The organism is Paenibacillus vulneris (assembly GCF_039543185.1).
GTDB lineage: Bacteria > Bacillota > Bacilli > Paenibacillales > NBRC-103111 > Paenibacillus_S > Paenibacillus_S vulneris.
Map to the genome: position 1 here is coordinate 1 of NZ_BAABJG010000055.1, position 461373 is coordinate 461373.

The following is a 461373-nucleotide window of genomic DNA, read 5'->3' on the forward strand; positions in this document are numbered from 1 at the left end:
CCTTCTCGTTCAGCTACCACCTTGTAGCTCGATGAGCCTCCCAAATAAGCCATGACTGCCTTCAATTTGAAATCTTCTGTATACGTCTGGAATGTTTGTCCCTTTTTAGCCATAAAAAAATCCCCTCCAAGTGGCACTTGAACCTCCATGATAACATGAAGGTTTTTTTGAGTGTCTACTTGAAGGGGATAATACCAGATGTGATGTAAGCTTTTTTATTATGGACTATCGGCACATCTTATAGCGCCTCGTGCTCTTGGATATAGCTTAGCAAACGGTCGCAACCCTCGCTAACCATATCATATACTTCATCAAAGTTCCCCGTATAGTAAGGATCGGGTACATCTTCGACCGAACGGTCAGGGACAAACTCCAGCAGCTTCTTCAGTACCGTCTTGGAGCCGGACGGCATCATCGCCTTGAGGTTGCTCATATTGCTGGAGTCCATGGCAATGATGTAATCGAATCGGCCGAAATCGGCCGGTCCTGTTTGCCGTGCCTGAATTCCGCTATAGTCAATGCGATGCCGGTCCAGTATCCCGCGGGTGCCTTGATGCGGCGGATGACCGACATGCCAGTCTCCCGTTCCGGCCGAGTCCACCTCGATCTTATGGCCCAAACCGGCCGATTTGACTTTAGCGCGAAAAACAGCCTCCGCCATCGGTGAACGGCATATATTTCCTAAACATACGAACAGAACGCGAATCATGGAATGATCCTCCGCTTTAGGATTGAAGTGCTTGCTGCTTCACTTCAAGCATCCAGCCGAACGGATCTTGTACTTTCCCTTGTTGAATGGAAGTCAATGTATCATACAGCTTCTGGGACAGCTCTCCCGTTTGACCGTTATTAATGATCATTTGGTGTCCGTTGTAATACAGGTCGCCGACAGGCGAGATTACCGCAGCCGTTCCTGTACCGAACGCTTCCTCCAAGGTTCCGTTCTTATGAGCTTCGACGATTTCATCGATGCTGATTTGACGCTCTTCGATAGGAACATTCCAATGCTTAAGCAGCTGGATCATCGAATTCCGGGTAATCCCGTCCAAAATACTGCCGCTAAGCTCCGGAGTAACGACCGTGCCGTTAATTTTGAAGAACACGTTCATACTGCCCACTTCTTCGATATACTTCTTGTGAACGCCGTCAAGCCATAGTACTTGGGAGTACCCTTTGGCTGTAGCTTCTTCCTGCGCTCTCAAGCCGCTTGCATAGTTACCTGCAGTCTTCGCATTACCTGTACCGCCTTTTACGGCACGAACATAGTCGGATTCGACATAGATTTTTACCGGATGGATGCCTTCCGCATAGTAAGCGCCAACCGGAGACATGATGATCATAAATTTATAGTTCAACGACGGGGATACCCCCAAGGTAGCTTGGTCGGCAATGATGAACGGACGAATATATAACGAATTGCCTTCCAGAGAAGGAATCCAGTCTTGGTCCACCTGGATAAGCTGCTTCAGCGCTTCGAGGCAAACCTCGCCGTCGATGGCCGGGATGCTCATGCGTTCGTTGGAACGGTTCAGTCTTTTGAAGTTTTGATCCGGACGGAACAAAAGAATTTTACCGTCGGAGCCTTTATATGCCTTAAGCCCTTCAAATACGGTCTGGCCGTAATGAAACACTTTTGCAGCAGGGTCCATCATAATAGGCTGATATGGAATGATGCGAGGGTCGTACCAGCCGCGGCCTTCTTCATAATCCATAATGAACATATGGTCCGTAAAATATTTACCGAAAGGAAGCTTCGCCTCATCCGGCTTTTGCTTTGGTGTTGTTGTACGTTCGATTCTGATAGAAACATTCGACATAGATAACATCCCCTTACCATAATTATCTTACTTATTAGTTGAATCGTATCACTTGATTAGGTATATTAAAAATATCTGTTTTATGGGGTTCCCATACCTATTAGGTATTGAGAAAGAAAGGAAGAGCTCATTGGATATCCGACAATTACGCTATTTTCTCGCTATCGCCCGCGAAGGCCAAATTACCCGCGCCGCCAAGGCTCTGAACATGGAGCAGCCGCCTTTAAGCCGGCAGTTAAAGCTTATGGAGCAGGAGCTCAATGTCACCTTGTTCGACCGAAATGGCAATAAGCTGAGTCTGACGCATGCCGGTGAGCTGCTTCAGCGCAAAGCCGAAAGCCTGCTGCAGCAATTCAACGAAACCATTCAAGAGGTCAAAGAGCTCGAAGAAGGCATGAGCGGCATGCTGGCTATAGGCTCCGTCGTGTCCTGCATATCGCTTATTCCCCCTCGAATCGAGAGGTTTCGCCAGTTAAATCCCCGGGTCACTTTCAAAATACTGGAGGGGGATCATTATTTGCTGGGCTACCATCTGGAAAAAAGACAGATCGAGCTGGTTGTGGCCCGCTTGCCGTTCGAATCCGCTTCCGAATCTCAGCCTTATTCCGTCCTGCCGCTTCCTTCAGACCCGTTCGTAACGGTTCTGCCAAGCAGCTGGTGTACGGACCCCGGCAAAGATTCGATGGACATGCTTGAGCTGGCCAATTATCCCTTCCTGACGCTCAAAACGGATAAAACGACCGGCTTGCACGAGAAAGTAATGAATGAGTGCCGCCGTCACGGCTTCGAGCCCACCGTCATATGCGAATGCTCCAGCGTAGCCATCATTATGGCGCTTGTCGAAGCAGGCATCGGAGCTACGGTATTCCCGAAATCGGTCATGGCGTCCTTCCCGCTTCCCAATGTCAAGGTTCTGACCATCCGGGATGCGGCGTTTCAATCGGATGTCGGCTTATTATGGCTGAAGGACCGCTATTTGTCTAAAACCGCCCAGCGTTTCATCGACATTTTCTCGGACAATCAGCCGCAGGAGGATTAACCCCTTGGAGCCCACAGCATAATAGATACCCCGACGATGCAGACGGCTGCGCCGATCCAGTCGTATAGATCGGGGATTTTTTTATCGACCATCCATCCCCATAACACCGCCATAACGACAAAGACGCCACCGTAAGCGGCATATACACGTCCAAAGCTGGGAAAGCTTTGAAGGGTCGGCAGGATTCCGTACACAACCAGAATCAGGCTTCCGGCGATTCCGTAACTAAGCGGCCTGGATTCGCGAAGCCAGAGCCATACCAGGTAACCCCCTCCGATTTCGGCCAACCCGGCAAGAACAAATAAGACGATGGCAAACATCATGACTCTACTCCTTATTATGCATTCTATCTCATTTTGGTCATCACTTGTATTTCGCCAGCAAGGCTTATCTCCAAGTATAAAAGCTGCTGATTTGCCTACTCTAGGTACAGGAAGGAGGATGACAAGTGAATAATGAGCAGCTTCAGAAGCTCGAGCATGAATTCGACCGAAAGCTGACGGAAGGCGAGGCTGAAGAAATCAAGCACGCCCCTATCACGCGTACAGAGATTGAAAACCCGGATGCGCTTCCCATTGAAAACATTACGACCAGCGCAGCTCTTGGACTAATGCCTCAGGAGCATAGATACTGACTTTCGCCAAAGGCGCTATATATTTATTTTACACCATGATTCGACATCTTGCCTATGAAAATAACGATCTTCTATGTATTTTTCAAGCGATCCGAGCTGCCGTTTCACATCCGATGATCTCGGTACGCTGCCAAGTCTAGTGAAAATAAAAAAGCTGCCCGATAATAACTATCATCGGGGCAGCTTTTGACTGCTTGGAAAGCAAGCTTCGGCTGAGTTACTTGCCAAGGAAGGAGTTCAGCATCCATACGTGCTTCTCCAGTCCGGCATGAATGCCCAACAGCAGATCTCCTGTTGTTTCATCCTGCTGCTCTGACGCAGCCTTCATACCGGCCTTCAGCTCCTCAATCAGGACACGGAAGTCCTGAACAAGCTTCTCTACCATTTGTTCCGCATCCTCTCCCCCTTCGGCATCCTGGACAGAGGCTAATTTCAATGCGCCTTGGAGCGTCGCCACCGGGCTGCCTCCGAGTGACAGCAGCCGTTCAGCCAATACATCGATATGCAGAGCAGCTTCCGTATACAGCTCCTCAAACTTGGTATGGAGCGTAAAGAATTGATGGCCTTTTACATACCAATGAAAGTTATGCAGCTTGATATGCAGCACAGTCCAGTTAGCAATTTGACGGTTTAAGATCTCGTTCAGGTTCGTACTCATGATGATATCCCTCCTAAATGATTAATGTTGTACGGCTTGAAGTCCGGACTCTGCGTTCTCCAAAAAACGTTCGCAATCCAGGGCTGCCATACATCCTGTCCCTGCCGCGCTTATAGCTTGGCGGTAGCGGCTGTCTTGTACGTCTCCGCAGGCAAATACGCCTGGAATGTTCGTCTCGGTTGTGCCTGGCTTCACCAGCAAATAACCATGATCATCCATAGTCAGCTGACCATCGAGGAACTTGGTATTCGGTGTGTGGCCGATGGCAATGAAGATCCCGTTCGTCTCGATAATTTCCTCTAAGCCTGTCTCGTTATTTCTGACCTTCAGACCCGTTACCCCTTGCTCTCCACTAACGACTTCCAATGGGGTCCGGTTTAGGCTCCAGCTGATTTTAGGGTTTTGTTTGGCGCGGTCCTGCATAATTTTCGATGCGCGCAGCTCGTTCCGACGATTAACCACGATCACTTCCGATGCGAATCGGGTCAGGAAGTTCGCCTCTTCCATCGCGGAATCTCCGCCGCCGACCACGATGATTTTTTTATTGCGGAAGAAAAAGCCGTCACAGGTTGCGCAGGTGCTGACACCGCGGCCGACATTATCTCTCTCGCCCGGAATGCCCAAATATTTGGCGGAAGCCCCGGTTGATACAATAACCGACTCGGCTTGAATTTCCCCCATGCCTTCCACCCAAAGGGTGAACGGACGTTTGGAGAAATCGACTTTGTTTACCCAGCCGGTTTTGAATTGAGCGCCAAATCGTTCTGCCTGCTTACGCATATTCGCCATCAATTCCGGTCCCATGATTCCTTCAGGAAATCCCGGGAAGTTCTCGACCTCTGTCGTCGTCGTTAATTGACCGCCTGGCTCCGGTCCTTCGATCACCAACGGGTTCAGATTGGCTCTTGCCAAATAGATTGCAGAAGTTAATCCCCCTGGGCCTGTTCCAATTATCACTGTTTTGTACATAAAGAGCGCCTCCTTAAGCTGTTCTTTGTTTATATTTAAACTATGTCTAAAATTGATTTGGTAAATGTATCTTAACACTCTGCTGAGTAAGTTTCATGAAGATCTGATGAAGACACTATGAATATTTCATGAAGAGATTTCCAGAAGGATTCCAGATCCATTTTCATAAAAAAAAGGTGAGCATTAGACTTGCGTAAAAAATAAAAAACCGTACCTTGTAAGATACGGTTGAAGTATTCCTGTTAAGATCGTTCTCTCGCCAGCTTCGGCTGCACCGGCACGTTGGATTCCAGTCCATCCTGCTGCCGGGACAGCTGAAACAGCATGAACCAGATGAGCACGAAGCCTGCGATTTGTGCCATTGTAATGGCTTGATGAAAGACGAGCCAGTTGACAAAAACGCCGATAGCCGGGAAAAACAGCTCTGCCAATGTCGCAAAAGATGCCTTCGTATTGGATAACCCCCGATAATACAGCAGTAGGCTGAACAAACCGGGCAAGAAGGCTTGCAGCACCAGGTTAATCGATACGCCCGCCCAATCGCCGGCCTGAGTCGGGAAGTGCCATGCTTCTCCGCCTAACCAGGTTGTGAAGAACAGCAGCGGCAGCGCAAGAATGAACCGAAGTGCAGTTACTGATTCGAATGGCAGCTTATCCAGCAGCAGCCGTCCCATGACGGTCGAGCCGCCCCATAATGCAGCTGCTCCTATAGATAGCAGGCCTCCTACGACCCCGAATTCCGATAGTCCATTGAACGGAAACGATACACCGAAGGTTAGCAGATAGGTTCCCACAAGAGCCATCACAATAAAGATGGAGAACTTCGCGGGCAATTTCTCCTTCAAGATCCATCTAGCCATCAGAATTGCGAATAACGGCTGAAGCTTCTGCAACAGCAGGACACCGTTCAGGTTGCCATGAGCAAAAGCGGAGGTAAACATGATCGTTGCAATGGCGGAACCGCCCCAAGAGATAAATATAAGCGCGACAATGTGCTTGAGTGTCAAGCCATGGATTTTGCTTCGATATATCCATAACACCGGTACGGAATATAAAAGCAGGATGAGATGCTCCATTAATACGATTTGCGATGATGTGAAAAATTTCAGAAGCAATATTCGGAACAAGGGGTCTACTCCCCATAAAGCGGCTCCTAGCGCTACGAGCCATACCCCGCTCCGGCTGCCAGGCTTAGATCGTTCCGGACTTTCCGGTGATGCTGTCAATGTGTGTTCCATCCCCATAACCTCCTGTTATTATAAAAGGAAGCTTCGAAAGAAAGACAGCCCCGTTATCAGCAATGTGACAACGGGGCGTACTTAAACAGGCATGGATCTGGAAAAATTTTCATACGAAAATAAACGTACCAGAAATACACGCTTGTTCTGACCTTCTCCCATCCGGACTGTACCGTCGGCTTTGGAATTTCACCAAATCAGTCGTTAATTGCCAATTTAAGCAGATTAACGAGTCGCGGGCTGCAGGCAATAATCTTGCCTTTCACCGCCGGTTGGGAATTTCACCCTACCCCGAAGATCGACCAATATTCTATTTTTTCCATTCCTCATATGTCTTATGGTGCTTCATTAATCAACACGGTTCAGGCAAAAGAGGCTTTGTATTACAAATTGGGTCGATACGAACTTCCTTAAACGAATTATATAGCAACTATATAAATAAAAGCAATACCCTAATAAAGATTGCCGTGTCCTTTGTCCTCCTAGCTGAACTCATCCCTCAGAGCCTATCGCTCGATGCCCCGGAATAATCAAGAGCACCGATGCAGATTCTAAGAAAGCAGGAGCAATAATGAAAACGGAGGAAGCTATGGACAACAATCGACAAGACGACCTGATTGAAAAAGAAATCGAAGCCACCGACACGGGATCAGTTCCGGAAGGTGTGAAGCCCTACGTCGACATCATTGGAGATGAGAAGATGGATGCGTTCGGTAATCCGGCATCCAATTTTGAGCGATAACAAGGAGGACTCTTTCGTTGGATAAAGAGCAAGCAAGAAAACAAGTGCGGGCCATCTCTGATGCTACCGATGTGTTGAATACCCCGGAAGAGCTTGAAGCCTACAACCAGCTTATCGAGGAATCGGAGAGGACTACGCCTGAAACCTGCAGAGCTAGTCTCGACGGCAACTGATAACCTTCAAAACCGCCTATAATTAGGTGGTTTTATTTATTTGGTACGCCTCCACGCATTTGCGGCAAATGCACACTTGGCCCCTCAACGCTGCCGGGATTTGGTCCCGCAAGGCTTGAGGAACCTTGGTATGAAAGCACCAGCATTCGCCGCTGCCGACGCTGCATTCATTCACACCGCCGCATAAAGGGCATCTCTTTCCGTTATGAAGATCGCTGCTCATCCCCATCCCCCTCGTATCGGAAATTTGAGTAACCTTCTGATTCCCTTTGATATCACTACATATTACAAATAGGAATGAAGGTTGATTCCATATAAAAAAAGTTACGCTGACGACGGTAATATACCGAAGCCAGCGTAGTCTCGCTTAATGAGTTATTTGATTTCATCCACCGCGGCAGGCTATTTAGTCTGTACTTTCAAATCCGGCGTCAACGTGATATTGCTCTTTGGCTTCTCAATTTTACCGCTTTCTTTCAAGTATTTCTCAACCAGCATATCCGCAGGGACTCCTCTGACCTCCATCCAGCTAATGTAAACATCACCGAAGGTTTTTTCAAAATAGTCCGATGTAAGAGAGTTATTGAATTCAGCAAATAGTTTATGTACATTCGAAAGCTTTCCCTGCAATTTCTTTCCGTTAGAGTCGGTCCACTGGATGATTTGATCAGGATCAAAATCTCGTGCATCTTCAATCTGAACCTGGATAGAAATGATAGTACCTCTACTATTGTTTTTAAAATAAATTCTGGCTATATCTTCATACTCATGTCCTTTTAAAATTTCCCAGCCCGCCATATCACCTTCTGCTGGAACTGCATAAAGTCCGCTTCCCGTTGCAGTGTCGACAGGCTGGGGTTCAGGAGCATTAGTTTCTGCAGGAGGCTCCGGCTCGGTAACATTAGTTTCTGCAGGAAGCTCTGAGGAGTCCCTTTCCTTTCTTTGCCCTATATATGCAGTTGAAGTTACTTCATCGAATGCCACCGGCATATCGAGTGACTCAGCCACAGCCCTCATAGCAACATAGGTAGTACCATTATATAAAATGTTGTTTTGTGCAATTTCTTTGCCATGAACCTTTACCTTAACGGTATTTAAATCTACCGCTATCTTATCATTTTTCTTGGGCATGATCGGATCATGGCTTGGAGTCGCGGGCTTCACGACATCCCATGAAGCTATATCTGAGTTCCCGGGAGAAAATTCGCCTGCACCTATTTGTCCAATATAGGCTGTTTTCGTTTTATCATAATAGTTTGCGGCAATGCCCAGCATAGCAGCTACATCTCGAATAGGAATATACGTAGTCCCCTGATAAAGAATATTATTGCTGTTCACGGTTTCCCCGTTGACCTTGACGGTGATTTGATTAAAGCCAACATCGATCTGTTGTGATTGCTGGGCATAAACCGCGCTTTGTGACGAAATGAGCAGAATGGCGCCAAATGCCAGGACTTTTAATCTATTTTTCAATGCACACACTCCTCTAATAGGATAGATTTCCTATTATTATATCAGCAGAGGATGTATTTGTAACCAATATTTTCTATTTAAGTCTTTTATACTAGACTTGCCGACTCTTCTGATTCTCCGAAAGTCTATTTCCCCGCTGCACGCCCGCTATACTTTCTCTGAACCCGAAGCAGACGCAGATAAAAGCCCGACGCGGCGAAGGTAAGTCCTATGGTAATCCCCAGCCAAAAGCCATACGGTCCCCAATCCGTGTATGCAGCCAGTACATAGCCGGTCGGCATACCAATGACCCAATACGCAACCAATGCGATAATAAAGGGGAAGGTTACATCCTTATAGCCGCGGAGCACCCCCTGCAGCGAAGCTTGAGCCGCATCGGACAGCTGGTAGACGATAGCGAAAAGAAGGAACTGCTTGGTCAGCTGCACTACCTCCGGATTATCGGTATAAAAGTATGCGATTTGTTCGCGGAACACGTACAAAAAGATCGAGCTGACCGCCAAAATGCCGATAGCCATCAGCACCCCGAAACGGCTGTACTGCTTTGCATCCTTGTATCTTCCGCTCCCCACCTCATAAGCAATAATAATCGTCAAAGACATGGAGATGCTTAACGGAATCATGAACAAGAGGGTCGTAAAGCTAATAGCAGCCTGGTGAGCTGCGATGGTAACTGTATTAAACATCATGCCCATCAGCAGCGTAACGACGGAAAAGATGCTCGCTTCAAAAAATACGGAAAGCCCCATCGGAACGCCGATCTTGAGCTGCTCCTTCCATGCTTTCCAGGAGGGTGCGAACCATTCTGCAAATAACCGGTACCTTCTCATCGCCTCTACTTTGAACGTCATCCAGATGCTGATGAAGAAAATGAGCCAATATGTAATGGCTGTCGCATAACCCGCCCCGATTCCTCCCAGCTTGGGAAAGCCCCAGTTTCCGAAGATCAGCAAGTAATTGATAAGCACATTCACCGGCACAGCGATCAGCATGATGGACATCGAAATTCTCGTTAAGCCATGCGCATCAAAAAAGTATCGGAGCACGCTCGAAAGGAATAACGGAATAATCCCGATCGACAGCCCTATCAAATAGTGCTTGGCAATGTGATGAACGGCCGGCTCCAAATTCATGCCGGTCAAGATCGGATTCAGAACAAATCCGCCCGCAATGACAATCACTACAGCCAACAACAGCGATAAGTATAGCGCTTGGGTTACGGTCTTCGAGATTTGCCGCAGCTCCCCCTTGCCATATAGCTGGGCGACCATGGGTGACACCGCAAGCAGAATGCCGTTCAAGCCCACGGATACGGGCATCCACAGGCTTGCTCCTATAGCCACGCCTGCAAGATCATGAGTGCCTGCTCTGCCTGACATCATCGTATCGAATAAAGTCATCAGATTCAGGCTGATTTGCGTCATCAGAATCGGACCCAGAATCGAAAAAAACTGAATGATTTTCCCCTTATATGTAGATTCATGCTGCATATAACCCCTTCTCCTTTCCAAACACAAAAAAAGAAGAGCGTTGGCCTACGCCCTTCTTCAGCATCCCATTGTACCTAATCTTAGCTTTTACGTCAAACCGTTAACGAATGCAAGTTAGGATTTAAATTTGCGCCAATCCATCCCGCTGTTCTCCAGCAGGTAGCCAAAGTCGCTCTCAAGACGCTTCTGCTCCGCTTTACGCGATTCCTCCGCCTCTTTGCGGTTTTTCTCCCGCTGTTCAGCTTCTTTGGCTCTCATATCGTCAGCCTGCGACTTCAGTTTATTCACTATCTCCGGATTCAGCAAATCCTTCAATGTTGCCGGTTTATCGCTTGCTTCCGGCTTAGCAGCAGGTTGTCTTTTTTTGACCATGTCCTCACCTCTTGCCTGTTTATGCATCATCAGATAATAGGATAACTTCGTTTAAAGGTATGGTACTCCCAAGCTCTTCGAATGTCAAACCCGAAACCGGTATCCCGCCCCCCATACCGTTTCAATGTATTGAGGGTTATTGGTGTCCATTTCTATCTTCTCCCGCAGCTTGCGGATATGAACGGTCACCGTCTGAGTATCTCCGAGGGAATCTACACCCCAGATCCTTTCGAACAGATGGTCCTTGCTGAAAACCCGGTTCGGATGCTTGGCAAGAAAATAAAGCAGGTCAAATTCTTTATTCGTCAGCGAGATTTCCTGTTCATTCAGAAATACCCGGCGCGCTTCATTATCGATCTCCAATCCGCGGATCACGATGAGGTCTGTAGATTTCTTACTGCCGATAAGACGCTCATACCGGGCCAGATGAGCTTTGACTCTTGCGACCAGCTCGAGCGGTTTGAACGGTTTCGTAATATAATCATCCGCACCGAGCCCCAGCCCCCGGATCATGTCCACATCGTCCGTCTTGGCCGTGACCATCAGCATCGGCAGGTCGCGCTTCGCCCGAATCTGCTTGCATAGGTCAAAGCCGTTCACTTTGGGCAGCATAAGATCAAGAATGATCAAATCATAATCTCCATGCAGCCCGAGCCTCAAGCCCTCTTCCCCATCCATGGCAATATCGGCTCTAAAGCCGTTAATTTCCAAATAATCTCTCTCCAGCTCCGCTATCGACTGTTCGTCTTCAATAATCAAGATACGTTTCATCTCAGCACCATCTTTATTTGATCTTGGCGGGCAGGGTCATCGTGATCCGAGTCCCTTGCCCCAGCACGCTTTGAGCTTCTATATGTCCGCCATGTCCGTCTATGATTTGTTTGGCTATGGCAAGCCCCAATCCGCTTCCCCCAGTAAGCTGATTCCTCGACTGTTCCGCCCGATAGAATCTGTCGAAAATATGTGGCAAAGCTTCCGGAGCTACGCCCGCTCCATTATCCGATATTTCAATAACAATGGAGGCATTTGCTTCGTAAGCCCGCAATCCAATCCTTTTTTCCGGTTTATCCATATATTTCACACAGTTATCCATAATATTCGAGATCACTCGTTTGAGCTTATCCCGATCAATGGAAGCCTGTGTTATTGGCGATACTTGAAGATCTGTCTCGAATAGTATTCCTTTTTTATCCAGCTCGAACTGCAGCTCCTCCGCCCAATCCTGCAAAAAAGCCGCTGCATGAACGGATTCAAATTGAAACGGAAGCCGTTTCAAATCCAGCTTGGAATACAGGAACAGCTCATCGATCAGACGCCCCATTTCCCCTGCTTTGGAGGATATGGTCTGAATATATTTATTCATCTTGTCCGGCGTATCCGCTACCCCGTCCTGAATTCCGGCGACGTAGCCTTGAATGGCCGTTAATGGTGTTTTCAAATCATGAGAAATGTTCGAGATCAGTTCCTTCCGGTTCTCTTCATATTGCAGCTGGGTTTGAATGGACTGCTGAAGCTGATGCCGCATTTCTTCGAATGCGAGCCCCAATTGTGCTATCTCATCGCGCCCGTTCAACCGCACCTGAAAGTCCAGATCGCCTTCCTTAATTCGCTTAGCCGCTCTTTCCAGCTGCCGGAGCGGGACAATAATGCTCTTTGAAACGAAATAGGTCAACGAACCATTCGTAACGACTAATATAACGAGCATGGAAACGAACAGTGCAGGAAAAAATTTGCGTGCAAAATTAACGAAAGGACTTACCTTGCTCAGGATGAAAACCGTTCCCGGATGCGAATCGGCATACCAAAAATCCATTTGTACAATCGAATACAATTCATTGCCTACCCGCTTGGTCGGCACTATTTCCCTGTGGCCAGCTCTTTCAAAGGACGGCAGCTGATTCAATAGCTCGGAATGTTCAAACTCCTCGGATACATAAGTCAACTGCTCATCCTTCCTCACCGCCAAACCGGAACCGTTCGCGGCAAGCTCCTGTGCCATTTCATTCAAATAACTCCTATCTTTGAAAACGACCGGATTGCTCTCGGTATTCCTTCGCAGCTCCTTCATCAATCGCTCCGTCTGGTGACCGGTGAAAGGAATCGACTCGGACCCATACACATCATGAAGATTTTGTAGATCGCCCCGGTATACAATGACAAGCAAAAGAGTGGTCATAAGGATGAGAATCAGCGGAATGATCAGCATTGCCGCATAAGACAGCAATAATTTAAAACGTATGGACACTAGTCATCCTCTCCAACGGTCAAGCTTCTTTACGATTAAAAATAAAGTATCCCAGCGATAAAAACAAGATACAGCTCGAAATCAAAAATATCGCAGCCGTGAAAAGCTTGGATGGCATGACCGAACTATTCAGCCACATCAGATGCCAATCCGTATACGAAATCGGGGAAAAGGACGCTACCTTGCTGGAGAAAAACGGCGCCGCTTTGGCTACTACATACACAACGATCGAAAATGCAAAAGAGCCGCTAGCACTGTTGAACCATTGCGCCAGGAAGATGAACAACGCGGATAAAGCTGCCATAGAGAGCCAGGCCGCACTATAGGCCTTTATGACCTCAGAGCCATGGAAAGTGCCGGACGATCCAAGAAATAAACTGCATAGTACGGTCACAAGTCCCAGCAGCAGTAAAATAGCCGCATTCGCGATCAGAACTGCCAGAGTTTTGGAAGCAAATACCCGAAACCGCGTAATCGGCCGAAGCAGCGACAGCTTTAAGGTTCTTGAGGATACCTCATTAGGGAATAGATCCGCGGCCATCAGGAATATAAAGAGTGGTATCCAGAGAGCTGTATAAAATCCCAGCATATCGATAGGAAAAGTTCGATTGACTGCGACGAGACCCATTAACGGCTGCAGCTTGTGCAGAGATAAGGCAAGCCCTACCGGAAGGATGGCGGAAACTATAAGCATCACGATCGTTTTTTTGCGGTACAGCAGCATATAAAGCTCATTAACCAGGCCCGTTTTCAAGCTATGCATTCCTTATTGCCTCCTTCATTCCCGCCAGCTGCTGAATATAAAACTGCTCCAAGGATTGATTATGCTCTAGTAATCCTGACACGCTGCCTTCCGTCCTCAGCTTGCCGCCGAATAAAATTCCGACCCGATTGCACAGCTGCTCCAGTTCATGAATCATGTGACTCGAAATGAGAAACGTGGTCCCGAGCTCAGCCGAGCATTGCATCACCAGCTGACGGAACATGACCGTTCCCTCGATATCCAATCCGTTCGTAGGTTCATCGAGAATCACAAGCTCAGGGCCTGCTATTATCGACGCCGCCAAGGCTAATTTCTGCTTCATGCCGGTAGAGAACTGCCTGATCTTTTGCGAGCGGGCATGCTGGAGTCCTACGATTTCGAGCACTTCTCCTATGCGATTCTCCTTCAGGTCCGGATAAAATCGGGCAACCATCCGCAAATATTGGTCTGCCGTCAAGAAATCGTGAAAATCGGCGGATTCGATCATGCAGCCTACCTTCCTCATCGCTTGTTCAAATTGATCGGAAATATCGTGACCGAACAAGCGGACAGACCCCTGATCAGGTCGAACTAAGCCTGTAATCAGCTTCAAAAGGGTGGTTTTCCCTGCCCCGTTCGGCCCCAGAAGACCATAAATATCACCAGGATAAAGCTCGAGCTCGATATCCGAAATCCCTCTTTGTTTGCCATAGGATTTGGTTAAGCTGTGAACAGATACGATCCCATTCATCCTGTCCCCTCCTTCCTGTCGATAAGTGCTGCAGCGGATGAGCAGCCTACTTCCCCTTATCCGCTGCAGCGCACAATTATTTATTTATGCTCTTTGTTCTGACGAAAATCTTGTTTCATCGTTTGGACTTGTTTCCCGGTCAAATCGACTGTATCCGGCGTTGTTTGGTTATAACCGGACAGATCCGCGTTCAGATGAAGTGTAAGCACATGTGCCGTTCCTTCCGCATCCTTACCGGAAACCGTTACATCCGCTTGTTGATGCTCAATATAATTGTTCGTGTTAATGTTTGCTTTAACCGCCACTTTGTCAATCTTGATATCCTGCGTCAGCTGTGGAACATTCGCGTTCAAGCTATGCCCGTCAAACGGAATCGCCTTGGTTGAGGACTCGCTATCCGTTTTGTTCTGTTTATGTTCGCTTGTTGCATGCTTGATGGCAATCGGCGCAATAGCATTGACTACTGCGGGAATTTGTGAGTTGTTGAGCTCTATTGCAACCTCTTTGGAGCCGTCCGCTTTATCATTCACCGTCACGTAATCCTTTAAGTTACCTACCAGGGCATCAATCACCGTTTCAACCTGCTGGGACATACCTTCGCTTTCATGCTTTTGGGCCCAATCCCGCTTCTCCTTGCCCTCCTGCTTCACATAATACACATCGCTTGCGCTCGATTTTACAACGGTACCTTCCGCTTGCTTGTAAAAAAGAATCGACTGCTCCGCGCCATTGCCGGCTTTCACCGTTACCGATCCGCTAGCATTATGATTTTGTGGGCTAACCTTAAGTGTTCCGTTCGTGCTAGTCAGCGTATTTCCATTATCCTGCAATACCGATTGCGCCTGAATGCTCACATTTTGAATCGTCTTCGTGTTCTTAAATGCCGATTTGTAAGCGTCATACCCGGAGGTGCTTGCCATAGCGGAAAACCCCGTCGTTATCATGACGACGCTGCTAATGCCGACTGCACTCCCAAACACTACCCATTTCTTTTTCATACTCCAGCCTCCTATGGATTGTAGGTTATCGACTTGCAATACCCATAGTACACGCTAAAAATAAACCGCCCGTGAACCATTTATTAAATATCTATTAACTGTTTACGTAGGTAGGCCGTTTTCCAGTGGGAAAGGGATATACTTGGGGGAGATAACAGAAAAAGAACGGCGGCGTTCCTCCATGTCTGGAACCGCTGTTCTTCTCTTTTTGATGGGCAATGTTTTTCTTAAGGAAGTTATTACATCCCATTTATTTCATAGATTCTTCCCACTCCTGTTTCAAAAGCGAAAAGCATCGATTGTCAAGATACTTCCCTTGGGAGTAAGCATAGCCTCGCAGTATACCTTCTTCTTGAAACCCCATTTTTTGTAATAGGCGAATAGACGGTGCGGCATCTAAATAAGTAAAAGCTTCTATACGGTTCAATCCCATGGTTTCGAAGCCGAAGGTTATGACTTTTTTCAAAATTTCCGACATATACCCTTGCCGCCAATGCTTTTTGGCTAAATCATAAGCGATTTCTCCCCGCGAACCCCGGTTCGTTTCCCAGCCGTTATATCCGCATGTTCCTACCAGCGTACTATCCTCTTTCTTAATAATCCCCCAACGGATAGCCTGGTTCTGTTCATATAATGAGTTCATAAACCGAATTACATCTTCCGCCTGTGCAACATGTTCAAAAGGAGCTTCTCCCATATCTTTAGTCACATCAGGGTCGGAAAAAATCTCGAATACCGCCGAACTATCCTCCAGCGTCATTTGACGTAATAGAAAACGTTCCGTTTCCAATACAGGAAAGGTCTCAAATTTCATTTCAATGCAATACCTCGCTCTCACAAATATAGCGGCATAAGGAGCACCGCCAAGATATCCTGTAGTACATCATAACATGAATTATACGTTTAGTAAAAAACTATACGGTCACTTGATATACGAGGACTTTCCTTACGGCTTCAATTGTTCTACTCTTCCATCAGATTTTGCAGATATTGCTTATAGTCGAAGCCCAGCTCATGGCTGACTTCTTCGTCGATTGCTCTCAAAGCCTTTGCTACGGCTGCATAACGGGGACTTAAGGTTTCCAGCATATCACTGAACGGAGAACCAAGCGTAAGATTGGGCAAGTCTTTAGACTTACTCATCAATTCGGAAATCTGCTTTCTGAAGCTGGAGTCCTGACGAATTTTTTCGATTTGTCCCATAATATTCGCCTTCAACCCGGCCAGCACTGCAGGATCGTTCCGTAATATGCCTGTGTATAGGCTTGCATTGCTTTCCTTGAGCTTCCCTATACTAATCTGATCGTCGGAAGCGATCCATTGACATAGATAATGGTCCTCGGGGACGGGTGGGATGTCATCCAATAGATCCACTAACTGCTGAACCCGGTTCTTTGATTCCGTCGTATCTATAAGAATATCGTCTAAAAAAGGATACAACGATACTTCAACAAATTGTCCGAATATTCCCGGGAATGCCGTTCTAATCTTTCTGCTCAAAGTGACCATCATATCATCCGGTTGACCAAATTGCTCCGCTAATATAGATACGGGCGTTCCTTTGGCCAGTTCTTCCCTCAATGCCCGGATCGTCTGCTGCTTAAGCTTCAGATCTGTAGCATGGCGCTCCATCTCGCTCTCTTGCTTCAAGAGCTCTTGTCCCAGCTCTTCCTCCTGTCGAACGATACGCTTAATTTGTTCTATTGTAAAATCCAAGCTTCTTAATAAAGCCACGAGCTTCAGCGTTTCAATTTGATTCTCATTATATACCCGATACTGGTTGTTTGGATCTTTACTGACCTCGATGATGCCGGCTTGCTCATAGAATCGGATTGCCTTCTTCGTCAGACCGGACTTTTCGGAGACTTCTTTAATATTCATGTTCTTTACCTCCTAATAGGTTATGGCATTGTATAGCAGAACAATGTGAAGAGCCGCAAAAAAATAAATGAATCTAGCGGATGAAGCATAAGAACGCTGCAGCAAAAGAAGAATAGCCATCATGACCGGAAATAGAAATAGTCCGAGCCATTTATTAATCAGTTGGTCTGCTCCCTGTCCCATAAAATGTATGGGAATTTCATTAGGGCAAAACCCGCTTACGATTAGTGCTATGAGAAGAGATAGTACGGTTATCATTCCTAACACTCTGCGATGAAATAAATAATGCATAAGTGCTCGCCTGCCTTTCCTTGCTCGTTTAAGTCACTTTCATTATAAAGCTTCCCCTTAGGGGAAGGTCAAACGGCTGCTTTACTCGTTGTTTTATTATGCCAAGGTGCACCCTTTCCATACGAAAAAGCATGCTATTCTCTATACCTAACGGGTTTCCTAAAATGAGCTACTTTGAAAAAAAGGTTTGACACAATCCCTCTCCTATCGTTAATATGAATTTCATGACTATTTGGTTTTATTAAAAACTATATGGTCACAAAAGTCAAAATGATAGAGAAAGAGGTATTTTTTATGTCCAGCCCTTCTGTAATGAATACAACGGGAACCGATAGGGAGTTCTCAGTGAAACAGCTGCTCGCCCCGCTATTAGCCGTTGTCATTGGTACTTTCATGGTTATTCTCGATAGCACTGCGGTAAATGTAGCTATCCCTACTCTAGTCACTTATTTCGATAGCTCACTCCAAACCATCCAATGGGCAGTTACCGCGTATACACTGGCATTGTCAGCGGTTATCCCGCTTGCCGGCTGGCTGACGGATAAATTTCAGGCCAAGCGAGTGTTCCTTATCTCCATCGGATTATTTACGATCGGTTCCATGCTTTGCGCTTTGGCTCAATCGACAGAGCAGCTCATTTTTTTTCGTGTGCTCCAGGGACTCGGAGGCGGCATGGTTTCGCCTATCGGCATGGCTATGGTTTATCGGCTTGCGCCGCCTGACAAACGCGGCTCTGTCATAGGCATGTTCGGAATTCCGATGCTGCTTGCTCCGGCTCTAGGACCGGTTTTGTCCGGATTACTGGTTGAATACGTAAGCTGGCAGTGGATCTTTCTTATCAACTTGCCTGTCGGCGTGGCAGGAATTATGATCGGGCGCAAATGGCTTCCTTCATTTGAGAGCAAGCAGGCTCCATCCCTCGATATTATTGGGATGTTCCTTGGTCCTCTTGCGTTCGCCATGATTACCTTCGGTGTAAGTGAGGGCGGTGCCGACTGGACATCCGCAAGGACATTAACAGGTCTAATTGTCGGCGGAACAGCCTTGGTACTATTCGTGATCTCGTGCTTGCGGCAGAAACAGCCTTTACTGGAGCTGCGTGTGTTCAAGTCTTCGGATTTCACTCGCGGCATTATCATTTCTTGGATAATGCAAACCGCATTATTCGGGACGGTCCTCCTGTTTCCGCTGCTGCTTCAGCAGTTGAAAGGCTACTCACCGCTGGAGACCGGGCTTATTTTACTCCCGCAAGCTGTTGGATCTATGATCTTCATGCCCATCGCGGGGAAAATCTTTGACAAAGCAGGCGCCCGTCCTCCCCTTCTTGCCGGCATGACCTTGATCACTGTTGCTTTGTTTACAATGGCCTTCATTACGGTCCATACGACTTTAAATACCGTCATGATTACTTTATTTTTACTAGGTTCCGGAATGGGTTTATCTATGATGTCTTTAAATACTCATGTCCTCAATGCAACGCCGCGGGATCTCGTCAGCAGAGTTACCCCGCTCACAAGCGCTGCGCAGCAGGTTGTCTGCTCCTTCGCCATAGCGGGATTAACCGGATATGTAGCGTACCGCTTAAGCGCAAATGAAGCTGCCCATACGGATGGAGAAAGCTCGCTGGAAGCAGGCTTAGCCGCTTACGGGGATACATTTTTCCTGGCTGCATGGATCGCATGTATAGGACTTGTATTATGCCTGTTTCTTAGAAAGCCAAGGCAGTCAGATCACGATCATTAATGGATGGGTTTAGCTTCTTTTTTCGGGGCAATGATAGAAATAGTTGGTCATATCTTCGTTTCGATTGTACAATCTTAAGGGTAGCTTGTTGAACGAGGAGGTACTAGAATGAGTATGCTTAAGGGAAAAATCTTGCAGTCGGGCATACGGCTGTTCGCCGAAAAAGGATATCAGGCAACGTCCATACAAGATATTGCCGACGATTGCAGCATAGCCAAAGGCTCTTTATATAAGGTGTTTGCCTCCAAGGAAGAATTGTATATCAGTATACTTGAGAAGCGCCAGCAAGATATGATACATGCCGTGGAGAAACTAAGGCAAAGCGGCCTATCCAAAAGGGAACTGTTTATTGAAGAAATTGCTTTTCAGTTCGAATTTTTCTTAGAGCACGGTTATTATATTTCCAGAGATCATAATGAGTTCCCTCCGGTAAACAACGATAAGCTGGGGGCCGTCATTAATCAGATCCGCATCAATATGTTTCGTTACTACGAAGATATCTTATTGCGGTATTACGGCTCGACCATGCTTCGTTGGAAATGGGACATCACGGCCGTCTTTAACGGGATGATCAGGGAATATACTTTTCATTTGCTATTTGGGTATAAGCCGGTGAATCAGAAAGAGCTGGCCCTCTTCATTGCCAGCAGGATGGATGATATCGTAGACGGCTTTGAAAATCGTTCGCCGGACCCTTTACTTACGGATGAAATGATGGATGATTATACTCATGTCGATTTTAGAACGAATCAGGAAACCCGCGAGATGCAAAGGTCTGCACTGTTCGAAACTATGTTATCTATTATTCCCGACATATCCATTCCTAATATAAGAAAAAAGGAGCTGCTTGAAGCAACCGTGATGCTGCAGGAGGAGTCGGCGCAAGCTCAGCCCCGAAGATTTCTCGTGCATGCACTGCTTCGTGATCTTGCCTCTGAGAAGGAGCTTATTTATTATGCCAATCAGCTGAAGCAGCTGCTTCAAGAGAGGAATGAAAGCTCATCGTCATAGAATTGGATCAACCAGATCTTTCTGGTTGATCCTTTTTTAAAGGTAATAGAGTCAAACATTCCAGCCCACGGGACATAGTTTCTTAGCCGTTATTCATATAGCTGTTGAGCACACTCTGTATTACATCATTGCATTTTTCTCTTGTAGAAAACTCTTGTCCAAAGGAATATTGCATTCCCTATCAGCAAAATGGTAAACTCCCAGCCCGTTTTTCCGTTTGAAAAAAAATCGATTAGCGACCAGATTAACAAAGCTGCAGTAAAAAATAGATAAGCATTTTTGGCCGATTTATCATTTTGATATTGTTCCATTTCATCCGCTTTTCGCAATTTCATTCAGAGTCCTCCTCAAAAATAAATAACTGATCAACTGTAGTTTCTAGATGAATCGATAATTTGAACGCCAATGATAACGTGGGGTCATATTTGTCATTTTCAATAGCATTGATCGTTTGCCTTGTAACGCCGCACTTGTTTGCAAGATCTTCTTGGGATATCTTCATTTTTTTTCTAATATCCCTAATGTTATTTTTCAATATGACCACCTAATCCTATAATGTAAAAAACTTTTTACATTTAAAATCATATAGCAATCTCAATAAAATGTCAAATTGTTTTTACATTTCATCCAATGCTATCGTTTTAAGCCAATAAAAAAAGGACAGCATTGCTGCTGTCCCGTGGGATCCGCCAAACCTTGGAGTAAGCATTGTTACACGCAGGAAAGGTTATAAGACTCTGTTCCAAGCCTCCTCGTTCAATTCTTGATTTATGCCCACAGCGGCCAACGAACCCATTGAAGCGGCAAGAATTAATTGATGTAACTGCGAGGCTGCATCACCTGCGCTAAAGACGCCTGGGATGTTCGTTCTGCCAAAAGAATCGGCTATGACCGCTCCGGATTCCGTCATGTTGCACCCCAAAACTTGGGGCAGATCTGACCCTGGAGCCAGCTTCGGTTTAAAAAAGATGCCGGAGCATTGCAGTCGGGTACCGTCCTCCAAAACAATTTGCTGCACCATACCTTCAACAGACTCAATCGATTGGATCGGCGAATCAAATACGGGAACCTGATGCTTCATCAGCTCCTCACGCTGTAAATCCGTAAGTTCATCCGGTCCATTCGTGCAAATGGTAATGTCACTTGTCCAGCCGGAGATGACTTTAGCCAAATGTAATGCTTCCCCGCCTTTAACAATTAAGACAAGCTTCTGGTCCCTTAATTCCCAGCCGTCGCAATAAGGGCAGATAAAGGCGCTTTTGCCGTACACCTCCGTCAACCCGGTAATACTTAGCGGAAGATCCTTCATTCCTACTGCAAAAAGCAGCTTTTTGCTTTGGTAGGTCTGCCCTTGGTTCGTCGTTATTTCAAAGCAGCCATCGGAACCAGAGACGGTTACGGCTGTTTCATTGGTAAAGGTGACAGACGGATAGCGAGCGATCTGTTCCCTGGCAACCCGTCTAAACTCGCTTGGCTTTATCGAATCTCTCGTAAGAAATCCGTGGGACTCGTGAGTAACTCTATTCCGTGGGCGTTCTTCGTCAATAACAACCACATGCTTTCTTGCTCTCCCGAGCACTAAGGCAGCACTCATTCCCGCCGGGCCGCCGCCAATAATAACGCAATCGTAAATCATACAACTTCTCCCTTCTGATATCCTTAATTATATTAGAGATATAATAAACTAATTATATCTCTAATATCGATTAAAAAATCGACGGATTTACTCCGTCTTAACTAACCTGGCCACATCCACTATTTTCTTGCTCTCCAGATACTGCTCCATCTGGCGTTCGGCATCTAATACCACCTGCTGAATCAGACATTCACTTCCGTGATTTAAGCCGCATTCGAACAGGGAAGCCGTCCCCTCAATCGCATGGATAATATCAAGGAAGGAGATCTCTTCCTTCTTGCGTCTTAGACGATATCCGCCGCTAGCTCCGGAAACGGACTGAATCAAGCCGGCTTTGACTAGCTTCGTCATCATTTTGGACAGATACGTCTGTGAAACACCCAGCTTTTGAGCCAGCATTTGGACGCCAACTGGCTTCTCCGGATCCTCTGTCACCAGAAAGAGCATCGCGTGAAGAGCATAATCGGTCGCCTGGGAAAATTTCATAAGTACCTCCATTAAAGACAATATAGATCTATAATAACTCCAATTAATCTGGAAGGCAAGTCTTTCCCGTAATCTGCTCCTATTAGCTCTCCGCTAACCGCGTGGTGCTTTTATAATGGACATGGTATACCTGTCTACGCGATGTTAGTCCTCATTGCATACCCTATATCGATTGCGGGATATAAGATATGAAAAAAGGAGGATCAGCTCATTGTTATTTCCAATCGACAGCCAGTTTACCCCTATCTTGATCGGAGGCGCACCATTAACCGATCCAGCTGGGGACGTGAACCCGTCCAGTACGGACATTGTGGGAAGCGCGCAGTACCCTGCGGCATATTTTGCGTATGACGGGACCAGTGTGTTCTTTAGGCTTCGTCTTAACGGTGATCCCAGGTCTAAAAATGCTTTCGATAATTTCGCCTGGGGCATTCTTTTTAACACTAATGGAATAGCCGGGACTTACCAATGGGTGTTAGCCGTTAACGGGCTAAAAAGTCAGCTGGAGCTCATTCAAAACACGACCCAGCAAGTCAATACCTGGAATGACCCTGCCGAAGGCACCGATGGGAAAGGCACTCCCAATTATGCTCAACCCATTGTCAATTATGATATTGTCAGAGCTCGTGCGACAAATGACGGCTCCAATTTTGGAGGAGATACGGACTATTTTCTTGATTTTGGAATAGCAGCCTCGGTATTATTCCGATTCCTCGCTATTAATGAATCATCCGTCATCCGAATGATGTTTTTCTCTTCAGCCAATAATAACAATTTTAACAAGGATACTTTGCTTACCCAAGGGTTCAGCTTCGCCAGCGCCTTTACTGATCCAACCACAACAGAGCAAAGTGATATGAGAGCCATGCTTAGTGTCAACAAACAATTGGTATCAGGGCCCTCCAGCGTACTGGCAGGTCAAGTATCGTCGTGGACAGGAACTATCCAGGTCACCAATACCGGTAAAAGCGCAGCTAATAGTGTTATCGTTAACGACTCGATTACACTTGATGTATTGTCATCACTAACTCAGACCGTAACGCAAGGCTTCACAAACTTTGATGCCTTGAACAAAATATTGAGCTGGAATGTCGGGAATATCCCTGCAGGGGGCAGGCAAACCCTTAGCTTCACCATCAACGGACAGTTTCAATCCCCTGGAACCGGTACTCGTACTCTCAACACGGCGAGAAGCACAGGCTTGGATTCGCAAACCGGAGGAACGATTCCCGCAGCTTCGTCCTCGATTACGATATCAGTACAAAATACTGGCGGAATAGCAGGGATCATTCTGGATAACTCGACGGGACTTCCTCTGCCGGGTGCTGTCATTCAGCTTCGCAACAATACAAATCAAACGATTGCACAATCGTCCAGCGACTCGGGAGGAGCCTATGGATTTACCGGTATTGCTCCGGGAGGCTATACCTTAACCGCAACTCTGCCTAACTATACCATCGTGACGGTTCAGACCACGGTTAATTCCAATTCGGTAACAACTTTGAATTTGATGCTGCCTCCGCTCCCTGCAGCTGTCCAAGGAAAGATAACGGATACAGGCGGTGTTCCTATTCCTGGAGCAATGATCCTCCTTAAGTCCCCCTTCGGAGCTGTATTGGCAACCCAATCAAGCGATGCGAACGGTTTATATGCTTTCGCTCAGCTGATTCCGGCAACTTACACCATCATTGCCGGCGCTGATCGATATCAAGCCCAAACCGCAGGCGTTGTTTTATCCCCAAATCAAACGTCGAATCAGAATTTTGCTTTAAAAGCGAATCCGGCAACCGTAGCCGGAACTGTAACGGGAAACGGCATCCCGATTGCCGGTGCATTGGTCGAAGTCGTAAACGATAAGGGCCAGGTCATTGCTTTCACTAATTCGGGCCTTGCAGGAACATATTCTATCGGTTCTTTAACTCCGGGAACCTATAGATTGCGTGTTAGTGATCCCGGTTTTGCTGCACAGCTTATCGGGTTTACCGTTGGTGCCGGAGGAAGTATCACGATCAACGTGGACTTGGCTCCTAATCCCGGTTCGCTATCCGGTGTGATTACGGATGCCGGAACCTCACAGGCGCTGTCCGGTACCGAAATTAGGCTCGTGAACAGCGGAGGAATCACGGTGGCAGCAGTAACGGCTAATAGCGATGGCTCGTACTCAATTCCTGGTATTGCCCCCGGGAGCTATACGGTGACCTTCGCCCATAACGGCTATGCGAGCAGCACGCTAGGAACGATTATCACCTCAGATCAAACCGCCATATTGAACGCAAGCCTGCAAACGTTAGCCGGCCAGCTAAGCGGAGATGTAACGGATTCTTCCGGTTCCCCTATCCCGAGTTCAGTCGTTAGAATACTCATGAATCAGCTTATTATCGCCACTGTCAATGCGGATAATAACGGAAATTACGCAGTAAGTAACCTAGCCCCCGGAAACTATACTGTCCGTGCGGAAGCACCTAATTATCAGCGCAGCGTGCTGGGTGCGTTGATCGAACCCTTTCAGACGACTACGGTTAATTTTCAGTTGGACCCGAATCCTAGTACCATTATAGGCACTGTCACGGATGCAAGTGGAAATCCGCTAGCCGGTACGGTACTTACAGTCCGCATCGATACGGCTGCCGGACCGAACGTAGCCAAATCGATTTCGGATATTAACGGTCAATATACGGTACTTGATCTTACCCCTGACGATTATTTCGTTACGGCGGCTGCTGACGGCTTTCAGCTAAGCGTTCAAGGAATTATTGTTACACCAGGTTCGACGCAGACACTAAACTTCAGCCTTTCACCCGAACCATCAACGATTCAAGGAACCGTCTTTGATGAAACCACAGGTATTCCCATCCCTTCCGCCACGATTGAGATTCGAATTATGAATTCCAATGGCGCTGTCATTGCTACTGCCTTTACCGATCCATCAGGCAATTATTTGATATCCAGCCTGGCTCCGGGGACATACAGAGCGATTGCCAGTGCCTTAAATTACCAATCAGACAGCGCCACTGTCGTTATCGGTCCTAACCAAATAGCGACACTGAATCTTGAACTGCTTCCGGATCCGGGCGGTATCCAAGGCCAAATCACAGATAGTGATACAGGAGCCGCTATTGGCGGCGCAACAGTGAAGGTTGCCGATTCCGATGCGCTTGTTACAGCAACTGCATTTACAGACCATACAGGCAATTATAATGTCGACGGCTTAGCGCCAGGTAACTATACGGTCATTGCAACGAACACTGATTATCAGACCAATACCATCGGGGCCATCGTTTTTTCGAATCAGACGGCTTCCGCATTTCTCAGCCTGGCTCCCAATCCCGGATCGATCAGCGGTACACTTCAGCCTGGATTGTCAGGAGCATCGGTGCAGCTGTACGACACCAACAACGTATTCATCGCTACAAGAATAACGGATCAGAACGGACGGTTTCTGTTCGATTCGCTTGCCCCCGGATTGTACACAGCCGTAGCTGCCGCAGCCGATTATGCTGCCAGCCGGACGGGGGCACATGTCAGCTCGAACGAAAACACGGATATTTTGATTCCCATGCTCCCAGATCCGGCAACACTTACCGGAATCATAACGGATCTATCCGGAAATCCGTTGAGTAAAGCTGTGGTCACTGTTATGGATCAGAACGATACGATCCTCGCGACGGGCCTGGCTGACGCGAATGGAGCCTATATGGCTGACAGCATTCCTCCAGGCACTCATACCGTTCAAGTAAAAGCTCCCGATTACAGCCAGGCAATCGATACCACCACGTTCGCTCCAGGTCAAACGATAACCGGGTTGAATTTTATACTGACTCCGGATTCCGGTTCTGTCAGTGGTCAAGTAACAGACTCGGTGTCGGGAACTCCAATTCCCGGGGCTACCGCAGCGATAAGAGCCTTGGATCAACAAGGGGTGATTGTAAAATCGGTTACTACAGGCCAATTCGGAAACTTCGTGATTCCCGATCTTGCTCCAGGACCCTATACCGTTCTCGTAACGGCCGATCAGTACGCATCCGATTTTGTTGGTGTAGTCATCATCAGCAACTCGTCAGCAAATGCAAGCATTTCTCTTTCGCCGCTGCCCGGCACGATACAAGGAGCTGTCCAAGGGCTAACCGGATTGCCTGTGACAGGGACTGAGACGCTTATTCGTCTATACGATGCCAATGGGCTGCTGCTGGATACCATCTTTGCTAATCCGGATGGAACATTCGTCTTGTCTAATCTGCAAGCAGGCTCTTACAGCATTCAAGCCGGATCCCCTGGCTTCGCCAATAATACTGTAACAGTCAATGCGGTTAACGGTATAACGACAAACGTGATCATCCAACTGACTTCAACGCCGGCAAGCGTGACGGGTACTATCATTAATGAAGCTTCCAATGAACCTGTGGAGGGGGCTGCTGTCACCGTGAGAGACAGTGCAGGCGATATTGTCAGTCAGACCGTCTCCGATAACAATGGCAGTTATCAGTTGGATAACGTGCCTTCCGGACAGCATACCGTTACCGTAACAGCACCAGATAGTGGAACAGTAACCAGCGGAATTCATTTGGACGAAGGGCAATCGACTACGGCAGATTATTCTCTCCCTCCCTCGCCGGGAAGTATCGGCGGGTTTGTCATTAGCATGGCCAGTATGTTCGCGATCCCCGGGGCAGTTGTCGTCGTCAAAGATTCAGCCGATACCATCATTGCCTCCGTACCTGTATCCAATACGGGGCAATACCAGGTCAATAATTTGACACCTGGCAGCTATACGGCAATAGCCAACGCCGATGGATTCTCAAGCCAATTCGGAGGTGTGGATGTTGCGTCCGGCCAGCAATTGGTAATCAGCTTCGCCTTGAACCCGCTTCCCGGCTCTGTCAGCGGTATCGTTTCGAACTCATCCAATGGCACTCCTGTTGAAGGAGCAGCTGTAGACATCCGATTAAGCAATACGTTCGGCCCGGTGCTTCAAACGGTATCGACTACACCTTCAGGCACTTATTCCAATGGGAATCTGGTGCCCGGTAACTACACGATTACCGTATCCAAAGATGGTTTCACCTCTCAGATAACCTCGTTCGATGTGGTATCGAATCAAAATACAACTATTGATTTCAACTTGCAGCCAGTTGCTGCAACCATCGTCGGAACAGTTAGTGAATCATCTACAGATAAGCCTGCTGCTGGTGTAGTCATTGTCATATCCGATGAGAACTCAACGGTAGTAGATACAGTGCAAACAGGAACGACAGGGTCTGCTGTCGCAAGCGGCGTTCCCGGCGGGGATTTAGTTGTCGTCGCCTACAAACCGGACGTCCAATTACAGGAGACACTGATTTTCGCTTCGGGTGCCCCTGCCCTGCCTGTTCATTTCGACTTAGCTCCCCATCCGGGGGATGTCATCGGGCAAGTACTCAATGCATCAACGGGAGGAATTATTACCGGCGCTATCGTCCAGATTTTGACCGAGAATAAAGTACCCGTGACACAAGTCGCCACCAACGCCTTCGGAAGTTATCGTATAAGCGGCTTGAGCACGGGAGTTTATACCATTGCCGCTTCCGCTCCGGGCTTTGGTTCAGACGCAGCTCTGGTTCAAGTCAGTGCCGGAATGGCGGTGCCGGTAACCCCGCTTTCCTTTGACCCTGAGCCCGGAAATCTTCGGGGAATGGTAACCGATCCGTCGTTCCGGCCTCTTGCTTCAGTGCTGGTACAAATATTCAATCTTCAGGAGGTGCTGGTCCGTAACGTCATAACGAACAGGCTTGGACAATATGCCGTCATCGGATTGAATCCGGGTGTGTATTTGGCAAGGTTCAGCCTAGAAGGATACGTTCCAGAGTTAAGGAGACCGGCCATTCGGAAGCTGGACACCACGATTTTGAATGTTGTGCTCCACCCGGAGAGTGAGGAATAAACAATAAAAGGTTGTAAGGCAAATAAAAGCCCCTTTCGACGGACACGCAGCTAAAAGCGGACGCCGAGAGGGGTTTGTTTGGTTATTTTATAGCGGCAAAGCTGTCGTTCTTGCGGCAGCCTGTTGCTCTTACCGTCACTGAACATGACGGAATGCCTATTTATTCCTCTTCCTCAGTTACCGTATAAATTACAATATTGGAATCCACCCGTTCCGTTTCCCCAGTGTCTTCCCGCTCAAACGTTACATGCGCTTGATTCTCCACAGACTCATTGCTTGGAACAAGCACTTGCAGGGCTTGGAAGGTAATCCTTACCGTTTCTCCGGGAGCCAAGGACCCCAAGTGAATTCCTTCCTCCGGATGAGCGCCGGTAATGGGCTTATTATTAACTATCACGCTGCCACCCGTAAATTGGGTACCGTTCGGCAGGTTATCGAATAAAGTTACATGGTTCAATACAGTGGGGCCCAAGTTAGCAACCGTGAGTGTCCCGGTTCTATTAGTCACGACAAAGGAGAATGTCAGTCTGCTTCCCGGATGACTTTCGATAGGTAATACGGATTTGGCCACACTCAGAGGCGGTTGGCCGATGACTTTAACAGAAGCCATATCGCTTACCGGGTCGGTTTCCGCAGAGACGGCTATAGCGGTATTCGTTATGACGGTTCCCACCTCTGTATCAGCCGGAACGGCGAACTTGGCTCTCACAGTTACAGATTGATTGGGAAGCAATGTGCCAATCATGCGATGGATCCCTAACCGATCATCAATGACTCGAACCGATGTAAGAACGGAATCGCCGGTATTGGTTACCGTAATCCGGTAATCAATCGTTTGTCCCCCCATGACGACGGATCTATCTGCTGTTTTGACAATTTCAAGCTGATGATTGGGGCGCGGCGGCTCGGGAAGTACAGTAACTCGAGCATCATCGGTAACTGGCCCCGTTTGATCCGTTTGGGCTGTAGAAACATTCGTAATGATTGTGCCGCCCGGTGTTCCTTCAGGGATGGTAAATCTTCGGGTAATGACCGTACTGGACCCTACAGGCAGACTGGCAAGGACTTCATTCAAATTAAGCATAGCATCCGTAATTCGAATATTTGTCAGATCCACTTCTCCGGTATTCGTAACCTCAATACGGTACTCGACGGTTTGCCCCGGCCTCGCTTCTGTTGGTGTAACGCTTTTTTGTAAAGTGAACGCCGGTACAGGAACTGGAGGTTCCGGAAGTACATTCACGACAGCCTCATCACTGACCGGGCCGGCCTGATCCGCTTGTGCCGTAGAAGTATTGAGCAGTACCGAGCCTGCTGGCGTACCTGGCGGTATGGTGAACGATTGCGTAATAACAATACTCGTATCAATCGGCAGGCTGGGAAGTATCTGGTCAAGTCCCAGCATGGTATCTGTTAGACGAATATTGGTCAACTCCATTTCCCCGGTATTAACGACCTCGAGCCGGTATTCAACCGTCTCCCCAGGGAGAGCTTCCGTCGGCGTGACGCTTTTCTGCAAAGCAATATCTGGTGTCAGAACAGGCGTTACCACTTCATTCGAAGTGATATCTCCTGTAAGTATCGGCCCGCCGGTGACACTCTGATATTCGAAAGTCACCAGCGCTTCATTCACGATATCCCCTTCCGGCGGCAGTGATACGACCCTAACCTGGTAGGTCACTACAACAGCCGCACCGGGAGGGACTGAGCCAAGCGGGATTCCGACCCTTGGGTCTGCGTCCGTAATGGGGGTCGAATTAATAGTCACACTTCCGGGAACAAATTCCGTATCGTTAGGAAGGCTGTCAAACATCAAAGTGGTATCTGCCGGTACGGTGCCGGAATTTTCAACAACAACCTTATAAGTCAGGATTTCCCCCAGACTGGCGCTTGCCGCATCTACACTTTTTTCCACCGTAATCCTTGGCGAATTGATATCAATATAGATTCCTACCGCTATGACGCTGTATCCGTCTCCTCCTGTCCTTAACTGAAATACGGCTGAAGTCTGATTGTTGGTCAACGTTGCGGAAACATCTACATTGGTGATATCCCAAGACTGTCTGCCCCCCACAATTTGCGTTCCCGGCTGCCCGTTGATCTGGTTTCGATCGCCGAAGGTACCTGTCGTATCCAGGTTGCCGCTGTCGTCATTGATCTGTGAAGCAAAGAAATTGTTGGGAAAATTATTTGGCCCTTCCAGCACAGTTAGCGCAGCCTCCGTCGGTCCGAATAAAACCTGATCCCCTGTCTTGTTGGCATCGCCATCTTGGGCACATAGCGCCATTCTTCCGGATATGGCTCCTGACGTAGGTGTTGCGAACCCTGTAAGGGTCGTAGTCAATTCGGGAATGCCCGCAGCGATCTCGACAATCCCTACATTCAGACTGAGGTTGCGAAAAGGAAGGCCTGGATTCTCGTAAACGACACATAGCGTCCATCCGCAGTTATTTGCCGTACTATTGCCGAGATCAATATTTCCAACAACACCACCGACTGTATAGACTCCGGCCCCTCCTGCCTGAATGATAGCTGTGACATTCGCCGATCTGAAATAATTGTCCGTCGCATTGCGATGCGAGGTCTGAGCGGTGACGGGGTCCGGAGAGATGCTGAATGTTCTGCCTTGTGGAGTCGTTAAGGAAACGTCCTTATCTATGAAGGCAAAATAATTATTAGTTCCGCCGGTAACCGCATAGGTTCCTGCCCATACCAGCTCCGCATATTTGACCCTGCTGCCGGCGGGAAGCTCCAATATAGCGCTGGCGCTGTTAAGATTGAAATCCGAAGTCGTTCCCGGAGGATAACTTCCGAATTGCATGGATGTATCGATGGCAACAAATGCCCCGATAAAATCCCGTGTACCCGGCACGCCGGTTTCATTGGAGCGGCTGAGCCCGAGCGTATTCCCAGTGAATGTAATCGCTCCAGTATCATTGTCACTGTAGCGAAGTATAAACGGCACGTTAGTTTCCTCCTCAATGAACCGATTTTCCCCGTCTTTATAGAAATCCCTATTTCGGTTATATAGACCCTACTTCCAAATATATGAGAGGAATCTCCTTTATGTGTTGGGAAAACCCGATTTATGTCCATTGCCGGCTAACGCGGTCCCTTGCCTCTTTTCACAACTGCTCGGATACATATTGTGCATCCTGGGCTACGCCTCCAATCAGAGCCGATCCTCTCCGGTACTGCCACGGTAACCCGAGAAAGAATAAACCGGGAACCTCGCTTACCCCGCGTTTATGTACAGGGAATCCGCCAGTGCTTACAACACCCCGAATCTCTATCCAGCTATAATCAGGCCTGAAGCCGGTGGCCCATATAATATTATTCACTGATAATTTCGAGTCGTCTTCGAACAAAACTTCATCCTGAGAAAAGGAAGCTGCCCGCGGCTTCAAGGTTACTTTACCGACAGCGATTCGGGATCTTAATTCCTTCCCAATCACCGGTTCATTTTGTCTAAGTATTCTTCCCAAGAGTGAATCCGTTGTGGCCTTGCTTAACCCAAGCTTATCGAACCACCAAAATATGCTTTTATTCCATAGACGAACAGGCAAAAACTTCAATGGTTTCGAGACCGATAGCGTAACCTCCCTGGAAAGACTGCACTCATAGGCTATCTGCGCTCCCGAATTTCCGCCTCCAACAATAAGGACAGCCCCTTCTTTCAGTTGATTCTGATTTCTGTATTCCGAAGAGTGTAATTGCACCACGCTGCTGCTTATATTCTCTGCTCCTTCAGGAAGAAACGGTTTTTGAAACGGCCCCGTCGCTATAATAACCTTGTTAGCAAGATAAGCACCCTTCGTGGTGATTAATTCGAAAGCATCTCCCTTTTTTCTCAAATGAGTTACCTTTGTCTGTAATTGAAGGGGGATTGAAAATTTATGGGCATAACGCTCCAAATAATCCGCGACCTCATCCTTTGTCGGAAATCCATCGGGATCCCCTTCCATCCGATAACCGGGCAAGGAGCTATGGGACCTTGGGGTAAATAAGACAAGGGAATCATACCGCGATCTCCATACTTCACCGATTCTATCCTTGGAATCAATCAGTAAGTAAGATAACCGCTTTTGGGACAAGTAGTAACCCATGGCCAATCCGGCTTGTCCTGCTCCAATAACAATGACGTCAAACTGTTTTTGATTCATGCTGTTCACATCCGTATTTGTTTATATGATCACTTATTCATATATAGTGTAAGATATGTGTTCTATTTTTTCAAGCTATTTCTATTTGTTCCAGTGAAACAAAAATATCCCCACAAATGTGGGGGGCTATCTAAGGCTCATGCAAGGAGGTCATACCTCTCTTCCCGTGTTGCCGCTATACCTATGCGAGTGCGGCGTGCTTCCGCTAACGGTCGTGTAGCCTCTGAATTCGTGGTAATGCCCACCGCCGCCAGGTATAGGTATGGCAGGTCCGGTTGTTCCCCTGATAATGTGAGTGTGACCCGCATCAAAGGAGGTTTCCGCGTAATAATTGTGGACATGCGGGACACCGCTTGGGGCGGCTTCCGTCATACCTGCATAATGATGGTTATGGCCTACGTCAAACGAGGTGACACCAGAAAATGGATGCACATGTACTGGACGATTATCCCACGAGGTGATAAATAATTTATGTGAATGCTCATTTCCCTCATCATTCGAATGAACGACAAAGCCCGTTATAGGAATATCCATGCTTTTCTTCCCTTCATTTTTTGTCTGTATACTGTATGAAAGCCTAAGAAGAAAGGCATGGGCGGGAGCCCAGTCGTTGTACTTTTATCATGCCATATCGGGATTCCCGTAACATCTCCCCTAACCTACGTAACAGGTATTGGTGCGGCCCATCAAGCGTTTATGGAAAGGAGGCATGAGATACGCGGCGCGATTTTCGAAGACAGGTATGTATGTGTCCAATAAAAAATGCACTCCTGGCATTCATCGGTGACGCCGGCTGGCTTCTCCACGATTGAATTCAAGAGTGCATTTATGATGGAACTCGAGATGTAATTCCAAGGTTTGCTACCAGGAGTCTGTTAAGCCACTTCTTGTTGAACCTGCTCCTGACGGATCGAGGTTACATACTGCTTGCCTTTGTCCGAGTCATACTGTCCTTCCCATTTGGACATAACCACCGCTGCCAAGGAATTTCCCAGTACGTTCACGACGGTGCGTGCCATATCAAGAATCCGGTCAATCCCCGCGATGAACGCAAGTCCCTCAATAGGAATATTGACAGATCCCAGAGTCGCTAGCAGGACAACGAAGCTGACACCTGGTACACCCGCAATCCCTTTTGAGGAAATCATAAGCACTAACAGCAAAGTAATCTGCGTGCTGATCGGCATATCGATGCCGTACATTTGCGCTATGAATATCGCAGCAAGAGCCTGATACAACGTGGAACCGTCAAGATTGAACGAATATCCAGTCGGAATAACGAACGATGTAATCGCCTTTGGACAGCCGAACTTCTCCATTTTCTCCATAATTTTAGGAAGAACGCTCTCCGAGCTGGCGGTAGAATAAGCCAGAAGCAGTTCGCTTTTTAGAATACGAATCATCGTGAAGATGCTGGTGCCGCACAGCTTGGCAATAATGCCGAATACGACAAAGATAAAGAAGAACATAGCCCCGTAGACGGACAATACCAGCTTACCGAGCGGAATAAGAGATGCAACGCCGAATTTGGAAACGGTTACTCCGATTAAGGCAAAGACGCCTAATGGTGCAAAATTCATAATTTTATTGGTTACCCAGAACATAGCGTCTGCGACGCCTTCGAAGAAATGAATGACGGGCTTCCCCTTCTCGCCGATAGCCGCAATACCTAATCCGAACATTACCGAGAAGAAGATAATAGCCAGCATGTCCCCAGCAGCAAGTGATTGAATAATGTTAGTAGGAACAATGTTAACGATAGTATCAATGAAATTATGCCCTACTTTATCGGTGGTTTCTACATATTTGTGAATATCCGATTTGGCCAGATGGGTCATGTCCACCCCGGCGCCCGGCTTGAATATATTTGCTGCAAGCAAACCGACCACAATAGCGATGGTAGTTACAATCTCAAAATAAAGAATCGATTTGCCGCCAATTTTACCCAGCTTCTTCATATCCCCGACACCGGCTACACCGACGATCAAAGTAGATATGATAATCGGTACGACGATCATTTTGATCAAACGGATGAAAATGTCGCCTACCGGTTGAAAATAGGTTGCTATAGTAGGATTCCCGTAAAACAAAGCACCTACAATGATCCCTAAGGCCAGACCTATAAAAATTTGTGCTGCCAACCCTATTTTCTTCATGATCCTATGCCTCCTTTAAGATAGTAAACGTTTTCTTTATTGTAAAAGGGCATCTACGCGAATCGACAAAAATCTACGCAGCCCTGTAAAAAAAATATTAAGATTCGAAAAATAGGGCAAACTTCTGTACAATAATCTAGTCTGGTTATTGAATGATAGGAAGTGCTATCCTTGAAAGAGCTTATTACCGCGTTGCTATTCATGATGATTGCAGTACCGCTTGCCGGAGAGATCAAGTTTTTTCCATTCCACGATACGTTTAGAATAAGTCTGGGGACGCCGGTATTTTTCTTTTTCTTATTATGGATTCGAACCCTCCCTCCATTCTTGTCGGGACTGATCGTCGGCTTCAATGTCGTCTTGTTCCGGCTTCTTTGGGACGGCTTCCTGCACCCGAATGGGTTATCCATCGATGAGCTGTTTCAGCTGCATTATCCTGTTTTTTTCTATTACACGACCTACGCTTGCCTATTCCAGCTTCTCAATTTGAATAAACAGCCGTATCAGCCTCTGCGGGTCGGCGCTTTGGATATCATCACGGAGACAGGGGCAACCTTCGCAGAGCTTGCATTCCGGCCGACGATTATTGAGGATTTCATCCATTGGGAGGCTTATGGCAAAATCGTGCTGATCGCTGTCGTTCGAAGCTTCTTCGTGCTCGGCTTGTACAATATCATCCAGCTGCGCCAAGCGGTCTTAAATGAAGAGCAGCAGCGGCGGCAAAACGAACATACTCTGGTGCTTATTTCGAATTTGTATGAGGAATCGGTCCAGCTTAAAAAAACCCTCAAGTACGCCGAGAATATTACCAGAGACAGCTACGACCTGTATCGCAGCCTGCTTCGAGCCGAACAAGCTGCCGAACCCGGTCTTATCAGGCTTCTTGCCGAGCGTGCCCTGCGGATATCCGGTCAGGTCCATGAGATCAAAAAAGACAACCAGCGCATTTATGCGGGTCTATCCAAGCTTATTCACGAGCAAAGCTCGGCGGATTATATGGGAGCCGGAGAGATCGGACGTCTTATTGTCAGCACTAATGAGAAGTATGCGGAAGCGCTCGGCAAATCCATCCGGTTTAGCCTTGATGTGGATGAAGCGCTGCCTGAGCTCCATGTGTTTACGCTCCTCACTCTGGTAAACAATCTGGTCGCAAACAGCGTTGAGGCGATGGATAAAGAAGGCTTTATTCTGATCAGGGCATTTCTTAAGGGCGAATACATACAAATCCACGTGATCGATAATGGTCCCGGCATCCCCGTCAAACGCAGGGAACGCATATTCACACCGGGTTATACGACCAAATATGATCTATCGGGTACCCCATCAACAGGTATGGGATTGTTCTATATTCAGGAGGTGGCGGAGTCGTTGGGAGGAAAGATCGAGCTTAGAGAGGATTCCCGCGAGGGTGAGACCATGTTCACCATCACTTTGCCTGTACAACAAGTTATCAAGAGGGGATAAACATCATGCGTTTTTTTATTGTCGATGACGATCAAGGCATTCGGTCCATGCTGGCCGATCTTATAGAGGACGAAGCTTTGGGGGAGGTTGTAGGAGAAGCCGAGGACGGCTCTCTTGTTACTGCGGAGCTGCTCGAGCTGAAAAGAGTCGATATCTTGCTGATTGACCTGCTTATGCCCCTTCGCGACGGCATTCAAACCGTTCGGGAAATCGCTCCGCTGTTCAGCGGCAAAATCATAATGATCTCCCAGATCGAGAGCAAGGACATGATTGGCGAAGCCTATTCGCTAGGCATCGAATACTATATTGCCAAGCCGATTAACCGGCTGGAGGTGCTTGCCGTGATCCGCAAGGTAGAGGAACGGCTGCGTCTGCAAAAATCCATTCAGGATATTCAAAAATCTCTGCAAGTTCTAAACCTGGGAGGTCCCCCTGAACGGCCGGAATCATCGAGTACCCGCCATACCATCACGTCCTCCGGACGAACTCTTCTGTCTGAGCTTGGTATGATTGGCGAAGCAGGAAGCAAGGATCTGCTGGATATGCTGGAATATTTGTACGAACACGATACCTCGGCGGAAGCTCCCCACACCTTTCCCGCTCTCAAGGACATATTCCGCGGAATCGCAGTACGCAAGCTGGGAAGCGCGGCATCCGATTCGGATATAGCCAAAGAGGTCAAAGCTTCGGAGCAACGCGTGCGCCGGGCCTTGTTTCAAACGCTCAATCATATCGCATCGCTGGGACTGACCGATTATTCCAATCCGAAGTTCGAGAACATCGCGTCGAAATACTTTGATTTCACTGAAATCCGCAAGAAGATGATGGAGCTCCAAAACGACGTCGAGCCGTCTTTTTCGCAAACGAAAATTAACACGAAAAAGTTTGTGCAGGTACTCTATATGGAGGCCAAGCGGCTCATTCATGTATGATACTAAGCGCAGCTCATGGGGGCATTTACGTCCCCAAAGCCCTCTTCCCTGCCTGTTCTAGCTTTTTGATCGACGCTTTCCCGGCTTGAAGACCGAAAGTGCGAATAACGCGAGAAGAGCCAGGAGCTGAATGGCAATCCCGATCCACAATTGAATACGGTTCACCGCAAATTCAGGATTCGATAAAGCCTGAACTCCTTCCGCCGTTATTATCGTTACAGCCTTCAGGGTCCAGAAGTACATGCCGATTGGTCCTAACAAAATACAGACCGCGGTCAGGATCTGCTTGGCAATGAGCCAGTTATATCGAAACAGCCCCCACGGTGTCAGCACGGACAATATAACTCCGCTTGCCAATGTCCCGATTGTCGAAGCGCGGACTGACGTCTTTGACAGCAGATGCATGACGGTATAGCATGCCGTAAACACGCCTGCATCGTTTGTATTTGCCAGGATGATGCTTAAGACGAGGAAGATGACCGCGCCTCCGAACAGGATGGCCGAAAACAGAATATGAATCGTAAGCAGCCACTTTCGCGGGGTTGGCTTCAATTTGATCATGCCCACCTGTGTTCACCTCCTTTCCCCTACCACTGTTCTTTCCTCATCTTAACCATAACTTATTAACGGTCTCTAAACGAATGATTAAAAAAGTATGAACTGCCCGCATAGCATAATATTGCACCTAATGGTTAAGATATGAACCGAAGGGATCTTTCCCTTATCCTTTCCGGAATACGCAGCAGCATAAACCCTGAAGAGCGAAGCAAGATTGTCCGGCAGTCATGCCATCTGCAGCCATAACAACTTAGAGAATAGAGGAATCCGACGTGGATAAAAGATCGAATCCTGAAATGGACGACCTGCTCACCCATCAAGCGGGAGCTACCCGATTACATGAAACCAGAAAGACAAAAGAGCCTGTACAGATCAATCCAGCCCCGCCTCCGGGACCCGTCTCCGAGAAAGAATAAGCTCATTTGAATAAAAATCCCCCTCCGAATGGGACGGCAGGGGGACATACTATTCAGACCTTTACATGAACTTACAGGGATAGGTGATCGTCCTCATGGTATTTTCCAGCTTTGTATTTCTTTACGGGTTCCTTCCACTAGTCCTGCTTCTCTATTTTATCGCGAAAAAAGAATGGAAAAATACGGTGCTCCTCTTCTTCTCCCTCTTCTTCTATGCCTGGGGAGAGCTGACTGGGGTCTTTATCTTGTTGTTCAATGTGCTGATCGGCTGGATCAGCGGACGCTGCATCGAACGGGCAGGCCAGACAAAGACAGGCAAGACGCTGCTCTTTCTTTCTATTGCGTTCCAGGTCCTCTTTCTCGTTTATTACAAATATCTAGGTTTTCTTCTTGAAGCCTTCCAATCCGTAACATCCGTTTCGTTAGCCTACACACCACCGGCCCTTCCCATCGGAATTTCCTTTTTTACTTTCCATGTCATTTCCTATTTGGTGGACGTCTATAGGCGTGAAGCCCCGGCATTGACCTCCTATTCCTCACTGCTCTTATATATAGCGCTATTCCCGCAATTGGTGGCTGGTCCCATCATCCGGTATGCCGATGTGCAAACTCAGCTTAAGGAACGCAGGATTACCCTGGACGGGTTCAGCCAAGGTGTCGTTCGTTTCATAACAGGGCTCGGGAAAAAGGTGATTTTCGCCAATTCCCTGGCAGGGCTGACTCCGTTTTTCCTGGATAGTCCGAGCGACCAATTAACTGTGGCAGGAGCTTGGCTCGGCATCCTCGCTTTTGCCCTTCAAATTTATTTCGACTTCTCCGGGTACTCGGATATGGCCATCGGCCTTGGTAAAATGTTCGGCTTCTCCTTTAAGGAAAATTTCGACTATCCGTATATCTCGACGGGAGCAGCTGAGTTCTGGCGCCGGTGGAATATCTCGGTAGGCCGTTTTTTCCGGGACTATGTCTATATTCCCTTAGGCGGTAACCGGAAGCGCGCCTTGATGAACATGTTCATCGTCTGGTTCTTGACGGGTCTATGGCACGGCGCCAGCTGGAATTACGTAGTATGGGGGTTATTTTTCGGAGCCATGATCACTTTGGAGAAAAGCTTCCTTCAGCAGCTGCTTTCCCGTTTGCCCCGCTTCATTTCTCATTTATACTTCACGGTGGTGGTGCTTGTGGGATGGGTGTTTTTTTACTTTGAGTCGTTGCGGGACGGAGCGAGATATTTACGAACGATGTTCGGTCTTGGGCATGTACCGGCGGTTGATGAAGCCTTCTTCATTCATTTGCAGAACCATATTATCCTGCTCGTGCTTGGCCTCATAATATCGACACCGGTCCCGGCCAGGCTGCATCAAGCCATGTCGCATCGCATGAAGCCGCGTATGGCGCATGCCGTCTATAATCAGCTTTTGGTGCCGATTACTTCGCTTGTGATTCTGGCCGTCTCGGTGCTGCTGCTAGTAGGAAAAACCTATACGCCTTTCTTCTATTTCCGATTTTGATTCAGTGGAGGCACAGCTATGAAGCTAGGACAATATTTACAAATTGGCTTCTTTCTCCTGTTTATCTATCTGGGTACGGGCTTAATGTGGTCTTTAGGCGGAAACAGGGTGTTCTCGGAGACGGAAAACCGCAATCTCGCGCCGCTTCCGCAATGGTCGACTCATGCCTTATGGTCTGGCCAATATTTGCATGACATAGAGAATTATGTAGCCGATCATGTTCCTTATCGGGATGCGCTGGTCGGACTAAGCAAGCTCGTGGAAGCATGGGAAGGCTTGACCCTTTCTCAGGATGCCGTGATTGTCGCTTCGAATGCAGATAATACGGGACAAGCGGCTGTACATGCCGATGAAGAGCCTGCAGCGACGATGAATCAGCCCCCCTCTCAAGGGCCTGAGGTTACAGTCCGTATACCTGATGCTGCCCCGACTCCGGTTCCTTCCCCGCAACCGAAGCCCGACATGGAATCCAAAGCGCAGAAGCCGGGTCATGTTATCGGAAAAGTCTTGATCGTGGAGCATCGTGCCGTGAATTTATTCAGCTATATTTCCTCGGCCGGAAAGCTGTATGCAGAAACGATCAATCATGTGAAAGCAGCTATGGATGCCCATTTCAACGCCAAAATTCCCGTGTCGGTTCTCATTGCTCCTACAGGGGCAGAATTTATGCAAAGCGAACAGCTGAGGAAATTATCCGCCTCTCAGCAGGAGGCTATTCATGAGGTCTATCAGCAGCTGAACCCGGACATTACCCCGGTCGATGCATTATCCATGCTGCAGAATCATGCGGAAGATGCCATCTTTTTTCGAACGGATCATCATTGGACAGCAACCGGTGCCTATTATGGATATGCGGCGTTTATGAAAGCAAAGGGCGAATCTCCGATTCCTCTGGAGAAATACGAGAAGGCGGAAGTCGCCGGTTTTCTGGGATCCTTATATTCAGCTACCCGAAACAGCAAGCTGGAGAAGCATCCGGATATGATCGTTGTATATAAACCATATGTGAAGCATGAATATACGGTTCATTACGCTGGACCGCTCAAGATGGATCTGCTCGACATGAGTCATGCCCAGAAAAAAAACAAATACAGAATCTTTCTGAGCGGTGACCGGCCATGGGGCCGAATTACAACGGAGATAAACAACGGGAAGCGGTTGGCTGTTATTAAGGATTCCTATGGCAACGCCTTGATTCCATTTCTTCTTCCTCATTACAATGAAATTTACGTTATAGACCCGCGGCAATTTACAAAGTCATTGGTACCATTCATGGAGGAGCATCAAATTCAGGAACTATTGTTTATTAATAATTCCGATGTGCTAAGCAATCCTGACTTCATGCAGCTAGTTCGCGGGATGAGTTGATAAATCTGGATAAACGGAATCTACAAAGCGGAGAACCATATTCGAATAGCTTGACAGATTGCCCTCCGATTTCAGCGTCAGCTCATTGATATCTCCTGAATCCATCGAATCGATATTTCCTATCATTCGCCCAAGTTCGTTCGCATTGGCATCCAAATAAAGAAGCTCGAAGGATACAGGATGATCCAGGCTGTTCAGGCTCTCGCTCAGTTTCAGTCTGCCTTGCAAAATCGTCCTTTCCCCATCCCAGCGTATCGATTGAATATCTAAGGAAATCCGCTGTGTTTCATCCGTGATCCGAAAAGCAGGATCCGGAACCAACACCCATCCATCCAAGCCGCAAGCCTGAACATGGTACCAGTCTCCGCGTTTCTCATAGGCCCGAATGGTTTGGGCTGAAAGCTGGCATAACGAGCGGAGCGGATAGGTATCGAATGCATATTCCCTGATGGGTGTCCCCTCAGGTACATTCAGCTCCTTATCGGCCAGCGCCACTTTGTCTGAAGGTCCGATAAAGGGACTGTACCATGCATCCCCATTCTCGGTATGGATATGATACCAGCGCTGGTATTTCTCAAATGCGACGACCATGACCGGCGTTTCCATGATCCTGGCCGGCTTCGAGCTGTAGTCAGCCTTGTCATAGACGGGACTGCCCGGCATGAGCTTCAAAGGCTTGGGTTCCATGGGCTGTGGAACAATGACCAGTTCATCGATAGGAATCCACTTCTCTCCCAACCATGTCGAGATGCGAAAGTAGTTTTGTACAAAGGCATTGCGGTCTACATATTGTGGAGCAATTTTAATTCCAGTGCCTCTATCCAAGAACGGGGCATCGTACAGCTCCGTCTCCTTCATGAGCAAAGCAGGCGGCTCCTTGGCGGTATATGCCCGGAACGGAATGGCCTTAGAGACATAGATCCACTTATTTCCTAACCAAGTCTCAATTTGATACCAAGCGGTATCGTCCCACATGGGCTGCTTGCTTCTATTAGAGCCTGCCAGTTTTACCGTTTGCGGCGTAAGCTCCACTCCCGTGGGGGATGAAAGATTCGGCTCCTCGTATAGAGCTGTGGACTCCGTTAAGGTCAGCATATTCGGCTTTAGCTCTTCTTCCCCTGCCGCAAATAAATGCAAGGGAATCGAACAAGTGAACCAGACTAAAGATAAAAGAAAAAATATGCGATGGATAAATTTCATTCTTATTGGCCCTCCCTTCCGTTACAATCATTTAGACGCAGCGGAAAGGCGATAGTTTCCTTATTTGGGCAGATCAGGTGAGCGCATAAACATGGTTAAGGAGACTTCGCAAATATTTGCCTCGTAATAGTTCCCATATAGGCATGAGCCCCATATCATAAATGTAGCCAGCGGCAGAGACTTTACAGTCATCTTTGCTGTACTGCACGATATTATTTGTGATTCAAAGGGAGTGACAGCGTTGCAAACAAGGCAGGTTACTATCCCAACACCCTCACGTTGGGGAATCAATGCTTTTGCCGGAGGAAGACCTGTTGTCTGGGGAGAACTCAACATATACTCCATCGAAACCAACGGGAGATTCACAGGCACGGTTAATTTTCGGGGAACTCCGATTCCTATTGAAGGCTTCTGGAATTCCGGCAGCGGACAGATCAGCTTCTCTTCTCCGTATGCCCGTTTCATTGGAACTCTGAGTAATTATGACGACCCAGCCATTCGCACCCGGCATTATGTCCTGAACGGCTCTCTTCTCATGATGCCGCCTTCCATTCAAGCGGGGGAACGAGGCACCTGGATTGCGACCACCAACACCTGTTTGACTCAACAGGAGCAAGGCGCACCGGCCAGCACCAGCCTCCCCCCTGTTGGGGTATTTGTGACGGCGGACTATACGGGTACTCCCTGCTAGTTTTTACCCTTTAGGGACAGACAAAGCAGCCAATTGCGTTGGCTGCTTTGTCCTGTAGCTTGATTATTTATGACGGAACGTATCATCGCTCTCTCGAGGATTATTTTGCGCTGGATGTCCCTCATAATTGTCAATCACTTGATCTGCATAATTCGGGTTGGAATTGTACTTATTCCCTTCGTTTTTCTTTTTGCCTTTAGGCATAACCATTCACCTCCATCATCGTGTCGGTCAGGATTCCCTGTGCACCCCTCATTAGAATGGGATAGTCCCGGCGCCTTCATGCACGTAACTTTTCCCTTCCCCCTTTTCGCTGGAGGAATCTGAATAAAGCGTTTAGGGCATGATAAAGTTTGGGAAATGTCAAATTCGTTGTTTTCCCATAATGACAAAAGTGAGGTGCATGATAGCATGGCAAAGGATAAAGAACGCAATCACAATGAAGAAGCTGATGCAATAAGCAGTAACGACGTGGGTGAAGCTGTAGGAACGGTAGGCGGAGGCGCTGTAGGTGCGATTGTCGGTTCGGCACTGGGACCGGTAGGAACGGTTGTAGGCGGTGTTGTAGGCGCAGCGCTGGGTAACCAAGCTGGCGAGAACGTCGGCGGCAATAATGCTGCTGCTGATGAGAATAACGACAATCATCGCTAATCGGTTGACATGACAATTAGGGTGACGGGGGAATCCCGCACCCTTTTTTATTCTTATATGTAACGAATGTGTTAGTTCCGCCGATAGGCCTTTTCATGAAAACGGGTAATGCTGTGAAAGAGCTGCTCCCCATCCTCCGGCAGACGGTCTTCTTCATTGAAGTTTAAGTACATAGCCCGATAGGGCTCCGGCACCCATATATAATGATGTACATAATCGGTAAGATGAAATCCATTGGCTTCCCAGAATTGGACTCGCCTTTTGTTCTCCTCTGTCGGTTCTGCCTCCACTTCGACGATAATCCCTTTGCATTCTGCATGCGTTCGTGCCCATTCCTTTATTCGGTCCAGAAAGCATCTTCCGTTCCCTTCGCCCCGTACTTCAGATCTAATCGCCAAGTAGTCGATCAGTAACGCGCCTGCTTGCTTATCGATGCCGCTTAATGCCATACCAATAAACTCGGAGCCTCGCGAGATGGTATGCAGCTGACACATTTTTCTGCTGAACATCCGGCGAACGATATCCCTGCTCTTCCTCCCGCCTATTGGAAAGGCCTGCTCGTAAATCGGCTCTACAGATGACCATAGAACTTCATCCCACTCATCGATTATTTGGTAGTCCAAGTCCAATGCTTTCATGATGTTCCCCGCTTTCACCAATATCCTGTTCTATTCTAATGTAATCTTCCCAAAAAACATGAAAGCCACCACATAACATACCCTGCCTTGGCTATACTTTTATCAGCGGCCAATTCCAATCCTGCAATAAAAAAGGAATAAGCGCAGATTATGTCGAAATGCTTGTATTATGAAAACAATAAACGCTAGAACCTCAATTCGATATGGGGTTATTTTAATCCTCTTCTTAAGCTTTCTTCTCGGCCTGCGTCTGGCGTGGAACCAAGCTTTTCTTACTTTGAGCGAGCCTCGCCCCGACCATGGCGTGCTGGATCTCCGCGGATTTAATCTGGATCAAACCGCTTCCTTCTTGCTCGACGGCGAATGGGAATTTTACCCAAATCAATTACTGACAAGTCAGGATATTCGGACCGGGTCAAATCAGGCAGCAGCCATACAAGTTCCGGGAGACTGGGGAAGCTTGCTGGATGATGAGTCCGGTTCTTCCTACGGATACGGTACATATCGGCTGCGCATACTTATTGATCCTTTAAAGCAGCCGGTCGCTTTGTGGTTTCAAGGTATCCAGGCATCCTCGGCAATAGAACTTAACGGAGTTACTGTTGGCGGTATGGGCAACCCTGCGGCAAACCCGAATGACTATGTGCCTTGGAATGTGTCCTACACTTCAACTTATTCTATAGAAGGGACTACTGAGATAGAATTGCTTATTCGGGCAGCGAACTTTGACGACCCCCACTCCGGCGGGATCCTGAAGTCTTTTCGCTTCGGCTCCCAAGCTTCTATCGACTATGTACGATGGTATTCCATTGGATTTCAGCTGGTTATATTTCTTATTCTGCTGCTCCATGGTTTATATGCAATTATTCTATTTATATTCAACCGTCATGAGAGGGCTTTGCTGATCACTGGCTTGTTAACGGTGTCGGTCGGTATTGCCGTGCTTGCCGGGCACGATAACGTGCTCTTGCTATGGCTGCCTGTCAATTACGCTTGGGCTATCAAGCTCCGGCTGCTTGCTCTTTTGTGGCAAAATGTATTTATTCTACTTCTTTTCAGAAAGTTCGCTGCAGCTCCACCTGGAAACCTGGGCCTTCGCATCTATCTAGCGGCCGTTGCCATTTATTCAGGATTCCTGGTTGTTGCCCCTGCTTCATGGGTTCATACAGCGACATATTATCAAGTCTTCCATGTATATTACTTACTTGCGTTTGCTTGGTTTATTTATATTGTCGGTACAATGATCTTCAAAAAACAAGCCGATAAAGACATCATCTTCCTGATGCTTACAGCCGTTGCTATCCTATCCAACGTAACATGGAGCTTGATAGAAGCCGTTTCCAATGTCACAACAGTCTATTATCCATTGGATATCTTAGCAGCTATTACAGGGTTTTCCACATATTGGTTTAAAAAATATTTCCGTAAATCCAGTGAAAACGCCAAGCTTAATGAGCAGCTCAAAAGAGCGGACAAGTTAAAAGATCAGTTTCTCGCCAACACGTCTCACGAGCTGAGGACACCGCTTCATGGAATTATGAATATCGCACGGACTGTGGTTACGAAGGAAAAAGACAATTTGAACGGGAGCAGCCTAAAGGATATGGAGCTGTTGATCACGATCAGTAACCGCATGTCTCATATGCTAGGAGATCTTCTTGATGTAGCGCAGCTTCAAGAGCAAAGACTCACGCTGAGTAAGGAACCCTTGCTCGTTCAGTCCGTCGTCCCTGGAGTTATCGGCATGCTTTCCTTTATGACCGGTACGAAGCCCATACAGCTGCATATGGATATAAGCGAGAAGCTTCCGCCGGTCATGGCTGATGAAAAAAGACTGGTGCAGATATTATATAACTTATTACATAATGCGATCAAATACACGGAACAAGGGATCATATCCGTTTCCGCTGACATGAGGGAAGGCCGGGCTGTCCTTCATGTATCGGATACCGGAATTGGAATGGACGAGGAAACACAAGCCCGTATCTTCTTACCTTACGAGCAAGGAGCTTATGGAGTTAGTGACAGAGGAGGCATCGGCCTTGGGTTAAGCATCTGCAAGCAGCTGGTGGAGCTGCACGGCGGTACGTTATCGGTTCGATCCCAATTGGGCGAAGGCTCTGTATTCAGCTTCGATCTTCCTATAACCGACGAAATGAATTCTCCTCTGCAGCAAGATATTCAGCAGTCCGTTCCCGAAGCGGCAGGATTTGTGAATACGGGAGCACCGTTTGCAGATTCCATAGGAGAACTGGCAGCCTCCGTCATCATTCCGTCGATTGTGAACTCGAAAAGCATCCATATACTTGCCGTTGACGATGACCCGATCAATCTTAGTGTGCTGGAGGGAATCCTGTCGGCGGAATCGTACAACATTACTACAGTTCATTCAGCTCGGGAAGCGTTGGAATTGCTGGAGACCAAGCAATGGGATTTGCTGATTACCGATGTCATGATGCCTCATACCTCCGGCTATGAGCTGACGCAAAAAATAAGGGAACGGTATTCGGTATCCGATCTTCCCATCCTACTGTTGACCGCCCGTACCCAGCCCGCCGATATCTATACCGGATTTATGGCTGGAGCCAACGATTATATTACCAAGCCTGTTGACTCAACGGAGCTTAAATATCGAATCCGAGCGTTGACAGCACTGAAGCAATCTATAGATGAACGGTTGCGAATAGAGGCTGCTTATCTGCAAGCGCAAATCCATCCTCATTTTCTGTTCAATACGTTAAGTGCGCTAATGGCGCTAAGTGATATAGATACAGAAAAAATGCGGAAGCTCGGCGACGCCTTTACATCCTTCCTTCGGATTAGCTTTGACTATTTGAACACGGATGAACTGGTTGAGCTTGAGCATGAACTGGAGCTTGTCAAATCCTACTTGTATATCGAACAGGAGCGTTTTGGGGAGAGGCTATCTATACAATGGGAGGTTGACCCGAACATTGAAGGGCTTCTGCTCCCTCCCCTCTCTATTCAGCCGCTCATCGAAAATGCCGTAATTCACGGCCTATTAAGCAGGAATTTAGGGGGTACAGTACGTCTAAGCATTAGCCGCCAAGAAAACCTCGCCTTTATTGAAGTCCAAGACAACGGTAAAGGAATGGATCAGGAAAGGGCCGCTCAGCTATTAAATCCTTCCAGCAATGCAAGGCGGGGGATTGGTATTTCCAACACCCATCGAAGGCTGACCCAGCTATACGGACACGGCTTGTCTATAGTCAGTAGGATCAACGAAGGAACGACCGTATCGTTCGTTATTCCCGATAGCGGAAAGCCCCTCGAAGCCGGTAAGGATCAATAGCAGGAGGCGAAAAAATCATCCTCTCCTGACCGGGAGAGGTTTCTTCATTAAATAAACATCGGCCCCAGCCCGTATCTTTAAAGAATACTGGCTGGGGCCGATTCGTCCTGAGCTTTTTACTAGCTGCTTATAGCCTGAATGATCTCACTCACTGATTACTTAGCTTGAATATAGCCTTCCGCTTTAAGAAGCTCGGCAATCAAGACCGCACCGCCTGCGGCGCCGCGCAAAGTATTATGGGACAGACCTACAAATTTAAAATCATACAGGGAATCCTCGCGCAATCTGCCTACCGAAACGCCCATACCGCGCTCAATGTCGCGATCCAGTTTGGTTTGCGGTCTGTTCTCTTCCTCGAAATAAGTAATGAATTGCTTTGGTGCGCTTGGGAGCTCAAGCTCCTGCGGACGTCCTTTGAAGTTCAGCCAACGGCTCAAGATTTCGTCTTTAGAAGGCTTTTTTTCGAACGATACGAATACCGTTGCCAAGTGTCCGTCCGTAACAGGTACGCGAATACATTGGGTAGTAATTAATGGCGCGCTAGCTTTCACGATCTCATTATTTACAATGCTGCCCCAAATACGCAGCGGCTCCTGCTCGCTCTTCTCTTCCTCTCCGCCGATGTAAGGAATGACATTGTCCAGCATTTCCGGCCAATCGGTGAAGTTTTTGCCCGCTCCGGAAATAGCTTGATAGGTGGACGCAACCACGGTTGTCGGATTGAAATCGAGAAGCGCGTTAAGAGCAGGCACATAGCTCTGAATGGAGCAGTTAGGCTTAACGGCAATAAAACCGGTGGATGTTCCCAGACGTTTTCTTTGCGCTTCAATAATTTCGATATGCCCCGGGTTGATTTCCGGAATAACCATTGGAATATCCGGAGTCCAGCGATGGGCCGAGTTATTGGAGATAACTGGCGTTCCCGTTTTGGCATAAGCCTCTTCCAGCGCTTGAATCTCATTCTTCTTCATTTCGACTGCGCAAAAAATAAAATCGACATTCTGAGCAACCTCTTCCACTTTGGACGCATCCTGTACAACGATGCCCTTCACATCCTCGGGAATGGAGCTGGACAGCTTCCATCTGCCTTGTACAGCTTCCTCATATGTCTTGCCTGCCGATCCGGCACTCGCTGCAATTGCCGTTACTTGAAACCAAGGATGCTGATCGAGCAGTTGTACGAACCGCTGTCCCACCATTCCTGTTCCCCCTACAATACCTACTTTCAATTTTGCCGCCATAGATGTTCAAATCCTTTCAAAGTTAGTATGAAAATTATGTTTGTTTCATCATATACATCCGTTGTCTGAATCGTGTTACACGAGACTGCAATAAAAAAATCCCACCCCCAAGACTTAGATAGTCTTGGGGACGAGATTTGTATGCTCGTGGTACCACCCCAGATTCGCCCATATGTCGCCATATTTGCCTCTTCGAGTACGACATTGCCAAGAATGCTTATACTCTAGCTCTATAACAGGAGCTCCTGTCACACCATCTCCGTTTGTACATGGGTTCCGATGTGCTGCTCTGAGCCTTTTTTCAATAAATAATTCTTCACTCCTTTTCAGCTGCCGGAGCTCTCTGCTCAAGAATCCATTTATTTACTCTTCTCTTCATCGCATTTTGATTCATCTATTGCGTATATAATATCAAATAACTGTAAAGCGGTAAACCATTTTTTTCGAAAAAACTCATGTATGCTTTAATATGCCTAAATAAGCCTTCCATGGCCCTACATCGGAGCTGTAGCTCTTGGCCATCACCCTTACAATCTGAGTCATATGTGTCAAATCATGAACTACCCAAGTCGAGAGCAGCTCTCTTACCTTAACGGGGCCAAACTCAGGGTGAGTTCCCGCCAATTCCAGATGGAGCTCGGGTTGAATTCGTTCCTTCACGAAATCCAGGTTTTGAAATCGGATTTGTTTAAATGCCTGCAAGGATTGTTCGATGGTGCTTCGGGATTCTGAATGCAAATGGGAAAACCGGTCAAACGGAGGAAACGGCTTGTCCTCCCCCTCCCTCAGGATCATGTCCAAACGCGGCACCCAGTTATGCTTCTCTCCTTCAATCAGGTGTTCAACGACTTCAATGACATTCCATGTCCCCTCCCCTTCATTACAATGCAGCCATCTATCGGATAATCCGGATAATAAAGACTCCAAGGTTCGGGGTGTGCGCTCCAGCAATTCAATGGCCTCATTCAAAAGAAAATTCAATGCAAGACCTCCATTCGTGCAAACCAATGTTATTTACATATTCTCAGTGGATCTCTGTTTTCCTGCAGTACATTTCAAGTTCGTTTTTTCCTTGCCCTTTGAAGCCTTGTGCAAAGTTTGATAATTTCAATCTACGTACCGGAATTTGTACTATAATAAATGTAAACAAAGAAGCCTGTTCCTATTATTAAAAAAAGTCCATTTCCCGGGTGATACTATGCGAGATAATTCCTTGAACCATATCATGAAGCGGATTTTTGCCAACATTCAAGCTGCACCAATTAGCGGCGGATTCACGAGAGTGCCTCGAAGCTGGGGCAATCTGAATTTTGTACCGGCTGTCCATAAGTTTTATTTCATTCTCGATGGCGAGGGCTCCATTAGTATCGACGGCTGCGATTACGAACCCAAGCCTAATCAATTGTTCCTGCTGCCTGCCGGAACACGGCAGTCTCTTGCTTCAATCAGCAATCGGACATTTCAGAAATATTGGTGTCATTTCCAGGCTTCGATTGGGGAAACGGATCTGTTTCGGATGATCGACGTTCCTCATTATATTGATGTTCCTGAACAGGATATCGGGCTGCTCGCGCATCTGTTTCGAGAGCTGAACTGCCATATGAGCCGAAGTGAACCGTTCGCCCCGATCATGACAAGCTCTCTGCTGCTTCATCTGCTCCACTTTTATGTAGAACGGGCAGGTATCCATAATATGTTCTCTCAATCCCCGTTATCGTACGAAAACTTGAAAACCGTCGTGAACTATATGGAGAATCATTTGCGCGATGATGTTACTGTGCCTGAGCTTGCCCGGCTCATTCACCTGGATACCAATTACTTCTCCCGGCTGTTTAAGGATATGATCGGTTCGTCACCTATGCAATATATGAATCGCCTTCGCCTGGACCAAGCGCAAGCACTGCTTCGAGATACTACGATGACAGTTACGGAAATCTCGGCCGCGGTCGGACTGGAGCTTCATTATTTCAGCAGACAGTTTAAAGCCCATGTCGGCTTCTCCCCCCTCAACTATCGCAATATGGCTTCGAGCATGGCAAGACGTTAATGACCTTTCCAACTACATACCGGTTTGATTTGATAGCTTATTCAACTCAATGGATTGCATATTCCAACGGTGAAACGGTTATAGTATGGGGTGTATGTCTTGGATTTGACATTCTCCCTAAAAGGACAGGTGTAGCATGGAAGAGAGAAAAACATGGGACCTTATAGCGATCGCTTCCATTCCGCTAATTATGACTTTAGGTAATTCGATGCTGATTCCGGTGTTGCCATCCATACGGGACAAGCTGGGCATTACTTCGCTTCAAGTGAGCTTGCTGATTACCGTTTACTCTGCCGTAGCCATTCTGCTGATCCCATTAGCTGGCTACTTATCCGATCGTTTCGGACGAAAGAAAATCATTATTCCCAGTCTGCTGATAACAGCAGCGGGCGGATTGGTCTCAGGACTTGGAGCCTGGTGGCTTGATCAATCCTACATGGTTATTATGCTGGGCCGTTTATTGCAAGGGGTGGGTGCCGCGGGGGCTTTCCCGATCGTACTCCCTTTGGTGGGAGATATGTTCAAGAACGAGGACGATGTCAGCAGCGGTCTGGGCATTGTGGAAACTGCCAATACGTTCGGTAAGGTGCTGAGCCCCGTTCTAGGATCGGCCTTAGCCATGGCTGTATGGTTCCTGCCTTTTCTTGCCATACCCGTTTTATGCATCATTTCTACCGTGCTCGTAGCCTTTCTGGTCAAAACTCCAAAGAAGGAAGACAACGAAGCCGATCAAGAACAAGCAACCCTTCGCGCCTTCTTCACGCAAATTAAGCAAATCTTTAAAGAAAACGGCAGATGGCTGTACGCTATTTTTGGCATTGGCGGTATCTGTATGCTGGTTATCTTCGGGATCCTATTTTACTTATCTGATCTACTGGAAGATAATTACCATATTAAAGGTATACTTAAGGGTTGTATCTTGGCCATTCCGTTAGCTTTCTTGTGCTTAGCGTCCTTTATTACCGGGAAAATCATTAAAAAAAACATGACCCTGATGAAATGGCTGACGTTTGCCGGAATGAGTTTAGTTGCCTTAAGTCTTTTGTGGGACGGGTTTATCTATTCCGCCGCCTTAATTCTGATTATTTCAATATGCTTTATGGGTATTGGAGTCGGAATTGCATTACCCTGCCTGGATGCGATGATTACGGAGAGTATTGAAAAACAACAGCGGGGAACTATTACCTCCATCTACAGCTCTATGCGATTTATCGGGGTAGCGGCTGGTCCTCCGCTTGCCTCGCTGCTTATCAAGCTGTCTCCTTCCGTGATGTTCTTCACCATGGCGGGATGCAGCGCAATTGCCGTATTGCTCGCGTTATTCGGGCTGAAGCCCAAAGAAAATAATCGGGGTCAAGGCCAAAGCTTGCACTTCTTTCCACTCCGCATAAAACAAAAAATTAAGTAGACTCTATATTTGGCACCTTTAAAACAAAAGGCCAAATCAAAGGAGGAATTATACTATGTATCAAAATATGTCCAGCCAAATCAATCAATGTGAACAAATCATTAATCAGCTGATGAGCCAGACTCAACAAGCGACCCAAATGTATCAGCAATTGCTGCAGCAAGAGCAGCAAAATGCTGTGATTCTGGAGCAGATCGCGCAAAAAGAGCAAAGAGCCTCGCAAATGATCCAGACTGCTCTGCAAGGTCATCAGCTTGCTATGCAACAAATGCAGCAAGTAGCTCAAATTTGCAGATCCTTGGAGAATACCGCACAAAACAGCGTGCTCCCATATAATCAAGCCCAAGGATTCGGATCCACTATCGCCAACAACATTTCGTACAGACACTAATAAGTAAATAAATAAGACACTGATCGGATGGTCAGTGTCTTATTGTTCAAGTGGCTTCTGTTATTTTTTCCTGAGTAAATCCGGAAACGGGTTCGTTGTTTTGGACGTTAAATCTTGCTTATGCGTTCCATCCAAATTCATTCTTGAAAGAGTATTCACAATGTCTGCGTATTGATGAACATCGGAATTGATAGTCTCATAAGTCATGTAGTACAAACGTTCACCAATGACATTGATGTTTAATATGACTTTATCAACGAGCAGAGTGGGATTGCTTCCGTCCAGCCCGCTTCGATATAGCCTGGATTCCGAGGAGGACCATTTGCCCTCCACCATTTGTTCATAGTAAACCGTATTGTCTTTAATCCAAAACGATCCTACAGGATGATCGCCGATGCTGCTTCGGCCGCCCCCTGACAAGTCCATGCGGTGCAAGTACCCTTTATCGTCCTTATAATACAGCCAGCCATCAACGATTCTAATATCATAGTACCAATCTGAATCTATTGCCGCCGACTCTGTGCTTTCCGGATCGATCCGGTATAGCCCTCCGGAGCTCAACGTATAATAAATCGAATCGCCCCCCGGGGCCATCTCAAATACCTCTTCATCCTCGCCGCTGAGCTGGGTCCTATCAGTTCCGTCAAGCTTCATCCTATAGATAGGGCCGGAGCCCATCCCCTTATCCCTGCTGTAACACAGGTAGCCGTCTCTCATGAATAAATGCCGTGTCTCGTGCTCACTCAGCAGGGTCCTAGAACTTCCGTCCGTACGTATTCGGTAGATCTCTCCGGCATCGGTTCTCTTGCCTTCCCTATGCTCATAGATCCGGTAATACACCCAGCCGTCCACTGCACTGATATCGGTAACCGGTTCATCGGTTAACTGCACGTTAACAGTCCGGTCCAGGGACATTCGGTACAACTTGTTGCTATCGCCGATATTGGCATAATAAAGCCAGCCGTTATACTCCGTCACCATAGCATTATTATGAATGTTCTGAGGGTCATTGCCGGATCCGGCCGCAAATAAGGGGTTGGCTGCCGCAGTTCCTAGATTTATCAAACGTGAATCCGGGTCCCAGCTGATGCTTACACCCAACTCTTCCGAAACAAAACGAATCGGCACCATCAAACGGCCATTTTGCATTACGGCGGGCGCCTCCAGGGTAACGGCTTGGCCATTTTTCTTTGCAGCAGGCTGATTCAGGGTCAATTCTAGCACTGTACCTGACTTGCTTATGATCGCTGTATTAGTAGATTCTACCCATGTAACGTTCGCTCCCAGTGATTCGGAGACGACCCGGATCGGGACGTAGGTGACTCCCGCATCGGCCTGGATATAAGCAGGAGCATCCGTAAAAATTTCAATCCCGTTCACAGAGATGGATACAGCTGAATCGGGCGATGCCAAGGCTTGCGGAACAGCCAAGAGGGACAGCAAACATCCAGCTAAGCCTATATTTATGGTTTTGTTGTTCATTTCATCTCTCTCCTTTGGTCTTCTGTTATTGTATCGACATTACGAAGGCTCCAGTTAATACCGAAGACCAAAGGAAAAGAGCATACAATCAATGCATAATATAATGATTCAAATAATCATTGCGAAATTTTCCTTCCGGATCATAGCGAAGGAGCAGTTGTTGAAAATCCGGCAGCTTCTCATAAAGCGAGCGCAGCCGTGATGGAGTCATCGCAAACAGCTTGGCCCAATGCGGGCGAGCCTGATAAGGCTCCAGCTTTTCCTCCAGAATCGGGAGCAGCTGTCGAACATCCTCCACAAGGGGCTTCCAGGTAAAGTGGAACGCTACCGAATCCCGCTGGTAGCAAGGACTCATCCATAAGTCGTCGGCCGCAATCGTTCGAACCTCGGAAACGTGCAGGAGCGGTGCTATACGCTCCTTCAGCTGTTCAATTGCTTGAAGTGCGCTATAAGCATCCTGTCGGGAGACAAAATACTCGCTCTGCAGCTCCTCCCCCGCGCTCGGGGTAAAATCCATTCGAAAATGAGGCAGCCGCTCATGCCAGGGCCCAGGTATTCCTAATTGCTCGCTGCAATTTTCCGCCGTGAGTCCTGGCACCGGATGCCGATTTTCCAATGCACGTGCCGCTCCGAAGAAATCCTCTGTAACCGGATCGGCATCTTGGGATAACACCCGCTTCTGCCAAACTTGATTGAAGGCGGACTGCTTCCAATCCGTGAACAGGCTTACACTATAGGCGCTGGAGAATATCGCGTCGAAATTGTCCTTCAATTGTGCCAATGGCAAGTTGTCATATACATGCTGGCTTATTTGAAATACCGGTACGACATCCAGAGTTATCTTTGTAACGACGCCCAATCCCCCAAGCCCGACAACGGCTCCTTCGAGAATGCCGTCTCCTTGATCACGGGATAGCACGATCTTCTCCCCGTCAGCCTTGATAATCTCGAGGGCATGCACCGCTGCAGCAAGGCTGCCATTCCGATCTCCTGAGCCATGGGTCGCCGTAGCGCAGGCTCCCGCAACCGTGATATGAGGCAGCGATGCCAAATTGTGCAGCGCAAAGCCATGGCTGTGCAGGTAGCGGCACAACTCGCCGTATCGAATGCCTCCTTCGACGGTTACTTTCCTTCGCTGCTTGTCCAACTCGACCACTCGGTTGAGCTTCTCCAGCGAAAGAAGATTCTCCCTAGAGTCTGCGATGCCATTAAAGGAATGGCGCGTGCCCAGCACCTTGATTCGGTTGAAGCGGGCTACATATTCCTGTACTTGCTCCAAGCTTTCGGGAACATGAAGATTAGTAGTACCATACGTGTAATTGCCTGCCCAATTTCTATAGCTTTCCATAAACCGCACACTCCTTGTTGTGATCGAATTCTCAACTACGATAAGATCCTTTTTCTGTCAAATAGACTTTGGTCCATTCCTGTTTGATATAGCTTCCTTTATTGTAACAGCAATAATCCCAAATGATAACTACGAATCTTTCCCCTCCCTTTATAAAAACAGCATCGCCTAACTGCACAAACGGCCGCCATCCCGCAAAGGGGTTGGCGGCCGTTAAACGTTTTTTTACTGATTACATGTTAATTCATTTTATATACCTCAATCTCGTTCACGGTCGGCTCCTGACTGGCGGAAGTTATATAAAGCCTTACGTAGCGGGCATTGACCGTATTAAAGTCTATCGTTTTGCCTGCGCCGATCGATGTTCCCGAGGTGCCTGCAATATCCGTGAAGGTCGTACCGTCATTGGAGGACTGGAGCTTATAGGATGTGATCCTCGTATACGTGCTTTCCTTGATGAAAACCTGGTTAAAGCTTTTCGTTGACCCGAAATCCACACTAATCCATTGATTGCTTGTGGAACCGCTGGACGCAGACCATCGGGAGGAGACATTTCCGTCAAACGCTTTACCAGCGTCATACGATGAGCTCCAGGAGGAAGAGGCACTGTAGGTCTTGCCGGATGCAAGATTACCGCCGTTCTGGTACCTTTTGTTCTTGGCCCACATCAAGCGGGAGAATATGTCCATGCTGGTGCCGGATCTCGACAAATCCGCATTCGCAAGCGCATAGTACATATCCGGACGAAGCACTGTCAAGAACAAGTAGCCGCTTCGCGCATAGGTTGTAGGTGCACTGTTCCCCGAGCCGTCGGTGCCGTCGACTTTCCCCGCGAAATCATTAGGCCCTCTCATCATGACGTCGGCATACATATTAGCGATCGGCTTCAGCTGTGCCGCCGTAATCCCGTAACGTCCGCTTAGGAATTGGCGGTAAAAGCCCGCTACATCCAGGCTGCCGTGGCTGTTATCCTCCCCGCTCAGCAGCGTCGGGTTATATCCCCAATTATAAGCAGTGTTGCCTAAGCTGGTGGTATACACCTGTTTGGTGGAGTTATTGGCAAAATACCAGTTCACATTCGCCTGTATGATGCTGTCGTATTGAGATACCAGAGAAGGATTATCCCCAAGAAGCTCATGGGCCATCGCAACGTTTTGCAAGCCGTACGAGATCATCATCTGCTGATTCCACGGCATGGCTCCATTCGTCATGTAAGGAGATTGAGACGAAAAGTAGTACTTGTTGCCGTTCGACAAATTGAGCAGCTTGGGAAAAATAAACTGGTTGAGCACATAATCGGCTTCAGCTAAAAACTTAGTTGCACGCTGCTTATAGGTTGCTCCATAGCCATAAGGGTCCCCATCCAGAACCGTCGTGTTCCATATCGAAGGGGTTTTGAGAATGAGCCTTGCGCAGTTCGCAAGATGGCCTACCGGATCCCCGTTGGCCGAATCGGCGGAAGCGGTTCCGCTGCTGTTGCCCGGCCACACAGGTGCAACCGTATTCGTCCATACCGTACGTTGGCCATAGGGCGCGGGCAAAATATCATTTCGCTGCGAAAGTAGAACGTTGCAAAAATAGATCATCCGATCCAGAATGGCGGCGTCGCCCGTCAGTTCATACATGAGCCCCATAGCTTTAATGCTCTCGCCGCTTTTTCCCTGGGCATACTCATTTTGCATAGAATCGGTATTAGGCCATACGACCGGCTGAAGGTCCAATATGTAGGCTTTAAAGGAATTAATTTCATTCTGGGTAACCGGACCATCCAGGCTGTCAACAACCATAGGGCTGGCAGCCTGGACCTGAACGGCACTAAAGGGAGAGAGACCTGCAAGCAGCAAACCGGTTAACGCAATGCACTTCATCTGAGTCTTGGCTAAAGATAGGAATCTGGACATAAGATAACGCCTCCTTCTTGAATCACCTTGTCGGATAGATGGTACGTGCGCCGCATTCCCTGTACGGTGGATGCAGCTTAAGTCGGACTTGGATCCTCCCCCTTCCCTGTTAGGCTCGGCATTCTCTGCTGCACATCGAATTTCATGTGCTGACGTCAGTATAAAGCGCTTTCATTCCAACTTGAATAGACGATATTAACTATTGCTTTAATAAAATTAACTTCACTCCTTATCCCGCGTAGCTGATCCGCTCCACTCGCGGGCCATCTGTAATAGACCCTTATCTGTTACGGTATGCCGACGGTGAAGTTCCTGTATACTTTTTAAAGGCTGTAGAGAAATGCGACGCTTCATAGAACCCCGTCATATTAGCGATCTCGCTTATTTTCATCTCTGTGCTCGACAGCAGCTCCTTGGCCCTTTCCAGCCTTCGTTCATGGATATATCGCATCGGTGGGACCCCTAAGTGCATTTTAAAAAAACGGATAAAATAATTCGGATGAAAATGAGCTATTTCCGAGAGCTCGTCAACGGTAAACTCCTTGGACAGGTTTTGATCGATGTAATGGATCGTGTCGATCAGTTTGCTATCGGCTAACCCCGGTAAGGTTAGGTTCTTGTCTGACAGAGCCGTGTCGATGAACAAGGCTAGAATTTCAAAAAGAGCGGATTGAATCTTTAAGGAAGATGTAGGCCATTGACTTCCCCGGTTCGTCATCATTTGGCCAAAATGCTTTAACAGCAAGCCGCTATCCTGGATCGTTACGATATTCGGGAGACCGAATGTTTGAAACAACTGCCCCATGGCGATGTTCGAAGTAAAGTGGCACCAATACATCTGATATGGAGGGCCATTGGTTACGGAAAAAGACTGCATCACATCCGCAGGGGCAAAGAACAGCTGTCCTGGCTCCGGCAGAAAGGTTTGCCCGCCGACCGTAATCGAGCCGCAACCGTCCACAATATAGTAAAACTTATTATATTCCGGTATAAAATCGCGTCTTATCCAGTCCGGAGGGCAATCCGTATATTTTGCATGGATCAGGTCCAGCCTTAGGCTCGAAAGCCGGTGACGCAGCAAGCGTGTAACGCTTTTGGGCATGTTCAATACCATCTGTCTTTTATCCCCTTTTATAGTCCTAAGTTGTTATTTCGTTTATTTTACAACGTTATTCTCCTTTCCTCAAAGCCTCTTTTAAGTCTCGCACCCAATACAAAAGGAGCTGCGTCGTCCGCAAGCTCCCCTATCCCTTTTATGATATCAAGTTTAACCGATGGTTTTGACAACGTTCCCTTCATGGTCCGTTATATTAGTTTTGACGATCTCAATAACCGTCCCTTGCATGGAGGCGAGCTCCAATGTGCTTTCCTTAGGCTGCAATCTGCCGGATAGTTCTTTAGCCGCATCATGATTTAGTATCCAACGAATCTTCTCCTCATCGGCTTCAACTCCAGGTTTATCCCCCGGCTCAAAGACGACGCAGGTTTCTGAACCCAGCAAGGTGAGTGTTTTACCCTTCATAATTCGACCTTGCAGCAGCTTGCCAATAATGTCAGCTTGCTTGGCTCCTAACGTAAGCTTGGAAGGAGTTTTGCTAAACCAGCCCTTCTTTCCTTCCTCCCATGTCAGCTGATCCACATACAGGAAGCCCGTATTGGAGCCTTCCTCCAGCATTCCTCTTTCTACAGCATAGGCAACCGATGGGATCTGTACAATGGATTCTCGCCCCAGATCCGTCATGTACTGTGGAATATAGGGCAAGCTCTCGGAAAGCACGCCTAGCGTATTCCATGTTTGCATCGCCTCAAGTTCATCGGCTGTGATTCCAACCATTTGGATAAATTCAACCCGTCCGTTCGGTGTATGAATAGCCAGAAGTTCCGGGTCCTCTACGAAAGCCAATGCAGTTAAATCTGTATCGGCACCCAGGCATATTGGGCCGTTAGCATCCAGATAATCACCTGATTTAAAAATATTGCCGCTCTTAAAAACATACCGTCCCATATTTTGCAGCAAATTTAATGCCCATGCCGGAGGCTCCTCTTCCTCTTCCGTCCTCGATAGACGAAGCGTCAGCTCAAACCCATAACCGCTCTCGTCCGGAATGTCCGATTCCTTCTCGTAAAGCTCTGAAAAGCCGTATGTGACAAAATGCCAGTGTGGCTGAGGTGAATCACTCTTGTAGACACTGATTCCATCCAGCGGATCTTGACCGCCCAAAGCATAGCTGAGAATCGTCCCGTAATGCTTCGGCTCCTGGTCTCCGTAGATTTTGGACAGTGCGTGATCGATAGCGTCCCATCCGGCTGTGCTTGCTTCATTCTCCATTCCCTTGTTCCTCCTATGTTGAGCCCAAAGATCGGACCTGGTATTACTTAAGTATTTCGTCCGGAACCCGTCATTTTGTTAGGTCTTAAGAGAAACAAGTTGTTCGGGAAGCTCTCGCTTCCATCTGTTTGATATTACTTTCTGATCAGCTTCCATATTCAACGGACAACCATTCATAATTGTATCTGGAGAAGGGAAAGTTGAGCCGCTTCCCCTCCTACTATCCCTATTTATTTTTGATATATAGGATAAGACCTATGACAACAATGGCTAATACACCCAGCACTATCAGGATGTTGTTCCAGTGAATGAACAGGACAAAAAACTCCTTTCATCTGTTAAGTATGAACTATGATTGCGCAGGTACATCCGTCATTTCCATAACCATTCGATAAGATCCCCTACGCGGCTGATAACCCAGCTTTCGGTTGATCGTCAGGATCGGCACATTCGTGGAGTCGTTGTCCGTTCGAATGTAGGCTGCTTTGTGAGCTATGGCCAGCTCAATCGCTTTTATCTTAAGTGCCAGTCCAATACTGCGGCGGCGATAGTCGCGGCTGACCCCGGTATATTCATGGTACATGCCGTTCGTCTTCGCATTGTGAAGCACATTGGTTACACCTACATAACGATCGCCAGCAGCGGCGATAAGAACCTGATCGGGAGAGTAACCATTCGCCATCAAATACCACTTCCGCCATTCGGAGATGACGGGGACCTCTCCAGTGAAGCCTGGTATATCAACGAGGGTTTCCTTGTAAAGCTCATAGAGCTTGAGCTCTCCGGCCTCCTCACCCTCATCGGCAAGTGTCGTAAACCGAATTCCTTCGTTTTCCAGCTGGGCAAAAATATTCCCTCCAACCGTCCCTAAGTCGTCCCTTCCTGCTAACGGAAGTACGGATTGATAGGAATGGCGTTCGACGACAAATCCGTTCGTTTCGGCAAAATGCTGCGATGCCGGGTCATCATCCCAGACTTCGGTTACAATTCTACTAGTTCCTAGCGCAGCGGCCCAGCTTACAGCCTGTTCGAACAGCCTTCTTCCCGCTCCCTGACTCCGAAAGGAGGGGTCGACTACCAGGGTATGATTCAAATTCCCCGGTTCCGTCCAAGGTGCTCTCCAAGTCCACAAATAACCGATAACCTCATCCTGATCAGTGACAGCAGCCAATCTCAGCCGATCATAACCGCCTAACAGCCCGTTCTCATCGATAAACGTCCTGCCGACCGTATACAGCTTGCGGTCATCTTCCTCCAGCTTTGCGGCGTCCACAGGCTCGGACCAATAGGTATTTACCAGCTTGGCAATCGCCTCATAGTCGTCGGGCAGGCGAAGAGGTCTTACAGTAATTGACAATACCATCTCCCACCTTTTAACAAGTTATTTATGGATAATAATGTCATAATAACGAATAGATGGAAAGATAAATTTCTGTTATATCGGTTCTTTCTAACAGTATTGAAGGTTTGGACCCGTGTATTACTGCATCGGCAAGAAAAGTTAATAAATTCGCCTGCCGTTCCATAAGGTATTTAATAGCTGTCATGGTGCCCTGCTTCCCTTACACTCCCTGAGGCATGAGACCCGAAAATCTTATTTGTGCGTTGCGTTCTACATACATTCGAGAGCATTATCCTGCTTCACATCCAGGGGGTTGGGGTAAGGAAATTCTAATTAGAAGGTGGATAATGATTCCAGATGGGGTTATGCTTAAGAATAGACAGCACGAAAGCTGGCAGGAGGTGACCCCGCTGTTTGAATTTCAAGATGTATATAATTTATTAACGCTCCTCAATTATTTGTTTGCCTTAGCCATCATCTTCCTGGAGCGGCGCAATGTTGTAGCCACGTGGGCCTGGCTGATGGTTCTGCTCTTCCTCCCAGGCATTGGATTTATCATTTATCTGTTGGTCGGTAAAACGTTGAACAGCCGAAGAATTATAGCCATGAAGGATGAAACACGGGAGGAATTCAACGCCATATCCCGAACGCAGGCGGAACAAATTGAGCTCGGCGTCATGCATTATGTCGATCCGGCCATGGAAGCTTACCACGACATGATGCACATGAACCTGATGAGCGGCCGCTATTCCATCCTGACCCAAGATAATCAGGTGGACATCTTCACGGACGGCCAAAGCAAGTTTACCTCCCTGTTCGAGGATATCCGTAATGCTTCCCTGTTCATCCATCTGCAATACTATATTGTCCGAACAGATGCACTCGGGCAAGAGCTGCTTCGGCTGTTAACCCAAAAAGCTCTGGAGGGGGTTGAGGTCAAGCTGCTATATGACGATGTAGGAAGCTACGGTATGCAGAAAACATACATCCAGCCCTTGCTTGACGCCGGCGGAAAGGCTGCGGCATTTTTTCCGTCCAAAATCCGTTATTTAAACCTCAGGCTGAATTACCGCAACCATCGTAAGGTTGTGGTTATCGACGGCAAGTGGGGCTATATAGGAGGCTTTAATGTAGGAGATGAGTATTTAGGGAAGGATCCGAAGCTGGGACCGTGGAGAGATACTCATTTGAGGCTGGAAGGCAGTGTCGTTAACGTGCTTCAGGCTCATTTTATGATGGATTGGAATCGAACCCATGCCGCACCCATCAGCTACGATGCCAAATATTTCTCTGAGGACGTCCATCCGCAAGGCGTCGGGATGCAGATTGTATCGAGCGGGCCCCACTCGAATAGACAGCAAATCAAAAACGCCTACATTAAAATGATTCATTCCGCCAAACGAAGCATCTGTATTCAATCCCCGTATTTCGTCCCTGACGAGAGCCTGCTGACTGCGTTGAAAATGGCCGCTTTGTCCGGCATCGACGTCAAGGTCATGATTCCGGACCGTCCGGATCATTTCTTCGTGTTCTGGGCGTCGCGTTCTTATTTGGGCGAGCTGCTGGATAACGGGGTGTGCTGCTACTTGTACGAGGGAGGCTTTCTTCATGCCAAAACGCTGGTGATCGACGGTAAGGTTGCCTCGGTAGGTACGGCCAATATCGATATTCGAAGCTTCAAGCTCAACTTTGAGATTAATGCTTTTATCTATGACACGAAGACGGCCGGCAAGCTTGAAGAGCTTTTTAAGGTCGATCTGGAGCGTTCATTCGAGCTGACTATGGAAACGTACAAAAAAAGATCCTACGTAAGTCAATGTAAAGAGTCCATTGCAAGATTACTGTCTCCTTTATTGTGACGTTTAGCTTTGCAAAAGGTCCATAAATAACAAGCAGCGGCCGCTTAGGCGCCGCTGCGTACAAATCCTTCTTCGTTCAGGTATTCCTCTGCTTCCTCATAGGTTTCGAAAGCGGACTCCAAATGCTGCCTGTCATAGAGGTACCACAGCTCGTCCTCGTAAAAAAGCCGCAGCACAGCCTTGTCTGGTCCGATCCAGAGCTCCTCACTGCTATCCGATGACGGTCCCGAAGCCTCAGCCGAATCCGGCGATAGGGAGCGGATCGACGCTGCCAGCAGGCTGCGCAGCTCCTCCTCTGTAAAATCGCGTATATTGACTAGACCCTTGTCGTCAATAGGATATCCGTCCAGATGACCCGCATAGACGAAGCCGTTCCCGTTCTTATGCAGGTGGTAGACGACATTTTTGCGGTCGAAGCCGCTGTTCTCATATTGAAAATTCACGCGGCCTAGCGAGACATCCTTGCGCGTCAGCTCAGGGAATGACTCGATGATGGCCAGTTTTTGCTCAAAAGTAAGCATGCTCTTTCCTCCGATGTGCTATGTAGCGATTGCGCTGATTATAGCATACGAACTGTAGAAGCTCAAATATATGCAGGTCATTCTGGACAAAACAATTCCTTCGGGGCCATGCTCTGCTTATATGTCTTCAGGTCATACTGCCCTGATGCCGTATCATTAATGAAGGTGAGCTCTATATATTCCCCGCCGCTTCTTCTTACACCGACAATCAGCTCGAAATAGGCTTGACCATGTATGGCATCCACCGGTGATGCTTTAATATCCTCCTAATCGATCAATTCTCCAGCTCTATGCCCTTCGTCTCCTTCCCAAGGAAAAATACCGCCAGGGCACCTATCAGAATCGCTGCAAAGAACAGGTAAAAAATCGTCTGAAGCTCCACCCCGCGAGCTACAAGAACACCTACAAGGAATGGAGCAATGACGCCTCCGATACGGCCGAAGGACGTCGCCATGCCGACTCCGGTGGACCTTACCCGGGTTGGGTACAGCTCCGGCGTGTAGGCGTAAAGACCGCCCCATGCTCCCAGGTTAAAGAACGACAGGCAGATGCCAGCAGCAATCAGTGATGCTTCCGTCTGGGCGGAGCCGAACCAAAGCGCGCTTAGCGCTGTCAATATCAAATACAGCACTAGCACGAATTTGCGCCCGAATTTTTCAATTGCATAGGCCGCAGTAAAATATCCCGGCAGCTGGGCCAACGTCATGATGAGCACGTACTGGAACCCTTTGACCAGCCCGAAGCCCTTCATGACCATAACCGTCGGAAGCCATAGGAACATCCCGTAATACGAGAACACTACGGTAAACCAGAGAATCCAGAGCATGACGGTGGAGCGCAAGTACTGCTTCTGCCACACGGCAGCCCATTGCTCACGAAGTTTCGGCTTCCTTCCCGCCTGATTGCGTACGAATCGCTGAGGCTCTTCTATGGACCTTCTCAAATAGAGCGCATACAACGCAGGTATTGCTCCGATCAGGAATCCTGCCTGCCAGCCGAACCTTGGAATGACGAAATACGAAATAAGAGCCGCCGCAAGCCAGCCGCCTGCCCAGAAGCTCTCAAGCAATACGACTGTCCTCCCTCTCTCCGCTGCCGGCACCGTTTCGGAAACAAGCGTTGATGCTACCGGGAGCTCCCCTCCGAGACCTACTCCTGCAACGAAGCGAAGAATGCACAGCATAGTGAAGCTTGCTGCAAACGCGGACAAGCCGCTTGCAACGGAAAAAAGGAGCAGGGTCCAAAGCAGAATCGTTTTCCGTCCGAAGCGATCCGCCATATAACCGGCCATTGCCGCACCGAATACCATACCAACGGAATTAATGCTAGTAAACACCCCTACCTGCTCCGGAGTCAGATGCCATTGTACGGTCAAGGTCGCTACGATAAAAGAAATGATCCCGACGTCCATCGCATCAAACAGCCAGCTGATCCCCATACTGACCAGCAATGGAGCACGTCTGCCGCTGCGAAGCGCTGTGGAGTTGTTCATGTCAATCCCCTCTATTCTCCATTCTTAGGATGGAAGTTAGTATTTCCAGCAAAGCCTTTTATAACCAAGCATTGTACATCAGATTCTTTAAATAATCTACTCCTGATAGTCCATTCTTTAAAAATGAAAAAAGCAGCTGCCGTAGCAGCCGCTTAGATTGATATACTCAATCGCTGACCGTCTTCTTATTTCTCTTAAAGAATGCCATTGGCAGCCCGAACATTTTGCACGGCGGCTTGACCATTCCGCTGCGAATAAAGTGCAGTGCTGCATTCAGTTCTCCCCCCAGCAGAATGATCATACTGGTTAAATACAGCCAGATGAGCAGAACGATGATGCCTCCGATACTGCCATACGTTTTCGTGTAGCTGTTAAAATGATTCACATAAAAAGAAAACAGCAGCGAGGCGATGATCCAGCCAAAAGTCGCCAATAATGCCCCGGGAATCACCTCACGGAACCTCAAACGAACATTCGGAAGAAACGAATAAATGAGGCAGCACAGCGTCCAAATAACGAGCAGCGGCACGGCATATTGCGCCCAGGACCATACTGTGGAGAAGTCACCGGGAAGCTTGGCGGTCACATACAGCCATTCACCGATTTTACGTCCGAATACCAGCATCACGAAGCTTAGCAGGATCGCTACAGCCAGTACGACGGTCGTTCCTAAGGACAAGAGCCGCACCTTCCAGAAGGGACGATCCTCTTCCTGCTCATAAGCCTTATTAATTCCTTTGATGACCGCATTGACTCCATTGGAGGCCGACCACAGCGTGGCAATTAAACCGATGGACAGCAAGGAACCGCTCCTGGTCTGCTCGATCTCATGAAACACGTCCGAAATAGTCTTGTTCGACAAATCCGGTAAAACCAAGCTCAAGCGTTCAAGCGCCTCATCCGCGGAGAAGCTGGTAAAGCTCATCAAGGTTCCGACAAAGATCAAGAACGGAAAGAAGGAGAGCACTAGATAATACGTCAATTGCGCCGATAAGGCAGGCACGTCGTCATCCTGAAAGCGGCATGCCAAGTTATGAATCAGAGCTGTGATTTTCATCCCCCAGTGGTACCCCCTCTCTGTACGATGGTGTTTGTCTTAAATACAGGATCAAACCGGTATACTTATTTTATACCCAAAAAACGGAATCCCTTCCCAATGGAAAAGGCTTTCCATTCTATAGCTATCATACACAATTTTGCCAAAAGAAAAAAAGCTTGATTGCTCAAGCCCGAATGTCGAATGAAAAAGCTATGGTTTTCGTCGTTGTATCAATTTAGATACGCTCCCTATCTATTGTCCATTCCACCGTTCTCACAAAGCTTACTCCTGTGGATACGGGAACAGTTCACTCATAGGAACGCTTCGGCCTTCCTCGTTTTTGTAAACGACATGCTCGCGCCTAAGCTGCTTCGGGCTCTCCAAACCGCACGCCGCTGCCAGGGAGAACACGCCTTCCCGCATTTGGAGGATATAGTTCATCACGCGCCATTGTTTTTCTTCCGGAGCCAGGGCTGCTTGGTACTTCGGATCCGTCGTCGTCACGCCCGTCGGGCATTTCCCCGTATGACACTGCATAGCCATAATACAGCCGTTAGCCATCATAAACCCTCGTGCGGAATTGACACAATCTGCCCCAAGCGCCAATGCAATAGCCACCTTATCGGGGGTAATCAGCTTCCCGGAGGCAAAGATTTTGATTCGATCGCGCACACCATAAGCTCTGGCGGTATCATCAAGCAGGATAAGAGCCGGGAACAAGGGCAAGCCCATTCCGTCTGCCATTGCCTTAAAGGTTGCTCCAGATCCGCCTTCGCTTCCGTCGACCGTTATGAAATCCGGATAAATTTTTAGATCCCGCATGCATTGAAACAATGGCTCCAGCCTTCTTTGATCCCCTACGACGATTTTGATGCCTACCGGCTTCCCGCCTTCCACCTGCAGCTTCTTGACAAAAAGCAATGTTTCCTCCGAATTCTTGATAAAGGAAAACCGGTTAGGCGAGTTCACCGTTTCTCCGATCTGAACTTTGCGGATAGCGGCAATTTTCTCATTGACCTTGGCCCCTTCCAGATGGCCTCCGCGAATCTTTGCCCCTTGGGCAAATTTCAATTCAAATGCTTTCACATTAGGAATAGCTGCCTGCGTACGAAATTCCTCCATCGAGAAATTCCCGTCAGCATCCCTGAAGCCAAACAATCCTGGCCCAATCTGAACGATTAAATCCGTGCCGGAAGCCAAATGCTCGGGAGCAATCCCGCCTTCCCCGGTATTGAGCCATGTACCTCCAGCCATCCGGGCCCCCGCTCCCGTGGATTGAATATAATGCTCGCCAACCGCCCCGTAGGAAGTGGCTGAAGCGCCGAACATCCCTTTTACCACCCATGGATGTGTGCGAGCCTCTCCGATCATGACGGCATCTTCGTCGGGATAAAGCCAATTTCTGGCCTTTCCCTCCTTCATCCTCTCTCTGCGCGTAAATAAGCCCTCGTTCACGATTTCGTACTTTTTGCCGGTTACATTCTCGCTGTGTTCCACCCGCAGCTCATCAAGAAGCTTAGGGAACAGATCATTCGAAAGATAATATCCGGAGGCTTCATAATCGCGCTTGGACCCAAAGCTGATCAGGTCCGTACGGTACTTCGCCGCAAATACCACCCCGATAAAATCAGACCGGGAAAACGGCTTCCCCTGCGTGTCGTGGTCCAACCAATATTGACGAAACTCAGGGCCGAGCTTCTCCAGCACATACCTGAGCCATCCCAGATAAGGATGGGCGCGGATGATAGAATGCTGCGGCTTTTTCGAAAGAGCGTACATGTAGGCCAATAATGAGACCGGCAGCAAGATCAGGACTAATAACAAAATGATGAGAATCAGCTGCATATTCCTGCTCCTTTTGCTTTAGTAAATAAAACGCAAATTGGTTATAGGTATGCGCGATTTCACCCAGTATGACTAAATAAAGCTAGTTCCATGCTGAATATGGGATTTTATGTGCATTTAGACATTACGTTCCCTCCTCATCCGTTCAGCTTGTCGCGAATAGCTTGAGGATCGCTCTCATAAATTGGAACATAATAACTATAAGGGGTTGATCCATATGGCGGACCCGAATGCCGTCTTCGAGCATCAGTTTTGGCTGCAAATTTTGGGCGATCATTCACGGTTTATACACAGCACGTTATCTTCCTCCGAAAGTAAAGATATCGAGCAGTCCGGCCAATTCATACGCCAGTTTGATACGCTGCTTGAGCGCTCCCGCGGCCCGCTGGATCAAGCCCAGCTCTCGGAACTGAATCATGCTGCCTATCAAGCCACCATCCGTCTTCGTGCTTATAAACTGAACCTGCTGGAGAGAAATCTGCTGAAGTCCGTCAAAATGAATTTAACGCCTACCTTTCTGAACCATATGGTCAATGAGCTGGAGGAATATGTCCGCATTCTCGACGAGCTTCTCGCGGGCAAGCCCGTTCCGCATTATCCTCCTCTTCACCACGATTTGATCTGGTTGTCTGATGCTATTTACCACGCTACCGCTCTTTCCAGCGATTTGGACCCCACAGAGAGACAATGGATTGCCAAGAGCAAAGCATTCGAAAAGCAATTTATTGATTTTTATTTAAAATCGGTAGAATTAGCCGGTTATTTGCGTACGATGAGAAGTCAGTATCCTTCATTCATTAAATTTCATCAAGACGTCAACCTAGAATTAACGATATTCATGGCCTTCTTAAAAGAGCTGGAGGAGCTGGAATTGAATAAGGAGCTGCTGAGCAGCTTGAACCCATTAATGCCCGATCATATGTACCGCGAGGAATGCTATTATTTGAAAAAGCTCGCACAATCCGGCGAAATTCCTGCACCGCCTTGTAATCCCGCCACGCCGCGAGTGGAGCGCTAGAAAAGAAGCTGCGCCCCCTGGAGCTATTGCTTATTCACCTCCTCTTTGTCTTCCCCCGGAATTGATTTATAATGATACAAAAGGAGATGAATTCGCTTTGAAAGATCAACTTATCCAACGATTGACAAGCTACGTCCAAATCGATACGCAATCGGATGCAAGCAGCAAGACCTGTCCTACGACTCCCGGCCAATTGACGCTTGCGCAAAAGCTGGTCGATGAGCTGAAAAGCATCGGAATGTCGGACGTAACGATGGACGACAACGGCTATGTTATGGCCACACTTCCCTCCAATTCTGACAAAGACATACCGACGATCGGCTTTATGGCCCATATGGATACTGCTACGGATTTTACCGGGGCGGGAGTCAAGCCGCAGGTTGTAGAAGGCTATGACGGCAAGGATATTATCTTACATAAAGAGCAGCAGATCGTACTGTCTCCCCAGGATTTCCCGGCATTAGCCGGCTATGTTGGCCATACGTTAATTACGACGGATGGGACTACCTTACTCGGAGCCGATAATAAAGCGGGTATCGCCGAGATTATGACCGCGATGGCGTTCCTGGTTCAACATCCCGAGATCAAACACGGCAGAGTCCGCGTAGCCTTCACCCCGGATGAGGAGATCGGCAGAGGGCCGCATCGCTTCGATGTCGCCGCCTTCGACGCTTCCTATGCATACACCGTGGATGGCGGACCTCTTGGCGAGCTCCAGTACGAGAGCTTCAATGCGGCGCGTGCGCTTGTGACATGCAAAGGCAAAATTGTACATCCGGGAACGGCTAAAGGAAAAATGGTCAATTCCGCGAAGATTGCGATGGAGTTTAATGGAAGACTGCCTGCGCAAGAGGCACCGGAGCATACGGAAGGGTATGAGGGCTTTTTCCACTTGATATCTATGCAGGGGGATGTGGAAGAAACCAAGCTTCATTACCTGATTAGAGATTTTGACAAAACGTCCTTTAACAACCGCAAACAGCTAATGACCCAAATTGCGGCGTCCCTGGAGGATCAGTACGGGAAAGGACGCGTCACGGTAGAAATCGAGGATCAGTACTACAATATGCGGGAGAAAATAGAGCCTGTCCGCCACATTGTAGATATCGCGCGAGAAGCAATGGTAAGTCTGGGTATCGAGCCTGTTATTGAACCGATCCGCGGCGGAACGGACGGTTCGCAGTTGTCCTACATGGGGCTGCCTACCCCGAATATTTTTACAGGCGGGGAGAATTATCATGGCCGGTATGAATTCGTCTCGGTAGATAATATGGAAAAAGCAACTCAAGTCATTATCGAGATTATCAAGCTTTTTGAACAACGCGGCTGAGACTGCCCTCTACTGATGGTACCGAACGTAAGCGGCTGTCGAATGATTTCGACGGCCCTTTTACTATGTAGTAAAACATAAAAAAATCCGCGTAGAGACGCGGATTGATAGGCGTTAGCAGATTCGATTATCAGATAAGGATTAATCAATATCATAGCTGCTTAATGGAAGAACCACAAACCGGAACAGCCATATGGCCAGCAGCAGGAACAGGAGGATCAGACAAAAGTGCTTTTTTCCCAACCAGCCTGCCTCCAAATAGAACTTAAAAGAAAAAGCCAACGCTATGTATAAAAGAAGCAGTGACACGGTAAGCAATAGAAAATAGATCGGGCCGTTAGAAGCAAACCCGGTAAAATGAGAATATCCATACCCTATTAGTACAGCCCAGACTACGATAAGCACCGTCCAGAAAACCCCGGTTAACCGGATGAACTCCCTCGTCTTCCTTGACAGCATCCAGCCGCAATGCCGGCAATGACCCGCATCGATACAGCTTCGGCATAAAAATCGTTTGCAGCTCGGACATTTTCTGACGGACTCTGTTTGAATATGTTCCGAACAGTTCATCGCTACTCTTCCCTTCGTCCCTTTTCCTTATAGACGCAGTTTAGAAAGTTTTGTTTCCGTTAGCTCGTTGCCAAATTGACATAAGTTCGGCTGAAATCCAGCCGCTCCAGGTCGGATTTATCGATGAAAAATTCAAGGATTCCGGCATCCCACCAGCACATGCCTGCTTCGTCCAGGGACGAAACGGATAATAGAGGATGCCAGCTCTTGGCCCCTTGCTTATGCTTATCTTCATTGGCGAGGTAGCCCTCCAGCTGGGGAATGACTTGGGTACGTAGTCGCTGTGCGTAATCCACACTGCCTCTCGCTTCAGCCTCATTAGCCTCCCTCTGAACTTCTTCCACAGTTTTATAATACTTGAAAAGAAGATCCTCCATCCCGTTGCGGCATAAGTAAGCGTCAAGCGGCGTATCTCCCGCCCAGCTTTCAAATTGCCCCCATAAAGTATCGCTATGATGCTCAAGCTTATCGTATACTTCCGAAACCTCATCCATCAATATGTCCCTCACCTGCTCAGGCAAAGTCCAGACAGGATCAAAGGATATCTTATGTGAAACAAAACCGCGATACTCCGCAGCTATTTCCTCCAGCCCCTCCGGCGGTTCCGTCTTTTTCAATAAGCTGACCTCTCCGTCGTAATAATAAATCCGGTGGTCTATATTGTACGCAGGTTCATCCAGGCCCAGGAAGAAGTATAAAATACCCCGCTTCGGAAACCCGTCAAATGGCAAAACGGGAAGCTCCTCCAGATTGATTTGGGCAATGAAGGTCCAGTATTCCCCATCGGAATCAATCGGCCAATCTATGGATGGAGGCAGATCCGGGCATCCCGCAATCCGGCTATTTCCTATGGACGAATAATCCTCTTCCTCCGTAAGTTTATATTGAAGTGAAAGCTCTGCGTGGTCAGCAAGCAACTTTGCCGTTCGTTCATCGAGCTCGTGAGTCTCAATGAACTTTTTCAAATCTTCTAGAACAACTTTAGGAAGCATACTGTAGCTCCTTCCTTCCGCGATGAATTATGACCCGCCTTCAAAACCGATCATTTCTCTTTGTCGTAGTATTCCGCAAAAACATCTGCCAAAGCTTCCGCCGTCTGCAGGCTTTCCTGCAGGGTATTGTTCGTGCCCCCTATTTCCAGCAGCAAGCTTCCCGGCGAAACGGACTGATTGTATTCTCCATTGCCTTGATGGGAGCTCTTCGTAAGAACGCCCCGGGAAAGACCGGGATATTTCTCATCCAGCAGCTTGTCGAGCTTCTCGGCGAACGCTTTGTTCTCAACGTAACCGGAGTGTGCCGTGCCAATGACAAACAAAATGCGGGCATATGATTTTCCATCGATGGTGATCGTTGTTTTATCCCGCGGAACATCCGCATCTCGGTGAATATCGAAGAAATAAGTAAGGGTAGGATACGTATTGATTGCTTTTTGAACGGATTGACGGGAAACGGCATATGCCGAAGAAAAGCCCAGCTTCTGCTGCTTCAGCTTTTCCGCGATATCGTCATTTCCGGCTAATGCAGGGATTCCTTTCTCCTGCAGACGCTGCTCTAACCGTTTCCCGACCAGAGTGATGTTCGAATTAGGATCATCAACCGAAGAGCCTTTCTTGATGCTAGCCACCTGATTCCATGATTCCTGATTATGAGTATGATAAATATATAGTTGCGGCGCGGACGCCTTATTAGCAGCTGATGTAGAAGGTACAACCGGCCTTGCCGTTTCTGTCTGTACGACCCAGCTTGCAACATACGCTTTGGTTTGATCTGGGAGAGAAACGACATACCATTCGCCTTTGGTATCCACAATAGGATAAGAGTCCCCCGGCTTGGCTTTTCCTGTAATATCGTAGTCCGTTCCGGGACCGCTGCGTAAATTCGTAACGTCGGTAATATGAACGACCGCCTTCTGCTTCGAAGGTTCGCCGGGTGCGGTTTCCTTGGGCTCAGGTTCAGCCTTCTCTGGTTTGCTTACGGCTGATACGGAGGGCTCATATTCGATATATTCCCGGAATACCCAACCGGCTTTCTCCTCTGGCAGCTGAATCTGTACCCAGTCGCCCTGCTCCTTTATTACCTCGTACCTGTTCGATGGCCCGATCATCAAGAGGACGGATGAAGACAAATCAGGCTTTGTACGAACATTCAGCCGATCGACTGTGCTTCTCGCAAATGATTTTTGAACCTTCTCATCACGCTGATTGATTGGCGTTTTATTGCTTGGAATGAGGACTGCTGTTCCCTCCGCTCTCTCCTGAGCGTGTATTGGGGTAGCATTATGCGCGCCGATAAGCAGAAAAGAGCCAACGGCTGCGCAAATCACTTTATAACGTAACAATTGCTCTCCAACTCCCTATGCCGATAATGTCCTTACGAATTCGACACAGGCAAGACAAATCCCTCCTAGAAATCCAAAAACCGACAGAATCGTTGGCAAAATATGGACATAAAGTGACAATACGGACAGATAGAAACACTGCAGTTTTCTTCCGGAATCCACAGTAGACCAAAACAGAAAAAAACGCCAGCCGAAGCTCGGCTGACGTCATGAATCCCTATTTCTCTTTTTTAGTAGGCTGTCCAGCCTGCATCCGCCGTTATAACCGTACCGTTGACAAAGCTTGCGTCATCCGATGCGAGGAACAACGCTACCTTAGCTATTTCCTCCGGCTCTCCCGTACGGGGATTCAGGTTAATGCCAGCCATCGCTCTTTCCATCCCGAATGCATTGGGTGAGCTGATCGTTGTGCCGATATTCGTATTGACTCCCCCTGGCGCAATCGCATTGCAGCGAATCCCCAGGCTCGCATACTGAAAGCCTACATTCTTCGTAAGCCCGACAACAGCGTGCTTAGCCGCCGTATACGCGGCGCCTGCCCTGGAGCCATAAAGCCCTCCTGCGGATGCCACGTTAACGATGACCCCGCTTTTTTTCCCGGTAAAGATGGGAAGCACTTTGCGGATGGTTCTCATGGGTCCCGTCGTATTAATGGCGAAGACCCGCTCCCACAGCTCATCTGTCAGATCGGCAGCCGGGACAAAATTATCCATAATTCCGGCATTGTTAACCAAGATATCGACGGTACCATACTTCTTGACCGTAGTATCGATCAGCCGCTGAATATCGTCCTCTTTCGTTACATTAGCAGCAATCGCGATAGCCTGACCGCCTTTGCCCTCAATCTCCGTTACTACGGTTTGGGCAGCCTCTAACTGGAGGTCGGACACGGCCACCTTTGCACCTTCCGCCGCAAATAGCTCGGCCATAGCTCTTCCCATACCCGACGCGGCACCTGTGATGACAGCAACTTTACCGGATAGCTTCATATGGAGCGCCTCCACTTTATTTTTTCGAAATCAGCCGCATTCACTTATAGAGACATTCTGTAAATGGCAACAGTATCCTCGCGGTTCAGCTTGCGAAAATGACCGTAATCTCCATAGATCATGGCCTTATCGGCCATAGTTTCTACCGATGTTTCATCAATCTGGTAATCCTTCAGACGGCTGGGCGCGCCAATGGATGTCCAGAATGAACGCAAAGCTTCAATTCCTTCCTCCGCGATGAGGCGATCCGATTTGCCTTCTGTGCTAACGCCAAACACATTGACCGCGAATTGCTTGAAGCGTTCCACACCTGCATCCAGATTATATTTCATCCAATTGGGAAACAGAATGGCCAGGCCGCCTCCGTGCGGAATATCATGGACCGCAGATACGGCATGCTCCAGATTATGGGTTGCCCAATCGCCGCGAATGCCCATGCTGAGCACGCCGTTCAACGCCATCGTACCGCAGTACATAATCGTCGAACGATGCTCAAAGCTTTGCAGGTCTTGAAGCAGCTTCGGAGCCGTATTTATCACTGTTCTCAAAATGGTTTCGCAGAAGCCGTCCTGTACTGGAGTATTCGGGACGTGATGGAAATAGGACTCCAGCACGTGGGACATAATGTCCACCATTCCGTATACAGTCTGGTCTGCCGGCAAGGAGATCGTATGCTCCGGATCCAGAATCGAAAACTTCGGGAAAGAGTACGGGCTTCCCCAACCGAGCTTCTCTTTGGTTTCCCAGTTGGTGATAACAGAGCCCGCATTCATCTCCGAACCCGTTGCGGCAATCGTTAATACGGTCCCAAGAGGAAGAGCCCCTGCCGCCGCTGCTTTACGTGTAATAATATCCCATACATCACCTTCGTACTTAGCTCCTACCGCAATAGCTTTAGAGCAGTCGATGACGCTTCCCCCGCCCACAGCAAGAATGAGATCGATTTGGTGTTTACGGCATAAATCTACTCCCTTATGCACCGTTGTGAGACGGGGATTCGGCTCAACGCCGCTTAATTCGGTCACTTGGGCACCGATGCCGTTCAAGCTGGCCATCACTTTATCATACAAACCATTGCGCTTGATGCTTCCTCCGCCATAGACTAGCAGTACCCGTTTGCCGTAAGCTTGAACCTCCGTCGCCAATTGCTCCAGCTGTCCTTTACCGAAGATAAGCTTCGTCGGATTTTGAAAAACAAATGAGTTCATTCCGTTTAAGCCGCCTCCTCTATTTCATCAGTTCAGATCCTATTCTACAGGTAACCAACCGGGGGCATTCATAATGCCGTTCCACAAAGGAGAAGGAATCACTAGACGTTCCTGGGCGTCCTTCTTCAGGGTAACTTCGATTTCCGTTTCCCGACCTTCTTCTACCTTCTGAACCCAATCCGGATCGATAAGCAGCTCTCTGCCAAGCGCAATAAGCGGAATACCGGCATCATAAGCCTTCAAAGCTTCCTCTGCGGTATGAATAGAGCCCACACCTATCAATGGGACACGGTCGGCTACTTTTTCCTTAATCAATTCCATTCTTGGGCGATCCAGCTCATCCCCGCTTCTGGCATTAGACCAGAAATCCATTAGGGACACATGCAGATAATCCAGTCCTTTGTTTGATAAGGCTTCTACCAGTTCGTACGTATCCGTCATCGTAATTCCTGGACGCTCCGCTTCTTCAGGGGAGAAACGATAGCCGATCAAAAACGAACTCTTCGCATAACGCTTAGCAGCTCGCTTCACCTCATCGACTACAGCAAGCGGGAACGCCATCCTTTTCTTCAGATTGCCTCCCCACTCATCTTCACGAGTATTGGAATGCGGGGAGAAAAACTGCTGAATCAGATATCCGTTCGCTCCATGAATTTCAATCCCGTCAAAGCCCGCCTCAATGGCTCTTCTTGTAGCTTCCCCAAAATCTTTAATTATAGAAGCCACCTCTTCACTCGAGAGTGCCCGAGGCGTAACGGATGGATTTTGCGAGCTGGGTACGCTGCCGGCGCTGACTACGTCTCCTTGAGGAACTAATTCAGGTGGACACTCCCGCCCCCCGTGAAAAATTTGGAGCACAGCCTTCGAGCCCTTGTCCTTGATCGCCGACGCCAGTCTGCGTAAGCTTGGGATCATTTCATCGCTGTCCGCACTGAACTCCCCGTGAAATCCTTTCCCATTCGGAGTGACATAAGCGCAAGCCGTGATGACCATGCCCACTTGACCGGAGCGTCGTTCATAATAACGGATCTCCTCGTCCGTAACAGTGCCGTCTGGGTTCGAGGACCAATTTGTCATGGGAGCCATCACAATTCGGTTGCTCAATTGGACACCGCTTGGAAAAGTATACGATTGGAATAATGGTTTATAGATTGGGTTCATACAGAATGCCTCCTCCAGGTACAATAAATGTAATCTGTAATCATAATAATAACAGTAATCAATATGATAACAGATCTAAATTCACAATACAATGGTTCCCTGGATTGAACAAAACTATCGAAGCCATTAGCAGAACGAAAAAAAGCCGCTGCAAAAGCGGCTTTAGATAACAATTTGAATACGTGTCCCTTGCCCTTGTTGACTTGATACTTGAATCTCCCCGCCGTGAGCTGCAATAATATCGCGTGCTATGGCCATGCCAAGCCCCGAGCCTTTATGGAGCTCCCCCGTGTGGGTCCCCCGATAATAGCGGTCAAAGATCCTGCCCAGCTCCTCCTCTTTAATGCCTTTCCCGTTATCTTCAATGCGGATCAGAGTTCTCGGCCCCTGTTCCACGCTAACATGAATAATAACCTTCTCATCGTTATGAACGATGGAATTATAGATAAGATTACTGATTGCTCTACGCATCAGAATCTCGTCCAGCTCCAGCATGATGATATCCTGGCTGTACTGAAAATGGATGCTGCGATCCGAATACCTGGCATCGTTCAATGTGTCAATGACTACATTCCTTATTAGAGTTACAAGGTTCAAGTTCTTTATATTCAGGGACCATTGCTTATTCTTCAGCCGGGTAGACAGATTCAGATCGTCTATGACTTCTTTCAAGTACGTGGACTTGCGTTCAATGATCCCGGCATACTCTCGCATCTCATCTATTGAAAATTGGTATTCACGGTCCTTCATAATTTCCGCGTACCCTTGAATGGAGGCTAGTGGAGTTTTAATATCATGGGAAATGTTGGCGATCCATTCCTCCTTCATTCGGTCCATAGCCTTTCTTTCATTCTCATGTGCCTGTAGTTCTTCTGACAGGTGATTCATATTGATGAATACATCCTTATAAATCCCCGGTTGAGTGAAATGGATTGAGTAGTCCTTGCCTGCGAGGCTTTTGATACCATTAATTAAAAGGTGCAAAGGCTTGGTTAATCTTTTGCTGAACAAATACCCGATAAACAAAGCGATCAAACCGTCCAGCGTTAGCACCAGAATGCCGACTATGTTGAACAACCTTCCGGCATGACGGTAATCAATCGACAAAACGAACCTGGACAAAAAAGGATTCTCAACGCCGATAAAATAACTGTATTTATAGTTCTCTGCCGATTTTTCTCCAATGTAGACCGTTGTACTAGAATTGATCTCTTTATATTTGTACATTTGGATAATGTCCAGCGGCGAATACTTGTCCTTAACTCCTTCGGGGGTTAAATAGCTGAATACCTGCCGTCCATCCTCATCCAGCACCTGAATCCATGCTTTGTTGCTTAGTAGCACTTCCTGCCCTTCATCTGTAAGTGAAACCTGATGATTGGCAATAACGATCTGTTCGGCGAAATTCCGGGTCATGGTCTCCGCAGAGGCTTCACTCCGGTTGAAGAGCGAGCTGCCTATAACCGAATGGGCTATAAGCAATCCGAGTAAAAGTACCATATTGAAAAATACGACCAAAATGACAATAAGAACGACGGATACCAGAAATCGGCCGGTCAGCTTCCATTTCATCTGCTTGGCTCATCCTTCACCACCAGCTTGTAGCCCAACCCTTTTACCGTGACCAAATACACCGGATTGGAGGGATCCTCCTCCATTTTCTCACGCAGCCTGCGTATGTGAACCATCACTGTATTGTCATAACCAAAGAAATCCTCGCCCCACACCTTATCATAGATCGTTTCTTTGCTAATGATTTGATTCGGATGCTTCAAAAAGAGACTGATCAAACCAAGCTCCTTGGGCTTGAGATCAATGACCCTCCCATTCTTGCTGAACTCGACCTTCTGTTCGTTCAGTTCAAACGGACCCGCTTTAAGCAATGGGTCTGATTTCTCTTCTATCTGCTTGTAATCGGCTCGTCTCAGGTGTGCCTTAACCCGATAAGCCACTTCTTTCGGGCTGAACGGCTTGGTTATATAATCGTCGCCGCCAATAGCCAGACCAAGGATTTTATCAACTTCTTCGGTCTTCGCAGATAAAAATAAGATCGGCACATGCGAAACGGCTCTAATTTGCTTGCATATCTCATAGCCTTCCCCATCCGGAAGCATAATGTCTAACAGGACGATATCCGGCTGTTTCTCCTGAAACTGGTTCCATCCCTCCGCCGCGGTTGCCGCAGAGTATACAGGATCAATCCCTTCTTTCATAAGGACGGTTCGAAGCAGCCGTACAATATCCTCCTCATCGTCGATAATCAGAATCTTCTTAGGATGCGTCATCCCATCACCTCCGTGCCGTATCCTGCCGTGCTGTTCTCTAATACTATATACGATCCGCTGATTTTTTTCATAGCTTTTGCATAAAAAGAGCACCTATGCATCGCGGCTGGAACGTGTTTATTGACAAGTTCCATTGGAGCTATTCCTTCAAGGACGGATTAGAAAGGAGCATCCTGGTCTTTTCAGGGATATCGTCCAGTTGCACCTCCTTATAGGAGCTAACTCCCTTGGTTTTGACATACAAGCGTAAATACGCTTCCTTTCGCAGCTCTTTTGTCGCTGTAAAGGTTAAGGTTTTCACCGAGCCATGTTTATCATATCCTTGTACTGTATATTCATAGGTTTTGTACTTTTCTCCGGTGCTTGTACTTCCCTCTATTTTCTTTCCATCGTTCACTTGGACATAATAGGACTCCGTACCGAGTCTGTTCATATTTCCATTTTGCATCAACACCAGCAATACCGCTGCAATACCAACAACAATGATGGCGATGACTGTCGTTTTTTTCATCCCGTTTCCCCCTTGAATAGGAATCCTATTGATTCGCTTTTACAGCAATCTTGTAATAAGCATTTACCGTTAAAAAGTAGTAAGCGATATATATGCAAGTATATACTCCTATGCAGATCAGGACCGGAATAGTCAGATTGGTCAGCAATAGCTTGGATAAGGCGGTTAAAGCTACCGCAGAGTGGGCAACCCCAGCTGCTAAAGGAAGGGCAAATACAAATAAGACCTGCTTGGCAATCGTGCTCTTCATTTCTTTCTTATTTACACCGATCTTGTGCAAAATCAGGTACCGCCCTTTATCTGCATTCGCTTCGGTCAATTGCTTGAAGTAAATCACGCTTCCGGTTGCAGCCAGGAAAACAAGTCCCAGGAATCCGCTCAGAAAAATTAGCAATCCCGTTCCTTCCATTCCGGAGGCATAGTTCCGATAGAAGCTGGAAAAATGAGCGTCATCCGGCAGTACCGACTCAATCTCCTTGGTCAGCTGTTTGGCATGATCCTCATGAGTAATCTTGTACGCTTCCAGCTGATCTGGAGTGAGCTGCTGCTCCAAACGGGAGAACATCTCATCGCTGATGACAATCGTTGAGTAAGCAGTACTAAGATTCAGTACGCTGTATTGCTTTATTTCCTTGAACGTTACCGTTTCCTTCGTTTTCCCTTTTGTCAGCAGGAAGGAGGAGCCGACGTAATGAGGCGATACCCCCTCCATGTACATCGGATCCAGCAGAACCGCTTCATTCGCTTGCAGCTTGAGGGAATCCGTTCTTTGCTGCTGACTCGCCAATTGATTAAACATACGGTTAGATATCAATGTGTATGACCAGCCGCTATCCGGATTCATATCCTTCTGATCCGCCTTCATCATATCCGCCTGAATGGCGGGAACAGTTAAGTGGTACAAGACATGAGTCTGTCGAGAAACCTAGTTTTGCGCGAACTTTGCTAAATATGGAGGTGGGGTATTCCTCGGAAGAGTTTACGTCCGCCTTTGAAACCCGTGAAAATACCACTAAATCTGATCCCTTTCACGGGTTTCAACAGCGGCTGGAGGGGCATACCCCACCGTAGTATATTAGCAATAGTTCAAGCCTTATAGGTTTCTCGACAATCTGAGACATGATGCTCTCCGCTCTTGTCGATAATAGACTGTACCTTACCGGCCACCTCTTTATTTGCCGCAATAAACATAATGCTATTGGGATTTGCTTGCTCTACCGTGCTTCTGTTGTTGTAATAAAAGCCGTACGCCGTTCCAACAGCCGACAACGTCGTGGCACTGAGCACGGCAATCATCGTTAAGGTTCCTGCATTGCCCTTGATACGATACAGAAGCTGTGAGATTCCTATCATACGAATCCCGCTCCAGTACTTCTTTTTATTTCTTTGGGACAGTTTCAGGAGCGCCACGGTTAAAGAGTTAAATAATAGATAGGTGCCTAGAATCACGGTCACCAGAATAACCAGCGGGGTTACCATCAACCCTAGTGCCGCCCACACCTGGGATTTCAGTAAATTCTGAAGTGCGAGCCAATAGCCGAAGCCGATCAGAAGAACAGATAAAATTGCGATAGCATAGGAGGTCTTGGGCTCCTGTTCCCCTTCTTGATCTGCGCGAAACAACTCGATTATTTGAAAGCGATAAATCAGCCGGTATCCTTGAATGGAGGTCAGCAAAGTGATAACGAAGAAGACGATCACCGTATTCAAGATGGCCGCTGATGAAATCGTGAAATGATTAATCGCATCGTACCCCATCACTTTCATAAGAAGAACAACGAAAAATTTGGACAGCAGCGAACCCAGAGCCATCCCGATCAACAGCGCCAGAAGTCCCATGATGAAATTTTCATAAAACAGCATCCGCCCTATCTGCTTCTTACGGACTCCAAGCAGTGACAACAGCCCAACCTCTTTTTTACGCTTCCGCATAAAAAAACCATTGGAATACCAGATGAAGACCGCCACAAAAACCATTAATACTACAGCTGCACTGCTAAATGCAGAGCTGATTTTGACAGAAGAGCCGGTTGAAGCCAGAATCGTCTGATCATACTTTAAGGAAACAAAGACGAAGTAAGTAAGGATGCTGAAAATCATGGATGCAAAGTATACGAAATAGTTGGTAAAATTGTTTTTTATATTTTTCCGGGCAATGCTAAATAGCGTCATGATGCCCACCTCCTAGAGAGGCGAGGACCGCCAGGATCTCTTGAAAAAAATCTTTGCGCTCCAGGTTCTCTCTAAAGAGCTCCTTGTACAGCTGCCCGTCTTTGATGAAAACCACTCTCTTGCAGAAGCTTGCGGCATAGGCATCATGCGTGACCATCAGAATGGTTGAACGGTTGCTGTCATTAAGCTTGTCCAAGCTTTCCAGCAAGCTGGTTGCCGATTTGGAATCCAACGCTCCGGTCGGCTCATCCGCCAGAATCAGGCTTGGATTCGTGATGATCGCCCGCGACGCGGCCGTTCGCTGCTTCTGTCCTCCCGAAATATGGTACGGGTATTTGTCCAATATTCCCCGAATTCCGAAGGTTTCCGCGATGCGCTGGACTCTTGCTTCAATTTCGTCCGCAGGGACTTTCGATAAAGCCAGCGGGAGCAATATATTTTCTTTCACCGTCAGCGTGTCGAGCAAATGGTAATCCTGAAATATAAAACCAAGCTTATTTCTGCGGAAATCGGATAATTGCTCTTCGTTCATATGAACGATATCCTGATCTGCGATCGTAATCTCGCCCGCTGAAGGCGTATCTATAGTAGAAAAGATATTCAATAACGTTGATTTTCCCGCTCCGGACGGGCCCATAATCCCCACAAATTCCCCTTCTTGGATCTCCAGATTAATATCCTCCAAGGCGGTATATACATTCCCTTTGGTACCGAATACTTTTCTCAAATGCTTTGCCTGCAAAATCGTGTTCATGCTTCTACCTCCGTCATGATGTCGTTTTATTCAAGTGAAACCATTGTTCCGACATGGAATCATTACAGAAGGATAGTATAAGCGCTGAACCTTACAAGCTTATGATCTTAACCTTTCATGAACCTTAACAAATCCCCTATTCCTCTGTGGAGACAACAAAGATTCCAAATAAAAAAGCCCGACTCCACATGATATGGAGTACAAGCTTTGGAATGGGTGTATTATTGTTTTTCGCTTCCAACCCTTGGATAGACGTCGGTTCTTATATACCGAAGGTTATCGTCGTTAACGATGACATTGATCCGAGCAACATCAATCAGGTGGTGTGGGCGTTAGCTACTCGGCACCATCCTGATAAAACTATTGTCATGGCCAAGCAGCAGGTCTTGCCGCTTGTTGCGTATTTGGACCAAGCTGAGAAAAAGGAAGCATTGACTACAAAAGTAATTTATAATTGCCTTCCTTCAGACGAATGGCCTAAGGATTATGCGCCACTCGAAGCTTCTTTTGCAAGCTATCCGGAAGAACTGCGTAATCGTATTCTGAATAATTGGGAGAGCTATGGCTTTTAACTTTATTGTGATGGCTGAAAGGAGGAAAAAGAAATGAAAATCATTGTAGGAATATCCGGGGCCACAGGGGCGATTTTTGGAATTCGACTTTTGGAGCTGCTCCAGGATACCGACGTGGAGACCCATTTGGTCATGTCGGCATGGGCAGCTATGACGATTCAAGCAGAAACTCCTTATACGGCAAAAGAGGTTGAAAAGCTTGCTAATTATACCTATTCCTATAAGGATTTGGGCGCCAAAATTTCGAGCGGATCCTTTCAGGTTAACGGAATGATCGTGGCTCCGTGCAGCATGAAAACCTTGGCCTCTATACGTGTGGGCCTTGCCGATAATCTATTGACTCGTGCAGCTGATGTTATATTAAAAGAGCGTAAAAAGCTAATGTTGTTAACCCGAGAAACCCCTCTCAATGATATCCATCTTGAAAACATGTTGGCTTTATCTCGCATGGGAACGATCATCTTTCCACCCGTGCCGGCGTTCTACAATCATCCTCAAACTAACGACGAATTAATTCATCATATTATCGTCCGGGCTTTGGATCAATTTGACATTCCAATACCCGGTGCTAAGAGAAGGAGCGGAATGGAAAGAAGGTAACATTTTCGATCCATTCGAATGGATTGAATGAAAGGCAGCATAGAAGCAGCAGAGAAATTTTTAGATATGAAATGGTATGATTAGAAAAACAAACAAGGAGCAGCGATATGACTTAAGCTGCTCCTTGTTTCATTATAGAATGGTACCGGGTTTAACTACCCTGTGTTAAATCCAATCAAGCCTTGGTATGACGGCTCATTTGATTCACAGCACTAAACAGAGCTTTTACAGATGAGGTCATAATGTCAACGTCAATGCCGCAGCCCCAATGCACATTACCGTCTGGAGCCGTAATTCCAATATAAGATACAGCTTGTGATTTAGAGCCTGTTTCCAGTGCGTGCTCTTTATAGATCACATCGGTATAATTCATTCCAAGATCCGTTTGCAAGGCATTGCTGATTGCATCGAGTCTTCCGTTTCCAGTCCCTGTAATTTCCTTGACTTCGTTTCCAGTCCGTATAGTGACGATGGTTTGGAAATCTTCATTGTCCGTAAAACGGTATTTGACAAACTCGACAGGCGATTGGATATTTACATATTCCTTCAAGAAAATATTGTAAATTTCATCAGGCATCAATTCCTTTTGCTGATGATCCGATACGTTCTTAACGCAGTAACCGAAGTTTTCGCGCATTTTCGCAGGGAGGTCGAGTCCGTACTTTTGCTGCAGAATGTATCCGATCCCGCCCTTACCGGACTGGCTGTTAATGCGGATAATATCGCCTTCATACTCCCTGCCGATATCCTTGGGATCGATCAGCAGATAAGGGACCGACCAATGCTTCGGCTCCTCTTCCTCGCGCCATTTCATTCCTTTAGCAATCGCATCCTGATGCGAGCCGGAGAAAGCAGTGAATACAAGCTCCCCGCCGTATGGGTGTCTTTCGCTCACTCTCATTTTGGTCAATCGTTCATAGACGGAAATGATCGCAGGGATGTTCTCAAAATTCAGCTTCGGGTCCACCCCGTGGGAATACATGTTCAGGGCCAGTGTAACAATGTCTACGTTCCCCGTTCTTTCCCCGTTTCCGAACAAAGTGCCCTCGACGCGCTGAGCACCGGCCAGCATCCCGAGCTCCGCATCCGCCACACCAGTTCCCCTGTCATTATGCGGATGGAGCGACAAAATGACATGCTCCCGGAAATTCAGGTGCTCGCTCATATACTCGATCTGGCTGGCATATACGTGAGGCATCGACATGGATACCGTTGCAGGGAGATTAATAATAACCGGGTTCTTCGCTGTTGGCTGCCATACATCGAGCACGCTATTGCAAATGTCCAGCGCAAAATCAATTTCTGTACCTGTAAAGCTTTCCGGCGAGTACTGGAACTGGAAGTTCCCCTCGGTTTCCTCCGCACACTGCTTCAACAGCTTGGCGCCGGTCAAAGCGATATCGATAATTTCTTTCTTGGATTTGCGGAATACCTGCTCCCGCTGTGCCACGGATGTCGAGTTGTACAAATGGACTACGGCTTTTTTCGCGCCCTTCAGCGCTTCAAAGGTTTTGCGGATAATATGCTCTCTGGACTGGGTAAGCACCTGGATGGTTACATCGTCAGGAATCAATTCCTGTTCGATCAAGGTGCGCAAAAAAGTAAATTCCGTTTCCGACGCTGCGGGAAATCCGACTTCGATCTCCTTGAATCCGATATCTACAAGCAACTTGAAGTATTCCAGCTTCTCCTCCAAATTCATCGGAACAATCAATGCCTGATTCCCGTCGCGAAGGTCAACGCTGCACCAGGTCGGCGCCTCCGTAATATATTCCTTCCTGGTCCAATTCAAGCTGGTTACCGGCGGCATAAAATATCCTCTAGCGTACTTTTCAACATGTTTCATGGTTTATCCTTCCCTTCATCCATTTCTGCGCTGAATTGTCAAATAATCGGACGGAATGCAAAAAAAGCCTTTCGTCTCCACTAAACAGAGACGAAAGACTTTGACATCTTACGCGGTACCACTCCGAATTCATGCCATAGTCGGCATGCCCTCTACGGATACGGGTTCACAAGCACGGATAACCCTTGTATCCTCCTGATGATAACGGTCAGGCTCCGGCTCCACCTACTTAACTGGTTCAGCGAGCAACTCCAAGGCGAGTTCCGATATTCCCCACGGCTGTTTCACACCATCCAACAGCTCTCTGTTCGTTTAGAAAATCGTACTATTCCTTTTCAACGTATTTGTAATGTTAGGAATAATGTTATATCACCTATACTATTTGTGTCAAGTGTAATCTGACGTATCCCCGTTCCATTGGATAAACGGGATATTTAGACACGCGCCAGATAGGCCTTCAACCGGTCTTTTTGAAGCAGATGATGGCGGTAGTGCATCTCGACAAGCGCGAACCATTCACGAGCATTTAATGCGCCAAGTCTTGGATGCTGCGCAGTGTGACTTAGATTGGCATCTGCTAGCAGCGGCTCCAATTCCTTCATTCGACGGATCACAGCGCGCATCCCATCCACGATTTGTTCCTTGCTTTCCGGCTGGGAAGGCGTATACTGCGGGGATGCCGGAGCCTTAATCTGAATAGGGGGAAATCCGCCCAGATCGAATACCGCCTTGCCGGCGTCCGTTTTTCCCTCGCCCGTGTGAACCGGTTCCTTGCTTGTCAAACATGTATCAGCATTTCGAAGCTGCATGTAGAGAGCGGAGTTGATCAAATGTACGTACATTTGTCCGAGAGACCATTCCTCTTCACCTGGTTGCTGCTTCAGCTGCTCCAAGGGATAGCGCTCTAATTCCTCCAGATAGTGACCGGTTAACGTTTCCATGCTATTTACAATCTCATTTGCGTTCATATGATTAGACAGCTCCTTTTCACTAGTTAATGCCATTGTACAAGATGATTACTGACAACAGTATGTCAGTTGTATGAAGGCATATGACAGGAGCTCAGCTTCGTCTCTTCCATCCGAACACTCGCACATGAACGATCCCTTTGGTAAGCCAATGCGTGACTATATAAAGAATGATAAATACGAGTAAAAGCGGTTTAAATAACAGCCAGGCCAAGGCCCAGCACAGCCAAATTTGCCAACTCTTCATCCTGCGAAAAAGTTTGCCGGGCCAGAGGAAAATACGATAAAGCAAATAGCGGTGCTGAAGAGCCTCCAGATACTCATCTTGAAATTGCTTCGATTCGGGATTCATCCGTACCGCATTCCGCATATACGCCTCCTGCAGGTCATAATCCCCGCGTTTGGACGCCGCCCAACCCAGATATAGAAGGACATAGGCATTTTCCGTATCATATTGAATGGCCTGCCGGTCCAATTGCCTTGACATTTCATCGTTGCCGAGCAGGGCTTCTACATAGCTCAGCGTGGCCAAATACAGCGGAGATTCCGGTTGAAGCTCCAAGGCGGACAGCATTTGCTCCTTTGCTTCCTGGTATTTACCCTTTTTATTAAGCCGGTTTGCATGCAAAAAATAATAATGCGCCTCATACGGATCAATGCGCAAGGCTTCCTGGAGTGCTTCGTGAAATTCCGCTTCTTTCTCCGTTTCATAAAAGACGCCGACACGCACGTACCAGGCCAGCTCGTGCTCCGGATCCCGTTGAATCGCCTGATTCGCCCAATGGAGCGCCTTCTTATGATCGTCCATCAGAAGGTAGATTTGAGCATTCAAAGCGTACGCGTCCGGATTATCCGCATCCTGCTGAAGCACTTTTCCTACTTCATTCAATGCTTCCTTATATCTCTTCCAGACTATTAATTGATGCGCCGAAGCAAAGGCGGCTTGAATCGATGGTTCCAAAGCTAGTGCCTCCCCTCGTCCGCCTACTTGATGCCCGTCTTTTTGATGTAGTCCAGAACTACTTGGTAGTCCTGGTTCACATCGCTGAAGGTCGCGTAATTTTTGGCGGTTGCAAACCATTCCAGCGTTGTTGCTTTTCTAGATTTTACTGACCTTCTTAGATCCTCCTGTGTGATAGGCTGAATCTCCCCGGTCTCGAAAGTCCGCTCCATAGCGGAATCAACCGCATCCTTGACGATTTGCTCCAAATCCGCACCGGAAAACAGCTTCGTTTCAGCGGCAATTTTGGCTAAATTCAGGGATTCGGCCGGTTTTCCGGCTAATTTTAGCTGAAGTATCGTCTGCCGCTCCGCTTCCTCCGGAGGAGGTACGAAGACAAGGTGATTGAATCGGCCCGGGCGGCGCAGGGCTGAATCCAGATACCATGGAGTGTTGGTTGCTCCGATCACGAATACGTTGTCGTTATTGGCTTGTAATCCGTCCAGCTCCAATAGCAGCTGATTCACCAGCATACGATCATGATGCTGCCTCATTTGATGGCGGCTGCCGCCCATGGCATCCAGCTCGTCAATAAAAATGACGCAAGGCTTGTTTTCCCGCGCCTTCTGGAATATATCATGCAGGTTATGCTCGCTCTGGCCGACATACATCGAAAGAATGGCCTGAAGCTCGATATGCATGAAATTGGCATCGATTTCACCCGCCACCGCCCGGGCGAGGAACGTCTTGCCGCATCCCGGAGGGCCGTACAGCAGCAAGCTTCCTCCCGCTTCCTTCCCGTACGCGGCGAATACCTCCGGCTGCTTCAAAGGCAGAATGAAGCTCATGCGGATTTTCTTCTTTACTTCATCCAATCCGCCGACGTCTTCAAATGTTTCTTTCGGCTTCTCAGACTCTACCAAAGAGTGGCTATCGTTATTAAATTGAATGAGTTTTAATTTATTGCGGCGCCTTTCATTCACTTCATCATGGTCTGACATAGTTTCCCTCCCATTATCAATGATGATAATTTTACCATATTTCTACCTGTTGTCGACTAGGTCTATCTGCAGATTTCTCAATAGCAAAATAGGAGCATGCGCTTATGGCATCCTCCTATAATCAGCAATTCATTACGATGAAGTACTCAGCAAAAAGTACTTTTCGTCAGGGTAGCTTGCGGTCCAGCCAGGATAAGATCGGACGTAGCGTCACGGTCATGTTCGTATCGCCAGTTTCATTCACATAAGGGGCTTGCGTACGAAAATAATCCGGGTGGTTCCCGACTAGAGGGATCTCAACAATCTCGCCTGGCGAATAAGCAACCGATTTCCAAAGCTTGACGCGTCCAAACTGGCGCACCCAGCCGCCCCAGCGTCCCAATCGGGAGACCGGATCTTTCTTCCCTCCGCTTCCCATGGCGGACAGATAAAGCACGCGGTCCTTCAGCTCGGAGGAAACAGGGCATTTGGGAGAGCCGATCTGAACGACAAGCGGTGAACCGTAGCCTGCCTTCGTCAGCTGACGTGCGAGCTGAACGGCACTCACGCCACCGCCGCTATGCCCGACTAACAACACGGTACAGCCAGATTGTGCCGCTTCCCATACGGCCTCCCGGACAGCTCCCGCTCCGATCGAGGACCACAATCGCTCCTGAATATCCGTCAAATCGCGAAATATCGCCGCCAATTGACGCACCAAACGCTGCGACCAATCTCCGAATGGGTAGACGGACTTCGATACGACGCGATAACCACGATTACGCAGCTCAGAGGACAACTCCTCGCGGAAAGGGTCCATAAACCCGGGGGCTGTCGCGATGCCTGCCAATGTGAACAGCGCAATACCGGCAGCAGCTTGTTTCATATGACTGCCCCCTTACGATGATAAGAGCCCTGTTCTTAGCATTCACTAAATTCTATAGCATTAAAGTCCGAAACATACACCAGCGCACTGTCCGGGCGATGAAAAGCAGTGGAATACAGATCCTTAAAAGGCGTATCGGTCACAGCAATCCGGTTATCCCTCTGCTTCCAATGTTCAAGCACTTCTTTGGATATTTCAAACGGCAGCAGCGGCTTCACGGAACGTTTACTATGTACGACAATCATTTTGTTCCCATCCATCGCTATGACCACATTATTTTTATAAGTCATTTGTAAATGCTTCTCTTTTTCTGTTTGATATACGCTCATACGTTCCCCTCCAATTGTATTGCTATTATAAAGCATCGTGAGAGGAGTAGCAATGTATTTTCGCGAAATAGGTACTTGGACATGGGCAATTAGGTGCTGCATGAGACAAAAGAGAAAACCGCTTATCGACGTCCTTCCGTAAGAAAAACCGCTGCGCATTATGCGCCCGCGGTCTCCTTTTCTTTTTTGGATAAAACCTCTTTTTTCAAAAACCAGCAGACAAAAAATGCAGCTATGACGAAGCCGAAGGAGATGGAGAACATGTGCTGAAATGCATGAGCAAAAGCTTCCTTCACTTGTGTCACCAGTGCCGGTGAGATTCCCGCCGGAATACCCCCCGTTTCGATATGCTCGGCAGTACCCGGGGGAAGCTGATCGCTAAGTCCGGCAACGCCGTTCTTAATATTTCGGGACAGCATACTGCCAAAAACGCTCAATCCAATCGTCGCGCCCAATGATTGAAACAGCTGAACTGTCGATAGTGCAATTCCGCTATCCCTGGAATCAACCGATTCCTGAACAATAAGGTTATCTCCGCCGAAAAGCGCTCCTAGGCCCACGCCAAGAATAAAGAAGCTGACGATGATGAACCATACGGTCGTACTGACCTGAATCTGCATCAGCAGAAAGAAGCCGATAACCGGAAGCAGGAACGATACGATAAATAGCTGACGATAAGCGACCCGTGTAATCAGAAACCCGTTCACAATGCTGGACGGAATGGCCCCCGCCATGAAGGCCAGAGTTAAATAACCGGAAGCTGTCGGTGAAAGACCCATGACATTCTGGGCGAAGAACGGGAAAGACGCTATGCCGCCCATGATTCCCATCGTCAGGATAAACACGAGAATGGACAAGACGACCACATTTCTATTGGTAAACAAACTCAGCGGAATCATAGGCTCTTGAACTCTTGATTCGATCAGGACAAACAATCCGAACAAGAGCAAGGACAGCGACAATAATCCGATGATGACCGGTGAAGACCAGGTGTACCCCTGATTATCAATCAATACCGGGGCAAGCAGAAGCGAGAATAGTCCGAGCACAAGCGTCGCCGCTCCGAACCAATCTACGGAACGCTTCTCTTCTCCTCTTGATTCCTTCATTCCAATCGTCAGCACCGCCGCAGCTAACAATCCGACGGGAATGTTAATCAGAAACACCCAATGCCAGCTCATGTTTCCAACCAGATAACCTCCCACGGTAGGTCCCAGAAGCTGCGGAAGAATCATCAGAGGGCCGATGAGACTTTGAATCTTGGCTCGCTGCTCCAACGGATAAGTCTCTCCGAGAATGACCAGGGCCAAGGGCATGAGCCCTCCGGCGCCGATTCCCTGAATCCCTCGTCCTATCAGGAGCCAAGTCATGGAAGCCGCCATACCGCTTACAATGGACCCAGTGATAAATAGCCCCATGCAGATCAAGTAGACCCTTTTGCGTCCGTAAATATCGGCCAGCTTGCCTATTATGGGCATGAACATGGTAACGGCAAGCATATAGATTCCCGCGACCCATCCATACAATGATAACCCGTGCAGCTCACGAATAATCGTCGGCATGGCGGTCGATACGATGGTTTCATCCAATTCCGCAAAGATTAGTCCCAGCATCAAACCGACCAGTACCAAGGTTTTGTTGTTTGATTGTAAAATGGCAAATCACCTCAATTCAAGAATTGCCTTTATCTTACATTGCTATTTTAAACTGAATGTAAACGGAAATTAATTTTCATTTTATGCAGCGAGCCACGAAAACTATAAAGCCTGTAATTCAAACAGGACCGCAAAGCCAATGGCCCTGCGGTCCTTTATTTCTCCATTTATTATGATTCCCGGCTGCCGATCGTTGAATGGGTCCATGCTTCGTAGCATTTGGCAATCGCGCTCATATCCTCCGCGCCCCAGCCGCTGTTGCAAGCAATTTGGAAGATTTGCTGAACGGAGGCTTGCATCGGTACCGGCACCTGAAGCGATTCGGCGAGACGTCCGGCCAGCTTCAAATCTTTAAACATCAGCTGCGTCATGAATTGGGCGGAAAAATCTCTTCCCAATATTTTCGGCCCCTTCATCTCGGCCATTCCGCTTCGTCCTCCCCCGCCAGCCAAGACCTCGAGGAACAGCTCCGGGTCGCCGCCGGATTTTTGAACCAGCATCAAGCTTTCCGCCAATGCCGTCAAATTCGCTGCAACGAGCATATTGTTGGCCAGCTTGGCATTCGCCCCTGCCCCGCTTGCTCCCATGTAGACGGCTTTTTTGCCCATGGCGTCGAACAGCGGTAAGCAAGCCTCATAGGCTTCGCGCTTGCCGCCGACGATGAATGTCAGTACGCCTTCGATAGCTTGCGGTTCGCTGCCGGTGACGGGAGCATCCAGCATGTCGACGCCGGCTGCGGACAGCTTCTCAGCCAGCATTTGGCTGGTCACCGGATAAATCGTGCTGCAATCCATAACGATCCGCGGCTTGGTGCCGGCATTGGATTGGCACACGGACAGAATTCCGTTCTCGCCCAGGTAGACTTGCTCTACCGCCGAGTCGTCGGTAAGCATGGTGATCACGATATCGGCCTGCGCCGCTGCCTCCGCCGGAGAAGCTGCGATGGTCACCGCATCCAGCCCCTCAAACGACGACGCCCGCTCCCGGTTCCTATTATAAACGATCAGCGGGAATCCCGCTTTATGTAGATTCATGCTCATTGGCTTCCCCATCGTGCCAAGCCCGATAAATGCAACTTTCATAGTCATAATATGCACTGCCTCCTATTGTAACTTGTCGTCTGCCTCTTCATTATAACACGATTTAACTACCAGGTTTTACCCGCTTCTCCTGCACTCGGGACCCAAAAAAACGCCCTTGCAATCGCAAGCAGCGTTTCTGAAGGAGAGGGCCGCTTTGCTCCATGCAGCCCAGACCCCTTTATATGGAGAACCGTTCATTCAAATATTCGACCTGATCTTTATAATAGAAGCCTGCAGGCACCACTTGTATGCTCAGAAGCCCCTGCTCCCATCCGCAGGTAAGAGTAAATTCCTGCGTCAGTTCAAATAGGGTCGTCTGAATGACTAGGGTCTTCTCATCGGTCCAAGCTCCTGCGCTAAAGCCATCCAGTCCCAGGAACGGGTCCTTCCCGCTTCGCCAATCCATTAAGCCAAAATCCAGATCGAGACGCTGCTCCTTGCCATAAAAGCTCAGACAGCCGCTTTCCTCTGCAAAATGAAATTCGCATGCCTCGAAATCAAACGCGTTGCTGTCCAGCTCGATTCGTTTGCCCGTTAACGCCTCCATCATCAGAGAGCTTATCTTGCCCCTTGGCATCGTCAGAGTTAACTTGTCCAATTTTGTGATTAGCGACGTATAAGTACTGCCGTCTTCTGGAAGCGCCTCATCTTGTATCGCAGGATACAGCGTTTCCCATAAGCTATCGAGTATTTGCTGCTGACCGTCACGGTATTTCATCGTATTCGCTGTCGATACGAAGACAGCCTCCTTCTCGGGAATCACTACGACAAGCTGGCCTCCGGCACCGAACGCACTATAGGAATTGTAACGGGTCCGCCAAAACTGGTAGCCATACCCCAATGGCCCGTCCAGAAGCATTTTGGCATTGTTCGTATCAGCATGTTTGGCGGTGCTAAGCTCTACCCAGCCTTCAGGGAGTACCCGCTTATCCTCCCAAATTCCTTGCTGCAAATAAAGCTGGCCGAATCTGGCCAAATCATCCGTTGTGCATTTGATGCCGCTTCCCCCTTTGTTGATTCCCAGAGGGCAGCTCTCCCATTCAATCTCCCCTATACCGATAGGGTCAAAAAGTCTTGTTCTCAAATAATCATGGACCGTCATTCCGGTCACTTTTTGCAGGATGGCACACAAGGTATGCGTCCCCGTCGTGTCATAAGCAAAGCTGGTCCCCGGAGGATGGCTCGGCTTGGTATTTAGAAAGGACTCTACCCAATCCTGCACCTGGGTATTGGTTGATTTGGCATGAGCGGTCTGCATGGCCAACAGATGCTTGATCCGCATCATTCTTATGTAAGGATGAACCTCACTTGCCAGCTTCTCGGGAAAATAATCGGCAACAGCATCCTCCAAAGTGAGCAGCCCTTCCCCTATGGCGATGCCGATGGCGGCCGACGTTACGCTTTTGCTTACCGAAAAAGCTTGATGAAGCTGCCCCGCACTGTAAGGCTTATAATACCCTTCCGCCGCTACCTTCCCATATCGCAGCACAGCAAAGCTGTGAAGGTGAATTTGTTTCTCCTGAATGCTATCTATAAAGTCGATAATTGCCTTAGAGCAGATGCCAACTGACTCCGGTTGAACCCTCGCCAGCTCCGTTATGTTCTCCATACCATCTTCCCCTTTCATTGTCCCGGTTCCGGTTTTTCATTATACTACGGAAAAAGTGAAGAATCTTTAGTCCAATCCGCTGGAAAACGTGAAAAATTTCGTGTATTTGTTCATTCCTCTTCCTAATTCCGCTTGTTCACCCCCATTATGGTGAAATATCCCATTAAATTACTATACAATAGGGATGATGTATGAAAACGGTCTCATACGGCCTGTCACAGGTAATTCCTGATAAATTATAAGATAGACAGTACAGGCAAAGCCAACGATAATAAGAATGGATAACGTTTACAGAAAGAGGGAATGGGATTGGAAGCATTGGAGGATCAGCGGGTAAAGGCTGAAGCGAAGAAAAACGGCAGGTATTATTTCGGTGTTTATATGTGGCTGCTATCCTATATGAAGCCTTATGCTTGGCAGATGACCTTATTCATTATTTGCGGCTTGATTATCTCCCTGTCTCAAATGGGGATATTCCGTGTACTGCAGTATATTATCGATAATATCATTATGGCCAGGGACTTGGAGAGATTCCGGTACATCGTGCTGGTTCTGGTCGGCGTGCTCATCTGCATGTTCGGCGCCATGGCGGCTAACAACCTGCTCTCCCGGCTTGTGCGCGAGAAAGCATCGAGGGATTTGCAGTATGCTTGTATGAAGCAGCTGCGCCGGCTTGGCTTTTCCTACTACGAAAAGCATGGCGTGGGAGAGACCCTGTCCTTGCTCAATACGGACGTACAATCCGTTCAAGGAATTTATCAGCGGCACTTCCCCAATCTGGTTAACAGTGGGCTTATGATGCTGGTAGCCTTCGGCTTTGTCATTCATACCAACGCAATCCTAATGCTTGTCACGATGCCATGTTTTTTTCTCTATTATTTGATCGGACCTTTTTTGCAAAAGAAAACGGCTTATTGGGGCAAAATCGCCAGGGAGCGCCGTACCGAATGGAACCGGAAAATATACGAGAGTATTTCCGGGCTGACCGAGATGCGTGCTTACCAGCGCGAAGCTTGGGACTTGGAACGTTACGACGAGAAGCATGAGCATTTTAATACCAGTCAAAAAAAGCAGTTTATTTTTCGAGGCGCCCGCGCCTTATCCCGGCAGCTGTCCTCGTTTGCCGGCATGCTCGTTATGTTTATTTGCGGAACTTATCTGAACCGGAACGGGATGCTGACGGTCGGTGAATTTGTCGCCTTCGTCATGTATTACCAGATGATGAATCAGAACTCGGCGCAGATCGTTCAGATCCTGGTCGATCAAAGCCTTGTTCTTCATCAAGGCGAGAAAATTAAAGATTTCATGGCGCTTCACCCCGATGTAGAAGACCCGAAGGAGCCCGTCATCCTTCCTTCCGTTCGTGGAGAGCTCAAGTTCCGGGATGTCCATTTTGGCTATGGCAGCAGGGAAATACTCAAAGGCTTCTATCTCCATGTTCACGCTGGTGAACGGATCGCCTTTGTCGGACCGACAGGTAACGGCAAATCCACCCTGCTCAAGCTGATAGGAAGGTTCTATGATCCCGTCGGCGGCGAGATCTACCTGGATGGCGTACCGCTGCACCAGCTTTCGTTATCTCAGCTGCGGGATTCCATCGGATATGTATTTCAGGAAACTTATTTATTCGGGTCTACGATACGCGACAATATCCGCTTCGGCTCCCCGGAAGCTACTGACGAACAGGTTGTGGAAGCCGCTCAGGCAGCTAATGCCCATGACTTCATCATGCAGCTGAAGGATGGCTACGATACGCCGGTCGGTGAAAGAGGCGTCAAGCTGTCCGGCGGCCAAAGACAGAGGATCTCCATAGCGAGGATGTTCATTAAAAATCCGAGGATTATCTTATTGGACGAAGCGACCTCAGCGCTGGACAATGTGAGTGAAATTGAAGTGCTAAAAGCGCTTGATACTTTAATGCGGGGACGCACAACTGTAGCTGTTGCCCATCGTCTGTCAACCGTTCGTCATTATGACCGGATTATCGTGATCAAGGACGGAGTGGCCGCGGAATCAGGCACCTATGACGAGCTGGTCGGCAGCAAGGGCTGGCTCTACGAGCTTGAATCCCGTACGGCAGCCGGAAATCCGTAGAGAAAGGAGGCTTGCAAATGGCAACTATCAAATGGATATGGGGATATATTTACCGCAGCCGCAGGATGGTGCTGATCAGCATCGCTGTCCTTGCCCTGCAGCAGTGTATACAGCTGATGTCACAGGGATCACAGAAATTTTTCATAGACGACATCTTGGTGAATAAGCACTATGACAAGCTGCAATGGGTGCTTTACTATTTAACAGCTACGAGCCTGGCGGCATACAGCTTGAATTGGATCGGGAATTACTTGACGAGGGTTAATCAATTAAATATTCATCGCATGATGGGAACCAGTCTGATGGCGATCATTCAACGCAAGCCCGTAGCTGAAATGCAGAACCAGCGGACAGCCAAATGGGTTCAATATTTTACAAGCGATATCCAGCAGGTTTCTGATTTTATCTCACGTGACTTGGCCAAAGGGATTCAGCAGGTAGCGGGAACTGTATTTCTGATCGGCGTCATAGCTTGGGCGAGCCCCCTCATCCTGCTTCTTGTCGTCTTTTTTAGCGCCCTTTATATCGCTCTTGGCCGCTATTACGGCCCCATTATGCGAAATCAGACCAAAGAAATGCAGGAACGCCGCGGCGATCTGCTGGTTAAGATCGAGGAAGGTATTTCCTCTACCCGAGAGATCATTGCTTACAACCGGCTGGAGTGGGAGGAAAAGCTGTTCCGCAATACGTTCCAGATTTTTTACGACAAGGTTATGCAAAATGGGAAATCAACCAACTCGCAGCTCCTTCTTAGCAATACCGTACAGTGGCTCGGGAGACTTGGCGTACTTGTAATTGGCGGCTATGAAGTCATCCAGGGTCATACGACCCTCGGCACTTTCGTCATCGTATACCAATACTCCAATCAATTGTTCCAAAACTTCCAGAATGTATTCAACTTCTTCATGAATATGTCCAGCCGGCTCGCTTTCGTAGACCGGGTTCGCGGACTTTTCGAGCAAGAACAGGCTTCGGAAGGAACGAAGAACTTGACGGGAGCCGTGCGCAGCATTCGATTTGAACAAGTCTCCTTTGCTTATTCAGATGAGGGACAGCAAGTATTGAACCATTTGAATATGGTTATGGAAACGGGAGGCAAGATAGCGATCGTCGGAACGAGTGGCGGGGGCAAATCCACCATAGCGCAGCTCCTTCTCCGGTTCTATGAGCCTACCCAAGGTACCATACGGATCAATGGAACCCCTCTGTCCGAGATTCGGTTGGAGCAATGGATGAGCAGAATCTCCGTCGTGTTTCAGGAGCCTTTCCTGCTCCCGGACACGATTCGCAATAATCTGCTGCTCGGCCGGGATTTAACCGATGATGAGCTGTACGAGGCTTGCCGTATTGCTCAAATTCATGACTTTATCGAATCTCTGGAGGAAGGTTACGAGACCGTCATCGGAGAGCGCGGCTACACCCTTTCCGGAGGTCAGAGACAGCGGCTTGCCATTGCGAGAGCCATCATCAGCGACCCGGACATTCTGATCCTGGACGAGGCAACATCAGCGCTGGATATGGAAACAGAACGAGTGATGCAGGAAGAACTCGATCACCTTCGCAAAGGCCGCACCACGATTATAATCGCACACAGGCTATCGACCATTCGCAACGCGGACATCATTTTCGTCATGGATCAGGGAAAGCTGGCGGAGAAAGGCACGCATGAGGAATTGATGGCGAATGGAGTGATTTATAAGCAGCTCGTCGCCTCCATGGCAGAAGCGTCCTAATGAAGCGGGAGGCGTCATATACTTTGTATATGCATGCCTCCTCCTATTATATTAGGCTCTAACACTGACAGAAGCTGAGTGAATGGGTAGGAGAGTCTCCCTCCCCATACCGGAACGCCGCTCAACGACAAAAAAGAACAGGCATAAAAGCTCCCTGCTCAAGTGTCAACAAACCAAATCCTTCTTCTCACCTGCGCTAGTGAATGCCAAGAATGACATTTTTCAAGCGCTCCAGCTCCTCCCTCTTCGTCCTGGCGTTCATTCTGCCGTTAATATTTCTTTTCCTCCTGCATTCATCCTCGATCATTTGGAGCTCTTTAATCCGGGATTCAATCTCCTCTAACACATCATGTACGGTATTCATTTATGCAGCCTCCCTAAAAATGATCTTGATCATTTGGATAAATAGGTTATAATCATGATAATGATTATCATTAACTTTTGGCTAAGGAGTCGTGACGATGAGTCTTCTGCTTCCGGTAACTACTCTCATTCTCATTGGGATAGGCGCATTCTGTATCTTCGTCTCCATGGAACATGACCGTCTCATTCGGGAGTCGACCCGAAGAAAGCGTCAGGCACTGCTCTCTGCCACAGCATCCCTCTCCTTCAACGAGAGCGCTGAACGCTAACGGAAGATTGCATTCCAGACAGGATACAGCGTCGGCTGCTATGAGAGCCCGGTAAAGAAGGCGCCCTATACAAGGATAAGGACGCCATTAAACTTCTCCCTACTTCATTGCGGAGAAGAGGATCTTAATAACCGAAGTCCGTTCAATATCACAAGGATCGTGCTTCCCTCGTGGCCGACGACACCTAGCGGAAGGGCAATACCTTGCAGGAAATTGGCGGCTATCAATACACAAATGACGGACAGAGCAAATACGATATTTTGCTTAACAATGGATAAAGTTCGCTTACCAAGAGTGATCGCATTGGCAATTTTATCGATATCATCACTTAACAATACTATATTGGCCGTCTCCAAGGCCGCATCGCTGCCTGTCGTACCCATCGCAATACCGACCGTCGCCGTTGCCAGGGCCGGTGCATCGTTGACTCCATCCCCAACCATCGCAACATTCCCGTAAGTTTGCCTCAATTCCTTCACCAAGCTCACTTTATGCTCGGGCAGGAGCTCGGCATATACTTTATCGATACCCGCTTGAGAAGCGATAGACTGAGCCGTTTGCTGCTGGTCACCTGTCAGCATAACGACTTGAACGCCATGTTTTTTCAAGGCGGCAATGGACTGCTTTACATTCGGACGAAGCGTATCCTGCAGTGCAATGATCCCTGCCGCGCCTTGCGAATTATGCATGACGGTAACAGTCTTACCTTCCCGCTCCAATCGGTCTATGGTCTCCGAGATCGTATCGGTCAACATGCTTGCATCCAAAAAGGCCGGCTTGCCGATTTTCCACTGCTCCCCCTCCCATTGAGCCTGAACCCCCCACCCCGTATAGGTGGTGAATTCCGACGGCCGCCGGATCTGCAGCTCCATCTCCTGCGCTTTCAATACAATTGCCTTCGCTAGCGGATGCTCCGACAAGCTTTCGAGACATGCAGCAATATGAAGCACCTGGACTTCGTTATACCCTAGAAGCGGAATAACATCTGTAACAACCGGACGTCCCATCGTCAGTGTACCTGTCTTGTCAAATGCAATAACTCGAGTGCGTGCCAGATTCTCGAGATGGGCGCCGCCTTTGAATAACACCCCTTTGCGGGCACTGTTCGAAATAGCGGAGAGCATGGCCGGCATAATCGAAGCGACTAAAGCGCAAGGCGATGCCACCACAAGAAATACCATAGCTTTGTATAAGGACTGACTCCACGTCCAGTGGAATACAAGCGGCGGAACAACGATCAGCAGCACGGATAGGCCAATGATGGCTCTGGCATAGATCCGTTCGAACTTTTCAATGAAGCGTTGGGAGGCCGGTTTCTCGCTTTGGGCCTCTTGGACAAGTCGGATAATCTTCGAGAACAACGTCGATTCGCTCGGTTGTCTAACTTCTATAAATAATGCGCCTTGGCCGTTCAACGTGCCAGCAAAGACTTCATCCCCCGCCCCTTTGTCTACCGGAATCGATTCTCCTGTAATAGAAGCTTGGTTAACAGAAGAGGTTCCTTCCGTTACCATGCCGTCTGCCGGAATGCGCTCTCCCGGCTTGACGACCACAAGATCGCCAACCTTCAAATCCTCAATCGCTACCACTTGTTCTTTCCCATCACGATACAACACAGCCATCTCCGGCTTCAAATCCATTAGGGCGGATATATCGCGACGGCTTCGGTCCATCGTATAGCTTTCCAGCACACCACTGAGGGAGAAAATAAAAATAAGTACGGCTCCTTCCGCCCAGTAACCAATAGCTGCCGCTCCGACTGCAGCAACCAGCATTAACAAATTGACATCCAGATCCCGTTCTGCAAACAACGTATGCAAGCCTTCCTTGGCCTTGACATACCCCCCCACCACAAAGGCCAGAGAATATAATACTATGGCTGCAGTATGGGACATACTATCTATCCCCCAAGCGGCTGCAATGAGGATCCCGCTGGTCAGTGCGGCGAGAGCCTCGCCGTATCGGCTTAACCAGCTTTCCTCGTTAGCCAGGCGCTGTGCTTTCTGTTGGGATAATTCCTGTTCATTGGCTTCGTTGTTGGCGGATGAATAAGCTGTAATCATTTGAGTCACTCCTTCTCATTGAGAATGAATTCCATTATTACTGTCCTTAAAATGGCACATGCTGCTCCTTGTGGGGAGCAGCATGTGGATCGAGGGAAACCTCGGATTCTTTCTATGCAATTGGCTGGTAAAAATGTTTTATTTAGAATTATTATAATCTGTAACAAAGCAATTGTAAATGGGCTAATGCCCATGGGGTCTGTTAAAAAACCTATCGGACTTGAACTAATGCCAACATACTACGGTGGAGTATCCCCCTCCAGCCACTATTGAAACCCGTGAAATGGGATTATATTTAGCGGTATTTTCACTGATTTCAAAGGTGGACGAAAACTCCTCTGAGGCATACCCCACCTCCATATGCAGCATAATTCACGCAAGCCAGGGTTTTTCAACAAACTAATTGGGCTGATACCTATACCATGCTTCGTTTTTCGTATTTTCTGCCAACGCATACCCCTTCCCACCATTGGACATTATAAGGAACATATTCCAGTTCAGCTTACCGCCCTACTAACGTTACCAACGAAATGAGATATCGGATATGGATATGTCGAATACGAAGATCAGTCTTTTGCAAGCCTTCATGATCTTGATGCTCATGAATGGCCTCACGAATCATGTCATCGTCAATCCCATGATCCTGGATGCCGCAGGAAGAGATTCTTGGTTTTCCGCGGTACTTGCCGGCGGACTCTTTTTCCTCTGGTGTTTGATCCTGCTTTTTATTATCCGTAGATCAGGACACCAGAAGCTTCAACCTTGGCTGGCTTCTCAGACGAACACCTTCCTGTCCTGGGTCCTCATCTCGCCTATTGTGGTTCAGCTCTATCTGATTGGAAATACAACTGTTGTCCATACCTCAATCTGGACGGTGACGAATTATTTGCCGGCAACGCCCAAGATCATCCTGACAAGCGCCTTAACTCTCGTATGCTTTTATTCAGCGATTATGGGGATTCGAACGATAGCCGTTTGCTCGGGCATTCTTCTGCCATTTGTAGTCATATTAGGAATATTCGTCGCTGTAGCCAACGCGCCGGAGAAGGACTACCATTTGCTGATGCCTTTTCTTGAGAAAGGAATGGAGCCTGTAGTTCAGGGGATGGTATACGCAGGCGGGGGTTATGTTGAAATGATCATCATTCTACTGCTGCAGCACCATGTAAAGCAGAAGATCAAGCTCTGGAAGCTCCTTTTGTTTGCAATCCTCATGGTATACATAACGATAGGTCCTTTGATTGGCGGCGTCGTGGAATTCGGGCCGGATGAAGCGGCCAAACAGATGATTTCACCCTACGAACAATGGCGTCTTGTACGGCTGGGGGATTATGTGGAGCATGTCGATTTTTTATCCGTGTTTCAATGGCTCTCAGGGGCTTGCATCCGGATAAGCCTTGCTCTATTTTTGCTTGCCGATATCCTTCCGACCAAAAATGCCAAGATGAAGCATCTTCTCATTCTGATCGTTGCACTGAGTTATGTCGCCACTTCCTTTATTCCTATCAACCAAAACGAATATTACTTGTGGATGTACCATCACTATTTTCCTGCCTTCTTAGTCGTATCATTCTTTACTTCACTGGTATGGGGAGCTGTTTCCCTGATCAAAAGAACCAGAAAGGAGGAAGCCACATGAACGAGAACCGATCCCGAACCCCTTCGTGGAATATCCATGCTTTAAAGGAGTTGTTCGTTCGTTCCTCTGACGTTCAATTGCTGGAGCACCATTTTTCCGAAGCGGATGATTCGGTAGTCTGGCTAATTTATGCTGAAAGTCTCTGCGACTCCAAGCAGCTTGGCACCGACATCCTTCCGGAACTAAAAGAAATCTATTCGTCCAAAGGCTTTGCGAATTTTACCGAAACCAATTATTACGGTACGCTGCCTTTTATTCCTTTCTCGCAAAAAGCTTCCGGGGAGTTTATCGTGGAGTCCGTATTTCAGGGCGACCTTATCCTTTTCTTCCCCCAGACGAATTCCTTATTCAAGCTGAATATTTGCAATGTACCTGGCCGAAAACCTGAAGAGTCGTCGGTAGAAATATCTATCAAAGGTCCCAAGGATGGATTTACCGAAGAAATTTCAATGAATATTGCTCTGATTCGCAAAAGAATCCGAAGCAACAGCCTGTGCTGTGAAACCATGATATTGGGACGAAGAACACGAACGAAGGTCGGGATTATGTATATCGATGATATACTCTCTCCTCAAGTGCTTAGCGAAATCCGCAAACGCCTGAAAAAAATCGATGTGGACGGGATCTACAGCATCGGGCAGCTTGAAGAGCTCCTTGGCGACGTGAAATATTCACTGTTCCCTTTGCTCGACTTCAGCGGACGCCCCGATTATGCGGTTGCGTCTCTATTAGCGGGCCGTTTTATTCTTCTTGTTGACGGAAATCCGTTTGTTCTTGTTGCTCCCGCTACATTCTCATTGATCTTAAAATCCCCTGAAGATATTCATTTCAACTTTCAATATGTTTCGTTTGCAAGATTAATCCGACTCTTGAGCTTTTGGCTCTCGGCCTTTCTGCCGGGATTTTGGGTCTCTATTGCCGCATTTCATCAGGACCAGATTCCGTTCCGGCTGATGGCTACCATCTCGGTATCCCGTCTGGGGCTCCCTTTTACCGCGCAGATTGAGATGCTTATCTTGCTCATTCTCCTCGAGATATTCAGGGAAGCAGGAGTTCGGTTGCCTACCTCCATCGGGCAAACCTTGACCGTAGTCGGAGCCCTTGTAATAGGTGATGCTTCTATCCGAGCCGGATTGGTTTCTCCTTCAGTAGTCGTTGTGGGTGCTGTAACCGCGGTAACCGGCGTAACCCTGGTCAATCAGACCCTGAGTACCGCACTCAGTACGATCAGGTTGTCGGTATTCATTGTTTGCTCTTTACTAGGTCTGTACGGTTTTATACTCAGCATCATCCTGCTTACCTTTTACATGTCCAAGCTTTCATCCTTCGGCGTCCCTTATTTGTCACCACTCTCCCCTCCAATACCCAAGGATATCTTGAAGTCGTTCCTAAGAAGTCCATGGAGCAAGCTGAGAGGAAGACCCCGTGTTCTCAACACCGTGGATCCGGATCACCAGGGGGAACAGGAATCGTGAAGCTTCGAAAAGTACTTCTCATTATTCTCGCATGTCTATTGCTGCCGGGATGCTGGAATTCCAAAGATATTCAGCGGATGGCCTATGTTACGGCTCTGGGGCTCGATTATAAGGATGGCAAATATATTTCTCACGTCCAAATATTGAATTTTGCCGGTGTCGCCAAAGTCGAATCTACCGAGATTGGGAAAAATATCCTGATTTGGTTAGGAAAAGGCGAAGGGACGACCGTTACCGAATCGTTCAATTCCATCTATGCCACATCTCAAATTCGTGTGTTCTGGGGGCACGTCAAAGCGCTTATCATATCGGAAAATTTACTGAAGCACGGTGATAAAATTAAAGAAGCCTATGACATGCTTAACCGTTACAGAGAAGTTCGATACAATATTCTTCTTTATGGAACCAACGAGCCGCTTGAAGAAGTACTGCATCAAAAATCAATTCTTAATTTCTCGCCGCTGGATTCAATTATGGATACTCCTTCCCAAACCTTTTCACAGCGCTCTTTTATCGTTCCTCAATACGGTTATAAGTTCATAGCGCATATCAACGAACCTGGTAACCCGGGGTTCCTTCCTTCCTTGACCATTGATAGGCAAAGCTGGCAGGAGGACAATAAGCCTAAATCGTTATTGAAAATCAATGGGGCGTATTTTTTTCGAGAGGGAGACATGATCGGTTGGCTTTCAGAAAACGATCTAACCGGCTACCGATGGCTGCAGAGAAAGCTGGAACGCTCCCCTATCAATATCCCTGATGATAAAAATCCAAAAGCAGCTGTCGTTATGCTTAATCCCAAAGCGAAAATTCAGACTGTATTTCAGAACGGAAAACCGAAGTTCAACATTTCTGTCAAAATTGAATCCTACATAGACGAGATGATCACGGATATTTCCGAGCAGGAATTGGAGGAGCAGGCGGCCAAAGTCATAAAACAAGAGATCCGTTACTCCTTTACTAAAGGAATAGAAAAAAAACTCGATGTGCTTAGGCTGGATGAAGCTTTGTACCGTTCCAATCCGAAACAGTGGCGGGAGGCTCACCAAAATAAGGAATTCATTCTTGACGAACAATCACTGAATCGTATTGATGTTACGGTGAAGCTGCTTCACACGGGGAAATATAAAGGCAGGGTCAGTTAACATTTATTAATGAGATTGATAATTAATATTGGTAATTTTCTGTATAAGCAAAAAAGCCCTTTTTGAGGGCTTTTTTGTAAGAAAGACGGCCTGTTATTTTTGTTGTTGAGCGTTTTTATCACCGACTGTGACGGTTACTTCCTGCTTATTTCCGTTACGCATAATCGTTACTTTAACCTTGTCTCCGACTTTGGATGCCTGGATGATTTTGGTCAAATCGTCCTTGTTTGCAATCTCTGTTCCGTTTACGGCAATAATAGCATCATAAGGTCTCAAGCCTGCTTCAAAGCCTGGAGTTTTCGGCTGGACATCAGCGATTAACGCGCCTTTTGTGCTGGTCAAGTTCAGGTCGGACAGCATATCATCCGTAATGTTTTGAACACTCACACCCAGATATGGCGCCGGTTCTTTTGGAATTTCCACGTTGTTTTTCAGATTTTCCAGCACAGAGCTGATCGTGCTCGTAGGAATGGCGAAACCGATGCCTTGCGCTTCGGCGCTTACCGCCGTATTAATTCCGATAACCTCTCCGTTCATGTTCAATAGCGGACCGCCAGAGTTCCCCGGGTTGATAGCGGCATCTGTCTGGAATAAATGTTTATATTCGCGGGTACCTTTTTCATCCGGGATACTGATTGGACGCTCTTTAGCGCTGATCACGCCGGAGGTTACCGTATAATCAAAATCATAAGGGTTACCGATTGCTACTACCGAATCCCCTACCCGAGTGTTATTGGAATCACCGATAGGCAGCGTTGGGAACTCTTTGTCACCTTCGATCTTCAGAACAGCCAGGTCAAGATCATAGCTGTTACCAAGCAATGTGGCCTTGAACGGCGTATCGTATCCTTGAACAGTGACTTCAATCTCATCCGCACCGTCGATGACGTGTTCATTAGTTAAAATATAGCCGGAGGATTGAAAAATAAAGCCGGACCCCATACCGCTGGACTGCAGAGCACCGTCATTCGATTGTGACTGTTTGTCGCTTCCGCCTCCATTATAGCCAAAGAATTGGCGGAACAAAGGATCGTTATACATCGAATTGCTGCGGGAATTGTTAACCTTGACCTTCGTTTCAATCTTGACGACTGCCGGACTCGCTTGTTTGGCAATGTCCGCGATACTGCCTCCTGCAATCGAATTGGAATAGGCTGCGGTTTGCGCCGACCCGCTCGATGTTACGGAGGAGCTGGCACCGCCCGCCGCGGCGATATTCTGAGTGAATAAGTTATATTTATCCGAGACGAACATCAAGCTCCCAACAACTACTGCACCGGCCAAAAAAGCCGCCAGACTGCTTTTCAAAGTGCTGCGTTTCTTCGTATCATAATGCCCTGCCGAGTTCAAGGTCACTTTACCGGAATTAAAAAACGGGCTTCGAATTGTTTTTTCCGGCTGGATCCACTCCGTAACAGGCTCTTCAACGGGTGATTCCATTGTCTCTGCCTCAGGTTGAGCTTTATATTCTTTATCGTAATTGTTTTCCATTGTAAAATACCTCCCATATGTCCGTGATATGAATTCGTTCACTAGCCATCGGCTATGAATTTATAATAGAATTCGTACCTTAAACGTACTTTAAAATTAGTTAAATAGGAGGTAAAAGCCTGCAAGTGGCGTCGTTACTGAAAGAAAGCTTGTTTGAGCCTCTCATTTGCTAGACGAGGCTTGTCTATCAGACGCTATTTTTAAGCTGGGATTAATCCTCAAAAGTACCGGTAGGACAAAATAAATAGGGCATTGCTGCTCTCTAGCATAAAAAAATCCCCCCTACTTCCTGCAAAAAAGAAAGTAAAGGAGATTCATAGGGCTGCTATATTTACTTTTTAAAAGTAACGGACTTTTCATATTTGCTGAAGCCGTCTTGTTCCCCTTTATAGGTGTAGCCGTTTCGGCTGTAAAATTGGTTTAATTGCGGACTGCTGGCAATGCAGTCGAGCCGAACAATGCTTTTCCCATCAAAATGGATTCCTGAATCGCACCATTGCAGGATAGCTTGTCCGAGGCCTGAATTTGCAAATTCGCGTTTGACCGCAAGCCGATGGATATAAACGGCACGATCCTCCGTGTGCGCTTCGGCGCCCCAAAGCTTATAATCCCATTCACTAGGCTTCTGCAGCAGCATGACTACACCTGCGATACTCTCCTCTTTCTTGCAGACGAATACATCGCCGCGCCGTACTGCTTCCACCGTATTGTGGGAGTCATGACCTTCCAGCAGCCCTCTCCATTGGGATGAGCCTTTGCTGCGCAGCCATTCCGCAATCTCTATAAGCAAAGCCATGATAGCCTCAGTATCTTGGGGTTGAGCCTGCACCATTATGCTATTTTCGCTGATTAGATGATCATGAATAGTAAAAGCTTGGTTCATTAGCGCAAACCTCCTTCTTGGTTGACTTCCGTTCGATTTCTCCCTTTCCGTTTCGCCTCGTATAGAGCTTGATCGGCCAAACCCAGCAGTTCGGAAGGCTCTTGGGCCTGGGAGGGATACTGGGCCAAACCGATGGATAGAGTGCATGTCCTTCCAATAGGGTTCTCGGTTGTCTCAAAAGCAAGACGTATCCGTTCCGCCGTAGCGTAAGCATCTGACAGGGATGTCCCCCTCAGCAGCACGACAAACTCTTCACCGCCATACCTGCAGCTAATATCCTCTTGGCGCAAATAATGATGCAATAGTTCTGCAAGATGATTTAATACAGCATCCCCTGTCTGATGGCCGTAAGTATCGTTTATCATTTTAAAACGATCGATATCCATAATCAACAGAGAGAAGGCCGTAGTCTCCTCTACCCATTGCTTCATAATTTTCTCAAGCGATCTGCGGTTCATTAGTCCTGTAAGCGGATCGATGGATGCTTCCCGTACCAATTGATCTGTATGCGCCTCTATATGCTTCAGGGCGTTCCCTAACGACTTTGCCAGCAAATCGGCCTCAAAGTTCCAATAACTGCCGAAGGAGGGAGCGCGGCTTTGTCCGCTTTCATAATCACTGACCTTCCTTGCCAGGGATACGAATGGGCGCGTCAAGCGGCAGGAAAACCAGATGGCAATTAAAAGCAAAAGAAAAGTCGACGGCACAAAGTAGATTAGAAGCTCCTTCGTATAGTACTGAAGCTGATTATCGACAGCCTGCTTGGGGGAGACGACGACAATCCCCCATCCATTTGAGGGAACTACGGAATAACCGGCTAGCTGAGACACCCCCCGCGTATTCGTAACCTGCTGCTTGCCGCTCCGTCCTTGGGTAATTTGGTTTACGACCGGATTGGCAGATACCAGCTCCCCTACTCGGCCCAATTCGGGATGGAATAGCAGATACCCATCCGAACTGACCACATAGTAGTAGGAGCCGTACTCATCAATGGAAGAGCTGCCGAAAACCTGGCTGATCACATTAGGCTCCTGAAGGTAGATCGTCCCTAATAAGTAACCCCGGAATTCGCCCTGCTGATCGAATATCGGTTCGCTCATCGACACGATCAATCTATTCGTAACCGAAGTGACGTAAGGCTTGGACAGGTACGGCGTCCTCAGCCTTATCGCACTCCTTGCTGCCTCGGTCAATACAACCGTTCCTTCGATCCTGCTGAGCGACGCCGGTGTCGCCGCATGAACGCGTCCCGTCTCCTCCACCAGTACGATAGAATTGAAGAACCGGCTGCTATTTCTCAGCAATTCCAGCTTTTGATTAACATCTTGAACGGTCATATCCGGATAGTTCCGAAGGGTTTCAGCCGAATAATGCAAGCTCTCTTTCATGGTTGTGAAAATGCCGTCCATGGACATACTCATTTTGTTCGCAGTAAAGGAATTTAGATTCAGAGTGGTTTCTGTTAAAGATTTTTTCTTGGAATGAAAGGATAGAACCAGGAGAATCGTTGCGGTAACCAAGATCGTTAAACAAACCATTCCCGTGACGAGCGTAGTCAAGCTCACCTTTTTTTTCTGGATGATTTGAAGCTCTCGAAGAAGGGACATGTATCCTCACCAGTAGTTAGATTAATAGAACAACATGTGTATTATACAATAGATAGGGATGAGGTACACAGATCTAAACAGGACTTAAGATAAAATTAATGTGACGATTCCTTTGAAAATCACGTTGCTCAGCCCCCAGAAAATGGTAAAAGCCCCCAAACCCAAGAAATCCTCTTAGGCTGAGAGCTTTGGATATGACCTTATGGATTAGAGCGCTAATTGAAAAATATGTTTCTGAATCGCTTTGGCAACCCCATCCCGCTCATTCGTATCCGTTACCGCATGGGCCGCCCGCTTCAGCTCCTCGTCCGCGTTGCCCATAGCAACCCCGAGGCCGGCCGCCTGGATTAACCGGAAATCATTCATATTATCGCCAATGGCCATGACCTGCTCCATTCCAATGCCCAGCTGCTCGCATACGATGCGGACGCCGGATTCCTTGGAAATCCCTTTGGGGGAGATTTCAATATTTACCGCCGCGGAGCGCGTAATCTCCAAAGTGCCCCAGCTCTCAATAATATCGCGAAGCCGCTGTATTGTGTCCAGATCATCATGGCGAATGCCGAACTTCATCCAGTCGCGTTCAAACATTTGCTCCGTCCAGTTCCGCTTGCTCGTCAGGCTCTCTACGCTGTAGCCCCAATAATGGGCACCCCATTCAACCGCTAATTGCTGGAGCCGAAGCACATGATCACGATCGATATACACCCGCTTAGCGAGCACCTCAGGACGTTCCCATACCTCGGCTCCATTGACAAGAACCATCGGGGTCTGCAGTTCAAGCTCCTCCCAAAATGTCTTGGCTGTCTGTGTGCCGCGGCCAGTCGCGAAGATCACCTTCACGCCTGCCTCGACCGCCCTATGAATCCAGGCCTTCGTTTCTTCCGTTATCGTCTTGTCCTCCGTTAATGTCGTCCCGTCTAAATCCAGAGCCAATAATCGGACTTGCGGCATTTCCGCTCCCTCCCAAATCTTATTTGGATCAACCGTCCTTACTCTATAGAGATAAGCTTTCGAGCGGCACATCAAAAAAATGATTCACGACAAGGCCGCCGGCCGATGTAGATTCATTCGGGGTTTGCGGCAAGTAAACCAGCTTGACTCCCCGGCATGATTCCGGAATAGTAGAATAAATCCGCTTCTCTAGCGGAGTGCGAAGCCGTGTCCCCAGCACATCTATCATCTTGCCGGTCAGCAGCACATGATCCGGATTGAAGAACGTGATCACGTTGCTTATCGCCGTTCCTATCGCAGGCTCAATCTTATTCAGCAGCGCTGCGGCCTGCTCCTCCCCCGCATCCAGCTGCTCCGCAAAGCTCTCCGGCGTATATCCGGCGTTGCGCTTCAACCCGCTGACCGAGGCCAAGGTGGTCAAGCAGCCTCTGGCTCCGCAGTGGCATACGGGCGTTTCTTCAGGAGCAAACGCCTTATAATGGCCGAATTCACCTGCGACATGCGAGGAACCCGTACACAGCTGTTTATTCAAAACAAGAGCCCCGCCAATGCCATAATCCAGCTTGATCGTCACATTATTAGCCGAATCCGCCAAACGTCCTTTGAGATTCTCAACGATGGCCAGCAGGTTGGCATCGTTCTCCAAATATATTGGAACATTGTATCGCTCTTCCAGCCGTTCCTTCAGAGGGAACTTCTTCCAGCGAAGACCCGGGGAATAAATGACCACTCCTTGTTTGGAGTCGACAAGTCCTTGAATGCTGCAGCCGATGCCTTTGAGCTGATGCGGCTTCGGAACTCGCTTCATCAGCTCATCGACGATTTGGATGATGTACTCAAGGGGATGCTCCACATCACGATAAGCCTGAACCTGCTCCTTGATTTCGTGAATCGTATGGTGCTGGAAATCAATCAAGGTTCCTCTGACGTATTTCACTGCAAGCTCAATCCCAATGGCATACATCTCCCCGGTCTTGACAACGAGCGGGATTGGCTTTCTCCCGCTATTGCCGGCAATGGGGTCGGTTTCGAGCAAATAATCGTCCTTAAGCAGCCTGTTCACAATATTGGTAATCGTTTGTTGGGTAAGGCCCGTTTTCTCAGCCAGCTCCACTCGCGAAATGGGGCCTTCGGTATAAATCAGACGCAGCACTTTCTGCTGGTTGATGGATTTAAGCAGTTTGTTGCTAGTCGTTCTTTCAGGCTTCACGGGATGCAGCACCTTTCTTGCTCCCCATCATCTGGGGTGATTTCATATTCACCGCCTTTTCCAGCCATGGAAGGGTAAGGCGAAACGCCCGGATTTCTTGAAATGTCAGCCTCCACTGAAGCCGCAGAATGCTGCTCCAATTCCGCTCCGCGTACAGTGAAGCCGTTAATCCAAGCGTCTTCATTATATACCGCATTCGCCGCAAATGAAAAGAATTGGAAATTAACACAAACGTACATAAATTTCGCTCTGTAAGGATCAGCTTGCAGTTCACGAGATTGTGGACCGTATTACGGGAGCGGGATTCCAGGATCATTCGCTCCGCGGGAACCCCTTGGTCCAGCAAATAATCCCGCATAATCTCGGCCTCTGTCCTATTGGATTTCACGGCCCCGCCGGATAGTACCAGATAACGGTAATGATACTCGCGGTACAGACGCAGAGCCACATCCAGCCGCTCCTTTAGTAAGGGATGAATTTGATTGCCATCGCATCGGTACCCTAGAACAATCAATGCATCTGCAGGCTCCTTGCTTCTTCTGCAGGAGTGCATCCACACAAAGTACGTCAAAGGCACAGCCGCAATGATGCACAGCATCGTCATAAGTGCTATTTCCCACATCCTGCTGTTCCTTTCCGATTGGTTAGTGCCTCAATATAATTATAAATCAAATTGATTAATTACATGATACGATAAAACCATCCCTTCGACAATCCCTTATTTATCTAGCTCTGCTATTCCTTTCCCTCGTTCAATTTCACCTGCTTGAGAACGCCGGTCGATAGATTGCCGCTTGTATCCAAGGCTTGCACGAGAACCTCATAGAACCCGTGCTTTAAGCTGCTTGCCTCCACCCTGGTAACACCGGGAGGAGCGAACAGTTCAACGCTCCGTTCCTTCTTGTCATTGCCGCCTTTGGGTGAAATGACAACACGCGTTCCAGCATAATCCTTATCCTGTGGCGGTACGAAGGTCACCTGAATGGTATGACTGAGACCATATACTTGTAACGAAACCGTATCCCCCGGCGGAAGAGTATCTTTGGCAGTAAGCAGTGGTACGGCACCGCTGCGTGTTGAGTTCCCCGCTGCATCATACGCTTCAACCTCGACCCTATACGAAGTGTAGCCGACCAAGTCATCCATCCTATAACTGCATTCTTGCTGGCAGCGATCTGACAGGATAGCATCTACCGTCTGGTCATTGCGGTAAATACGATAACCCTGTACTCCTATATTATCTGACGCCGGGTTCCAATGGATCGTGGCAGCATGGTAGGTTACATCGGTTACCGTAAGGGCAGCCCCTCCGTTCCAAACAGGAGGCAAATGATCCGGTGCTTTAACCCGGAATGACCATTCTGCAGCAGGTATTGCGTATGTTCCCGCCTTATCCGCCGCCTCGATTTTGATATGATGATCCCCTTCCGACGACAGATTGGAGCCCGGTAAGACAAGAATCCGTTTTCGCTCCGGATCATACGTCGCGTTCACCGAAACACCATCCACTACCGCAATGATAGAAGACGGATCGACGCCGCTTCCCTCATCCGTCACATTCACGCTAATGGAAGGGCGCAGACCTGTAACCTCCGTCCCCGGTGCCGGTGTCGGATCACTGAACACAGGCCCTGTTACATCTTCGCCCAAGTCCATATATTCCGCTCTCAGATTGTCCAGATATACTGCGCCTTTATTTTTATTTGCCGGGTCTGATTCACTGACAACGATGTATCGAACCTTCAAAGGATATATCGTATTCTCCGGTACCGGAGCCGTCACGTATTTCCAGCCGGTCCAATCCAGCGCTCCAGGCTCTGTAAGGTCAAAGATTCTATTGGTTCCGTTGCCGTCGGTGACGCCAAGTCTCAAATAATGGCGATTCGAATCGCCGTAGACCCACAATCCAAACCGGTAAGGCTTCCCTTCCACTTCTCTTCCTATTTCTCCATTCTCATCTAGCAAGTTGACATAGGCATTGGAAGTACCGCCTTTTCCCGTGAAATCATAAGTGAGCTTTAAGGATTTCGTCCCGTAGCGAACGGGATTAGGCCTGGCTACAGCATTAATTGTTACAGAGCCTGCTACGGCATTCGCATCCTTGGTTTGCATATGATCCGTGCTTTCGAACGGCTCTAGCAGCTGCGGAAGCTTGCCTACCTGAACGACGGCTTCAGCACTCACCTGACCGAATGAGGCGTGAACTTTGCCGTCTGCGGTTCCATAGGCTGCCTGCAGTTTCCCGTCGCTTGTCACAGTTCCTATTGCACCCTCCACGGACCAAGCTAGCCGCTCCGGAGAGATCCAGACTCGCTGGCCTTCGGTATTGAAGGCTTGAGGTTGAAATACGGCAACAGCTCCCGGCTCAATTACGGCCGGATTCGGTTCAAGAACGAGTCGCTCCAAGGCATCGACTACGATAACTTCAATCTGCTTCATCACGCTTCCGCTCTGAACCGTCAAATGCCCGGTGCCTGGCGTCAACGAGGCCGTAAAGCTTCCCTTGCGGTCCACGGTTCCTACAGCTCCCTGGACTGACCATTGAAGCTCCTCCCTGGAAACAGGTACGCCATTCCCATATGCGTCCCGGCCTTTGACCTCGAACTCCACCCTGCTTCCTGCGGCAACTTGAAGCGGAGCTTCAGGGTTCACAACAAGCGTATTCAACGGACCTACCGGTGCGGTAGTGATAATCGCAATAGCATTGCCTACCGCACGGTCATGACCATCGGAAGGCCGGTTTAACAGACTGGGGTGCATATCCCCCGGCTGCCGGACGTAATAAGTTGTCGAGCCCCCGCCATCGATATTGATTGCATTTTCCATCCCCAGGCTTTGTAAGTAATAAGCGCCTTCGGCCATCGTGATTCCGTCGGAATGTCCCGGTTGTCTTCCGTCGACCGTTAGAAGGTACAGCTTCCCTTGCTTTGTGGCAACCATTGTTCTGGGGTGTCTATCGCTGGTATTGGCATCGGCGGGATCAAGCACGGTTGGAGACACGACCCCGTTCTTCAGAAGAACATACCCCAAGGTCGAATTTCCCGAAATGACTTGTTCCGCTTCCCCGAAGCCTTTGGAGAACGAGATGTCCAACCGCAGCCGTGTACCGACCGCGAGCTTCTGCCGTACCCAATCCGCCTTGGAGCCGGTAGCGGACAAGACGAATGTCCCCGGTTCAATCGGTGTATCCGAAGCTTCCGATATCGACTCCACAACGCCGCTGACCGGCTGCCCCGGTATCAGCTTATTGGCGGGGTCATCCGCACGAATGACTGCTTCGATGCCGCCGCCCGGGGTTCTAGTGGAGCTCCCGAATCTCCAGTTGTACAAAAAAGCGTGATTGGTATGCGTCGCTGCACGGGTCCGGTTAATCATCGTCAAGGTAAGCGACTCTCCATTATCCTTGGTGAGCTTGGAGGTCATCGTTACATTCTCTTCAAGCTTAACCGAATGATCCGGCATAATGGCCATGGCAATCTTGCTTGTCGACGGTGAGCTTACCAATTCTCCGTTCGAAATCATCAAGCCCGAGGGTACGCCTACCGTACTGAAAAAGTCCCCGTTCGTACCCGCTACGGGACGCTCTCCCTGCTGTTCAAGCTCCCCCAGCATTTGGCTGACGGTTGCGGGCGCAGATACCTCTCCATGTGACGAAACCGCTTCCACCTTGACATAAGGGTTCGCAGGATCAACTTCAAGCAGATGAACTGATTCCCGCAAGCCATTCCCAATCAAGGTACGGCTTGTATGGAGGACGCCTGGTGCAACGCTATACTGCTTCTCGTCCAGAGTTTGCCATTGGACCGATTCCGCATGTACTATTCCGGCATCCATCCGTACATTCACCGGTGTCGCCAATACGGCCGCTGTAATGAAACCTGTAACGAGATAACGCCATACTATACTCGTTCGCTTCATGCGATGAATCTCCCTTCGATTACTTAAATTGGGTTGACGAAGCCGATTCACCGGAATCGGCCTCGAGGTACCTGGGGTTGCTTGGCTATTTCTTTCTGGCCTGCTCACTCTGTATATATTTGGCTGCTTTCTCGTTAGCCTCACGAAGGACGGTGTTGATGTCTTTTTTGTCAAAGATCATTCCAGTTAAGGCTTCACGCAAATATTTATAATTCTCGTTGTCGTACTCCGAGTTAATAGGAGCGATTGCCGGCTTCACCTTAAAAATGCCTTCCAGATTCTTTCCTTTATAGATATCGGTGTTGGAAGCGAATTGCTTTTTCAGCTCAGGATCATTTAATATCGTTAAATTGTTTCCTTTATTCATTTCCTTTTGCGATTCTTCGCTGATCATCGTCAAAATAACGCGGTACGCGGCTTCCTTGTTTTTGCTGGTCGGCGGGACCATCAAAGATTGGAACTCAATCTCTCTGCCCACCCCCGGCTTATCATCGAACACCGGATGACCGACCACATCCCAATTGAACCCGTTGCCTCCCTCATTCAGCTGCGGAAGACGGCTCGTAATGGCTGCAAGCCAGGAAGGGAACATAGCCAGCTTCTGGTCCTTCATGAAATAATCGACACCGTATTGGAATTTATTTTTGGAGTCGATATAGCCGGGAATCTCGTACATCTGCTTCAGCAGGCCGAACGTTTTCTTGTAGCCCTCCGTATCGAAGATAGGTGCTCCCTTATCATTCACAGTTCCTAAGGAGTACCCTCTGGAAAAAGTACGCTCCGAGCCGGGATCGAAGCCAAGGTATTGGATACCGTTTTCTTCGCGCGTCAACCGCTTGGACAGCTCGATAATTTGATCCCACGTCATGCCGTCAGTCGGATACGGGACCCCGAAGCGATCAAAAATATCTTTGTTATAGATAAGAACGCCGTAATTGAGCGTGTACGGGATGCCGTACAGCTCACCGTTTTTGCCGTAGGATTTGATCGCGTTAATGGCTTGAGGCTCAAATTTGCTTAGATCAACCCGGTATTTTTTCACAAAATCATTCATATCGCTGGCAACACCGAGCGGGAGCAGATCATTCATATAAAAATGCGTTGTGGCAATCAGGTCTGGAACTTCCCCCGCTGCAATCATATCCGAAAGCTTCGTCCCTTTTATGAGCTCAATATTAATGTTCGGATGCTTCTTCTTAACCGTACCGAACAGCGCATCGACATCGTTGGGCGTATTGATAGCCGCATAATGGGAATACAGCTTAAGGGTGACCGGCTCCGTAATCGTAAGCTCCTCCGGCGCAGCGCTGGCGGGATCGCCGGTCTGCGGGGATTGTGCCGGCTTGCTGGAACAGCCCGTTGCTGCTGCAAGAGCGGACAGCAGGATCAGAATAGCTGCTGATACACGTTTTCTTTGCTTCATGATCAATCTCACCTTCGCATTGGATTTTATTAATGGCATTAATAATTAATATCATTAGATTTGAAAACTCCAAGTTGCAGCAGGAAGAGCTGCATTACGCATCATGTCTGCCGCTTCGACAGTCACCCGGTGAACTCCCGCTTCCAGCGGTTTCATCGGCCTGCACTCCAATATCCCCGTATCCATGCAGAAGGTGTGCGGAAGGACAGCATCATTCAACCAAACTCTGATCGATGCGGGATCCACACCGCTTTTGCTATCCTTCACCGTTACTTGAATCAGCGGGCAGCAAGTTGTTACTACCGCATGGTCTGAAGGCCGCATACCGGAGAATTCCGGACCTTCCACATCCTCATCAAAATCAACATACTCCGCCCTGAAATGATCTAAATAAAGCACTCCCTTATTCTTCTTGGCGTCATTCGCTTCCTCTAGAACGATCGTATGTACACGTATGGGAAACCTGGTGTTCTCAGGGACCTCCGTACAGACATATTTCCAGCCCTTCCAATACAGCCCGTCGGAATCTGTGAAATTCAGGAAGCGTCTAATGCCGTCTGCATCCACTATTTCCAAGCGAAGCCCGTGGCTGCTGCCATCTCCGTTAACCCAAAGCCCGAAGCGGTAAGGGGCTCCTTCTATTTCATGCCCTCGGTCTCCAGTTCCCTTCACAAATGTCATCCGAGCCTCGGAGATTCCCGGCTTGCCTGTAAAATCATAGGTCCACCTGCCTGAGAAGGTGCCGAATCTTACGGGAGAGGGTCTTGCCGCCTTTGTTAACGTGACGGATCCCTCGACCGTATTTACCCCCTCGGTACCGATCCCGTTCAAGCTTTCAAAGTCGGCAATCATGTAATGAGATTTGCCAACGTGGACATCGGCAAACGTATGAATGTCATCCAGACTCGCCTTCACACGGCCTCGGCCGACAACAGCGCCGGCAGCCCAGTAACCTGGCTCCTCCCACTTCCCAGTCTCACCTTCCGTTGACCAGGAGAGCAGCTCGTTGGATACGAGAACCTCATTTCCATCCGCGTCAAAAGCCAACGCACGGAAAGACAGATTACCTCCCGGCTCCACTTCAGCACATGAGGGCACCAGCTTTAAACGGGCCGCCCGATTCGTAATGAGTACCGGAACGGATTGAACGACATTGCCATAACGGACGATGATTCGGCCATCGGCCGGCACCGAACCGGCCATCCATACGCCTTTTTCAAGGATGGATCCTATGCGGCCCTCCAACGACCAGTGCAGCTGTTCTCCATCCACGGGTGATGCATTTCCATAACGGTCTTGGCCTTTTACCTGAAACGCGACCTTGCTCCCCGTCATAGCACGTACAGCAGACGGAATTACAATAAGGGTATCCAGCTCCCCCTTTGGAGCCTGAGTAATGATAGCCAATGCATTGCCGATTTCCCTCTCAAAGCCGTCCGACGGTTGATTCACCAGCGTTGCCCGCTCATCTCCGGGCCGACGAATATAGCAGGTGGTTGAACCTCCCCCATCCAGATTTATCGCGTGCTCCATCCCCTGTTCCTGAAGGAAGCAAGCTGCTTCCAATAGCGTCATCCCGTCGGAATGACCCGGCTGTCGGCCGTCAATAGCTGCAAGATACAATTTTCCTTGCTTGATAGCTGCAATAGTCCTTGGGTGCCTGTCGCTGTTTAACCGTATCCGCGAGTCCAGTAAGACTTCCGGAATCTTTCCGTCTTTAAGCAGCATGAACGCCAACGTAGAATTGCCGGACAGCACCTGTCGGGCATTCTGAATTTCTTTCTCATATTGTATTGATAGTGTAAGCGCCGTTCCTGGGGCAGCCTGCTCCAGAAAGGCTCTGGCCTTCCAGCCCGTTAGAGAGAGAACCCAACTGTTGACCTCAATCGGGGAATCGAAAGCTTCCCCAATGGATTGCACAATCCCCCGAATGGGCACCCCCGGATACAGGTTAACTTCAGCCTCATTCACTGCTACTATGGCTTCGATCCCCCCGGCTGGCGTCCGGGTTGAATCGCCGTAGCGCCACGTGTACACGCAGGCATGATCGGTGTCGCCAGCCTTTCTGGCACGGTTCACCATATCGACCGATAAGTTGTATCCGCTTTCACAATGCACTAAGGCACTCATCCTGACCGACTCTTCGAGTTTTATCGAACCGTCGTTCATCATAACCAGCATGACTTTGGTAAGCAGCGGAGAGGTAATGATCTCGCCATCGACCATATGCAGTCCGGATGGGACCCCTGCATAGCTGAAAAAATCTCCATTAAATCCGGCCACACATCGCTGTCCCTGCGTTTCAAGCTCATGAAGCAGATTTCCTACCGTCTCCAAACGGACAACTTTTCCTTGGAAAGACACTGGTTTAAGCTGTACCAGCTCATGGGACGGGTCCACTTCCACCATGTGTACGGCTTCCCTCAATGCCCCCTTGCTTACTTGCTGTCGCCAATAACGGACTCCCGGTGCTGTGCTCTCCTCGGTTTGAACGATCTGCCAAGCCTGTCGCCGCCTCTCCTGCATCATCTCTACATCTTGAGACAAGGAATCGCCTCCTGTTCCGTTGAATCGAATTCGGATTTGATTATAAATCAATTTGATTAATTATAATAGTACGACAACAGGCTCGAATGTTCAATCCTTATTTTCTGAATTAACAGTCTTTTCAGATAAGATTCGCTTAAGCATGGGGTAGATTCCTTGTGCCATCCTTGTAAATCCGAGATCATTGGGATGGACTCCATCAACGGTGCATTCGTCATAGGATCTTCCCAGCAGGCCCGAGCCGTCTCCAAAAAACAGCAGTGAGTCCCCTTCCTGGTTAAATCGCTCGACTACATGGCGCGCAAAGTCGCGTTTGACTATTCGCTCCTTCCGTTTGGACGGATCGTAGCTTTCCCTGGCATATGGAATTCTGGACAGGACCAGGATAGGAACCTCCGGCTGCATCTCCCTGTAGAGTCGTATAAACGGCTCTAAGGTTTGGCAGTATCTGTCCGTACTGCAATTAGCCTCATAATCCAGAATGAAAGCATCCACCCGCTCTATACTGCGAATGATCCTCGCGAGCTCGGGCTCTCCTTTGCCATTGCCGGAAAATCCAAGATTGATGACCTCTCGCTTCAACCGTCTGCCCAGCTGTTGGGTGTAAGCAAGCCCGGGTCTGCCGGCACAGCCTCCCTGGGTGATGGAGGTGCCATAGAATACAAGACGGCCCTGTCCATAATAGGATGCGTCGTACTCCACTAATGCTTCTGGAGGAAGTCCAATCGCTACTTCCAATACGCTTTGATAGAGTGGAAAATGAAGCGCCACAGGACGAAGCTTGCTCCCTTTGGCTCCTTCAAACAGTATGCACTCATAGGTTGTATCGCTCAGCTTCATCCGGCTAGTCCCAGCATAACGTTCCCGCCCAGCCTCACCAATATATGCGTCGAAACCATTCTGTCCGGTAGCAGGCATATGATCCATGAACGCAGGGCCTCCGAGACGCACACGGATCGCAAGGCGGTCCGCATTGGTCCGAAACCGGATTTGACCGCCCGCCGTACAATTAGCCAGACGGTCGACTGCAGCAGGGAGTGGTTCAACGGGACGAATCGGCAGCCGCCGAAATAACCCTTCCTCCTGGAGCCATGGAAAGCCGAGAACTTGAAACGGCAGGGCAAGCGGTGTGTACCAGCTCCATTCTCCCTCCGCCTTTCTGACCGCCATATTTGCGTCAAGCTGATGGGCCCGAAACGGTTGATTCCTTGTCATACCCTTCACTTCCCTTTCACATAAGGATTTGGCGTCTCTTGATGCACCTGATTATTCCTTATCATACAATAGGTATTCTCCTATGGCATCACTCTTTCATAAATTTAATCAAATTGATTTATTAAATATAAGATACCTTTCCTTTGTTAATTCCATGTTTTCCCGGTTTGAAGAATTTGTTAATCTACTACAACCTCCTTATCTACTAGGTACTCTTTGTACCCTCCCGGCATATCACTAATATGAACATAGAAAAAGACCAATCAGCACGGGTCTGATTGATCTTTTGGGCTTGGTTATTTTTTCATCAATTGCTCGATATTTTTATTAATGGTCTCTTCCGCTGTCCGCAGCGCCGTATTAATATCGACGTTGTTTTGGGTTACTGCCGTTACCGCATCGCTCATCGGCTTGCTGACCGCACTGCTGTCCAATACATGAAATTTCGGCAGCGGAGCCATTTTATTCTTGAAGAAGGCATCCAGATTTTTGCCTTTCAGGCTTTGATAGTTTTCACCCAGATGCTTGCGGATGTCTTTGTTAGTTTGAACGGGGATTCGGCCTGTTTTGGCTACTTCCGTCTGCACCTCCGGAGAAGTCGTCAAAAATTTAATAATTTCAAACGCCTCATTCTTGTACTTGGTTTGCGACGATACCATAAGAATGTGTGCGTCAACCTTGGCTCCAACGCCCGGTTTGTCCGGGAATGACGGTGTGCTCACGATATCCCAGTTGCCGGGGTTGCCCGCTTTGGCAGCCTCCTCCAGCTTGGTGACGACATCCGTCCACCAGAAGTTATACATCGCCAGATTGCGATCTTTGGTAAAAGCGTCCATCGGCTTCATCTTCGGGTCCATATTAGGAATAGAGCTGACATCCTGCAGCACGGACAGCACCTTGCGGTAGCCGTCGTTGTTCACCAGCGTTTTGTTCGTTGCCGTATCGATCTTCTGCAAGCTCAGCTGGCTTCCCAGCGTATCCCAGCTCCCGGGGTTCAGGCCCTGATAATTCACTCCACTGTCGCTGCGTGTAAGCTTGCGTGCCAGCTCTACCGCCTCATTCCATGTCATTCCATCCTTGGGATAAGGTACGCCGAACCGATCAAAGATGTCCTTGTTGTAAAAAAGGGCTGTTGTTCCCATATAAAACGGGAGTGCTACCAGCTTGCCGTCACGGAAGCCCTTTAACGCATCGATTACAACAGGCTCGAAGGCCGATAAATCAACGTTATTTTGTTTGATACGATCATCTATTTCCAGCAGCATCCCCGTATCCGTAAGATTAGGGATAAAATAAAAGCCCGTTAATAGGATATCCGGTATATTCCCGGCGGCAATTCTGTCGGTGATTTCATTGCCCTTCGCCTTCTCGCTGCGCTCCAAGGTTACATTCGGGTACTTCGCTTTTACCGGACCGGCGATCAGCTTCTCAAAATCGTCCTGAAGCATAGGCACCTCTGTAAATACGGTAAGTGTGATCGGATCGGTACCAATATTGCTCTTGGCCTGCCCTTGATTATCCGGAGCGGCCGCCTCTTGTTTGGCGCAGCCTGCCCCAACCCCCATAGTGAGCACTAAGGCCAGCATACTTGCAGCCCATTTGTTAGTCATGTCTTATTCCCCTTCCGTTTTCTGCTGTGTTCTCTATTTTGGGGTACAGCAAAGCAAGCGTTTGCATGTACAAATGAAAACACTTTTTTCAAATCATAATTATAAATCGGTAAAACGATGATTCGGAAAAATGCAATCTCAACAGGCATTTTCATCATCACTGTTTCCGCTTACATCATTCTACATGAAGATTTCTATCTTTAAGAATGTATAAAGTTAACTATTATTTGTATGAAACTAACCTAATAGTAAATGGAATGAAAATCCTCCCGCATTTCCGGGGCGGGAATACGTTACAATAAAATGTTCTCGCCCCGTTCAGAGTACCACTGCACATGATAAATTCTTATGGCATGATTCCGCTCATTCCCATGTCCAATGATCCTCACATAACGGGCGTTTGCAGACTTGAACCGGACGGATTCCTGCTCACTGCTGCTGATCCCGCGCACAAGTTCCTTCCATTCCCACCCGTCCTGAGAGGCTTCGATCGAGAAGGAGTAGCGCTCTTCACCGCCTTTTGTGAAGCCGATGTCCGCTCCCCCAACCTCAACAGCTCGTCCCAGATCGTATCGGATCCATTCGCCATCACCATAGGATATCCATTGCAACGCAGGGTCCTCCTGTAAAGTATGGCAAGGAACATGACCATGCTGATGTCCTTCCGGGGGAATCGTCATCAGCTTATGAAACCGGCTCGCCGTTACCTTGAACAGCTGTCTTGTTTGATCCAGGATGAGCTCCTGTTTGAAAGCAGTCAAATCCTCGCTATTGTCCGCTAACACAACGATGCCCTGCTCATGCTTGTACAGGCTTTTTCCCATCAGCTCAGCTGCCTCCCTGACGTCAATGTATAGAGCCCCTCGTCTTACCCTGGAGTGCAGCGGAACCACTCTCATGCTCTCCCCGCTTCTGACAACACAGCCGTCCGGTCTAATGGTCAGCGCTCTGTCCTGGCCCCGGATTTGAATTTCATTGGTTTCAACGTTTTGTGAAGCCTCATAGCCTAATCGTTGAGCCAAAGACAGAACAGGAATGTACAAGATCCCCTCACGTTCAAAAGGACATTGCTCACGCTCGATGACATGGAGCTTCATTCTCCAATTACGGACAAACATATCACTGCTGCCGGCGCACAATACCCATATATTTTTGCTCGCGTCCCAAGGAACGGACTCCACGGTGGTAAACTGATCTCTCGGCTGAAACAGCGGGCTGCCTTCCTTACGCTTCGCCTTGGTCCAGTCCGGGCCGACCTCATCGGCACTTAGCGGAGCCCGGCCACCCCATCCCACCTCTTTCCCCAGATCCGCACTGCACACGTATCCGGTGTTGCCCAAGGCATGAGTCTGCAGCTCTTGATGAACAAAGCCAGGGGGCAGCAACGCCGCCTTATCGGGTACATCCATTTGGTTATTGGCGTAATAGTTCGGGGCAAACGTAATCTCCATAACCTCAGGATCCTGATCAGCGAAGGTAAGAGACTCCCCTCGTTCCTTGACGATCACATTGTCCGAGATTTCATTCTGCTCGGGCAGCAGTATCCGTTGTTTGGACGGCCATGCGGTTTTGTAGCCGATGCCGATATCCATGTCGAAGCCTTGATTATGGATCATCTGATTATGCCTAATCGTGTTATTCCGGGACCAGTTGTATACAGGCACGCGACCCAAAGGTGTTCCTTCGCGCAGAATCGGCTGCCAATCCGGCGTTAACGGTTCATCTATGTACTCCCCTGACATGACACTAATGGCGAACCCTTGAAGTCCGGATAAATAGTTATGACTTATCACATTATCTTCGCCTGTGATGCGAATTCCTTTGGTTCCACCCACATTACCCCCAAGAAACCAATTCCCTTCCACTACCGTAGTATGGCCGCTTCGGATGACAAGCCCGCCGATGGAATCCTTAAATGTATTGTTCCGGATCACATCATGGTTTGACTTGATCGAGATAACCTCTTCACATTCGCCGTCTGCCCTTTCGAATAAGTTGTTTTCGATGACGACATGCTCACCGCCTGCGCTTCCCGGCTCTCCATCACTTCCTATGCCCATCACCTGAATGATCTCCAGCCCATTGATCCCGTACGCGGGGACATCGACAAAATAATTCGTGTGGATCCGGTTATAGCTTGAATATTTCATGCTTCTCATGAGCTGGCCCGCATGCAGCTTCCCTTTAAAGTAGCAATGGTCCACTTCGTGGTGGGAACCGTCGATAGTGACCCAGAACGTTTTGATATCCGGCTGGCTCGGAACGAAGTCTATGATAGCCGTATTGGTTAATCTGCAATGATGCGAGTTTTTCATAAATCTTATGATCGTATGACTTCCGTTGTTCCCCGGCTGAAGCCCTTCTTTAAAGAACAGCCCGTCGACCACCAGATGCTCTCCGGCAAAGGTTAATGTTGAAGCCCCGGTCACGATGACTTCTCCGGCTGTTTCCGCCTTCAAGGTAATCGGCTGTTCCCGGGTGCCGCTTACGTCTAGTTCCAGTTGAATATCATCCCAAATCCCATTAGCCATGACGATCGTATCGCCCGGTACTGTCGTTTGAATTGCTTTACAAAGACTATCTTTATCGGTAACAAGCATTTGTCCTCTCACCCTGTATCCTCCTATTACATTGACTTCCAAGCTGGTTCAACCACTCTTCGGGGAGCCCGTTAATAAAAAAAGGGCCTGGTTTGATCCCGGCCCCCCCGCCGATGTTATACTTTCACCAATCGGATTACGGCGCCTCCGTTGACTCTTAACGGCAAGTGCAGCGAATCGGCATTCGTTACGACATCCGTACGAATCGTAATATCGGTAGAATGCTTAAAGCGGTAATGATCCAGATTGCCAAATACTTCTTCGTAGATTTCGGCCTTATACGAGGCATTTTCATCCAGGAAGCGAAGCTCTACATGGGCTGTTCTTCCTCCGGCAGCACAAATCGCACCGACGTACCAATCTTCACCGCTGCGTCTAGCCATGGTGACATAACGTCCGGGATATCCTTCAAGCAGCAAGGTTTGGTCCCAAGCAGCAGGTACTTGTGACAGGAATGGCTTGCCTCCGCTTTCCTGATAGGCCTCGACGGAATCGGCAAAGTTTTGCACTGCAGATTCAAAGATGACGGATAAAGCCAATTGATGACAATGTCCGGTCCGGGTTAGTCTCGACAAGGTTACAGGCGTATAATCCATGGAGCCTACGACATTTCGGGTGAAGGGGACCGTACAGTTATGAACCGCATTCGGCCCTTCGTTCAGATCATTCTTCCAATATTCCGCACCGAAGATGCCTTCCCGCGTCATGACATGCGGCCAGCGCCTCTGCTCCCCGGATGGTTTCGTGGATCCGTGGTAGTTAATCATCAAACGGTGGTCCATGGCAGCCTTCGCTATCATATCGTAGACCTGGATTCTCTCTTGGGAGTCGCTGTCAAAAAAGTCGACTTTAATTCCCTTGACTCCCCAACTGGCCCATAACTCCAGCTTGCTGCGGCATTCCTCTTCTTCCTTAATTCGCTTGTAGTGCGTCCATAACCATATGCCCACTCCTTTGGACTCGGCATATTTGACCAGCTCAGGCACATTGGTCGTGCTTTCTTCCCGGTCCCATCCGCCATCGACAAGCGAATATTCCCAGCCCATTTCTGCTGCAAAATCCACGAACTGGATCTGCTTCTGGTGATCCTTGCACGATTGGCTGTCGGAATGCCAGGACCAAGCGGAGCGTCCCGGACGAATCCATGACAGATCCTCGATTTCGGAGGAGGGGTTCAGATGAAAAACCAGATTGGATTCAACAATCGCCGAAAGCCCGGTCCCAATGATTGCAGTCCTCCATGGCGTTGCCAACGGTGCTTTCGTTACATTAGGTCCCGGCTGGTCCGGGGCAAATGCAAGCTCTAATGTACGCGCTTTCAATTTACTCACCTTCACATGCGAAGCACAATAGCTTCCATATACGGCAGCCTCCGTAAGGAGCATCCAGGCCGCATTCCCAATCTGAAACAGCATCGGGAAGGCATAGTCGGACTCGTCCATCGTCTCCAGCATGCCAAGATCGTAGGTCCGTTCGTAGCACTCCATCCATTTCTGCGCCCAGACATTGACTAACGGCTCCTGTGGAAGAACGAAGGCGGTAGGTTCTGACAGAATCTTCACTTCTTCGCTTCCGGGCAGCTGATAGCGAAAAGCGATACCGTCATTGTAGGCACGACATACGATTTGAAGCTCATGTCCCATTTTGTTGAAGAACAGTGTGAGCTCATTAGCATGATTCACATACCGGCTGGTTTTCCCGTGGGGAAGCGTATACTGATCGTTGATAATTGCCGATACTTTCCGGCTGAAGGACAGCTCCCCGGTGAAGTCCACATCCTGCGTAACAAGACCTAGCGGAGAGCGGTCCAGAATGACGCTGTGTTCATGGATCACATGATAGTACAGCGCTCCCTGCTCGGTCATCTCGATGTGAAAGTGAATGTTGGCGTCTGGTGAACTAAGCACCCAGCTTTGCTTGGTTATACTTTCGATTGATTGTTTCATTATTGAGCCCACTCTCCTTTAGAAATAAATCCATCTTTTCTTTTAAACCAAAGGGATGCAGCATTAACCATTAGTCTCATCCTATGTCAAATGATGCAATGGTTCAATGCTACAAACTCACTTGTTTTTGTCCCAGACTAACGTTTTCTGCAGGACTTTTGAGCCTGCCCCTTTTCTTCCAGCGGACAGCGACCAGAATCCCGCGGATGGCTTCATCTAGAATCATGGCGGCATAGATGCCCGTAATCCCCCAGCCCAAAGCTATGCCGAAGTAATAGGAGCAGGCGGCGGCAACGAGCCACATGGAGGCCATATTCGTCGCTGCGGTAAATCTTGTATCCCCCACCGCATTAAGCGAGAATGCAAACGCTTGGTTGACCATCTTCAGCGGCTGAAGCAGGACATTCACCCCCAGCAAGGGAACTGCAATCTTCAGCACTTCAACATCCGATGTAAACCAGCCAAGAGCAGTCCGACCGGCGAGCCACAGGACCAAGGAGGTCATCACTACGTAGGCAAGCCCCGACCATAATGCCGTATAAGCGCTCCGATAGCATGCTTCGAAGCTGCGTGCACCATACAAATGACCGACGCGGATTTGCGAAGCCATGGCCACCGACATCCCGACGAGCCAGGGCAGCGATTGAATGGTGTTCATATACGTAAACGAAGCTAGGCTGGCGGCACCCATGGAAGCCACCATGGCAAAAATTATGGCTTGGGAATAGTTCCAGGACGCTGCATTAATAGACATCGGCCAGCCGATTCGCCATACTTCCTTCACAAGCGCCTTGTCGAACCCTTTCCAATCGCTTTTTACAAACCCGGGTTGAAATGCCTTGAACATTACGGCAAGGCTGCAGATGAGCGCAGCGGTACGGCTGACGACGGTAGATATCGAGACTCCAAGAATCCCCCATTCCGGAAAACCGAAGGCACCGTAAATAAAAGCATAATTCAAGACCAGATGAATAACGTTCATCCCCATCACGATAAGCATTGGCGCCCTTGTATTTCCCGTATTTCGAACGATAGCCGAAGATGCCGCATACAAGGAAAGGACGATCGTATTCGACCCTACGATGCTTAGGTAAGTGCCTGCCAGCGGAAGCACCTGCTCCGGCGCTTGCATGAACCCCAGGAGCCAGTCAGCATAGTAAAATATAAACAAGCTTAAGACAGCTCCGACTGCGAGATTGGCTTTTATCGTAATGGCCGCCGTTCGCCGGGCATGCTCCGCCTTCCCCGCCCCCAGCTTTTGAGCGATGACGATGCCGGCTCCGGAATTGATCAGCATAAACATGACGCTGGTCGCATTCAGGACCTGGTTGGACAAGCCGACAGCCGAAGATGCGTAATCCGAGATATGACTGACCATTAAGGTATCCACACTGCCCATTAAAAATTGAAGAAGCATTTCGATCGCAATAGGCCAGGCCAAAGCCCATAACGACCACTTTTTCTTATCTGTCATCCCTCGACTCCCCTTTCGCTGCCCGTCGATCAATCTAAGAACCCGCTTGATCCGCATGGGCTCCATGCTGCAAACCACTACAGTATAATGAGGCACGTTTCGTTATCCTATAGCGAGAATTCACGAGTTTTTGTCGAAAACTCGGCAATTCCATGCCGCTTTCCTACAGCAGCGCAACATTCGTGTATAATAGAAAAGCATAATGATTCGGCATGGCATGATTATTTCAAAGGAGTGATATCGAATGATTTACCGCAATTTTGGCAGCACGGGCTGGCAGGTGTCCGCAGTTGGCCTTGGTACTTGGAATATTGGCAATCAATGGGGAGACGTAGACGACGCTACCGCATATGCAACCATTCGCACTTCCATAGACCATGGAGTGAACCTGTTCGATACTGCAGAATCCTACGGTATTCCCAACGGGCTATCCGAGCAGCGGCTTGGCAAAGCATTGGGCGGGGACCGGCATAAGTCTTATGTCGTCTCCAAAATAGGACATTTCGGCAAGCGCACGGGACAAGGGGTTCCGCTGACGACCCCGGATATGATCCGTCTTTGCGCCCATGCCTCCTTGCACCGGTTGAGAACGGATTGGATCGATGTCATGCTCTGTCATGTCGGGGATATTCAGGACCCTTCCGTGTTTCTGGAAGGCTTTGAACTCTTGAAGCAGAACGGGGAAATCAGAGAATACGGAATATCTACCAATAGCCTGGAGGTACTGCAAAGATTCAACGTCAATGGAACCTGCCGCGTTGTAGAAACCGATTATTCTTTACTGAACCGGGAGCCGGAGAAAGAGTTCCTCCCTTATTGTGAAGAGCACGAAATCGCGGTGCTTGTTCGCGGGCCATTGGCGATGGGATTGCTGTCCGGGAATTATACCGAGGATTCCGTCTTCACGGATAGCGTACGGAGCTCGTGGAATGAAGGCGAGGCGGGACGCAAGCAATTCGTGGAACGAATCCGCAAGGTAAATGAAATCCGCAGCGTTCTGGATAAGGACGAAGATATGGCCGAGGCCGCCTTGCGGTTTGTGATCTCTCGACCGTCCGTTGTTGCTATACCGGGTGCCAAGTCGCCGCAGCAGGCAAGCCTTAACGCCATGGTAGGCCAACGCTTGTTCACACAGGAACAGATGAACAGATTCAGATAAGGAAAGCGCCCTTTGCATCTTCCTTCGCAATGATGATATAATTGGTAAATGCTGATGATTAGCCTCAGCTGATAAGCAAGGAAGTATGTTATTTTCAAAAAAATATCCAACCCTTGCCCGATTTCGGTCAAGGGTTTTTGTTTCCTTCGGGAAAAAGTTCTGGTGGGGGTCACAACGGATGTCTAAAGGTAACCATTCTTCAATTATTGCGGCCTGGATCAGCCTGGTGAGCAACGTCGCCCTGACACTGCTCAAAATTATTGTCGGGCTCTTGACCAATAGTCAGGTGCTCCTGGCCGACGGGATTCACAACGCAGGCGATGTCATCGCTACTGCCGCTTCCCTCACATCCATGAACATTTCGAAACGGCCTGCGGACGAGGATCACCCTTACGGTCACGGCAAAGCGGAGGTGCTAAGCTCCGCCTTCGTATCCATCATTTTGGCTATCGCCGCCTTATACATTGCTTATGAAGCGGTGATGGCCTTCTTCGAGGAGCCGCGGCCGGCCAGCTATATTGCCCTTATAGCGGCCGTAATCTCCCTGGTCTGGAAGCAGCTGCTCTATGCCTACACCATCCGGATAGGAAAAAAGGTGAACAGCAAAGGCTTGATCGCTACGGCCTATGATCATCTTGCGGACGTTTATGCCTCCATCGCGGCGGTTGCCGGTATCGGGCTGGCGCTGATCGGGGAAGCCTATGACATTCATTATCTCGCCTACGGCGATCCGTTGGCGGGGATTATCGTCTCCGTACTGGTGCTGAAGCTTGCCTATCACATGGGCCTGGAATCGTTCAACATCTTGATGGAGAAGGCGGTGGATCAGGAGCAGCTGGATGAGTACATTGCGTTGATCTGGTCCGTTCCCGAGGTGAAGCGCATCGATCGCATTCGTGCGAGGGAGCACGGGCACTATATCTTGGTCGATGTCCGGCTCAGTATCCCGGGCGAAATGACCATCCAGCAAGGACACGATATCTCGCGGCAAATCAAGCAGGTGATTATGAGCAAGCATCCTGATGTGGATGAGGTGCTGATTCATATCAATCCATGGTATGCTTCCTGAAAAAGGAAAAGAAGCTATCCTCAGAGTCTTCCTGAGGATAGCTTCTTTCTGTTGAAAAACCTGAAAAGCTGGAAAATAGGCATGGTACCCCGGTGGGGTATCCCCTTCCAGCCGCTGTTGTTCTCGGGAAAAATTGATTTAAACGCAAGATAGAGGTTTTTTCCCGGGAGGCGGACGCTATCGCTCCTACAGGGAATACCCCACCTATCACCTTTCGCATTTTTACATAAGATAGGGCTTTTCAACATGGAAGCCATCCGCGGAGTCCTTCCGAGGATGGCTTCTTTTTTCGCGAGAAGCGCTTTTTACCAGAATTGCACCGTATGCCCTTTTAACCGGCTCAATCCTTCCACATAGAAATAATCGCCGTAAATAAGAGGAACATCCATATTTTTTTGCTCCGGATAATGGCTTGTGCCGTGAAGGATCAAGCCTTCTTCCTTCTCGTTATCCCAAGCTCCGTAATTGGTATATAAGGATTCAAGGATCGCTTCTCCTGCTTTGAAGTAGGAAGAGCCTTCAAGCGGTGAGACCAGATCCGCCAGCAGGAGCAGTCCGCAAGCCGCACAAGCTCCCGCCGAGGAATCGCGGTACTTCGCTATGCCCTCCGGCAGACGGAAATCCCATAAAGGCACATGGTCCTCGGGAAGCTGGGAAATAAAATAATGCGCCACCTGCTTCGCTGCATTCAGGTACTTCTCTTCGCCCGTATGCTGATAGCTTAAGGCCATGCCGTACAATGCCCACGCCGTGCCGCGGGACCACCCGGATTCAGGCGCAAAGCCCTGCCCTCCCAGCGCCTCAATGCGTTCGCCTGTGTGCTCATCGAATCTAACGATATGGTATACCGAGCCGTCCGGACGGATGAAATGCTTCAGAACCGTATCCGCATGCTCCTGGGCCAGGTGCTTGTACCTTGGATCACCGCTGACTTCGGATGCCCAGTACAGGAGCGGCAAGTTCATCATGCAATCGATAATGACCCAGCCTGCATTGTTATCCCCTTCCCGCCAAGGGTTCCAAGCGCGGATAAAATTGCCTTTCACATTGAAGCGTGCCGCAAGCAAATTGGCTGCTAATAATGCGCGGCGCTTGGAATTCTCCTCCTGAAGCAGCTTATAGCGCGCAACGCTGGTCAAAGTCCACATAAAGCCGATATCGTGATCCAGCTTATAATAATCGGTAATCACCTGATCCAATTGATCCTCGCATTGCTCAGCGATCGTTTTAAACTGCTCATTCTTCGTGTCGCGGTAGAGCAGCCACAGCAAGCCCGGCCAAAAACCCGCCGTCCACCAATAAGCCGGCTCCAATACATAGGTTCCATTCACGCTGGCATGAGGAAATTGAGCCCCGATTCTCCGGCTTGTTCTGCCTACCTTGTCAACAGCAGCCTGCCAGGCTTCCTCTACCCAAGGACCTTTCACAATAACGGTCATCTCTAGTCCTCCTATAATGATAAAAGTTCGAATTCAAATTGTACCGAGCTCTGCTGCTTCGGCTGAAGAAGCTTGAAGTCGATGGCGTACACCTTGCGTATCTCGCCAAAATGATCCGTGTACTCCAACTCCTCGATTGACGGCTGAGCGGCAGCCGCGTCATATCCGACATGAAGACGAGCCTGATTCCCTTGAATATACAGATGGCTGCCGTCCATAACGGGTTCGATCATTGTGATAAACCTTTCTACAATCTCCTCAGGCATCTCCTTAAACTCATAGGAATCTTCCAGCACCAGCCTAGGCTGTTCGGTCTTATGCCAAGTGAGTCTGCGAATCAGGCTTTGGAGCCCCGGCTCATCATACGCGCCGGATAAGTCCATTGTCAGCTGTTCTCTGTCGACACCTGACACAGCCTGCAGATCAGAGGCGCGGTGCTCCGCTCCCGGCTCCTGCATCCGACCGTTAATGATCGGAACCGAATGGCCAAGAGAGCTGTTGCACAAATACGAGTAACGATCAGGTCCAAAATATTGCTTCGTATACATGCCGCAGCCAAGGTCGGCTAGGAACGTTTCCCCTTGCGAATGAATAATAAAATGTCCTATATCGTTATGATTATGAGGCTCATCGTTATGTCCGCCCTTGGCCGCAAAGCTGAATGAGCCATGCTCATTCACATATCTCGAGACCAGCCACTGTGCATCCTGTAAATAATAGGACGCGTTCCCCCATGGTTCGCCGGCAACCGCCTTGTCCTCACGAAACCATAGCAGATTGCGCAGCGCGGTCGGCCAGCGGTTACAGTGGTCCTCCGTATAGCTGGTGCGTAGCGATAATTCCGGAATTTCCACATCCGGATAAATCCGGTTTAAATAATGGGTCAACCCCATATGAATTCTCGCTTGAGGCATCGAATCCGAGAAATTGACGACGGAGGTTCCGCTTAGGAAGCATTTTTGCTGGAACAAGGCGATCCTGTGAATCTTCTCATCCGAGAACAAATGCATCGCTCCGGCCGTTCTTTTCTTCAACAAATCGGCGAAAAACACAAAATAGCCGAAGCCGTAGTACCAGTAGCCGTAGCCTTCCGTCGTGGCTCCGTCCTCCTTGAACCCCTGCATATAGGAATCCATCGTCTGCAGTACCCGTTCCAAAATCAGAGACAGGTCTTCATGATCCTTCATTAAATGAAGGGCCGCTGAACCGACAGACCCGGCGCAGACCGCCGCCCAGTTATGGGTCGCCTTCTCCCAATGAAACGGTCCTTGATGAATATATGGCCAAAAAATACGCCTATATACCTCATGAACGATGCGGTTGCGAAGCAGCCGCGGCAATCTGTGCTCCGTCAGCTTCAGTATCTCGCTAAGAGCAAATCCGGTTTCAGCGGAAAATAGATCAATGACATGTGCGTTCCCCTGGAAGTCTGTCAACGGTTGGTGCAAGGAATAGGCGCTTTCCCCTGTCGTTTCGGGCGTATTGCCCACATGGGCAGGCAAGCACCACGTATACTCATTGCATATAGACCAAATCGTTTCTTCCAGAGCTTGTTGGTAATCGGAGCGCTCCGGCTCGAGCAGCGACATGATGGCGAATGTGTTCAGTCTTTTTCTAACCTCAAAATAGACCTGCTCATATTCCAGTCTCGTGCCGCTCTCCGTAAAAATGCGAAACAGCTGGTACGACCGTTGAGGCTCCTGCTGCTCCAGCAGCTTCTCGGCTTCATCGCGGACCTCATCCAGCATAGGCTGGTAGATCCCGGATGCTCGGACCCGGCTCCACCAAGAAGCCTGTTCTTCATCACAAAACAACAGAGAAGATGTCTCTGACGATTGATTGTCCAGTACTTGTTTGATCTCATTACGGTTCATCGGGCGCCTCCGCAGTATTAGATTACTGTCTCTATCATACTACCGATTCGCCATACATAATGAAATTATTTTGACTAATTCAGGATGATTTTTGACCTCTATATTCCATAGGGGTGACACCGACGGAATTTTTAAATATTTTAATAAAATAGCTCTGATTGTCGTAGCCCAGCATCTCGCAGATTTTGCCCACCGGATGGTTCGTTTGATCCAGAAGCTCCTTGGCGCGGTTCATCTTCATACGCGTGACGTATTCGATGAAGGTCTCCCCCGTTTCCTTCTTAAACAACCGGCTGAAATAGCTGCTGTTCAAAAACAGATGGTCGGCCACCTCCTCCAGGCTGATCCGTTTGTCCAAATGAAGCGAGACGTAATGACAGGCCTGAACGACCTCCGATCTTTTACGCTGGTCACCGATGTCGACTGCGAGGGCAATCACGGATTGAAAATGCTCCACCAGCCACTGCTCCAGCTCAAACAGCGAGTCGATCTCCAGTATTTCTTTATGAAGCACATCGACTTCATACGTCGATCGAAAGTACTGCAGGGATTGAAGCTTCAGCTTCAGATCCAGCAGCAGCTTCAGCACCCAGTCCTTTACCTTCTCCGGTTCAAAGGCATGCTCCTTTAAAAATTCCATCCAATGCTTGACCGTCGGAACGATCATATCCGTATTTTTCTCAAGAATCATCTCCTTGAGCTCCGTGCTGGCTTGATCATACCAGGAGAACAGATCGATATTGCCCTGAGACAGCGTTTTTTTCTTGGCAATGCTGCCTTCTTCCATATAAAACCGCTGGACGGAGCTGGACCTGAGCTGAATTAGCGCCGCCTTGATCTCCTCCGGGCTATGACTGATATCGCCAATGATGAATGACATCGATATTTTCAAAAATTTGCGCAGCGCATCCTGAATCCCTTTCATTCTTATCGCCGCTTCATCGAACGGATTGACCTTCAATGTGGATTGGAACGGGAACAAGAAGAACGATTCCCTTGTCCCGTAGGCAAAATGGACGGCAGGCTGCGTCTCCCTCCCGCTCACTTCATCGATCACATTATCAATGGCAAACCGCAAAATATCGTCGGACATAAACCTCTGTTTGGCCGTACGGTACGCGTCAATATAGCCTATAATCGGCAGGCAGGCCATTCCCTTCAAGGAAAGCTCCAACGAACGGGCCTCTTCAAGCCAATCCTGGGGATCAAGAATCGGCTGCTGCAGGGTGCGCCGTATGAACTTTTCCTTCAGCAGCTCCTTGTTACGGTCTACCATATGTTGCAGCTGATGCTGATGCGTTTGTACCCGCTCCTCTTGATCGAGACTGGTTTTGAACTGCTGCAGCAGCTTCTCGAGGTCGGCAGGGTCCAGTGTATCCTTCAGTACATAATCCTGTACATTGAGCTTAACCGCCTGCTGGGCATAATAAAATTCATCATGGCAGGATAAAATAGCGACGCGGAGGTTGGGCTTGCGCTCCTTCAGCTTTCCGATCAATTCCAGACCGTTCATCTTAGGCATCCCGATGTCCGTAATCAAAATATCCGGCATTTCCTGCTCCGCCTGCTCCAAGGCCACCGCCCCATTCTCATAACAGCCCTGAAGCTTGAGACCAAACTCATCCCAAGCTATGGTCTCTGATAAAAATTCCAATACAGGGTAATCGTCATCCACAAGCATGACTTTGTACATTACTCTTTCGCCTCCAAGCTTGGAATGAACATCGTGATTCGGGTCCCTTTCCCCGGTTCGCTTTCCATCTTCATTTCAAACGCTTCGCCATACGTGATGCGCATACGTTCATAGACATTGGATAAGCCGATACTAGAAAAGCCCTTGTGCTTCTCCATTTCCATATGCCCTTGTTCCTTCGTTTGTCTGATTCTTTGCTGAAGCCTGTTCAATGTCATGGTGTCCATCCCCGCTCCGTTATCCTCTACATACACGATAAGCGTAGCATCCTCCATCCAGGCTTTTACTTTAATGATGCCGCCGGATTGGCTCAAGCCATGAATCAATGCATTCTCGATCAGCGGCTGAAGAAAAAATCTCGGCACCTTCTCCAGCAATGCGTTAGCGGATATATCCGTCTGGAGCAGCACCTTCTCCTTCTGGCGCATATTCATGAGCTGGGTATAATCCATAACGATTTCAACCTCTTCATGCAGGGAGATGAGTCCCTTATCCTGATTGATCGTCATCCGAAGCAGCTTGGACAAGGAACCGATCATCTCCGCACTTTCCTTATCCCCCTTGAACATCACCTTCATCCGAATCGAGTTCAGTACGTTGAACAGAAAATGCGGGTTGATCTGCGCCTGCAGCATGTCCAGCTCCGCTTTGCGCTTACGCGCCTGGGTATCAGAGATCTCTTCTATCATTTCATTGATTCTGTCCAGCATCTGGTCGAATAAATAGCCCAACCTTCCGATCTCGTCTCCTCCGCGAATTTGGGAACGGACATCCAGGTTCCCCTTTTGCACGCTTAGAGCCACCTTCCCTAAACCGACTAGAGGCTTGGTGAACGTTCTCAGCAGATATAGAAGCAGAAGCAAGAAAACGACAAATGAAATCAGCTGAAGCGTCAGCACATTGGTAAAGATGGATTTGATCTTATCGATGGCCGACTTATAAGGAGTCAGAGACACCAGCTTCCATCCCGTGAATAAGGGCTCCTGGGTTAGTAAGTAATCCTCCTTATCCCCGTTTACTATGTGGGAGGTGATTTGCTTGCTTGTCTGGTTATTCATTGGAAAAGGGAACGGTTTGCCGATTTGGTTCACATCGTTGTGGGATATGATCACATTGTTGGCGTCAACAATCATAAATTCCTGGCTATCCGACAGCTTTTCAAAGTTTTGCTTCATCTGATTTTCCATGATGGTCACGATCACATAACCGTAGATTTGAAATCCTTCCTTCTGCCGTAATGTCCTTACGACCGACAGCTGATAAGGATTGGTTTCTTTCTCCGAAATAAATACGGTCGGGGATGCGCCTACCCAATACGAATTAAAGCCGTAAAGCTTATCCAGCTGAGAAAACCAAGGCTCTTTCGTCATATCAATTGGATTATAGTCATATACGGAATAACTTGAGTAATAAGCCCCGTTGGACAATATAATGGTGACGTAGCAATGTTCCCCGCCAATAGTAATGTTATCGATCGCATTTCTGATTTTGCTTTGGTCATTGAACTCCTCATATTCCGCATTAGGCCCGGTATACGAGATTCCGCTTGCTTTGCGCTTCATGATGGAGCTCAATTCCGAGTCATTCTGGATCATGTTCGCTACATTGAGCATGTATTTGAGCGAGTTGGTCACATAATTGTTAACCAGCTGCATCGATTCCTGCGAGTTGGAGATGGCCTGCTGCTTCACCGCATCCTGCGTTACATAATTGTATAGGATGAGAGAAAAGCAGCCGGGAATCAGGATGCAGATGATCGAGGTGAACATCAGCTTATAACGAAACGAGCGGGATGAAAACCATTGACGTATCTTTTTTCTCATATCGCAGTCACCCGCTCTTTCTTGAAGTCTACTCTACGCAATCTTATGTACAACGAACAAAAGAAGAGGTAGGCTTGGAGCCACCCCTCCTTTTCTTAATATGACCTTAATGCTTACTTTTTATTGGAAGCAATAATGCTATTTACCCGTTCTTGAGAAGCTTTAACCGTTGTATCGATATCCTGCTTGCCAAGGATTAACTTCTCGAATTCTTCGTTAACGGCTTTATATACCTCTGCTTGGTAAGATACAGGAGGCACAATCGCCGAAGATTTCGCATTGGTAAGAACGCTGATCAAGGAAGCTTTGTCTACTTTCTCAGGGTTCTTCGTGCCGCTAAGAATCGTATCGATAATTTTGCCAAGGTCTTCTTGCTTCACTTTGGACCAGGACGGTACGTTTTTACCCTGCACCAATTGGCCGTCTGTTGTTAACCAACGAATGAACTTGTAAGCTTCATCTTTATGCTTGGAAGCTGCTGCAACGGACATGTAGTCTGTAGTTACCGTAGCATATCCGCTAGGATCGCCAGGGTTGTTTTTAGGGAATGGAGCTACAGCAACGTTAAAGTTCAACGGAACTTGCTCCGTACCGCCCAATTCCGTATTCATCCAGCTGCCGGTTACGATCATAGCGGCTTTTTGATTAAAGAATTGCGTACGATAATTCAATTTTTGGGAAAGCATGTCCGCATAAGGAGTAGCGGATTTATCTTCTTTCTCCATTTTAACACGAATTTCTAGAGATTTCTTGAACAATGGGCTGTCCATGTTGGAAGTTCCGTCCGCTTTGATGAACTCCGGATTTTCCGCTTGGTTTTCCATTGCCAATTTGGCGTAATCCAGCCACCCGCCGTTTTGCGGGCCATGGAAGTAAGTACCGTACACTTTATTAGCGCCTTCACCTTGGGTCATTTTCTTAGCGTAATCCATGAAATCATCCCATGTCCAGTCGGTTGGAACCTTCAAGCCGGCTGCATCCAGCATGGTTTTGTTAAGAAGCACGTACCAAGGATTGAATTTGCCTGGCAAAGCGTAGTATTTACCGTTCAGCTTCGTGTCTACCTTGTACTCTTGATCGACTTTGTAGCCATCTTTAGTGATGTAATCGTCAAGCGGAGCTACCATGCCGAGAGCTACACGCTGTGCATAGCTGGCTGCGTCACTGAACATCAATACGTCCATATCTTCGCCTGATGCGGCTGCCAAGTCAAGCTTTTTCAAGGCTTCCTGGGTATCGCCTTTTTCACTCAACCCGATGACATTCACTTTAATACCCGGATTTTGCTCCTCATATGCAGCAATCGTTTTTTTCCAGTTGTAGTTAGCTTCCGTACCATACGTATAAAAACGCAGCTCCGTTGTTTTGCCTGCCGCGTCTCCGCCCTGAGCACCCTTCTGGTCTCCGGCGCCGCCTCCGCAGCCTGCCAATACGCCTAACGCCATGACGCTAGTCAATACGCCTGCGCCTACTTTTTTCTTATTCATCTTCTAAGTACCCTCCTCGTTGGAAACTGCCTGGTTGTTTGCATCAAGCTTACACAGTGATTGTACCAATTCCTGTAGGTCGAGCCATGCGCGAATTTTGACTTATTTACAATTTTTTTGACTTTTCTTGTCGAATTATCCCTTAACTCCGCCCATTGCGATACCTTCAATAACACTTTTTTGACCAATGATGAAAATAATCAGCAGCGGCACGATCGCCGATACAGCTGCAGCCATGATAAGGGAATAGAACTCACCGCTTAACGATGTGAACTTTTGCATGGCCAATTGAATCGTGAACAGCTTGTCCGTACGCAGGAAGATCAGAGCGTTCTGATAGTCGTTCCAGGTCCAGATAAAACGCAGGATCGCATACGTTGCAACAGCCGGGCGAACGAGCGGCAGAGCAATATTCCAGAAGATTTTCCAGTGGCCTGCACCGTCGATCTTGGCGGACTCAATAAAGTCATTATGAAGCCCCATGAAAAACTGACGCAGCATAAACGTTCCCAAGACGCTAAAGCTTCCGATAAGAATAAGTCCGATGTGATTATCAAACAATCCGATCCAACGGTACAAAATAAACTGCGGAACCAGAACGGCTTGCGATGGTACCATGTACGTAGTTAATACAATAAGGAATAGCCATTTGCTCGCTGCAAACTGCACTTTAGAGAACCCGTAGGCAGCCAAGGCCGATACGGTAACGGAGATCAGTGTAGTGACGACCGTAATCTTGATGGAGTTCCAATAATATAGATAGAACGGATATTGGCCGAACCAGACTTCTTTATAGTTATTGATAGCATTCCATTGCTTAGGAATCCAATCGATTGGGAAGTTAAATACATCGGATTCCATTTTGAAGGATGCGGAAAGCATCCAAATGAACGGCATTAGAAATAATATACTGATAGCGAACATGATAATTGTAAAAATCAATTTTTTGGGGCTAAACGGTTCCCTCATAGTATTCCCACCTTCTTTTCGTTCAGTTGCCTGTAGACGATTAGTAATTTACCCATTTTTTCTGGCCGATCCACTGCAGGAACGTGATAATCAATACGCAGAAGAACAATACCGTTGCCATAGAGGATGCGTACCCGATTTTCAAATTCGTAAATGCGGTGTCATACAAATACCAAACGATCATACTCGTGGATTGAATAGGTCCGCCTTGCGTCAAGACAGCGATCAAGTCAAACACCTTAAAGGTTGAAATGATACCGGTAATGAGCAGGAAGAATGTAGTAGGCGACAGCATGGGAACAGTGATGCTTTTGAACTTAACCCAGCCCGACGCTCCGTCAATGTCGGCCGCTTCGTACAAATCCTTAGGGATCGATTGTAAGCCTGCAATGTAGACAATCAAGTTAAACCCGATGGAAATCCAAACGGAAATCATCATCACGGAAATAAGTGCATAGTTCGGATCGGCAATCCATTTGGGCGGATCCGAGATTCCGATCGACATCAGGAACTGGTTCACAGGACCGGAAGACGGGTGAAACAGAACTTGCCATACGATAGCGACAGCAACGACACTCGAAATATAAGGCATGAAGTAAGCGACTTTAAAGAAGCCCTTCCAATAAACCTTCTTGTCGATGATAATAGCGAGTACCAGCGATATGATTAAATAAATAGGAACCGTAAGCAAAAATATAGCGTTGTTGCGGAATGACTTCAGGAACGTCGTATCAGTAACGAGCTTCTGAAAATTATCCAGTCCCGCCCATTTAAACCCTTTGAAGCCCATGATAAAGTTCCAATCCGAAAAGCTCAGCACGAATGTTGCCAAAATCGGAAGCAGTACCAGGATCGTTACCCCGATGAGCATTGGACTTACGAATAAAAATCCTGCTAGCGTTTCCCGATTCTGAAGACCTCTCTTGCGGCGTTTCGTTATTTGCTTATCTGCCGCTGCAGAAGGCGAATTTGTATTCATGATGCTATCACCTCAACTTCAATAATGTTGAATTTATTATAATCAATGCCTTGGCGATATATTTAACGCTATTTTGATTACCTTGTTGACGATTTTGACTTTTTGCGACAGGATTCGTGTTTTGCGGCTAAAAAAAACCGCGAGGTTCCACTCACGGCCCAAATGCTTCCTATTAAGCCTTCGCAGGCTTTCTTGCATGAAAAACAGCGAACTCGTTGTATTTATAAACACAGTCCGCATCGGCGAAGCCGGCTTCCTGCAGCCACTTGATTTGCTCATGAACGGCGGCGTTCCGATCCAGCTTTCTTCGCTCGATGGCCGCCTCCACCGCATCTTGGGACAATCCATTGGAGCGAATCCAGCTCTCCCATTGGCCTTGGTATGCTTGCTCCATCCAGGGTGTCTCCCCTTTGGCCTGATCTGCGTTCACAAAAACACCGTTTGTTTCCAACAATCCAAACAATTTGTGGAATAACACTTGCTTCTCCGGATGAGTCAAGTGGTGAATCGATAAGGAAGAAACGACGACGTCATAGCTCCCTTCGAAAGGATATTGCGTATAATCGGCCGCGATATATGCTATCCTATTGTTTCCCGCAAACCTCTGCCGCGCCAGCTCCAGCATCTTTTCGCTTACGTCGATCAACGTGACCTGGGCCTGCGGGAATTTCAGAAGCATTGCTGCCGTAAGAAGCCCCGTTCCAGCCCCGAGATCAAGGATGCGCGGTGCTTCCTTCGAGCTCTCTGTCAACCGCACCGCTGTTTCATAGAAATCGTCAAAGCAGGGAATCAATTGTCTTCGCTGCTGGTCGTACTCTCGTGCAGCCTCATTAAACTGCTGCCTAATGCTCTCATTCATCCTTATTCCTCCGATCTTTCGTTGTTACTCTCATTATAAAGGCAAACAGCTCGATTGTGAAAATATATAAATACTATAGATTTAATAGTTTATACCTATTATTATGATGTAAAAAAGGACCAGGTTCATCCAGAAAACGGGATGTCACTTGATCCAGTATGAATACTCAATTATTCCAGAAAAAAGGTTTGGAATAATAAATAGGCATTTAATACGGCAATAATACCGGTAACAATCCAAGACAACCATTTAACCCAACCGGCGTTTACAAACTCGCCCATCTTCTTCTTATCATTCGTAAACTTCACCAACGGTATAACAGCGAAGGATAGTTGAAGGGACAAAATAACCTGACTAAGGATCAGCAATTGAGCTGTACCCTTCTCCCCGGCTATTGCAGTCACGATGACAGCCGGGATAATGGCAATCAACCGGGTAATAAGCCGGCGGAGCCAACCGGGCAGCCGAATGTTCAAGAAGCCTTCCATAACGATCTGCCCCGCCAAAGTACCGGTTAACGTCGAGTTTTGCCCGGATGCGAGTAGAGCGACTCCGAACAGGATACTGCCAAGTGTTGTACCGAGTAATGGTGTCAGCAGCTGGTATGCATCCTCAATATCTGCAACCTCCGTCAAGCCGGCTCTATGGAAAGTAGCCGCGGATAAGATTAGAATCGCCGCATTAATGAATAAAGCGAAGAACAAGGCGATCGAAGAATCCCAGGTAGCATATTTAATCGCCTGGCGTTTCCCTTCCCGTGTCTGATCAAATTTACGGGTCTGGACAATCGAGGAATGCAGATATAAGTTATGAGGCATTACTGTAGCCCCTAATATACTAATGGCAATGTAGAGCATCATTGGGTTGCTGATGATTTCGGTTGTTGGAACGAAACCTTTGGCAATGCCGCCGATGTCGGGCTTGGACAGGAACATCTCCGTCAAGAAGCAGCCGCCGATAGTTACAATAAGGATAATAACCAGCGACTCAATGAACCGGAAGCCCTTGTTCTGCAGCAGCAGGACGAGAATGACGTCGACCGCTGTAATCATGACCCCGTATAGCAGCGGAATGCCGAACAATAGCTTCAGAGCTATGGCCGATCCGATGACCTCCGCCAAATCACAGGCCGCGATTGCCAGTTCACAAAGGATCCAAAGGGTAAAAGCTACCGGTTTATTATAATGATCCCGACAAGCTTGAGCCAAATCTCTGCCGGTGACGATCCCCAGCTTGCCGGCCAGCGCTTGCAGAAGTATAGCCATTAGGTTGGAAATCAAAATCACTGAAAGCAAGGAATAGCCGAACATCGAACCGCCCGCAATGTCGGTAGCCCAGTTCCCCGGGTCCATATACCCTACGGCCACCAAATAGCCGGGTCCGATAAAAGCCAGAAACTTCTTGAGCCAGCTTCCTGTTTTCGGAATTTTCAACGAACGGTGGACTTCGGGCAGTGATGGACGCCCTCCCGGCAATCTCCATCCGTCGTTAGCGACATGCTTCATTTGCGCTTTCTCGTTCATGCAGTCTCACCTCTTTTATAGTAACGGCGTAATGCGCCAAGCTAACTTTTTTGTCCCAGGGCAACATTTAATGTGCGAAGTCCCCTATCTCTTTCTCAAGTATATGATGGTGCAAAATAAATGTTCCTATGATAGTGATTGTACTCGGTAAAATATTTTTGTCAAGGGAAACATTTTAAGTCTCCGGAAAGACAAACTGCTGCCCAAAGCGGACAGCAGTCATTTAACGGTATTCTATTTCCTATTGTTATTTCTGCAGCTTGCTCTTGGCCGCTTCCACCAGGAAGTCATACCATTCATCATTTTCCTCGAGCAAATCCTCGACAGCCAGAATATCCTCCTCACTGCCGGATTCCTTGGAGAAAAATAAGCCGTAGCTCCATTCTTTGCCGTTCTTGCTGAACAGCGTGATCTCATAAGGCAGTTTATGATCTTGAACCTCAAACTCAACCTTCCCGACATACCCTTCTTCCTTGCTGTATGTCATCGATGCGGCTAATACGTTAATCAGCGGACTCACCCTTCCATTAATCGGTCATGCTTCAGAAATTATAAGGGATAAGCAGGCGGCATTTCAACAATTTCACTTATGCCCTAGCTATATCCAACCAACAGCGGAAGCTCATTTCTTCTTGTCAGCCCATTGCTTAGCCATCGTAAGCTCCTCATCGGTGACCGGCTTATCACCGTACCGCGCTTGCTCATATAAGTTCAGCAAGGCATCTGCTGAAGAAATCTCTTTACCGCTCCACTGCTCAACCTCCGAGCCCGTCTCCCTTGGCGTCAGGAAACTTTTGAACAAATATCCCCGCCTCATGGATTGCCGAAGCCAGTTCCGGTACAGGTATCGTATCCGCTGTTTATTATCCTGCAGATCCTCCCACTTTTCCCGCCCCGATCCGGCAAACATTCGCTTCCATCCCGATAACAGCTTGTCATTAAGGGCTTCCCAGTCCATTAAGCTTTCCACATCGTCCTCGTAGCCGATTTTGCTGGTTCGTTTTCCCTCGGAATGAAGCTTGCCTGCCAGCCAGCTTAACAAGAGTCTGAACAACCGGGGAACTCTCCGCAGTACAAGATATACAGCCAATAAGCAGCCTAGGACAACGAGGCCTCCCACGACGAAATACATGATTTTCTGAAGCCATACGAGCCATAAGGCAGGCTCTTCGCTGCCTGACAAATTCATCGGCACCTTCGGGGGCGCTTTAGGCGTTTCCGGAACAGGCTGCTCCGCAGAACCGCTGAACAAGGCTTGCAGCCAATGAAGGGACTGATAAAGAAGCCACATGACGGCTTCTCCCAGCTGGCGGAACAGGACAACCAAAAGAATAACCGCCAAGATCAGCATGACCAGCAGCCGATTTTGCCACATCATTTCCGCCGCGATAACAGGCTCTTTATCCCCCGACAGCGTCTCCTGCTTCATGTTCGATTCATTGGCAGCGAACAAGGTGATGATCAGGGAGACTAACCCTCCCCACAAAAGATAAGGCATATAAGGCTCGAACGACTCTACAAAATGCAGGACAACCGAGCTGATAAAGTATAAAATTAAGCCAAATACATAAAAATTGACTGGAAAATAGATATCCCAGGGGATCCACACAAGCCGGATTCCGCGATACACCGTGATGAAGCTGACAAGAAGCGATACGATAGCCACGTAGGAGCTTCCAAATAATCCATAGGAATACATCGCAGCCAAGCATACGGAAGCAATCAGCTGCAGATAGGCACGCCTCATAGACAGAAGGTGATTCAGCATATAACCGGCTCCGTACCCCAAAGGAAGGGTTATGATCCACAGAAGCCCTAAGGATTCCGGAATCAAATAGACAGCAGCCGTAAGCAGCACAGGCAGAACAAGCAGCAGCTCAATGCATCCCTTCAGCAGGATGGTTCCGGTACGAACGATCAGCCCTCGAGAATTCATGCCGGTTCCCCCTCCTGATCTGACCTTCTGTGCACTTGTTCCAGGAACAGAGTATCGACCGAATTTCCCTGATAGCGCAGCTGCTCAATGGGAGGATGCATTTTGTCGCTGATGTAAGCGGACAGAATGAGGATATCCTGATTGGCCGCCCCTTTGTCCGCCTCCTCCTCCAATAGCGTATCGAACGGGATGCTTCTGGCGACCACAATTCTGGCCATCGCTTCCAGCAGGAAGGTCATATGCTCGGTCCCGCCGCCTGCCTCCACCCTTACTGGATCCCTGGAATCCACGGAATGGGCATTGGTAGCGAATCCAACCTCCATCCCAAGATCAATGGCATGCTGAGCAAGCGCCGCGGCGATGGATAGCCCTTTTTCAAACATGGCTTCATCATTTACCTGGCTCCACATCTTCTCATGATCCTCCACGTTCAAATAGATCATCAGCCGATGGTCCGCCGTGTAGTCCCGCTGATGAACCTGCAGCCGGCCGCTTCGTGCCGTCGCCTTCCAGTTGATCCCGTTAAGCGGATCGCCATAACGGTACTCCCTCGTTCCCGATATCATGAACGGATCTTCGACGATCCAGCGGCGGACGACCAGATCCCCTTGCCAGCTGTGAGACGGGAGCGTCAATTCGTCTAGCTGCGCCAGCTTGGGATAAACCAGCAGCTCTGCGTCCAGCGACAGCTTCAAGGTGTTGCGGTATAGTCCCACCAAATCGCCGTAAGTCAGCGAGGCCGTGTTCAATCGGTAGCATCCGCGCTTGCTGCAATAGATGCGATGCCGTCTTGTAATTTGCGTGAAGGGCATTAAGCTGAACAAGCTCTTGTGATTCTGGAACAAGGCGCCATTGTTAATATCCAGGTTGGCTTGACTGTAAAAATGCAGCCCAGCATGAATGAGGGATTCCAATCTAAGCCACGGCACCGGCAGGATATGACGATTGGCGATACGCTCGATCATTTCAGTTTCTTCACCTTCAAAGCATCCCCTGGTACTGAAGTATCTTTCATAAGTCAGACCTCTATGTCCCAGCATTTTGAACAGAATAACCTGAAGGACCAGGATGGTGAGAGTAATGAAGAGCAGCCAATGAACGCTCATTCGTTGTTCACCAGCTCCGGTTCCGTCGGTACGGTAATCTCATGCAGGATGGAATCCATGATGGCTTCGGCCGTCTCATAGCGGGAACGATGCGACCCTTTGACGATGATCCGATGAGCCAGAACCGGCTTGGCCATCCGCTTCAAATCGTCCGGTGTAACAAAATCCCTTCCTCTGAGCAGGGCATGAATCTGCGCCGCTTTCAATAGCGCCTGGCTTCCGCGCGGGCTGACGCCGGTTACGACCTCGTTATGGGTTCGTGTTTTCTCAACGATAGCCAGCAAGTAGTTCAGCAGCTCGTCGTTTACAGCCACCTTGGAGTAATGCTGCTGCGCGGCGACAATCTCCTCCGCTTCGGCTACACTCGTAATAGCCTCCAGAGGGCTGCCTTCTTTAAAACGCTTCAATATTTGCAATCCTTCCTCAGCCGACGGATAGCCCATCTTAACCTTGAACAAAAACCGGTCCAGCTGGGCCTCCGGCAGCGGAAACGTACCCTGATTTTCAACGGGATTCTGCGTTGCGATAACCAGGAAGGGTGCCTCCAGCGCTCTTGTCTCGCCGTCAATGCTGACCTGCCTTTCTTCCATACATTCCAGCAGGCTGGACTGCGTTCTTGGTGTCGCCCGGTTGATTTCATCAGCCAGCAAAATATTCGTAAATAACGGGCCTGGCCGGAATTCGAATTCCCCCTGCTTTTGATTGAAATAATTAATACCGCTAAGATCAGAGGGCAGCAAATCCGGGGTAAATTGTATGCGCTTAAAATGGCAGTTTAAGGATTTGGCCATCGCTTTAGCCAGCAGTGTTTTCCCGGTACCGGGGACATCCTCGAGAAGAATATGACCTGATGCAATGATGGCAATAAGCAGCTTCTCGATGACATCCTCTTTTCCTACAATCACTTGGTTGACGTTAGCTCTTATATTTTGAGCCATCGCCTGAATTTGCGTTAACTGCATGACGGCATCCTCCTACTATAACTTGTCGGCATGGAATCTTTTTCAAGATAACTCTACCATATTAGAAGCAGGTTGGATATTCACATGCAGCAAAAAGTTTGCGGTCACCGTCTTGTTAGTGCTTGAAGCAAGGGTCAGACGCCACAATACAAAAAAAGCAGCCCGAATAGCGTACTGAACGCACGTTAATCGGGCTTACGAAATTAATGAGCGGTAGGAAACACCCGGCGAACCATCTCGGCAAATTCCTGGACGAAGCCGGATACCGGTCTTCCAGCGCCTACGTCTGCTGCATAGTTATTGACACGTTGGACGAAGTCGGGGTTGGTCGATACATACACATTGTGGATATTCGGATCAGTGGATTTGACTTGTTGAGAGATTTGATTCTCTACATCCCGTGATAACGGGCCGTTGCGATCCTTCATCATCGCCGCTACATAAGCATTATGCCGGGAGACAAGCACCGTAGCGCTGCTTACGCTAGGAATTTGGGAAATCCTTTGAGCCGCTTGATGCGCAATGTTGATGTGCTCTCCAGCAGCTGGTGACGGTGCAGAAGATGCAGATGGAGATGGAGACGAAGCTGGTGACGGCGACGGACTGGCCGCTTGCTGATGTACCGTATTGTTGGTGTGGGTGTTCGGTGCAGGCTGCGCTGTTTTTTTGTTGCAACCTGCCATGACGCCTACTACCAAGCAAGCAGACATAAGGCAGATCATTTTCTTGGTTTTGCTGTGTGGCATGAAGTCATCCCCCTTCTAGATAATCAATGGTTAGTATGGTTAATCATGTCCGGTTTCATGCGCGGCTCCAATCCCGTCGGACTACCCTTCACTCCAAATCTGTTTTATACTAAGCTTCATAAGCATTTGGTTTCTTTTGCTAAATGAGCTGTGGTTGAATCAGTGAGTTCAATGAATTGAAATGGAGGTACACGGCTATGAACATCTTGAAAATCAAAGACCGTCAGGAATTGGACAAACGCGTGCCCTCTATGCCTTGGTATGTAGAGAAGTTCATTAATTACAAGCTGCCTGACCTGTCCCCTTCTTCTTTGCTGGAATATGTGCGGGACTACGAAACGTTCTTCTCCTGGCTATTGGCGGAAGGATTGGCGGAGGGAGCCTCCATCAAAGAGGTTCCGTTGGAAGCGCTGGAAAAGCTTCATATGGAAAGCATCGATAACTTTCGCATGTTTCTTTCCACGCGGACCGAAAATACAAACAGCAAAACAACGATATCCCGAAAGCTGTCCTCGCTCAGGTCGTTATTTCACTACTTGAGTCAAATTGCAGAGGATGAGAATTTCTACCCCCTCTTAAAGCGGAACGTAATGGCCAAAGTTGAGATCAAGCGCACGCATAAGCCCAAGGATACCGCGGCTAAGCTTGAAGGGAAATTGCTTCAGGAAGAGGAAATTCACGAATTCATCGCCTATGTACATAGCGGTTATGAGCAGGACATAGCCAGTAATAAGCAGGCTCTTTACTCGTACCGGCAAAACAAGGTTCGCGATGCCTGTATCGTGACGCTAATATTGAATTCAGGCTTGCGGGTGTCTGAAGTGGTGAATTTGAACGTGGATGACATTGATTTAAAGAAAAAGGTAACGCATGTATACCGTAAAGGTAAAAATGACGATACCTTCAAAACCCCCGTTTATTTCCGTCAAGAAGCTATCGATGATCTGACGGCTTATTTAGAGCTGCGGCAAACGCAATATAAAGCCCCGAAAAAAGAAAAAGCCCTCTTCTTAGCCATAGCCAACGGCAAAAAAGAAGGCGAGCGCATGACCAAACGGGCGATTCAAGCGATGATCATCAAATATGCCAAGCATTTCGGCAAGCCGTATTTATCCGTACATAAGCTGCGCCATTCCTTTGCGACAGATTATTATTTGCAAAATGATCTATACAAAACCCAAGAGCAGCTGGGTCATGCATCGCCTGAAACGACGCAAATTTATGCGCATCTGACCGATAAAACAATGGCCGAGGCTATCGATATGCGCAGAGCTGAATCGTAAGCCGTCTGAGTGGATTCAGGCCTGTGATCATCCCCCAAAATATGGAAAATTATATTACAAAAAGAGCAGCTATCCTTATGAGGATGCTGCTCTTCCCTGTTATTCCGCCGCCTGCTGATTCACAGGCTCCTTCTCCTGGTAGCTTCCGCCGCCAGCTGGCTTCCAACCGGAGGCTGACCTGCTGCCACGCGGAGTCCGGATATCATACTCCAGCATTTTTCCGGCGCCCAGCGCCGTGCATTCCTGCGGACGGTCCGCCAGATGAATCGGGATGCCTGTTTCCTTCTGCAATCGGGATGCCAATCCCTTGAGCAGCGATCCGCCCCCGCACAAAATAATGCCTTGCTCGATAACATCCCCCGCAAGCTCTGGAGGGCAATCCTCCAAGGTACCGCGTATCGTGTCTACCATAATTCCAATGAAGCTGTCGAGCAGCCTATAAATTTCCATTGCGGTAATCGTAACCGTCTTAGGCAGGCCCTCGATCAGATCTCTGCCCCGGATATCCATCTGCTCGCCCGCTTCCGGTTTCTCCACGCTGCCCAAGCGAATCTTGATATCCTCCGCCGTACGCTCACCGATCTCAAGATTATAGGTTTTCTTTACATATTCAATAATATCTCTGTCGATGGATAAGCCGCCGCGGCGCGTGACTCTGCTAGAGACAATGCCGCCTAAGGAAAGAATAGCAACCTGAGCGGTCCCGCCTCCAATATTCAGAATCATATTCCCCATCGGCTCATCTACCGGAAGACCCGCTCCCAAAGCCGCTGCGAGCGGCTCTTCTATTGTAATGGCTCTATTGGAGCCTTTATGAACAACCGTTTCCTCGACCGCTCTTTTTTGAACGCTGGTGATGCCGCAAGGAATCGAAATAAAGACCTTGGATTTGCGCAGCCAGGTGCGTGCCTGGATTTTTTTCATAAAATGCTGAAGCATTGCTGTAGACCAATTGTAATTGGAAATGACCCCTTCCTGCAGAGGGTAGATAATTTCAAGACTTCCCGGCGCACGTCCGATCATGGCTTGAGCCTCAGCCCCGAAAGCCTGAATTTCTCCTGTAGCCTGCTTCACCGCAATGACGGACGGCTCCTGTAGTACGATTCCTTTTCCATGCTGATATATCACAGTATTCGATGTTCCCAAATCGATACCGAATTGAAGCTCCAATGCATTAAACATGATGTATCCTCCGTTTCAAACAGGTTAATCGAAGCGTAGGATTCAGAAATCCCCACTGTATGTACTGCGGATCTTGCTGCGGTCATGGAGATCAATGGCTTAAAAAATGATATTTACCGTAATTACCGCTTGCGCTCCGAGTGTTATACTCTTCGTCCGGCGTGTCGATCTTTCGGGGGTTTTTTTGTGGTATTTATTTACATACGCACCCTTTCCAGAGGAACATTGACGAATTTTTGCTTTAAGCCCCATGAAAATGTCGATTCTTCCCGAATCATATAAGGTGGCGACAATAATACATAAGCCGTAACCAAACTACAACGGAGGTGCAAGTCCATGGGCAACGCCAAAAGACTGCTGCAGCGCCGGCTGGATCAATGGAAAAATGCGGCAACACAATTTATTGCCGGGCCGGAAGAAGTTGAAGAAGAGCCATCCCTGGAGCTAGACCCGGAATTATTAGCCAAGTGCCGGCAAATGGCCGATGCACAGCAAGTTACCGTCAGTGAAATCGTAAATCAGATCGTTGAGCAGTATTGGACCTTGAAAAGCAACGAGCTCCTCGTTCCTATATCCCGTGAACAGCTGGATCGCAATCCCCTTCTTTATCTGGACGGCTTGTCGGAGCGCAGCATCAATCTGTATGGAGATACCCAATATGAACAACATTGAACAGACCCATCTTGCCCAGGCGGTATATGTTGACCAGACGGCATTCATGTCCTTTATGAATCCTCAGGACCCTTATTATTCCAAAGCTCGCACCTTGTTCCTGGACTTGGACGATATGGACCGAACACTGATAACAACCAACTATGTGCTATTCGATACCCATCAATGGCTTAGAAACCAATTCGGGTTTCAACAAGCGCAATTTTTTCTTGAAACAGTAGAGCAAGCCGTGCAAAAAGGAGTCTTAACCGTGATTTCCGGCTGCTCCGAATTTGAGCAGGAATCCAAACGGCTGCTGGTGGATTGCCCCGATCTGCAGCTGTCCCTGAACGAAGCGGTCACCGCTGTCGTCATGATTACTTACCAGATTAAACGTATCTTCACGTTTAACCCGAGCTATGCCTTTCTGCCCAAGCTGGACTCATCGATCAAGGTGATGCCAAGCGTATGGTGAGATGCTTTTCCATGAAGATAGAGCCTGATGCCGAGGACTCGGTAATCGGGCTCTTTTACCTTAAACATAGAAAACTTAACGTCCCTCCCCCCCTTTGGTACAATAGATCCCAAATCGTTTCGAACACCAAGCCCCCCTTCTCTCTCCCTAGGCACATGAAATAGGATTTAGGGTCGTATCTGTTGTCCGCATATGTCCATTTCCCAGCTAGAAAGTAATGCATAAAATAACTGAAAACTTTTTTAAGGCGGTGGTGCTATGGATTGGGAGTCTCATAACACCCGATTCATTGTGGAACAGGCTCCTGAATTACGCATAATCTCATGACGAAGGGTCCGTAGTCTAGGCATCGCCGATTCGCATATGATTATGGAAAAGTTGAATACTTTGCTCAAATGCATAATATGAGGAGGGATAAATATTGAATGAATTTCCCAACACATTTTGCGAACATACTAAAGATTGGTTTATTGAAAACCAACTGCAACACCTTTATAAAGTCATTTATCCCGGCGAAAGCGTTCATTTTCAAAGCCCAAAAGGGCTGGACCCTCCACGATGGGGTACGGAGCTGTTCTTTAAGGAAGCCTTTGTAGCTCAAATACCGAAGGGACGAGTTGTTACGTCAAATTGTTATGCAGTTACCCCCGATAATCTGCGAATGCGCGACACAGAGTTGGATTATCCATTCGACTTTACTTCTCTGCCTCAAGTGGAGTATACGGCAGAGACGATCGCCTCACTGATCTTCGGATATAATTTACCTGAGATTAATTTCTTTACCCATGGCATATATGGGCATTGGTTCTTCGATATTTTGCCGCGAATTCACTTGTTGGAGCAAAGCGGAATCTTAATCGATAAGTATTTGATCGGAAAGCTCCATCACCCCTTTCAATACGAGTCATTAAAGATTCTTGGATTCCCTATGGATAAATTAATTCAAGTAGAAAAGCGTGATTTTCATCTTCAGGCCGATAATTTAATCGTTCCTGCCGTACCTTTTATGCTTGGGGGGACTCCAAGCTGGGCCTTTCGTTATATCCGTCAGCAATTTAAAGAACATACTCCTGTTGAGAAGATGCCCGGATTTGAGAAAATATATATCACTCGGCGTGATGCAAAGTACCGGTTTGTTGCCAATGAAGACGAAGTCATGGGCTTCTTAAGCACAAAAGGATTTAAGCAAATTGTTCTAACACCTATGTCCACTCGTGAGAAAATCTCCCTTTTTTCCTCTGCTCAGGTTATTGTATCTCCGTTCGGAAGCGGGAACGCAAACATTGTGTTTTGTAATCCCGGCACGAAATTAATTGAACTTTCACTCCAGCAGGTAGTTGATCCTTACTTTTGGATATTAAGCAATCACGGTAAACTTGAGTACTATGAGCTGATATGTGATATAGAGCAACCTCCGAAGCCAACAGCAGCGGGGGATAACATTATTGTTGATATTGAAAAGCTAAAGCAAGTCTTAGAACTAGCCGGTATTTAGGCCTTATTCTATGAACTGCTCAAAGATCCCCTTTCGCTTAAACAAAAAGGGGATCTTTGCTTTTTACGCAAACATCCCCTAAAAGATCTATCGATACAATCTGCTGCTGTTTGATTTTCATGTTTTCATTTCATGGCGGTGATGATCCCGCGTATCGACGGCGCATCCGGTGTAGGTTGATAAGAAACATTTTGAAAGCCCAATTTGTTCAGAGCGCTCTTTAAAAAAAGAAAGTTGAACCCGAACCCATCGGGGGGATACCCAAGACGATTCTCACCCCCATAATAGACTACTGCAGGTCTATCTAAGTCATGCAAGTCGAGTATCGATTCAATAACGATACGCTTCTTGGCAATCGTAGCTAAGCGTTCAAGAAGATGAAACGGGTGCCTCGTCTGATTAAGAATTCCGCGCACCACAACCCAGTCATAAGATAAATTGGATGTCCTCATGGTATCGAATTGTTTAGGATACATTACTTCCACTCGAGAAGCAAGTTCTTGTTTTGCATAAAGAAAACAATAGCTGTCTCCATTGACGATGCAGGTTGTTTTTCCAGCACCCTTTAATTCTGATTCGAATGCATAGAATCCATCACCATCGCCGATATCAAGAACTGTCTCTCCTGGTACTAGTCCGGCAAAAATAATATCTGCGCGTGCTTTGAACACTTCATAGGGAGCAACACCAGGCATTACACGACCATTTGCTAGTTTAATCGAATCGAACCAACGAATCCCTTGATGAAACGGAATAACAGGTAGCTTTGATGTGGCCATGAGGGAGCTGCTATGGGCCGTGTTCCTAATCTCAATCGGATTTTCGCCGCTAAATAATGCTGATGCAAGGGGACCAGAAAGCATATTTTTGCGCCATATCATTTCGCAGTATTTGTTAGAAAAGAAGTGTGGTATAATCTCTTGTTCGGATCTTATTTTGGTAATCAATTCACGATCACCCTGCAACAATCGTTCTACCGTAATACGTGCTTCTGATATTCCTTGGGTCGCTCCCGCGATATCCTTTTGCAGTATTCGTCCCAACAAATTTTGTTTATAGAACACGATGGGTGTACCGATAATAGCTGCTTCGATAGGAGAGTAGTGAACATGCCGGGGCTCTTGCGAGTGGTAATACAGTAGAGCACAATCTTTATACAAATCGATAAGTTCATCATCACTTACATGGCCAAGAACATAAGGATCATTTACAGGATTTTTTTGTTGTCCAATGATTACATGGGGAAAATCTCCGAAACTCTCCTTAAAATTTTTGTAAATCTGAGCATAATAATAGTTATTATCATTGATATTTGGGCAGACAAATAATATACGCTTATCTGTTCCACGCCAAGTATTTTTATGCTTCCAGTAACTCTCGTTTAATCCGAGCGGCAGAAATACGGACCGATTTTTAAAAAAAGGAGTTTCACATTCATCTAATTGTTCATAGCCTTTGCCAAACCAGAATCGATCTTTTATAGCCTCTAACCAAGAATAGACTTGATCCCCCATTTGAAGACGCAAGACCTTATCATATGAATAATCAACTTGTAATCCGAAAGCACGAAGAACAATCTGTCCTTTAAACTTGGTTACAACCTCTTGAAAAGGATAAGTTAACGGCATTGTAAAAACTGAACCAAAGTACGTATTAACAAAAAAAGTAATGTCGTGCCGCCAAGGATCAGAATAAAAGTTAAATGAGTTCAAAGCATTAAGGACATCTTTGGGCACGGTTAAATCGGAATCAGCGGAGTAATCTACAGAACCGCTTCTGAAGGTCGAAACATCATCAGGTATTATTTTGGGTGTGAATACCTCAAAACCTAGCGAACGAAGTAAAGGAACCTCATAGGACATTAATGTTTTATGATTTAATAGCCACAGGATTCGACGATTTTTATTTTTCATCAACACCCTCCTCTTTCACAATCCGATTTCGGCAAATCCATTTTATTCTGAGCCAAGACAAAGAAACGCCTAGTTAAAATTGATTTTTTCTTTAGTTGCATCATATTCATATTCATTCGCAGGCGAGCTCGACATTAGCCTGGGTCTCTGTAAAAGAAAACCGGGAACGGAATCAAAGAAATCGAGAGGGTATGGCTTACAGAAGGTTAGATGAAATTTTTGTATCAAAAAAGCCTGCGTCCCCTCATTAAGAAGGCTGCAGGCTTATGTACATTCAAGAGTGTTTTTGCAGTGCACCGGCTACAAGAGAAGCATAAAATTCCGAGCCCTCCGCTTCCAGATGAACGCCGTCTGGAGCAAAGAAGCTGTTCTTGCCTTCGCTCGCTGCATACCAGTCAACCAGGGTTACCTTCGGATGGGTTTCAGCGACCTCCGCAATGACGGAGTTAACCTCATCCTCCCATTTGCGCGGGACTCTCGTGTTCACAAGGATGATTTGCTTAGCGCTATCCAGCGAATCCAGCAGTGACTCCAGCTGCTTTTTATTAAATGGACCGTTCGTGCCCAGCTCAATAATAACCCGGCTTCCGAGTGTACCCGATTCTTTATGCTGGTCGATAACATCCGCCGCTTCAAGGAATTGCCGCCCCACCTTGCCGTCAACGACAATACCCGGGAGAAGCTTCTCCAAATAGGGCGCTATATCCAGCATAACTGAATCACCGATGGCCGTAATGCCTTTGCCCGGTGTCTGTTGAGGAAGCGTTGCACCTTCAGATGGCTTAGATAGCGGATTCGAATGGTCTGCGTCACCGCCCGTGTCCCGCTTTGCGGTATCCTCCGGATGCCGGCTTGCTTTCTCAGGATTATCGGTTTTTCCCGCTTCTTGCGGCAGAGGCTGATCGCTTTGGGAAGATGCCCCATCCATCCTGGTGTCTGTATGATCAGCTGGGGGGATGGCTGTCACTGGGACCGATCCGGCATCCTTCGATATCGGCTGAGCCGTTGAAACGTTGGACGCCAGGTTGTTGGAGCCGTATACGGCACTGACCGCCGTTTCAGAAGATAAAATCGGCTCCTGCGTCCCGCCGCTGCTGATTCCCGGCGTAGCATCCGTCTCACGCTGCAGCAGCCCGATGAACAGGAAGCCGACAAGAAGAACCGCGCATGCGACCGGAGTCCAGCGGACCAGAGAAAGCCGTTGGCGCGCGCGTCTTCGGATGCCCTCCTGTGCCTTCAGACGGTTCCAGGAACCGCGGCGAATCGGCTCCTCGACGTAACGCCATGACAAAGCGGCCAACAATATCGTTACGACCACTTGTATTGCTGCTCGAGTGAAATCCGGCTCATTGCTATTAGTAGGACTGCTCATGACAATAATCGGATAATGCCATAAATAGATACCGTAAGATCGGACACCAAGCCAGCGCAGAGGCTTGCATCCTAACACCTTGCCCAGCCAACTGACCGGGTGGGCAAGAACCGCCACCACCACTGCCGCTGCTACAGACAGCAGCGCTAGACCGCCACTGTACAGGAACTCGTCGTACTCATTCGTCTGCCAAATCATGTACAATAAAATGATTAATGCCGTGAATCCCATGGCATCGAGTACGAATTGTGCCCGCAGCGTCACACGGGGCGTCAGCCGCCGGCTCTGCCATACCATCGCCAGCGCCGCCCCGATGAGCAGGGCGAAGACTCGCGTATCGGTGCCATAATAGACCCTGCTCGGATCGGTCCCGGGCACATAAAGAATCGCCATGGCGATCACGGATACCAAGGCCCCAAGCAAGGTAACCCCTACGATTGGTCCTCTTCGGGGCATGCATCGCAGGGCAAACAGGAGCACGATCGGCCATAACAAGTAAAACTGCTCCTCAACGGCTAACGACCATAAATGCCCTAAAGGGGAAGGCGGGCCGAAGCTTTCAAAGTAAGACACTTTATGATAGATGAGCCACCAGTTGCTAACATACAACAGTCCTGCAGCAACCTCTTCCCGCAGCGCGAGAAGCCTGGACTTATCAAAGACGGCGAGCCAGACCACAACAGCCACAAGCATGAGCAGCAGCGCGGGAAGAAGCCTTCGAGCCCTGCGCATCCAAAAGTCCTTCAGATCGACAGTTCCCTTGTTCTTCCACTGCGCGATGAGCTGATCCGTTATTAGATAACCGGACAGAACGAAAAAAATTCCGACTCCCAGCAGTCCGCCCGGAGCCCATTTCATATTCAAATGATAAGCAATGACGGCAAGCACCGCTATGGCACGCAGACCGTCGAGTCCTGCCATATATCTCCCTTGACCGACAACCGGTTTAGGCATGACGAATGCCCCCTTTGTGATAGGGCATTCCTTGTTGGTTTTGGCTCATCTTATTTCTTTCCTTTCGATCGCACATGGGGCGTCATTCATCTCAGCTGTACCTATACTATACACAGTCGCGAAATGGAAATCGTTACGAAAGGATTACATCTTTTCTTTCACATTTTACAGACTCCGAATTTCAGGCTCATTTATCTTATTACGCTGTTGGAACGGAATCAATTGGAACTTTTGTTCGCAATATTTGGCAAGCAAAATCGCCCTTAACTCCCTGTATTCAGCGGGTTTAAGGGCGATTCTCGTTACTTATTTTTTCTTCTTGAAATTAGCGTCATAAGCCGTCTGATAAATTTCCAGATATCTTTTCAGATTCATATTATCCAGGTTCTTCACATAGGCATCCCAGTTTTTGTCAATGTCCGAATCGCCGGTTATGAAGCGCGCCATCATTTCCTTCACATGATCCAGAATCGTCTTCTCCAGATCCGCCAATTCTGAAGCCTGATCCGCGGTAAAAAAGACTGGAGGCATCACTTTCTCAATCGGCATTTGCTTCGGCTCCATCTTGGTCTTGGTTTCATTATACAGGATGACCTCAAGCGGCTGCTCCGGGTTCGCCACCTCACCCAGCCGGAAATCATTGGAGCGATAGTTCGGTCCGGTCTGCGACCAGTTAACGTTTTGTACGCCGCCCCATGGGGTCAGCTGCTTCCAGATAGCCGGCTTGCCGTTAATGCCGATCTCCCCTTTTTCCGCGTAGCGCCATTCTACGCCTTCACGGCCTGCATACCATCTGAGCGTCGTATCGGGTGTATTGTACAGGAAATCCGCCAAGCGGAAGGCCGCTTCTGGATTTTTGGCGTTTTTGGTTATGACGTACTGCCCGTTTCCTACGACATAAGGATGGTAAGCTGCGGTCTGGAAGCCGCTAGGTCCCTTCAACGGAGGGACCGCTACATAGGTCAGCCATCTTCCGCTGCTGCCTCCCAAAGTGGTCAGAGAGCCCATATTATGGCCGGAGGAAGCTCCCAGAATGACGGTGTCCGGATTTTCACCCAATTTTTTCAATTGGTTGTTATCTTGAGTCAATGCTTGCGGATCGATTAATCCTTCGGCATACAGCTTATGGATGTATTTCAAGCCTTCCTTCCACTCCGGCTTATTGTATGGCACCGACACCTTCCCGTTATCAAGATACAGCTTTTTATCGCCATGGTCATAGATGAAGGCGTTCATAAGGAAGGAGTCGAGCATCTGCGTGGAGAACAGATTGCTGCTGGAAGCCTGGATAGAGCCTGACAGCGGGATTTCATCGGCCTTGCCGTTGCCGTTAGGATCTTTGGTCTTGAAGGCTTTCAGCACTTCGTAGAACTCATCGGTCGTGGTCGGCATCTGCAAGCCCAGCTTATCGAGCCATGGCTTATGAATCCACATTCGTTGCTGATACATGCAGTGATAGCATTCATTTACCTGAGGCAGCGCATAGATTTTGCCGTCTGGAGCCGTGATCAGATCCTTGTAAAACGCATTTTCCTGAAACATCTTTTTCATCTCGACGCCGTACTTGTCAATCAGATCATTCAGTGGAAGAAACACGCCTTGGCTCCCATAGATCATCATTTGTGTCGGCGATACGCCGAAGCCCATAATTACGTCAGGATAATCACCGCTGGAGAGAACCAGATTCAGCTTTTCCGTCGCCGATTTTTCCGGGGCTACCTCCCAATCAATATGGATGTTCGTTTTTTGCTCTAGCCATTTTGTGAACTCATTGGTTGCAAAGTCCTCAACAGACGAGCTCCCCTTGACCAGTACCTTGATGGTCGTCTTTTCGTTGGTGATAGGAAATTGCCCCGGCGGATTCACCGCGACCTGCGACGATTTCGAAGGATCGGAAGGCGGAGCTTCCTCCTTCCCGGAGCAAGCGCTTAATACGATTCCCATACTTAGCAGCAGCGAGAGCGAGATGAGCGTTATTTTTCTCATTTGAACCCCTCCTAAGAGTTTCGCGGAGCGAAACTAACTTCGTAAGCATCTTCAAAATATCAACTCTGGCTACCCCTTCAACGATCCGATCATAATCCCTTTAACGAAATATTTTTGGACAAACGGATAAACAACCAGCAGAGGCACCGTTGCAACAACGATCAACGAATATTTCAGCAGCTCTCTCAAGCCCTCCCGCTTGGCCTGCTCCGCAACGTCCATCAGCATGTTCATATCCACGTCATTTTGCACAAGGATATCTCTGAGCACGAGCTGCAGCGGATATAAGCTCTGCTTTTTCAAATAAATCAAGGCATTAAAATACGAATTCCAGTGGCCCACTGCATAGAACAAAGCAATAACCGCAATAATGGGGCCGGACAGCGGCAGCACGATTTTCCATACAAATTGAAAGTCCGTACAGCCGTCTAACTGCGAAGCCTCAAGCAGCTCGTCAGGAATCGTCGTTTGAAAATACGTTCTGGTGATAATCATATTCCATACTCCCAGCGCTCCGGGCAGTAGCATCGACCATGTCGTATTCAGCAAGCCCAGGTCCTTGACCAGCATATAGGTTGGGATCAAGCCGCCGGAGAACATCATGGTGAAGACGAACAGGAACATGAACACATTTTTGCCGTAAAAGTCTTTTCGCGACAAAGGATACGCAGCCAAGATCGTCATAACGACATTAATCAGCGTTCCCGCCACCGTATAATAGATGGAATTCATAAACCCGCTCCAGATCAGCTTGTGCTTGAATACCGCACTGTAGCCCTCCAGAGAAGGATGAACCGGCCACAGCCAGACCTTGCCCGATATGACGGCTTCCGAGCTGCTTATTGAAGCGCTTACAACATAAATTAAAGGATACAATATCGTAATCAAGAATAGTGACAAAATCGTATAATTGACCACGGTGAACACCTGATCGCTCTTCGTTTCCCTGATCGCCGTAGGTTCCAACGCCTGCTCCTCCCTCCGCTTACCATAAGCTGGCCTGTTTTGTTTTTTGGGCAATTTTATTAACCATGATAAGTAAAATCAGATTGATGACCGATTTGAACAAACCGATAGCCGTAGGATAAGAGTAGTTCAACGCTTGCGAGGTCAGACCGACTTTGTATACATAGGTATCGATCACCTCGGAGGTACGAATGTTCAGCGGGTTCTGCATCAATAGCACTTTCTCAAATCCGACGTCCAGCATATGCCCCGTATTCATGATCAGCATAATAATTGCTATTGGCATGATCCCCGGAAGGTCGATATGCCACATCCGCTGCAGCTTGTTAGCTCCGTCTACGACGGCCGCTTCGTGCAGGGCCGGATCGATGCTTGCCAACGCGGCCAAATAGATGATGCAGCCAAAGCCTACACTCTGCCAAATGCCCGACCACACATAGATGGATTTAAAATATTCCGGCACACCCATGAAATTGATCGGGTTCAGCCCTATCAGCTTGAGCACATTATTTACGATGCCGTTCCTCGGCTCCAAGAGCTCGAGAATGATCCCTACCATGACAACGACGGAAATAAAATGCGGTGCATAGGTTATCATTTGCACGGATTTTTTGAACAGCTGATTCTTCACGTAGTTCAGGCTAAGCGCCAGGATGATCGGAAACGGGAAGCCTGCCACCAGGCTGTACACACTGAGCAGGATCGTATTGCTCATTAATCTCCAAAACTCATAGGAATGAAAAAAACGGTCGAAGTGCTTGAAGCCCACCCACTCGCTGTCCCAGATTCCTTTGGTCACAATAAAGTTTTTGAAGGCAATTTGAGCGCCGTACATCGGAACATACTTAAAAATAATAATGTAAATCAATGGAAGTGCTATTAATGCATACAGCCTCCACCCTTTTCGTATTTTGGTGAATGGCGTTCGCGCTCTTGCTCTCACGCCGGCTCCGGTTTGCACGCCTGATGTTTCTTTAAGCGCTTCCAATGGCTCACCCCCTCATTCTGTTTTTCTACGGATTATCCTGTCCAGATTCAAACGCTGCCGTCGTCCTTTCTCCACCTTACTCATCAGCGGTTTAGACGTAAATAGGATTGTGTGCAGCTCTATGTGCAGCCGTTCAGAACGGCTTATGTGCATTGTTTCATATGATATGCAATGGTTCAGAAAGCGCATTCAAATTACCTTGGAGCTGCGAAATGCTGTGGTGCTGACACCATTGATTCGTTTGAACGCCCGGCAAAACGTGTTAGAGGAGCTGTATCCCACGCGAACAGCAATTTCAAATACAGGCAGGTCGGTCTCAGCCAGCAGCTCCCTTGCAAGTTTCATTCGAAGACCCTCCAGATAATCGGAAAAGTTGATGCCCGTCTGCTCTTTAAAAAATTGGGATAAATAGCCTCTGGAGATTCCCATTCGCTCCGCAACGGAATCCAGACTGATGTCCGGATCGCTGAAGGTCTCCTGCAGCAGGGCGATGATGCTGTCCAGCAGCTGCCCGTTCTGGCTCTTTTTATGATCATTGACGTAATTGCAAAGCTGCCGGTAAACGGCTGTATACGATAGATATTGCTTTTCAAGGCCTTCGTAAGATGTCAATTCCGTAGTGACCAATTTCAGCTTATCCTGCAGAATTCCTTCATTCAGCCCCATCTGCGGCAAAAGCTTAATCAAAGTGCCTATCATCTCGTTCATGAATAATTGCAGCATGGGAACCGACAGACGTCTCTCTACAAAGTTGATTCGATGCAGATCGGTCAATACGGACTCCACCGCGGCATATTCGCCTGCCAGAGCCAGGTTGCTAAGCCGGATCTCGAGATCCGAAGGATAATAATAACCGCTGTGCTCCTGCGGTATTTCATCGTAACGGGCAGCACCGTTTTGATTTCTCCACGATATGAATTGAAGCGCCTGCTTCGCTTCCTCAAAGGATCGGGAAATATGCAGCAGCTCTTTGTAGATGCCCCCGATGGCAAACCTTGTCCGCACATTCAGCTGTGCAAGAATCATTTCACACACTCCGGGAAGCGCCTCTGCCAGGTACGTTAAATCAGGGTCAGGAATGTCTCTCCCGTACGCAATCAGAAGCGCAATTTGATCCTCTGCGAGATCATGCCAGTACATGCTGACCTTAAGCCCGCCGCGAAGCATTTCTTTGATCATCACCCTTTTGAGGTCAAGCTCCTCCAGAGACGAGGCGTCGAATCCGCCGTCATACCCTTGCAGCTGAACTATGACGACAGAATAGTGGCTTCCCTGCGCTTCAATGCCAACATGCTGCAGCAGCACCGATGTATCCCTGGCCGAGAGAAAATCCCCTTTCAGCAGCCTCTCGAATAAAGCCGCTTGCAAGTAGGGAGCATGCTTCTTCATCTTGTCCGTCAGCTCGTGATTGTTATCGATAAGCCTGGATACGGACTCCCGTATGAACCGGTAGGCATCAGGACCGGTCTCCGGTCTGCCTTCCATTCGTTCCATGATGGTTTCCATGATCGTTCTTAACGGGCGGCTGTTTCTGTAGGCGATCAGATAGGCAATCAACAGACCTGACGCAAGGAAGATAAGAGTCATGGCAAAAATGATTTTTTTGATATAAAGGACCTTTTTCAAGACAATATGATCCGGTTGGGCAACCAAGTACGTCCAGCCGTTGTACGATGAGGTGGTGTAGGTGATCCGCATGGGCTGGTTGTCTATCTGCTCTAGCATGCTTCCTTCCTTACCCGCCAGCTTGGAGCGCTGAATCCAGCTCACCGGTGCGTCAGAGGCTGAGGTGCTGATCATTTTCCCGTTCTGATCGATGATATTTGCCCAACCGCCGCCGGACAAATCCAGACCGCCCATCAGCTTCTGTACCTCCCGGTTGTCTATGGTAATCACAACGGCTCCTTGGGGATAACCGGGATAACCCAAGGAATGAATGTAGGTTAACAGAGTATACATATTACCGTTAACAATCACTTGATGGGACGGGAGCATACTGCGCTGCTGGTAAGAACCGATAATCATGTCTTTCCAGCTGTCCGCATCCAAGCCTACATAACGAAATGTATTGTAAAAATCAAACAGCCCGTATGTGGAATTTTCCGTAAATACGAGCTCGCTGTTCTTGTAGATAACAAAATAATGGAAAATAAAGTTATTGGTGAGGCTGAAATTTTGGATGGCTTTGCGGGTATCCCAAATGCGGTTGATGTTGGAGCCCTGGAACGGTTCGCGAATATGCTGAAACTGCATAATTCTCGTATCGTTAACGAGTTGGATTGCTATGGAGGAAAGCTCGGCCAAGCGGCGGTCCAGGATGTCCCTGCTTTGCTGCAGAACATTCATATTCCCGGCCGTCACTTCCTTCTCCATCTCATGAAGTGTTTTATAGTAGATGATCCCTCCGACTAACAGCGGCAGCAGTAAAAACAGCAGATTGGGCACCAATAAACGAATAAACACCTGATGACTGCCCGCTTCCCGACCTTTGAATCTCCACATTTCGAATCTCCTCCATGCCCGAGACTTGACTCCATTGTAAAGGACTTTAGCGAGACCGACAACGAAAGATTACGTCGAAAGATAAGCTGAGCATTGTCGAAATTCATGCCCGAATAGCCTGAGAAGCGGTGCCATGGATTCGAGTGCGTTAAGGCACTCTGCGGGAAGCTCCGATTTGTATTACGCCATCATGCCAAAAAAGACTGTCCGCAGCAGCAAAATGCTGACGAACAGCCTTGAGGTTCTTTTACTATAGGTTAATAAATTAAGAGCCCTTCTTAATTACATCATGGTCTACATAACGCTCGCCGTTCAGCTCGCTGATAACGTTAATGGCTACCTTGGCACCGTCGCCGGCCGTAACGATGGTATGTACACTGACACCCGCCGCCGTACCCGCTGCCCAAATGCCGGGAATGGACGTTTTTCCTTCCGGAGATGTATCGATGACGGTCTTGATTCTAGGTTCGGTACCGTCTTTGGTTTGCAAGCCAATATGCTGCGCCAGATCGACGAGGGCACCGGTTGCCAGGATGACATGCTTGCCTTCGTAACGATCGTTTTCCGTCTCGACCTGGAAGCCTTCCCCTGCTTGGGTTACATTGCTAACCTTGGCATGCACCAGCTCGGCGCCGAATTTCGCAGCCTGCTTCTGGCCGATCTCGACCAGCTCGGCCCCCGTCATTTCCATGATGCCGTAATGGTTTTCCAGCCAAGCGCGTTTGGTCATGCCCTGGTCACTGTCAATTAAAAGCGTTTTCTTCCCTGCCTTCGCTGCGAACAATGCGGCGCTTCCGCCTGCAGGCCCTGCTCCGATAATAACAATATCATACATGCTCGATACTCTCCCTTCATATTATCATTCGATGTCTAATGATGCGTGTCCATCCTAATACCATGCTACACAACTTGGAATGGAATGTCAAAATGCATTTCAGGCATCTCTTTCCATCCCATCAATAATATGCTAAATTAATTTCAAATCTACCCTACTATATCAGGAGGAGACGTACATTCGATGAACCGGAATCAATGGCAGCAGTTGGAGAACGGGATTTCTGAAGAGGAGCTGGCTTCTTGGAAAGCATCGATAGACGATGGCGGCTATTCCGCCTTTCACATGCTTTTGGAAGGGTTCAAGAATAAGCTCAAGCAATTTCAGGAGGACGATGCGGACGCCATCATCTCCTGGATCACCACAGCTCGGGATTTATTCCCCCAGCCTGAGCGGTTTAGTCCCTCTTGGTCCCAGGTCTGGGATGAATTGCAGCAAATCGCCGAGGTTAAGATCAAGCTTCTGCAAACCGTTGCGCCCGGCGAGCGGGAGGGAGAGTGGCAGCTTATTCTCGACAATCCGCATACGATTCAGGAAGTGGTATGCCACACGGGATTGTCATTTCATGAAGCAGCCTATCTCTACAGCTATTTCCGGCCGGGACTGCAAAAAAATGAGTACATACGGCTGCAAAAGGTTCAAAGCATGTACACGGAAATCGGTTCTTAACCCGAAATTGAGCATACGAAACGCACAAAAAGCGCCTTTCTCTCGACAGCATCCGTGAAGACCTTAACGGTTTTCAACACGGAATGTCGAAGGAAATGCGCTTTTTATCGAGTTCTGCGCTTACCCGGGAAATGGTTGAATTTCGCGGGAAATTTTCTTACCAAGCAAAGACGGTCTTACCTGATTGACCTGGGGCCGTCGCTGCAGCTATCGCCTGTTGAAAATCAGTTATTGCAAATCGCGCCCCCGGGGCATCCAACTGCAGCAGGCCCTTATGAACAAGCTCCATGATGCAGACGATCGGCTTGTGCCATTCCTGAACCTCTGCCTTCTCCACCCAATGACGCAGCCAGTACATGGCAGGACGGATCCCCGTTGTCCGGGCTAAGCGAATCCAATCGACCGGAATTCCGGATAGAAGGCCGACACTCACCACTATGCCTCCAAAGGAGATGCAGCTTGCCAGCTCCTCAGCCGCCGTACCTCCGATGGAATCGATTCCGAATCCAGCCCCTCGCCCCTTCGTTATATCCATAACCGCTTCATGCAATGATGTTGCAGATGTATTTATAACATACTCAGCCCCCTTCAGCAGCAAAGCTTCGGTATGCAGATCATTTCTTACAGCCGCAATCACGCGAAATCCAAACACTTGGGATAACTGAGCGAAGATCCGCCCTATGGAGGAGCCAGCTGCGTTGATCAAGACGAAGTCGCCCTCGGTGTCAGCCAGGTACTGTTGGCACAGCAGCCAGGCAGTCACCGGGTTAATGTACAGCTGGGATGCAGTATCATCGGAGATCGTATCCGGGACAGGAACTGCCAGCTCCGCAGGTACCCGCACATAGTCCTGCCAAGTACCCTCTCCCCTGAGTGGTAGAACCCGCCGGCCAAGCATGGATACAGATACATTCCTTCCTGCCTCCACCACCTTTCCGACACCCTCATACCCGGGAATCATGGGAAGGGCAACCCGATGTGCGTAAGCTCCTTGGATCGGAATCAGATCAGACGGATTGATAGGGGAGCTTATCATTCGTACCAGCAGCTCACCCGGCCCGGGCTGTTCCAAGGGCTTATTATGAAGCTGAAGCACTTCAGACGGATGGCCAAAACGGCTGCAGCTTAAGTAGTAGGCATTCATGCTTTTCATTCTCCTCAACCGTTGTAACAGAATAGAAGCCGATTTCTCTGCGTACAGAAAAATCGGCCTGGGATCACCTATGTAGATTACCTAGTCGGCCGGCACCATGTCCCACTCATGAATTTCATAGCCTCTGGCCTGGTGAATAACATAAGGATCATTCAATGCGAAAGCCTCTACCGCTTCCAGGGATTCCGCTCTGTAGATGACCATTCCTCCGGTACCGTCAACGAACCGTCCGTTGGCAAAAATATGTCCCCGGCTGCGCATTTCTGACAAATATTCGAGATGCTGCGCGCGGTACGTTTGACTCTTTTCTTCATCGAGCATGGGCAAGAATACAACATAATGCTTCATCGTCAGCTTCCTCTCGCAACTCTACTAGTAAAATTTATCCCTCTATTATATGATAAACCGCTCCGAATATCTAATATCGTTTCACTTCATTCTCCCTTAGTTATTGGCCTGCCGCCGCGTGGTCAGCCTCTTCCCATATATCCGTACTGATCGGATAAACCGCGCTTTTGCGGAACTGTGAGGGGGATATTCCTTTCTTCTGATGGAACAGACGGGAAAAGTAAGACGTGGTCCACCCCAGCTTTTCGCTGATTTCAGTGACAGTCCACTTCGTTTCCTCCAAATACTCCATCGCTTTTTCCAGACGCTTCTCCTGCAAATATTGCATGGGGCTCATGCCGATATGATCATTGCATATTTTAATAATATAATGCGGGTGAAATCCGAAATGATTCGCTATGTCCAGTAAGGATAGCTTCTCGGACAAATGCTCGTTGATGTAAGCCGCTATCGGGAAATCCGAATAGGCTCCGTCCTTCATTCTAGAGGCATCTTGTATTTCCGCCCTTTGCCCTCTGCTTTTTTGCAGCAAGGACAGCAAGGTTCCTTTAAAGCCGGAATCTATCCGGTACAAGGTTAACGGGTCGGGACATTTGCTGAATTCCATCGTAAGCTGAAACCACTGCTTTAAATCAACCAGATCGTCATTGATGCATGTGCCGTAGCTCGGGGATTCGGCAATGGCGTGCACCAAGCCTTCGTCATTAAGCTTGAACTTATAATCTACGGCAACCGACTCTTCTTTGAAGTAGAACGCGTGTCTCGAATTAGGCGGTATTAAATAATAATATCGCCCGGCTACGGGATACAGGCTGTCGTTGAACTGCATCTCGCCGCTGCCTTTGTGGACGATGACCAGCTGGTGAAAATGTTCATGCACATGAGGTGAAATGGTTCGCTGTTCCGAATAATCATTTCGAGCAATCTGCAGCATAGTTAACTGAGCATCTCTCAATAATTGTTTGGATTCGTGGATCATCTTCATGTCTCCTTCTCCCTTGTCTGGTCAGATTTGATACGATGCCGGAGTGCTTCCCCCCTTTTTTGAAAAGGGTTTCAAAAACTCTTAGCGATGCCTCCTGCTCTAGAATAGACTAACAAGGCTGCATTTGGGAATTGGGAAACTTATTATCGTGTTATGCTTTCTTACGATCATCAGCTTAAAATAACACCACAAAACATAGCGAGTCTGTTGAGAAGCCTAGAAAGCCGAGTTATGATCAACATACCCCTGTGGGGTATATCGCTCCCGCTTGAGGAATGGGAAGATCTGTTCAACATGAAGTAGAGTAAATGATAAAATGACGTTGCGGAGATGTATATTTTTCCTATCTTTACTATAATTGCATTTTTTTATGTTGATTGTGGCGGTTTCATCATTACTTATTGCTATCTCAGGTAAGCGACAGTTTTATTGGATTTCCGCCCTCGGGATATATGTATTCAGTTTTATAGCAGGATTTTCGATAGGACAACTAACCGTTGGTTTAACATTGATACCACTAGCTTTGGCAATTGGTTGTTCTTCAGGTTCGATAAAAACAAAAGTGGATTACTTATTGGCCGCAGGAGTTGGCTTTCTATTAGGAGTTATTGTTGTGATATTTGTTCATTTTTTAACGTTGAACCTAATAAAAAAAGACATCCTCTCTCTAGAAAGAGCAGATGTCTATTTAGCGCCTACTTTACTAAGGAAGCGGCATTGTCTTGTCTCTTGAGCCCAGTTTTGGCAGATTTCAGTTCAGCCCGGCTCCAAACGAAAGTAAGCACGAACGCGACGACACCGATCAAACCGGCGAAATAAAAGCCGCTTCTCAGCCCGCCCCATTCATTAATCCATCCCGCCAGGAAAGGTCCGGCGAACATCCCGACGGCATACACGGCCTGATAGAATCCCATCGCGGTCGCCTGCTTCTGCGGATGAATCTTTTGAATCGCAAGCGTCAGCATGAGGGGGAAATAAATGCCCTGGAAGAAGCCGTTCAGCATTTGTGTGATCACAAGGCCGGAAAAGCTGCTCACCATGGATATGGCTGTAGTACAGGCCGCACTGAATAGAAAAGCGATCAGCACCAGGTTCCACGAGCCGAATTTCGGTGCCAGCCATCTTCCCGAAATGTAGTTGCTGAAGGCATGCGGCACCATGAATGCGAAGACCAGCACGGTCAGATCGAGCTGGCTTGCCCCCAAAGCCAAAGCATGTGAAGGCGTGAAGCCAAACATCGTAATAAACAAAATGCTGTGGGCTAATATAGAGAGCACAGATACTTTAAGTAGCAGCGGCTCCTTCATGACCTGAACAAGATCCTTCAGCTCAATCGGTTTGCGAGATACTGCATGTTTCGGTTCAAAAATGAAGAAGCTCGCCAATAAGCCAGCCGCGCCGATTATGCTGCCAAGCCAAAAGGTAGAGTTCCAACCCCATTCCTTCACCAAATAACCGCTGACGCTCATTCCGATCAATTGACCGCTTGCTGTCAATAAGCTGATCAGGCTCATGGCTCTCGTGGCCTGCTCTTGGCTGAAGTAGCTGGCGTACAGTACGGTGAACGCAGCCCAAGTCGAAGCCCCGATCCCGGAAATAAGACGTCCGGTCAAGATCCATCCGAGATGTCCGCCAAGCGCGAAGCACAGACAGCTTATCGTCGTCCCGATCATTCCAATCATAATAAAGGGCTTCCGCACCTTCATTCTGTCCGAGGTAATACCTAGAGGAAGCCTAAGTATAATTTGAACGAAGCCATAGCTCCCGAGTACTAATCCGGCGAAGCTGTAAGTTGCCCCCATATGGTCCAAATACGGCGACAAAATAGGAATATACGTATACAGGGAAGCCCAGTAAAACAAGGTCACCAGAATAAAGATGAAATGATGCCTTCGGGACGGAATAGCTTGCTTTTCATTCATGTTGATGTCTCCTTGAGATTTGCTATCCACACTATAGTACGGTTTAGGCCGATTGTAAATCCTTCTTTCCCTGACTGCGAAAAACGCCGGCTCCCTTAGGGACACCGGCTTCATACAGACATGACTTACAGGCTCATCTCCAGGATGGATCGTACATCCGATTCGTGCAGCGCCTTGAAAGAGCCGACAGGACCGAAACGAACGGTTTCTTTGGCCATCCGGTCCAGCTCCTTGGCGTCGATGTTCAGCTCGCTTAGACGGCTGGGAGCCCCGATTCTGGTGAAATAATCGCGTGTTGCCTGAATCCCTTCGAGTGCGATCTGCTCATCGGATTTGCCCGCAGGATCGACCTGCCACACCCGAACGGCAAATTGAACAAATCGGTCCAGCCTCTCTTTGTAGACGTATTTCATCCAGTTCGGGAACAATACCGACAGCCCTTCAGCATGGGCTATATCATATATCGCACTGACCTCATGCTCAATCATATGGGTTGCCCAGTCATTTTCCATGCCAACACTGATCATCCCCCCATTCAGAGCATACGTGCCGCAAAGCATCAGATTCGCTCTGGCTTCTTCATGTTCCGGGTTATGAAGAGCTTTTTCTCCATTTTCGATAACGGTTTGAAGAATAGATTCACAGAAGCGTTCCTGAAGAGGCGTATTCGTCGTCCGGCTGAAATATTGCTCGAATACGTGAGACATCATATCGACAATACCGTTCACAGTCTGATTGCGAGGAACGGTATAAGTAAGAGCGGGGTCCAATATACTGAAAGCCGGATAGCAATGAATACTTCCAATCGCTTTCTTCAGCTGATCCTCCCAGTTGGTAATTACAGCGCTTCCGTTCATCTCTGAGCCCGTTGCCGATAAAGTAAGTACCGTCCCCAAAGGAAGAGCGGAATGGATGTCTGCCTTCCGCATGAAAAAATCCCAGATATCCCCTTCATAAGGTACACCGACTGCGATCGCTTTTGCGGCATCGAGCACACTCCCTCCGCCTACCGCAAGAATAAACGGAATGCTGTATTCCCGGCATATAGAGATACCTTTTCTAACCGTGCTTACACGCGGATTCGGTTCCACGCCCGGAAGCTCGTGCACCTCAACGTTTGCTTGCTGAAGCAGACGCATAATCCGGTCGTACAAACCGGTCGTTTTGATGCTTCCGCCGCCATAGACGAGCAGCACTTTACTGCCGTATTGCGATACGGCACTGCCTAGTTGGTCGAGCATCCCGCTGCCGAACATGATGCGGGTCGGGTTGTGGAATTGAAACGGATTCATAGTTGTTATCCTCCTTCAAAGGGGATGCTTCCCCTTGGATTATGGTAGTAGTGCTGAAGAATCTCCCCTCATTATAGCTTTGTGAACCAGCATTGAAAATGACTGACCTGAACCACTCTAACTATCCTTGCCGTAAGCTGCTTCCCCTATGGTCACCTATAGAAACAGCCACCAAGCCTTTTCCATGGCCTGATGGCTTGCTCCTGCTCCACTCCACTATTGTCTGATAATTGGAATATCTCTTTTGATTGCCGCATATTGGCGAGCCCTCAGTCTGGTTTTACGGCGTTCGATAGTCCGGCTACCCATACAATTAGTTCATTTCAATCGTTCTATTAACCCGTAATAGCGCTCTTGACCTGTTCCCATAATCCGAAGCCGGCTTGTCCCATAGGAACGACAAACGCTTTCCACGCGAGGACGAAGGTCAACGTAATGCACAGGCTTTCCACTAGAAAGCCGCTGAATTTCCCGGTACTCATAAGAGGAACAACCAGCTTCCACTTGGACGGCGGGAACGGATGAATCCCCTGCTTCGTAAGCACATCGCATACCAGATGAAGCGAGTAAGATAGAGCGCCAGCAATCCATAATGTAACGCCAAGCACAATCGATGCATAATAAAGCAGACCTCCCCACATCAGAATCCCGTAGATGGAGTGGGTTAATCCCCTGTGCGGAAGAATGGCGCATATCATCAGCAGAGCTCCGACTGTTCCTAGCCAAGGTCCTGCAAAAGCGCCCAGATACAGCAGCAGCCCTCCCAAAAGAATCATAAGCAGCTGGCGAAACGCCCGCTGATTCACAAGACACATGATCAATAACAAGGCGCCGGCAGCATAGCTGTACGGAGTAAGAAACGATTCCCAGTAAGCATAGATCATAAATCCGATACTAGCCAGCGCGAACAGCCATCTTAGTTTGGTCAGCAGCCCTTTGGGCAATGTTTTTTGCAGCAGCAGACTGTTAGGTTCGTCTATATCGGGCAGCAGCGAGCTGACTATCGATACGGCAGCTGCAGGGATCGTAACGCCTTGACCGGTCATTTGCAGGATCGATAAGGTCACCCCAGTACTAACTATCAAGTGGGTTCTTCCCGTCATAACTTAATAAACTCCTTTGTCCGCCTCATGAAGTATAGCAGGATGTATTGTTATATTGTACCATAAAAACGACACTAAGGCGAACAAACGTACGCTTTCACCTATAAAAAAAGAAGCCCTTCTTAATAAGGACTTCTTTGGTGTGAATCTGTGCTGCACCTGAGTTAGTTCGCTGCCTGCGTCTTCTTCGCTGTGAGCATCTTGGCATCCTTCCAGTTCCCCCACACGTAGTACCAGATCGAGAGTATAATACCGATCGTAAATCCGATAGGGAAGCTCCACCAGATGGCATCCAGGCCGTATTTTCCGCTCAAAAAGTACGAAATAGGAATCCGAATACACCATAAGGCCAGGAACGTGGTTAACAACGGCACCATAACCGCCCCGGTTGCCCGAACGACCCCGGACACGACAAATGTAATGCCGAACAGAATAAAGCCCCACAGGGTGATGAGGTTAATACGCATCCCGATGTCGATCGCTTCCTGGTCATTCAGGAAAAGACCGAGCGCCTGCTTATTGAACAGGTAGATCAGACCGACCAATACGCCGGTCATGACGAAATTGATTATAATCCCCATCATCGTCGTTTTATGGACGCGATCCCACTTACCCGCTCCCACATTTTGTGCCGCCAGTGTCGAGACCGCTCCGCCTATAGCCATGGCCGGCATCTGAACGTAGCTCGATAGCTGCATCGCCGCGCCAAAAGCCGCCGTAGCCACGGAGCCATAACCGTTAACCAGGTTAATTACCGCGATAGCGCTTGTTGACACGATCAGCATTTGCAGCCCCATCGGCACGCCTTTTTTTACAAGCGATCCGATAATTTGACCGTCAAATCTCAGATAAGGCAAATCCTCGCGTGTGATTCTTAAATAATGCTTTTTACGATAGAGGAATATGATAAGACACACCAGGCTGGCAAACTGTGCGATGACCGTCGCGACGGCAGAGCCGGATATTCCTAAAGCCGGGACGGGTCCCCAGCCGAAAATGAACAGCGGATTCAACACGATATCCAGGAACGTGGAGATTAATAGAAAATAAAACGGCGTTCTTGCGTCTCCCGCTCCGCGCATGATCATCATGATAAAGTTGTACACGTACATAAACGGCAAGCCGATGAAAATAATACGTAAATACGAAATGGCAAAATCCATAGCGTCAGGCGGTGTATTCATCCCGCGCAGGATGGCCGGGGAAAACACCAAGCCAATGGCGGTTATTACCAATGACAATAATAGAAAGAACAAGGCGCTTGTGCCGACTACCCTTTTAGCCTGCGTTTCATCCTGCGCTCCTACACTCTGTCCGATCAGGATCGTAGAAGCCATTCCGATACCAAACACCAGGCTCAGCAGAAAAAACATAATATTGTTTGCATTGGATGTAGCGGCGAAGGCGCTCTCACCCAAATAGTTGCCAACCCATATGGAATTGATCGTTCCGTTCAGCGATTGAAGAACGTTCCCCATTAGCAAGGGCAGCGAAAATAAAAACAGCTTTTTTCCAATAGATCCTTCCGTTAGCGATGAGTCCATCTGATAGGCCATAGTTCACTCTCCCAGCGCAAAGGGCAGCCATTAGCTGCCCTAAACTTCTTTTACAGACAAATTATTTACCAATAAAAATAATTATATCCAATCGAACACCTCACGTAAAGTCCAAGTATATAGGATGATCTATGACATCGAATGTGACAAAAATTTTAAAAAACCGATTCCAAACGACACTTTCTTCTGATACTATAGTGAAAGTGTTTTTAGATCCGAAATTATTCTATCTCAAGGAGTGTCGTTATGCTGCAACGTGAAATTCAAGTTGACGAACGTCCGCCGCTGCTACAGAGCATCCCTCTGAGCTTACAGCATTTGTTTGCGATGTTCGGCTCCAATGTCCTGGTGCCTTTATTGTTCAAGGTAGACCCGGCAACCATCCTTCTGATGAACGGTATTGGAACCCTGCTCTACCTGCTCCTGTGCAAGGGCAGAATTCCCGCCTTCCTCGGGTCCAGCTTCGCCTTCCTGTCCCCGGTCTTCGTTGTCCTGTCAAGCCAGTCCTATGGTGCGGCGCTTGGCGGCTTCATCGTAACCGGTATCATCTTCATCCTGATCTCGTTGCTGATCAAATTTATAGGCACCGGCTGGCTCGATGTCGTCTTTCCTCCGGCAGCCATGGGAGCTATCGTTGCGGTTATCGGTCTGGAGCTGGTGCCTACGGCAGCCGGAATGGCCGGTTACATCAAGCCTGCCGACGCACCGGCAGATTGGAGCTTCGATCCGAATGCGATTCTGATCGCAACGGTAACATTGCTGATTACGATCATAGGCAACGTCATGTTCCGCGGCTTTCTTAAGATCATTCCAATTCTCGTTGGAATCATATGCGGTTATATCGTAGCCTATTTCCTAGGTTATGTGAAGTTCGATGCGGTGGCTCAAGCATCCCTGTTATCCTGGCCTACTTATTACAAGCCGGAATTCAGCCCAAGCGCTATTGCCATCATCGCTCCTGCCGCTCTGGTCGTAGTCGCCGAGCATATCGGCCACCTGATTGTAACAAGCAATATCGTCGGTAAAGATTTGTCCAAAGAGCCCGGGTTGTTCCGCTCTTTGCTCGGCAACGGAATTTCGACCGTCATATCCGGCTTCGCAGGCTCTACTCCCAACACTACATATGGCGAAAATATCGGCGTTATGGCCTTAACCCGTGTATACTCCACTTGGGTTATCGGGGGAGCGGCCGTCCTTGCCATCCTGCTCTCGTTCTGCGGAAAGCTGGCAGCCTTGATTACTACAATCCCAACTCCCGTTATGGGAGGCGTATCCCTGCTGCTGTTCGGAGTTATCGCGGCTTCGGGGATCCGGATGCTGGTCGAGACCAAGGTCGACTATTCCAAAGCGACCAACCTGATTTTGACGACCATTGTACTGGTTATCGGAATCAGCGGGGCTACGGTGACTATTGGCAGCTTCGCGCTCAAAGGAATGGCGCTCGCTACCATTATTGCTATCCTGCTCAGCTTGTTCTTCAAGCTGATTGAAACCTTAAAGCTTTCCAATGAATAAGACTCACATCAGGCTCTCGTAGAAATAACGGCTTTGCTCTATAAAAAGACATGCCCTAAAGCATCATTGCGGTGCTAAGAGCATGTCTTTTGATTATTTTCCGGTAGTTATGCGTTATCCGTTTTTCTCCAATATGGAGAATACTATCGTCTCGCCATCGCTTTCAACATGCACCTCAACAGCATAGGCTCCGACCTGTACAGTATGCGTTTCCACAGCCTGACCTAGAACTACCTGATTATAGACCTGCAGGAACAAATCATCGAATGCCATCGCATCGAATGAGAACAAGTAATTCGTGAACGTCTTGATCGCTTCCTGATTCCTTGCCAGCATCCCCTCTTGCACATGCACCGTGACACCGTAGGTTTTATACTCCGGCTCCAGCCACAAGGATACCTCTTCACCCGATACGGCAGAGGCGCTGGATTTACTCAAGTCCTTCGCTTTCGCTTCCGCATCCTTATACAGCTTGAGCGTCGTCTCCTCCAGATCATAATTCGTTCCCCGGCGTTTTGCTGCTTCCTGCAGCACATCATAAGCCTTCAGCATTTTCTGATCGGGAAAAATCAGCTTCTTGTAGCTTCCGTCTTTGGCAGGAACGATCTTCTCCAATGAGTTATCCGCCGTCTTCACGCTGATACGCTTATCCTTATGTACAATTCTTTCCAATATGGTCAGTGCTTCCGCCCGCGTCACCTCCCGGCCGATTCCGAAATACCCGTTCGGATAACCTTCCATGATTCCTTTCGCATAGGCTTCGGCAACAAACCTCTGCTCCCGCGGCTTCGCGCTCTGAAGGTCCCCCATGACAGCCGCTGCCGCCATGCTGTACTGTTCATTTTCCAAATACTCGGTTTCCTTCGCCGTATAGTAAATGACCTCGGCAACCTGCTCACGCTTCAGCTTTGCTTTGAAATCCGGAAATTGGCTTTTGCTTATAAACTGCAAATCGCTGGCCAAATCGATGTAAGGCTTCGCCCAATAGCCTACCGTATTCGGTTTAAAATCAAAGTTCCGGTAATCCTGCTGCAAAATGTTGCGGTTCCCTGCACTTAATGACTGTGTGAACTCATTTGTCCATTTGCGTTCCCCATTCGGATACACCTGGGTGTACGACAGCAGCAGCATTTTAATAAACTGATCTGCTGTTACCGGATCATTCGGCCGGAAGGTCCCATCAGGAAATCCGTCCAATATTCCTTCATCTACCAATCGCGTAATCGTTTGTTCCGCCCAATGCCCCTTCACATCTTGAAAAAGCGGTTTTTCAACCGGCTGACCCCACGCAGTTCCAGATAAGCCCGTAAATAAGGCCATCGAGACTGCCATCCAACGCAACATCTTCATCCTGCTTATGCCCACTCCTCTTTGTCGGTGTCGAAATTTGTTGTTTCGTGTTGATACCAAACCATCTTTAAGAATAAAGGCAAATCTGTGAAATGGGTATTCACCAACAATCCTAAAATCAAATGGATGAAGTTATGGCGAACATTAGTTCGAAAGTCTTTCCGTCCGTGTAAAAAGTCTCAAAAATCGCTTCCATTCCCTGTTAAAAAACCTTTGCTTTAAAGCCCATAAGCCAAAATAACCATATTTTTAAACCTTTTTACCTCTTTATCCGCTTCATCAAAACTCTACACGGAGCTTACATTCTTCGAACATTCAAGCATTAGGCTAAAACAAGAAGTCTTGCCGACCATGACTTGTACGCAAGTCAACTGTTCAGCAAGTAACAAAGGATAAGGAGAAAGCGGCAGGAAGGTGCCTAGCGCGGAACAAAACGTTTCTTTCTGCAAATACTACGGGTAATTAAGGCAGAGGAGGCAGACCTATGAAGAAAAGGACATTGTACGTCACGTTAATCATTGGTATCCTGTTGTCGTCCCCGCAAGCCGCATCACAGGCTGAAGAAAAGCCGATCCTGTCTTTTTCCGTACTTAGCGATATTCACATCCAATCGTGGGATATCCGAGCGCAGGACAAATTCAAAGCGGCATTAACCGACCTGCACCGTATTAATCCGGAGGAAGATGCGCTGATCTTGAACGGCGATTTAACCGATGGCCGGCAGGAGGATTATGATAAGTTGCAGGAGCTGCTTAGCCGCTCACCGCACCCGGACGCGGTTTACTCAACTATGGGGAATCATGAATATTACCAGGCTTGGCATGGAGCAGAGGGGCAATGGAGCGAAGCAGGCTTTCCCAACGGGGAGACGGAAAAGGCTTCTATCGAGCGTTTTTTAAGGTTTAACGGGGAGCAAGCTGTGTATTACAAAAAGCGTTTGAAGGGTTATTCTTTCATTGTCCTCGGTTCCGAGCAGTACCGGCAATCGGACAGCGAGAATCGCGAGGATGCTTATTTATCCCCTGGGCAGCTGGATTGGCTGCAGACGGCGCTGCAGAAGGAGGCCTCGAATCACCAGCCGATCTTTGTCTTCCTACACCAACCCCTGCCGAATACCGTCTCCGGAACCACCGGCTGCTGCGTCAATAACAGAGCCGTGATCCAGCACGAGCAATTAAAAAAGATATTGGCCAAATACCCTCAGGTCATTCTGTTCACGGGACATACTCATTGGGAATTGAAGCTACCTGATACCTTGGTGAAAAACCGGTTTGTCATGGTCAACTCTTCTTCCGTAGAACAACCATGGACCGGTGATGCCAGCGGGGCCGAAAAACCATTGGAGCCCGAAGCCAGCGAAGGCTTGTACATAGAAGTCAGAAAAGATTCAGTGACGATCAGAGGCCGCGACTTCTATAAGCAGCGCTGGATTCCTGAGGCCCAATTTGTTATAAAGATTCGTTAGGAATCATGTCGCGGCATTCCAATAATGTTAGACTACCGCACTAAGACCGCTGTATTGAGAGATAGCCAGCAGCAGATCATGATGAATGGGAAGAATGAATTGCGCCGATCCGAGTGGAAAGATGCCGCTGCGATTGTGCAGAATCGCTTGTTGAGCATGAATTTTGTAATGAGGCATGCCTGCTGACATGTTCATCAATTCACTTCCTTGATTGCGGCGGTTTTTGAACGTGATAGCTTTCAATTCGGCTATGTCAAAAGGGACGATACTGACGATATCTTCGAGCTTGATGTGATAGTTGACATGCGGCTTCTGGTAGACCAATTCCTTCGTGGATACGGTAATACCGAAGTCTCTTTTTTTATGAACCAGCTTTAAATCCCCATCTATGGACTTGATGTGAATAAATGAATCATTCATAAGTATTCCCTCCTTAGACTATTAGACAGTGGAATCATCCTCTTCTGCCGGGCAGTTCAGGCGAGAGCATAAAAATAAGCTTTCAAGAAGCATACCACAATCCTCCCTAATGTTCCATGCTTGCTGACTAAGAACATCCGTTCTTTTCTTTCTCCGGATTTCTGCTATGATAGAAGATAACGATACCGGAAGCGAAAGAAAGGATTTATTCCATGAGCCTACAATTGACAAGCAAAGTCATCAAGCAGTTGTGCGGCCAGCTGGCTTACGACAAAGGAGATGTCTATTATCAGGCAGGTAAGGCCTCTTTGTTCCATTACGATCCCTGGACGGCCCTCTTCGAAATCAAGGTAGCCGAGGACAAAAAGAACCTGCTGCATTGTACGGTACAATTCGATCGCCGCGGCAATGTTCTGGCAAAATGTACTTGTCCCACACTGAAGTCCTATGACAAATATTGTAAGCATATCGCCGCAGCCTTGCTGTACATTCAAGCAGCCCGCCATGACGGTACGGTTAATCTTGAGCCCCAGGAGACTTCGTCCGAGTCTGAAGAGCTTCCAAGTGTTGCGGATACCGGTTCAGCAGCGGCAGACGCACATATCGTGGGAGACATGCTGGGCTTGTTCGCCGTGAAGCCGCTTCGAACCGTTCGAGCAAAGTCCCTTCTGGATGAGAGGGCGCCGCTTCAAGTGGAGATCCTATGCAAGCCCTTCGCCTATGGCTACCACAAGTATATGTTCGGCATCGAAATAAGGCTGGGACCCAAACGGTTATATATCGTTCAGCATATAAGGGATTTTCTTGACCGGCTTGAACGCGGGGAATCCGCGACATTTTCCCCGCAATTCACATATGATCCGAAGCTGCACAGCTTTCAACAGGAGCACGATGCGCTGTTTCGGCAATTGATCAAGATCCATCGGCATGAGAGCATGTATCGGGAAACAGCCGGCCGGACACCCGGAACCGTTCCGCATCAGTCTAACGATCGTCTGCTCCCGATCCCGCCTTTTTTCTGGGGGGCGCTCCTCCCTCTGCTCTCTTCCGCTCCATCAGTCAAGCTTGATATGGGCGGCCGCCTGCTTGACGGGCTTCAGCTTAGCAGCGAGCCTCTGCCGGTTAGCTTTGAATTCGATCGTTCATCGACGGATTACGTGTTATCCGTTAAAGGCTTGGATCGATTAATGGTCATGGAAGCTTATGAAGTCGTGTTGTCAGAAGGAAAGCTGATCCAGCTGAAGGAGGATTCCTGCAAAAGGCTGTCGCAGCTGAAGCAGATGCTGGAGTCTTCTCAGAAGCAGACGATCCTCATTCAAGCCGAACAAATCGAATCCTTTATGGAAACCGTCATTCCTGGCCTCATGAAGCTCGGCTCCGTCCATATTTCGAAGGCGGTAACGGAGCGCATTACACAGATGCCTTTACAGGCCAAGCTGTATCTGGATCGAGTCCGTGACCGGCTCCTGGCCGGACTGGAATTTCATTATGGCGAAATCGTCATCAATCCTTTGGAGTCACATCGCCCTCATGGGGGGACGGACCATATCCTTTTGCGCGACGGGGAACAAGAACGACGCATTCTGGAGCTGATGGACCAGAGTGCCTTCGTCAAGACGGAAAGTGGCTATTTCATGGAGGACGAGGAAGGCGAATACGATTTTCTGTACCATATCGTTCCCGAGCTGGAAAAGCTCGTCAAGGTGTACGCAACCTCCGCCGTGAAAGTCAGACTTCTCCTTACGAATCCTCCACCGAAAATCATGGTGGATGTGGATGAGCGTACAGATTGGCTGGAATTCAAATTCGATATTCAGGGCATTCCTGAGTCGGAAATCCGCTCACTGATACAGTCTCTGGAGGAGAAGCGCAGGTACTACAGACTGCCGAACGGCGCCTTGATGCCTCTGGAAAGCGAAGAGTTCCAAGCGATCGTAAACTTCATGAACGAAGTCGGTTTACGCCAAAATGATCTTAAGGGAACGGCCTTCCAGCTGCCTGTCACCCGTGCGCTTCATTTGACCGATTCCCACACCCGCAATCATTCGATTCAGCTGGGCAAATCATTCCGAAGACTTCTGGAGAATCTGCGCAATCCGGACCATCTTGAGTTTCCCGTTCCGGATAATCTGGATTCAGTACTGCGGGATTACCAGAAGTACGGGTATCAGTGGTTGAAGACGCTAGCCCATTACCGCTTCGGTGGTATTTTGGCTGACGACATGGGACTTGGTAAGACGCTGCAAAGCATATCTTTCCTGGTATCCGTGCTCCCGGAAATCCGAAGCCAGAAGGTGCCCGCCATCATTGTTTCCCCGGCCTCGCTGACCTATAACTGGCTTCATGAGCTGAACAAGTTTGCTCCTGAGCTCCGGGCCCTTGTTGTGGACGGCACTCGGGCAGAGCGAAGCCGTATGGTAAAAGCCGCATATCAGTATGATGTGATCATCACATCCTATCCGCTGCTGCGAAGGGACCTGTCCATGTATGTGGAGCCGTCGTTTCATACGCTGATCCTCGATGAGGCTCAGGTATTCAAGAATCATACAACCCAGACTGCACAAGCCGTAAAAGAGCTCCGGGCCCAATATCGGTTTGCTCTTACCGGGACACCGATAGAAAACCGCTTGGAAGAGCTTTGGTCCATCTTCGACGCTGTCTTCCCCGGCTTGTTCGCCAGCCGTAGAGCATTCAGCGAGCTAACCCGGGACCAAGTGGCCCGCCGCGTCAGACCTTTTCTGCTGCGCAGGTTAAAGACGGATGTCCTCCGGGAGCTGCCGGAGAAAATCGAGTCGTTGCAAGCCTCCGAGCTGCTGCCGGATCAGAAGAAGCTGTATGCAGCCTATTTGGCCAAGCTTCGGCAGGAAACGTTGAAGCACCTGGACGAGGACACCTTCCAGCAAAACCGGATCAAAATACTCGCCGGATTGACGCGCCTTCGCCAAATATGCTGCCATCCCGCTCTCTTCGTCGAAGATTATGCAGGCAGCTCCGCCAAACTCGAGCAGCTTCTCGATATCGTGGAGGAATGCCGCGGCGCCGGAAAGCGAATGCTCATTTTCTCTCAATTCACAGAAATGCTGAAGTTCATAGGCAAGGAGCTCGGGTATCAGGGGATTCGCTATTTTTATCTGGACGGTGACACGCCTACCCGCGAACGTGTAGAGCTGTGTAATCGATTTAATGACGGTGAGAGGGATTTGTTCCTGATTTCCATGAAAGCGGGAGGTACGGGTCTCAACTTAACCGGAGCAGATACGGTCGTGCTGTATGATTTATGGTGGAATCCCGCTGTCGAGCAGCAAGCGGCAGACCGTGCCCACCGTCTCGGTCAGAAGAGCGTTGTGCAAGTCATTCGTCTCGTCAGCCGAGGAACCGTGGAAGATAAAATGTACGAGCTTCAGCAACGAAAGAAGCATCTGATCGATGAGATTATCCAGCCTGGTGAGGGATCCTTATCCTCCTTATCCGAGCAGGATATCCGCGAAATCCTAATGATAACTTAGCCCCACAAAGATGATCATACAAAGAAGCCTTGCCTAAAGGGGCCATCCCTATAGGTCAAGGCTTCCTTAATATGCCTAGATCAAAGATTCCGCGCCATCAATGAACAGCTCTGTACCCGTAATATGGCTTGATGCGTTCGATGCCAGGAAGGTGACCAGATCTCCGACCTGTTCCGGCTGCCCTGGAGCATGCTCCAGAGGCTGGTTTCCTTCCGGATATTTCACGGGGATTTTGATTTTTTGCAAATCCGGCGTCGGATGCGTGCTTTCACTGATATGTGTCTGGATAGAACCCGGACAAATGACATTGACTCTTATCTTGTAGCGGGCCAGCTCCAGCGCAGCCATTTTGGCAAATGCCATTTGCCCCGCTTTGGATGTGCTGTAAGCGGACATACCGAAGTTGGAGAAGACACGGTTTCCGTTAATGGAGCTCGTGACTATAATGCTGCCTCCCTGCTCTTTCATGTAAGGAATCGCGTATTTTACAGTGAGGAAGGTACCTTTCAGATTCGTCGTAAGCGTATGATCCCACTCATCCGGATTCATCGTTTCAATCGGCGCAAGCACGCCGTTAATACCGGCATTGGCAAATACGATATCGACTTTTCCCCATTTCTTGGCGACCGATTCTATCGCTTCCCTCACTCGATCCGGATCAGACACGTCGACATCGGCAGTAAGAGCTTCGGCATTCAAAGCTTCGATTTCGCTCTTGACCTGCTCCGTACGGCTATCCTTCAGATCCAGCAGCCCTACCTTAACCCCTTGCGCTGCCAGCGCCAGCGCCGTCGCTCTCCCGATACCCGAGCCTGCGCCTGTGACAACAGCTACCTTATCCTTTAGCTCTGGGTACATCGCCTTCGGTTTTTGAATCGTTTGCGTATTCATCTCTCTGCACCTCAATTCTTCGTAGTTAACTGACTTCCAAAGACAAGCTTATTTTGCCATGTTTCACAACAATTATGAGGTTCTCGAAACCGGAGCGAGTTTATGCTACAATACTTGAGTTGCAAGAACTCGTTCGTTTCTTTTTACCCTGATTGAAAGCTTCAGAAACCGGAAAATGAGGCCCAGAAATCAGCTTATGGATAACGCACACATTTTAAGGGGGATCTACTATTCATGCTTATCATCGGTATCGCAGGAGGGACAGGGTCAGGTAAAACTACCGTCGCCCGGTCGGTTATCGACAACCTTGGCAGCAGCCAGGTTACCTTTATATCGCAAGACAATTATTATTGTGATCACAGCCATCTGAGCTTTTCTGAACGGGAGGCCATCAATTACGATCATCCGCTGGCGTTTGATAATGTATTGCTGTTAGAGCATCTGAAGCAGCTCAAGCAAAATCAACGGGTTTCATCCCCGACATATGATTTTTCTACTCATTCCCGCTCAAATATAACCAAAGAGCTTCAGCCTAATCCCATTGTCATTATCGAAGGTCTTCATGTATTATCCGATGAGCAGCTCCGGACGATTCTGGACATCAAAGTATTCGTCGATACGGACCCGGACGTACGCATTTTGCGAAGAGTGCTCCGAGATATTCAAGAGCGCGGCCGGACAATCCAATCGGTGTACGATCAATATTTGACAACGGTCAAGCCTATGCATGAAGCATTTATTGAACCGTCCAAAAAATATGCCGACATCATTATTCCCGAGGGCGGTCATAACGAAGTCGGCATCCAGCTGCTTACCATTCTTACGGAGAAATACTTACAGTCATCTTCTGTGTTTCCTCATTGAATAAGAGGATGAGGCGCGGATCATTCTTCAGCTTCACATTGCACAGCTTTAGATCATGATCCGATAGCTCCATCAGCTGCCAATCCCCGGTTTCGAGCACACCCTGGGAACGTAAAAAATCACTGTAAGCAGCTCGGGCTTCCTCCTCATCATCCCAAAACTTGGTACCGTAGTACGCCAATTCATATGAATTGATTAGGGTGCAGGTAAAGATTTGAGACGTTTTATCGTGCTTCAATACGAACGGCAACGGGATGTCCTCCTCATAATTTATAAGGCTTTACATAGAAAAGGCACGATCTCCATCGGAGATGGTGCCTTTTTCGCGCTTGGAGCAGATAACTTATAGATAAGGGCTTTCATGCTTCGCCTTCAGCATGTTCCAGCGGCGTTCGACTTCATCCTCGAACAGCTTGTAGGACTCTTCATACTCCGGCTTGGTCATATGCTTCGTCTTGCCCATCGTTTTCAACCAGTCGGATAACGGGATCTTCTTGCTCTTCTCCTCCGGATTGTAGGTGATATTCGTGACTCCGTGTTCCACCTCGTATAACGGGAAGAAACAGGAGTCCACCGCGGCGCCGACAATGTTGGAGCCTTGCTGATCCTCGGAGAGCCAGTTCAACGGACAGGCGATAAGGATTTTGCCGTATACCAAACCTTCATTTTGCGCGTACCATTGGGCTTTGGCCGCCTTGCGGACAAGGTCCTGCGGGAAGGCTTCGGAACCGGTAAACACATAAGGAATATGAGTCGCGGCCATAATTTGTGCCGTGTCCTTATGGTGGAATACTTTGCCGCCCTGCTTGGAGCCTACGTTGGACGTCGAGGTTCTATGGCCCATCGGCGTCGAGTAGGACAGCTGGGCTCCCGTGTTCATATAGCCCTCATTATCATATTCCAGAATGATCATCTTATGGTTCCGCAGCGCGGCTCCGATAGCAGGACCCATACCGATATCCATCCCGCCGTCTCCTGTAATCATAACAAAGGTGAAGTCGTCCTTCAGATTGAGCTCATCAAGCTCTCCCCTGCGCTTGCGCTCCCAGAACATCTCGACGACGCCGGATAACGTAGCCGCGCCGTTCTGGAACAGATTGTGAATGTAAGTGGCCTTGTGCGCCGAATAAGGATAACCGGTCGTTACGACCATTGCGCAGCCCGTATGGAACAACGCTACGATATCCCCTTCAATGCCCTTGAAGAATAGCTCCAGGCCCGAGAAAATCCCGCATCCCGGACAGGCCCCGTGCCCTGGCGCAATCCGCTTAGGCTTCTTGGTCAAGGAACGGAGCGGCGGAATCCGCACATTCAGCTTGCCTGTAGCTTCGTCCGGAGTAACGGTGATAAGTCCTGTTTTCAGGTCCTCATATTTCATCGGATTCAAGACCCGCTTCGGCGCTTTAGCCGGATCGCCAGGGGTATGCCCGTAGTAATCAAACGGCACCTCTACCTTGCCTTTTTCCACGGCTTCTATAGCAAACCGGAACAGATTATGGCCATCCTCCGCATAAAAATCTTTGCCGCCCAAGCCGTAGATGCGGCTTATAACCATCGTATCGCGGTTGCCGTGGGTAAACAACGCCGCCTTGATTTCGTTGACCATGTTGCCGCCATGACCGCCGTACGAGTCCGCCCTGTCGCCTACCGTGACCGCTTTAACGTTCTTCAACGCTTCGGCAATCGCCTTTTGCGGGAATGGACGAATCATATTCGGAGCGATGGATCCGGCTTTAATGCCTTGAGCTCGCAGCTGATCGACCACATCCTTAATGATTTCGGAAGCCGAGTTCATCAGGAAGACGGCCACCTCCGCATCCTCCATCCGGTACAAATCGAGAATAGGATAATCGCGTCCCGTCAGCACTGCATACTCTTGGCGAATCCGGTCATACACATGCTCCGCGTTGTACATTGCCACGGACTGCTGATAACAGTTGTTGATGTAATCCGGCTCATTCATGTATGGACCTACGGTAATCGGATGATCGCGATCCAGCGTATCGGCAAAGCCTGTAGGAGGTCTTTCTCCCACGAAGGCATGGACGTCCTCGCGATTGGCGAAGGTTTGTACCCGGCGTTTTTGGTGGGAAGTGAAATAACCGTCCGAAGCTACCAGCACCGGAAGACGGACTTCAGGGTCTTCCGCAAGCTTCAGTGCCATGATGTTCATATCATATACAGCCTGAGGATCGCGGCACATCAAGATAGGCCAGCCTGTGTTCAAAGCGTAGTACAAGTCGGAATGATCCCCGTGAATATCGAGGGGACCCGATACGGAACGGCATACGAGGTTCATGACCATCGGAAACCGGGTTCCGGACTGGACCGGCATTTGTTCGAGCATGTATAAATAGCCGTTGGCGCTTGTCGCATTAAACACGCGGCCGCCCGCAGTCGATGCACCGTAGCATACGCCTGCCGAGCCATGCTCTCCATCCGCCGGAATCAGCTTAATGTCATGCTGGCCGTTAGCTTTCATCAGATCCAGGAATTGCGCTACTTCTGTAGATGGTGAAATTGGAAAGTATCCCATGATGTGGTAATTGATTTGATGCGCTGCATAAGCGGCCATTTCGTTCCCTGACTCATATACAATACGCTGCTCCACTGTACCTTGAGAAACCTCTTTCTTAATCTCAATTGCCAACTGGAATTCCACCTTTCAGGTAAGCTGTTTACTTGATTGACAGAAAGCTCATCCGTTCACGGCCAGATCAAAACGATGCGGAACACGATGCTGATCGGCATAACCGTCCGTTTCCCTTGCGCTGGACAGCGCTTCGGTCGGGCACGCCTGTACACACTTCAGACAGCCTTTGCAGTATTGATAGTCGATGCCTTGCAAAAACATCTGCGGCCGCCCCTTCTTATCAGGCTGTTCGTCCCAGACGAAGCAAAAGTCCGGGCAGACCGTATCACAGGCAGCACAGTGTATGCATTTGTCATCGTGGAAGTGAGGCATCATTCCCGCGCGGGAAATGCTCAAATCCTTCAAAATGCTGTTGCCCGGGTTCGTCACAAGACCGCCCATCGGCTGTGTTTCGTAGCCCAGGACCGGCGTGTCCTGACGGACAAACGAAGGCATTTGTGCGCCTTCCGGCAGTTCGAAGGTTTGGAAGCGAACCTCGTTGTAACCCCTTTCAAACGTATTTAGAGCCGGTTGAACGGCTTGCGGGTATTTTTTCTCGAGAGACTTGCGGATTACGTTCTTCATTGTGTCCGGATTCAGGAATGGACAGAGCCGGAACAATGCACCTAACATCGCCATATTCACACGGTTCTTCTCTTCAATCGAAATGCCGATGGCGTCGATAACCGCAATGGTACCGCCCATCATTTTCAATTTCTCCTTGAGCTCTTCAGGCTCTTTGGCGGAATTGACAAGCACAAGGCTGTCCTCGTAGATCCCGCTTACGACATTTACCGTTTTGGATAATGATTCATGAAAGATCCCTACCACATGAGGTCGTTCCACTGGCGAAGTATCACGTATATTCGTATCGTTATCACAGAAGCGAATATGCGCTTTGACGGCAGAGCCTTTTTTCTCGGAACCGTAGGAGGAGAAGCTGACGCCGTTTAATCCGGCGCCTACCACTCCTGCTTCAGCCAGCATCTTTCCTGCCAGGTTGGCACCAAGTCCCCCTATGGATTCCAGACGAATTTCAAAAAAGCCAAGCTCGTTCTTTTTAGGTAACGTAACCATTGCATGACTCCTTTCGAGAATGGACTGCAGCAAGTAGTTTTCTAAATACTATTTATATTCTAAATAGATCGACAAATTCCTCTCTTGCCAAAAACTTTTTTCCAGTTATACCCGAAATAATCCATTTCCGTTCAATGGGATGTCCGTTTCCTTATCCGGAAGCAGCCCGTCATTCCTTCCGTTTACCGCTACATCGACAAGCCACTTCGTGAAATTGGCCACTTGCATAGTTTTCATTTCTTCCAGGGAGAAAAATCCGGCCCCGTCCACCTCAACACCATCGGCCTTCGGCTCTCCGTCTACATATTCCATTTCAAAAGCGATATACACATTATGAATATTGCGAGGCTGGTCGCGTAAGGCAACGATCCCCTTCACCTTCGTATGAACGCCGGTCTCCTCCAGAACCTCGCGCACAACCGTTTCCTCTATCGGCTCCAGCTGCTCGATATAGCCTCCCGGGTTCGTCCAATTTCCTTTGCCGGGCTCCTGCGCTCTGCGTACCAGAAGCACTTTATCATCCTTGATGACCAGCGCTCCTACACCGATGCTGTAATTCCCCCAATGAACCGCATTGCAATTCGTGCAAACCCGCCGATCGACACCGTCCAGCTGGCGCGTCTCCATAGGATGGCCGCAGGACGAGCAATAATTAACCGACATGTTCACACACCTCCTTTACTATGTATCGTACCTGTCTGAATGCAAATCTTAAGAAACAGTACTACTATAGCTCGTTTACTCCAAAAAGAAAACCCGGACACCGTACAAAATCGTACGTGAGTCCGGGTTATCGGGTCATTTTATTTCTTATCGGTTCCAGGTTCATCCGCCGAAGCGGCAGCCTTCTGTTCCAGCGTTGGGACGGACGGGGTGCCAGCACCTCGGTTCGTCAGGCCTTTGACCAGCTTCTCCAGGTCGATGCCGCTGACATTTTTCAACATCTCCGGCGCTGTTGCCATCAGCGAGGTCACATAGTTGCTGACTCTCGCTGCGCCTTCCCCATGCCCGGTATCTACAACCGTCAGCTTGTCGATGCCTTTAATAGGCTCCGCGACCTTGCCGGCAAGCTCCGGCAGCATCTTGACGATAATATCGAGCACCGCTGCTTCGCCGAACTTCTCGAACGCCTCAGCCAGCTTCTGCTTGGCTTCCGCTTCCGCAAGACCGCGCAGCCGGATAACCTCTGCTTCCGCCGTACCTTTGGCACGCTCCGCATCGGCAATAGCCAGACCTTCCAGCCGCTTCTGCTCGGCATTCGCCTTCGCTTCCGCTTCAATGCGATATTTCATCGCATCAGCTTCATGAATGCGTTTGGCTTTATCCGCTTCGGCCGCCTGCACGACGGCATACCGGTCAGCATCCGCCTTCTTCTTCACTTCCGCGTCATATTGCTTCTCGCGACGGAGAATTTCCTTTGCTTCGAGATCAATCTCCCGTTCCTTGCGGACGAGCTCGATCTTCATCTGCTCTTCGACCACGCTTTGCTTCGCGCGGGCTTCATGGATATGATAAGCCTGATCCGCTTCCGCACGGGCCGTATCCTGCTCCCGTTTGAACGAAGCGACCTTCAGCTCCTTATCCTTGGCCGCTTCCGCGATATTGGTATCTCGAAGAAGCTCGGCCTTCTGGCCTTCTTCCTCCGCTCTTGCCTTCTGAATACGCGCGTCGCGAAGCGCTTCGGCTTCAGCTATGTCCGCGTCCCTCTTGACCGCTGCAATCCGAGGTTTCCCCAAGGCATCCAGGTAGCCATGCTTATCGCGCAGATCCTTGATCGTGAACGAGACGATTTGCAAACCCATTTTTTTCAAATCCTTGGCCGCTACGCCTTGCACCTCTTGAGCGAATTTATCCCGGTTCCGGTATACCTCCTCCACCGTCATCGATCCGAGAATGGCACGCAGATGCCCTTCAAGCACCTCCTGCGCTTCGCCCTTCAACGCTTCCGTCGGTTTCCCCATAAACTGCTCGGCCGCTGTAGCGACGTCTTCTACAGAGCCTCCGATTTTAATAATAGCGACGCCGTCGGCCATAACAGGAACCCCCTGCTCCGTATATACCTCCGGCGTAGACACATCCAGCTTGTGTGACAGCAGCGACAAAAACTGCGATTGCTGGAATATCGGCAAAATAAATGCGCCGCCTCCCCGGACAATTTTAATTTTACGCCCGGAGTCATCCGTCATCACGTTCTTGCTTCCAAGGAACGAACCCGTGACAATCATAGCTTCGTCCGGGCTTACCGTCTTGTAGCGGGCCCAGAACGCAAGACCGAGGACAATAATGACACCCACTACAATGGCAGGTATAACTAAAGGTTCTGGCATACGACATTTCTCCTTTATTCCAATTTATCTAAACGGGCTACGAGCAGTGTACCGTCCTTGACTTCTACGGTAACTACTTTCGTGCCTGTCTGGATTTCTTCCCCCTCATAGCTGGCGGCAATCTGGTTCGTGTTGCCCGCTCCCATACGAAGCATCACTTCTCCATATCCGACAGAAGGAATGGTGACGGATACCTCCGCAATTTTGCCGACGGTATCCTGAATGGAAAAGGCGACGGAATTTTCGCTGTTTTTCATCGGCTTAACATACAGAAAGTAAATGAGCACAGACAGTAGGACTGCACATACGGCGGAGCCTGCCAGCACCGCAGCCGTGCCCCAAACCGTGTACTTGGTCAGCAATATGCCGGCTCCTCCCCATACGGTGAGCCCACTAAAAATAACCATCGGTTGAAATGCATGCATATGGTGTGCCGACATGAAATCAAAGATCCCATCCAAAGCGCTTCCAAGCAAATCGCCAAGTACGACAGTAATGAGCGCAAACAGCACTCCGGTGATGAGAAACCCCCAATATATGGAAAGCATGAGCATCCCCCTATTCGACATTTAGGTTAGCTTCATAAATTAATACGCTCTTAAGACAGGAAAAGTTTCAAATCATTTCCTTTTTTCTTTAAGCTCCTGCCACAGCTCGATAAAATGCTTTGCCCCCTGGGACAAATAATGATCCTTCAGCCATATAAAGCCCGATGAAGCGGTCCACGTCTCGTCCGCGATCCGGCAGATCCGGATGTCACTCCTTCTGTGCAGCCGCAGAACCGCTTCGGGTAGAAGCGCACTACCGAAGCCGGAAGCGACCAGCTCGAGCAGCATGGCAATATCCGAGCATTCACATAAGATATGGGGCTCCAGTCCGCGGCGGGAGAGCTGATCCACAATCTGCTGATATAGGCCTAGACCATCCGTGCTTGGCAGGATTAATGGAGAACCGCCTATGTACTCGTAGCTGACCTCCTCTGGAGACTGAGGTCCGCTTAGAGCCGTGACAAAATAAAACGGTTCCGATTGAAGATGAAGATAGCTGAAATCGCTCAAATCGACCGGAAAGCGGATAATGGCCAGCTCTATGGCCTTTTCCCTGACCAGCCTGCACAATTGCGCCGACTCATTTTGTTGTATTTTATAGGTCATTTCCGGATATCGCGCCTTGTATTCCACCAGAAGCCCGGGCAGCTCTTCCGAAGACAAGGTATTTACACCCAGCGCGAGCCTCCCTCTTAGACCTCTTCCGGTTTCCTTCACCTCCAGGCGGGTCTGGTCCATCATCTTCTCCATATTCAGCGCATGCTTGTACAGAACTCTCCCCGCTTCCGTTAGCTCCAATCCGCGTGCATGCCTGACAACCAGCGTTACCCCTAGCTCCTCCTCCAGGTGCTTGAGCTGCTGGCTTAGCGGTGGCTGGGCCATATGCAGCTTTTTGGCGGCTGCTGAAATCTGCTTGTGTTCTGCTATGGCGATAAAATATCGCAGCTGCTTCATATCCATACGCTCTCCCCCGATTTCCATATATAAAATGTTATCTTAATGAATTTTATAAATATTTTTCATATACCTTTCCCCATGCTACCATAATGCTAACCCGGTGCAAAGCGAGGTTAACCGCAATGAATCGATGTCTGCTCGTTATCTTGATCCTTATTTTATCAAGCTGCGAGAATTCTTCCTTACAGCAGCCTATACCGAGTCACGAGGAGAGTGTGGAATCTATGAAACCAACGGATCAGCAAACGGAGCAACTAACGTCTTATGCCGAGCAAGGGAACAAATCAGGGGTTGAATTGCTGCTTAAGCAAGGGATCGATATCAACGGACAGGATACCTTAGGAAGAACGGCGGTTCTTGCTTCGGCCCACGGAAGGCAAACGGATCTTGTGCAATATCTGATCGAGCAGGGAGCTGATGTGAATATCCGCGACAACCGCAGTGACAACGTGCTGCTGTATTCCGGAGCCGAAGGGCTTCTGGAGATCGTAAAGCTAGCTTTGGCCGCCCATGCCGATACAAGATTGACGAATCGCTACGGCGGTACCGCGCTGATTCCCGCCTCCGAGAGAGGCCATGTGGAAGTAGTCAGCGAGCTGCTCGAGCATTCGGACATTCAAGTCAATCACATCAATAATTTGGGGTGGACTGCGCTTCTGGAGGCGGTTATTTTAAGTGACGGCGGACCAAAGCATCAACAAATCGTCCGCAAGCTGCTGGAGCATGGCGCTGACCCTTCCATTCCCGACCGTGACGGTGTTACCGCATTACAGCATGCACAAGCGCGCGGGTACAAAGAAATCGAACGGATGCTGATCGAAGCCGCCGCTAAATAATGATCCTGCTTTTTAAATACCATAGGGGGTATTAACAATATGGAATCTTATATGAATAAAGCCATTGAGCTTGCCTACCGTAACACATTGCACCAAGGAGGAAAGCCCTTCGGGGCCGTTATCGTCAAGAACGGAGAAATCATAGCTACCGGCGTGAACGAGGTTCTCTCCACTAATGATCCAACCGCACATGCCGAGATGCAGGCTATCCGCCTAGCCAGCCGGGTATTGAACAGCCCGCAGCTTACGGATTGTGAAATCTATGCATCCGGACAGCCTTGTCCCATGTGTCTTGCGGCGATTTATTGGTCAGGTGCCAAAGCCGTATATTATGCCTACACCGAAGAGGATGCCGCAGCGATTGGATTCAGCACCAGAGATGTTTACCAGCAGCTGTCGCTCCCCCTGGAGCAGCAGACACTTCCCATTACAAGAATCGCACCTATGACAGAGCGTAACCCGATGCAGCTCTATAAGCAGAAAAACAATTTGTAACTATTACAGTCGGCGTGAGAGCATTAGAACGTCTCTACGTGAAGGTACTGTTCGAAAAATGTCCGTGTTGCCGCAGACAAACGCCGGTTTTTCAATAAGGCGATGCCGATTTTGCGCTCCGGTATTCGTTCCTTCAGCTTGATCTCCGCCAGCTTTCCCGCTTCAAGCTCTGCCTGAACGAACTGCTTTGTAACGAAGGAGATGCCTAGGCCGGCTTTGGCAAATTCAATGAGGAGGTCGACGCTGGCCAGCTCGATTTCCGGTTCTATCGCGACCCCGTGGGCTTGACCAAAGTCCTGAATGAACCGGCGCGAGCTGCTGTTCCTGGAGAATAAAATGAGCGGATACGCGGTTAACTCGGTTAAGGACAGCTCTTGCTGCGCCAGTGGAAAATATCGGGGTCCGGCAACGAAGCAATCCTGCACCGTGATCGTTTCAAATACTTTCAAGCTGCTGTCCTCCACCGGCATGCGGACAATGCCAAAATCAATTCTGCCCTCCTTTACGTGCTGAATAATTTCCGGCGTCGTTCCATGCACTAGGTCAAGCCGAATTTGCGGGAAATCGTTGCAGAAGCGGCCAAGGGACGGCAGCAAAAAATATTTGCACAGTGAATCGCTGCTTCCAAGCCGCAGCTCGCCCCTCGTTAAATTGTTGAACTCCGCAATCTGGCGTTCCCCGCTCTCAATGAATTGAAACGCCTGCTCCACCTGCGTGAATAACAGCTGTCCTTCCTCGGACAGACGCACTCCCTTCGCTCCCCTGTAAAACAAGGTGACGGCAAGCTCTGTCTCCAGCTGCTTGATGGCGTGACTTACGCTGGGCTGCGTAATGTACAGCCGCTCGGCGGCGCGCGATAAATTCTGCTCCTTGGCAGTCCAATAGAAGGCACGGTACAGCTCCAAATTCGCGATCATGCTATTACTCCCATCTATACTTGATATGTATAATATCGATTTCATATATACCTCTGCCCTCCATTATAATCATAGAAGAGCACGACTTCTACTTTAAAGGAGGATGTTACACGAATGACCTTAATCCAACAGAGCATTCAGCAGAAAGCGATTAACACCATCAGAACGCTTGCCATCGATGCCATCGACAAAGCCAATTCCGGCCATCCCGGCATGCCGATGGGGTCAGCCCCCATGGCATACGAGCTTTGGACAAATTTTATGAAGCATAACCCCGGCAATCCGCAATGGATCAACCGCGACCGCTTCGTGCTGTCGGCGGGACACGGCTCCATGCTGCTGTACAGCCTGCTTCATCTCTTCGGCTATGATCTCCCTCTTGAAGAATTAAAAAACTTCCGCCAATGGGGCAGCCTGACTCCAGGTCATCCGGAGTACGGGCATACCGCAGGCGTCGACGCGACAACCGGCCCACTGGGACAGGGGGTAGCTATGGCAGTAGGCATGGCTATGGCCGAGGCCCATTTGGCCGCAGCCTATAACTGCGAAGGCTTCGACATTATCAATCACTACACCTATGCGATTTGCGGCGACGGAGATATGATGGAAGGCATTTCCGAAGAAGCGGCTTCCCTTGCCGGTCACTTGCAGCTGGGCAAGCTAATCGTATTCTATGACTCCAACGATATTTCTCTGGACGGTGATCTTAGCCTCTCCTTCTCCGAGGACATCCAGCAGCGCTTTAGCAGCTATCGCTGGCATGTTCAGCGGGTTGAGGACGGTAACGACCTCGAGGCTATCCATAAAGCCATCGCCGCTGCGCAGGCTGACCCTCGTCCGTCCCTGATCGAGGTTAAAACCGTGATCGGCTACGGCAGCCCTAACAAGAGCGGCAAAGCGGGTGAGCATGGTTCACACGGCGCACCGCTGGGTAAGGACGAAACCGTGTTAACCAAACAATTCTACGGATGGCCAAGTGAGCCTGACTTCTACATTCCGGAGGAGGTCAAGGAGCATTTTGCCCGTTTCCAGCAGGAAGGCGCTGCGCATGAAGCAGCTTGGAAAGCCAAGTATGAAGAGTATCGTCAAGCGTTCCCTGAGCTGGCAGGACAGTTAGATACAGCCGTCAGCGGCCAGCTGCCTGAAGGCTGGGATGCGGCCTTGCCTTTCTATTCGACAAGTGATAAGGCTATTGCTACCCGCTCCGCCTCCGAGAATGCGTTGAACGGACTCGCCAAGAACGTTCCTTACCTTCTAGGCGGTTCAGCGGATCTCGAGACCTCGACCAAGACGAATATCAAATACTCGGGCCGAATGACCCGCGACGATTACAGCCAACGCAATATTTTCTTCGGCGTACGGGAATTCGCCATGGGGGCTGCATTGAACGGTATGCTTCTCCACCAAGGCGTTCGTGCCTTCGTGGCGACCTTCTTCGTATTCTCCGACTACCTGCGTCCAGCCATTCGCCTTGCTTCCATCATGAAGCTGCCAGCCATTTATGTATTTACGCATGACAGCATAGCTGTTGGAGAGGACGGCCCTACTCATGAGCCTATCGAGCAGCTGACCGCCCTGCGATGCATCCCGGGCATCACGGTTCTGCGTCCGGCAGATGCTAATGAAACGAGCCTGGCATGGAAATATGCGCTGCAAAATCAATCGGGACCGGTTGCGTTAATCCTGACTCGCCAAGCGCTGCCTATTCTTGCCAATACCTCAACCCTGGGTGCGGAAGGCTTAAAGCGGGGAGCCTACGTCATCTCCGATGCTGCGAACGGCAAGCCTCAGGCACAAATCATCGCAACAGGCTCCGAAGTGCAGCTGGCGATCGGAGCGCAAGAGAAGCTTGCAGAGCAAGGAATCCACGTCCGCGTCATCAGTATGCCTAGCTGGGAGCTGTTCAACAAGCAGCCTCAAGCCTATAAGGATTCGGTCATTTTGCCGGATGTCGAGGCCAGACTGTCGGTGGAAATGGCATCCCCTCAAGGCTGGCATCAATATGTCGGCATCAAAGGCGATATTATGGGCATAGACCGTTTCGGCGCATCCGCCCCTGCCTCTCTGGTTATGAAAGAATACGGGTTTACCGTGGACCACGTTGTCGCACGCGTTAAAGCGCTTCTGGGATAACTGTAAATGCATCATATTAAGCAAATAAGCCGAGGTTCCTCGTAAAGAGGAATCGTCGGCTTTTTTCTTATCTGACTTATTTTCTTTTGAGAGCAAGCATCTGGTACACTTCCCGCGAATCACCCTTCAGCACCTTCTGTGCGGTATTCATTTGGCTTGAACCGTCTCCGTCCAGGAATATGCCATCCACGAGGCGGTGCTTTCCGATTTTCTCCACGATTGCCGTACGGAACTGCTCGACCGTGCAGGGCTTGTCCGTAACGATAAGCCACAGGTTTTGCCTGTCATCATATACCGCGCCTGACCGGAGCCGCGGCTCGTCAAACGCGGGCATATCTTCCGCCAGCGCTTGGTGTACCCACTGGTCGTCATGGCCGAGAGACATGCTGACTCCTCCCTGCGCCCAGTAATGCTGCCTGTCCGTCACTTTAATCTGATGGGCGTCCTGTACCACTTGAACCGAGAATTGACGGGTAATCTCGTCCCATATTAAGGTCCCTTTAGGATAATCAATGTTATACCAGCCGGAGCCATAATCGTCCTGCTCGCCTTTTAGGGGCTGATCGTTGATGACCGCAATGCTGAGCAAATCCCCGTTCCAAAAAAATCCGCCGTTAATCCCGAAGTCCGGCGTCACAGATACATTCGATGTGATCGGCTTTAGCACGATGTTGTCCGGAACCGTTTGGATCGAATACAATTTCACTCCGTTGGATGCCACCGTTTCCTGGTAGGTATAGTGCTGTCGCAATGGAAAAGTAGAAGACGGCTGCATAACGGAATAGATGACCGCGATCAAATTGCCTAGCAAAAAAGCGGCGGCCAGCATGGGATAATGCGACCTGGCCGGCCAACCGGCGACCTTTCTCAGCATATGTGCTACCATACGATGGCTCCTCCGTCATTCCAGTTTCATAGAATCAACAAGCTATGCTCTATTCTATGAACCTTCCAACGCAATCATGCTAGGATTCGGCGACAACGCCTTTTTTCAAAATTAGGTTTGCGTACAATGCGCGCTCTCCCGTCGCAATCACTGCGTACGCCTGCTTGGCCCGCTCGTAAAAAGCAAAGCGCTCCACCTGCTTAAGCTCTCCTGCTTGAGGATCATGCTTAGCTATCAAGGCTCTGTATTCATCCCAAATGACGGGGACAACCGGATCACCGGGAACTACTTCCATCAACGCGACGGCATGGTCAGCATAAGTATCGAGCGGAAAAAATGTCAATATCGCGTCCAATAGCTCTGGAATAGCGTGTCCGTCGCAGCGGATTAAACGCTGAGCGTGGCTTGCCGCCGGAAAATTGCCGTCGGCCAATACAATCTCGTCGCCATGACCCATTTCCATGAGAACCTTTAACAAATCCGGGGACAAAATGGAAGGAATTCCTTTTAACATCGTAAACTTCCTCTCTATTCGGACTGATTCTTATCTATCCTAAACGGACGCAGAAGAAATTGTCAATACGTACCAAAAATCGTTACCTATAGTTGGATAGTCGGAAATATGAGTTGAATAATAACAAAAAGCGGTGAAACCATATTAGAATCAACAGATGGAAAAGGAGCCCTTTATATGGATTTATTCACCGGGAAGCTGCTATGGCCGGATACGCTGCCCCAACCTCCTCAATATCCCTCTCTAGAAGAGGATATTACCTGTGATGTGCTGATCATTGGAGGCGGTGTGGCCGGCGCACTCTGCGGCTACTATTTAATGAAGCAAGGAGTGAACGCAGTCCTTGTGGACAAGCGATCCATCGGGGCAGGCACGACGGCGGCCAATTCCGGCATTCTTCAATGCAGCAACGACAAATCGTTGACATCCTGCATCCATTCCTTTGGCGAACAGAATGGCGTCAGATTCTATCAATTATGCAGAGATGCCGTGAACGAGCTTGGTAGAATCTGTGCAGAGCTGGATCTCGATGCGGAATACCTTAAAAGAAGCTGTCTCTATGTCGCATCCCAAGAGAATGATCTGGCGTCCTTGCGTAAAGAATATGAACTGTTGCAACGGTACGGATTTTCCGTAAGCTATTGGGAGGCGGAGCAAATCTCCCGCTCCTTCTCTTTCCATAAGCCCGGGGCTATCTATAGTGAAGGCGATGCCGTCTTCAACCCTTACAAATTGGCTAATGGATTGATTGAGATCTTATCCAAAAAATTCGGGCTGCGAGTGTATACGGATACGGAAATTAGAAGCCATGTCGCCTATGAGAACCATCTCGTCTTTCATACCAGAATGCGCAGGACCATTACGGCAGCCAAAGCGGTGATTGCAACCGGTTATGAAGCACAGATGATGAAACGGAATCCGAATGCCATGTTGGAAAGCACGTTTGCTGTCGCTACACAGAGACTAGGTGCTTTCCCGGGATGGTACGAGCAATGTCTCATCTGGGAAACCGCCCGGCCTTATCTATACATAAGAACAACTGCCGATAACCGGATCATTATTGGAGGAATGGACGAAGCCACTGCCAACGCGCAAGAAAGAGATGCCATGCTCCTGCGCAAAAAAGAACTGCTGCTGGCCGAAACGACAAAGCTTTTTCCTGAATTGGGCCGTCTCCAAGCGGAGTATTCTTGGTCCGCCACCTTCGGGTCCACACATGACGGGCTCCCCTTAATAGGGACCCAGGAGGAGTTCCCGCATTGTTACTTTGCTCTGGGATACGGCGGCAACGGAACGGTCTACTGCACGATCGCCGGACAAATCATCAGCTCCTTGATAGCCTCAGGCAGCCATCCGGATGCTCATTTGTTCCGTTTTGACCGGCCCTCCAGGCAGTTATCGTATTCTTAAGAAACTTTTCAGGTAAGTTTCATGTTCGGCCTCCCAGTTTAAGATATAATGGATTTATCTGAAAAAGGAGGACAAGGGAATGAATGCCAATCTGCCGTCTGCGGCTATAGAAAAAGTAAAATTCTTTTATCAATTTATTCGTACCCCCAGAACTATCGGCAGTGTAACTCCAAGCTCACGATTTTTGACTAACAAAATGATTGATAACGTGCCTTGGAGTGAAGTAGGCAGCGTAGCCGAGCTTGGCTGCGGAACCGGAGTCATTACACGCGCAATTCATGAAGCTATGAAACCGGGGACGAAGGCAATACTTTTCGAAAAAGATCCTTATTTGCACAAGCAGCTCGCGTTTCAATATCCTGTTTCGAGCACGTATTTCGATGCCCTGAGCTTGTCCGAATCCATTCGTCAAGAAGGGCTGGAACAAGTCGATTGCATCATTAGCGGCCTGCCCTTCGCCAATTTTCAGCCTGCTTTCCGCGAAGCATTAATGGAGCAGATTTATCAATCGTTACAACCAAACGGCTATTTCATCGCTTTTCAATATTCACTGCAAATGAAAAAGCAGCTGCAAGCGTATTTTGATATTTTGTCGATCCAGTTCGTGTTGTTGAATGTTCCTCCCGCTTTCGTCTATGTGTGCCAAAAAAGAAGCTACTGACTTGGCAGACTTACTCTTGATCGGTTACTATAAAAGTGTAATCTACATACGTCTGATCGTAATCGACAAGCGAGGTGTTTCCCTAAATGGAGGAAGTTATTATCGTCGGGGCCGGCCCTTGCGGTTTATCAGCGGCTATTGAGCTGCAGAAAATCGGCATCAACCCGCTCATCATTGAGAAAAATTGCATCGCCCATTCCATAAGCTTATATCCAACTTATATGCATTTTTTCAGCACGCCGGAGCTTCTGGAGATCGGCGGCATTCCATTTACAACGCCCCATGAGAAGCCTTCCCGTCTGGAGGCGTTGAACTATTACCGCAATGCGGCTTTGCGCAGCCAGGTCAGGGTCCAGTCTTATCATTCGGTTGACGCCGTTCGCAAACAGGATGACGGAACCTTCCAGCTATCGGTAAGCGACCGTTTCGGCAACGTCTCCACGGCTCTGGCGCGTTATGTGATCGTCGCTACAGGATACTTCGATCACCCGAACCTGCTGGGCATTCCGGGAGAAGAGAAGGAGAAGGTCACTCACTACTATCGCGAAGCCCACCCGTACAGCTGTACGAAGGTTGCTATTATCGGCGGCAATAATTCCGCCATCGATGCGGCTATGGATCTTCTGCGGGTAGGAGCCGAGGTGACGGTGGTTTATAGGGGCGAAGAATACTCTCCCAATATTAAGCCATGGGTGCGCCCGATATTTGAGAGCATGGTGAACAAAGGTAAAATCCGCATGATGTTCCGTTCCCAGATCGTTCGGATCGAAGACCGGCATATTACCATTAACGAGAATGGTACTGAGAGGCAGCTTGACAATGATTTTGTCCTTGCGCTGACCGGATTCCGTCCCGATCGGTCCATGCTGACCGAAGCGGGTGTCGAACTCAACGACGAACGAACGGCGCCTCGCTATAATTCGGATACCATGGAAACCACCGTCAAGGGCTTATACATAGCAGGCGTTGCCGCTTCCGGCAATGACGCTAACGAGGTGTTCATTGAGAGCGGCCGTCTTCATGGCGGCATGATCGCCCGACATATCGCTTCACAAGCTTTACCGGAGACTTAAACTGTACGACAGATAACATTGAGAAAACGGTCCTATCAGCCTAGCTGTCCAGGGCCGTTTCTTTTTTTAGAAAAGAGTCCAAGCGGGCTTTGATCACAAAAAAACTGCCCCTTCATCCTAGCGATGTTTTGGGACAGTTCTATTCTTGATATTTCGGTTAATGACAGTCACTTCTGCACGGTTAAAAAATAAGCTCTTTTTCCCTTTGAGTTAACCTTCTCCCTGCAATGTCCACCACGAGCTTGCCGCCGGATAATCCCCAAATGCGGGATCCGAACTTCTCGGCCAGCTCCAATTGATGAAGACTGCAGAAAACCAGGACCTTATCCTTCCGGCATATATCCTGAAGGTCCTCCAGCACCTTGATGGCGGCTTCCGGGTCCAGACCGGAGACCGGCTCATCGGCATAAATGACCTTGGCCCCGCGAATCAATGCTTTGGCAATGGCAACCCGCTGCTTCTCGCCACCGCTAAGCTTTTCTACAGGCTCATGAGCCTTATCCAGCAAACCGACCTTGTCCAAATAATCCATCGCCGTCATATGATCGTCATTGGATGTCGTTCCGGTCAGAATGCGCCACCAGGCCTTGTGTAAAAACAAACCGCTCAGCACATTTTTCAGTGCGGACTTCCGCGGGTTGAGGTTAGGCTTCTCTTCCAAATAGGCCCAATCCTTGCGAAGCTTCAGCTGCTCCAAACCGCGCACACCGGATATATCTTTGCCTTGGTAAATGTATTGGCCTTCGTCCCATTTCATCTTCAGGGACAGGCAGCGAAACAGTGTCGATTTGCCGCTGCCGCTGGCACCGACCAAGGCAATAAGCTCACCTTCGTCCGCTTGGAAGCTGATCTTTGATAATATTTGATGATCCGGCGGAAATGATTTCGATAAATTGCGTACAATAATCATCCGATCGCTTCTCCTTCTCCCACCTTAATCCAATCGCTGCCTCTAGTATAACCTATATTGATCCTTCAACACACCGCTTATTTATCATCTAAAGGATAGAAGATGACATCCACAGGGAAAGCCGAGCCTGCTGCAGGCGTAAATTCAATATCCAAAGACGGCTCTGTTCCGTCCGTACGCGCCAATATGGTATATCCTTGATAATCCATCATGACGCCTGATGGCGGCGTTTGGATAATTTTACCATTCACCTCGAACGGACCTTTGAACACGCCGCCGCGCGGCAGCAGCAGAACAGACATTTTGCGCGGATTATCGATATGAATTTTATATACAACACCGTAGTTGCCGAGATTCAAGGAATCATGCTTTCTGAAAAAATCATCGCCTGTTACGAATGGATCCGATGTGCCGTCTCCGATAGTCAAGCTCGACGGCTTGCTGAATGATTTGGCATCTACGTTCCACGTAACGTCGGAGCCGTTGAAGGTCCCGCGGACATTGCCTGTGTAGTCCAGACGGTCGAACATGCCGATAGAGCTCAAGTCCGCTCCTGCATCCATCGCTACAAAAGAGAAATATACTTCCCCGTCGGTTTCTACATCATAAATGACGTTCATCCCTTGACCCGGGAAGAACTCCGGCATTTTTTTATAATATACGGTTTGATAAGGCCCTACAGTCAGCGTTTCCGGTTTGTCACCGTTATCCTGCAAAAATTCGATGGACGCTTCATTACCGATCAAGTTGGCGTAAATGGATGGATACACTTCGCCTGAGCGTGTCGTCGTGATCTTAACCGTTTTATCCGGATTCGGATTGCGGACAACAATGGCGAATTGTACCTTCTCGTTCATTCCGTTAACATGGTCGGCATATAATCTCGCCTTGCCGTTCACCTTTTCCTGATATAAAAATCCTTTCTCGGTAAAGGTCTCCGGGCTGTCGCTTACGATTAGCGGACGGTCCTTGGATAAGGCAGCCACGTTAGGCAAAGTCGGAATGTCACGCAAATATTTGCGCAGCGTCGCTTCTTCATCTTTGACGAAGGTTCCTACAGGCTCATGGTACACTTTAAATTCGAACGGATCGAGATACGGCTCATTAATGATCTCTACATTGCGGCTAAACACTTCGCTCTCCGTTCCTTTACTATCTGTGACTTGAAGCGACACCTTGAATAAGCCGGGTTCAAAAATCGCCTCGGCATTCCCGGTCCAATTCACACTTGTAATCGCATCGCCGTCGGGATCATAGCTTGTATTGGAATAAATAATCGGCTCTCCCAGACGGTACTTGTCCTTATTGACGGAAAACTGGGCGATAGGCTTGGTATTCGGCATCGTATCATTATGAAAGGACCCGTTACCCGGCATTTGAATGTACAACAGATCGATTCGTTTCAGATCCTCGTTCACCGAAGCCTTAAAACCGATATGCTTTTCCAGCCAGGACATGGAAATATATAAGCGGTCATTGATCAGGGAAGCCGACTTCTCAAAGCTTTCCGTGATGCCATTGACTTTCAATTGTTTGGCGGGAAGCTGAAACTCCGCAAAAGCGGAAGGCGTTGTCAGCTGCACACTTTGGCTTGCTTCCTGCCATTGTACGTTAACTCCAAACAACGAAGGAAGGCTGACTGCCGGAAGATAGGCTTGTCCTCTCACTTCCAATACCGGTGCCTCCAGCTTCAAGGGAGTGCCGTTCCGGTAGGCTTCATCCTTTCCTATATACAACAAGGACGATACGCTTCCGGGCACTGCTTTTGCTTCAGCCGTATCCGGCGCTGCCCAAGCAGCCGGCGCAGCCGCTAGCAAGGATGCGGCCGTTAAAGTGAAAGCGGTCCATACTACACACCATTTTTTTGCAAACCACATGCTGATTTAGAACTCCTTTGATATAAAATTGATAAGAACGGAAATTATTTGGCATTTACCGGATACAGCACGAGATCCACAGGAAGCTGCGAATTACCGGCAGACATCCATTCGATATCCAGCTGCTTCTCCGAACCAGCGGTACGATACAGCAATAAGCCTTCATTAGAGGTCAATCCTCCTGCCGGAAACGGTACAACCTTGCCATTCACGCGTACTGCCCCTTGAACGAAGCCGTTTCTCGGATGAAGGGCTACGGCCATATGAGCCGCCTGATCCAAATGTATGCGATAGCGAACGCCGGTGTTGCCGTTATTCAGAATCACATCTTTAGACATTGCGTTCGTTCCCTTCAGTGCCGGTTCCAAAGCCGCATCTCCTATGCCAAAGGTTGTGATATCCTTTACAGCACCGGCGTCGATCTGCCAGGTAACCTCCGATACCGGGAAGGTTCCGCTTTCCTTCTCTGCCGCTACCTGATAGCTTCCGAGAACATAGGCCGTGTCGCCAGGCTTCATCATCACGTACGAAACGCTTATTTCGCCGTCCGTCGTAATATCATACATACCCTGGAATACTTGACCCGGATCGAGGTCCTTGCTCATCGTGTAATATGCGGTCGCTCCCGCCTCTATAACAAGCTCCTCATTCAGCTCCTTTGAGCTTAAGAAGTCTTCGGCGGTTTTGTTGGATCTGACCTCGCCATAGACAGTAGGGTTCGGCTCCGATTTCCGCGTCGTTGTCATATGTACGGCTTTCTCTCCGTTGTTCCGCAGCACGATGGCAAAGCGGGCCGTACGGTCCATTCCGTTCGTGAACTGCGGATATAATCTAGCCGCGCCATTCACCTTATCCTGGTATAAAAATCCGTATTGGGTAACCGGCTTGTCGCTTCTCCCCTTGATCAGCACGCGGTCCTCAGGCTGGCGCACCAATACCGGCACCTTACGTTCGGTTGGCAACTCGCCGCTTAACAATCTTTTACCTGCCTGGAATACGGTTCCGCTATCCTTGTAATAATAAGGAAACGCCTCGCGGTCCAGATAAGGGACATCCTCTACGGTTACCGAACGTGTGAAGGGCTCGCTGACATTCCCCTTGCCGTCCTTGACCCTTAGCGTAACGGGATAAGTACCGGGTTTGTAAAAGGCTTCCTTGTTCCCTTCCCATTCATATACCGGCAGCCCTTCTGCATCCGGATCATAGCTCAAGTCAACATAGTCGATTTTCTCACCCAACCGGTAAGACGACTTGCCGAGGGCGAACAGAGCAATCGGCTTTGAGTTAGGCTGCGCGTCATCCTTCCTCAATTCGGATTCTTTATAGGCGGTTGGCGGTGTTCCTATGAAGCTGATGTCGGCGCTCTGCATATCCGATGCCAATTCGTAGCTGATATTGGTATATGGTGCGATCCATGACAGCTGAACGAGCAGCCTATCGTTGCGGATTTCAGCCGCTGAAGCAAATTCCTCCGGTTTCCCGTTCACCTGAATGATGCCATTGTTAGAATCAAACTCAATAAACGCCTTTGGTGTAACCAATCCGACTTTATTCGTGTCGGCATCCCAATGGAGCTTCAGTTGAAGCTTCTCGGCAAGCCACCTCACAGGAACGTAAAAACGATCCTGAATAACCGTCGCCGGTTCTTCGAGTACTTCCTTTTGTCCATTGACAACGATCTCGGTTTTCTCCGGAACAAGCTGAATGTGCTGCTGATAAACCGAGACGGCTCCTGCCGATGTGGGCAGCATAAATCCTACGGCAGCAACCGTACTTAGCAATGCTCCTGCTTTGAACGATGAAGTAAGATGACGAAGCATGAATCAATAACTCCTTTTTATGTACCGTAATAATGATTAATGCTGTGAATAATTAATATAACTTATTTTCTTCCTCCGATAAACAGCCGGACTACTCTTTCGGCTGCATCCGCGACCAATCGAGACGCTTCTTCCATTGCCTGCTCCAGCGCCATCGGTTTATCTACCATGGAAAATACGCTAGTAACGCCGCTATGGTACAAAACCTCAATTCCTTCGCCGATAGCTCCTGCTATCAACACACAAGGCACTCCTTGACGTTGGGCCGTTTTGGCCACTCCATAAGGAGTTTTTCCACGTTCGGTTTGAAAGTCGCACTGGCCTTCACCGGAAATCACCAGGCCGGCGCCTTTCAAGTGCTTCTCCAGTTGAGCCGCCTCAATGACAATTTCCACTCCCGGCTTCAGCTCTGCATTCAGGAATGCGACGGCTCCGCCTCCCATCCCTCCTGCTGCTCCTGCTCCGGGAAGCTGTTTGATATCGGCTCCTATATCCCGGCGAACCATATCGGCATACTGGTTCAAGCAGCTATCTAACTGCTGCACCATCTCCGGTGTAGCTCCCTTTTGCGGGCCGAACACCGCGCTAGCTCCCTGAGGGCCGCATAACGGATTATCCACATCGCATGCCACGATAAATCGACTTTCCCCGATGCGCGAATCCATCGAAGAAGCATCTATCGAATCCAAATCCGCCAATGCAGCTCCGCCCAAGCCTATCGGCTCCCCGGCTTTGTTCAGCAGCCTGGCTCCCAAGGCTTGTGCCATGCCGGCTCCGCCGTCATTGGTTGCGCTCCCGCCAAGGCCAATAATGAAGGATCTGCAGCCCTGATCAAGCGCATGGCGAATCAGCCCACCCATACCATACGTAGAAGCGAGCAGCGGGTTTCTTTTTTCCTTATCAATCAAATAGAGACCGGAAGCCTCCGCAACTTCAATCACGGCAGTTACTCCGTCCCCCAAAATGCCGTACATCGCGTTAACGTCATCCCCTAAAGGACCTTGCACGCGTACGGTATGCAGAGTTCCTCCAGTAGCATCCACCAGGCTGCGCACCGTTCCTTCGCCGCCGTCGGCCATCGGCACCTTAATGATTTCAGCGTCCTTAAGAACGCGGCGTATGCCTTGCTCCATAGCATCACAGGCTTCCTTCGCTGACAAGCTTCCTTTATATGAATCCGGAGCCAGAACAATTTTCATTGCTGCGCCCCCTTTCCTTCGGCTTAATTGGCATATCCTTATTATGCCATGCGGCAAAACGGTGCGTCCATACCAAGCGCCAAATCTCTCCGGCGGAAATAGGAGCGCTGATTTGAGACGAAGCCGGCATAGCCTGCCGTCTGAAGCGATCGGAATGGTTGATATCAGCTACTAAATGGCATGATCCTCCCATAGATTGCCGTACGATGCTTCATTATGATGGGGATAGACTCATTATCAGGATATAAAGGTAAGGTGATATCATGAACTTGTCTCAATTGCGACAGAAGTTCGCTCAAGCCGATCCCCGCTATGGACCGGTTCCCTTCTGGTGGTGGAGCGCCGAGGAAGTGACCGAGGAGAGGGTGCGCTGGCAAATGCGCAAGTTCCGCGAAGGAGGGCTGCGGAACATCGGCATCATCAATCTGGCTCCTACCGGCCCGCAATATGGATCGGTCAGCGATCGCCCCGCGTTTGCAAGCGAGGATTGGTGGCGTATGTTCGAGGTCGCGCTGCGCGAAGCGGAGCGGCTCGGCATGTACCTGTGGTTTTATGACCAAATCGGCTTCTCCGGTTCGAATATGCCCGCTCGAATTGTTACAGAGCGTCCGGAGACAGCCGGGTACCAGCTAAGAAGATTTGCGCCTGGCGAAGAAATCCCTCCATTCTCGGACATTTTGCATGAAAATAAGGATTATGTGTACGCGGCGGTTCGGCAAGGCTTTAATTGGCTCGACCCAACGGCTGCATCGGAGCTTATCGACCGGGTCCACGGGGAGATGGAAAGGCGGTTTCCTCACGATCTCGGAAGGACCATCGCGGGAAGCTTCCAGGATGAGCTGCCCCCGCTGCCGTTATGGACACCTGAGCTTGCCGTTCTGTACAGGGAACAGTTTGGCGAGGAGCTTGAGCCGCTTCTCCCTGCTTTATTCGACACTATCCCCGGGTGCGCTCAGGTGCGCCGTCGTGTCTACCGACTTGCTGCGGAGCTTGCGGAGCAATCGTTCTTTATTCCATTAGGTGAATGGCACCGCGAGCGTGGAATGCTGCTATGCTGCGACCAGGCAGGCCCGGCAAGAAGAGCCGATCCCCATGGGGCTCAACGGCTTTATTTGGATTATTTTCGGACACATCGCTGGTATAACGCCCCGGGAAGCGATATGGACGGCGAGATCAAGCCGCATTCGTCAATGGTTCATTTGCATGGCGGCTCCAGAGTCTTTTTGGAAGCGTTCCATTCGAGCGGCTGGGGCGGGACGCTGGAGGAAACGATGCATTGGCTGATTCCGTGGCTTCAGGCCGGTGCGACCGTCTACAGCCCTCATTCGATCTACTACAGCACAAGAGGCGGCTGGTGGGAATGGGCCCCCCCCGATACAGGATGGCGGCAGCCGTATTTCGAGCACTATCCTGTCTTCGCTGATACGATTAGCCGCTTATGCTTTATGTTGAGCGAAGGCACGCATGTTTGCGACATTGCAGTCCATTATCCGTCTTATGCGGTTTGCGGACATTTATCCTTGGCCGACGGGAAGAAGCATAATGAACACCCAATGGGAATAGCCAGCCGGGACCCGAATGAAGAGGTAACCCGGATTCAAACGATATACAAACAAATTGCCGGCGGATGGAGCCGTCGGGATTACCGTCAACCGGGTGCGCTGCGCAAAGCAAAGCTCGATTTCGATATTGCCGACGACAGCGCGCTGCAAAAGGCCGTTCCGAAGGGAGCTAAGCTGCACATAGCCGATGAGCAATTTGCCGCTCTGCTGTTATGCGGAACGACATTAATGGACGAAGAGGCACGCTCCCGCGTTCAAGCCTGGCTGCAGCAAGGCGGGCTTGTTATCGGCGTCGGAGTGCCGGAAGCGGAACGGGATTTGGCCGGAGCCGTCTATGTTGACACAGCGGAGCAAGCAGCCGGGCTGATCGAGACGCATATCCCAAGCCGGGTGAAAGGACCCGGGGAATCACTGTACCGCCGAACGGATGATGCGGAGCTGTTCCTCCTTCTGCCGGAGCATGGTTCCCTTCTGGCGATGCACCAGCCGGCCAGTCCGGATACCCAAGGTCCGGAATCGGCCATATACCGGCTTCGAACGAACAGAGTGCCTCAGCTGTGGGACCCTGTCACAGGTACTGTGACGCCCCTCGAATATCAAAGAGAAGGCGAATGGATCGAGTTGACGGTGCCTTTCTGCTCATGGCCCGCAGCGCTTATCGTTTGTGTGGAGCCGATTGCCGGAGATCGGCTATTAGACGAAGCTCCTCCTATGCGGCCTTCTTCTTCCGTCCCCTATCCTGCCGCTGTCATCAACAAAAGAGGGCAGACCGACTACAGGGTGCTTCCCGATAACAGCTGGCTGATCCGCGTGGAACCAACGTTGGATAACCGGTACGGAGATTTCGATTTGCATGGCAGCGGCAGCGGGCTTATACCGGTCGAGCGACGCAGTATGCGCATGAGCCTGGAAAAGGAAGCAGCCGATGGAATCAGCTCCGGTTGGCAATTGCCCGGCTTGGATGATGACAGTTGGACGACCAGGCTGTGGAGCGAGGCCGCATATTGGCAGATATGCCGAGGGGAAGAGTTTCGGGAGGAAGCGTCAATTCATAAAGTCTACAGCACCGTCTTTGGCGATCTGTCCATGCGCTCCTGGGCCGGACGGATGGGCCGTGTTCCGCGCCGTTTTCTGAATTTGGGTGAGCTTGCCAAGGGGGAATTCGTTTGCGCCAGAACCTACGTTATGGCTCCTGCGGCTGGCCGATACTGGATCCGCACGGAAAGCAATTCGAATATTTCCGGCACTGTCAACGGTAAGACGATTGACTGGAGCGGCGGCCCGGAGGAGCAAACCGCGTGGATCGAGCTGCGTGAAGGCCCCAATGAGCTGCTGCTCAAGGCACAAGCTATCGGTAAAGGCCTATTGAGAGCGGCGGTTGAAGTGAACGAATCCGCCCGCGCTCCTCTACCTAAATGGGTGTTCACACGGAATCCGAATCTGGAGTCCAGCCTATCGAAACAGATCTATTGCAGTGATGACAATCCCGTACAGCGTGTCCGGCTTGTGTTTGCCGCGCGCGGTCGTGCGTCCTTGCTCGTAAATGGTGTTAGAGTGACCGAGCACGGCGATTTTAATCCGTATATTCGGCAAGGCCAGGAAGAAGTCGATATTACCGGATGGTGGCGTAACGGGATCAATGAAGTTCGCTTTGAATTGCCTGAAGGCAAAGGAGAGGTTTTTGCTGACGGTGTGATTGAACTTCTCAACGGAGAGACGATGAGCTTCTTCACTGGCGAGGATTGGACGGATGAGCAAGGCAATGCGCCAGGCATACATCATTTCTCTGTCCTTCAGTTCGCGGAGACGGAGTCACTGTGGATCACCCCAAGACCGCATCCGCTTCCAGGGGTGGGATGGCTGATGCCTGAATCCGTACCAGATAATCCCCCTCTCCCGTTTATCGCGGATCCGGATTATATTGGCCGTACGGTGTGGCTGCGTTTCCCTCTTCCCGTCGGTGCAAGAAGAATGCAGCTCGAATGTACGGGAGAGCCGCAAGTCTGGATTTATGGGACAGAGTATCACGTTCGTGATGGGTACGTGGAGTTCCCTCCTCAACCGGCCGGAGCCGTGGCCGCTATCCGAATCACGCCGATGGGCCCCGCTGCAGAAGCGGCTGTTCTGCTGGCTCCGATAAGGTTTGAAACGGTTCCTGCACAAGGAAGGCTGGGCGATTGGCGGACCGCTCTTTGTCTGCCTCATCACAGCGGAGCGGTTGAATATGAGACTATCGTTGATACGGAAGCGCTCCAAGGCGCTGAGCTGGACTTGGGACACGTACGGGGCACGGCGGAAGCCTGGATAGACGGGCAGTCCTTAGGAGTCCGCCTCTGGAGACCTTACCTTTTCAAGCTGCCTTCATTGCCTAAGGGACAGCATCGGCTTCGTCTGCGTGTTACTAACACGCTCGGCACCCACTACGAAATCGGCAGACCCACCAGCTTGGTCGGCGGCAACCCCGATGTGATGTACTGGAACCGGGACCGCACGGAGGAAGAGCTTGGCTGGCAGGAATGGTTCCCGAGCGGAGGTCTGTACGGCCCTGTTCGTATCGTGAAGCATCGGTAGGATATGATATAGGACGAACCGAAAGACGACCGTTCCGAGAATGGAATGGTCGTCTTTGGGATTCGTTCAAGTGTGCTGAACCGTTTCATTACATATCGACTTCGTTCAAATGTAAATGTAAATTTATACCAATTTCTCTCAAGCTTGCTCTCGTATTTCCTGCAAATAAACCGGCCTGTTTTCGGCCATGGAGCGGTAAGCAGCAAACACGGTTTGCAGGGTGATCAAGTTATCCTCGATGCTGTTTTCCGGCTGCCGGTCTTCTTCAATGGCTCTCATCAATTCCCCCATAGTTCCCATGAACGCATGAGGAAACCATCGGCCTTCCAGCTGCGGCGCATATATGCAGCCCCGCTGCAGCTTGTTGCTGTACAACGCTAGGGTATCGCCTCGTCCCGATGGGTAATTGTACAAAGCCCCGTTCGTCCCTTTAACGACTCCCTCGGTTCCTTCAAATCGAAATGTGGCGTACCAATCGTCCTGGGGCATTCCGTTATTGTGATTATCGTGGATTAAACCGCGGGCCTCACCAGGAAACTTAAGATGGATCATGGTGCGGGTTTCCCCGCGATACGGCTGGCCAGGAAATCGTGCCCCGTCCGCATATACATATTCCGGCCGCAGGCCTAACACATAGCGTGCAGAATCCAAATAATGAATGCTGTGATACATGATTTCGAGCGTATCTATTTGGGTAAGCCAAGGCCAGTTCTCCCATGGGGTATGCACGTTGACCTGAATGGATGCTTGAAGCGGCTCCCCGATCCATCCGCGCTTTACGATGGAACGGCTTGCCTGAATACCGGGAGACCACCGCATCTGTTGGTTGATAGCCGCCTTAATACCCGAAGCGGCGCATACGTCAACCAAATCCTGCGCTTCCTTATAGCTTTCAGCCAGCGGCTTCTGGCAAAGGATATGCTTGCCGTGACGGGCTGCTTGCTTGGCAATGTCCGGTTGAAACCGGGCGGGCACCGCAATATCGACGATCTGCACCTCCGGATGTTGGAAAAGCTCTTCCAGCGTCGAAAATACGATCGTGTCATGATCGTTTCGGACGGCCGATTCTGCTTTGTCCCGATCCGTGTCATAGATGCCTACTACCCGAAACCCGGCCATCCTATAAGCCGGTAAGTGGGCTTGAACAACGATTTCGCCCGCGCCTACAATGCCAATCCCTCTGCTTAAGTCCTTTGGCAGTCCAGGCTTATAGTCGATTTCTAAATAACCTACGTTCTCTTCATGCGGCTTCATCTAATTCACCTCTAATCTATAACAATTAACCATATCCGGCCCGGGCTAAAATGGAATCGACCTGCTCCGCCGCACGACCCAAAGCCTCCGGCACCGGAACCCGAAGGCGTAGCGCGTCATCGACCATTTGGGACAACACCTCGTTAATGGCCGGATACTCTGGAATCGGGAGCGGACTTTTGACGCTTCGATGCACGGTCTCCATATGCACATAATATGGAAACTGCTTTTGCACCTCCTGATCGCGCCAGGTAGACAGACGCGTGCCGTTTCCGCCGCACAAGGAAGTCATTTTATCCATCTTAGCCGATGCCGTTTCCTTAATGAATTGGTACGCCATCTGCCTGTTTTTACTGCCGGCGGCTATTGCAAGGACCCAATAAATATTCAGCGACATATGCACGCCCTGCGGTCCGTCGCCCCGAGGGATAAGACCCGTACGGACCTTGCCTGCAATTTTGGACATCCCCGGCATTTCTGCGACAGCGGCGAATCCAGCCCAGTTCCACATCATAGCGATCCCGCCTTGCGCGAAGCAGTTCCCGCTGCGGACGCTATCCATATCCAATGCTTCTTGGGGGACTACCTGATGCCTGTGGATCAGATCAACCAGGAATTGCAGGGCTTCCTGACCGGCACTACGGTGAAAAGCCGCTTTCCAATCCCCGGTCACCAGCTCCCCGCCCCGGCTCCATAAGTGGATCAAGAAATCATACACATTATTATGCCCGTCAGGAAACGAGGCCGTTAAAGCACCGTACATCCCTGCATCCGGGCGTGTAAAATATTGGGCGACATCTACAAACTGGCTCCATGTCTCAGGCACTTGAAGAGGATAGCCGTATCGCTTGGCAAACTGCTCCTGCTCCGACGGATCGCTGAACAAATCGCTGCGATAGATCAGCATCTCCGGGCCGTCATGGTAGGCGATGCCGTACAGGCTGCCGTCCTTGCCGGTTTGAAGCTCCCTCATGCTGGGAGACCATGCATCCGGCCAGCCTTCCGGAGGATTTTCCTTAATATACTCGTCAAGAGGAAGGAGAAGGCCCTTTTGAATCGCTTCGGGAAGCCAGTCCGTGACGCACAGAAACAGATCATAGTCTCCAGAAGCAGCCTCCTCACCGCTAATCATACGGTCATAGAGACGATGAATTTCTTCAAACTCCCGGTCTACCCGCCAGCCGGTCAGCTTCTCAAAATGCTCGGCCTGTACGGCAAAAGAGGCTTCAAAGCCCTCAAACTCACGAGAGATGAGCTTCAACCGATTCGTTCTCATGCCTCGGTGCCTCCCCGCTTTCTCACCATCAGCAAATGATCGCATACCAGAACCGTATCCCCATGCTGGTTGAACGCCTCACAGCGCTCGCTGACGATTCCATATTCACTTCGTCTGGGATGATCCTTCTTCTCATTCACGGTCACTCGAACCCGAATTGTATCCCCTATAAACACCGGTTTAATAAACCGAAGACGATCATATCCATAGGAGAACGCTTCGGGATTCACTTCTCCGGCCGTCATCCCTACCGCTACGCTAAAAATAAGTGTCCCGTGCGCGATTCTTTGTCCAAAGTCCTGCTGTTTGCACCATTCGGCATCCATATGATGAGGATAGAAATCACCCGTCTGTCCTGCATGCATCACAATATCTGTTTCCGTTATCGTTCTGCCGAACGGCTCCCTTACCGTGCCGGTTTCATAATCTTCATAAAACAAAGAACGAATCATTCGCCTACAACACCTCCGCATGGATTTTATCGTTGTGCTCTCCGATTTTGGGTGCTCCTACCGGAGATAACAGAAGATTTCCATCAATACGAATCGGGCAGCGTGTAGTCGTAAGCATCGCTCCGCTGCCGTTCACGGTCTGCTGGGTCATGTTCAGATGATGGAACGCTTCGTGCTCCAGCAGCTGCTTCCAGTTCAGCACATCGGCGCACCAATAATCAGCCGGCTCCAAACGGGCCATCCAGTTCGCAGTAGGCCGTCCTATTAGATGCTGCTTCAAAATGGCCTTGATTGCATCCCGATGAGTAAACCAGCTTGAGGGATCATGGAACGCTCCAAGCTGCTCGCATTCTAGCAATTGGCCGAGCTGCACGACCGAGCCCATGGCCAGCGCAATGTACCCGTCCTGCGTCTCGTATATTCCATAGGGTGCGCCTAAGTAGGCATTGGCATTGTTTACGGCACTTCGCTCGGGCAGCTTTCCCCCATCGTTCATATGGGTCGTTAATACCTCGAACTGAAAATCGAGGATCGACTCGAGCAGGCTGACCTCAACGAGGCCGCCTTTTCCCGTAACAGATCGGCGCACCAGGCAAGCGAGGATGCCCTGCACCAGATGGGCCCCCGCGAACATGTCCGCGACGGATAGACCGAACGGGACCGGCGGCTGATCTGCATTGCCGTTCAACCATGCCAGACCCGACAGCGATTGCACAAGCAAATCCTGCCCAGGCTTGTCGGCCCAAGGTCCTGTTTTGCCATAGCCGGTTATCTCTCCATAGACGAGACGGGGGTTCCACTCTCTTACTGCATCATAATGCAGGCCGATCCTTTCCATGACCCCGGGACGAAAGTTTTGAATCATGACGTCCGCTTTTTCGATCAGAGTCCGAATGAGCTTTAAGTCGTCCGGATTTTTCAAATTGGCCGAAATGCTTTCCTTGTTGCGGTTAATGGAGTGGAATAAGGTGCTGTCTCCGTCCAGCTCCAGGTTAGAGACATAAAGCCTCCGGCAAAGATCGCCACCATCGGGCCGTTCCACCTTGATAACTCTCGCACCGAGATCGGCTAAGCGCAGAGCAGCGGAAGGCCCGGATAAAAATTGGGCGAAGTCCAGCACCAGCAGCCCTTCCAGCGGTTTGAATGCGGAATTCGAAGTCATCCTATCCGCCTCTCTTTCGAAATGTCCAGCGATTCGCGGTACAATCGGTTCATTTGCTCCCATATGCGTCTGGCGTCCCCGCCTTGCATCATATATTCGCGAACATGGTCACCGGCATGATCCTGAAAATGCAAATACCCGTTATAACGCGGTCTAACATATGCTCTGTCCAGTGCAGGCAGCGTTTGTTTAAAATAATCGTGCGTGCAGCGGTTCGTCTCTTCATCGATCCAAGCCATTCGGTGTCCCGGCTGCCCTCCTGCCATTGTATACAAGGTGCGCTGTACTTCCTCACTTGCTGCATACTGCGCATATCGAACCGCCACCTCTCGATGCCGGCAGGCAGCCGATACGGCAAGCCCTGTCCCCCCAAGCGTGGAACGCAGCGGACCGAAGTCCCTGTAAGCAACCAAATCCCCGAAGCTCAGCGGCATTCTGCTGTAGCCCGCCCTGGCATAGTTAGAATAACCGTAGGCGAACGGGCAATAGCCTATCTCATCTGACGTACTCATATACTCATAAACGGCAATAGGATTCATTCCGAAAATTTCGGGCCGGCAATACGATGCAAGCTCTCTTAAGGCTTCCAACGCAGCCTGCGCTTTCTCAAAGGAAACGATCGTTTCGCTGCCGGCAAAGGGCTCTTCCCCATGAGCCAGACAAAGCATGTAAAAATTCATCAGACTGTCGATCGGAATAGCAGGAAAAAGAACAAGATTTTTTTGAGCCAAGCTTACCAGCTCCTCCCAAGTGGAAGGCACATGCTCCTCCCGCTCCAGCACATCGGAACGCCAGGAAGCGACAGGAGTGGCCGCATCAATCGCCAGAGCCGTTTGACAGCCGTTGAAGCTATAACTGGAATGGGATTGGCCCACAGAATTCATCGCTTGGTTGTGCAAAAAATCTTCCGGCAAATACTCGTTCAATGGGAGCAGCACACCGGATTCAGATGCATAGCCTGCCCAAGGATGATCAATAACCAACAAATCGTATTTCTCCGTCAAAGCTTGTATAGGCTCGTCGGCAAATTGCTGCAGAGAACGTTTTTCCCATAGAATCGTCACTTCCGGGTACATCTCCGCAAACCTCTGCGAAGTCGCCGTCATCGGGAGATAACCGCGGGTATGATCCCAAGTAATTCCTCGTAGCACGATGCTCATTATATCCTCCTTTTGAAAACGATTTCCTTTTCGTTCGATTAAAAAGCGCGTCGGCTGCACCTTTAAGCAAATCCTCTTCGCACTTTCTCAAAAAAATCAACTGGTCCCACTTGACCGCCCTTTAAAACAAGCTCCAAGCCATCAATCCGGTCATCCTCCGAGTACGCCTTGCACAAAGGTCCACCTGGTACCATGGGTGCAATCATCTCCAAGGCATACACATTCAGCTGCTTTACGGCAAAACCTGAGGTATCTCCTCCGGCAAATAGAACTCTCGTCAGCCCGGTTGATGCTATAAGTTCACGGGCTATCCCGCCTAATCGCTCGCCGATCAACTGCCCGCTTGCTGCAGGGTCATAACCTTGCTCCCTCAGAATCCTTTGCAGCGGTTCGATCGAAGCATCCTCCGGTCCCAGCGCCGTGTACAGAATGACGCTTTTCCCCGCAGCAAGCAGCTCCTCTGCTTGCAGCATCATCCTTTCGAGTCCTTCACCGGCCGGGGTTATAAGATCGGCAGCGGGAATATGTATGCCCTCGAAGCCGTTGTGCAGCGCCCATTCGATCTGACGCTGCGTTACCGGAGAGCAGCTGCCGGATATGACCAGAATTCGGTCCACAGGTCCCGCTTGCGCAGCAGATGAGGATTTCTGTATGAATCCCTTGCTTTGCCAATAGGCTGTAAGAGCATTATTCACCCCAGAGGAGCCGACCGTGAATAACGTGGCCGCTTCGCTCTCACGGCCCATAAGGTCTCCGATCGCGCCCAGATGCTTTTCCGTCAAAACATCAAACAGAACAATATCCGGCACGTCATCGAGCAAGCGGTTATACCGCTCCTCAAGCTGCGATCCTTCCAGCTCCAGATCCAGGACGCTCATCAAACCAACGGAAAGACGGGTTTGCTGGCCCAAATGAATCCGCAGATCGGCTTCGCGCATCGGCGTTATCGGATGCCTGCTCAGGTTAGGGTGTCGATCCAGCCTCACGGTTTCCTCACCCATGGCCGCATAATGATTTCCGAACACCGTATATCGCCCGAGAGCAGGCGATCCGGCCAATACAGGTGTAAATCGCTGCTCAGGATATATCTCCCGTCCGATTTCAATCACTTTGCCAATGCTTCCTGTCGTTGGCGAAGAGTCGAAGGTTGAGCATATTTTATAATGAACAATAGATGCGCCGAAGGTACGGAGCTCAGCCAGAGCCGGCTTCAGAGTGTGTTCCAGCTGGTCCGGCGACATCGTGCGAGTTACACCCGCCACACCGAAGCCATCGTACTCCGCGAACTTCTCGCTCCACATCGTTCTGTCGGGGATGTCCAAAAATAAGATTACGCGCAAACCGCCATTCGTAAGTGCTTCCAGCACATCCGTGGAACCGGTAAAATCATCGCCGTAATAACATATCCGCATTTGCCTCTCTCCTTCCGCCCAGTATGCTGCCGCTTATGAACCGAGCGTATCCAGCGCCTGTCTCAGCTCCAGACGGGTCTTCGCATATTGTTCCAGCGGAATTCCCGCAAGAGCCGCTTCCCACCCCTGCACAAAGCTTCGGAAGCCGGCACCAAAGCCTCCAGGGTGTCCATGAATTCCACCTCCGGCTATGTTCATCAGGTCAACGGTTTTCATCTCACGGTACGTTTCATGAGCAGAGCCCGCCCATTGCTTGGATGAGAGCACGGGGAGTGCAGTATCATTGGGTTCGAACATGGGGGTCAAGCATTGCTGCACCCCCTGAATGACAGAAGCGTTATCCTCATAAAACTTGTTGTTCAGCCCGTTCACGTGAAGATGATCCACCCCGCTTAACCGGCACAGCTTCTGGTAGGCGGAGAACGACATGCCCAAATAAGGATATCGCGACATCATCCCCCACTGGTTGCGATGGCCGTGAATGCATACAGGAGCATGCTTTCGCAAGTGAGCTACCCCAGCAAATCCGACGCTGTTGATGCTTACCATCACGCAGTTGCCCCCGTGCCGCACAACGGTTTCCAGATGCCGCAGCATCGGATCTATATCATCTGTAATGTTGAACGCATACATGGTTTTTTTGCCGGTCCTGTCTGCAGCCCGTTCGATCTCGTCCATAGCAACTTTGATCCTCTCCTCTAGAGGGGCGTACGGAGGATTGCCATGAACTTCGTCATCCTTGATAAAATCGATGCCTGAGGAAGCCAGTTCACGAACAATTCCCCTCAGCTGCTCGGTAGGCAAGCCGATATTCGGTTTGATAATCGTACCTATGATCGGTCTTCCATATACGCCTATAAGCTTTCTAGTCCCTTCAATGCCAAATTTCGGCCCTTCGTATCTTTCCCGAAACGAGGAGGGAAGCTCCAGATCGAGCAGGCGAATCCCGGACAGCTCTTCCAGCTCATACAGGTTACCTGCAACGGTAGCCATTACATTCGGGATAGATGGGCCTATATTATCGTACGGAAAGGCAATCCTCACAATACCGCGATGGTACAAGCCTTTGGTTCCGGCAGGAACCTTGGCTCCTGGAAGCGCCGGGAAAGGAGAGCTTTCCAATGGCTCGATAGAGATAATACGGGCGCGATGCCGCTCCTTCAAGCTCTCCGTTTCATTAGGCAAAGCCATGAAGGTTCCTGTGGACTGCTCGCTTACGATAATTTCACAGGCCTTTTCCAGTGAAAAGGCCGTTTCGATCCAGTAGGTTGCAATCACCTGATCCGTCAAATGGAGTTCACCTTCCCCATACGCTCTAGCTCGGCCTTAACGGCCATCACGCCCAATCGCGGGCTGGAATACACCGGAAGATTCGTCGCCTTCTGAAGCGCTTCCTCCATCCTGACCATCGAGCCTTGTGCCAGCACAAGCACATCGGCTTGCTGCGCAACCGATCGGGCTGCCTCCAGAATCAGCCGGTCGTGTTCTTCCGGTTGACCGGAAATCAACGCTTGATAGGCTCCCTTCGCCAGAGCATCAACTATTTGAACGTCGCGATTCTGCTTCCCCGCTTCTCTTTGAATCAATCGCTTGGTCGGCTCCAATGTCGTAGGCAGAGTGGCCAGCACCCCAATGTTGCGATACTGGGAAGCAGCCAAAGCTGCCATGGCCTCATCGATTTTGATAATTGGAATGTCCAGCATGGGTCTAGCCCAATCCGCTACTTCTCCCACCGATGAGCATGTATTCAGAATCATGTCGGCACCTATCTCCTCCGCATGACGGTAATACTGCGTAAGCCGGCGTGTAACTGCAGGAGTTACATATCCTGAACGAATAACATCGGCAATAAGGCTGTCGTCGATAATACTTACCAGCCGGCAATCCGGCAGGACCTCCCGAAATATAGGCTGGATTCGTTCCGACAACCCTTGACCTGTGTAAATAGCAGCAACTGTAGCCATGAGATCTACCTCCTCTTTTTGATTTAGCCTGCCGAATGGTTTGTGAAAAGCTCCGCATCCGCAAGCCGGCCGTCCTCCTGGAGCCATTGATACACATCAGGAAGATCCATGTGACGAAGCATTCCGGGAATAATAAAGCTCAAGGAGTCGGTTTCATCATAAAATGGCTCCCTTATCCAATCCGCAATGCTGCTCATGCTGTTGTCCAGACGGATGCTTTTTACCCTGGTGTCCAGCAGAGCCGCTAACCCGGCATACATCGCATATCTGCCGTTTCCGTAAAGAAGAATATCACGCGAATCAATATGCTTTAAGCCGAACAGCAGTTGAATGGCTCGCAGGACATCGTACGTACGTACGGCAGCCATACTGTCACCGAGCCACATCATCTCGTCCGTATGCCTGTCGATAATGCCGAACCGCTTAAACGGTTTGTCCGTTGGTGAATTCAAATGCGGCAGAAGCGGCCCTATTCCCGTCGGATTTAACACCATGGCGATTCGTCCGGATGCGCAAGTTTCTTCTATCCACCGGGCATGCTCCTCAAGGCGGGACGTGCCTCCATCCCACACAGCCATCGTGACGGGAAGTTTTTGTCCATGGAGCTTGGAATCATAAAACTGAAGTGCATGATTCAGAAGCCCCGGCTGGCTCCACCAAATCGTGCGCATCACCCACAGATTGTTAATCTCCCCGCCCCCGGAAGGTCGAGGATTCAGGTCGCAGGACTGCCTGTTATAAAATACGGTCCTTTTAAGCCACGCCATGGCATTCTTTTTGCGCTCCGCCTCAGAAATGGATTCACGTATGCTTTCAAAATAGGAAAGTCTATCCACATTCTCGTCAAATACGCTCTTGGCCTGGGGTATTTCTCCGATGATTTGACCGCTTCTTGTACACCACAGCTGCTCATTCGGAATCAATTCGATCTGATCCTCGGAGGGCGTCACAGAGGACCCGAGCAAATGCTTGGAGAAAAAAGCAGCAGCAGCCTTGGCCAGCGGTATCGTAAACTTGTGAACATTCTCATCTTCAAATAGAATCAGATCATCGCTGCGCTCATGCATTTCCCAAAACCGGCGGTTGACGGATACAGTATGACGCGGTCCTTCAATAGGCACAGAATCATAGGTTGTAGCTAGAATAAGCACAGGTCTCGGAGCCATGGCCAGAACAATATCCTCATGATCGAAGCCATAGGCCGAGAAGCCGGGCCATTTTTGCTCCGCATCCTGCGCCTTGCCGGTCAGCAGGAAGTAAGGCCGGTTCATAATAAACCCGCCCGGTGCGGCTGCGGCTATCCGCCTGTCGTACATCATCAGGAGAGAGGTTTGAGTCCCCCCTCCGGAATGACCGGTTGCCCCTATGCATTTCGGATCTACATCCGGTCTGGTACACAAATAATCGATGGCGCGCACCGCATCATGAAGCATATACCGTGCAAGGCTGTCTCCGAGCGGCATGCACTGGCGGCCGACGTTCTCATGCTCGGTAACGCTGGTCATCGGGGCTTGCTTGGTCTCGGTATCATAGTAACCGAACCTTTCCCCTTGCCCCACTGGATCCAATGCCATAACGATTAATCCGGCATGAACCAGATAGTGGCAGACCGTTTGGTACTCGTCACAGTGCTTGGCCTGCTCACGGTGTCCGCATAGAAGCAGCACAGCTCCTCTTGGACCGGCTGCCTCGTCTGGCACGTAGACATTGGCCGTTGCATAGGCTTGTGGTCTCGGTTCGAAGATGAGCTTTTCTACCCGAAACCCATTCCCTCGCACTGTCCCTGTGACTTGCGGGTTAAGCGGAGTATCGCAGGGAGGCAAGCCACCCAGGCATTGCTCCAGGCCTTCACGGATTTCGCGCTGGCGTTCCTCGAGCATCTGCTTGTTTTTAATGGCACTGCGGGCTTCCTCTCCCTTTTTGGCCGCACGCATGGCCGATTCATATACCCATCTTGGCAGCTGACTTTTTACGTCAAAGTGGGCAATTCCTACATTTTCGAATTTATCGTACACGTCTTCGTTTCCTCCTGACTCATTTTGAACACCCTGCCTCTTCCGGTTCCTCCGATACCAATAAATCGGCGATTCGTACGGGAACCCCCGATTGGGCTGACTTCCAGATCGCTTCACCGGTTAGTACCGAATAAGCCCCTGCTTCAGCACCGGCCATGATATCATATGCACGAAGAGGATCGGCTCCCAGGAATAAATCTTCCAGAAGCAGCGGATCTCCTCCACCATGACCTCCCGAGCGAGGAACCACATGGATCGTTTCCTTGCCTCCGAATAGAGGGAAGTATTCAATCGTTTGCTCCGGTACGTGGTAGGATGCTCTCTTGGACATCACTTCCTTCGTTTCCAATCTCCCTTTGGTGCCGTTAATGGCTAACCGGTATCCCTCATACGGCAGCGAAAAATTGACCGAATAGCTCAGCATCGCACCCTTATCGTATTTGATGACGGCCGCATACGTATCTTCTATATCAATTTCCGAATCAAAAATACAGCCGTCAGCCCGGTACCCGTTATAAGCACTCGGTTTCTTATCGATCTGAGTCAAATGGTCGTCGTCAGGCACAATTTCCTTGCTGCGCGTCGACCAGCGCATGAAGTAGCTGCAGTTCTGCTTGACGCGACAGGTTCCGCAGTAACGACCGTCTTCTTTCGAAGGATTAAGCTCACCCTCCGGGCCAAAGTAATTAAGGGCCCCGTAGGCAAAGGCCTCGACCGGCCTTTGATCGATCCACCAATTAATGAGATCAATGTGATGCGTGCTTTTATGAACGGATAATCCGCCGGAATGCATTCTTTTGCGGTTCCAGCGTTTGAAGTAGCTTGCTCCATGGTATGTATCGAGATACCAGTTTAAATCGATAGAAGTAATTCTTCCGATTTTCCCTTCCAGGATGATTTCCTTGATTCTGGTGTGAATCGGGGCATAACGATAATTAAATGCAACGTAGAGCCTTCCCCTGCTGCTGTTCTGTGCGTCCAACACTCGCTTGCAGTCAGCTCCGGTAGTCACCATCGGTTTTTCCGAAATCACATCCAACTGATGCTCCAAGCCCTTCACTATATAATTGGCGTGGCTATGGTCCGCCCCGGCGACAACCACCACATCCGGACTGGTTTCCTCCACCATCCGCTCAAATTGCTCGGGAGCGTACACAGGCACTCCGCTAAGCGCTGGAAACTTACGGAAGCAGTTGGCAAACCGGGCCGGATCCGAGTCGAGCAGCCCTACAATCTCGCAATATGGTTGGAAAGTGTCCAGCATGGAGCTTATAAACATCCCATTTGCTCTGGTGCTGACACCGCAAATAACATATCTTTTTCTTGCCAAATTGTTCTACCTCCCATCTTCTCTAAAGTATACAAAATGGGGGAATGCAATAAATTAGTAAATCCGATCTTGATTATAGGGGGATTTGGCTGAAAGCTGGCAACGCCGTACCGGCTAACTTGTTTCTCTACATACCAAATATTCTACTAAATTCCCAAAAAAATAAGACCTCGCCGAAAAGTAGCAAGGTCTTTATTTCTCTCTTACATATTAAGGTTACTTCACATTGAAAGTGAAATTTTTAGGTGTGTTATTCGGGCCCATTAAAACCAATTTAAAGCTTTGTAGATTCACTTTATTTGTTTCATAAATCCCACTTTTCGGTACAAAGACAAGTTTGTAATCATCGGTCATATAAAAAGTATCCTTGTCTTCCTCTTTAGTACCTGGTTTGTAAGTAATATCCGTTAACGCAAACGATACCCCGAATACTCCCATAAAAGGTGTGATTTGGTCTTGTCCTGTACCCTTATCCTTATCTGATTTATTCGTAAAAGCATTGTTATTACTATCAAGCACTTGAACCTGAGCAAGCAGCGTAGCGTCCCAAATGTAACGTCCATCAATTGCTTTTGGATCGACATTTGTCACTGAATTATCACCCCGTGTTACTTTTAGTTGATTGAATTCCAACTCCGAAGCAAATGCATTGAAATTGACTTTTACAGCCTTTGAACCAACAGGTGTATTTACTGTCACTACTGCATCTGTACTACCAGGATTCAACCCAATCATCTTAGTCGGGAAACTAGGTTTGTCGAGGGCAAACAGATTAGGATTGACAAATTGCACACTTGAAATTACTGGAGCAGCACCAGGCGGGAAGGTAACTTCATTACCTTGCTTATCTTTGGCACCAACCGTAATTTCCGTTTTATTAAGGAATTCAGGCTTGTTCTTGAAGATATATGCGCCATCCTCTTGGGTAGCCTTTTTCTCTTTTTTAGAATTACTGCTAATTTTGTTCCCTATCAAGTCGCGATCCACTAGGAATTTCCCTATTGCGAACATACTCGTGTTTGAACTTAAAAAATAAGTCAAATCCTCATCAATCTCTTTTAGCGTGTAGCTTTGTACCTGGGCCGATATGGTTTGTAGCTCTGTTTGAATCGGCCATTTGGTAGGATCGGCCTCTTTAGGATCTTTCCTTGCTTTAACCAATGTCGTAACCACTTTATAGACACCCAATTTTTTGGAATCCGCTGTCAATTGAATAACACCATTATCAGTAGAGTTGACTTGGCTTGCCTTTACCCTTATGGTAGGATTCGCATCGTTCAACTGAAGTTTCGAATTCCCACCGAAGTTTCCGGTGAATGCTCCTGAGTCTCCACTCACTTTTTCCAACCTGTATTCCACCTGGTATTCATCGGGGGCAGTTTTAAATTCTGTATCGTATTGGTCTTTTATGATGTATTTAATGGTTTTTATAGTACCTTTTACCCCCTGAATTACCGTTATTTTCTCTGACGGCTCGAACCCTGATTTCTCCAACCTTTCGGGCACTCGCGGAGACTGAACCGTGTATTCGGCTGTCGCTTTTTGGTTGGCATCCTTCAAAAAGACTTCAATTGATGCCGATCCGCTTTTCGTCGGCTGTACGACCACTTTCCCCTTGTTTGCTCCGCTCAGGCCAATCGGTTCTCCGTCAGCAATCGACCCAAGTTTTAGCACTCCTGTACTCCGCACTTGAATCTGGCCAGCTTTGTACAATGCAGCGATTTCATCCGTGTTGAAGCTATAGCCTTCAGCATCCCTTATTTCCAAAGTAATTCCTACGTCAGAATCCCCTTCGGCTATTTGCGTAGTTAAATCAGCGATCTTGACGCTAGCCGCAAGCTTCGGGGCGAATACGGCGATTTCCTGCTTAGCGGTTTGACCGGATCCTACTGCCATTAAATGCAGGGTTGTTCCTTTATCTTGATTGAAATCGTTCCTGGCCAAGAGCTCCAATTCCGGGTAGTTATCATTATCGTAATCGACGAATACCTTGTCCTTGACATTCTCAAACAGCGATTCGCCTTCAAATCTTGTCACAATCCCTCTATCCAACTCCTCAACATCATCAATAAGGCACCCATACTGATCGTAGGCTCTAAAGGATAAGTAAACTTTCCCTCCGGGCTGCAGCTGCTTATTGTCTTTATAAGTTAATTTACCCATTTCAATCTTGGAAATCATGGCCCGGTCACCGATTATGAAATTATTGCTTACATTCAAATTATTCTTTGCGTCGAAAATGGAGATAAACACTCCAGAGCCTCGTCTTTCCTTGCTTAGATCAAGCTTAATGGATTGTCGGCCCGGTAAATACTGCATACTAATTCCTGAACTGACTCGGATATCAAATGAAGCAGCAGGCAAGCTGGTTTGCTCTCCGTATTGGTTAATCTGTTTGAATTCAACGATCACCTTTGATCGAGCCAATTGGTCTGATGTATTCGCGAATTCAATCTTCTTGATCGTTTCATCCTCAGCGGAAAAATCCGCTGTCTTCTTGGCTACAGCCGCATCCTCCAGCCCTGACAATTCAACTGTATAATTGCCTTTAGTCAGTTTTGTCTCCAAAGTAACCATCGCACTTTTTTTATCCGCTGACCATACCGTTGATCCAGGAATAGCATTTCCACCTATTTTGACAGTTAGAATCGCCTTTGCAGCATTAACTGCATCCACCGCATCTTCGAAGGTAACCGACACTTTTCTGGCTCCGACTGCTTTTGCTTCTACGATTGAGACTTTGCTCTTTTCACTTGGGTTTGTTAACAGCTTGCGTGTTTCAAATGCTGATTCTACAAGTGTTTTGCGGGTCGCAGTTCTATCTGTGCCGTGAAAACGGTTATCGTCGAGGTTTTGCATAATCTTCAACTGTAAAGCAAGTGTGACAAAACGGCTTGCCGCTTTATCCACCTTATCCTCGTTTCGGATACTATCATCCGTAATAGGTTTAACATTTCTTGCCTCATCCACCTTACCAAGACCGTAAATCAAAAATTTGGCAAGATCCTGTCTGCTTACGAATACATTCGGATCGACAGCCATTCCTTCTTCGTTGATAAGCCCTAATGCTCTAAAGGATTCCAAATAATCATTTGTAAGCGCTTCATTATCACTGCCGGAGAAAATGACTTTGGAAGCCTGAACGAAATCATCCCGGGTAACCGGCAGATTAAACCCAAAAGTGTTCTCAGATTCCGGCTTCAGAATGCCATTTTTAATAAACAGATCAAATTTGTCCTTCAAATCCTGGGGCATCATTTTTAGATCTTCGTAATCATCGGATGTTTTTACTGCTTTCGCTTCATTTGCTGTGACTTCTTCTTTTTTCACTTCGTCAGCTTTCAATTCCTCTGATTTCGATTCGTCCGCCTTCACTTCATCTGTTTTCACTTCATCTGACGTGACTTCAGAAGCTTCATTTTCTGCATAAGCAAGCGGTAGAACGGATGTCGACAAAAGGAATAACGACACTGCACAGGCTATGTATTTGCTGTTCATTGATACACCTTCTTTACTTGGATTTAGGAAACCATGACTTTAAACCCTCGGTGCTGCTCGAATATTGGCTTCAGGCTATCCCTCCCCAATGACCTTAACTCTGAATCTTTTCGTTTTGACACCATGCTGATCTCTGTTATAAATAAAATAGTATGAAAACGCATTCGAGTTATAGGGGAATTACAGCTAATTTATAGGCATATGTTTTCTTGACCAAACCGATAGCTCCTTAGCAGGGAGACAGCCGCCCTTCGATAGCTGAAACGGCTGTCTCTACCTGTACTGCCTTATTACCAGTAAAACTCCTTCTCCAGCCTGCGATACTGTCCTGCCCTCATAGGAGCCTGGCTCCTTATTTGACGGTGATTGTAGAATGGATGATGAATGCCTTCCGGGCTAAGATGAACCACATCATCTCCCCGCCATTGCGTAATGAACTCCTCGCCTACCGCTTTTTCAACCGTTTGTCGTTGACTTACCGGGAAGGTAACTGTAATCCTCTCTCCCTCATGCGCTTCCCCCAAATTAAGGAAACGCTGATTGACCCAAATGCTTGGATCGCTGCCGGTCTGTGTCAGCACCCTCTCTCCCTGCTCACGCCGAACCAGCACTTTGGCATATCCTGCCCAATCCGGGATACGGATTAACAGTCTCGGTATATTCTGATGAATGTCCAAATCCAATCTGCCCTCGTGCGGAAGATGACTGCTTACATCCAGCCAGCGGGAGCCGCGATTGAGCAGAAAGTTCACACTTACCGTGCCACTACGTTCTGTAATAGTATTGCTCCAGCCCATGAACAGTCCTCTGGTCCCTGAACCGATGCAGCAGGTTTGCAAATCATTCGTATGTCCTCTTCCCCCGCTGACATCACAGCAGAAATCGTTCGGCGCGGAGTAGCCTGCGAAGGCTCCCTTTGCCCGCTTAGCTACGTTGCAGTAAGACTTCATGCCTACGTCATCATTCTCTTTATGATCGGAGTCTACCACCCAGTCCAGGTTCAGCAGCTGCGATTCGGTCAAGTGATTGCGCAGGAACCGCTCGACGATTCCCCAGTATTCGACATAGCCGCTTTGAGCCAGCATAATCCCTGTCGAGATCAGATCGACCAGCGAGCAGGTTTCGTGTTCGAAAGCCTGATCGTGGATATCACCGGGCGTCCATCCAAAAGCGGTGCACCAGGTCAGAGCCCAATCGTAGCTTTTCTTCACAAAATGAGTGATGGAGGCATCCCGGGTATGCCAGGCATAGCGAGCCAATGCATCCAGCGTGCCGATACGGGTATGGAAATGTCCACTGCGATAGGCTAGAGCATCATTAAAGCTTCCGTCCGGGTTGAACACACCGCTGCGACGAATGATTAATGCCGCAAAGTATTGGCACAGCTCGAAGGCGTCGTTGTTGCCTGTCAATTCGTAATATTTCAATAGCGGCATGATCAGTCTTCCGCAGAATGCAGCAGGATCCGGTGCAAGCCTTAATTGGACCGCATTAGCGGAAGGCCAGCCGTTAACCGTATACTCCGAAGCTGGATAATACCACACATCTCTTTCTTTAATGGCAATTCTTTTGAGTGCAGCGACATGCTTGTCTGCGACCTGCTTGATCTGGCTGTCTCCCGTGGACATGTACCACGAAGTCAATGCGAGAATGACGGCACGCTGATCAATCAGGTTGGCTGTGGGCTCCCAAGGCGCCTTCGGATTTTTCAGCCGATAGCTGAGTCCGTCCTCTTTAAAGAAGCTCAAGAAGTTTTCCCGGTATTTCGCTTCGATATCCTTTCCTCTTTCATCCCCAGTCATGTGCCTGGCCAAGATGAGCGCATCGATCAACCGTCCATGGCTCGAACCGTAATCCCAATCACCATGGGTCAAAAATGCCGGCTGCTCCATCAAATTTGCCGCAAAAAACGGAATGTACCCATGATCCTCGTCCGCCATCCCAAGAATAGCCCCGAGGACATGCCCTGCCCTCTCCTCCAGCATAAGGGTATCGGGAATTTGCTTTATTTCACTTGTGCTCATTCTTCTATTCTCCTTTTCTTAGTAAAATATATTTGTGTTAATCCTCACCCAATTTGACGGCTTGATGAATACGGATTCGGGAGACAATATGCGCCAGGATCGCCAAGCCCGTTGTAATCATCACGGTGACAACCCAATAAAGCCGAACCTGATCCTTGGGATCAAATGTCACTTTGAAAGGCGGTACTTGTGTTTTCGGATCGAAGGACATTTCGAACAACGGTACAAATAGCTGGCTTGTAATCCCGCCGGTCGTCACTCCAATCACAATAGCTGCTCCTGATATCAATACCTGCTCACTGATAAGGATGACAAGCAGCTGAAAAAAGGAGATTCCCATAGCCCGTAAGATTCCGAATTGAAGCGTTCTGGCGTGGAGCGATAATACCCAGTACAGCAGGAAGCCGAAAAAGCATATGACAATGGAAATTAAAAAGCCCAATGTCATGACCCCATTAATAGCCATCTGGAACGGATCCTTGATCGCCTTAATTTGCTCCTGCTTCGCATCCCTAAGCGCTTCGATCTGATATCCATGGTCCGTCACCGCTTTATAGACCGCCTGGCTGCTTGCATCCGGCTTCAGCTTCAGCCACACCTCATAGGGCTCCAAAGCAAGATTATTCTGAATATAGGACAAATGCCCGATGACGAGCATGGGTCTTTTAACCTTCGTCGCTCCTGTTTTGCTGGAAACGGTTATCGTTTCATTCGTACCTGGATTCGGATTCCACGACGGCCAATAATCTACGATCCCGTATACCGTGAATTGGACTCCCTCAATCCCCGACCAGCCGACGGTTATCGTGTCCCCTGATTTCAGGCCATATTCCTCCGCCAACGATCTCGATATGAGGACGGCCGACGGCTTGGCTGCAATCAGATTTAAGTAGCTATTGATGTGATGGTCGAGCAGTCCCGGGCGCATCCAGCCGGTTTGACCAAATTCCTTCGTTTCGATTCCCATCAGCTGCACCGTATCCTGTGACTTGCCTCGCGTGAACGTGGCATCCTTCTTTCTGAAGACCTTGGCAGCATGCTCAACACCCGGAAGCTGCGTAAATGGAAGAAAGGAAGGCTCCGTATACTGCGTTCTGTGCGGAGCCGAAGGTTCGGTCGCTGCTTCTTCGGTCTCACCCCCCTCATCCTCCTGCAATCCGACCAGGATCGCTGGAGGGGCATCATTTTCCCATCGAATTTGCATTGTTATATCGGCACCGGCCGAATACCGGATTTTATCGGTAGTGTTTTTGTTGATAGTTCTTGTAGCACTGGCGCTAAACAATCCTGTGGCGATCGTTATAATCAGAAATACCATAATAAATTGATATTGCAGCGTTGACCTGCTGACCTGAATCAGCGTGAAGTATAAGGACGGCGGCCACCAGCGTCTGCCTATCCGGTAAATCAGCTTCATGAACCAAGGGTACAAACGCAGCACCAGGAGTCCCATTCCCAATATAAAAATGGCCGGAATAAAGAACAGCAGCGGATCTACCCTTAAATCCCCCGATTTTAAACCGAGCGACAGCAAGTCCTTAATTCGCGTTTTGTACGTATACAGCCCATACAGGGAGATTCCGATTAAGATCACATCTATGAAATAAGTATGCCAGAAGGAGCTTTTCTCCTGACGTGCAGACTGCTGCTTATGCCCGACAATGGTAGCCTTCGTAGCCAAAAAAACAGGAATCAGCGTCATCACTAATGAGCTTCCGACTGCAACCAGAGCGTACAAGAAGGCATCCTGACTCAGCGATACATCCAGCTTGGCCCGTTGGACAAACTCCAAAAATCCGCTGGAAGCACCCAATACCTTAGTCAGGTACATCCCCACATAAGGTCCGATAAAGAAGGCTATCATGCCTAATATCAAGCTCTCCAAAATATAGCTCGCTATAATTTGCAGCCTGCTGGCGCCACGGCTTCTTAATACGGCAATTTCCGTTTTCTGCCGGTCCGTAATTAAATTGGCCACCATGTATAAATAAAATCCAAGCATAAGAACGACAGGTACATTGAGCGACCAGAGCATCGTTTTCAGATTGGCTTCTTTCACATAATAGGTACCGAGTGTTTTTAATGCCGGTGCGTTGTAATTATGCGCTTCGTAGCGCTCATCCATATGCTTGTCAATGGAAAGATGAGTGGCTATAAACGTATCGACGGTATGAAGCGTCATTTCCTTATAATCCAGCGCCCAGTACCAATAGCCCGATTGGACATGCAGCTTACCGCCTTGGGTAAAGTCGTTCTCAAACAATGCATAATCAATCAAAAAGCTGTTCTTGTAGCTGCTCGGGATGTTATACCAGAACACGTCCGTATAATCGCTGCGGTCCCATACCCCTACCGGCTTGATGCGGATGGTTTCCTTCGTTGCTTCGTCCTGGATGACAAAGACTGTGTTCAGGACCATTCCTAATTCCGTTAAGGCTTCCTCCACCACAAGAGCTTCATAAATCCCGTCTACCGGAGCTTGGGCAGGCATACGTCCATCCACAAGCCTCATATGCCCTTCCATTCCATCAATGGCCGTAATATCGGCCGATCGCTGCCTGCTTGTATCCACTTTATCGGGCTCAGCGGGGAGTACTTTGTATCTTTGAGTGGATCTTTCGCGGACAAAGTATTGCTCCGGAATGCCGAACCAGGAACCTATTTTGCTCAAAAAGTCATCGGTTTCCGCAAGATGTCCATTTTTTTCTTTATCCTGACCGCTAGGCAAATTGACTGACAGCCAATATATCCCCGGATACTGGCTGCTGCTCATCTGCATCTGCTGCAGCTCTTGAAGCAGCAATCTTTGTAGTATCGCATTCGTATAGATCGGCATGCTGCTTGCCAGCGCGACGGACAATATTAGGCCGAACAGCAGGCTCAGCTCGAGCCATTTGTTATTGACCATCTTGCGCAGGATCATGATAACTATTGACACGCTCTTAGCCTCCTAGTTGGCTAAAATAATTTTCTGTCCCTCCGTGATGCCTTTGCGTATTTCGACTTCCGTAGCAGCCACGATACCTTTCTCCACATCGACTTCTTTACGGCTTTCTCCCTCCAGCACCTGAACATAGTCACGTCCCATATAGCTGCGCAGCCCTGCTCTCGGAATCACTAAGACCTGCTCCCTTTTCTCCGTTACGATGGTGATATCAGCTTGGGAGCCTATCGTAACCTCTTCAGGCAAGTCTCCTTTCACATCAATAACCAGTGATTTATTGTTTTTTTCCTGAACCGTTTTGTTATCGCTTGGCGTTGCGGTTAACGGTGTCTGGACGACTTTTCCCGGGTAAATCTTGTCTTTAATCTTTACCGTGACATCCATATTAATTTCCACTCCAGCCAAATCGTTCTGACTCGCAGCCGTATAAATCAGCTTCATCTGCGTAGGGTCCGAAAGCGTAACCATTTGCTTGTAAGCGGCTACCTCCTCGCCCGGTTTAATGGTATCGATGAAGGTGACGATGCCATCGGCTTTGGCTATCAGCTTGGAATTTTCCAGCTGGGTTTGCAGCGATCTCAACTGGATCTGGGCACTCTCCATATCCAGCATTTTCAACTGTACCGATGGATTATCCGAGCCTTTGTCGGCTACCTCCTGAACGAGGGCTATCTTGGCCTTTTCAATCGCAATTTCCTGCACTCGTATCTTCGTTTCCAGCTCTCCGGTTTCCGTGGATGCGATAAGATCCCCTGCCTTCACCCGGTCTCCCAGCTTGACATTAATCGAGATCAGCTTCCCTGCGGACGTTTTGTAATACAGGTAATCCGTTTTATCCGATGCAAAGGTGGCTACTCCGGTGATTTGCTTTACTATGTCAGCGCGTTTGGCCTCAAAGAGGCTTAACGTTTCTTTGACAGGCTCGACAAGCGGTGGAGCAAGCTCATCCTCCTCAACAGGCAGCAGCGAGCATCCGGAAAGGGCTAGCAGCATACCCGAAATACTTACCGCAGCGATGATTTTATCAGCAATCCGCTTTGACATCTTGACCATCCCCCAGTGACACGCGTGGCTCCAGCTGACACGGAATCGTTAGAAATTTTGTTATCACCACCTTACTATGAAAACGTTGTCTCATTTTAGGGGATTCATTTCATTTTTATAGGTTATTTGCTCCATCCGCCGGTCGACGCCAAAAACTCCAGCCCGCAAGCTGGAGTTTCGTCCTTTACAGTCCTATCTTATGGAGTTTGAATGGCCCAGAGCACTTGAGCATCGAACAGCTTCCACAATTCATTAGTAGCGTTTTCCTTCATCGAGGAAGAATTAGAGCCGAAGGATACGGTACGTGCAGCTACAGGTTCACCCAGGATGTTTTTCGAGCCTTTCTCGTAAGCGGCAATAACAGGCTTGGAAGGATCACCCGCAGCCGTTGCAATAACGATAGCATCAGCGCTTGGCTTGGAATAACCGATGCTATCCGGTTCATAGTAAATTTGTACATCTCCCTTTAACCCTGCTGCCAAAGGATGATCGGAGTTCGTAATCGTAATTTTCGATTGTTTTTCGATATTCGTTTTTTCAGAAACGGAGGAGAAATCCGCGTCCCCGAACGAAATAAGCTTGTTATAAATAATAGGAATAGGTAGATCCTTCAGCTTTTTCTTGACATATTTGGAGTTCGTCGACGAACCGATAACTACCAGATCATAGCCTTCAAATGCTTCCGGTGCAATTTTGGCGCTTGGCAGACGGGTAACCTCGAAGCCTAAAGATTGCAAACGGCTGACAAGAGGCTTCTCATCAGGAGCCATCTCGGTTTGCCCTGCCCGAATATCACTTGTAACGATCGCTTTCTTTCCTTTAGCGGAAACCTTCGGAGTGTCCGTGTTCGTTGCCGGCGGTGTAGCCGGAGTTTCTTTCTTCGGATCAGGTGTGGCCGTAGGAGCTGGTGTTGGTGTTGAAGCTGGCGTCGTTGTGGTGCTGCCTTTTCCTTCAAACAGCTTCTTGGACTCATAGCTTGCAAGCACAAGCATCTTGCGCGTAGCGGACGCTTTTCCTCCAAAGGTGCCGTCGTCCTGCTTCGTCATAAGATTTTTTTCAAGCGCAAGGGCTACATAGCCTTTTGCCCAATCGTCTACCGTGTTATCCGATACAGGAGTCGCTTTCTTCGCAGCGTCATCTAAACCGAGACCGCGAATAAGGAACGTTGCAAGCTCCTGACGGGATACTTCACCGGACGGATTATAGGTGGTGCCGGTCGAATCATAGCCATTAGTAAGGCCGGCTTTTTTCAGTGCTTCCACATAAGTGAAGGCCCAATGATCTGTTCCTACATCAGTGAAGGATGGGGTTGTAAGCGTTTTATCCATTGGCAGTGAAAAAATAATGGCAGCTACCTTGGCGAACTGTGCACGATCCATCTTGGAATCAAGGCCGAATGTATCGTCCGTCAATCCGCTGAACACCCCAGCACGGATCAGCTCATCAAACTTGCTCTTCTGATCTTGTGGAAGATTCTTCAAGTCCTTGAAATCTTCCACGCTCTTAGTTGCCGGAGTGTCTGCAGCGGAAGCAAAAGGAAGCACCATGAGCACTAACAGGAAACAACATAAAAGCGATGTGACAATTTTCTTCATTTTTGACGCACCTTCCTGACTTTTAGTTAATTACACACTAAATCAAGCAGAGCTTTGATAACGAACCGATTTTTAGATTAGGCCGAACACCTCCACGGCAGCAATTGGGTATTACTCCTACACTTTTAAAATAATACGAAATGAGAAATCATTTATAGGGACATAATCGCATCCTTATAGGTTTATTGTTCCTAGATGATGAAGTTAGCAAAATAAAAACCCCAGCCCGAAGCTGGAGTTTCAGTGAACTTATTATTCCGGGGTTTGAATAGCCCAAAGCACTTCTGCATCAAATAGCTTCCAAAACTCATCGGTAGCATTTTCCTTCATTTGTGTACCTAAGTTGGTAAAGAAAAACGCAGAGCGTGCCGGTACTGTTTCCCCTAGAATATTTTTGGAGCCCTTCTCATAGGCAAAGATGGTTGCTTTGTTGGGTTCGCCTTTCACAGTCGCGACTACAATCGCATCCTTGCTCGGAACCCCGTAGGTAAGTCTAAAAGGCTCATAGTGAATCTGCACATCTCCGGTAAGTCCAGCCGCCAGCGGATGGTCCGGCTTCACAATCGAAATCTCCGTTTGCTTCTCGGCGTTCGCGTTTTCTGAGACGGAAGATAAATCGGCATCTCCCATGGTTCGGGAATGGCTATAAATAATTGGAATAGGAAGCGATTTCAATTTCTTCTTTACATATTTGGGATTCGTCGACCAGCCGATATAGGCGAGATCATAGCCTTCAAATGCTTCCGCAGTAATTTTTGTACTGGCCAAACGAGTCACTTCGAATCCAAGAGATTGCAGACGGTTTACAACCATATTATCGTCCTTGCGAAAATCGGGATTACCCGTGTTCACATCGCTAGTCATAAGAACTCTTTTTCCTTTTGCAGAGGCTTTGCCGGAATCCTCTTTATTCGGCGCAGGCGATGGCAGTGGTGTTGGTGATGGAAACGGTGAAGGGGTCGGACCGGCCAATATTTTTGTTGCCTCATAGCTTGCAAGGACCAGCATTTTACGTGTGGCCGGTGACTTGCCTCCAAATGTGCCGTTGTCCATCTTCGCCATAATACTCTTTTCCAGAGCAAGCGTTACATAACCCTTAGCCCAATCGTCCACGGTGCTGTCCGACACTGGCGCTGCTTTTTGAGCAAGCTCTTCCAAGCCAAGACCGCGGATAAGAAATGCAGCCAGCTCTTGGCGGGATACTTCTCCAGATGGATTATACGTTTTGCCCTCCGAATCATAACCATTCGTAAGCCCCGCCTTTTTCAACGCTTCTACATACGTGAAGGACCAATGATCGGTGCCCAAGTCGGTAAAGGAAGGGTTTGTAAGCGCTTTATTCGTTGGCAACGAAAAAATAATAGAAGCCACTTTTGCAAATTGCGCTCGATCCATCTTGGAGTCCAAACCGAATGTATCTTCCGAGACGCCGCTAAACATGCCACCACGAATCAGTTCATCGAACTTAGCTTTCGTTTCTTGAGGGAGAGTCTTCAAATCCTTGAAGTCTTCTACCGATTTGACTCCCTCTCGAGCGATAGCTGAAGCAAATGGAAGTACGGTGAAAGATAAAAGAAAAAAACATAATACTAAAGCGATTATTTTTCTCAATTCGGACACCATCCTCATTTTCGTATTGATCCATTTAGAGAATCGTTTACCTTGCACTTTAAACTACAGCTCGGATATGCCATCTACCACCTCCTTTCGTAATTTTTTCCGACAAGCAGATATTATTTTCCGGCAGCCTTATTCAGCTCCTCCTTGGCCGCTTTCTCCGCTAAGATCGCCTTGGTCTCCCTCTCCTCCGTCATTCTCAGCGCTGTAACGCTATCCTTGGATTCCAGGAATATCAATGGGGCGAACACGCCTTGCGTATTAACAAGGTGGTAGGTTAAACCTGGTGCGCGAGGAGGAGTAGCATCCGCATATTTGCCGTAGAAAACGGATTCGGTGTGCTTACCCTTCAGCTGCGGTAAATTTTTACCGAACGCTTCTTTCACTGCCTGTGTTTGCACGGATCCGACAATACCTTCCTTGGACAGCTCGATTTGAGCCTCTTCGCTCAATAGATAGGAAATGACCTGAAACGCCTGATCCTTCTTCGTCGATTGCTTCGTTATGTAAAGCGAATTAACGTTAGGCTGGTATCTTGTGTCCGGTAAATCATTGAAAAACGGAACTGCAGCAATATCGAAATTCAGGTTCTTATTGTCTTCGTAAAACTTTACAATTCGGTCCACAGAAGCGATGGCCATAGCAATGTTGCCTTTGGAGAAATTTTCAACCGTATCGAATTGGTTGGCCGGAATCTCATAGAAACGCCGCAAGTTGTCAACCAGCTTCTTCCACCCATCCGTATTCAAAACCGCCTTGTCTTCAGTTGGGTGCAAAGGGTTCAAGGATAGCTGATTGTAGTTCATATAATGACCGGGATTTTGTGAATATCCTTTATACGTGATTTCCCCTTCTACACGAGTCAGCTTCTTGGCCAATTCGTATGCTTCATCGTAAGTTATGCCGTCCTTCGGGTAGTCCACGCCGAATTTGTCAAAGATATCTTTGTTGTAAAAGAGGATATAATCGCCAATTTGAAACGGAAGTCCGTAAATAGCCCCGTCCTGGGTAATGTTCTTCATTCGGTCCATGGCCGGCTTATTCAGCTTTTCCGTATCGAAGTTATATTTCTTGATCAGCTCTCTCATGTCATACTGAAGATCGTTATCGATAATGTAACGGTTCAGATTCAAGTGAGAATCGTCCATGATAATATCAGGGATGGTCCCGGCCGCAATCAGGTCCTTGTACTGTCTTCCCGGGTTATCCCAATGGATGTGCTTGATCTTTAGATCTGGGAACTTTTTTTGCAGAGGTTGAGCAATCTGCTTCTGAAAAATATCTTCTTTGACATAAAAAGCAGGCCAAACCGTGTAAATCAACAGTTCGTTTTCCGGGGAAACAGGTGCTTCGGACTTTCCAATGTTTGCCGCTTCGTCCGATTTGCAGCCTGCAAGCAAAATGGCCATTGCAGCAAAGGCAAACGCGGCTTGTTTCCATGCTTTATTCATTGGACGTACCTCCTTTTCGGCTATAAAAGCAAAGCACCCCCTATCATTTCATCAACAATGAGGGTGCTTTTGGAGTTGGTTATTATTTTTTTGCCGCCTTTTCGAGCTCGGTCTTGGCGGCTTTGTTGGTCTCGATAGCTTTCGTAGACTGCTCCTCAATCATCCGGAGCGCCGTAACGGAGTCCTTCGATTCTTTGAAGATAAGAGGCGCGAAAACATTTTGCATCGGAACGTCGTACCATAGCAAGCCTGCTGCACGTGCAGCCGGCGGCATCGCCGTTTTGCCGTTAAAGATCGCCTTCGTATTTTTCCCGCGCATTTGCGACAGGTTTTGACCGAAAGCCTCCTGTACCGCCTTGGATTCCATTGGAACGATGACGCCTTCCTTCGCCAATTCTACCTGATGCTCCTCAGACAGAATGGCAGCCATAGCCTGGAACGCGAGATCCTTCTTCGTGGATTGCTTCGTGATGTACATCGAATACAAATTCGGCTGGTATCTCGTATTCGGCGCTTCACTGAAGGAAGGCACGGAAACGACGTCGAAGTTCAAGTTCTTATTCTGTTCAACGAACGAAACTAGATGGTCCACTGTGGCAACGGCCATGGCGATATTTCCTTTCGATGCAAACACTTCGACCGTATCGAACTGATTGGCAGGAATATCATAGAACCGTCGCATATTGTCTACGACCTTTTTCCATTCCGGTGTATTCAGGCTGGCTTTGTCTTCCTTCAGGCTAAGCGGTGATAGGGACAGCTGGTTGTAGTTCATATAATGTCCCGGATTTTGGGAGTAGCCCTTGTAAGTGACCTCCCCCTCCACTCGGGTCAGCTTCTTCGCCAGCTCGTAGATCTCATCGTAGGTCATGCCGTCCTTCGGATAGTCTACACCGAACTTGTCGAAGATGTCTTTATTATAGAACAGCAGGAAGTCGTTATTGTTATAAGGCAGACCGAATAGCGTTCCTTCCGGCGTCAGGTTTTTCATTTGGGCTACATGAGCCGGATTTAGCTTGCTCGTATCGAAATTGTATTTTTTGACCAAATCTCCGATATCGTACTGAAGATCGTTGTCAAAAATATACCGCTGTACATTCATCCGAGTGTTATCGAGAATGATGTCCGGAATGGTTCCGGCAGCAATTAAATCCTTGTACTCACGGCCCTTATCCCAATGAACATGCTTGATCGTAATATCAGGGAACTTTTTCTTAAGAAATTGCCCGATCTGCTTATCGAAGTTCTCTTCCTTTGCAAAATACGCAGGGTAGACCGTGTAAATAAACAGTTCGTTGGGTGAAGATTTGGGTGTAGTCGGATTATCTTCCACCACAGGTGAGGATGTACAGCCTGCCAACAACGCTAGTGACGAAGTAAACAAGATGGTTCTCGATACGGATTTCTTCATGATTTTTAAGTCCTCCCTGGTTTCATTCCGGTCTAACCGTTTTGCAGCGTCCATAAAGCCAAGTTATCCAGAAGCTTCCAGCCATTATCGGTCGTATTTTCATGCAAGCCGTTATTCAAGAAGAAGAACGAGGTACGCGCTTTCACTTCATAACCATTATCGGCTTTCGAGCCTTTGTCGTAATAATAAATGGCCGCTTTGTCTTTATCTCCAGGAGCGGTTGCTATCACTTTGGCCTCCTTGCCGGGCAGACCATAACCGATCCCGATTTTGGAGTTCGTTTCTTTATAAATATCCACAGTACCCGACAAACCGCCAGCTACTTTATGTTTGCCGTCCACGATATCGATCGATTTGACATTAAACACGTTGGCGTTCTCTTCTATTGACGATAAGCCTAGATAGTACATGCCATGATTTTTGACATAGACAGTTGGAATCGCTACCTCCTTCATAACGCCTTCCTTCAATATTTTGGAGTTCGTAGTTTGGCTGAAATACAGCAAATCATAGCCTTTCGTTTCATCAACCGTGAAATCCCGGTCCGCTATATTGGTAACCTTAAATCCAAGCGCTTTCAATCTGCCGGCTACCAATTGGTCCTCCTGGGCGTTTTCCCGGCCTACCATCAGCACTTTTTTTCCGCTTGCGGATACTTCCGGTTTTTCCGGTGCAGGAGTCGCTTCTGGCGCTTTGCTTGGCGCTGGCGCTGCAGTTTCCGGTGCCTTAGGGGCCTCCGTCTTTGTTTCCTCAGCTTTAGGCTTTTCCTCAGGCGCTTTGGTAGCTGCCGGTGCAGGCGTTGGTGTTTCTGCCGGGGCTTTCGTCTCTTCCGGCTTCGATGTTTCCGCAGGTGTCTTTTCATCCGGTTTAGGCGTCGATTCAGGCGCTTTGGTTTCCGCCGGTTTCGGAGTCGCTGGAGTAGCCGTCGGCGTAGATTGTAGCGATGGGGTAACAACCCCCTTCAACGTATTGTCGGACGCATTATTTTGAGAAGAAGAGCATGCCATGATAGATATCGCCATTAAAGCAATAACGAGCAAACTAAATAGACGCTTCATCGATTGGATTCCCCCTTTAATTGTGGCTAGCCTTTCCTTTGGGACAAACAAAAACCTCCAGCCTCACTTTCATCGATCCTCTGGAGGTTTGTTTATTCAAGTTTCCTATTGTAGCTATGTTATTTGTTCGCTGCCTTCTCCGTCTGAATTCCCTTGGTCGTCTGCTCCTCAACCATCCGAAGTGCCGTAACGGAGTCCTTCGATTCCCCGAATATCAGTGGCTGGAAGACAATGTGTGCAGGAACGTCGATATAAGTCAAGCCGTTAGCGCGGGCCGCAGGCGGCATTGCATTTTTGCTCGCAAAGATCGCTTGCGTATGTTTCCCCTGCATCTGCGGCAGGTTTTTCCCGAACGCTTCCTGAACGGCCTTACTCTCCAACGGACCAATGATGCCTTCTTTGGATAACTCGATCTGCATCTCTTCCGAGAGCAGGTAGGAGATTACCTGGAAGGCCATATCCTTCTTCGTCGATTGCTTCGTGATATAAGCGGAGTACATATTCGGTTGTGCTTTCGTATTCGGCAAATCACTGAAGGACGGCATCGAAGCGATATCGAAATTCAAGTTTTTGTTTTGCTCATACCACTGAATGATTTTTTCCGATACATGGACGCTCATCGCCATCTTCCCTTTAGGGAAATCGTCTACGGAAGTAAACTGGTTGGCCGGAATTTCATAAAACCGTCTCAAGTTGTCAACCAGGATCTTCCACTCCGGCGTATTCAGCTCCGCCTTATCCTCCGTCAAGCTGAGAGGTGAAGCAGACCGCTGATTATAGGTCATGTACAACCCCGGATGCTGCTGGTAACCCTTGTATGTATTTTCGCCCTCGACCCGCGTCAGTTTCTTAGCCAGCTCGTAGACTTCATCGTACGTCATCCCGTCTTTAGGATAATCGACACCGAATTTATCAAAGATATCTTTGTTATAGAACAACACCAAATCGCTCAATTGGAACGGCAGACCGTAAATCTTCCCTTCCGGGGTCACATTCTTCATCTGTGCCATCGCTGCGGGATTCAGCTTGCTCGTATCGAAATTGTACTTTTTGATCAGCTCGGTCATATCGTACTGAAGGTCGTTTTTAATAATGTATCTTTGCAGGTTCATGCGGGCATTGTCGATGATAATATCGGGAATCGTGCCTGCAGCGATTAAATCCTTGTACTCTCTTCCTTTATCCCAGTGCACGTGCTTGATCGTGATATCCGGAAACTTCTTCTTTAAATATTGGCCGATTTGCTTATCGAACACTTCCTCTTTGGCATAAAAAGCGGGGTAGACCGTATAGATGAAAATCTCATTATCCGGCGATTTCGGCGTATTTTTTGATGCCTCCGGTTCTACGGGATTGGCGGGTGAGCTGGTACAGCCGGCTAACATGGAAACGGCTGAAGCTATGACGAGTGAAGATTTCAGAATCTTGTTCATTCCTCGGTTAAACCTCCTTTTAAATTGGCCCGTTATATCGTTTCAGGATTACCTCTTCTCACTAAAGCAGTTTGTAAAATAATAGGATCGACCTCCCTTTGTTGATGTCTGGCCGTTGAAGTACGTTCCCCCTGCAAAGATACCGTCAATATGAAAACGCTTTGAAAATTATGGATGAACGGCCGCCGTCAAAAAATGACTTACAGGATGTACTTTTACTTTATTACGAAACCGTATTTCATTCATTGGGGGGGATTTCATTTTTATAGGTTGTTTGTTGCATCTTTTCTTGAAATAGGTTCGCTGCCATTAACTGGATAATGCATCAATCAGCTTCGCATGGTGAACGAAAAAAGCCTCTTCCCGTTAAGGAGAGGCCTGCTTCCCTATTTGCTTCCTGCAGCCCATTGGACGGCGGCGTCAAAAAGCTTCCATCCTTCCTCGGTTTGATTAATTTCCTCCCCGCCGACCAGGTAAAAGTAAACTTGCCTTGCCGGAACCGTTTCGTTCTTAAGCGTTTTCGAGCCCTTATCGAAAGCGCAGACGACGGCCCTTCTCTCATCATCCGGCGCAGAAGCAATAACAATGCCGTCCTTTGCCGGTACGACGAAACCGATCTTGCCCTCCGACTGATACACGTTCACAGTCCCCTGCAAGCCCGCTGCCATCGGATGGTCTGCCTTCTTGATCGTTACCGCTTTGCCTGCAAAATCACCTTGATCCACATCCGACTCCTTACCCGACAAATCGATATCACCCATATTTTGAGCTTCGGCATAGATGACAGGTACCGGAGAGTTCTTCAGCTTATTGCCTACCTTGTTGGAATTTACCGTGGAGCTAACAAAGACTAAAGAATAGTTCAGCGCTTGCTCTGCCGTCAGCTCTTTGTCCGCCGTTACGAATACCTCATATCCAAGCTCTTTCAAGTGCTTGACAACGATAGCATCTCCTCCGCCTTCCCTACCGACGAACAGTGCTTTCTTGGAGGCTGGGGCCTTCGTAGCCGAAGAAGCGGAACAGGCTGTCACAATCATGAAAATCAAAATAATGGATATCATGCCTGCAATTCGTTTCATCCTGCAATCCTCCCATCAGGGGCTACTTTTTCCCTAACGCCCATTTGACTGATGCGTCAAACAGCTTCCACCCTGCTTCTGTCTGGTTGATCTCTTCTCCGTTGAACATGTAGAAGTACACTTCGCGCGCTGCGACCGGATTGCCTTTGGCATTTTTGGCACCCTTTTCATAGGCGAAAATGGTAGACTTCTGATCCTCGTTAGGCACCGTAGCTACGACGATAGCTTCTTTACCGGGAATGGCGTAGCCCATTTTCCCATTGTCCTGATATACATCCACCGTACCCTGCAGGCCTGCAGCCAGCTCATGCTTGCTATCCTTGATCTGTATCGTTTTGGCTGCATTCGCTCCCGTAAGGGCGCCGTATCCCTCCGTTTCGGTCATCCCTGTATCGCTGGTGGATTGAGGCTCGGCATAAATCACCGGCACGGGAACATTGACGAACTTATCCTGTATTTTGTTGGAATTGACGGACTCGCTGACATAAATCAAGGATTGACCTTTGGTATGATCGACCGTAAGCTCCTTATCGATGACAACTGTAACCTCAAGCCCATGTACTTCCTTCAAACGTTTAATGGTGATGGCGTCTCCGCCACCGTCTTTTCCGACAAACAGCACTTTGTTACCCGGATTCTTTCCTGTAGTACCGGCAGGTGAGGCATTGCAAGCCATTAAGGTAATTACCATAGCCATAGCTGCGATCATTCCAAATAAACGCTTCATCCAAGGACCTCCTCAAAATTTGGATTGATGAAACTGATTGAATTGCCGAGAAGCCTATCCCATCAGGACCGTGTGGGGTTAACCCACTATTTTGCCCCGTTGGCAGCAGCCCATTCGATGGCCGCATCAAACAGCTTCCAGCCGTTATCCGTCAGCTTCTCTTCCTCTCCGGTAGGCATGGAGAAATACACTTGTCTTGCAGGAACAACCTCGTTATTGATGTTCTTGGAGCCTTTTTCGTATCCAAAAATCATGATCTTCTTATTATCGCCGCTGGCTGGATACTCAGCGATGGTTACGGCGTCCTTGCCCGGATGCAGCCCGTAAGAGATTTTTCCATCTTCCTTATAAATGGCGACAGTATCCTTCAAACCAGCTGCCAAAGGATGCTTCTCATTCAGAATATGAATCGTCCTGACTTTCTCCTCTTGACCGAATTTCTGTACCCCGACCAAGCCTGCTTCACTCGCAACCTGGTTTTTGGCAACTACGATAGGAACTGTCGAGCTCTTCAGCTTCGAGTCGATTTTGGAGGAATTAACGGATTCACTAACATATATGACTCCGTAATCCTTGGCCTTCTCCAACGTAAAGTCAGCGTCCACGATGTCCATGACCTGATAGCCCAGTTTTTTCAAGTGGTTGATAAGGAACGGATCGCCTCCTCCTTCTTTTTTCCGGATGAGCAGCACCTTCTTGGCATTAGCCGACGCATTGGCACTAACCTGTGAGCTTCCGCCTCCCCCCTGTGCAGAGCAGGCCATCAGGGAAGCAGCCATCATCAGTGCAACCAGCATTGCAAGTAACCGTTTCATCTTATGAAACCTCCATTTCATTCAAAAATTAACCTATTCCACCAAACCCGTTCTCTCCACGCCTTCAATAAACCATCGTTGGGTAAAGGTATACAAGATCATCGGAGGAATGATCATCAGGAAGGTCGTCGCCATTCGTATGGCTTCATCCGTGACGGAAGGACCGTATACCTCCGCCTGCTGCCTAAGTGCTGACGCAATTCGGGATATGCCCATGGATAACGGGGCGGTCTCAATATCCGCCAAATACATGCTCGGCAGGTAAAAGTCATTCCATGTCCAGATGAAAGAGAACAGGAACACTACCAAAATCGCAGGCTTGGCAAGAGGCATCATCACCTTGTAAAAAATTTTGTATACGCTGGCTCCGTCGATCCGCGCCGCTTCCTCCAGCTCCTTGGGCTGCGTGGAGAAAAACTGGCGGTAAATGATGACAAATAAAGCTCCCTTTAAGCCCAGACCGAAAAATGCCGGTACGATGATGGGATAAATCGTATTTAGCAATCCTAGCTCCCGGGCATAGATGATATTCGGCAAAATGGTTACCTGCATCGGGACTACAAAGGTCAGCAGCAGGAAAAAGAACATCACGTTCTTGAAGGGCACCTTCAATCTGGCAAAGGCATAGCCGGTTACTGCACACGACATCGTTTGGAATATAGCTACGGAAAGCGCAAGCATCAAGCTGATGCCAAGCGCCTTCGGATACTTCAGCCAGTCCCACGCATCCTGCAGATTCCCGAGATACACGATTCTCGGGAACCAATTGACCGCCGGATCCAGCAGGTCATCTGCATTTTTGACCATCGTAGTGACCATGTGCAGCACAGGCTTCAAATAGATGTACGCCGTATCCAGCAAGATCAAGTAAATGAACACCCGGAACAGCAGACCTTTATCCGCTTCCCTGCCGACGATCCTGTACCGGATATCGGATAAGCGGGTAAGCAGCGCCAGCTCCTGGCCTTTCTTCGTTTTTAGACCGATCACAAGCTTCACCCCTTAGACAAAATAATTTCGGTTTTATGCAGCATCCCTCTGTGACTTGGTCGCCTTATTGAAAATATAGAAGATAATCGCCAGGAAAAAGCTGATGATGAGGAAATAAATCCAAATCAACGCGCTGTACTGACCGTACTCGCTGTCCCTGACTCTCGTCAAAATCGGGTTGGTCGGGAAAGTGAACAAATCGACCACCGTATAGATCATATTCAAAAAGATAAACGGAGTCATCGCTGGAAGTGTAATTTTCCAGAAGGTCTCCCAAGGCCCTGCGCCGTCAATCCTCGCCGCTTCATAAGCCGAGTTCGAAATGGTTTGCCTTCCTCCCAGAAAGATCAGAATTTGAACCCCGGAATACCACAAAATCAAGACGAAGGAATCCAGAACGCCGATCAGGGGCCCCGACCATGTAGCCGACAAGTTGGCTTTAATGAGACCGGATACGTTGTACTTGGACATGAATCCAAGGTCGCCCTCCCCTTGGGTTAGAAACTCCTTGACCACTTCGCCTGTGGACAGGATGACCGGAAGGAAGAACACGGCGCGGAACAACGTCCGTCCCGCAAACTTTTGGTTCAATATGATCGCAATCAGGAGCGCGAAGATGACGATAATCGGAATCATAAAGAGCGCTTGCCTTAGAAAAGGCAAAAGCTGGTTATACAGCATATCACCGTTCTCGAACAGGATGTACCGGTAATGAGTAAGACCGATGAACTGCGTCGTCGTTTTGGTGGCGGTGATCGTCACCTTCTGAAAGCTCATAAATAGAGAGTACCCCAATGGAAACGCCATGAAGACCAGAAAGCCAAAGAACCATGGAGCAATGAAAATCGATCCCTCTACATACTCGAGCAGGGATGCCCGTAAGCGCAGCTTGGTTTTCATCCTTTATCCCCCCCTCGAATAACGGCAAAGCTTTGCGCCGGCACCACCGTGCTTCCGGCCTGGTAGGAATCCCTGCTGTAGTTGACGATGATGCGTTTTCCGTTCGAATAGGTCGTCTCCTTGATGTTAGGAGCCAGCGTTTTGTGATTCACGATGAACTGATTCTGCACATCTCCCAGCGCATCGTTGTACTGCCGGTACTGTTCGACGGCAATTTTCTCCCAATCGGTGAAATGGGTATTATAGTACCGGATGCCGTAAGCGTTCACGAACTCCTTGGTCTCCGCCCGGCTAAAGATGAAGGACGGCACCGCACCATACTCGATGTCCCTTAAGAAATCATTGACATCTTCCTGCCGGTTATTCGCATATTCCGACGAGTAAGTGATTAAACCGTGCGCAGCAATCTGGGCAAAAGGAACCGCATCATCCGTAAATAAATCATAGGAATGATCGTAGACCAGATTTTGAATATGATTCACTTCCGGCAGCACGAAAAAGCTGGACTTATTCCCCTTTACGCCCCCCAGCACATCCTTGATGTTTTTCAGGATACGTTCTTGAATGTCTCTGGCTTCATCCCGCGGGGATCCGAACGAAGTATTATAATCGCTGAACAGTCTCTGCCCCAGCCGGTTAACGGCAAGTCCGTCTACTCCGAGCTCCTTGTATTTGCTTAAATCCTTCTTGACCATCTCTTCCACGAACTTGTCACTAACTACCGGTACCCGCGAGTTGTTGTACAATGTATTCACGGCAAGCTTGCGGCCGGCAAGATTGACAACGGCGTTGAATTTTTCCTCGAATCCCCCGGCCCCCGTGTTATTCAGGCCGTATTCGGTGTCCAGATACACGGGAAAGCCTTTGCTGTGCGCGTTATCGATAAGCGACTTCATCCCTTTATCACCGCCGATCCGCTTATCTGCGGGCAGTGATTGACCGAATGAGCTGTAACCGTTCTGCTGCCAGCCCATATACGTAATCGACATATTGCCGACGCCCTTGTCAGATAAGGAATTGATCATTTGGTTGACGTCTTCCGTATTAGTCAGGTTAATATAGCGGTCTGTGAAAACTCCTTTCTCACTGTCGCCTCCAATGACATCTACATGCATCGGAATATTCGTGTTTTTCGCCTCGTAGCGCTGTACCCCTTTGTCTTTCATCAAATACTCGCGATATTTTTGCGCCATCCCCACATAATCCGTCTGCTGCCGATCCAGAATGTAATAACGAACGATGCGGTCGCTGCCGAACAGTTCATTTTTGTTATAATCAACAAATCCCCACTCATCCGGCGAATTCCGGCTCGTAAACTGAAGGAAGCTTGATCGGAAGTTCATCGTTGTGGTGACCCAGTTGTAATTACTTAGGACACCGGATGGGGCTGCCACAATATTCGCGTATTCCTCACCGTCCTGCAGGACGGCCAGAAATCCTTTGGAGCCAGTTTTCATCCCGAATACAGGCATGATGATTTTATTGCGGTTATTGCTTAACCCTGTAAAAGTATTGTCAGGGCCGAATACGCTTTCATCATACAGCTTATTAACATTCAGCTGGTTATCCTTGAATCGGATTAATGCGCCTGCCCCGTCCGGTATAAACATATATCCGTCCTGGCCCGTCGAATACTCGGCGCCGAAGAACGGAAACAGCCTTACCCAGACAAGACCCATCTTTGATTCCTTGATGCCTTCTCTGACAATTTTCGTCTCGATGTAGTCCTGCTCGATTTTCACTTCAATGGGAATGGTGAAGCCCGTTTCGGGTAATTCATAGGTCAAGGAGAATCCCCCAGGAATCGTCTTGACCTCTTTCACCTTTCCGCCTTCAGCCCCCAAATTTGTTTCCTTCGGCTGCAGAATGCTCTTGGAAAAATCAACATACTGGACCATCAGCGGTGAAGCCAAATGCTTCTTCCAGTTCTCCGAAATCTTCTCCTGCGCCCAGAATTCCGGATTCGGGTAGGACCGGTACACATTGCCGTTGCGTTTGTCCTCCACCTGGAAATGTCCTGTCGTATCATCCACCTTTAACCGGAGAATATCAGTGTCCGCAATGCTCTTGAAATCACTGTCTTTGGGCAGCTGGGAGGGTGCACCCTTTTGTGCTGGCGCTTGGCTCTCCTGCTGCGGAAGGGCGGCAACCCCCTTTTTCTCCGCACGAAATTCAAATTTCGCATTGGTAACAAAAATCAGGACGGCGGCCAAGATCAGGATCGTCACGATCGCAGTAGATTTATTGACTTTGCTCAGTAGCCCTGTCATCTCAAGATCGCCTCCTGAACCATTTCATAGAATAAGGAAACCAAATCGTTCGTCAAACCGGTTGTCACAAAAATCAGGACCCCGATTACGATCATTGTACACAGGGTCAGAAAAATATTAAGAACACATTCCCCAACCGTGTAGTTATGAACCCACTGAATTTTCCAGAACATCAGCAATCCGATCCAGACCACGGTCCCCTCAGCGATAAAGTTATATATCGAGGACTCGGATAAAGTCATCACATTCGATAGGAAGGCCAGAGGGATTCCAATGATAATGTAGGGCACCAGCGCATAGGCACTGCCGATAAAGATATCCCGGAAGCGTCCTTCTCCCCGATAAATTGAGCTGACGAGATAATTGGCGATGATCCATGTAATCCATACAATAAAAAACTGCGTGAAGATCGAGTACACATCAACTCGGGTCGCCATATTAAATGAAAAGCTCGTGAAATATTCCTTGAAGACAAGAGCCGCGTACACGCCGAGCAGGATTAGAACAGCCGCTATATAGCTGCCCTTTCCCTCATAGCGGACCGCAGTAAAGCCATCGACCGGATGCTTCAAGATATACATGGCATGCTTCAGGTTCAGAATAAAAGAATTCTGGGATCTTCGTCTGCCGCGCCATTTGCTGCGAAGCTTGCTCTTGGCCGTCAGCTTGTCGGTAACGAATATCAGGATAGCACCGAAGAACACGATGCTTGCGATCCAGGAGAAATATTTCTGGAAAAATCTCATTCTGATTTGCCAAAAGGCTTCCGAGTATCCCTCATGGTCGCCCGCTTCCTTAAATAAGTCTCTCGCTTCCTCGAAGCGTTCCTTTTTATAGGCGGCCTTGGCCAACCCTAGAATGGCCGGAGTAAATTGCGCATTCATGCGTAGTACGTCCTGCCACGGCTTCTCGCTGGCTTCATAATATCCGGCAAGGGTTTGCTGATTCGCCTGGTTCACCTTTTGCCCGAATTCGGATAAACGGAACATCTGCACGATATTTTCTTGGTCGTCCAGGACGAACAGCTCATTTCTTGAGTTGACGTCAAGCGCTACGGGACTTTTCAAAAGACCGACCTGCGAGGAGCCGACAGCCGAAGGGCCTCCCCAGAAATAGAGCAGATTGCCGGAAGCATCATAATGGCTGATATACTTGAACTGCTGGTCGATGACAATCATATTGCCAACCTGGTCGACGGCCACATCCGTTAATTGAGGCGTATTGACGAAGCCTTTGGACGCAGGAAGCATGGCCGCATCCATAGCCCGGTATTCACCGAACGATTTCTGGGAGCTGCGCAGCAGATTCTCGCCCTTGATATTCAGTTTTTTCAGCTGATCCGACTTGACCGTTCCGCCCGTCACCGTATAGATATAACCGTTTTTATCCGTAGCGACACTGTTGATCGTCTCCGGCTTTTTGGCCACCTCGTTAGCATACATCTCCTTCGTGTACAGCCAGCGCTTCATAGCGTCCAACGCAGAAATCACCGTCTTGTTCGCTCCGAAAAAGCCTTGAAATTTCCCCATCGAGTCGAGCAGCACCAAGCCTTCATATCCGCCGTGAACGGCTATGTAGAGAAAGCCGCGCTCATCGACCATGACTTTCGAGGGATCGAAAACGAACGTGTCCGGAATAAATCGGGAATCCGGACGTTTAAATTCCTTTTTCAGCTTGCCGTTCGCGTCCAGGGAGACGACTCTTTTATTGCCTGTGTCGGCAATATAGATATCCCCATCCGCCGTTACGAATACGCCTTCCGGCTTGACAAGCGGGCTCTCCGGTACGCTGATATAACGAATCAGCTGCCCCTTTTCATCCATATGCACAACGCGGTTGTTGCCCGTATCGGCAATATAGATTTCGTCCTTCGCATCGATAAAAATATCTTTCGGCGTCTGCATGGTTGATTTGATCTTGGCCCCAGGATTATTAGGGTCGGTCACGAACAAATTCTGCCCGATAACTCCAATAGGATAGTACGCCGGTTGAAGCCATATCAGATTCTGATTGTTATCCTTCGTAAACGTGGAATATTTGACGGCCGCCTCCGCTGTTGCGGGAAGCAGCGCGGTACATAAGATGATCAAGGACAGAAGCAGCCTCCACCTATAGCATCTCGCTTTCATGCTCAAACCTCCTTTACCTCATTGTTCGTCTAGACCCTGTTCGTCGGGAATGACCTTCCGATGCAGCCTAACGGGTCCGAGCAACCCATAAGGCCTCACATTGTACTCTGGCGTATAATCGCTGCCTTCCTTCCGGAAGGAGGCCCAGCTGGTTGTCGAAGGGTCGCCCGAAGCCGCATGAAACGGTCCCAGCATGTTGCGCGGACTGCTCATGACCTCGATCTCTACCCGATTCACCCCCGGGGTTAGCAGCGGCGTCAGGTCCAGACGATTAGCGGCTCTCCAAGGGATATGGCCGGCCGTCTCCCCGTTGACCCTTACTTCCACTGTAACAGCCGAATAATCACCCAGCTCGAGCTCCGTCCTCCATGCCTTGTTATCCTTCCTGATATCCACATCAAAGTGGTAGATCATACTGCCGCAGTAATGGTAATAGCCTTGTGCACACCAGTCTCCCAAAGCCAGAACCTCGGGCTCCGAGGTGATTCTGCGTTCCTTGTCGACCCCGAAATCACCAGCTAAATAAATATCCTCAACCTCCATCCACAGGTGATACTTACAGGAGAGGATGAGTTCATTGCTTCCTAGTTTCAAACCTGGCAGGCGCACCTTGTCGAAGGAGCGATCCAGAAACCATCCGCTTGAAGCCGGGTTTACCTTCTTCCCGTTGAGACTTATGTCGTAATACTCGGCTGATTCAATAATCAGGAACACATCCCCTACGGGTAATTCAGTGACATCAAAGGCAAACTTGAACTCAACCGGGACTCCATTCATTGGATGGTTTTCGTAAATCCACTTATAACGCTGTTCAATTCCGTTCCCGTACACCTGCTTCATGCCAAGTGCTTCCCGAACAGCCCTTTGGGCTTTCCAAACATCAACAGCCTCCGACCAGCCAGCGTCTCCCATACGGTACGAGCATCTATCCAAGGTCAGTATGTTCGGCAGGGTGCGGGAAAACGCGTGCGGAGTATCAAGCTCCACAGTGACTTCTTCTTTAGGCTCAACCTTATCCTGTATGGCTTGCAGTATCTTTTCTTCAGATCGGTGTTCGTTACAAGAGAACACGTAAAGCTTGGAATCCGCAGGGCCAAAGCAGGCTTCGAAGCTAATGCAGCTTTCATTTACCTGAATGGGAGCAACAGCCTTCTTCACCCCGGTAAGAGCACACCATTCCTCAACCGTTCCGTTTCCTTCCAGGGTGACTGTCACCTGATGGGAGTGGTCACGATCATTATTCACGATAAACAAGACCCGGCCTTCCCCGTCGAACAGTTCACGCAGCATATACAGCATTTCAGGCGCCTCTTCCGACTGCTTGTTAATGATGCTCACTCTTCTTGGGGCTATTCTCTCCAGCGCTTCCACCGTTTCTCGAATATCCTGAACAATGCTCATGTTTTCGTGACGGTAGAGGTTAGTCAGCCTATCGGTTGCCTGCCGACCTTCGATCATGAACGGAGGCGGTCCTGCAGCTATGATGTTTCCGCCTGCATTCAAGAAATCGGCCAGCAATTGAAACGTGCTCTCCAGCATCGTCCGGATGGGAGGAATGACGACGATGCTGTATTCCGCCAAATTCACGGCAAGCTTGTTCTCTATGAGCTTCCCGGTTTCAGCCATTATGATTTCGTCTCCGATATCAAAATCATAATGGGCTTTAAGCAAGCCGCCGAGAAACTCGTTGAACTCATGCCCATAATGGTTGACGGCGGAAACATCCTTATCCTTCCCCCTCGCCGGAAACCCGTATGGTCCTGTACCGACCATACTCCATGCTGTGGATGAAGGATGCAGCACCAGGATATCGCGAACAGGTCTCCCCTCGGTCAGCACAGCGGATAAACGGGCAAAATAATCTTCTACTACGTGGTTGTACTTCCACCAGGATGTATTGTAGTTAAAGACTGGCGGGTAGTCCCTTTTTCTGCATCCTTTGATCGAATACAGTGCCAAATGCTGCGACCTGACGTTGACACCGAGTACATATTGAAAATCACCGATCCATTTCTGCCCTTCGAAGGTAAACCCCCATCCGGTACAGCCATAGGTCTCCGTTAAGACATACTTACGTCCGTATTGGTTGGCGACGCTGGTGCATTGCTTGACCGTGATATATTCCTTTGTCTGCTCGTTCAGCATATCGATTCCCGGTACTTGTTGAAACCGGTAGTTCGGCATAACGGCTCCACATACCCTTGTAGCGGTTCCCATGTTGTTCTCCCATAAATAATGGCCGGTGAAGGCAATGCCATGATCCCCACACCATTCTCCGAGCTGCTTCGAGTAGGATTCGCTGAATCTTTCGGTCAGCGTCCTCCAATAATCATGACGGGCTTGAGCGGAATAATCTCCGTCGAAGTACATATAGGGAATGAGGTCCATCAGATCGTACCCACGCCGTTCCTGAAAAAACTCAGGGAACGACCAGCTCCATGGGAGCCATCCCCGCCCTTCCGTAAATTTGCAATGACGGTCATGCACGCTCGGCTCATCAGTGAACACTCCACGAATGGTTGTGCCGAAGTGATCTCCTACTTCCCGTTTGTAGGCTTCGTAAGTGATATCCAGGAAACAGCGAACCGTGTCCGGATTCAGATGATCCGGCGGCGCTTCGTTATTGAACCACTCGCTTCGCTCGGATATTTCTACGCGGAATACAAGAAGCACTTCATCTTCCCTCAGGTCATACGGCTCATCCAGGCGCAGTTTCGTACAGCGGAGCAACTGCCTCTCGTCGATGACCGCCTGGAAAAGAGCAACCGCATCGGCATAGTTACCGTTATCGTTAGGTGCCCCCTTCCGCACCACTTCCATCGTGAGCCCTTTGGCGCGGAAAGCGTCACCGCCTCTCGCCTGAACGAGGCCTCCGGCGAACCCGGAGGGCCAACGGTCTTCATCGTACAACCAGACCTGCATGCCGAGCTCGGCTGCAGTATCGACCGTTCGGCGCACACAATCCATCCATGCCGGCCCCATATAATCGGTTTCCAAGCCGTCGCGGGAATGGATGAAGAAGCCGCCCATTCCCTGTTCCTTCATTTGGCCGACTTGGCGCGCAAGCTCCTCTGCATCCAAATCGTCGTTCCAGGCCCAGAAAGGGGCCGATCTATGCTCGACAGACGGTTGATCAAATTGTTGTCGTAATCTTCCCAGTGCGTTCATCGCAAAGGACCTCCTTATGCAAAAACTGTCCCCTAAAGCCGGCAATTAATTTGCCGCGCCATGACTGTGCAGGATCATCACTTGCTTCGGCTCAAGCTGAACTTCCCCTTGGACGGAGATTCCGGTCAGAAGCTCCTTCTGTTCCTGTTCTCCCGTATGTATGGATAATCGTTCATCGCTATGATTCATAATGAAGGTAAAGCGGCTGCCGCCTTTCTCACGGCAGGTAACCTCGATTCCCGGCGGCGCGGCGGCTATAGGTTCGATTCCTTTGCTGTCGCATAGCTGCTTCAACCATATTTCCATGAATTCGCGGCTCGGGTCCGTTGCCGCATACCAGGCTACCCCTTTGCCGTAACGGTTCCTCGTCAAAGCCGGTGATCCCTTGTAAAAATCGCTCCCGAATACGGCCATCGTATCCGCTCCTTCCGGATGAACGACTTCACATACGAGTCCGCATTCGTACGCATCTTCGAGGGGACCGAGCTTTTGCTGCATGAGCATCGTATTGCGTTGATCGGGAAACATCGCGTCGATCTCCTCTACCCAGATGCCCAGCAGCTTGCGGAGCTCACCCGGATACCCGCCTGGAGTAACCAGATCGCTTTCATTGACGATTCCGCTGTAAAACGTCGTGACCCAAGTTCCGCCGTTCTCGACATACTTCTCAAGCTTCTCCGCCAGCCCTGGCTTTACCATATAAAGCATTGGAGCCAATAAGATGTCGTAGGCGTCAAAATCGGAATTCACATGAAGCAAATCAACCGAGTAATGGTTGACATACAGCGCATCATAATATTTTTGAATTTGATCCAAATATTTCATGTAAGCCGAAGGGCCGCCGCCAAGTTCAACCGCCCACCAATTCTCCCAATCAAATAAGATCCCGATGCGGCTCCTGGTCTGCGAATGAAGCAGCAAGCTGCCGAGCTCCTTCAGCTCGCTTCCTAGCTGTGCGCATTCTCTAAACACCCGAGTGTTCTCATGCCCGGCATGATCGATAACTGCTCCGTGAAATTTCTCATAGGCGCCCAGAGAACGGCGCAGCTGGAAGAACATGATCGACTCCGCTCCGCGGGAGATGGCCTGATAGCTTCTAATCCGCATCACGCCGGGCCGTTTCATCGGATTGACCGATTTCCAATTGATCACGCTTGGACTTTGTTCCATCAGCATAAAGGGGGCTCCGTCCTTGATACCGCGCATCAGATCGTATCTTAGTGCCATATAGCTTTCCGGCGTGTGATTTTCCGGGTAGATATCCAGAGCTGCTATATCCAGGTACGGCGCCCATTTAAAATAATCCAAAGGCTTATAAGTCCCGTTCCCTTGAAAATTAGTCGTCACGATGGCATCCGGGATGATTTCTTTAATCGCACGGTATTCAATGAGATAGCACTCAAGCCAGCTGTCCGAATTGAATCGGAAGAAATCGAGAGTGATGCCTTGAAAAGCCGTCTGATCGGAATTTCCTCCTGATAACCCCTCGCTAAGGCCGCTTGGGATGACAATCTCCTCCCAATCATAGAAGGTATGCCCCCAGAACTTGGTATACCAAGCCTGATTCAGCTTCTCTAACGAACCGTAACGCCGCTTCAGCCACTGCCTGAAGGCCTGCTCACAATTATCGCAGTGGCATCGGATGCCGATCTCGTTGTTCACATGCCACAGCAGCAAAGCCGGATGGTCCTTGTACCGTTCGGCCAGTTTGCCTGCCATGATTCCGGCATAATGGCGGAAGGTCGGACTGCTCGGACAGGAATTATGCCGCCTGCCGTATTTTCTTTTCTTGCCATCGCCGGTGACGGTCAGGACGTCCGGGTACTTCCTGGCCATCCATGCCGGATGCGCCGCCGTACTCGTACCCAAGCAAACCCGCACCCCGTTTGCGTGCAGCTTATCCATCATGTCGTCCAGCCAATCGAACCGGTAGGTATTCTCATCCGGCTGGTTTAATGACCAGGAGAACACGTTTAATGTAGCTATATCGATGCCGGCCATTTGGAACAGCCTCATATCCTCATCCCATATGTCTCGGGGGAATTGCTCCGGGTTGTAGTCCCCGCCGTACATAATTTTGGGAAATCCAGATGCCCTCATGGGCTCACCTCCAGTCTGTTACCAGCTTCATCATAATGCTCGGTCCCGCTTGCCACCGGCTCTGGCTGATGCTTGCCCAGCTTCATCGGTGTGCGATCCCTGTTGGAAAAAGGCTTTAACCTTACGGTAAATGTAGTCTTCACCGGCTTTACCAAGTGCTTATCGAGCGGAGGGGCTTCCCCACAGCTGTGATTACCGATCGGTGCTTGCCTGCAATCCATGTGAACGACGGTTTCCTTTAACCGGACCAAATCGTACGTATGCTTGGCTTTGCTCAAATTCTCGGTGGAGTAATGGCTCGCGCCTACATTCAACGTCGGCATGCCTCCAATCCATAACCCGATCCCGCGAAGATTGGTCAGGGCTGCCCAGCGAACATCCGCCTTGTTGCCGTTCTCCTGAGGCTTGATGTACGGCACGAATTGATCCTCCACCTTACCGCTGTACACACCGAGCCTTCCGCTTTCCTTACGGTCTTCATAGCATTCGTGAGGCCCGAGTCCAAACCAGGAAAACTGCTCGAAGCCTTCCGGCATGACCATCTCCAATCCAAGCTTGGGCAGAGGAGGAAGCTCCAGTCCTTCCCGTGGTTCGACGCAAGTCGTAATGACAACATCTCCGCTGCCATACACCGTATATGTCATAAATACCGTGAAGCAAGCCGGCAACCCGGCTGCTCCAAGGGTGCTCTTCACTTCAACCAGCAGCGCCCGAGAAACAAGGGGACGTACGGTAACCTCCGTTACCCGCTGCTGCAGCGCATCATAGCCGGCCTTCTTCCATTCCTTCGATTGCCGGGAATCGTTGTCTATAGCAGCCCTCCATAGTTGAACCTTTGGACCTGAGGCCAATAGAGGTACATCGTTATATGAGAACGCAGACAGCAGCCCGCGGGATTTGTCTATTTTCAAAGAAAAATCTACACCTTGTATATGAAGAAACGTATCCGTTTCCATTGTTCTCAGTGACGGCATCGAAGCTATTGGCTGGTAAGAAACCGGCTGCCCGGCTTGGGCTTCGAAAATCTTCAAATCAGCCCAGGCTACTTCATGCCCTTGAGGAGCCCAGAGCGCTTCCTCCCTCAACGTAAAACGGAGATGCAGCCAATACTCGCCGCTTTGCAGCTTATGGTTTACATTCCAAGGGATGAAAACCGACGCTTGTTCTCCGGCTGCAAGCTCCATCTCGGGAAGCTCGCCTTGCCCGACGATGTCCCCGTCCCGATACAGGAACCAGGTGCCTGTAAGATGCTCCAAGGATAAGAAATCATAACGATTGTGAATGCGGACGATCCCTGACCCTACATCGACCGCTTCTATCTTCACTGGTTCCATAACCTTTTTGACTTCTAATATGGAAGCCTTCTTTTTCCTGTCAGGGAAAAGCAGCCCGTCAATACAAAAATGTCCGCTGTGAGGATGGTCGTTGAAGTCTCCTCCGTAAGCGTACCAAGCTTCGCCGGAATCGGTTTTCTGCAGCAGCCCGTGATCGGCCCACTCCCAGATCAGTCCGCCGGCCAACCGACGGTAACTATACACCGCATCCCAATATTCCTGCAGGTTCCCTACCGAATTGCCCATCGCATGGGCAAACTCGCACATAAGAAAGGGCCTGTCGTCTTCCTTCTTTCCCTCCTCGATCAATGCATCCAACGAAGGGTACATGCAGCTGACAATATCAACGACGGGCGCATCCTTGGCACGTTCGTAATGAATCGGCCGGGTCGAATCCGTTTCGCGGACCCATCTTGCCATAACATCATGATTGCGGCCGTAGCCGGATTCATTTCCCAGCGACCAGATAATGATGGAAGGGTGATTCTTATCCTGCTCTACCATCCGCTGAACTCGATCGAGGAAGGAACGCTCCCATGCGGGGTCCTCCGCCAAATAGCTTTCATTGCCGATAAAATGGCATCCGTGAGTTTCCAAATCCGCTTCATCAATCACATACAGTCCATAGCGGTCACACAAGTCAAGCCATCGCTTGTCATTCGGATAATGGGATAGCCGAACTGTGTTCATATTATGCTGCTTCATCAAGCGGATATCTTCAATCATCGATTCGATAGGTGTAGTAAATCCGAGCTCCGGATGGAATTCGTTACGGTTAACCCCTTTTAATATGACCGGTCTTCCATTAACAAGGATCTGGCCATCCTGAATCGCAATATCTCGAAAGCCGACGGTCACGCTACCCGTCTCCAGAACTTGTCCCTGTTCATCCTCGAGCTGCACAAGCAGAAAATACAAGTTGGGCGTTTCCGCCGTCCATTGCAGGGGAGCCGCGACGGGAATCATTCCATCCACGGTTTGTTCCTCTCCGCCGTTCAAAGCCTGAACGGGATACACTTGATTGCAGACGGTCTGTCGGCTGCCGTCCAAAAGCGTCAGCTTGATTCGATGTAAACCGTTAGCAGGGACATCCTCAATATTTTTTACTTGGAGACGAACGGATAGCTCCGCATCTACCTTAGCCGGATCGGTAAATCGCGTTTGTATCGCGACATCCCGAATATGGACGGACGGTACGGCTTTCAAATATACATCGCGAAACATCCCGCTTAACCGCCACTTATCCTGATCCTCCAGATAACTGCCGTCACACCATTGATACACCTGTACGGCAATCGTGTTAGCCCCTGGCTGAATCAGCGCAGTAATGCGAAATTCCGACTCGAGATGTGCACCCTGTCCGTAGCCTGCCAGCTTCCCGTTCACCCACACATGAAAAGCCGAGTCAACCCCTTCAAAGACCAGATACAGCTGCCGGTCCTTCCATGAATCCGGAACGAAAAAGCTTCTGCGGTAGCAGCCTGCCGGATTGTCAGCCGGCACATGGGGCGGATCGATCGGAAACGGATAATAACTGCTGGAATAATGCGGACGGCCGTATCCGTGAAGCTGCCAGTTGCTTGGCACCGGTATCGTATCCCAATCGTCTGCCGTAAAGCCGGGCTCATAGAATTTATCCGGCACATCTGCAGCGTTGTCCGAATACTTGAATGCCCAATTACCGTTTAGCGACTGATAATAAGGTGAAGCTGCCCGTTCGTTATCCAGTGCTGTCTCTGCATCGGCATATGGAATGAAGCCTGCATGGGGAGGCTCCGTATTCCTTCCGAGAACCTCCCTATTTCGCCAATCAGGGATTGCTTGATTATTCACGTTCACGTCGTCTTCCCCCGTTCCTTCTCTATCTTTTCCCGTTTTGCCGGAAACGCAATGCGTTTTGTAACACCAGTGCGATGACCCATGACGGGTTCCATTTGTTGCTGTGCCCTCGATGATTCCAGTTGGTTTGAAAAAATCCTTCCCCCTGCTCGCCCACGACGGTAAAGTTCCAATCCCCAGGTTCCCTGCATATGCCCTGTCCCATGGCGCTGAAGATCATTTGTCCCAACCGCTCGTACATCGGCTTGCCGGATCGTTGACCGAACCGATGAAATTCATAAGTTGGGAAGAAGACGTCCAGATGATGATTTTGCACGCTCACCCCGGGCCAACCGACGGCACTGAACCCTTCCTCTCTGAACTTCGAGCCTTTATCGTAGGCCGGATTCCACAGGTAGACATAAGTCAGCAGCCAATCTGCCGATAACTCTGCCCATTCTTCGTAGTGCTCCTTGCCTGTCATTGCCCATAATTCATAAGCGGCCAGGAAGAAGTACATTCCCGCTTCCTTGTCCTCACACTTCGCGTCCAGGGTTGAACGCGCAAATGGCCTTTCGAACGTCCTGGCATGCAGGTCGTAATAGGTTTGCATCATGGCTTCGGCCTGTTCCAAATATTCGGTATCACCGGTTACAAGACAGGCTTTCACGATGGCGATCAAGCATGGCAAGCCTGCCGCAGTGATCATCTCATCTACTGGACTTCCGTCCATATGCCATGCCGCCGGGATGATGCCTGAAGGAAGTGTTCCTCCGGCGATAAAATCGCTCATTTCCTTTAACGCCTCTACCCAAGCTGCCGGAACTTCCCTGCCATGCTCCTTGAACAAAAGGATAATATCGGCCAGGTCGGCCGCCGTTTCGCCATAGGCTCTGCTGGACATAACAGGCTGCTGATTCCAGCTGAAATCATCCCATACTCCTTCCATGAGGCGATACGAGCTGTGTCTCACGCCGGAGACGTCCGTACGGCTCCCGTCAACGTAAAAGTTCACAGCCTGCACGCAGCGAGAGATCCTCTCCACCTGATCATGGTCAAAGCCTAGCCGGGCGTCGCACCATGCCAGCTTCAAGCATTGTCCTGTCCAGCCGTACATATAATGGAGAGGATGCTTGGAAACGTTGCCAAAGGAGTTGGAATCGGTGAACTTAATGTACCCCGCCGCTCCTTGTTCGTTTGTCCTCCATCTATCATCCAGCGCATGCGTCTTCAGCTCTATCATCTGTTCGGCTGAAATCGGCATTTCACCGATCGGATCGAATAGCTGTAATCCTGTATGCACCACTTTGCGGAATGCCCTCCCGGGATGGTCGACCTCTCCCCAATCCAGCGCGTACTCTTTTTCCAGAATAAAGCCCGGCGCAAAATCCAGATACCCGCCGTCGTACGGCTTTGTTTTGTTTTTGCCTACATAGACGATATCCTTATCCCCATTGAACATGAGCACACCGGACATGGCTGCTATCACGAGCCGCAGATCCTCCTGAATCACTCCGAGAGAACCGTAATGTACGGTGCCGTCGGATGCCTCCACATAGGCCGGCATTGAATAGAGGGATAAGTATCTCTGCTTACCGTATTCGTTGCCCCATTCCACATTCACGCTAGGGATCGGCAGCCGATGCTCCTCGCAAATGAAGCCTTTGCCAGGCCCTACACCGAGCCTGGGAACCACGCGGTCCGGATCTGACGAAGGATTGTTATTATAGATCATGTGAGGAATCGTAACCATTTCCTTGCTTCTTCTTTCCATGGGAAGCAGCAGACCTACGGCAGCCTCCTGCAGCGCCTGCTCGGTAAGATTAGCCCACTGAACCTTCAAGGTCAGAACTTGATGCCCATTGAAAGCCAATACCAGCGTAACCCCAAGCGCTTCCAGCCTGCCTTGAATGCGGATCGACTCGCTGTCTGCCGCAATGTGCAGGTCCGCTAGCCGGGTACAATTCGTATGCCACGGTCTTCCGACCGAATAGCTCAGCATTTCATCCAGATCTCCGGTAAAATGAGGAGATTGCTCCCACGCGCTTCTTAGCTTTAGCTTGATGACATTCTGATCCTCCACAATTTCCGCTTGCTTACTTTGATCCGAGCTGACTATGACATACCGTTTCATGCACCCGTTCCCCCTCCTTCAGTTCCTTCCAATATCGATAACAGCAGCCGGTCCAAGGTCGGATTGAATCCCACTCGCCCCGCCAAAGGCAGGCAGACGAAGTAGATCTGACCCTTGCCTACTTTCTTCACCCCCACAAGGGGCAGCTTCCGCTTGCCGGTCGGGTCCCCATTGGCATGATAGGCAAACACGAGGGGCTCCAATTCATCTCCTAACAGATGACAATTCGCTATAAAGTCAATTTGGTCGTTTTTCAGATGATAGAAATAGGAGAAATCGTCCGGTTTGGCCGATCGCAAGCATGGCGCTTCACTTTGAATGGCCAGAGTATACGTTTCCTTCAGCTTGGCGGTTTTCACTTCCATGCCGTCCATTTCCCATACAGGGCTATCCGTGCTGGATGCCGGTCTTCCCAGAATGAACATGGCCGTAGCCCCTTGCTTCACTTTATCCTGGATGGAGGACCGATGTCGTAAAAAGGCATCCCTGTTTGATACGATAATGGAATTCATACTTGTATCGGCCGGATTATAGGCGATTCCATCAATCTCCAGCAGCGAGCATAAAAGCTCGGACTCCGCATCGGCGAACGCGGCTTTCACCAGCTTCTCCTGATGCTTTGGAAAACGCTTCCTCTTGGCAAAAGCCTCAAAAGCGAATCTCTCCGAATTCAGCTCGCTGCCCTCCCCATCCAGCAGGCAAGCATCCAGGTAAAAGGTCTGCCTGTCTTCAACGGCAGGTACCGAGAATCGGACCGTACCTGCGTACCGGGAGGATGTCTCGTGAAGGACACCGTTCATTTCGAAGCTTCCGTAATCCCTTGTCTCGTCCCTCAGTGTCGCGATAATGCGTACGTTATCGTATGTCTTGGCCTTGTCGTTCAGCAGCCATGCCTCTACCTCCATCGTTTCTCCCTCGTATACCTTCCATCGGTCGGAGCGCAAGTGGACACGAACCGGTTCCAAACACTGTTTGTAGGTAAAATAAGCAGGCTTAGGTATCCGATCCGCACCGACCAGCGCTTTCATCCACCCGGCGGGCCACGCGTCGATCAACAAATGAATAGCAGTAGAAACAACAAGATCGGTCCTTCTGCGCCAGGCATCCGTCATCAGCTTGGTTGCCAGGCATTGGTGCTGCTGGCTGGCTTGAATCCAACCCTCCAGGTTTTGCTGCTCCGCATACCAATCTCCGTGCATGTTGAAGGTTTGGGCCCCTTTGATAGCGCTCGGCATCCATCGTTCATTAACGTCCTTTGGAACCCACTCCTTCGGATAACGGGTCATCATCAGTTGGGCGTTGTCCAGCCCTTCGGTTCCATACTCGCCGCAGCCCGCTTTCCAGCCCTCCCGGATCGGAGGCAGAAATCCTTTGTGCAGTTTGCCTAAGGAAATGCCATTGTTTGTATACCACATCGTGTAGCAATGAAAATCCGGAAGTCCCTCTCGGGTAGGAGGATTATAATCGCCATCGGCGTTTTTAACGACCCGGTCCGGATTTTCGACATAGATCGCTTGCCTTGCGGCAACGAAAAAGGCTTCCAGCTCATTTCGATGCAAATGACGGTGCCCCTTGCGTCTTTTTTCCGTACGGGAAGGCTCATTGATCAACGACACCATTACGGACGAAGGATGACTTCGGATCAACCGTTCCATTTCCGCGGCTTGCCGGACTCCCTCAACAAATTGATTGCGGCGAATAAAGCCGAATGTCGGCAGATCACATTGATGCATCATGCCCAGCATGTCGAAGTAATCGTAGATTTCTTCCTGAACCGGTCTCTGGGTAATGCGGTAAAAATTCATATTCGCGGCTTTGGCAATCAGAATATCGTCAATCAGCTGCTCAAAGTTATTCTGCATCACGCATTGCTGCAAATGACCCATTTCGTTAGCGCCACGCAGCACCACCGGCTGATTATTCAGATATAGTGTTCCTTTCGGGGTCTGCTGTTCATCCATATGGAACTTCCGCATGCCGAATGTGCAGTCCTTGCTGTCGACGCAGGCGGATTCTTTTTTTACTTCCACACGAGCTATGTATAAGAACGGAGTATCCGGCTCCCAAAGACGAAATGAAGGAAAGTCCACCTTGTAGCGGAAATAATTCATTCCGGGTCCCGCATAGGCCACTTGGAATGGGATCGTGCCAATCCCTTGAGCTGCAAAGTTTTTCGGGATAATCTCCAGCTGCAATTCAAAGTTTTCCATAAGCTGATTCGTCGTATTATTAGCATCGATCCACACTTCAATGTAAGCTTCATCGATGTTGGGACGTATAAATATATCTTGTATAAAAAGGTCGTTGCGCTGCTCCAAGTACACTGCATTATAGATACCTGCGCCAGGCGGACAATGATTCCAGCCGGTATACGGATCGTCCCACCCGGGACCCGTAGCCGCATACATTTTATCGCCGTCAAGCCTCGTGCCGCCTACCCCCATCATGGGATAATCGTTATGAACCTCCACTACGAGAACGTTGTTGTCCTGCAGCGCATCCGTCACATCAAACTCAAATGGAGCGAAAAAACCTTCATGACTGCCAAGGCATTTGCGGTTGAGATAAACCGTCGCTTTGTAATCGACTCCTTTAAACACAAGATAGACTCTTTTCCCGTCACGTGCCGGAGTGTAGGTAAATTCATGGCGGTAAAATCCGGTCCACCTGCCGTTCTCTCCTGTAGGTCCGCGGAAATCAGGAACCGTGACCGTCTCCCATTCGCCAAGTCCTTCCAGCACGCGCGAAAAATCCGCATCCTCTGCCGTCTGATATCGGAATTGAAACCGGCTGCAGGACTGTATAGGACGGTTCAAGCTGGGGGCCGGGGCCAAATTTCGCATATAAGGCCGATATTTCATTCGAAGCAGCTGCAGCTCATGCTGAAATACGGAAACGAGCGTATCGTAGGACAGGACGGTGACTTCCTTCGCCGTATCCGTACTTTGGGCAAAATAAGTTTTCTCGTAGGCAACAGGAGGAATTTCTCGCAGCTCATCTTTATTACCGGGATGTTCGCGGAAAGCGATTTCCGCAAACGGATCCAGATGCTTGGTCTGATCCAAATGACTTTCCTCCTTAAAGTTTTGCGGCAGCAAAACTAACTTCGTAAGCCTTTGCTTAGAGTTTTGCGAAGCAAAACTAACTTCGTAAGCCTTTGCTTTGAGTTTTGCGAAGCAAAACTAACTTCGTAAGCCTTTGCTTAAAGTTTTGCGGTAGCAAAACTAACTTCGTAAGCCTTTGCTTTGAGTTTTGCGAAGCAAAACTAACTTCGTAAGCTGAATTCACAGAGAACCCTGGAAGGGTGAAAAATGCCTTGGTACCCGGTGGGGTACCTCCTTCCGGCCGCTGTTGTTATCAGGAAATTTTTAAATTTATCCGTGTTATAGGGGTAATTTCCTGATAACAAAGGCGGACACTTCGTTCCTCCAGGAGATACCCCACCTTTCACCTGTGCATTTTTCGTATATCAAACTCAAGAGTCGTCCCTTGACTATTACCGGGGTACATTCTCACCTCTGTCGAACCAAACCGCTGCATCCAGCAGCCGGCTTCTCCCAGGAAAGGCTCTACCGTCTCTCGGACGCTATCCCCAAGAAAATCATTCGTTACAATCCACTGGCCGAAGCCCCTAGCACCGCTACTTTTTATGTTATTCGGGCTGTTCTCAGGCAGCAGCCATTCGGCAATAACGACAACACTTCCTTCCTCGGCCCGTTGGATGACCGCCTGTAACGTATCATTAGATAAGCTGGAGCCGCCGACCATAATCAGCTTCGGTTGTCCTAACTGCTCTATCTTTACTTGATCGTCATAGACCAGAACATTGGACACCGGGTAAAAAAGTGGATGCACCGGCTGTCTGCCGCTGCCTGTATAGCCTTCCTCCAAAGGAAACCGGTCCAGGGACACATTCCGCTTTAATTCATGCCTCGGAAAATCGTACCCCGGAATGTGCATGCAGCTGCCATGTGCCGGTATCGCCCCTCTGCTAAGCAAATGCCAGATGTGAAACACACTTTCACTATGCGGACAGCTTTGCTTGCCAAGAGCACGATTGCCGAACATCCTTTCGTTTTGCCCATAATTGCTGTCGTCGGAATGAATGACTACGATATCTGCATCCGCTTGCAAATGATGCCAGGCTAACGGGTTTTCCGGAACGAATTGGCGAACGAATTGCTTCCAAACCTCGCCGAAGGCCGTCGTTCGAAAGCCGTTCGATGTATTTTGCATGAGAACATCTATATTTTCCGTAAACAGATGGGATGGCCCCATCCAATAGCTCATTTTTAAAGCGGAGTCGAATTCCTCCGGAGAATGACCCGGGAATCCGGGAAATCGGGTGAACCATGCTCCAGTATCAGGACCCCACAGGTCGGCACAGATCCACAACGATCGGTTGTATTGCTTGGCTGCTCCCAATGCCGTAGAAAGCTGAAGTGACTGGAAGGATTCCTTCATGACCTTCGGGCAAAGATCCATCCCTGCCTTCGCGTAGGTATGAAAGCTGGTAGGAAATACATGCTCGGAAATCAGCGGCATAGAGGTTCGGGCGTACCCTGAACGCTCCATCAAGTTGCTGACGTGTTGAACTCTGTCATTAACTGCCTGCTCGACCTTGGTACGCGATTCTTTCAGGCTTAAGCCGTCAGTATCACCCCAATGCGGATACCATCCGTCCTTCCGATATTGAGCGGCATTTATCTGCAAATGCTCCGGTTCGTCATACAGCAATCCGATACAACGACCCGATCGGCCAGCCTCTAGAATGGCATCATCCGGGAGGTCATACCGATTTGTTCCTTCGACCCATGGCCCGTTAATGTTGCCGTATTCATTACCGATGCAGATATCCATCCCGGCTTCAACCATGTCTTGCAACAGCCGGGTGTAGCCATCTCCTTGCGGAAATGCATGATGAACATAAAAATCCGCCTCGAGCTCCTGCAGCATGCTGATAAAGGTTTCGGGATCCGGCCTGTTATCCTGCGAAGGACATATGCTGCCGGTTCCCGTCCGCATAATAAGGTCCGAAGCTTCCCCGGCCCAGCTATCCTGCCATGCGACGACAGGACCTTGTATGCCTAATCTGGGTTTATGTACCATAGGACGGACCCGCTTCTCCGGAGGCTTCCGCTTGACCGAAAGCTTCATGAATTAGCCTCAAGCATTCCCCGATCTCTTCCGGCTTGGCATGCTCCAGTATTAAAGGTACCTCCGGCAAGTGAGCGTTAAGCAGCTCCGCATATATTCTCCAATCCGCTTGACCGGCTCCCACACGAGGGGTTGTAAAGCCCTCCTCATCATACAAGCTGTCCTTCGCATGAGCTATTGGGGAATAGCCGGCAATATTGCTGAATATTCCTGCCATCGCTTCCTGCTGCCGCGTCAAATCTTCCTCTGTCAAATAATTGAACGGGTCCATAATCATTCCCAGTCCATCGGTGCCGAGACGCCCTAACATTCGAGAGGCTTGCTCTGCCGAAGCCAGCACATTGAGAGCAAAGCCTTCCAGCAGCAGGACAGCTCCGTTAGCCGCCGCCCGATTTCTTAACCGGTCCACAATGCTCACCAGCTGCTCCCAGGCCTCCTCGGACCGGTTCCCCTCATAATCCCGCCAAGCGTTCGTCGGGTGAAGACTTCCCGTTTCCGTTGCGATATACCGCGTGCCGTAGGCGGAGCACAGATCTATCATTCGCTCCAGCTGAATTAGCTTCTCTTCTCTTTTCTGCAGATTCGGATTCATCAAATTGGTATATCCGGACAACCCGACGACAGATATGCCATTGTCTTCAAAAATTTTGCGGATTTTTTCGACACGCACCAGCGAAAACGGCTCGTCATCCATCACCTGAAATTTCTGCTTGGGATCAAGCTGCACGTACTTTAATCCATGCTTGCGCGCATCCTCCGCCATCGCTTCCGCCGACCAGCCCATATAGACATAACTCATAAAACCGAGTTTATTCATTAAATATCGCTCCCCTTAAGCAAGTCGGTTCTCTCTACTACGCAGCCCTCCTGGCTGGAAATAACCATCCCCGTCGTCATGGCAATCGTCTGCAGGTTATCCTCCGCCGTAACCGGCGGGCGTTCTCCTTGCTCCAAAGCCGTGATGAACGCGAGCATGGAGCCTGCGAACGCATCCGGAAACCAGGTTCCTTTCAGCTTGATCTCGTGTACCACGTTCTTATGCTTGTTGATGGCCATATACAGCGTATCCTGTGTGCACCAGAGACTTCCCTCCGTACCGTCCACCCACCATGTATTGCTGTGGGAACGGCTTGCTTTGGCAATATTGTTAAAATGAAGCGAAGCCATAAACGGGTTTCTGCCGCCTTTTGGTCCGAATTCCACGTTGGCCGAGTAGATAAGCGGGTCTATGGCATTTTGCTGATTGAGCTGCGCCGTCGTACAATGTACGCGAGACCATTCCTGCGGATACGGGTTAAAATATCGGCATAAATCTACATAATGAACGCCATGGTCGACAATATTGAAGTTTTTCATCTTCGTCCACCACCAGCCGGCCTGATCCTGAAAGGAACGCATATAATGATGAATGCTGTAGATTTCTCCGATAAGATCTTGATCGATCACGTGCTTCAAAGCTTTATGCGCCGGGGCCCAGCGCGCCTGCTGATTCACTCCGAGAGTGATCCCGAGCCGGTTCGCCTCGTTGCAGAGCAGCATGGCATGGTCCAGATCCAGCGCTAACGGCTTCTGACATAATACGGGTCTAGGTGCCTTGCTGATTTGCTTCAGAACCTCCAGACGGGGTGCCGGATGGATGGCCAAATCAATAACGGCGACCTCATCCATTTCCAGCAGCTCATTCACGTCGGTCGTCCAGCGCGGAATGCCGAATTTCTCCGCTGTCGTACGGGCAGCCTCTTCGCTGACGTCGCAGCATGCAGCTACATGGAGCCCGAATTTGCTGTAGGCGGGCAGGTGAGCCGTATTGGCAATACTGCCGCATCCGATGATGCCGATTCCATATTTCTTCAAATCTGATATATGCGATTTTTTGGGCGTGTAATCTTCTGGTCTAATAAATTCCATGGTTTTCACCTCTCGATTTTTACTTTACACCAGTTCAAAAAAACATATATAGGTTGTTTCTGCTTACTTTTGGGGCGGATTGAAGCAAAGAGGCCCTCTGGGTGGGTAGCCACTAATTTGTTGAGAAAATAATAAAATATGAATAACGCTCTGGTCCCCCGGTGGGGTATCCCCCTCCGGCCGCTGTTGTTCTTGGGAAATTATTGATTATATTCTTTTTAGCGGATAATTCCCAATAACAAAGGCGGTCGCTAACGCTCCTACAGGAGATACCCCACCTATTACCTTTCGCGTTTTTTGGTATAGAAAGTTTCCCAACAAACAAAAAGACCACCGAAAAAGATGGCCTCTTTGCTATAGTTAAATGACTAAGCTTGCTTAGTTTGGGATAATTCCGGCAGCTTCTGGGCTTTAACCACATAGGTTGAACCTTCAAGCACATCGAACTCAATCACGTATCCTGAGATACGGGTATCCACGACCTTGCCGTTCGTCTCTACCGAGAAGGAGGAATTGGCTTGCTGGCTGACGATCCGGCAGACGTTATTTCTCGTTGCTTTAATGACGCAATAAGTCAGCGCGCCATCCTCCCATTCCATGCCGATTTCGAAGCCGCCCCGTGCGCGAAAGCCGGAAACCTTGCCGCTGCTCCACGCTTCAGGCAATGCGGGCAGCAGCGTGATTTCTCCACGGTGCGATTGCAGCAGCATTTCGGCGATCCCCGCCGTTCCGCCAAAATTACCGTCGATCTGGAATGGCGGATGATTATCGAATAAATTAGGCAATGTCGATTGCGAGAGCAGCATTCTCAGATGCTCGTAAGCCTGCTCCGCATCCTCCAATCTGGCGTAAAAATTCAGTATCCATGCGCGGCTCCACCCCGTATGGCCGCCTCCGTTCTCCAGCCTGCGCTCCAGCGTGCGCCTAGCTGCCTGCGCCCATTCCGGCGTATGGCGAACATGGATGAGCTCTCCCGGATGAAGCGCGAACAAATGCGAGATATGACGATGACCCGGATGAACCTCTTCCCAATCCTCCACCCACTCCTGCAGCTGCCCATATTTGCCGATCTGCGGCTTTGGCAGCTTGCTCAGCGCGATTTCCCACTGCGTGCGAATCGCCTCATCCATATGCAATATTTGCGATGCGTCCACGCAGGCCTGGAACAAGGTATATACAATCTGAGTATCCATGGACGGACCAATGGATAAGCAGCCGACACTGCCGTCGGAGCCGATATATTTATTTTCAGGTGAAGTGGACGGCCCTGTAACCAATCGCCCTTGTTTATCCTCAAACATATAATCAAGGAAAAACTCCGCCGCCTCCCGCATGACTGGGTAAGCGCGTTCACGCAAAAACGTTTCATCCAGACCATAGCGGAAATGCTCCCACAAATGCAGAGACAGCCAAGCCGCTCCCATCGGCCATATAGAGCCCGGCATAAAATTGCCCTCGATTTGGGTTGCACCCCACATATCGGTATTATGGTGCGCCACAATGCCTTTGCAGCCATATACCTTTTGAGCGGTTATCCGCCCATTAGGCCGCATACGATCAATCAAATCGAACAGCGGCTCGTGACATTCAGCCAAATTGCACACCTCGGCAGGCCAGTAATTCATCTCGGTGTTAATGTTAATGGTGTATTTGCTTTCCCATGGCGGCGTAAAGCTCTCATTCCATATGCCCTGCAAATTGGCAGGGTTTGACCCCGGACGAGAGCTTGCCATCAACAGGTAACGGCCAAACTGAAAATACAGGGAAATGAGCGCCGGGTCATCACCGCCGTCTTTAAAACGCTGAAGACGGGCATCCGTAGGAAGGGAAGCGGTTTCAACAGAAGTGCCCTGATGGCCCAATTCGAGACTGACCCTCCTCATTTTGGAAATATGGTCCTCCAGATGATCCTGCTTTACCTTCTCATAGCCTTTCGCAGCGGCCTTCTCCAGCTGCTGAATGCATTCTCCAAGCGGATCTTCACAGCGGAATGTCGTCCCCGCCGCCAAGTATATCGTTACGGCATTGGCCTTGTTAACCGAGAGGAAATCGCCGATGATGCTGACGGTCCCGCCTTCGGCCACGGCTTTCACCGCTGCACACAGCGTCACCCCGTCCCTGCCGCATTCCCCACGCATAACGAGCGTATCCTTGCCGAAGCGATGCGAGCCCTCGTCGAACGGTCTGCGGCTCAAATTCATCCTTAAATTCAAGGTAGACGGGCGATCGCAGGATACACGAATCACGATGACCTGGTCGACCGCACTGCTGAACAGCTCCCTCACGTGGCGGACATCATTCAAGCTATAGCATACATGGGCAATTCCTTCTTCAATGTCCAGATCTCGGTAATAATTGGAGATCATCTTTTTCTCGCCGTCATGGTACAGATGAAGCTCTCCCAACGGCTGGTAAGGGTGAAGCGATTTGGGAATCGACATCATTCCCATTTGCGCCAATTCCTCCGCTTCCACATGCTTCCCCTGCATTAACAGGCGGCGGACCTCCGGCAAATATTTGCGTCCGTCCGGATTATTGCCGTTGACCGGTCCGCCATACCAGACAGAATCTTCGTTCAGCTGAAGCCGTTCCGTATTCACTTTGCCGAATATCATCGCCCCAAGCCTTCCATTGCCGATAGGAAGTGCATCAGTCCAGGCTCTGGCCGGCTTTTCATACCACAATTTCATATTCGAGTTCGATTTGTTCATGGATACCATGTCATCGCTCCTTCTGGGTCCTGTTTCAGGCTTTTCCCCATTAGCTATTAGTTCGATTTTTTTCTAATACGTAACGCATAGTACAGCTTGGAAGGCAGATCAATCCGGAATCGGCCTTGGAACGTCTCTTCCAGTGTCGTTATCGTCATGTTCCAGGTGTCAATTACGTCCACTTCGTACTCACCCTCTGGCAGCTCGAATACGCGGTAAGAGAACCGATGAGGCCCGAAGTATTGTAAATAATATTCCCCGCTTACCTCCAGTGTAGCTGCGTCCATTCTGTCACTGCTGTATGTGATATGTGCTGGCGCTTCCTCAAGAAGGCTCCGCAAGAAGGCGATTCTCGGGATGCTTTCTCCGCGAAGCCGCCCGCCATGAGACCACCAGAGGACTTCGTCCTCATTCACATCATCGTTCACATAGGTTTCCCCATGTGTCACGTAGCCGCCGCGAAAGTTTCCTTCCCATATTCGCAGTACCATTTCCTCGGCAGTCAAGCTGCCCCAGCGGGCATCGAGGTTCCCTTCATACTCACAATCATCGATGATAACGGGTTTGCCGTATTGCCTGGTGTAATCCGATGCTACTCTGATATCCGGGTTCTGTAAGCTAACATGAGTGACCCAGGGGGCCCCGAAATCATGCCAGTTACGACATGAACGCAGATGTCCGCCGGAATCGTATTCCTGAAGCATTGTAAAGTATCGGTTCCAAACCTCCGGCCGCTTCTGCTTCATCAGGTCATATTCGTTGGCAAGAGACCACCATACGTTGGGATAAGCACCAAGCCGGGCGATCACATAACGCAGATAACGCTCGTCCTGTTCAGAGGTCAAACGGTCAAAGCCCCAGCGCCCTTCGTCATACGGATGAAACAAGATCAGATCGGCTTCGATGCCGAGCTTGCCCAAATCCGCTATTCTGCGTTCCAGATGAGCAAAATAGCCGGGATTGAATCTGTCATAATCGAAGCCTTGTTCTACAGAGCCCTCGAAAGGATATTCGATCGGCTCTCCCCTATTAAACTCGCAGTTTATCGGGAATACGCACATTCGTACTTTGTTAAAGGGGGCATGCATCAATGTACGCAGCGTCTCTTCCTGTAGCTCTTCCGATTGCAAATGCCACACGTAGCAGGTTGTACCCACCGGGATATAACGGGTACCATCGGCATATTGAAAATGTACGTTCCCTTTAATCCTGACAGGTCCATGATGACCCGGCTCCGGAGTTGTACAAATAAATTGTCCCGTCATGCCGTTGAAGCCCGGATCATTGCTGGTGACCGTAAAAGTCCATTCGCCTTGCTCCTGCGGCATAAAGCGGATACAGTATGTTCCGCCTCCGTCATAGAAGCCTTCCGACACCGCTTCATATCGCCCGTTCCTGAAGCTCGCGCTTAAGGAGATATCAGTAAACGGGTTCCCAGCCGAAGGACCATTCAGCTTCAGCTCAAACATTCCCCATTGAGCAACTGTATCCATGGCAGTGCCAATCCTCCCTTCTAGATCCTATGGTTACACTCTCGTTAGACGCAGAGCCATATAGGGCCTGCCGGGAAGCTTCACCTTGGTTATTCCGCGGTATATCCCTTCTACCGGAGTTATGGTCATATTCCAGCAATCGATAATCTCGATCCGGAACTCCGTATCCTTTCCGAGCTCTACCATTTTATAAGCATGCTGATGGCGGCCGAAATACATTAATTTATACTGGCCTTCCCCGGCAGAAGCAATCCAGTCTTCCGGTGCTTCCTCGATAATCCGGCGCAGAAAGGCAATTCGTTCCATGCACTCGCCGTAGATTTTGCCTCCGAACGAAATCCATGCACGGGTCTCACGGTCTATGAACGACTCTCCATGGGCAACAAATCCTCCTCTGGAGAAGCCCTCCCAGAACCGGTGAGTCATTTCTTCCCCGGAAATATTGCCCCATCTCCTCGAGCTATTCCCTTCATAAGAGATCTCATCAATCACGATAGGCTTTGGAGCAGTCTCTCGCCATACGCTTGTGAGCTCCGCATCCCAGTGCTGGATGCTTTGATGAGTTATCCAAGGCTTGGTGAAATCATACAGTGTCGATGTTTTGTACATCTTCGTGCCGTTATGAATCGACCGCAGGTGCTGGTACGGATCGTATCGCTGCACATATTGAATGAGCTGATCCCACTCAGCTACCGTTTTGAATTTATTGAAATCGTACTCGTTAGACAAAGACCACCATACATTTCTGTAGGCGGCAAGCCGGGCGATAACATAACGAAGATAAAAGCGGTCTGTTTCCTCGTCCATGTTATCAAAGCCCCAATGACCCTTATCGTAAGGGTGGTACAATATCAAATCCGCTTCGATGCCAAGCTGCTGCAAATCCTCGATTCTACGCTCCAAATGCGCAAAGAAATCGGGATTAAATCTTGTTTTATCGGTATCCTCCGGACATGTACCGGCAAAAGCAAGAGCAGGCGGCTTCATATCTCTTGTCGGCAGCAGGCACATTCTAACTTTATTGAACGGGGAGTTCGCCAGCGTCTGCAGCGTATGCTCCTCCAATTCCTCGTTGCCCAGATGGGTCCAATGATAGCAGGTAGTGCCGAAGGGCAAATAGCGAGTGCCGTCTTCATAAGCAAAATAGTATTTGTTTTGGACTCTAACCGGCCCGTGATTGCCGCTGGATGGCTCTACGCAATCGAACTCGCCGGTGATCCCGTCAAGCTCCGGGCGGTTGCTTCGGGTCTCGTACCGCCATCTTCCTATCTGGCCAGGCATAAAGCGAATCCGGTATCGTCCCTCGCCATCATAGAAGCCGTCAGGCTCTACCACCTTATTTTTATATTGAAATTTGGCGCTTAGCTGCACCTCTTGAAACGGATTGCCCGTGGACAGTCCGTGTAGAACAAGCTCAAACCGCCCCCAACGCTCCACACTCTGCAGTTGATCGTTCATACTTGCATTGTCCGCTCCTTCCATGGAAATGGTGACAGGCTATTTGATGCCGGAATGAGCCATAGTCGCAATGACCTTGCTTTGGAACAATAGAAAAATAATCAGGTTCGGCAAAAACATAAGCAGTGCAGCGGCCGCCGCCGCCCCTTGCCTGGCTACATTGTTCGCCATCCCGCTCGTCAGCGTAGAGATGTAGAACGGAAACGTCTTCATCTCTTCTTGCTGCATGAACAAGGTCGATGTTTCCGTATTACCCCAAGCGGCGTTAAAAGCAATAATACCAATGGTCGCTACCGCCGGCATAATGACGGGCAGCACGATCTTCATGAAGATCGTATACTCCCTCGCTCCGTCCATTTTGGCTGAATCCAGAAGCTCGTTAGGGAGCTGATCGATAAACTGCTTCATCAGGAAGACGCCTGTCGGCACGGCTACCATCGGCATAATGTGGCCGAAGTACGTGTTCATGATACCCAGCTTGCTGACCACCAGATAGCGGGGAATAGCCACAGTCTCAGGCGCAAAGAGCAGCGTCAGCAGGATCATGCCGAACACAATTTTGTGCCCCGGGAACTTATGCTTCGATATCGGGTAAGCGCACATCGCGCTCACTATAGTTACAATAATAACGCACAATATGGCTACGACAACACTATTAAAAATATAACGGGTTATCGGAATCGCAGTCCCTTTGGTAATGGCCAGCAGCTCTACGAAATTTTGAAAGGAGGGATTCCGGACAAAGATGTTGGGCGGGTAAATAAACAGCTCCTGATACGGCTTCAGCGCATGGTTCAATATATAAACCAACGGCATCAGCATAAAAATACTTAGAGCAATCAGCAAAAACACGGCAAACTTCTCCGTCGGGCCCAACCGATGCAGCTTTGACCTATTCCGCCACGGAAAAAGCTTCCCGAGCGTTTCTGAGCCCATGACTTTCATCTATTCGTCCTCCTTCGTACCGAACAATCTCCAGCAGAGCTTATTGGCAACGTAAATAAGAATAAGAAGAAATACAGATAAGGCGCTTGCATACCCCAGCTCGAAACGGGTAAACCCGTAATCGTCGATTTGGCTGATGATCAAATGTCCGGAATATTGAGGCGTCGGGTTCATTCCGGCCAGCTGGGTACCGATCCCGCCGGCCTTGAACGCCCCGACAATGGCCATCACCGCACCGAACAGCATCTGAGGCTTGGTTGATGGGATCGTAATGTACCAGATCTCCTCCAGCTTGCTCTTGATCCCGTCGAGTCGGCCTGCTTCATAGAGCTCGTTATTGACATTCAATATGCCGGCCAGCATCGCCAGAAAGCCGATTCCCATACTGGACCACAGCGTAACAACGATCATGGAGGACATCAGATATTCCTTACTTGTTACCCATAGGATCGGTTGATTAATAAGACCCAGCTTAATAAGAAAGCTGTTCAAATAGCCGATGCGGTCGCCGGATAAGAGCGGCAGCCAAATGATGCTCATCGCTACTCCGCCCGCTAGGGACGGAGTATACAGCGCGAGCGTAAACCATTTGCGGTAAACTCCCGGCAGGATGGAGATGAGCCAAGCCAGCAGGAAGGAGGCGATATAGCCTCCCGGGCCTACGATGGTTGCGAACTTGAAGGTGTTCGGAATCGCATATTTGATCAGAATCAAATCCTGCGACAGCATATACCGGAAATTTTCCCACCCTACGAATCTGGGGGGCTCCAAGGAATTGTAATAAGTAAAGCTAAGCCCGAAGGCGGCGATAACAGGAATCATGATAAAGATAATGAAACATACCATAAACGGCGCAATAAACACATAAGAAGCACGGTACTCCCACATCATCTGAATCGGCGAAACCCATTTCGGCTTCAGACGGCTCGTGGAGGTATGCATGTTCGGCAGCGTCCTGGATTCACTTTTTAACATACTTATCCACTCCTTCCCACGGCTGGGTTATTTTCGGCAGATTCAGGGACCGTACAACTTCACCGTTTTCATTAATAAAATGGAACTCCTGCATCTTCCGCTGAATTTCCCTGTCAATATCAACAATCGCGGTTTCAAGCGAGGTACGATAGTTCATTCCGTCTACGACAGTCCGGTTCCAAGCATTTTGCAGCTCACGCTCCATGAAATAGCTGCCCGGTACATTAGGAATTTCCCTAAACCATCTCCACTGCTCCATGATGGCTTTAAGATCGTCTTCTTTCCACGGTAGCTTCGCAAAGGCATCAATATTGGAGGTATTCCACCGGAAGCTGACCCCGTTCAATGTCTCCAGATCAGTGCCGTACTTCTCCTGCACCTCGGCGGAAGTCCACCATTTCAGGAACTCCCAGCTTTCATTCGGTTTCTTCGTTTGCTTAAAGATCGCGGAGGACTGCATCCCCCCGCCAATCCAGCGGGCAACCGTGCCGTTATCCTGCTTGACACCGGGAACCGGAGCAACGCCCCACCAACCATTCAGCTCAGGTGCTGCGACCGTCAATTCGATGTACATGCTTAGATCCGCGATCCCCATCGGGATCGTCCCGTCACGGAAGTGCTGATAGAAGCTGGATAAGGAGCGGTCGACGGCGTACTTGTTGTACAAATCCGTCCATTTCTTAAACGCGTCGAAGCCTTTCTCCGACCCGATTGCCGTCCTGCTGCCATCTTCAGCGAAGTAGTCTGCGCCGTTCTGCATAAAGAAAGGAATATGGCCCACCGGCGTAATATTCATTCCGTTCTGCTGGATGACAGGGAGCATCTTATACAGCTCATCCCAAGTGTCAGGAACCTTCAGCCCCAAATTTTGCAGGATGTCTTTGCGATAGTACATCATTTGGAAGGTTTGTGTTTCCGGGACCCCATAATACCCGTCATTATAATAGAAGGGCGTCCATGAACCGGGGGCAAACCGTTTATAGATCGTATCGAAATCAGGGAACTGCTTCAGATCATAGATCCCGTTACGCAATGCGTATTCGAACGGCAAATCCTGCCCCAATCCTAACGCTACATCCGGGGCTATACCGGCGGCATTCATTAATACTAGCAGCCCTGCGTCCGGCAGCAGATTCACCTTGACCTTGATCCCCGTCTTAGGTGTAAACGATTCATTCGCCATATCCTGGAGCAGATTCACATAGTCTCTGCCTCGCAGCACCCAGACATTGAGGACATCATCCTGAACCTTATTCAAATTTTCTTTCGGCATAAAGGAATAGAAGAAATTGATGAACGCCCCCTGGATTTTTTGGGTCAGCGTCGCTTCCATCCTCGGAAAGCTTTGCTGCACCGGCACCACCATGATGCGATCCAGCTGAAGCGGCTGGGAGCTGAGCTGTTGAATCAGATCACCGATCTTCCCCTGCATCGTTACGAGCCGGCTTGCTTCATAAGGGATCTCGTTCGCATCTTTCAAGAGCGATCGGATATCCTGATTAATCGTTACAATCCCTTGTGAGACGGCGTCCGGGCGTCCGTTAACAGTTTCCAGACGGGATCTCACCCCATCGAGATTATCACTCAAGCCTTTCAGCTCGTCGATGAAGCCCGGAAGATCCTTTTCAATGTCCCAGGTCCGGTTCTTGTCATCCACCCCGCCTGTTAATGCCTTTAAATCGGCGGCAAGCTTTTTCAATCCCGCAATGCCCTTCTCCAATTCTACGATCGTTGGCTTGAGCGGTGCTTGCGTGACCCGCATGGACAGCGTGTTGGTTCCTTTTTTCAAATAAAACTCGTATGGCTGCCCCTGATCGTCCTCCAGCGTAATCCCTTTCCAGCCCGTTGCATATAAAAACCGGTACGCCTTTAGCTCGGAAAATGGGGTCTTGCCGTTAATGGCAATAGAACGAAACGAGGAGCGGTTGGACAAAAATGACTGCTGGGCGCGCATGCCTATTTTATAGTAGCCGTCTTCAGGAACCTCGAAGCTCCAGCTGACCTCCTGATTCCCCTTGGACCAGCGCTGCCCGTCGATCGTATTGTACGTAATTTTTCCCCGAACATAAGGTACGGAAGCAATATCATTGTCATAGGTCAAAGGAATAGAGGAGTCATTCTTCCACTGCACCTGCTCCGCTTCGATGACGATAGGCGCCGCATTGGTTGAAGCCGCTGTGGAAGGCTGGGAGCTTCTATAGGTTTTGTAATCCTCCACTTTGGCAGGAGCCCGAAAGGTAATGCTTTCGATCGCCACCGGATCGCTGCCGGACAAGCGAAGCTTATGCTTGCCTGGTGTCAAGTTCCACAGCAGAGGATCTTCATACGCTCCGCCGGAGTCCCGGAAGGCATCGTTCAGCCAGCCGGAAATGTCAGTGGCCATCGGACGAATTTCATCTCCGTTATCATCAATACGGGCGGGAAGCTGATCCTTCCATTGCCGGTACAGCTGCACCGATTTGGATTCAAGAAACGGATTCTTGTCATCCAGAGTGACATTCCATGAGATCGGCTTGCGGTGTGAAGCGTCAACGAAAGGATGATACGACAATGCTATATTGTATAATCCTCCTTGATCGACATTGAACTCATACTCAATCCATTCATCCCCCTGAGCGCTCCATACCATAACGTCACTTTTCCCATCATAGGGCGCGACAGTCACATTGGCTTTATCGGACTTGCCGCTCAGCCTGGAGCCGGGTAGGGTGAAGCTGGCGTTATGAGAAGTCCCCGCTCCGCTTTTGATCCAACCGTCCAACACTTCAAAATAGTAAGGGTCTTGGGGCTTGGTTTCCCCTGTTTCCCAATTGCTGTTGTGTAACTTTGCACCGTTATCGCCCGTTCCCGGCGTACCGGTCTGATCTGCCCCTGCTGCTGCAGGACTCAGTGTCAGGACGAGCGCCAGCATGGCCGCTATCCACGCTCGAGTTCGTAACAACGCTTTCAACTCCATTCCTCTGCTGTATCTTCAGCTTTAATACGCCAGATTGTCCATCGAATCCTTATCGAAAAATAAAGCCTTACGCATGTTTAGCGTCAATGTGACCTTCTCATTTTCCGCAAATGGATGTTCAGGCCGGGCACGTGCGATGAACAGATTTGGAGCTCCAATATCCAGATACAAATACATATCGGCACCCATCAGCTCGTTGATTTTTTGCGCCCCCACAATCTGGCAGCCCGGATTGGCCTCACGGAAATCCGCTTCCAAATGAACATTCTCGCAGCGGATGCCCAGGATGACATTCCGGTTGATTTTGTTTTTACTTCTCAACACGTTCGACTGCTCTTCGGGTATCCGCAGATAATAGCGGTTCGTATGGAATTCCAGCTGTCCGTTAGAGCTTTCAAGAATCTGACCTTCGAGCAGATTGATCGGCGGCGTTCCAATGAAGCCGGCTACGAATAGATTGCGCGGATGATTATAGATTCTTTGCGGCGTATCCACCTGCTGGATAACGCCGTTATTCATCACTACGATCCGATGCCCCATCGTCATAGCCTCTACCTGGTCATGCGTCACATATACCATCGTCACTCCAAGCTGCTTATGAAGACGGATAATCTCCGTCCTCATCTGCACTCTCAGCTTGGCATCGAGGTTAGATAAAGGCTCATCCATCAAAAACACTTGAGGGTTACGGACGATAGCCCTTCCCAAGGCTACGCGCTGACGCTGACCACCGGACAATTGCCTCGGCTTCCTGTTCAGGAACTGCTCGATTTCCAATATTCTCGAGGTCTTCTTGACCGCCAGATCAATCTCATGCTTAGGCATTTTTCTAAGCCGCAAGCCGAACGCGATGTTCTCATATACGCTCATATTCGGGTACAGCGCATAGTTCTGAAATACCATGGCAATATCCCGATCTTTGGGGGGCAAATGGTTAACCAGCTTCTCCCCTATGTACAGCTCGCCGGAAGAAATCTCCTCCAAGCCTGCGATCATACGAAGCGTCGTCGATTTACCACAGCCGGAAGGACCGACCATAACCAGAAACTCGCCGTCCGGTATTTCCAGATGAAAATCCTTTACCGCATAACCTTTATCCTTGCCATATTGTTTTTCGATGTGGTTTAAAAGAATGCGCCCCATTGAAGCACCTCCGATACTCTTATTCATCTCCAAAGTGAGAACGGTTTCAATAATAGCCCGTTACGGGCTTGCCGGTACCTGCTAACTCCCCGTACGTTCGACGCTTTGCGCCATGTATCAACAACGGTTATGGGCAGAGCCTTGTTCTCCTTCATTTTTCCTCATTATACATCTGCTCATTTACGGGATTATAGGTGATGATAACTTACTCTATAGGGTAATCATGCTCTAAGCCTTTGAGCGAGCCAATCGTATGATTTTCGGCCCGATATCTCATGTTTCCCCGGGAATATATCGGCAGTCAGCCGATCCACAGCCCCCTCTTCCCGGTAGATCCGCTCAAGCTGCATTAAGGCATCCTGCACGGAAGCAGCGGGAAACAATGTGTCCTCTAAGCCCGATTCCACGAATAACGGCCGGGGTGCAACAAGCCCGATCAGCTCCGGCAGATCCGCGTGCTTCAGAATGGAAGGCAAATAATTGTCGATGCAATGATTCATGGCCAGGAGACTTCCTCTGAAGGTGCTCGTAAACGCGCATAGCACCACAGCCTTGATCCGAGCATCCAATGCAGCGGACAATGAAGCGATCAAGCCGCCGCCGGAAAAGCCCATACAGCCGATCCGCTCCGGGTCCACTTCTTCTCTGCTGATAAGGTAATCTACTACACGTGTTGCCTCAAAGATCCGAAGTCCAGCCAAGGTTTGTCCGTATAACAAGAGGCGGGAAGAAAGCGCAAAACAGGAGCTTGCCTTCCTCGGGTCTTTGGCCCGATCCGCTGCCAGCCTGCGGTCTCCGAAGCCTATAATCTCCGGTGCTATGACGATCATTCCCCTTCGCACCAGCTCTAAGGCGAAATGCTTATGAATGCCCGCCTCCCCAGCATCCTCCGTGCCGTCCGGCTGTAAGCCGACGATTTCCTTGCTTCCGTATCCATGCCCGTGCCAGGCTACCACTGCCGGAGCTCTATCCTGCAGCTGTTTGGGAATCAGAACATAAGCCGGAAGCCTCAGATGTTCGGCGGTAGCAAACGCAATGCGCTCCACGTAGCAATCCTCTCTTTCTGTTCTTTCGAGCAGAACCGGACTCAAGCTGGCGCTCCCTTCAGGCAACCGACCTAAAGCGTCCAACAGGCTTATCTTTACATTCTCCTTGCGCTCTCTCCAGCACTGTCCCCCTACTGCCTCTTCCCTTAATAGGTCGTTTGTTACGTATAGCTGAGATAAATATTCATCCGGCGACCACATGGGTCATTCCTCCCATCTTTTGTTCCCTTAGCAAAAAAGCACAATCCCAAAAATGAATAAAAAAAGAGCTGATCCATCATGATGGCCAGCCCCGGCAGGTTAAAATGATATGGCTTTGTCCTCGAATTCTTGAAAGTTCTGCCTGTATTGGCGCGGGGTCACCCCTGTTTTTTTACGGAATAAGGCGTGGAAAAACTTCATGTCCAAGTAACCGACCTGATTGGCGATCTGGTATATCGGAATATCGGTTGATTTTAGGAGCTCACAGCATTTTTGAATTCGTACATTTTGCAAATATTGCGTGAAGGTGAGCCCTGTCGTTTTTTTGAACAGCCGTTGAAAATGGCTTGCACTCAAATAGAAATAATCGGCTACATCCTGAACGGTAATATTCTGGGTGTAATTATTTTTTATGAAATGCACCACTTCCTCCAGCTTGCTGAACGATGCAGGCTCCGTTTCATTCTTCAGCTCAAAGCGCTTTAGCATCACCAGCATCTGAATCAGCATAGCAGTCAGTACGGTCTCATAACCCGTGCTTCTTTTTAAATACTCCGAATACATGGTCTGAACCATATTAAAAAACGTATCATGTTTATCCTGAAAATGCAGCCACCGTTCCGTGCATTCATGCGGATAATAAAAGATATTGTAGGTGTAGGAATCCTTCTGAATAAGATGCCTCCAGCCTTCCAGCAGCTCTGTCCTAAAGATGCAGTTGTAAATAACGAGCGTTTTATCCTGCTTGGGCGAGGACGGGCGGAACACATGCGACGTTCCAATCGGTATGACGAACAAGTCTCCCTGCTTGATCGGTATGACTTGATCCTCAATGTAATGGTACCCGCTTCCTTCGCCCACATAGCTGATTTCCGTAAAATCGTGAGTATGCTGTACAGTTGTAAACGATTCCAATTCTCGATTTATGAAAATATCCATATTCTCATCGAAAAAGCGATCGCCGGTTAAATGATCGATTCTCCCGTTCATGACCATCACCCCAGGTACATGATTTTTACTTCCAAACCTTATTCAGAGGTTGTTCAAAAAGCCCCCTCTTACGACGAAGCTTTTTGAACAAACGCTTAAGCACGGATGCTGCCCGCCGTTCATTAACAGCTAACCTTTATGCACCCAGTCTTCATCAATACAGACATATTTGATTCCCTTGCGCAAATAGGAAAAAGCGATATGTATTTTACCATCTCGGGTCGACGTAATGCTCGGATAAGAATAGCCGATCTCCGACTCCTTGTATTCCAAATCGGCCATTTGTACATTGCGGTAACGCGGCCATGTTTGTCCATTATCCTCCGAAATCGCTAGAGTTAACGGAGTCCGCAGCGGCTTTCTACGGAACGTCCCCTTGCTGCTGACCCAGCGGAACTGATCCCGCTCCATCGTCGAATCGTTGAAGACCAGAGCCAAATGGCCGTTCTGCAGCTTGGTCAATTGAATCGACGAATTATTATTGGCCAATGCGCTCCTCACCGGAGGCGTCCAGGTCTTCCCATAATCGTCCGACTGGCTGGTATAAATCCGGTCGGCCTGGCGGCTGCGGAATACAGCAAACAGACTGCCTTCCTTCAACTCGACCACACTCATTTGAACTCTGTGAACACTGTCGGCAACCGGATATTCGGTCCATGTTTTCCCCTGATCCGAGCTGATTTGTACGACGCTGTAATGTCCGTCCAGCTTGCAATAGTAGGCCGGAAGCAGCCAATCGCCGTTGGACAGCACGACCATTGCCTGTCTCAGGAAGATGCCCATGCCGTCGAACAAGACCTCGCTTGGTCCCCATGTATAACCCCGGTCTTCCGATATCCGGCAGAGGACTCGCGACGTTTTTTGGTTATGCGGCTCATTCGAGGTATGGAACAGCCATAGGTTGCCGTCCGGTGCCTGAAAGAGGACCGGGTTTTGCTCCGAACGCTCAGGGTCGTTCGATAATTGCATCGGTTCACTCCAAACAGCAGAGCCTGCAGCAAGCCTGGACATGACAATATTCGTATCCGGATTCCCCTCCCCGCTGCCGTTAAACCAGACGCAGAGCAGATCGCCATTGTCCAGCTCCAATAAATTGGCGGCATGACTGTCGTTAGGATGCAATATGGGGAGAAATGCCTCCAACACGGCAGGATCCGTCTCCGAGCGGGAGACCACACCATTAAATCGGGTCATTAGCATACATTCCTCCTAGATAGTTGTTTTCCGTACGGTAGAGTTACTGATATTCCCGGATATCCAGCTCAGCCCTCGCTAACGTCGGACTGTTGAATATCAGCCGACCGTTAACATACACACGGTATCCTTCGTCGATATCCGCCAGTCCTTCTTGCGATATATGCGGCATTCTGTATGTGATTCGGATATCCATCCCTGCGGCCTTGATCCGGTCCAGACAAAAATAGTCCAGTCCGACATCCAGCGGATCCAGTATGATCCGGTCTTGTTCTACCGCCAATCCGGCCACATGCGAGATCAGCAGATCGATGTAATATGAATGATTGTATTCCTGTTCATCGCTTAAAGGCTCGCCTGTCTCACTATTGTAATGCTCTACAAGACCAGGCTGGTTCAAGTCTCTTTGCATAAAATGAAGAAACGAATATTCACGGAAATAGGAAGCAAATTGGCTGTCAAACTGATGATTTCTTCTCTTGCTCTCCTTTGCAAGCGCATCCAAAGCAATGGAGTTGGTATACGGCCACGTCGGCCCATCCCATACGCAGCCGTTGCGCCCCTTCACAAAATGCCCCATCCATCCGCCTTCTTTGGAGTATGCCGGGCAATCCATCGCTACGGAAGGAAACGGACAGCGGGTATGAAACTCCTGATCATTCAATAGATGCTCGATCATGCCATTAAAGCTGTCATCGATCATTTCGGCCCAGCCGGGATAAATGCCGACAATATTTTTTACCAGCGCCTTCTCATCGGTTTGGTAATGAAGATCATAAAAGTACTGCGAGGCTTCATCCCACATTTTGTCAATTATATCCCGTTTAATATCCTCTGCCAGCTTGTAGTACGAAGCGGCCTCCTCATCACCTAAAAGTTCACATAATTTGGCTACTCCCAATGTATTCAAATAGTGATATACCGCGCGATCCACTCTTTTCAAATGGGTATAGGTCGCTTTATCCTTCGGATTTTTCGGATATTGATGGAAATACCAGTAGCTTGGCTGATATTCCTTTCCCGTCCGGGTATGCTTATGTTCGATCATTAATTCATCGTTCTCACTGCCATGTATACGTTTCCATGAGTCGATTTGCATTTTCAGCGCCGGAAGCAGCTCCGTCATAAATGGACGGTCCTGATGAATCAGATACAGCTTATAGGCAGCCCAGCAGGAGAAGTTGGCAAACGAATGCATGATCGTATCCACCGTCATGCAGCTGAACATCCCGTCCTCATTCATCCCCTCCTTCATATTCTGCAATACGCCCTCGCAATAAACCGGATCATGATACCATCGGGCATCCATAAGATGGAGGGGTACGGACAGGTTGATCAGCTTGCTGAACTCCCATCCCCCTTTGCTGAACGGCTTCTTGCTTTTTTTATGCGATCTGCCTTCATAAAATAAAGGGTGAGACAAATGTCCATACTTCGGATCGGCCAAATTATGCCGCAGCAAAAACCAGCGGTACTTCCATGTTCGATTCAGCAGCGGATCACTGCAATAAAAGGTCGGAGCTTTATCAAACCAAATCTGGTAGTCTCTTCTTTGATCTTCTACCACTTGATCGACCGTATGGCCCGACTCCGCATAACCTGCCGCCCGCTCTCTCAGCTGCTCCGGAGGATCTTGTCCTTTTATTCCGAACGCGGCAGCGATGACGAACTGCCTTGACTCCCCGGGCTTCAAACGTACTTCCTCCAGTAGGGCCGGATCGCTTACGGCGACCACTCCTGCAATATCGAAGCTGTAATGCTCCATGAGAAATTCGCCATACAACGTATTCTCGTCCTGATTGGTGAAGCAATCGTTGTAGGTTTGCAGACTCAAGACGAGATCTTCTCCGCTCCGATTGGTCCAGGTTTGGCAGGATACCGCACAATCGTTCCAGGAAATGAATTTCCTATCCGTAAATGCGATCCGGCTTCCGTTATATTCCACGGACAAATAACTTGGAAACCACTCGGTGCGGCATGGTTCAAAGCTGACCCCTTGATTGTTGGTTACTGTGAATAGTAACGGAAGGTTCACCTTGTGAATAAAGTCGAATCTTCCCGAGAATCCGGGCATGGAATCCACATAATCTGCCCATAACCGTGCTCCGGTGGAACCTAACAAAAGTGCACCCGGGAGCGTACGAAGCGCTTTCTTCCCCGCCCGCAATTCCTCATCCCAGAGGCTTCCTGTTGGCATGGACTTTCCTCCGTTCCTTACGAATAATGACAACACGTGAAGCTTTATTCCATAATTTAGTATATTAAATTTCCATGATAGATGAGTGGTGTTTATCTGCTCAAACTATAGGGCGATTACACTTAATATTTCACCGTAAGATGATAAAAGGCAATCCGTTCTCTCCTCCATGTGTAAGTAATCATTAGGTCGTTCCCGCTGGCAATAATGGCAGGGTAGGAATATTGACTGATTCCAGCATCCAGCAGCAGTTCATCTCCCCATGTCTTCCCGTTATCCTCCGATAATCGCAGTACGAGCGGCGTCCTCGGCCCTTTCTTCTTTCCTTCCTCCGTACGGACCGGATTGTATACGAGGGCAAGGATGCCTTGATCCATCCGGACCAAATCGATACCGCTGTTATTGTTCGGCAATTCCGTAGGATAGGCCTCGCACCATGTTATACCGCCGTCCTGCGAGTCGCTGCGGTAAATAGCTCCTTCCGTGCTGCGCGTATACATGTGGACATTCCCTGGCGACGATTCCCATAGTGCAGGCTGAATGATGCCTTTCCCCCGCAAAGCGGCGTGATCCAAGGGAACCGTTGCGCTGCGTTTCCAGGTTTCTCCTCCATCATATGAGAGATCCACAAAGCAGTCCCAGTCGGGCTCCAGAGAGGCGGGGGCCGCAATCACCCCATCATACAGGACAATAGGTTTATTTTTGACGGGGCCTCTTCCCCCTTTATCTCCTTCAACCAGAGGCACAGGAGCGCTCCAGGTAAGTCCGTTATCCAAAGATCGGATCACCCGGGTCTCCCATTCCGCAATACTGTATCCCGCTTTGTAGTAAAGGAACAATACCCCGTCGGCTCTCCGGAATAAGACCGGGTTCCAATGAGGAACGTCTTCCTCGTCCGCTACCTTCACCGGGGGCATCCATTGGCCATTCCGGCGGTGTGAGGTCCATATCGCTACATCCCCTGCCTTCTCCTTCGTCCCTCCGAACCAGGCGGCTATGATGTCCCCACCGGGCAGCAGCTCCAACGTCGATGCATGACAGCTGAGAAAAGGACGGTCGTCCTCAAAAATGAATTGCTTCGTTATGTTAACATACTTCATGTTCAATCCCCTCCTAATCTAGTGTAATTCTATTTCCCCATCATGAAAGCAGGGTATGACTTCGTAAATGCCTCCGACAGAGGTATCAAAGATAACGTGGCTAGGATGCTCCCGATGAACCGGAACAACTCTCCCGTCCCTCATAATTTGAACCGGCTCTCGTGTTGCCAAACGACACGGTTTGCCTGCAGTGGACCGGATGACGGCGCTTTGCAGCTTGCCGTTCTCCCATTCCATGTCGATTTCAAACCCGCCGCGCGCCCGGATTCCCTTGACGCCGCCTTTCTTCCATGAGGACGGAAGTGCTGGAAGGAGTCGAACCAGCCCGCCCTGACTTTGAAGCAGCAGTTCCATAATACCGGTCATTCCTGCCATATTGCCGTCAATTTGAAATATGTTCAGCTTCACCTTTGGATGCCGGTGAGCGTTCATCAGGTTGGGGTGCAATCCCGCCAGCAAATCATTCAGGAACCGATTCGCTTGCTCTGCTTCCCCAAGTCTTGCCCAGAAGCTAACCGTCCAGGCACAGCTCCAGCCGGTATGCGCGCCTCCATGCTCCAGGCGCCGTTCCAGGGATAGCCTGCACGCCTGAGCCAGCTCAGGCTCCCCTTCACGTGTAATCAGATCCAGCGGGTGCAGTGCGACCAAATGGGCTGTATGCCGATGCCCCGGCTCCAGTTCTTCATAATCCTCGTTCCACTCCTGCAGCTGTCCGTATTTTCCGATTCGGAACGGCGGCAGCCTTCGTATGGTTTGTTCCAATTGTTCGCGTAGTACGGTATCACGCCCCAACAAACGGCTTGCTTCAATAATCCGCGAGAACAAATTACGAATCAAAGCTATATCCATCGTTGACGCATGAGTGACGCTGCTTCTTTGTCCATCTTCCGCAATGAAAAAGTTTTCCGGTGAAGTGGATGGGCACGTAACCAGGGAGCCATCCGGCGCTTCGATCAGCCAATCCAGGCAAAAGAGTGCCGCTTCTTTCATTGCGGGATACGCCTGCTTCAAGAAGCTTTCATCCTGACTATAGGCGTAATGCTCCCACAAATGCTCGCATAGCCATGCCCCTGCCATGGGCCAAAACGCCCAGCTGGGCGACCCGTCTACCGGCGTAGCCGTACGCCATAAATCGATGTTATGATGCGCAGTCCATCCCCTGCATCCATAATGGATACTGGCCACCTTACGTCCCGTAACCCTTAAGCCTTCGATCAGCTCAAATAATGGCTGATGGCATTCGGCCAGGTTGCTTGCTTCTGCAGGCCAATAATTCATCTGGAGATTGATGTTCGCCGTCCAGCTGCTGCACCAGGGCGGCTGTGTCTTATCGTTCCAGATGCCCTGCAAATTGGCGGGCTGGGTGCCGGGCCGTGAGCTGGATATCAGCAAATATTTGCCGTATTGGAACAACAGCGCCGCGAGGCCGGGGTCCTCCGCTCCGTTCTTGACCGCCTGAATCCGTTCGTCCGCAGGCAATGCGTCCTGCTCCCCACAGCCTTCAAGCACTAGCGAGGTCCTGCCGAAAAGCGACGAGTAATCAAGCAGATGCCGTTCCTTCAGCCGGTCGTAACCCAGTTTTTCCGCCTCCGCAAGCCATGCCTCGCACCTTCGTATCGGATCTTTGCCCTGCAGGGCAGGGTCCCAGTCGAAGCCGTTGTAGCTCGTCGCTGCTGACAGCAGCAGGACGACGGTTCCTGTTGCGCTAATATGAATACGGCCTCCGCTTACCTCCACCTTGCCCTTCTCTGCAATAGCCTCCAGCTGGAGCTCGAAGCCGATGCCCCTGCCTTCTTCATAGTGAACAGGGTCCGCCGTCTTTACGGTATTAGGCCTTACATGATAAGGGCATCGGCCGGATAGCCTGATCCTGTTGGGAGCTGCTTTGTGAACGGTATACTGCAAGGGGCTGTTCAGAACCGCGGTACATACGGTTTTGCTTTCACAATGCAAACGAATCACCATGACTTGGTCGACCGCCGAGACGAAGACCTCACGAGTATGAAGCATTCCGTTCTTCCTGTACTGAACTTTCACCATCCCTTGGTCCAAGTCCAGCTCACGCCGATAATCGGTTACATGAGATGAATCCTCAAAAATCAGCTCCAAATCGGCCAAGGGCAAGTAGGAGGCGATCTCCTGCCCTTCCATGTACTGCTCTATCGTTTCCTCGGCCTCCTCGTACCGCTTGGAAAAAATCATCTCCCTCACCGGGTTCAAATGACGCAGCGCGTCGTAACGAATCGTATCCTTCGGCTCTCCCGACCAAAGCGTATCCTCGTTTAACGCGATGCGCTCCCGTTCGGCCCCGCCGAATACCATGCCTCCGAATCTTCCGTTTCCAACCGGAAGCGCCTCGAACCAATTGCGTGCTTCCTGCTTATACCATAATAGGGAGCCGGACCCGTTCATATGTTCCCTCCTTCAGGACTTTGTTCCAGCAAAAAAGAGAGCGGGGGAAGCCAGACCGGAACGACTCTCCCGGACGACGCCCGCTCCCTTCACTCGTTACTCGTATAACCAATCCAGAGTATCCACACCGTCATTCTTATGCTCGACATCCCGTTGACGGATTTCTTGTTCCCATGGCACAACACCCAGGATCAAATAGGCACCCTTTCCAAAATCAATCGTATGCCGTCCAGCCTCATATTGAAAGGCATGGACATTGACCGACGGATAGGCATACAGCCGAAGACCCTTTCGCAGCAGCGGAGTGTAGCCCCCTCTATCGTCGGCATGTGTATTTTCTTCGAGGCTAGGCACCTGCAGCCACTGCTGATCCTTGGAATTGAAGTATCCGATAAGCACTTTGGACGGTTGATGCAGCTCCATATCTACCGTTATACCGTGCAATCCGGCCTCCATTTGGCTGAAGCGGATTCCCGTTAATCCGTTCAATTCCTCCGCGCAGCCGACGATATGAATATCCCCGTCTGTGAATACCTGCGCTCCCTTCTCCACACGGAATGTTTCTGCATGTGCAGAGTGCAGTGCGAACGGTGCTTCCTTGCAGGGAGCTATCGGCTGCTTGCTGTTCCTTACGGCTTCCGGTGTTATCCCGGCCTTCAATTCATTCAAGTGGTATTGGAAGCGTTCCAGCTCCAGCTCATATACCGGTAAGCAATCCTTCCAGTGCTTGAATTCAAGCCCGTTGCGGATCGGAACCTTCCTTTGAGGCGTTTGCATACTGTTAGCAAACAAATAGGTTTGCTCCGTCAATGCCGTCAGTTTCCGGTAATGCTCCAGGCTTGCTTCGAGGAAGGCTGCCGCATCATCCAGCAAATCCAGGCGTTGAAAATAATCCTTGGCGACAAGCTGCTTATAGGTTAACACGTTCATGGCCGCGCGCACTTTATCTGCATAAACGCCTACCATCTCATGAATCGCATGGATATCGTTACGCAGCCTTTCGAACTCGCCTCTATTTTGCACCACCAGAGACTGCGCCCGCTCTATCGCCTGCAGCGCATCGTTTGAATGCCGCTCCGCATCAGCAATAATGTCAACCGGCGTCTCCCCGACATGCGGCTCGCCTTGAAGCTCTCTGCCGATATATTCTTCTAACCGCTCGCCCTGAGGCGACTGGGATTCCCATAAATCCGGCCATGGCATATGGCGTTCGGGGTTTGTCAGCTGGCTCATCGTCATCCCGAGACTCATCGTCTGGCGATTGCCTTCCGTGATGCCGAAGCGCCGAAGCAGCTTAGGCGCACATTCGCCAGATGACTCGTAGGCCTCCAGGATCGCAAGTCCCGCTTCCCGGCTGCCGTATCTCTCGCCAAGCAGCTCGGACCAGTACTGTTTTTCCGCGTCCGGGTCGCGATCCGGATTCCATGCATAGCGGAACCAGGCGGCGTACCAGATCCAATCGCGGTCGATTTGTCTGAGACGCGGCTGCCCTGCTTCCGGAGCATCCGGCGAATAGGGCCAATCCCAAAAAAATAACGGATACAAGTGAAGCCCGTTGGATTTCAACCTATACTTCGCCGCCTGCATGCATTTTTGTATGAAGGAAGGCGCACCGTAGCGGAACGGCTCCAGATTCGCCAATATATGCACATTGACGATATGAACAGTTTGGAGAGAGCCCAACCTGTTATGAATCTCCTGCCATTTTCCTCTCGGCGTATAGGTCGTCAAGGATTCGCCGTTGTACTTCGCTTCCGTATACAAATTCGGATACAACGGAAGCGCCGCTTCAATCACCTTTTGCGGCTCGATCGCATGGGAACGCAGAATGATCGGCGGCTTTTCCTTGACTTTGGAATCCTTCAGCCCTTCCAAAAGCCCTGCAAGGATGGTCTCGTTAAACCACTCTACTCCGTAGATCTGCCCTTGCAGCGCCTCCCCAAGGCAAACCATCAACCCTACATTAGGGAAAGATCGAACGAAGGCGGCGATCGATTTTTTATAGTAATCGCTCGTTATAGGCAAAGGCTTTGGCTGGTGAAGCTTTAACCCATGCTTTTCCGCGAAAGGCAAAGGAATATGGATATTGTAAAACTTCAGAACAAGCCAGATCCCTCTCCGGTCTGCCTCTTCCGCCACCCAGCGGAATGTGTCTACGTTAAGGCGGAATTCGTCCTCCGTTACCTCAACTGCTTCCGGATAATCATCCAGCTTGACCAGTGACGAGAACGGGTGGCCGCTCCATAAATATATGATGTTGCAGCGCTGCTCAAGCAGCATATCCAGAAAGTCGAGCCACAGCTCCCGATCATAAAACCATGGAAAGCGATCCGGGGTTATTGGATATTCATAGGTTTGGCGCGGCGGCTCGACGGTCGTCTTCTGAAGCCCGATGGCCGGTCCGCGGAGCGAAAAGCTGGGAGCGTCACCGAATGCGAGATCCTCCGGCAGCTTGCCGGCGGACTGAACACGCCGCGCCAGCTCCAGGCAGCCGTACAATACGCCGGAATCGCTTCCGCCGGCGATCATCACAATGCTTCCCGGGCAGGAGGAGATATAGAAGCCTTCCCCCTCCGGTGCTTTCGTATGATACAGCAACACATCCCGCTCTTCCAACTGCTGAATAAATCCTGATTCGGAGCGGTTGCCTATGTAGATCTTATTCCCTTCCATCGTGCGGTACTGATCCCAGCTCCAGTGCGCCTTCTCGTGCCGTACTTCATATCCGTGACGCCTCAATGCCTCTTCCAGCTTACGGATTCCGTAAGCCACCCGCGGTGCGGGATTCGTTTCATAACCAAGAATGACAGTTTTCAAAGCTGTCTAACCTCCCATCCTACCCAGACACTATGCTCTTATTTCAAAAACAATTCAATTACCGGAACCGTAACGTTCGGCTGCTTAACCGGAAGCGACAAGGTAAGGGTACTATCGTCTCTTCCTTCACGATAGGCTCCCTCTTCGATCCCGCTTTGGACGAAGCCTTCTTTAAACCGGATTTCCGAAGCATCATTCAGCAATTGGGCATATTCTACCCTGCCCGCGAAACCGCGGAGATGAATATTTTTAAACGGCCAGCTGTATACATGCAGGTACATCCGGTTCGTTTGAGGATTATAGGTCAAGCGGCAGTCCTGAGGACATTCGAACATGTCCGGCGCTTGAGTGCACCCGTAGATTGATTTGCTGTGACGCTTCATCCATTCCCCGATTCCTTTCAGCCGGTCTACAGCGCGTTCATCGAACTCGCCGCGTCCGGTCGGGCCTACGTTCAAGAGCAGGTTGCCTCCTTTGCTGACAACATCTATCAGCATCTTGATCAGCACCTCAACGCTCTTCCACGTCTCCTCTTCCCGATGGTATCCCCACGAACCGCTGAATGTATGGCAGGTCTCCCATACTACCCGCTTGCCCCCAACCTGAACCCATTTCGTCGGTATATACTGCTCCGGCGTCGTAATATCACCGCCGACCTGAAGGCGGTCATTTAATAGGATTTGCGGCTGCAGACTGCGAATCATCTTGACCAGCTCTTCACTGCCCCAATCGGATTTGCCTTTCCCGGCCAATCCGTTTTCCTCCGGAAAGGAAAAGTCATAGAACATCAAATCCACCTGGCCGAATTCGGTCAGCAGCTCTCTTGTCTGCCCGAATAAATAGTTTCGGTACACTGAGAAATCGCGTTTAGCGCTTTCCTCAATAAAATTCGGATCAAAACGGAGAGGATGCTTCGGATCGACCGTATAATGCGGATGATGCCAGTCGATCAAGGAATGATAGAAGCCGACCTTCATATTCCGCTGACGGAACGCATCCACCATCGGACGCAGCACGTCGCGTCCTGCCGGAGTGTTCGTTGCCTTATAATCGGTAAGCTTGCTGTCCCATAAGCAAAAGCCTTCATGATGCTTCGTCGTTACAACGAAATATTTCATCCCTGCATCGGATGCCAGCTTGGCCCACAGCTCCGGATCGTACAGATCCGGATCAAACCTTTTGAAATATTTGCTGTAAGCTTCCGGGCTCAATCTTTCTCTGGATTGCAGCCATTCGTGGCGGGCTCCTAAGGAATATAAGCCCCAGTGGATAAACAAACCGAAACGGTCCTGGGTAAACCATGTGCTGTCGCCGATTGTCTCTTCGATTTCCATTGTCATGCTGTTTCCCCCTTACTAGAATCGTTATGAACCCGCTTGGTACGATACGCTAAGATTTGAATCCACATTCGTTTTTATCCTTCTCGAGATAAACGTATAGCTTCCCGAGCCAGCTTCATATATGGTCTCATGATTGTTGGTCTTCACAAGACGAAGCACCCCTTGACTTTCCCGCTGGCCATCGATCAGGATGGTGCCGGGAACATGAATCGTCGCCGTAGTGTTCACTGGAATGCGGACCTTTAATAGGAAATAAGACATTTCCTGCTTCCACTCAACCCGGATGGTACCGTATACGGACTTGAACTCCCCTTTGGCAGATTGCAGTCCCCCGCCCGGACGCGGATGAATCAAAATATGTTTGTACCCCGGCTGCTCTTCTACCGCGTTGATTCCAAGGATCGTCTGATACATCCATTCACCCACCGAGCCTAATGAATAATGATTGAAGGAGTTCATGCCGGGATTCTGGAAGCCATCGGTTTCCGTCCAGGCATCCCACCGCTCCCAAATCGTCGTAGCTCCGTGCTTCACCGAATACAACCAGGAAGGAAACGTATCCTGGGTCAGCAGCGAGTAGGCAATATCCTCTCTTCCCATTTCCGTCAAGGCAGGAAGCAGATATCCGACGCCGAGAAAGCCTGTCGTCAAATGAAGATCATGCTCACGGATGTTAGACACCAAATGCTCGATGGCCAGCTTGCGCTGGGACTCGGTGAGCAGATTCATTTTCAAGGCCAGCACGTACACCGTCTGTGTATCTCCCTTAATGCGGCCGTCCTCCTTCACGAAGGCAGCCCCGAAGGCCCTTTTGATCGCCTCAAACAATTCGTAGTATTTCCGTTCATCCTCGTCATTTCCCAACGCCTTCGCCGCTTTGGCAAGCAAGGAGGTACTATAGGCAAAATATGCGGTATCAAGCACATCCTTAGGTGTATCTGCATTAACGGAGAGCCAGTCGCCATAGTTCGAATAGCCTTCCCGGATCAAGCCGCTGCTCTTTTCTTTCAGATATTCCACCCACTTGACCATCGCGGGATAGCATCGTTCCAATATTCTCAAGTCACCGTACACTTGGTAGACGGTCCATGGGATGATAACGCCAGCATCCCCCCAGCCGCCGTTATCCGGCGCATGCCAGTTGAGCTCCTTGTTGTTATGCTTAAATTCCTCCCAGCCGCCGTCCGGCGCCACATCCGGGAAAGCGCCCGAAGAATGCTGTGCGTCGATGACGTCGATCATATATTTATTAAAAAACCGGCCCACATCCATGTTATAGCTGGCCGTCCGGGCGAATATTTGCGCATCCCCCGTCCAACCGAGCCTCTCATCGCGCTGTGGGCAATCCGTAGGCACACTGATAAAGTTGCCCCGCTGTCCCCATTCAATGTTGCTGAGAAGCTTGTTCAGCATAACGTTCGACGTTTGAAGCCAGCCTGTTTGCGGCGTTGCCGAGTGAACAACTCTTCCGATAACCGTATTCAGCGTTGCGTGGGTTAGACCCGATACTTCAACATAGCGGAAGCCGTGGAACGTAAAATGCGGCTCCAGAACCGCCTCCTCCTGCCCATCCAGGATGTAGTTCTCCTGCTGTACCGCTTCGCGAAGATTGATGCTATAGAGCGTATTATCGCTATTGAGCATTTCCGCGCAAGCGACCGTAACTTGCTGCCCCTCCTGTCCGCCTTCGATCCGAAGCCGGACCCAGCCGACCATATTTTGACCCATGTCGAACAAGTAAGTGCCTCGATCCGTCTTTTTCATACTAACGGGCAGCAGCTCCTTCATGACTTGCACAGGCGGATCAACCTGAGCGTTCAAGACCCCGCTGTAGGCGGTAAGCACGACCGGGACCTCCCAGCCGGAATCGTCGAATCCCGGGAGCTTCCATCCTTTGGGCTCCAATCGGGCATCATACGTTTCGCCTTTGAGCAGATCGGAATAAACAATCGGACCGGCGAACGTTTTCCATGCTTCATCCGAAACAATCCGCTGCGTGGTGCCGTCCTCATACTCTACATGCAGCTCAATCAGCACGTGCGGGTTATCCCCGTAGCGATTAGGACCGAACATTCCTACATGGCCGCAATACCAGCCCGTACCTGCAATGGCCGCCAATACGGATTCGCCCTTCTGCAAATAAGCAGTCACATCATAGGTCTGATACTGGACTCTTATGCGGTAATCCGTCCACCCTGGAGCAAAGTAATCGCCGCTCACTCTCTCCCCATTGACATACAGTTCATATAGTCCCAAGGCGCTGGCATATACGAGAGCCTGCCGCACCGGTTTGTCCAGCCGAAACGTCCTTCTGAAATACGGTGACGGGAGAAGCTCATAAGTCTGCGGCTTGGATCGGCCGATCCACTTGGCCTGCCATTCATCCCCCCGAAGAACTCCCATAGACCAACGAGCGATTTCGCTCCACGGGGAGACGTTACCGTCCCTGTCCCATACTCTGACCTTCCAATAATAAACCTGCTGCGAGGCTAGCGTTTTCCCTTGGTAAACCACGTTCACGGATTGGTCGGATACCACCTTACCGCTATCCCAAACATCGCTTTTATCTTCTTCCAGCTGGTCTATGCTGGTAGCAACCAGCACTTGGTACGCTGTTTGAAGCTGGCCATAGGCTTCGGACTCCATCACCCAGCTTAGCCTTGGCTCCATTGTATCGAGACCCAACGGATTTTCCATATATTCCGTCTTTAGCCCGCAAATTCTCATCCTCTTCTCTCCTTTTTCGTCAGGTCATTTATAGTCCTTGCAGCTCCTGCAATAAAATAACTTGATATAAAAAAGTTTACAGGAATGCCGGTGACCCAATATAGGGCGAATGGCTCCTGTTTATAGGCGCCGACAGGCACCATCATGATTGTTCCCGATGCTTTTGAATCAAGTAACCCCACTCGGCAAGGCGAGTCTGATTCAGCTGCTTTGCGGGGAGCCACGAATGTTGATAATAAAAAAGCCTGAAGGTGCATGACCTCCAGGCAAATATCGTGAAACATATGAGGATGGAATGTTCAAAAGGATTCGTAACTACCTCTTATAGCTTCTAACGGCTTTCAGCCACGTTGTTGCCATCAGAGTATCTCCCAGGCTGTTCATATGGACTCCGTCCGTAGTAAGGTCCTGTCCTGTGTTGCATTGCAAAAAGTGTAGAAAGGCTTGATGCGTAGGAACGAGAATCGCCCTGTATTCTTCCGCCAGCCGGTTAACGATCTCCACATAAGGCTTTAGCAAACCATTTCCGGTAGATTCCGGGTATTCCTTAATAATCGTCGGCTCCATCAGAATAAGCCGGCAATCCGGCAGGGACCGGGTCTGGTCCAGCAGTCCCCTGTACACCGATTCATAGCGTTCCGGATACACCTGCTCGATATCCGGCGAGTCCAGCTGTCTCCACACATCGTTAATCCCGATGGATATCGAAAGCCATTGCGGCCGATGATCCATCACATCCAGCGTCCAGCGCTTGGCCAAGTCGATGACCCTGTTGCCGGACACTCCTTCATTGATGACCTTCAGGGATAGCTCCGGGTAAAGTGACATAAGCGAATCATGCAGCATTCGCACATAGCCCGAGCCCAGCTTCACAGGATCCTTCTTCCTGCCTTTATCCGTTATACTATCGCCGATAAATACAATTCTATCCTTCGCCTGAAAAGGCATATGACGACCTCCCTATATCTGTTCGTTACAAAGGCTCATGCAATCTGGCAATGATACAGCGGACTACCGTCCGAGTTCGGACACGGAACCCTCACTTCCCTTAGCCATTTGTTCCTTGAATAGCTTATACAAGCTATCCAGCTGTCGTACCTCCAAGCGATGATTTTCTCTGAATGCTGTGACGTCTTTGGAACGGCAGTGTATCTTGATGGGGAGTCCCCTTTGCTGCAAGTGGTATTTCGCGTTGACAGGATACATTTGCAGCTCGATTAAAGAAGCCGGTCCAATAAAGGACTGAAGCTTCTCCGCCTGGTCCGGATCGTTCTTCCAAAGCTCGGTAAGCGTCACATATAGGTCGGGATGGAAGTTCGCCATCACACCGCTGAACCCCGCAGCCCCAAGCCTCAGAGATTCCAGTAATGTCGCCGAGTTGGCGTTAAAAATTTGCAATGAACTCCCTTTGACGGCATCCAACTTGTTAGCAATCCCCGACAAATCGCAGCAGGTATCCTTAAGAAATAAAAATCTGCCTGTGCTTGCACACCATTCGAGCATCGCCGGGGAGAGCAATCTTTTGTATGGATACGGGCATTCATAAATACCGAACGGCACATCCGGTATCCGGTCAAGCAGCTTCCGGGTACGCTGCACCCAGAGTTCATCCGACTCTTCCGGGGCCGCCAGCCTGTTGCTGACCAATACGACCGCATCGACGCCGGTATCCGCCATTCGTTTCAGCTCTTCCACCTGATCCTCGAATCGTTCCGATACATGACCGGAAGCAATGACCGGTACGCGCCCGGCGGCTCTTTGTTTCACGAACCGGGCAACCTGCACTCTTTCCTCCAGAGAGAGAAAGAACATTTCGCTGGACTGGCATACGGCGAACAATCCGTGAACACCCTGCCCGATATACCATTCGATCAGCTGCTCCAATGCGAAGTAATCCACCTCATCGGAATCCGTGAACGGAGTAATCATCGTTGGCCAGACTCCATTTGGAATGCTATGTTTCAAAGGCTTCAGCTCCTTGGCCTGATCGTTGTAGCATCACCTTGCTTCGACCGGCAATGGTTTCTTTTTCTCTACTATAAGGGCAAACAGACGTGCCGCAAATGGGGGATTCAAACCTTTCACACGGCGAAGAAGGGCCGGAAAGTCCAATCAACCTATAGTTCAGATACTATAACCCCCTCAGCGCCTGAAGCTCCTGTAGTAATCTTCAGATAGATATGCCTAGCAAGAGGTTTGGCAGTAACGACAAAAGGAAAAGGTGTGTTAATCATGGATATTCAACCCTATGTAACTCCTTACAAATACGGCAAACCCGTCCTGACGGGTTCCGGGCTTGCGGGTCATTTCGACTACAATGCCGTCGATTGTCCCTTCGTATTCCGGCATAATAAGCAATTTTATATGATGTACGTCGGGTTCGACGGCATCGGATACCAGACCGCCTTGGCGACAAGCCGGGATCTGCTGAATTGGGAGCATCTGGCTGTCATCTTGCGGCGCGACGAAGGTGCTGGATGGGATTCCGTCAATATCGCGGGCACTTGGATTCTGAAGGAGAACCGGATCGACGCCCCCCCTGTTCTCAAGAAATGGAACAACAAATATTGGCTGGTCTATCATGCCTATCCAAATACGGGCTACGAAGAAGGCTCCGCCAAAATCGGCATCGCCTGGACGGAGGATGAGGACCTCCTGACCTGGCATCGCTGCCCGGACCCTATTCTTACACCGGAGGAAGGCGCCGATTGGGAAAAAGGCGGCTTGTACAAAGAATGCCTTGTGGAGCACGACAACAAATTCTACTTGTTTTATAATGCCAAGAACAAGAACAAAGGCAGATGGATCGAGCAGACAGGAGTCGCCTTCTCCACCGATCTGGTTCATTGGGAACGATATGAGCACAATCCGGTGCTGCAGGTATCTCCGGAGCGCTGGGACTCCGGCTTTGTAAGCGATCCCTGCGTACTCCGTAACGGGGACCAGTGGGTGATGTATTACTTTGGCTTCAATTATAAGCAAGCCCAGGAAGGCCTTGCCCTGTCTCGGGACCTTTTTCACTGGGACAAATATCCGGAGCCGATTATTACTGTCGGAGAAGAAGGAAGCATCGACTCCATCTTTGCTCACAAGCCTTCGGTCATCACACATGACGGGGTACTGTATCATTTTTACTGCTCCTGCAGGCTGTTTAAGGAAGGGGATCCCACCTGCAATTACGGCAAAGAATTCCGAACGATTACGGTCGCTGCATCCCATCCTGTATTTAACGATGAATGACCAAAATGGTTTAAAGGAGAATGAAGACGACGATGCAGCTTGGAGATATGTTCGTAAATAGTAAAATAACACCGTTAGGAATCGATACCCCTGACCCTGCTTTCAGCTGGAGCTATCGGAATGATTCGGCCCGGGCAAAGCGGCAAACCGCGTACCGCATCATCGTGTCCGATTCAGAATCAGAATTGCGGGATGAAAATGGAAATATATGGGACACAGGCAAGGTAGCAAGCAGACAAAACGTTCATCTGCCCTACCAAGGTTCTCCGCTCAAGTCGCGTCAGCGTTATTATTGGAAGATACAAGTATGGGATCAGGACGGCAGCATGGTCGAGAGTCCTGCTTCGTGGTGGGAAATGGGCCTTTTACACGCCGGGGATTGGACAGCAAGCTGGATTGCCGAACCGGAGCTCTCCTCCGGTCAAAAGGCCTCCCTGCCGCTCTTCCGGCATGAATTCGATCTGCATAAGCCGATAGCCAGAGCCAGAGCTTATTTATGCGGATTGGGGCACTTCGAGCTGCGGCTGAACGGGAATAAAGTCAGCGACAACGTGCTGGAGCCGGGCTGGACGAATTATCATAAGACTTGTCTTTATTGCGTATACGACGTAACAGATTATCTTCAAGCAGGAACCAATGCGGCAGGCGTTATGCTCGGCAATGGATTTTACAACGTAACCGGCGGCCGTTACCGCAAATACAAGGGCTCGTTCGGCAGGCCCAAATGCCTGGTTCAGCTGGAGGTCACCTATGACGACGGCTCAGTGGATACGATCGCAAGTCATCCGGACTGGAGAACCTCTTCGGGGCCGATCACCTTTGCGTGCATTTACGGCGGCGAGGACTTCGATGCCCGGCTGCTGCCAAAGGGTTGGGATCAGGCCGGTTTCCGGGAAGATCATTCTTGGAGGAATGCCATTGGTGCAGAGGTCCCCACGGGAAAGCTGAAATCGCAAGGAACGGCACCATTAAAGGTGATGAAGACGTTTCAGCCCGTAAGCTTCACTGAGCCCTCTCCTAACCTGTATGTCGCTGATCTTGGACAAAACTTCTCCGGGTGGGTTGAGCTTACGGTAAAAGGTCCTGCCGGTGCGCAAGTCACTCTGACTCCAGCAGAATTATTGAAGGAAGACGGCACCGTCAATCAAAAATGGACCGGTTCCCCCACCAAGCTGCATTATACTCTCGCCGGAAGCGGTGAGGAAGTATGGAGACCGCGGTTCACCTATACCGGCTTCCGGTATGTGCAGATCGAAGGAGCCGTTCCCTCCGCCATCGCAGCCGGAGATCCCGGGCTCCCTTCTACCTCACTACTGCTTCGGCTGGAAGGCCAAATGATCTATCCCGACACGCCGGTTACAGGCAGTTTCGAATGCTCGGATACACTGCTGAACCGCACTCACGAATTGATTAACTGGGCTATAGCAAGCAATATGAAAAGTATTTTTACCGACTGCCCTCATCGTGAAAAGCTCGGCTGGCTCGAGCAGGTCCATCTGATGGGGCCTTCCGTTATCTATAATTATCAGATCGAATCCTTACTGATCAAAACGATGGAGGACATTCGCGACGCCCAGCTTCCTAACGGGATGGTGCCGACTACGGCGCCGGAATATGTCGTCTTCCTGGAGCCATGGCATCACTTCCGCGATTCCGTATCCTGGGGTGCCGCCTATGTGCTGACCGCATGGAACCTGTACCGCTTCTATGGGAACATGCGACCCATGGCGGAGCATTATTCCGGAATGAAATCCTATATCGATTATGTCACGCAATGCTCGGATTCCTATATTGTTCAAGACGGCCTGGGTGATTGGTACGATGTCGGTGAAGGAGATCCCGGCTTTGCGAAGAATACGCCAGTGCCTCATACGGAAACCGCCATGTTTTACCACATGGTGGATATCTTTGCCCAAATGGCGGAGCTGCTGCAACATGCAGAGGATGCGGTTCAATATAAGACCCTGGGGGAACATATTAAGACAGCGTTCAACCGCACGTTCTTTGACCCAAAGACATCCAACTATGCGACAGGCAGTCAAACGTCCAACGCTATGCCGATAGTCCTGGGGCTTGTGGAAGAACATCATAAAGATGTCGTCCTGCACCATCTCATTGAGGACATTCGCCGGAGAGGATATCATACTAACGCCGGTGATATAGGCCACCGCTATGTACTGCTCGCTCTTGCCATGAACGGCCGATCGGACATCTTGTACCAAATGACGCGTTCAACCGAGCACCCAAGCTATGGGTATCAGATCGCCCATGGAGCCACCACCTTGACGGAAGCTTGGGACGGCCCGACGGTAGGCAAATCCCAGAACCATTTTATGCTGGGGCACCTGGAAGAATGGCTCTATTGGGGTTTGGCAGGCATTCGTTACCATTATGATGCTTCGCATGGCTCCTATCACCTCACAATTAAGCCGTTTGTGCCTGATGACATGGAATACGTTAGAGCAGAGCATCAGCTGCCTGTGGGGCGGGTTCATGTTGAGTGGCAGCAGAGTTTTCATGAGAATGAAGGGAAGTCCCTGACTCTAAAAGTGACCATCCCCGTAAATTGCATAGCAGAAGTGCACATCCCTTCGAGTTCCGGTTCCGCGGTGACAGAAAACGGTATACCCGTAGAGGAATCCTCCTCTATTTCTGTCGTAAGGAAGGAATCAGACTATAAAGTCGTCCGATTATCATCCGGTCCCTATGAGTTTATCAGCACTTTATAAGTTCTCCTTGATCTGCGCGGCTTTGCAGCTCAGCTTGCTTGATTCCGTCGGAGCCGCGCTTCTCCTCTTCCCTTTTTTCTCCATTAGTATCATGGGATCGGCTGCCGGCAATGCGCAAAAAACCGCCGTAGCCATTATAGGCTGCAGCGGCTCTATCCCAAGCTATGCAATTACTGCGGATTCGTTTCCTTAGGGATTTCATTTAAGCTTGGAGGTACGTCGGCCGCATTTTTGGCCTGCATGACCGCTTCTTCCTCCGTAAACTTGTTTTCCTTGAAGTTCGGATTATTCTTCGTATTTTCTTTGGCATTATCCATTCACAGCTCACCCCCTCTGTCCATAGCGTTTAGTATTTCCATTTTCTAGACGGAAATGTATTTTGTAATAAAAATTTAACAAAACCCTCGACAGCGTTTTACATATTTTACATTCCGTTCGTATTATAATAACTCGATGTGAGGAAAAAAATGTAACTGATTGGGGACTAAGGGAAAAATGGATGATGTATTGCTGAAAAGTAATATGGAGAAGATGCAAAACCGGCTGTATCAATTGGTTGAAAAATCCGGCAGCTTGGTGGATCCCCGGGTGGTTGAATTAAGCCAGCAAATCGACCATTTGGTTGTCACCCTGCAGCAAAGAAGACTTAAATATCACCGGACAAGCCTCCTTAAAAATAAAGCCTCTTTTTAGAAGTCGCCCTTGATAAACATTACATGATGTGTTATATTGAAATCAAGCAAAATCAAGGTTTTTTGCTGACATGGCACTCTCATTGCAGCTGGAATCCCCTATCTTGATGCAGCATAACGATCATGTAAAGGAGCGATTTGATATGGCTTACCAAGCTCAAAACCAGCAGGACAAACAGACCATTTCCGTTGAGTTGACTTTAAATGAGGCATTGGCTTTAACAGGTGTACGTTTTCCTCAGAATCATCAATTGGAAGTGGACGCCATGAGTAAAATTAAACGTTCATTAGAGGATCAGATTTTGCTTGATCCCAAGAGGAAAACGGTTCAATAACTTAATCGCGCATAGGAATACAGATCTCCTCCCCCATTGGGCAGAGGGGATCTTTTTGTATATAATGAACTTATACAAAAAGCTTCACCAAAGGAGTTTGAGAAACCATGAAAACAACTATCGCAGCAACTATCGATCAACATGCGGATACATTTATTGAAATCTCGCGCTATATCGGAGAACATCCCGAGCTTGGGCATGAAGAATGGTTAGCCTCACGCCGGCTGATGGATGAGCTGAAGCGCCATGGATTTGAAATTCAAAATCCGGTGCTGGATTTGCCTACCGCTTTTATCGGTACGTTTTCCAGCGGAAAGCCCGGCCCTGTCGTTGCTTTTTTGTGCGAGTATGATGCTCTAGCGGATCTTGGGCATGCTTGCGGCCATCATATCATTGGAACGATGGGCATTGCGGCGGCGATCGGACTGCAATCGGTCATTCGTGAAACCGGCGGTACCATTCGTGTCTATGGCACACCGGCCGAAGAAACCAAAGGCGCCAAAGTCCCCATGTCGGCCGAAGGCTTGTTCGATGATGTCGATTTTGCCCTGATGGCTCACCCCTATCATACGTACGAGAAATCCGGAGAATCGTTGGCTATGGATGCCATTCAATTCGAATATTTCGGCAAAGCCGCACATGCCGCGGCAAGCCCCTATGAAGGTGTTAATGCCTTGGATGCCGTATTGCTGCTCTTCCAGTCGATCAATGCGCTCAGGCAGCAGCTCCAAAGCCACGTTCGGATTCACGGGATCATTCCGGAGGGCGGGAAAGCGGCCAATATCATTCCGGATTATGCCTCAGCGCAATTTTATGTGCGATCATCCAACCGGCCATATACTGACGAGGTCGTGCAGAAGGTCATGCGCTGCGCCGAAGGGGCCGCTCTCCAAACCGGTTGTACGCTCAAGACCTCCAATTACGAGTTCTCCTATGATGAGCTCATTACCAACCAGACTCTATCCGACCTGTTTACCAAAAATTTGATCGCTATGGGCGTCAAAGAGGAAGAAATCCAGTACGGCAAGGATCACGGCTCTGTCGATCTCGGAAATGTATCGAGACATTGTCCGACCATCCATCCATATATTAAGGTTATTGATGAAGTCCATCTTCTTCATACCAAAGAATTCCGTGATCTCGCGATGAAGGATCGCGCCTTCGAAGGAATGCTTCTCGGAGCCAAAGTGTTGGCGAACACCGCATATGATGCGATTGCCAATCCGGACATTTTGAAGGCCATCCGTGATGAATTCAAAAAAAGCTTGAATAGAGCCTAGGCAAGCAATCGCAGTAAAAAAGGATTGAAATGCCAATTGGCTTCTGCTATGCTTCTCTTAATGGTGATCTTAGGAAGGAGACAATAGGATGAATTCAATTCTGAAGTCTTGCAAGCAGCACGGACTGCTCTTTCCTATTCAGCTTATAACGGCAATGAAGAACTAAGGCCTTGTGCTTTGGTTCTTTTTTTTGCCCCAAGACTTGTTCTTTGTTCTTAAAAGCCACTTTTATGGAGGTGCAGCAGATGTCCAGGTACAATCGCATTCTGATCAAGCTAAGCGGCGGCGCCGTTGCCGGAGCCAATGATTTCGGCTTTGATCCCGACCGTCTGGAGCATATCGCCCGAGAAATCGAAAGTGTGGTAGCGATGGGAATCGAGGTTTCCATTGTTATCGGAGGCGGCAATATATTCCGGGGAAATATGGCCGAGTATTGGGGTATTGAACGTGTGGAAGCAGATAATATCGGCACATTGGCCACGGTGATTAACAGCTTGATGCTGAGGGGGGTACTGAAGCTAAAGACGGGCAAAGAGGTCCGGGTGATGTCTTCGTTCCCTGTAAATTCAGTTGCCGAGCCCTACATTCGGCTGCGCGCCATCCATCACCTTGAAAAAGGCTATATTGTGATTTTTGCCGGCGGCAACGGCCAGCCTTATGTAACAACGGACTATCCGTCGGTCCAGCGTGCCCTTGAGGTAAACTGTGACGCAATTCTTGTTGCGAAGCAAGGGGTTGATGGCGTATTGGACAGCGACCCTAGGTTGAACCCATCTGCCAGACCGTACGCTTCCTTGCCGTATGATGAGGTGCTGAACCAAAACCTGACGGTCATGGATCAATCCGCCTTTATTCTCGCTAGAGATTACAAGCTGCCGGTGTTCGTGTTTAACTTCGATAATGCCGGCTCCATGAAAGCAATTTGCGAAGGAGAGCCGGTCGGAACCGCAATCTATCACGGCGCCCCTATCGCATATAGAGAGTAGGCAGGGCTTAAGCTTACAGCACCTTGCCCAGGAACTCCTTCGTTCTTGCTTGCTGGGGATTCGCGAATACCTCCGCCGGATTCCCCTGCTCGATAATTTTGCCGCCGTCCATAAAGACGAGGCGGCTGCCCACTTCCCGGGCAAAGCCCATCTCATGGGTGACTACCACCATGGTCATACCGTCCTTGGCCAGCTGCTTCATGACATCGAGCACCTCCCCAACCATTTCCGGATCCAGTGCGCTCGTGGGCTCATCGAATAACAGCATATCCGGCGACATGGCCAGCGCACGTGCGATGGCGATTCTTTGCTTTTGTCCGCCGGAGAGCTGACCCGGGTACCGGTCCGCTTTATCCAGAAGCCCGATTTTGCGAAGCAGCTCATGAGCGATTTTATTCGCCTCTTCCGTACTCATGCCTTTCAGCTTGCGGGGAGCTAAAGTAATATTTTCCAGAACCGTCATATGCGGGAAGAGATTAAACTGCTGAAACACCATGCCCATTTTTTGACGCAGCTTGTTAATATCCGTCTTTCCATTCAGCAGCGAGATCCCTTCGAATACGACATCGCCTCCTGTCGGCTGTTCCAGCAGGTTCAAGCAGCGCAGGAACGTGCTTTTTCCGGAACCGCTCGGTCCAATAACAACGACGACTTCTCCCTTGGCGATATCGATGTCAATCCCGGTCAATACATGATGATTACCAAAAGATTTGCGTAAATCCGTTACTTTAATCAGAGGTCCTCATCCTCCTTTCGGCAATACCGAGAATCTTGGATAACGTGAAGGTGATGACAAAGTAAATAAGCGCGGCGATAATGAGCGGTTCGAACGGCCGGAAAGAATTACCGCGAACTGTATCCGCGTTGTACATCAGCTCGCTGATTCCGATGACGGACACGATGGACGATTCCTTGATAATGACAATGAACTCGTTGCCTAGAGCAGGCAGCACGTTGCGAATCGCCTGCGGCAAAATAATGAAGCGCATGGCCATGCTGTGAGGCATACCAAGCGATCTCGCCGCCTCCATCTGTCCTTTATCGATGGCTTGAATCCCTGCACGGAACGTCTCGGCCACATAAGCCGCACTGTTAACCGATAATGCAACGACCCCGGCCATAAATTCGGGGAACGCAGTCCCTAAGGCAGGAACCTCCGGGAATTGGATTCCGAGCTTCGGCAAGCCGTAGTAAAACAAAAACAGCTGCACGAGAAGCGGAGTTCCTCTAATAAACTCGATGTACGCAGTGGCGATCATCTTCAATGGAGCTATCCGGGATAGGCGCATCAGAGCCAGGATTACCCCGAGAATAACACCGATAATGACGGTAAACAAAGACAACAGCAAGGTTACCTTGGCGCCATTCAAGAAAAACATGTAGTACTTAGGCAAAAAAGAAAAATCCACCGGATCGGCTCCTTCTTCTAGTTGTAATAAACCAAACAAAAACCCGACGGATCTCCGCACAGGTTTTTGTTATCGTGCTTGGTCTTATTATTCCACCAAATCGTTCGCTTCCATTACAAATTTATCCACGGTTTTGTCCTTCATCAGCTTGTCCAGCGAAGCATTCATTGCATCCACCAGATCGGAGCTTCCTTTCTTCACTGCGATAGCAGAACCGCTGTCTTCCGTAGACAATTTGATATCCGAAATGATCAGATCTTGATTTTTGGACAAGTAAGCAGTTGCTACAGGCTGCTCAACTACTAAAGCTTCTGTCTTCTTGCTCTTCAAATCCAGCATCAGGTCGGAGATTTTGCCAAGAGCCTTCATCTCGGAGCCTGGCATTTGCTTGGTCACGATTTGTTCCTGCGTAGCACCTTTTTGTGCGCCGACTCTCTTGCCTTCCAAATCTTTGATAGATTTGTATTTATCCTTGTCCTCCGCACGAATAACCACCGTTTGCACCGCTGTATAGTAGATTTTGGTGAAATCTACGCTTTGCTGACGTTCCGGCGTCGGCGTCATTCCGGAGATGATGAAGTCAATATTGCCCGCTTCCAATGCTGGCAGCAAGCCTTCATACTTCAAATCTTTGATTTCAAGCGTGACACCCAGATCTTTGGCTAGAGTTTTGGCAATCTCAATATCAAAGCCTACGATCGTATCCTTGCCGTTGACTTCTTTATGAAACTCATAAGGAGGATAGTCGGCGCTAGTACCTACGACAATTTTGCCCGCTTTTTTAATTTGCTCCAGCTTGGTTGCCTTAGCCTCTTCCGGTTTACCTGCGCCAGCCGAGGAAGAATCTGCCGCCGGTTTTTGTCCGCATGCCGATAGAAGCAGAACCAGGCTTAAAAGCATAAGAATGATAGCTTTCGATTTAAACATTGGTCAATTCTCCTTTCTAAATAACTTCCACATTATATCCCACATGCCCCGCTTTGACAATAACGTAATCTTTACGACAGAGGGCTAGAAAATCTATGATTCGCTCTAGCATTACTCCCCCATAGTTTAGTATAATAAAAAGGTTTTGAAGCAGCTACCATCGGAGGAATAGCAATGATTACCAATAAAAGAAGCCCTTTCCCATTGTGGATAGTTTTTACCGCGGGGATCATAGCCATCTCGTTCTCATCTATCTTCGTCAAGCTGTCATCAGCACCGGTCTCGGTATCCGGGATGTACAGACTCTTCATTACAAACCTGCTGATGCTGCCTATGATGTGGAAATATATACCAAAAATTAAGAAGCTATCCAGAAAGGATTGGCTCTTGCTTATCGGCTCCGGTGCAGCTCTCGGCCTTCACTTCCTGCTATGGATGGCTTCCTTGAAATACACGTCGGTAGCAAGCTCCACCGTGCTTCTTACTTTGGAGCCGATCTTTGTTCTGGCCGGAGCCTTCATCGTTTATCGGGAACGGACAACCACAGCGGCAGTGGCCGGAATCTGCCTTGCGGTCCTAGCCGCTATGATGATTGGGTTTAAAGACTTTACCGTTTCGGGGGGCGCATTGCTAGGGGATCTGCTCTCACTTCTGGGGACTGCTGCCGTTGCGGTACATATGCTTCTGGGTCAAAAACTGAGCAAGCATATCCCCTCTCTGCTGTACAGCTTTGTCGTATTCTTAGTGGCCGGGATATGCTTTGCCATCTACAACGGCTTTAACGGATATTCGTTCATTGATTACTCGATTAACGAATATGTCTTATTTCTGCTGTTAGCTATTGTGCCTACAGTATTTGGCCATGTTCTGTTCAATTGGGCACTCAAGTATGTTAACGCAGCCTCCGTGTCCAGCGCCGTCTTGGGGGAGCCGATAGGAGCCACCCTTTTAGCCTGGATGATCCTGGGGGAATCCATCAATGCGATTCAGGTTGCTGCAGGTCTTTTGCTTATATTCGGCGTATGGATATTCATTAGAAACAATCATGTCCGGTATGAGCCACAAAAAGCTCAGTAGCAGATTCATGATAGGGTAGAGAAAAATGAAAAACGGCGCTCCGCGTACGGAGGCCGTTTTGGTGTATTACAGCATATTAAAATAGCGGAGTCTTCGCCCACCAGATTTCATAGTGAATGCTTTGATCTACCTTGCTAGGGTTAAACGGCTTCGCCTTGATATCCAGCACCCCGCCCGGAGCAAGATTAATTTCCCAAGATTCGCGGCCAGTTGCAGAAAATACACGATTAGCGACAGAACCTAGCCCTGTGACTCCAATGGAGCTTATGAAATAATCGTAGCTTCTATCATCAATAGTATCGAAATTAATATAAAAATGCTCAAATGCAGAGGAAGTATTCGTGTGTTTATAATAATCGGCATCGGAATAAGAAGTAAAATACCCTCTGAAATTATCGCTGTAGCCATAAAATATCATAGGATCATTGTACGTTGTGCCTTTTCTATACGTATTGGCATAGGCAGATGAGGCGATAGCGAAGACCATAATGAGTACAAATGCAGAGAGCAGCAATGACTTCATTTTTTTCATAAATTCTACCTCCCAAAATTGGATATAAATAGCGGCCACTATTCACAGGATAATTTTACCATATATTTATATATTTTGGAATAGTATATATATTACTCCATTTTAATAGCACGTTTCTTCACTCCAATGAAGGAGAGTGGATTGTTTTTCAGATCATTAATTCTGATTCAGAAACACCGGGACGGGGAGATGGATAAAATCATACAGCTGCTTGGTCACGCCGCCTTTGCCAAAACGAAGGATGCTGCCGTTAGTGCGCTCCGCTCCGTTCTTTTCCTTAACCAGGTTCAAAAAGGATACGGTAGCGCTCCGCCGCTGAAGCACATTCTTATATCCGAAATTGTATAACCATTGGTCTATCGTATTATAGATCCCACGATTCAAACCGAACGTTTGAAAGCAATACGTGACAAACTGGATATCCGGCAAATGCAATACTTCCGATTCACTCAATTCGGACCATGTTTCCACATTGGCTATCATCGAACTTCACTCCCCCAGATTTAAGGTAATAGAGTCATCCTGCTATAGAAACCAAAAAGACCGCCCGATTATCCGCAATTCCTCAAGGGAATTCGCGAATTTTCGAACAGTCTCCGGTATACCGGTCGACAGCTATATAGTTCAGCCTTTGCGGCGGTTTCCTTGTTGTCTGGCATCTACAGCATGCTGATCCCGTAAAGCGGCTTCAGACTCGAATCTTTTACGTTCGGTCCTCTCAATTTGTACGATTCTGCCGTCATGCACCACAATCTGCACCGTGCCGTACTCCAATCCATTAACAGAGTTCACAATTCTGCTGCTCCACAGTTCATCTACTTGTAACGGTTTTGCCATTTGCCATCCCTCCATTAATATTATTCCTATGTTTTTTGTCGGAATATAGACTAAAAAAAATAATGTCAGATTGTCCAGTCGTACCAGTCGTTTCTTCGCTTCTCTAAGGATAACAGCCAGTTTTTCGTAGCCGAAATCAATTGAATATAGGCTTGACCGGAGGAATACGTATGATCCGCTTGGAAAATAACCTCTTTGTCGCATTGTCCCTGCGATCTTAACCAGAACAGCTTTTGATACAGGAAGCAGTAATCAACGGGAATCACATCATCATTCGTTCCATGCACGACGAACACATCTCCGGTAAACTTTCGGGTTTGCTCCAAAGGCTGATGACCTGCTAGCGATTCGAAATAGGCAGGCTTGAAGGAATAGCCCAAGTAATCGGAGGAACCCAATTGAACGGCTTCCTCATATGTTTTTTTGCCAATAATCTTTATGATATCGTTAAAAGGATGAGCCACGGCGGACCAAAGCACCAGCGACTTAATTCTTTTATCTCTAGCAGCGGTAAGTACAGCTACTGCACCCCCCAGGCTGTGGCCGAGAAGAATGACACGGGCAGGATCTACGCAATCGATCTTCAAGGCATAATCAATGACAGAACGGGTTTGGTCGATCATCGCATCCAGCCCGCCGGACCCGTAATCCCCGGAGCTCTCTCCGCATCCTGCAAAATCAAACCGCAGCACCATGTAGCCTTGTTCGCTAAACTCCCTTGCCGCTTTGACAAACAGCCGGTCGACGCCGATCCGGTTGCCGATAAATCCGTGGGCGATAATAATAATTGGATTTTTGGACCCGGTCGACGCAGGATAATGAAGAGTTGCCGCCAGCTCCGCATATTCGCTTTGTATTGTGATGTGATGTTCCATTGACAACTCTTCCTTTCGATTAAATGTGTACCGGCAGCGGATCGATTTTCAAACCGTTCTCCACCGTTAGATTTTCCCTATCATTGAACAAATAAACCCGATGAATAAGAACCTGTACCGGATCACCCGGTTTTAACGTCTCAAGCTCCAAGGATCTGTATGCGAATAAGATCTGGTCATGCACCTCTACCTCCACCTGCCAGTTGGTGCCGCGGAAATAAATGTTTTTGACCGTGCCCATCTCTGAAGCGGAAGGAAACGAGATTTCGCTGGGGAACCCGATTTCGACAAATTCAGGCCGGATAATGGCTTTGGCGTCCTGCAGCTCGGCTTTCTCAAAGCCTTTGAACGTATTGATGCGTTCCAGACTGTTCGATTCCCCGATAAATCCTGCGACGAACGGTGTTTCCGGATTTTGATAAATATCGATCGGCGTCCCCTTTTGCTCCAAGGCTCCTTGATTGATGATCATGATCTGATCGGCTACCTCGACCGCCTCCTCCTGATCGTGGGTGACGAAGATGGTCGTAATTCCGACCCGATTGATCATATCCTTAAGCCAAGTGCGCAGCTCCTTGCGGACCTTCGCATCAATGGCGGCAAAAGGCTCATCGAGCAGCAGCAGCTGAGGCTCAGGGGCAATGGCCCGGGCAAAAGCAACCCGCTGCCGTTGTCCCCCCGATAGCTGGTGAGGCAGCCTCTTTTCCAGACCCTTCAGTCCAGTAAGCTCCACCAGCTCACTGACCCGGGCTTTGATCTCCGACTTCGGCCGCTTCTGAACCGACAAGCCGAAGGCGATATTTTCAAATACACTCATATGGCGAAACAGCGCGTAATTCTGAAATACGAATCCGATGCCCCGCTCCTGGGGAGGAAGATGATTCACCTTTTGTCCGTGAAACAAAATCTCCCCGGAGTCCGGCTCCTCCAGGCCTGCCAGCATACGCAGGATGGTCGTTTTACCGCCGCCGCTCGGTCCGAGCAGGCCGATCAGCTTTCCTTTTTCAATCTCAAAACTGACGTCTTTGGTGGCTTGAAAGCGGCCAAAGCTTTTCATCAAGTGTTTGGCTACGATATGCATGCTCTCTTACTCCCCTTCCTGCTGCTTCAAACCGTTAAACTTCCATTCAATGACCGACTTTACCACAAGCGTGATAATTGCAAGCAGCACCAGCAAGGATGCCATGGCAAAAGCGCCTGCGAAGTTGTACTCGTTGTACAAGATTTGAATATGGAGCGGAACCGTGTTCGTTGAACCGCGGATGTGTCCCGAGACGACGGAAACAGCGCCGAACTCTCCCATCGCTCTTGCGTTACACAAGATGATCCCGTACAAGAGCCCCCATTTAATGTTGGGCAGCGTTATCTTCCAGAAGATGCGCCAGCCTTTGGCGCCTAACGTTACGGCGGCTTCCTCTTCTTGAACGCCCTGCGCCTGCATCAGAGGGATTAGCTCGCGCGCTACAAAGGGGAATGTAACGAATACCGTTGCGAGCACAATGCCCGGCAGCGCGAATATGATTTTGATATCATGCTCTCCCAGCCAGGGTCCGAACCACCCTCTGGCTCCGAATAATAACACATAGATCAAACCGGAGATGACGGGCGATACGGCGAAAGGAAGATCTATTAGAGTAATGAGTATATTTTTGCCTTTAAATTTGAACTTGGTAATCGCCCATGCTGCCGCGACGCCGAACACTAGATTGAGCGGAACGGCAATGGCTGCCGTCATTAGAGTCAGTCTTATGGCTGCTGCGGCATCCGGATCGGAAAATGCCTTGAAATACACTTCGCTGCCCTTTCGGAATGCCTCGACAAACACTGAAATGAGCGGAAGCACAAGCAGAAAGCCCAGGAATGCTATTGCAATGGCGATTAAAATCCATTTCACGACCGCCGGTTCGGTAATGTGCTTGGGCCTATCCTTAACTCCCGAACCTATTTTTACGGTTGCCACGTATCCGGCCATGGGGGTCCCTCCTTAGAGTTTTGCTGTGCAAAACTTACTTCGTAAGCGTTGCTGAGTTTTGCTGTGCAAAACTTACATCGTAAGAGTTGCTTGAGTTTTGCTGTGCAAAACTTACTTCGTAAGCGTTAATTCGATACATTCAAGCGGTTCGCCCGCCATTGGATGAAGTTGATGACCAGCAGCATCAGGAATGAAATGACCAGCATGACAAGCGCGATAGCGGTTGCTCCTGCATAATCGTACTGCTCCAGTTTGGTCATGATAAGCAGTGGGGCAATTTCGGTCTTCATCGGCATGTTCCCCGAGATGAAAACGACGGAGCCGTACTCTCCCACCGCTCTGGCGAAAGCTAGCGTAAATCCGGTCAACAAGGCCGGCAGCAGCTCGGGAAAAATAATTTTCCTGAACGTTCTCCATCTGCGGGCACCAAGACTAACCGCTGCCTCCTCAATATCCTTCTCCAGCTCCTCGATAACCGGCTGCAGCGTGCGTACAACAAAGGGGATGCCGATAAACGTAAGGGCAAGCGCGATGCCGATAGGGGTAAAGGCAACCTTGATGCCAAGGGGCTCGAGAATACTGCCGATCCAGCCATTTTGCGAATAAATCGTGGTCAAGGCAATCCCCGCTACGGCTGTAGGCAGAGCGAAAGGAAGATCAACCAGCGCGTCTATGAACCGTTTACCCGGAAAGGAATATCGTACAAGGACCCAGGCAACGATAAATCCGAATACAGTGTTAACCAATGCAGCCCCGATTGCCGTCCCGAAGCTGATTTTGTAGGATGCGAGGACACGCGGATCCGTGACCACGTGCCAAAACTGCACCCATGACAACCCTGACGTTTTTATGAAGATGGCAGATAACGGAAAGAGGACGATTAAACTGAGATATAACACCGTGAAGCCCATCGACAATCCAAAACCAGGTAATATACTGCGCTCTTTCCAACCTTTTGCCATGGATTTCTCTCCTCTGACTTTCATTCTCTTTCATTCCTACTCTATCTTTTAAAGTTATGGTTTATAGATTTGGTCAAACACGCCGCCATCGTTAAAATGCGTCTTCTGCGTCTTCGTCCATCCGCCGAACGGTTCATCGTCTATGGTGAACAGGTTGACTTTACTGAATTGGGATTCATATTTCTTGGCTACCGATTCCAGACGAGGACGGTAGTAATTTTTCGCCGCAATATTTTGGCCTTCCTCAGTGTACAAGTATTCCAGGTATGCTTGCGCTACTTCACGGGTTCCTTTTTTATCGGCGACTTTATCGACAACTGCAACCGGTGGCTCAGCCAGCACGCTGATAGAAGGCGTTACGATCTCGTATTTATCTTTGCCAAACTCGTTAATAGACAAGTAGGCTTCATTCTCCCAGGCAATCAAGACATCACCAATGCCGCGCTGTACGAAGGTCGTTGTAGAATCACGGGCTCCGGAATCCAGCACCGGCACGTTTTTGAACAGCTGCTGCACGAAATCCTTCGCTTTGGCCTCATTCTTTCCATACTTCTGATACGCATAGCCCCAAGCGGCTACGTAATTCCAGCGGGCGCCGCCCGATGTCTTCGGATTCGGGGTAATTACCTGAACACCCGGTTTGATCAAATCGTCCCAGTCCTTGATCCCTTTGGGATTCCCTTTTTTAACCAGGAAAACTATCGTTGAAGTGTAAGGAGAGCTGTTGTTGGCCAGCTTCTTCTGCCAATCCTTCTGGATCAAGCCCGCCTCCTGGATCGCATCAATATCGTAAGCAAGTGCCAATGTTACGACATCCGCCTCCAGCCCGTCGATCACCGACCGCCCTTGTTTGCCGGAGCCGCCGTGGGATTGCTTGAAGGTAACGGTTTGGCCGGTTTTATTTTTCCAATAGGTTGCAAATGCTTTGTTATAATCCTGGTACAGTTCGCGTGTAGGGTCATAGGATACGTTGAGAAGCTCTACGGGCTTTGCCGCTGCCGCCTTATTGTCCGGCGAGCCTGTCGGAGCCGTTCCCGCCGCAGGAGCCCCTGCTCCTCCGCCGCATGCGGTAAGACCCAGCAAGGATAAACTGACTAAACTGACAACGGACCACTTTTTCCAATTCAACAGGTGTACATTCGACATCTTTATTTTCTCCCCTCATTTATATAGGACCAAGTCGAACCATATGTAATCTGTTGTTCAATAAGAAGCTTTCGTCTCCTTATCTCGGCTTGAAATCTCCGGTGGTCCGGTTGATTAACTTTTATTCCGATCTGATTACTATGATTTATAGTCAGTATATTAGCACCGCTGGTGAAATGTGTCAATCGTTTTTTAGCATTTTATCAAAAGCAAAATAACCCCTAAAGCAGCTCTTGGCGTCATAGCCGATTCAAATGCTTGCGGGGACTCTATATAGCAAAAAAACCTTCGGATCACCCAGGATCCAAAGGCTCTTCGGTTATACGTTATTGGTTCGTTGCTTTAGCCGCACAGTCATCACAATAGCCAAAAATTTCAAATCGGTGGTTCATAATTTGAAAGCCTCCCGGCAAATTGGGAACATGCTTCATCGGACAAAATTCGAAGGTAACGGTTTTCTCACATTGCAGACAGATCATATGGTGATGATGATGCGATTGGCAGCGCGCACGAAATTTTACGCCTTCATTCAAATAAAACTGCTCCAGCACGCCCATTTCACTTAACAAACGAAGGTTCCGATATACCGTGTCAAAGCTGACGCCAGGATACTTTTGCCTCATGGACTCATAGACATCCTTTGGGGACAAATACCCTTCGGCCTCCGCAAATAAAGCAGCCAAGCTCTTGCGTTGATCCGTAATTCGCCATCCTTTATTGGCCATCGCCCGGACCATTTCCTGAATGGTTTCTTGCGTATGTTGTTCATGCTCATGATTTGACATAGTTATCCCTCAATTTATGCATACTTAGGTTAATAATGCCCGATTTTGCCATCGGAGTCAATCCTCTCGCTCCAGCGCCGCCAGTTCCGCCGCGAGTCTTTCCTTCGAAAAATGCTCCCCGATAAATACGGCTACATTAGGCAAATCTTCCTTGGGAGTTATTTTTACAAAATCCATTTCACGGTAAGCGTATTGGAATAAAAACAAGCTGGCCGTATCTGAAAAACGAAGAATGCCTTTGGCGCGATATACCTCTTGCGGCAGTCTGCCGACCAGCGCCTCAAATTCCTCACTATCAATAGGTTTGCTAAAATAATGGGTGTACACCATGACATGATCATGGGAGTGATGCATCTCGTGTCCATGTTCGGCATGGTGATCGTGATGATGAGACGGGTCTGTGCACACGCCATCTTCCATATGACAATGAGCATGATCCGCTTCACTATGCGCGTGCTCCGATGCCGTAACCGTCCCTTCAGCTTCTGTTAACCGATCAAACAAGCTCATATCGACTTGACAGCGAACCGTCGCCGTCATGGGAGCAACCGGATTCAGCTCGCGAATCCCCTTTTCAATAGCTGCAATTGCATCGGTCGGAACCAAATCGATCTTGTTTAAAATCAGCTGCGTCGCGCAGCGAATTTGATCCTGCATAAGACGGAAGGTTTTGCTCTTCCCTCCTTCATGCTGCTTTTGAAATTGAGCGGCGTCGATGACCGTAATAACGGATTTTAATTCAAGCTCCGTTAACAGCGAAGCATCGGTCACACCATCCAATATTTCAATCGGGTTCGCGGCACCCGTACATTCAACGAATATCACATCGGGGTCATTATCCCGGATCAAGTCCCTCAGCTCAAGCCCCAGATCCCCACGGATCGTGCAGCATATACAACCGCTCAGCATCTCGGTCATCGGAACATCGTCTTCCACCAGCATGCCGTCCAAATTGACATCGCCCAGCTCATTCATGAGCACTGCGGGCTTTTTGCCGCTTTGCTTATAATATTCAATGGCCTGCGATAGTAGCGTCGTCTTACCGCTCCCCAGAAATCCGGATAAAATGTGTACGGGTACGGCCTTTGTCATGATCGCTTTCTCTCCTCGCCTATCTGCAAATAAAATCATCGTATAAGAAAATTGTAGCTCTTACCGATAGTAATGTCAATTATGAGTAATTATTACTATTAACAAATCACCATTACCATCCTTTGTACGAACCCTTTTGATACTTAAGCCAAGACTGGACATCAGAGATCAAATATAAAGTTCCTGAGATGACAGCCAGCTCTCTTTTCTCCGATTCATGCAACAGCTTCCATTTCCCCTCATAATAACAAACGTTTTTATGCATCGTCTATCTAGTAATAGCCATAAAATGTATTCATCTATTATAAACCAAACGGACTAAGGGTTTTGAAACTGCCCTATCAGCCGACTAATTTGGTATTCTTAAACATATGCAGCTGTAAGAGCTTATATCGTTTGTCAAAGACCGTCAGCTTCGCAGGAAAGGTGGTTACATAATGAAAAACATGCTGGGTCCTTCCATCCAGGTTGATCCGACCTTCCCCTATTACCGGGATCGGTCGCCGCAAAGCGTTGCCGATGAGCTATGGATCGCAGGCTACAGGGTTGTCCGTTATTTCGTGACCGACGAGACCCAAGTGAATGATCAGCTGCTCAAGAAGCTGCGCGACCGAGGCTTTGCCGTATGGGCAACGGTTCTGGGGAACGGAACCTATACGACGGCGCATTTGCCCGACGATTGGCCGGAATGGCAGATGACCTTATTAAAGCCGGTCAACGACGGGTATTACCGTCTCTCTCCCTTCAGCTACCGCTATGTGGCCTGGAAAAAACAAGCGCTGGCCCGGCTGGTCCGTACCTATCCCTTTGACGGCTTGGAGATAGCGGAGCCTTATTTTCCCGAATGGAACGGGTTGTCCAGCAGCGTATACGGCGATGTCGGCCCTTATGCGCGCGCCGCTTTCAAGCAGCAGTACGGCTCGGATATTCCGGATTTTAAATACGCCTCCTCACCCCTTTACTATAAAAAAAATCCGATTCTGTACCGCCAATGGGTCGAGTTCCGAGTCCATGCGGTGAACCACTTTTTATTCGAGCTCATCAACGGAACGCATGGAGTTAGAGAGGCGAGACCCGATATCCGGATCGCCACCTGGTCACTCGGGATCGATGCGGGGCCAGATTCAGTGCAAAAGCTCAGGGAATATCAAGGGATCGATGCTAACTCGATGATTGCTTACGTAAGGCCTGATGTCCACTTCATTCAGACGCATTGGCCTGATTGGATGCGATGGATGCTGCCGGCGGACTACATTCAACGTTATGAGCCCTTCACCTCCCGAATACGAGCCCAATTTCCGAGTTTACCACTAGGTATTCAAACCGACATCGGTTCGTTGAAAAATATGAGGCGCAGCCGGGAATGGCTGTGGAAGTTTGCCGAAACGGCTGCCAAGCTCGGCTACGCTTCATGGACCGCCTATGAATACCATTTGGGCAAGTACATGTACGATGAGCCACCTAAGGCCGTCAGCGCCGGGAGGATCGGGCAGGAACAGGTTCTGGTCCGCTTTACCAAACGAATCGACGAGAAGTCTGCAGCGTCAGCCGGTCCCTATGTAGTTTATGTCCACGGCCAGCCTGCGAACGATATTCAGGTATCTGTGAAGGAGGTCGACGGCAATCATTTATGGCTGCACAGCTCCAATTTCCCGAAAGGCTTGTTTCAGCTGTCCATCCCTGCTATTCAGGATACGCCCCAGCTGTGGCTGTTCCCGGCCAAAAAAGGAAACCTTTCTCACGTTCCTTGTTTTGTTACGGTGGGAGGAGCGGCTCAGGAAAATGATTGATATTTTCATTCCGGCAGCTTAAAATTTAGCAGTCCTGGGAACGATAGGATAGGCTGAATGCAGCCTATTTTTGAGAAGCAACGGGAGTGGTAACCGGAATGGAAGCAACGTCATGGAAAGAAGAAAAGGCAAACGCCATCAGCCACGGATTGGCCGCTGTTTTGAGTTCGGCGGCGTTTGTCTTGCTGCTGGTGCAATCGCTAAAAAGCGGGAGCATGGTTCATTTACTTGGAAGCGCGGTGTTCGGGGCATCGCTTGTCATATTGTACGTTTGCTCCACTCTGCTGCACAGCGCCACTCAGGAGCAAGCAATCGCAAAATATGAAACGCTCGATCATGCCGCAATCTATTTGCTTATTGCAGGGACCTACACACCCTTCCTTCTTGTATTGCGCCATGGTCCTTTGGGACTGTGCATGCTTATCCTCATATGGGGCTTGACCTGTCTCGGGATCACCTTGAAGCTGGTGTATCCGGGCCGTTATATGACCTTCTCCATAGGCCAGTACCTGGTCATGGCTTGGCTCATTGTGTTCATCTTACGCCCTCTTCAGCAGGTACTGTCTCAAGAAGGAATGCTATGGCTTATCGGGGGGATTCTGCTGTACAGCATAGGCAGCATCTTTTATTTTTGGCGGGGGATCCGGTACCATCACGCCATCTGGCATATCTTCGTATCCACCGGAAGCCTATGTCACTTCGTAGCCGTTTATGCTTATGTACTGCCTTTGCTGGCAGACTAGTGCTAATAAAAAAAACGGCCCCTCCGATGGTTTGGTTGAGGGGCCGTTCGATATGATTATGAATTAGTTCAAAGTGATAGATTGGATTATCCGGTGACGGGCTCTAGGGAGAGCTTGCCTGTGCTTCTGTCCGTCAGCACCATCCGCCCTTCCACGGGATTCCCTGACTCGTCGGTCCAGTTCATTCGGGCGGTACGTCCTTTTTCCACCAGGAAACGGACGGCCGTCTCCGTTAATTCGGCGCCGAAGCTGTTCTTCCAGATCACAAATCCGCATCCGGATTTGTACTCGCTGCAGCCATAGCCGCGCTTGCCCATGATGATGCGCCCGCGGCAGCCGGGTCTCGGGCATGCGGCTATGCCCGGCAAGGCCGTCGCAGCCGCTGCGGCCGGCGTGCCGCCTGCATGGGCGGGCACGCTTGCGCTGGCTGCGGCAAGCATCGGCTCCGCGCTGCGGCTCGAGCGCGTGCCGCCGGCGGGCGCCTTGCCCTCGGCGTCGCCGCTGCGCTTGGCGCGGGTGCGCTTCGCCGCCGGCGCTGCGGCAGCGCTGCCGCCTGTGGCCTCGCCCGCGGCTGCGCGCTTGCGCGTCCGCTTGGCTGCGCCTGCGGACGGGGCATCGCCCTCGAAGGCCTGCTTCGCTGCCTTCGACTGGACGCGAACCTTATCGACGATCAGGTTCGTGAATTTCTTGACATTGGCCATGAACGCTTCGTCCGAGGCCAATCCGCGGGCGATCTCATTGAGGCGGCGCTCCCAATGTCCTGTCATTTCGGGCGAGGTCAGAAGATCGACGCCCGCTCCGCGGACGAGCTCGATCGCTGTGCGCCCTTTCTGCGTAATGACGATGCGCTTGCCCTGCATGACGATATATCCTACTTGCTTAAGCCGCTCGATAACGGATGCCCGGGTGGCAGGAGTCCCCAGCCCCGAGTCCTTCATGGCATCGCGGAGCTCCTCATCCTCAATCTGCTTGCCCGCTCCCTCCATCGCTTTGAGCAGCGTTCCTTCCGTGTAGGCCTTCGGAGGCTGGGTTTCTTTTTCCTTAGCCGCTATTTTCGCGCATTTGACCGGAAGCTCCGGCTGAAGCGAGAAAGGCGTGCTGATTTCCTCCTCCGGCTCCTCCTCTTCGGATTTATCGGCTTTTCCTCGCGATTTGGGCTTGTCCTTCTTCTGATCCGCATAGATCACCTTCCAGCCTTCGGCAAGAAGCTGCTTGATGGTGCTCTTGAACATCTCCTGCTCGACTTCCGTCATGACCGTATGCATCTTGTACTCGGCAGGCGGGTAAAAATGCGATAAAAACCGGCGGACAACCAAATCATACACATTCTGCTCATCGCTGGATAATCCGCTGGCTTTTTTATGCGTAGGCAGAATCGCATGGTGATCCTCCACCTTCGCCGGATTGCACACCGCCTTATTGTTTTTATGCACTCTGCTTTTATCCGCATTCGCAACCAAGTGGCCATATCCGGTTCCCCTCAGCTGCTCCAGCGACCGGTGCATCTCGCCGATATTTTGCTCCGTCACATAGTTGGAATTTGTCCTGGGGTAGCTGATGACCTTATGCTTCTCATACAGCGCTTGAGCCAAATCCAGCGTCTTCTTCGCGGAATAGCCGTATTTCGCATTCGCTTCACGCTGCAGCAGAGTCAAATCATACAGCTTGAAAGGATACTCCTTCGTATCCTTTACCTCGTAGCTTGCGATCCTTCCCGGCTTGCCTTTAAGCTTCGCAACCAGGGCATTGGCTTTCTCTGGGTCGGTTATACGATCCCCTTGCCACAAGCCTTTATACTCGGTATCCCCTTGCTTGAACTGCGCCTCCACCTCATAAAACTTGCTGGACTGGAACGCCTCGATTTCTTTTTGCCGGTCATACAAAATAGCGAGCACCGGTGTCTGCACCCGCCCGACGGACAGCAGCTCGTTATGCTTGGTCGTAAAAGCGCGCGAGCCGTTCATTCCGATCAGCCAGTCCGCCTCGCTTCTTGCTCTTGCCGCCTTCGTCAAGTTCTCATATTCCGAGCCGTCCCTCAGCTCCGCAAAGCCTTTGCGAATCGTTTCCGGAGTCAAATCCGAAATCCACAGCCGCTTGACCGGGTGCTTCAGCTTCAAATGCCGTTGAATTAAGGAGAAGATATGCTGCCCCTCTCGCCCGGCATCACAGGCGTTTACCAGATGGCTGCATCGCTTCGCGAGCTCTGCAATCACCTTCAGCTGGTCCTTCGTCTTATAATTGGGAACGAGCTTGAACTGATCCGGTATGATCGGCAAGTCATTGAAGTTCCATTTCTTGTACCTGTCGTCATAGGCGTCAGGCTCTGCAAGCCCGATCAGATGGCCTATGGCCCATGTAATAATATATTGCTCACCTTCAATGTAAGTACGGTGATTTTTTGCTTTGGAATCTATTGCGGCGGCAATATTCCGGCCCATGTCCGGCTTCTCCGCAATGACAAGAGTCTTCAAACCTGGAATCGCTCCTTGAGAATAATAGAAGTTATTCACTCATCGTAACGAAAAATGAGTCTGTTGTAAACCTTGAAACAACAAACGCTCATGACGGGGTGGTCCTCATTCCCAGCCCGCCTGAGCGCTTCTTGGCCTACTTCAGATTCGAAATCGGCATTCGCATAATGATTTTGGTTCCTTCTTTGATTTTGCTTTCTATACGAAGACCATATTCCTCACCGAACACCATCTGAATCCGCCGATGCACATTCATCATGCCGATTCCGTTGGTGATCTTCTCGCTTTTGCCTACCGTGTCCGTCAACCGGTACGTCTCGAGCTTATTGTTCAGCTCCGCCAGCTTATCCTCCGGGATTCCCGCGCCATTGTCTTCTACGCTGACCCAGAAGATGTCTGACTCAATACCTGCATCAATTCGTATATAATGATGAGGCTCTACTCCATCCGGGAACGCGTGCTGAAATACATTCTCTACAAGCGGCTGGAGCGTCAGGCGCACCATTTTGTGAAGCAGTAAATTCGGAGGGACCGCCGCTTCGATTTCAAATTCGTCATCTACCCGGTGCTTCAGAATCGTCATATAGGTCAATACATGCTTCAGCTCATTAGCAACCGTAATTTCTTCCAGATTGGTTTGTACGGAATACCTGAGCATGTAAGCCATGGCCTTGACGATCTCGGATATTTCGTCCGAATCCTTTAACGCTGCATAACAAGCTATCGTCTCCAAAGTATTGTACAGGAAATGAGGATTAATCTGCATCTGCAGCGATTGGAACTCCGCCTTCTGGCGTTCCAGCTGCGTTTCGCGATTTTGCAGCTCAGCCTCGTAGACCTGCTTGACCAGCTCGGAGAGCCGCTTGACCATCATATTATAGCTGAAGGTCAGCTCCTCGATTTCATCCTTAGGTTCATTCGATCGAACCGGAATCGTCATCCAGTTCCCTTTCTCCGTCTGTCTCATCCCATTTTTCAAAATGCGTATCGGACGTGTAATGGAACGGCCGAACCGGTTCGACAGCCAGATAGACACAACAAGTGTACTCAGACCTACCAAAATCGTTGTCGTTCGGATGCCGGCGATCGGTTTCTTCAGCTCGTCAAGCGGCATAGTGGCGACCAAGGTCCAACCTGAATATTCGGAGTTGCGGCTTACATACATCCTCTTCTTGCTTCCATCCGAGCTTTCGAACATTTGAGCATCCGATTGGTCAAGCTGCTGCTTCAGCATGGGGGATACCTGCGTCCCGATCATCTCACGCTGCGGGTGATAGACGATCTCGCCCGATTCATCCAGAATGAAGAAATATCCGTCCTCACCGAGATCAATTCCTCCCCAAAGGGCCGCCAAATCCCTTATTTGAACCTCAAAGGCAAGGATACCGTTATAGGCCGGAGAGCTTAACCCTCTAATTTTCCGCGCCAGCGTAATGACGCTATTTTTTCTTTCCGGCTGTATCGTCGTATTCAAGGCGCTTAATTGGCCGTTATCCTTCGTCCTTTCCTTCAACATGGCCAAGCGTTTGGCGGCATCCGCCGAGCTGAGCGGCTGATCCGACCCTCCGCCGTTAAAGCTGAAGATGGAATTGCCGTTGTAGCTCATAATATACATATTCACGATCTCCGGGCTTCTAATAAAGATCGGTTTTATTCCATATTCTTTAATCGATGAATAAAAGCTGTAGTAATCGTAACCGTTCAGCGGCGGCTTGTCCAGAAACTGCTTCACATCCTGGTTGGAAAGCAGCGATGACATAGAACGGTCATAACTTTGCAAATAGAGATCCGTCTGATACATCGCATTGTTGACGATCTGAGACATATGCCGGCTGCTGAGCTGATCTAGCTCGTTCGACGAACGAGTATAAGTAAACACCCCTACCGAGGTCAACGAAACCACAATGACGACAAGAAAGTAAGTGAACAGCTTGCGAGATAAATTCCCTTTCATTATTTAATCCCCAGAATACTTCGGTATTCAGATGGCGAATAGCCTGTCATTTTTTTGAACATTTTTGTAAAATGAGGATAATCCTCGTAGCCTACTTCCGCCGCTATGTCGCTCATCTTCATATGAGGAACCGCCATCAGCTTCTGAGCAAGCTCGATCCGCTTTTTAATACGGTATTGCACGAAGGTTTCGTTCGTCATTTTCTTAAATAGGGAACTGAAATACGTCGGCGTAAGCCCAACCATCTCCGCCACTTCCTCCAATGTAATCTCCTGAGACAAGTGGTTGTCGATATAAGCCTTCGCTTCCTTCATCGGATCTTTAAAATTGCCGCTTCGTTTGACCATCAGATCGCTTGTCAATTGCTTGAGCTGACTCTCGAAGGCTATCAGGGCATCCTCTCTCGTAAGGGGGCGTGAATCGCTCTTCTCAACGGTCAGTACCATAGACTTGCGGGCCATCCGTTTGACAATCATATTGATGCACTCCTCCAGCAGTTCCTTCAGCTGGATAACGTTCAGCTCCGATTCCAGGCAGTACTGCTTCCACTGCTCGGTCAATTGCTTAACCTCGGTCAGGTTCAGCATCCAGATGGCTTGTTCAACCTCCTCGATCCACTCTTCATATTTGGTCAAGGATACAAAGCTTTTGGCCTTCGACTTGATCAGCGCATCCAGCACTTCGATGACATCCGATTTGGTTACGGGCTTCAGCAAATAATGCTTCACCCCGTAGGACATGCATTTTTGCGCATATTCAAAATCCGAGTAGCCCGAGATGACCACTACGGGGATATGGCTGTACTGCTCGTGAAGGTGTTTGCATAGCTCCAGCCCATCCATCTTCGGCATGCGGATGTCTGTGAAAATAATGTCGGGCACCTGAGTCTTGATGATTTCAAGCGCTTGTTGGCCGTTCGCCGCCGTATGAATATGGGAAGCGGGCAGCGGGTACTGCTCTGCCATACGGGCTAATCCTTTACGATTGATGGGTTCGTCATCTACAATGAGTAACTGCATGCTGTTAACCCCCTCCTTGTAAAACGGGAAAAGCATCCACCCTATCGCTAGGGCAGATGCTTGATAACTATTTTTTATTGGTGAAGATGGAAACGCCGTCTTTCTTATTGTATCTCTCTGTCGCTTCTTTAATAATATCGTTTCCGCCTTTTTGCTTATACTCTTCGATGACCTTAGGCCAATCGGAGATAGGCTCTTTACCGTAAACCATTTTCACCATATGATCAATGATCAATTTAGGACCTGTATCGCCAAGCGGAGTCAAGTCAGGATATTTGGAGAAGGCTTTCAAGTCCGGATAGAAGCCGATACCGCCAAGACCTTCCTTGGACAAGATGGTTTCAAACGCTTTCAAAGTATCTTGACCGTCCTTGTTCTGCTCCAATTGCAGCTTGTTGTAAGTGGAATCTTGTCCAACCCACAACGTTGTACGCCAGCCCTCTTCGTCCTTCTCATCCTTGTTTGCCGGAGCTTTGTACGAGATTTTGCCGTCTTTAACCGTGTAATTCTCTCCTTCAACACCAAGGCTGAAGAATTTGGCTGCTTCTTCGGTTTGCATCCACTCGAAGTATTTCATGATGCCGATAGCTTTCTCTTTATCTACATTCTTATTGATGTAGAACGTACGAACCATCGGGGAGTACAAGAAGTATCCGCCTTTGCCCTCCGGACCTGTCGGAGAAGGAATGACGTCGATTTTCGCATTAGGATCCACAGCGGTAATATTCGTTCTGAAGCCGGACAATCCGCCGCTTAAGTTAGCAGACCACATCCCCGCTTTACCCGCGTTGATGTTTTTGCTGTAGTCCGTAGAGGAAATCGTTGCAAAGTCTTTCGGAATCAAGCCTTCATCATACATGGTTTTCAAGGTTTGAAGAGCTTTTTGCATATTTTCTACATCAAAGAACTTCGGAACGACTTGATCACCTTGCTGTTCAAACTGATCCTTGTATGGAAGCACGTCGAACGCTCCGAAGACGACATCCGCGTACTTGAAGTTTTCACGCATTTGGTAAGGGTTTTCAACTCCGAGTTTCTTAAAGGCACGCATGACGTTCAAGAAATCATCGATTGTCTTAGGAGCCGGCAATCCTGTCTTCTCCAGCAAGTCTGTCCGAATATAAGTCGCGCGGCGGGATGGATTCGTCAAGTAATCCGGAATCCCGTAGATCTTGCCATTGTAAGTAACGGAATCCCAGGCTGCTTTGGGAACGTTTTTATAAAGGGTCGGTGCGTATTGCTTGATCAAGTCATCCAAGGGCTGGAATACGCCTGCTTCAACGGAGCCCGCCATGTCTTTACCTGTAGGCAAATCCAAGCTTCCAAGCACATCCGGAATATCGTTGCCCGCGAACAATACGCTCATCTTTTCCCTTTGAATTAACCTAACATCCAATTCGGTATTCGTCAACTTGTTTAAGCGCTGAACCCATTTCTCTTTACTTAAATCGGGCTGCTTTTGGCCATAACCGTCCCCTACAGTCGTAGGAAATGAGATCGAAAATTTCAAAGGACCTTTAGAAGCTGCCGGAGCGCCTCCTTTGTCTCCATCCTTCGTCCCTGCCCCGCTGGAGCAGCCGGCTATGGAGCCGACTGCCAATACGGAAGCCATGACAAGACCAACTGTTTTTTTCATTGTACCCCTTCTCCCTTTAATGTACTTACTAACAGATTGATTTTTGATTGCGTTTACATCGTTATTATAACTTGCTAAAGCAATTATCAATATTGTTAAAATTACGGGAGGTTGTGTTTTTTTATGATTTGATAGAGCCTACCAGCATCCCTTTAATAAAATGCTTTTGCAGGAACGGATATACCAGCATAATAGGCACCGTTGCGATAACGATAACAGCCATTTTCAAGCCTTCTGGCGACAAGTTAATTGCCTGATCCAATGCAGATGAATCGGATGCTCCGAACTGGTCCGTAATGATCATCTCACGAAGTCTCACTTGAAGCGGGATTAACGACCGGCTGTTGATGTAGTAAATGGCCGCTGAATAGGTGTTCCAGTTGGATACGGCGTACATGATTCCCATAGTAGCCATGGCAGGCTTGGACAATGGAAGGACGATTCTCCACAGCATCCCCATCTCGCCGCAGCCGTCGATCCGCGCGGAATCGAAAAGCTCATTCGGCAAGTTCATGAAGAACGATCTCATAACGAACAAGTTATATGCGCTGATGGCGGTAGGAATCATAAGAACCCACAACGTGTTCAACAGCTTGATGTTTTTGAGCAGCAGGTAGTTCGGAATTAGTGGAGCATGGAAGATCAATGTGATAAGCACCATGATCAGTATGACTTTGCGACCCAAATATTCCTGTCTGGACAACGGGTACGCCAGAGATGCCGTCGCCGCCAGGTTAATCAATGTACCTCCGACGGTGATGATGACACTGTTTCTAAATGCAATCCAGATCGTCTTGTCCTGCAAAATGCTGGTATAGTTGGCGCCTGTGAAATTCACCGGCCAGAAATAGACGAGACCTTTGTTGATGGCTACGCTGTTACTGAAAGATTGTGCGATAACGTGCAGTAATGGCAGCACCATCGTTAAACCGAGTACTGTCAAAAAGATAATATTGATGATATTAAACGTACGTACACCCTTGCTTATGACCATTCTGTTTTCACCTCCGTAGTACTTTCCTGGTATTAATACAGACCGTCGCCGGTAGCTTTTTTACTGAACGTGTTACCCACCATAATAAGCAGCAGACCTACCAGGGATTTGAACAATCCGATAGCCGTTGTATAGCTGTATTGTCGGTCGACCAAACCGGCTCTGTACACATACGTATCTAGAATTTCCCCGTTCTCGCTATTGAGCGGATTCAAGAAGATGTATACGCGCTCGAACCCGAAGTCCAGGAAGTTCCCCATGTGAAGAAGGAGCAGGATCGTGATCGTCGGCAGGATGGTTGGAATCGTAATGGAAAAGGTTTGACGCCATCTGCTGGCACCGTCGATTTGAGCTGCTTCGTATAAATCAGGGTTAATTCCCGCGATAGCCGCCAAATAAATGATCGTTCCCCAGCCGCTGTCTTTCCAGATCCCCGATCCGATAAGAATCGTACGAATATAAGAGTTATCACCCAGGAAGTAGATAGAATCAATACCGAAGTTGGCCAAGATTTGATTAACGAAGCCAGTCGTCGGAGAAAGCAGCCCCACCACGATACCGCCTACGATAACCCAGGACAAAAAGTGCGGCATATAGATAACTGTTTGTACAATTCGTTTATACGTTTGAATGCGCAATTCGTTTAGAAGCAATGCCAGTATGATAGGAACTGGAAAAGCAAACACAAGATCGTATAAACCAATTAACAAAGTGTTCTTAAGAATAACCAGAAACTCGGTGTATTCGAACATTCTCTTGAAGTGAGCCAACCCTACCCATTCACTGCCGCTAATCCCCTTAAAAATGTTGTAGTCTTGAAAGGCAATGATCGAGCCGAGCAATGGCACATATTTAAATACTAAAAAGAAAATAATACCCGGAATTGAAAGAAGATACAGCGAGAAATATTTTTTAAAAAACATCATTTTGTGGCTTTTAGATTTGAACTGGACCTGAACGCGGTCAGACGCTTGAATTTTACTTGCCATTCGACACCCCTCCTCTAGTCAATGTTTGATTTTGTACTTTGATTGTACTTGGGGGCCGCTTGTCCCACAATGGACTCGTTTGTAGTCAGTTGTGTTTTTTTACGTTTTCAAATGGTTGCATTTCCCAAACTTACTGTGATATAGTATATACCCTGTCTTTAAAATCATGGTTTGAACCGAATGGAGGTTTATCGTTTTGGAATCCAGTGTGCATAGTGCGTATCAAGAGGAATTACAGCAATTGGAAGAGACTCTGGGGGAAATCGACCAGCAGCTGGAGGAGCTGCGCAAGATTCCTCCCTATACCGGAGAGGACCACACGGAGCAAGTGCTGGAATCGATTCGTGAATCCAGACGCCGCAACCTGGCGGTTGCCCGGAATGAGCCGTACTTTGGCAGGCTGGATTTTCAAGAGCAAGGCCAGAACGAGCCCTCTCCATTATATATAGGTAAGGTCGGCGTCGAGAAGGAATCCTCCTTGGATCTGATGGTTATTGACTGGCGTGCGCCTGTCGCTAGTTTATTTTATTCCTTCACAGGCGGTACGGACGCGGTTGCTTACGACTCTCCGGAGGGCACGGTAGAAGGTCTTGTTTATTTAAAAAGGAATCTTGTCATTCGCAAGCAAATCCTTCAGCGGGTCGTCGACACTTACGATCGAAGTGGCGATCAAATGGCGGTGACCGACGAATTTCTGCTCTATCGGCTGGGAGAGAATAAGGACAATAAGCTCCGCGACATTGTATCGACTATCCAGGCGGAGCAAGACGCCATTATCCGTGCGGTCAAGAACAGCGCTTTAATTATTCAAGGGGTCGCGGGAAGCGGGAAAACCACCGTTGCTCTGCATCGGCTCGCCTTTCTTTTATATCAATACCGGGACCAGGTGCGCGCGGAACGAATGATCATCCTGGCGCCTAACCGAATGTTTCTCGATTATATTTCCGGCGTTCTTCCTGAGCTAGGTGTCGGGCATATTCAGCAGACCACCTTCACCGACTGGGCGCTTGAGCTTCTGGAGCATGAAGTGAAGCTTGCAGATCAAGCCGAACGGTTGACCTACTGGTTCCAGGTCGGAGACCGCCGCCCTCCAATGGATGATACGGCTCCCGGCCGACTTAAAGGCTCCCTTTCATTCATGAAGTGGCTGGATCGAGTCCTGCAGCAGTATGAAGCTCATGCGGTTCCCCGATCCGATTTTGTGCCTTGGGACGGAGCTCGGCTGCCTCATTCCGCCATTCGCAAATGGTATGATGTGGAAAATAAGCATGAGCCGCTGATGAAGCGCCGTGAGCGTGTATTGGCAAGAATAAAGCGCTGGCTTGAGATGGAGCTCGAAAAGGTGTGGGAGGTTCATCTGAAAAAGGATTATAAAAAGAAAGGCTCGCAAAGGCTTCGCGAGTATTCGAAGCATTGGACCGCTTATACTCCTTTCTCCTTCTATAAGGAACTGTTTCAGACGGACGGCAAATCGGGCTTTATGACGAAGGAGCTGCAGTCGGAGCTTACAGAGGAATTAAGAGCGGATACGGAAGCTTATCTTAAGAAAAAACGCGTTCAACCGGAGGATCTTGCCCCCCTCTTATATATTCGAGCCAAGTTTGCCGGCATCCATGGCGACCTTACATTTGACCATACGGTTATTGATGAAGCGCAAGACTTCTCTCCCTTTCAGGTCGCCCTGCTTCAGCTGCATACGCGTAACCAGTCCTTCACTATCCTCGGGGATTTGTCCCAAGGAATTCATGCCTATCAAGGCATAACCGATTGGAACGAATTCAGCTCCTTGTTCGAGGAAGGCAAAACCTCCTACTTCCAATTAAACAGAAGCTACCGCTCCACCATGGAAATCATCTACTTTGCCAACGAAGTGCTGACTCGCGGCTGGAAGCAGACGCCGGCGCTTGCGGTTCCTGTGTTCCGCAGCGGCGACACCGTCCGTATAGTGCATAGAGACGGGCCGAGGCTCGTTCCCGAGCTGATCCGTGAGATTCAGCGATTGCAATCTGGAGACGTGTCCACCGTAGCGGTCTTGGGACGAACCGAAGCACGCTGCAAGGAGCTGCATAAGCAGCTGAGCGCTGCAGGAATGGAAGCGAATTTCATCTCCGCAGGCCAGCAGCGTTATGAAGGGGGGATCTCGGTTGTACCTTCCTTTATGGCAAAAGGACTTGAATTCGATGCCGTTATTATTGTAGACGCGGATTCAGAGAATTACCAAGCCACACCTCAGGACGCCAAGCTGCTGTATGTCGGATGCACGCGTGCCCTTCACTCCCTTCAGCTATGGTACAGCGGCGAACCTTCCCCGCTTATTGCCGATATCTCGGGAGAGTTCGTCGTTCAGGGTTAATTCATGCAGAAGTAAGCGACTATCTTTGCTTAAAAAATACAGGATACCTGAATTCGGGTATCCTGTATTTTTTTTCGTTATATTATAAATGAGCTCAACGTAAAGCATCTGTATCAGCTTCGAATCCGAGGTCGTGCTTTGCAGAATTCATTTGTTATGCTTTCAGCAAGCTTTGAAACTCCGGAACCACGTAGGCTTTACCACCGGTAAGTGCTCCCACCAGATTCCGGGAAGCGACCATGGCCATATCGTTCCGCGTTTTAGCGGTTGCCGATCCGATATGCGGTACCGTGACGACATTATCCAGCTGCAGCAGCGGGTTGTCCGGCGAGGTCGGCTCTTGGGCAAACACATCGAGTCCCGCGCCGCGTATGATTCCGTTCCGCAGAGCATCGATCAGTGCCTCTTCATCTACCGTCTGGCCGCGGGATGCGTTGATAAAGAATGCGCTAGGCTTCATCAGCTCAAAATGCTCTTTACGGATAAAGTGAACGGTCTCCGGCGTTAACGGAGTCATCAGAACAACAAAATCAGACTCCTTGAGCAGCTGCTCAAGTGAGCAATATTGCGCGCCGAACCGTTCCTCCACCTCCGGCTTGCGGCTGCGGTTATAGTACAGCAGATTCATATCAAAGCCGTGTACGGCTCTCTTGGCTATAGCTTCCCCGATTCTGCCCATGCCGATGATCCCGAGCGTGGCATGGTGAACATCCATCCCGAACAGGTCCTCCTCGCGAACCTGGCCCCTTCTCCACTTGCCCTGCTTGACGAAGGCATCGAGCTCCGCGATTCTTCTTGCCGAAGCCAGCATCAAAGCGAGCACCAAATCGGCTACCGTATCGTCCAGCACATAAGGGGTATGGGTTCCGATGACCCCTCTGGCTTTCATTTCCTCAATGTTAAAATGGTTATAGCCTACGCTGATAGAGCTTACCGCCTTCAACCGCGGCGCGCGTTCCAGCAGCTCGGCATTGACAGACGTACCGCTTAAAAGTAGTCCATCGTAGTCTTTAATCTTGTCAAGAAGCTGTTCTCTTGGCATCGATCCTTGCCCGTCCCATAGGGTGCAGTCACAATGCTCTTGTAAATAGGCTAAGCATTCAGCAGGAATTTTACGGGTAATGAGTATTTTCGGTCTAGATGCCATGATCTTGCCTCCTCTTGCTGATATTAGGATGCTGATCCTGCCTGTACGGCTTGCTGGTCCGGACTCAGCACCTCATTCAAGCTTCCGGAACGGTATCCCTTTAAGTCCAGTGTAACGTACGCATAGCCGATTTCCTTCAGCTTGGCGTGGACTGTGTCTGCCACGGCGAGCACTTCCGCCAGATCGGAAGCAGGTACTTCGATCCTGGCCAAATTCTCATGCTGACGGACCCGCACCTGACGGAAGCCAAGCTGGATCAGGAAATCCTCCGCTTGATCGATCATCGACAGCTTCAATGCGGTTATTGCTTCCCCATACGGAATACGGGACGACAGGCAAGCAAAGGACGGCTTATCCCATGTGCGCAATCCGAATTGGCGGGACATATGGCGAATCTCAGCTTTTTTAATTCCTGCCTCAAGCAGCGGAGCAAGAACTCCCTTCTCATGCGCAGCCTGCAAGCCTGGGCGGTGCTCGCCCAAATCATCGGCAATGGCGCCGAAGATCACATGCTCGAAGCCGCGTTCCTTGGCAATAGGAATCAAGTGGTCGAACAACGAATTTTTGCAGAAATAACAGCGGTTCGTCGGATTCTCCGCATAGCCTGGAATATCCAGCTCGCTCGTATGAATCACCTCATGCACTGCTCCTAGCTCCTTCGCCAGTGCTACAGCTTCTTCCTTCTCCCTAACCGGATAGGTTTCGGAATCAGCAGTAATCGCCAAGACGTTGTCGCGTCCCAGAAACTCCATTGCCGCCTTCAACAAGAATGCGCTGTCTACGCCGCCGGAAAATGCGACCACTACTTTCTCCATGGATCGCAGTATTTGGCCAAGCTTCTCGTATTTTTGTTCCATGGTCTCCATATTTATTCCTCCTGAAGGCTTCCGAGGGAAGCCGTATCTTTTAATCGTCCCGGTATCGCCTCTAATCGTTTTGCAATCGTGTGCATAGAAATCATAATTAGTACCTGGATTTATTCATTATAGTCTTTTTTCACTTTTTGAAAAAGAGGGAAGCTCACAGGAGCGCATTATTTTATCTATAAGAAGAAGATATTTGGCACAATAGACCTTCAAACTCCACAGACGACAGCGGTTTGCTGAAATAATAGCCCTGCGCCTGACCGCAATTTTGCTCCAGCAAAAACTGCAGGTCCTCCAACGTTTCCACGCCTTCCGCTACAACATCCAGCTTCAAGTGATTCGCCATGGCTATAATGGTCGTGACGATAGCCGCATTATCAGGGTCCATCGTAATATCGCGAATGAACGATTGATCAATTTTCAATTTATGAATAGGGATCTTTTTCAAGTAATGAAGCGAGCTATAACCCGTACCGAAATCATCCATGGAAATCCGGATTCCTTCCTGCTTGAGCATGTTCAGCTTCTGGATCACTTGTTCGACATTGTCCATGGCCATGCTTTCTGTTATTTCCAGCTCAAGCCACTGCGCTTCGAGCCCGCTCTCCTCCATCGCGCTCAATATATCATCGACAAGATCGGTTTTCTGAAACTGACGCGTCGACAGATTAACGGACACCGTAATCTTCGGCAAGCCGGCATCCTGCCAGCGTTTGTTTTGCATGCAAGCCGTACGGATAACCCAGTCTCCTACCGGAATAATAAGTCCGGTTTCCTCAGCTAACGGGATGAACAATGCAGGCGAGATCAATCCATGCTTGGGATGCCTCCAACGAATGAGCGCTTCCATGCCGATCAGTTTATTGCCTCGTATGTCGTACTGCGGCTGGTAATACAGCTCGAATTCGTCCCGCTCAAGCGCCTTGCGCAGATCATATTCAAGCTCAAGCCGGCGAAGAGGGTTGGATGCAAGCTCTTCATCGTGAATTCGATAACCTGCATAACCTTGTTCCCTCTGCTCCTTCGATATTAAAGAAGCATGCCGCAGCAGGCCGTTCATGTCAGTTCCATCCTGCGGGTACCGGGCGATACCCACCGTTCCGGGAATGACGAACTCGCGGTCAAATACAGCGAAGGGGGCCGTCAGCTGGTGCTGAATGATTCTGACCTGTTCCGCTAAATCAATCGATTCGTCCAGACACTTGTACAAAATAACGAATTCATAATTGCCCAGCCGGCTGATCAAATCCGCACGGGTCATGCAGCGCTGCAGCCGCTCGCTAACCTGCTTTAGCAGCATGTCCCCCCAATTGATGCCTAACGATTCGTTAATAATCTGAAACCGTTCCAGATTGATCAGCATGATGGCAAAAGGAGCGTGAGGCAGCTCGCTTCCGGCCGCAGCGATCGTCTGCGTCAGCTGAATTTGAAATAAGGTTCTGTTGGGAAGACCGGTCAGAGTGTCGTGGTACGCCATATGCTCTATCAATTGAACGGTAAGCCTCTGTTCCGTAATATCCTTCATGACAAGAAACAAATAGCTATACCGGCCGCTGCGGGCGGGAATAAACCGGAAATGCAAGGTCAGCACATGCCCGGATCGGTGGCGAAAATCACATTCAATCGAGCGGATCTCTCCTGCAAGCGCCCGTTTATACTGCTCCATGAAAGACGCAGAGCCCCCGGGTTCAAGAAAAATATAAAATAACTGCTTCATAATCGTCAGGGAGTCGTAGCCGGTCAGCTTGATAAACTCGGGATTGGCTTGCCGGATACAGCCGCAATGATCCAGCAGGATAATAGCATCTCCACTTAATTCAAATAAAGGATGCGATGTGATGGCACTTATCGATTCCGAGACACTCATGATGTATCACTCCCACCCTGCCGTTCATGATTTTGGTTTATTATACCATAAGGACGTCGTCAGGATTGCAAATTTTGCAGAATGATGTAGAATTTTATCTCATTTAAAGTTAAAAAAGGACCGCGAGGCAGCCCCCGTGATCCTTTGCCATACAGCACATGTTATAATAATTTCTCGATAGCTTCTTGCAGCTCTTGGTCCTCCGGGGCAACACGGCTGGAAAACCGCCCTTGAATATGGCCCTCCCGGTCGATAAGGAATTTCTCAAAATTCCATTTGACCTCGCCGCTCGGATTTGCCTGTTCCGTCAGCAGCTGATATAAAGGATGCTTGTCTTCGCCCAAAATTTGGATTTTGTCCAATACTTCAAAGCTGACACCATAATTGGTGCTGCAAAATTGCTGGATTTCTTCCATCGTTCCCGGTTCTTGTCCGCCAAAATCGTTGCAGGGAAAACCGAGAATAACTAGTCCCCGTTCCTTCCACTGCTGATTGAGCTTCTCCAGGCCGGCATATTGAGGTGTAAAGCCGCATTTAGAGGCAACATTGACGATTAACAGCACTTTGCCTTTATACTCGCTCATGGATTTGATGCTTCCGTCTGCCGCTTGAACCGATACCGAATAGATCGATGCCATGATCCATACCTCCTTCTTCTACTTATTCTTCATCATATCATGAATAAGAATGGAATAAAAATCCTCCTCCCATTCGTATATCGGGGACGATTTTGATACAATAAATAGGTTATAACTGCCATGCCGCCCGAAGGAGGAAATTCCCCAATGAATGAGATTGAGAACATACAGAATAAGCTGGAGCAGGCTATCCGATTGCTGGAGAGCAGATTCCTGGAGCGGGAGGAATTGATCCGTTTGCTCCTGCTTGGATTAATGAGCAATGAGAATGTTCTGCTGATCGGGCCGCCGGGCACGGCGAAATCCCAGCTAGCGAGAGCGGTCTCCCAGCTGTTCGGCAGCGGCCGTTGGTTCGACTATCTGCTGACCCGGTTTACGACGCCGGACGAAATGTTCGGTCCCGTTTCCCTTCAGCAATTAAAGCAGGACGTATACGTCCGTCAAACGGAAGGCTATTTACCGTCCGCCCATTTTGCTTTTCTTGATGAGATTTTTAAAGCGAACAGCGCCATCTTGAACGCGCTATTGTCTATCCTGAACGAACGCATATTTTTCAACGGACGGGAAAAGGAGCAGTCGCCTCTCATTTTCTTGATGGCCGCCTCGAACGAGCTGCCGGAGGATAATGATCAGCTGACTGCGCTGTACGACCGTTTTCTGATACGTTATGAGGTTGGATTTATTAAGCAAATGTCCAGCTATGAACGTATGTTTCAGCTGCCGACGGAGCCTCTCCCTTCGCTGCTTTCGCTTCAGGACGTGGAGACCGTTCGCTTCAAAGCTGGCCAGGTAACGATTCCGGAATCGCTCGTCTATATGCTCTTCCGTTTAAAGACGGAAATGGAGGCCAAGGAATACTCTCTCTCCGACCGCAGATGGAGAAAGATCGGGCAAGTGTGGAAGACCTCGGCGGCATTGAATGGACGCGATACCGTCAACGTCTGGGATACCGTCTATACCCCGCATATGCTGTGGGATTATCCGGAGGACTTGACCGTTCTGCAAGAGCTGTTTCAAAAGGAGTTCCAAGAAGCGTTAAAGCAGGAATCGGAAAGAGAGCTGCCGCTGCGCACCTATGATCAGACCGCCAAGCACTGGTTGGGCCTTGAAGACGAGCTCCACGCCTTTCAATTCAAGAAGGAAGTCGGTGGCAGCATGAATAAGGACGCCCAGGAGCAGATGAAGCAGAAGCTGGAAAATTGCCGGGTCGAACTGGAGGATACGGCGAGAGCGCTGAGAGGTAAGCTGGTTCAGTGGCAGCAGCGGGAGAAGGATTTGCCCGGCTATATCCGCAACCAAAACTTTCTGCTTACGCAAACAGACCGTTTTGCGGTGAAGTATACCCATCTGCGAATTCAAGGCGAACGTATTCTGCAGACCATTCAGGGACTGTACCGGACCTTGTTTGACCGTGAGATTCCCGGCGTCCAGTACGATTATACTTTGTAGCAAGACCATCACAGTGACCGGCGGTGACCCTCAATGATCATCCAATGCGCGCGTATCGATCGCTTCGTCTTTGACGGTTACGTGCATTCCTCCCGAACGGCGCAGGAATGGATACGTGAAGCCAAGGCAACAACGGAATGGTTTTCCGTAGAGCTGTTTGCCGATTTTTTCATGTGCTTTTATTTGCCTCAGCCGCAGTATGATTCAACGCTGGAGGAACCCCCATTTCACCGGTGGCTCGTTCAACAGCTTCGGGGACAATTTTTCTACAGGACAATTCACCCCAGGACGATTGGCGAGGTCAACGCCTCCTTCAAGACCGCTTTAAAAAGCTTAATGTGGTTAACCAGCAGTTATGCCGAGGAGGTCAAACGGAGGAAAAAGGACGAGCAGCAGCTCTCCATCGGGTTCAATGAACGCATGCAGCAGCAAGGGCAGGACGACTCGCTCCTTCAAGAGCGGCTATCCGAGAAGCAGATTGAGCAGCTTAAGCTGGTTGGTTATACGCTGCAGCAGGGCAAAAAAAATGTAGAGGACAAGCAGACCGCTCTGGATACCCGTCCGCTGGTTGAAGCAGAAATTGTTCAGCTAAAACAGCGCATTGAGGAGCTTCAGGAGCAGATGCGGACCGACTTTACCAAGCGGGACAAAGCTAGGCAGAAGCTGAAGAAGACCGAGGCTGAGCTGGAGCAGCGCGAGAAGCAGCTGGAGCGATTCACGAAACGGGACAAGGAAATGTTTCAACAGCTGGAGGAACAGCTAGGCCAATGGCTGAACCGGTCGTTGAAGGAATCTCTCTCCACGGAGGATCAGGAGAGCTTGAACGTGCATGAGCTGCTGCAAGCCAGTCAACGCATTGCCAACCGACGGTGGGGAAGCGATCTCGGACGGCTTCACCGTCAGGAGTTCGCCAATTACATGGCATGGGTCGACAAGCTGAAAAGACATCCTGAGCTTATCGCCTTTCTCCAGGAGGTCGGGCGCAACCTTCAGCATCTTAAAGTGATGCGTAAACAGATGAAATCGCCCCATATTCCGGAAGCATACGATGATCTGCGGCAATCCGGCCAAATCGCGCACATGCTGCCCAGTGAAGCCAGTCTGTTGGCCGATGAAGATTATGAGCTGTATTTTACCGTAAAATGGCTGGATCGGAAGCTGCTCACCTATAACATCACCGGATGGACGGACGAGCCGCAAAGAGGCCCCGTGATCTGTATGCTGGATACATCCCATTCCATGCGGGGCAGCAAGCTTCGTCTTGCCCAAATCTTCACCGCCACCTTCGCCGCCTTCAGTCTTCTGGAGCGCCGCGACTTCATTCTGCTTCTGTTCGGAACAAGAGGCGAGCTGGTCGAGCAGCCGCTCTATTGGCGCAAGCCGGATTGGCCCTCCTTCTACTCCATATCCCAGCTCGCATTTGGGGGCGGAACGCATTTTGACGCTCCGATCAAACGCGGAATCGAGCTGGTCGAGCATCATCCCCGCTTTCCGGATGCGGATTTCGTAATGGTGACGGACGGTATCGGAACCATAGGAGCCGAGGTGCGGCAGCAGCTCTTCGAGCTCGGCAGGAAAAAGCAGGTACGCCTCCACACGCTCATCATTGGCAATGCCAGACAGCACTTGGTGAATGCCTACGATATTCTAGGCGTTTCCCATCAGGTTCGTTTCGCCGCTACATGGGAAACCCAGGATCCTGTCAAGGACGAGCTGCTTCTCGATGTGTTCCGCAAGCGGTAGATAGCACTAAGTATCCTATAAATTAAATCCATCCATTGCCGCCAACGCGGTATTCGCAGGGAAATGGACCAAGATGTCTATTCAATAAGATCAAAGAAAAACCCGCTAATCGCATCTAGCATTAGCGGGTTTTGGTTATGAAATCAATATAAGCGCAGTCTGTAGCTTTCATCGAGGGAACGGGTAATCTGCTCCTCCGTCGACCCCGTATGCTTCGCAAGAATTCGTGCCGGTACCGGAAGCTGCTCTTTATCGAGCCAGGATTCGGGATTCCACAGCATCGAGCGCTTGAAGGCTTTGGCGCAGTGCATATAGCATTCCTCTACTTCGACACCGATTCCGAGCAAGGGAGCCTTGCCGTGGGCCTGCATCTGATTCAACAACGCCTCATCCTTGATAACATAGGCTTTGCCGTTGACCCGCAGCGTCTCTTCCAGACCGGGAATGAGGAATATCAAGCCGATATTCGGATTCGAAACGATGTTCCGCAAGGAATCCATCCTGCGGTTGCCCGGCCTTTCCGGGATCACCAGACGCTGCTCGTCAAGAACCAGGACAAAGCCTGGGGCATCCCCTCTCGGCGATACGTCGCATTTTCCTTCTCCGTCTGCCGTAGCTATAAGAACAAACGGCGATCTGGCAATATAATCCTTGCAATGAGAATCTATCGCCGAGACGACTTTACGATTCACGACCTCGCTCGGATAACCTAGAATATCTCTTAGCTCCTGCTCTGAGGAGATAACCTGCTGAAACCCGGAAGCTCCTTGAGTCATAGTCTTACTATCCCACCTCTCTAATGCATGCTATTTACGCCCAGCGTCCTGCTCTGCAGGTGATTTTCAAATGCTCTTCGATCCGTTGTAAGGACTTTTCGATATTGCCCAGGCTCTTGGTGCTTCTATTGGAATTACGGATAAGAGTATAGATGACATAAAGTACGAGTAATATCAAGATGAGATTAATCAACTGAACTATTGCAGTTCCCCAATGAAACATCCATCATTCCCTCCTTAATACTCCGCCTCTTCCTCCGTTTGCTAAACATAAGCATCCTACGAGTCGGCCGTTCGCAAGCGGGCAAACTGATTATAATTCGGATAGCTGTGCAAGTCATAGCCGGGCTCCACTGTAAACCGGCCGATCTTGGTCGGTACCTGCTCCGCCGCGCTTCGCTTGGTAATCTTGGTGAAGAAATCTATTCTACTTCAAACTTCATCTTATATAAATCTACCCCGTAGCAAGTAAAAAACCCACCCCATTGACTGATTGCTCAGCCATTAAGGCGGGTGCTTAAATATCGTATCACAGGTTCACTCAAGCGGCAATGCTTACCGCCCAAAAAATGTCATTACTTGATAACGCCGCATGCTACGCGGTTACCGGAATTGCCCGAAGGATCCGTCTTATAGTCGTCTTCCTTCTCATGAATAACAAGCGCGGTGCCCCCGGTCTTGAACAGCGAATTCGCTTTATCCTTGGCGAGGGTCAATTTCGGAGCTACGACCTCCGCTCTTCCTCTGCCGTCAGAGCCAACCTCCAGGTTCGGTAGATCTCCTGCGTGGTAGCCTTGCGGATTATCAAAGCCATGGTGCTTATGCTCAGGATTGAAGTGCTCCCCTGCCGATTTGAAATCCGGAGGAGTGCATACTCCTGTCTCATGAATGTGCATACCGTGTTTGCCAGGCGTCATGCCGGCTACGTCGACTTGGAATTTCACTCCTTCAGGCACCTGAGTGAGTGTGGCTGTTCCAATTTTGGACCCTTTGCTGTTGATGATGTCGATCGTCTTCGGAGCAGGCACCGGCTCATTAGCCTGGGTCGCCATAGAATTGGAACCAGCACTTTCCTCCACAGCAGATCCGTCATGATGTCCAGGATGCTCAAGGTCCGTCGATGCCGAAGTAGACACCGATTTCCATTCACAACCTGAAGTAAGCACCAGCGCGAAGCTAAGCATCAGAGCTCCGCGGTTAACCCATTTTCTCATGCTCTTATCCTCCATTGGTTCAAAAATGTTCCTCTATCATTGTTTACCTAATGGAGAATAAATAAACATAAATTTCAGACGGTTAAGAAACGAGAAACGGATTCTTCCATTCCATCAGCATGGCACAATTGTGAGAATCCTCATCCTCCAAGTAACCGTGGATCAGTTTCACCGGAGTTCTTCCGCAGCGCATTAGAAAGGTAAGCACCGGGTCCTTCAGCCTACCTGCAAGAACCGAGTCGACATATTGCTCAGGTGTCATGGAAGCGGCATGAAGATGGTAGCCGGGGATACGTCCGCCCCCAAGCAGTCTCCGGAGCTTCAATTCAATAACGACTTCATACATCGATTGCATCAGCAGCTTGCCTAGACCAAGCTGCCGGTAGGCAGGGAGCGCACAGATATCGACGATGTACAGCGTGTTCCCGTTCGGATTGTGATTGCGAATGTAGCCGCCATCCGTTATCTCTTCCCATGTATGTTCCGCATGATTAGGGTCAAAGTCGATCATCAATCCGGTGATAGACGCTGCTATCTTGCCTTCCAGCTCTACACAGAGTGCGCCTTGCGGAAACAGGGTCACATGTTGGTTCAGCTGTTCTTCATTCCACCACAGCTCCGATGGAAATGGAGGCGGAAAGCTCTGCTCTTGAATATGGATGAGATCGGCAAAATCTGCCTTGGTATAAGAACGGACAAGCGCCGGTATAGGGCGGTCCTGATCAAAAACAAACAGTTCTTTATGATACAAGAGTCCCTACTCCTCTCTAGCTCCAATCCGTGTACAGATCCGTTCTGCGGTCGCGCCATGTCGTTACGGACCCCTTCTCCCGCACTTGATGCAGCAGGCTCAAATCCAAATCCGCTGTTATCACCATATCATGGTTAATTTCGCCCGCAGCGAGCAAGCCGCCGGGAGGAAAAGGCACGTCGTTAGGCGTAATAACGGCCGCTTGTCCGTAGTTCCCTCTCATAAAGTCTACGGTAGGGAGAGAACCGATGGTTCCTGTGGTCACGACATATATTTGATTCTCAATGGTTCTGGCGTGGCAGGTATAGCGGACCCGATGGAAGCCATGCCGGTCATCCGTACAAGAAGGACAGAAGATGACGTCGGCCCCGCGTGCCCGGGCCATTCTTACGATTTCAGGAAATTCGATATCATAGCAGATCAGGATAGCGATCTTCCCTTTGTCCGTATCAAATATATGCAGCGCATCGCCGGCTTGCATGTTCCACTCTTTCACTTCTGTCGGCGTAATATGAAGCTTGCGCTGCTCCCCGATGCGTCCGTCCGGATAAAACAGATAAGCGGTGTTATACAAGCGGCCTTTTTCTTCAATAATATGGGTTCCGCCAATAATATGCATTCCGGTTTGCCGGGCTAACGAGACGAACAGTTCCTTATATGAATCCGTAAAGGCAGGCAGCTCCTCAATCGTCAACGCTTCCGGGTGCTTCTTGCCTCCGCCGATGGACATTAGCTGGGTCGTAAACAATTCGGGAAAAAGGACGAAGTCCGCTTCGAATTCCTCCGCGGTTTTTACGTAGTGCGTAACTTGCGCGGCAAATTCTTCAAAGCTGCCAATCGTATGTAAATGGTATTGCACCGCTGATACTCTCAATTTCATTGTTTTAACTCCTTTACTTCGGCTAAGCCGGGGATTCTTTCTCTATACCGCTTTCTTCAATAGGATCAAAAAATAAAATATGAGGCTTTTTCAGGCACCAGGTTGTCATACATCGCTGATTTGCCACATTGACGGTTTTTATAGGCTCCAGTAGGATACCTTGAAGCTTCTCCGTCATTTTCATTAATCGCTGCTCGTCTACAAGATAACGGATTGTCCCGTCCGGAAGCTTATACTGTTCATTCTCCATACGGACCACGCGGTCCTCGATGCCAATGCTTGAAGCCAGCCTCGCGAACAGCAGTCCTCCCGGTCGAAGCACTCGCCAGAGCTCCTGAAGCATTTGTTGGAAGTGCAGGTCATTCAGGGCAAAATGAAGAACGGCGCAGCTGATCACGACGTCAAAGCTATCATTGGCAAAGCCCATTTTTTCAACAGCCTCTACCCGTGCCTGCTCATCCTCCCATTCAGGGGCAAGCGTCCGGCCCAGCTTCCTGACCTGCTGAATTGCATCCTCCGACCTGTCCACGGCGAAAATAGAGTATCCGCTTCGCAAGAAATAAGTAAGGTTTCGTCCCGTGCCGCACCCGGCATCCAGAATTTTCATTTCTTCCGTTATTCGGCCTTTTAATAACTGATCCAATAAGTATATATCCATTTCGCCGAAAAGCTCGCGAGGGTCCATTCGCTGTATCAGCTCGCTTCCAGATCATAACTTTTGTTCAGACATTATATCATCAATAATACAAGAAAACCACGGTTCAAGGGCATACTACGAAACGATGAAAGGAGGGGAACTTATCCATGAAGAATAACTTGACCGGAGATACAGAGAGCTGGATCGAGAAGGTTCACGATACGCAAGCCAAGGACGAAAAAAACCGCAAGCACCAAGGGGACGGACATCCGGATAAGTCTTTGCCTAACAAGCAGCATCGCAATGGGAATTAGATGAAAAAAGCACCCGCATTCGGGTGCTTTTTTAAGTGTTTAATATAAGGTAATCTTAGGCCTCAACGGTATCCACATGCTCCAGCCAGTTCATTTCCTCCGCGGTCAGCCGGATTCTTGCCCCGTCACGGCAGGAGGTCAATTCCGCCATATCCCTAGCCCCGATTAGTGCGGCTGTAGGAAAAGCCTGATTCAGGACATACGCGAGAGCGATCTGAATCATTGTGACTCCCTTTTGGGCAGCCAGCTCCTGTGCCCTGCGCAAACGCTCCCAATTCGCATCGCTGTAGTAAATGCGGACGATTTCTTTATCATCCAGCTTATCGGGAGCATACCGCCCGGTAAAGAAGCCTCTTGCCTGCGATGACCAGGACAGCAGCGGCAGCTGCGTCTTCTCATGCCATTGGCAGGTCTCTGCATCCGCCGACACACAGCCCTTCCAATGAGGCTCGTTCGGCTTGGCCAGGCTCAAGTTCGGGCTGCTGAAGGTAAATCCCTTAAGCCCATTGGCACGCGCATAATCATTGGCTTCCTGCAGCCTCTGATAAGTCCAATTGGAAGCCCCTATCGCATGAATGCGTCCAGCTTGAATATGCTCGTTCAAGGCATCTATAATGACGCTGACCGGAACCGTCTCGTCATCCCGATGCAAGCCGTACAGGTCGATATAATCCGTTTCCAGACGCTCGAGGCTTTTCTCCAGATCGCTGCGGATAGCCTCTGGATTCACTCTCGGACCATCGGCATTGTGGTGCGCTCCTTTGGTCAGAATGACCACATCCTGACGGTTGCCGCGCTCCTTCATCCATTTGCCGATCGTTTCTTCGCTCTGACCCCCGCAGTAAATGTGAGCCGTATCGATCGTATTGCCGCCAATAGCGAAGTAATTGTCCAGTACGTCACATACTTTATCGTAAACAGCATGAGTGAAGAAATCCGAGCCCTGAATCAAATTGGATACCGGCTTTTGCAAGCCTTCAATACGGATCGTTTCCATATCCTTCAGCTCCTTATCCCAAAGTAACGCGAACGCGTTCTTGTGCAGATTTCAAACAAGCATCGATGACACGCATATTGAGTACAGCATCGGACGGGTCAAACTTCTGAGGCTTGCCTTCGAGAACGCTTCGTCCCAGATCGTCGGCTTGAAGCGCATATTGGTTCACATAGGGAACCGATACTTCCCTGCGCTCTCCTTTGACTGTGACGAAGAAATGATCATCCGCGTTCTGCCGAACGACATAGGCGCTTGGCACCTCGATGCGGCCTTCCGTTCCCAGAATCTCCAGCACATTGCGTCCGGCGGCCCACATGCCGCAGTCGAAGGTCAAGGCAACGCCGTCCGCGAATTCGAGCAACCCCGATGCCATCATATCGACGTTATCGTGCTCCGGCGAGAAGAAAGCGTGCACCGTGGCAGCCTGTGGTTCTTGCTCGAGAATGAACCGCGCCGCGCTGATAGGATATACACCCACATCATACAAGGAGCCGCCGCCCATGAATTGCTTGTAGCGAACATTGTTGGCATCCTTGGCGTTGTTGAAGGTAAACGCTCCGCGTATGCCTCGGATCGTGCCGATTTCACCCGACTGTATGACATCCTTGATCATTGCATAACGGGGATGATGACGGTACATAAAGGCTTCGGCGAATTTGACTCCGGCTTTCGCGCAAGCCGCTATCATCTCTTCCGCTTCCGCGGCATTCAGGGCAAAAGGTTTTTCACACAGCACATGTTTACCGGCTTCAGCAGCCCGAATGGTCCATTCTTTATGAAGGTGATTGGGAAGCGGTATGTAAACGGCATCAATTTGGTCATCCTCCAACAAGGCCTCGTAGCTTCCATAATGCACAGGGATATTTAATTGGGCCGCTGTTTCCTTGGCCTTCTCTTCTCCGCGGCTTGCAATTGCGGAAACTACTCCCGTCTGTGACTGCTGAATGCCCGGTATGACCGCACGCTTGGCAATCCCCGCGCAGCCCAGAATTCCCCACCGCAGCTTTGTTTGACTCATTGCATTCCCAGCTCCTTTGTTTTGGCTAAGTTATAATGTAGTACTATATTGCCATTATATTGAACAATATTTAAAATGAAAATAACAACTTATTGCACTTCTATACAACAATATTGTCTTCAAGGAGAAGATGTCCATGCGTCGCCAACGCTCACTTCCCACCTTATTGGAGCACGGTTATTTTTGTTTGCCCGAGTCAGTCGGATGGTACCAGAACGATGCGGGGCATACGGTCGAGCGGCAGGAAGGCGCTTTGAATAATTTTCAGTATTCACCTGGTCACCAGCGGCAAAGGCTATGTATATGCCGACAATGAGCTTCACACGCTGCAGGCGGGCGACTCCTTCCTGTACTTCCCGCTTCAACAGCAGCGGTATTATTCCAGCCCCGACGACCCGTGGGATGTGCGATGGGTTCATTTCTACGGCTCTAAAGTCAAGGACTATTTGATAGAAAGAGGACTTCACCGGTCGCATATTTGGTCCATACGCCAGCCTAAGCCGCTGGAGCAAGCTATGCATGACTTGTTGGTCGAAGCCGAAGAAAATGCGTTCTTCCACCTCACGAAGCTGTCCACGCTGACATATGCCGTCATCGCTGAATTTGTCAATCAAGCCGTGCCTCTCAGCACCAGCAAAAATGAGGAGACGACCAACCGGATCGTCCAGCTGCTGCCCAGGCTGCAGCAGGAGGCTTGCAAACCGTTTGATTTGGATTACTGGGCACGCGAAGCCGGTGTGAGCACCTATTATTTCTGTAAGCTGTTTAAAAAGACAACCCAGATGACTCCCATGACGTTCGTAACGCTGAGCCGTCTGCAAATGAGCAAGCAATGGCTGCTTGAGAAGAGCGAGCTGACCGTCCGGCAAATTGCATTGGATGCAGGGTACCCAAGCACCAGCTATTTCAATAAAAAGTTTCTCGAGCAGGAAGGCATGACGCCGACAGAGTATAGAGATCTTTACTGGAATAAGTAGCCTCCTCCCTCCAGCTGCGTAAATGGACAACCGGCGTGTTTTACAGTAATGTAGTTTACAGGAGCTTTACTAAAGAAAAGAAACCATTTTTTTACCGCATAAGGAGAAGGTATGAAATCACTTGTATTAGCCGAAAAGCCGAGTGTAGCCAAAGAATTGGCGCGCGTGCTCGGCTGTAATCAGAAGCATAAGCATTACATGGAAGGACCCCAACACGTCGTTACCTGGGCGCTGGGCCACTTGGTCACATTGGCGGAGCCTGAGGATTACGACGCCAAGTATAAAGCCTGGAACCTCGAGGATCTGCCGCTGCTTCCCGAACGGATGAAGCTGAAGCTGATCAAAGAAACGACGCCTCAATTCCGCGCTATTTCACAGCTGGCGCAACGAGGTGATTTGGAGCAGCTTATTATCGCAACTGACGCAGGAAGAGAAGGCGAGCTCGTAGCCCGCTGGATTATGGAGCTAGTTAAGTGGCGCAAGCCGTTCCGCCGCCTCTGGATATCGTCGCAGACCGACAAGGCTATCAAAGAAGGCTTTGCCAAGCTCAGACCCGGACGCGATTACGACCCGCTCTACCAATCGGCGGTATGCCGTGCAGAGGCGGACTGGCTTATAGGGCTTAACGTAACGCGTGCCCTCACCTGCAAATACAATGCACAGCTGGCAGCCGGTCGGGTGCAGACCCCTACGCTTGCCATATTGATGGATCGGGAGCGTGAAATCCGCAGCTTTCAATCCAAAGATTATTGGATGCTGAAGGCTTATTTCGGGGGTTTTCATGGATTATGGCGCGGTAAAAACCAGCCGGACGGACGGCTGTTTGATAAAGCCGCCGCTGATGCTTTGCTGGCGCGGCTGCAAAACAGCCAAGCCAAGGTAACACAACTTAAGGTGGTTGAAAAGAATGAACCCCAGCCGCTCGCATATGACCTGACCGAGCTGCAGCGGGATGCCAACCGGAAATTCGGATTTTCGGCCAAGCAAACCTCCAATGTTCTGCAAAAACTGTACGAACAGCACAAGCTGGTTACTTATCCAAGAACCGATTCACGGCATCTGACAAGCGATATGGTCTCGACCCTGCAAGGCCGTCTTGAAAGCTTAAGTGTTCAGCCTTACGCTCCGCTGGTAAAGCCGCTGCTTCGCAAGCCGCTGCCTATAACCAAACGAATCGTAGATGACAGCAAGGTGTCCGATCACCATGCCATCATTCCTACCGAGCAAGCGCCATTGCTCCATACCCTGTCAGCAGATGAGCGCAGGCTGTACGATTTGATCGTCCGGCGGTTTATTTCCTTGTTCTATCCGGTATTCCGATACGATGAAACCGCGGTCACTGTGGAGCTTGCCGGGGAAAGCTTTTTTGCCAAGGGCCGGGTTACCAAAGACGCAGGCTGGAAGGCCGTATATGGGCAAGACACAGCCTCTGCATCGGGTGACAATGATGAAAATGAGGACGACGAGCAAGGCACGCAGCAGCAATCGTTACCACAGCTGCAAATCGGAGATGTACTTAAGGAGGCGCGCTGCAGTCTGGAGAAGCATGCAACCAAGCCTCCCGGCCGTTATACGGAGGCCTCCTTGCTATCGGTAATGGAAAAGCATAACCTGGGAACGCCCGCCACCAGAGCGGATATCATCGAGAAGCTGCTTCAGACCGATACGATCGAGCGTAAAATGAATATTTTACAGCCTACAGGCAAGGGAGCCCAGCTAATCGAGCTTGTATCCCCTGCCCTGCGGTCGCCGGATTTAACGGCACGCTGGGAGCAAGAGCTGGAGCAGATTGCCAAAGGGAAAGGCAATATGAAAGCCTTTCTTCAAGGGATCCGCGAACAAACCATGTCCATGGTCCGTGAGGTCAAGAACAGCACTACGGAGTATAAGCCGCATAATCTGACGACGTCGAAATGCCCTGATTGCGGCAAGTCACTGCAGGAAATCAAAGGCAAACGCGGCAAAATGCTCGTTTGCGTCGATCGTGAATGCAGCTATAAAAGAGCAGCGGAACCTATGCTATCGAATAAGCGCTGTCCTCAGTGCCATAAGAAAATGGAGATTCATACGGGTAAAGCGGGGAAATATGCCCAATGCCGCCAATGTAACGTGATTGAAATGCTCAATAACGACAATCGCGTAAGCGGCAAGGCGGCCAAACGCAACACTGCCAAGCTGATCAATCAATACAGCGATAATGCCAGCCTCGGCTCTAGCTTAGGCGACGCATTGAAGGCTGCACTGCAACAACAAAAAGAAGATTGAGGCGAATTCGCCCAATCTTCTTTTTGTTTCTATGGCCTACTGAACGCCGGTCTTGCTGAGTAGCAACGGCTTCACTTCATACTCATAATACAACCGCAGCTGTTCCTTTTCCGATTCCGTAAACTGAAACTCGCAGTCACGTCCCTCATCCTGCGGAACGACTTGAGCGATTCCTCCGGAATAGGTGCAAATCAGCAGCGCGCTTAAGTCTGATAGCTCCTCCGGCAATTCGCTGCCCGCATCCAGGTCAAAGCGCACCTCGACATCGACCCACTGCTCATCCCGCAGCTCGATCGTCGACCTCATATTCATAAATTTCAATTCCCTAACATCGACTGAACCGTATTGTATCATAGTTAACCTCGTCCATTCATCCGGTCTTTTATTTCAATTGAGCCTTTGCTCCGACCAAGTCCTGCAGTGCCATATCCAAAGTAGGATATTTAAACTCGAATTCATACTCGGTAGCAAGATACGGGAATACCCTTTGACCCTTGAGCAGGAGCTCCGACAACTCTCCGAACATGATTTTCATTACGAAAGCAGGCACAGGGAAACGGTGCGAGGTTCTCATAACCCGTGCGAGCGTACGGCCGAACTCATCATTGGTTACGGGCTGAGGAGCCGTGGCATTCAGCTGCTCGATAATGTCTTCATTTTCGATACTAAATTCGATCAAGCGGCACAAATCCTCAATATGAATCCACGAGATCACTTGCTTTCCGCTGCCGATTCTGCCCCCAACCCCCAGCTTATAAGGAAGCATCATCTTGGGGAAGGCGCCCCCGTCTTTTCCTAGAACGATACCGAGACGCAGCTTAACAAGGCGTGTGTCCTGGATTTGATCCATCGCCTTCTCCCATTTCTCCACTACTCCGGAGAGGAAGTCCTTCACATTAGGTTCGCTATGCTCAACGAACGATTCCGTCTCCGACGTTCCGTATATAGATATCCCCGAAGCGTTGACGACAACGGCCGGCTTGTTCTCCAATCGGGAGACGATATCGGCAATTCGGTTCACCGTATCCAATCGGGAATGTAATATTCTTTCTTTAGCTGCACTTGTCCAGCGCTGGTTGATGGATTCACCTGCCAAGTTGACGATGGCATCAACCCCCTCCAGCACCTTGACATCTTTCTCCAGATCCGACCAGGTTACGTTCCTTATGAGTACGTGATTAGGAGTTTGGCGCTGCCGCGAGATAAGGATGATCGAACATTTTTGCTTGAGGAAATACTCCGTCAAATGCCGGCCGATAAAGCCTGAACCACCTGCAATGGCAATTTTCATTGATGACTTCTCACTTTCAATAAAAAAATAATGAATACATAAAAACATTATATAACATAAATTCCGATAAATAAAAAGCACAAACCGCAAAAATTCGGCTTGTGCTTAACATTTGGCAATAGATGCAGCTTTATCTAATTAAGGCTTGTCGTTAGGATCAGTAGGCGAGCTTTTCATATGTTTAAACATTTTTACCGTTTTGCCTACCAAATCACTTCCAGCTGGTACCATATCGGCTGTGATGACTACATCCTCCGGCTGACCCATTTCCTCACCGTCTGTGAAGCCATCTCCATCCGTATCCTTACCGTTTACCGGATCGATGCTTGTTTTTATCAGCATGCCGTTTTCGAGCAGCATTCCGGTTACCTCATAGTAATCGTCCAGCCCGTCTTGATCCGCGTCAACGAATTCATTATGACGGGTCGTCTCCACTACCGTTCGGAAGGAAGCCTCCAGTTCCTCGGCAGTGAGCACCTGGAAGTATTGGCCGCCTCCCAGCAGAGCCATCTTTTCAAGGTACAAGCGGTCCACTTCGCTGCTCAATCCCATGGTTACGAGCGTTACACCCTTACCGTAAGCGGATTGAATCATGTTCCAATCCTTCGTTCCCTTTGGATCCTGGTCTTGACCATCCGTCAAAAGCACTGCGACAAAACGATGATTCGGATCGCCGTGCTGTTCAAATTGTTCATAAGCTAATTTCAATCCGGCAAAAATATTCGTTCCGCCGGAGCTATCGATTTGGTAAACCGCACCGGCTACTGTAGCCCCGTCTGCAGAGAACGTGGAGTATACCTGCGCCCAGCTGTCAAAATCGATAATCGCCGCGCGGTCCGACTCGGAATGAACCGTATTCGTGTACACGCTGCCGAGCACTGTTACCGTTTCCGTTACGAAAGACGAATTCGGATTGTAGTTCAGCGAATATACAAGATCCGTGACCGCTTTTTTGCGGAGATCGTTAGGATCGGTCCAGCTCATGCTGCCGGAGCTGTCGATAATAAATGCATAGTCCACATAAGGCTTGTATACGCCCGATGTTACGGACAAGTTGTTCTTCCAGGCCTGCTCCCAAGCCAGCTTGTCAATCAGAACGTACTTACTGTTATGGTTGGTTACAAAGCTGAGGGTTCCGTCGCCGGCATTGGTCGTATTCAGAAACTCAAATTTGTTAGCCGTTTCATTGTAATACGCAGCGACCAGATTTTGACTGCTTCCGGTGGATTGAATCTGGAAGCTTAAGGTAGCGCTGTTGAACGGAATTCCGTTCGTGCTGAATTCGATGACAGGCCCTACAATACCAGGAACAACCGTGTTCGCATTCTTGAACACATTGGCTTGCGGCAATGCCTCCACACTAATGCTGCCGGCGCTTCCTCTAAAGCCGGACAGACTAAGTCCTGTCAGCTCAACGGAATTGCCCTGGCCGTCCGTCCCGGCAATGGGGTTGCCTTTGCCGATCGTCGCTACCAAATCCGCTCCGCTAAAAGAAAGATTCACTCCGCTGCCGCTACTTGGACGCGAGCCTCCCCCGCCCGATCCGGAACCGGAGCTTGAGCCTGTAGAACCGGAGGTTCCTGGTGTCGTCGTATCCGGAGTCGTAACCGGATCCTTCTTCTCATCCGTTTCTTTGGCTGCAGAAGCCTCCAGCTGCTTCATGTACCTTGCAATGACCGTCATCGATTCTGCGCGGGTTGCCGCCGCGGCAGGCTTAAACCACGTTTTGCCGTTTTCTACCGTGCCTTCAAACAGCTTGTTCGATGCTGCGGCTAGAATGACGCTGTATGCCCAATTGCTTGTGCTTACATCCTCAAACACGACGGTTTGATCCGGCTTTTCCTTCAACTGATATGCCCGGACTAGCAGTGCAGCCAGTTCGGCTCGGGTTATTTCGGCATCCGGCTTAAACGCTCCATCCTCATAACCGTCTACAAGTCCTTCCTTCTTGGCTGTCTCCACATACTTGAACGCCCAGTGATCAGCGCTCACATCACGGAAGGAGGCCGTTTGGGGGTCAGCACTCTTCTTGTTCAGAGCCCCCACCAAGATTTTGACGTACTCGGCGCGGGTAATCGTTTTGTCTGGAAGGATCCAGAGCTTTCCGTCCTTCTCCACCCCGTCAATAATCCCTTTGCCGGACAAGTACTCAATCTCCGCCTTGGACCAGTGACCATCCACATCGGCGAAGGTGCGCCCCGTCCCTTCTGCGCCCGCTGCTGTCCATCCGGAACCTACAGTAAGACAGCAAATTAGTGCAGAAGCCAACATTTTCTTTAACTGCATGTTCACCCATCCCTTAATCCTATGTATTTCGCTCGCGCATCGACATTATATTACAGGGTTTTCACATGCTACAATCGCTTTCTATCATTTTGTGGTAAAGTTAACATTTTTGATAGAAAACATTCCTCGAACCTACGCGAAAAAAGTCGATTTACAAAGTGCGTTTTCCTCCTTTATAATCTGTACTTGTAGCTTACTAACTCAGGAGATTGGGTCCCATGAAAATGCTATCGGTTAAAGTTTTATTTCTACTACTTATCGGTGTTTCTATTCTACCATTCATCAGCTCCAGCTCGCCTAATGATATGTATGAGGATCAGGTTGCCGTCATCATGTACCATCATTTAAGCGACACCGCCAAAAGCAGCGTCACCATAACGCCCAAGCTATTCAGGGAGCAGCTCGAATATTTGGCGGATAAACATTACAATTTCATCACGCTCGAGCAGTTTAAGCATTACATGGCCGGCGGCGAGGTCCCTGATAATGCCGTGCTCGTCACGTTCGATGACGGCTATCGCAGCTTTTACGACATTGCCTATCCGATCTTGAAGGAAATGCATATCCCGGCCGTTAACTTCATCATTACGCGCTATTTGGACAATCCCGATGGAAGCAACATCCCTTTCATGACCAGGCAGCAGCTCAGCGAAATCCTGAGTCATCCTGAAGATAATATCGAGTTTGAATGCCACTCCGATAGCCTTCATGAGCAAATCAACGGGCAACCGATGCTGACAAGCAGGCAAAACGCTAATGGTACGCTGGAAAACAGTACGGATTACGCCAATAAAGTCATTTCCGATACGAATACCTGCAAAAACAAGCTCTCGCAGGTCAATGGCGGACCTATTAGTACATACGCTTACCCCTTTGGAGGCGTGGACCCTAACGCGGCAGCTCTCGTGCATCAAGCGGGTATTGAGTACGGCTTTACAACCGTCAGCGAAATGGCGACACGAAACGATGATCCTATGCAGATTCCCCGGATTACAGGCGGGAACCCAAGCATTACCCCGGATGAGCTGCACAGAACGATTATGCGTAAGGTCGTCAGTCTGGATCCAGCCTTCGGCTATATCCCGTTTCGCGAAAGCGTAGGACAAATCGGCGGTACCATGATTCAGGATCATGACGGAACCATTAACTTCTACTATAGTGGCAACCACTGGACAACTCGCAAAGGCAGCAGCGTCGTTATGCTTGGGGATCAGCCAATTGATCTGGATTCACCTATTACCTTGAAACGCCGCCATGCGCAAATTCAGTTTAATGATCTGCAGAAAGCCATGGGCATCCGAATCGCTTTCAATCCTATCAGCAAGACTTTTTCCGAACGGCTTACGCCTGTCAAACAACAATAATCGGTATATCTTACAGGAGGCAATCTTTCGTTGCCTCCTTTTTGCTGTTGTCAGCATATTTAGTAAAACTATATAATACTACTAAATGGAGGCTGTTCTATGAATAATAATGAAGCACTAGAGCAATTTATCACGCATATGCAAACCATTAACCGGCATCTCCGCTCCAAGGTGTTTGACCAGCAGCCGGATTCCTTGACACGGGTACAGTGGCTGCTGCTCCGGCATCTGCATCGTAACGGAACGCGTACCATCGGACAGCTGGCTGTACATCTCGATGTCAGGCCCAGCACCATGTCACAAATGATCGATCGTCTGGAGAAGTCCAGGCTCGTTTTTCGTGAGAGCAGCCAGCCGGACGCACGGGTGAAGAATGTAGCTCTAACCGAGCAAGGCAAAGACCTGATCCGCCGGACGGAAGCTCTGTGGATAGAAGCGCTCAACGATTCCTTCAATCAGTTTACGAAGCAAGAGCAGTTCGAATTGATCGGCTACATGGAACGGCTTACGGAGCGGTTAAATAAAAATATGCGGAATTCATGAAGGGTAAGCTTAAGCTTGAAGATATTTGCCTCTTTTTCGCGAAGCAAGTCGGTTTTTGAGTGCAATTGTCTGTTTTAGCATTTTCCTGTTGCTTCCTATTAGGGGAAAAAGTAAAATAATAATAATTGGAAGTAATCGGAGGTTACCCGCTTGTCATTGACCATAAACGAATTTCAAATGGAAAAATGGTACGATCACGAGCCGTTCACCTTATACCGCGGCTTCAATCCTTCCACCCAGGAAAAATATTGGATGAAGATGCTTCAATCGGAATTCCCGACCAAGCAGGAGCTCCAATGGATTACAAACGAATATGAAAACGGACAGCATATCCAGCTGGACGTGCTAATGAAGCCGATCCGGTTGGAATCTTATAACAATACGACCATCCTATTAATGGAGCATTCAGATGGTCATCCGCTTTTTCAGCTAGCAGCTTCGGGTCCTATGGAATTGAAGCTCTTTTTGCGTTTGGCCGCAGATATTACCGACACTGTTCGCAGGCTGCATCAGGCCAAGTATGCTCACCTGAGTCTATCCAAGCATGCGATTATTATAGAAGCGGATCGAACGATCCGATTAACGGACCTATATTCAGCTGCACCTTATTCCGCCTCTGTTAGCATGTATGAACCTGATGAAGGGTATATGGCCTACAGGCTTCCCTATATGGCTCCCGAACAGTTCGGGCGCATGGAACGTAACGCGGAGTACAGGAGCGATATTTACGCATTAGGCGTTATTTTTTATGAGCTGTTAACCGGTACGCTTCCTTTTGCCGGCAGCGATACGAGCGAGCTGATTCATCAGCATATGGCGGTACAGCCCCTCCCGCCTGCCGATATACTGCCTGCCGTTCCGAAGCCGGTGTCCGATATCATTATGAAATGTCTGGCCAAGCATCCGGAACAAAGATATCAGAGCGCATATGCTTTACGGCGGGATTTGGAAGTATGTCTGGAACAGCTTCTACATGACGGAACCATCGGTCCCATCGAGATTGGATATGGAACGCCCACGGATATTTTTAAAATACCCGATTATATCTATGGCAGGGATAACGAGCTGCAGGACATCCGCAATGCCTACCATAGAGTCATTCTGGGAAGTAAAGAAATCGTGTTCGTCTCCGGCTTGTCCGGTGTCGGCAAGTCGTTCCTGATTCAGGAATTTCAGAAATCGATCCAGAAGGAAGACGGTCTCTTTGTTCTAGGCAAGTTCGAGCAGTTTAAAAGGGACCTGCCTTTTCAAGCGATCCATCAGGCAGGACTCCAAATCATTCAATTCCTGCTGACCCTAAGTGATGCGTCATTCCAGCTTTGGAAAAAGAAAATTCTTGATGCGGTCGGCCCGAACGGACAAGTGTTAATAGACATGATACCGGAGATGGAAAAAATCCTGGGCAGTCAGCCTCCTTTATCCAAGCTGCCTCCTGCCGAGACGAACAATCGGTTTTTGATGACCATCAACCAGTTCCTGGCGGTGTTTGCTACCAGGGAGCACCCGCTCGTCATCTTTATTGATGATATGCAGTGGGCCGATCCAGCTTCCTTGCAATTGGTTCAAGAATTGGCTGCGCAGCCTGCTTTCAATCATTGTCTCTTTATCGGCACTTATCGAAGCAATGAGGTAAATGATGACCATCCCCTCCAAGGGATGCTCGATAAGCTGGAGCGAATGCAGCATATTCGAGTGACCTGCATAGAGCTGGAGGCTCTCAGCCATAAAGCGGTCCAAAGTCTTATTCAGGATACGCTGCAGGTCGTGTCCGAGGATGAGTTGGATGGGCTGGCCCGGATGGTTATGAACAAAACGAAGGGCAATCCGTTTTTTACCAAGCAATTTATAAGGTCACTTTATGACCTGCAGCTTCTCCGCTTCAATTATGAGCTTAGCCGCTGGCAATGGGATCTGGAGCAAATAAATGAGCTTCACATAACGGATAATGTCGTGGATTTCATGATCGGCAAAATTCGCCGGCTGCCGGAATCCGTACAGCAGTTATTAATGAAGGCCGCCTGTATAGGCCATGTATTCCGGCCGGAGCTGCTCTCGCTGGCTGCATCTCAGGATGTGGCCCTTATTAATCAGGAGCTTCGCCCCGCTATAGACGAGGGGCTAATCGTAGCATTAAGGCGCGACTTGTATCCCCATACGTCGATAAAATATTCCTTCCTGCATGACCGGGTGCATCAAGCCGTCTACTCGCTCGTGCCGAAGGAACAGAAAAAGGAGCTTCATTACCAAATTGGCCAGATAATGCTTCAGGGGTTATCATCTGAGGATTTGGAGGAGCAGCTGTTTGAAGTCGCCAACCATTTGAATTTGGGCAAGCCTTTATTATCTTCTATTGAAGAAAAAGAACAGTTGGCCCGCTTCAACATGCAGGCCAGTGGCAAAGCCAAATCCAACACGGCATATGAAACCGCATTAAAATATGTAACACAAGCCGTTCAGCTCCTGGAGCCCAACCACTGGACGAATCAGTATGAACTGTCGTTTGCGATTTATCTGGAGCTTGCGGAGCTCGAATATTTATGCGGACATTTCGAGTCCGCGAAGCGTTCCTTCCAGATCATTCTGAATCATGCGCGTACAAGACTGGAAAAAGCGGATGCATACAACCTGATGATGGTGCTCTATACCAATCTTGGGCTCCATGAAGAAGCGATGGCCATGGGGCTTGAAGGACTGCGGCTGTTCCATATTCCATTGCAGTCCAACGTGAAGCGAAGCTCGATTCTCATCGAACTGGTTAGAACCAAATGGCATATGATGGCCAAGCATCCTTCAGATTTATTCGATCTGCCGCAAATGGTCGATGAGGACCATAAGGCCGTCATGAAGCTGATGGTGAACCTGATTGCACCGACGTATTACCTGAATTCCGAGCTGTATATTTATCTCATGCTGAAGATGTTTAACTACTCGCTAAGGAACGGGAATTCGGAAGGTTCAGCTCTGGCCTACTCTACTTACGGGGTAATTATCAGCTCTATCTTCGGCGATTTGAAGAATGGCAGCAAGTTCGGCAAGGCTGGACTGATGCTGTGTGACGCTTTGGATCATCTGCCCATCAAATGTAAAGTGTACTTCGGCTTCGGGGCGTTTACGAACAATATGACTCAGCATATAGAAAACAACATTTATTATTTAAAGAAAGCCTACCAATTCGGCGTCGAATCAGGCGACCTGGTTTATGCGGGCTACTCTATCACCTTCAGCTTTTTCCTTCGTCTGTTTAAGGGGGATCCCTTGAATGACGTATTCAATGAAACCGAGCTGTATCACCCGTTTATTCAACGGGCTCAGGATCAGGATACGATCTATATCTTTATGGTGCTGCAGCGCTTCATGCTGTTCATGAGCGACGAACCCAAGCTCCAGCCGAGTACCAGCATTCCTGATATCATGGAACCATTCATGACCCCAGAGGAATGCGCGCAGCTGCAGAGCTTCACGAACAAGGCAACGGTTCATACGTTCTACGCTTTGCAGCTTCAAGCCTACTACATTCTGGACCGATTGGATGAAGCCAAGCAAACGATGAAGATGATGGAGGAAAGCCTCCAATCCGTCTTTGGCCTCATTCATGTACAAATGTACTACTTTATGAGCTCGCTCGTGATTTGCGCGCTGTATCCCAAAGCTGCGGCCGCCGATCAGAAGCGTTACTGGCGCAAGCTGAAAAAGCATCTGGCTGCCATAAAAAAATGGAGCGTGCACTCGCCGGATAATTTCGTCCCTCAGAAGCTCCTTCTCGAGGCGGAGATGAATCGAATCTCCGGCAACTCCGTCATTGCGGCAGAGCTGTATGAGCAGGCAATCTTTTATGCCAACAAGCATAGATTTCTACAGCTTGAGGCTATCGCCAACGAGTGCGCTGCCAAATTCTACACCCAGAGCGGGAGGCTTAAAATCGCCCGCGCCTATTGGACGGAAGCGAAAGCGCTGTACAGTAAATGGGGTGCCGTTCGAAAGGTGGCTCAGCTGGAAGACCAGCATCCGTACCTGGTTAACCGGACGCCTGTCTCTCAATCGGCAATTGATGTATCCACAGTAGCAAAGGCTTCCCATGTGCTGTCCAACGAAGCGGTCTTTCATAAGCTGCTGGAAAGCTTCATGCATATTGTGATAGAAAACGCGGGCGCCGAAAAAGGGCTGCTCATTCTCGAACGGGACCATCAGCTGTATGTCGAAGTGGAAAAAATGCCGGATCGTCCGTTCATGGCGCTACATTCCGTACCGATCGAAGAGTACGAGCATGCGGCGATTTCCGCCATCCAATTTGCGGTTCGCAAGGAAGAGCCGCTGCTGCTTCATGATGCGGCATCTTCCGATATGTTCCCGAAGGACGCTTATATTCGGGCGCATCAGCCTATGTCAATCCTGATTATGCCTATTATCAAACTAGGTAAAATGATTGGCGTGCTGTATTTGGAAAACAATTTGGCAAGCCATGTGTTTCAAGAGCAGCGATTGGATACATTGAAGCTCCTCGCATCCGAGATAGCCGGTACTATTGAAAATGCCAAGCTGTATACCAATCTGGAGCACAAGGATTATAAGCTACAGCTGCTCGAGGAACGGGAAAAGAACGTTCGCCTGCAGTTGGATGAAAAGGAACGCTGGGTCCAATCCTCCGAAGCTACGATGCTGAACATTCGCAAAGCTCAGCACGAGTTAATTAATAACGTACAGACGGTTCATGCGTTACTTATGATGAACAAGTATGATATGGCCAAGGACTATATTTCCGTATGGTGCAAGGAAATCGTTCAGCAATCAGTGGTCAACTCCGTTAAATTCCCTGTATTGGGAGTCGTACTAAACAATATCAGCATCCCCTGCATCTCGCAGAAAATCGAGTTGCAGGTCAGCGGCCAGCTGGATTGTACGTTTGACGGATTGACTCTGCCTATCAGCTACTTCTCCAGCATAGTTCACAATCTATTAAAAAATGCTATTGAAGCCATCCCGGAGGATGATCCGCTGCGAACCCTCCGCCTCACGATCGAGGAGCAGGAAGAACGGTATAAATTGATGATCTTTAACAGCGGCTCCTTCATACCTGAACGGAACCGTACCAAAATATTCGAAAAGGGCTTCTCTACGAAATCCGAATCGACGAATTCCGGTCTCGGGCTTCATATCGTTCACAATTACCTGCAGCACTACGAAGGCTCTATTGAATGCTCTTCTGAGGAAGGCGTCGGTACCACCTTCACTGTCTATTTGAAGAAGAAGTCGCCTGTCGCCACAGCCAAAACCCCTTAGGACCATATGTCCTAAGGGGTTTTGGCATAGATAGAGTGTCTCCATTTACTTATCAGTCATTTGCTGAAACGATGCTTCCAGGAATCGCAAAGCATCCGGCAGATACTTCGACCAGTAATCCCAGTTATGTTCACCGGGAAATTCTTGATAGATGTGCTGGTATCCGATCCGTTCCAGATGCTCGTGATAAGCCGCGTTCATCGAATACAAATAATCCTCAGTCCCGCAGTTAAAGTACAATGCCGGTCGTTGACTATTTGTCAATTGAGCATCAGCCAGCTTTTGCAAATCATAGCTCTGAGCATAAGGTCCGTGAAGAGGCCCGATCATCCGCGAAATGTCGCTGCGCGAATATTGGTTTGTGATCATCGCCGTGGAAGTAACGGCACCGGACAAGCTTGCCGCGGCACCGAAGAGCTCGGGATGTCGCAGAGCTAAAGAAAATGCGCCGAAGCCCCCCATGGATAAGCCGCAAAGAACACGATGTGCCCTGTCCGGAATGGTTCTGAAGCTCTTGTCGATCTCTGTCACCAAATCGTAAATAAAATAATCCTCGAAGTTTCCGGTACCGTCATACCAGTTCATATAAAAGGTGCCTAACCCGTAGCCTCCGTCATTAGGGAAAACAACAATACTTTTGCGGAGTGATCTCTCCTGCATCATCCGGTTCAGCGTCGACTCCGCATTCCCCTTAAGAAGCCAATGGGACTCACTCCCATACATACCATGGAGCAAATAGATGACGGGATACGGCTCTTCGCTCGTCTCATAGTCATCCGGTAAATAGACAAAGCACGATTTACGCGCAAAAAGCGCTCCGGAGAAAAAAGGATGCGGTCTTATGCTCATACTCGTTCTTCCTAATCAAGAACAGCAGTCATATGTTCTTCGGTAATGGCCCAATGCGAGGTGTTCCAAATGGTTTCTTTATTTTTGATGTACAGGATTTGCGGTGAAGCATGCTTTACACCGGTATCCTCGGCAATTTGGTTGGAGACTGGACGGGATTCAATGACCTTGACAAGCACATAGTCCACATCAGAATTCGGTTTATTTTGCAAGTAAGCTTCGTATTCCTTCAGTGCATTAAAGCTTACCGGACAAGCTGTGCTATGCTTCAAGACAACGATCGGCTTATTGGCAGATCCTTCGAAGTGTTCATTCCATTCCTCTTGGGTTGTGATTTCTTTCCATTGTGTCATGTTGATTCCCTCCACTTATTGTTAAATAGCTGCTTACAAATTAATCATAATAATATAAGGTAGCTTGTATCGTTGAGCCTAGCTCCATGATGCCGTAAGAGTATTGCGGCTGGCGTCTTTTATCGGTGGGAGAACCGGGATTGAGCAGCAGCGTCCCGTCATGCATACCCTGGTAAGGAATGTGAGAATGGCCGAATAGGATAACATCTACGCTCATATCACGGAAAGCGTCAATAGCCTGCTCCAACGTTGATTTGAGCCCGCCGTCTCCATGAACAAGCCCGATCCTCCATCCGGATAGGTTCAACACCTTTTGGCGTCCAAAGCGCTCAATGATATCCGCTCCGTCGTTATTACCCGCAACGCCGTCCGTCGGGGCTATCGCCTCGAAAAGCCGGACTACCCCCGGATCCACCCAATCGCCGGCGTGAAGGATCAAATCAACCCCGTGCAAACCCTCCAGCAAGGCCTGCGGCAGCTGCTTGGCACGACGGAACATATGCGTATCGGATACGACGCCAATGCGCATCCCGATCCCCTCCTCTCCTATGTCGCTCATTCCTTCATTCTACCATAACTTGCATACAAGAAAAAAGCACCGCATACGGTGCTCAGATTGTCGAGAAACCTATAAGGCTTGAACTATTGCTAATATACTACGGTGGGGTATGCCCCTCCAGCCGCTGTTGAAACCCGTGAAAGGGATCAGATTTAGTGGTATTTTCACGGGTTTCAAAGGCGGACGTAAACTCTTCCGAGGAATACCCCACCTCCATATTTAGCAAAGTTCTCGCAAAACTAGGTTTCCCGACAGACTCAGCACCGCATAGGGTGCTTAAGGTTGATGGCAAACCCGCTCTAATCCGTAATAGCGAACCAATCCATCGTCTGAGATGCCAACAGCTTACGCATCCCCTGGAACTCATGAATGATCGATAGCTTATACTGCTTGAGCGATCCAATCTTGCCTAATAGATCGCTGTCCTTAATAATCATTTTGTAATTATGCTCACCCAGCTCGAGCCGAACATCATCCTTATCCGGGGCCGATTCCAAGTAATACTTCTGCTCATAAGTCATGTTTCCGTTCATATCGGCAAATTGAATAATAAGCTTGCTGCCGTCGTTGTTCGTCTCAAAAAAGCTGTCTTTTTTCAAATCATACTGGAAGTTGACCCGCAGTTGCGTGCTATCCAGCCAGGTGCTCATCTTGCTTAAAGAAATGCTATACTGGTCGAATGCAACATCCTTCAAGCCTGTATTGACAATCGGCTTTTCAATCGGGAGTTCCATCTCCACGGCATTGATATAAGCATCCGCCTTATCCTCCGTAAGACTTAGCCTCTGCTCCGTAACAGATTCACCTACAACCAGCCGCAGCCCCTTCGTATCGAATCCTTTCGGCAGCTTCGACGAGAAGGAAACTAGCGCCTTCCCCTGCGGATTTAATTTCTGCTTTACCTCGCGGACTTTGGTCGGATATAACGCCTCATCCGGCGTTTTCAAGAAGGCGGTCAGCTTCGGTACGGCATTGGAACGCTTCTCCATATTGGATACTTCCAGCTGAACCTCCAGCATATCGCTCTTTCCGTCGGTGTAGGAATTGATTTCGCGGGGAGCGTACAACGTATTTCTTCCCGTTCCTGTAATGGACTGCTGCTGGCCGAAGGCAACAACAGGGAGCTTGATCTCGGATGGCGGAAGCATAAACTGAGCCATATCCTCCACTTCATTCTCGCCTAGTTTATTCTGCAGAACCAGCTTCGTTGCCGCAAAAGGATAGGTATAAGGAATTTTGCCGACAATCTGGAAATGTACGGGTTGGCCGGGAGGAACGCCGACGGCTCTATCGGTTTTTACCGCTTTGGCCTCCACCTTCACCCCTCCGTCCAGCTCATAGTACGCCTTGATGTCCGGAAAGGGAAGCGCGTCCGATTGATGATGAGTCATCGACAAATCCGCACTTAGTACATCCTGATCATCCCACGGCATACGATCGAGCTTCTCCACCTGCAGCTGATATACCCCGTCCTTATTGGCATACTCGACACTGGAGCCGATACTCGGCGGCGCTTGCTGTTCAGTGGAAACCTTAAGCGTCGTTACGGGCAGGTTCAGCTTCAAATCGCTGGTTACTGTCACCGATTGCGTAATGACCAGGTCCCAATGATCCCCGATCGCTGAAGCCGGAAGCTGCGAAGCCTTGAGCTGAAGGTCCAGCGGCACATCGGGCTGAAGCTGCTGCTTATCCCCATTCACCGTAATTTCCAGCGGGTACATGGCCCCATTGGACGCTCTAAGCGAATATTGGTAGCCGGTAAGCTTGGCGGCGGCCTGTCCTTTATTCGTTGCTCTTAATGTCAGCTTAGGCGTAAGGTAAGCATCGTTTTGCAGCGCGCTCCATTTGGTTACCTCCAATGCTATCGGCACATTGCCCAGCATGACGGTCTTGCTGACGGCTTCAGGGGCAAGCACGTCTGCCGACTGATCGGGAAAGCGGATATCGCCGATCGCTTTCTCCAATTCCGTGCTGTTATAATCCCACCGGGTAAGCCGGAACCATAGATCCTGCAGTGCCGTGGCATCATTCACCGGCGCATAGAAGGTGAAGTCGACCTGCTGGCCCGCGGGAATATCCTTCTTCAGCTTGTCCTGGGGGATCAGGTCCGGAGTAAACTCCGCACCTGATGTATTGTATACCTTGACCCAATAGTCAAGGAAGGAAATGGAGCTGTTCTCACCGTTCGTTACGCTCAATGTAAAAAATAACATATTGCCGTTGTCGGATGGCATGACCGCGGCGTTTTTCAATTCAATTTTGCTGTGAGGCGCTATGGAGACGGAGGACAGGCGCATCGTTTCATCGATCTCATCCCTCTGGTAGCTCTCCCCCTGCGCCATGGTGACGGGACTCGGGATGACCCCTGCCGATGCCGTCATGGCTGCTATAAGAAGCAGCAGCATTTTATTTTTTGCCGATAATTTCATGTTCCTTTTCCCCTTTCTCCTCCTCCGGAGGGAGTAAAACGATGCGGCCCTCCTCCACCTGAACCCTTACCTTATTCGATGATTGAACGCCTATAGACTGCAGCATATCGCCCGGTATTTGAAGCCGTCCGGCCTTATCCAGAACCGCGTATTCCACGTGCGAATCTTCCTCATCCGACTGCAAGCCTTGCTCGAGCTCTGCCAGCTCATCGGCATACGATTTGCGCCGGATAATTTCGGATGAGGTTTTGCCGTCACGTATCGCAACGACACGGTCAACCTTCTTGGCTAGCAGCGGATCATGGGTGACAATAACGACCGTTAACCCCATTCTCCGGTTCAAGTCCCGGAACAAATCCAGGATTTGATTCGCCATCTTCGTGTCTACGGAGCCTGTAGGCTCGTCAGCCAGCAGCATCTTAGGATTGTTGGCAAGGGCTATGGCAATCGCCACCCGCTGCTGCTCCCCGCCTGAGAGCTGATTCAGCTTATTTTTGATACGATGGCTTAAGCCTACGGCCTCAAGCAGCTCCAGAGCTCTCTCCCGCTTGCGCTTTCCCTGGAGCAAAATGGGCAGCTCTACATTTTCCAGCGCGGTTAAATAGGGAATCAAGTTTCTGGCATTGTTCTGCCATACGAAGCCCACCGTCTCCCTCTTGTATTTCACAAGGTCCTTCTCTGTAAATTTCAGTAAATCTTTCCCGTCGACCAACAGCTGTCCGGCAGAGGGGCGGTCCAATCCCCCCAGCATGTTCAGCAGTGTCGATTTGCCGCTGCCGCTGTTGCCTATGATGGCCATCAGCTCTCCAGGCTCCACATGAAGATCCAGGCCTTGCAAAGCAACGACTTCCAGATCGGCTACTTTATATATTTTGACGAGGTTATCGCAGTGAATCATGGTTAGTCCTCCCCTAGCTTCACAGCTTGATGAATTTTGATTCTTGATAGCATCGTACCAAGAATAATCAGACCAATGACCAGCATGGTGCTCACGATAATGTACAGCTGAAACTGATCCCTCGGATCAAATGTTACCTGGAATGGGGGCACTTGACTCGTTGATTGCAAGGAAAGCTGAAACATGGGAACAAAGAGTCTGCTTGTCAGGCCGCCTGTAATCAGCCCGATGCCTATAGCCGCTCCGGAGGTAAGAAGCTGTTCGCCAATCAGCATAAAGATGAGCTGTCGGAACGATATCCCCATCGCTCTTAATATCCCGAGCTGCAGCACACGGCTGGAAAGAGACAATATCCAGTACAACAAAAATCCGCAGAAGCTGATCACTATGGAAATGATAAAGCCCAAGGTCATCACACCGTTTATCGCAAGCTGGAACGGATCGTTCTTGGATCGGATAAGCTCCTGCTTGGCGTCGCTAAGCTTCGTGACGGGAATGTTCCTCTGCTCCACCGCATCGTACAGCTCCTGACTGGAAGCGTTAGGCTTTAGCTTCAGCCATACGTCATAGGGCTCCAGAGCCATATTGTTCTGAATGTAAGACAGGTGGCCTACGATCAGCATGGGAGCCAATACTTTTTTGGCTTTGGCATTTGCGCCGGTGCCGGTGCTTGTTGAAGTATTTTTATCGGCATATTTGGGATTCGGATTCCAGGACGGCCAGTAGTCCACAATGCCAAACACGTTAAACATCGTATTTTCGACTCCGTTCCACCCTACATAAATATGGTCACCGACCTTCAAATTAAACTGGTCCGCAAGCGTTTTCGAGATTAGGACAGCAGAAGGGCTTGAGGCCAGCAGGTTCAGGTACTCATAGAAGGAATGGTCGAGAAGCCCCCCGCGAAACCATGCCGTTCGCCCGAAATCATCGGTATCAATCCCCATCAAGGTCGCATTCGCTTTTTCCTTGCCTACGGTGAAGCTCGCATCCTTCTTCGTAAACACTTTGGCGGCCTGCTCCACACCCGGAAGCTGTGTCATAGGCATGAACGGCGGTTCGGAATACTGTATCTTCTTCTTTACCGCCGGAACCACAGGTGCCGTTACCGCAGGGGTCTCCGAGTCATCCGAGCTGGCCGATTCATCCTCCATCTCCATCCCGGGCGGCGGTGCATCGTCTTCCCACTTGATCTGCATGGAGATATCCGCGCCATTGCTGTACATGATCTTCTCACCCGTATTCTTGTTGATGGTTCGGGCAGCGCTTGCGCTGAACAGCCCCGTTGCCAAAGTAACGCTCAAGAATACCATGATGGCTTGATACTGCGTAATGGATCTGCCGACCTGCAGCAGGGTCGAATACAAGGAAGGTGACCACCAGCGCCGGCCCGCCTGATAAATAAACCGGATAATCCATGGATAAATCCGAAGCAGCACAAAGCTCATGCCTAGTATGAACAACGCAGGAACCAGGAACAGCAACGGATCCATCTGCAAATCGCTTGCTTCCAATCCAAGGGACTGCATATCCGCCATGCGTCTCTTGAAATTTTGCAATCCATAGAGCGAAACGCCCAATAGGACTACATCTACGAAATATTTATGCCAAAAGGAAAGCTTGGTTTGACGCGCCATTTGCTGTTTGTGACCGACAATGCTGGTGCGGGTTGCAAAGAGCACGGGAAGCAGAGTCATGACCAGGGAGCACAGGACCGCTATCATTCCGTACTGATACGCTTCGTTATTCAACCGCACGTCCAGCGCCGCACGCTGAACGAATTCTAAAAATCCGTTCGAGGCCCCGAGCATCCGGGTCAGCGTCAAGCCGCAGAATGGACCCGCCAGGATCGCAATTCCGCCCAAAAGCAAGCCCTCCACGACATAGCTCATAATGATTTGTAGCCTGCTGGCTCCCCTGCTTCGCAATACGGCGATTTCCGTCTTCTGGCGGTCCGTAATGAGATTGGAAACCATAAACAAATAATAGGCGAGCATGATCATGACAGGCACGTTCAAGGACCAGAGCATGGTACGCAGCTTCTCTTCCTTGACGAAATACGTGCTCATCGTCTGCAAGGCCGGTGCCTTCATCGAGTAATTCGGGAACTTTCCGCTAAGAAAATCTTCCGTATTCGAGTAGGTCGAGATGAACCGGTTAATGGAATCCAGCTTCATCTGGCTGTAGTCCACCGCGGTGTACCAGATACTGGAGCGCAGCATGAGCTTTCGTTCCTGGGTCACATTCTTTTCAAACCATGGATAAGCGACCAGCAAGCTTGAGTTATAGCTCGATAAAGCATTGTACCAATACACGTCGTCATACGATTTGCGGTCGATCACACCGACTATTTTAAAAGTAAACTTGTCGTTTATCGACTCATCCTCTATCGTGTACTCCTGACCGACCACCATCTTCAGATTCGTCAGCGTCTGATCCACGACGGCTACCTCGATAACACCGTTCACCGGTTCCGCGGAAGGAAACTTCCCGTCAATCATCCTTACATGGTCTTCCAGTCCGCTTAGCGTTGTGATGTCGGCCATCCGTTTGACGGAAGCATCGATCTTGTCCGCATTAACCGGTACCATGTTATATTTGTCCGTGGCTCTCTCGGTCACATAGGATTTGATCGGCAGCTTAAACCGCGGCTGTGCGGTCTTCACCATGTACTCGTCCGCTTCCTGAATCGCCTGCCTGGATTGCTCCGGCGTCATTTCACTGTTCAAAAACACCGACGTCCAAAAGATTCCCGGATACTGCTGGCTGCTATCCTGTAGAAGCTCCAGATCCTTAATCAAGAGACGCTGTAAAATTGCGTTCGTATAAATAGGCATACTGCTCACAAGCCCGACCGAGATGATCAAGCCCAGCAGCAGGCTGAGTTCGAGCCATTTGTTTTTGATCATCTTTCGCATGATCATCACAAGGATTGCCACCAAGCGTCACCTCAATTGTTTAAAATCACCTTTTGTCCTTCTTTGAGCCCTTTGCGGATTTCAACCTCCGTTGCCGATACGATTCCCTTTTCCACATCGACTTCCTTGCGGCTTTCGCCTTCAAGCACCTGCACATAATCGCGTCCCATGTAAGAACGCAGTCCTACTTTAGGAATAATCAGCACATTTTCCCTGCTCTCCGTCACAATGGTGATATCCGCATTCGTCCCGATCGTAACATCTGCAGGAAGCTCATCCGGAACAATGATGATCGACTTGGCGTTTTTATCTGCAATCGCTTTCACATCGGACTGCGGTGCGGTCGCTGGAATTTGGACGACCTTGCCCTTGTATGGCTTGTTTTTAATTTTCAAATCGGCGGTCATTCCGACTTGGATTCCAGTCAGATCGGCTGAGTTCGACGATTCGTAAGCCAGCTTCATCGATTTGGGATCCGATACGGTCATGATCGTCTTATAAGCCGTCACCGCATCGCCCTGCTTGATGGTATCGATGAACGTCACAATGCCGTCCACATCGGATACCAGCTTCGTCCGGCCCAGCTGCTGCCTGAGCATGTCCAGCTGAATCTGCTCCTTCTGTACATCAAGAACCTTGGAACGAATGGTCAACGCGTCACCGCGCTTCTCCTCCTTCGCTTGCTCCAGAGCAATTTGCGCCTTCTCGACCACCAGCTCCTGCTGCTTGATCTTTCCTTCTATTTCTCCTTTCTCCAGTTGCGCTACGACATCGCCTTTTGCAACCTTGGACCCCAATGAGACATTAATGGCATTAAGACGCCCGCCGGATTCCGAATAATACAGATACTGCAATTTATCTGAAGCGAAGGTTCCGACACCGCTGACCTGCTTCGTTATATTGCCTCTCTTGACCTCGTACAGCTCGAAATTTTCTTTGACCGGCTTCACCAGCGGGGGCTGAAGCGCCTGCTCTTCCTTAGGCAGCAGGCTGCACCCCGGCAATGCGGCCAGCACGGATGCCGCCAATAGGGCGGTGAAAAGGGAGCTGCGGCGGCGGTTAGCTTTCTTCGACAATATGTCCATCCTCCAATGCGTACACTTGATCGACAATTTCCATAATCGCCGGATCATGCGTAGTTAAAATAATCGTCATGCCTTCCATCTGAACCAAATCCTTGAATACCTTCATCACCTGCAGTCCCATCCGGCTATCCAGTTCCGCCGTCGGCTCATCGGCCAGCAGCAGCTTCGGTCTATGGGCGATCGCTCTTGCAATGGCGACACGCTGCTGCTCTCCTCCTGACATCTCATAGGGACGATGTTTCATTCTCGCCTTCAAGCCGACGAAATCCAGCGCCTGCTCGGAGTATTCCCGGTGCTTGGAGGAAGGAACGCCGGCTATACGTAAGCCGAATTCCACATTCTCATAGGCAGACATGTAAGGTACAAGCGCAAAGGATTGAAAAATCAGCCCAAGCTGGGTGCGTCTCAGCTCATTGCGTTTTTTGTCCGACATGACGGTGACATCCTGCCCCATAAAATAAATCGCACCTTCCGTCGGACGATCCAAAGCGCCCAGCATATTCAAGAGCGTTGTCTTCCCCGAGCCGGAGCGTCCTCTTAGCGCGACAAGCCGGCCTGGCGGGATGCTCAGATTGGCTCCGCGAAGCGCATGAACGGCTGCCGAGCCCTTGCCGAACGATCGGGTCACGCTTACGGCCTGTATGATCGGCTCGCCCGGGTCATGCTTGATTAACGGAAAATTCATGGCAATTACGTCACTCCTTTAATGAAAGCGTTCTCTATATTAAATGTAAACTTTTCCAGACCATAAAAATAGACACCAATTTGTTAGGAATTGGTGTCTATTTGTTCTGTTCCTCATACTCCTTCGGCGAACATCCGACAATCTTCTTGAAGGTTTTGGCGAATGTCTTGGGATCGATGAAACCGACAGCCTCCGCCACCTCATATACTTTTCGCTCCTTATTGCGCAGCAGGCGCTTGGCCTCCTGAAGACGAATATTCGTTAACGTCTCGATCAACGACTCACCCGTTTCCTTGCTGTACAAATCGCTTAGGTAGCTCCTGCTTAACTTGACGTGGTCCGCAATATCCGAGGTGCTGATCTGCAAATGATAGTGCTCTCGCATAAAGCTCATTGCCTTGCGGACAAAAGGGTTCCGCGAAGCCAATTGAACGTTGGATTGCAGTATTGCAGTCAGATTGGACACTGCCTCCAAAAACCATGCAGCCAGCGATTCCATGGTCAAATGGGACTGCACGGCCGCAGATGAAACATATTGGCGTTCAAACGGCTCCAGATCTGTGTCCGTCTCTTGTCGGGCGAATGCGACAGCCAGTCCCAGCAGTTCAAATACAAAGCTGTAGACCGTATCGGCAGGCGGGTGATTTTGTTCCAGGTGGGCCATCATTTGCCGAGCCCAATAATGCATAGCCTCTTCATTATGACCTGTAATCGCCCGTAACAGGTTTTGTTTTTCCTCCACAGGGAGGGAACCGTTCCATTCCACAGGGGCTGCCGCAGCAAAGCGCGCATCGTCGAAACCGGCATGCTTTCCTCCATAAAACATCCGGTTTCTGTCCGCTTCATGCAGAGCGACCAGATTCTGAAGCTGCTCCCAGCCGCTAATTCCTTGAACCTCCGTCAGGCAATAACGATCCTGACTTAACCCGAACTGTTCCGTTAATGTTACTTCCACATCCGCTAGTCTGCGGCTCCCGTTATCCTCATATAGCAGCAGGGTCCTATGCTCCGTCAGACTGATAAAAGCAAGTGCATCGGGCCAGTGCCAGCTAAGAACGGACAGCTGCGAATCCGGCGTAAATTGAATCATACAGCTGCTTAACGCTCTGCCCGGAGAAAACCACTCCTGCTCCAGAGCGGCATCCCTCTGCCCGCTAAGCCAGCATTTCTGAAGCCTCATTCCCCATTGCGCCTGTCGGGACAGCTGAAGCTGACGCTGCACCTGCTCCCGTACTTCATTCTCCTTCCGCTGCCTGATCAGCGCTTCCTTTGCTTCGACCAGGATATCCACCAGCTGCTCCGGCTCCATCGTAGGCTTCAGAATATAATCGTGAGCCCCCTGCTTCATGGCTTCCTTCACGTAGGTGAAATCGTCCAGACAGCTCAGCACGACTACCGCAGCATCCGTATTAGCCTGGCGGAGACGCTTGACCAATTCCAAACCATCCATTCTTGGCATCAGAATGTCAGTCACTACCAGATCGGCCGGCTCACTCTGCAACCGCTCCCAAGCATCCAAACCGTCGAACGCCTCTCCGCCCCATTGCAGTCCGTAATCCTCCCAGCGAATCATCGTTTTAAGAACTTTGCGGACAATCGGTTCATCGTCCACGATAAGCACTTTCATCACTTTATCCTACCTCGCTTTGATGTACAGGCATGGTCAGACGTATGGTCGTCCCCTGTCTTGGCTTGCTGTTAATATGCATACTATAGCCATCGCCATAGTAGAGCTTGATCTTCTCCCGGATATGACGAAGGCCGATCCCGCTCATCCGTTCCCTCATTGCCGCAGACGTGTGATCAACGGTTCCCCCCGCTTGCGTCATGCCGACTCCGTTGTCCTCGACTTGACAGTAGAGAAGATCCCGAGGCACGTCGAGCCATACTCGAATCGTAATAAGCCCCTCCCGTTTCGCGGGCTCAATACCATGTATGATCGCGTTCTCAATAAGCGGCTGAAGAATCATTCTCGGAACGAGACAGCCATGGGCCAGCGGATCCACTTCACATTGAAGTTTTACCTGCTCCCCGTAACGGAAGGATTGAATCTCCATATAATCATGAATCAATCCGACTTCTTCACGGATGGTGATGAAATCCCCTTTTTTCCCAAGGCTGGCTTGTAATAGACGCACCAGGGAGGTCACCACTTCCGCAATTTGAGGAGTCCTGTGCATTTTGGCAACCCATTTAATCGTATTAAGTGTATTATACAGGAAATGAGGATTTAATTGGTATTGCAGCGCTTCCATTTCCGCTTCTTTTTTTAGCGCTTCCTCCTTCTTGACCTGCTTGATCAGCTCTTCGAGCCTGTTGAGCATCTGGTTATAGCTTTCTCCAAGCTCTCCCCATTCGCGGCTGCTCTTTCGAACCCAATAGGCTTTGAAATCCCCGAGCTCCGCACGATTCATCAAAGCGCGCAAATGCTGCATCGGGCGTGTGAAATAATAGCGGAACAGGAACGCGCTCAGCACCACGGCTGCCAATAGCATCAGGACAACGAAGAACAGCGTTTGCCGCATGGCTTGTCCCTCCGCTTTATCGACGCTCTGCTGCACTTCGATCCTTGAGACCCATATCGTTCCCGGCAAATCCACACTAAGCTGCGACCATATGGATTCATCCTTCCACTGCATTTGGGCGGGCTCGGTTAGCTTCCAATCCGGTTCCTTGGTTTGGGTCGAGGCTTTCCGGCTGTACATCAGCGTGCCTTCCGAGTCGATGAGCTCATTATGCAGAAGCGGCCATTTCCCATAAATGTCCTTCATGATCGAATCCAACGCTACGACCATTTGGATGGTGCCCTTAACAACATTGGACCTGCGGTCCACCAAAGGTGCCATGAAAATAATTTGGTCAGAAGCATCCAGCACGTCATTGTCCATTTCCCTCTTGACAATCATACGGTCCTGCTTTTGAAGCGGCAGCTTCTGGGCATCCAGCATCGGTGACGCAGCTTCCGAATTGGTACACAGAATAAACCCGTTATCGTTTACGGTGATACACATATCCGTAATATAGGGAAGCTGTGAGGTTTGCTGTTTAATGAGCTGATCTGCGTACTCCCTGAGGGCTCTTTCTTCCGCCGAGTCTCTGGCCACCGTTCCCTCAGTCATCCGCTGCAGTACATTATCATTGCCTACATTCCGGGCCATCGCATCCACTTGGCTGAAGGTTTGCTTCAGCCTTTGCAGCGTTTGCTCATGCAGCTGTCCTATCTGACTCGACATTTCCATTCTTTGATTGGACGAGAAAAAGTGCGAATAGAGCACAACCGTACCCGCCACGAACAGGCAGCAGGTAATCGTTATATAGATTAAAATCCGAAGCATAGTCCATCCTCACCCGATAGCGCTCAAATTTTGAAAAAAACCCATGAGCGTATAGCCCACGGGTTTATTCGGCATTAAGGAGTTCCAACTAGCTGCAGCGCTTGTGAAGAGATCTCATCCTTATAGCTGGTCATGCAATTGCACAAATAGTCTTTGCGGCAAATAGGGCAAGGCTCTTTTTGCAATCGGTTGACATGCGTCACAATAGCTTCACCTGTAGCAGGATCCTTTTCAAAAATAAGTCGGCAGGATGTACGATCCTTCAAATTGACCACAATTTCAAACAATCCGTTTTTCGGGTTGTTGCTGACAATTTTGGCATCGACGACTTGTGGTTGATATGCCATTCTTTTCAGCACCTCTCTTATGTAATGTATATTGAATAATAGCCTGTTTTACTTATCCCCGTCAAGTAGATTACCCAGACCGCCGAGAATACTGCCTTCTTCTTTACGTCCGCCTGCTCGGGATGCCGATACGATTCGGTCCGCCAATCGGCTGAACGGAAGGGATTGAATCCATACCCGGCCAGGTCCCTTGAGCGTAGCAAAGAATAGCCCTTCCCCGCCGAAGACCGCGGTTTTGATCCCTTTAACGAATTCGATATCGTAATCCACGTCCTGGGTCATCGCGACCAAGCAGCCCGTATCTACCCGTATCATCTCTCCAGGCGACAGCACCTTCTCACAAATCGCTCCGCCGGCATGAACGAAGGCCATTCCGTCCCCTTCGATCTTCTGCATAATAAAGCCTTCCCCGCCGAAAAAGCCGGCTCCCAGCTTTCTCTGCAGCTCGATTCCGATAGAGACTCCCTTAGCCGCGCATAAAAATGAATCCTTCTGGCAAATCAGCTTGCCGCCAAGCTGCGACAAGTCCATCGGCAAGATATGGCCCGGGTATGGCGAGGCAAAAGACACCCTTTCCTTCTGGTATCCATGATTGGTGAAGACGGTCATAAAGAGACTCTCTCCCGTTAACAACCGTTTACCGGCCCCGAACAGCTTGCCTACGAAGCCTTTGTTCTCCTCACTGCCATCGCCGAAGATGGTTTGCATTCGAATGCCGGCGTCCATCATCATCAAGCTGCCTGCTTCAGCTACGACACTCTCGTTCGGATCGAGCTCAATCTCGACGTACTGCATCTCCGATCCCATAATCCGGTAATCTATTTCATGAGCATTCATTGTGGTAATCCCTCCCATTTTACTATACCATACCTCAACGAACGGCGCATCGGGATCGTTTAATGGGAGTTATTATCCCTCTCCGCCTTGCGTTTTTTTCTTGCCTGATAGCGCTCTTCCGCACTATCGAACAAACGCCGCTCTTCATCGGTTTCCGGGATTACCGCAGGCACCGGCGTCGGTTTCCCTTGGTCATCAAGGGCGACAAACGTTAGGAAGGACGTCGCCGTCGTCTTGCGTTCCCCTGTAAACAAGTTTTCGGATTCCACTTTCACGAAGACCTCCATAGAGCTTCGATGGGTCCAGGATACGTAAGCTTCCAGCATAATAGCCTCTCCGACCTTGACAGGCGCCAGAAAATCCAGACTATCGCTTGAAGCCGTCACGACTCCCCTTCTTGAATGGCGCATGCTGGCAATGGTGGCTATCTTGTCGATATAGCGCATGACAATACCGCCGAACATGGTGCCATGGTAATTCGTATCGGACGGGAAAATAATGTCCGTCATCGTCGTACGTGACATCCTTGCCGGTTTTGCTTCACTCATAGCTGTTCCTCCAGACGGTGGCAAGTGGTGTTCTGTTCTGTAACTTAGTTGTAAATCAGCTTCAGCTTGCCCGCGGCTTCGGCGGCCACACGGCGGGCCTCTTCTGTATCTTCGGCCGAACTCAACGCCACAGCCATTCTTCTGCCAACCTTCGTCTCCGGCTTGCCGAATACGCGCACCTGGGTATTCGGAAGCTTCAACGCTTCTTCTATCCCTTCAATTCTAAAGGTCTGATGCTCCTCAGCCGCTTTTAACGTATGCGATGCGCCAGGCGTCAGCAAGCGGATTGTAGGGATCGGAAAACCAAGGATTGCCCGGACATGCAGAGCAAATTCGGACAAATCCTGAGTAACCATGGTAACCATGCCCGTATCATGAGGTCTTGGGGAAACCTCGCTAAAATAGACCTGATCCTTAGCCAAAAACAGCTCAACACCATAGATCCCTGCGCCTCCGAGAGCATCTGTAATCGTCTTGGCTATGTGCTGTGCCTCAGCAATCTGCTCTTCGCTCATTGGATGCGGCTGCCAGGATTCGATATAGTCGCCGTCCTTTTGGACGTGACCGATCGGCGCGCAATAAGCGGTTCCTGAGACGGAACGAACCGTCAGCAGCGTGATTTCGGATTCAAAATGGATAAACTGCTCTACGATTACTCTTGTTTTCTTGGCGCGTCCGCCCTCCATCGCGTAATTCCAGGAAGACTCCACCTCATCGAGCGAACGGCAGACGCTCTGTCCTTTACCAGACGAGCTCATAATCGGTTTAATGACGCAAGGCGTTCCGATTTTGGCTACGGCTGCCTTCAGCTCCTCCAGACTATCGGCGAACTCGAATTGCGCCGTAGGAAGCTTTAACGTTTCCGCCGCCAGTCTGCGGATACCTTCACGATCCATGGTCAACCGGGCTGCCGTAGCTGTAGGAACGACCCGGAAGCCTTCCTTCTCCAGCTCTACCAGCACATCCGTCGCAATAGCTTCGATCTCAGGGACAATCAGATCGGGTCTTTCCTTCAAAATCAAATCGCGCAGCTGTTCCCCGTCCAGCATGTTGATAACATAAGAACGGTGGGCTGCCTGCATGGCCGGCGCATTGGCATAGCGGTCGACGGCTATGGTCTCGACACCCAGTCTCTGCGCCTCAATGACAACTTCTTTGCCCAGCTCGCCAGAGCCTAGGAGCATCATTCTACGAGCTTGTCCTGATAATGGTGATCCGTACATTGTTATCCTTCCTCTCAACCCTCGAATACTTGCATCCGACTTCAATTTTTTTTCTAAATTAGAGCTGGTTCATGAGCAGTTTGCGGAGCAGCGGTCCAAGCTGGTCGGTAATCCCCGATACATCCGGCACCAGAACGCTGAATCTGCCATAGATGTTTCGCATCGTTTCCCGTTCGGTATCCTTCACAGCACCGCTGCCCAAAAAGACGCTGACCACCTCGACCCCCGTTCTTCTCGCTTGTAGAACGGCTTCACAGGTATCGATGATCCCGTCCTCGTGATAATCCGAAGCTGAGGGTTCTCCATCTGAGAACACAAGCAGCACCTTCTGCTTCTCGGAGCGCTTCATCAGCCGCTCGACAGCAATCCGAATCGAATATCCGTCTCTATTATCCTGCTCCGCTTGCAGCTGAAGCAGCTTGGGACCTGCCGACGTGTCATGCAGACTGCGGTCAAAGTCCGTTATGATATGAAAGACATTCGGACTCTCCTTGTCCGTGACCTTATCTGCGTCTTCCCAGAAGCCGATGATTTCATGCGGAACGCGCAAGGAACGAAGCGACTCATGAAACAATGCGATGCCCCGATGCGTCTGCTCCATTTTATCATACATGGAGGCCGAGCAGTCGATAAGAAGGCAAAAAACGGCATCGACCTCCATGGAAGGACTGTTTTTTTTATAAAATAATCTGGGAAGAGGCTCCCACGCGGCGCGGACCAGCTTTTTGCCCAATCTGCCTGTCAGAAGCTCGTTGCGCGGCGCTATTCTTTTCTGCTCCATGGTCATTCGGATCGTCTTCTTCAGCTTGTTCACCATCGGCGTTACTTCCCGAAGCACTTCATCGTATTGGAGACGCGATTTCGTATCTGGACTTTCAGCGTCTCTGTACACAGGGACTGCCTTGCGATTCAATCTCCCGTAGGGGTCGCCCTTACCGGCAAATCCGGTATCGAGACGATCCAATGCCTGAGGCTTGGGCGGCTCAGGCTCATTGCGGCTCGACGCCTGAGAGGAGCCTTGGACAATCCCCAAGGCCTGATCTCCACTATCCGCTTCGCGTACGTGATCACTGATTAGGCCGGATTTGGAGCCCTGCTCGATATCGAAACGAAGCAGACTCTCGTCCTGTTTCTCGGTTTCGCGGTGCCAGTTTGGCAGTCTTTCCCCCTGCTCCGGCTTATCCTCTCTCGAATCCTTGGGAAGCTCGGTGTGACTTTTCAGCTTTTTCTTACGCTTCAATTCGCCTATGTATTCCCAGGATAACGGCTGATCGGTGCCGCTGTGCAGCTGCAATGAAAAGTATTGAGCCCTTGAGTCGCCTTCTAAGGCATTGTCCCTCTCCAGATGGTCCATGAGTCTACGGCAGCTTTGTGCGGCTTGCTTGGTGCTCTCCATTGTCCTGACAGCGTACAGCAGCTCCTCCATGAACTCCCGGTGCTCTGATCTGAATCCGTCCGGGATATAGAGCTCTTTCGAATCATTACTATGGAGAGCGGAGGCGAAGCCGCAAAGCAATGCATCCGCCTCCTCCCGGCGATCCCGGTGCATATCCCGCTTCGCAGAGTAATGCTTGCCCAGAATCCGGGTACGCAGGTCAAACCCCGCCGCAGTCCCCGGCCTATGCTTCCTGCATAAGGTCATCAGCCTGGCCTCCTCACACATGGCAAGCCACTGCTTGGCCAATTGCGGGAGCTTCGCAGTCCGGGTCCAATCTATATAACCTGCAATAACATTAGCATCCGTAAACCACGCGCTTCCTATGGCCCGCAAATATACATCCGTCTTCATCCCCGTCAGCTTCGTCTGCTCGGGATAATAGCTCCAGAACTGGCTGACCGCAATAAGCTTGTCCTTATCGTTGTACGAAGAAAGATAAGATAATTCCAGCTGCAGCTCTTCCCACCCGGACAAGGCTCTAGCCAAGTCCAACAGCTGCATGAGAAGGAAAGCGTCCACTTCATTTTCCAAAAAACGCATTCAGGCTCTCCTCTTCCGGCTTGATGTCTGATGATGGATGTCTATCCGCTTCAACCAAAATAGGTCTCCGCCAAATTCATGACCAGTACCTGTTCCCTCTCATCGTCGAGCTTGTCCGCTATGGCCCGTTGTACAGCCCTAAGAGGAGGAATATAGGCTGCCAAGTCGCAGGTATCGATAAGAGCACGGACCGAAGCCGCTTCATCCGACAGTTGACCCGAGCGAATTTGCTCCTGCAAGTCCGCTGATAATCGTACGAAGCGCTGCAAAAGATCTGTATCTGCTAAACGGGAGCGCTCCCTTAAAAGCTCCAGCAGCTTGTCTCCTTGCAAATAAGGAACATCGATTACTACAAATCGGTTTTTGAGCGCTTCATTCATAGGTACTGTGCCCACATACCCGATATTGACGGCGGCAATGACGCCGAAGCCCTCCTTGGCTCGAACTACTTCGCCAGTAAACGGATTGGTGATCGTCCTTCTATGATCCAGAACGCCGTTTATTAGAGGCAGTGTTTCCGGCTTTGCCATATTCACTTCATCAATATAAAGCCAATGTCCCTGGGTCATCGCTTTAATGATAGGGCCCGGAACGAATTTGACCACAGATTGCCCCTGCTCGGCTTCCAGCGTCTTGAATCCGATCAAGCCCTCCGCATCCAGATCTACGGAGCAGTTCACGGCATGGACAGGCTGTCCGAACAAATACGATAAGGTTTCGGCCAGTCTTGTCTTTCCCGAACCGGTTGGCCCTTTTAACAATACGTTTTTCCCTAGTGCCATGGAAACAAGAGCATCCTGGAGGATCTGCTCATTCGGCGGCTTGTACCCGTCTTCGCCCACGAGGCTCAAAGACTCCGCATCCAAAGAATGCCGGAGAAACTCGCGGCGCTCCAAAATTTGCTTCAACAATGGAGCGGGCAGCTTGGACGTTGCCCACGGATCTGCTACGATCATGATATCTATCCTCTCATGAATTCATTAATTACCTACGGTTGTTATACTTCACCCTGTGAAAATTTTCAACACCCTGAGCGAAAAAACATTCATAACAACAAGGCTTTTTCCCGAATTATCACCCTGACTCCCTTCTGAGCTATGCTAATTTCGGCGTAAAAATGTATAATAACAGTAAGATAGCTGCATGGACTGCTTATAGACAGGTCCAAACTATGTTTTTATTGTGGCATTTTGGAGAAAAGGGCTTACTTTTATCAAGTAACTTATGTTAAACTATAGATATGAAGGAGATGATAGTTATGGCCGACCATAATCATCAGCTTTGTCCCAAATTTGAAGCCGCTTTTGAATTGTTAGGAAAGCGCTGGACAGGCTTAATTATTCAGTCGCTCTTGAGCGGCCCCCGACGCTTCAAGGACATCTCGGAAATGATTCCCGGAATGAGCGACAGGATGCTTGCGGAACGGTTCAAGGAGTTGGAAGCCGCCGGTATTATTTATCGCCATGTATATCCTGAGACTCCCGTTCGCATCGAATACGAGTTGACGGAGAAAGGCAAAGCATTGGAACCTGTAATGGCCGCTGTACACCTGTGGGGTGAAAGCTGGTTAAACATATAATATGCTCTTGACAGCCGCTGCGGGGCATATGTCGATAATGAATGGTATCCTACCTTACTATGGATAAACAGCTGCTAGTCAGGACTTTGGCCGCATGCCGGAAGACGCGTCTTCTGCTGCAATGCGCTCTTGATTGGCAGCTGATTTATTTATGTTCATAAATTTGACACGTTTGGCAGGAGAAATGAAGCTTGTTCCTGCAAGCAATTTCCGTTAAAGTAAGTAACGACCTACCATTGAAGTAAACCGTTTTCATCTGTATTATTAAGGGAATCCGCTTCATTATTTATCATTGGCATAATAGGAGGAATTCATGGCAACCGTATTGCTGATTGAAGATGATCATAGTATTGCGGATATGATTTCCATTTATTTATCAGAGGAAGATTATGTAGTCCATATTGCAAGAGACGGTCAGCAAGGAGCTGAGCTGTTTCGCACGGTCCAACCTGATGTGATCATTCTGGATGTGATGCTGCCCGATTTGAACGGGATGGAGCTCTGCAGGGAATTTCGCGCCCAATCCCCTGTCCCCATCATGATGGTATCTGCCAAGAGCGAGGTTTCCGAACGGGTGAAGGCTCTGGTCATCGGGGCGGATGACTATCTGTGCAAGCCCTTCAGCATGAGGGAGCTGGCCGCAAGAACCGGCGCTTTGCTGCGAAGATCGACCATGAATAAAGCAGCCGCTGATGCCAAACCAAGTGCAGATACACAAGCTATTCGTGTAGATATGGAAAGGCGCTGCGTATATTTGCATAACACTGTAGTGGAAACAACGTATTCCGAATTTGAGATGATGAAGCATTTCTGGCTGCACCCGGGCAAAGTGTTCTCAAGGGAAGAGCTTCTGAATAAAATCCGCGGCATGGATGCTTTCGTTACCGAGCGGTCGGTTGACGTACATATTACTAATCTTCGCAAAAAAATAGAAAAAGACCCCAAGGACCCTAAGCACATCAAAACGGTCTGGGGTGTCGGCTATAAATTTGAGCCCTAATAAGAAACTCCTGAAAACCCGTGCCGTTACTAATAACAGCGAGCATGGTTCAGGAGTTTATTTTGTTATCTTCTCGTGTTGGTGTCATTCGGGAATACACGCTGAATCATTGTGTTAAATTCGTTCATATAGACCGATAAATCCACGCCTTTTTGATATTCCTTCACATAAAAACGTATTCTCTGCACAAAATTGGGATTTGCTGACACAAACACCCGCTGCAGCCTAGGCTCCATTGCCAGCACCTGCCCTTTGATGCGCGAAGCCATGGCATGAGTTAAGCCTGCCGGATCCCCCCAGTTCATCATTCCATTCCCTTTATTCGTGCCGAATAGCCCGACTCCGCCTTTTGGGGAAATAGGATTCGCCATCATCTCCGGATGAGCTTCCGCATCAATGTTATGTCCATCCAGAATGATTGCAACGTAAGCGTTTGTCTCTGTCAGCAAAATAGTTGCCTGGTGAACGCCCGGCATTTTTTCAATTTGATTCGAGAGCTCCGGCGCAAACCGGAAGGTTTTGGATAAATGATAATTCGTCATATCCAGCTGCTGGAACGCTCCGGGATTATCCGCTTGAGGCCTTGAAGGCTGGGCATTCTCCCACTTCGGCTTAACCCCCAAGGTACTGTTCTCATTATTAAAAGTGCCCCTGTCATAAAGAGCATGATGATCTTTAGACTCAAGACCTGCCCCCAGCTCCTTGTTGCGATTCTGATCATGACCGCAGCCGGCTGCAAGAAGCAGCATACTCCCTATCAATCCGGCCTGCCATACGGTTGAACGCCATTTCAAATGCTTTCCCTCCTCATCTCTTGGATGTTCTACATCGTTAGGATGAGTTATGAGCAGGAAAATATGCGGGCACGGAATAAGAAAACCTCTATCGAGGCATAAAAAAAGAGACGCCTCATTGGAAGCGTCTCCCCACTGAATGCATTATCCGTTATCGTCCTTGCCGAGCGTCCGGTCCAATTCCTCCAAAAGCTTGCGGACCGCTTCCTCCGATCTCTCGGGAGACTGCTTGAATCTCATAAGCTGCTCCTGCAGACTGGCGCCGATTTCTTCGCTCTCCGCTTCCTGATCCGTGTAGGAAGGGTCAAACCATACGTAATCTCCGTCCGGGCCGTTACGTAAAAACGTCTTAGTCCAGTTATCCGGATAAGTGTAGGACTGTTCTCCAAATACCAGTCCCAGCACATCATCGCTGTCAATCGGCATCAGATGATGAAATATTTCTTCCCCGCTGCTTTCGGGGCCGATGGCTGCAACTTGTTTATGAAGATAAGCATAGTGCAGATAATGCTCGCCGGTCAGCTTATCCTTGGCCACCTCGTACATTTCTAGGTTATCGTCCTTCAAGGCTTTGACCGTCTCAAGACGTTCCTGAAGCCATTCCGAAGGGACTCGTCTCAAATCGGTGAATGACATGACCATCGTATTCTCACTCCCTATCGAATTGCCGATGACTAAAAGTTCCAATCCAAATTGACGATTTGACCAGTACGCGACGATTCGTAGATAGCTTCCAGTATCAGATTGTTCGTGAGCCCGGATAATCCGGAGGTTAAAGGTTCTTTGCCCTCGCGGATGCACTCCAGGAAGTGCCGGCTTAACCGTATGCGTGAGCCCTCATCCTGATTCGGTGCGGTTAATTCTACATCCGCCGTGCGGTCATAAATTTCGGCAAACAGCTTGCCTTTGCCGCCCCGAAGCGATGCTCCGCCCTCTGTACCCATAACATAAATATACGGTTGGTTGTCCAGCATATCCGTATGGGCCGCCCAGCTAACATCGAGCGACAAGGTGCTGCCGTTATCCATCTTGATCAATGCAGTCGCCAGGTCTTCAACATCATAATGCCCGTTCCAATCAGGCGTTCCCCAAGTACCTATCCCGCGGCGTTTAGGACCGAATTCGGAATACGTCGTCCCAAATACCGATACAGGCTTTGCATTGCCCATGAAATGGAGAGACAAATCCAGCATATGAACCCCGATATCAATCAAGGGGCCGCCTCCGGATTTGGACATTTGGGTAAACCAGGTTCCCCATCCCGGAATGCCTTTTCGTCTCATCCAGCCTGTCTTGATATTATATATATGCCCAAGCGCTCCTTTTTCGATCTGTTCTTTTAGCTGCATGTTAATAGATTCCCATCTCATCTGGTGGGCAATCATTAAGGTCTTGTTGGATGCGCGGTGAGCCTTGACAATTTCTTTGGCCGAAGCGGCGTTAATCGCCATTGGCTTCTCCAGAAGCACATGCTTCCCAGCCTGCAATGCGGCAATCGCTATCGCGGCGTGCATTTCGTTAGGAACGGCAATGATCACAGCATCGACATTCGGATCTTCAAGAAGCTGCTCGTAGCTGCTGTAGACGTGAGGAATTCCGTGCTCTTTTGCACGCGCTTCCGCCAAAGGCAAGTAAACATCCGTAACGGCCGTAATCGCCGCCTCAGGCATTTGTTTGATCCCGTTCATATGGACGTTGCCGATATTTCCGGCCCCGATAATACCGATTTGAATTTTGCTGTTCAAACTCATTGCAGTGGTTCCTCCCATCATCTATAACAAACTGAATTTAACTATAACACATGCCGGACGATTTGCGCTATTGAAAATCGCACCCCTTCGAAGCACCTTTTTCCTGTTAAAAAACGGCTTAAAACCGCCTTTAAGAGCAGTAATAAGCCGCTTTATAATATTCCCATATCCTTGGCCTTCTGCGCTGCCTCCTTGCTGCTCTTGCCGCCCAGCTTGCGCAAAATGTTGCCTACATGCACTTTGATCGTACGTATCGAAACAACGAACTTGTCAGCGATTTGAGTCTGCGTATGCCCTTTTTCTATCAAGTCCAGCACTTGAATTTCAGTAGGCGTCAACAGATTCCGCAGCTCTTTAACTCTCACCTCGTGCTCCAGCTTTTTCAGACGCCGGAACTCCTCGCGCATTTGAGCTGCCGCACTTGGATGAATCGCGCTCCGGTTGGCGTAAGCGTTCCGGATGGTTTGAGGTATTTCCGTAAAATTGGATTTCACCATGTAGTCGACGGCTCCTGCTTTGAACGCTTCGAATATGAATTCCTTTTCCTCCATCGAAGTAAGCATGATGACTCTGGAGCTGGTGCATTGAACGATCTCCGCAGCGGCCCAAATACCGTCGGGGTTATCCGACATCATAATATCCATAAGCACGACATCCGCTTCTATTTGCTCCAGCAGCTCTACAGCCTCCTGGCCGGAGGATGCCGTTCCTATGACCTCTATATCCGATTCCTTCTTCAAGTAACTGGTCAAGCCGCGCAGCCAGTCCTGGTCGTCTTCCACAATAACCAATCGTATCCGACTCATGTAGGTCTGACTCCTTTCTTTTTAGGAAAATGAATAAATACCGAAGTCCCTACTCCCTGCTTGCTGTGCATATCCATTGTCCCTTTATGCTTCTGAATCACATGGTAGCAATAGGAAAGGCCAAGTCCAAAATTCAGCTTCTTCCCGGCTTTCGTTGTGAAAAACGGGTCAAACACCTGTTTTAACAGCTTTTTGTCCATGCCTATCCCGGTATCTTTGACTTCTACGGTAATATTGCGTTTGGTTTCAGTCAGCCTAAGGACCAGCTTACCGCCTTGAGGCATAGCATCAATGGCATTAGAGATGACATTCGTGAACACCTCGTTCAGCTGCGCTTTATCTCCCCATAGCTTGCCTGTGCAGCGAAAATCCTTTTCGACCTCTATATGACTCATTGCAGGGTCCAGCATGCCGGCACATGCCTCGAGCATTTGATCCAATCGAAGCTCCTCCGGCTTTATGACTACATCCTGCGTTTGGCCCTGGATACGATATATCATATCATAAATGTGCTGCGAAGCGTTCATAATGACTTCGATATCGTTAACGAGCTGTTCCGGGTCGGACTCATAAGCTTCCGATTTGATTTTCTCGCTGAACAAGCGAATTTTCCCGACATCGTTCTTGATAGCATGATTCAAGATTGCGGTCCCTGATGTAATGGCTCTTAATGTGTAATCGAGCTTCTGGTTTTGAATCGAAATTTGCAGTCCCATGAACCCGTAACGAAAGCTTGAAATGAGGATAACCGCAAGCGTGAAGCCGATCACCCAGGCATTATAGCGCCACCATTCATATAACCCGAAAAACGTCGGTAAAATGTATAAAGTGAATAAGGCAAAGAACAAGGCGGGCGCAGCAGCCAATGTAGTCAGCATACGATGCTTCCGTAAAAAGGTATTCCGTTCCTTTACTGTCGCATGAATCAAGATAGCAATCCCTGCCAAAATATAGGGTGTGGTCCACCAGGTTACATAATGGTAGGGTATCGGATCGATTGCGCTCGCAGGCTCAAAAGCAAAGGACAAAAGAACGGGCACAATCAAAATCCAGGAAAAACGCTTATTGCGGACTGGCCACACGGAATAATTGGGATGGTAGACGATCGTAAACATAAGGAACGTATAAGGCAGTCCGTAATAGCATACCAGGGAGCTGATACTCTCGGCGCGAAGCATCAGATCGGCAACGGGCTCGGTCAGCCAGCCCCTGTCGTAAAAGCTAGGAATCCAATAATCATGGATGACAGCCGATAAGCCGCCTGAACCGCCGGTAAAAGCAATACTTGCGATCCACCGGGTCGTTAACCGCCTCGGATCTGTTACGATCAATAACAGGCCGATCGTCCATAAGCCTATAAGCACAAACAGCATTCCGTCCGACACTCCAGTATTTCAATTTGTAAGGCTACAGTGAGTATTCCTTTTTCAATTGCTCAAGCTCTTCCACACAGCGCTGTGCCCATTTGACGGTTTGCTGCAGCGTTTGAAGCTCGGATTGCAGAGCTCTTCTTAGAGAATCCGCATAATCCGGAACGGTACCGCGGTAAGGCTTTATGGTATACAGCGGCATCAAAGCGATCTCCTGATACGCCAGCGCCCTCCGTTGATGAAAGAAAGCCACATCGGGGTTCATTGGATTGTGCAAGTCCCCTTGCGTCGGATGCTTTACTACAGCCAATATTTTTACAGCCGCCTTGGAGGCAGACGATATCTCAACAATTTCTCCGATGTACTCACCGGTTTTGTATTCGGCAGAAACGATACTTCCCATTTCGAGCGGTTCATTCATAGTATATTCCTCCTTTAGTTCAATTGCGTTATGTACCTTCAAACATAGGCCGAAGGGTTATGCAGATTCCTGGAACCACTGCAAAAGATCCGCTACACCCTGCATGCGGTATCGCTTTCGGGTTAAGCTTCTGCGTTCGATGCTTGCAATACAAGGTACGCTTTCCACCTTCCAGCTTTGGGTCAAGCCGGGACAATAGTTAGCGTTGCATTTGACCAAAGGTAAATTCGGTTCCATGGCCAATACGACTTGAAGCATTCTTTCCGTTACTTTGCACGTACCGCACATCGGAGTATAAAAGTAAATAAAAAGACGTTCGTCTGATGCCTCTAACCGCTGCTTAATCTGCTGCTCAGACCATTCCTCCACCCGCGAGACCTCCCCTTCATTGATGTCAAAGATGCCTTACAGAATCCTATCAGGATTTATGAAAATGCTGCTGGTCCAGCCGTTCCATGCTTAATACGAGATGATCCATCAGGCTCGGAATGTCATCAATTTGTCTCTCATCCAGTTTACGAATAAACTGAAGAGTGAGTTCATTCCGCATCAAGCTCTGATCTTCCCCGTAGACCCAATAAACCTTCTGTTGGATAGATGGGCCCTCTCCCCAAATGGATCTCATCAGATTCTCCGCGACAGCGCAATCCTGCTGCATCTCTCGTACGGGGAAGGAGAACCTGAGCTCCAGGCTGCAGCCGGGCTGTTTTCCTTGCTCTGACAAGAGCTCCGCTGACAAGTCCGCCAGCGATGCCTTCAATACGAAGCTGCCTTTAACGAAGCCGTGGGGACGTCGAATCGCTTCCATCCCGAAGCTTCTAGACATTGTCGACAGTTCCACACGATCGGTCCGATTCAGAATTTGAACATCTCCTGTCAAATCCATATCGTACATGGCACCTTCGAATACAACCTTCAGATTATCAAATATGGTAGGGTCGAACATATTGCTCTCTAACCTCTTTGTCATGTTTTATATATTTTTCACTTGCTTCCTTCAGGACAAATCAGTACAATGATATCATCCAATTCAAGGAAGGTGTGCACCATGTCGGACGTGAATCAAACTAACGAATCCGGACAAGAACCGAAAAAAGTCAGTCTGGCGGACGCTATTAAAAACAAGCTTGCCCAGAAAAAGCAAGCCCAAAACGATGGGAAAGCAGGCGCGCCTCTACGCGGCGGCAATAGCGCTGTTATGAGAAGCCAAAACAACAAGAAGCCTAACAATCAACGCCGTCGTACCGGCGGAAGCTAATCCTCTTCGACAACCTGAGGGATCCGCTGTATTTGGGCGTCACGTTTTCACTTTTAAACCAGCAATATGGCTAAAAAAGGATGAGCATGGGTATTCCGGCTCATCCTTTTTTTACGTTCTTAAGCGTAAAGCTGTTCGCGCTGCTTCTTGATTTCGTCGCTCTCGAGGTATTCATCATAGGTGATCATTTTATCAATCAAACCATTCGGTGTGATTTCAATGATCCGGTTAGCTACGGTTTGGATGAACTGATGGTCATGCGATACGAAGAGCATCGTACCATCGAAATCTACCATGGCGTTGTTCAATGCAGTGATGGATTCCAGGTCCAAGTGGTTCGTAGGTTCGTCGAGAAGCAGGACATTGGCGCCGCTCATCATCATTTTGGACAGCATGCAGCGAACCTTCTCGCCCCCGGAGAGTACGCTGGCTTTCTTCAAAGCTTCCTCGCCGGAGAACAGCATTCTTCCCAAGAAGCCGCGGATATACGATTCGTCCTGATCCTTGGAGTATTGACGCAGCCAGTCTACCAAATTCAAATCGGAGTTAAAGTACTCAGAGTTGTCTTTTGGAAAATATGCTTGTGTTGTTGTAACGCCCCAAGTGTATTCGCCCGAATCAGCTTCCAGCTCACCCATCAAGATTTGGAACAGGGTGGTTTTGGCATGGCCATTAGGACCAACCAGCGCTACCTTATCGCCTTTATTCAAGGTGAAGCTGATGTTGTTCAAAATCTTCTCGCCGTCGATCGTCTTCGATAGCTTCTCGACCGACAACAGCTGCTTGCCCGCTTCCCGCTCAGGCTGGAACTTAATGAACGGATATTTCCGCGTCGAAGGCCTGATATCCTCCAACGTCAGCTTTTCGAGCTGCTTTTTACGGGAGGTCGCTTGCTTGGATTTGGATGCATTCGCACTAAAGCGCTGAATAAACGCTTCCAGCTCTTTGCGCTTCTCTTCTACCTTCTTGTTCGATTCGCGGGTCAGCTTCAGAGCCAATTGACTGGATTCATACCAGAAGTCATAGTTACCGACGTAAAGCTGAATTTTACCGAAGTCGATATCCGCAATATGGGTACATACCTGATTCAAGAAGTGACGGTCATGGGATACAACGATAACTGTACCTTCATATTTAGCAAGGAAATTTTCCAGCCAGTTGATCGACTCGATATCCAAGTGGTTCGTAGGCTCGTCAAGCAGCAAAATATTCGGGGTGCCGAACAAGGCTTGCGCCAAAAGGACGCGGACCTTCTCGTTACCGCCCAAATCTTTCATTTTCATGTCATGCAATTCCTTGGAAATACCAAGCCCGATCAGAAGCTCAGCGGCATCCGATTCCGCCTGCCAGCCGTCAAGCTCCTGAAATTCGCCTTCCAGCTCGGCGGCACGCATTCCGTCCTCTTCCGAGAAATCGGCCTTAGAGTAAAGCGCATTTTTCTCTTCCATAATCTCGAACAAGCGTGCATGACCCATAATAACGGTCTTCAAGACTTCCATTTCGTCGTATTCGAAGTGGTTCTGCTTCAGCACAGCCATACGCTCGCCCGGAGTAATGCTTACTTCCCCTTTGTTCGGCTCCAGCTCTCCGGACAAAATTTTGAGAAATGTCGATTTGCCCGCGCCGTTGGCACCGATCAAACCGTAACAGTTACCCGGGGTAAATTTGATGTTAACATCCTCAAACAAGGCTCTTTTACCGTATCGTAAGGTGACATTATTAACTGTAATCATACTTAATACCTACTCTCTTTGATTATTGCCCTTAGCCTTAAGCTTCCAATCACAGATTATACCACAAAATGGCCGTTCTTTCCCAATATTATTGCGAAAATACAGAAATTATCGAACATAAGCTATTGCCTGCCGTCCCATCTGCTCCCATGCAGATATAAAATCGGCTTTGTCAACTTCTCCCGTCTCTCCAAGCGGGTCGTTAATATAAACCGTATCTTCATCATAGCCCGTAATCAGAACGGAATGTTCTTTATACGTAATATCGATGCCGCCGTCCTCTGTTTCCCAGGTCTCGAAGGCGTCCTCATCTAACGTGGTATACTCCATGTTGGTAACTACCCATACCGGTGACCCTGCCTCCAGCAGCCTTAATACATCATCGAAGCTGCTGCCTGTAGCATCTACCGCCCGGCCGGGCAAATATTGCTTTGCAAGCTCCATAATAGGACCATGGTACACTCCGTATCCCGGGTGATCGAACGAAGCGATATCGCCTACGAAGCCTTCGTTCGGATTGCCAAAATGAATTTCGTGACCGATGATTTCAAACGGATTCGGGTCTTTTCGGATTTCATCAGCCAGGGTCATTTTATCGACATTTACGCCCGCTGATTGTAACAGCATAGCCAAGCTCGTGACTTCGCATCCTCGATCCAGTTCGGGCATCTGATAGATTAACGGAGCTTCGGTCTGAGCAGAGGAAGCAAGAGGTTTATCGGATGACCAGAGGAGCTTGTCCTTTGATTTAAAGTATACGCCGGTATTGGATAGTCCTTTAGCCGCGTTAACGGCATCCGGATAACTGGTATATGCCAGGAGAAACCGGTCCTGTTGATACAGCCGGAAAGGGTACTGTTCCACATCCGGCTCAGGAATGCGTGTCCCTTCTGCAATACTCCCAGGCAAGCCCCTGCTTTGAAATTGAAGCTGCATCGTATGAAGAACGGCCGGCGGATCGGCAGATCCTGTCGGCTGTTGAATGGTTGGCTCATCCCTCGGTACCAAGTAACCGAAGGATATCGCCATGACCGCACATGCTGAGGCCGCCAATGTCCATACGATCCGATTCCTGCCTTTCTTCATCGCTCTGCACTCCCTTCTTTATTTGTTCGAAGCGATTTGTTCCACCAGCTCCGATAGCTCTGTCCAACGATCCATAGCCTGCTCCAGCTGTTCATTCAGCTGCTGCTCCTCGGAGTAGAGCTCCTGAACCTTGCCATAATCGCTTCCCGCCAGATGAATCTCTTTTTTAACGGCTTCCAGCCTCTCCTCCAGCGCTGCAATTTTCCCTTCAATTTCATCCCATTCCTTTTGCTCCTTGAAGGACAGCTTGCGGGGCCTTTGTGATTCTCTTTTATCCCCTGCGCCTGCAGCAGCTGTGACCGTATTAGCCGGCTTCTGGTTTTTGCGGTCGTTCGCTTCCGCCTGCTCCTCTTGCCGCACTGCTTCCATGTATTCGGTATAATTGCCGTAAAAATGGCGAATTTGTCCGCCGCCTTCAAACGCAAACAAATGATCCGCGGTCCGATCAAGAAAATATCTATCGTGAGAAACCGTGATAACGGCGCCAGGGAAGTCTTCCAAATACTCTTCCAATATCGTCAACGTTTGAATATCCAAATCGTTGGTCGGCTCATCGAGCAGCAGCACGTTTGGCTCCCCCATCAGGGTGCGGAGCAAATACAGCCTGCGTTTCTCGCCGCCAGACAGCTTGCCAATAGGCGTCCATTGTAAAGAGGATGAAAACAGGAATCTCTCAAGCATTTGAGATGCTGTTATGGATTCTCCGTTAGCCAGCCGGATCACCTCAGCCGCTTCCTTGATATATTCAATGACACGCTGCTTGGGATCCATTTCAACATTTTCTTGCGTATAATAGGCCAATTTTACAGTCGTTCCTACCTCTATCGATCCCTCGTCCGGCTGCAAACGCCCCGCTAGCATGTTAAGCAAAGTCGACTTTCCGCTTCCGTTAGGCCCTATAATACCGATTCGATCGTCCGGGAGAACAATATAACTGAAGTTATCGATCATTTTCCGGCCATCGAATGACTTAGCGATTCCATCAAGCTCGATGACTTTTTTTCCCAACCGGCTGGCGCCAAGCGTCATATCCAGCTTCTCCGCCGGTCCGTCCACCTTCCGGTCCCGCAATTCTATTACGCGCTCGATTCTCGCCTTTTGCTTCGTCGTCCTTGCCTTAGCCCCTCTGTGCAGCCAAGCCAGCTCGCGCCGCAGCATATTTTGGCGCTTATCCTCTTCCGACGCCTCGCGCTCGAGACGCTCCGCCTTTTTCTCAAGAAACGCGGCATAATTGCCCTCATAACTGTACAGCTTGCCCCGGTCCAACTCGATAATCCGATTGGTTACACGGTCAAGGAAGTACCGGTCATGCGTGACTAGCAGCAGAGCGCCCTTCCATTTGGAAAGGAATTCTTCCAGCCACTCCACCGTATCATGATCAATATGGTTCGTAGGCTCATCCAGTATTAGCAGATCTGCAGGCTGAATCAGCACCCGCGCCATCGCAACACGCTTTCGCTGTCCTCCTGACAGAACGCCGACCTTCTGTGAGAAATCGGTAATCCCAAGCTTGGTTAATACCGTTTTGGCTGTCGTGCTGGCTTCCCATGCATTCAAGGTATCCATTCGCTGCTGCACGGCGAACAGGCGCGATTGTCTCTTTTCATCATCAGGAGCCTCCTGCAAAGAGGAAAGGGCCTCTTCATAGTCCCTTAGTGCCTGCATTAACGGGCTGTCACCGTAAAACACCTGCTCCAGCACGGTGGATTCAGGGTCGAATTCCGGATTTTGCGGCAAATATTCTACCCGAAAGTGATTCGAATGGATCAGCTTGCCGGAATCCACCGGCTCCAAGCCCGCCATCGCCTTAAGCAGCGACGATTTGCCGGTTCCATTCACGCCGACAAGGCCGATTCTTTGCTTTTCATTAATTTGAAAGGAAATATCATCGAACAGCACTTTCTCGCCATAGCTTTTATTCCAATGCTCTACAGTCAATATATTCATGACAAACAGCCCCTTTTATCTTCCGTTGGTTGCGCACACCTAAGACTCCTTCATTCCCGGGAATGCTTCTTCTAAGCTTCCGTCACGTACGCCGTCAACAGAGCAATCGTGTTCCATATCGCCTCGCTATGAGTCCTCTCCATGCTGTGGGAGGCGTGAACCCCGGGGCCAATCAAGGCAGCCCGGATGTTGCTGCCGCCGCGAAGCGCCGCTGAAGCGTCAGAACCATACTGCGGGTAAATGTCTACGGCATACTGCAGACCTTCCCGTTTCGCCAGGTCAATCAGTTTGGAAGTCATATTGTAGTCGTATGGACCGGATGAATCCTTGGCACAGATCGAGACATCATGCTCGGTACAGGATAAATCGTCGCCCATAGCCCCCATATCGACGGCAAGCAGCTCATCGATCTCCGGCGGCAAGTACGCTGCGCCATGGCCCACTTCTTCATAAGTGCTGATAAAAAGCTGAAGCGGATACGCCGGAGCAAGCTGCTCTCTCTTCATTAGCTCCAGCATACCGAATAACGCGGCAACACCGGCCTTATCGTCCAGATGCCGTGATTTGATATATCCGTTATCAAGAAAACGGGGCCTCGGGTCAAACGACACGAAATCTCCAACGCTGATGCCCAGATTCTTGACGTCCTCTTCGGATCGCACGTTTTCATCCAGGCGAATCTCCATGGAAGCTTCTTCGCGCTTGAACTCTCTTGCGTCCGGGTATACATGAACCGATGGCTTTGTGGTCAGGATCGTCCCTTCGTAAGTCGCGCCACTGCGAGTATGGACTTGGCAGTATTCATTTTCCACCGAGCCCATCATATAGCCTCCGACCGACGTAAAACGCAGGGAGCCGTCTTTTTTAATAGAGCGGACCATGGCACCCAATGTATCTACGTGAGCGGACAAGCCGATGACCTTTCCTTCCTGACGGCCAGGTACTGTAATTATGCCTCCACCTTTGTTCGTATAGGATATCGAAAAACCGAGCTTTCCCGCTTCTTCCGCGACAAGCTTCATGACATCTTGGCAGAATCCGCTTGGGCTAGGCGTAAGAAGCAAATGCTTCAGCAGATCAAGAACATAAGTTTGATTGATTTTGGATTTCATACAGCCCATCTCCTTGGTTGGTATCAAATTTCGACCTTTATTTGCTATCGGTAAAATTTTCATGTAAGCTAACAAATGAATAAAATCAGGGAGGAATTACCGTATGTCTGAAACATTGCCACCAAAAACCTGTTCCATCGAACGTCTAGTTACAGTTGAAGACGATGTGGAGAAAGTGATCCGCGGCGAAAAAACATCGACGCGCCGTAATGGACGCTACGCCGATCCAGGCGAAATTATGGAGCTTAAAGGCCATAAATTCGAAGTACATAAAGTATATCAGCAATCCCTCGGTGAGCTTACAGATGAAGCGGTACAAACCGAAGGCTTCAAAAATGTGGAAGAATACAAAAATTATATTTTATCCATGCACGCCGGAATGCCTTGGCTTCCTCAAATGAAAGTCTGGGTTCATGAGTTCCGCCGGGTTCAATAAACCGCTGCGGCAGCAGGAATGCAAAAAAACAGTGTAGACATCAATAAAATGAATGCTACACTGTTTTATTCACCTTTTCAAGTTTGGAGGCTCATTCTTTGTATCCTTGGCTAGTCTTTATTCATGCAGTAAGCGCAATGATTTCCATTGGTCCTTTTTTCGTCCTCATCCCGATGCTCGGCAAACTTCGCAAAGCGGAAGAACCCGTTCTCTCCTCGTATCTGGACTCGTTTCAATTTGTCGTCCGATTATCGAAGCACTCCGGTCATGTTCTGGTAGTTTCCGGACTTTTACTGCTGTGGCTTGGCGGATGGCCTTGGACCACACCGTTTATCTTGGGCACATGGATCGTATTGATCGCTTCGCTTATATTTATGGCCCGCGCCTTTTCCCCGACCATACGCCGCTTGCGTCAGCCGGATCATGATAGAGTCAGACTGGTCAACAAGCTGGCCCGTTCCTTGTATATTTATATGTTTGTCTTGTTCGTCATGCTGTGGTTAATGATAATGAAACCGGCTCTGTGGTGATGGTCATTCACCTGAACCGGTTTTTTTGTTTTAATTATGCCATTAAGATTGGAAATCGACACAAATGCTTGTCCCATCCAGCACTTGCTTCATATGGGCTTTTACTTCCACATGGACAGGATGATTGTCATATACGCTTAAATCTTCCAGCGAATCAAATTTGGTGATCAGCGCAATATCATAGGATCTTTCGGAATGCAGTACATCCGTACCTACTTCTATGTATTTTAGTACAGGGATTTTACCCTCCATGTTCTTCAACACATTTACGGTCGTTTGAACAGATTCCGGACTGCGGTCCTTCAGCTTAAAAAAGACAACATGAGTAAGCATAATCAACGTCTTCCTTTCTCGATTAAGAAATGGTATTCGACATCAAGGGTCAGCTTTCGGCTTTTCCTCATCATGATCGTTTATTATACCACTTCCTCCAATCCGCAGGGAATAGATAATCACAGTGTTTCAGTCTGTCACGTATTCGCTGAAGAAGAGTAAGCGGCCTGTTTAATGGCGAAAGCAGAAGCACGCTGATATTGTCATTTGCACGCTGATCCAGCGCCTTATCGACCAGCAGGTCACTGACCTGTTGGAGATTCAGATCCGATGAATCATTGTCCTTCAAAAAATACTCGATTTTGGAGTGGGACATCCGATCGTATAGCCCATCCGTACACAGCAGAAAAAGACTGTTCGGGCTATAAAAACCGCTCCGATACTGTATGTTGAGCTCCTTTTGAACGCCAAGGCACTGCAGAAGCACATGACGATGAGGATGTTTGCGGGCCTGCTTAGGAGTCATTTTCCTCTTGCGTACCTGCTCGGCAACCCAGGAATGGTCCTTGGTAAGCTGCTTCAACCGCTGCCGATGAAAATAATAGACTCTGCAATCACCTATATGGCATAGTATATAAGTTTCATTCAGCAGAAAAAGCAGGGTCAGTGTCGTGCTCATCTGACTTCCTGCATGGTTTCCCATCTCAAGCAACGATACATTGATTTCGTGAAGCAGTTTTTTGGTGGATTGAATGAACGCTCCTCTCAGCCTCGCTGTCTTCAGCAGCTTGGGCAGCTGATTGTCCAGCCAATGTCTTACGTGATCCATCGCCGCATCGCTTGCCCGGCTTCCGTCACCAATTCCCCCGACACCATCGGCAATCACCGCAACGGCATACGGATCCCCTTGCTCCGTAGTGCCGATTCGAAGCAGAGACCGATCGTCATTCATCATCCGAAACCAGCCGGAATGTGTGGCTATCCCATAGTGCCAATGGACGGCAAAAGTTGTTCTCAACAGCTACAACCCCATTTTAAAAATAAATTCGGTATTAATAATTCGGACTATATCCCCATCGTTCAAGGAATATACCCGATAAGGTGCAAGCAATTCATTGTTGACATAAGTGCCATTTCGTGAGCCGAGATCTTTCACTCCATATTGGCCGTTTTCCCGAACAAACTCGGCATGAAGTCTGGAGACGCCGGTTTCTTTATGCTCATAGTCGACTCCATCCCCTGCCCTTCCTATGACAAAGCATGGCTTCATAAGACTTATTCTGGACGCATGACCCGATTGATTCGTTTCCAGATACGGATAAGCGGAGGCTGCTGGACTTATCGAGCTATTCAGCAAAACGGTGGCATCCGATTTCGGAAGCAGGGTCGTGCGATGCTCCAACTCTTGGTAGTAATGGTCCGATTCCTTACCTGGACTTTTCATGGAGCTGGTTTCATTTGGTGTAAAGCTTTTTTGAACATCTGAAAGCTTCTTCCAGGCCGATTCTTTGGCGTCCGGTTCCTTGGGCTGCCCCTTCAAAAATGCGGCTAATTCCGAGCTTTGGTCTTTATTGGTCTTGGAACCAAGCTTGGATAAGATCGCTTCAGGAATCGCTTGTTCCGCCATCAGTGCCGGTTCTTGCGCTGCAGCATTCCCATTGACTTCAGAGCTTCGTACAGCAGGCTTCCATATCCATAAGGCGACGAATACCAGATCTGCAATGAACATCGTCAACCCTATGCAGATATAAAGCCAAGGCTCTCCAGGATGCTCCAAATACAGCTTCCATACCAAACAGCACAGTAAGATTCCGATCAGCATCACCGGAAGCTTCAGCTTGTCAGGAGACGGTACCAGGGACGATTCTCCCTTGCTCAATGATAAGGCATCCGAGAGCGGCATCCGGATCTCCCCTTGGTCAGTTCCTTTATCAGGAGCGGCGCCCTGTGCAGATGCAAAAGGGATCAGCGGAGTCCATTTAGGCAGCTCTTCATCCTGATGCTTCGTCATCGTTCCTGAGGCTTGTTGAACTCTTGCATCTTCAAGCTCCAGAGCTTGCATTGCTAACGGCCGATGCAAGGCAGCCTGTTGCATAATCATCTCATCTTGTCTCTCTTGACCGGCCTGATTCATATGTTTAAGGAGAAGCTGTCTTAATGCAGGCAGATGAAACGATTCATCCATAAGATAATTCATTAGCTCCTGGTACCCGCTGCCGCTCAATTCAGTGACCTTATGCACCAGCCTGGAGGCTAAATGCTGCAAATCGACGGAGACCGTTTGTTTATCTACCAGGGTTTCCATCGGCAGGTACGTAATATATATATCGGTTAAATCATTCCCACAATAAATATAATCTTCTTTAAGAATATATTTGCCTTCTTCAAGCATATAAACGCCGCTTTCCGTTAGCGTATCGACGATCGTATATAGCAAGGTAAAAAACTGCTTAATGGAAAGACTCCCCAGGCGAAGCCAATGGGACAGCATTTTTTTGTCAGTAATCTTATAATAAAGCTTGGTATTATGATTTACTTCTTCCACATGAAGCTCCAGCAGCCGGGGAATGCGGTTCATCAGAAGCATGTTCATTTGAAAAGCGGAAAGCTCGTCTTTACGGAGGCCGTTTTCTTTATAGAGCACCATATAATGGCCATTCTGATTCTGGTAATCGACCTGTAGGCCGTAAATCGACTGATTCACACTCGGACCTCCTTTCATCGAAAAGTTTAAAATAATTGAAAATACACACTGATCACAGCAGGGAGTACGGCCCACATGAACGGAAACCGTAGATGATGGGAGGAATAAAGGTAAGGCTTCCATTGTGATGTATCCTTCAAAGCAATCAAATGGAACAGCATAGCTGCAAGGCGCTGCCACGTCTGCTTCCAAAGCCGCCGCCATATCAAAATAATGCATCCCACCAACGCGGCATAAAATATCGAATATATCATGCTCTGGAGAACCATCTCTCCTCCGGCCAGTGCGCCGATAGCCCCAAACAGCTTTACGTCCCCCGCTCCTACCGCCTTAATTAGATAAAGGATCAGCATCGGTATGAACCCGAGAGCCGTGCCCACAAGGGCATATAGAACGCCTGATCCTCCGGAAATCGCCGTATGAAGCCCCATCCCTGCAATCCAACCCGATAGGGTAAGCCAATTAGGAATCTTACGCCGCCATATATCCGTCGTAAAAGCGGTGATAATCATACCAAAAGTTAGCACTGTAAAGATCATCCGGTTCCTCCAACCCATGCGCGCTCGAACGCCTGCTTGCGAACAATGACTGTCTTCTTGAAAAATGGAATCGATAACGGTACTTCGTATTGAGCCTCAATGCCGACAAATGCGTTTTCTTTATGCTCGAGATCCGGTAGGATCACCTTCGTCACCTTCAGCCTGTCTTTTTTTATCCGTGCCGGATTCGCATAATGAGCGACCAGCGGTGTTACGGCTTTGCTCAACAAGGGTTTGTATGCCTCCTCCAGCTGCTTCTTGGCCTCCTCGGTCTTCGCATTTCCCAGGTTCTCCAAATGCTCCCGATAGGTTTTCTCCCATTCCACCAGCTGAACGACAGGGTCCGGAATCCAACGTTCATAATCCTCGATGAACTGTTCCGTATCCACTGCCTTTTGCTTAGCGGATTCGATTTGACCAACGACTTTATCAATCCAGCCGCTGGCTGCGCTCTGATTCCATTTGCTTCTGGCTTGCTGATACAACAGATCCACCGGGTACATATTGGCTGCCACGACTTTCGTCGTGTCGGTCACGGCGGATTGCAGCGCCATTTCTGCAAGCGATATTTGAATAAAAGCAATCAGAACTAAAATAAAGGACAGGAATAATGGAAGGACGAGCGCAGCCTCCAGCACGATGCCGCCCTCCTGGTCATCCCTCCAGGTCGCCTTGTTTGGTACCCGTTCAATCCAAGGCTTGCCGCCGGCTTTCAATACGCCATCACCCCCGTTTTGGTAATCTGGCATCTGCCGAGCTTAACCTGACAGGAAGTAAGTCCGGCTTTTCCCAGCTGCCGCATCAGTCCGGGTAAAAACCACAAGCGGATGGAGGTCGATGCAGTGCCGGAAATATACGTGGTGCTCTGAAGCAAGTCGATATCGGTATTTAATTGAATTAAGGATTGCATCCGAGATAACAGAACTTTATCCCGGCTGTGCAGTAAAAAGAACACTCTTAAATAATCCTTGTAGCCCATGGTGAAAAAGCTGCCCAGCTTCTTCGATAAAGGAACCAACTCCCCTTGGGTCAGCTTCGCCATATCCTGTTGAGCATGAATAGCTCCTTCAGCTACGGCTGCCAGAAATACGAGCAACGGCGAGCCGAGATTCAAGACTTCGTTTTTAGGCTCCAGTAATGCCTCTGCCGTATCAACTGCAAGCCGGAAGGCGAACATCTCGGCATATGCCATCGAGTAGTTGCTTGCGCAGGAATTGCCACCGTACAGTAAATATTCGAGCTCCTGATTCGCCAGCTTGTGCTTCCCTGGTTCCGATGGCTCCAAAGCCCCCTTCACATTGCCATTGCTGTCCTTCTCAAGACCGAAGGTCCGGTAATTGAATTTACTAACAGCAAACTCATCCACATAAAACTCATCCCTAACATCCGTAAGCAGACTGGTGAAATCCGAAATCAATTTCATTGCGCTAAAACCGGCTTTGTCCGCGTTATCCAATTCTATGGATGGAACAGGCTGAGATAAGTTGGCTTCCTGATTGGTCTCCATATATGCTTGATAGTATCCGTTTGTTCCTTTGCCAGGGTCCCCCTGAAGCGTTATGTAATGCTGTTTGAATGCATCGGTTGACCCAAGAATGCTGCAGCCTCCAAGAGCTGCCTTTATCTGATCGAGATAAGCCTGCGCTTTCTTCCTCTGCTCCTGCTTGCTTGTATTTACCGCTTGCTTCTTGCTATTTCTCTGCGACTCCTTTGCACTTTGAGCCGAGTGCAGCTCCTGAGCTTGCTTCCAAAATGATTGGATCGCCTGGTCTGCATTGCGGTAATTTTGCGCATCAAATAGAATGACGCTGGATAATTGAGATTCCAATCCCGAGAAAAGAGCAACAGTAGAAGCCGCTTTGCTGCCGTAATCATCAAGCTCGGAGCGGGAAATCATATGGATGGCTTGAAATACTTGGTTGGCATCATAAGAGCCTGAAGCCGTATTTTGGGATTGGACAAGACCTAGCTCTGCATTCAACTGATCATTCGCTTTTTTAGCTTTATTCAAAGCAGCTTCAAATGCTTTAAGCAAATCCTTTAATTCATTCAAATCGCCGGTTGATTTCACCTTCAAAAAGGCCAGCAGCTTCGCATATTCCAGTAAGTCATCCAGCAGCTGCTCCAAATCCTTAATTCGATCATTCACAGCTTTGATTTCATCCTGAAGACGGTCCTTAAGATCATAAAGAGAATCTATCGCGGATGCGGCTGATGAGCCCGCTTGCATTAGAGAGCGAATATCTCCATCAATACGCTTCACATCGTCCCGCAAATCAACCAGCTGCTTTTTGGAATCTTGAATGGATTGCCTGACCTCTTCAATAGTATGCAGCCCGATTTTGTCGCTTAATTTATTCAAGGCTTCAAGCTGGGTCTTATAGAAGGGATGCATCGCCACCGCTTTTTGGTATATCGCCGACCATTCCTTCCACGCCCTGTCCAGCTCATCGTCCCGTTCCTCCATCAGCTTCTCGATTTTCGCGGCATTTTGGGAAAACTGGGAGGCTTGACCCATCGTAGATGCAAGTCCCGTTTTCTTGAATTTATCCGCCATTTCCAAGGAGTAAATCATCGGCGCCCGGTATTTCATTTCTTCTACTATTTGTTTTTTGAATACCATATGATTGCCGAGAGAATACATCGATGTCAGACTTGAGCTGTCGGCTTCTACCTTCTGATCAATAAACTGAAAGGAGTTCGATGCAACCGCTTGAGATACATTTCCTTCAACTACTTTCAAAAAAAGCGCCTTGGATTCATCCGGCTTTTGATTCAAGGCATACAGCCCATAGGACTGCAGCTTCGGCGAAAAGGAGGACAGCGTAGAGCGAACCCCTGTTTTCACTGCATTTTCTGCTTCCTTATCAGCAACCTGAATACGGGCAAAATCAATTAACAGCGCACAAAATAAAAATACCGGAACAAGAATCAATAGTAGATATAAGGACACCGCTCCCCCCTGTTCTTTCCATAACCGCCGCAACCGAAACAGCATTCATCCCTCCTTCCTGCTTGCATGTTTGGCAAGATTGCCTGGTATCGTTCTGTCATTCGTGAATGACCACAACGATACCCTGACGCTCCAGCTCCTGCCGAAGACCGTTAGACAGCTTGACCTTGTCCTGTTTGGACAGCTTGAAGAAATGCCAGACAACTCCGGTTACTTGACCCCCATCTCTCAGCAGCGCCGCATCCTTGGGCATTTGTTCCTTCCTGAGCTGGTTCTCGTTAAAGGTGTAGTAGGCTTGATGGGCGACTTTATTCGCATCCAATGCATCGACTACCCTTTTGGTCGAGCCATTGACAACCATGGTCTGCTCCTTTCCGTTCACCAACGTGCGCAAATAGCTGGCCGCACTCTCGTGATTGTTTATGACAGCGGCAGGATCGGGTACTGATTTGGGCTCAACCATGGTCTTTAATGCGGCGTCAGGCTTGATTTTACCCTGGATTTCTTGAATAAAGGTCCGTGTTAAGTCAATGAGTCGGATCCCCTCAACCGGATCGACCACTTGTGCCGACGCAGTCGAGGTTACCTGCTGCTGCAGCTTCCTAATCATAAATTGCGGCGAACGAAACGGCTTTTCCAGATTCACCGTCACTTCCCTTGAAATGCCGCTATTCATATAACTCATCGTGCCGCTCCAGTCTGGAGATAAACTGCGGCCCACTTTCGTCAATTTTCCTTCAGGTCCGGTATCGCTGCCTTTAGTCGCAGCAGGAAGCGTTATTTGCGCCGCTGCATTCGGGATAAGAAACCGGAAAAGATCCGACATGCTGTCGCTGTGAAGTCTCCAATATAATCCATCATTCTGATCTACGGGGTAGTCCCCTGTAATGACATCCTTCTTACTGTTATCCCAGATGAAAGCGGCGCGATCGGCAGCCACGCCTGCATTCTGAAATGCAGACGAGGTTTGATAAACATAGAGAGCGAGAAACAGCAGAGACAGCGTGCTTAGTAATATCACTGGAAGCACAAAGCTCGCCTCTATCGTAAAGCTTCCTTTCGTATCATTGACAAACCTGTACGCGTTCGCCTGTCCTGGTTTTGGAAGAATTCGTGCACCATCCTGCCTTGACTGTAATTTAAGGGCTGATTTTATCCGCATCATTCTTGATCGTGCCGGATTGATCGGTAATTTCCGCATTAGCCGAGTCAAACAGTCCTTTCACCCATTGCATGATCCACTTACGGAAAGCTATTGCTATGATGACTAGCACTGCCAAGATGAGCAATATTTCGAGTGTACCCAGCCCCTCCTCCTCGTTCCAAAATTTTCGAATTCCTTGACCTAACCCATTCATTCGCTTTACTCCTCTCCAGTTGTACAAACTCAAACTAATTCATAAGCAATATAGCCGGTGCGGCAACAACAACCATGACGACCAGAAATATTAATACCATGGGGAATACCATCTTCGAGGATGCCTCTTCGCCCAGGGTTTTGGCTAACGATTTCCTTTTTTCCCACAGTGTCGATGACAGCTCCTTCAGGGACATGACGAGCTCGTCGCCGCCTCGTTTATAATTCAATAACAATGTCGTAGTGAACAATGAAACCTCTTGAACGCCGCATCTTTTATTAAAATCCTCCATCGCTTTGCTGAAGGAGACATTCATACGGATTTCATATGCAGCAATAGCAAGCTCTGCCAGAAGAGGATTTTTGTCGATGTCCGGTTTGTTCTCTATGCAGCGCTGAAGCGCCTTCTGCACGGTTTCTCCCGCATTCACCAATAGAACGAGTTGATTCAACACCTCAGGCAGCTCCAGCAGCATCTGGCGTCTTTTTTTACGAAGCTGATTCGCTAACTCTTTGTACAGAACAAAAGGGAGAAACAGTATCAAGATAGCTCCATAACCAAGCATCTCGTTATTCTCAGCTACTACCCCAACGAGCGTACAACCGATCAACAGGAACATACTGACCGACAGGACATCGGCCGCAAAGCATTTGGTGCGGATCAAAGCCTGCTTGCTGCCATATAGTCCGATCATCTGCTGATGTACGCGTGAGATTGCATCTCCGAATCGGTCTGTCAGCCGGAGGCGATCCATCAAAGCTAAAGCAAGGGGTGCTAGCCAATAAAGCTTCAATACTTTACGATGCTCCTTCACAAAGCCGCTATATCGGGGATACGCAGTCCAGAAAATCAGCAAACCTACAACTAGCTCGATACTCAAAGCTATAAGCATCGCCATCCGGCATCACACCTTAACATCCATAATCCATTTCGTAATGGCATAGCAGCCGATCAGGATCAGTAACGCTGTAGTCATTATCAGTAGTCCTGTTCCTTGATATAACGGCTCCATATAATCCGGTGAACTAAAATTCAATAAAGCTATAACAACTAAAGGGGCGAATGTCAGCACTTTGGATTCAAATCGCTTTTGCGCCATCATGACTTGAATATCTTGTTGAATATCCAGCTTCTCTTGAATGATGGCAGCGGTTCGTCGGATCACCTGCACCAGGTTGCCGCCGGTCCTCTTGCAGGTTACGAATACGTCGGCAAACTGCTGAATATCCTCCACCTTCGCCCGATCGCTCCAATCCTTTAATGCTGCTTCAACCGTTTCTCCGTTTTCAATCCGCCGGTTTACCGTTTCCAGCTCTTTAACAATAAACGCGTTGGAATCGGGGTAGAGAAGACGCAGATCCGTCAATGCCTCCTTGAAGGCCGATTCTACCGATTTGCCCGCACCAAGAGCAGAAGATAGAGAGGAGAGCGCCTGCTTGAACTGCAGCTGAAGCTGAGCTTGACGCTTGCGGATCATTTGCTTACGCCATATAACCGGGGAATACAATCCCCCGCAGCCCAGCACCATTGCGGCGATTGCATTTTTATAAAAAATATATCCTATGATACCCAACACCAAGCTGCCGATAACTATGCAAATGCACCTTTCCGTAAGGCTCAATGAATACTCATCGTACCGGGTTAACGTCGAAGCAGCTGTATCGTCTCCTTTAGTCTTTCTATAGGCCAATGATGGCTTCCATTTCAGCTTGTGGCCATCCTTGTCCGGTAACGGATCTGTTTTCTTCTTGGCCAAGTTTTGAAAGAGTGTCAAAGCCACCCAACATAATGCCCCCGCAGCAGCGGTAAGAATGATATAACTCAAGCTCTGTCTCCTTTAATCAATTAACGTTTTCATTTATACGGCAATACCTGCCATAGCCAGTTTATCCGTATGCATTAAAGCGCTGCCTGTAGGTCTAAGCTCTCCAATGACCTTCCCGCTGGCATCCTCTCCCTGTTCTACAAATTCAAACAACCGGTTCAGCTTGACTTCCCCTCCCTCCATACCGACGATCTCGCTAATCTCCGTCACACGGCGTGAACGGTCCCGCAGCCTTTGAAGGTGAATCATGACATCGATCGCAGAACAAATCTGTTTGCGAATCACCTCAACAGGAAGAGCTGCGCCGCTAAGCACCATCGTTTCGAGTCTGCTTAGCATGTCTTCCGTTGAGTTGGCATGTCCTGTGGACAGGCTGCCGTCGTGCCCCGTGTTCATTGCCTGAAAGATTTATATATAATAGGACATGTAAAATAACAAAAAAAGAGCAGATTTATAACTGCTCCATGGTGTTTTGTTCATAATATTCTACTAAAAGTGAATTCTCATGTGTGCCAACAAAGTTCCAGTCTATTTTAATTAATTCAGGTATAATATCTACCCTTGCTTTAAATTTCTCAACTCGTGGATCAGGGAACAATACGATCTTGTTAATTATTTTTCTGAGCGATGCATTATCTAACTTTTCTAAATCGAAATTTTTTAATGCTTGAATAAAATGTGTGTACTCTAACTTAAATCTCTCTATTTCTCTATCTTGATTCGTTAGTCTCGCTAGTTCAAGTTGAAGTTCACCAATTTCTTTTGTAATAGCGTTATTCCGCTCTTCATACTCATCATCATTGATTTTACTCTTGGAGAATAGTTTGAAGTTTGCTTCACGATCAGATTTGAGATCATCTATCTTAGATTTAGCTTGATGAATTTTGAAATCAATACCTTTTGAAGAGAAATTAACTGCGATATAATGTTCTAAGTTTAATTTATGGATATCCTCATTGTCCCTATATTTAATAATTTCTTTCTTCAAATGTTCCACTAAGTGTTCTTCCATATATACATTTCTTGTTGAACAACCTATCTTTCCTAATTGATCGTTATTTCTGCACAGCCAATAGGTATAGGTTCTATAGGAATGTTTTTGGACTTTTTTTCTATGACTACCTCCACACACCCCACATTTTAGTATATTAGAAAATAAATGTGCTGAAGAATGTCTTGTATCTCCTCTTACAATTGTTCTATATATCTTAGTATCGATATTTCCTTCATCATCTATACTCTCAATTTTCGAGATTTTAATATCACCAAAATCTTCAAATCTATTTTGCTTCTCAATCTGGACAAGGTTAAAAATATCATCTTCGATTATCCTTAGCGTTTCATCGTTATATATAATTTGTTCTTCAGGGGGAACCTTAGCTATCAGGTTTTGATTAATATCAATCTTCTTAGTTCTATGCAATCGCACTTTTCCAGTGTAGATTTCATTTGCAAGGATTTTAGAAATCGCACTTCCACTCCATTTCCCACCTCTTTTTGTGGGGATTGGCGCTATTCCTTTCTCGGGGTCACCCCATAATAATTTAGCTATTGAGTTAACACCCATTGATTGATTTAAGTATAAAAAGAAGATTTTTACTACTGTTTTTGCTTCTTCTTGGTTTATTACTAATTTACCATCAATAAGATTGTAGCCATATGGTTCTCTTCCTCCCCATACGCCACGCTTATACCCTTGTTTTTTACCAAATTGGACGCTCTCACTTTTAGCTCTTGATTCTTCTTGAGCTTGTGCTGCGAATATCATTAACTTAAAATCATCTGCTCTGTTCAAAGTATTGATCTTCAGATCTTCAAAATATACTCCTATATTTAATGCCCTAAGTTTATCAATTGACTCAAGAAGGTCTTTTACATTTCGACCAAAACGACTAATGCTTTTTGTGAATATAATATCAAACTTTCCTATTTTGGCATCGCTCATCATCTGCTGAAAAGCTTTTCGATACTTAGCGGATTTTGCACCAGAAAAGCCTTCATCAACATAATAACCATCAGTTTCTTCATAAGTCCCATCTCTTTTATAAAAAGCACCAGAACTATTCATTTTCAAATAATTGTTGTCTTCAATATATCCTTTAAAAAAATCCACCTGAGATATAATCGAATTTTTCTGCTCTTCTGAGTCTGTTGATACCCGAGCATAAAATGTTGCTCTCATCTATTAACCTCACTTTATTTTAATATCTACATCTATATACTAGGACATGTCTATTATATCAATTTTATATAAAAAAACAAACCGTCGAAGACGATTTGTTTCCGATACTAAACGTTTTTTATGAGGTGTAAACTAGTCTTATTATTGCATAAGAAATCAACCTCTCATCTTCTTTATACTTGTTGATTAGTTCATCGATATGTATTTCATTCTTTTCTATGTATTCAAAAAATTCTTCTATTTTCATATTTTTTAGTATTTCTCTAAATAAATCTAGAGCACACAATGATATTTGATTAATTTTAAATTTATCTAAAAAATAACTATGAAGTTTTAAAATATCTATACTGGTCAAATAATCATGTTCTCCTCTCTGGTTTTTAAATAGTGTGTTTTTTACATTCTTTATTAATAATTTCATCTTGAATCTTCCCTTTAATTGCATTTTTCAAAATACTGCAATTACGTTTATATCTTTTGCATGTTTTACACTTGAACTCAAATTCATTTAATTCATCTTGATTATCGAAGATTCCTATGTAATCAACTGGCTGTATAAGTATCTCTACCCTTGGATTTTTTGTATCATAATATATTCTATTAGTTCTTGTTAATATAAAATTATCATCCACATATGCTATTCCATTTAAAGCATCGCTCATACATTTCGGATAATTTTGCTCATCCATATCTATCCGAGGAAAATAATAGATGCAGTCCATATAGAAATGTTTATGGCGAGTTTGCTCTATATCCCAATTTTGCTCTGACACTTGTTTTTTAGCATATTCTGAAAAGTACTCTTTGTACTCCTTCGCTTCTTTCGTGAGATATGGAACTACTATATGAACCATTTTTCCATTTTTTCTTTTTGAAACTACTCTATATCCTAAGTAATGATTTACTGACGGAGGAACTTTTGAAATTAAGTTAATCACCTTTTTAGAATCGCTCAAACGATCTCTCCTTTTTTGTTTTATGTATTTAATGATTTAGTTAATATCTCCTGCAATTTCTTGTTTAGATCCAGTTACCTCAATTAGACATCTTATATCATTACAACACACCGAGCCATAGTGATTAATGATTTCATCACCAACATATAATGTTCTCCTACATTCTGCATTAGCACATGTAGAAAATTCATCAGGTGACTCACCTTCATCATTGTATGTGAATCTATCAAGTTCCAGAAATAACACCTCCTTCCGCTGATAATCTTTCTTCATATACAAGCTTTACGTATTCGTAGAAAGTATTAAGAGTTCTTTTAACACACGATGAACGCTGACCAGAGTTTTCGGTTTTTGGTCTTACACCTCCTTTATAGACAACATGATTTTCACTTATTTTACGTTCTTTAATAAAATCATTAAGTGTTTCTTCAGATCGGAATGAAAGAGTGATTTTATCGGAATTTTCGGTTAAAAAAACCAAGTAAATCCTTGAGATTTTTCCAGTTACTTTTTTAGGTCTAGCCATTTTTTGTCCTCCTACACTTTTATTCTTTCGCTTTGTACAGTAATGTCCCCAAATTGATCTATATCAGTAATTAACATCGTAGTATGTTTAATCGGGGAATCAAAATACTTATATGGTTTAAATTGTGATCCTCTTCTGTACCCATATACCACTAATTTATTGCCGCGAGTAAACCAACTCTTCTCTAGTATTTCCTTTTTATCTCCGCTTTGTCTTGACACTTGCTTATTATAATGTGCAAATGCTCCATCATAATATTTTATCGTTACAACACCATCAGTTGTGAGTAAAGCCACTGTATGCTTATTTTTATCTCTATCCAATACAGTACCAACAATACAACATAATTTAAATCTTGGTCTCCGCTGACCTCTTGATTCATAATACCCCGTAATAATGGGCTCTTCAGGTAATGAATAAAAATCCTTAATTTCGTATTTTTCTTTGTTAACATTCGACAATTCATGTTCATTATAGTAAAAGGAGAGAGAATCCATTTCCCATTTACTAATGGTACCAGAAGCATTATTATTCCAGTCATTCATGTATAACTGTTCATTAACCATTTTCAATGTATCTTCGCTTTGTAGCCATTTTTTTACTCCGGCCATTTTTTTGTCATACTCTTTCTTAAACACTTTTTCTGAAATAATAGGCTGTTGATTTTTATAGTCCACTATACCTTCAGAGGTAAAATTGTCCATATAAAAATCGCGTGAAATATCATCTAGTATGTATAGTTTATTTTTATCTTGAGTATCATAAACTGATTTGATCACATGTTTTCTGAATTTAAACAGTCTTTTATAGCTCATATACTCTTCAGGGATAAGGTCATTTTCAATTAGCATATTGAAATTCTGCATTGTTAGTTGATCTTTAGGACTGTAAATTCTTGTAGAAATAAACTGTCTCATGATACTAACCCTATCACCAAAAGAGTCAAAGCAACCTGCCTTTATTAATTGTAATAATTGCCCTTTCTTAACGAGACCAGCATCAAACATTCTTACAAGAAAATCATCAAATGATTTAAATGGACGATGCTCTACTAAAGAAGAAGCAAGTTCATCTCCAACCCCCACAAGCCCTTTTAATCCATATGTAATTTGCCTTGCTTCAAAATCTGGCTTAAAACCAAATGATGCTTTATTGATATCAGGCAAACCAATTTTCACCCCATGCGACTGCATCATTCCAATCGCAGAGGCCACTTTACCATAATTTGTCGATTTATTTTTCTTTTCTTCTTCCTCAGAGTCATCATCAGAACCATCGTCATTACTAGCTGCATTGACTGATAATACAGCAGTATTCCAATATAGAGGATCATATTTTAGGTTTAAGTTCAATTCCTGAAGTGCAACAATCGAGTAGGCCATAGTATGCAAAATGGAGAAGGCATATCCACGCTGTCGTTCAATTTGTTTCCAAACATAGTTTAATAAATTTTCACGCGTACCTCGTTTTCTTCCGCTTTCATAAAATTCTTTTTTGCGTTCTTCGAATTCTTCTCTTGCTTGTTTTTTGGCGATTGTTTTTCTGAGTTTATTAGCATCTTTTACGCTGAAACCAGCTATTCTTTCGTCCATTGTTAGAAGCATTACAGATTCTTGTGTATCAGCAATACCATTTAGTTTAAGAAGATACTCTTCCATGATTCTAACTTCATCTTCTGAAAGACCAAATGAATTCATTTCCTCATACCACTGATTAATATCATTCTTAAACCGAACAAAAGTATCAATTGGTTGCTCCCCTCCACCTTCACTCATTAGTCTCATAAGTGAGTTAGCAGATGCCACCTCAAGTAAGTTTTTGGGTTTAACTTTTATTGCAGATTGATAACCAATTGCTGTAGAGAACTGAAATAGATCTGGTACTGTACCATCACCCAACATTTTATAAATTCTTGGATCATCTTTTTCTATAATATTTGGATGTAGGTATTTATTAAAAGTCTTTCTTAAACTACCTTGCCACTCAATTTCCTTATATTCTAATAGTAAATCAAGTTCAGTTCTTATCTTATCTAGGGCTTCAATTGTAAGGAGATCAAATTTTATGTTACCTACTGCCTGACTGTCATCTAGATTAAATTGGGTAATAGGTAATCCATTGGGAGCTTTCATCATCGCATTAGATTTATAAAATGGTTCATTAAAGACAATAACTCCACCAGCATGAATACTTCTTTTATTGATCTTACCCTCAAGTTTTAATGCTGTTTCTTTGAGATTGGGGTACTTTTCAATTTCGTTAATAAACTCTCTTACAGGTTCTCTTTCCTTTTCTTTATTACCAAAGAGACAATCGGAAATGCTCCAATTCTCCCCTCTTTCGAATGGGATAAGTCCACTAATATGTAAACCAATATCTGAATCAATCCCTAACCCGCGGCAAGCCGTTTGTATCGCAGATTTGCTACCTTCTGTTCCAAAAGTGCATACTTGTAAAACTCTTTCATCCCCAAAATATTTTTTTAATGCCTGTACAATTCTTGGACGCTTACTTCCTTCAGTATCAATATCAATATCAAGCGCACCAATATCAGGTCGGGATCGATGTAAATGTCTCCAATGTGGCATTTCTATACCATAGTCTAATGGGTTGATTTGAGTGATACCCAACAAGAAACATATTAGAAATCCACCGGAACTGCCACGACCACTACCAACAAGACTATTTCCTCCACATTCATCATCTTGCCAAATAATATCAACAATTTTAGCAGTTGTTATATAATAACTACTCATAGTTTGATTTAACTGCTGACTAATTTCCCATAGTTCACCAAGCTCAACATTTATTCGTGCTAGAACTTTATGAAAATACTCTCTAGATAATGTGTTTCTCGGTATATGCTCATCAAAACCATCTTCAATTAATTTTAATATGTAGCGATCTTGTTCATCTTTCGCAAATGCCATTTTTTTTATGTATGGATACTGCTCATATGCTGGCTTAAACAAATGTCTTATGTTAAATTCGGGCAATGATATTTTTGGAATAACAGTATCATGCTCAATTGTATAATCCTCAACCATCTCACCTATTTTGAGTGTATTTTTAAATGCCCTATCTATAGCATCTTTTTCAATATAGTTTAATCGCTCATATATCTCCTCTTTTGTTTGCAAGAATGTTGCTTCATAAAAATCATCTACTTCCCTGTCCCCATCCTTCGCATTTAAAAAAGCTTTATGTATGATTCTGTCTTCTGGGCGAAGATAATGAGTGTCGGTTGTAATAATGCACTCTAGTCCATATTGTTTTGACAACATAAGTAGTTGCTTATTACAGTAAATCTGTTCTGAAGAAAATGCAGGTTGCAGCTCTAAATAAAAATTATTTCTTCCAAAAGTGTTAATTCCCCACATTAAAAAACGGTCAATTTGCTGATCACACTCATCAATTATTTCTATTTGATTATGATATACTGCCTCTCTCTTCTTCAATAAAGCAATATTTATCTCTGATCCAAGACACGCTGTTGACGCAATAAGTTGGTTGGGATTTTTTGATACAGCTTCTTCTAATACCTTCTTCTCAATAGGAACACGAAGCATTGTGCCAGTATAAAAGCCATTCCCCCATGCCCTACTACTTAAATATCGTAAAATCTCATGACCTTTATAACTTTTAGAAAGCAAAATAAAATGAGGAAATTTCGTAACACCTGACTTATAATTATTTTTTACATCTTCAAGATCATCCACAAGATAAATTTCATTTCCTAAAATCAATTTGAAATCATCAGGTATTTTTTTATCCTTTTTCAATTGTCTAGTTATTTTAATAGCTTGAACATGCGCTGAAACACTCTCATGATCAGTTATTGCTAGACCTACATACCGTAGATCCGCTGCAGTTTTTATCAGATCTTTAACATCATTTGTACAATCCAAAAGTCTCAAATTACTGTAATCGGTATGATTATGAAGCGCAATTACGCTCAATCTTAGCTCCCCCAGTTTTATAAATTTGAAGTGATTATGTAGGTAAAACACTTTATCTATCATAACTATCAACCTTTTGTTGTGCCTACTTTCAATCCCTCAAAAAATTAAGGTGTTAAATTTTTATCAAAGAAGTATGCTCTCAAGGCCTCTCTGATAATATCACTCTTATCTACATATTCTGGTAATTCATTCATAGCCTTAATTAGATCATCATCCCTATTATCCCGAAGACGTGCTTGAATCATATGTGCTGAGCATTTTTTTGTTTTTGTTCTATGCTTCAACTTGCCTGTGTCTTTATACTCAACCCAATTTAATTCAGGGAGATCAATTTGAATATCACTTTCTTTGTATTTATGAGTGTCATTATATTCTGGCTGATATTTATTGATGTAGTAAATCTCGTAGATGCTCATTGAAACTTCACTTTCTATCTGAGCATACAAAATTGTTTCAGTACGATAGTAGCAATCAAATGGCAAGTGTCCACTTCTAGTGAAATGCTGTTTCTCTAATCTTGTAGTTAAATTCTTAGTTTTTCCAACATAAATTATTTCCTCATTTTTATCTAAAAATAAATAAATGTAATTTTTCTCGTCTATGCTAATGCACCCCTGCTAATTTATATGTATTGGGAGGTTTAACCTCCACTTGATTATAAGTTGTCTAAAAAATTATCGAACTTCTTTTCAATTTCTTCAATATCTACTTCCTTTGGGTTCAATGCAAAATCCTCAAATAAGTCATCTAGCACTACTGGTATTCTGTCTACTTGCTGCAATTGATCTTGGCGTTCAAATAAATAATAGCGTAAAGCAGTCCTAATTAAGTGGCTCTTATCTATATGTTTTGGTAAATTATCAAGTACCACTTTTAAGTCTTCATCTTTTTTTGTTCGAATGCGAACTCTTATCACTTCCATTGTCTTACACCAATCTTCTCATAACCACGTATCTGAGAAAGTTGATCAAGAATAAATTTATTTGGATGAGATATGTTTGACTCTATTTTATTTGCAGCCCCACCACCAATTAAAAAATAATCAAATTTTATATTTAAACTTTCAATCTCATTCTGAATTTGCAAAGATAGAGATCTAAAAGCTCTATTAATTAAAGGTGTTATATCCGTCCCTTCATATTCTCCAGATAACACAAAAGGATCGAGTTCATATCTAGATGGTGATTTACCAAAATACTCTTGGATGTATCTTTGTAGTAGCTTATAGGCTGAATCCACCCCCAATAGTAATGTATTTGATTCTTTCATAATTTCCATTTTATCTAATCCAAGAAGGTTCAATGTATAATACCCTAAGTCGATAACAAGAATTTTTTTCTTTGCTACTTCAGGCTTAGCCATTTTTCCATCTTCACCAAAAATATAATCAATGGCGATACCTAGTCCTTGAGGGACTATTTTAAAATTACACACCTTTGGTTTTACAAAAAACATATCGCTCAATCCATTTTTTATTTTATAGATATCTCCACCATTTATCAGTGAAAGAGTTTTTCCCATTTTATCTTTTTGTGAGAAATAGTATTTTACAGGCAGTCCAGTTACCAAGTTACATTCATGCATTCTGCAAAGTGAACCTATTGCTGTTTTTAACAATATGTCGCTGATCCATGTCTCTGTCTTATTATCATTCATTGAGAAATACTTTACATCACTTTGTCTAAGAGCAAGTTTTCCAACAAAAAAATCATCGTTAAATACAATATCGTCATCTTTAACACTTTCCTCAAAGAGTGGTTTGGTTTCTCCTAATATTGAAGGTTGTAAATAAATTTGCCTATTACTTTTCCCTTTTGTCCATCCAAATCCTAGATCAACTGTACATAATTTAACCATATGACACTCTCCCCAAAGAATATGTAGCAACACTGTGGTAAATTGTGGTACAAACTATGAGTTGATTTTAACATATATGATAATAATTGTACATATTTTATTTATAAATGATTAGTAAGGAGGGAAGCGACAACCTCCTTACTGTTCAAACAATCTATTTCCCATCTACTTTCTTACTAACATAATCAGATACTTTATAAATCTCAGAAGTGCCACCATGATGCAGCACGTGTCTTCTTTTCTTGTGCCAAGTAGTACCCTCTTTGGGGTTAGCTTGAAATTTAACACCAGTGCTTTTTGTTGTGGATATGTACGCAGGTCTATCCCAAATCATTTTCATTCTGTCTAGCTTTATTGGATCATTGATGTCTCTCCATGAGACACCAAAGAATGCTTCCCTTAATTGTTCATCAGTTGGGTTCCTAATACCTCGCACATCCATATATTTTTTTAATGTTTTAATAAACTTATTCAAATCGTAGGCATTTGGTATTGGCACTAGAACACTTGAAACTGAAGTTTGTAATTCATTTATTAAATACTGCTCATCTGCAACATTCTGAAGAAGTTGAATTCCTGTATCAACATCGAATACTCCTTGTCCAACACCAAACCTTATTATGCATGTAGTACCTACTTGAAGCCTTACATTTGTTTTTGTGTTAAAAAGAATGAAATTATATTTTAACCCAGTTGTGCCACATAGTTGACAACAACCCGAAAAACTATCGTCTGACTCATCTATTAAAGATTCAATAAGAAATTCTTGTTTTGCTTCATCAAAATCAGTAGCAAGACTACAACCCAGAATTGTCGAAACAACTTTTTTCCTTGGTGCTTTTAATTCTGCCCCTTGCTTATAACTAATCTTAATTCGCTTTGATAATTTTGAAACTTTATTACTCAGACTTCATCACTCTCCTGAAACATATGTTCTTATATTGCCTATATGCATATATTACCATATATTTCAGATCAACACAATATATTGATGTAATGTGTTGATTACAATCAACATTTTGTGCCAAAAGGAGTTCATGTCTTTTATACTATATTTTGCTGTATTATGTCTAAAGATTAACGTTTACAATATATCCCACATGTGCTATTATAATTTTTGTGGGAAAGAATCCCCATCAAGTCTCTTATGAGGAAGAACCTCTAAGAGATTTTTTATTTTCCATTAAAATATTCCTTTCATGGTGAGTCGAACTCAATAAATTTGTAAGCATTTTGGGGTATATAATAAAGTGTACTATCGTATTCGTTGCTTGCATTGATTCCTACTGCCGTTCTGTCCTCTTGAATATGGATAACATCGATTATGCTACCTTTTGGACAACCTGATTGCGGTATGGTAACCTTTAATTTTTGACTCATAACCCACCTCAAATCCCCATGAAAATGTTCTATTATTGGCAATTCATTCATCTAATGAATTCAATTATCTTCTGGCATAGATGGCATGGATGGTCTTCTACTATTCTCCTTGAATAACTTTTCAGCAATTTCGCTTAACAACTTAATTTTGTCTTCTTTTGGGATATCCATCTTATCAATCAGTTCAAATTTTGTATGTACTCGGTCTCCCCCAAATCTCTTTACAAATTTTATTTGCATTTCTATTGGGAAATTCAGATAGTAGAAGGTTGAGAACTGGTTATCACTTATTTTATCCTTATAAATTTCGGCAAGTTCAGGTTTATGTTTGATAATCTCTTTATTGTTTTCAACAAATCTTTTATGTACATCATACAAATTATTCATAGGAAGAAGTTCAAACATGTTCAATGCTTGTTCTTGTGTAATGTCTTGATAATCTTGAATCTTATAAAAGTAATATGAATTATCAATTTTCTTTTTAAGAGAGTTTAGAATCCGATTAAAATATTTATCAGTTGTGAGCAGCGGATTTTTTAAAAATAACTGCCATGGAACATAATTACTAAAGTGTCGATTTCCACTCATATTTTTGATTGTATCACCTTTGACTCCATTTATGCTTTGCCAGAAAAAACCCATATTCCTTTCAAAAATACACCCATTGCAAATGTATCGATTTCTCAAATCATCAAAAAAATGATCTACTTCTGATTCATTATATTCATAAGGCATTTTATAAGTATGAATCCAGTTCTCGTACTTGATTTCAAATAAATCCATCAGAGTAATCAGTGTATTTTTATCATCGTAGTATTTCATCAATAATTTAAACCACAGAGGAATAGTTTCTGAATACATTCCATCAATCTTAATACCAGTCTCTTTAAGGGAGGTAAAACTAAGAAATTTTTCAAAGTTTTCTTCATTGATTAGATTTTTAAACTTTTTTAATACTTCAATTTGATGAAGATTCTTGTTTAAATCCTTGCTTAGTTCTTTGTGCTCATTAGATAACCGCAGACACTTACCATTATATTCTTCATATTTTGTTTTATACCATTCATAATCTTTTTTGAAAGTACCCACCTGTCTGTCTACCTCGGATTTAACCAATGCCATTATGCCAGACTCAAGTTCATTTGGCTCATGTTCGAATGCTTCATAATCTTCATAGTTCATAACTATCACTTCTCCTTTGTTAATGAAATGATACTTTCGTAGGATATTCTAGCATGAAAATATTGACAAACCTCTACATTGTTGATACTTTAGTACTACTTATATGAAACAACTTCATGGGAGGCCAAAATGAACAAATACTCTTCATTCTTTAAAAGCTTTATTTTCACATCTCTTTTTATATTGGTTTTTGCAGGATGTGCAGAAAAACAAATCCCTAACACAAAGACAGCAGCTCCACCTGATTACTTAACTCTAAGTAACCAATACATGGTTGAAATTTCAGGGATCTTAACTTCAGCTAATCAGATTTTTAAAGATGGGAAAAGTTCTGAAAGATGGAAATCAGAGATACAATTAATGAATGCTAGAATTGATAAACTGCAAAAAAGTGTTGATGAGATGTCAGTACCAGAACAATATAAGGAATCACATACTTATCTTAAAAGGTCTGTTAAGAACCTCAAAGAATCACAGCCACTATTTCAAGATGTTATTATAGATGGAAAGGCAGGTATTGCAGTACTAGGTACATTCTTAAATATGGCATCAGAAGACGCTCAGACTTTTCAAAACAAACTAAAATTGATAAATATCAAATAATTACAATTAAACTGAGACCTTTTCGAAGGTCTTTTTCTTTTCCTATAAAATCTAGTTTTTATCACTTTTTAACGAACTATCAATTGAATATGTATTATAGTGACCATCAATAATCTCTAAACAATTAAGTTGATAACCGAAGCAGCATCCACCATCAATTCCAATTTTATCATCTTGGAACCATACTTCTGCTGAGTTTCCATTCATATTTATTGTCGGAGTGTGACCAAATATAACTTTCTTATGTGTATCTATTTTATTGTTTAAGAAAATGTCTCTAATCCATATGAAGTCGTCTTTTGGCTGCTTAGTCCAGTCTTCATAAAAAGGATTAATCCCTGCATGAACATAAATGTGTAGATCATCTTCGTAGTAATAAGGCAACGATTCAAGGAACTCAATATGTTCAGAGTAATTCTTTTTAATAAATTCTTTTGCTTGAAGATATCGATTAAACTCAAATCCATCATACTGCTCGAACCAATTCATACCACAGTAACTTTCAATAGTGTGGATTCCTCCATTATGAAGAAATAGATAATCATCTCCTCCATTAAAGATGTCAAGGAACATCTGATCATGATTTCCTCTTAATGCTACTACTCCATTTTTATCGACTAATGTCTTTACCTGTTCGATGACTTCCTTACTTTTAAATCCTCTATCTTCATAATCTCCAAGCAAGATGAGCTGATCATATGGACTGTAACCAACTTCGTTAAGCAACTTATTAAATTCATCATAACACCCATGAATATCACTAATGCACAATGTTCTTGGCAACTATACTTCACTCCCATCAAACTGAAGTTTAAATTTATTAATATCTGCAATTGTTAACTGAATACCATTTTTCTCATCAGGGAAGAATGTCTTAGTATCAATTTTAATTTCATTAGCAACTTTGTTCAAATACTCTTGCATATCCTCTATAACATACTCTGCTCTGTTGAAAGCATCTTCGTGCAATTCCTCCGTAGCATTTTCAAGGATGCTGTAAGCATCAAAACTAGCTTGAGTTGTATAAGTCCCATAAATTCTAAGACTAAGAATATCGTCGATTGTCAGATCCTCATTATCATCAAGATACCATTGAAGATATTCGGCTAATTCATCTGGAGAACAATATTTTTCAACGCGATCGATAAAGATCATCTCATATTTTTGAAGAGCTTCATCATACGTTATTTTATTAGTTCTACTCCAACTTTCTATTTCTTTTTGTTCTTGCTTATACCTTTGCTCATATCTTGATTTATCACATGTACAATAAGAATTACGCCCAAGTAACTTATCACAATGTAAACACTTCTTTTGTACGCCGAAATAACATGATGAGCAACCAACAATAGTCGTGCATTTTCCAAATTTCTTTAATTCATAAACTCCATTTGTTGTTTGTGCTAAGGGAACACCTTCTATATGAAGAGATGTTCCACTACATGTTGGGCATAGAACCTCATTATCTTCAAGTTCTCTGGTTATGTTAAACTGCAAATTTACATTTACTGTTTCTGTTCTTATATTAAGCAACTCCTTTTCTGATAAAATTCAAATTTTATTGGAAATTTACGTTAAAAAAACCTATTGTTTATAAGACATTTTCAACTTGCTTATTTGCCTCAAATTCGGTATGATTTGTTTTTGAAGAGGTGAAACCTATGCTCAAGGTTAAAATTTCAATTGAAGATGATAGTGGCAAAAAGGCCGAACTTGAGATATCTGAAGCTGATAATTTAAATAAGTTGGTTATTATTCAAAATGTCTTCAATCTATTTGGCATAGATACTGATGTACTTGATATGGTTTCTACCTTTAATAAGGCTGGAAAAGCCTATAGCACATTCTTTAATGAAGTAAAGCCTATAGAAGACTTAGAACTAAAAAAAGACCAAATAAATAAAAATGAAATTAAAGAAAAACTTATAAAAGGATTTACGGAAAATAAAGAGGAACTTGAATCTACATACCTAAATAAAAACGATACGAATGTACCTGAGTATGTAAGAACAGGAATAAAAATTAAAGATGACGGAACTGAGTTGTACAGATTAAGGTATGAGTGTAATGCCTGCTTTTATAAAACTTCGTTTTACATCTACCCTAATACAAAGTCTGTTAGGTGTATGAAATGTCAACACAGTCTAGAGGTCAAATCGGCACATCCCAAAGGATTTCCCCATCAAGATAATTTTGGTAACTTTTTTATTGCTGGTGATTTTAAAGACAGGAATGTATGGAGTTAAGCAAAGACTTAATTATTTTTTCTGTCTAATTGCTCCTCTATCCTCAAGGATGTCTTGAAAGCTTGGTGCAGCATATCTTTTTAAGTCGCCATCAATAAAATCTCTTACCTTAAGTTTAAAACTCAATCTCTCTAATGGCTTTGGTTCACGTTCCCAGAGAATAATTTCAACTTTTCCAGATTTAATTACATGTACTTCTTTCTGGTCATCAATAAGACGCACTTCAAATTCTTCATCTGTTTCATAGTCATCTTGGACTAACCTTAATGCTTCATCTTCACTGTGTGCTAACACTACATGATAATCATCTACTATGTATAGGTTTCTAGTTGGCTTAGACTTAAATTCAATAATATTATTCATTTTTAACCTTTTCCCAACGATATCTGAGTTTTATTTGCTTTCTTTATTGCTTCTTCTTCGCCTTCATGAAACCAAGTCTCATAAGATATAAGCCCACCTCTTGATAGATCGATATCTCTCATTCTATCAACGCAATTGTTTTCTTGATGATATTGAACATGATCCTTTAATCCCTGACATAATTTATTTTCATTCTCATGACAAGCCCAATTATGACCACTCTTTCTTTTCATTTGAATAATATCCCATGGTGATGGTAAGCATCCATAGTTTTGAAACTCTTCTGATGCATCTGTAAAAGCAAATGGGCAGTGATTACATCCCATTATTATTGCCTCCCTTAGTATTAAATTAAATCAGTACTTATTTATAATTGATCCTATTATCATTCCTACACACATCATCCAAAAGTACTTTTTAATAGTTAATTTTTCTTTGTTTAACTTATATATTGCCAATGCTAAAGGATAGAGTACAATCATACAAATAATCATTCCAAGAGCTGTTTGTATATAATCCTTCATATTTTCACCTAAACTACGCAGTTTTACGTTTCCTTTTTCTTTTGTCATCTTTCACTTCTATATGCATCATATTTCTCAATACTCGAATAATCTCATTATGTATTAGTGCAACATTTTGATGTGTAGTCCCCAGAACAGATGCGATTTCCCTCATTGTTTTCTTCTCATAGTACAATTGATTTAATATGTATTTTTCCCTTTCGTTGGCTACAGGTATAAACTTATTTAAAATCTCATTGATTGTAGCGGCATTTTCTATTTCCGAATACTTTTTAATACTCTGTTCATCTCCAATTAAGTCATGGTAGGTCTCTTTATTGCCCTCTTCTATGTCTAATGTCTTATCCATGCTAACTTTTTTATACTTAGAATTCTTTTGATATTTTAATGTTCTCATATGTATTCGAAGTTCATTTAAGATAGTTGTATGCAACAGTGTAACATATTTATATCCCTTATTTGGATCATACAAGTTATATGCTTTTTGAGCTCCTATAAATCCAATACTAAAAAGTTCCTCCTTGTCCATGTCCAAGTCATTCTTATACATTCGATTAACTATCTTCTTTATCAAAGGTATATTATTTATTAATAGCATCTCTTTTGCATCATTATCACCAGATTTAGCTTTAATGTATAATTCTTCATTGTTTAATGTATCGTTTCTTTTTACTTCATTCCAGATCATATGTACTCCTCTCATAAAATATTCATTTATGATATGTATTGTTTGTAGTTTTCATTGTCCTTGAAGTATTCTTTTTCGTTTGCCGCTAGTCTTCTCAATGCGGTATCTAATGTCGTTATCAAGGTTTTGTATTGCATCAAATCATATTTTACACCTCTTCTTTCTCTTAACACACCTTGCATTTTTTTAGCTAACTGAATTCCACTTTCTAGAGTCAAATCAGCACTTTCAAACTCGTGATACAATTTAGAAACTTGTCTATCGTATAGGGTAACATCATGAAGGAGTTCTTCCTTTTTACTTTTCAACTCTTCAAGCATATTTTTTACTAATTTGCTGGCAGAACACACTTTTCACACCTCACTATTAAAAAATGGGATTAGCATATATTTCCTTTGCTAATCCCAATGATAACACTGTTTATAATATTGTGTCAATATACCATTTTTTATTTTCTTCTATCTATATCCTTTTGAGATTTGTTCAATAAGAGTATTATAAAATCTAGGAAGATATGGCTCAATCGATTTGACCATTTCAGTTACAACTGTTCCAATTTGTGGTTCAGCTTCTTTTCCATTAGGTGATAATTCTGATGATCTTTGACGTGCCATGTGCCACAACGAACGTAGATTGATATAGAACACACTTTCCACTGCAGTATAAAATCCTAGTCTACGTCTTGCTTGCTGTCGTTTACCTCCATTCTTAAGAACTTCATAATATTTTAGAAGATCCCAAGCTACAACATCATGAAGAAATTCTTGTTTTTCTTGTTCTGTTTTAATGTCATCTGGAAATATAATAGTCAATCCATGTTTAATATAATCCACATATCGCCCAGACTCATAGTTCTTTGAATTATGTCTATAACGATTTATTTCTGCTTCAATAGCGCGATCAAAAATGCATTCAAAGTTAAAGCCAACAAGTTCAATTGGCTCACCATGCATCTGCTCAAATCCATATGTCTCTACAACCTTTGGTTTAGATGGGGTTTTATAATTTTTTTCAAATGCTTTTACAAGAATAGCATCCATTGAGTAACCTTCGAGTATTCCAACTGGCTGAGTAACACCAATAAGTTTAGCTTGTGGCTCAACACTGTAGATCTTTAATTCCTTATTATCGTGTGTAAATACATATTCAAGCTTTTTATTCCATTTTTGCTGCGGTAGATGTTCTAGAGATAATTGAGTCATTTTTTACTCCTTTTGATGTTTGATAAGTATAGGAGATACCTTATAGCATCTCCTAGTTATGTATTTATTCTTTGTTATTCATATTTCATATTTTTCTTATTAAAAATTAATTTATCAATTGGATAGAAGAGAATCGCTCCAATTGCATTAGCGACAATTGTTTTAGTTAAATTATCTAGGGGCAAGAAATTAATGCAGAGATATAGTATAGGACTAGATAATTGCCACCTGATCATATATAGAAGCAGTTTCATTTGTTAATTCTCCTTATCTACAATAAGGTGATCAAAAACCAATTTTGACCAGCTCTCTAGATTGTCATAACTTTTTTTCAATTCATCAATAGAGTAGAATCTACCCTCAAGTTTATCAGTCTCTTTTACTCTTACATCTGGATTATTTACATTTACAATATAAACTATAGAAAGATGATCCCTACTTACTTCATTGGAGTTGTCATTAATCATTCCAGCTTGAATAACGTCTAATGATACTTCTTGGCCAATGTCTAACTCTTCGGCTAATTCACGATACAACGCACTTTCAATAGTATTGTAGTATGGCGAGTAATCTTCAGGGTTAATATGACCTCCCACACCTAGAGAAATTTTACCATGAAGTCTTGTTTCACCACTATTCATAAGTCTTCTAGTAGCAAAAAAAGTATCCTTATATTGAATCAGAATGTATGGAATAGGTTGTCTGAAATCAGTATTATACTCAACTAAATATCGGAACATAAAGCCACTATATTTGCTGATATGTTCTAATAATTCATCTGAGGATTCAGAATAACCTTCTTGCAAATTGAGAGATAGTAAGTCATCAGATGGGATTACAAGAACAGATTCGCTACCATATTTCTGTTTGAGTTCTTGTCTTAGTTTAGAATTATACAGTTAAAACACTCCTTTAGCGAATTATCTATTTTGTTCGACAAGTGCCGAAACATAATCAAAGTCCTCTTCTTTTAAAGATTCAACTTTAATCTTGGCATATCCATTTCCTTTTTGAGAAAAGAAGTCATGAGTACGTGTTTCAGTACTCAAGCCGTTTAACACTATTGGGTTTACTTCTTCGGTTGGAAAGTATACATCATATCCAAGATTCATTAATGCTTTATTTGCATTATATCTAACGAATTTCTTTACATCTGAGGATAAACTTAATACATCATAAATTTCCTCAGTGTAGCGGCTTTCGATTTCATATAGTTGGCTTAACAAATCTATTGCAAATCCATACAAATTATTTCGATCTTCTTGGGTCATATTACTAATTAACTTTTGATATAACAACCCAACAAACACACCATGAATGGACTCATCACGGATAATTAGCGAAACAATTTCCCCAGAGTTTTTCATCTTTCCTTGTCCTGCTAATAAAAGTGGATAGTAAAAACCTGAATAAAACATATAACTCTCTAGGAACACTGAAGCTATCATCGCTTGCGCTAATGAGTACTCATCAGTTATATTCTTATAATAATATTCAATCAAGCTAGATTTCTTCTGTAACCACTTATTTTGCTTAACCCAATCAAAAACTTCATCGATCTGCTTCTTATCAGTTAATGTCGTAAAGATAGTGCTATAACTTTTAGCATGAACTTGTTCCATTGCTGCCATAAATGTTAGTACTGCCTTATCTTGAAGGTCTTTTACATGCATGGACACTTGAGGCATACCTACTCCACCTTGCTCTGTATCGAGCAAGGTTAAGCCACCTAGCACTTTCATATATACTTCTTTTTCACTTTCACTTAAATCTTCCCATGCCTTCTTATCCTTAGAAATGGGAATTTCTGTGTCGAGCCAAAATTGCTTTGTATTCTGGTCCCAAAACATACTTGCATAATCACTTGTGGCCTGATCCCAATTCACTGCCTCAATCAAATTATCTACCTCCGATATAAATTTTAAACAGAACAGCTTACACAGTCTTCAACATTATTAGTCATTTTTGTTCTTGTATAATACAGTGTGCGAAGGTTCTTCTTCCATGCGTAAATGTAATAGAGTGAAAGTTCACGAGTAGTAATTGTATCTTTTACATACAGGGTACATGAAATGCCTTGATCGATATGAGATTGTGCTGCAGCGTAAACATCGATCATTTTAAACATATCCATGTCATACGCTTCTTTAAAGAAGAAGAATGTTTGTTCATTTAGGAATGGCATTGGATAGTATGTATCACTATCTTTATATGTTCTATGTTCAATTTTCTCTGTAATTGGAGCAATTGAAGCAGTTGAACTTTGCACATAACTGATTGAGCCTGTAGGAGCAATTGCAAGTCTATAACTGTGTGCCAATCCATGTTCCTTAACAAGAAGTTTTAATTTGAGCCAATCTTCTTTTGAAGGTAATGCAATCCCCTCAAATAGGCTTACAACCTTATCACTCTTAGGAGAATAATCATTTTTTAGATATTGTTCAAAGTATTCGCCAGTCTCATACTTTGAACCTATAAATCCTTTAAAAATAAAACCAGTTTCCTGTGCAATTTTCAAGGATTCTAGGATAGAGTAATAGTTTACAGCAGAGAAGAAAGCATGAACAAACTCAACAGCAAGCTTAGAATCATAAGCAATTTTATTTTTGGCTAAGTATCCATGAAGATTCATAGCACCAAGTCCCACGCTTTTCATTTCGTGATTAGCCTTTGCGATACTTGGAACTGCTTCGATGTTTGTCTTATTTGCTACAGTATCAAGCATTCGAATACCAGATGATACTGCTCCAGCAATATCTTTTTTCTCCATAACATTAACTATGTTTAATGAGCCAAGATTACATGAAATATCTCTTTTGATAACATCATCTTCGTGATATTCATTAATGATAGATGTTTCAGATAGTTGTAGAATTTCGGTGCATAAGTTTGAAAACTTAACTTTACCTTCATTGTTTAATGGATGCTCTCTATTTGCATTATCTTCAAAAAAGAAATAAGGGTACCCACTTTCAACTTGCACCTGCGCAATCATCGTAAGTAAATCTCTAGCGTTAGTTTTTTTCTTTCTAATTTTAGGGTTGTCAACTAACTCATCATACACTTCAGAAATATTGATTTCGCTCATTTTCTTACCATACTCTTTTTCGATACAGTATGATGAAAATAAGTACATATCATAATCTTTCTCGACTAATTCGAAAAATTTATCTGGCACTATTAAGCCAAGTGAAAGTGTTTTAATTCGTGCCTTCTCATCTGCATTAATTTTCTTAGTGGAGAGGAAATCTATAACATCTAAATGAAAGATATTTAACCATACAGCTCCTGCCCCATCTCTACTTCCGAGTTGATTGGCATAAGAAAAAGAATCTTCAAGCAACTTCATAACAGGAACTACGCCACTGCATCGATTGTCAATTCCTTTAATGGGATCTCCTAGTGGGCGTAGATCAGTTAAGTTGAAAGAAACACCTCCTCCTCTTTTGGACAACTGCAAAGCATTATTTATTGCATTAGCAATAGCATTCATCGAATCATCAACCATAAGCAAGAAGCAACTAACAAGTTCACCCCTTCTTTTACGTCCTGCCGAAAGAAACGTAGGTGTTGCTGGTTGATATTTTCCGTCAATCAAATCCTTAACAAACTTCTTAGCCCTTGTGATATCCCCATCTGCTAAGAACAACGCATTAATTGCTACTCTATCCTCATAACGCTCAAGGATTTTCTTATCATCAGATGTTTTTAGAGCGTAATTGTTGTAAAACTTAAATGCGCTCATAAAAGAAGGAAAACGGAACTTTTTTGCATAAGCTATTTTAAAAACTTCCTTAATTTCATTGAAAGAGTATTTATCTAAAAACTCACTCTCGTAATATTCATTTTCAATTAAATAGTCAAGTTTTTCTTTTAAATCATGAAAAAATACTGTATTCTGATTAATGTAATCTACGAAGTAACTTTTAACAGCTTCTTTATCTTTGTCAAATTGAAACTGTCCATTTTCACTCCTCAACATAATCTCATTGTTAAGCTGAATCCACTTAGGAATACTAGACAAACTTTTTTACCTCCTGAATAAAGCGATTTATGTCTGTAACTGTGCCACTTAACTCAAATTTACAAATTACTGGAACATTGTATTTATTTGAAATAATATCTGCAGCCAAAGCAAAACTTTTTCCCCAATTCTTATTTCCGCTTGAAGCAACACCTTTCAAATATGAGTAGTTATTATCAAGAAATTTGAGTGTTGATTCTGGAACTTGACCCATCCCTGTTGTATAAGTAATTAAGATATACGATTCTCTTACTTCCATTTCATTATGTATTTTTACATTCCTAATATTTAATTTATTAATAAATCTTTCAACATTTCTTGTTTTACTGTCATACACTATAAGCAAATAGATGCACTCTTTTCTACTAAAATAACTATTTCATCTTTAAATCCTTAACAGTTGCATTATAATTAGTCGATTGGAGGACGATTCTCTTCCAGCGCACGAATAGCCTCGTATAGAATTTCTATTGCTTCATCAGTAGAAATATCGAATGCCTTTGAGATTTCCAAAGCACCAGTATTTTTATTTTCTCCAATGAAAATTAAAGAGCCCTCGATTGTTTTCAAATTCTCAACTCCCTTCATTCCAATAATATCATACCCTTCAATATTATATTTTTTATCTACCTATTCATCGTCTTCTGGATTCTCATACATCTCATATGCATCTCCATATCCTTGCCAATTATCCACTCCACACGCTTCGAGACAATCCAAGAAATACTCTCTATCGAGCAACCTTTCGTATTCTGCTTTAGATATTGTAACTGTTTCAGTTGTAGACAATTGAATACCTCCCTATTATTTTAAGTTAGCAGAAATGTTACATTAAAATTTAGATCCCAATTTCATAAAGGCATCTTTCAAATTGCAGCCTGCTCTACATTGAATTTGTCTGTATTTTGAATCGTACAGTTGATCACAGAATTTTTAACTTTCCAATGAGTTATTCTCCATGTTAGCTCTGCTATAAAGGAAGCACTACCTGTAAGAAGAAATAAATAAATTAGAAACTCCAGCATATTTTCACCTCCTTATAAAAGAACTGTTTTATTCCTTCAATCTAATTTCGCAATTTCTCGTTCCAAGATATCATGCATTTCTTCTGGTTCTAGGTTCTGTGTGATTCTCCAGTTAAGAAAGGTCTGAACTATCTGCTCAAATTTTTCATAGGCATAATCGTTGTAAACAAAATCTTGTTCTTGTTCAATAATTTGTTTTGCGGTATCCAACCCTTGGATATAGTAGTATTTGCCTCCATCGGAGATATCGTTGCTCAACTTATGCTTTTCAATAAGTAGATCGATAGATTCTAATAGGTCGTCATAAGTTTTCTTAGTCTTTTCTTCCAATTTTAATTACCTCCATACAATAATATATTGTTAATTTTAATATCTTTTATAATATAACTGACTTGGAGAAGAGGAATTTTTTCTCCTCCTCATGCATATCCTATTACCTATATAAATTTTAGGAGATGACTGACTTGGAGAAAATTTATAACATGGTCAACAGACAGAATGGTGTCCACATAAAATGCACTGAAAAATATCTAATTGATTGGGTAATACGTGGTTTTGAAGTTGAAGATTATTACATGGGAAACATGTCGATAGAATTTGAAGAAGATTAACCTCTTCTTCTTTTTTATATCCAATAAATGATTTTATTCCACTTCTTCTTCCTCATATGCATCTTCATCAATTTCTACAAAGCGTTTTGTTCCATCGTTCAGATAACCAAAAAACATTTCTACTGGCCTTACCCAATAGCATCTTTGCTTATCATAGTAGATAACCAAACCTTCTTGTGTCTCAGTATGAGTTGCCATCCTAGAAATTGTATAGATGCCTCTTTTATAATGTTTATACTTTTGACCACAAGTTACTTCATACATGTAGCAACCTCCTCTTCAAGATTAATATCTTTTTAAAACAATTCGATTTGCTCATTGACCATAGTTAATTCATAAAACTTCTCAAAATTATCTAATCTGAAATAATCAATTGTACTATTAGGAAAAAGAACCTTATATCGTATATCATTTTTAATTGCAATCAATCCAACTACTTCTGGCAAACCGCCATTCGATTTAAAATTGCTTCGAATAGCCCAAAGCAACTCACTGTGCTCATAGTCATCTGATACTTTTCTGTTTAACATAGGATGTTTAGGTTTTACATACACTTTATTTTCTTGCAAGATCCAATCCCCTTTCCATTAAAATGGCTCTTTTATTGTAATATTACTTTTTCTATGGCTTCCCTTAGACTATCGTGAGAGGTGTAATCGAATTTCTTCCCTTTCCTTGTATAAGAAGATGCTCGAATTAATATTTCTTCTCTAAATGCCTTCTTTGCATTCTCACTTATCCCAATACTGTTTTCAATTTTCCTCATGAGCGCTTCGTCTGGATCATGAGACTCTTCATTAATCAATACTTTCTGCCAGTTACAGTATGCTTCAATATGAACCAGATAATTTTCAAATAAATTCTGCGCCTCCTTATCCATAAAATGAGTCTTGAAGTATTTGATAACAATTGAGAGATCGTCAAGTTCTGATTCAATTTCGGCTAATTGTTCTCTTAGTGCTTGTTCCCTTTTAATTAATTCTTTATATGTTTGTAATATAACGACCATCCCCCCATAAAAAATGCAAATTTATTGTAAATACTTAGTTACAAACTCAATAAGTTTATCAACATCTTTTTCAGTCGTATACTCATTTATCAGAAATTTACCAATTTCAATATATTTACTATAGTCTCCACCACCATAATATTCATCTGAAATGACAATCTTTATCTGAAGATTATCAGTGATTTTGAGTAAATGAATATCTGTACCTGAAAAATCCATCTCTCGTTTGTTAATACCATTTTCTTCAATGTATGTGTTTAATGTATATAGAATATCTTCACACTCATCTTCATCGAATATGGATTTATAATCTGGAAGTTGACTTCTAAAATATAAACTTAATTTTTTGTTTAATTCATTTCTATTGCGTTCAACAACATTAGTCATTGATGACACATTTCCAACTTTCTCGGCTTCATGCACTAGATACCAATCCGCTACTACTCTTTTCATTTTTTTCTTCCTTTCTAGTGAAATGAACGTGACTTTTATTGGAATTGCCCCTTATTACTCCACAACTTCTTCTAAAGAAATATTGTACACTTTACCAACTTCTAGTCCCTCAGAAATCGAATGTTTTACATTCTGCAAATTAATTCTGGTTACATTTGCGTAATTTGTTTCTCCATCAACCATCTCAATCAAATCCATCGAAATAATAACTTCACTTCCATTCGCACGTTCATTTCTGCCCTCGATTTTATATTTACCAAACAGCATGAGATACATCTCCTTTATATTTTTATATGGTTTTAGACTTAAAGATAATTACATTACACTGTTGAAGAACTGAGAATTTATAGAGACTCCATTTCTTTATTAATTTCTTCAATCTTCTTATCGTAGTAAGCAACCTTATTGACTTTAGCCTCATTAAATCTTTTTATATTTTCTTTGCACTGCGTTCTATAGAAATCCTTGGATTTTTGCTCATCATAAAAAATATTTAAAGAAGTACCAGTATAAGCTCTATACCCTGTATTATCGAATGGTGCAATGATTCTAGATTGAACTTTACCATTTGTACCAATTGGTCTAAAGTGAACCTCAGAGTAGTAAACACGCTTATTCTTTGGTAAATCCTCATTGCTGCAGACTACAACTTTCATTGGTGGAATATGTCTTATTGGTTGATTATCTATATCATTGAAACGATAATCGCATATATACACAATGTCACCAATGTTTAATTTGTCTTTGCATTCGTGGAGAAGCACTTGTTCAATCCTCCTCAATAAACTCAGCAATTTCTTTGTATGTTTCTGTGTCACCACAATGAACATCATCCAACAAAGTTAATGCTTCATCCAAAAGACTAATTGCTTCCATGTATTCATCCAATAGATTATAACAGTGCCCATAAATTCTATTTGATAATGCAATATCAAACTCTTCAGTTGAATAATACTGGTTTAGATCATTTGAAATCTTTTTCAGTTGCTTTTTAGAGATCATCTTACTTTTTCTACCTCCTCTAGTTTTACAACGCTCTCTCATAGCCGCGGCCATTATGACCAGTTTTACCTCTTTCTTTGTAAAACTTAGTCATTGTTCGACCTTGCTTTCCAGTTCCTTTCGCCAAACGAACTTCATCCAAGTTTACAAATAAACCTCTAATTTGTGCTTGGCCGCTAATGTCATTTTGAGCAGTAATGCGATTAGTTTCAGCACTCGATAAAACAATATGTTTACCATCTTGATTTTTAGCTACTACATAGAACATTTAACATTTCTCCTTTATGTATGTTTTGTTTTTTTAATTGTGAATTTTATAATCATCTAAGAATAACTGAGTTGTAACAATTGCTTTCCTTGTTCTAGGATTAACCCATTCATTCAGGTTTAAGGTGCCAACGACATCTACATTTTTTCCAATTAAGTAATCATCAAAATATGATTCATCAGTTCTAAATTTCATTAATACAATGTTGTTGCATTCAATTTTAATCGTATTCTTATCTTTGCCTAAGATAACTTTCTTTTGTGTTTCAACACCCTTTATCAGAAAGCGTCCTGTTTCAAAGCCTTGCCCACTAATTTCATAAAACTCTTGTATACTTTTCACAAGATCCTTGTCGATCTCGTTTGGTAACAATTCAAGCACGTATTCAATGTGTTTTTCACTTTGATTACCTAAAAGAACTTTATTTAAGTGCTCTTTTACAACTTCAAGGTCATCACTTTTAAACTTAACCCCACCAACTGTTTTATGACCAGCAGCTTCAATTACTTCTGGGATGTCATTAAGTATCTTTTTAAAATTACAATCATCATATGACCTGAAGCTTCCTGAATAAATACCTTCATGATCCATTGACATTATAATAACAGGCTTTTGAAATTCCTCACTTAATACCCCAGCAACAAGCCCTCTAAAACCTTTACCTATTTCATTATCAATAATGAATGAACATTTATCATTTTCATTAACTAAGGGGCGTAATTTTTCATAGTAATACTTCTGCAGTCGCTTTCTCTCTTCGTTCAATTCCAAAACTTTATGAGCCAATTCATTTGCTTTAACCTCATCAGTTTCAGTTATTAGTTCAAGTATTACTTCAATTTTATCCATTCTACAAGCAGCGTTTATATTTGGTGCAATGAGATAACCAATATCAGAAACTGTGATTTTATTAGGATCTTTCTTCGAGGCTTTTAACAAAGATCTGAGCCCAATATTTTTTATATTATTTATTCCTTCTCTAACAATATATCTGTTCTCATACTCCCTTAAACTCATAACATCGCCAACAAGACCAATTGCTACAATATCATAATAATCATTAGCGTATTTTGTTTTATAGTACGAATCCAACGCTCGACAAACTTTCCAAGCCACCACTGCGCCGCTAATAGATTTATTAGGATAATTGCAGCCATCTTGTTGGGGATTTACTAAGATACAGTATGGATTAATATTATCTTGCTCATGATGATCCAGAACAATAATATCAACCCCACTCGTACTAATCCTTTTACATGTTTCAACACTGTTTGTTGACGAATCAATAATTATTAACAAGTTTGTTCCTGAAGGAACGTCATTCTCTGAAATTTCTATCCCATGTCCATCTGATCGTTGAGCATGAAAGTATGTTACTTTGTTAGTAAAATTCTTGAGGTAGTTGTACATCAGCGCTCCTGATGTAACACCATCTGAATCAACATCAACATGAATTGATATGAGCTCTTCATTATTTATTGCTTTAACAATTCTATTAACTGCAAGGTGGCAATTCTTCAGCAATTCTGGACTATACAGTTCGAACTCACATGGATTCAAGAACCTCTTAGGTTGCTTTATGTCATGAATCCTTGCAAGTATTGTCTTAATGTCCTCAAATTCATTGTACTCTTCTTTAGGCGCTTTCTTAACCCATTTCGTTGTAATCACCTCCTATATAAAGTTCAATTTTTATTGCTTGTACAATCTAGCAAAATCATCCACAAAAAGTCAATAGTTAATTCATATTTTATTTAATACCTAGTGTTTCATATGTATGAAATAGTGTTCTACAACTATCCCCCATAACTTTTTCGATATGTAGGTTTTGATTGTCAATCAGCGGAAAGCTATGTATATTACTACATTCACTGTACTTATAGAGTCTGGTTTTAACAAGACTGAATATTCCATAGTTATCTCGTCCGTAGTCATCTATAGCAAACTTTTCGCCATTCCTCTCATACAATGGATAATATTTATCATCAGTGAAACCTAACTTTCTATGGTCACTCACGATGTAAACAAGATCTGCTTTCTCAATCTGATCAACCTCAATTAGTTGTTGATTCATATCAGCATCTCCTTATGCGATTTTGTGTTGATAACTTACCATTTTTTACATTATAAAGTCAATAGTTTCACTTATGTTTATTTTTTACCCTCTTGTAGTAGTCATTTGCAATTATCTTCAAATCTCTAATTAGTTTATCTTTATCATCAAATGTATCAGTACTTAATGCCACATCTTTTAAGTATTTTTGCTCGAAGCCATCAATATAGTCTTCAGGAGACTGACGTAATAAGCCTAGTGTGTATATAGTTAGTCCGAGTACAAGATTATTCTTTTGAATACTGTTCATGCTTACTCCTTTCTACTTAACTTTTTTCGATTTACTCTAAACCTATTAATAATTTCATCAATACTAATTGGCGAATAATCAGTATTTTCTACTGAAACACATTGGTATTTAGATTGGTCTAACGCATCAATTCGTGAGTGTACATGTCCATGAATGTTAAATCTAATACCCTCAGTCTCTAAATAACTCATGTTAACCTCAGAAATTGGCTCATGTGTAAGTATTGCATTATAGTAACTCATCATTCGATAAGGTTTAAAACCAAGTTTGAGAAACTTACCATCAGTTACCCCTTTATCATGATTCCCACGAATTAAGATGTTTCTGCCCTTACTCAGCCTTTTAGCTATGTATTCCATCCTGTCACTTTTACAAAAGAACATATCACCTAACCAATAAACTGTATCCCCCTCTGAGATTGTTCTATTGTAATTTTCGATAATAATGTTATCCATATGCTCGATATCAACAAATGGACGATTTTCATACTTTAAGATGTTCTTATGACCAAAATGTGGATCTGCAATAAACCAATCTGCACTCAATTTATCAACTCCTCATAAAACTGTTATTTTATAGTACTAAAAAATATCACGTAAATTTCCAGTAAGCAATACTTCTCCATGCTCTAGCCATCCAACAAACAAATTAACATAACCTTCAATTACATTACCATTGAGATCACAAATATCAATTTTTACTTTCTGATCCATTAGTTCTTCTAGTCGACCAAGATTTCGATATGTCTCCATCTCGTTAAGAATTTCATTATACAATTGTCTAAATGTAATTTGACTATTCTCATTTACATCGTCTTTATGTAATGTGATTACTTGACTTTTCTCCATATTGCTCTCTCCCACTCTGTAATATAATCGCTATTTCATCTTGATTAACTCCAACTTGCTTCTGGCTCTTTCTCTGGTGTCACCTCATCACAATCTCCATCAGAATCAATAATAAGTCTCGTATAATTTTGCTTTAGCTTCATTAATAATACTTCGAACTCACTCAAGTTTCTTAAAGAGTTCAAGTCATGGACGGACTCATAATCAATTGTCCATGTTTCTTTATCATATTTCTTCCAACGATGAATATTAATTTCAAAATTCATTTTTTCGTCATGATCACATTCGAACACTACTACTGCGCGTTCAACATCACTCCAAGATCTTTCATTGTTGTACTCGACCTCGAATCGAACCTCTACGTTTTCATAAGTAGGACGATCATCATAATTAATTTCAAGTTCATCGGTTTCAACATTCTTTTCCACATATCCCATCCACCGCTCAAAAAGTTCTGTTACCTTAATTTTCTTATCTTTTTCTGGAACCATTAACTCTTTAAAATTCTCTAGGAGTTTTTTATTCTCCATTGCAGAACTTTTTAATATATCGACTAAAACACTATCTAGCTTAACAATATATTCAGAGTAATCATATTGTTCTAGATATGGAATCATTACAGATTTAACTTTCTCTTCAATGATTTTTGTAACATCTCCATACGATCTAAACAAGTTTTCAAGTGCATTTTTTACTCCCTTTTCTAGCTGTTCTGCAATTAACTGTTCAACAGTTCCATCTTCAAGTTTTTTAGCAATTACATCCTTAATATTTTGTTCTAGTGTCATATGTATATATCCACCCTTTATAATTTATATTAGTTTTTTAGTAGTGACTCAATTTCATTAATCTCAAGCTCAACTTTCTTGTCCTCAGAAAGTAGCCGATCCAGTTTACCCTCCATTGCTTTAAGTTTCTGCTCCTCCTCTTTTCTGTTCAAGAAGTCCAACTTTGCCTTCAAATCAGATATCCAGTCAGTAACGTTGTAACCGCTAAATGCAAAATTATCTAGTACTCCTAAATCTTTAGCTGAAGCAGCGTAAGCATTAAGTTTAACCATCAGCAAGATAGTTTGTTCCTTTGTTAAGACTTGAATATTATGTCTGACTCCATCTACCTCAATTGAACAGTTCGTAACTGGACTAAACTTTATAGATTTACTAATTCTACTTTTCTTTTCCTCAATTTGTTTCTTTAGTTCAAGTATTTTCTGATCGTTATTATTTACCATGATGTAACCCTCCGATATAATTTTCCATTTTCCAAATATTCATTCTTATAAACTGGTTCATACTTATTGAAAAGTTCTTCTAAAGTACCTATAGGAAATTTCTCATACCCTTTTTCTCGTGTATAGTCACCTCGTTTATAATACTCATTTTTTTCAATATCATAGTGAATTGTTTCTGCATCATGCTCACTTACTTTGAAAGTAAAACTTTGATCATAAGTATATGAACCAAGTTTTCTATTGGAAACATATTCTTTAAATTCGTCTAGTGTAAATGGTACGTATTCATCTCTAGTCTTATCATAGTGAGAATAATTTTTACTACGTTCCAAATAATCAAACAATTCAGCATAATTCTCAACACAATCCGATGAGACAATATCAATAAACTTATCACCTAATGACCTGAGTGTTAAAGTGTTTAAATACTTGTTTCCATCATATCCGTCATTTACACCAGTCGTAAAGAAATAGTGCTTTCCCTTATTTACTTTGTGATATATGTAATTATATGATCTCCCCCAATAACCTCTGCCATTATTTACTTCAATTCGCTCAGACTTAGTATCCTTCAAATCAAAACGCCCCATATATATCCATTCTGTGTTGTCCTTCGATTTGTAAATTCCTCCGATGACCAAATCTTTTGATTTCACATAATTCTTGTTGTGCAATGTTTTATTGTATTGGGACAGTTCCGCATAATCAGGAGACTCAGTTGGAATAAGAATTAGATCTGAGCCATGCCATCCGTAAACAAATTCACCTTCTAGTCCTTTGCCTTTAATTGAATTTGTGTTTTCAAGAATATATAATAGATTAGTGATTGTAATTTCAAACTCGAACCCTCTTGGGTCATAGATTCGCGTGTACGTCTGTCTATGGTTCCATCCACTACTATAACCGCCAACCTTCTTATTCAATACGAATCCAGAAGTCGGCTCATTTGCAAAGTCGTCAGATTCAATACTTTTATCTCTCCAACCATTCCATGATGCTTCTTTGCGAATCTTACCTTTTTCGTCTACATAGATAACGTATGCCAGTTTTTTCGTATATGTATCGCTACGATTTTGATACCCTACTTTTATTGTCTTCGGAATAAAAATGTTTGTTTTCAGTTGTTATCATCTCCCCATGAAACTCGTGTTTTATTGGTTCAACTCTGCTTTAATTGCTTCCCATAAAGCATCGGTTAGCTCATTTCCACAAAATTGGTTGTCATCTAATAAAATCACATACCATTTTTTATCTAAATTACATTTTCTGACTATAACTTTGTCCAAATAATCAATCATTTTTCCAATTGTCATTTTTTTATGATGATAGTTTGCCCAATCATTTCGAGGTACAATTTCATTAAACATTGAATAGAATTGTTCCTCTGTTATTTCTTTTGCTTGTTTAGGTGTAATGTGATATTTCATTGTCTACTCCCAATAATATCGTTGTTTTATTTGCTTTTCAAAATGATTGAATATTGAATTTGTATAGCAATGCTGCCTTACAAATTGCCTCTTCAGGTTTATCTGCCCATGCAGACCATCTGCCCCAAGTTCCTTTGCCAAATATGAATACCCATTGTTTTTCTCTCTCATGCCACACCAAGTGTTTTTGGTCATGATTTAAGTAATCAACAACTTCCCAAGCTTTACTCATATCTGATGAATAGAACGGAATACAACTGGATTTATATGTTTTACTTTCTTTATAACAATACCAATCATTAAATTCTCCCTTTTCAATATACCCCTCAAAAATATAGGTGAATACTGCTTGATCCAAGTCTCTACCTTCTAATTCAAGTATTGTTTCCTTATTAATTTTCGTACCTCCTTTGCAATTTGTTTCTTATCCATTCCCATAGACTCCAATATATTTTTTTCTCATAATTAGAACAGTCGCTCTCTGAATTCTTAAAACTACAATACCAACCATAGTCTCTAGATTCCAATGCACATGTAGTGCATTGTGTTACAGTGAGTCTTTCAAATTCATCTTTCCTCATTATGTATGGATGTATTTGCTTATAAAACGCATATTGGTTTAAATATAAATACACAGTTTCAAACTCTTCTTCAATATAGATGGCACTTTTATGTCTACTGCCCATCCTAAAGCATTTTATAGGTAAATTCTTATCCGCGTATTCTTTTAACTCATCAATTGTATTAACATCTGGTATTACGAATCGCTCATAATTACCTCTTGTGTCTTCGCACCTAATATGAATCATACAAGTCCCCCAATAAAATTTATCTTTTATCAGTTTTTGTCCTTCTATACTCTATGTACGGCTCTATGAAAAGCCACATGATGAATTTATAAATCATTGTAAGTACTATAACTGCAAAGATTAGTCCAAAAACAATTTGCTTATTATCTTGTATAAAGTCAAACATTTTAATAATGGGCGTATAGGAAATTAGAAGTGAACATATTCCCACCCAAGCAGCTAGAATCAATGGAAAGCCGATTGTAAATAGTAGGAGTTCATTTAATCTTTTTTTAAACACTTTTAACCTCCTATTCTACATAATTGTTTTTTAATTCAGTAGAATATATCAATGAATGATGATAATCTTTTAGTAGCGACCTTGTAGGATAAATTACTTTTGATGCAAGTGCATTCCCTGAAGTGTCACGAGCTTCATGATATACTTTATCAATTGCGTTCATTGCTTGATAGTACCGTTCAAACAATATCTCCATGTGATTACGTACTGTTTCCAAATCTTGAATCGTCATCCCAATATTCTGATCCATCCTTTCCTCAATATGCAATTGTTCCTTTAGTTTTTGTATAACTAAATCAAATGCTTGAATTGAGGTAAATGTATATCTAACATCATTACTACTCATAAAACATTCCTCCTCATGGATTAGTCGTTTTTCTTTATTCCAGACTTCATTTCTTCAAGTATTTCTCATATTTTTTAGCTTTATCTACAATATCATAAATCGCTTCCCTATCCATTATGTCCCCACTTCTACTCAGTCATCTCACCAATAATTTTTCTTAACTTAGTTTTTGCTCGTCTCGAAAGGTTCTTATTTTGTGCTTTCAACCAATCCTCCAATTTTGACTTGGTTGTCTTGATCTTTTTTATCTTAAATATAGGTGGCTCATATTTAGTACTCGATTTTATTACAGAGCAATATGACTCTTTCACAAACACAGGTTTGTAGTCTCGACTCGCATTCACTTTTTCGTATTCGTCTTGATTAGTAACTGGTATTGCATGTTCCCCATGTTCTCTTTTAAATTCATCATGTGTTTTATCTGCAATTTCACTTACTTTATTTTGGCCTTTTTCATACCATGATGGAGCTGCCGAAGTTATGTATGCTACATCGGCAGAACCTTTCTTAACAAGTTCAATTGTTTCCTTATTATCTACTCCACTCCACATCTTCGAGGAGAGCCATTCAAGTTCGAAGGAATCAGCAAGTTTTCTATCGCGATCAATCTTTATGTATTTTGGTTTAAAATTGTACCCATAGTCATATTTATTGTAGTTACAAATAAACAGGCCATTAACAAAGACTTTCCCTTTGAACTTCTCATCGTGAAGAATTTGTCCATATTCACTTTGGGTAACTTTTCCGAGGTTTTGTAAATGCAGATTGGAATCTATAATGTCTTGATACTCCAACGAAGTAATTCCTTCAATCGCTATTGTTAAATTATTATCAGGAACCCTCTGCCAAAAATATTTTGTGTCTACGAAGAATGTTAGTATCTCAGATCCGCCATATCTTTTGGCTTTGACGAATCGAGGCATCCATACCTCTTTTGCTCCATAATTATAAAAAACAACTCTTTTACCTAATCTGGATAGTACGAGGGTAGCAACCTTATATCCTTCTCCAAATTGACCAATAGTGTTTGGATCATTTCGTTTTGTTGATGAACCAAGGAGCAATGTATTAACATTTAAAATTGATAATTTATTACCAACATGTAGAATCTGATTGTCTTTATCATAGCTAAAGAACATTTGGTTGCCTTTAACACTTGTTTCTTGATCTAGAGCATTTTGAAACAATTCTCGCACTGCGTCTACAACTGTCCAATTGGGAACATAGTCTTTAGAAAGACTCAGTTCATACTTTCTCAATTAATCCTCTCCTTTCAATGTTTATCCAACCTTAAATCCTTTTTCCAAAGCAATATGCAAATAATCTAAACTGCTATTATGTAGGTATTCAATCATAAAGGCTGCATGCTCTATACTATATTTCACATAAGCAAACACATAGCCATTGTACAGCCTATCACCTTCGTAAACTTTGCATCCATCAATATCTTTCTTACCTGTATACTGTTTAATTTCATGCTTATTGTCTTCAAATAATGGCCTGTCTTCACAATAAATTTCATCGTATGAAAAAGTTGCTTTGTCTACCCCAAGTCCAAATTCCCAACTAACTTCCCCAGTCTCAATATTACGTGCTACAAATACCTTTGGTAGCATTTATAAGAACCTCCCTATAAAAGTCATATTTTATTTAGAAGCAGTAGACGAAATAGTGGTTTGCACTATCGCGTAACTCCTGCTCTGTCCTTGCTGGATAACTGATATTCTTGTAAATTTTCTTAAACAGAACACCACAAACATTGACTTCCATGCTAAAATTCCTCCATTCTAAATGAAACTCACATTTAATATTAAACTACTACTTTATCATTAACTTGATCATATTTAGCTTTCAAATACTCTTTAATATGTATTGTATATTTCTTGTTTACTTTAAACATTTCAATTACGCATTCATCTTTGACAATGAATCTTAGATGATAATATCCATACACAAGTGAACCATCATTATTCATTTCAACGATTTTTCCTAGCGAGACACAACGTTTAACCTTATACTCAATTTCTTCATGAGTGCTGCATTTAAAACTACTCAGTGGACATAGTTCGAGATACTGTTCTATAACTTGTCTTTTAACCTTCATGTTATTCCTCCTTAAAAGTTATGTATAGTACTATTTTTTATTCAGACATGCATTTTCGTATTCTTTTCGTTTCTTTGTTGCTCCCATAAAAAACAATGAACAAATAACCAGAACAAACACATAAACAATTAGTCCAGTGAAGACCCAGAACACCTAATTACATCCCTCCTAGCAATTTGGTATTTTTTACTTGTTTATGATGATACCACATTAATGAAATGTATACAATGATTTTTTATATTTTACATGCAATTTAATAGTTTATTTAACTTTGTATTTTTCTTCGTTATATAATTTTATAAATGCCTCCAAACCCAAATCTATTGGTGCATCTTTCTCTCCTAAAATACTATTTTTCTTTTCATAAATCACGTACAATCTTTCTTTAAGCAAGAATTTATTAATTTCTCTACGCCACTCATCATTGCTCACATTCTTATCAAAGGCTAGAATCACATTCACGCCTAATTTTTCAAGTTTTAATACCTGCTGTTGGCTTAGATCGTGCCCCCCTATGCTTACTGCGTTACAAAAGCCATAAGAGAACGATTTTAATACGCTTTTTTCAGCTTCATAAACTATAACTTCCTTTAATTCTTTTATATATGGCAAAGCCTTATCCAACCCATAAAGAATATGACTTTTTGGTGTAGGATAAGGGTACCAATATTTTGAAGTTTTTAGTTTTACATAGTCCAGAATAGTTCTTCCTTTTACACCAACAAGATTCCCCAATTCATCTCGTATTGGTATTGTAATACAGTTATCCCTTATAGAGAATCCGATTTGAAACATATTCTGTACATATGGTGTTATTTCTTCTTTTATAATCCATTCTTCATAAGGTAATGTTACATATTCATTAAGAATTGATTCGTCTAATTTTCTTAAAGGTGAATCGTCATGCCCATGATTGCTATTCTTTGGCTCAATCTGATCTAATACTAGCAGACATGGATCTTCAATAATTTCCTTTTTATATTCTTCTTGTTGATAATAATCATAACCGCAAACTTTACAAATCCAATAAATTGCTTGTGAAAAATAGAGTTTACTTATGTATTCTACCAAATCAATAATATCAGCTTTCTCTGGAAAGTCTGGTCTAGTATGATTCAAAACTCTTAGAGTGTCCAGACTTACATTAATTGCTGAGGGAGCGTCTCCATCTGGATTGGAGGCAGTATAAAAAGTCCTCCCTTTTCTAATATTATGACATCCTAAAGCAATAAGTATGTCCTCAATTTTATTATCGTTAAGGATCTTCTCTTTTAGTAATTGTGCATCGATTTTCAATCACATCCTTATGCACTACCGAGTTTAGTTTTAATCTTTTCAACTTGTTCAATTTTCTTTAATTTTTTGTATTCTTTATTAATTCTTTTAAATTCTTTTTCATCTTCAGACAGTATTAAATAACCTTCTTCAATCCATAGGTTTTGCCCCTTAGCTACCCTAAGACATATGCGATCCTTATCCTTGCCACCCCTGTTCTTGTCAATAAAGCCAATGTAATAAACAACACTTTTATCCAGAGGAACAGTTATCCAATCGCCTGATTCATTCTGTTTGTAAATTACATATTTATCATATTCATCAGGAAATAAAGGTCGAAACATTAAGAGTCCATCAGCAATATGCTTTATGTGTTTTCCATTTGCGATAGCCTGAGAATTGAGGATTTCGTTAAATAGACTGTCATCTGTTAATTGGAACGTTCCCCATATTGAAACATCTAATTCCTTTGACTGCTCTTTTAGCATGTCACCTGTTTTCACAAAAGACATCCAATCATGGTCAGGAGCTTTAAGAGTATCATAAATAATTAATTTGCACCCTTTAATCTTATGTCTTTTAAATTGTCTTTTTAATGTTAGTTCATCATAATTTGCTAACTCCAAGAAATGAATTTTACTGTTATTCTCTATATATTCAGCGGCAACAGTAACAATTTCCTCCTCGATCTCTGTTAAAGCCCCAGTAACAATTTTTGTTTCATCAATACCAAATCCATATTCATTAAAAAGAAAACTGTACTTATCGACAATCTTACCAATTTCATTTAGCTCTTTCTGTTCGGCATCTGCCCAGTGGAACTCTTGGTTATTTATGACACAGGAGAGCACCATAGCATCCCACTCATCTTCATCTTGCTCATTTGCTGCAACCAAAACATCAATCCCAAATAAAATTCCTATATAGCAAGCAATTTTTGATGTGAGTCTTGATTTTCCACAGCCTGAGTGCATTCCAGCTAGGGTTAACTTTTTACTTCTTAAGCCGCGTAGTAACATATTGATAATTTCAAACGGTAACGCTAGTCCAATATCGGGTGTTTCTTTCCACTTCTGCACCCTTTGTCTCATATTCCTACCTAAAATGACACTGTCTTGAACCCCACCAATGACTGTGCCAATTGTGTTTATTTGATATTCCATTGATTTGATGATATCTTCTGGAGTTAGCTTACTTAGGCTCCCCTTTTCTAAAATTTTTTGTGCTGGAAATCCTTTTCGCTCAAGCTCTCGTAAGAGTGAATATTTTTTTAAGTTCTTATAATATGTATCAAATTCCTCAAGATCGGCAATATCAGTTATTCTTTTAATATAAGAATATCCTTTTAAATAATCATATTTTTCTTTCCTGTCAATATTCTGATTCATATAAACATTTATTTTTGCTTCAGTTAACTCGCCATTTAGTTCGTGATGATAAATTTCATAAAGGGAATTGTACAAAAATGCTGATGTTGGCTCTGCAAAATCATACTTTGGAACAATTAAATCTCCATAATCTAAGAAGAGATCTGGTTTTTTATAAAAACAAGCAACTGTAAGGACTTCTGTATTAACATCTTTAATTGATGATTCAATTATGTTCTGGATATTATCACTCCTCAGTCTAACAAAGTAGTTAAATTAACCACATCTTTATTGTTGTTCTCTCTATGTGACTGAAACTGTGCCTGTTTAACTTTTTCTTTGATTTTAGCCATACTTTCAATTTGATTAATAGTATTATTAGTATTGTGTTTTTGTTTAGCATTTTTTTTCGCATGGTTGTAAGCATCTACTAGATTATTTCTAACAATCCCAAGCGAATAATTCATTTGTTCAATCAAAGGTTTATCAACCATCTTATTAATCGATGCCCTTATTAAATCCTCACAGTATTGGTATGTATAAAGAATTCCTTTATATCGTATTCCTTGTTTATATTTTTTATCGTATTTTCCAAGAATCCAATTATCGTTTCTTAGATCCTCGACTCTTTGATAAAAAATAGATGGAATCTCCGATGTTCTACTTAAATTGTGGAGTTTCAATAAATAAAAAAACAATTCGTTTTTCTCTTCTTGCTCCTTCTTCTGAAACTCCTTATGTCTTATGTATTTATCTAAACAATCCCCTTCATGAAAATACATATCATCCATTTTTGTTTTTTCAGATTGATCCTTAACCAGACAACTCCTGCACTTTGTTACTCTCGGCAATTCATCACCTCTTCTCCTCTAAATTTTACGAGTAGAATATATCACAATCGACATAACAAAATCAATATTTTCATGTTTTATTTATATATAAAAAATCTGAGAAGCCTTAATGACCTCTCAATCAATAAATGTACTAACTACCTCGTTAAAATCAACCCACTCAAACCCATCGCTATACTCTAATTTAAACCTATTCTTGTGTTGATCAATACTTGTAACCACTCCAGAAAATGAAATATCCTCAAATTCACCAAAGATGTTGACTTTGATTAACTTCTTTCTATTCAGTGATAAACTGATATTCTGAAAAATAATCTCCAATTCATCTTCATGTAGTAATGGTTTAGTCCTTTTGTTTCTATTCATCTGATACTGAATTATAGAATGTTTATGCTCAGGCAACATCATGCGTGATGACTCCCATAGACCATTTCCTTCTAGTTTCTTGCTCATTTAAAGTGACCCCCAATTTTCACAGATCTATCGACTGCTTGACCTGCAGCTGTCAGAGAGGAAGCCCTTAGTATTGCAGCCTCACCAAATTTATCCTTTATTTTATCCATAACATTCTCAACTCTTATTTTCTTTTCAAAATCATCAAATATTGTAAGCTGATAAACATCTGCACTTGATAAATCAGAAAGCGAAACTCCGAGCCTTCTAACTGGCAAACCATCCCAGAACTTATGGAAAAGCTTCTTAACATTAGAAAACACATCAACACTGATATTAGATGGATCGTCCATTTTCATTTGCCTTGAGAACCCTGTTGGATAATCCCAATCTGCACCCATGCAACTAACAGAAACTGTCCTACCCATAACGTTTTTGTTTCTGGCTCTTCTGCAAACTTGAGAGGTCAACTCATTCAGAACCACTTCAATTTCCCAAGCATGAGCATAATCTCTTGGTAATGTCATTCCATTACCAATTACTTTTTGATTGTTATGCGTTGCAGTTGATACAGGTGAATTATCAATACCATTGGCACATTGCCATAGCACCTGACCATTAACTCCCCATCGTTTAGTTAATCTCGGTAAAGGAGTTTTAGCTAAATCACCTATAGTTTGAATACCCATCTTATAAAAATGACGTTTCATTCTCGATCCTACGCCCCACATATCCCCAACGGGTTTATGCCATATGTGTTTATCCAATTCATTTTTATTGAGATAAAATATTCCTGTTGCATTTTTCTTTGCGATCATGTCACAGCATAATTTTGCAAGTATCTTGTTTTCTGCAATGCCTGCCCTAACATAAATACCAGTTTCAGACATCACTTTATCTTGCATTGATTTTGCCATCTCAAATGGAGATCCAAACAAATGCATTGAATGTGTTACATCAACGAATTGCTCATCCACACTATATATTTCGACTAAATCAGTATATGTTTCGTAAATTTCTGTTATTTGTAATGACACATCCAAATATTCTTGCATATGTGGCTTTGCGACTATTACTTCTGGACACTTCTTCAAAGCTTCCCAAAGACGATCTGCAGTAGAGATTCCAAATTTTTTAGCAATTGGGCAGGCTGCAAGAACTATACCAGATCTTCTTTCAGGGTCACCTGCAACGACTAAAGGTTTGTTTTTATATTGTGGATTACGGGATTTCTCTACGCTAGCATAAAAAGACTGGCAATCCAATAGCATTACAGTTCTTGGTTGTTTGGTCATGTTGTTGTCATCACATTCTCACCTGTAGAATTAATACCAATATATTTATATAGGATCACTTGAATATCACTTTTTACTAATCCCCACATTAAAGATATCTTATGATGATAACCACGACATAGGTAAGTTGCTTCTAAACAGTCTTTTGTTCTGCGCTGCTCGTATACTTTAATTCCATGTTTGCGCAATTTCAATCTGTTCTGATACATATCTGCAATGACCATATTTTGTAACGACTTTAGTATTTCAACATACACAATTGGCATTTTCAGACTTGCCGAACTTAATTTTTTGATATCAACTTCAAGAACATCCATTACAACAGGGAGCAAGATAGATTCCTTTACTAATCGAAGATCGTCTGCTGTTTCCATAAGTGACATAAGAATCACTTCCTCGCGACTAAATTAATATTCAATTAATACTTTTAATGTCCGCGGCCTATCTTGTTCCCATGTAATAAAACCCTTGCTCTTTAACCTTTCAAGATGACCATGGGCTGTACTTACAGAACTAATGCCGATTATACTGCATAATTCCCTTACTGATGGAGAGTATTTGTGTTGCTTTATAAATGTTATTATTGCCTCTAACATTATTTTCTGTTTTGGAGTCATTCCAATTCCCTCCCTTGATGAGAACGTATGTTTGTAATTGGTTGGTTACATTATAACCAAACATACGTTCTATATTCAAGAGGAATTTATTGCTACACATCTATAAATATAAAATTATGTATATCAAAACAATTTAATTGCAGTTTTTAAATTATTATTATGAGATTCGAATATGCTTACTCTCAGGTGCCATTTGAACACCTTCGATTTGTTTTCCTTCTTTTAATTCAGCGAGTAACTGCTTTTTGTCAACTGAAATTTCGGTTTTTGTTACATATTGTTTTGGTACTTTCTCAGCATCATACACATCTACAGAAGGGTTGTTCTTTTGTAGCCTAGCCTTAAATTGTCCAGCACCCATCTTATCAATTCCATTTTGTTCTAAGGAATCTTTCATCCAGTTCTTCAAACGATCATATGTATTTTGTAGATAACGTTGTTTACGCTCAAGTCTTTGTTTTTCTTTTTTATAAGATTCGATATCTCCCTCGATATTTCTTAGAAACTTAATTGTGTTCTCCAGTTTTAATTCAAGATTATCTTCAATTGACTCTAAAGTTTGAAAATATAGTTGAAGATCCTCTTCAGTAAAGTCCTCTTCAGAAGTCAAAGCATTATCCATAAAATCATAAAATTGTTTGTATTGTTCAGCTAAAGTGTATAGATTTGGCATAGTTATATTCTCCATTCGTTATATTTTATTTTTATAATAATAGTGATAATATCGTCAATTACTTTTGTGCGAGAATCGCAGAAATATCCCTTTTCATAACCGCGATATCGTCAAAAACTAGAAATCCATAATTGCTTATTTTATTTACCTCATCTATTAAACTTGGTAAATCATATTGTACATTGTCAACTAAATATTCTTTATTAGAGATTGTAATGATTTTGTAATTCATCTTCTCATTCCTTCCACTAATTCCTATTTCATACGAATTCTGCAACAATCAAACAACGATAATGCCTTATTTAAAATGTCTTCCGCTTCAACCACGTTTACACCATTAACTGTACGAATCCCTTCTGGTGCTGTTTTTACTCCTAACTCCAGTCTCCATTTTACTGTGTAAGTCCCTTCGTCACCATTCACAACAAAACTATGTACAAAATCCTCTTCGATTGGATAATATCTCTTACCAACCCAAGAAGCACTTTCACGAATTCTATTTGCTGCCCTCCTAGAGATAATTACTATCTCCCCATGACCACCACAATTAAGACAATAGCAACCTAATCCATATTCCTTTACTTGACTAACTGACCATCCATTGATTCCCCAAGATCCATCTTCATTAGTTGCAAAGCAGCCAGAACAAAATGTCACCTTGCTATCTAAAGAATTCACTTATATCTCCTTTCTGATGAAATTACAATTTTATTATCTCTTCATAATCTACTAAAATATTTTTTTATTTGTGTTATAAAAACTACCTTTTTGACAAAACTATGTAATAGAGATGTGACAACTATACCAATTCACATCTGCTAGAAAGGTGGACTCATATATGTTAAAAGTAATGGCAGCACAAGTTGGAAATATCATGTTGGTACAAGTAAAAAGCACAATCACAAATAACGGATTCGACTCAAATAAAGTAATCAGGGTACTTGAAACATTATTCCAAAGGCCTGTTTACTTGGTAAGTACAGATGGAAGACGGAATACGTTCAGAGGAGAACGTCAAAGCATCATACAGCAGCTGATTAACATCGACCTCAGAAGGCTCAATTGGAAAACTTACTCAATGACATGAATAAATGCATCCCTCGGTGGATGCTTTTTCATTTACCTTCCAGTAAAATCACGATTTTATAGTAATTTAATTTTAACCTTTCTACCATCTTTTGCTCTTCTCAAAATACCTCCAATTGCTAACCCATTTACATAGTAATCATCGAAATAACCTTCGTCATATCTGACCTCACATTCGCCTTCTAATTCAGTAATAAAATGTTCTTTGAACTCATTTATAAAAACATTAATGTCTTTATGTGACTCATAAGTTTTGTATTCTGAATAATCATCATGAGTCTTATAATAAAAATCTAGATAATGACCATTACCATAGTCACTATGATATCTTGAGAATTGAAAATCCTTAAAATCATATTTGCTTTTTACTTCATTCAATATGTATTTTGCATCTCTATAATGATTCCTGAACAACTCAATGAAATCTGATATATTTTCATGTGCCACAGAATAACTTTCTTTGTCATTCTGGTAAAGATACTCATCAAAATTTACATCTCCAAAGTCTAACTTAATGTTGTATTTCCCCCATGAATTATTGATGTAAGTTACTGAAACAATGGCATCTGGAAAGGCATCGGCTAGAGCATTGTAGATATGAATTTCTTCACTTACTGTTACATCTTCTTTATGTTCGACAAGATATGTATTTTTAAAATGTTCAAATGCCTCTTGCTCATTTGCAAATACTGCTTTATCTAATTTGCTAACAAATTTAGTCATTCAATCTCTCCTCATAAAATCTTTATTTTAATGTGTTACATTGTACGGTTGTACAAATATTTCATTTCTTCCTCTAAAGATTCGTATCCATAAACATTTTTCGTTTGAGGAAAAATTACTTTGCTAAATGCCGATCCTAGATGTTGTACAGTTAGAATAATCTTGTGGTCTTTATCCTCTTTGTTGTGTTCGGCTTTTTCATACAATAAACTAACAGTAAATATTGGAGAGCACTCATCTGATTTGTAAGTTTCTTTAGTAATTTTGTTTACTTTCTTTTGTAAAATTTGTACCAGATTCATATCTTCACTCCTTTTTAATAGGATAAAATCCAAGTTTATTGTCTGCCGCGATAAACTCTTTTATAATAAAACTTTCTATCTTCTTTACCATATTTATTGAGAATCCATGCAGCAACTTTAGCATATCTTTCTTTATCAAAAGAACTTATAACAAGATGCTCTAAAAAGTCTTCTCCGTTTTCCTTAAACAGCCAATACTCTATTTTCAAATGCATCCTCCTACAGAATCATTTACTCTCCTAGCCACTCTTTTGGAGATTTAGATAGTGCCCCTTTATACATTCCAAAAGAAGTATCTGCCTTCACTCTTCTTATAAATTCTGGAGAGCGTTTTTCATTTAATAATTCCTCTCGTAACTGTCTGTGATCACAGTTAAGCATTGATCTATATACTTTTAAAGCATAATAACACTCTTCATGAGTTGGCATTTTTCCATCAGTAATATCATCAATAATCTCTGATAGGATTCTCATATTTTACCTCCATATATCCCTTATAAAAATACAGGTGTTATCGACTTTGTAAGAGTAGTTCGAACGATTCCTGTGAATAATGTTTTCCTTTATTTTCATTAACAATATCTCTAATCTCCTCAAGTGTTCTTCCTTCTTTTCCATAAAAGGCAAAACCGTCAATAGAAGGAAGGTAGTATCTAAATTCTTCGGACGGATGAGGAACAATTAAATACAGCACCTTTTCGATTTCAACCATATCACCTTGTTCGACTTCATAAATTTGATTGGTGTGGTTGATTAAATTCATATACATTCCCCTCTCAATTATAAAATAGTGTTCTCATTTCCAAATAGCATTAAATACGTTTTCAATAAACGATCCTCCATTTTGCCAAGATAACCATTCTAGGAAGACCACTAATATCAATATGGCACCCAAAATAAATTCAACAACTACCTGCAAAGGTTTAAGTAATAAGTATTTGATTAAGTCATTCATCTCTCGTCTGCTGCTCCAAATATGGTAAATGATATATCCCATCTTTATAAATATCTTACTACTCTAACCATCAATCCATGTTTATTTGCTAAATCAATCATGTGTTTGGTTCCCCTACTAATTCCATCCCAGAATGCAACAAGAGCATCTGATTCTTTAGCCATTTCTTCATTTCTTATGTATCCAGCACTCTTTCCATATTGATCCCAATCCGCAGGATGGCTTGATACACTGTATCCTTTTTCATGTGCATATCTTTCACCTAATTTATCTGCGCCGCGAGCTGCACCAGAGACAATTATGATATCAGTTTTATTCATTAATAATGCATCCAATTTTTCTTTTAAAAGCTCGTAATCATTAAATGATCTTGAGCCTGCTACAATAACCTTAAACATGTATCACCAACCTGATCGAATATGATTATTACTCGCTTTCCACTCTGAAACATGTAAATCCATCACATCCCTCATGAGGATCTGACGAGACATTGTGAAGGTTACAGAATCCATTCCCAATATAAGCACCGCTATTACCCCCATTAAAATCATAATACTTGCAATGATTACAGATACCACCAGACAAATCATATACTGCTTCACATTCACTACTACAGAATCTTTTTTTGTTATAACTCATTTACAATCCTCCATTTACCGATTAGAGATGTGTTTTATTTGCTCTGATAATCTACAGACCAACATTCAATTGGAAACAGATGTTCCATATATGGATCACCAAATAACTCCATCACACACTCATCTTTATATTTCTGAGCCTTTTCAAGCGTTGAAAACACTGCTCTTGTTATTTCTCGGTTATCATCTAATCGTTCTCTTACTATGTATATGTTTTTCATAAAATATCTCCTTGGTACTCAAGATTTTCTTAATCATATTGTGGGTTGGAAACTAATAAAGCCTTAACAACTTTCTCAATGTTATCAATGATATCTGCTACATTGGATTTTGTGTGTTTCTCTATTGATTCGCACTTTAATTTCTGGTGTTCCATAAGCATTCGTTTGAATCGTGACTCTACCCTTAATTGTCTTGATAACCTTCTCAACTTTCATATGCTTCCTACCTATAATCTTCGGTTTTTTTAGTTCTTTTATTTACTTATTTTTTCAATTTCCTCATCCCAGATGTACAAAATTCTTCTTAAGAAACTAATTCTTCATCTGTCATATCGACTTAGAATAATCAAAACACCTTTTTCTGCAGTAACCTTAAAATATCTATTTGTCCAAACTGGAGTGCTTTTAAAGAAATTACTCTTCATATTCATTAACCTCCGTTAGCCTCTTTTCTAATGCCCACTGCAAATATTGAGATTTACATTGATATTCCACGCGGCTGAGACGGATCTGTTGCAATACATCCTTAATGTCCTTGCCGCTATTAACTATTGAACTAACCATATCTTCAATTTCATGATTATTTATGTAATCAATGATTTTATTCATTATTTATACCTACCAAAAGCACTGTTTCATTAGAATAATAGAGCATTTGAAATATTAGTTACTGTTTTCAGCACATCTTCTTTAGACTGTAATACATTAATATGAAAATTGTCCTGTTGAATTTTACGATATGCAGTCATAATAGTACTAGAGCGTCTAAATTGATTAATCTCTACGTATTCAAACAGTATAACTTTATTTAAAATATCTTTTACAAATCGATTGCAAGTTTCATTATCACTAGTCAGGTTATCACCATCACTATATTGGAACAAGTAAATATCTTCGTGTTCATAGCCAACACGATTAATCAGTTCATTTGCTTTGCTTAGTCCAGAAGAGATAATGGTTCCACCTGTATCACATTTAGAAAAAAAGACATCTCGACGAACTTCTTGAGCCTCTGTATGATGACTAATATATCTATGTTTCACATTTTCATATTTCAACTCAAGGAGTTTCTCAGACCATGTTGATACGCACTGACTCATATATTTCTCAAACGATCCCATAGAACCAGAAGAATCAATAATTGAGATGATTGTTGCAGATTTGTTCTTTGTCTGTGGTGTTATATTATTGAGTTTATCCTTAAGAGATTGAAATACAATATCAACATCTTTATTTTCAATAATCACCAGCTCGTCAACTAAAGAATTCTGCAAGCTTTCTGTTGTAACGGTATTTCGTTTCATTCTATTAAGAATTTCTTGCTTCAATTTATTTACTTCTTCTTTTAGAGATTTATCAAAGACAGACAAGCCATAAGTTATTGCAAATTCATTCAATAATTGTTTATTCGAATAAGTTTTAAATTCCATTTATCATTCTCCCTATTTTACACTTTTTCAATAAAATCAACAATTCGTTGCCTTATCCATTCCAGTTAAAATGCCAAGAAGATAACAAAAGATATCTTGTCTATCCAGAAACTCCAATGACATAATACTCTGATACTCGCCATTACTGAGATTCCAATAGATGCTATACCATTCAATCTTTCTAGGACTGCTAAACAATCGCTTATCAAACTCAAAATGATACATAATATATAGTTCATTGGTGCTCTTTGAATTTATCTCAACCAACATATCATAAAGTTCTTTATCGTTTTGTATATTTGTTGTTGGTTTACTCCAAGTTACACAGGCCATTTTAAACCCCTTTCCTTCAAATGAAATCTACCTTTTACTTTAAATTGATTCCATTAGATTCGTCTATTAAATATGCTAATTTCTTTGTGGGCCATCCGTCACTATGGTAAACATCGCAACTCAAATGGTATTCATCGTAAGTAAAATTTTCAACTTTTGCATTTGGTAGTATTGAATATCCATACATATTTCCTATATATGCTGGATGATTAATGGAATCTCCATTACCTATCTCATTAACATATAGCGTCCAGCTCTCAACCTCAATTATTCTTGACTGAAAATCTGCAATTTCTCCATTTGCCATTGATAAATTAGTTTCAATTACTTTAGCCATATTCTCCTCCTTATAAAATTTGCCTTTTATGACCAATGCGTAAAAGCATACATTTTGGGTTGTTGTTCATTTCCAAACAATTCTTTAGCTTTCTCTCTGACTCTGATAATCGACTCGTTAAAACAATCCAGATTTAATTCAGTCAAAGGTAGTCCACTATATTCGTCACCATGCTTCACTACTTCGCCAAAAAGTGTGTAATCCCCACCATAGCAATCAACAACAATTGTAAACTCCCCTTCTTCTTTATTGTCCATATATGCTTCGTATTTGTCATAGAAGTCATCAGATTCATGTTCACCAACATCAATCCCCACAATCACAAACTCTTCGCGTACTACGCTCATATTCATTTACTCCTTTTTGAATGAAATTCGCTTTTTATCTGGTACTCTCATAATAATTTACAATCTTACCTTGACTTATCGCATATTCAATTTCTCGTTTCGTACTCGAACCTATGTATCCACCTACATTTATCACACAAATTTCATCAGCCATATCGATCTTCTGGAGATGAACATTATCTAACATCATCTTTTCTTTTTCAGTTAAATCAATGTTATCTGAATGTCCAAATACCCCAACCGAAATTACAACATATCCAGCCAAAGTAAGTCGTCTATTCTGTTCATTGAATTCATTTTTAAATTTTGTTGATCCGCAAAGTGTAATTACTCTTTTCTTCGTCTCGCGCCTACATTTACAAGGATGTCTGTAATGAATGGCTTCTCCACAGGTTCCACAAATCCCAATGCCCATCTATTCGATCCCCCACATTTCACAATAAAAGTTCCATTTCAAGGGCACCACCTTACATTCTAACTCCAAATTTTTTTCACGAATCTTTCCTCAATTTTATGTAGAGTTGGATGATCTTCAATATCTTTCTCTGTAGCTTCTTTAATAAACCATGTACTCGTTATAGCGTTGGAACCATAAACTCCCATACAAAAATCAATCCGATTTCCAAATTTCTCATAACACCAATGTTCAACAAAATCCTTATGGTGTCCGTTGGCATGAACCATGACAACTCCTGATTTCTGAAATCCTCTCCCTTCTGTTAAGTCTGGAGCATATCTAACAAGAAAACATTTCACATTCTTTATCTTTGATTCATGTATTTCTGCTTCTTTTTTGTTTGCAAACTCTTTACCGTCATCCGTTATATAGATAGTTGATTTAACTTCTCGCATAGTTCACCTTCCCAATAAAGGTCCAATTTTTATAGATTCAAACTAATTCCTCCATACCTCTCCACAGTACATAATCATCAGCAACTGATTTATAAAAATCTTCGGCGTGCTCATGCTCTAAGCTATTGAGAAATTCAACTATTTTTTCTCCATAGAATTCAGTTACATTATTTGCAACTAATTTATCAGCCACATGTTCTCTCGCATAATTATCAACACGAATAATTTTCATATTAATTAATCCTCCAAATAATCAGCTTTTATGTAGTTTTTAATCATTACCCAAAGTAGATCGCACAATTCATCTGCAGAAGTGCACCTGTCATGGTTTCCACATTCACTCATCTCAAATGACAAATTCCACTCTTGTCCATTTGTATGCAGATAAATTGGCATTTGAAGATTTACTTGTAAATACTCAATCATAAAACCAATTGAAATTTTCTTATGGTGATACTTGTACCAATCTTTGCGTTTTACAGCATGCTCTTTAAACAAGGAATAAAATTGATTTTCAGTGAGTTCTTGAGCTTGTATTGGTGTAATATGTTGTTTCATTTACTCTTCCAAGCCATCTTCAAGCCATTCACGCTTTTGTTCTTCCCAGAAGTCTGAATCATTGTTTGATCGATGTATTCTAATTTCGGATTTAAGATCCTCTATCTCAGTTTCCCTTTTTCTTAGGTCATCATATAAGTCAATAACATCTTGATCACAATATTGCCCACCATCAACATAATCAATTAACTCACTTTTATTCATATTACTTAATCTTTTCATTCTTATTCATCACTTCCTATTCACAATAAAAGTCCATTTTTATCCCTTAATTATTCAGAACTCCTTAATCCTATACTGTGCTTCATAAATTAATTCACTCAATTCAGATTCTAACTTATCGGCAGCATCTTGCCACTCAATCAATTCCTGATCAGTTGTTATTGTGTCTTGATTTTGAAACAGACCAGCGAGACTTAAGACTCGTGCTGCTATATCTACGAATCTATTAAAGTAATGCTCATCAGATACAACTTTATACTCCATATCAAACTCCTTTCGAAATCCGAATTTACATACCTATTTCATCAAATTTACTTAATATTTCTTCAACTACCTCGCCTGTTCCCATTTCAAATGTCCATTCCTCACCGTATCTTCGCTTAATCCATTCATGCAGTTTCCTATAGTCATCAATGACATTTTCCAAGTCACAAATATTACAAGACCGTGCTAATTGATCATGCTTACAAGTCATTTCTTCACCCCAAGAATTCATGATAACTCTATGATCAACCATATATTGCATTAATGCCAATTATTACGCAAATGCTCTCTAATTTTCTCAATAGCTTCATAACTTGGAATATGAAATTTGCTTTCCTCAACACAAACTTCGCTGATTAAAGAAAGCATGTAATAATAATTTAGCAAAGTCCACTCTAATTCAGATTTATCTTCTTTCTTTCGTAATTCCCTAACTTCTGATCTATCGATATAGAACATTCCTTCCTAATATAATCCAAGTCTACAGCCTCATTTTACTTTCATGACTGATTCCCACAAAACACCGTTTAGGTAAACATCATAATATTTCAAAGAATAAGTATGGGATGTTTTGTTTGTTTCATCTCGAACCACTACAAATGTAGGATCAAGATAATAGAAAGAGTCTAGATCAATTCTAACTCTAGTCAATATGTTCCCTCATTCCTCGTAAAAGTGTAATTTTATTGCTATTATAGTCTAGCAATATAACATTTTTTGAAATCTATATATGGTAAGAACAAACACGAACATAACTATTTGACATACTATATATTGTGTTGTAAAATATTACTATGAGCAAGAATAATATGAAAAGTAGAATTGAGGTGATAAAATGGCAAAGAGTAGCACACGTAAAGTATCTTCTGCGTCTATGTCTACAAAAGCTTCAAAAGTTCTTTCTAGTTCTTCATCAAGCAAAACTGCAAAATCGTTAGCTGGATCTGTTTTAGCTCAATCTCGCTCTCATAAAAGTTACACTAAGGGTTAATTAATGCAATTTCACCAGATGCCTCTGTATCTGGTTGTTTTTTTGTTCAAACAAGCTTTTTATAAAACTTCTATTTCATTATGTATAAATTACATGGTATCGGATCGTATCATAAGTCTTTTTTCTCTTTTTCAGAACATCAATTATAACCTTTGATCCTAACTTATAACCTTCAGACAATTTTCCAAAATCAGTCACTTCTGTACATTGTTTATTTAAATCTGAATCCTTTGTTATAAATGCTTCTCTAACGCAATTCCTATTCATTTCAACATCAACAGCACTTAGCAATTCAATATCTTTATATAATCCTGTCTCTTTTAACTCATCGATTTTTTGTTTAATGAATTCGCTCAATGTCATGTTAATAAGCTCTCCCTAATTTATAATCATCTGCATGTTCCCATTGTTTAAACCATTCTTTTGAATGAAGAGTAAAAACATCATTGTGCTCTTGACGGTTATTAACTGTCCATGTTTTAGTTTCAACCTTATAGTCACCTAAGCCCATTACATCATATGAACCCATATTGATCGTTTTCATTCTATCTACTTTCCAGCGACTTTTAAAGGGCCAATAACCTTCATCAGCTTTTGTGTCTCCAACTTTCCAGCACTCAATTTTATTATCTAGTAACAATACATTTGCATGAAGTTCATGGGGATATTCATCAATCCAATGTGCCATATTCTCTTCTCCATTCCTTATGAAACATCTGTTTTATGGGGTTAGAACTCGAACAATATCAATATTAACTGCACCCCTATGAGAAATTTCACAGACATGATTAGGATCACTTAAATCCTGCAAACACTCATCAATATCAGACTGTTTAGTATAATCATAGGGATTGAACACCATATTATTACGGTTACGTTTGCCCTTTTTCCAATCAATAATTGTGTATATACATGTATGCTGAAGATTAAATGGTTTCGTACAGATCACAAACAATTCATTGCAAGCCTTTACTGTGTATGGCCGCTTGTCAGTCTTGAAATAAACTTTATCGCCAACTTTAAGATCATAATCTGGATAATACTGACGTTCTAAACTAACATGCTTAAATTCAATTTCAACTTTTTCTTTTACAATATCTTTCAACCACTGGATACACATAGCATCTCTATAATCAATATCGCTGTATGCTTCTCCGTTTACATACAATAAACAATCATCCATGTTGTTATGTATTACAGTAAGTTTCATTTTCACCCTCCTTTCATAAATCCCTATAAAAAACCAAATTTTATTGCAATTTCTTACATAGCACTTTATATTCTTCTGACTTATTTCTTCGAACTTTCTTAACCCCCTCGTAAAATTCACATCTAGCTACACCATTACCAAAATTACTTTGATAAATGCAAGTACATTCTTCGCTAATACCCTTGAAGGAATCAACTTGTCTACGCCCAACTTCTCGATCAATTGGACATTCGCTTCGCAAAACATGAACTTCTTCACACCCTGCACCAAAAGCGCAACATGAACTTAAAATTTCACTTTTCAATAACTTCACTCCTCATAAAAATCTACTTTTATTTCCTTTTTAAAACTTCCACTAATTCTTGATACTCTTCTACAAGTGACTCTCTACCTTGCTTTATGTATTGTCTAACTACATCTGCCTGACAATTCAAACTCTTCCCCTTAAATATGTCATTGAAATCATCAAATCCTTTTGCATATTCCACAAGTTCAGGATTATCGTCCAAATATTTCACCCAAAGCATTTTGTACCACTGTGAAAGGTACATCAGATTGTATTGTTTACCATTTAACTCAATATGTGTTGGCTGCTTTCCTTTTGCGTCTTTCCATGAAGAAGGCTTGAAGTCGCCAAATCGCTTGCATAGTTGATAATGATTTTCTATGCTATCAAGTTTGTTCCATGTTTTAACCTTGGCATAAAAGGCAGAGAACCGTTTATCACCTTTCGATGAGCATTCTAAAATTCTAATAAAAACACCTCGCTATATTTCATAACCATTCTCTTTCATAACAGCTTCATATAATAATGCATCAAAACCATATCCTGCTGTTAATGGATCATACTTCATGTCGTCCACATCTTGATCATAGAATCCGCAATCTTTAAAGTACTCTTCTCCATCGTCGTCTGTTTCAAGAACCTCATCATTTGAACAGTAAATATATGCCTGAATTTGCTCCTCATAAGAATATCCTTCATATTCTAAGGTCTGTTTGCCGCACTTAGGGCAAGTTCTTGCAATATTAATTGCTTCTTGAAGCTTCAACTGTTTAGTGCATATCTTTTCTGCTTCTTCCAAACTAATTCCAACATAATCTGCATATTTCTTTGGATTATTATAAATGCTCACATGTCACCTCAAATCCCCATGAAAGCGTCATTTTATTCCATCATTCGATGCCCAAGAAGGCCATATCCAGTAATATCTAAATAACAATTTTCTTGCATAAGATCTGCTGCAGGATTATTAAAAATCCTATTTTGTTTATCAATAATTCTTACTTGTAGTAGAATATGTTTTATTAATGATTCAGGAATTGTATATGTATTATCTTCGTTTCTCCATTTTTCTAAATATATCTGCATCAGTCTGTATGTTTTGTCCACGCTATTACCATATGCAATCTGCTTCTTATCAACGAGTTTTCCAATGTCAGTAGCAAGAGTTTCAAAGTATCCTTTTTCAGAGGATGCACTCTCACCTTCAACTAAAGTAATCTCATTATCTGTAACAGAGGTTACAAAATTATCTTGAAAAGCAATTAAATAATAGCCTTCCTCTGATATAACCTCAGAAATTATTGCATCTTGGTCTTGATAACGCTCCTTTAAGGAATTTTCGCCACCAAATAATCTATAAAGTCCACTCGTGCTCAGTTTGACCTTGTGTCCTACGCTATATTTATCCATTCAATTTATTTCTCCTAGCTTCTTGAAGTTTAAATTTATGTTCATCGCTCATAACACGTTTCTTTTCACTCTTACTTCTAAAACTAATCTGGCTAAATGGAATGTCCTTATACCAATGCATCCCATCAGGATCTACTTTGTAAGCCTCAATTCCTGCTTTACGTAATCTACTAATTACAGTGGGTTGACATGAACTTCCACTCCATAGTTTCATTTCATCATCACAGTTAAAGGTACTTGATCTTTCTGCCGCGGTATATGACACAGTTAAATCACCTTCCTATATATATCAGTCAAAATCAACCTTTATTTTTACTCTTAACTTTTGTCTACCAAACTCTTTAGCGTCTTTTAAGTTGTCAAAATAAATGTCCAAATGGCCTTCAGTTATCGCGGCTCCACGATCCTCACAGACATAAGTATGATCCAATTCAGGGATATAAACTTCTGTTCCGAATGGGAGGGTTTTGGGACATGCAACTGTTCTTCCTTGTTTCGCTTTAGTTCCACTAGCAGTAATACCATATAAAGGATGACCTTTTTTCTTTTGGGTCGATTCGTAACCCGAGGTAAACGCGGTTATTTCCTGTATACCTAGATCTTCAAACTTTATTGTATGTTTAGATTCACTATCTTCTTTTTCATCTTTTACACTTATTGTTTCTTTCTTAAATTTATGTACAATTTCAAGCGGCAATATTTTAGTATTATCCGTGTTTTTTATTTCTCCTGTACTATATGCAATCTCAACTTGGGTAACTAATAAGGTGATTGCAGCAACAGAAGATAGGATTATCTTCCTCATTGCGCCTCCTTAAAACAATTCCTAGAGTATACTGCATGTTTTGCATTTTTTACTCTAGGAATCACTTTTATTTTACTAACCTTTTTCACTTCATTTCAGAATAAAATGTGTCTTTTATTGGGTTATGTATTTATTAAACTATTCATTAATTTCTTTCAGTACATCCTTTAAATCATCGAGAATAAGCACAAGGATCTCAAGTTGGTCTTCTGTTACATCATTAAATTTCTTACCTTTACCAAGATATTGCTCAATAACTTTTGTGACCTTTTCAGGTTTCCCCTTATTCACAACTTCCTTTCCAATTTCTGCAATTTGATCATACACATCTTTGAAGTTGTATTCCGTCTTATCCTTATAGACATTAACATGTTCGGAGATTGCTTCTACTCCATCTTCTTTTTCTTGTTTCTCAATTGCATCGGCAAGAGCATTAACCAAATTTTGATATGTAAACTCAATTTTACTAGGAGTGTGCTTCCATCTCGAACCTGCCTCAAACCGTGGTGTACCACGCATGAACAAATAAGTTTTATCACCTTCATCTGTTGAAACAATTTTACTGTATCCAATAATGTCTGCCATTCTCAGGACAATCTTTCGTGGACGTTTTGGAAGAGAAGGAACAATCTTATTGTATTTTTCTCCATTCTCATCGTTAAATTCTTTATCTTCACTATGAGAAATCATGACTAAACCGAACCCAAGAAGTGGGATTTCGCGCAATGCTTCGTCATATTCTTTCTCAAGCATTCCATACCCTGCACCAAATGGAATTTCTCCAATCTTGTCAACTCCCTCACGAGAGCAAATATACTTTTCACAAAGATCAAAGAAAATATCAACAGTATCGAGAATAACTGTCTCATAAACCTCTTGAGCCTTTGGATTCCGCAATTGCTTGAGAACAGTTTTAAAGTCACTCCATTTGTTGATTGGTTGAGCCTTAACTCCATTTAACGCATTGTACCCTTTCTCTGCAGCTAGAAGTAATGGCTTTGGAAATTTTACTGCGTTACTGGTTTTACCTGTTTTATATTCACCATATTTAAGTACAATTTTACCTCGGAGATCACGACTTACAACAGTAGGTACAATCGAAAAAATATCAATAGACATTATTAGTAATATTCCCCTTTACATTTTTTACCTATATTTTATATTATGCTTTTATAAAACTTATCATATGTATTTATGTAGTCCCATCTATCTTTATAAATATCGTACTTAGACTTTTCTCCAATAGATAGTGATGTAACTTTTAATTTATGACTTGGTATGATATACGTTCTTTCTAGTGAACCGTCTTCGGAAAGTGCAAAAATGAGATAAATATCACATGAAGCATTTCTTTTATTAATTCCAAACGTGTGACATCTACTACCTTGTAAATCATATGCCCTACCTGACTTAGTATCGACTCTTACTGTTCCATTGATTAATAGATCATAAGGGTAGTTGGTGGTCATTTTTTCAACAGAATACCCTTTTGAATGTAGGATTTCTGTTGCAAAATCTTCGATATCTTGACCTAGCTTTGTTTCACTTTCTTTTTGTTCGAGTCCGAGTTTTACTGCCCAACCACGATATCCTAGTGTCTTGCATATTTTATTATGTAGTGCTACATTACCTGAGTGCTTTTTAATTTCGCTACTACTTGGCATACGATCTAAACTCAATTCTTTGAGAACAAGTAAAATCTCAGATTCGATCATTTGGTCATCCCATTTTATAATGCTTCTTTTCTGAGGAATTCCCAGAATACTACTCCAATAAGTAAAACCTCCATTATCAGAAATCAAATATTCTAATTCTCTCATTTTGAGCATCCTCAATTCTTTGACCGTGGGCATCCTGTCAATAGACAGTGATGCCATAGCCAAAATCAAACCCTTTTCGATTTCATTATGTATACTATTCATTATTTACTTTCTTCTTAAAATGGCAAAGTATCATCATCAGTGATATCAACTGGTTTACCTTTTTTATCATCTTGAGCAAAAGGATTTCTTTTCTCGTTCTTCTCATCTTGCTTACCTTTCTTCTCCTTCAACTCTTTTAAATATGTATCGCGTTCCTTCAAAGCTTTTTTAATCAACTCCATATCATAAGCTTTTTCATCATCTTCTTCTCTTGGAGTTGTTCCACCAGTTACCACATATTCTCTTACAGTATTACGAGTGATTTTTTCTTGAGGTTGACCAAAGCCAACTTCAATTTCTTTCTTAGTAACAATAGTGCTGTTAACGATATTTCCGAACACTGTCACTGTGTTACCTTTTTCGTAATTATTCAAAACATAATCTACAGCTCTCTGATCCTCGACTACTACCTCAAAAGGAATTACCTTGCCACCATAAAGAGGCACATAACCCTTAATGATTGCTCTACCTGTAGCCTCTTCACTCTTCATTTCCTCTTTAACACTTGCCACTACCATTTCAAGTTCAAACTTGGCTTTTGGTTCAAAGTTGTCTGTAACTCGATTAATAAAGTTTGTGCTTAATTGTGGGAAAGAACGTAATTGATCGTCCTGCCCATAGTACTCATTCAAGCCAATCTTACCTTGTGTAATTCTTACCTTATCTGCAGCATCAATTCCATGTTTTTCAATGGATTTATACTCGTTCATTACAGTTTCAATACCTTTGTATAAGCCACTTTCATTTCCTTCTTTATTCATTTTATAGGAGAACACTCTAAATGTATGTACAGAACCATCTTCAACTTGGATATCAATTTCTCCTGTAATTGCATCTTTACTATTTACTTGTTTCTTCTCAATTCGAATGTCCTTAACCAGACCTTCCACTTCTGCGTTATTTGTTGCTTCACGTAATTGTTTATTTTCTTTTGTCATATGTATTAACATCTCCTATTTTCTTTTTTATCTATTTATATAATTTGTTTTAATATACTAAATGAATGGAGGACTTCTTTGAATAATGGTAATATTGCTTCACCTCCTAGAATGGCAATAATTCCTCAATCTGTTCCATCTTAGCTTCCTTGAATGGGCTACTTTGCCTCATCATAACAAAATCATTTTCATCGTATCTTGCTTTAATTAAAGTATTAGCATTACCACCTGTTACAACCAACTCTTTAACTGGAGCGCCACATACAACTACGTAACCATCTATTTCTTTAACAGGTACATATATATTAACATGACCATGGATCTTAACAACGGAACCATATGGCACATGATAAAAATATTCGGTTAACTCGTTGAAACATTCATTTTTTATAGTGAACTCATAAGGAATGTAGTCAAGCTGCTCATCTTTCTTATAAATTATGTTTGCCTTGATCTTATGTTTGTCCAATTCTTCATCATACCCTAGCCCAACATATACGATCTCTTGGGTGAAGTATGCTTGCTGTTCATAGCCTATCGAATCGAATTCAATCCTATCTGTTAAATAAATACCGTTTATTATGTATTTTTCTTGGGGTTTCTCTTTATATTCTGTAATTTGTAGTGATCCTTTTATTAGAACTGAATCCCCTTCTCTCAAGTTCTGTCTGATATATTCAGCTGCTTCGTAAGAAGTTAATTCGTCATCTTTTGGTTCATTTCTATCTAAATTTGCTTTCACTGACATATGTATTTTATAATTTTTATGCTTATGTATCTCTTCGTAATCAACTAAAAGTTGTTTGTTTTTATCAATTTTTTGAGTAATAGGATCTTGGTAGATGAGTTTGAATTTTGGAGTTTTACTACCTAGCAGTTCAACATAAACAAAAGCATTATGATAAATCTTTACCCCAAATTGAACTCTTCTCCATTTAACACCGTTTTTTTCGCCTTCTGTATAGAATCTCTGCTCATTAAATGTACCAGTGACTAATCCTCTCAATTCAAAATTACCATAATTTACACTTGGAGGAGACTTATTTATATACATTTTTTTATCACCCTTCTTGTAAATTTTATTTATATAATCAGGTTTCCCTGTTATTTTTAATTTCCTCTTTAATAGCTTTTATTGCTTTTTGCAAATTAAGGCTCAACTGCTTTGCAATCTTCTCAATTGAAACTATTAAAGAAGGTTTCATCTCATTCACTCACTTTTGTTATTTATTGGGTCTCTCGTTTGCATTGATAATGTACCATTTTCTGCATTTTAAAGTCAATAGTTTTCGTAATTTTATATTTTTTATTTAAGTTAGCTCTTAGAATAAAAATTCGGCTTTCATTGGAATAAATTTAATTAATAGCTTTGAAGATGTATCCATCATACTCAATTTTTTCACCATCTAAAGAGTTATAATTATTCCAAGTATCCAAGTCTTTTTTTACTATGATTCCTTCGTTATCTCGCAAAGTAAGCTCCCAAGTATACTCAAACCATGAGCCATGATAATGATAAACATCAATTTGTCTTCCGCTTATTACTTCGTATTGCTCTATAATGCTATTTGTAATTTCACTATTTTCCGGAAATTTTTCAGAGTGGTAAGCAGAATCATATGTAGACATCTTTATCATCCTTTTATTTTATTAAAATCCATTAAAACATGAGTTTTATTTCAATTATTCAATAAACTACCAATCACGATTACGAATGGCTTCTTCAGTATCTATTTCAATATTAAAATAAGCTAAAATATCTTCGACTGTTTGAGCAATTGATTCTCTAGCAACTGTTTCAATTTCGCTTTCATTTTCATAAAACTCTTCTGCAATATCATTGATAGTAGAGATAGCAATATCAAGTTTAGATTGAATATCGTCAATATCTGTATTACCTTGCTCCAAAAAATCAACAACTTTAACTAACTCGGCTTTCACTTTATCTACAAGAAACTTAGGAAAGAAATCGTCGTCATACATATCTTTTATATATTGAAAGTCGGAATTTAGTTTTTTCATTAAATGATCCTCCCGATAACATGTCTAGGTTATGAATATTTTACCATATGCACGTTTTCTATATCAATCAAATAAAATGTACTTTTTATCCTATTCTGCCCTTCTCATCAATAATGGCTTTCCACTGATCCCCACATTTTGGACACTCGTTATAAGATTCAGGTCTATTAAATATCGGCAAATCAATATCCCGAACAACTTCCTTTGGTCGACCTGTTGAATCCAGTTTATAGATATTAAATTTTAAATTCTCATTCATTTTTCTTGTGTCAATAAACAATAGTACCTTCGAACACCAAGTACATTTTGGCAGCTCATATCTCATTGAAGACTATATTCCCCTCAACTTTGTATTTTCGTTTTTCAATCGTTAATTTTTAATAATAAGGACGAAAATCCCTTGATAAATACTTTACTATTTCACCGTCAAAATCACGCTTTACATGATACTTCACAGGAAAATAATCTATTTTAGGTTCTACTTCCAGTACTATACCTGTCCATGGAAGGGGTGGGATAGGATTCCCATATCTTGTCTCCCATTCAACGAACCTAACTTTAGTCCCTACTTTTGGCCTTAAGCCCATCTCACAACACTCCTTTAGTAAACTGTATAATCCTTGTAAAATGCACGTTTTATGCTTTTAATTGACGAAGTCTTTCCCATATAATAATACTTATATCATACGATATATCATCAACATGCAAAAATAATTCACCGATACTATTCTTTTCTATTCCTTTATAATCATAGTATTGCTTCAGTAAATTTGGGACCTTCGTTATATCTGTTAATTCAAAGTTATTTCTTATGTACAGTGCTAAACCAAAATGCAATTTGATTAACTCACTCTCTTTTATGCTTACAATGAACTCTTTATCTTTCTCAGTTAATTCGTTTTGTATAATGTAATCGATCAGTCCACCAAGTGAATCAATTCGTAAACGCATTTGTGCTCTCCCTAAATGGTTATTCAAATATCTACAATTAATCTATAATATTAATTGAATCACATGTACCTGTAAAACTGTCATAAATAATTTCTAGAGTACTCCCACATCCATGACATAATTTATATTCATATCTATCTCCATTTGCCTCATAGTGTGTTTGACCTAATGGCGAATGCTTCTCTTTTCCGCAATTTGGACATTTCATGTGGTTCACCTCAATTGGACCCATTTAAGTTATCTTAACGATACATTGCCCCTTATCAATTTTGGCCGCGCATAAGGTGCTTAGCATAAACACATGTGCAGCTCCGGTAATGAAGATCATAACCCCAGACAACTATAAAATATCTGTATTATTGTTATCGAGCTACAAAATACTCAACGTTTTTCACTTTGTCTGTATCAACCTTTCCCGTAGTTCCTTGCAAGACACTATTTCCAAATCTGGAGGGATCAAAGATTCTTTCCCATGTTAATTTTTTAAAATCTTCCTTATCTAAACCTTCATCTTCAGCAAACTGATATATATACTCTTCCTGCTCACTGTCAAAAAAACAAAGGTTATTTAAAACACACTCATTCCATTTACTGAAATTTGAAACTAAAACGTCCTGATTATCAATTTCTAGTTCTAATTTTACATATTGCTTACCAGTTACATATCCAGAAACATCAAGTGAGTTAAATTCCTGCAGCGAAACCCAAATAGGATACTCTCCACTATAATTTACCAACCTCTTTTTCATTTGATCCATCATCCAATGGTACTCATTCTTAAATCCTGCATACACAGAAGAGCCAATTAAATATCCTAGACTAGAAAATTCGTTCCAAGCTTCTACGGTTTGTATTGTCCAGTATCTAATTATAATCAGAACCTTTCTTGTGAAATCTCAATTTCATGCT

General features: G+C 47.0%; 416 protein-coding genes, 4 pseudogenes, 1 riboswitch and 2 other annotated features (1 of these 423 only partly in view). Of the genes and pseudogenes, 72 read left to right on the plus strand and 348 right to left on the minus strand.

Annotated elements, in window-relative coordinates; genetic code table 11:
* Window positions 1-238: 238 nt before the first annotated feature.
* Window positions 239-709 carry a low molecular weight protein-tyrosine-phosphatase gene (locus ABEA66_RS32850; RefSeq protein ID WP_345594248.1) on the minus strand — a complete coding sequence of 157 codons (471 nt, stop codon included), beginning with the start codon at window positions 707-709 and terminating at the stop codon, window positions 239-241.
* 16 nt (window positions 710-725) lie between these two features.
* On the minus strand, window positions 726-1817 hold the full coding sequence (locus ABEA66_RS32855) for a branched-chain amino acid aminotransferase (protein ID WP_079909410.1): 1092 nt from the start codon (window positions 1815-1817) through the stop codon (window positions 726-728).
* Window positions 1818-1947: 130 nt separating this feature from the next.
* Between ABEA66_RS32855 and ABEA66_RS32860 the strand changes: the two genes are divergently transcribed.
* Window positions 1948-2856: a LysR family transcriptional regulator gene (locus ABEA66_RS32860; RefSeq protein WP_079909409.1), complete on the plus strand. Its 909-nt coding sequence runs from the start codon at window positions 1948-1950 to the stop codon at window positions 2854-2856.
* Here ABEA66_RS32860 and ABEA66_RS32865 read toward each other — a convergent pair.
* Window positions 2853-3179: a YnfA family protein gene (locus tag ABEA66_RS32865; protein ID WP_079909408.1), complete on the minus strand. Its 327-nt coding sequence runs from the start codon at window positions 3177-3179 to the stop codon at window positions 2853-2855. The two genes, ABEA66_RS32860 and ABEA66_RS32865, sit on opposite strands and share 4 nt — an antisense overlap.
* Before the next feature lie 125 nt (window positions 3180-3304).
* On the opposite strand from ABEA66_RS32865, the gene ABEA66_RS32870 reads away from it, so the two are divergent.
* Window positions 3305-3490: a hypothetical protein gene (locus tag ABEA66_RS32870; protein WP_345594255.1), complete on the plus strand. Its 186-nt coding sequence runs from the start codon at window positions 3305-3307 to the stop codon at window positions 3488-3490.
* Window positions 3491-3707: 217 nt separating this feature from the next.
* Here the strand turns inward: ABEA66_RS32870 and ABEA66_RS32875 are convergent, their stop codons facing one another.
* From ABEA66_RS32875 to ABEA66_RS32885, 3 genes are all read right to left on the minus strand, one after another.
* A complete protein-coding gene (locus ABEA66_RS32875; protein WP_079909406.1) occupies window positions 3708-4148 on the minus strand; it encodes a Dps family protein in 441 nt (146 codons plus the stop codon).
* 21 nt (window positions 4149-4169) lie between these two features.
* Window positions 4170-5117: a thioredoxin-disulfide reductase gene (gene trxB, locus ABEA66_RS32880; protein WP_345594257.1), complete on the minus strand. Its 948-nt coding sequence runs from the start codon at window positions 5115-5117 to the stop codon at window positions 4170-4172.
* Between the two features lie 242 nt (window positions 5118-5359).
* The gene (locus tag ABEA66_RS32885; protein WP_079909404.1) at window positions 5360-6355 is read right to left on the minus strand and encodes a DMT family transporter; all 996 of its coding nucleotides are present in this window, start codon (window positions 6353-6355) and stop codon (window positions 5360-5362) included.
* A gap of 146 nt (window positions 6356-6501) precedes the next feature.
* Window positions 6502-6658: riboswitch (FMN riboswitch) on the minus strand.
* 268 nt (window positions 6659-6926) lie between these two features.
* Here ABEA66_RS32885 and ABEA66_RS32890 point away from each other — a divergent pair.
* Both ABEA66_RS32890 and ABEA66_RS32895 read left to right on the plus strand, forming a co-directional pair.
* Entirely contained in the window at window positions 6927-7097 is a 171-nt protein-coding gene (locus ABEA66_RS32890) for a hypothetical protein (protein ID WP_345594261.1), read from the plus strand.
* 17 nt (window positions 7098-7114) lie between these two features.
* Window positions 7115-7270, plus strand: coding sequence for a hypothetical protein (locus tag ABEA66_RS32895; RefSeq protein WP_192701777.1), 156 nt, complete (start codon window positions 7115-7117; stop codon window positions 7268-7270).
* Window positions 7271-7292: 22 nt separating this feature from the next.
* Here ABEA66_RS32895 and ABEA66_RS32900 read toward each other — a convergent pair whose 3' ends face one another.
* The 12 genes from ABEA66_RS32900 to ABEA66_RS36470 all read right to left on the minus strand — a co-directional run bounded on the left by ABEA66_RS32900 (window position 7293) and on the right by ABEA66_RS36470 (window position 17513).
* On the minus strand, window positions 7293-7493 hold the full coding sequence (locus ABEA66_RS32900; protein ID WP_345594264.1) for a cysteine-rich CWC family protein: 201 nt from the start codon (window positions 7491-7493) through the stop codon (window positions 7293-7295).
* Window positions 7494-7672: 179 nt separating this feature from the next.
* Window positions 7673-8743 (minus strand): stalk domain-containing protein, encoded by a 1071-nt coding sequence (locus ABEA66_RS32905; RefSeq protein ID WP_345594267.1) that lies wholly within the window; start codon window positions 8741-8743, stop codon window positions 7673-7675.
* A gap of 125 nt (window positions 8744-8868) precedes the next feature.
* Entirely contained in the window at window positions 8869-10233 is a 1365-nt protein-coding gene (locus ABEA66_RS32910; protein ID WP_345594269.1) for an MATE family efflux transporter, read from the minus strand.
* A gap of 114 nt (window positions 10234-10347) precedes the next feature.
* Window positions 10348-10605 (minus strand): YqkE family protein, encoded by a 258-nt coding sequence (locus ABEA66_RS32915; RefSeq protein WP_345594271.1) that lies wholly within the window; start codon window positions 10603-10605, stop codon window positions 10348-10350.
* 84 nt (window positions 10606-10689) lie between these two features.
* A complete protein-coding gene (locus ABEA66_RS32920) occupies window positions 10690-11376 on the minus strand; it encodes a response regulator transcription factor (protein WP_079909399.1) in 687 nt (228 codons plus the stop codon).
* 13 nt (window positions 11377-11389) lie between these two features.
* Window positions 11390-12850 (minus strand): sensor histidine kinase, encoded by a 1461-nt coding sequence (locus tag ABEA66_RS32925; RefSeq protein WP_345594274.1) that lies wholly within the window; start codon window positions 12848-12850, stop codon window positions 11390-11392.
* Window positions 12851-12869: 19 nt separating this feature from the next.
* A complete protein-coding gene (locus tag ABEA66_RS32930; protein ID WP_345594276.1) occupies window positions 12870-13613 on the minus strand; it encodes an ABC transporter permease in 744 nt (247 codons plus the stop codon).
* Window positions 13606-14343, minus strand: coding sequence for an ABC transporter ATP-binding protein (locus ABEA66_RS32935; protein ID WP_345594278.1), 738 nt, complete (start codon window positions 14341-14343; stop codon window positions 13606-13608). The genes ABEA66_RS32930 and ABEA66_RS32935 overlap by 8 nt, the downstream gene beginning before the upstream one ends.
* An 80-nt stretch (window positions 14344-14423) precedes the next feature.
* Window positions 14424-15341 (minus strand): hypothetical protein, encoded by a 918-nt coding sequence (locus ABEA66_RS32940; RefSeq protein ID WP_345594280.1) that lies wholly within the window; start codon window positions 15339-15341, stop codon window positions 14424-14426.
* Between the two features lie 250 nt (window positions 15342-15591).
* A complete protein-coding gene (locus tag ABEA66_RS32945) occupies window positions 15592-16155 on the minus strand; it encodes a GNAT family N-acetyltransferase (RefSeq protein ID WP_345594282.1) in 564 nt (187 codons plus the stop codon).
* A 149-nt stretch (window positions 16156-16304) separates the two neighbouring features.
* Entirely contained in the window at window positions 16305-17222 is a 918-nt protein-coding gene (locus tag ABEA66_RS32950) for a MerR family transcriptional regulator (protein WP_345594284.1), read from the minus strand.
* Window positions 17223-17234: 12 nt separating this feature from the next.
* Window positions 17235-17513, minus strand: coding sequence for a DUF1648 domain-containing protein (locus ABEA66_RS36470; RefSeq protein ID WP_079909392.1), 279 nt, complete (start codon window positions 17511-17513; stop codon window positions 17235-17237).
* A 294-nt stretch (window positions 17514-17807) separates the two neighbouring features.
* Between ABEA66_RS36470 and ABEA66_RS32955 the strand changes: the two genes are divergently transcribed.
* Entirely contained in the window at window positions 17808-19256 is a 1449-nt protein-coding gene (locus tag ABEA66_RS32955) for an MDR family MFS transporter (RefSeq protein WP_345594286.1), read from the plus strand.
* Between the two features lie 108 nt (window positions 19257-19364).
* Window positions 19365-20267: a TetR/AcrR family transcriptional regulator gene (locus tag ABEA66_RS32960; protein WP_345594288.1), complete on the plus strand. Its 903-nt coding sequence runs from the start codon at window positions 19365-19367 to the stop codon at window positions 20265-20267.
* Between the two features lie 125 nt (window positions 20268-20392).
* Here ABEA66_RS32960 and ABEA66_RS32965 read toward each other — a convergent pair whose 3' ends face one another.
* From ABEA66_RS32965 to ABEA66_RS32980, 4 genes are all read right to left on the minus strand, one after another.
* Window positions 20393-20596: a hypothetical protein gene (locus tag ABEA66_RS32965; protein WP_079909620.1), complete on the minus strand. Its 204-nt coding sequence runs from the start codon at window positions 20594-20596 to the stop codon at window positions 20393-20395.
* 2 nt (window positions 20597-20598) lie between these two features.
* Entirely contained in the window at window positions 20599-20802 is a 204-nt protein-coding gene (locus ABEA66_RS32970) for a helix-turn-helix transcriptional regulator (protein ID WP_079909389.1), read from the minus strand.
* A 192-nt stretch (window positions 20803-20994) separates the two neighbouring features.
* Window positions 20995-21903, minus strand: a complete 909-nt coding sequence (locus ABEA66_RS32975; RefSeq protein ID WP_345594290.1) for an NAD(P)/FAD-dependent oxidoreductase — start codon at window positions 21901-21903, stop codon at window positions 20995-20997.
* A gap of 87 nt (window positions 21904-21990) precedes the next feature.
* On the minus strand, window positions 21991-22389 hold the full coding sequence (locus ABEA66_RS32980; RefSeq protein WP_345594292.1) for an RrF2 family transcriptional regulator: 399 nt from the start codon (window positions 22387-22389) through the stop codon (window positions 21991-21993).
* 211 nt (window positions 22390-22600) lie between these two features.
* Between ABEA66_RS32980 and ABEA66_RS32985 the strand changes: the two genes are divergently transcribed.
* On the plus strand, window positions 22601-28306 hold the full coding sequence (locus ABEA66_RS32985) for a carboxypeptidase regulatory-like domain-containing protein (RefSeq protein WP_345594294.1): 5706 nt from the start codon (window positions 22601-22603) through the stop codon (window positions 28304-28306).
* Window positions 28307-28466: 160 nt separating this feature from the next.
* Here ABEA66_RS32985 and ABEA66_RS32990 read toward each other — a convergent pair whose 3' ends face one another.
* From ABEA66_RS32990 to ABEA66_RS33005, 4 genes are all read right to left on the minus strand, one after another.
* Window positions 28467-31271: a DUF7507 domain-containing protein gene (locus ABEA66_RS32990; protein ID WP_345594296.1), complete on the minus strand. Its 2805-nt coding sequence runs from the start codon at window positions 31269-31271 to the stop codon at window positions 28467-28469.
* A 160-nt stretch (window positions 31272-31431) separates the two neighbouring features.
* A complete protein-coding gene (locus ABEA66_RS32995) occupies window positions 31432-32469 on the minus strand; it encodes a flavin-containing monooxygenase (RefSeq protein WP_345594298.1) in 1038 nt (345 codons plus the stop codon).
* Between the two features lie 150 nt (window positions 32470-32619).
* Entirely contained in the window at window positions 32620-33003 is a 384-nt protein-coding gene (locus ABEA66_RS33000; RefSeq protein ID WP_079909383.1) for a YmaF family protein, read from the minus strand.
* Window positions 33004-33344: 341 nt separating this feature from the next.
* Window positions 33345-34625: a cation:dicarboxylate symporter family transporter gene (locus ABEA66_RS33005; RefSeq protein ID WP_345594301.1), complete on the minus strand. Its 1281-nt coding sequence runs from the start codon at window positions 34623-34625 to the stop codon at window positions 33345-33347.
* Window positions 34626-34796: 171 nt separating this feature from the next.
* On the opposite strand from ABEA66_RS33005, the gene ABEA66_RS33010 reads away from it, so the two are divergent.
* Together ABEA66_RS33010 and ABEA66_RS33015 are read left to right on the plus strand one after the other, a co-directional pair.
* Window positions 34797-36089, plus strand: a complete 1293-nt coding sequence (locus tag ABEA66_RS33010; protein ID WP_225948013.1) for a sensor histidine kinase — start codon at window positions 34797-34799, stop codon at window positions 36087-36089.
* Between the two features lie 5 nt (window positions 36090-36094).
* The gene (locus ABEA66_RS33015; RefSeq protein ID WP_345594306.1) at window positions 36095-37021 is read left to right on the plus strand and encodes a response regulator; all 927 of its coding nucleotides are present in this window, start codon (window positions 36095-36097) and stop codon (window positions 37019-37021) included.
* Window positions 37022-37078: 57 nt separating this feature from the next.
* Here the strand turns inward: ABEA66_RS33015 and ABEA66_RS33020 are convergent, their stop codons facing one another.
* Entirely contained in the window at window positions 37079-37582 is a 504-nt protein-coding gene (locus tag ABEA66_RS33020) for a DUF2269 family protein (protein WP_345595197.1), read from the minus strand.
* 269 nt (window positions 37583-37851) lie between these two features.
* Between ABEA66_RS33020 and ABEA66_RS33025 the strand changes: the two genes are divergently transcribed.
* From ABEA66_RS33025 to ABEA66_RS33035, 3 genes are all read left to right on the plus strand, one after another.
* Window positions 37852-37995 (plus strand): hypothetical protein, encoded by a 144-nt coding sequence (locus ABEA66_RS33025; protein WP_179135913.1) that lies wholly within the window; start codon window positions 37852-37854, stop codon window positions 37993-37995.
* Between the two features lie 95 nt (window positions 37996-38090).
* A complete protein-coding gene (locus ABEA66_RS33030; RefSeq protein WP_345594308.1) occupies window positions 38091-39503 on the plus strand; it encodes an MBOAT family O-acyltransferase in 1413 nt (470 codons plus the stop codon).
* A gap of 18 nt (window positions 39504-39521) precedes the next feature.
* The gene (locus ABEA66_RS33035; RefSeq protein WP_345594309.1) at window positions 39522-40871 is read left to right on the plus strand and encodes a DHHW family protein; all 1350 of its coding nucleotides are present in this window, start codon (window positions 39522-39524) and stop codon (window positions 40869-40871) included.
* Here the strand turns inward: ABEA66_RS33035 and ABEA66_RS33040 are convergent.
* The gene (locus ABEA66_RS33040) at window positions 40851-42071 is read right to left on the minus strand and encodes a hypothetical protein (protein WP_345594310.1); all 1221 of its coding nucleotides are present in this window, start codon (window positions 42069-42071) and stop codon (window positions 40851-40853) included. The two genes, ABEA66_RS33035 and ABEA66_RS33040, sit on opposite strands and share 21 nt — an antisense overlap.
* Window positions 42072-42303: 232 nt before the next feature.
* Between ABEA66_RS33040 and ABEA66_RS33045 the strand changes: the two genes are divergently transcribed.
* On the plus strand, window positions 42304-42762 hold the full coding sequence (locus ABEA66_RS33045; RefSeq protein WP_377740539.1) for a hypothetical protein: 459 nt from the start codon (window positions 42304-42306) through the stop codon (window positions 42760-42762).
* Between the two features lie 63 nt (window positions 42763-42825).
* Here the strand turns inward: ABEA66_RS33045 and ABEA66_RS33050 are convergent, their stop codons facing one another.
* Window positions 42826-42966 carry a hypothetical protein gene (locus ABEA66_RS33050; protein WP_179135912.1) on the minus strand — a complete coding sequence of 47 codons (141 nt, stop codon included), beginning with the start codon at window positions 42964-42966 and terminating at the stop codon, window positions 42826-42828.
* A gap of 207 nt (window positions 42967-43173) precedes the next feature.
* Between ABEA66_RS33050 and ABEA66_RS33055 the strand changes: the two genes are divergently transcribed.
* The gene (locus tag ABEA66_RS33055; protein WP_079909376.1) at window positions 43174-43413 is read left to right on the plus strand and encodes a glycine zipper domain-containing protein; all 240 of its coding nucleotides are present in this window, start codon (window positions 43174-43176) and stop codon (window positions 43411-43413) included.
* A 71-nt stretch (window positions 43414-43484) separates the two neighbouring features.
* Here the strand turns inward: ABEA66_RS33055 and ABEA66_RS33060 are convergent, their stop codons facing one another.
* Window positions 43485-44051, minus strand: coding sequence for a GNAT family N-acetyltransferase (locus ABEA66_RS33060; protein ID WP_079909375.1), 567 nt, complete (start codon window positions 44049-44051; stop codon window positions 43485-43487).
* A gap of 169 nt (window positions 44052-44220) precedes the next feature.
* On the opposite strand from ABEA66_RS33060, the gene ABEA66_RS33065 reads away from it, so the two are divergent.
* Window positions 44221-47364, plus strand: coding sequence for a hybrid sensor histidine kinase/response regulator (locus ABEA66_RS33065; RefSeq protein WP_345594315.1), 3144 nt, complete (start codon window positions 44221-44223; stop codon window positions 47362-47364).
* A gap of 155 nt (window positions 47365-47519) precedes the next feature.
* Here the strand turns inward: ABEA66_RS33065 and asd are convergent, their stop codons facing one another.
* On the minus strand, window positions 47520-48605 hold the full coding sequence (asd, locus tag ABEA66_RS33070) for an aspartate-semialdehyde dehydrogenase (RefSeq protein WP_192701751.1): 1086 nt from the start codon (window positions 48603-48605) through the stop codon (window positions 47520-47522).
* 123 nt (window positions 48606-48728) lie between these two features.
* Window positions 48729-48993, minus strand: a binding site (T-box leader).
* A gap of 65 nt (window positions 48994-49058) precedes the next feature.
* Complete coding sequence (locus ABEA66_RS33075) at window positions 49059-49586, minus strand: DinB family protein (RefSeq protein WP_079909372.1); 528 nt, start codon at window positions 49584-49586, stop codon at window positions 49059-49061.
* Between the two features lie 217 nt (window positions 49587-49803).
* Between ABEA66_RS33075 and ABEA66_RS33080 the strand changes: the two genes are divergently transcribed.
* From ABEA66_RS33080 to ABEA66_RS33090, 3 genes are all read left to right on the plus strand, one after another.
* Entirely contained in the window at window positions 49804-50652 is an 849-nt protein-coding gene (locus ABEA66_RS33080) for an AraC family transcriptional regulator (protein ID WP_345594319.1), read from the plus strand.
* A gap of 136 nt (window positions 50653-50788) precedes the next feature.
* Window positions 50789-52060 carry a bacillibactin exporter BcbE gene (gene bcbE / locus ABEA66_RS33085; protein ID WP_079909370.1) on the plus strand — a complete coding sequence of 424 codons (1272 nt, stop codon included), beginning with the start codon at window positions 50789-50791 and terminating at the stop codon, window positions 52058-52060.
* Window positions 52061-52115: 55 nt separating this feature from the next.
* On the plus strand, window positions 52116-52451 hold the full coding sequence (locus tag ABEA66_RS33090; protein WP_079909369.1) for a hypothetical protein: 336 nt from the start codon (window positions 52116-52118) through the stop codon (window positions 52449-52451).
* 60 nt (window positions 52452-52511) lie between these two features.
* Here the strand turns inward: ABEA66_RS33090 and ABEA66_RS33095 are convergent, their stop codons facing one another.
* The 6 genes from ABEA66_RS33095 to ABEA66_RS33120 form a co-directional block, all read right to left on the minus strand.
* A complete protein-coding gene (locus tag ABEA66_RS33095) occupies window positions 52512-53933 on the minus strand; it encodes a DUF5050 domain-containing protein (RefSeq protein ID WP_345594322.1) in 1422 nt (473 codons plus the stop codon).
* Window positions 53934-54021: 88 nt separating this feature from the next.
* Window positions 54022-55281 (minus strand): FAD-binding protein, encoded by a 1260-nt coding sequence (locus ABEA66_RS33100; protein ID WP_345594324.1) that lies wholly within the window; start codon window positions 55279-55281, stop codon window positions 54022-54024.
* Between the two features lie 239 nt (window positions 55282-55520).
* Window positions 55521-57182, minus strand: coding sequence for a discoidin domain-containing protein (locus tag ABEA66_RS33105; RefSeq protein ID WP_345594326.1), 1662 nt, complete (start codon window positions 57180-57182; stop codon window positions 55521-55523).
* Window positions 57183-57462: 280 nt separating this feature from the next.
* Window positions 57463-58296 carry an AraC family transcriptional regulator gene (locus ABEA66_RS33110; protein ID WP_345594328.1) on the minus strand — a complete coding sequence of 278 codons (834 nt, stop codon included), beginning with the start codon at window positions 58294-58296 and terminating at the stop codon, window positions 57463-57465.
* A gap of 153 nt (window positions 58297-58449) precedes the next feature.
* Complete coding sequence (locus ABEA66_RS33115) at window positions 58450-59511, minus strand: suppressor of fused domain protein (protein ID WP_345594330.1); 1062 nt, start codon at window positions 59509-59511, stop codon at window positions 58450-58452.
* Between the two features lie 349 nt (window positions 59512-59860).
* Window positions 59861-60868, minus strand: coding sequence for a GNAT family N-acetyltransferase (locus tag ABEA66_RS33120; RefSeq protein WP_345594335.1), 1008 nt, complete (start codon window positions 60866-60868; stop codon window positions 59861-59863).
* 332 nt (window positions 60869-61200) lie between these two features.
* Here ABEA66_RS33120 and cls point away from each other — a divergent pair, with 332 nt between their 5' ends.
* Complete coding sequence (cls, locus tag ABEA66_RS33125) at window positions 61201-62712, plus strand: cardiolipin synthase (RefSeq protein WP_345594337.1); 1512 nt, start codon at window positions 61201-61203, stop codon at window positions 62710-62712.
* A 44-nt stretch (window positions 62713-62756) separates the two neighbouring features.
* Here the strand turns inward: cls and ABEA66_RS33130 are convergent, their stop codons facing one another.
* The 5 genes from ABEA66_RS33130 to ABEA66_RS33150 form a co-directional block, all read right to left on the minus strand.
* The gene (locus ABEA66_RS33130; protein WP_345594339.1) at window positions 62757-63233 is read right to left on the minus strand and encodes a hypothetical protein; all 477 of its coding nucleotides are present in this window, start codon (window positions 63231-63233) and stop codon (window positions 62757-62759) included.
* A gap of 77 nt (window positions 63234-63310) precedes the next feature.
* A complete protein-coding gene (locus tag ABEA66_RS33135; RefSeq protein ID WP_345594341.1) occupies window positions 63311-63478 on the minus strand; it encodes a hypothetical protein in 168 nt (55 codons plus the stop codon).
* A 29-nt stretch (window positions 63479-63507) separates the two neighbouring features.
* The gene (locus ABEA66_RS33140; protein ID WP_192701738.1) at window positions 63508-64725 is read right to left on the minus strand and encodes an MFS transporter; all 1218 of its coding nucleotides are present in this window, start codon (window positions 64723-64725) and stop codon (window positions 63508-63510) included.
* 166 nt (window positions 64726-64891) lie between these two features.
* Window positions 64892-65782 (minus strand): YihY/virulence factor BrkB family protein, encoded by an 891-nt coding sequence (locus ABEA66_RS33145; protein ID WP_079909358.1) that lies wholly within the window; start codon window positions 65780-65782, stop codon window positions 64892-64894.
* Between the two features lie 264 nt (window positions 65783-66046).
* Window positions 66047-67609, minus strand: coding sequence for a glutamate synthase-related protein (locus ABEA66_RS33150; protein ID WP_345594345.1), 1563 nt, complete (start codon window positions 67607-67609; stop codon window positions 66047-66049).
* A 217-nt stretch (window positions 67610-67826) separates the two neighbouring features.
* On the opposite strand from ABEA66_RS33150, the gene ABEA66_RS33155 reads away from it, so the two are divergent.
* Together ABEA66_RS33155 and pepT are read left to right on the plus strand one after the other, a co-directional pair.
* Entirely contained in the window at window positions 67827-68627 is an 801-nt protein-coding gene (locus tag ABEA66_RS33155; RefSeq protein WP_079909355.1) for a DUF2935 domain-containing protein, read from the plus strand.
* Between the two features lie 97 nt (window positions 68628-68724).
* The gene (pepT, locus tag ABEA66_RS33160; RefSeq protein WP_079909354.1) at window positions 68725-69957 is read left to right on the plus strand and encodes a peptidase T; all 1233 of its coding nucleotides are present in this window, start codon (window positions 68725-68727) and stop codon (window positions 69955-69957) included.
* Window positions 69958-70098: 141 nt separating this feature from the next.
* Here pepT and ABEA66_RS33165 read toward each other — a convergent pair whose 3' ends face one another.
* The 11 genes and pseudogenes from ABEA66_RS33165 to ABEA66_RS33220 form a co-directional block, all read right to left on the minus strand.
* Window positions 70099-70527 (minus strand): hypothetical protein, encoded by a 429-nt coding sequence (locus tag ABEA66_RS33165; protein WP_345594348.1) that lies wholly within the window; start codon window positions 70525-70527, stop codon window positions 70099-70101.
* A gap of 59 nt (window positions 70528-70586) precedes the next feature.
* Entirely contained in the window at window positions 70587-71519 is a 933-nt protein-coding gene (locus tag ABEA66_RS33170; protein WP_345594350.1) for a YwqG family protein, read from the minus strand.
* Window positions 71520-71569: 50 nt separating this feature from the next.
* Window positions 71570-72865, minus strand: coding sequence for a stage II sporulation protein P (spoIIP, locus tag ABEA66_RS33175; RefSeq protein ID WP_345594353.1), 1296 nt, complete (start codon window positions 72863-72865; stop codon window positions 71570-71572).
* A 230-nt stretch (window positions 72866-73095) separates the two neighbouring features.
* On the minus strand, window positions 73096-73854 hold the full coding sequence (locus ABEA66_RS33180; protein ID WP_345594355.1) for an SDR family oxidoreductase: 759 nt from the start codon (window positions 73852-73854) through the stop codon (window positions 73096-73098).
* Window positions 73855-73898: 44 nt separating this feature from the next.
* Window positions 73899-75062, minus strand: a complete 1164-nt coding sequence (locus ABEA66_RS33185; protein ID WP_345594357.1) for an iron-containing alcohol dehydrogenase — start codon at window positions 75060-75062, stop codon at window positions 73899-73901.
* A gap of 39 nt (window positions 75063-75101) precedes the next feature.
* On the minus strand, window positions 75102-76223 hold the full coding sequence (locus tag ABEA66_RS33190; RefSeq protein WP_345594360.1) for an NADH-dependent flavin oxidoreductase: 1122 nt from the start codon (window positions 76221-76223) through the stop codon (window positions 75102-75104).
* A gap of 162 nt (window positions 76224-76385) precedes the next feature.
* The gene (locus tag ABEA66_RS33195; RefSeq protein WP_345594363.1) at window positions 76386-77795 is read right to left on the minus strand and encodes a sensor histidine kinase; all 1410 of its coding nucleotides are present in this window, start codon (window positions 77793-77795) and stop codon (window positions 76386-76388) included.
* Complete coding sequence (locus ABEA66_RS33200) at window positions 77792-78508, minus strand: response regulator transcription factor (protein ID WP_345594365.1); 717 nt, start codon at window positions 78506-78508, stop codon at window positions 77792-77794. The genes ABEA66_RS33195 and ABEA66_RS33200 overlap by 4 nt, the downstream gene beginning before the upstream one ends.
* A gap of 139 nt (window positions 78509-78647) precedes the next feature.
* A complete protein-coding gene (locus ABEA66_RS33205; RefSeq protein WP_345594367.1) occupies window positions 78648-79019 on the minus strand; it encodes a YxeA family protein in 372 nt (123 codons plus the stop codon).
* Window positions 79020-79044: 25 nt separating this feature from the next.
* A pseudogene (locus ABEA66_RS36475) lies at window positions 79045-81191 on the minus strand (ABC transporter permease).
* The gene (locus tag ABEA66_RS33220; protein WP_345594373.1) at window positions 81178-81945 is read right to left on the minus strand and encodes an ABC transporter ATP-binding protein; all 768 of its coding nucleotides are present in this window, start codon (window positions 81943-81945) and stop codon (window positions 81178-81180) included. Before ABEA66_RS33220 ends, ABEA66_RS36475 begins: the two are co-directional and overlap by 14 nt.
* A 212-nt stretch (window positions 81946-82157) precedes the next feature.
* Here ABEA66_RS33220 and ABEA66_RS33225 point away from each other — a divergent pair, with 212 nt between their 5' ends.
* Complete coding sequence (locus tag ABEA66_RS33225) at window positions 82158-82517, plus strand: hypothetical protein (RefSeq protein ID WP_345594375.1); 360 nt, start codon at window positions 82158-82160, stop codon at window positions 82515-82517.
* A gap of 33 nt (window positions 82518-82550) precedes the next feature.
* Window positions 82551-83117: a UbiX family flavin prenyltransferase gene (locus ABEA66_RS33230; protein ID WP_345594377.1), complete on the plus strand. Its 567-nt coding sequence runs from the start codon at window positions 82551-82553 to the stop codon at window positions 83115-83117.
* A 175-nt stretch (window positions 83118-83292) separates the two neighbouring features.
* Here the strand turns inward: ABEA66_RS33230 and leuA are convergent, their stop codons facing one another.
* The 9 genes from leuA to ABEA66_RS33275 all read right to left on the minus strand — a co-directional run bounded on the left by leuA (window position 83293) and on the right by ABEA66_RS33275 (window position 93412).
* The gene (leuA, locus tag ABEA66_RS33235) at window positions 83293-84963 is read right to left on the minus strand and encodes a 2-isopropylmalate synthase (protein ID WP_079909340.1); all 1671 of its coding nucleotides are present in this window, start codon (window positions 84961-84963) and stop codon (window positions 83293-83295) included.
* A gap of 83 nt (window positions 84964-85046) precedes the next feature.
* Window positions 85047-85311, minus strand: a binding site (T-box leader).
* An 86-nt stretch (window positions 85312-85397) separates the two neighbouring features.
* Window positions 85398-85931: a DinB family protein gene (locus ABEA66_RS33240; RefSeq protein WP_079909339.1), complete on the minus strand. Its 534-nt coding sequence runs from the start codon at window positions 85929-85931 to the stop codon at window positions 85398-85400.
* Between the two features lie 94 nt (window positions 85932-86025).
* Window positions 86026-86892 (minus strand): tetratricopeptide repeat protein, encoded by an 867-nt coding sequence (locus tag ABEA66_RS33245; RefSeq protein WP_345594382.1) that lies wholly within the window; start codon window positions 86890-86892, stop codon window positions 86026-86028.
* Window positions 86893-86915: 23 nt separating this feature from the next.
* On the minus strand, window positions 86916-87872 hold the full coding sequence (locus ABEA66_RS33250; protein ID WP_345594384.1) for an ATP-binding protein: 957 nt from the start codon (window positions 87870-87872) through the stop codon (window positions 86916-86918).
* Between the two features lie 166 nt (window positions 87873-88038).
* Window positions 88039-88737 (minus strand): hypothetical protein, encoded by a 699-nt coding sequence (locus ABEA66_RS33255; protein ID WP_345594386.1) that lies wholly within the window; start codon window positions 88735-88737, stop codon window positions 88039-88041.
* A gap of 35 nt (window positions 88738-88772) precedes the next feature.
* Window positions 88773-89066 (minus strand): hypothetical protein, encoded by a 294-nt coding sequence (locus ABEA66_RS33260; RefSeq protein ID WP_345594388.1) that lies wholly within the window; start codon window positions 89064-89066, stop codon window positions 88773-88775.
* Between the two features lie 158 nt (window positions 89067-89224).
* Window positions 89225-90682, minus strand: a complete 1458-nt coding sequence (locus tag ABEA66_RS33265; protein WP_345594391.1) for an MDR family MFS transporter — start codon at window positions 90680-90682, stop codon at window positions 89225-89227.
* Window positions 90683-90891: 209 nt separating this feature from the next.
* Window positions 90892-91809: an NAD(P)-dependent oxidoreductase gene (locus ABEA66_RS33270; RefSeq protein ID WP_079909335.1), complete on the minus strand. Its 918-nt coding sequence runs from the start codon at window positions 91807-91809 to the stop codon at window positions 90892-90894.
* Between the two features lie 172 nt (window positions 91810-91981).
* Window positions 91982-93412, minus strand: coding sequence for a serine hydrolase domain-containing protein (locus ABEA66_RS33275; protein ID WP_345594395.1), 1431 nt, complete (start codon window positions 93410-93412; stop codon window positions 91982-91984).
* Between the two features lie 309 nt (window positions 93413-93721).
* Between ABEA66_RS33275 and ABEA66_RS33280 the strand changes: the two genes are divergently transcribed.
* The gene (locus ABEA66_RS33280) at window positions 93722-95506 is read left to right on the plus strand and encodes an ABC transporter ATP-binding protein (RefSeq protein ID WP_179135908.1); all 1785 of its coding nucleotides are present in this window, start codon (window positions 93722-93724) and stop codon (window positions 95504-95506) included.
* A 17-nt stretch (window positions 95507-95523) separates the two neighbouring features.
* Window positions 95524-97239 carry an ABC transporter ATP-binding protein gene (locus tag ABEA66_RS33285; RefSeq protein WP_345594398.1) on the plus strand — a complete coding sequence of 572 codons (1716 nt, stop codon included), beginning with the start codon at window positions 95524-95526 and terminating at the stop codon, window positions 97237-97239.
* Window positions 97240-97435: 196 nt separating this feature from the next.
* Here ABEA66_RS33285 and ABEA66_RS33290 read toward each other — a convergent pair whose 3' ends face one another.
* Window positions 97436-97603 (minus strand): hypothetical protein, encoded by a 168-nt coding sequence (locus ABEA66_RS33290; protein WP_179135907.1) that lies wholly within the window; start codon window positions 97601-97603, stop codon window positions 97436-97438.
* A gap of 97 nt (window positions 97604-97700) precedes the next feature.
* Between ABEA66_RS33290 and ABEA66_RS33295 the strand changes: the two genes are divergently transcribed.
* Window positions 97701-97871 carry a hypothetical protein gene (locus ABEA66_RS33295; protein WP_345594399.1) on the plus strand — a complete coding sequence of 57 codons (171 nt, stop codon included), beginning with the start codon at window positions 97701-97703 and terminating at the stop codon, window positions 97869-97871.
* 104 nt (window positions 97872-97975) lie between these two features.
* On the opposite strand, the gene ABEA66_RS33300 is transcribed toward ABEA66_RS33295, so the two are convergent.
* Window positions 97976-99934 (minus strand): heavy metal translocating P-type ATPase, encoded by a 1959-nt coding sequence (locus ABEA66_RS33300; RefSeq protein ID WP_345594401.1) that lies wholly within the window; start codon window positions 99932-99934, stop codon window positions 97976-97978.
* 544 nt (window positions 99935-100478) lie between these two features.
* On the opposite strand from ABEA66_RS33300, the gene ABEA66_RS33305 reads away from it, so the two are divergent.
* From ABEA66_RS33305 to ABEA66_RS33315, 3 genes are read left to right on the plus strand one after another with little or no spacing between them, the layout of a single operon-like run.
* The gene (locus ABEA66_RS33305) at window positions 100479-101573 is read left to right on the plus strand and encodes a GerAB/ArcD/ProY family transporter (RefSeq protein WP_345594403.1); all 1095 of its coding nucleotides are present in this window, start codon (window positions 100479-100481) and stop codon (window positions 101571-101573) included.
* Entirely contained in the window at window positions 101570-103048 is a 1479-nt protein-coding gene (locus ABEA66_RS33310; protein ID WP_345594405.1) for a spore germination protein, read from the plus strand. The genes ABEA66_RS33305 and ABEA66_RS33310 overlap by 4 nt, the downstream gene beginning before the upstream one ends.
* A complete protein-coding gene (locus ABEA66_RS33315; RefSeq protein WP_345594407.1) occupies window positions 103045-104193 on the plus strand; it encodes a Ger(x)C family spore germination protein in 1149 nt (382 codons plus the stop codon). The genes ABEA66_RS33310 and ABEA66_RS33315 overlap by 4 nt, the downstream gene beginning before the upstream one ends.
* A 93-nt stretch (window positions 104194-104286) precedes the next feature.
* Here the strand turns inward: ABEA66_RS33315 and ABEA66_RS33320 are convergent, their stop codons facing one another.
* The 14 genes from ABEA66_RS33320 to ABEA66_RS33385 all read right to left on the minus strand — a co-directional run bounded on the left by ABEA66_RS33320 (window position 104287) and on the right by ABEA66_RS33385 (window position 127071).
* Window positions 104287-105684: a S1C family serine protease gene (locus ABEA66_RS33320; RefSeq protein ID WP_345594409.1), complete on the minus strand. Its 1398-nt coding sequence runs from the start codon at window positions 105682-105684 to the stop codon at window positions 104287-104289.
* A 331-nt stretch (window positions 105685-106015) separates the two neighbouring features.
* Entirely contained in the window at window positions 106016-106567 is a 552-nt protein-coding gene (locus ABEA66_RS33325; protein WP_345594411.1) for a GNAT family N-acetyltransferase, read from the minus strand.
* Window positions 106567-108174 (minus strand): sensor domain-containing diguanylate cyclase, encoded by a 1608-nt coding sequence (locus tag ABEA66_RS33330; protein ID WP_345594413.1) that lies wholly within the window; start codon window positions 108172-108174, stop codon window positions 106567-106569. Before ABEA66_RS33330 ends, ABEA66_RS33325 begins: the two co-directional genes overlap by 1 nt.
* Window positions 108175-108381: 207 nt before the next feature.
* Entirely contained in the window at window positions 108382-109128 is a 747-nt protein-coding gene (locus tag ABEA66_RS33335; RefSeq protein WP_345594415.1) for a Cof-type HAD-IIB family hydrolase, read from the minus strand.
* Window positions 109129-109171: 43 nt separating this feature from the next.
* Window positions 109172-110350 (minus strand): ROK family protein, encoded by a 1179-nt coding sequence (locus ABEA66_RS33340; RefSeq protein ID WP_345594417.1) that lies wholly within the window; start codon window positions 110348-110350, stop codon window positions 109172-109174.
* Window positions 110328-110960 (minus strand): YdcF family protein, encoded by a 633-nt coding sequence (locus ABEA66_RS33345; protein WP_345594419.1) that lies wholly within the window; start codon window positions 110958-110960, stop codon window positions 110328-110330. Before ABEA66_RS33345 ends, ABEA66_RS33340 begins: the two co-directional genes overlap by 23 nt.
* Before the next feature lie 113 nt (window positions 110961-111073).
* Entirely contained in the window at window positions 111074-114256 is a 3183-nt protein-coding gene (locus ABEA66_RS33350) for a phosphodiester glycosidase family protein (RefSeq protein ID WP_345594421.1), read from the minus strand.
* Window positions 114257-114341: 85 nt separating this feature from the next.
* Entirely contained in the window at window positions 114342-115679 is a 1338-nt protein-coding gene (locus ABEA66_RS33355) for an ABC transporter substrate-binding protein (RefSeq protein ID WP_345594423.1), read from the minus strand.
* Window positions 115680-115733: 54 nt separating this feature from the next.
* Window positions 115734-118226: a phosphodiester glycosidase family protein gene (locus ABEA66_RS33360; RefSeq protein ID WP_345594425.1), complete on the minus strand. Its 2493-nt coding sequence runs from the start codon at window positions 118224-118226 to the stop codon at window positions 115734-115736.
* A 90-nt stretch (window positions 118227-118316) separates the two neighbouring features.
* Window positions 118317-119441 (minus strand): SGNH/GDSL hydrolase family protein, encoded by a 1125-nt coding sequence (locus ABEA66_RS33365; protein WP_345594427.1) that lies wholly within the window; start codon window positions 119439-119441, stop codon window positions 118317-118319.
* Between the two features lie 296 nt (window positions 119442-119737).
* Entirely contained in the window at window positions 119738-121051 is a 1314-nt protein-coding gene (locus ABEA66_RS33370) for an ABC transporter substrate-binding protein (protein WP_345594428.1), read from the minus strand.
* Window positions 121052-121344: 293 nt separating this feature from the next.
* Window positions 121345-123663, minus strand: coding sequence for a chondroitinase-B domain-containing protein (locus tag ABEA66_RS33375; RefSeq protein ID WP_345594429.1), 2319 nt, complete (start codon window positions 123661-123663; stop codon window positions 121345-121347).
* 104 nt (window positions 123664-123767) lie between these two features.
* Window positions 123768-125597: a glycoside hydrolase family 97 protein gene (locus tag ABEA66_RS33380; protein ID WP_345594430.1), complete on the minus strand. Its 1830-nt coding sequence runs from the start codon at window positions 125595-125597 to the stop codon at window positions 123768-123770.
* Between the two features lie 109 nt (window positions 125598-125706).
* Window positions 125707-127071, minus strand: a complete 1365-nt coding sequence (locus tag ABEA66_RS33385) for an MATE family efflux transporter (protein WP_345594431.1) — start codon at window positions 127069-127071, stop codon at window positions 125707-125709.
* A 244-nt stretch (window positions 127072-127315) separates the two neighbouring features.
* On the opposite strand from ABEA66_RS33385, the gene ABEA66_RS33390 reads away from it, so the two are divergent.
* Together ABEA66_RS33390 and ABEA66_RS33395 are read left to right on the plus strand one after the other, a co-directional pair.
* Window positions 127316-128230 carry an aldo/keto reductase gene (locus ABEA66_RS33390; RefSeq protein ID WP_345594433.1) on the plus strand — a complete coding sequence of 305 codons (915 nt, stop codon included), beginning with the start codon at window positions 127316-127318 and terminating at the stop codon, window positions 128228-128230.
* A 178-nt stretch (window positions 128231-128408) separates the two neighbouring features.
* Window positions 128409-129299, plus strand: coding sequence for a cation diffusion facilitator family transporter (locus ABEA66_RS33395; protein WP_345594436.1), 891 nt, complete (start codon window positions 128409-128411; stop codon window positions 129297-129299).
* A gap of 305 nt (window positions 129300-129604) precedes the next feature.
* Here ABEA66_RS33395 and ABEA66_RS33400 read toward each other — a convergent pair whose 3' ends face one another.
* The 14 genes from ABEA66_RS33400 to ABEA66_RS33465 form a co-directional block, all read right to left on the minus strand.
* A complete protein-coding gene (locus tag ABEA66_RS33400) occupies window positions 129605-130738 on the minus strand; it encodes a glycoside hydrolase family 88 protein (protein WP_345594438.1) in 1134 nt (377 codons plus the stop codon).
* 11 nt (window positions 130739-130749) lie between these two features.
* Window positions 130750-132612: a heparinase II/III family protein gene (locus ABEA66_RS33405; protein ID WP_345594440.1), complete on the minus strand. Its 1863-nt coding sequence runs from the start codon at window positions 132610-132612 to the stop codon at window positions 130750-130752.
* Window positions 132613-132691: 79 nt separating this feature from the next.
* Complete coding sequence (locus ABEA66_RS33410; RefSeq protein ID WP_345594442.1) at window positions 132692-134305, minus strand: response regulator transcription factor; 1614 nt, start codon at window positions 134303-134305, stop codon at window positions 132692-132694.
* On the minus strand, window positions 134305-136128 hold the full coding sequence (locus ABEA66_RS33415; RefSeq protein WP_345594444.1) for a cache domain-containing sensor histidine kinase: 1824 nt from the start codon (window positions 136126-136128) through the stop codon (window positions 134305-134307). Before ABEA66_RS33415 ends, ABEA66_RS33410 begins: the two co-directional genes overlap by 1 nt.
* A gap of 113 nt (window positions 136129-136241) precedes the next feature.
* Complete coding sequence (locus ABEA66_RS33420; protein ID WP_079909308.1) at window positions 136242-137615, minus strand: ABC transporter substrate-binding protein; 1374 nt, start codon at window positions 137613-137615, stop codon at window positions 136242-136244.
* 135 nt (window positions 137616-137750) lie between these two features.
* Window positions 137751-138584 (minus strand): carbohydrate ABC transporter permease, encoded by an 834-nt coding sequence (locus ABEA66_RS33425; protein ID WP_079909307.1) that lies wholly within the window; start codon window positions 138582-138584, stop codon window positions 137751-137753.
* A 40-nt stretch (window positions 138585-138624) separates the two neighbouring features.
* A complete protein-coding gene (locus tag ABEA66_RS33430; RefSeq protein ID WP_079909306.1) occupies window positions 138625-139563 on the minus strand; it encodes a carbohydrate ABC transporter permease in 939 nt (312 codons plus the stop codon).
* A gap of 172 nt (window positions 139564-139735) precedes the next feature.
* Window positions 139736-140422: a class I SAM-dependent methyltransferase gene (locus tag ABEA66_RS33435; protein WP_345594449.1), complete on the minus strand. Its 687-nt coding sequence runs from the start codon at window positions 140420-140422 to the stop codon at window positions 139736-139738.
* A 170-nt stretch (window positions 140423-140592) separates the two neighbouring features.
* The gene (locus tag ABEA66_RS33440; RefSeq protein ID WP_345595199.1) at window positions 140593-141927 is read right to left on the minus strand and encodes an Nramp family divalent metal transporter; all 1335 of its coding nucleotides are present in this window, start codon (window positions 141925-141927) and stop codon (window positions 140593-140595) included.
* Window positions 141928-142192: 265 nt separating this feature from the next.
* The gene (locus tag ABEA66_RS33445; RefSeq protein ID WP_306293512.1) at window positions 142193-142465 is read right to left on the minus strand and encodes a hypothetical protein; all 273 of its coding nucleotides are present in this window, start codon (window positions 142463-142465) and stop codon (window positions 142193-142195) included.
* 102 nt (window positions 142466-142567) lie between these two features.
* Window positions 142568-143881 carry a DUF4129 domain-containing protein gene (locus tag ABEA66_RS33450; protein WP_345594452.1) on the minus strand — a complete coding sequence of 438 codons (1314 nt, stop codon included), beginning with the start codon at window positions 143879-143881 and terminating at the stop codon, window positions 142568-142570.
* A complete protein-coding gene (locus ABEA66_RS33455; protein ID WP_345594454.1) occupies window positions 143878-144987 on the minus strand; it encodes a DUF58 domain-containing protein in 1110 nt (369 codons plus the stop codon). The genes ABEA66_RS33450 and ABEA66_RS33455 overlap by 4 nt, the downstream gene beginning before the upstream one ends.
* A complete protein-coding gene (locus ABEA66_RS33460; protein ID WP_345594456.1) occupies window positions 144984-145949 on the minus strand; it encodes an AAA family ATPase in 966 nt (321 codons plus the stop codon). The genes ABEA66_RS33455 and ABEA66_RS33460 overlap by 4 nt, the downstream gene beginning before the upstream one ends.
* 203 nt (window positions 145950-146152) lie before the next feature.
* Window positions 146153-146695 (minus strand): YhcN/YlaJ family sporulation lipoprotein, encoded by a 543-nt coding sequence (locus ABEA66_RS33465; RefSeq protein WP_079909300.1) that lies wholly within the window; start codon window positions 146693-146695, stop codon window positions 146153-146155.
* Between the two features lie 197 nt (window positions 146696-146892).
* On the opposite strand from ABEA66_RS33465, the gene xerS reads away from it, so the two are divergent.
* Window positions 146893-147978, plus strand: a complete 1086-nt coding sequence (gene xerS / locus ABEA66_RS33470) for a tyrosine recombinase XerS (protein WP_079909299.1) — start codon at window positions 146893-146895, stop codon at window positions 147976-147978.
* Between the two features lie 99 nt (window positions 147979-148077).
* On the opposite strand, the gene mreB is transcribed toward xerS, so the two are convergent.
* Window positions 148078-149160, minus strand: coding sequence for a rod shape-determining protein (gene mreB, locus ABEA66_RS33475; RefSeq protein ID WP_192701689.1), 1083 nt, complete (start codon window positions 149158-149160; stop codon window positions 148078-148080).
* Between the two features lie 336 nt (window positions 149161-149496).
* On the opposite strand from mreB, the gene ABEA66_RS33480 reads away from it, so the two are divergent.
* From ABEA66_RS33480 to ABEA66_RS33490, 3 genes are all read left to right on the plus strand, one after another.
* Complete coding sequence (locus ABEA66_RS33480) at window positions 149497-149832, plus strand: hypothetical protein (protein ID WP_192701688.1); 336 nt, start codon at window positions 149497-149499, stop codon at window positions 149830-149832.
* Window positions 149819-150286, plus strand: coding sequence for a hypothetical protein (locus ABEA66_RS33485; RefSeq protein WP_079909296.1), 468 nt, complete (start codon window positions 149819-149821; stop codon window positions 150284-150286). Before ABEA66_RS33480 ends, ABEA66_RS33485 begins: the two co-directional genes overlap by 14 nt.
* 421 nt (window positions 150287-150707) lie before the next feature.
* On the plus strand, window positions 150708-151781 hold the full coding sequence (locus tag ABEA66_RS33490; protein ID WP_345594466.1) for a glycosyltransferase family 61 protein: 1074 nt from the start codon (window positions 150708-150710) through the stop codon (window positions 151779-151781).
* A gap of 125 nt (window positions 151782-151906) precedes the next feature.
* On the opposite strand, the gene ABEA66_RS33495 is transcribed toward ABEA66_RS33490, so the two are convergent.
* The 7 genes from ABEA66_RS33495 to ABEA66_RS33525 form a co-directional block, all read right to left on the minus strand.
* The gene (locus tag ABEA66_RS33495; RefSeq protein ID WP_345594468.1) at window positions 151907-153694 is read right to left on the minus strand and encodes a hypothetical protein; all 1788 of its coding nucleotides are present in this window, start codon (window positions 153692-153694) and stop codon (window positions 151907-151909) included.
* A gap of 274 nt (window positions 153695-153968) precedes the next feature.
* Complete coding sequence (locus ABEA66_RS33500) at window positions 153969-156020, minus strand: acyltransferase family protein (RefSeq protein WP_345594470.1); 2052 nt, start codon at window positions 156018-156020, stop codon at window positions 153969-153971.
* Window positions 156021-156326: 306 nt separating this feature from the next.
* Entirely contained in the window at window positions 156327-158006 is a 1680-nt protein-coding gene (locus tag ABEA66_RS33505; protein WP_079909292.1) for an ABC transporter substrate-binding protein, read from the minus strand.
* Window positions 158007-158075: 69 nt separating this feature from the next.
* Complete coding sequence (locus ABEA66_RS33510) at window positions 158076-158972, minus strand: carbohydrate ABC transporter permease (protein ID WP_079909291.1); 897 nt, start codon at window positions 158970-158972, stop codon at window positions 158076-158078.
* A gap of 19 nt (window positions 158973-158991) precedes the next feature.
* Window positions 158992-159960: an ABC transporter permease gene (locus tag ABEA66_RS33515; protein WP_306293511.1), complete on the minus strand. Its 969-nt coding sequence runs from the start codon at window positions 159958-159960 to the stop codon at window positions 158992-158994.
* 189 nt (window positions 159961-160149) lie between these two features.
* On the minus strand, window positions 160150-162462 hold the full coding sequence (locus ABEA66_RS33520; protein ID WP_345594475.1) for a helix-turn-helix domain-containing protein: 2313 nt from the start codon (window positions 162460-162462) through the stop codon (window positions 160150-160152).
* Window positions 162463-162727: 265 nt separating this feature from the next.
* Window positions 162728-163297: an FAD-dependent oxidoreductase gene (locus ABEA66_RS33525; RefSeq protein ID WP_345594477.1), complete on the minus strand. Its 570-nt coding sequence runs from the start codon at window positions 163295-163297 to the stop codon at window positions 162728-162730.
* Window positions 163298-163480: 183 nt separating this feature from the next.
* Between ABEA66_RS33525 and ABEA66_RS33530 the strand changes: the two genes are divergently transcribed.
* The gene (locus tag ABEA66_RS33530; protein ID WP_079909288.1) at window positions 163481-163966 is read left to right on the plus strand and encodes a hypothetical protein; all 486 of its coding nucleotides are present in this window, start codon (window positions 163481-163483) and stop codon (window positions 163964-163966) included.
* A gap of 157 nt (window positions 163967-164123) precedes the next feature.
* Here ABEA66_RS33530 and ABEA66_RS33535 read toward each other — a convergent pair whose 3' ends face one another.
* From ABEA66_RS33535 to ABEA66_RS33565, 7 genes are all read right to left on the minus strand, one after another.
* Window positions 164124-165110 (minus strand): zinc-dependent alcohol dehydrogenase family protein, encoded by a 987-nt coding sequence (locus ABEA66_RS33535; RefSeq protein WP_345594481.1) that lies wholly within the window; start codon window positions 165108-165110, stop codon window positions 164124-164126.
* Between the two features lie 90 nt (window positions 165111-165200).
* The gene (locus tag ABEA66_RS33540) at window positions 165201-165467 is read right to left on the minus strand and encodes a YciI family protein (RefSeq protein WP_345594483.1); all 267 of its coding nucleotides are present in this window, start codon (window positions 165465-165467) and stop codon (window positions 165201-165203) included.
* A 100-nt stretch (window positions 165468-165567) separates the two neighbouring features.
* Window positions 165568-166452, minus strand: a complete 885-nt coding sequence (locus ABEA66_RS33545; protein WP_345594485.1) for a helix-turn-helix domain-containing protein — start codon at window positions 166450-166452, stop codon at window positions 165568-165570.
* Window positions 166453-167147: 695 nt separating this feature from the next.
* On the minus strand, window positions 167148-168374 hold the full coding sequence (locus ABEA66_RS33550; RefSeq protein WP_345594487.1) for an MFS transporter: 1227 nt from the start codon (window positions 168372-168374) through the stop codon (window positions 167148-167150).
* Between the two features lie 125 nt (window positions 168375-168499).
* Window positions 168500-169666: an iron-containing alcohol dehydrogenase gene (locus ABEA66_RS33555; protein WP_345594489.1), complete on the minus strand. Its 1167-nt coding sequence runs from the start codon at window positions 169664-169666 to the stop codon at window positions 168500-168502.
* 335 nt (window positions 169667-170001) lie between these two features.
* Window positions 170002-170769, minus strand: a complete 768-nt coding sequence (locus ABEA66_RS33560) for a metal-dependent hydrolase (protein WP_345594492.1) — start codon at window positions 170767-170769, stop codon at window positions 170002-170004.
* Between the two features lie 164 nt (window positions 170770-170933).
* Entirely contained in the window at window positions 170934-172325 is a 1392-nt protein-coding gene (locus ABEA66_RS33565; RefSeq protein ID WP_192701676.1) for an MATE family efflux transporter, read from the minus strand.
* A gap of 246 nt (window positions 172326-172571) precedes the next feature.
* Here ABEA66_RS33565 and uraA point away from each other — a divergent pair, with 246 nt between their 5' ends.
* Entirely contained in the window at window positions 172572-173840 is a 1269-nt protein-coding gene (gene uraA / locus ABEA66_RS33570) for a uracil permease (protein ID WP_079909280.1), read from the plus strand.
* A 114-nt stretch (window positions 173841-173954) separates the two neighbouring features.
* Here the strand turns inward: uraA and ABEA66_RS33575 are convergent, their stop codons facing one another.
* A complete protein-coding gene (locus tag ABEA66_RS33575) occupies window positions 173955-175190 on the minus strand; it encodes an S-layer homology domain-containing protein (protein ID WP_345594497.1) in 1236 nt (411 codons plus the stop codon).
* 484 nt (window positions 175191-175674) lie between these two features.
* Here ABEA66_RS33575 and ABEA66_RS33580 point away from each other — a divergent pair, with 484 nt between their 5' ends.
* On the plus strand, window positions 175675-176655 hold the full coding sequence (locus tag ABEA66_RS33580; protein WP_345594499.1) for a metallophosphoesterase family protein: 981 nt from the start codon (window positions 175675-175677) through the stop codon (window positions 176653-176655).
* Between the two features lie 27 nt (window positions 176656-176682).
* On the opposite strand, the gene ABEA66_RS33585 is transcribed toward ABEA66_RS33580, so the two are convergent.
* On the minus strand, window positions 176683-177075 hold the full coding sequence (locus ABEA66_RS33585; protein WP_079909277.1) for a hypothetical protein: 393 nt from the start codon (window positions 177073-177075) through the stop codon (window positions 176683-176685).
* Between the two features lie 212 nt (window positions 177076-177287).
* Here ABEA66_RS33585 and ABEA66_RS33590 point away from each other — a divergent pair, with 212 nt between their 5' ends.
* Window positions 177288-180581: a DEAD/DEAH box helicase gene (locus ABEA66_RS33590; RefSeq protein WP_345594501.1), complete on the plus strand. Its 3294-nt coding sequence runs from the start codon at window positions 177288-177290 to the stop codon at window positions 180579-180581.
* Window positions 180582-180656: 75 nt separating this feature from the next.
* Here the strand turns inward: ABEA66_RS33590 and ABEA66_RS33595 are convergent, their stop codons facing one another.
* Window positions 180657-181472, minus strand: a complete 816-nt coding sequence (locus tag ABEA66_RS33595; protein WP_079909275.1) for an SDR family oxidoreductase — start codon at window positions 181470-181472, stop codon at window positions 180657-180659.
* Between the two features lie 234 nt (window positions 181473-181706).
* Between ABEA66_RS33595 and udk the strand changes: the two genes are divergently transcribed.
* Complete coding sequence (udk, locus tag ABEA66_RS33600; protein WP_345594504.1) at window positions 181707-182336, plus strand: uridine kinase; 630 nt, start codon at window positions 181707-181709, stop codon at window positions 182334-182336.
* Here udk and ABEA66_RS33605 read toward each other — a convergent pair.
* From ABEA66_RS33605 to ABEA66_RS33635, 7 genes are all read right to left on the minus strand, one after another.
* A complete protein-coding gene (locus ABEA66_RS33605; protein WP_345594506.1) occupies window positions 182293-182586 on the minus strand; it encodes a hypothetical protein in 294 nt (97 codons plus the stop codon). The two genes, udk and ABEA66_RS33605, sit on opposite strands and share 44 nt — an antisense overlap.
* Before the next feature lie 93 nt (window positions 182587-182679).
* Window positions 182680-184986: a thiamine pyrophosphate-dependent enzyme gene (locus ABEA66_RS33610; protein ID WP_345594508.1), complete on the minus strand. Its 2307-nt coding sequence runs from the start codon at window positions 184984-184986 to the stop codon at window positions 182680-182682.
* Between the two features lie 48 nt (window positions 184987-185034).
* Window positions 185035-186045 carry a 2-oxoacid:acceptor oxidoreductase family protein gene (locus ABEA66_RS33615; RefSeq protein WP_345594511.1) on the minus strand — a complete coding sequence of 337 codons (1011 nt, stop codon included), beginning with the start codon at window positions 186043-186045 and terminating at the stop codon, window positions 185035-185037.
* Window positions 186046-186150: 105 nt separating this feature from the next.
* Window positions 186151-186708, minus strand: a complete 558-nt coding sequence (locus ABEA66_RS33620; RefSeq protein WP_079909270.1) for an NUDIX hydrolase — start codon at window positions 186706-186708, stop codon at window positions 186151-186153.
* 140 nt (window positions 186709-186848) lie between these two features.
* Window positions 186849-188372: a flotillin lipid rafts scaffold protein FloT gene (floT, locus tag ABEA66_RS33625; RefSeq protein ID WP_345594515.1), complete on the minus strand. Its 1524-nt coding sequence runs from the start codon at window positions 188370-188372 to the stop codon at window positions 186849-186851.
* Between the two features lie 14 nt (window positions 188373-188386).
* Entirely contained in the window at window positions 188387-188920 is a 534-nt protein-coding gene (locus ABEA66_RS33630) for an NfeD family membrane protein (RefSeq protein WP_079909268.1), read from the minus strand.
* Window positions 188921-188992: 72 nt separating this feature from the next.
* Window positions 188993-189880, minus strand: a complete 888-nt coding sequence (locus ABEA66_RS33635; RefSeq protein WP_345594518.1) for a LysR family transcriptional regulator — start codon at window positions 189878-189880, stop codon at window positions 188993-188995.
* Between the two features lie 221 nt (window positions 189881-190101).
* Between ABEA66_RS33635 and ABEA66_RS33640 the strand changes: the two genes are divergently transcribed.
* Together ABEA66_RS33640 and ABEA66_RS33645 are read left to right on the plus strand one after the other, a co-directional pair.
* The gene (locus ABEA66_RS33640; protein ID WP_345594520.1) at window positions 190102-190713 is read left to right on the plus strand and encodes an ankyrin repeat domain-containing protein; all 612 of its coding nucleotides are present in this window, start codon (window positions 190102-190104) and stop codon (window positions 190711-190713) included.
* Between the two features lie 39 nt (window positions 190714-190752).
* Window positions 190753-191208, plus strand: a complete 456-nt coding sequence (locus ABEA66_RS33645; RefSeq protein ID WP_345594522.1) for a nucleoside deaminase — start codon at window positions 190753-190755, stop codon at window positions 191206-191208.
* A gap of 23 nt (window positions 191209-191231) precedes the next feature.
* Here the strand turns inward: ABEA66_RS33645 and ABEA66_RS33650 are convergent, their stop codons facing one another.
* Window positions 191232-192125 carry a LysR family transcriptional regulator gene (locus ABEA66_RS33650; RefSeq protein ID WP_345594524.1) on the minus strand — a complete coding sequence of 298 codons (894 nt, stop codon included), beginning with the start codon at window positions 192123-192125 and terminating at the stop codon, window positions 191232-191234.
* Between the two features lie 114 nt (window positions 192126-192239).
* Here ABEA66_RS33650 and tkt point away from each other — a divergent pair, with 114 nt between their 5' ends.
* A complete protein-coding gene (tkt, locus tag ABEA66_RS33655; protein WP_345594527.1) occupies window positions 192240-194258 on the plus strand; it encodes a transketolase in 2019 nt (672 codons plus the stop codon).
* Between the two features lie 76 nt (window positions 194259-194334).
* On the opposite strand, the gene ABEA66_RS33660 is transcribed toward tkt, so the two are convergent.
* Together ABEA66_RS33660 and fucU are read right to left on the minus strand one after the other, a co-directional pair.
* Window positions 194335-195144 (minus strand): hypothetical protein, encoded by an 810-nt coding sequence (locus tag ABEA66_RS33660; RefSeq protein ID WP_144027772.1) that lies wholly within the window; start codon window positions 195142-195144, stop codon window positions 194335-194337.
* 79 nt (window positions 195145-195223) lie between these two features.
* Window positions 195224-195658: an L-fucose mutarotase gene (gene fucU / locus ABEA66_RS33665; RefSeq protein WP_079909263.1), complete on the minus strand. Its 435-nt coding sequence runs from the start codon at window positions 195656-195658 to the stop codon at window positions 195224-195226.
* Window positions 195659-195835: 177 nt separating this feature from the next.
* On the opposite strand from fucU, the gene ABEA66_RS33670 reads away from it, so the two are divergent.
* The 3 genes from ABEA66_RS33670 (at window position 195836) to ABEA66_RS33680 (ending at window position 198802) form a co-directional block, all read left to right on the plus strand.
* Complete coding sequence (locus ABEA66_RS33670; RefSeq protein ID WP_345594531.1) at window positions 195836-197068, plus strand: NAD(P)/FAD-dependent oxidoreductase; 1233 nt, start codon at window positions 195836-195838, stop codon at window positions 197066-197068.
* A 79-nt stretch (window positions 197069-197147) separates the two neighbouring features.
* Window positions 197148-197729: a class I SAM-dependent methyltransferase gene (locus ABEA66_RS33675; protein ID WP_345594533.1), complete on the plus strand. Its 582-nt coding sequence runs from the start codon at window positions 197148-197150 to the stop codon at window positions 197727-197729.
* A gap of 86 nt (window positions 197730-197815) precedes the next feature.
* A complete protein-coding gene (locus tag ABEA66_RS33680; protein WP_345594536.1) occupies window positions 197816-198802 on the plus strand; it encodes a YpdA family putative bacillithiol disulfide reductase in 987 nt (328 codons plus the stop codon).
* A gap of 181 nt (window positions 198803-198983) precedes the next feature.
* Here the strand turns inward: ABEA66_RS33680 and ABEA66_RS33685 are convergent, their stop codons facing one another.
* From ABEA66_RS33685 to ABEA66_RS33700, 4 genes are all read right to left on the minus strand, one after another.
* A complete protein-coding gene (locus ABEA66_RS33685) occupies window positions 198984-199712 on the minus strand; it encodes a phosphonate ABC transporter ATP-binding protein (protein ID WP_192701657.1) in 729 nt (242 codons plus the stop codon).
* 77 nt (window positions 199713-199789) lie between these two features.
* On the minus strand, window positions 199790-201589 hold the full coding sequence (locus ABEA66_RS33690) for a stalk domain-containing protein (protein ID WP_345594540.1): 1800 nt from the start codon (window positions 201587-201589) through the stop codon (window positions 199790-199792).
* Between the two features lie 44 nt (window positions 201590-201633).
* Entirely contained in the window at window positions 201634-203409 is a 1776-nt protein-coding gene (locus ABEA66_RS33695) for a stalk domain-containing protein (protein WP_345594542.1), read from the minus strand.
* Window positions 203410-203471: 62 nt separating this feature from the next.
* Window positions 203472-204608: a glycerate kinase gene (locus tag ABEA66_RS33700; protein WP_345594544.1), complete on the minus strand. Its 1137-nt coding sequence runs from the start codon at window positions 204606-204608 to the stop codon at window positions 203472-203474.
* Between the two features lie 263 nt (window positions 204609-204871).
* Between ABEA66_RS33700 and ABEA66_RS33705 the strand changes: the two genes are divergently transcribed.
* Window positions 204872-208741, plus strand: coding sequence for a glycosyl hydrolase family 2 protein (locus tag ABEA66_RS33705; protein WP_345594546.1), 3870 nt, complete (start codon window positions 204872-204874; stop codon window positions 208739-208741).
* Window positions 208742-208879: 138 nt separating this feature from the next.
* Here the strand turns inward: ABEA66_RS33705 and ABEA66_RS33710 are convergent, their stop codons facing one another.
* The 53 genes from ABEA66_RS33710 to ABEA66_RS33970 all read right to left on the minus strand — a co-directional run bounded on the left by ABEA66_RS33710 (window position 208880) and on the right by ABEA66_RS33970 (window position 295040).
* Window positions 208880-209995 (minus strand): Gfo/Idh/MocA family protein, encoded by a 1116-nt coding sequence (locus ABEA66_RS33710; protein ID WP_345594548.1) that lies wholly within the window; start codon window positions 209993-209995, stop codon window positions 208880-208882.
* Window positions 209996-210020: 25 nt separating this feature from the next.
* Entirely contained in the window at window positions 210021-211271 is a 1251-nt protein-coding gene (locus tag ABEA66_RS33715; RefSeq protein WP_345594551.1) for an extracellular solute-binding protein, read from the minus strand.
* Entirely contained in the window at window positions 211268-211723 is a 456-nt protein-coding gene (locus ABEA66_RS33720; RefSeq protein ID WP_345594553.1) for a MaoC family dehydratase, read from the minus strand. The genes ABEA66_RS33715 and ABEA66_RS33720 overlap by 4 nt, the downstream gene beginning before the upstream one ends.
* A 4-nt stretch (window positions 211724-211727) precedes the next feature.
* Entirely contained in the window at window positions 211728-212885 is a 1158-nt protein-coding gene (locus tag ABEA66_RS33725) for a CaiB/BaiF CoA transferase family protein (protein ID WP_345594555.1), read from the minus strand.
* Complete coding sequence (locus ABEA66_RS33730) at window positions 212882-214045, minus strand: extracellular solute-binding protein (protein WP_345594557.1); 1164 nt, start codon at window positions 214043-214045, stop codon at window positions 212882-212884. Before ABEA66_RS33730 ends, ABEA66_RS33725 begins: the two co-directional genes overlap by 4 nt.
* 62 nt (window positions 214046-214107) lie before the next feature.
* Entirely contained in the window at window positions 214108-215457 is a 1350-nt protein-coding gene (locus tag ABEA66_RS33735; protein WP_345594559.1) for a four-carbon acid sugar kinase family protein, read from the minus strand.
* 33 nt (window positions 215458-215490) lie between these two features.
* Complete coding sequence (locus ABEA66_RS33740; protein WP_345594561.1) at window positions 215491-216747, minus strand: ribulose-bisphosphate carboxylase large subunit family protein; 1257 nt, start codon at window positions 216745-216747, stop codon at window positions 215491-215493.
* Window positions 216744-217421, minus strand: a complete 678-nt coding sequence (locus tag ABEA66_RS33745) for an aspartate/glutamate racemase family protein (protein WP_345594564.1) — start codon at window positions 217419-217421, stop codon at window positions 216744-216746. Before ABEA66_RS33745 ends, ABEA66_RS33740 begins: the two co-directional genes overlap by 4 nt.
* 23 nt (window positions 217422-217444) lie before the next feature.
* Window positions 217445-219436, minus strand: a complete 1992-nt coding sequence (locus ABEA66_RS33750) for an alpha/beta hydrolase family protein (RefSeq protein ID WP_345594566.1) — start codon at window positions 219434-219436, stop codon at window positions 217445-217447.
* Window positions 219437-219455: 19 nt separating this feature from the next.
* Window positions 219456-220766, minus strand: coding sequence for a Gfo/Idh/MocA family oxidoreductase (locus ABEA66_RS33755; RefSeq protein WP_345594568.1), 1311 nt, complete (start codon window positions 220764-220766; stop codon window positions 219456-219458).
* A gap of 216 nt (window positions 220767-220982) precedes the next feature.
* Window positions 220983-224264: a hypothetical protein gene (locus ABEA66_RS33760; RefSeq protein WP_345594570.1), complete on the minus strand. Its 3282-nt coding sequence runs from the start codon at window positions 224262-224264 to the stop codon at window positions 220983-220985.
* Between the two features lie 290 nt (window positions 224265-224554).
* Window positions 224555-226288, minus strand: a complete 1734-nt coding sequence (locus tag ABEA66_RS33765) for a glycoside hydrolase family protein (RefSeq protein WP_345594572.1) — start codon at window positions 226286-226288, stop codon at window positions 224555-224557.
* Window positions 226289-226325: 37 nt separating this feature from the next.
* Entirely contained in the window at window positions 226326-229226 is a 2901-nt protein-coding gene (locus tag ABEA66_RS33770; protein WP_345594574.1) for an ABC transporter permease, read from the minus strand.
* Between the two features lie 12 nt (window positions 229227-229238).
* Window positions 229239-230276 carry an efflux RND transporter periplasmic adaptor subunit gene (locus tag ABEA66_RS33775; RefSeq protein ID WP_345594576.1) on the minus strand — a complete coding sequence of 346 codons (1038 nt, stop codon included), beginning with the start codon at window positions 230274-230276 and terminating at the stop codon, window positions 229239-229241.
* A 197-nt stretch (window positions 230277-230473) separates the two neighbouring features.
* Window positions 230474-231871: an S-layer homology domain-containing protein gene (locus ABEA66_RS33780; RefSeq protein ID WP_345594578.1), complete on the minus strand. Its 1398-nt coding sequence runs from the start codon at window positions 231869-231871 to the stop codon at window positions 230474-230476.
* Between the two features lie 252 nt (window positions 231872-232123).
* Entirely contained in the window at window positions 232124-233482 is a 1359-nt protein-coding gene (locus ABEA66_RS33785) for an S-layer homology domain-containing protein (protein ID WP_345594580.1), read from the minus strand.
* A gap of 122 nt (window positions 233483-233604) precedes the next feature.
* Window positions 233605-234939, minus strand: coding sequence for an ABC transporter substrate-binding protein (locus ABEA66_RS33790; protein ID WP_345594582.1), 1335 nt, complete (start codon window positions 234937-234939; stop codon window positions 233605-233607).
* Window positions 234940-235021: 82 nt separating this feature from the next.
* The gene (locus tag ABEA66_RS33795) at window positions 235022-236350 is read right to left on the minus strand and encodes an ABC transporter substrate-binding protein (protein WP_345594584.1); all 1329 of its coding nucleotides are present in this window, start codon (window positions 236348-236350) and stop codon (window positions 235022-235024) included.
* 32 nt (window positions 236351-236382) lie between these two features.
* Window positions 236383-237408: a hypothetical protein gene (locus ABEA66_RS33800; RefSeq protein WP_345594587.1), complete on the minus strand. Its 1026-nt coding sequence runs from the start codon at window positions 237406-237408 to the stop codon at window positions 236383-236385.
* A 119-nt stretch (window positions 237409-237527) separates the two neighbouring features.
* On the minus strand, window positions 237528-238841 hold the full coding sequence (locus ABEA66_RS33805; RefSeq protein ID WP_345594589.1) for an ABC transporter substrate-binding protein: 1314 nt from the start codon (window positions 238839-238841) through the stop codon (window positions 237528-237530).
* Between the two features lie 386 nt (window positions 238842-239227).
* Complete coding sequence (locus tag ABEA66_RS33810) at window positions 239228-239920, minus strand: hypothetical protein (protein ID WP_345594591.1); 693 nt, start codon at window positions 239918-239920, stop codon at window positions 239228-239230.
* A gap of 22 nt (window positions 239921-239942) precedes the next feature.
* Window positions 239943-240647, minus strand: a complete 705-nt coding sequence (locus ABEA66_RS33815; protein WP_079909237.1) for a hypothetical protein — start codon at window positions 240645-240647, stop codon at window positions 239943-239945.
* 86 nt (window positions 240648-240733) lie between these two features.
* Window positions 240734-241462: a hypothetical protein gene (locus ABEA66_RS33820; RefSeq protein ID WP_079909236.1), complete on the minus strand. Its 729-nt coding sequence runs from the start codon at window positions 241460-241462 to the stop codon at window positions 240734-240736.
* A 33-nt stretch (window positions 241463-241495) separates the two neighbouring features.
* Window positions 241496-242452 (minus strand): carbohydrate ABC transporter permease, encoded by a 957-nt coding sequence (locus ABEA66_RS33825; protein ID WP_256865250.1) that lies wholly within the window; start codon window positions 242450-242452, stop codon window positions 241496-241498.
* A 33-nt stretch (window positions 242453-242485) separates the two neighbouring features.
* Window positions 242486-243352 carry a carbohydrate ABC transporter permease gene (locus tag ABEA66_RS33830; RefSeq protein ID WP_079909234.1) on the minus strand — a complete coding sequence of 289 codons (867 nt, stop codon included), beginning with the start codon at window positions 243350-243352 and terminating at the stop codon, window positions 242486-242488.
* The gene (locus tag ABEA66_RS33835) at window positions 243349-245622 is read right to left on the minus strand and encodes a DUF5696 domain-containing protein (RefSeq protein ID WP_345594596.1); all 2274 of its coding nucleotides are present in this window, start codon (window positions 245620-245622) and stop codon (window positions 243349-243351) included. Before ABEA66_RS33835 ends, ABEA66_RS33830 begins: the two co-directional genes overlap by 4 nt.
* A complete protein-coding gene (locus ABEA66_RS33840; RefSeq protein ID WP_345594598.1) occupies window positions 245619-247751 on the minus strand; it encodes a YIP1 family protein in 2133 nt (710 codons plus the stop codon). The genes ABEA66_RS33835 and ABEA66_RS33840 overlap by 4 nt, the downstream gene beginning before the upstream one ends.
* Before the next feature lie 18 nt (window positions 247752-247769).
* Window positions 247770-250919 (minus strand): glycosyl hydrolase, encoded by a 3150-nt coding sequence (locus ABEA66_RS33845; protein ID WP_345594600.1) that lies wholly within the window; start codon window positions 250917-250919, stop codon window positions 247770-247772.
* A 45-nt stretch (window positions 250920-250964) separates the two neighbouring features.
* On the minus strand, window positions 250965-253019 hold the full coding sequence (locus tag ABEA66_RS33850) for a beta-galactosidase (RefSeq protein ID WP_345594602.1): 2055 nt from the start codon (window positions 253017-253019) through the stop codon (window positions 250965-250967).
* The gene (locus tag ABEA66_RS33855) at window positions 253016-256192 is read right to left on the minus strand and encodes a glycoside hydrolase family 2 TIM barrel-domain containing protein (protein WP_345594604.1); all 3177 of its coding nucleotides are present in this window, start codon (window positions 256190-256192) and stop codon (window positions 253016-253018) included. The genes ABEA66_RS33850 and ABEA66_RS33855 overlap by 4 nt, the downstream gene beginning before the upstream one ends.
* 22 nt (window positions 256193-256214) lie before the next feature.
* Window positions 256215-258305: a hypothetical protein gene (locus ABEA66_RS33860; protein ID WP_345594606.1), complete on the minus strand. Its 2091-nt coding sequence runs from the start codon at window positions 258303-258305 to the stop codon at window positions 256215-256217.
* A complete protein-coding gene (locus tag ABEA66_RS33865; RefSeq protein WP_345594608.1) occupies window positions 258302-261370 on the minus strand; it encodes a glycoside hydrolase family 2 protein in 3069 nt (1022 codons plus the stop codon). The genes ABEA66_RS33860 and ABEA66_RS33865 overlap by 4 nt, the downstream gene beginning before the upstream one ends.
* A gap of 382 nt (window positions 261371-261752) precedes the next feature.
* Entirely contained in the window at window positions 261753-263462 is a 1710-nt protein-coding gene (locus ABEA66_RS33870; RefSeq protein ID WP_345594610.1) for a hypothetical protein, read from the minus strand.
* Entirely contained in the window at window positions 263404-264279 is an 876-nt protein-coding gene (locus ABEA66_RS33875) for a sugar phosphate isomerase/epimerase family protein (RefSeq protein WP_345594612.1), read from the minus strand. The genes ABEA66_RS33870 and ABEA66_RS33875 overlap by 59 nt, the downstream gene beginning before the upstream one ends.
* The gene (locus ABEA66_RS33880; RefSeq protein WP_345594614.1) at window positions 264279-265370 is read right to left on the minus strand and encodes a Gfo/Idh/MocA family protein; all 1092 of its coding nucleotides are present in this window, start codon (window positions 265368-265370) and stop codon (window positions 264279-264281) included. The genes ABEA66_RS33875 and ABEA66_RS33880 overlap by 1 nt, the downstream gene beginning before the upstream one ends.
* A gap of 368 nt (window positions 265371-265738) precedes the next feature.
* Window positions 265739-268090 (minus strand): glycoside hydrolase family 95 protein, encoded by a 2352-nt coding sequence (locus ABEA66_RS33885; RefSeq protein WP_345594616.1) that lies wholly within the window; start codon window positions 268088-268090, stop codon window positions 265739-265741.
* A gap of 47 nt (window positions 268091-268137) precedes the next feature.
* Window positions 268138-269574: a DUF5605 domain-containing protein gene (locus ABEA66_RS33890; protein ID WP_345594618.1), complete on the minus strand. Its 1437-nt coding sequence runs from the start codon at window positions 269572-269574 to the stop codon at window positions 268138-268140.
* Between the two features lie 33 nt (window positions 269575-269607).
* Window positions 269608-271032: a DUF5605 domain-containing protein gene (locus ABEA66_RS33895; protein WP_345594620.1), complete on the minus strand. Its 1425-nt coding sequence runs from the start codon at window positions 271030-271032 to the stop codon at window positions 269608-269610.
* A 39-nt stretch (window positions 271033-271071) separates the two neighbouring features.
* Entirely contained in the window at window positions 271072-271977 is a 906-nt protein-coding gene (locus ABEA66_RS33900; RefSeq protein WP_079909222.1) for a carbohydrate ABC transporter permease, read from the minus strand.
* Entirely contained in the window at window positions 271978-272919 is a 942-nt protein-coding gene (locus tag ABEA66_RS33905) for a carbohydrate ABC transporter permease (protein ID WP_345595201.1), read from the minus strand.
* A 19-nt stretch (window positions 272920-272938) separates the two neighbouring features.
* Window positions 272939-275893 carry an extracellular solute-binding protein gene (locus ABEA66_RS33910; protein WP_345594623.1) on the minus strand — a complete coding sequence of 985 codons (2955 nt, stop codon included), beginning with the start codon at window positions 275891-275893 and terminating at the stop codon, window positions 272939-272941.
* A gap of 36 nt (window positions 275894-275929) precedes the next feature.
* The gene (locus tag ABEA66_RS33915; RefSeq protein ID WP_079909220.1) at window positions 275930-277051 is read right to left on the minus strand and encodes an ABC transporter ATP-binding protein; all 1122 of its coding nucleotides are present in this window, start codon (window positions 277049-277051) and stop codon (window positions 275930-275932) included.
* A gap of 221 nt (window positions 277052-277272) precedes the next feature.
* Window positions 277273-278298, minus strand: coding sequence for a dienelactone hydrolase family protein (locus ABEA66_RS33920; protein WP_345594626.1), 1026 nt, complete (start codon window positions 278296-278298; stop codon window positions 277273-277275).
* A gap of 99 nt (window positions 278299-278397) precedes the next feature.
* Window positions 278398-279288, minus strand: coding sequence for an AraC family transcriptional regulator (locus ABEA66_RS33925; protein ID WP_192701615.1), 891 nt, complete (start codon window positions 279286-279288; stop codon window positions 278398-278400).
* 129 nt (window positions 279289-279417) lie between these two features.
* Window positions 279418-280482 carry a sialidase family protein gene (locus ABEA66_RS33930; RefSeq protein ID WP_345594629.1) on the minus strand — a complete coding sequence of 355 codons (1065 nt, stop codon included), beginning with the start codon at window positions 280480-280482 and terminating at the stop codon, window positions 279418-279420.
* Window positions 280483-280525: 43 nt separating this feature from the next.
* On the minus strand, window positions 280526-282679 hold the full coding sequence (locus tag ABEA66_RS33935; RefSeq protein WP_345594631.1) for an MGH1-like glycoside hydrolase domain-containing protein: 2154 nt from the start codon (window positions 282677-282679) through the stop codon (window positions 280526-280528).
* 122 nt (window positions 282680-282801) lie between these two features.
* Window positions 282802-283779, minus strand: coding sequence for a sialidase family protein (locus tag ABEA66_RS33940; RefSeq protein ID WP_079909215.1), 978 nt, complete (start codon window positions 283777-283779; stop codon window positions 282802-282804).
* Between the two features lie 18 nt (window positions 283780-283797).
* The gene (locus tag ABEA66_RS33945) at window positions 283798-286191 is read right to left on the minus strand and encodes a glycoside hydrolase family 95 protein (RefSeq protein WP_345594634.1); all 2394 of its coding nucleotides are present in this window, start codon (window positions 286189-286191) and stop codon (window positions 283798-283800) included.
* 96 nt (window positions 286192-286287) lie between these two features.
* On the minus strand, window positions 286288-289008 hold the full coding sequence (locus ABEA66_RS33950) for a hypothetical protein (protein WP_345594636.1): 2721 nt from the start codon (window positions 289006-289008) through the stop codon (window positions 286288-286290).
* A 38-nt stretch (window positions 289009-289046) separates the two neighbouring features.
* The gene (locus tag ABEA66_RS33955) at window positions 289047-290348 is read right to left on the minus strand and encodes an alpha-L-fucosidase (RefSeq protein WP_079909212.1); all 1302 of its coding nucleotides are present in this window, start codon (window positions 290346-290348) and stop codon (window positions 289047-289049) included.
* 24 nt (window positions 290349-290372) lie between these two features.
* Window positions 290373-293075 (minus strand): family 78 glycoside hydrolase catalytic domain, encoded by a 2703-nt coding sequence (locus tag ABEA66_RS33960; RefSeq protein WP_345594639.1) that lies wholly within the window; start codon window positions 293073-293075, stop codon window positions 290373-290375.
* A gap of 315 nt (window positions 293076-293390) precedes the next feature.
* On the minus strand, window positions 293391-294023 hold the full coding sequence (locus ABEA66_RS33965) for an SGNH/GDSL hydrolase family protein (protein WP_345594641.1): 633 nt from the start codon (window positions 294021-294023) through the stop codon (window positions 293391-293393).
* Window positions 294024-294086: 63 nt separating this feature from the next.
* On the minus strand, window positions 294087-295040 hold the full coding sequence (locus ABEA66_RS33970) for a dihydrodipicolinate synthase family protein (protein WP_345594643.1): 954 nt from the start codon (window positions 295038-295040) through the stop codon (window positions 294087-294089).
* A 267-nt stretch (window positions 295041-295307) separates the two neighbouring features.
* Between ABEA66_RS33970 and ABEA66_RS33975 the strand changes: the two genes are divergently transcribed.
* Together ABEA66_RS33975 and ABEA66_RS33980 are read left to right on the plus strand one after the other, a co-directional pair.
* A complete protein-coding gene (locus tag ABEA66_RS33975; RefSeq protein WP_345594646.1) occupies window positions 295308-296315 on the plus strand; it encodes a hypothetical protein in 1008 nt (335 codons plus the stop codon).
* A 20-nt stretch (window positions 296316-296335) separates the two neighbouring features.
* Window positions 296336-299044 carry an alpha-L-rhamnosidase gene (locus ABEA66_RS33980; RefSeq protein WP_345594648.1) on the plus strand — a complete coding sequence of 903 codons (2709 nt, stop codon included), beginning with the start codon at window positions 296336-296338 and terminating at the stop codon, window positions 299042-299044.
* 170 nt (window positions 299045-299214) lie between these two features.
* On the opposite strand, the gene ABEA66_RS33985 is transcribed toward ABEA66_RS33980, so the two are convergent.
* Window positions 299215-299361, minus strand: a complete 147-nt coding sequence (locus ABEA66_RS33985) for a hypothetical protein (RefSeq protein WP_345594650.1) — start codon at window positions 299359-299361, stop codon at window positions 299215-299217.
* A 178-nt stretch (window positions 299362-299539) separates the two neighbouring features.
* On the opposite strand from ABEA66_RS33985, the gene ABEA66_RS33990 reads away from it, so the two are divergent.
* The 4 genes from ABEA66_RS33990 (at window position 299540) to pyrH (ending at window position 302337) form a co-directional block, all read left to right on the plus strand.
* Window positions 299540-299737 carry an aspartyl-phosphate phosphatase Spo0E family protein gene (locus ABEA66_RS33990; RefSeq protein ID WP_079909205.1) on the plus strand — a complete coding sequence of 66 codons (198 nt, stop codon included), beginning with the start codon at window positions 299540-299542 and terminating at the stop codon, window positions 299735-299737.
* Between the two features lie 142 nt (window positions 299738-299879).
* Window positions 299880-300071, plus strand: a complete 192-nt coding sequence (locus ABEA66_RS33995; protein ID WP_079909204.1) for a hypothetical protein — start codon at window positions 299880-299882, stop codon at window positions 300069-300071.
* A gap of 107 nt (window positions 300072-300178) precedes the next feature.
* A complete protein-coding gene (locus ABEA66_RS34000; RefSeq protein WP_192701603.1) occupies window positions 300179-301351 on the plus strand; it encodes a M20 family metallopeptidase in 1173 nt (390 codons plus the stop codon).
* A 245-nt stretch (window positions 301352-301596) separates the two neighbouring features.
* The gene (gene pyrH / locus ABEA66_RS34005; protein WP_079909202.1) at window positions 301597-302337 is read left to right on the plus strand and encodes a UMP kinase; all 741 of its coding nucleotides are present in this window, start codon (window positions 301597-301599) and stop codon (window positions 302335-302337) included.
* A gap of 13 nt (window positions 302338-302350) precedes the next feature.
* Here the strand turns inward: pyrH and ABEA66_RS34010 are convergent, their stop codons facing one another.
* The 3 genes from ABEA66_RS34010 to ABEA66_RS34020 form a co-directional block, all read right to left on the minus strand.
* Entirely contained in the window at window positions 302351-303073 is a 723-nt protein-coding gene (locus tag ABEA66_RS34010; RefSeq protein WP_079909201.1) for an amino acid ABC transporter ATP-binding protein, read from the minus strand.
* Window positions 303066-303746, minus strand: a complete 681-nt coding sequence (locus ABEA66_RS34015) for an amino acid ABC transporter permease (RefSeq protein ID WP_079909200.1) — start codon at window positions 303744-303746, stop codon at window positions 303066-303068. Before ABEA66_RS34015 ends, ABEA66_RS34010 begins: the two co-directional genes overlap by 8 nt.
* Before the next feature lie 87 nt (window positions 303747-303833).
* The gene (locus ABEA66_RS34020; RefSeq protein WP_345594655.1) at window positions 303834-304673 is read right to left on the minus strand and encodes a transporter substrate-binding domain-containing protein; all 840 of its coding nucleotides are present in this window, start codon (window positions 304671-304673) and stop codon (window positions 303834-303836) included.
* Between the two features lie 174 nt (window positions 304674-304847).
* On the opposite strand from ABEA66_RS34020, the gene ABEA66_RS34025 reads away from it, so the two are divergent.
* Complete coding sequence (locus ABEA66_RS34025; RefSeq protein WP_345594657.1) at window positions 304848-305750, plus strand: DMT family transporter; 903 nt, start codon at window positions 304848-304850, stop codon at window positions 305748-305750.
* Between the two features lie 76 nt (window positions 305751-305826).
* On the opposite strand, the gene ABEA66_RS34030 is transcribed toward ABEA66_RS34025, so the two are convergent.
* From ABEA66_RS34030 to ABEA66_RS34075, 10 genes are all read right to left on the minus strand, one after another.
* Window positions 305827-306282 carry a hypothetical protein gene (locus tag ABEA66_RS34030; RefSeq protein WP_079909197.1) on the minus strand — a complete coding sequence of 152 codons (456 nt, stop codon included), beginning with the start codon at window positions 306280-306282 and terminating at the stop codon, window positions 305827-305829.
* Between the two features lie 156 nt (window positions 306283-306438).
* Complete coding sequence (locus ABEA66_RS34035; protein ID WP_345594660.1) at window positions 306439-306765, minus strand: RNA-binding protein; 327 nt, start codon at window positions 306763-306765, stop codon at window positions 306439-306441.
* Between the two features lie 141 nt (window positions 306766-306906).
* Window positions 306907-307119, minus strand: a complete 213-nt coding sequence (locus ABEA66_RS34040) for a YezD family protein (protein WP_079909195.1) — start codon at window positions 307117-307119, stop codon at window positions 306907-306909.
* A 65-nt stretch (window positions 307120-307184) separates the two neighbouring features.
* The gene (locus ABEA66_RS34045; protein ID WP_079909194.1) at window positions 307185-307994 is read right to left on the minus strand and encodes an alpha/beta hydrolase; all 810 of its coding nucleotides are present in this window, start codon (window positions 307992-307994) and stop codon (window positions 307185-307187) included.
* Between the two features lie 19 nt (window positions 307995-308013).
* A complete protein-coding gene (locus ABEA66_RS34050) occupies window positions 308014-309075 on the minus strand; it encodes a sulfate/molybdate ABC transporter ATP-binding protein (protein ID WP_345594664.1) in 1062 nt (353 codons plus the stop codon).
* A gap of 6 nt (window positions 309076-309081) precedes the next feature.
* A complete protein-coding gene (gene cysW, locus ABEA66_RS34055) occupies window positions 309082-309966 on the minus strand; it encodes a sulfate ABC transporter permease subunit CysW (protein WP_192701598.1) in 885 nt (294 codons plus the stop codon).
* Between the two features lie 125 nt (window positions 309967-310091).
* Window positions 310092-310928 (minus strand): sulfate ABC transporter permease subunit CysT, encoded by an 837-nt coding sequence (cysT, locus tag ABEA66_RS34060; protein ID WP_079909191.1) that lies wholly within the window; start codon window positions 310926-310928, stop codon window positions 310092-310094.
* Between the two features lie 54 nt (window positions 310929-310982).
* Window positions 310983-312074: a sulfate ABC transporter substrate-binding protein gene (locus ABEA66_RS34065; protein ID WP_345594668.1), complete on the minus strand. Its 1092-nt coding sequence runs from the start codon at window positions 312072-312074 to the stop codon at window positions 310983-310985.
* A gap of 326 nt (window positions 312075-312400) precedes the next feature.
* Entirely contained in the window at window positions 312401-312859 is a 459-nt protein-coding gene (locus ABEA66_RS34070) for a Fur family transcriptional regulator (RefSeq protein WP_079909189.1), read from the minus strand.
* A gap of 57 nt (window positions 312860-312916) precedes the next feature.
* Window positions 312917-313951: a CobW family GTP-binding protein gene (locus ABEA66_RS34075; RefSeq protein WP_079909188.1), complete on the minus strand. Its 1035-nt coding sequence runs from the start codon at window positions 313949-313951 to the stop codon at window positions 312917-312919.
* Between the two features lie 437 nt (window positions 313952-314388).
* Between ABEA66_RS34075 and ABEA66_RS34080 the strand changes: the two genes are divergently transcribed.
* Both ABEA66_RS34080 and trhA read left to right on the plus strand, forming a co-directional pair.
* Window positions 314389-315741 carry an N-acyl-D-glucosamine 2-epimerase gene (locus ABEA66_RS34080; protein ID WP_345594671.1) on the plus strand — a complete coding sequence of 451 codons (1353 nt, stop codon included), beginning with the start codon at window positions 314389-314391 and terminating at the stop codon, window positions 315739-315741.
* Between the two features lie 98 nt (window positions 315742-315839).
* Window positions 315840-316484, plus strand: a complete 645-nt coding sequence (trhA, locus tag ABEA66_RS34085) for a PAQR family membrane homeostasis protein TrhA (RefSeq protein WP_345594673.1) — start codon at window positions 315840-315842, stop codon at window positions 316482-316484.
* Between the two features lie 86 nt (window positions 316485-316570).
* On the opposite strand, the gene ABEA66_RS34090 is transcribed toward trhA, so the two are convergent.
* The 6 genes from ABEA66_RS34090 to ABEA66_RS34115 form a co-directional block, all read right to left on the minus strand.
* Window positions 316571-318955 carry a type IA DNA topoisomerase gene (locus tag ABEA66_RS34090; protein WP_345594676.1) on the minus strand — a complete coding sequence of 795 codons (2385 nt, stop codon included), beginning with the start codon at window positions 318953-318955 and terminating at the stop codon, window positions 316571-316573.
* A gap of 136 nt (window positions 318956-319091) precedes the next feature.
* Window positions 319092-320909 (minus strand): cache domain-containing sensor histidine kinase, encoded by a 1818-nt coding sequence (locus tag ABEA66_RS34095; protein WP_179135901.1) that lies wholly within the window; start codon window positions 320907-320909, stop codon window positions 319092-319094.
* Window positions 320909-321928, minus strand: coding sequence for a response regulator transcription factor (locus ABEA66_RS34100; protein ID WP_079909183.1), 1020 nt, complete (start codon window positions 321926-321928; stop codon window positions 320909-320911). The genes ABEA66_RS34095 and ABEA66_RS34100 overlap by 1 nt, the downstream gene beginning before the upstream one ends.
* A 67-nt stretch (window positions 321929-321995) precedes the next feature.
* Complete coding sequence (locus tag ABEA66_RS34105; RefSeq protein ID WP_079909182.1) at window positions 321996-323564, minus strand: type 2 periplasmic-binding domain-containing protein; 1569 nt, start codon at window positions 323562-323564, stop codon at window positions 321996-321998.
* 121 nt (window positions 323565-323685) lie between these two features.
* The gene (locus tag ABEA66_RS34110) at window positions 323686-324558 is read right to left on the minus strand and encodes a carbohydrate ABC transporter permease (RefSeq protein WP_345594680.1); all 873 of its coding nucleotides are present in this window, start codon (window positions 324556-324558) and stop codon (window positions 323686-323688) included.
* Window positions 324559-324590: 32 nt separating this feature from the next.
* Window positions 324591-325547 (minus strand): ABC transporter permease, encoded by a 957-nt coding sequence (locus ABEA66_RS34115; RefSeq protein WP_079909180.1) that lies wholly within the window; start codon window positions 325545-325547, stop codon window positions 324591-324593.
* Between the two features lie 196 nt (window positions 325548-325743).
* Here ABEA66_RS34115 and ABEA66_RS34120 point away from each other — a divergent pair, with 196 nt between their 5' ends.
* The gene (locus ABEA66_RS34120) at window positions 325744-327900 is read left to right on the plus strand and encodes a HelD family protein (protein ID WP_345594683.1); all 2157 of its coding nucleotides are present in this window, start codon (window positions 325744-325746) and stop codon (window positions 327898-327900) included.
* A gap of 154 nt (window positions 327901-328054) precedes the next feature.
* Here the strand turns inward: ABEA66_RS34120 and ABEA66_RS34125 are convergent, their stop codons facing one another.
* The 4 genes from ABEA66_RS34125 to ABEA66_RS34140 form a co-directional block, all read right to left on the minus strand.
* Window positions 328055-329047, minus strand: coding sequence for a 2-hydroxyacid dehydrogenase (locus ABEA66_RS34125; protein ID WP_345594685.1), 993 nt, complete (start codon window positions 329045-329047; stop codon window positions 328055-328057).
* 23 nt (window positions 329048-329070) lie between these two features.
* A complete protein-coding gene (gene larE / locus ABEA66_RS34130; RefSeq protein ID WP_345594687.1) occupies window positions 329071-329913 on the minus strand; it encodes an ATP-dependent sacrificial sulfur transferase LarE in 843 nt (280 codons plus the stop codon).
* A 172-nt stretch (window positions 329914-330085) separates the two neighbouring features.
* On the minus strand, window positions 330086-331780 hold the full coding sequence (locus ABEA66_RS34135; protein ID WP_345594689.1) for a sensor domain-containing protein: 1695 nt from the start codon (window positions 331778-331780) through the stop codon (window positions 330086-330088).
* A gap of 161 nt (window positions 331781-331941) precedes the next feature.
* Window positions 331942-332418: a glutathione peroxidase gene (locus ABEA66_RS34140; protein ID WP_345594691.1), complete on the minus strand. Its 477-nt coding sequence runs from the start codon at window positions 332416-332418 to the stop codon at window positions 331942-331944.
* 147 nt (window positions 332419-332565) lie between these two features.
* Between ABEA66_RS34140 and ABEA66_RS34145 the strand changes: the two genes are divergently transcribed.
* Both ABEA66_RS34145 and ABEA66_RS34150 read left to right on the plus strand, forming a co-directional pair.
* A complete protein-coding gene (locus ABEA66_RS34145; protein WP_345594693.1) occupies window positions 332566-333867 on the plus strand; it encodes an AAA family ATPase in 1302 nt (433 codons plus the stop codon).
* Between the two features lie 33 nt (window positions 333868-333900).
* Window positions 333901-335610, plus strand: a complete 1710-nt coding sequence (locus ABEA66_RS34150; RefSeq protein WP_345594695.1) for a hypothetical protein — start codon at window positions 333901-333903, stop codon at window positions 335608-335610.
* A gap of 143 nt (window positions 335611-335753) precedes the next feature.
* Here the strand turns inward: ABEA66_RS34150 and ABEA66_RS34155 are convergent, their stop codons facing one another.
* The 7 genes from ABEA66_RS34155 to ABEA66_RS34185 form a co-directional block, all read right to left on the minus strand.
* Entirely contained in the window at window positions 335754-336386 is a 633-nt protein-coding gene (locus ABEA66_RS34155) for a pyridoxamine 5'-phosphate oxidase family protein (RefSeq protein WP_079909172.1), read from the minus strand.
* Between the two features lie 34 nt (window positions 336387-336420).
* A complete protein-coding gene (locus tag ABEA66_RS34160) occupies window positions 336421-336609 on the minus strand; it encodes a hypothetical protein (RefSeq protein ID WP_345594699.1) in 189 nt (62 codons plus the stop codon).
* A gap of 56 nt (window positions 336610-336665) precedes the next feature.
* Window positions 336666-336812 (minus strand): DUF3900 domain-containing protein, encoded by a 147-nt coding sequence (locus tag ABEA66_RS34165; RefSeq protein WP_425571587.1) that lies wholly within the window; start codon window positions 336810-336812, stop codon window positions 336666-336668.
* Window positions 336813-336961: 149 nt separating this feature from the next.
* Window positions 336962-337600 (minus strand): superoxide dismutase family protein, encoded by a 639-nt coding sequence (locus ABEA66_RS34170; RefSeq protein WP_079909170.1) that lies wholly within the window; start codon window positions 337598-337600, stop codon window positions 336962-336964.
* A gap of 82 nt (window positions 337601-337682) precedes the next feature.
* Window positions 337683-338351 carry a GNAT family N-acetyltransferase gene (locus ABEA66_RS34175; RefSeq protein WP_345594701.1) on the minus strand — a complete coding sequence of 223 codons (669 nt, stop codon included), beginning with the start codon at window positions 338349-338351 and terminating at the stop codon, window positions 337683-337685.
* A 16-nt stretch (window positions 338352-338367) separates the two neighbouring features.
* Entirely contained in the window at window positions 338368-339231 is an 864-nt protein-coding gene (locus ABEA66_RS34180; protein ID WP_345594703.1) for a carbon-nitrogen hydrolase family protein, read from the minus strand.
* A gap of 22 nt (window positions 339232-339253) precedes the next feature.
* On the minus strand, window positions 339254-339874 hold the full coding sequence (locus ABEA66_RS34185) for a class I SAM-dependent methyltransferase (protein ID WP_345594705.1): 621 nt from the start codon (window positions 339872-339874) through the stop codon (window positions 339254-339256).
* A gap of 161 nt (window positions 339875-340035) precedes the next feature.
* On the opposite strand from ABEA66_RS34185, the gene ABEA66_RS34190 reads away from it, so the two are divergent.
* On the plus strand, window positions 340036-340182 hold the full coding sequence (locus ABEA66_RS34190) for a DUF4023 domain-containing protein (RefSeq protein WP_079909166.1): 147 nt from the start codon (window positions 340036-340038) through the stop codon (window positions 340180-340182).
* A gap of 55 nt (window positions 340183-340237) precedes the next feature.
* Here the strand turns inward: ABEA66_RS34190 and ABEA66_RS34195 are convergent, their stop codons facing one another.
* Window positions 340238-341179, minus strand: coding sequence for an aldo/keto reductase (locus ABEA66_RS34195; protein WP_192701580.1), 942 nt, complete (start codon window positions 341177-341179; stop codon window positions 340238-340240).
* Between the two features lie 13 nt (window positions 341180-341192).
* Window positions 341193-342197 carry a Gfo/Idh/MocA family protein gene (locus ABEA66_RS34200; RefSeq protein WP_345594708.1) on the minus strand — a complete coding sequence of 335 codons (1005 nt, stop codon included), beginning with the start codon at window positions 342195-342197 and terminating at the stop codon, window positions 341193-341195.
* Between the two features lie 136 nt (window positions 342198-342333).
* Between ABEA66_RS34200 and ABEA66_RS34205 the strand changes: the two are divergent.
* Both ABEA66_RS34205 and ABEA66_RS34210 read left to right on the plus strand, forming a co-directional pair.
* A pseudogene (locus ABEA66_RS34205) lies at window positions 342334-343174 on the plus strand (AraC family transcriptional regulator).
* 111 nt (window positions 343175-343285) lie between these two features.
* Entirely contained in the window at window positions 343286-345439 is a 2154-nt protein-coding gene (locus ABEA66_RS34210) for a DNA topoisomerase III (RefSeq protein WP_345594710.1), read from the plus strand.
* 36 nt (window positions 345440-345475) lie between these two features.
* Here the strand turns inward: ABEA66_RS34210 and ABEA66_RS34215 are convergent, their stop codons facing one another.
* From ABEA66_RS34215 to ABEA66_RS34225, 3 genes are all read right to left on the minus strand, one after another.
* Window positions 345476-345793 (minus strand): hypothetical protein, encoded by a 318-nt coding sequence (locus tag ABEA66_RS34215; RefSeq protein WP_079909161.1) that lies wholly within the window; start codon window positions 345791-345793, stop codon window positions 345476-345478.
* A 28-nt stretch (window positions 345794-345821) separates the two neighbouring features.
* Window positions 345822-346730: a TIGR01777 family oxidoreductase gene (locus ABEA66_RS34220; RefSeq protein WP_079909160.1), complete on the minus strand. Its 909-nt coding sequence runs from the start codon at window positions 346728-346730 to the stop codon at window positions 345822-345824.
* Between the two features lie 138 nt (window positions 346731-346868).
* On the minus strand, window positions 346869-349016 hold the full coding sequence (locus ABEA66_RS34225) for an S-layer homology domain-containing protein (protein ID WP_345594716.1): 2148 nt from the start codon (window positions 349014-349016) through the stop codon (window positions 346869-346871).
* Window positions 349017-349234: 218 nt separating this feature from the next.
* On the opposite strand from ABEA66_RS34225, the gene ABEA66_RS34230 reads away from it, so the two are divergent.
* From ABEA66_RS34230 to ABEA66_RS34240, 3 genes are all read left to right on the plus strand, one after another.
* Window positions 349235-350380 carry a polysaccharide deacetylase family protein gene (locus ABEA66_RS34230; protein WP_345594718.1) on the plus strand — a complete coding sequence of 382 codons (1146 nt, stop codon included), beginning with the start codon at window positions 349235-349237 and terminating at the stop codon, window positions 350378-350380.
* A gap of 99 nt (window positions 350381-350479) precedes the next feature.
* Window positions 350480-350923, plus strand: coding sequence for a MarR family winged helix-turn-helix transcriptional regulator (locus ABEA66_RS34235; RefSeq protein ID WP_345594720.1), 444 nt, complete (start codon window positions 350480-350482; stop codon window positions 350921-350923).
* A 150-nt stretch (window positions 350924-351073) separates the two neighbouring features.
* Entirely contained in the window at window positions 351074-356200 is a 5127-nt protein-coding gene (locus ABEA66_RS34240; RefSeq protein ID WP_345594722.1) for an AAA family ATPase, read from the plus strand.
* A gap of 45 nt (window positions 356201-356245) precedes the next feature.
* On the opposite strand, the gene ABEA66_RS34245 is transcribed toward ABEA66_RS34240, so the two are convergent.
* From ABEA66_RS34245 to ABEA66_RS34320, 16 genes are all read right to left on the minus strand, one after another.
* Complete coding sequence (locus ABEA66_RS34245; RefSeq protein ID WP_345594724.1) at window positions 356246-357049, minus strand: alpha/beta hydrolase; 804 nt, start codon at window positions 357047-357049, stop codon at window positions 356246-356248.
* Between the two features lie 11 nt (window positions 357050-357060).
* A complete protein-coding gene (gene ytxJ / locus ABEA66_RS34250; protein WP_079909153.1) occupies window positions 357061-357402 on the minus strand; it encodes a bacillithiol system redox-active protein YtxJ in 342 nt (113 codons plus the stop codon).
* 40 nt (window positions 357403-357442) lie between these two features.
* On the minus strand, window positions 357443-357931 hold the full coding sequence (locus ABEA66_RS34255) for a metallophosphoesterase family protein (protein ID WP_345595204.1): 489 nt from the start codon (window positions 357929-357931) through the stop codon (window positions 357443-357445).
* A 329-nt stretch (window positions 357932-358260) separates the two neighbouring features.
* Entirely contained in the window at window positions 358261-360390 is a 2130-nt protein-coding gene (locus tag ABEA66_RS34260) for a hypothetical protein (protein ID WP_345594726.1), read from the minus strand.
* Window positions 360368-361288 carry an ABC transporter ATP-binding protein gene (locus ABEA66_RS34265; RefSeq protein WP_192701569.1) on the minus strand — a complete coding sequence of 307 codons (921 nt, stop codon included), beginning with the start codon at window positions 361286-361288 and terminating at the stop codon, window positions 360368-360370. The genes ABEA66_RS34260 and ABEA66_RS34265 overlap by 23 nt, the downstream gene beginning before the upstream one ends.
* 2 nt (window positions 361289-361290) lie before the next feature.
* Window positions 361291-364212 carry an ABC transporter permease gene (locus ABEA66_RS34270; RefSeq protein WP_345595206.1) on the minus strand — a complete coding sequence of 974 codons (2922 nt, stop codon included), beginning with the start codon at window positions 364210-364212 and terminating at the stop codon, window positions 361291-361293.
* 26 nt (window positions 364213-364238) lie between these two features.
* On the minus strand, window positions 364239-365282 hold the full coding sequence (locus ABEA66_RS34275) for an efflux RND transporter periplasmic adaptor subunit (protein WP_345594728.1): 1044 nt from the start codon (window positions 365280-365282) through the stop codon (window positions 364239-364241).
* A complete protein-coding gene (locus tag ABEA66_RS34280; protein WP_079909147.1) occupies window positions 365266-365976 on the minus strand; it encodes an ABC transporter ATP-binding protein in 711 nt (236 codons plus the stop codon). Before ABEA66_RS34280 ends, ABEA66_RS34275 begins: the two co-directional genes overlap by 17 nt.
* 97 nt (window positions 365977-366073) lie before the next feature.
* Complete coding sequence (locus tag ABEA66_RS34285) at window positions 366074-367603, minus strand: response regulator transcription factor (protein WP_345595208.1); 1530 nt, start codon at window positions 367601-367603, stop codon at window positions 366074-366076.
* Between the two features lie 4 nt (window positions 367604-367607).
* Window positions 367608-369311, minus strand: a complete 1704-nt coding sequence (locus tag ABEA66_RS34290) for a sensor histidine kinase (RefSeq protein ID WP_345594731.1) — start codon at window positions 369309-369311, stop codon at window positions 367608-367610.
* 74 nt (window positions 369312-369385) lie between these two features.
* Window positions 369386-369658 carry a hypothetical protein gene (locus ABEA66_RS34295; RefSeq protein WP_079909144.1) on the minus strand — a complete coding sequence of 91 codons (273 nt, stop codon included), beginning with the start codon at window positions 369656-369658 and terminating at the stop codon, window positions 369386-369388.
* Window positions 369659-369706: 48 nt separating this feature from the next.
* A complete protein-coding gene (locus ABEA66_RS34300) occupies window positions 369707-370495 on the minus strand; it encodes a TIGR00266 family protein (RefSeq protein WP_079909143.1) in 789 nt (262 codons plus the stop codon).
* A gap of 59 nt (window positions 370496-370554) precedes the next feature.
* Entirely contained in the window at window positions 370555-371043 is a 489-nt protein-coding gene (locus tag ABEA66_RS34305) for an acyl-CoA thioesterase (RefSeq protein ID WP_079909142.1), read from the minus strand.
* A gap of 44 nt (window positions 371044-371087) precedes the next feature.
* Window positions 371088-372266, minus strand: a complete 1179-nt coding sequence (gene purT, locus ABEA66_RS34310) for a formate-dependent phosphoribosylglycinamide formyltransferase (protein WP_345594734.1) — start codon at window positions 372264-372266, stop codon at window positions 371088-371090.
* Between the two features lie 58 nt (window positions 372267-372324).
* The gene (locus ABEA66_RS34315; RefSeq protein WP_345594736.1) at window positions 372325-374244 is read right to left on the minus strand and encodes a vWA domain-containing protein; all 1920 of its coding nucleotides are present in this window, start codon (window positions 374242-374244) and stop codon (window positions 372325-372327) included.
* A gap of 50 nt (window positions 374245-374294) precedes the next feature.
* Complete coding sequence (locus ABEA66_RS34320; protein WP_192701561.1) at window positions 374295-375200, minus strand: ATP-binding protein; 906 nt, start codon at window positions 375198-375200, stop codon at window positions 374295-374297.
* 302 nt (window positions 375201-375502) lie between these two features.
* On the opposite strand from ABEA66_RS34320, the gene ABEA66_RS34325 reads away from it, so the two are divergent.
* Entirely contained in the window at window positions 375503-375823 is a 321-nt protein-coding gene (locus ABEA66_RS34325; protein ID WP_079909138.1) for a winged helix-turn-helix transcriptional regulator, read from the plus strand.
* 313 nt (window positions 375824-376136) lie between these two features.
* Complete coding sequence (locus tag ABEA66_RS34330; RefSeq protein WP_079909137.1) at window positions 376137-376823, plus strand: response regulator transcription factor; 687 nt, start codon at window positions 376137-376139, stop codon at window positions 376821-376823.
* A 65-nt stretch (window positions 376824-376888) separates the two neighbouring features.
* Here ABEA66_RS34330 and ABEA66_RS34335 read toward each other — a convergent pair whose 3' ends face one another.
* The 8 genes from ABEA66_RS34335 to ABEA66_RS34370 all read right to left on the minus strand — a co-directional run bounded on the left by ABEA66_RS34335 (window position 376889) and on the right by ABEA66_RS34370 (window position 382935).
* Window positions 376889-377617 (minus strand): YhcN/YlaJ family sporulation lipoprotein, encoded by a 729-nt coding sequence (locus ABEA66_RS34335; RefSeq protein WP_345594740.1) that lies wholly within the window; start codon window positions 377615-377617, stop codon window positions 376889-376891.
* A 144-nt stretch (window positions 377618-377761) separates the two neighbouring features.
* Complete coding sequence (locus ABEA66_RS34340) at window positions 377762-378259, minus strand: hypothetical protein (protein ID WP_345594742.1); 498 nt, start codon at window positions 378257-378259, stop codon at window positions 377762-377764.
* Between the two features lie 32 nt (window positions 378260-378291).
* Window positions 378292-379368, minus strand: coding sequence for a Gfo/Idh/MocA family protein (locus ABEA66_RS34345; RefSeq protein ID WP_345594744.1), 1077 nt, complete (start codon window positions 379366-379368; stop codon window positions 378292-378294).
* 152 nt (window positions 379369-379520) lie between these two features.
* The gene (locus ABEA66_RS34350) at window positions 379521-380174 is read right to left on the minus strand and encodes a response regulator (RefSeq protein ID WP_345594746.1); all 654 of its coding nucleotides are present in this window, start codon (window positions 380172-380174) and stop codon (window positions 379521-379523) included.
* Complete coding sequence (locus ABEA66_RS34355; protein WP_345594748.1) at window positions 380171-381547, minus strand: sensor histidine kinase; 1377 nt, start codon at window positions 381545-381547, stop codon at window positions 380171-380173. The genes ABEA66_RS34350 and ABEA66_RS34355 overlap by 4 nt, the downstream gene beginning before the upstream one ends.
* Window positions 381548-381581: 34 nt before the next feature.
* On the minus strand, window positions 381582-381965 hold the full coding sequence (gene kapB, locus ABEA66_RS34360; protein WP_345594750.1) for a kinase-associated lipoprotein KapB: 384 nt from the start codon (window positions 381963-381965) through the stop codon (window positions 381582-381584).
* A 57-nt stretch (window positions 381966-382022) separates the two neighbouring features.
* The gene (locus ABEA66_RS34365) at window positions 382023-382334 is read right to left on the minus strand and encodes a thioredoxin family protein (protein WP_179135900.1); all 312 of its coding nucleotides are present in this window, start codon (window positions 382332-382334) and stop codon (window positions 382023-382025) included.
* Between the two features lie 49 nt (window positions 382335-382383).
* Window positions 382384-382935 (minus strand): hypothetical protein, encoded by a 552-nt coding sequence (locus ABEA66_RS34370; protein WP_144027767.1) that lies wholly within the window; start codon window positions 382933-382935, stop codon window positions 382384-382386.
* 78 nt (window positions 382936-383013) lie between these two features.
* Between ABEA66_RS34370 and ABEA66_RS34375 the strand changes: the two genes are divergently transcribed.
* A complete protein-coding gene (locus ABEA66_RS34375; RefSeq protein ID WP_079909128.1) occupies window positions 383014-383223 on the plus strand; it encodes a hypothetical protein in 210 nt (69 codons plus the stop codon).
* Window positions 383224-383342: 119 nt separating this feature from the next.
* Here the strand turns inward: ABEA66_RS34375 and ABEA66_RS34380 are convergent, their stop codons facing one another.
* The 4 genes from ABEA66_RS34380 to ABEA66_RS34395 form a co-directional block, all read right to left on the minus strand.
* On the minus strand, window positions 383343-384956 hold the full coding sequence (locus ABEA66_RS34380) for an ABC-F family ATP-binding cassette domain-containing protein (RefSeq protein WP_345594751.1): 1614 nt from the start codon (window positions 384954-384956) through the stop codon (window positions 383343-383345).
* Window positions 384957-385064: 108 nt separating this feature from the next.
* Window positions 385065-386042: a C39 family peptidase gene (locus tag ABEA66_RS34385; protein ID WP_345594753.1), complete on the minus strand. Its 978-nt coding sequence runs from the start codon at window positions 386040-386042 to the stop codon at window positions 385065-385067.
* An 18-nt stretch (window positions 386043-386060) separates the two neighbouring features.
* Window positions 386061-387989: an ABC-F family ATP-binding cassette domain-containing protein gene (locus ABEA66_RS34390; RefSeq protein WP_345594755.1), complete on the minus strand. Its 1929-nt coding sequence runs from the start codon at window positions 387987-387989 to the stop codon at window positions 386061-386063.
* 71 nt (window positions 387990-388060) lie between these two features.
* Window positions 388061-389101, minus strand: a complete 1041-nt coding sequence (locus tag ABEA66_RS34395; protein ID WP_345594759.1) for a M42 family metallopeptidase — start codon at window positions 389099-389101, stop codon at window positions 388061-388063.
* Between the two features lie 103 nt (window positions 389102-389204).
* Between ABEA66_RS34395 and ABEA66_RS34400 the strand changes: the two genes are divergently transcribed.
* On the plus strand, window positions 389205-389537 hold the full coding sequence (locus ABEA66_RS34400; protein WP_079909124.1) for an ASCH domain-containing protein: 333 nt from the start codon (window positions 389205-389207) through the stop codon (window positions 389535-389537).
* A gap of 137 nt (window positions 389538-389674) precedes the next feature.
* Window positions 389675-390067: a hypothetical protein gene (locus ABEA66_RS34405; protein WP_079909601.1), complete on the plus strand. Its 393-nt coding sequence runs from the start codon at window positions 389675-389677 to the stop codon at window positions 390065-390067.
* Between the two features lie 42 nt (window positions 390068-390109).
* Here the strand turns inward: ABEA66_RS34405 and ABEA66_RS34410 are convergent, their stop codons facing one another.
* The 21 genes and pseudogenes from ABEA66_RS34410 to ABEA66_RS34510 form a co-directional block, all read right to left on the minus strand.
* Complete coding sequence (locus ABEA66_RS34410) at window positions 390110-390400, minus strand: Dabb family protein (protein WP_079909123.1); 291 nt, start codon at window positions 390398-390400, stop codon at window positions 390110-390112.
* 70 nt (window positions 390401-390470) lie between these two features.
* On the minus strand, window positions 390471-391358 hold the full coding sequence (locus tag ABEA66_RS34415; RefSeq protein WP_345594762.1) for a PP2C family protein-serine/threonine phosphatase: 888 nt from the start codon (window positions 391356-391358) through the stop codon (window positions 390471-390473).
* Window positions 391359-391361: 3 nt separating this feature from the next.
* Complete coding sequence (locus ABEA66_RS34420) at window positions 391362-393044, minus strand: DUF6382 domain-containing protein (protein WP_345594764.1); 1683 nt, start codon at window positions 393042-393044, stop codon at window positions 391362-391364.
* Window positions 393045-393070: 26 nt separating this feature from the next.
* On the minus strand, window positions 393071-393583 hold the full coding sequence (locus ABEA66_RS34425; RefSeq protein ID WP_345594766.1) for an A24 family peptidase: 513 nt from the start codon (window positions 393581-393583) through the stop codon (window positions 393071-393073).
* A complete protein-coding gene (locus ABEA66_RS34430; protein ID WP_345594768.1) occupies window positions 393580-394332 on the minus strand; it encodes a TadE/TadG family type IV pilus assembly protein in 753 nt (250 codons plus the stop codon). The genes ABEA66_RS34425 and ABEA66_RS34430 overlap by 4 nt, the downstream gene beginning before the upstream one ends.
* Complete coding sequence (locus ABEA66_RS34435; protein WP_345594770.1) at window positions 394296-396581, minus strand: hypothetical protein; 2286 nt, start codon at window positions 396579-396581, stop codon at window positions 394296-394298. The genes ABEA66_RS34430 and ABEA66_RS34435 overlap by 37 nt, the downstream gene beginning before the upstream one ends.
* A 52-nt stretch (window positions 396582-396633) precedes the next feature.
* Entirely contained in the window at window positions 396634-397566 is a 933-nt protein-coding gene (locus ABEA66_RS34440) for a hypothetical protein (protein WP_345594772.1), read from the minus strand.
* 109 nt (window positions 397567-397675) lie between these two features.
* Entirely contained in the window at window positions 397676-397894 is a 219-nt protein-coding gene (locus ABEA66_RS34445) for a Flp1 family type IVb pilin (protein WP_079909118.1), read from the minus strand.
* A gap of 34 nt (window positions 397895-397928) precedes the next feature.
* Window positions 397929-398792, minus strand: a complete 864-nt coding sequence (locus ABEA66_RS34450) for a type II secretion system F family protein (protein ID WP_345594775.1) — start codon at window positions 398790-398792, stop codon at window positions 397929-397931.
* A gap of 6 nt (window positions 398793-398798) precedes the next feature.
* Window positions 398799-399719: a type II secretion system F family protein gene (locus tag ABEA66_RS34455; protein WP_345594777.1), complete on the minus strand. Its 921-nt coding sequence runs from the start codon at window positions 399717-399719 to the stop codon at window positions 398799-398801.
* A 33-nt stretch (window positions 399720-399752) separates the two neighbouring features.
* Window positions 399753-400127: pseudogene (locus ABEA66_RS34460) on the minus strand (ATPase, T2SS/T4P/T4SS family); the annotation flags it as partial.
* A gap of 43 nt (window positions 400128-400170) precedes the next feature.
* The gene (locus ABEA66_RS34465) at window positions 400171-401901 is read right to left on the minus strand and encodes a recombinase family protein (protein WP_345594779.1); all 1731 of its coding nucleotides are present in this window, start codon (window positions 401899-401901) and stop codon (window positions 400171-400173) included.
* Window positions 401902-402019: 118 nt separating this feature from the next.
* A complete protein-coding gene (locus ABEA66_RS34470) occupies window positions 402020-402256 on the minus strand; it encodes a hypothetical protein (protein ID WP_345594782.1) in 237 nt (78 codons plus the stop codon).
* A gap of 25 nt (window positions 402257-402281) precedes the next feature.
* Window positions 402282-402857, minus strand: a complete 576-nt coding sequence (locus ABEA66_RS34475) for a RusA family crossover junction endodeoxyribonuclease (protein ID WP_345594784.1) — start codon at window positions 402855-402857, stop codon at window positions 402282-402284.
* Between the two features lie 226 nt (window positions 402858-403083).
* Complete coding sequence (locus ABEA66_RS34480; RefSeq protein ID WP_345594786.1) at window positions 403084-403383, minus strand: hypothetical protein; 300 nt, start codon at window positions 403381-403383, stop codon at window positions 403084-403086.
* An 11-nt stretch (window positions 403384-403394) separates the two neighbouring features.
* Window positions 403395-407342: a PHP domain-containing protein gene (locus ABEA66_RS34485; RefSeq protein ID WP_345594789.1), complete on the minus strand. Its 3948-nt coding sequence runs from the start codon at window positions 407340-407342 to the stop codon at window positions 403395-403397.
* 107 nt (window positions 407343-407449) lie between these two features.
* Window positions 407450-407953 carry a GIY-YIG nuclease family protein gene (locus tag ABEA66_RS34490; protein ID WP_345595210.1) on the minus strand — a complete coding sequence of 168 codons (504 nt, stop codon included), beginning with the start codon at window positions 407951-407953 and terminating at the stop codon, window positions 407450-407452.
* Window positions 407954-408000: 47 nt separating this feature from the next.
* Complete coding sequence (locus ABEA66_RS34495) at window positions 408001-408267, minus strand: hypothetical protein (RefSeq protein ID WP_345594791.1); 267 nt, start codon at window positions 408265-408267, stop codon at window positions 408001-408003.
* Window positions 408258-409202, minus strand: coding sequence for a ParM/StbA family protein (locus tag ABEA66_RS34500; RefSeq protein WP_345594793.1), 945 nt, complete (start codon window positions 409200-409202; stop codon window positions 408258-408260). The genes ABEA66_RS34495 and ABEA66_RS34500 overlap by 10 nt, the downstream gene beginning before the upstream one ends.
* A gap of 154 nt (window positions 409203-409356) precedes the next feature.
* Entirely contained in the window at window positions 409357-409677 is a 321-nt protein-coding gene (locus ABEA66_RS34505; protein WP_345594795.1) for a hypothetical protein, read from the minus strand.
* Window positions 409678-410642: 965 nt separating this feature from the next.
* Window positions 410643-411764, minus strand: a complete 1122-nt coding sequence (locus ABEA66_RS34510) for a hypothetical protein (protein WP_345594797.1) — start codon at window positions 411762-411764, stop codon at window positions 410643-410645.
* Between the two features lie 129 nt (window positions 411765-411893).
* Here ABEA66_RS34510 and ABEA66_RS34515 point away from each other — a divergent pair, with 129 nt between their 5' ends.
* Window positions 411894-412367 (plus strand): hypothetical protein, encoded by a 474-nt coding sequence (locus tag ABEA66_RS34515; RefSeq protein WP_345594799.1) that lies wholly within the window; start codon window positions 411894-411896, stop codon window positions 412365-412367.
* Between the two features lie 51 nt (window positions 412368-412418).
* On the opposite strand, the gene ABEA66_RS34520 is transcribed toward ABEA66_RS34515, so the two are convergent.
* Together ABEA66_RS34520 and ABEA66_RS34525 are read right to left on the minus strand one after the other, a co-directional pair.
* Complete coding sequence (locus ABEA66_RS34520; protein WP_345594801.1) at window positions 412419-413150, minus strand: metallophosphoesterase family protein; 732 nt, start codon at window positions 413148-413150, stop codon at window positions 412419-412421.
* Window positions 413151-413900 (minus strand): hypothetical protein, encoded by a 750-nt coding sequence (locus tag ABEA66_RS34525; RefSeq protein WP_345594803.1) that lies wholly within the window; start codon window positions 413898-413900, stop codon window positions 413151-413153.
* A 128-nt stretch (window positions 413901-414028) separates the two neighbouring features.
* Between ABEA66_RS34525 and ABEA66_RS34530 the strand changes: the two genes are divergently transcribed.
* Complete coding sequence (locus tag ABEA66_RS34530; RefSeq protein ID WP_345594805.1) at window positions 414029-414613, plus strand: hypothetical protein; 585 nt, start codon at window positions 414029-414031, stop codon at window positions 414611-414613.
* Window positions 414614-414625: 12 nt separating this feature from the next.
* Here ABEA66_RS34530 and ABEA66_RS34535 read toward each other — a convergent pair whose 3' ends face one another.
* The 83 genes and pseudogenes from ABEA66_RS34535 to ABEA66_RS34945 form a co-directional block, all read right to left on the minus strand.
* Window positions 414626-414976, minus strand: a complete 351-nt coding sequence (locus ABEA66_RS34535; protein WP_345594807.1) for a hypothetical protein — start codon at window positions 414974-414976, stop codon at window positions 414626-414628.
* Between the two features lie 2 nt (window positions 414977-414978).
* Window positions 414979-415302, minus strand: a complete 324-nt coding sequence (locus tag ABEA66_RS34540; protein ID WP_345594809.1) for a hypothetical protein — start codon at window positions 415300-415302, stop codon at window positions 414979-414981.
* Window positions 415303-415513: 211 nt separating this feature from the next.
* A complete protein-coding gene (locus tag ABEA66_RS34545) occupies window positions 415514-416188 on the minus strand; it encodes a sigma-70 family RNA polymerase sigma factor (protein ID WP_345594811.1) in 675 nt (224 codons plus the stop codon).
* 26 nt (window positions 416189-416214) lie between these two features.
* A complete protein-coding gene (locus ABEA66_RS34550; protein WP_345594813.1) occupies window positions 416215-416538 on the minus strand; it encodes a hypothetical protein in 324 nt (107 codons plus the stop codon).
* A 108-nt stretch (window positions 416539-416646) separates the two neighbouring features.
* Window positions 416647-417390, minus strand: coding sequence for an FAD-dependent thymidylate synthase (locus ABEA66_RS34555; RefSeq protein WP_345594815.1), 744 nt, complete (start codon window positions 417388-417390; stop codon window positions 416647-416649).
* A 257-nt stretch (window positions 417391-417647) separates the two neighbouring features.
* Window positions 417648-418130, minus strand: coding sequence for a hypothetical protein (locus tag ABEA66_RS34560; RefSeq protein ID WP_345594817.1), 483 nt, complete (start codon window positions 418128-418130; stop codon window positions 417648-417650).
* A 180-nt stretch (window positions 418131-418310) separates the two neighbouring features.
* Entirely contained in the window at window positions 418311-419288 is a 978-nt protein-coding gene (nrdF, locus tag ABEA66_RS34565; RefSeq protein ID WP_345594819.1) for a class 1b ribonucleoside-diphosphate reductase subunit beta, read from the minus strand.
* Window positions 419289-419311: 23 nt separating this feature from the next.
* Entirely contained in the window at window positions 419312-421414 is a 2103-nt protein-coding gene (gene nrdE, locus ABEA66_RS34570) for a class 1b ribonucleoside-diphosphate reductase subunit alpha (protein ID WP_345594821.1), read from the minus strand.
* Window positions 421407-421760: a class Ib ribonucleoside-diphosphate reductase assembly flavoprotein NrdI gene (nrdI, locus tag ABEA66_RS34575; RefSeq protein ID WP_345594823.1), complete on the minus strand. Its 354-nt coding sequence runs from the start codon at window positions 421758-421760 to the stop codon at window positions 421407-421409. The genes nrdE and nrdI overlap by 8 nt, the downstream gene beginning before the upstream one ends.
* Window positions 421761-421825: 65 nt before the next feature.
* Complete coding sequence (locus ABEA66_RS34580) at window positions 421826-421984, minus strand: hypothetical protein (protein WP_345594825.1); 159 nt, start codon at window positions 421982-421984, stop codon at window positions 421826-421828.
* 60 nt (window positions 421985-422044) lie between these two features.
* Window positions 422045-422203 (minus strand): hypothetical protein, encoded by a 159-nt coding sequence (locus tag ABEA66_RS34585; protein WP_345594827.1) that lies wholly within the window; start codon window positions 422201-422203, stop codon window positions 422045-422047.
* 77 nt (window positions 422204-422280) lie between these two features.
* Window positions 422281-422439 (minus strand): hypothetical protein, encoded by a 159-nt coding sequence (locus ABEA66_RS34590; RefSeq protein WP_345594829.1) that lies wholly within the window; start codon window positions 422437-422439, stop codon window positions 422281-422283.
* A gap of 36 nt (window positions 422440-422475) precedes the next feature.
* Entirely contained in the window at window positions 422476-422769 is a 294-nt protein-coding gene (locus ABEA66_RS34595; protein ID WP_345594831.1) for a hypothetical protein, read from the minus strand.
* 314 nt (window positions 422770-423083) lie between these two features.
* A complete protein-coding gene (locus ABEA66_RS34600; protein ID WP_345594833.1) occupies window positions 423084-423314 on the minus strand; it encodes a DUF1653 domain-containing protein in 231 nt (76 codons plus the stop codon).
* A gap of 32 nt (window positions 423315-423346) precedes the next feature.
* Window positions 423347-423619, minus strand: a complete 273-nt coding sequence (locus tag ABEA66_RS34605) for a hypothetical protein (RefSeq protein WP_345594835.1) — start codon at window positions 423617-423619, stop codon at window positions 423347-423349.
* Between the two features lie 47 nt (window positions 423620-423666).
* A pseudogene (locus tag ABEA66_RS34610) lies at window positions 423667-424059 on the minus strand (protein prkA); the annotation flags it as partial.
* A 21-nt stretch (window positions 424060-424080) separates the two neighbouring features.
* A complete protein-coding gene (locus tag ABEA66_RS34615) occupies window positions 424081-424512 on the minus strand; it encodes a hypothetical protein (RefSeq protein WP_345594837.1) in 432 nt (143 codons plus the stop codon).
* 54 nt (window positions 424513-424566) lie between these two features.
* Window positions 424567-424779 carry a hypothetical protein gene (locus tag ABEA66_RS34620; RefSeq protein WP_345594839.1) on the minus strand — a complete coding sequence of 71 codons (213 nt, stop codon included), beginning with the start codon at window positions 424777-424779 and terminating at the stop codon, window positions 424567-424569.
* A 77-nt stretch (window positions 424780-424856) separates the two neighbouring features.
* Window positions 424857-425276, minus strand: coding sequence for a hypothetical protein (locus ABEA66_RS34625; RefSeq protein ID WP_345594841.1), 420 nt, complete (start codon window positions 425274-425276; stop codon window positions 424857-424859).
* Window positions 425277-425280: 4 nt separating this feature from the next.
* Window positions 425281-425514, minus strand: coding sequence for a hypothetical protein (locus ABEA66_RS34630; protein WP_345594843.1), 234 nt, complete (start codon window positions 425512-425514; stop codon window positions 425281-425283).
* 25 nt (window positions 425515-425539) lie between these two features.
* Window positions 425540-425782: a hypothetical protein gene (locus ABEA66_RS34635; protein WP_345594845.1), complete on the minus strand. Its 243-nt coding sequence runs from the start codon at window positions 425780-425782 to the stop codon at window positions 425540-425542.
* A 33-nt stretch (window positions 425783-425815) separates the two neighbouring features.
* A complete protein-coding gene (locus ABEA66_RS34640) occupies window positions 425816-427453 on the minus strand; it encodes a DHH family phosphoesterase (RefSeq protein ID WP_345594847.1) in 1638 nt (545 codons plus the stop codon).
* Between the two features lie 79 nt (window positions 427454-427532).
* Complete coding sequence (locus ABEA66_RS34645; RefSeq protein ID WP_345594849.1) at window positions 427533-427856, minus strand: hypothetical protein; 324 nt, start codon at window positions 427854-427856, stop codon at window positions 427533-427535.
* A gap of 67 nt (window positions 427857-427923) precedes the next feature.
* Window positions 427924-428145, minus strand: coding sequence for a hypothetical protein (locus ABEA66_RS34650; protein ID WP_345594851.1), 222 nt, complete (start codon window positions 428143-428145; stop codon window positions 427924-427926).
* A 2-nt stretch (window positions 428146-428147) separates the two neighbouring features.
* A complete protein-coding gene (locus ABEA66_RS34655) occupies window positions 428148-428690 on the minus strand; it encodes a metallophosphoesterase (RefSeq protein WP_345594853.1) in 543 nt (180 codons plus the stop codon).
* Window positions 428691-428726: 36 nt separating this feature from the next.
* Window positions 428727-428993 carry a hypothetical protein gene (locus ABEA66_RS34660; protein ID WP_345594855.1) on the minus strand — a complete coding sequence of 89 codons (267 nt, stop codon included), beginning with the start codon at window positions 428991-428993 and terminating at the stop codon, window positions 428727-428729.
* Window positions 428994-429037: 44 nt separating this feature from the next.
* Window positions 429038-429781 carry a hypothetical protein gene (locus ABEA66_RS34665; protein WP_345594857.1) on the minus strand — a complete coding sequence of 248 codons (744 nt, stop codon included), beginning with the start codon at window positions 429779-429781 and terminating at the stop codon, window positions 429038-429040.
* A gap of 29 nt (window positions 429782-429810) precedes the next feature.
* Window positions 429811-430224, minus strand: a complete 414-nt coding sequence (locus ABEA66_RS34670) for a hypothetical protein (RefSeq protein ID WP_345594859.1) — start codon at window positions 430222-430224, stop codon at window positions 429811-429813.
* A complete protein-coding gene (locus tag ABEA66_RS34675; protein WP_345594861.1) occupies window positions 430218-431147 on the minus strand; it encodes a hypothetical protein in 930 nt (309 codons plus the stop codon). The genes ABEA66_RS34670 and ABEA66_RS34675 overlap by 7 nt, the downstream gene beginning before the upstream one ends.
* Window positions 431148-431375: 228 nt before the next feature.
* The gene (locus tag ABEA66_RS34680) at window positions 431376-431651 is read right to left on the minus strand and encodes a hypothetical protein (protein ID WP_345594863.1); all 276 of its coding nucleotides are present in this window, start codon (window positions 431649-431651) and stop codon (window positions 431376-431378) included.
* Window positions 431652-431688: 37 nt separating this feature from the next.
* Entirely contained in the window at window positions 431689-432009 is a 321-nt protein-coding gene (locus ABEA66_RS34685) for a BC1872 family protein (protein WP_345594865.1), read from the minus strand.
* Between the two features lie 34 nt (window positions 432010-432043).
* The gene (locus ABEA66_RS34690) at window positions 432044-432460 is read right to left on the minus strand and encodes a hypothetical protein (RefSeq protein WP_345594867.1); all 417 of its coding nucleotides are present in this window, start codon (window positions 432458-432460) and stop codon (window positions 432044-432046) included.
* A 290-nt stretch (window positions 432461-432750) separates the two neighbouring features.
* Entirely contained in the window at window positions 432751-433086 is a 336-nt protein-coding gene (locus tag ABEA66_RS34695; protein WP_345594868.1) for a hypothetical protein, read from the minus strand.
* Window positions 433087-433214: 128 nt separating this feature from the next.
* A complete protein-coding gene (locus ABEA66_RS34700) occupies window positions 433215-434345 on the minus strand; it encodes a hypothetical protein (RefSeq protein WP_345594870.1) in 1131 nt (376 codons plus the stop codon).
* Between the two features lie 21 nt (window positions 434346-434366).
* Complete coding sequence (locus ABEA66_RS34705; protein ID WP_345594872.1) at window positions 434367-434702, minus strand: YopX family protein; 336 nt, start codon at window positions 434700-434702, stop codon at window positions 434367-434369.
* A gap of 194 nt (window positions 434703-434896) precedes the next feature.
* On the minus strand, window positions 434897-435190 hold the full coding sequence (locus tag ABEA66_RS34710) for a hypothetical protein (protein WP_345594874.1): 294 nt from the start codon (window positions 435188-435190) through the stop codon (window positions 434897-434899).
* Between the two features lie 261 nt (window positions 435191-435451).
* A complete protein-coding gene (locus ABEA66_RS34715; RefSeq protein ID WP_345594876.1) occupies window positions 435452-436486 on the minus strand; it encodes a hypothetical protein in 1035 nt (344 codons plus the stop codon).
* Window positions 436487-436494: 8 nt separating this feature from the next.
* Window positions 436495-437853, minus strand: a complete 1359-nt coding sequence (locus ABEA66_RS34720) for a hypothetical protein (protein WP_345594878.1) — start codon at window positions 437851-437853, stop codon at window positions 436495-436497.
* A gap of 233 nt (window positions 437854-438086) precedes the next feature.
* Window positions 438087-438683 carry a hypothetical protein gene (locus ABEA66_RS34725; RefSeq protein ID WP_345594880.1) on the minus strand — a complete coding sequence of 199 codons (597 nt, stop codon included), beginning with the start codon at window positions 438681-438683 and terminating at the stop codon, window positions 438087-438089.
* Between the two features lie 117 nt (window positions 438684-438800).
* Entirely contained in the window at window positions 438801-439136 is a 336-nt protein-coding gene (locus tag ABEA66_RS34730; RefSeq protein WP_345594882.1) for a YolD-like family protein, read from the minus strand.
* Entirely contained in the window at window positions 439133-440371 is a 1239-nt protein-coding gene (locus tag ABEA66_RS34735; protein WP_345594884.1) for a DNA polymerase IV, read from the minus strand. Before ABEA66_RS34735 ends, ABEA66_RS34730 begins: the two co-directional genes overlap by 4 nt.
* Window positions 440368-440754, minus strand: a complete 387-nt coding sequence (locus ABEA66_RS34740) for a YhjD family protein (RefSeq protein ID WP_345594886.1) — start codon at window positions 440752-440754, stop codon at window positions 440368-440370. The genes ABEA66_RS34735 and ABEA66_RS34740 overlap by 4 nt, the downstream gene beginning before the upstream one ends.
* A 24-nt stretch (window positions 440755-440778) precedes the next feature.
* Window positions 440779-440988 carry a LexA family protein gene (locus ABEA66_RS34745; RefSeq protein ID WP_345594888.1) on the minus strand — a complete coding sequence of 70 codons (210 nt, stop codon included), beginning with the start codon at window positions 440986-440988 and terminating at the stop codon, window positions 440779-440781.
* A 157-nt stretch (window positions 440989-441145) separates the two neighbouring features.
* On the minus strand, window positions 441146-441661 hold the full coding sequence (locus ABEA66_RS34750; RefSeq protein WP_345594890.1) for a siphovirus Gp157 family protein: 516 nt from the start codon (window positions 441659-441661) through the stop codon (window positions 441146-441148).
* A gap of 58 nt (window positions 441662-441719) precedes the next feature.
* Window positions 441720-441893 (minus strand): hypothetical protein, encoded by a 174-nt coding sequence (locus tag ABEA66_RS34755; RefSeq protein ID WP_345594892.1) that lies wholly within the window; start codon window positions 441891-441893, stop codon window positions 441720-441722.
* A gap of 23 nt (window positions 441894-441916) precedes the next feature.
* Complete coding sequence (locus tag ABEA66_RS34760) at window positions 441917-442339, minus strand: hypothetical protein (protein WP_345594894.1); 423 nt, start codon at window positions 442337-442339, stop codon at window positions 441917-441919.
* Between the two features lie 465 nt (window positions 442340-442804).
* Entirely contained in the window at window positions 442805-443470 is a 666-nt protein-coding gene (locus tag ABEA66_RS34765) for a hypothetical protein (RefSeq protein WP_345594895.1), read from the minus strand.
* A gap of 35 nt (window positions 443471-443505) precedes the next feature.
* Window positions 443506-443772: a hypothetical protein gene (locus ABEA66_RS34770; RefSeq protein WP_345594896.1), complete on the minus strand. Its 267-nt coding sequence runs from the start codon at window positions 443770-443772 to the stop codon at window positions 443506-443508.
* A 35-nt stretch (window positions 443773-443807) separates the two neighbouring features.
* Window positions 443808-443981, minus strand: a complete 174-nt coding sequence (locus tag ABEA66_RS34775; RefSeq protein WP_345594897.1) for a hypothetical protein — start codon at window positions 443979-443981, stop codon at window positions 443808-443810.
* Between the two features lie 22 nt (window positions 443982-444003).
* Window positions 444004-444246 (minus strand): hypothetical protein, encoded by a 243-nt coding sequence (locus tag ABEA66_RS34780; RefSeq protein ID WP_345594899.1) that lies wholly within the window; start codon window positions 444244-444246, stop codon window positions 444004-444006.
* 37 nt (window positions 444247-444283) lie between these two features.
* Window positions 444284-444535: a hypothetical protein gene (locus ABEA66_RS34785; RefSeq protein WP_345594901.1), complete on the minus strand. Its 252-nt coding sequence runs from the start codon at window positions 444533-444535 to the stop codon at window positions 444284-444286.
* Window positions 444536-444771: 236 nt separating this feature from the next.
* Window positions 444772-445125 (minus strand): DUF2493 domain-containing protein, encoded by a 354-nt coding sequence (locus ABEA66_RS34790; RefSeq protein ID WP_345594903.1) that lies wholly within the window; start codon window positions 445123-445125, stop codon window positions 444772-444774.
* Between the two features lie 275 nt (window positions 445126-445400).
* A complete protein-coding gene (locus ABEA66_RS34795) occupies window positions 445401-445586 on the minus strand; it encodes a hypothetical protein (protein ID WP_345594905.1) in 186 nt (61 codons plus the stop codon).
* A gap of 414 nt (window positions 445587-446000) precedes the next feature.
* Window positions 446001-446195, minus strand: coding sequence for a hypothetical protein (locus ABEA66_RS34800; protein WP_345594906.1), 195 nt, complete (start codon window positions 446193-446195; stop codon window positions 446001-446003).
* 29 nt (window positions 446196-446224) lie between these two features.
* Window positions 446225-447016, minus strand: coding sequence for a DUF444 family protein (locus ABEA66_RS34805; protein WP_345594909.1), 792 nt, complete (start codon window positions 447014-447016; stop codon window positions 446225-446227).
* A gap of 367 nt (window positions 447017-447383) precedes the next feature.
* On the minus strand, window positions 447384-447686 hold the full coding sequence (locus ABEA66_RS34810) for a hypothetical protein (protein WP_345594911.1): 303 nt from the start codon (window positions 447684-447686) through the stop codon (window positions 447384-447386).
* 26 nt (window positions 447687-447712) lie between these two features.
* Window positions 447713-448033: a hypothetical protein gene (locus tag ABEA66_RS34815; protein WP_345594913.1), complete on the minus strand. Its 321-nt coding sequence runs from the start codon at window positions 448031-448033 to the stop codon at window positions 447713-447715.
* Between the two features lie 34 nt (window positions 448034-448067).
* Window positions 448068-448448, minus strand: a complete 381-nt coding sequence (locus ABEA66_RS34820; protein WP_345594915.1) for a hypothetical protein — start codon at window positions 448446-448448, stop codon at window positions 448068-448070.
* Window positions 448449-448507: 59 nt separating this feature from the next.
* On the minus strand, window positions 448508-448885 hold the full coding sequence (locus tag ABEA66_RS34825; RefSeq protein WP_345594917.1) for a hypothetical protein: 378 nt from the start codon (window positions 448883-448885) through the stop codon (window positions 448508-448510).
* 37 nt (window positions 448886-448922) lie between these two features.
* Window positions 448923-449117 carry a hypothetical protein gene (locus ABEA66_RS34830; RefSeq protein ID WP_345594919.1) on the minus strand — a complete coding sequence of 65 codons (195 nt, stop codon included), beginning with the start codon at window positions 449115-449117 and terminating at the stop codon, window positions 448923-448925.
* A gap of 5 nt (window positions 449118-449122) precedes the next feature.
* Complete coding sequence (locus tag ABEA66_RS34835) at window positions 449123-449443, minus strand: hypothetical protein (RefSeq protein WP_345594921.1); 321 nt, start codon at window positions 449441-449443, stop codon at window positions 449123-449125.
* Complete coding sequence (locus ABEA66_RS34840) at window positions 449444-449665, minus strand: hypothetical protein (protein ID WP_345594922.1); 222 nt, start codon at window positions 449663-449665, stop codon at window positions 449444-449446. It abuts the gene before it with no gap.
* A gap of 54 nt (window positions 449666-449719) precedes the next feature.
* Window positions 449720-449929, minus strand: a complete 210-nt coding sequence (locus ABEA66_RS34845) for a hypothetical protein (RefSeq protein ID WP_345594923.1) — start codon at window positions 449927-449929, stop codon at window positions 449720-449722.
* A 25-nt stretch (window positions 449930-449954) separates the two neighbouring features.
* The gene (locus ABEA66_RS34850; protein ID WP_345594925.1) at window positions 449955-450200 is read right to left on the minus strand and encodes a hypothetical protein; all 246 of its coding nucleotides are present in this window, start codon (window positions 450198-450200) and stop codon (window positions 449955-449957) included.
* Window positions 450191-450388 carry a hypothetical protein gene (locus ABEA66_RS34855; RefSeq protein ID WP_345594927.1) on the minus strand — a complete coding sequence of 66 codons (198 nt, stop codon included), beginning with the start codon at window positions 450386-450388 and terminating at the stop codon, window positions 450191-450193. The genes ABEA66_RS34850 and ABEA66_RS34855 overlap by 10 nt, the downstream gene beginning before the upstream one ends.
* 610 nt (window positions 450389-450998) lie before the next feature.
* Window positions 450999-451283: a hypothetical protein gene (locus ABEA66_RS34860; RefSeq protein WP_345594929.1), complete on the minus strand. Its 285-nt coding sequence runs from the start codon at window positions 451281-451283 to the stop codon at window positions 450999-451001.
* Between the two features lies 1 nt (window position 451284).
* Complete coding sequence (locus tag ABEA66_RS34865) at window positions 451285-451608, minus strand: hypothetical protein (RefSeq protein WP_345594931.1); 324 nt, start codon at window positions 451606-451608, stop codon at window positions 451285-451287.
* Between the two features lie 33 nt (window positions 451609-451641).
* Window positions 451642-452130, minus strand: coding sequence for a hypothetical protein (locus ABEA66_RS34870; RefSeq protein ID WP_345594933.1), 489 nt, complete (start codon window positions 452128-452130; stop codon window positions 451642-451644).
* Window positions 452131-452170: 40 nt separating this feature from the next.
* Window positions 452171-452434 (minus strand): hypothetical protein, encoded by a 264-nt coding sequence (locus ABEA66_RS34875; protein ID WP_345594935.1) that lies wholly within the window; start codon window positions 452432-452434, stop codon window positions 452171-452173.
* Window positions 452435-452462: 28 nt separating this feature from the next.
* A complete protein-coding gene (locus tag ABEA66_RS36480) occupies window positions 452463-452885 on the minus strand; it encodes a DarT1-associated NADAR antitoxin family protein (RefSeq protein WP_425571588.1) in 423 nt (140 codons plus the stop codon).
* Window positions 452886-452897: 12 nt separating this feature from the next.
* The gene (locus ABEA66_RS34885; protein WP_345594939.1) at window positions 452898-453266 is read right to left on the minus strand and encodes a hypothetical protein; all 369 of its coding nucleotides are present in this window, start codon (window positions 453264-453266) and stop codon (window positions 452898-452900) included.
* Between the two features lie 32 nt (window positions 453267-453298).
* On the minus strand, window positions 453299-453826 hold the full coding sequence (locus ABEA66_RS34890) for a hypothetical protein (protein ID WP_345594941.1): 528 nt from the start codon (window positions 453824-453826) through the stop codon (window positions 453299-453301).
* Window positions 453819-454091 carry a hypothetical protein gene (locus ABEA66_RS34895; protein WP_345594942.1) on the minus strand — a complete coding sequence of 91 codons (273 nt, stop codon included), beginning with the start codon at window positions 454089-454091 and terminating at the stop codon, window positions 453819-453821. The genes ABEA66_RS34890 and ABEA66_RS34895 overlap by 8 nt, the downstream gene beginning before the upstream one ends.
* Window positions 454092-454115: 24 nt before the next feature.
* Complete coding sequence (locus tag ABEA66_RS34900) at window positions 454116-454631, minus strand: 3D domain-containing protein (protein ID WP_345594944.1); 516 nt, start codon at window positions 454629-454631, stop codon at window positions 454116-454118.
* Between the two features lie 138 nt (window positions 454632-454769).
* Entirely contained in the window at window positions 454770-455750 is a 981-nt protein-coding gene (locus ABEA66_RS34905) for an ATP-binding protein (protein WP_345594946.1), read from the minus strand.
* A 38-nt stretch (window positions 455751-455788) separates the two neighbouring features.
* Window positions 455789-456451 (minus strand): hypothetical protein, encoded by a 663-nt coding sequence (locus ABEA66_RS34910; protein WP_345594949.1) that lies wholly within the window; start codon window positions 456449-456451, stop codon window positions 455789-455791.
* Between the two features lie 116 nt (window positions 456452-456567).
* On the minus strand, window positions 456568-457491 hold the full coding sequence (locus ABEA66_RS34915; protein ID WP_345594951.1) for a hypothetical protein: 924 nt from the start codon (window positions 457489-457491) through the stop codon (window positions 456568-456570).
* A gap of 106 nt (window positions 457492-457597) precedes the next feature.
* Window positions 457598-458545, minus strand: a complete 948-nt coding sequence (locus ABEA66_RS34920) for a hypothetical protein (protein WP_345594953.1) — start codon at window positions 458543-458545, stop codon at window positions 457598-457600.
* 302 nt (window positions 458546-458847) lie between these two features.
* Complete coding sequence (locus ABEA66_RS34925; RefSeq protein WP_345594955.1) at window positions 458848-459120, minus strand: hypothetical protein; 273 nt, start codon at window positions 459118-459120, stop codon at window positions 458848-458850.
* Between the two features lie 66 nt (window positions 459121-459186).
* The gene (locus ABEA66_RS34930; protein ID WP_345594957.1) at window positions 459187-459513 is read right to left on the minus strand and encodes a DUF5713 family protein; all 327 of its coding nucleotides are present in this window, start codon (window positions 459511-459513) and stop codon (window positions 459187-459189) included.
* A gap of 636 nt (window positions 459514-460149) precedes the next feature.
* Complete coding sequence (locus tag ABEA66_RS34935; RefSeq protein WP_345594959.1) at window positions 460150-460464, minus strand: DUF6794 domain-containing protein; 315 nt, start codon at window positions 460462-460464, stop codon at window positions 460150-460152.
* 362 nt (window positions 460465-460826) lie between these two features.
* Window positions 460827-461342, minus strand: coding sequence for a DUF3841 domain-containing protein (locus ABEA66_RS34940; RefSeq protein WP_345595212.1), 516 nt, complete (start codon window positions 461340-461342; stop codon window positions 460827-460829).
* 24 nt (window positions 461343-461366) lie between these two features.
* Window positions 461367-461373: the final stretch of a hypothetical protein gene (locus ABEA66_RS34945; protein WP_345594961.1), read on the minus strand. The gene runs 254 nt beyond the window's last position; the window shows 7 of its 261 coding nt (coding positions 255-261); its start codon lies beyond the right edge, outside the window; it ends in the stop codon at window positions 461367-461369.

Coding starts and splice junctions, on each gene's coding strand:
- ABEA66_RS32850 (WP_345594248.1), bottom strand. CDS start 709: ATGATTCGCGTTCTGTTCGTATGTTTAGGAAATATATGCCGTTCACCG.
- ABEA66_RS32855 (WP_079909410.1), bottom strand. CDS start 1,817: ATGTCGAATGTTTCTATCAGAATCGAACGTACAACAACACCAAAGCAA.
- ABEA66_RS32865 (WP_079909408.1), bottom strand. CDS start 3,179: ATGATGTTTGCCATCGTCTTATTTGTTCTTGCCGGGTTGGCCGAAATC.
- ABEA66_RS32875 (WP_079909406.1), bottom strand. CDS start 4,148: ATGAGTACGAACCTGAACGAGATCTTAAACCGTCAAATTGCTAACTGG.
- trxB (WP_345594257.1), bottom strand. CDS start 5,117: ATGTACAAAACAGTGATAATTGGAACAGGCCCAGGGGGATTAACTTCT.
- ABEA66_RS32885 (WP_079909404.1), bottom strand. CDS start 6,355: ATGGAACACACATTGACAGCATCACCGGAAAGTCCGGAACGATCTAAG.
- ABEA66_RS32890 (WP_345594261.1), top strand. CDS start 6,927: ATGAAAACGGAGGAAGCTATGGACAACAATCGACAAGACGACCTGATT.
- ABEA66_RS32900 (WP_345594264.1), bottom strand. CDS start 7,493: ATGAGCAGCGATCTTCATAACGGAAAGAGATGCCCTTTATGCGGCGGT.
- ABEA66_RS32910 (WP_345594269.1), bottom strand. CDS start 10,233: ATGCAGCATGAATCTACATATAAGGGGAAAATCATTCAGTTTTTTTCG.
- ABEA66_RS32915 (WP_345594271.1), bottom strand. CDS start 10,605: ATGGTCAAAAAAAGACAACCTGCTGCTAAGCCGGAAGCAAGCGATAAA.
- ABEA66_RS32920 (WP_079909399.1), bottom strand. CDS start 11,376: ATGAAACGTATCTTGATTATTGAAGACGAACAGTCGATAGCGGAGCTG.
- ABEA66_RS32930 (WP_345594276.1), bottom strand. CDS start 13,613: ATGCATAGCTTGAAAACGGGCCTGGTTAATGAGCTTTATATGCTGCTG.
- ABEA66_RS32935 (WP_345594278.1), bottom strand. CDS start 14,343: ATGAATGGGATCGTATCTGTTCACAGCTTAACCAAATCCTATGGCAAA.
- ABEA66_RS32940 (WP_345594280.1), bottom strand. CDS start 15,341: ATGAAAAAGAAATGGGTAGTGTTTGGGAGTGCAGTCGGCATTAGCAGC.
- ABEA66_RS32945 (WP_345594282.1), bottom strand. CDS start 16,155: ATGAAATTTGAGACCTTTCCTGTATTGGAAACGGAACGTTTTCTATTA.
- ABEA66_RS32950 (WP_345594284.1), bottom strand. CDS start 17,222: ATGAATATTAAAGAAGTCTCCGAAAAGTCCGGTCTGACGAAGAAGGCA.
- ABEA66_RS36470 (WP_079909392.1), bottom strand. CDS start 17,513: ATGCATTATTTATTTCATCGCAGAGTGTTAGGAATGATAACCGTACTA.
- ABEA66_RS32955 (WP_345594286.1), top strand. CDS start 17,808: ATGTCCAGCCCTTCTGTAATGAATACAACGGGAACCGATAGGGAGTTC.
- ABEA66_RS32960 (WP_345594288.1), top strand. CDS start 19,365: ATGAGTATGCTTAAGGGAAAAATCTTGCAGTCGGGCATACGGCTGTTC.
- ABEA66_RS32975 (WP_345594290.1), bottom strand. CDS start 21,903: ATGATTTACGATTGCGTTATTATTGGCGGCGGCCCGGCGGGAATGAGT.
- ABEA66_RS32980 (WP_345594292.1), bottom strand. CDS start 22,389: ATGAAATTTTCCCAGGCGACCGATTATGCTCTTCACGCGATGCTCTTT.
- ABEA66_RS32995 (WP_345594298.1), bottom strand. CDS start 32,469: ATGAATCAAAAACAGTTTGACGTCATTGTTATTGGAGCAGGACAAGCC.
- ABEA66_RS33000 (WP_079909383.1), bottom strand. CDS start 33,003: ATGGATATTCCTATAACGGGCTTTGTCGTTCATTCGAATGATGAGGGA.
- ABEA66_RS33005 (WP_345594301.1), bottom strand. CDS start 34,625: ATGAAGAAAATAGGGTTGGCAGCACAAATTTTTATAGGTCTGGCCTTA.
- ABEA66_RS33015 (WP_345594306.1), top strand. CDS start 36,095: ATGCGTTTTTTTATTGTCGATGACGATCAAGGCATTCGGTCCATGCTG.
- ABEA66_RS33020 (WP_345595197.1), bottom strand. CDS start 37,582: ATGATCAAATTGAAGCCAACCCCGCGAAAGTGGCTGCTTACGATTCAT.
- ABEA66_RS33030 (WP_345594308.1), top strand. CDS start 38,091: ATGGTATTTTCCAGCTTTGTATTTCTTTACGGGTTCCTTCCACTAGTC.
- ABEA66_RS33035 (WP_345594309.1), top strand. CDS start 39,522: ATGAAGCTAGGACAATATTTACAAATTGGCTTCTTTCTCCTGTTTATC.
- ABEA66_RS33040 (WP_345594310.1), bottom strand. CDS start 42,071: ATGAAATTTATCCATCGCATATTTTTTCTTTTATCTTTAGTCTGGTTC.
- ABEA66_RS33050 (WP_179135912.1), bottom strand. CDS start 42,966: ATGCCTAAAGGCAAAAAGAAAAACGAAGGGAATAAGTACAATTCCAAC.
- ABEA66_RS33055 (WP_079909376.1), top strand. CDS start 43,174: ATGGCAAAGGATAAAGAACGCAATCACAATGAAGAAGCTGATGCAATA.
- ABEA66_RS33060 (WP_079909375.1), bottom strand. CDS start 44,051: ATGAAAGCATTGGACTTGGACTACCAAATAATCGATGAGTGGGATGAA.
- ABEA66_RS33065 (WP_345594315.1), top strand. CDS start 44,221: ATGAAAACAATAAACGCTAGAACCTCAATTCGATATGGGGTTATTTTA.
- asd (WP_192701751.1), bottom strand. CDS start 48,605: ATGGCGGCAAAATTGAAAGTAGGTATTGTAGGGGGAACAGGAATGGTG.
- ABEA66_RS33080 (WP_345594319.1), top strand. CDS start 49,804: ATGCGAGATAATTCCTTGAACCATATCATGAAGCGGATTTTTGCCAAC.
- bcbE (WP_079909370.1), top strand. CDS start 50,789: ATGGAAGAGAGAAAAACATGGGACCTTATAGCGATCGCTTCCATTCCG.
- ABEA66_RS33090 (WP_079909369.1), top strand. CDS start 52,116: ATGTATCAAAATATGTCCAGCCAAATCAATCAATGTGAACAAATCATT.
- ABEA66_RS33095 (WP_345594322.1), bottom strand. CDS start 53,933: ATGAACAACAAAACCATAAATATAGGCTTAGCTGGATGTTTGCTGTCC.
- ABEA66_RS33100 (WP_345594324.1), bottom strand. CDS start 55,281: ATGGAAAGCTATAGAAATTGGGCAGGCAATTACACGTATGGTACTACT.
- ABEA66_RS33105 (WP_345594326.1), bottom strand. CDS start 57,182: ATGTCCAGATTCCTATCTTTAGCCAAGACTCAGATGAAGTGCATTGCG.
- ABEA66_RS33110 (WP_345594328.1), bottom strand. CDS start 58,296: ATGGTATTGAACATGCCCAAAAGCGTTACACGCTTGCTGCGTCACCGG.
- ABEA66_RS33115 (WP_345594330.1), bottom strand. CDS start 59,511: ATGGAGAATGAAGCAAGCACAGCCGGATGGGACGCTATCGATCACGCA.
- cls (WP_345594337.1), top strand. CDS start 61,201: ATGATTCCAGATGGGGTTATGCTTAAGAATAGACAGCACGAAAGCTGG.
- ABEA66_RS33130 (WP_345594339.1), bottom strand. CDS start 63,233: ATGCTTACTTTTGAGCAAAAACTGGCCATCATCGAGTCATTCCCTGAG.
- ABEA66_RS33140 (WP_192701738.1), bottom strand. CDS start 64,725: ATGAACAACTCCACAGCGCTTCGCAGCGGCAGACGTGCTCCATTGCTG.
- ABEA66_RS33145 (WP_079909358.1), bottom strand. CDS start 65,782: ATGAAAATCACAGCTCTGATTCATAACTTGGCATGCCGCTTTCAGGAT.
- ABEA66_RS33150 (WP_345594345.1), bottom strand. CDS start 67,609: ATGCAGCTGATTCTCATCATTTTGTTATTAGTCCTGATCTTGCTGCCG.
- ABEA66_RS33155 (WP_079909355.1), top strand. CDS start 67,827: ATGGCGGACCCGAATGCCGTCTTCGAGCATCAGTTTTGGCTGCAAATT.
- ABEA66_RS33165 (WP_345594348.1), bottom strand. CDS start 70,527: ATGAACTGTTCGGAACATATTCAAACAGAGTCCGTCAGAAAATGTCCG.
- ABEA66_RS33170 (WP_345594350.1), bottom strand. CDS start 71,519: ATGCTTCCTAAAGTTGTTCTAGAAGATTTGAAAAAGTTCATTGAGACT.
- ABEA66_RS33180 (WP_345594355.1), bottom strand. CDS start 73,854: ATGAAGCTATCCGGTAAAGTTGCTGTCATCACAGGTGCCGCGTCGGGT.
- ABEA66_RS33185 (WP_345594357.1), bottom strand. CDS start 75,062: ATGAACTCATTTGTTTTTCAAAATCCGACGAAGCTTATCTTCGGTAAA.
- ABEA66_RS33190 (WP_345594360.1), bottom strand. CDS start 76,223: ATGAACCCAATCTATAAACCATTATTCCAATCGTATACTTTTCCAAGC.
- ABEA66_RS33195 (WP_345594363.1), bottom strand. CDS start 77,795: ATGAAATGGAAGCTGACCGGCCGATTTCTGGTATCCGTCGTTCTTATT.
- ABEA66_RS33200 (WP_345594365.1), bottom strand. CDS start 78,508: ATGACGCATCCTAAGAAGATTCTGATTATCGACGATGAGGAGGATATT.
- ABEA66_RS33205 (WP_345594367.1), bottom strand. CDS start 79,019: ATGAAAAAAACGACAGTCATCGCCATCATTGTTGTTGGTATTGCAGCG.
- ABEA66_RS33220 (WP_345594373.1), bottom strand. CDS start 81,945: ATGAACACGATTTTGCAGGCAAAGCATTTGAGAAAAGTATTCGGTACC.
- ABEA66_RS33225 (WP_345594375.1), top strand. CDS start 82,158: ATGGGTGTATTATTGTTTTTCGCTTCCAACCCTTGGATAGACGTCGGT.
- ABEA66_RS33230 (WP_345594377.1), top strand. CDS start 82,551: ATGAAAATCATTGTAGGAATATCCGGGGCCACAGGGGCGATTTTTGGA.
- leuA (WP_079909340.1), bottom strand. CDS start 84,963: ATGAAACATGTTGAAAAGTACGCTAGAGGATATTTTATGCCGCCGGTA.
- ABEA66_RS33240 (WP_079909339.1), bottom strand. CDS start 85,931: ATGAACGCAAATGAGATTGTAAATAGCATGGAAACGTTAACCGGTCAC.
- ABEA66_RS33250 (WP_345594384.1), bottom strand. CDS start 87,872: ATGTCAGACCATGATGAAGTGAATGAAAGGCGCCGCAATAAATTAAAA.
- ABEA66_RS33255 (WP_345594386.1), bottom strand. CDS start 88,737: ATGAAACAAGCTGCTGCCGGTATTGCGCTGTTCACATTGGCAGGCATC.
- ABEA66_RS33260 (WP_345594388.1), bottom strand. CDS start 89,066: ATGAGCGTATATCAAACAGAAAAAGAGAAGCATTTACAAATGACTTAT.
- ABEA66_RS33270 (WP_079909335.1), bottom strand. CDS start 91,809: ATGACTATGAAAGTTGCATTTATCGGGCTTGGCACGATGGGGAAGCCA.
- ABEA66_RS33275 (WP_345594395.1), bottom strand. CDS start 93,412: ATGGAGAACATAACGGAGCTGGCGAGGGTTCAACCGGAGTCAGTTGGC.
- ABEA66_RS33285 (WP_345594398.1), top strand. CDS start 95,524: ATGGCAACTATCAAATGGATATGGGGATATATTTACCGCAGCCGCAGG.
- ABEA66_RS33290 (WP_179135907.1), bottom strand. CDS start 97,603: ATGAATACCGTACATGATGTGTTAGAGGAGATTGAATCCCGGATTAAA.
- ABEA66_RS33295 (WP_345594399.1), top strand. CDS start 97,701: ATGAGTCTTCTGCTTCCGGTAACTACTCTCATTCTCATTGGGATAGGC.
- ABEA66_RS33300 (WP_345594401.1), bottom strand. CDS start 99,934: ATGATTACAGCTTATTCATCCGCCAACAACGAAGCCAATGAACAGGAA.
- ABEA66_RS33305 (WP_345594403.1), top strand. CDS start 100,479: ATGGATATGTCGAATACGAAGATCAGTCTTTTGCAAGCCTTCATGATC.
- ABEA66_RS33310 (WP_345594405.1), top strand. CDS start 101,570: ATGAACGAGAACCGATCCCGAACCCCTTCGTGGAATATCCATGCTTTA.
- ABEA66_RS33320 (WP_345594409.1), bottom strand. CDS start 105,684: ATGGAAAACAATTACGATAAAGAATATAAAGCTCAACCTGAGGCAGAG.
- ABEA66_RS33325 (WP_345594411.1), bottom strand. CDS start 106,567: ATGAACCAAGCTTTTACTATTCATGATCATCTAATCAGCGAAAATAGC.
- ABEA66_RS33330 (WP_345594413.1), bottom strand. CDS start 108,174: ATGTCCCTTCTTCGAGAGCTTCAAATCATCCAGAAAAAAAAGGTGAGC.
- ABEA66_RS33335 (WP_345594415.1), bottom strand. CDS start 109,128: ATGCCGCAAGTCCGATTATTGGCTCTGGATTTAGACGGGACGACATTA.
- ABEA66_RS33345 (WP_345594419.1), bottom strand. CDS start 110,960: ATGTGGGAAATAGCACTTATGACGATGCTGTGCATCATTGCGGCTGTG.
- ABEA66_RS33350 (WP_345594421.1), bottom strand. CDS start 114,256: ATGAAGCGAACGAGTATAGTATGGCGTTATCTCGTTACAGGTTTCATT.
- ABEA66_RS33355 (WP_345594423.1), bottom strand. CDS start 115,679: ATGAAGCAAAGAAAACGTGTATCAGCAGCTATTCTGATCCTGCTGTCC.
- ABEA66_RS33365 (WP_345594427.1), bottom strand. CDS start 119,441: ATGACAAGGAATCAACCGTTTCGGGCCCATCAGCTTGACGCAAATATG.
- ABEA66_RS33370 (WP_345594428.1), bottom strand. CDS start 121,051: ATGACTAACAAATGGGCTGCAAGTATGCTGGCCTTAGTGCTCACTATG.
- ABEA66_RS33380 (WP_345594430.1), bottom strand. CDS start 125,597: ATGAAACAATCAATCGAAAGTATAACCAAGCAAAGCTGGGTGCTTAGT.
- ABEA66_RS33385 (WP_345594431.1), bottom strand. CDS start 127,071: ATGACAGATAAGAAAAAGTGGTCGTTATGGGCTTTGGCCTGGCCTATT.
- ABEA66_RS33390 (WP_345594433.1), top strand. CDS start 127,316: ATGATTTACCGCAATTTTGGCAGCACGGGCTGGCAGGTGTCCGCAGTT.
- ABEA66_RS33395 (WP_345594436.1), top strand. CDS start 128,409: ATGTCTAAAGGTAACCATTCTTCAATTATTGCGGCCTGGATCAGCCTG.
- ABEA66_RS33400 (WP_345594438.1), bottom strand. CDS start 130,738: ATGACCGTTATTGTGAAAGGTCCTTGGGTAGAGGAAGCCTGGCAGGCT.
- ABEA66_RS33405 (WP_345594440.1), bottom strand. CDS start 132,612: ATGAACCGTAATGAGATCAAACAAGTACTGGACAATCAATCGTCAGAG.
- ABEA66_RS33410 (WP_345594442.1), bottom strand. CDS start 134,305: ATGTACAAAGTCATGCTTGTGGATGACGATTACCCTGTATTGGAATTT.
- ABEA66_RS33415 (WP_345594444.1), bottom strand. CDS start 136,128: ATGAGAAAAAAGATACGTCAATGGTTTTCATCCCGCTCGTTTCGTTAT.
- ABEA66_RS33420 (WP_079909308.1), bottom strand. CDS start 137,615: ATGAATAAGAAAAAAGTAGGCGCAGGCGTATTGACTAGCGTCATGGCG.
- ABEA66_RS33425 (WP_079909307.1), bottom strand. CDS start 138,584: ATGAGGGAACCGTTTAGCCCCAAAAAATTGATTTTTACAATTATCATG.
- ABEA66_RS33430 (WP_079909306.1), bottom strand. CDS start 139,563: ATGAATACAAATTCGCCTTCTGCAGCGGCAGATAAGCAAATAACGAAA.
- ABEA66_RS33435 (WP_345594449.1), bottom strand. CDS start 140,422: ATGAATGAGAGCATTAGGCAGCAGTTTAATGAGGCTGCACGAGAGTAC.
- ABEA66_RS33440 (WP_345595199.1), bottom strand. CDS start 141,927: ATGAAGCATGTCGCTAACGACGGATGGAGATTGCCGGGAGGGCGTCCA.
- ABEA66_RS33450 (WP_345594452.1), bottom strand. CDS start 143,881: ATGAATTCTCGAGGGCTGATCGTTCGTACCGGAACCATCCTGCTGAAG.
- ABEA66_RS33455 (WP_345594454.1), bottom strand. CDS start 144,987: ATGAGCGTTCATTGGCTGCTCTTCATTACTCTCACCATCCTGGTCCTT.
- ABEA66_RS33460 (WP_345594456.1), bottom strand. CDS start 145,949: ATGCAGTTAACGCAAATTCAGGCGATGGCTCAAAATATAAGAGCTAAC.
- ABEA66_RS33465 (WP_079909300.1), bottom strand. CDS start 146,695: ATGCCACACAGCAAAACCAAGAAAATGATCTGCCTTATGTCTGCTTGC.
- xerS (WP_079909299.1), top strand. CDS start 146,893: ATGAACATCTTGAAAATCAAAGACCGTCAGGAATTGGACAAACGCGTG.
- mreB (WP_192701689.1), bottom strand. CDS start 149,160: ATGTTTAATGCATTGGAGCTTCAATTCGGTATCGATTTGGGAACATCG.
- ABEA66_RS33480 (WP_192701688.1), top strand. CDS start 149,497: ATGGGCAACGCCAAAAGACTGCTGCAGCGCCGGCTGGATCAATGGAAA.
- ABEA66_RS33485 (WP_079909296.1), top strand. CDS start 149,819: ATGAACAACATTGAACAGACCCATCTTGCCCAGGCGGTATATGTTGAC.
- ABEA66_RS33495 (WP_345594468.1), bottom strand. CDS start 153,694: ATGAAAAATAAAAATCGTCGAATCCTGTGGCTATTAAATCATAAAACA.
- ABEA66_RS33500 (WP_345594470.1), bottom strand. CDS start 156,020: ATGCCTAAACCGGTTGTCGGTCAAGGGAGATATATGGCAGGACTCGAC.
- ABEA66_RS33505 (WP_079909292.1), bottom strand. CDS start 158,006: ATGAGAAAAATAACGCTCATCTCGCTCTCGCTGCTGCTAAGTATGGGA.
- ABEA66_RS33520 (WP_345594475.1), bottom strand. CDS start 162,462: ATGTGGAGATTCAAAGGTCGGGAAGCGGGCAGTCATCAGGTGTTTATT.
- ABEA66_RS33525 (WP_345594477.1), bottom strand. CDS start 163,297: ATGTATGATATTGTTATTATCGGAGCAGGGCCTGCAGGCGGAAGCGCC.
- ABEA66_RS33530 (WP_079909288.1), top strand. CDS start 163,481: ATGAACCGGAATCAATGGCAGCAGTTGGAGAACGGGATTTCTGAAGAG.
- ABEA66_RS33535 (WP_345594481.1), bottom strand. CDS start 165,110: ATGAATGCCTACTACTTAAGCTGCAGCCGTTTTGGCCATCCGTCTGAA.
- ABEA66_RS33540 (WP_345594483.1), bottom strand. CDS start 165,467: ATGAAGCATTATGTTGTATTCTTGCCCATGCTCGATGAAGAAAAGAGT.
- ABEA66_RS33545 (WP_345594485.1), bottom strand. CDS start 166,452: ATGAAGATGATCCACGAATCCAAACAATTATTGAGAGATGCTCAGTTA.
- ABEA66_RS33550 (WP_345594487.1), bottom strand. CDS start 168,374: ATGAATGAAAAGCAAGCTATTCCGTCCCGAAGGCATCATTTCATCTTT.
- ABEA66_RS33555 (WP_345594489.1), bottom strand. CDS start 169,666: ATGAATCCGTTTCAATTCCACAACCCGACCCGCATCATGTTCGGCAGC.
- ABEA66_RS33560 (WP_345594492.1), bottom strand. CDS start 170,769: ATGACGGGAAGAACCCACTTGATAGTTAGTACTGGGGTGACCTTATCG.
- ABEA66_RS33565 (WP_192701676.1), bottom strand. CDS start 172,325: ATGGCCTATCAGATGGACTCATCGCTAACGGAAGGATCTATTGGAAAA.
- uraA (WP_079909280.1), top strand. CDS start 172,572: ATGCTGCAACGTGAAATTCAAGTTGACGAACGTCCGCCGCTGCTACAG.
- ABEA66_RS33575 (WP_345594497.1), bottom strand. CDS start 175,190: ATGAAGATGTTGCGTTGGATGGCAGTCTCGATGGCCTTATTTACGGGC.
- ABEA66_RS33580 (WP_345594499.1), top strand. CDS start 175,675: ATGAAGAAAAGGACATTGTACGTCACGTTAATCATTGGTATCCTGTTG.
- ABEA66_RS33585 (WP_079909277.1), bottom strand. CDS start 177,075: ATGAATGATTCATTTATTCACATCAAGTCCATAGATGGGGATTTAAAG.
- ABEA66_RS33590 (WP_345594501.1), top strand. CDS start 177,288: ATGAGCCTACAATTGACAAGCAAAGTCATCAAGCAGTTGTGCGGCCAG.
- ABEA66_RS33595 (WP_079909275.1), bottom strand. CDS start 181,472: ATGAATACGCAAACGATTCAAAAACCGAAGGCGATGTACCCAGAGCTA.
- udk (WP_345594504.1), top strand. CDS start 181,707: ATGCTTATCATCGGTATCGCAGGAGGGACAGGGTCAGGTAAAACTACC.
- ABEA66_RS33615 (WP_345594511.1), bottom strand. CDS start 186,045: ATGGTTACGTTACCTAAAAAGAACGAGCTTGGCTTTTTTGAAATTCGT.
- ABEA66_RS33620 (WP_079909270.1), bottom strand. CDS start 186,708: ATGTCGGTTAATTATTGCTCGTCCTGCGGCCATCCTATGGAGACGCGC.
- floT (WP_345594515.1), bottom strand. CDS start 188,372: ATGCCAGAACCTTTAGTTATACCTGCCATTGTAGTGGGTGTCATTATT.
- ABEA66_RS33630 (WP_079909268.1), bottom strand. CDS start 188,920: ATGCTTTCCATATATTGGGGGTTTCTCATCACCGGAGTGCTGTTTGCG.
- ABEA66_RS33635 (WP_345594518.1), bottom strand. CDS start 189,880: ATGGATATGAAGCAGCTGCGATATTTTATCGCCATAGCAGAACACAAG.
- ABEA66_RS33640 (WP_345594520.1), top strand. CDS start 190,102: ATGAAACCAACGGATCAGCAAACGGAGCAACTAACGTCTTATGCCGAG.
- ABEA66_RS33645 (WP_345594522.1), top strand. CDS start 190,753: ATGGAATCTTATATGAATAAAGCCATTGAGCTTGCCTACCGTAACACA.
- ABEA66_RS33650 (WP_345594524.1), bottom strand. CDS start 192,125: ATGATCGCGAATTTGGAGCTGTACCGTGCCTTCTATTGGACTGCCAAG.
- tkt (WP_345594527.1), top strand. CDS start 192,240: ATGACCTTAATCCAACAGAGCATTCAGCAGAAAGCGATTAACACCATC.
- ABEA66_RS33660 (WP_144027772.1), bottom strand. CDS start 195,144: ATGGTAGCACATATGCTGAGAAAGGTCGCCGGTTGGCCGGCCAGGTCG.
- fucU (WP_079909263.1), bottom strand. CDS start 195,658: ATGTTAAAAGGAATTCCTTCCATTTTGTCCCCGGATTTGTTAAAGGTT.
- ABEA66_RS33670 (WP_345594531.1), top strand. CDS start 195,836: ATGGATTTATTCACCGGGAAGCTGCTATGGCCGGATACGCTGCCCCAA.
- ABEA66_RS33675 (WP_345594533.1), top strand. CDS start 197,148: ATGAATGCCAATCTGCCGTCTGCGGCTATAGAAAAAGTAAAATTCTTT.
- ABEA66_RS33680 (WP_345594536.1), top strand. CDS start 197,816: ATGGAGGAAGTTATTATCGTCGGGGCCGGCCCTTGCGGTTTATCAGCG.
- ABEA66_RS33685 (WP_192701657.1), bottom strand. CDS start 199,712: ATGATTATTGTACGCAATTTATCGAAATCATTTCCGCCGGATCATCAA.
- ABEA66_RS33690 (WP_345594540.1), bottom strand. CDS start 201,589: ATGTGGTTTGCAAAAAAATGGTGTGTAGTATGGACCGCTTTCACTTTA.
- ABEA66_RS33695 (WP_345594542.1), bottom strand. CDS start 203,409: ATGCTTCGTCATCTTACTTCATCGTTCAAAGCAGGAGCATTGCTAAGT.
- ABEA66_RS33700 (WP_345594544.1), bottom strand. CDS start 204,608: ATGAAAATTGTTCTGGCTCCGGATTCATATAAAGGAAGCTTGTCAGCG.
- ABEA66_RS33705 (WP_345594546.1), top strand. CDS start 204,872: ATGAACTTGTCTCAATTGCGACAGAAGTTCGCTCAAGCCGATCCCCGC.
- ABEA66_RS33710 (WP_345594548.1), bottom strand. CDS start 209,995: ATGAAGCCGCATGAAGAGAACGTAGGTTATTTAGAAATCGACTATAAG.
- ABEA66_RS33715 (WP_345594551.1), bottom strand. CDS start 211,271: ATGAGAACGAATCGGTTGAAGCTCATCTCTCGTGAGTTTGAGGGCTTT.
- ABEA66_RS33720 (WP_345594553.1), bottom strand. CDS start 211,723: ATGATTCGTTCTTTGTTTTATGAAGATTATGAAACCGGCACGGTAAGG.
- ABEA66_RS33725 (WP_345594555.1), bottom strand. CDS start 212,885: ATGACTTCGAATTCCGCATTCAAACCGCTGGAAGGGCTGCTGGTGCTG.
- ABEA66_RS33730 (WP_345594557.1), bottom strand. CDS start 214,045: ATGAGCATCGTGCTACGAGGAATTACTTGGGATCATACCCGCGGTTAT.
- ABEA66_RS33735 (WP_345594559.1), bottom strand. CDS start 215,457: ATGCGGATATGTTATTACGGCGATGATTTTACCGGTTCCACGGATGTG.
- ABEA66_RS33745 (WP_345594564.1), bottom strand. CDS start 217,421: ATGGCTACAGTTGCTGCTATTTACACAGGTCAAGGGTTGTCGGAACGA.
- ABEA66_RS33760 (WP_345594570.1), bottom strand. CDS start 224,264: ATGAACAGCAAATACATAGCCTGTGCAGTGTCGTTATTCCTTTTGTCG.
- ABEA66_RS33765 (WP_345594572.1), bottom strand. CDS start 226,288: ATGAGCACAAGTGAAATAAAGCAAATTCCCGATACCCTTATGCTGGAG.
- ABEA66_RS33775 (WP_345594576.1), bottom strand. CDS start 230,276: ATGTCAAAGCGGATTGCTGATAAAATCATCGCTGCGGTAAGTATTTCG.
- ABEA66_RS33780 (WP_345594578.1), bottom strand. CDS start 231,871: ATGAAGAAAATTGTCACATCGCTTTTATGTTGTTTCCTGTTAGTGCTC.
- ABEA66_RS33790 (WP_345594582.1), bottom strand. CDS start 234,939: ATGAATAAAGCATGGAAACAAGCCGCGTTTGCCTTTGCTGCAATGGCC.
- ABEA66_RS33795 (WP_345594584.1), bottom strand. CDS start 236,350: ATGAAGAAATCCGTATCGAGAACCATCTTGTTTACTTCGTCACTAGCG.
- ABEA66_RS33800 (WP_345594587.1), bottom strand. CDS start 237,408: ATGAAGCGTCTATTTAGTTTGCTCGTTATTGCTTTAATGGCGATATCT.
- ABEA66_RS33805 (WP_345594589.1), bottom strand. CDS start 238,841: ATGAACAAGATTCTGAAATCTTCACTCGTCATAGCTTCAGCCGTTTCC.
- ABEA66_RS33810 (WP_345594591.1), bottom strand. CDS start 239,920: ATGAAACGAATTGCAGGCATGATATCCATTATTTTGATTTTCATGATT.
- ABEA66_RS33815 (WP_079909237.1), bottom strand. CDS start 240,647: ATGAAGCGTTTATTTGGAATGATCGCAGCTATGGCTATGGTAATTACC.
- ABEA66_RS33820 (WP_079909236.1), bottom strand. CDS start 241,462: ATGAAACGGTTACTTGCAATGCTGGTTGCACTGATGATGGCTGCTTCC.
- ABEA66_RS33830 (WP_079909234.1), bottom strand. CDS start 243,352: ATGAAAACCAAGCTGCGCTTACGGGCATCCCTGCTCGAGTATGTAGAG.
- ABEA66_RS33835 (WP_345594596.1), bottom strand. CDS start 245,622: ATGACAGGGCTACTGAGCAAAGTCAATAAATCTACTGCGATCGTGACG.
- ABEA66_RS33840 (WP_345594598.1), bottom strand. CDS start 247,751: ATGAAAGCGAGATGCTATAGGTGGAGGCTGCTTCTGTCCTTGATCATC.
- ABEA66_RS33845 (WP_345594600.1), bottom strand. CDS start 250,919: ATGAACGCACTGGGAAGATTACGACAACAATTTGATCAACCGTCTGTC.
- ABEA66_RS33850 (WP_345594602.1), bottom strand. CDS start 253,019: ATGAGGGCATCTGGATTTCCCAAAATTATGTACGGCGGGGACTACAAC.
- ABEA66_RS33860 (WP_345594606.1), bottom strand. CDS start 258,305: ATGAAACGGTATGTCATAGTCAGCTCGGATCAAAGTAAGCAAGCGGAA.
- ABEA66_RS33870 (WP_345594610.1), bottom strand. CDS start 263,462: ATGAAGCTTTCGGTCAAGCGGAAGCCTCCGGAGAAGCGGGTCCGTCCT.
- ABEA66_RS33875 (WP_345594612.1), bottom strand. CDS start 264,279: ATGAATAAACTCGGTTTTATGAGTTATGTCTATATGGGCTGGTCGGCG.
- ABEA66_RS33880 (WP_345594614.1), bottom strand. CDS start 265,370: ATGGAATTTATTAGACCAGAAGATTACACGCCCAAAAAATCGCATATA.
- ABEA66_RS33885 (WP_345594616.1), bottom strand. CDS start 268,090: ATGGTATCCATGAACAAATCGAACTCGAATATGAAATTGTGGTATGAA.
- ABEA66_RS33890 (WP_345594618.1), bottom strand. CDS start 269,574: ATGGATACAGTTGCTCAATGGGGAATGTTTGAGCTGAAGCTGAATGGT.
- ABEA66_RS33895 (WP_345594620.1), bottom strand. CDS start 271,032: ATGAACGATCAACTGCAGAGTGTGGAGCGTTGGGGGCGGTTTGAGCTT.
- ABEA66_RS33900 (WP_079909222.1), bottom strand. CDS start 271,977: ATGAAAGTCATGGGCTCAGAAACGCTCGGGAAGCTTTTTCCGTGGCGG.
- ABEA66_RS33905 (WP_345595201.1), bottom strand. CDS start 272,919: ATGCATACCTCCACGAGCCGTCTGAAGCCGAAATGGGTTTCGCCGATT.
- ABEA66_RS33915 (WP_079909220.1), bottom strand. CDS start 277,051: ATGGGGCGCATTCTTTTAAACCACATCGAAAAACAATATGGCAAGGAT.
- ABEA66_RS33920 (WP_345594626.1), bottom strand. CDS start 278,298: ATGTGGTCGCCGGATGAATATTTATCTCAGCTATACGTAACAAACGAC.
- ABEA66_RS33925 (WP_192701615.1), bottom strand. CDS start 279,288: ATGAACGGGAGAATCGATCATTTAACCGGCGATCGCTTTTTCGATGAG.
- ABEA66_RS33930 (WP_345594629.1), bottom strand. CDS start 280,482: ATGACCCGATTTAATGGTGTGGTCTCCCGCTCGGAGACGGATCCTGCC.
- ABEA66_RS33935 (WP_345594631.1), bottom strand. CDS start 282,679: ATGCCAACAGGAAGCCTCTGGGATGAGGAATTGCGGGCGGGGAAGAAA.
- ABEA66_RS33940 (WP_079909215.1), bottom strand. CDS start 283,779: ATGAAGTATGTTAACATAACGAAGCAATTCATTTTTGAGGACGACCGT.
- ABEA66_RS33945 (WP_345594634.1), bottom strand. CDS start 286,191: ATGAACGGGTCCGGCTCCCTATTATGGTATAAGCAGGAAGCACGCAAT.
- ABEA66_RS33955 (WP_079909212.1), bottom strand. CDS start 290,348: ATGACAATGGAAATCGAAGAGACAATCGGCGACAGCACATGGTTTACC.
- ABEA66_RS33960 (WP_345594639.1), bottom strand. CDS start 293,075: ATGAGAATTTGCGGGCTAAAGACGGAATATATGGAAAATCCGTTGGGT.
- ABEA66_RS33965 (WP_345594641.1), bottom strand. CDS start 294,023: ATGCCTTTTCAGGCGAAGGATAGAATTGTATTTATCGGCGATAGTATA.
- ABEA66_RS33975 (WP_345594646.1), top strand. CDS start 295,308: ATGGATATTCAACCCTATGTAACTCCTTACAAATACGGCAAACCCGTC.
- ABEA66_RS33980 (WP_345594648.1), top strand. CDS start 296,336: ATGAAGACGACGATGCAGCTTGGAGATATGTTCGTAAATAGTAAAATA.
- ABEA66_RS33985 (WP_345594650.1), bottom strand. CDS start 299,361: ATGGATAATGCCAAAGAAAATACGAAGAATAATCCGAACTTCAAGGAA.
- ABEA66_RS33990 (WP_079909205.1), top strand. CDS start 299,540: ATGGATGATGTATTGCTGAAAAGTAATATGGAGAAGATGCAAAACCGG.
- ABEA66_RS33995 (WP_079909204.1), top strand. CDS start 299,880: ATGGCTTACCAAGCTCAAAACCAGCAGGACAAACAGACCATTTCCGTT.
- ABEA66_RS34000 (WP_192701603.1), top strand. CDS start 300,179: ATGAAAACAACTATCGCAGCAACTATCGATCAACATGCGGATACATTT.
- pyrH (WP_079909202.1), top strand. CDS start 301,597: ATGTCCAGGTACAATCGCATTCTGATCAAGCTAAGCGGCGGCGCCGTT.
- ABEA66_RS34020 (WP_345594655.1), bottom strand. CDS start 304,673: ATGTTTAAATCGAAAGCTATCATTCTTATGCTTTTAAGCCTGGTTCTG.
- ABEA66_RS34025 (WP_345594657.1), top strand. CDS start 304,848: ATGATTACCAATAAAAGAAGCCCTTTCCCATTGTGGATAGTTTTTACC.
- ABEA66_RS34030 (WP_079909197.1), bottom strand. CDS start 306,282: ATGAAAAAAATGAAGTCATTGCTGCTCTCTGCATTTGTACTCATTATG.
- ABEA66_RS34035 (WP_345594660.1), bottom strand. CDS start 306,765: ATGATAGCCAATGTGGAAACATGGTCCGAATTGAGTGAATCGGAAGTA.
- ABEA66_RS34040 (WP_079909195.1), bottom strand. CDS start 307,119: ATGGCAAAACCGTTACAAGTAGATGAACTGTGGAGCAGCAGAATTGTG.
- ABEA66_RS34045 (WP_079909194.1), bottom strand. CDS start 307,994: ATGGAACATCACATCACAATACAAAGCGAATATGCGGAGCTGGCGGCA.
- ABEA66_RS34050 (WP_345594664.1), bottom strand. CDS start 309,075: ATGCATATCGTAGCCAAACACTTGATGAAAAGCTTTGGCCGCTTTCAA.
- cysW (WP_192701598.1), bottom strand. CDS start 309,966: ATGGCCGGATACGTGGCAACCGTAAAAATAGGTTCGGGAGTTAAGGAT.
- cysT (WP_079909191.1), bottom strand. CDS start 310,928: ATGGCAAAAGGTTGGAAAGAGCGCAGTATATTACCTGGTTTTGGATTG.
- ABEA66_RS34065 (WP_345594668.1), bottom strand. CDS start 312,074: ATGTCGAATGTACACCTGTTGAATTGGAAAAAGTGGTCCGTTGTCAGT.
- ABEA66_RS34070 (WP_079909189.1), bottom strand. CDS start 312,859: ATGTCAAATCATGAGCATGAACAACATACGCAAGAAACCATTCAGGAA.
- ABEA66_RS34075 (WP_079909188.1), bottom strand. CDS start 313,951: ATGACAAAGGCCGTACCCGTACACATTTTATCCGGATTTCTGGGGAGC.
- ABEA66_RS34080 (WP_345594671.1), top strand. CDS start 314,389: ATGAAAAACATGCTGGGTCCTTCCATCCAGGTTGATCCGACCTTCCCC.
- trhA (WP_345594673.1), top strand. CDS start 315,840: ATGGAAGCAACGTCATGGAAAGAAGAAAAGGCAAACGCCATCAGCCAC.
- ABEA66_RS34095 (WP_179135901.1), bottom strand. CDS start 320,909: ATGAAAGGGAATTTATCTCGCAAGCTGTTCACTTACTTTCTTGTCGTC.
- ABEA66_RS34100 (WP_079909183.1), bottom strand. CDS start 321,928: ATGCAGTTACTCATTGTAGATGACGAACCCATCAATCGTAAAGGATTA.
- ABEA66_RS34105 (WP_079909182.1), bottom strand. CDS start 323,564: ATGAAAAAAACAGTTGGTCTTGTCATGGCTTCCGTATTGGCAGTCGGC.
- ABEA66_RS34110 (WP_345594680.1), bottom strand. CDS start 324,558: ATGGTCATAAGCAAGGGTGTACGTACGTTTAATATCATCAATATTATC.
- ABEA66_RS34115 (WP_079909180.1), bottom strand. CDS start 325,547: ATGGCAAGTAAAATTCAAGCGTCTGACCGCGTTCAGGTCCAGTTCAAA.
- ABEA66_RS34125 (WP_345594685.1), bottom strand. CDS start 329,047: ATGGCATCTAGACCGAAAATACTCATTACCCGTAAAATTCCTGCTGAA.
- larE (WP_345594687.1), bottom strand. CDS start 329,913: ATGGAGACCATGGAACAAAAATACGAGAAGCTTGGCCAAATACTGCGA.
- ABEA66_RS34135 (WP_345594689.1), bottom strand. CDS start 331,780: ATGAGTGTCTCGGAATCGATAAGTGCCATCACATCGCATCCTTTATTT.
- ABEA66_RS34140 (WP_345594691.1), bottom strand. CDS start 332,418: ATGGCATCGATCTATTCGGTATCGGTTCAAGCGGCAGACGGAAGCATC.
- ABEA66_RS34145 (WP_345594693.1), top strand. CDS start 332,566: ATGAATGAGATTGAGAACATACAGAATAAGCTGGAGCAGGCTATCCGA.
- ABEA66_RS34150 (WP_345594695.1), top strand. CDS start 333,901: ATGATCATCCAATGCGCGCGTATCGATCGCTTCGTCTTTGACGGTTAC.
- ABEA66_RS34155 (WP_079909172.1), bottom strand. CDS start 336,386: ATGACTCAAGGAGCTTCCGGGTTTCAGCAGGTTATCTCCTCAGAGCAG.
- ABEA66_RS34160 (WP_345594699.1), bottom strand. CDS start 336,609: ATGTTTCATTGGGGAACTGCAATAGTTCAGTTGATTAATCTCATCTTG.
- ABEA66_RS34170 (WP_079909170.1), bottom strand. CDS start 337,600: ATGAGAAAATGGGTTAACCGCGGAGCTCTGATGCTTAGCTTCGCGCTG.
- ABEA66_RS34180 (WP_345594703.1), bottom strand. CDS start 339,231: ATGAAATTGAGAGTATCAGCGGTGCAATACCATTTACATACGATTGGC.
- ABEA66_RS34190 (WP_079909166.1), top strand. CDS start 340,036: ATGAAGAATAACTTGACCGGAGATACAGAGAGCTGGATCGAGAAGGTT.
- ABEA66_RS34195 (WP_192701580.1), bottom strand. CDS start 341,179: ATGGAAACGATCCGTATTGAAGGCTTGCAAAAGCCGGTATCCAATTTG.
- ABEA66_RS34200 (WP_345594708.1), bottom strand. CDS start 342,197: ATGAGTCAAACAAAGCTGCGGTGGGGAATTCTGGGCTGCGCGGGGATT.
- ABEA66_RS34210 (WP_345594710.1), top strand. CDS start 343,286: ATGAAATCACTTGTATTAGCCGAAAAGCCGAGTGTAGCCAAAGAATTG.
- ABEA66_RS34215 (WP_079909161.1), bottom strand. CDS start 345,793: ATGATACAATACGGTTCAGTCGATGTTAGGGAATTGAAATTTATGAAT.
- ABEA66_RS34220 (WP_079909160.1), bottom strand. CDS start 346,730: ATGAAAATTGCCATTGCAGGTGGTTCAGGCTTTATCGGCCGGCATTTG.
- ABEA66_RS34225 (WP_345594716.1), bottom strand. CDS start 349,016: ATGCAGTTAAAGAAAATGTTGGCTTCTGCACTAATTTGCTGTCTTACT.
- ABEA66_RS34230 (WP_345594718.1), top strand. CDS start 349,235: ATGAAAATGCTATCGGTTAAAGTTTTATTTCTACTACTTATCGGTGTT.
- ABEA66_RS34235 (WP_345594720.1), top strand. CDS start 350,480: ATGAATAATAATGAAGCACTAGAGCAATTTATCACGCATATGCAAACC.
- ABEA66_RS34245 (WP_345594724.1), bottom strand. CDS start 357,049: ATGAGCATAAGACCGCATCCTTTTTTCTCCGGAGCGCTTTTTGCGCGT.
- ytxJ (WP_079909153.1), bottom strand. CDS start 357,402: ATGACACAATGGAAAGAAATCACAACCCAAGAGGAATGGAATGAACAC.
- ABEA66_RS34255 (WP_345595204.1), bottom strand. CDS start 357,931: ATGCGCATTGGCGTCGTATCCGATACGCATATGTTCCGTCGTGCCAAG.
- ABEA66_RS34260 (WP_345594726.1), bottom strand. CDS start 360,390: ATGAAATTATCGGCAAAAAATAAAATGCTGCTGCTTCTTATAGCAGCC.
- ABEA66_RS34265 (WP_192701569.1), bottom strand. CDS start 361,288: ATGATTCACTGCGATAACCTCGTCAAAATATATAAAGTAGCCGATCTG.
- ABEA66_RS34270 (WP_345595206.1), bottom strand. CDS start 364,212: ATGATCATGCGAAAGATGATCAAAAACAAATGGCTCGAACTCAGCCTG.
- ABEA66_RS34280 (WP_079909147.1), bottom strand. CDS start 365,976: ATGAATTTTCCGTTAATCAAGCATGACCCGGGCGAGCCGATCATACAG.
- ABEA66_RS34285 (WP_345595208.1), bottom strand. CDS start 367,603: ATGAAAGTGCTTATCGTGGACGATGAACCGATTGTCCGCAAAGTTCTT.
- ABEA66_RS34290 (WP_345594731.1), bottom strand. CDS start 369,311: ATGCTTCGGATTTTAATCTATATAACGATTACCTGCTGCCTGTTCGTG.
- ABEA66_RS34295 (WP_079909144.1), bottom strand. CDS start 369,658: ATGGCATATCAACCACAAGTCGTCGATGCCAAAATTGTCAGCAACAAC.
- ABEA66_RS34300 (WP_079909143.1), bottom strand. CDS start 370,495: ATGAATGCTCATGAAATAGATTACCGGATTATGGGATCGGAGATGCAG.
- ABEA66_RS34305 (WP_079909142.1), bottom strand. CDS start 371,043: ATGAGTGAAGCAAAACCGGCAAGGATGTCACGTACGACGATGACGGAC.
- purT (WP_345594734.1), bottom strand. CDS start 372,266: ATGTACGGATCACCATTATCAGGACAAGCTCGTAGAATGATGCTCCTA.
- ABEA66_RS34315 (WP_345594736.1), bottom strand. CDS start 374,244: ATGCGTTTTTTGGAAAATGAAGTGGACGCTTTCCTTCTCATGCAGCTG.
- ABEA66_RS34320 (WP_192701561.1), bottom strand. CDS start 375,200: ATGATCGTAGCAGATCCGTGGGCAACGTCCAAGCTGCCCGCTCCATTG.
- ABEA66_RS34325 (WP_079909138.1), top strand. CDS start 375,503: ATGGCCGACCATAATCATCAGCTTTGTCCCAAATTTGAAGCCGCTTTT.
- ABEA66_RS34330 (WP_079909137.1), top strand. CDS start 376,137: ATGGCAACCGTATTGCTGATTGAAGATGATCATAGTATTGCGGATATG.
- ABEA66_RS34340 (WP_345594742.1), bottom strand. CDS start 378,259: ATGGTCATGTCATTCACCGATTTGAGACGAGTCCCTTCGGAATGGCTT.
- ABEA66_RS34345 (WP_345594744.1), bottom strand. CDS start 379,368: ATGAGTTTGAACAGCAAAATTCAAATCGGTATTATCGGGGCCGGAAAT.
- ABEA66_RS34350 (WP_345594746.1), bottom strand. CDS start 380,174: ATGAGTCGGATACGATTGGTTATTGTGGAAGACGACCAGGACTGGCTG.
- ABEA66_RS34355 (WP_345594748.1), bottom strand. CDS start 381,547: ATGCTGTTTGTGCTTATAGGCTTATGGACGATCGGCCTGTTATTGATC.
- kapB (WP_345594750.1), bottom strand. CDS start 381,965: ATGAATGAACCGCTCGAAATGGGAAGTATCGTTTCTGCCGAATACAAA.
- ABEA66_RS34370 (WP_144027767.1), bottom strand. CDS start 382,935: ATGACAAAGAGGTTAGAGAGCAATATGTTCGACCCTACCATATTTGAT.
- ABEA66_RS34375 (WP_079909128.1), top strand. CDS start 383,014: ATGTCGGACGTGAATCAAACTAACGAATCCGGACAAGAACCGAAAAAA.
- ABEA66_RS34380 (WP_345594751.1), bottom strand. CDS start 384,956: ATGATTACAGTTAATAATGTCACCTTACGATACGGTAAAAGAGCCTTG.
- ABEA66_RS34385 (WP_345594753.1), bottom strand. CDS start 386,042: ATGAAGAAAGGCAGGAATCGGATCGTATGGACATTGGCGGCCTCAGCA.
- ABEA66_RS34390 (WP_345594755.1), bottom strand. CDS start 387,989: ATGAATATATTGACTGTAGAGCATTGGAATAAAAGCTATGGCGAGAAA.
- ABEA66_RS34395 (WP_345594759.1), bottom strand. CDS start 389,101: ATGAAATCCAAAATCAATCAAACTTATGTTCTTGATCTGCTGAAGCAT.
- ABEA66_RS34400 (WP_079909124.1), top strand. CDS start 389,205: ATGTCTGAAACATTGCCACCAAAAACCTGTTCCATCGAACGTCTAGTT.
- ABEA66_RS34405 (WP_079909601.1), top strand. CDS start 389,675: ATGATTTCCATTGGTCCTTTTTTCGTCCTCATCCCGATGCTCGGCAAA.
- ABEA66_RS34410 (WP_079909123.1), bottom strand. CDS start 390,400: ATGCTTACTCATGTTGTCTTTTTTAAGCTGAAGGACCGCAGTCCGGAA.
- ABEA66_RS34425 (WP_345594766.1), bottom strand. CDS start 393,583: ATGATCTTTACAGTGCTAACTTTTGGTATGATTATCACCGCTTTTACG.
- ABEA66_RS34430 (WP_345594768.1), bottom strand. CDS start 394,332: ATGCCAGATTACCAAAACGGGGGTGATGGCGTATTGAAAGCCGGCGGC.
- ABEA66_RS34435 (WP_345594770.1), bottom strand. CDS start 396,581: ATGCTGTTTCGGTTGCGGCGGTTATGGAAAGAACAGGGGGGAGCGGTG.
- ABEA66_RS34445 (WP_079909118.1), bottom strand. CDS start 397,894: ATGAATGGGTTAGGTCAAGGAATTCGAAAATTTTGGAACGAGGAGGAG.
- ABEA66_RS34450 (WP_345594775.1), bottom strand. CDS start 398,792: ATGGCGATGCTTATAGCTTTGAGTATCGAGCTAGTTGTAGGTTTGCTG.
- ABEA66_RS34465 (WP_345594779.1), bottom strand. CDS start 401,901: ATGAGAGCAACATTTTATGCTCGGGTATCAACAGACTCAGAAGAGCAG.
- ABEA66_RS34480 (WP_345594786.1), bottom strand. CDS start 403,383: ATGGCTAGACCTAAAAAAGTAACTGGAAAAATCTCAAGGATTTACTTG.
- ABEA66_RS34495 (WP_345594791.1), bottom strand. CDS start 408,267: ATGGAAGTGATAAGAGTTCGCATTCGAACAAAAAAAGATGAAGACTTA.
- ABEA66_RS34500 (WP_345594793.1), bottom strand. CDS start 409,202: ATGGTTAAATTATGTACAGTTGATCTAGGATTTGGATGGACAAAAGGG.
- ABEA66_RS34510 (WP_345594797.1), bottom strand. CDS start 411,764: ATGAACTATGAAGATTATGAAGCATTCGAACATGAGCCAAATGAACTT.
- ABEA66_RS34515 (WP_345594799.1), top strand. CDS start 411,894: ATGAACAAATACTCTTCATTCTTTAAAAGCTTTATTTTCACATCTCTT.
- ABEA66_RS34530 (WP_345594805.1), top strand. CDS start 414,029: ATGCTCAAGGTTAAAATTTCAATTGAAGATGATAGTGGCAAAAAGGCC.
- ABEA66_RS34535 (WP_345594807.1), bottom strand. CDS start 414,976: ATGAATAATATTATTGAATTTAAGTCTAAGCCAACTAGAAACCTATAC.
- ABEA66_RS34540 (WP_345594809.1), bottom strand. CDS start 415,302: ATGGGATGTAATCACTGCCCATTTGCTTTTACAGATGCATCAGAAGAG.
- ABEA66_RS34545 (WP_345594811.1), bottom strand. CDS start 416,188: ATGATCTGGAATGAAGTAAAAAGAAACGATACATTAAACAATGAAGAA.
- ABEA66_RS34555 (WP_345594815.1), bottom strand. CDS start 417,390: ATGACTCAATTATCTCTAGAACATCTACCGCAGCAAAAATGGAATAAA.
- ABEA66_RS34560 (WP_345594817.1), bottom strand. CDS start 418,130: ATGTTCCGATATTTAGTTGAGTATAATACTGATTTCAGACAACCTATT.
- ABEA66_RS34590 (WP_345594829.1), bottom strand. CDS start 422,439: ATGCTGGAGTTTCTAATTTATTTATTTCTTCTTACAGGTAGTGCTTCC.
- ABEA66_RS34600 (WP_345594833.1), bottom strand. CDS start 423,314: ATGTATGAAGTAACTTGTGGTCAAAAGTATAAACATTATAAAAGAGGC.
- ABEA66_RS34615 (WP_345594837.1), bottom strand. CDS start 424,512: ATGAAAAGAGTAGTAGCGGATTGGTATCTAGTGCATGAAGCCGAGAAA.
- ABEA66_RS34620 (WP_345594839.1), bottom strand. CDS start 424,779: ATGCTGTTTGGTAAATATAAAATCGAGGGCAGAAATGAACGTGCGAAT.
- ABEA66_RS34630 (WP_345594843.1), bottom strand. CDS start 425,514: ATGATCTCTAAAAAGCAACTGAAAAAGATTTCAAATGATCTAAACCAG.
- ABEA66_RS34635 (WP_345594845.1), bottom strand. CDS start 425,782: ATGTTCTATGTAGTAGCTAAAAATCAAGATGGTAAACATATTGTTTTA.
- ABEA66_RS34645 (WP_345594849.1), bottom strand. CDS start 427,856: ATGAATCAACAACTAATTGAGGTTGATCAGATTGAGAAAGCAGATCTT.
- ABEA66_RS34650 (WP_345594851.1), bottom strand. CDS start 428,145: ATGAACAGTATTCAAAAGAATAATCTTGTACTCGGACTAACTATATAC.
- ABEA66_RS34660 (WP_345594855.1), bottom strand. CDS start 428,993: ATGGAGAAAAGTCAAGTAATCACATTACATAAAGACGATGTAAATGAG.
- ABEA66_RS34665 (WP_345594857.1), bottom strand. CDS start 429,781: ATGACACTAGAACAAAATATTAAGGATGTAATTGCTAAAAAACTTGAA.
- ABEA66_RS34670 (WP_345594859.1), bottom strand. CDS start 430,224: ATGGTAAATAATAACGATCAGAAAATACTTGAACTAAAGAAACAAATT.
- ABEA66_RS34680 (WP_345594863.1), bottom strand. CDS start 431,651: ATGAAATATCACATTACACCTAAACAAGCAAAAGAAATAACAGAGGAA.
- ABEA66_RS34690 (WP_345594867.1), bottom strand. CDS start 432,460: ATGATTCATATTAGGTGCGAAGACACAAGAGGTAATTATGAGCGATTC.
- ABEA66_RS34695 (WP_345594868.1), bottom strand. CDS start 433,086: ATGAGTAGTAATGATGTTAGATATACATTTACCTCAATTCAAGCATTT.
- ABEA66_RS34705 (WP_345594872.1), bottom strand. CDS start 434,702: ATGCTACCAAAGGTATTTGTAGCACGTAATATTGAGACTGGGGAAGTT.
- ABEA66_RS34710 (WP_345594874.1), bottom strand. CDS start 435,190: ATGAAGGTTAAAAGACAAGTTATAGAACAGTATCTCGAACTATGTCCA.
- ABEA66_RS34720 (WP_345594878.1), bottom strand. CDS start 437,853: ATGAATCAGAATATTGACAGGAAAGAAAAATATGATTATTTAAAAGGA.
- ABEA66_RS34730 (WP_345594882.1), bottom strand. CDS start 439,136: ATGAGCAAGAAACTAGAAGGAAATGGTCTATGGGAGTCATCACGCATG.
- ABEA66_RS34735 (WP_345594884.1), bottom strand. CDS start 440,371: ATGACCAAACAACCAAGAACTGTAATGCTATTGGATTGCCAGTCTTTT.
- ABEA66_RS34740 (WP_345594886.1), bottom strand. CDS start 440,754: ATGTCACTTATGGAAACAGCAGACGATCTTCGATTAGTAAAGGAATCT.
- ABEA66_RS34745 (WP_345594888.1), bottom strand. CDS start 440,988: ATGACTCCAAAACAGAAAATAATGTTAGAGGCAATAATAACATTTATA.
- ABEA66_RS34750 (WP_345594890.1), bottom strand. CDS start 441,661: ATGCCAAATCTATACACTTTAGCTGAACAATACAAACAATTTTATGAT.
- ABEA66_RS34755 (WP_345594892.1), bottom strand. CDS start 441,893: ATGAATTACAAAATCATTACAATCTCTAATAAAGAATATTTAGTTGAC.
- ABEA66_RS34765 (WP_345594895.1), bottom strand. CDS start 443,470: ATGACTAAATTTGTTAGCAAATTAGATAAAGCAGTATTTGCAAATGAG.
- ABEA66_RS34770 (WP_345594896.1), bottom strand. CDS start 443,772: ATGAATCTGGTACAAATTTTACAAAAGAAAGTAAACAAAATTACTAAA.
- ABEA66_RS34780 (WP_345594899.1), bottom strand. CDS start 444,246: ATGAGAATCCTATCAGAGATTATTGATGATATTACTGATGGAAAAATG.
- ABEA66_RS34785 (WP_345594901.1), bottom strand. CDS start 444,535: ATGAATTTAATCAACCACACCAATCAAATTTATGAAGTCGAACAAGGT.
- ABEA66_RS34790 (WP_345594903.1), bottom strand. CDS start 445,125: ATGTTTAAGGTTATTGTAGCAGGCTCAAGATCATTTAATGATTACGAG.
- ABEA66_RS34795 (WP_345594905.1), bottom strand. CDS start 445,586: ATGAAAAACATATACATAGTAAGAGAACGATTAGATGATAACCGAGAA.
- ABEA66_RS34800 (WP_345594906.1), bottom strand. CDS start 446,195: ATGAATAAAATCATTGATTACATAAATAATCATGAAATTGAAGATATG.
- ABEA66_RS34805 (WP_345594909.1), bottom strand. CDS start 447,016: ATGGAATTTAAAACTTATTCGAATAAACAATTATTGAATGAATTTGCA.
- ABEA66_RS34810 (WP_345594911.1), bottom strand. CDS start 447,686: ATGGCTAAAGTAATTGAAACTAATTTATCAATGGCAAATGGAGAAATT.
- ABEA66_RS34815 (WP_345594913.1), bottom strand. CDS start 448,033: ATGAGCGTAGTACGCGAAGAGTTTGTGATTGTGGGGATTGATGTTGGT.
- ABEA66_RS34820 (WP_345594915.1), bottom strand. CDS start 448,448: ATGGGCATTGGGATTTGTGGAACCTGTGGAGAAGCCATTCATTACAGA.
- ABEA66_RS34825 (WP_345594917.1), bottom strand. CDS start 448,885: ATGCGAGAAGTTAAATCAACTATCTATATAACGGATGACGGTAAAGAG.
- ABEA66_RS34830 (WP_345594919.1), bottom strand. CDS start 449,117: ATGAAAATTATTCGTGTTGATAATTATGCGAGAGAACATGTGGCTGAT.
- ABEA66_RS34835 (WP_345594921.1), bottom strand. CDS start 449,443: ATGAAACAACATATTACACCAATACAAGCTCAAGAACTCACTGAAAAT.
- ABEA66_RS34840 (WP_345594922.1), bottom strand. CDS start 449,665: ATGAAAAGATTAAGTAATATGAATAAAAGTGAGTTAATTGATTATGTT.
- ABEA66_RS34845 (WP_345594923.1), bottom strand. CDS start 449,929: ATGGAGTATAAAGTTGTATCTGATGAGCATTACTTTAATAGATTCGTA.
- ABEA66_RS34855 (WP_345594927.1), bottom strand. CDS start 450,388: ATGTTCTATATCGATAGATCAGAAGTTAGGGAATTACGAAAGAAAGAA.
- ABEA66_RS34860 (WP_345594929.1), bottom strand. CDS start 451,283: ATGACATTGAGCGAATTCATTAAACAAAAAATCGATGAGTTAAAAGAG.
- ABEA66_RS34865 (WP_345594931.1), bottom strand. CDS start 451,608: ATGGCACATTGGATTGATGAATATCCCCATGAACTTCATGCAAATGTA.
- ABEA66_RS34870 (WP_345594933.1), bottom strand. CDS start 452,130: ATGAAACTTACTGTAATACATAACAACATGGATGATTGTTTATTGTAT.
- ABEA66_RS34890 (WP_345594941.1), bottom strand. CDS start 453,826: ATGGATAAATATAGCGTAGGACACAAGGTCAAACTGAGCACGAGTGGA.
- ABEA66_RS34900 (WP_345594944.1), bottom strand. CDS start 454,631: ATGAGGAAGATAATCCTATCTTCTGTTGCTGCAATCACCTTATTAGTT.
- ABEA66_RS34905 (WP_345594946.1), bottom strand. CDS start 455,750: ATGTCTATTGATATTTTTTCGATTGTACCTACTGTTGTAAGTCGTGAT.
- ABEA66_RS34910 (WP_345594949.1), bottom strand. CDS start 456,451: ATGAGAGAATTAGAATATTTGATTTCTGATAATGGAGGTTTTACTTAT.
- ABEA66_RS34915 (WP_345594951.1), bottom strand. CDS start 457,491: ATGACAAAAGAAAATAAACAATTACGTGAAGCAACAAATAACGCAGAA.
- ABEA66_RS34920 (WP_345594953.1), bottom strand. CDS start 458,545: ATGTATATAAATAAGTCTCCTCCAAGTGTAAATTATGGTAATTTTGAA.
- ABEA66_RS34925 (WP_345594955.1), bottom strand. CDS start 459,120: ATGTCTACATATGATTCTGCTTACCACTCTGAAAAATTTCCGGAAAAT.
- ABEA66_RS34930 (WP_345594957.1), bottom strand. CDS start 459,513: ATGAAAAAACTAAATTCCGACTTTCAATATATAAAAGATATGTATGAC.
- ABEA66_RS34935 (WP_345594959.1), bottom strand. CDS start 460,464: ATGCGTTTACGAATTGATTCACTTGGTGGACTGATCGATTACATTATA.